Genomic DNA, 461,373 nt, shown 5'->3' with positions numbered 1-461,373 from the left:
CTCATTGCTAGAAAGGCCTTTGACTTGTTCTAAATCGCCAGAGGAGTAATACACTTGGCCGCGGCCGATGACCACGCCTTTATGGTTGATGACCTCGACGACATCCATGGCGGAAAACGTTCCAAAAACGGCGGTCACTCCGGCGGGAAGCAAGCTTTTTCCACGCTGTAATAGGGCAGTTTCCGCGCCTTCGTCAATTTCGATTTTTCCAGCCACAGGTGCGTGATAAGCAATCCATTGCTTGCGCATTTGCATATGTCCGTGAAACGGCGCGCCGATATACGTCCCGTCTCCTTTTCCTTCCAAAATGTCGCAAAGTTTTTCTTTTCCCGTGCCCGTTCCGACAAACACGCTTACCCCAAACGATAACGCTTTTTGTGCGGCGAGAAGCTTTGATTTCATGCCGCCCGTCCCGACCGCAGAGCCGCTGCCGCCCGCCGCTTCAATCATTTCATCGGTAATATTCGAAAGAAACGCATATTTTTTCGCCTTCGGATTTGTTTTCGGATTATCATCGTACAATCCGTTAATATCGGTTAAGATAATGAGCGCGTCCGCGTGCAAAAAGCCGCTGACAAGCGCGGAAAGCATATCGTTGTCGCCAAACGTCAATTCCTCGACGGACACCGAATCGTTTTCGTTAATAATTGGCAAAACCCCGTATTCCAATAATGTAGTGATCGTGGAAAATAAATTATGAAACCGTTCACGGCTGTAAAAGTCTTCTCTTGTTAATAAAATTTGTCCTGTCGTAATGCCGAACTGTTTGAACGCGGAAATATAGCCTTGCATGAGCAGCCCTTGCCCGACCGCCGCCGCTGCTTGTTTTCCCGCGGTGGTTGTCGGCCGGGACGGATAGCCGAGCGGTCCAAATCCAGCAGCGACCGCACCCGATGTGATCAAAATGACCTCGTGGCCTAATTGTTTGATATAGGCGATCGCTTCGACATGATCGAAAAGTTTTTCATGGCAAAGAATACCTTTCGCGTCCGTTAATGAGCTGCTTCCGATTTTCACGACGACTCGCTGCTTTTTCACGCGCATCCTCCTTTCTATTTGCCAATAAAAAACGCTTTTTCCCTTCCTTGCAAAAGGACGGAAAAAGCGTTCCGCGGTACCACCTTTTTTGGCGCATCATGCGCCCACCTCTTGCCCGTAACGAGGGCGGACGGCTTATGTTTGCATAAGCGGCCTTAGTAGGGTAGGTTCAATCGACTTCCCGTGAGGAACCTTCCAGCCTGCGGGTTCCACTCTCTTGCACGTTCCATCGATTTACTAGTCCCGTACCGTTTTCCGTATCAACGATTTGTTAGAAATTATCCATACAAATCAGAAAATTGTCAAGGGGTTTTTCTTCGACAACGATGATTAGCTAGAGTAATTGCTTTGCTTAGCGCGAGATGTCTTAACCATCAGCCGGTCTAATAGACGGAACAATAATACTCCGATTGCTGTTCCGAACGTGTTTAAAAGAATGTCATCGACATCAAAAGCCCGAAACGGAATGAAAAACAATTGGACGATTTCGATGCATAAGGAAAGAAGAAATCCGACGATAACGATTGTTTTCGGACGAAGGATAGAAGAATAACAAGAAGCAAAAAACCCAAATGGTATAAACAACGCGATATTGCCGCCAATGTTTCGCAAGGGAACGAGCCAGTAAAAATGGTGAAGCGACTGCCGGATGCTCGCAAGTGGAATGAGATTGATGCCGGCATACATTTCCTCTTGTAAGTGCGGGTATATATAAAACGGAAATGGGAAAATCGTCACACTATATATAAATGCAAGGGAAAAAGCGAATAATCCATGGATGATTTCGTGTTTGACAGAAAAGGTTCGCTTCCGTATGTACACAATACCGCGAAATAATACCCAAATAACCACGAACCCAATCAATGGCACCTTAAAATCAAACATCATAAACTCTCCCTCTTTTTCTTGGAATTGTAATATATAATCACACATGAATTCAAGTAGTTTCCAATTTTGACAAAATGATAGATGAAAGGAATGATTGATGTTATCGAAATAAATATAATTGTCATTTTATTTTAAAAAATGGTACAATACTAAAAACATCGAGACTACAATACTACTATTTGGAGGGATTTAGATTGAGAGAACTTCGCAGCAATATGATCAAAAAAGGGTTTGACCGGGCGCCGCACCGCAGCTTGCTGCGCGCGGCAGGCGTAAAGGAAGAAGATTTTGACAAGCCGTTTATCGCCGTGGTGAATTCGTATATTGATATTATTCCGGGGCACGTTCATTTGCAAGAGTTCGGAAAAATTGTCAAAGAAGCGATTCGCGAAGCGGGCGGGGTCCCGTTTGAAATGAATACGATCGGCGTCGATGACGGAATTGCGATGGGGCATATCGGCATGCGCTATTCGCTGCCAAGCCGCGAAATTATCGCGGATTCGATCGAAACGGTGATTTCTGCGCATTGGTTTGACGGAATGGTCTGCATCCCAAACTGTGATAAAATTACGCCGGGAATGATGATGGCGGCGATGCGGCTAAACATCCCGACGATTTTTGTCAGCGGCGGACCGATGAAGGCTGGCGTAACGAGCGACGGACGAAAAATTTCGCTTTCTTCCGTATTTGAGGGGGTCGGCGCCTATCAAGCAGGGAAAATTGATGAAAAAGGATTGCAGGAATTAGAAAAATACGGCTGTCCGACGTGCGGCTCCTGTTCGGGAATGTTTACGGCAAACTCGATGAACTGTCTGGCGGAAGCGTTAGGTCTCGCGCTGCCAGGAAACGGTACGATTTTAGCGGTCGACCCGGCCCGGAAAGAATTAGTTCGCCAATCGGCGAAACAATTAATGTATTTGATCGAGCATGACATTAAACCGCGCGATATTGTCACGGAAAAAGCGATCGACAACGCGTTTGCGCTTGATATGGCGCTTGGCGGCTCGACGAACACCGTATTACATACGCTGGCGATTGCAAACGAAGCAGGGATCGATTATTCGCTCGAGCGAATCAACGAAATCGCTGCGCGCGTTCCGCATCTTGCCAAATTGGCTCCTGCTTCCGATGTGCATATTGAAGACTTGCATGAAGCGGGCGGCGTATCGGCCGTATTGCATGAATTAGCGAAAAAAGAAGGAACGCTCCATCTTGATACGTTGACCGTAACCGGGAAAACGCTTGGGGAAAACATCGCCGGCTGTGAAGTCAAAGACTATAACGTTATCCGCCCAATTGATCATCCGTATTCCGAAACTGGAGGACTTGCCGTATTGTTCGGAAATCTCGCCCCGGATGGCGCGATCATTAAAACAGGCGGCGTACAAGAGGGCATTACGCGCCACGAAGGACCAGCGATCGTATTTGATTCGCAAGAAGAGGCGCTCGAAGGAATCGCGAGCGGAAAAGTCAAACCGGGCCACGTCGTTGTCATCCGCTATGAAGGGCCAAAAGGCGGACCGGGAATGCCGGAAATGCTCGCGCCAACTTCGCAAATCGTTGGCATGGGGCTCGGCACGAAAGTCGCGCTTGTGACGGACGGACGTTTCTCAGGGGCATCGCGCGGTTTATCGGTTGGACACGTTTCTCCGGAAGCGGCGGAAGGCGGTCCGATTGCTTTTATTGAAGACGGAGACATCATTGAAATCGATATTACGAACCGAACGATTAACGTGAAGCTTTCTGACGAAGAATGGGAAAAACGGAAAGCGAACTGGAAAGGGTTTGAACCGAAAGTAAAAACCGGTTATCTCGCACGCTATTCGAAGCTCGTTACTTCGGCGAGCACGGGTGGGATTATGAAAATTTAACGGTCTATCAAAAGACCTGTTCGCCGGTCCCATGACCAGAGCGAACAGGTTTTATTTTTGCAAAAATCTATTCGGAAACGCTTACAATTATGGTGAAGGTGTATATGATAGAAAATATAGGGGGGATGAACAATATGAATAAACGAATGGAAACGATCATCATTCATCACGGATATGACGCGAAACAGCATCTTGGCAGTTTGTCGGCGCCGATTTTTCAAACATCGACGTTTACGTTTGACACGGCGGAACAAGGAGAAGCGCGGTTTGCGGGAAAGGAAGACGGCTATATTTATTCGCGCCTGGCCAATCCGACGGTGCGGGTGCTGGAAGAAAAAATGGCGTGTTTGGAAGGCGGGGAAGCGGCCCTTGCCTTCAGTTCCGGGATGGCGGCCGTGTCCGCGGTATTGCTTGCGTTAACGAAAGCAAACGACCATATTATATGTTCACAAGGAGTATACGGCTGTACGTTTGGCTTGCTGCAGCTGTTGAAAAAGAAATATCATGTTTCCCACGATTTTTGCGCGATGGAAACGGAAGAGGAGATCCGTCGCCTTATCCGCCCGGAAACCGTTTGCATTTATGTGGAAACGCCAATTAATCCAACGATGAAACTCATCGATTTGCAAATGGTGGTGAAAGTGGCAAAAGAGTACGGTATTGCGGTGGTGGTGGACAATACGTTTTGTTCGCCGTATTTGCAGCGGCCGCTTGAATTTGGCTGTGATGTCGTCGTGCACAGCGCGACAAAATATATAGGCGGCCATGGCGATGTTATTGCCGGCATCGCGGTCGGGAAAAAACAATTCATGGAGGAAATCGCAAAAACGACGCAAAAAGATATCGGCGGAATCCTTTCCCCGTTTGACGCTTGGCTGTTGTTGAGGGGATTAAAGACGCTTCCGGTGCGGATGGACCGGCATTGCGATAATGCGGAGAAAATTGCGGAACGGTTAAAAATGCATCCGCGCGTTGAGCGTGTTTACTACCCTGCCGATCGAGACAACCGTGATTACCCGATCTACCAAAAACAAATGAAACGCGGCGGCGGCTTAATTTCGTTTGAAATTAAAGGCACAAAACAAGACGCCCAACGCTTTCTCAATCATCTTCAACTCATTCAAATCGCTGTCAGCCTTGGTGATACGGAAACGTTAATTCAACATCCAGCAACGATGACTCATTCTGTTGTGCCGGAAGAGGAAAGAATAAGGATGGGGATCAGCGACCGTTTAATTCGTTTATCCGTCGGCCTCGAGGCGTGGGAAGATATTTGGGACGATTTAGAAGAGGCGCTTTCTTCATTAGGATGAAAAGTCATATAAAACGGCGCGTCAAATTTTCATTGTTTGCGCGCTTTTTTGTTGAGATTCTCTAGAAAGAAGGAAAAAATTTAAGCGTTAAAAGAATCAGTGATAGTTTACATTTTAGAATATTTAGTATATTCTAAAATTAGGATAATGAAAGCGTTTTTTATGTAGGTGTGCAAAGGAAGTTTGATCATGGAAGTGCTCTTATCATGGAGTGCTTATTTTTGTTTGTCCAACATAAAACATAGTAAGGAGGTCAAGTTTCATAACATTATTGTAGTAGTTTAGAAACGGTGAAAAGGGAATTATGTGCGTCAGCGCAGCAATTGAATGTAAACAGCATTCGTCGATACAGACTAAGCATCACGACTCGGAAGGGATAAACGATTTCACCAATAAAAATGGGAAGGGGATCTATGATGAGAGAAGTCGTTATTGTCGATGCGGTGCGGACACCGATCGGGAAATATAAAGGGGCATTAAAAGACGTCCGCCCCGACGATCTAGGGGCAACCGTTATCCGTGCGCTTGTGGAGCGCAATCCGAATCTTCCAGTCCATGAAATTGAAGAAGTCGTTCTCGGTAACGCCAATCAAGCTGGGGAAGACAACCGAAATGTCGCGCGGATGTCCGCCTTGTTAGCCGGATTGCCAATCGAAGTGGCAGGAACGACCGTCAATCGTCTTTGCGGTTCAGGACTTGATGCCGTCAACTACGCTGCTCGCGCGATTATGACAGGAGAAGCAGACATTGTGATCGCAGGAGGAACAGAAAGCATGACGCGCGCACCGTTTGTCATGGCAAAACCAAACGCGGACTTTCCACGCGGCAATATGGAAATGTTCGACACGACCATCGGCTGGCGTTTTATTAATCCAAAGATGGAGGAAATGTACGGAACCGACAGCATGCCGCAAACAGCGGAAAATGTCGCAAAACGGTTTGGAATCTCTCGCGGAGCGCAAGACGAATTTGCCTATGAAAGTCAAATGAAAGCGAAAAAAGCGATTGAATCGAATCGTTTCGCAGACGAATTAGTTCCTGTTGTATCTGTTGACCGGAAAGGGAACAAAGTCGTCGTAGATAAAGATGAACATCCTCGTCCGGATACGACGTTAGAAAAGCTGGCAAAACTGCCTCCGCTATTTGAAAATGGCACCGTCACAGCAGGGAACGCTTCAGGAATCAATGACGGAGCGTCCGCGTTGTTATTAATGAGTTCGGAAAAAGCAAAAGAACTTGGGATGAAACCGCTTGCGAAATATGTAACGTCAGCGGTTGCGGGGGTAGAACCTGCGGTGATGGGAATTGGTCCGATTTACGCGACGAGGAAAGCGCTTGCGCGTGCGAAATTAACAATCAGTGATATCGATTTAGTAGAATTAAATGAAGCATTTGCCTCACAGTCGTTGGAATGCATTAAACAGCTGGAACTCGACCGCTCCAAAGTAAACGTCAACGGTGGAGCGATCGCTCTTGGACATCCGCTTGGGGCAAGCGGCGCCCGCATTTTAACGACGTTGATTTACGAAATGAAAAAACGCGGGGTAAAATACGGTCTTGCGACAATGTGTGTCGGTGTTGGCCAAGGAATTGCGACGATTGTTGAGAATCCAGAAGCTTAAGAAGCAACGGTGTAATTGATTATTAATCCTTATTCAACTAATGCTGCCCCCTAGTTAAACAAGGTGGGGAAACGTTGTTTTCATACCTAACAGTTTATAATTTTTATAAACCTTTACGTATGAATATGTTTGATAATTTAGGTCCATATGGAATGAACAAGAGGGAAGCACAAAAGAAATTGCGCGATATTCAAACGCATGAACTTGAATTAATTTATATCTGAACGTAGTGGGATGTAAATTAAGGAATTCTTCATTGGGGGGAAGTTATTGAACGAGTTCGTTAACCCATAAGAAACAGTAAATGAGTATTAAAAACGCTCGGATTTTCGTTCCGAGCGTTTTTCTTTGCGATTTATATTGTTATTTTTGGGTTAAATGTGTTGCTAATCACCTTTGTTATTTCATGTGTTTTTTAACATTTTTCCCTTCCTGAAGTGAACCTGTTAAAAGGAGTGTGGGCTGTTTTTTATTGAAAAAATATTTTTCTAAAAAGACAAAAAGATAAAAATAATGGTATAATTTTCAAAGAATGTCATAATAGTTTTTGCAGTATACATAAACGGGGGTTATTTATGAGGATACGCGACTGGGATCGGAATTTGAAGGTGCGTCTATTTGGCGAGGCGCTCATCAATATTACTTTTTGGATGTTTTTCCCTTTTATGGCCATATATTTTACTGAATCGTTTGGGAAAGATAAGGCGGGAATCTTGTTGATCATCTCGCAATTTTTTTCTGTGATTGCTAATTTAATGGGAGGGTATTGTGCGGATATATTTGGACGCAAACGAATGATGGTGCTGTCGGCCTATGGGCAAGGGGCAGCTTTTTTCTTTTTTGCGCTTGCAAGTTCGCCATGGTTTGTTTCGCCGCTGGTTGGTTTTATTTGTTTTACGATCGCAGGAATTTGCGGATCATTTTATTGGCCTGCACAAGCCAAGCGATGGTGGCGGATGTTGTTCCAGAAAAGGACCGAAACAGCGTATTTGCCGTGTTTTATACGTCCATCAACATTGCGGTGGTCATCGGTCCGGTGATTGGCGGAATTTTTTACGAAAACTATCGCTTTGAACTATTGCTTGCCACGGCGTTTTCATGTTTGCTGCTCGCTGCGCTCCTTTCCAAATGGCTCCGCGAAACGGTTCCAATACAGGGAAAAGCAGGATTAGCATACGGGAAATGGTATGAGTTTTTGTGGCAACAAGTCCAGCAATATAGTGTGATTATACGTGATCGAATATTCCTATTGTTTATCATTGCTGGCATCCTTGTGGGACAAACGTTTATGCAGCTAGATTTATTGATTCCTGTGTATACGAAAGAGAATGTGGGGAGACAAACGCTATTTTCATTTGGCGATTGGTCGTTTACCCTTAGCGGAGAGAAAGCGTTCGGCCTTCTTATTTCTGAAAACGGCTTTCTTGTTGCACTATTTACGGTATTGGTGACGAGATGGATGTCGCGTTATCATGAGCGCACGGCCTTTATTGGCTCTTCCATTGTTTATGGAGCGGCTATTTTCCTATTTGGCCAAACCGCATCGATTTGGGGACTTATTTTTGTGATGGCGCTGTTTACGTTTGGCGAACTGATGACAGCAGGAATCCAGCAAACATTTATTTCTGAGCTTGCTCCTGAGGAGATGCGCGGGCAGTATTTTGCGGTTGCGAGCCTGCGCTTTACGGTTGGGCGGATGATTGCTCCGTTTTCGATTACGGCAACGATATGGCTCGGGTATGAATGGACATTTTTCTTGTTAAGCATGCTTTCTTTTATCAGCGCAGCTTTATATGCGGTGATGTTTCAACGGTTTGAAAAACGGCGAGAGAAGCGAGTCGCGGCGTCATTATAAGCGGTGAGGGGGGAGAGCGTCGACATCACACTCATCCGTCATGGAAAAATCGTCGCCAAGTACAAAACATTGGCATTCGGTTTTGTACACGTTTTATAATAAAAAACACTAAAAGCACACTTGTTGCTCCCTCAACATAAATTCCCTAATTCTGTCATAAAGATGAACTAGAATACAGACAACAGGAGAGGGGAAGCAGGGTGAAACCGCATGTGTCTTTAGAGAAAACGATACAGGGGGCCAATCAGCAAAAAAGAGAAACAAAGAAGAGTGCCGCGGGCGACGCGGCGGCGTTGGCGCGCTATGAGCAGCGAAAGCAGGCGCGTCTTTTTATGCGGGAGCGGCGGAAAAAGTATTACCGCATTTTTGGGTATGCGGCTTTGGCCATCGCAGCAATGTGGCTGGTAGGCGCGCTTTTATGGAAAGGATACAACGCGTTGAAAAACGCCGCCAGCAGGGAAATCGCCGTGATGCACCTTGAGGATGCGCTCAAAGACAAAGATGTTGCCGCGCTGCAAACATACCTTCGTGTCTCGGATGAGACCATACCGATCAATGAAAAAACGCTTGCGCCGTTGTTTTCATACTTAGACGCGCATCCAAAAGCATACAAAACACTCGAACGCGATTTTGACAGACAGCGCAACATGAAGCATGTATATATAAAAGGATTAACGTCGAAACCGCCCATTTTCACCATCAAAGTGTTCGGGGATCGCTATGTGTTTGAACCAACCTTATACTCGATGAACATTCATTTGAACGAGCCGGATGATGAAATTATGATTAACGGCGAGAAAGTGAAAGGGGAACCGACGAAAGATCCGTTTGTGAAAAAAGTCGGCCCGTATTTGCCTGGGGCGTATACGGTTACGGTCGTAGAGGCAGATGGAGAAAAACGAAAAAAAGAAACGAAACAAGTGCGTTTATTCGGCGGTGCGCGTGTGTATGAAGTGGATTTAGCGAAAGAATAAAGATCCTTCAGAAAATGGAAGGATCTTTTTTAGTAGGAAAAGACCGCCTGGACGGTAGCTTTGATGATGATATCTTGCGTCTGAATCGGCGTTGCGGTTGACGATTCCGCCAGTGTGGTCGCCGAATAAGGTGCTCGCGGGAAGGGGGGAGCGACGCTTTCTTCTTTGATTTGAAGGGGCATGTCGTGCATCGGAAGGCCGAGGGTGCGGGCGATGGTGATCGCTTTTTCTTTGGCGTTTTTCACCGCCAGCATCAGCGCCTGCTGGTAATAAGGCTGTTCGTTGGCGAGGCGGAATTGGATCTGACGGGCGATGTTTGCGCCGCTGGCGATGGCGGTGTCGTAAATGTTGCCGACTTTTTTTGTATCTTTGACGGTAATGTCGAAAATATGCTCGACCTCGTAACCAGTCAAGGTGGCTGTTCCGTTTGAGTAGTTATATTTTGGATAAATGGAAAACGAGGCAGTGTCGATGTCCTCTTCGTTCACCTCAATCGTTTTTAGCGCGCGGATCATGTCATTGGCGCGTTTTGCGTTTTCCGCAAGCGCTTCTTGGACGTTGGTGTGTTCGGTTCGCACTCCAAGGGTGATGATAACCGTATCGGGCTTTGCCGTGACCGTTCCCTGTCCTGTCACGGTGATCGTTTGCGCCGTTGGTTGATTGCGCTGCATCGGCATATACCATTCTTGCATTTTCTTTCTCTCCCTTCCCGGTTATGCCGCTTTGCGATCATCATCATCGTTTATGCGCCAGTAGTAGACGCGCGGCAGCCCGATATAGCACCAATATTCTTTTAATAATGTCACTCCGACAAAATAGATCATCTGCCAATCCATCTGTTTCATCGGTTTCTCTCCTTTGTCAATCCTTTTGTTAAAGCATATTCGTCCGCGGTGTTGTCCTATGCGCAGCGCTTTCCATCGAAGCGGAAAGTCAAAATGATGATGAAACAAAATCGTCCGTTAATACGTATGAAGAAAAGTGGACATGTTATAATGAAGATAAACGAGGATACGAGAAAGGGATGAACGATGAAACACTTGTTGAAGACGTTGTGGCGTTGGTTTGTTTCATGGAATATAGGGGTAGTAGTGGCGGTTGTCGTGTTTTTTCTCGCTGATTTTCATATCTTGCCTTCCTTTTTATCGGGAATGGGGGCGATGTTTGTCACGTCGGCCATCATGAAAAGACGAAATCACCGCATCACGGCGCAAGGGATTTTGAAAGAGGAAAAAACGTATATCCGTTCCCAGCTTGATGAGGCTCGGAAGCAGTGGAAACAAATGCGGCGCGCCCGTTACCGCATCCGTTCGTTGGTGATGTGGCAAAAAATTTCGCGTCTGTGCGCGTTGGTTGACAAAATGATTCGTGCAGTTCAGCAGCATCCGCATCAATTCCGCATCGCCCAGTCGTTTTTCTTAAACGAATTGCCAATGGCGGTAACCATGATCGACAAATACGTTTATTTAGTGAACCAGCCGGTGCGCAGTCAGGAGATGAAAGAGGCGCTTTGGAAAACGGAGCGGCTTCTCGATGAGCTGGTGACAACCGCAGAAAAACGGTTATTGGAGATACTTTCTAATGATGTGTTCGCTTTGCAGGTCGAGACGAAAATGCTTGAACAGTCGCTCGAGCAGCAAAAGCTTTCGGAAACGATGCAATGGAGAAAGGAGAACGACTATGAAACCGTCCGATAAGACGCAAGGCAACGATCTGCAATATCCAGAGTGGACAAGCTCGCTCGATTCGTTGTTGGAAAATCCGTTTTCCTTGCCGAGCGAGCAAAACGAAACGGCTGTGGAGCAACCAAAGCCGAAGCTTCTTGATACGTTGAAGCCAGAACATCGCGAAAAAGCAATGCAGCTGGCGAAACAAATCGATCCGCGCAACCAACAGGCAATCATCCAATACGGGGTGGCAGCGCAGGCGGAGCTGTCCAAGTTTTCTCATGCGATTCTCCATCATGTGCAGGCGAAAGACGCGGGCCCTGTCGGCGAGGTGATCAGCGAGTTAATGACGAAAATTAAAGAAGTAAATCCGGATGATTTGCTTCCGGCGAAAAAAGGATTGCTTTCGCGGCTGTTTGGGTCTGTGTCGAAATCGCTGCAAGGGATGATGGCGAAATATCAAAAAATTGGCGTCGAAATTGATAAAATCGCCGATCAGCTGGAAAAACACCGGCAGATGCTGTTTCGCGATATTATGATGCTAGAGACGCTGTACGAGAAAAATAAAGAATACTTTGATGCGCTGAATATTTATATCGCCGCGGCGGAGTATAAATTAGAAGAGTTGCGGACAAAAGTCATTCCGGAAAAACGAGCCGAAGCGGAACGGTCGGGCAACCAAATGGAATTGCAAGAAGTAAATGATTTGTTGCAGTTTGCCGACCGTCTCGAAAAGCGGATTCACGATTTAAAATTAAGCCGGCAAGTAACGATTCAAACGGCTCCACAAATCCGCATGATCCAGCACATGAACCAGACGCTCGTCGAGCGCATCCAATCATCGATTTTAACGGCGATTCCATTATGGAAAAACCAAGTCGTGATTGCCTTGACGCTGTTCCGCCAGCAAAAAGCGGTCGAGGCGCAAAAGCAAGTGACGGAAACGACGAATAACTTGCTCTTAAGGAATTCGGAAATGCTGAAAACAAACAGCATTGAAGTGGCGAAGGAAAACGAACGCGGGCTCATTGACATTGAAACGTTGAAAAAAACGCAGGAAAACTTGGTGACGACCTTAGAGGAAACGTTGAAAATTCAGGAGGAAGGCCGCCGCAAACGGCAGCAGGTCGAACGGGAGCTGGTGACGATGGAAGAACAGCTGAAACAGACGTTATTGTCATTAAAACGCAACGATCGATGAAGAAAAAGCTGACCTCAGGATGGGGTCAGCTTTCACGTATCTCGCCATCATCGTCTGTTTCGCGGCGGACGTCGAATTCTTCCGCCGTTTCCATTTGCCATTCACGCCCTTGCAACGGTACTCTTTCTTCTTCTTGGCCGCTTAGGATGAAGCGATGGACATAAGCATGGAACAACACTTCACCAAACGCGACAAGCAGAGCGGAAAAGAACGCGGCGTTTAAAACCGCGGGACCGCTGACGTCGTAAAAAGCGCCGATGCCAATCCATACGCCGACAAAGGCGAGGCCAAAATCTGCAATCGTCGCTGACAGATTCCCAAAGCGCGGGAGAAGGTACAAATCACCGAGCGCATAAGCAACGAACGTCATCCAAAGGCTGAACCATAACAGTTCTGCCGAGGAGATGCGTAAAAATAACGGGACGATCGCAAAAAAGACCGTAGTAAACAGCACGTACTTTAATGCAAGCGCGATTAAATGCCTCATTTCTATACGCCATCCTTTAACCGAACATTATTCGGCCGGAAAATTTGGTCCTTCCAATTTTTTATCCCCATATCCAGGTTGTTTTTCGATATCTTTTTCCTGCTGCTGCTTTTTTTGTTGTTCGAGGCTATTGTTTTGCTTTGGCTGTTTCATGATGTTCATCCTTTCTTCCTAATGGTCTATCATTAGTTTGCCGTCTTGGCGCGAATGTATACATATGATATCCATAAACTTCCTCTTAATTTTGCCTCATTGTTTCACATTAATAGTGAGTAGGGATGAACAAGGAGGGAATGAGGTTGATGGAAAAGAACGAACAGTCGCAAATTGCGGGAAAACAATACGCGCCATCCGATGAAGAAGCGTCGTCTTTTTTTGCTTCCGCGTTTGCTTCCGCGCTGGCAGAAACGCATGAGCAGGTGAGCGATGTGTATGCGGAAGGGACAGTGGAAGCGGTCATCGATAACGCGGGGGGAAAAGACATCCCTCTTTCCCGAGAGCGAAAACAGTAACAGCGGAGCGTCAAGGCAGGAAAAAGCCTTGACGTTTTTTTGTCTTTTCGATTTATAATAGAGATTGTACAATTTATTCAACAGAGAGAGGGACAGATGTGTGGTTGGCTGCTGCTGTGATGACCGCGGTTTGTTTCGGCATCAACAATACGTTGTTTAAGTGGAGTACGCGTTATTCCATGTCGAAACAACATATCCAGTTTTATTTTTATATGGTGGCGTTTTGTTTCATGATGTTGTACGGATGGATGACAAAATCGCTCCATCCAAGCGCGACATCGATGATGCTCGGGGCGCTGATCGGGATTTGCAATGCGACGGGAAACATGCAAATGTCAGGGGCTTTTGAGAAAGGACCGGCTAGTTTGACGGCTCCACTTGTGGCGGTAAATGCGATTTTTCCGGTGCTGGCGGCGGGGATTATATTTGGCGAACATATTCCGCTTTTACATTGGATCGGCATTTTATGTATGTTATGTTCCGCTGCAATCATTCAATATACTCCGAAAGTGGAGAAAGGAAATTACGAATACATATCTTGGTTGCTCCATATCGGCATGGCGATTGTCTCATTTGGAATAGTAGGGATTTTAATGAAGTGGTGCTCGGTTATCGGGGTTCGTTCCTTGGATTTGCTTACTGCGATGTACGGTGGCGGCGGGTTGTACTTATGTTGGAGTTGCCGTAAAACAATTGTGCAAAAACGGGAGTTTCGGGTGGGCGCAACGGTGGCTTTCTTCAGTGTCATCGGTTTTAGCTGTTATTTTTATGCGCTTACGACAGGCGTTGCATCGATCGTCTTTCCGGTTGTCAGCTTAAATTGCCTTATTGTCGTTATTTTAGGTTGTTACTTATTCAAGGAAAGACTAAAAGCGTACCAGCTGATCGGCATCGCGACTGCCTTATGCGGATTAATTTTGACAAAATTGTAGGAGAATGAGGAAAGAAAAGCAGTTCGTACTCAGCTTCCTTCCCGTTCATACTAATACTGTACGCTGTCATACTTATAATTAAGGGGGCTGATGATGATGAAATGGCAGCAAGCACTTTTGGCATTATTGAAAGAACGAAAAGATCATTCCATTGCCTTGGCCATTGATACGTCCAATCGCCCATCACGTCCCGTGCTCATTCAAAACATTGTTAAGCTGTTTGAAAAAGTACGGCCCGATACGATGCTCGTGCAGGCCGATTTTAAGATTCGAGATGTATCTCCGGTCGGCGTTGCATCCATTAAGTATTTTAAACATGGAAAATCATCGTATACGGAAGTGTTGGAATGGGCAGCGGAGCAAAAAATCGATACGCTTTTTTACATCACCGATGTCACTGGGTATTTTTACGAAGAATTGCAAGTCGACTATGAAGTATTTTGGCTTGTCCCGGACGACTATATGCCACGCGTGCCCTTTGGAAAGCCGATACGCGTCGCCTGAAACGCACGGAATGCCTTAAAACAAACAAGTTTAAGGCATTCCGTTTTTTTTATTATGGATGTTTTTGTATAGAGTGTTACTTTTTTTGACTACAATTAATATTTCCGTTTTTTACCTAATAGAGCCGTTGCGATCGCGCTAAAGAAGTTACCTAAAGCTTCTATCATTCAAACCAACATCTCCTTTATTTTACATATTTAACAATATTAAATATTGTTAAGAGTCAATTGTCAATTATCAGTTATTAAAAACAACAATCTTTGCGAAAAGAGCCCTTGTTATTAAAAATATGTGTTATAAAATATAACAAATTTTATATCGTAAACGGTTACAAAACAAATTTATATTGCGGATGATTTGTTTATGTGTTATATATTATAACATATAAAGTAACTAAATATAACATTGAGGGGGAGAAGAAGAATGGATGGCAAAATGCTAACCGCAGGTCTTGATGCATTATGGGTGATGGTGAGCGCGGTGCTGGTGATTGGGATGCAGGCAGGGTTTGCACTTCTAGAAGCGGGGTCGACGAGAATGAAAAACTCGGGGCATGTCGCTGGAAAACAGATTCTCAGCTTTGCAATTGCTTCGCTGGCGTTTTGGGCGTTTGGCTTTGCGATTACATTTGGAGCGGGAAATCACTTGATCGGAACAGAAGGATGGTTTTTGCAAGGAGATGAAAAAACGTTTGCTTCGTTATCATGGGCGAATGTTCCGCTATCGTTGAAATTTTTATTTCAGCTAGGGTTTGCCGGGGTATCGCTGGCGATTGCCTGGGGAGGATTTGCTGAGCGCGCCAAATTATCGGTTTATTTTCTATTTGGAACGATTTTTACGGTCGCCATTTATCCGGTCATTGGCCATTGGGTATGGGGAGGCGGCTGGCTTGGCGAAATAGGCATGCAAGATTTTGCCGGCTCTACGGTCGTTCATTTGCAAGGGGCGATCGCCGCGCTGGTCGCGACAGTTTTACTTGGGCCGCGCATCGGCAAGTTCAATAAAGATAAAACACCGAACGTCATTCCGGGGCATAACCAAGTGTATACCGTTATCGGCGGATTGATTTTATGGATCGGCTGGTTTGGTTTTAATGCGGGAAGCACGATGGCGGTAGGTGATGGCTTTTTCGGTTATGTGGCGTTAACGACGAATTTAGCCGCCGCGGCGGGAGCGGTTGCCGCGATTGTCACGGCGAAAATCATGGTTGGAAAAGCGGATATTCCAGCGATGGTCAACGGAGTGCTTGCTGCACTCGTGGCGATTACAGCAGCGTGCGCCTTCGTCGAACCATGGGCGGCAGTAGTGATCGGAGCGGTCGCGGGTTCATTCACATTTTGGACGTCGATTTATTTCGAAAGAAAAGGCATTGATGACCCGATTTACGCGTTTTCCGTGCATGGTATTGCCGGCATCATTGGTACGATTTCCACCGGATTTTTCGCTTCGCCGCGTTTAGTGAAAATAACAGGGATTGGCAAGGCGGGCCTGTTGTATGGCGGCGGATTTCATCAGTTGATTGTGCAGACGGTCGGCGTGCTCGGTGCGATCGCCTATGTAGCGCTCATCTCTTTTGTCGTGCTGTTTTTGTTGAAGAAAACGATTGGGTTGCGCGTGACAGCGGAACAGGAAATTTCCGGATTGGATATTAGCGAACACGGTTCATACGGCTATCCGGAGCAGCTTGATCCTGCCTATCAGTCTAAGTCGATGGCGCATTAGAATCTTGTTTCAAGGAGAACGATCATGGAATCGCTATATGAATGGGTGAAGCAATTGGAAGAGGCGCAAACGATTGGGGAGCTTCGCCTGTATCATGATGAGCTTGCCAGACAGCTGCGTTATTGGCTGTGCCGGGAGGAGCTTGAGGTTATTTCTGAAATCGTCGCTGATGCGCATGATGCGATAATGAGGCGGGTGTTTCGCCTGGCGGAAGAGAAAACATTGCGCGCGGAAACCGGGGTTCGCCCACGCAGCTGGTGCTGGTATGCGATGGGAAGCATCGGGAGACGGGAGCCGACGGTATGGACAGACCAAGATCATGGCATTTTGTTTGCCTGCGCGGAGCACGAAGAGAAACAATGCTACGAATTCATCCGCCATATGGCCGCTGTAGGAACGAATTATCTGCACGAAATTGGCTACCCGTATTGTTCCGGCTACGTAATGGCGACAAACAAACGGTGGGGGCAGTCGCTTCGCGATTGGGTGCAGCAGGTCAAGATGTATATGAGCGGCTGTCTCCCTAATGATATCCGCTTTTTATTTATCGCGATGGATATGCGGCCGATTTATGGGGATGGCGAGCTGGTTGCCGACAGCAGGCGGACGCTGTTTCACTCGCTGAATAGGGAGACGAAGCTGCTGCGGCAAATGGGGGAGCATGTGATGTTTCCTTCCGTCCCTTTAGGATGGTTTTATAATGTGCAGCTCGAACGATGGGGGCCTCACAGCGGGGCGATTCATATGAAACATAGCGGCTATGTGCAAATCGTCAACGCGTTAAAGTGGCTAGCGTGTGTTGCCAATATTTCTACGGCGACGACGTGGGAACGGTGGCGCGAGATGGCGAAACAAGCGTTGCTTCCGTTGCCGCTAGCGGAGGAAGTGAGGGAGGCGCTCTTGACGTATTATTACATTCGGCTAAAGTATGCAACGGAAGCGGCAAACGAGCGGGACTATGTGTTGTGGCGCGTGTTGGAAGCAAACGAACGAACACGGCTGAAAAAAGCGATGAAGACAGCAAAAAAGCTGCAGCGCCTTGTCGCGCGGCAGGCAGGTGGCATTAGGTGAGTGAGCGGCATCGTTTTTGGCAGCGGGCGCTTCGCTTGCTGTCGTTGGAAATACCGCGTGAAGCATCGTCTGCCTTCCTAGATGGGGAGCATTCGTTGCAGCAGGAAATGTGGCTGCGATCGCTGCGGAAAGAAAAACAGCAGCAAATCGATATGAACACTCCTTTAGGGGAAGTGTCCTTTATGATTATTGACATGGAAACGACAGGATTTTCTCCGCAGCAGGGCGACGAAATTTTGGCGATGGCAGCGGCGAAGACGGTGAACGGAGTTGTGAAAGAAACATATTCTACGCTCATTTGCCCGGAAAAAGCAATTCCACCGCACATTTCGGCGTTGACGGGAATTCAAGCGAAAGATGTCCTGCATGCCCCGCGTCTAAGGGAGGAGCTCCGTGCGTTTTTATCGTTTATTCATGGCGGAGTATTGATCGGCTATCACATTGGTCATGATTTATCGTTTCTCCGCCACTTTCTTTGGATGTATTACCGGGCAAAGTGGAGCGGCCGATTTTTCGACATGCAGCCGATGGTGGAAATGATTCGTTGCTGTTCATGTCCTACGCTCGATGAAGCGCTGCAATATTATGGAATTCCCTGTGAAAAACGGCATACGGCTGACGGCGATGTCGAGGCGATGGCAAAGCTATGGAAGATGCTATTAGAGGAATTAAAGCAACGCAACATCGAAACGTTGCATGATTTGTACGCGGCGTTAAGCATGCGGTAAAAAGGCTATCTCCGGCAAAGGGAGATAGCCTTTCGCATTATCATGATTTCGTTGGCGTCGGTTTCGCGTAGCCTTCTTTATATTTGTCATCGATCATTTGGCGAATTTCTTTGATGGATTTTCCTTTTTCATAGGCAGCAATGGATTCAGCGGCAATATCGAGACAGACGCCGCATTTGGTTGCATGGTCATCCCAAACGACGGAGCCATCTTTTTTTGTTTCATGAACGAAACAATCGTAATTATTTTTATGTCTCGCCGCTTCGCCGCAGCCGCAGTAGCAAGGAATATGCTCGAGCAAGTCTTTATGTTTGGCGGCTTGTTGATACAAAACAGCGACATTTTCCTCAAAATTGTTTAAAAATGTAGGAAGATGGTCGATTGATTTCGTTGTTTCACGAATATCGCCAGAATTAGTTGTATATGTCATCGAATGGTCGTGTTTTGTTTCACTCGCTTTTTCATCGGAGCAAGCGCCCATGATGATGCCAAATGAAAGCAGACATGCTGCCATGATGGCGGTTCGTTTCATGCCATCCTTCTCCTTTCTATAAGCTTGTACTTTGAATGTAACATAGCGCAGCATAATCGACAACTTTTTTCCATTGACAGCGTTGTTGATTAGAGTGTTTAAATAAAAAAGCTTCCCTGCGGAAGCAGGGCAGATTTATTTCGTTTATTGTTGCAAGAAATAATTTGACATTGATAGTCATTATCAATTAGACTTATCGATAGAAATTATAGATCAGGGAGATCGGCGATGCTAGCTACGAACGGAAAACATAGAAGCCGATATGTATAAAGGGGTGGAAGAACATGAACGCCTTACAAGCAAAAGAGCTGACATTATCATATGGAAACACGATCATTATTGATGAGCTAGATTTGATGATTCCCAAAGGAGAAATTACTGTATTTATCGGGGGAAACGGCTGCGGCAAATCGACATTATTGCGCGCGTTGGCGCGGCTTTTGAAACCGGCGGGCGGTGCGGTGTTACTCGAAGGAAAAGAAATCGCGAAATTGCCGACAAAAGAGGTGGCGAAAAAGTTAGCGATTTTGCCGCAGTCGCCAACGGCGCCAGAAGGTTTGACCGTGCTGCAGCTCGTTAAACAGGGGCGGTATCCGTACCAATCGTGGCTGAAGCAATGGAGCGAAGAAGATGAAAAAGCGGTGCGCCGCGCGCTGGAAGCGACGAGAATGACAGAATTAGCGGAGCGTCCGGTCGATTCGCTCTCGGGAGGACAGCGGCAGCGGGCGTGGATTGCGATGACGCTAGCGCAGGATACGGACATTATTTTATTGGACGAACCAACAACCTACTTGGATATGACGCACCAGATTGAAATTCTTGATTTATTGTTTGAGCTGAACGAGAAAGAAAAGCGCACGATTGTCATGGTGCTTCACGATCTAAACTTGGCATGCCGCTACGCTCACCATATTGTGGCGATTCGCGATAAAAAAATATATGCGCAAGGAAAACCGGAAGAAATCATTTCCTGCCAGCTTGTGAAAGACGTATTTCAAATGGATTGCCAAGTGACATATGATCCGTTATTTGGCACACCGCTTTGCATTCCGTACGGAAAAGGAAGATGCATTCTACAGAAAGAAGGCGTTTCATCATGATTCTTTCCGCGGAGGAAATAAAGGTATTAGAAACGTATCGGCTTTCCACCGTTCAAACCAATTCGCCGCTCTCGATTCGCTTGGATCGTTTGTTTGAGGAAAGCGTGCTCATCGATTATGTAGCAAAAGTGCGCGACAGGCTTGGCGCTGCCAATGACGCCGTCGCGGCATCGATGTTGATCAAACGATATAGCTTCCTTGCCGCGATGTCGCTTTATGCGATGTCCGTTTGGAATAAACGGCTTTTGTTGTCACCGGAGCGGATTTGGATGGAAACGGATGACAGTGATGATATGTGGCTGCCGACCTTTCGTTTTGAGGAGCTCAAGGCAGAAATATGCACAGGCTGCCGTGACCAATGGCGAGAAGAGACGGTACGCCAGTTATTTGCAGGACATTTCTCGCCGTTAATGGAGAAGTTACGATGCATAACGAAAATATCTGCCCATATATTATGGGAAAATATTGCTATTTATATTTATTGGTTGTATGAAACGTTGGGTAAAGATGATTCGCTTGCCTACATTCACGAACAACTTTATAACGACTTTCATTTCCTTGTTCACGACGCAGATGGAGCGTTATTCGGCACATTGCGGCAAAATCCGTTAAAACGGTTTTGGAAAGGAAATGCGGGCGTGAAGCAGCGTGCAACGTGCTGCCTTTACTATCAAACAGAAGGGGGGACGCATTGCGAGACATGCCCGTGCTCCATCCGCAAGCGTGATCCCCAATCAAGTTGAAACAACACGCACCATTTTGCCGTGTTGTTTCTTTTTTTCCAGCAAAATTTTCGCGAAATTTATTGATTTTTCCACCTTTTTTCGTTAAAATGAGAATAGAAGGCAGCTTTTCCAAAAAAACGATCATTGCGAGGTAATTGTTGTATGACAAGCCAGTATGTTGCTTTTTTTCAGCATTTCACCGATGCAGTGGCCATTTTTGACCTGGAAGGGTCTATTTTATATATGAATCCAATATTTCAAGGACTGTTTCACGCCAATGAATGGGACCGAATGGCGCTTTTGCGAGTCATCGATCCGATGCTGGAAGCGGTCAAAAACGGTGAATCCGTTCCATCCTATAGAACGGGCGATAAAAATATCTGAGAATAATGTTAAATTTGTGCGTGCTTCGTTTTCGCCGATTGTGAACGGACAAGGAGAAGTTGATGCGATTTTATGTGTATGCCGTGATGTGACAAATGAAAAGAAAATCGAGCAGATGTTACAGGAAACGCAGCAACGCCTGCAACTAATCGTAGAACATTCTACCGATTACATTCTCATTTTTTCTAATCAGCGTGAGCCTATATACATACCTTCTTTATGGAAGAAAGAAGAGCTGGCCGATCATCCTTATTCGTATGAAGATATTTTTCGGTTTATCCATTCGGATGATTTGCCAACCGTTAGGCAAAAGCTCGATGAGCTATATCATACATATAACGCGCAAATCGCCGAGTTTCGCAAGCGCGACGAGAGAGGAAACTGGATATGGATGGAGGCGCACGGAAAAGCAATTGTCAACGAACAGAATGAGCTTGATTATGTTATTATAACGATCAAAAATATCGGCGAACGGAAGCGATACGAAGAAAAACTGCGCCAGCTCGCTTATTTTGATTCATTGACGGGAATTGCGAACCGCAGCTATTTTGAACGGTACGTAAAACAGCTGGTCGAAAGCCAAACCGCATTTGCCTTATGCTATTTAGACTTTGACAAGTTTAAATGGATCAATGATCATTTTTCCCACCAGGCGGGCGATTACTTTTTGCAAGAAGCGGTAAAGCGCGTGCAAAGCGTGCTCAGAGACGAAGACTTTTTTGCCCGCATTGGCGGGGACGAATTTGTCTTGTTGCTTCCTAATGTGACAAAAGAGGAAATGGCCAAACTTGCTGATAAATTGGTGACCGCGTTTCATCAGCCGTTTTACTACGAAAAACAGCTTATTCAGTCAACACTGTCAATGGGAATCGCGTTTTTCCCGAAAGACAGCGACTGCATCGAGCAGGTAATGAAATATGCCGATCAAGCACTGTATAACGTCAAAGAGCGGGGTAGAAACGGTTATGAGTTTTATCGTCCGATCGAAAATCGGAAAGCGTTCATTGAACAAGATTTGCCGTTTGCGATTATGCGTGAGCAGTTTTATTTATGCTACCAGCCGAAAATCAAGCTTGGCAGCGGCGCGGCAATGGGAGTGGAAACGCTGTTGCGCTGGCGCCACCCGTCGCTTGGCGAAATTCCGCCGTTGGAGTTTATTCCGCTGGCGGAAGAGAGCGGGTTTATTTTTGAGATTACATTATGGGTGCTAGAGCATGCGTGCCGGCAAGTAAAAGAATGGCAGGAGAAGTTTCCAGGCTTGAAGTTAGCCGTTAACCTATCTCCATTTTTGTTAAACCGAACGGAATTGATTCAGCATGTGAAACGGATTTTGCATGCGGCAAATTTTGCCCCGGAGCATTTAATTTTGGAAGTAACCGAGAGCGGTTTAATGGAAAATATCGAAACAGGGAAACATATTTTAACAGAATTAAAAAAGATCGGAGTACAAGTCGCTATCGATGATTTTGGCATCGGCTTTTCTTCGCTGGCATATATTCGCAACTTGCCAGTGTCATTGCTAAAAATTGACCGCAGCTTTATTCAAGGAATCGCAGAAAACTCGAAAGACGCGACGATTGTCGATACGATTATCCATTTGGCCAAAAGCCTAGACATTCAGGTGTTGGCGGAAGGAGTGGAGACGTATCCGCAAGTAGCGTTGTTAGAGCAAATGCACTGCGATTTTGCGCAAGGGTTTTACTTTAGCAAATCATTGGAGGCGGAAAAACTGCAACAATGGCTCGAAGAATACAACCGATCGGCAATGGCTCGTGACAATCCCTTCTAATGTCCGCTATTAGAAGGGATTTCTTTTGATTTCCATTTGTTTTTTTTTTGAAAATGCCACACACTAATAAGTAACCAACAGTAATGGGGGAATTCCATGATTCAGGAGTCATTGCCGCTCGACGAGCCGATGAAGGAGCAAATTCTTCGTTCTTTATATGAGATCACGGCAGAGGCCGAGGCCATCCGCCGCTCGTTAGTAACGGAAGAGTGCTGCATATTGTCGAGGTTAGAAGCGCTGCAAAAACTCATTTTGGATGTCCAAACGGCGGCAGCTTCGTTTTATTTGCAAGCATATCTATCTGAATATACACCGCATTATATCGACATATCTCTTGCTGCGAAGCATCTAGCGGAACGCCGTCATGGCGCGCTGATTGTCATTGAGAGGAACGACTCGCTCGATGGTTTATTGCATCACGGCATTCCGATCGGCGCGAAAGTTTCCCATATGCTGCTAGAAACGATTTTTTATCCAGGCAATCCGCTGCATGACGGAGGGACGCTCATCCGTTACGACGAAATTGTTTCCGCGGGCAATATTTTACCGCTTGCGGAACATGTGGCGACGAGGAAAAAATTAGGCACCCGCCATCGTGCCGCCATCGGATTAACGGAGCGAAGCGATGCGCTTGTGATCGTCGTTTCCGAAGAAACTGGAACCATCTCGTTTGCCATTAACGGACGATTATACGTACTCCGTCGATGAGAGGAGGGAGAAAGATGGAATTTGCGCCAAGAAGCGTGATTATCAATGAGTTTATTGACACGTTGCAGCTGTTGATGGATGTTTATCAGTTGGACCAAGTCGGCGTTTTCGAAGAAGAGGGCGAAGGGAACAAGTATTATATCGGCTATACGATCAACAAGGATGATGATATGATTGTCCTTCATATGCCATTTGTCAAAAATGAACGCGGTGAGCTGGCATTGGAAAAACAAGAATGGACGATACGGAAAGATGGGCGGGAACAAAAAGGGTACTACTTGCTGCAAGAAGCGATGGATGAAATTACTGATAGACGATAACGAAGACGATTGATGCCGCTAGGCAAGATCGTCTTTTTTCGTGAAGCAAAAAGGAAAACAAAGCGATCATCGAGAAGTAAAAATGGATGGCGCATGATGAAACAGAAAGGAAAGGAAGGCATGATTCAGGAAATAGACATAGAGGCAGACGAATGGGCGGAGGCGGTGCTGCTCCTTCAATTCCGTTCTTACGCTGTCGAGGCGCGGCTGATCGGATTCCTCGACCTTCCGCCATTGCAAGATACAGTCGCAACGTTGCAGCAGTGCGGTGAACGGTTTTTTGGATATATGAAGCGGGAACAACTGGCAGGAGCGATTTCCTACGAACGGATAGAAAAAACCGTGCAAATTTGCCGCTTGATGGTGGATCCCGACTTTTTCCGGCAAGGGATTGCAAGCGCCCTGATCGAATTTGTCTGTCATAAAGAACAGAATGCGAGCGAAATCATCGTAACGACAGGAAGCACGAATATGCCAGCGCTTCGTTTGTATCAACGTCACGGTTTCCACGAAGTCGAACAAATGAGGATGCCAGAAGGGATTTTTCTTACGAAACTTGTGAAGCGGCTGGCATGAGGGGGGGAGGAGAATGAGGCAAATTATTGCGCTTGGGGGCGGCGGATTTTCCATGGAGCCGGAAAATCCGCTGTTAGATTTGTATATCTTGAAGCAAGCAAAAAAGGAGAGTCCAAAAATTTAGCCGTCAGCTCTCGAATGGATGTGAAAGGCGTACGCGTGTAAAAAAACGACCAAGGAGTCGAAGAAATCGAGATCGAAACGATTCATTTAGGGAGAGAAGAGAGGATCTCGTGTGAGTGGAACAATATGAAACAAGAATGGGGGAACAAAAATGGTAACGTTATATTTAACTAGACACGGAGAAACCGAGTGGAACGTCGAAAAACGGATGCAAGGGTGGCAAGATTCGCCGCTCACGGAAAAGGGCCGTCAAGACGCAATGCGGCTTGGAAAACGGTTAGAAGAGGTTGACTTGACCGCGATTTATGCCAGCACAAGCGGACGCGCGCTCGAAACCGCCCAGTTGATTCGCGGCGAACGGCTTATTCCGATTTATACAGAGGAACAGCTGCGGGAGATTCACCTCGGCGACTGGGAAGGAAAGACCCATGAGGAAATTATAGAGATGGATCCTATTGAGTTTGATCACTTTTGGAATCATCCGCATTTATACACACCGCGGCGCGGCGAGCGGTTTATCGATGTGCAACATCGGGCGTTTGCCGCTATTGAGCGAATCGTCGAACGCCACCCTGAAGGAAACATTTTAATTGTTACGCATGGGGTGGTGTTAAAAACGGTCATCGCTCGTTTTAAAAACACGCCATTAAAAGACCTTTGGGCTCCTCCGTATATGTACGGCACCAGCGTTACGATCGTGCGGGTGAACGATGGGAAGTTTGAGTTGATTACTCAAGGCGATGTGTCGCATTTGGAAGAAGTAAGGGAAGTATAATGGACCATATCCCGCTCCTTTTCGAAAACAAAGGAGCGGGATATGGTTTAATAGCGCTATACAAAAGATATTTGTCCACAAACAAATTCGATCGATAATAGTCATCTGCCTAGCTACCTCCCGTTACACGTAATCCTGTCCTAGACCAATTTTCATCAATAATATTTTTTCTTCACTTAGATTTCTGTTAGAAATAATTTGTAAATAGCATCAAATCACAGAGTTCCATTCTGTTCCTTCCTTTGGAGGATATTTTATTTATCGAAAAGGAAAGCAGAAAAACTGTCATTCATACTTCAAACGAGCGGTATGAAACGACAGAAACACTAAGCGAAATCGAGAGTAAATTAGACGATTATTTTTTCAAAACTCACCGTTCGTACATAGTCAATTTAAAAAAATAGTAAAAATTGAACCAGCAGGGGAAACGTATTTAGTCTACTTTTTGGACAGCCATAAGATTGCCTATATTTCTAAATTAAAAATAAATGAGGTGCAAAAAAAAATCTTTAATATTCATGATATTTAATATCCCCCGTCCTTTGTTCCAAAAAGGGAGGGGGAATATGATTAAACGAGTCCAAACCAGCGTGCGATATGCGCCGTCAAAAACGTGACGGTAATCGCTATAGCGGTTGGCAGAGCAAATGCGACAAACGTCCATTTTTTGCTTTTCGTTTCTTTATAAATATTAACGAGTGTGGTGCCGCACGGATAATGAAGCAAAGAAAACAGCATCATATTGAGCGCGGTCAGCCATGTCCAGCCGTGGTCGACGAAGATTTGCTTGAGCGAGTGGAGACCATCGACTTCCGTCAAGGAACCAGTGGATAAATAGCCCATTAATAAAATCGGCAGGACGATTTCATTCGCCGGCAGCCCTAAAATAAACGCCATTAAAATATAGCCATCGAGTCCAAGCGCTTTGGCAAAAGGATCGAGCCAGTTTGCCAAATAAGCGAGAATCGTCGTATTACCGATATGAATATTTCCGAGCACCCATGTGATGACCCCAGCCGGGGCGGCAACCACAACGGCTCGTCTTAGCACATAAATGGATTTATCTAATGTGGCGCGGACAATGGTATCCCATATTTTCGGGCGCCGATACGGCGGCAATTCTAATGTGTAATGGGTCGGGATGCCGCGCAGCGCCGTTTTCGACAGCACCCATGAAACCGTCAGCGTGACGACGATGCCAAACAGCACCATTGCGACAACAACACTAGCGGTGACGAATGTTTTCCATTCGCCTGTGTAGCTTGCCGCCATAAATAAGGAAGACAATAAAATCAACGTCGGCCAACGTCCGTTACAAGGGACGAAATTATTCGTTAAAATCGCCAGCATTCGCTCGCGCGGCGATTCGATGATGCGTGTTGACATAATGGCGGCGGCGTTGCAGCCGAATCCCATTGCCATCGTAAGCGATTGTTTTCCATGTGCGCCTGCCTTTTTAAACAAGCGGTCCATATTGAAAGCGACACGCGGCAGATAGCCGTAATTTTCAAGCAGCGCAAAAATTGGAAAGAAGATTGCCATCGGCGGCAGCATGACGCTCACCACCCAGGCCGTGCCCCGGTATAACCCTAACACAAGCAGTCCGTATAGCCAGCCAGGCGCATGGACTGCTTGAAAGAACAGCGTCAAATAGCTTTCCACCCAGCCGAAAAAGCGGGACAGCATTTCTGATGGGATATTTGCGCCGGCAATGGTGATATAGATGACGACGGCCAGCATCGCGAGCATAATCGGAAAGCCGAGCCATTTGGAGGTAAAAATGCGGTCGAGCTTTTCCGTTTCGTCTTGTTTGATTTGCTTTGTATAGGTGACGGCCTCTTGGCAAATCGCTTGGGACGTCCGGAAAATTGCGGATACGATTTGTTCACGGGCATCGTCAGGGGCAAGTGTTTGCGCTTGGCGAACGAGCTGTTCAAACCGATGCTGCGGAATGGTGGTCTGCATGGGAAACTGCCTCCTTTCGTAACCGTGTGGAGCGCTGCTGTAAAGCGCGAAGCAACGACGTGTCCCCATCGAGCAGCCGCAGCGCCACCCATCGGGCCGGATACGCATCACCAAACAATTCTTTAATGGATGGAATCAGTTCATGAATGCGTCGCTCAATGTCCGGACCGTAACGAACGACAATGGGATCCGTTTTGATTTTGCCATGTACCATTTGATCAAGCGTTTCTAACAATACGTCAATCCCTTCTTTATTGCGCGCCGAAATTGGAATGACCGGCACTCCCAACGAAGCCGACAGTTTGCCGGGATCGATGCGAATCCCTTTCTTTTTCGCTTCATCCATTAAGTTGACGCAAACAATGACGCGGTCCGTCATTTCGAGCACTTGCAACGCAAGATTGAGATTGCGTTCGAGTGCGGTGGCGTCAAGTACAACGATTGTCGCATCCGGCTTCTCGAAAATGATGAAATCCCGTGCCACTTCTTCATCTGCCGAGTTGGAGTATAGTGAATACGTTCCAGGCAAGTCGACCAGCTTATAGCGGCAGTCTTTATAGGTGAAAAATCCTTCCGCATGAACGACTGTTTTGCCCGGCCAATTTCCCGTATGTTGGCGCAACCCGGTCAAGACATTAAACAATGTGCTTTTTCCCGTATTTGGGTTTCCGGCAAGAGCGATTGTGTAGTTATTTCGTGTCATGTCGGATTCTCTCCCCGTAGATATGGTCGCTCTCTTCTTTTCTTAGAGCAACGGTCGTTTGAAATACCCGATAGGCCGTCGGGTCGCCAAGCGGGCTTTTTTGCAGCACCGTGACTTCACAGCCGGGCACAAACCCTAAATCTAGCAATCTTCGCTTCATGATGGCATCATTTATATCCAATTTCGCAATGCGAAAACGTTCTCCTGGTTTAGAGTCGGATAATCGGGAAATTTTTGCTCCTGCCATAATAGTTTCCCCCCTGTTAATAAGTTTGCCTGATATTATTTTTTTTACCTAGACCAACTTTTATTTTATCTTATTCTCGTCATGAATTTTTGTCAATGATTTTGCTTCGCCGTTTTACGACGAAATTTCCCCATGTAGATAATTCTTATCATAACAAATTGTATTCTCAATAATGAGAATAGATGGTATTATATAAATAGTCTAATAATTCTGTATTATAATAAATGTCTAAGGAAAGGTGGTGACGTCTGCGTTTAAAAACGCAGATCATCATGAAAGCGATTACGGAAGGGACAGTGCTTTGGAAACCGACAAAAGAGCAAATAGAAAAATCCAACATTCGACGTTATATGGACTGGCTTAAAGAAAAAAAAGGACTTTCTTTTGAAACATATCGGCAATTATGGACATGGTCGGTGGAGCAGCTAGAAGATTTTTGGGAAACGGTGTGGGAATATTGCGGAGTTAAATCAGTGACTCCATATCACTGTGTGCTGGAAGAACGCAAAATGCCTGGTGCAAAATGGTTCCCAGGAGCAACATTAAATTATGCGGAGCACGTATTCCGCCATGTACGCGATGACCGTCCAGCGCTTATTTTCCGTTCGGAACGCGTCCCGTACCGGGAAGTATCCTGGCAGGAGTTAAAGGAAAAAACGGCCGCTGTGGCAAACGCTCTTAAAAAAATCGGCGTCAAGCCGGGAGACCGTGTTGTTGGGTATATGCCGAACATTCCGGAAACAGTGATCGCCTTCTTGGCGTGCGCAAGCATTGGCGCGATTTGGTCGTGCTGTTCGCCGGATTTTGGCGCGGGCAGCGTCATTGACCGCTTCTTGCAAATCGAACCGACCGTGCTGTTTGCGATCGACGGCTGCCAATATAACGGCAAAGAATTTGATAAGATGCCAATCGTTCAGGAATTGCGCGAAAAACTGCCATCCCTGAAAAAGACGATTTTGCTTCCGTATTGGCGCGAACAGGTGCAAGCGCCAGATGATTCCGTGTTATTATGGGAGGATATTATTCAGGAAAAAGGCGAGCTTTCCTACGAATATGTACCGTTTGACCATCCGCTTTGGATTTTGTATTCTTCGGGGACAACCGGATTGCCAAAGCCAATCGTGCAAGGGCATGGCGGCATTTTGCTGGAGCATTTAAAGTTGTTCATAATCGCGGAAAATATGACAAAGGAGAGCACCTTTTTCTGGTTTACGACAACGGGATGGATGATGTGGAATTTTCTCATCGGCGGCTTGCTGGTCGGGGCAACAGTGGTGCTTTATGACGGCAGTCCGACCTATCCGGATGGAAACGTATTATGGGATCTGGCCGAAAAAGCGAAAATTACCCATTTTGGTACGAGTGCAGCGTTTATCAACGTATGTATGAAACTTGGACTGAAGCCGAAAGAATCGTACGACTTGTCCCATTTGCAGACGGTTCTTTCGACCGGGTCTCCGCTCACTGTCGAAGGATTTGTCTGGGTATACGAAAACGTCAAGGAAGATATTAATTTAGCCTCCTGCAGCGGGGGGACGGATGTATGCACCGCCTTTGTCGGCGGCTCGCCGATTTTGCCGGTCCGCGCTGGCGTCATTTCCTGCCGCTCGTTAGGAGCAAATGTGCAGGCATTTGATGAAAATGGCAATCCATTAATGAATGAAGTCGGGGAGCTCGTGATTACCGAACCGATGCCGTCGATGCCGTTATTTTTCTGGAACGACCGCAATCATGAACGCTATATTAGCAGCTATTTTGATACGTATCCAGGGGTTTGGAAGCATGGCGACTGGATTAAAATCGATGAGGAAGGCGGCTGCGTCATTTACGGACGCTCTGATTCTACGATTAACCGCGCCGGTGTCCGCATGGGCACAAGCGAGATTTATCGCGCCGTGGAAGCGGTCGACGAAGTGCTCGAAAGCCTGATCATCGATTTAGAAATGATGGGCAGAACCTCGTTTATGCCGCTCTTTGTCGTATTGAAACCGGGTGCAGTGCTCGATGAGGCGTTAAAAGAGAAAATCAAGCAAGCCATCCGGCAGAACGTGTCGCCGCGCTTTGTCCCAGATGAAATTTACGAAGTGAAGCAGATTCCAAAAACGTTAAACGGAAAGAAAATGGAAATTCCAATCCGCAAGCTGTTGCTCGGATTCCCGCTCGAAAAAGCGGTCAATCCAGGATCGATGGCAAATCCGGAATCGTTGGATTTCTTTATTGAGCTGTCTACTAAACTAGCAAGTCATGTAAAAAACAGATAAATTATAGGCAAACGAGGATCGTTTCGCCACGGAATAGCCGCAGTGCCGTCGGAAAGACGACGCTGGTAAACGGGGTGAGGAAGCCGTCTTTGACCAGAGTGAGCTTCCTCTTTTTTTATTGACATATAAAATGAAAATGATTATCATTTTTGTTGGTTACGATTTTCATTATCATTTAGAGGGGGATCAAGAAAATGCGGATGAAAAAAAGAAATATAGCATGGATCATCATGGTGGCGCTTATTCTCGTATTCACAGCCGCCTGCGGAAACGAGAAAAATAATGCGGCCACGGAAAAGCAGGCAAAAACAGAAGAGAAAGCAATGAAGACATTTACGATGGCAAACGGCAAAAAAGTCGAAATTCCCGTTCACCCGAAACGCGTGGTGATGCCGTACGAGTTTTTAGGAAACTCGTTGGCGCTCGGGGTCAAACCAGTCGGTGTCACGCAGGCGGTCATGGAAAACCCGTACATAAAAGAACAAGCGAAAGGGATTGAAAACGTTGGTAACCCGATTTCCCTTGAAAAAGTCGTTGAATTAAAACCTGATTTGATTATTGTATATTTAGAAGACCAATACAAACAGCTATCGAAAATCGCTCCAACTGTTTTCATTCCATTTGGCCATTATAAAAACATTCAGGAAGAAATGCGCGTATTTGGCGAGCTTCTCGGCAAGCAAAAGGAGGCGGAGCAATGGATTCAACAATTTGAGGAGAAAGCGGCAGCCGCCCGTGAAAAAATTAAAGGTGTCATTGGCAAAAATGAAACCGTTGGTATTTATAAACTGCAAGGAAAAGATTTTTATGCCATCGGCGACAATTTTGGCCACGCCGGTCAAATTATTTACAACGCTCTGCAGCTGACACCGCCAGAAAAAATTAAACAAGAAGTGATCCAAGGCCCGCAATGGAAATTAATTTCACTCGAAGCGTTGCCTGACTATGCCGCTGATCATATGTTTTGGACGGTATATAAAATGGACGGAACCGAACAGGCGGAAAAAGAGCTGAAAAACAGCGCGATTTGGAAAAACTTAAACGCGGTTAAAAATCATCATGTTTATAACATGAAGATCGAAGACATTTGGTTTTCGGATGCCATTTCACTTGAACATCAGCTTGATCTTGTTGTCGATACGCTTCTTTCCGCCAAGCAAAAATAGGACGCGCTGATAGCGAGGAGAGAGAAGATGGAAACAGTAATACGAGAAATAGATCAGAAATCGTCATCGCGCCCGTGGGCGGCGGTGCTGGTGCTAGTCTTTGGGCTTAGCGCCATTCTTTTTAGCATCGCCGCATCAATATCGGTCGGCGCGGCGGATATCCGTTTAGCGACCGTGTGGGATGCGCTTTTCCATTACGATGCGCGGCAAACCGCCCACGCTGTGATCCGGGATTTGCGCCTGCCCCGTTCCCTTGCCGATGTGCTTGTCGGTGCGGGTTTTGCGGTTGCGGGCGCGATCATGCAAGGAATGACGAGAAATCCGCTTGCTGATGCCGGGCTGTTAGGGATTAATGCTGGTTCGACATTAGCGGTGGCGGTCTGTTTTGCGTTTTTTTCCGGTCTTTCATATCAAGCGATCATCTTTTGGTCGTTTTGCGGCGCCGCGGTTGCTGCGGCGCTCGTGTATGGGGTCAGCGCGCTTTCTAGAGGCGGCGTAACGCCGATTCGCCTCGTGCTGGCGGGCGCCGCGGTCAGTGCCTTATTTACATCGCTTAGCGAAGGAATCGCGATCCATTTTCAACTCAGCCAGGAATTGGCGTTTTGGTTTGTCGGCGGTGTGGCGGGAGTGAAATGGAGCCAGCTGAAACTGCTGGCGCCTTGGCTTGTTTCTGCTTTCGTTTTCGCCTTATTATTGGGACGGTCGATAACACTTCTCAGTTTTGGCGAGGAAGTAGCGGCCGGATTAGGGCAAAAAACGAAAATGGTGAAGTTAGCGGGAGCGATTGTGGTGCTGATGCTTGCCGGCGGCGCGGTGTCGGCGGTCGGCCCGATCGGGTTTGTCGGACTCATTGTTCCTCATTTGGCCCGCTTTGTTGTTGGTGTCGATTATCGCTATGTCATTCCGTGTTCCGCGGTGCTTGGCGGGTTATTGATGATTTGGGCCGACATTGGCGCGCGGATGATCAATCCTCCGTATGAAACGCCGATCGGCGTGCTGTTTGCGTTAATCGGGGTGCCGTTTTTCCTGTATGTCTCCCGCAAACGAAAGGGGGAATTTGCATGAGCCGCCGTCGTATGGTGATTCCATTTCTTTTCCTTTGTTTGCTTGTGATCGTCGCCATCAGCCTTCATGCAGGAGCAAGCAGCATGGATCCGATGGAAGTGGTAAAAACGCTTGTTGGCATGGGGACGGCACAGCAGAAGCTTATTTTATTTGAGTTTCGTCTTCCACGCATGTTGGTTGCGATACTAGCGGGCGCCGGGCTGGCGCTGTCCGGATGCGTCATTCAAACGATATCGCGCAACCCGCTTGCCGACCCGGGCCTTTTAGGGATCTCCACCGGTGCGGGAGTCGCTGTCGTTCTATATCTTTCCCTGTTTCCAACGGGGGCGGATGCCCCGGCGCTCTTTCTCCCGTTTCTTGCTTTTATCGGCGGCGCGCTGGCGGCCGGTCTCGTGTTTGCATTGTCGTACGAGCGGCAGCAAGGGCTGCTTCCTGGGCGCATCGTTTTGACAGGTGTGGCGGTCGCCGCGGGGTTAAGCGCGCTCATGACGGTGCTGTCGCTGCGGCTGAGCAGAGAGCTGTATCAGTTTGCGGCGGTTTGGCTGACGGGAAGCATTTGGGGAGCGACGTGGGACTATGTGTGGGCGCTGTTGCCATGGGTGATGGGGCTGTTTCTTTTCGCGTCTTACAAAGCCCGTGTGCTGGACGCGTTATCGTTCGGCGAAACGATCGCCACCGGGCTTGGGGCGGCGGTGACAAAAGAGCAGCTGCAGTTGCTGGCGGCCGCCGTTGCTCTAGCGGCTGCCTCCGTATCCGTAAGCGGGGGGATCGGATTTATTGGACTCATCGCCCCGCATCTGGCGCGGCGGCTTGTCGGCGCGCATCATGCGTATGTTGTGCCGGCGTCGGCATTACTTGGCGCATGTTTGTTATTAGGGGCAGATACGGTTGGCCGCGCGGTGCTTCAGCCATCGGAAATTCACGCCGGCATCGTCGTCGCCATTGTCGGTGCGCCGTACTTTTTATACGTACTGGCGCGCTCCGCCCGCTGAAGGCAGGTTTTTATTAAATAAAGGTAAGCATAATTAGTCGTGTATAATATGTTTGCTTACCTTTTTTATTTCTTGTGAACTAACGCTACCATTAATGAAAGTAATATTACAAAAATATATATGAAAGAGGCGGATCTTTATAAATTGTCAGGCAAATAATATTTATACATTTTTAACGCATCTGTGTGTTCCTCTAAAACGGAAATCGTTTTTGGGTTCGGTTTCGTATAAATGATAGGAAAATCTTTTTCTTCAAACTCTTCTTGGACTGGAAAAGCTAATATCTCTTTATCTATAGAAAATTCTGCCTGTACTCCTGGTTTGTTTCCACGGGCATCTAAACGAATCCACCGATTTAATGATGGAAGAAAAACACCATTCAATGCATGAAGGGAGTAACCCTTGTCAGGTGTATCGAATAGCATAAGCCGTTGATAACAAAAGCCTGTCGGGATTCCTTGAGACCTTAATAAAGCCGCTAATAAGTTCGCTTTTGCATAACAAATTCCTTCTTTATAATAAAGTACCTCAGAAGCTTTACATGTAACTCTTGTGCTTTGTATATCCCACGAGTGCGAAATCTCATCTCTCACAAATTCGAATGCTATTTTAGCCTTTTCGATTTCTGACTGCCCTTCATGAAACAATTCATTTATTTTTTCTGGATGAAAGGATGGGAAAAATCGACAACATCTAATTCTTCTAGATAGTCCATTAAATTAGCGGACTCGGGAATTAGTTCCATTTTCGTTCCCCCTTAATTAAATATATTTTACATAATTATAAAAATATTTAAATAAAAATACAATTATAATTGACTTGGGTTAATTCAGCTATACTGCCTGTTCATTGAAAGTTTACATTGGCTTGTATAACCTTTTTAATGGCTTCATCTGATAGGGGAGAGCCTTCCTGGAATCTAAAGGCTTCGCTGCGCTCCCTGCTGTGGGTTATGTCCCTCTCTTTAAAGTACAGTTCATTTCGGAAGTCTGCTTTTTGTTTGCATCCTTCCTGCCGATCATATAAAAATAATGTACGGACAAAACTTCTTGTCATCAGATGGAGGAAGAAAACGATGATTCGCGTGAAGCATTTGCATAAATCATTTCGCGTCCACACCCGCCAAGCGGGCTGGCTGGAGGCCGTGCGCAGCTTGTGGAGGCGCGAATATCGGGTGGTGGAAGCAGTCAAAGATATTTCGTTTACGATTGAAAAAGGGGAAATTGTCGGGTTTTTGGGCCCGAACGGAGCGGGAAAGACGACGACGATGAAGATGCTGGCCGGTCTGTTGCATCCGACTTCGGGAGAAATTACAGTTGGCGGCTTCGTTCCGTTTGAACAAAAAGCGGAATTTAAAAAAATGATGAGTTTAGTGATGGGGCAAAAAAGCCAGCTCATTTGGGATATCCCGCCGATGGAAACATTTTTAGTCAATAAGGCGATTTATGAAATCGATGACCGGGCGTTTCGCGAGACATTGGACGAATTGGTCGAATTGCTCGAGTTAGCGCCGCTTCTAGACAAACCAACGCGCAGTTTGTCGCTCGGGCAGCGGATGCGCTGCGAGCTGGCGGCGGCGCTATTGCATCGTCCGCAAGTATTGTTTTTAGACGAGCCGACGATCGGGCTTGATGTCCATACACAGGAAAAAGTGCGCCGTTTTATCGTGGATTACAACCGCGAGCATGAAACGACCATTTTGCTGACGTCGCATTATATGGGCGATGTGACGGCGTTGTGCGACCGCGTCATGATTATCAATTATGGAAAGCTGATTTATGATGGGGAGCTGACGGTGCTGACGGAGAAACTCGCCCCATACAAGCGGCTTGAAGTTCGTTTTGCCAAAGTGCCTGACGTGCGCTGGGAAGATTACGGAGAGGTTGTGGAAATGGAAGACGGCAATGTGGCGTTGCGGGTGGCGCGGGAGAAAGTGGCAGAAGTATCGGCGCATTTTTTGCAGCATTTCCAAGTCCATGACATTAACATTCAAGACCCGCCGATGGAAGAAGTGATTACGCGCGCGTTTCAGGAGGGAATTTCATGATTCGTAAATATATTGCCCTTCTGCGCATGAAATATATCGAAATGTTAGCCTATCGACTTGCAACGATTGTCTGGATGACGGGAGCGATTGTTCAGCCGCTCATTACAATGGCTGTATGGATGAACATTGATCCGTCCCAAAGCGACGCTTTCCTCTTTTACTTTATGGCGGTCATTTTTGTCGAGCGGATGACGAGTGCGTGGGACGTTTGGGAGCTGGACCGCGAAATTCGCGAAGGGGAGTTTTCAAACTATATTTTGCGGCCGCTTCACCCGATTCATTGGGCGATTGCGGAAAATGTGGTGTATAAAGCATTGTTTGCTGCCATCTTGGCTCCGATATGGGCGATAGCGGCGCTGTTTGTGCCCGCGCTTCGCTTTGACGTGACAGGAGGACAGGCGCTTCTGTTTTTGGCGGCGGTGCTGCTTGGCGCTGCGCTTCGCTTTTTGCTCAGCTACATTTGCGGACTGCTCGGCTTTTGGATTACCAAAGTCATAGCGGTCTATGGCGTGCTAGAAGTGGTTTCCTTATTTTTATCGGGACGGATTGCACCGCTGTCCATGCTTCCGCCGCTTTTGCAGCAATGGAGCATCTTTTTGCCGTTTCGCTATATGATCGGGTTTCCGATTGACATCGTTACCGGATCGGCCAACGGCCATGATATGCTGCAAGGTTTTGCCATCGCGTCGATTTGGGTCGCGGTGTTCATGATTGCTTTGCAGTGGATATGGAAAGCGGGATTAAAGAAAAATCAGGCGGTAGGTGGTTAAGCGTGCGAAGATATGTACGGATTTTCCGCGAGTTTTTCCGCACCTGTTTCGTGGAAGAATTGGAATATCGCAGCGAGTTTCTCGGCAATCTCGTCTCCAGCTTTTTTGGCATTGGGATTGCGATTTTGACGATCAGCATCTTTTTCTATCAGACCGATCAATTAGGAGGATGGGCGTATGCCGACGTGCTTGTACTGCTTGGCGTATTTAATACATTAAGGGGCTTGATTGATTTCGCCCTGCGCCCGAACATGCCGCGCCTGCTCGAACATGTCCGCCGCGGCACATTGGATTATATTTTGACCAAGCCCGTCGACAGCATGTTTTACGTCAGTTTCCGCCATTTAGTATTTTGGCGCCTGATTGACGTTTTGCTTGGCCTTGGCGTCATCGGCTACGGCTTGATGGCCAAACATTATATTCCGTCGTTACTCGATGTGCTGATTTTTCTCCTCACCATCGCGGCGTCGTTCGTGTTGATTTATTCGTTATGGATGATGCTGATGACGACGTCGTTTTGGGTCATCCGCATTGACGACTTGTCCTTTATTTTTGATTCGTTTTTTGAAACAGCAAGATTTCCGGTCGGCATGTACCGCGGCTGGGTGCGCGTCGCGCTGACGTACGTATTGCCCGCCGCTGTCATTACGAACATGCCGGCGTTGTCACTGTTAGGAAAGTGGAATATGACTGCCGCACTCATCGCCGTTTTGCTGGCCTTGGTCTTTCTATGGTTGGCGCGCCGCTTTTGGCGCTTTGCGCTTCGCTTTTATACGAGCGCGAGCAGTTAAGGAGGGAAAGTCCTCTGCTCAGATTGCCAGCAAGCTAAAAAGGGTTACAGACATTCGTCTGTAACCCTTTTTGTCTACAGTCTGAAATTCGTCTTTAAAGGTGAATTTACCATTTTTGAACAATAATGGTCATTTTTTATCTCTTATCATTAATCAAGCGGGAACGGCGGAAAATGGGGAAATTCCGCCATTTTGTAAGCATGAAAGCTATCGGTTGTCATTTTACAATAATTGGATTATTCCCAATATATCTACCATATTGCTATAATTTGATTGTCATCCGGATGATCAGAAAATTACGAAAGGAAGAAAAATAAAGTGATAGAGAAGCCGCTGCCTAATCACCATCGCCTAATCGCTGTTATTCTTTCATTTTGTTTAATTTTTAGTTTCCTTGCTCCCCCATTTGCACAAGCTGCTCCTGGTAAATCGGAACGGGCAGTACAAAAAAAGCAAAACATTGAAGCTGATATTGGTGAGCTACCTAGGAAACTTCCAAAATCAAAACTGGAATTAGAAAGTAAACGGACAAAGTATTCGACACGCTACTTAAATCCAGATGGAAGCTTTACGGAAGAGATTTACTTACAGCCTCAATTTTATCAAGATCCTAATGATAAGAAGTGGAAAAAAATCAACAATGACTTAAAGCCGGGCGAGGCAAATCAGTTTGAAAACACAGCAAATGCATTTAAAGCAAAGTTTGCAGAACAATCTAATCAAGCTGAACTTGTTTCTGTCGAAGAAAAAGATAAAAGCCTTTCCTTCACCCCTGTACAAGGAAAAAATGTACAAGGTGTTGTGAAAAATAATGAAATCACTTATAAAGGGTTATTTGAACAAACAGATGTACGATATCGTATCCATGGAGATGCGGTAAAGGAAGATATCATCCTGAACAGTAAGCCTAGTACCAACACATTTTCTTTTGAATTAAAACTAAAAGGATTAAATGCCATCACTAAAAAAGATGGGACCATCGTTTTGGAAGATCAAAAAGGAAATCCAAAGTGGTATTTCGCAAAGCCGTATATGACCGACGCAAACCATAAGTATTCGGATAAAGTCACTCTTCAGCTGCGTAAAGAAGATGGTAAAACTTACGTCGATGTCGTAGCGGATGAAAGCTTTTTACAAGATCCGGACACAAATTATCCAGTCACGATTGATCCTACCATTAATAACTGGGATGTTTTAAGGGATAATTTTATCGCGAGCAACTTCCCGGATTCGATCTATTCCAGCAACACATACATGCATACAGGTTATAACAGTTATTTCGGCATTACACGTGCTTTGGTAAGATTTTATCTTCCAAGCCTTCCAAGTGACAGTGTGATTTCGAGCGCGACTTTTAATGCGTACCAAACGAATACGGACGGTCAACAAGTGTCCATTGATTTATACCGGATTACAAGCAATTGGACCTCTTCGGTCACCTGGAATAATCAACCTTCCATCGGAAGCACGAAAGAATCAACGGTAACAAGCAACACAGCGAATGCGTACTGGAGCTGGGACATCACTCAGTTAGTTAAGGACTGGTATAATGGCATTCAACCGAACTATGGGCTGATGCTGAAGCAGCAAAACGAAGCATCATCGCCATATCGTACCTTTAATACCGTAAACAGCGGCACCAATACTCCGCGCATTACGATCAACTATTGGGTGGAGCCCATCGGCACCGAGTCGTTCTGGATGACCACGAAAGACGGGGTGAACCCGGCTAACGGAAACCTGGTTTTACAAGAAACCGATCTTGCGATTCCTGGTTTGGGGGAAGACGTCGAGATTACGAGAACGTACAATAGCCGAAAGTCCGGCTTGAATGGAATGTTCGGTTATGGCTGGTTCACCAATGTGGAAATGAATCTATGGGATTCAGGCAGCGGACCGATTACCTTTGTCGATGAAGACAATACTCGTCATATTTTTGGTGAAAAAATCGGTGGCGGATATGAAGCAGCCGGTGGTGTCTATCTCGATTTAGTCAAGAATGCCGATGGCACCTATACCATTACCAAAACAGACGGCACGAAATTTCATTTCAATACGGACGGAAACCTTTCTCGTATTGTCGATACAAACGGAAACACCACCACATTTAATTATAATGCGAATGGTAAGTTAACTTCCATTACGGATGCATCGGGACGCACCACTACCATTGCGTATGGAACGAACGGGTATGCCAGCATTACAGATCCAGCAAACAGAACGATCTCTTATGAGTATGATACTTCTGGGAACTTAACCAAAGTCACCGATGCACAAGGGAATGTGACCTCGTTTACTTATGATTCCAATCATAATTTAACCAGCATCAAAAATGCTAGAAATATCACCACAACGATTCGCTACGATACGTCTGACCGCGTCATCAGTATCGAGCGGCCGATCACGATCAACGGTACGCCGACAACCAGTACCACAAGCTATTCTTATGACCAAACGAATAGTGTTACATCGGTGACAGATGGAGAAGGCCGGCGGGTCGATTACACATACAACGCGAACGGGAATGTCGTTCAAATCACGGAAAATCCTTTGGATGCTCAAAATAAAGCAGTAACCACGTTTGACTATGATAATAACAACAACTTAACTCAAGTGATTGAACCAAATGAAAATAAGGTAAATGGAACAGCAGCTTTCATCTATCAATATGATGAAAAAGGAAATATCATAAGTGTGCAATTGCCAGAAAATCAATCGGCTCAATATACGTATGATTTTCAAAACAACCTCATCAAAGCACAAGATTTCAATAGCAACGTGAGCACCTTTGATTATGACCAAAATAATAATCAAACGGAATCCATTGATCCTTATGCCCAATCGGTTGCCCAACGATACGATAGCGTTGGAAATCTTGAGTATTCCACATATCCGATGTCTACGGCGGATAACTTGGCAAGCAACTCCAGTTTTGAAATCGATGATAATGCGGATAACTGGCCAGATAACTGGACGAAAGCGATCGAGACAGGAAAAACAGCCACATTCGATTGGACGACAACCAGCAAATTCGGAAATAAAGCAATAAAAATTTCGAATCCGACCGGATGGGCGATTGTCAGCTCCGACAAACAGCCGTATGATGGCGGAACCTATGTGGCGAGTGGTTATGTGAAAACATCCGCCACCTCCGCACAAGCGCTGATCAAAGTGGAATATTTTGATGCGCAAGGAAACTGGCTGAATCAAAAAGTTTCTTATGAATTAGCTGGTACACACGATTGGACCCGGCTTCATGTCGTGGCGGATAACGCACCAACTGGCACCAAATCTATTCGGGTATCGGTTGGCTTAAATGCCGGTTCGGGAATTGCTTATTTTGACGGCATTCAATTAGAGAAAGGAACGGTTGTCAGTGCCTATAACCTTGTAGACAATTCCAGCTTCGAGCGAGATAGCAATGGGGACGGTATTCCGGACAACTGGACAACAAGCGGAAACCTTTCTGCGAATGATGGGATGGATGCAACGGCTGTCAATGTATATGTCGGAGACAACTCGTTCAAAATTACTGGGGAATCTGGAAAAAATAAATATATTAAACAACGGATCAATATTTCCGGCGACAGCAATACCAAACTGACGTTGTCCGGATGGTCGAAACAAGAAGGCGCAAATCCAAACGGTGGATACTATAATTTACAAGTAGCGATCCACTATACGAATGGCACAACGGATTGGGACTATGCCAACGATTTTGACAAAACGAAGACCGACTGGCAGCATGTGGCAGCGGAAGTCAAGCCGAAACAAGCGTTTGATTACATTGAAGTGTATTACTACTATTTTAATCAAACCGGAACCGCATGGTTTGATGCAATGCGCCTAGAAGTAGGGGCTTCCCATACTGCTTACACGTATGATGCGAAGAAAAACTATGTAACCCAAATCAAAGATCCGGCAGGAAATACGGTTTCTTACACGTATGATGCCGTAGGAAACCAGACAAGTGTAACGGATGGAAAGGGAAAAACGACTTCTTATGAATATAATGCCAATAACCAATTGACAAAAGTCACGGATCCAAACGGCAATGTGACGACGTATGGTTATGACGGTGTAGGAAATCGTACATCGGTTAAGAATGCAAAGAATTATATAACCAACTATACGTATAATGAGTTGAATCAGGTTTCTGGTTTCACGAACCCGTTAAATCAAACGACGTCCTTTGCCTATGATAAAAACGGCAATCTCACAAAGGTTACCTACGCCAATGGCGATAAGGTATCCTATAGCTACAACGCGCTGAACCGCCTTGTTTCGATTGCTTACAATGGCGTGACGAAATGGACGTTGAATTACGATGCCAATGGCAACGTGACATCGGTGACGGATGCAAGCGGAAATACGATCACGTACACGTATGATAAGAATAATCGTCCAACACGAATCAGTAAAGGGGCATCTAATTCCATTGCCTATGGCTACGACAATAACGGAAACGTGACGTCCACCTCCATCACAGCGGGTACAACAACCGACACCATCGGATACAGCTACAATCCGTTGGATCAGCTAGTCGTGTTGTCCAGAAACAGCGCCAACCTTGCGAGATTTACGTACGATGAGCGAGGGAATATTTCATCCATCATCCATGCGAATGGCACCTATACCGCCTACGAGTATAATGATGCCAATCAGTTGAAATCGATTAAAAACTTGGGCGCGAACAGCAATGTCTTAAATTACTTCAACTACAGCTATGATGCCAATGGCAACATTACCACTGTAGAAACGAACAATGGAACGATCACGTATCAATATGATGCATTGAATCAGTTGACAAAAGAAACACTAGCAGACGGAACAACCATCACGTACGAATACGATGCTGTGGGGAACCGTACGAAGAAAATCGTAAATGATGGAACGACGACTACTACAACAACGTACACGTATGACGCCGCCGACCAATTAACGACCGTCAACGGACAAGCATACACCTACGATGCCAATGGCAATTTAACGAACAACGGCAATAAGACATTTGTGTATGATGATGACAACCGTCTTATTGAAGTAAAAAATGCGTCTGGTACAACCATCGCGTCCTTTAATTATGATCATCTAGGAAGACGCATCAGTAAAACCACATCAAATGGAACCATCTATTATCACTATGATGGGGACTCCAATAGAGTCTTGTATGAAACAGATGCCAACAATAACATCGTTGCGGAATACACCTTTGATTCGTTAGGTAATCCGGCAACGATGACGAAGAATGGGGTAACTTATTATTATCATGTAAACGGACATGGTGATGTAACAGCTCTAACGGATTCAAGCGGTAATGTCGTAGCTGAATACAGCTATGATGCTTGGGGGAATATTATTTCGCAAACAGGGACGATGGCTTCGTCTAACCCATATCGTTATGCGGGTTATCGATATGATGAAGTGACAGGATTGTATTATCTAATGGCTCGTTATTATGATTCTAAGACAGGCCGATTTATTACCAGAGATACTTTCCATGGTTTTGAAAATGATACATTAAGCTTAAATCAATATACCTATACACAAAATAACCCTGTTATGTATGTTGATCCAAGTGGACATTTAAGAATAATAAGTGTAGATTGGGCTGGCTCAGTTTTTAATACTGCTGTCAGTTGGGCCCTTACTGGCAGTTTTGGTCTTGCCGCAATTCAAGCCTATATTAAGAAAAAAGGAAAAGAAGCAGCAAGAAGAATGTTTTACAAGACTGTAAAGGATAAGCTTATAGCTTGGGGTGCAGGATCCCTAGCTGTCAGTCTAGGCTTTATAGTGGATACTGTATTGGACTATTATGACATAGGTGGTTGGATTGCGAAAAAACTTGATAGTATTGACCGTAAACCAAGAAATGGATGGATTGATATTTAATGAAAAAATGGTTGTTTTTAATTATTTTGTTTATTTGGTTCACTTTCTGTAATCATCTAGACATTTTATTAGGGATACACAAAAAAAATATTAACTATTATTTGATTGTGTTTCCTTTAGGTTTGGGGATTTCACTTTTAATTCTATATCTCTTCCTTAACAGTGGTAAAAACAAAAAATAATTCTTAATACCATTTTACCTATTTCTTTAGTAAAAGGCTGCCATTATGAACGTGTACCTGTCAAGTAGAATCTAAAAAAAGACTAGCTATTACGTGGCATGAGTTCTAAATTACAAAGGACTCATGCCGTGTTTATTTTGTATTCTTTCTTGGTACTTATGTGTTTGGATCTCTGAATTGGAACTCCTGGTCACTATACAGGAGAGGAATTATTGTCGCAAAAATATCAATATGATGTGTGGGGGGAAAATCATTTCCCCAACCAACGCCATGGCATCGGCCACCCCATACTGTTATGCAGGATACTATTATGATGAAGAAACTGGGTTATACTACCTGATAGCATACGATGCGAACATCGGGCGTTTCTTAACGAGAGATGCGTTCCATAGGTTTGAAGATGATCCACAAAGCTTAAATCAATATGCTTATACAAAAAATAATCCTGTTAATTTCACTGATCCTAGTGGGCATTTTTCAAAACGGATTAATTTAGGTTTTAACAGTTACATTAAAGTTAGTGGTGGTTGGCAAAATATATATGTATCAATTAATATAACTCCTGGCTTTCTAATAAGTACAGGAATTGGGTTTGCAATAGGTGGAGCTGCTGGTTATGCAGTGAAAAAGTTTTTGAAATGGTATCTCTTCCCTGTGCTTGCAAATGTAATATTTACTTGGGGCGCAGAAAAGGTTGTTAACTTTTTAGCTAAAAAAGTTTCTAAGGCTACATTTAAAAGAATATCTAAAGGGTATAATTGGACAAGGAAAACTATATTCTATATGAGTATCAAGGTTCCTAATTTAATTTTTAGACGATGATTGCCTAGGTACATTAATTACTACTTTTTAACGAACCAAGTTGACAAATTAAACAATGGTCTTTCCTAATAATTTTGGAAAGACCACTCTTCTTTTTTTAGTTGGGGGTCGTAGAATAACCTAATCAGGTACTACGGATTTTTTGACATATTTAAGAAATTGTTACTTGTTTAAATTTTCATATGGTATCAAAAATCATAATAATTTACTATAAGATTTAGATGTCAACAAGTAAAAAGAATTAAAATTATACTTGGTTCCAATCGTTAATATTGAGTAATTACTAGAGGAGGTAAAAATGGAAATTATAACAATTAAGAAAGACACTTCGATGTTAGTTTTGTTTGGACTACTTTTTGTTATTATTTTTGGATTATGGTCAATAAAAAGATTTTACTCATACAAACCTACGTATAAATGTAGATTAGATTTTCTGATGGAGAACGCTAGTTTAATTGCTGGATTTCTTACAGGTCTCGGGTTACTCCTTATTGCATTTTTCATGTAACCAACGATTCACCAAAATATTCCTTTTTGTGAATTTTGGTAACGAAATTGCTCATTAGCCCCCTAATGAATTTGGACACTCGCTGAGGTTGTTTTTTTATTATCGAAGTGACCAAATGAAGAGAGCTTTGATATACACGAAACGAAGAAAACATCCGAACACATACGAATACAATGCTGTCAGGAACCGCACGAAGAAAATCGTAAATGATGGAACGACGACTACTACAACAACGTACACGTATGACGCCGCCGACCAATTAACGGCCGTCAACGGACAAGCGTACACGTACGATGCCAATGGCAATTTAACGAACAATGGCAATAAGACATTTGTGTACGATGATGACAACCGTCTCATTGAAGTGAAAAATGCGTCTGGCGCCACCATCGCGTCATTCACGTATGATCAGCTTGGAAGACGGATCAGCAAAACCACATCAAACGGAACCATCTATTATCACTACGATGGCGACTCGAACCAAGTGCTATATGAAACAGATGCCAACAATAACATCGTGGCGGAGTATACGTGGGACGCAGACGGCCACCCAGTCACGATGACCAAAGGTGGAGTCACTTACTATTATCACCTTAACGGCCACGGAGATGTCATGGCATTAACGGATGCGAGCGGAAATGTCGTTGCGGAATATCAATACGATGCGTGGGGGAATATTCTTTCCAAAACCGGCGCCATGGCATTAGCCAACCCATACCGTTATGCGGGTTATTATTATGATGAGGAAACTGGGTTATACTATTTGATGAGTAGGTATTACAATCCTGAAGTGGGTAGGTTCATTAATGCAGATAATGCAATGGTTGTAAAGGGTATTACTGACCTCGCCATAACAGAACCTGCAATGCATAAAGGTGATTTCACATTATTGGAAAATATGTTTGCATATGCTGCGAATAATCCTGTAATGCATGTCGATCCAGATGGGTACTATTGGGGAAATCACTGGTGGAATTCAAAATGGTTTGTAAGTAATGCTATTAATTGGGGAATAACTGCACTTGTTGGTGGGGGAATTGGTGGACTTTCTCTTTATCTAAGAAACCTATCAAAGAAATATCTTGCTGACAGAGCTGCAATCATGTTTGCAAATGAACTAAAAAAGAAACTTCTTGCTAAAGGTATATCTGCCCGAATTGCTAGTTATGTAGCAAATGCTGCTAATGTTCTATTTAACGTGTTAATGTGGGCAACGGATCCAGGTAGCAAAATTTTTGCCCGTATAGATTCAAAGGATCATGTACCGAATAACGGATACCTTAACTTGTAAAATGTGTAGCAAAGAATCAATAAAGTAGAAACTTCTTTACAACCCATTGCCATAAGAGCCTAGATTGATTTTATGGCAATGGGTTCCTCTGGAAGGAGGGATAATTTGAAACAAACAATAGGAAGATTTTTTATTTATTTTCTAGGTTTTTTTATTCTTATAATGATTTTTGGGGGAATATCTAAACCTTATGAAATGGATATTGATGGAATAGTTCGGGCGTTAGTTATCTCTTCTGCTTCTGCTTTGTCATGGATTATTGGTCAATATATTGTGAAAACGAAAATAGCGAAAAAAAATAAATAAGGTAATAATGTAAAGAAAAAGGTTATTCGATGATTCAAAACGCGGCTATTAGTTATATTCTCGTTCAAATGATGGCATTGCTAATGAATTTATTGGTCGAAATCGCAAAAGCAATGTGATAAAAGGCGGAGCTCCCACTCCGTCTTAATTTATTACATATTCATATCCGGCTAATTGTTTCACCGGAACTAAAAGAAAAGCTGGAGGCTTGGTGCAGGGAGTATGGTGTTAAATATGAGGTGCTATGCAAGTAAGTGGATAAAAAAGAAGGCGGAGTAAGACTCCGACCTTCTTATGTACTGTCCTATTATAATTACAGACCAAGACTTTAATGAGAAATGTACAGGGCGAAAGTTACGGGGAATTGCTGAAGCTTATGAAGCCCTCCAACGAATATTGAAGAACGTTACAATTAACAAAATAAGAGAGGACAAATCCTCCCATCTATCCAAATTTATTTCAGAGATACCCTATATATCTTAATCATCACACAAAATTCTTGACGGTACCAAATCAATGATTAATAAACATAAGAATAATTTGATATAAATCAATAAATTATCTTGGAGATGATTCCCGATTTTTCTTTTTAAGCCTACTTCCCATACGTTCCAGATTGCTCAATCTACTTATAAATATAGTTAGGATCAGTAATATCAAGGTGGTGTACAATCACCTTTACACTTTCTCCTGTCGAGGCTCTTTAGACTGCTCCAATTTTCCATTCTGGTGAGTAACTTTAATAGGTTCTTCTTTTCGTATACATGTATCGGCTCCTTTTTATTTTCTGTATGGGTACCTTTATACATGTCTACTTTCGAAGGTTCACTCCACAGTGTTAAAGCCGATGATATATAGCCGGAATAAAATTCCCCACTTACAGTCAATGAGAGGAGCCACCTTAAAGAAGGTGGTTTTTCTTTTGGTCGAAAATCAACAACAAGCGATAACAGAGCTAAAAACTTAGTTGACATTAACGTAAACGTAAATTAAAATAAAATTCATAAAATTAAAAAGATAGAAGGGAACACCATGCATTACTTAACGATTTCCCAGTTAGCACAGGAATTTGATATTAGCACACGGACGATCCGCTATTATGAAGAGCGTGGTCTGATTGCGCCGATTCGCACGGAATCGGGGCAGCGTCTGTATACAAAAAAGGAACGCGCGAAATTAAAGCTGATTTTGCGCGGCAAGCGCTTTGGCTTTTCACTTGAGGAAATCCACGAAATGATTTCGCTTTTTGATCAAGACCGCACCGGACGGAAACAGCTGGAAAGAACGATTGAATATGGAAGGCAGAAAATAAAGGAGGTGAACGAGCGGATCGACGATCTCGTGCAGCTGAAAGAGGAGATGGAAGCGATGCTAGTGGATTTTGAAAAGAGATTGCACGAATTGGAGGGATTGGATGAATGAACATTTCGGAGCTTCTTGCCCGCAATGCGAGAAAATTTCCGGATAAAACTGCGTTTATTGACGGAGACATAGAGCTTTCGTACGCGGAAGTGGACCGGACGGTCAACCGCCTGGCTTCGTCGCTTTCCCGGCTTGGCATTCGCCAAGGCGATAAAGTCATTTTGTATTTGCCGAATACAAAAGAATTTGTGTTTGCGTATTTTGCCGTGCTTCGCCTTGGCGCCATTGTCGTTCCGGTCAACGCGCGATTAACCGCTGCGGAAGTAAAATATATCATCGACCATAGTGATGCAAAAACGGTGATCGCCCATGAATGGATTTGCGGGCAGCTTTCCCCGCTTATAGGACAAGGGAATGTCATTTGGATCAAAACGGGAGAAGCAGCCGATGGATGGGTATCCATGGCTGACTTGGTAGCGGCAGGGGCGCCCAATCCGATCGTTTGCCCGCTGAACGAAGAGGATGAAGCAACGATTTTGTACACATCGGGAACGACAGGACGGCCGAAGGGAGTACTGTTTACGCACCGCAACATTTTTGCCGTCGCGACGATGATGGTCATCGAGACGAAAATGGACCGCCACAGCCGCCTTTTGCATATGATGCCTCTCAGCCATTCCGCACCGTTGCATTTGTTTTTTGTCGGCGGCACGTATGTCGGCGCCACCCATGTACTGGCATCAGAGTTTTCTCCAGAAACATTGCTCCAGCTTGTTGAACAGCACGAAATTACTCACTTTTTTGGCGCGCCTGTTGCCTACTTGCTGACTGCCAAGCATCCGCGCTTGCATGAATGCGACCTTTCTTCTGTCCGCTATTGGACGTATGGAGGAGCGCCGCTGTCGCGAAACGAAGTACTGTTTATCGCCAGCCAGTTTCGCACTGACCGCCTCATGTGTTTGTACGGACTCACCGAAGCGGGTCCGAACGGAACGTACTTGTCGCCGGAAGAGCACGCCGCAAAAGCCGGCAGCGTCGGCAAATACGCCGCCCTTCACTGCGAAGTGAAAATCGTCGATGACCAAGGGAAGGAAGTGCCACCGGGGGAAATCGGCGAAATTGTCCTGCGCGGGGAAAGCGTGATGAAAGGCTATTATAAAGATGAAGAAAAGACGAAAGAAACGATCAAAGACGGCTGGGTCTATACCGGCGATTTGGCCCGCCGCGATGAAGACGGCTATATTTGGGTGGTCGATCGCAAAAAAGACATCATTATTTCCGGCGGTGTCAACATCTATCCGAAAGAAGTGGAAGATGTGCTGCGAACGCATCCGGACATTATCGATGCCGCAATCGTCGGCGTTCCGCATCCGGAATGGGGAGAAACGGCAAAAGCGTTTGTCGTTGCCGCCAGACCGCTAGAAAACCTTGCGGAAAATTGCAAGCGTTTTCTTAAAGGGAAGATCGCTGATTATAAAATTCCGCGCTTATATGAGCAGATCGAGGAACTGCCGCGCAACGCGACAGGAAAGGTGTTAAAACAAGTGTTAAGGGGGAAGCACGATGAGACGGCTGCGCGACGTTGATCCGAATTTACTCGCCAACTTGAAAAAGTATTTAGATGAGGAGCTGTATGCCTATGCCGAAGAAAAGCTGGAACAATTCTATCAGCTTTGCATGACCGATATTGACCGCCGCGCCGTGCACACCGACCGGGAAGGACAGCCTCGGCTGATCAAATACGATCGCTTTGGCAACGATATTTCCGAAGTATGGGTCAATGAAGGTTACGAGCAGACGGCGAAACAAACGTATGAAACAGGAATCGTCGGCTATGTCCATAAGCCGATTCCTGAGCTGGGACGGAAAGGGAATTACATCTATTCGTACGCACAAGGCTACCTATTGTCGCAGGTGGAGACAGGTTTTTATTGCCCGGTGACGTTGACCATGGCCACCGCCTATTTGCTTGAGCATTTTGCCGATGAGGAGTTGAAGAAGAAATATTTGCCGCATGTGATCTCTACCGGGGAAGTCGAGCTGTATGAAGGCGCCACTTTTTTAACGGAACGCCAGGGCGGCTCTGATGTTGGCGCCAATGCGGTGCGCGCCGTTCCGTGCGGCGATCATTACAAGCTGTATGGGGAAAAATATTTTGCCAGCAACGCCGGCCGCTGCGGTGTCGCCACCGTTCTGGCGCGCCTCGATGGGAGCGAGCCGGGAACAAAAGGGCTGAGCTTATTTCTTGTTCCTTGGCGCAACGAAGATGGCACGCTAAACGGCATCCAAATCCGCCGTCTGAAAGATAAGCTCGGAGTGCGCGCCGTGCCATCCGCAGAGGTGGTCTTTGACGGAGCGAAAGCGTATGTCATCGGCGATCCGAAAAAAGGCTTCTATTATATGATGGAAGCGTTAAACTTGTCGCGCGTCTGCAATGCGGTCGGGTCGATCGGCATTATGAAGCGGGCGTTAGAGGAGGCAAAACAGTATGCCGCCAACCGCACTGCCTTCGGCCATAAACTAACCGACTATCCGATGGTTAGAGAAACGCTCGCCAATTTGACGGCAAGGCAAGAAGTGCAAACGAGCGCCTGCTTTGAAATGATTTCCTTGTTCGACCGCGTCATGACTGCGCCGGATGAAGCGACGGAGGACGAAAAAGCGTGGAACCGTCTTCTCATCGCCTTGCTCAAGATGCGCACCGCTGAAGAAGCGATTGCCTTTGCCCATGAAGCAATCGAAATGCACGGCGGCAACGGATATATCGAAGATTTTGTGACACCGCGCTTGCTTCGCGACGCGCAAGTGCTGACGGTATGGGAAGGGACGGCCAACATTTTAGGACTGGAAGTATTGCGGTTAATGCGCAAATACCGCGTTCATGAGCAGTTTATTGCCAAAATGACGAAGGCGCTTTCTACCCTTTCCGCCGATGTAGAGCCGCTTGCCGGCCCAGTGAAGCAAGGAATGCACGAACTTGTGGAAGCGTTGAAACAGCTTGCCGGCCAACCGGAAGAGGTGCAAACATTCCATGCGAAAAAAATCGCCAACCGCCTGTGTGACATTTATTTAAGCGTCGTCGCCCTTGAGCGTGCGCAAGAAAATGAACGGAATTGCTTGATTGCCCAGCTCTTTTTGCAGCACATTTGGAATCGTCATTTAGTGGATGAACAGATGCTTTCTGTTCGCCATTTTGAAATCATTATTCATGAACAGAAGCAGTTATCTCCTTCATAATGGAGATGATACAGAGCCGTTTTTGCGACGGCTCTGTTTTATTGATGAATAAGGTGAGTACAATTCGATATAATCAACCATATATAGCTTGTTAGAGGAAGGAGAGAAACATTGATGGGAAGAGACAAGGGAAATTTCGTTGATTTTCTAGTAGAAGCAAAAAAGCAGACATACGCTTCCGAGACGAATGATACGTCGGTCCCTTCTTTATGGAATGGGGCAAAGCAGCTGGAATATCAGAAGGGAGACTATTTATACCGCGATATTTATTTCGGCTCCGTTTTTTTCGCCGGGCAAGAAGTAGTGGAAGAAAAAGAGAGGCCAATATGGTCGATGGTATATTCAGGCGGTATCGTTATTCCCAGCTTGCCGCGGGAACAAGTAGCTTCTGTTTATGCGTTTTTACGCAAGGCGCTCCGATCAGTGGACATGCAAGCGCCATATCGCGGTCCGCGTCAATGGCAAGATGGTCCGTATACATATCAAAATGATTATGAAGGCACATGGGAACGCTTTTGTGGGGAAGAGCGTATTTTGATCGCAGGAGAAAAAGTGTATGAGTTACGTTACAGCGGCGGTCTGATCATACCGTGATCCCAGAGCCGCAAAAATGATCGATCGTTTTGTACGGGGATACAAAACTGCATAAGAGCAACCGTCTGATTGCCACCGGCTCAAGTGAATATGTTGCCGAGTTGCGGGAGCTGTTAGAATAGTAACGCATCTGTTATGCGAGAGATCCGATGGCACCATGACGTATGGAAAATGAATGCGATGTTCCTCGCTTAGCCAATATGGCGGAGCGGGGATTTGTTTGTAAGATAAATTTCTACTATTCTTAATATTTAAGTATAATCAATTAAGGAGGGGGAGAAAATGGAACTGCAGCTCGAGCCGCGCAGAAAAGTGCGACGCTGGTGGCTTCCGGCACTGATTAGCCTTCTTGTTTTAGCGATATTGGCTTGCGTCGGCATTTCCGTCCATGTCGGCTGGCAGCTAACCCATAAAGAACGCCAGCCGATTGTCGAGACGCCAAAAGATTACGGGCTAAGTTATAAAAATGTCACGTTTATCAGCAAAGATGAACGAACGAAATTAAGAGGCTGGATCATTGCGCCGCACGGACAGGCGAAAATGACCGTGATTTTTTCACATGGATACGGCGGCAACCGCCATCAGTCCAACGTTCCGTTTCTGCCGCTCGCAAAAAGGCTTGTCAACGAGGGATATCGCGTCATTATGTTCGATTTTCGCGCCAGCGGGGAATCGGAAGGCGACATGATTACACTCGGCGTCAAAGAGAAATACGATTTGCTTGGCGTCATTGACTATGCGAAACATCATTATTCAGAACCGATCGCGCTGTACGGGGTTTCAATGGGGGCGGCCACCTCGGTTTTGGCGGCGGCGCTCGACCGCGATGTCAAAGGCGTAATTGCTGACAGTCCGTTTAGCGACCTGGCATCCTATTTGCGAACAAACATGCCGGTGTGGACGCATTTGCCGAACGTGCCGTTTACATATTTAATCATGACCATAATTCCTGCGTTGGCTGATTTAGATTTAGGCGAATCATCGCCGATTCACGCAGTCGATGCTATTGCGCCGCGGCCGGTTTTGTTTATCCACAGCAAGGACGATCCATCGATTCCGTATGAAGAAAGCGTGAAAATGTACCGCACCCATTCCGATGTGTTTCGGCTATGGCTGATGGAAAAGGCAAAACATGTGAAAAGTTTTGAAATGTATCCGGATGAATATACGGCGAAAGTATTGGCATTTTTGCGGCAATTGCAGAAAGGAGAGCGACAATGAAGCGAGTTGATGTGGTGTATGTGCTTTTATACGATGAAAAAGAACAAAAAGTATTGATGGTATACAACAAACGGGGAACGTGGTCGCTTCCCGGCGGGGGAGTCGAGAAAGGAGAAACGTTGCGGGAAGCGGCGATTCGCGAGGTAAAAGAGGAAACGGGATATGACGTGGACGTTCATGATATCGTTGCCCTTAACGAAGTGTTTATGGACGGTAATCATGTCTTTTTTATCACGTTTCGCGGAACGATCGTTCAAGCTCCTCCGCTTATGCAGGGAGATGAAAATATTGTTGAAGTGCAATGGGTCGATGTCGAAACAGCGGAGCAGCGCATGCCTTATCACCGAAACGGAATTTCCGGTTTTTTAAAACAAACGCGCGGTGCCTCGTATACGATGGAACGTGGTTAGTTAAATGAAACTTTTTCTTAACACGCTAAATGTCTAAAAGATTAAAGGGTGAACAGAATGAGATTTAAACCATTAGTTGTCCTTATACTTTCGTTGAGCTTTTTGTCAGCCTGTAAAGATGATTATGAAAAAACTAAATCTATCCAAAAAGAAAAATATGATTCTGCTATCAATCAAGTTATTGAATTAGAAAATGAGAGGCTAAAAAGTGAGAATAAACCCGAAATAAAAAGAAATGAAACGGGCATTGTGGTTTATAACAAAGGCGAATTAATTTGGCTCCTATATTACGTGGATTCAAAGGAAGTAACCGCTACCTATCAAAAAGAAAACAATAAGTACGTTTTGCTTCCTGCCAAGGAAGCTTCAGATAAGATTGATGAAGCAAATGAAGAGTATATAGAAAACCTGGGCAAAAAATAAAAAAGACGCACCGTTCTTAGGTGACTCGGTGTTCGATTAAGCTAGCTGTCCTGTCATTTTGCAAGATAATTTTTGTCACAGCTGCGGCAAGTGGCATCAAAACCCCTCATTCCGAACTAATATCAACCATTTATGCCGCAGTAATCCTAGAAGTTATACATGAACGGATCTGCTAATAGCTAGCTATGTTGTTTTGTGTGTTTTCTCTCCCACAAGTGAACCCCTTGGGCAATAATGCCCATTATATAATAGCAATGTTTCTGATATATTGAGCATTGCCCAGGTTGCTCTTGATCTTAAGTTCGAGTACGTAATTTCCTGGGCTATTTAGGATCATGAACGTATTATTTTCCTTTACCGTCAGTTCTTCTTTATGCTTTTCATTTTTCCATAAGTAAATTTTTATTTCCTTAAGATGAAATTCTTGATATTGAATAAACCGCAGTTTCGCGGTCTGTTCTTTCTTTAGTTGTATCGGACTTTCCTTTTGCCCGAAAGCATAAACGTTTATATTCTTATTTTCAGAGATGCTATTTCCTACTTTCCATTTGTGGGCACTTAAACGTAATATATATTCTTCATTATTTATGATTAATTTCGCTGTAGGCGGATCCATACTATTATCCTCTGATAACAGCTCATCTTGCTGGAAAATATATATTGCCCCGATAACGATAACGGTGAAAATGATGAATACAGCAGCGACCATACTAAATAACGCTTTTGATAATTTGTCCATGCTTGCCTCCTTCGTATTGGATTCTGCATACTTCGAATGAAAATTCAGAAGCAGTCTAAACAAAAAATCGGGGCTTTCTTTCTGGCAAAATACATCCCCGATTTTTTCTTATTACGGCGCGAACGGAAAAAACAGGAAAGCAACGAAAAACAGTGAAAAATAAGCAGCGGAAAGATAAACAAGTGTAAAGAAAACAGCGAGAACAAAAGGAAGCCATCGTTTATTCGCAGGCATCGTCTTTATTTTCTGGATAAAGCGAAATAATATAAGCAAAAGCAGTAAAAGGACGAATACGATATACCACGGCACAGCCCATTTCCCAAGCGGAATGGAACCATCTGTGTTGTACCATTCCATGCGGCTAAAATGGAAAAATCCTGTTTGATAGCGGATCCATAATGAACCAATGACAAAAATCGCGATGAGAAGGGAAAACATGCCGCCAATCCATCGTTTTTGCGCCGGCGTTGTTCCTTTCAGCAACCAAAATACGCTGCCTAAGTAACCAAGTGCAATCAGTTCCATCTATGATTCTCCTTTAAATAAAATGTGGTACGTAAATGGCAAAGCGCAACGGGGTTTACGCATATAACCCATTTTTTGTATTATACTTCTACATATATGAAACAAATTCCTTTTTTATCCGTTTAGTATAGATAGGAGGAAATCCTTATGTGCGGACGTTTTTCGTTAACGGCTGATATCGCGCAGCTGCAAGCATTGTTCCATTTCGTTTATACTGGAACGATTCCTCCCCGTTTCAACATCGCTCCAAGCCAAGAGGTGCTGACTGTTGTGGAGGAGAAGGGGACACGAATTGGGAAGATGATGAAGTGGGGGCTCGTGCCATCTTGGGCGAACGACCCGAAAGTCGGCTGGAAGATGATCAACGCCAGGGCGGAAACGGTCGATGAAAAAGCGAGCTTCCGCCGTGCGCTGAAGCGGCGGCGCTGTTTGATTTTGGCGGACGGTTTTTATGAATGGAAAAAGGAAGGGACAAAAAAAGTTCCGTACCGTTTTACGCTGCGAAATGGGGAGCCATTTGCATTTGCCGGGCTGTGGGAGAAATGGGACAAACAGGGCGAAATGCTGTATACGTGTACGATTATTACAACAAAAGCGAACGAATTGGTAGGTACGATTCATGATCGCATGCCCGTGATTTTGCCGCAAGAGTGGCATGACGCATGGTTAGACCCGAAGTTAGAGGATACTGATTATATCAAATCGCTATTGCAGCCGTATCCTGCCGAAGAGATGAAAATGTACGAAGTGTCGACGATTGTCAATTCGCCGAAAAACGATGTTGCCGATTGTATTGAGCCGGTCCATAGCGAGTAAACGGGGGAGAAAAATGAATCCGATTGTTTTGTTCGATGGCGTCTGCTCGCTGTGCAATGCCAGTGTGCAGTTTATTATCGTGCGTGATCCACATGCCGTATTTCGCTTTGCTTCTTTGCAAAGTGAAACAGGAGCGGCGCTACGGGAAAAGTTTGGTGTTCCCGAGGTGGACAGTCTCGTGCTGCTCGAGGACGGACGCTATTATATGAAATCAAGTGCCGCTCTCCGCATTTGCCGGCGGCTGAAAGGCGCATGGAAGCTGTTTTATATATTTTGGCTTGTTCCGAAGCCGCTGCGGGATTATGTATATGATTTTGTCGCCAAGCATCGGTATGAATGGTTCGGAAAGCGCGACCATTGCCTGATGCCCACTCCCGACATCCGCGAGCGGTTTATCGATGAGTGATAAAGCGACAATTAAGAAGGAAAACGTTTGCTTATTGTTGTATTCGGAATAAGTAACTGAATTAGGGGGAGATGATTTAATGAACGGTGGCCAAAAAACATGGCTGGACAGCTTGACGGTGGAAGCGTTGGAAAGGTTTTCCGAAGATATGATGGCAGTGGTGGAAAATGGCGAAGACAAAGAGAGACAGCGATTTTATGAAGGAATGGCGGTCGCTAGCAAGCTAGCAGCCATGAAACTTAAAGGAGAATTTGCACATATTGATGAAGAATTTATCCATCAAGTGTACGAGAACATGAAAATGCTAAATGTGGTTAAAATAAACGATACATTCTCAGCGGATAAAGAAAATGCAAAAGAACGATGCTCTTTTTGCTTGCGTGAAAAAGAACGTCTTGCCAAAGGGCCGTTTGCGTCAATTTGTGAAGACTGTCTGCAATTTGGGCTACAGGTGATCGAAAGTCAAAAATAATTGTTTCACAATGATAGAAGAGGAAAAGGACGTGATGATCATCGCGAGGAAAGTAGAAGTCGTCCCATTTCGTGATGAATGGACAACGATGTTTGCCGAGGAAGCGGAAAAGCTGAAACGGGTATTTGGCGAACAATGTTTGCGCATCTATCATATCGGCAGTACGGCTATTCCGGGAATGAGCGCCAAGACTATCATTGATATCATGATAGAAGTCCATGATATTGAACGCATCGACCAGTATAATGAGGCAATGGCAGCGCTTGGCTATCAGGCGATGGAGGAAAACGGCATTCCAAAACGCCGCTTTTTCCAAAAGGCTCTGTTAAAGAACATTGTTGATATTTAAAACCCAACCAAGTTCTTGCTATAATTACAATTTATAACGAGGTTCGAGAGTGTTAATGATGGACAAAGCGTTCAGCAGCCTATTAAAATACATCGACAAGTATCACATTCAAAATGTCAACAGTTTTCATTCTCGGATGAAGAAGTGGATTGACCGTTTTAAAGGTGTGGCTACAAAATATCTTAATAATTACCTTGCTTGGTTCTTATTTGTAGATAGCCTCAGTAACGAAAATACCAAGCAACATATAAAAGAGCTTCTGCTTACATCATTTGTATTTGAAATGACAGAAACTTTTGAAAGTCTCCGTCTATCTAAGTTCAGTGCTTAAAAAGGTCATTAACGGGCAATCGGCTTATAAATACTGGGAGAGGAGAACTCAATTTATGGAAATTAGAAAACCAAACGATTCGGAATATAAAAAGATTTTATCACTTTCACCACAAGCATTATTCGAAGGTACATTAGGCGAAGCAAAACCGTCAGATGAAAAAGTCAAACAACTTATTGAACCATTATTGCAGAAAGGAAGCTATTATTTGATAGCAACTGAAGGCGATAATCTAATGGGTTGGATTCTTATAGGAACAAGTAAAGACCAATTTACTGAAAAGATGTATGGATTTATTTATGAATTGTTTGTGTTAGAGGAATTTAGGGGAAATGGAATTGCAAAACAATTGATGGAAACTGGTATCGAACATCTTAAACAAGATGGATATTCAGAGGTTCGCTTAAGTGTATATGCAGGAAATCATGCGATTAAACTGTACGAAAAATTAGGATTCAAAAATAGAACCATTACAATGAGTATGAACATATAAAACAAACATCTTTATTGAATATCTAATAGACTGGTTTATTGAGAATTGGGGAACCAAAAGATGGTTCCCTAACATTTTATTGAAAAAAATCAACATTAAACATTAACAGAGCCTTCCAAAAAGGCGGGGAGGAGCGCACCCACCATGTCCATGTGTTTCCGGCAGGAAGAGAGCGTATTGCGAGACATATAGCTTTTAAGGAATATTTGATCGCCATCGCGAGGTGGCAAAGGCATACAGCCGCCTGAAAGAAGCGCTTGCCAAACAGTTTTCTAATGACATCCAAGCATATATAAATGGAAAAGCCGCATTTGTAAGAGAGACGGAGAAGAAAGCGTTAGCCTGGTACAAGCAGAAACAATAAAATTGAACCACCATCTCTTTTTTGCAAAAAATGTTGACAATCAAGGAAAAATCTTCATATTATAAGAACAAATAGTGTAAAATTGCACTAAAAGGGAAGTTTTGTATAAAAGGGGATGGTGATTTTGAAGTACGGATGGTGGATTTGGGGGTTAAGCCTTCCTGCCTTTTTAGTGACGTATGTGTATTCATTCTTTCTTGCCAGCAAAATTGCCTATGAATCCCAGACGGATTGCCGGCCAAAATTTATTTTTACTCCGAAAGATGTGCCGTATTGCAGCGACATTTATCCGATTGACGTGTTTCTTATCTCTCTAAAGACATATCCGCTCTCCTACCTTTGCATTGCATCCGGAATGTTCTTCGTGCTGTATCCGCTGTATCAGCTTCATAAAAAAACTTTCGTACAAAGCGATATATTTAGCGCTGTCATGGATTCCTGTCCCATTTCTCTTTCATTTTTTCGACTATAATCAATATATTGCGATGCGTTCATCTGCATTTCCTGCCATTGTATTATGCGCTGCTATTGTCGTGGTGGGAGGCCTATCCACCCAGGCAAACTGGAAAACGTTTTTCCTGATGAACGGAATCGCTGCGATTTTGACAATGTGCTTTGCTTCGCTTGCGGTCCCAAATGCGAAACAGCCGCTAATCTGAAAATCTATTTTCATCGCGTTTTAGGAAAGTATTAATCATTTCTACAGAGCAAGAAAATTTTCAAAAACACTCGGTAAAAACAATCTGCCGAGTGTTTTATTTAACATATCTATTATAAGTCTTCAATAATGTTGGACGGCAAGGTGTAGATGGTATGTGTGTCTTCTTTATTTATAATTGAGCCGCTATCTGAACTTAACCATAAGTAATGCTTAGAAGTCGTTTTGTTTTCAAATGCAATCTTCAGAAGAAAGTCTGGTTTTACTACATCGACAATGCTGTTTACCTTTTTTGCTTTCTTAATAGCATCAACAAATGTTTGAAGTTCTACTGCGTTTTCTTGCCCATAAAAAATGTGAGGCTCTTTAACATCATTCATGTCCTCGCCGATTTTCGATACAGCAACACTTTCAACAACTTTTCCATCTAATTTAACAGTTTCGTTATTACATCCAATTAACGACAGGAATTAAGAGTAAAATGGCGGCGAATAAAATAGACTCCCGCTTAAGCGATAACAAGAGATCTGAGCCCCCTTATCAATGATTTTGTTATATATAGACAAATTAATATACATCGTTAGTTACAATCATTTGGATTTTAAACGTATAATATTGCTATTTGATTGTTAGATTAATGTGTCTTTCTTATTTTTCTGCTCCAAAACTGAACTTACTTGCAAATAAGCATCTTTTCTCCTCTATGGAAGTAACCACGGGAACTACTCGAGCTGCTTATGAGCATAGCCAATCAGCGGATAGCTTAATAGCAATAAGGCCACAACAAATGCGATGACGCCAGGCCAGTGAAAGTGGATCCAAAAGTAGCCGCCGGCTGTGCCAGCAAGGCTGGAGCCTAAGTAATAGAATAAGAGATAAAGGGAAGAGGCTTGCGCTTTATTCATCTTTGCACGTTCTCCAATCCACGCGCTCGCAATCGAGTGGCAGCCGAAAAAGCCAAAGGTAAATAACGAAAGCCCGATGATTTTAACAACAACAGATGGAACAAGCGTAACAACCGCACCAAGGACGGCCAATACCACCGAAATGCTTAACACCCGCGCATGGCCGCATAAATCGGCTTGTCTTCCCATATAAACCGAGCTAAAGCTACCGAATATATATACGATAAAAAGGAACCCGAGAACGGACTGGCTGAACGAGTACGGCGGCTCGCTCAATAAAAAGCCGATATAGTTATACAACGTCACAAATCCGCCCATAAATAAAAAGCCAAGAACAATGAGAGCCATTAACGGTTTATTGCGCAAATGAACGGCGTATGCCTGCAGCGCGGTTTTGCCGTTGAGCGGCTTTTTCACCGAATGACGAGGTGTCGGGAGAATGAGAGCAAAAATCACGCTTAACAGAAGGGAAATCGCGCCGATGGCGAATAGCGCCGTCCGCCACGAAAACAAGTCGGTTAACAGGCCTGTTACAATCCGTCCAGCCATGCCGCCGATGCTTGTCCCGCTAATATAGAGACCCATTACTTTTCCGATTCCGGTTGGATGAAATTCCTCGGCGACGTAGGCCATCGCCAGGGACGGAATGCCCGCGGCTGTCATGCCGAGAAACGTGCGTGCAAGGACAAGGGAAGTAAAGTTTGGGCTAAATGCCATGGCCATTGCCAATATTGATGTCAGCAGCATGGACATCATCATCACATTCTTTTTGCCTATCCGGTCCGATAAACTGGCCGCTACGAGCATCATTACCGCTAACGTTCCGGTAGACGCGGACACCGTTAAGCTGGCGGAAGCGGCGGAAACGTGAAATTCTTTCGCGAAAATCGGCAACAGCGGCTGCGTCGTGTATAAAATCGCAAAGGTGACAAACCCGCCGAAAAATAGTGCCAAACTTGCTTTTATGTATTCGGCGCTGCCTTTTTGGATGTACGTCAATGTTCTCGCCTCTTTTATTTTGTTTATTGTTATATTCTTACTATAACTCTTTTAGATGGAAGACGTCCATGTCCTGAAATGCCATCGAAAATCACGAAAACAAACACGCCGCAATCAGGCGGCGTGTTTGCATCATTATTACTGTTTTCGTTCCAGCATCCATTTTGGTTTTCCGAACCCTTTAAATTCTTTGTCGATCACTTCTTCGAATTCTTTCGATTCGACGGCTTCTTTAATATCTTTGACAAATTGTTTATGTAAATCTTTTGTGTTGACAACGATGCGGTTGCGATAGTCATCAGGCATGTTTTCGAGTGCAATGGCATCCATTAAATTCATTTTTGCGGCTAAGGCATAGTTGCCAGGAACAGCGGCCAAATCAACGCTTTCCACAGTACGCGGCAATTGGCCAGCTTCAACCGGCTTAAACTGAAGGTGTTTTACATTTTCTTTTATATCTTTTTCCGAAACAGTCAGCGGGTTGACAGATGGATCGAGCTTAATTAATTTTTTGTCTTGCAAGATTAAAAGTGCTCTTGCCAAGTTGGTGGGATCGTTCGGAATCGCAATTTCACTTCCATCTTTAATTTCATCGAGCGATTTAAATTTCTTCGAGTAAATGCCCATCGGCGCCGTTGGAACGATAATGACTTCGGAAAGGTCGAGGTGATGTTCTTTTGCGAAATTTTCCATATAAATTTTATGCTGGAACAAATTAGCGTCTAAATCACCGTTGGCCAGCGCCAAGTTTGGCTGAATATAGTCGCTGAATTCGACTACTTTCACTTTGTAGCCTTTCTTTTCCAATACAGGTTTAATCGCTTTATTGACCATGTCGCTGTAGGGATCGGAAGTCGCTCCGATCGTTAGCTCTTTTTTCTCTGGAGTGCCGGAAGCCGTTTCCTTGCCCGCGCACGCGACAAGAAGCCCGATGGAAAGCAAGAAAACGAGAAAGATCGATAGTTTTTTCATGATAAAGTCCCCCTTAGTAGTTTATATTTTAACGACCTCACCGCTTATCGACCAAGCGAGCGATGTGGTCGCCGACAAACTGAATGATTTGAACAAGACAAATTAAAATGACAATCGTTGTAATCATAACGGTGTTGTCGTAGCGGTAATACCCGAAGCGAATCGCCAAGTCGCCGATGCCGCCGCCGCCGACAATTCCGGCCATTGCCGAATATCCAACTAAACTAATTGTTGTGATTGTAATTCCATGCACAATGCCAGGGCGTGCCTCAGGCAGCAGCACATCTTTGATAATCATCCAAGGTGTCGCTCCGACGGCAACCGCTGCTTCGATCACCCCTTTTTCGATTTCTCGCAACGATGTTTCTACAATTCTTGCAAAAAACGGAACGGCAGCGACCGACAAAGATACGGACGCAGCAGTAGGTCCGATCGTTGTTCCGGTAATCAGTTTCGTAAGCGGCAACAGCCCGACGAGCAAGATGACAAACGGTATCGAGCGAATCATATTGACGATAAAGCCAAGGACGGATTTGACCACTGTGTTCTCCAAAAACAGACCGCGGTCGGTGACGAATAAGAGAATTCCGAGCGGCAAACCGGCAAGGATCGCGACGAAAAGGGAAATTGCCACCATATAAATCGTCTCTAAAAACGCTTTGTTCAGTTCGGGAATTAAATCAATTAACGCATCAAGCAGCATGTGCAATCACTTCCAATCCGTTCGTTCTTTGCGAAATGTAGTGAATGGCCCGCTCGATTTCTTCCGGTTCGCCGATCAGCTCCATGACAAAGATTCCGAGCGGCATCTCTTGAATATACTCGATTTTTCCATGCAAAATATTGCATTTTACTTTAAAGGTTTGTAGCATATCAGAAACGATTGCTTCCTCGGCTGTCTTCCCTTTGAACTGGATTTTGACAATCGTTCCTGTCCGCTTCTGCAGCAGATGATCAGGGAGTTCAAACCGCAATATACTGTTGATAAAGGACTTTGTTAATTCTTCTTTCGGATTTGTAAAAATGTCATATACGGTACCTAATTCGATGATTTTCCCGTTTTGCATGACAGCGACGCGGTCGCATATATCTTTGACCACTTCCATTTCATGTGTAATCAGCACAATCGTAATGCCAAGTTCACGGTTGATTTTTTTCAACAGCGTCAAAATCGATTTTGTTGTACTTGGGTCTAGCGCCGATGTTGCTTCGTCGCACAAGAGGACGGTCGGGTCGTTGGCAAGCGCCCGCGCGATGCCAACCCGCTGCTTTTGCCCGCCGCTTAGCTGGGAAGGGTACGCATCCCGCTTATCGGAAAGCCCGACCATTTCAAGCAATTCATTGACTCTTTTTTCAATTTCTTCTTTTGGCTTTTTTGCCGCTTTTAAGGCAAATGCGACATTTTCAAACACAGTTTTGGAGCTGACAAGATAAAAGTGTTGAAAAATCATTCCGATTTTTAAGCGGGCCTGCCGCAGCTGTTTGTCATTCAACGTTGTTAAATCGACACCATCGATGATGACTTGGCCAGATGTCGGGCGTTCCAAAAGATTTAAACAGCGCAACAACGTGCTTTTGCCGGCACCGCTATAGCCGATAATTCCAAAGATCTCCCCGTCTTGAATGGTTAAGGATACGTTGTCGACGCCGACGACTTGCTTTTTTTTCGTGGAATAAATTTTTGTTACATTTTTTATTTCGATCATCACTTCTTCCCTCCCGATCTATTTGCGGAGTTTTATGTAATTGTGAAAAACTATGTATGTAAGAATTTTTGCTTCTTTGCTTTTCCTGGAGCTGGAAAATAAAAACGCCCCTTTCATTCAGAAAGAGGCATCGGTATGTAAATACCCGACTTATCTTTCAGAATGAAAGCCATTCTGCAGGAATTGGCACCGTTCCCTAAAAGGGAGGTTGCCGGACGTCATTGGGCCTGTTCCCTCGGTCACTCTTGATAAGCGGTTTGTTGTATGCAATTTTTACATTCATCATAATTCCAAGAAAGCCGATTGTCAATATTGGTTTTGGTGATGATAGGTAAGACAGCGCTTACATCATTGTTATACCGCGAAAAAGTTTTTTTGCAGGTGTTTTCCTTTTTCATGGAGAACAAATTAGGTACCGTCAAGAATTTTGTGTAATGTAAGATAGATAGGGTATCTCTGAAATGGATTTAGAATAGAGGGGGGATATTTCCTCCACACGAGAGACTGAATATTCAGTCTCTTGTGTGGAAAGGGAGAATCCTCCTATTTTGTTTATTTACAATATTTGGTTAACAATAACGTTCTTCAAACATTCGTTGAAGAGCTTCCTGCGCTTCGGCAAATCCTCTTAACTTTCGCCCTGCCCATTTCTCATTAAAATCTTGGATGGTCAAATACACGACTTTTTCCGCGGCTTCTAAACTGCTCAAACTGTTCATCGGCTTTAGACGTTTCCGAATCTCTTTGATCGTTCGTTCGATGACATTCGTCGTGTAAATCACACTTCGAATACTGCTTGGATAATCCATAAATGTAAGGAGGACATCCAACTCATTGGCCCAAGACTGAACTTCTCTTGGATATTTGCTGGACCATTTCGACTCAAACTGTTGAAACATTTGTAACGCCATCTCCTTATTCGGCGCGCGATAAATCAGCTTGAGATCCTCGGCCACTTCGAATTGGTCTTTTTTCCGAACACGGCTGAGGGTGTTGCGGACTTTGTGCACGACACAGCGCTGCACATCGGCTTTCGGATACACCGCCTTAAAGGCTTCCTCCAGCCCCGGAAGGCCATCGAAGACGCCAAGAAGCACTTCCTTGACGCCTCTTTGGTAGAGGTGTTGAAGAATTTCCTGCCATCCATAGGCGCTTTCTTGTCCTCCCACGAAGAAATCCAGAATTTCTCGATACCCTTCTTCATTCACTCCTAACACCACATAAATGACTTCTTTCTCTACCGTATCGCGGCGAAGTTTCACGTACAAGCCGTCCAAATATAAGACAGAATAACGTTTGGATAGTGGACGATGGTGCCATTTCTCGATGTCTTCTTTCACGACATCGGTAATACGGCTGATCGTCGCTGGAGAATAAGCATTTCCTAGAATTCGTTCGATAAACTTGCCAATTTCCCGTGTACTCATGCCACTTTGATACATCCTAATGATGGCTTCCTCCAGCCAGCCGGTGTGGCGTTGATAAGGGGCAAACAACTGTGTTTGAAATTCCCCGTTTCGGTCTCTTGGAACCAAAAGACCCTCAATCCGGCCATATTGCGTATCTAGATTTCGCTGATAGTAGCCGTTTCTCATATTCGGCGTTCCAGCCTGTTCGATTTCGAGGAAATGTTTGATTTCTTCCCGCATAATCAGCTCTAATTTTTCCTTCACAAACTGACGAATGACACTTTCCAGTTGATTTGCCCAGTCGACATTCGGTATACTTCTTTTAGACATAGGTAGGGTACTCCTTTCTCTAAGATTTTTGGTCCAATCAGAGAATACCCTACCTTTTTTCTTTTGTTCTAGCAAAATGCTTTACACAAACTTTTATACATCATCACAAATTAATGAAACGGGACAAATACATATTTAGCAGATGGGGGTGAGCATGATGCATATCGTTACAGCCGCAGAAATGTACGAAATCGACCGCGACACGGTTGAACAGATCGGCATCAGCGCCGATTCTTTGATGGAAGACGCCGGACAGGCGCTGTTTCATGTGCTGCGCGAACGCATTCCACGTTCGGCGCGTGTGGCGGTGCTAGCCGGGACAGGCAACAACGGGGGCGACGGATTGGTTGTCGCAAGGATGTTCAAAAGCAATGGCTATGATGTGGATGTATGGCTCGTTCCGCCAAAAGAAAAGGTGAAAGGCGCGGCGAAAACGGCGCTGGAGGTGTATGAGCGTTCCGGATATGACTGGAAACCATATGCGGGAAATGAACAAGCGTTTGCCGCACACATTTTACAATACGATGCCATCATTGACGCTTTGCTTGGCATTGGCATCAAAGGAGAGGTGCGGCCTCCGTATAGAGAGATCATTGAGCTTGTCAACCGTTCCCGCGCTATTGTCTATGCGATCGATATCCCAAGCGGAACCCCAGCGGACGGGGGAGAGGCCGAAACTGCGGTTCGCGCCGATGCCACGATTACGATTCAATGCCCGAAACTGGGGGCGTACACGTTTCCGACAGCAGATTATTACGGCGAACTGCTCCTTGTCGATATCGGTATTCCGCCGCTTGCCGTCAAGCGAAATGCCGCGCCCCGCTTTGTATGGGAAGAGGACGATGTCGTGCGGACGCTGCCAAAACGAAAACGATCGTCCCATAAAGGAACGCATGGAAAACTACTTGTCGTTGGCGGTTCCCGAGCGATGACAGGAGCGGTTACGTTAACGGCTAAAGCGGCGCTGCGAAGCGGGGCGGGATTGTTGACGATGGCGGTGCCGGATGATATTTATTCCGTTGTCGCCAACCGCGTTCCGGAAGCGATGTACTATCCATGTCCGGCTCGGGACGGGGCGTTTTCCGGCGCCATGGATGTATCGGCGCTTGATATCGACGCGGTCGCGATCGGCCCGGGGCTTGGCCGTACGGATGGCGTCCGCGACCTTGTTTCCAACATCGTGCGGCAGCCAGTGCCGCTTGTTATCGATGCCGACGCCCTCTTTTTCTGGAACGAGTACGCCGCGCTAATTCGTGAACGAAAAGCGGCAACAGTGGTTACCCCGCATCCCGGGGAAATGGCGCGCATGCTTGGTCTATCGATCCGTGACATCGAAGGCGATCGGTTTGGCACATCGAAGCGTCTGGCGACGGAGTACGGCATCTACGTCGTGTTGAAAGGACCTTATACGATTGTGACAACGCCAGACGGTTCGCAATATGTCAACACGACCGGAAATCCCGCTTTGGCGAAAGGTGGAAGCGGCGACGTGCTGACGGGGATCGTTTCCGCGTTTCTCATGCAGCATCATTCCGCACAAGAAGCCATTAGCAACGCCGTCTGGATTCACGGAAAAGCTGCCGATATGCTTGTAGAACGCGGCCATTCGCAATGGGACGTGCTTGCTGGCGATTTAATCGAAGCAATTCCGGCGGCGCTTTCGTATGTGCAGGAAAAACAAAAGGGGGATATGGGTTGAAAAATTGGAGATGGTGGCTCGACATTGCAATGGTTGGAATTGGTGCTTTTTTGCTTTGGAAAAGCATGGACCTTGGCGAAGCGTACGCCAGTCATTGGCTTCGCGAAAGTGGGGAACATGCGGACGCGGATACTTATCATATTATCTTATCCGAAGCGATTCGCATGTATCGCTCGGCAGGGGCGATTTTATTCGCCATCGGGGTATGGTTTCTGCGTAAAGAAGCGATGCGCTAGAATATAGAAGCGCATCGCTTTTCTGTTGGGAGTGGCTCAAATCTCCCATACTTGTTTCAGTTCGCGAATTCCAGCTCGGATATCTTTCTCGCTCATTCCTCCAAAGCCGAGCAAAAGATACGGAGGCGGCGTTTCATCGTTTCCAAACCAATATTTCGCTGCGGAATAGACGAGAATGCCTGCTTTTTCTGCTTTTTGCACCAGTTCAGCGGCATCCTTGCCTTTTATTTCTACAAGAAGATGGAGCCCCGCTTTGTCGCCGATGATTGTTGCTTGATCACCAAAGTGTTCGCGAATCGCTCCGATAAGCGCCTGACGTTTTTTCGCGTAGATGGTGCGCATGCGGCGGATATGGCGTTCAAAATGGCCTTCACGCATAAACAGGGCGAGCGATTTTTGCACGATCGTGGCGACGGTCTGATGATAGTTGGCGCAGCGTTCGTAAAAACGCGCCAGCAAACGTTGCGGCAGCACCATATAGCTCGCGCGGATGGCAGGAGTGAACACTTTCGAAAACGTGCCGACATAAACGACACGGTCTTCCGTATCGAGCGCTTTTAACGCAGGGATCGGTTTGTTTCCGTAGCGGAATTCGCTATCGTAATCGTCTTCGATAATAAATCCGTTAGACTGCTGCACCCATTTCAGGAGCTTTTGCCGCTTGCCGATCGGCAATACCATCCCAAGCGGCAATTGATGCGAAGGAGTGACATAGACGACTTTTGCGTTTGTTGCTTGCAGCTGGTCGATGTTCAGCCCATCTTCTTCCAGTTCAATCGGGAGAATAGAAAAATGGTGATTTTGAAACACAGTGCGAATGACATTATAACAAGGGTTTTCTAAAGCGACCACATCATGCCGAAAGTCGAACAGCTGGCATAAGAGACCAATCAGTTGCGGCGTGCCAGAGCCGATAACGATTTGTTCTGGAGAACAGTGAATGCCGCGTGCGTGGTACAAATAGCGTTGAATTTCCTCGCGCAAGTCGATATCTCCCTGACGGTCGCCGTACCACAACCATTCGCTTCGCTCCGCATCCATCGCTGCGAGGAGACATTTCCGCCATGTTTTCAGCGGAAAATGGTCAGGGTCAATATGACCGTAGCGAAAGTTGTAGCGAATGGGATTGGTTTTTGGAGCCTCCGCCAGAACATCGATTTGGGGAACCTGCGGTGCGAGAGGTTCTTCTAGGTCTTGAACAATAAACCCTACGCGCGGTTTGCTTTCGATATATCCTTCGGCAAGAAGCTGCTGGTATGCGGTTTCGACGGTGGTTTTGCTGATGGCTAAATGTTGGGAAAGCACGCGAATCGAGGGAAGTTTGCTTCCTTTTTTAAGATGGCCGTTTGCGATTTCTTCTTTTATGTATGTATACAGCTGCATGTAAAGCGGTGTACCGTTTGTTGAATCGAGAATGGGCTGCAATTCCACCATGTTTTCCTCCTCTGACCCTTCTTTTTTCTTTATTTCTGTCCCTATTCATAAGGTCAACTCTTCGCTATGATTCCATTATAACACGATGAAGGGAGAGAAATAGATGAGAAGGGACATGTTGGAGTGCAAAGACGAACAAAAAATCAACCAGTTTTTACAGGAAGCGTTGACCGGATTTTTAGGTTTGGCAGACGGCGGTGAGCCGTATGTCGTGCCGCTGAATTTCGTATGGTGGAATGGTTGTGTATATATACATGGAGCGGAAGAAGGGAGAAAAATCGATATAATCCAGCGCAATCCGCTCGTCTGCTTTACCGTCAGCGAGCATATAGGGACAATGGTGCATCCCGTGCCAGCCAAAACGAGCACCGCTTATATGAGTGTGATGATATTCGGAACAGCGGAGGTCGTTTCCGATTTACGAGAAGCAACAGATGCGCTGGAACAAATGCTCCGCAAATATGTGCCGGGCTATTTTGACCGTCCGCTTTCCGAGAGGCATGTATCATCATACCGCTCATCGGCAGGGAGCGCCGCCGTTGTCATCAAAATCGTTCCTGACCTTATTACCGCGAAAGAAAAACCGTTAGAGGAAGAGCGTCAGTTTTATAGAGGAAGAAGCGCGCGGGATGATATCGGCAGGATCTTTTGACCGGAAAATAGATAGAAAATTTTATTTATTTCATTATAATTGAATATAAAATTCATTTTTTAATATGAAACGAGAAAGCATGATAAATAAAACAGTTGCCTTCAGCGGGATATGACCGAACAAGACCGAAAGTGGCAATATACGGTAAGCAGCTATTCGGCCGTGATGGTGATGCCGATTTTCAAAGTAGTGGAGGGATTGAGTATACTGGTCCGGAGCATCGGTTTTCACCAGAAGCGGCCGAAAAGCGAAAGCAGGCCGCCCAGCATTGTTTTTTCAAGGAAGGGATGACAATGGATTATACAATGTTTCCGTTAAGCGAATATGCGGTGACGGTTCGTTTTTCCGCGGAAGTGGACGAAGCGGTGAATGACTACGTTCATCGTGTCGCCATTTTTTTGGAACAACAGAAAAAGAACGGGATTTTGGATATTGTCCCGACGTTTTCCTCGGTGACGGTGTATTACGATCCGCTTGTCGTTGGAGGCTACGAGGAAATGTGTGAGTGGCTGCGAACAGAGCTTGAGCGGGTCGAACAAGTGGAAGCGCCGCCATCACGAACCGTTGTCATTCCCGTCTGTTACGGTGGAGAGTTTGGTCCGGATTTAGAAGAGGTCGCCCGCTTTCACGGGATGACGGAAGACGAGGTCATTGCCATTCATGCGCAAGGGCGCTATCGCGTTTATATGATTGGTTTCGCTCCCGGATTTGCTTATTTAGGCGGATTGTCTCCTAAGATTGCCACTCCGCGCCGCGCCACCCCAAGAACGCATGTGCCAGCCGGTTCGGTCGGCATTGCCGGCAATCAGACAGGAGTTTACCCGCTGGCGACTCCAGGCGGGTGGCAAATCATCGGAAGAACGCCGCTCGCTTTGTTCCGGCCGCATCATGAGGAGCCGAGTTTGCTTCGTGCGGGAGATATCGTACAATTTTGTCCGATTACCGAAGAACAGTATAGGATGTGGGATGATGAGCGCCATTCAAGTAATACATAGCGGATTTTTCACAACCGTGCAGGACGGAGGACGCTTCGGATATCAAAAAGCCGGTGTGTCTGTTGGAGGAGTGATGGATTCGTTTGCAAGCCGCCTTGCAAATTTGCTTGTCAGGAATGGCCCTAATGAAGCGACATTAGAAATAACGATGAGCGGTCCGACGCTTCGTTTTGAAACGGACGCGCTCCTTGCGATTTGCGGCGGTTCATTTCGCTGTACATTAAACGGTGAATCGGTATCGATGTGGAAACCGCTTGTCGCCCGCAGCGGCGATATTTTGTCGATAGGGGCGTGCCAGAACGGTTATCGTGCATATGTCGCGTTTGCGGGCGGGCTCAACATTCCGCTTGTGATGAATAGCCGTTCTACACATGTACAAGCGCACATCGGTGGTTTTCATGGAAGATCGCTGCAGCCGGGGGATGTGTTGCCGCTGCGATCCAATACACTAACGATTCCAGAAAGCCCTATTCGTTGGGGAATTGCTTTTTCAGCAAGAAATTACATAAACGGGAAGAGAAAAATTGTTCGCGTTGTGGAAGGCCCGGAATATCACATGTTTACCGAGCAAAGCCAAGAGCGATTTTTTTCTTCCACGTATGAAGTGACGACGCAATCAGACCGCATGGGCTATCGCTTGCAAGGGCAAGCTCTTGAGCGCAAGACGAATCAAGAAATGATTTCGGAAGCGGTCACGTTTGGAACAATTCAAGTTCCAAAAAAAGGCCAGCCGATTGTATTGATGGCCGATTGCCAAACGACAGGCGGGTATCCGCGCATCGCTCAAGTGATTAGCGTGGACCTTCCGATTTTAGCGCAGGCGCGCCCAGGTGATCACATTCAATTTCAAAAAGTATCGTGGCAGGAAGCACGCCAGCTATATACGGAACGGGAACAGCAAATGAAAAGATGGAAACGAATGATTCAACAAAAATGGAGGGAAGTTCATGACGCGCATTGATTTGAATTGCGACATTGGCGAAAGCTTCGGGGTATACCAACTTGGTGAAGAGGAGGAGATATTGCGCTATGTCACCTCTGTCAATATTGCTTGCGGCTTTCATGCCGGCGATCCGCTTGTCATGCGGAAAACGGTGCAAATGGCGTTGGAACGAAAAGTGGCGATCGGTGCTCATCCGGGGTTTCCGGACTTGCTTGGCTTTGGCCGGCGCAACATCGCGGTCACTCCAGAGGAAGCGTATGCGTATGTTGTTTATCAAATCGGGGCGCTCGCCGCATTTGTGAAAGCGGAAGGAGGGACGATGTCGCACGTCAAGCCGCACGGCGCCCTTTATAACATGGCGGCGAAAGACGCGGCGCTGGCCGAGGCGATCGCCAAAGCGGTGTATGATGTCGATCCAGCCTTAGCCTTGTACGGACTTGCCGGGAGCGAGCTAATTCGCGCTGGAAAGAAAATCGGCTTGCGCACGGCGAACGAAGTATTCGCGGACCGAACGTACCAACAAGACGGTTCATTGACACCAAGAAGCAACCCGCGCGCGGTGATTGTTGATGAACAAGAAGCGGTCCAGCAAGTGCTGACTATGGTGAAAGAAAAACGCGTCCGCACTTTGCAAGGCATCGACGTTGCGATCGAAGCGGAAACGGTATGCATTCACGGGGATGGCAGGAAAGCGGTGCTGTTTGCGAAGCGGCTATATGAAGCGTTGCGAAAAGAAGGTGTGGATGTCTGTTCGATAAACTAGAGGAAGAAAGCAACGGAAGTTCCCCACTTCAACCAAATGCAAGTGGGGAGAGATTAATTTTTCCATAAATTTATGATCAGATACGCTGCCACCGCCCATATAATGAGAGCGGAAAGTTGATTGATGCGTTTCATCAGCGTTCCTTTTTGATCAATCTGGCCAATCGTTTTTCCGGCAATGGCAAGAAAGAAAAACCACAGCCAGGAAACAGAAATGCAGGCACCGGTAAAAGTAACTTTTTCGGCCCCGTCATAATTCAATGAATTGGTGCCAATCATCCCGATGGTGTCCAATATCGCGTGAGGATTTAGCAATGAAACAGAAAGGGCAAACAGTATTTGTTTTTTCGGCGGCATCGACCCTTGATCGTTCGCAGAAGACGGCTGGCTCTTCCAAACCGTCCATCCCATATATAATAGAAAAAAGAAACCAACGGTAAATAGGATCGTTTGCAGCCAGGGCATCGTAAACACAACCACCGACACGCCGAGCACCGCCAATAAAATGAGCGCCGTATCACACAGCGCCGCGGTAAGCACTGCGGGAAGCGCCCGCAAAAAGCGGGGCTGCGCCGCTCCTTGCTGAAAGACAAATACATTTTGCGCACCGAGCGGAAGAATCAGGCCAAGCGCTAGGATAAAGCCGTGAATGAAGGCAGTAAGCACGTTCCATTCTCCTTATCTATGTATGATATTCTCTAGAAAAACTCGTACAATCCGTTTGCGAAATACTCATATTCTTTTTTTGTGATCGGTTTTTGCCCATATCCTTCAAAAAACACGATGACGTCCGATTCATGTTGAAACGCGTTTTGCTTCGGACGGATGGCCAATGCCGCATCGTACCTTGGATCTCCGAAAGCGCCGCCGCTCCAATCGATGATACCGACCATATTTCCGTCGCGAACAAGAACGTTATCAATCGTAAAATCACCATGAATAAGTGTGGGCGGACACGGCGCTGGCCGCTTTTTCATATGGTTCCTACATCGTCATGAATGTCTTCGGGGATCTCATGAATTGGAATGGGCTGCATGCTTCTTCTCCTGTTTCATTATCGGTTATTTCCACAGTGACTGGAAAAGTCCTTTTTTGCACAGGAAAAACAGTGCATCCGATTGTTTCCATGTTATAATGATGCTACAAAAATTGCAAAATGGTTGTGAAAATTCGAATAGATACATAGAAGGAGCGGGAAAGATGATCGAATTTCGCCGATACGCCGACTTTTCTTTGTTCAAACAGGATGTATTGCCATTTCTAGAACAGCATGAAGGTATTAACATTTCATTAGGTGGCAAATATAAGAAAAGTCCAAAGTAACTGAAATATCGTGTATGATTGCAAGTATCATGTCGTTTTCTGTCCGAAGTATCGGAAAAAGTACTTGTTCCTCCAGTAAGTGAATGATGAAAAGAACTGTTCGCATCAAAGGCAAAGGAACTACAGGCAGAAATGGCCGAAATGGAGGTCATGCCAGACCATGTGCATCTAATTCATCCAATGCGATCCACAGTTTGGTATTCACAGAGTGATTAAGCATGTAAAGGGATATACGTCACGAATATTGCGCCAGGAATTCCCGCATTGAAAATCACGCTTGCCATCCCTATGGACCAACTCTTACTTTGTAGCCACCGTTGGAACCGTGTCCTTGGAAGCGGTAAAACAATATATGGAATCTCAACCAATAAGAAGCGGGAGGGAAAACCATGGCAAAAAAGAAAAAAGAACAACTTCCACACCAATCGTTTAAGTTCCGGATCTATCCAACGAAAGAACAAGCGATACTCATTAACAAGAACATCGGATGCTGCCGTTTTGTTTTCAATCACTTTTTAGCCAAGTGGAATGAAGCGTATGAGCAAACAGGCAAAGGTTTAACCTATAACACTTGCGCAAATCAGTTAACTCCATTGAAAAAGGAATGGGAATGGTTAACAGAAGTCGATTCTACAGCCCTTCAAAATGCGCTAAAACATCTGGACGACGCCTTCCAACGTTTTTTCCAAAAGCAGAATGGCCGCCCACGTTTCAAGAGCAAGAAAAACCCTGTCCAAACTTACACTAGCCAATGCAACTACCCAAAGAAAGGAAAACCATCGATCGAAGTAGTTGGAAATCAAGTCAAACTACCCAAGTTAGGATGGGTACGTTTCGCAAAATCACGGGAAGTAGAAGGCAGAATTCTTTCCGCCACGATTCGGCGCCATCCATCTGGAAAGTACTTTGTTTCCATTCTATGCGAAAGGAACTGCTGCCCATATAAACCCGTTAGCCAAGGAAAAGCCATTGGCATCGATCTTGGTTTAAAAGATTTCGCCATTCTCTCTACTGGAGAAAAAATCAATGCGCCGAAATATTTCAGAAAGTATGAAAAGAAGCTGGCTAGGTGGCAACGAATCCTATCTCGCCGCCAAAAAGGCGGTTCCAACTGGAACAAAGCACGCTTAAAAGTGGCTCGAATTCATGAAAAAATCGTCAATGCAAGACGTGACTTCCTACATAAGCTGTCTACCAAACTGATTGACGAAAACCAAGTAATCTGTTTGGAGGACTTGCAAGTAAAAAACATGGTTAAGAATCATCATCTGGCAAAATCAATCACAGATGCGTCTTGGTCTGAGTTTGTAGATATGTTGGAATATAAGGCGAAATGGTATGGCAGAACCATCGTAAAAATGGACAAACAATTTCCATCTTCACAACTTTGCTCTGAATGTGGCTATCAAAACAAAGAAGTCAAAAACCTAAACTTGCGGGTGTGGACATGCCCGAATTGCGGAGCGCACCATGACCGGGACGTAAACGCAGCTATAAACATCTTGCAAGAAGGTATAAGACTATTCACCGCTGGGCCGGCGGGTTGAGCTTGGTCCATTTCTCTTCGGTAGAAGGGATTACCCAAGAATCCCCTGCCTTTAGGCATAAGGAGTGGTCAAGTGCTGAAACAGGTGAAAAGGTCTGCCTCTCAACGAGGCGTGTTGCGTCCGGCGCAAATGAGCGATATGGAAATGCTGTGCCAATGGTTTGTCCGGTTTTGTGAGGACGTTAGACTTCCGGCATCCGCAGAGGAAGCGGCACAGGCGGTGCAAGGAGCGATCGCCAATCAGCAACTATACGTATGGATGATCGATGGGGAGCCGGTTTCGATGGCGCGCTGGGCCCGTCCAACGAAAACGAATGTAACGATCGGCTGGGTATATACGCCGCCGGAAAAACGAAAAAATGGATACGCTTCTGATTGTGTGGCGGCACTGACGCAACATGTATTAGATTTAGGATATAAAACCGCTTCCCTTTATACCGATTTAGACAACCCGACTTCGAATAAAATTTATATGGAAATCGGTTATGAGCCGGTGATGGATTCAATGTTGCTGCTGTTTCAAAAGGAGGAAACAACATGAACGAAATTCCATTTGCCGTCATTTTCGATATGGACGGCACGCTGTTTCAAACGGAAACCGTTCTTGTTCCTGCCCTGCATAAGACGTTTGGCCGTCTGCGCCGTGAAGGGCTGTGGCAAGGGGACACGCCAGTCGAGAAATATTTGCGGATTCTTGGCGTTCCGATTCCAGAAGTATGGCGCCAATTGATGCCGGAAGAGAGTGAAGGGGTGCGCGACCGAGCAGCCGCATGGTTTTTGGATGATATCATTGATGAAATCAGGCAAGGAAACGGGCGGTTATATCCAGACGTGCACACGACGCTTGCGGCCCTTGCCGATCAAGGAATTCCGCTTTTTGTCGCAAGCAACGGGCGTCAGCGCTATCTCGCCGCGATTCGGACCGCCTTTTTGCTCGAGCGCTATTTTATCGATTTTTACAGCCTCGATCGGTTTTCCCTGACGTCGAAATCCGCATTAGTCAAACAGCTGTTGAATGATTACGGGATTGAAAAAGCGGTGATGGTAGGGGATCGACGTTCCGATATCGAGGCGGCAAAAGAAAACGGGCTAGTCGCCATTGGCTGCCAATTTGGTTTTGCCGCGGGTGAAGAGTTGGCGGCAGCGGATGTAGTGATCAAGCAGTTTCACGAATTGGCCGCGTTCGATTGGCCAGCGCTTGTTTGCTAGTTCATGATTTCCATCATTTGTATTTTTGTGATGCTGTCTTATAATAATATAAAAAAGTGTGACATCCAGGCAACCGGCACCTGACCGGCGTGCTTCCAACTGAGTTACTAAACGCTTGCGGCCGGAAAACAAACATATCGAGCGGCCGCAGCGATCAAGAAGGGGGAAGCAGCATGAACAACGGAAACGTAAAAGCGATTGTCTTTGATTTAGACGGCACATTGTATGAAGAAACCCATCATTTTGAATATTACGCCGCGCAGGTCGCTAAGCGGCTGCGTGAAGAAGATCGACCCCGCTTTTGGGAAGATTACCGCGCGGTTCTTTCCGGCCGCCATCCGCTTCGCATCGGCAGTGTGTATGATGCCGGCGAAGATCTTATTTTGTTTTTGCAAAACGGATTCGTGAGCGAAGCGTACCGCTGGAACGGCGAAAAGCTGGCAGTTGCCGAAGCAAAAACGATCTACCCCGGGCAGGTGAAAATCGATCTTGACCGCTTATTTAGCATCGGCGACTTATGGTGGGTGCCAAGCTCGATCGGCCGTCATTATGGTTTAACGAATGAAGATACATATGCGGCGTTTTTGGAAACGAGAAAGTGGATGATGGGGCCGGATTTTGCGATGAACGGAGTTCCCGGGCTGGCCGAGACGCTAGAGCAGCTGAAAAACCGTAAAGTGCTCATTTTAATGACGAACAGCCCGAAGCCGGACAGCGAGGCTATTTTGCACAAACTAAAGCTGGCTGATGTTTTTCATCATAAAATTTTTCAAGCAGGCAAACCGATCAAAACGGCAAGCCATCTGCAAACGATTCGAGATCGCTATCATATCCAGTATGAAGAGATGATCAGCATTGGCGACAATTTGGAAAATGACATCCTCCCGGCAAGCCGGCTTGGCTGCCGCACCATTTTTATCGATGCGTATAGATTGGCTAAGCAAGGCGACGCCGATGTCATCGTCGCCTCGATGTCGGAATGCGTTCCAGTGTTGCGCCGCTTCCTATAACGCCGGCATTGCACCGTCCTTTTATTTTGGCATCGCGGTTAGTGAATAGGCTTTTATGGGGAACGGGCGGCGGGAAATCGATTTTATCCTTTTTTAGTTGTGTTATTTTTTATAGGCCACCACGATTTGTGAAAACGGAAAGGTGTAAAACACTTTCTTTGTTTCGATGCGGCTGGCCAGAGGAGTCAGTATCTCGATGTATTCCGATACCCGCTGCATATCAGAAATCACTAGCCTCCCATTTGGTCGCAAAACGCGCCACATCTCCCTTACTGCTTGTTCTCTGCCCTTAGCGCCTTTAATGTTATGAATGACAAAGTTGGAAACCACCGCGTCAAAACGCTCATCCGCAAATGGCAATTCGCGGGCATCTCCGTCAATCAGCTCAATCGGGGGAGCATTTTCGATTTCGATGTTTTTGAAAAACGCTTCCCTTCCGTTGCCGCTTATATCCCACTGTGACCAATGGTCAATCGCGGTGACATTGCATCCTAGCTTAGCCGCCGCAATGGCGAGAAGCCCCCGGCCTGTGCCGACATCGAGCACTTCTTCCCCCGCTCGAACTTCCGCAAGCTGCAAAATGACATAGCGATGCTTGATTTTGATGACGGTAGAGTAGAAAAACATCCATAGTCCCATACATAATAGGAATAAACCAAAGAAAAGACCGCCTATGCTATGCGGCAATCCCATGAGGCTTATAAGTGAAAAAACGAAACCGACAGTAATCAAAGTCCCTACCCAAAACGGAGCATCAATCCCGTATCGTAATGTCATCTGGTATCCTCCTAAAAGAGATTTCAATCCTCTTCATTTTATCAAGTTTTTTGTTTGTATAAAAGGAATATTCAAAATATTATTGATATTCTCAAAAAGATACGGTATCATGATAAAAAAATGCACACACAACATACTAACCAGTTAGTTAACACGTGGTGAAAATGATAGGAGCAGTAGATTAAAAAGGCGAGCGCATATGTTTTTTACTAACGAACGAAATTGTAACCGCTTTCTATTAACATTTTATAGGGGAGAGGGGATTCGATGAACACACGTCACTTTCCGTATTGGCCGAAACGGTTGAGCAAAACGCTGACCGTGCCGGAAACAACGATCGTCGATCATTTAGAAACGACAGCGAAGCGCTACCCTCAAAAAACCGCCATCCATTATTACGGCGCCTCTTATTCTTATAAGCAATTATGGGAGCAAGTCAACGCGCTTGCCGGCTACCTGCAGCAAAAGCTTTCCGTTCAGCCAGGAGACCGAGTGCTTTTATACATGCAGAATTCCCCGCAGTTTATCGTTTCCTACTACGCGATTTTGCGCGCCGAAGCGATTGTCGTTCCGATTAACCCGATGAACACGACGGAAGAGCTTTCGTTTTACGTCAAAGATTGCGAAACGAAAGTCGGCATTGTCGGGCAGGAGCTGTTCGCCAAAGCGGCGCCGCTTTTATCTGCAACGCCGCTCGAGCATATTATCGTCGCCGCTTATTCGGATTATATTTCCGAATTTTCGCCGATTGCGCTTCCGGATGAAGTCGCATTGCCGCGGCAAACGTATGACCATGAACATGTTTACTACTGGAACGATTGTTTAGAAGCAAATCTTCCGCCGAACCCATATCAGGGACATGTCGATGATATTGCCGTGCTTCCGTATACATCGGGAACAACGGGAGTGCCAAAAGGATGCGTTCATTCACACCGGACGGTCAACGCCAACATTGTCGGCGCCTATCATTGGGCGAACGTAACAAGCGATTCTGTTTGCCTCGTTACCTTGCCGCTCTTTCATGTGACGGGAATGGTCCATAGCATGCATCTTCCGATTTTTGCCGGATCGGCCATGGTGATGATGACGCGCTGGAATCGCGACAGCGCCGCGTGTTTGATTGAAATGCATCGCTGCACGCATTGGGTAAATATAAGCACGATGCTCATTGACTTTTTAGCCAATCCATCATTATCAAAATATGATATTTCTTCTCTTGTTAGCATCGCCGGCGGGGGAGCGCCGCTTCCGGAAGCGGTTGGAGAAAAATTGTTTAAGCTGACAGGAGTGAAATATATGGAAGGATACGGGCTTTCCGAAACGATTTCGCAGACGCATTTTAACCCGCCGGATCGTCCGAAATTGCAATGCTTAGGCATTCCATCGTTTGACGTGGACGCCCGCATCATTGACCCGGCAACCGGAAAAGAGCTTGGCGTCGGGGAAGTCGGCGAAATCGTCGTGCACGGCCCGCAAGTGTTTAAAGGCTATTACCGCCGCGAAAAAGAAACGGAAGAAGCGTTTATTGAACTTGACGGAAAGCGATTTTTCCGCACCGGCGATATCGGCCGGATGGATGAGGAAGGATATTTCTTCATCGTTGACCGCGTTAAACGAATGATCAACGCGTCCGGGTATAAAGTATGGCCGACGGAAGTCGAATCGCTTCTGTATAAACACCCGGCCGTCCAGCAAGCGTGCGTTGTCGGCGTTCCTGATCCGCGCCGCGGCGAGACGGTAAAGGCGTTTATCGTGCTCCAGGAAGAATACGTCGGCAAAATCACAGAAGAAGAAATTATTGAATGGGCGAAAACACAGATGGCCGCTTATAAATATCCGCGCCTTGTCGAGTTTCGCTCGTCTTTGCCGATGACATCGAGCGGAAAATTGCTATGGCGGAAATTGCAAGAGGAAGAGTATCAAAAATTAGAAAAAGGGGCGAGAGCATGACAAAGGGAATGGTGGAAACCGTCTGCGGTCCGGTGCCGGCGAGCGAACTTGGCAAAACGCTGATCCATGAGCATTTTGTCTTTGGGTATCCTGGGTTTCAAGGCGATGTGACGCTCGGGCCGCTCCGCTTTGAGGAAGCTCTCGAGGCGGGAATTGCCGTCGCGCGAAAAATGATGGACCATGGCATCCAAACCGTTGTCGATCCGACGCCGAATGACTGCGGCCGCAATCCGGAGCTGCTCCGCCGCATTTCCGAGGCAACCGGGCTAAACATCATTTGCGCGACCGGTTATTATTACGAAGGTGAAGGGGCAACGCCGTATTTTAAGTTTCGCCAGCTGCTCGGCACGGCGGAAGAAGAAATATATGACATGTTTATGGCGGAAATTACAAACGGCATCGCCGATACCGGCATAAAACCGGGCGTCATCAAACTGGCATCAAGCAAAAACCGGATCACCGAATACGAAAAAATGTTCTTCCGTGCCGCAGCCCGCGCGCAAAAAGAAACAGGAATCGTGATTATCACCCATACGCAGGAAGGAACGATGGGGCCGGAACAGGCGGCATACTTGTTTGAGCATGGCGCCGATCCGCAAAAAATCGTCATCGGCCATATGTGCGGCAACACCGATCCGGAATACCATAAAAAGACGCTGCAATATGGGGTGTACATTGCTTTTGACCGCTTCGGCATCCAAGGCATGGTCGGCGCGCCGACGGATGAAGAGCGGATCCGCACGCTGCTCGTGCTGCTTCGCGAAGGCTTTGCCGATAAAATCATGCTTGCCCATGACACCGTCAATATTTGGCTCGGCCGTCCGCCGCAGCTGCCAGAGCCGTTTGCTGCACTGATGAGCAATTGGCATGTCGGGCATTTATTCGAAACGATCATTCCGACGCTGATGAAAGAGGGGGTAACGGAAGAACAATTAGAGCAAATGTTTGTCAAAAACCCTGCTAAATTGTTTGCATAATCAGCAACAACACAAGGCCGTTTCCAAAAAGCTAAAGCTGCTTTTTGGAGCGGCCTTTTTCTATATAGAAAAGATGCATATTTTTCCTTTTTCGATAGAAAATAAAGGAAGACATTTTAAAAAGGAGGGGAAGTGGTGCCGACAATAGAAAAGAGACTCCTGTTCTTCTCGTTCCTCGCGATCGCCTTGTTTGTATCGCCGTATTTTCTGCTTGGCGAGGATGCGCATATGCGGGTTCACGATAATTTAGATTCGAATATCGCTTGGTATAAAGTCGTCATTAGAAGCGGAGAGTTGTTTGGTTCAGTAAACGCGGTCATCCCGCAAGTCATTAACGGGCTGCCGCGCAACGCGTTCGGTACGGAGTTTAGCGGGATCGTATGGCTTCATGCGCTGTTTCCCCCGATTTATGCCTATGGCTTAAGCCAGGCGATCACCCGTGTCTTTGCGTTTATCGGCATGTATTTGCTGCTGAAAAAGCATGTGCTTCGCGATGAAAAGTGGACGTGGATTCGCATCGGGGCGGCGCTTTCGTTTGCCCTGACGCCGTTTTGGCCGTCGGGGATGTTGAGTACGCTTGGCATGCCGCTCGCGCTTTGGGCGCTGCTTAATATCCGCAACGGCGAACGATCGTGGGTGAACTATATGGTGCTTACGCTATTGCCGTTTTATTCGAGCTTTGTGCTTGGCTTTTTCTTTTTCTTAAGCGCGATGGGAATATGGTGGCTTGCCGACGTTATCCGCGGAAAGGGATGGAACAGGCGGTTTTTCTTGGCGATTGTCTATATGACGATTCTTTATTTGGCGGTGGATTACCGCCTTGTTCATTCGCTGTTATTTTCCGATGAACCGACGAGCCGCGATGAATATTTTCACGCCCGTTTGCCGCTCTGGCGGGTGATCCGCTTAATTTTCAAAAACTATATTCTCGGCCATACGCATGTAATGACGGTGCACGGGCTTGTCATTTTGCCAATAACGCTAGCCGCATTATATATCGTCTGGAAGAAGAAAATATGGCGGCAGGAAAAACTGTTTATCTTTTTGCACGCGCTCAATTTCGCGCTGTCCACATGGTATGCGTTTTGGTTTTATAAAGGTTGGGCCCCGCTGACGGAACGGTTTGATTTGTTGGATAAATTCAATTTTGCCCGCTATCATTTTTTGCGGCCGATGGTCATTTACGTGTTGTTTGCTATTTCGCTCAAAATTTTATGGCAGCAAGGACAAGCGTGGAAAAAGCTATGTTTCGCCGCTATCGCTGCTCAGTTAGTGGTGCTCACTGCATTTAATGAAGAAATTGTCTATCGCCATAAGCCGTCGTTTCGCGAGTTTTATGCGGAAAAGCAGTTTCAAGAAATGAAAGAGTATATTGGACGGCCTGTTCATACATACCGCGTCGCCAGCATTGGCATTCATCCGGCGATTGCGCAATATAACGGGTTTTACACGCTCGATACGTATAACAATTTTTATCCGCTCTCCTATAAACATAAGTTCCGTCAAATCATTGCCAACGAACTCGCGAAAAACAAAAAGCTGCGCGAATACTTCGATGAATGGGGCGGACGCTGCTATATTTTTGTCGATGAGCTGGGCAAACATTATATGTTTAAAAAGGATTCCAAGCGAACGATTAAACATTTAGAGCTCAATGCCGCTGTATTCTATCAAATGGGCGGCCGCTATATTTTCTCAGCGTTGCCGATTGAAAACGCAAAACAAAATCAGCTGACGCTTGAAAAAGTGTTTCATTCAAAAGAATCGGCATGGACAATTTATTTGTACAAGGTGATACCGTAAGGAGGGATAACATTGAACGAACCAACGCTTACGATTGTCGTGCCGTGTTATAACGAAGAGGAAGCATTGCCGGAAACGATCCGCCAGCTCCGCGCGCTGCGGGAGGCGCTTGTTGCGGAAAAGCTGATTTCCGCTGACAGCACGCTTCTTTTTGTCGATGATGGGAGCCGTGATGCGACATGGGACATTATTTACAAGGCAAGTTTGCGCTATCTGGAAGTAAAGGGGCTGAAACTGGCGCACAATGCCGGCCATCAAAATGCGCTGCTGGCCGGAATGTTTGCCGCGAAAACGCGTTCGGACTGCATCGTTTCGATTGATGCCGATTTGCAGGATGATATTGCGGTCATTCGCGATTTCGTCCAAAAATTCCAAGAAGGCTATGAAATTGTGTATGGGGTGCGCAAGCGGCGCGATGCCGATACGTTTTTTAAACGCCATACGGCGCAAGGCTTTTACAAATTAATGAAAGCGATGGGGGTCGATCTCGTCTATAATCACGCTGATTACCGTTTAATGAGCCGGCGCGTGGTCGAAGCGCTCGAGCGGTTTGAAGAAGTGAACCTGTTTTTGCGCGGCATCGTTCCTTTGCTTGGTTTTCGTTCGACAACGGTATACTATGATCGAAAAGAACGGCTGGCCGGAACGACAAAGTATCCGCTGAAGAAAATGATTGCCTTTGCCCTTGATGGAATTACGTCGTTCAGCATCACGCCGATCCGCATGATTTCGCTTCTCGGTTTTGTATCTTTTTTCGTCAGCGTATTATTTGGCATCTATTTTCTTGTATTAAAATTTACCGGCTATACGCAAACGGGATGGACGTCGCTCATTACCTCGATTTGGCTGCTCGGCGGCCTGCAGCTGATCGCGCTTGGCTTAATTGGCGAATATATTGGAAAGATTTATAAAGAAACGAAACGGCGGCCCCGCTATATCATCGATTTAGATTTATTTAATCTGCCGCTGCCGCAATCGCGGCATTCCTCTCCTGCGTTGCACGAAAAGACAGTGATGGCGGAATTGCCGCAACATCGTTCGTAATTTTTTTCTTGCAATACGGAAGCGGAAAGAGTAGACTTTTTGGTGAACAACGATATAACAATACGGGAGCTTGCGGAAGCAGGCTGAGAGTACGGCTATATTCCGCCGTTGACCGTTTGAACCTGTTTGGGTAATGCCAGCGCAGGGAAAGTGAGAATATGGGGCTGAAAAACACTTTGCTTGCGCGCAAAGTGTTTTTTATTTTGCCAAAAGGAGAGGATGGGAATGGTCAATAATCAAGAAGTGGCGAGCGTATTGCAAAAGGTGAGACAAGCCAATCCGCTTGTACATAACATCACCAATGTCGTTGTCACGAATTTTACGGCCAACGGCTTGCTTGCGTTAGGTGCTTCACCGGTGATGGCCTATGCGAAAGAAGAAGTGGCCGATATGGCAAAAATTGCAGGGGCGCTCGTCTTAAATATCGGAACATTAAATCCAACAGAAGTGGAAGCGATGATCATTGCCGGAAAAGAGGCAAACGAAGCTGGCGTTCCGGTTATTTTCGATCCGGTTGGCGCCGGGGCGACGCCGTATCGCACGGAGACGGCGCGAAACATTGCGGGCGCGGTCCAAGTGTCTGTCATTCGCGGCAATGCGGCGGAAATTGCGAATACAATCGGCGAAGCGTGGGCCATTAAAGGCGTCGATGCGGGAGAAGGGAGCGGAGATGTCGTATCGTTGGCGAAAAATGCGGCGAAGCGGCTGAAAACAGTAGTTGCCATTACAGGAAAAGAGGATGTTGTAACCGATGGAAATACAACGTATATCATCCGTAACGGACATCCGATATTAACGAAAGTAACCGGTACGGGCTGCTTATTGACCTCTGTCATTGGCGCTTTTGCGGCTGTAGAGCGGGATGTGTTAAAAGCGGCAGCGGCGGCGCTTGTCAGCTATGGAGTTGCCGCAGAAATGGCTGCGAAAAAAGCAGGAGAACAAGGACCTGGCAGCTTTCAAATCGCCTTTTTAGACGCGCTTTCCCGCGTAGGAGCGGATGAGATCCACCAATACGGCCGCATTGAACAAGGAGAATGAAGGGAGAGAAAACAATGGTATATAAAGCGTTAACGATTGCCGGTTCTGACAGCGGCGGCGGCGCCGGAATCCAGGCCGATTTAAAAACATTTCAAGAATTAGGCGTATTTGGCATGTCCGCCCTCACCGCGGTGACGGCGCAAAATACACTTGGGGTGCAAGGGGTGTACCCATTGTCGCCGGAAGCGGTCGCAAAGCAAATCGAATCGGTCGCGACGGATTTAGGAGCAGATGCGGTAAAAACGGGAATGCTGTTTAGCGCCGAAATTATTGAAGCGGTCGCCGCGAAAGTGAAACAGTTTGGCTGGACTTGTCTCGTTGTCGACCCGGTCATGATCGCAAAAGGCGGTGCACCACTGCTTCAAGAAGAGGCGGTAAATGCGCTGAAGACGTATTTGCTGCCGCTTGCGATGGTCGTTACCCCAAACATTCCAGAAGCGGAAGCATTAACCGGCCTTACGATTCGAACGATGGAAGATCGCAAAGAAGCGGCGAAACGTCTGCATGAACTAGGAGTGAAGCATGTCGTGATTAAAGGCGGTCACGACGATGATGGGGAAGAAACGGTCGATGTATTATATGACGGCAGTGAATTTTTCTATTTCACAAGCAAGCGCATCGATACAAAACATACGCACGGAACGGGCTGCACGTTTGCCGCGGCGATCACGGCCGAGCTCGCAAAAGGAAAAACGGTTCAAGAAGCAGTACAGACAGCGAAATCGTTTATCCAAGCGGCCATTGAGCATACGCTAGGCATCGGTCATGGTCACGGTCCGACGAACCATTGGGCGTACCGGGAAAAGGCGGCGCGGTAGGTGAGTGGAAAATGACGCGAATAGCAAGTGATACAATGAGAGAACAATTGAAAGTATATTTTATTATGGGAAGCGTAAACTGTGCAAAACCTCCGGCAGAAGTATTAGCGGAAGCGATTGCCGGCGGCATTACGCTGTTTCAGTTCCGCGAAAAAGGAAGCGGCGCGCTCGTTGGCGAACAAAAATATGAGCTCGCCAAGCAATTGCAGCACATTTGCCGGGAGCATGGCATTCCGTTTATCGTGAATGACGATGTCGAACTAGCCCTTGCGCTCGACGCCGATGGAGTGCATATTGGGCAGGAGGACGAAGACGCGCGCATCGTCCGCGCCAAAATTGGCGACAAAATTCTTGGCGTGTCGGCACATAATTTGGAAGAAGCGCGAGCGGCGATGGACGCCGGTGCCGATTATATCGGAGTCGGACCAATTTATCCAACAAAATCGAAAGAAGATGCGAAAAAAGCGCAAGGTCCGGAGATTATCCGTTTGCTGCGCCGCCATGGCATCGCCATTCCGCTGGTCGCCATTGGGGGCGTTACGGCGGACAATGCCGGCGAGGTTATCGCGGCAGGGGCGGATGGTGTTTCTGTGATCAGCGCCATCGCTTCTGCTTCGTCTCCGGAGACGGCTGCCAGACAGCTGGTTCGGGCGGTGCAATCCAGCAAAAAAGGTGCCTAAAAGTATGGGCACCTTTTTTGCTTGACTAAGAAACCGCTTGTTTTCTTTTCGGCAAACGCAGCTCTAAAAGCGGGCGCATAATTTGTACGATCGGCTTGCTTCCAAGAAAGAGAATAATGAGAACCGACAATCCTAACAGCAGCGGGTAGCCGTGAATGTTCATGATAAAATCCGGAAACTTTGTTTCATGCAAATATTTTAAAATAAACCCGTGCAAAACATAAATATAAAACGTTCTTGTCCCGAATACGGAAAACGAATAACGCTGGTTTGGGACCAGGGCGAGAAAACTGATCATCATCAGTGTGCTTGCCCCATAAATTGTTAGACGTCCGACAACACCGTCTTCTTCCGGAACGCCAAGCGCATCGTACGATTTAGAGCCGTACAGCCATTCCTGCGGCAAATCTGGAAAACCAAAATGAATCAAAACAAACATCGCGATGAGCGCAACAATGGAAAATAAGCGGATTCGCCATGTAAATAAGCGCTTGATCTCGCTTTTTTCGAGGAAAAATCCCAGCAAAAAGAATGGGAAAAACGTAAATGTACGCGATAGGCTCAGCCATTTTTCCGCATCAAGCATCCCGGCTCCGACCCCTAAAAGAAGGGCGAGTGACAGCGATATCGACTTTGGTATTTTAGAGAACACGAATAATAATATGTTCCAGCTGAACAGGCTGATTAAAAACCATAAACTCCAGTGAGGGGTCAATAAATTAAACTCAAGCGAATCTTCTTTATATAAAAAAATAATAAACAGAGTAAAGCAGCTGAAAAATCAAATATGGGACAAGTAGCTTTTTTGTAATTTTTTTGAAATATCCTTGCTCGCGGATTTTTTTCGCAAAATAGCCGGAAATCAAGATAAACGCCGGCATGTGAAAAAAGAAGATCCAGATATATAAACTATGTACCCATAGCACATTATCAATATACGGGCGGAGAAAGTGGCCAAACACGACGAGGAGCATTAATACGCATTTTGCGTTGTCAAAGTAATAATCGCGCTCGCTCATAGTGTCTTCCTCCTTTCTTATTTATACCACTTCGAATGATACTTTTTCTTTTTTGAGGGGTCAATAGTATATCAATTTTTGGAAAGGTGTGACATTTTGATGATATATAGGGAAGAAGAACGCGAAACGACCGATATGACCCAGTTATTAGAAGTAATTAACGCGAAAGGGGACGAAGGAGAACTTGAACCAATTACATGTAATGACGAATTGTTTTGGAAAGGAGTACGTGCGTTAGCGGAAGATAGCGCCAAAGCGGACGAAGAAGGGAGGGAATATCGTAATGGAAGTCATACGCGCCAAACAAATCGCTGAATCGGGAAAAATCGTGCCAGTCACATACGAGGGGCAGCAGGTAATGATTCAACACGTGGATGAAGAACGGGAAATGGCACGTATTTATATAAAAAATCGTCCAGAGAGTGAAATGGAAGTACCCGTTCGTCTTCTGCAAGAAGAATAGTCGTATCGAAAATGGCGCTTTCCGTTTTGGTATGGTATAATAATAGAAAAATGAATAAACATATGGAGTGAATCACATGAACATCGGGTTTGGAGAAATTGCTCTGATCGTTTTCTTCGCGTTGTTAATTTTTGGTCCAAAAAAATTGCCGGAATTAGGACAAGCGGTCGGAAAAACGTTGCGTGAATTTAAAAATGCAGCAAATGGAATGATCGATGATGAAAAGCAAAAAGAACAAAAGTAAGGACTTGGTCATACATACCAAGTCCTTATTTTTGTTCAAAATCGCATTCATGTAATGGAACGATTTTTGTTTTTTTCACAAACTTATACCCAAGCCAGACGATAATAAAGAGCGGTAGGCCAATATACGAAACAAGAACCCCGTACCAGTCAATCTTTCCGCCAATAAATGCTGGATAGTTTTGACCTAAAATAACAATAGTGCAAACAATGAACGCAAAAATAGGACCGAACGGGAACCATTTCGCTTTATACGGTAAATCATCGAGACTTTTCCCTTGAGCAATGTACGCTTTACGGAATCGATAATGGCTAATAGCAATACCTAGCCATGCAATAAATCCCGACATTCCGGAAGCGTTCAATAACCATGTATAAACGACACCGTCGCCAAAGAAAGAAGCTAAAAAGGCAAGCGTTCCTATTGATGAAGTGACAATAAGCGCATTCACCGGAACTCCACGTTTATCCAATTTCGCTAAAAATTTTGGTGCTTTCCCTTCACGGGCTAAATCCCAAAGCATGCGGGTTGATGCGTACATCCCAGAGTTACCTGCCGATAATACAGCAGTTAAAATGACAGCGTTTATTACGGAAGCGGCAAAGGCGATTCCAGCTTTATCGAATACAAGTGTAAACGGGCTAACCGTGACATCGTCATTAGCAAGCTTTCCATCTGTATAAGGAATTAGCAAGCCGATTGCCAAAATAGCTAATACATAGAATAGCAAAATGCGCCAAAACACGCTACGAATGGCGCGGGGAATGCTGTGTTCCGGATTTTCTGTTTCGCCAGCAGCAACTCCCAATAATTCCGTTCCTTGAAAGGAAAATCCCGCCGCCATAAAGATTCCTAACATAGCCATAAAACCGCCATGAAACGGGGCATCTCCAATGGTAAAGTTTTTGAAGCCAACCGCTTCACCACCCATGATTCCGAGAATCATCAGGAAGCTGACAATTAAAAATACGATAACCGTTACCACTTTAATAAGGGAAAACCAATATTCCGCCTCTCCAAATCCCTTTACGGATAAATAATTTAAAAGAAACATAATGACTAAGCAAAGCGCGCTCCATAAAAGCGACGGACTATGTGGAAACCAAAATTTCATAATCATCGTGACGGCTGATAGTTCCGCTGCAATTGTAATCGCCCAGTTGTACCAATAATTCCATCCTAATGCAAATCCTAACGCAGGATCAACGAATTTTGTCGCATACGTGCTAAAAGATCCAGAAACAGGCATGTACGCAGCCATTTCCGCAAGGCTTGTCATTAAAAAGTACACCATAACGCCAACAGCGATATATGCCACAAGTGCTCCGCCGGGTCCTGCTGTATGCACCGCTCCGCCGCTGGCTAAAAATAAACCTGTACCGATCGTTCCACCGAGGGAAATCATCGTTAAATGGCGTGTTTTTAGTTTTCGCCGCAGTCCACCCTCAGAAAGAGAAGCAGAAGAAGTAACCATTGTTTTTGTTGCTGTTTCCATTAACAACTCGCTCCTTTATACAAATAAGTTAAAAAACGAAAGATGTTTATGCCCTTTTTACATAAATAAAAAAGCCGTCGAAGGAGATTCGACGGCAGTGTTGAAATAGCTGCATACCATCAACTCTCCCATGAAGATAGCGCTCCATACCCGCAGACTATGCAGGCATGACAGTGTTGCCCCTATTCGGTGACAACCCCAGCCTGAGCACCCAGAGAAATGCCCAGACTTCGGCAGCTTTTCCTTTCCGGTAAAGTCTTTGACGTGCTCTGCGTCTCGTTTACCGTACTCATAAAAGCCGCGACCTCTACTTCAAGGGTCGAATGAGCGTCATATTCAATTATACTAATATATTAATATATTCCATATTATAATCCATTATTGTAATTATAGCAATAGAAAATAAGAGACAAGTCTTTGAAAGTGTCACCATATAATAACTATATCGAAGTTTTTGGCTAGCGCACCAAGTTTGATTGAAGCAAGCCGGAGGACAATGGGGTGGCGCTCTGATGTTAAAAAAATTGGCTATTACGATTATTGGGAGTATTTTTCTCGCAATCGGCATTAATGTTTTTTTAGTTCCTCACCATTTGTTAGATGGGGGAATCATTGGAATTGGTTTAATCGTCAAATATATTTGGCATGTAAAAGCGGGGCTGACGATTATTTTATTGAGCATTCCCCTTTATATTATGGCCTGGTTTTACTATCGCCCATTTTTTTATAACAGCCTTCACGGTTTATTGTTTTCTTCTCTAATGATTGATATGTTTTCTGGGCTGCGCGGCATTATTGTGATTGATCCAATCGCTAGCTCGATTATTGGAGGGGCTTTGGTGGGCACTGGAATTGGGATGATGCTGCGGGAAGAGACGAGTACGGGAGGAACGGACTTATTAGCGCAATTTATTGCGAGAATGACCAATTGGAATGTAGGGATCATTATTTTTCTGATGGATACGCTCATTATTACGATTGGGAGTTATGTTATCGATTCTACATCGTTTCTTTATTCACTCGTTGTCGTCACCGTAGTGGGGATGGTGACAACACTGCTGACGCACACGAAAGGATGGAGACATTACGTACTGTAACAATCCCCATCCATATGGCTATCGCCAGCGGCTGGCTAATTCCAACGCGCGATAGACGTTGATTAAACCATATCCGTAATACGGATCTTTGCCGTTGTTCTCAAGATCGGTAGCAGTGTTGATAATAATTTGTTTTACATCATCATTCGTCAGGTGCGGATTGATGGAGCGGATGAGACCGGCTAATGCCGTGACGTGCGGGGCAGCCATCGATGTCCCGGAAAGAGCTGCGTAACGATGTTGCGAAAACGTGCTCGCAATATTAGTCCCAGGCGCCACTACATCTAAATAATTTCCGTAATTGGAATAAGTGGCAAAAGAAAGATCAGGATTCACTGCGCCGACGCTGATCACTTCCGGATAGGCGGCGGGAAAGCTAGGCTGGGAAGTACTGTCATTTCCTGAAGCGGCAACGAGTACAACATCGTGGCTATAAGCATAGCGAATCGCTTCTTCCAATACGGTCGAAGGCTGATAATTGCCGAGGCTTAAGTTGATCACTTTTGCCCCATGGTCGACTGCCCAGCGGATTCCTTTCGCAACGTCAAAACTTGTGCCATAGCCGTCGGCGTTTAATGCCTTGATGGGCATCACCCGGTTAAACCATGTGATGCCGGCAACCCCTTCATGGTTGTTTGGCTCCGAGGCGATAATGCCTGCGACGTGTGTGCCGTGGCCGTTGTCATCTTCCGGAATATTATTTTCAGCAAGAACGTTATAGCCTGTTTGAAGGCGATGGACGAGATCTGGATGATTCAAATCGACCCCGCTGTCAATAACGGCAATGGTAACGCTTTTTTTTCCACGTGATAACGTCCAGCCCGCTTCGGTGTCAATCACTGGCAAGTTCCATTGATAACGCGAATAAAGCAAATCGTTTGGGATTTCATTTTGCAAATAAATATAGTTTGGCTCGCAGTAAGCGACAGAAGGGATGGATTGAAAATATTCACATAATTCATGATAAGCTTTCGTCGAGGAACGAAAGATAAAAAAGTGATCAAAATGGTCGACTAATTTTCCGTCAATCGTCCGTTCCATTTGTTTGATCTCGCGGGGAGACGGAAGCGTTTGAAAACGGACGGTGATTTCATGATTAAAATAATGGCTTTTATCTCGGCTATTATGATGAATTTTGATAATTTTTGGATGATGGTTTAGCTTATGTTTCAGTTTTTCGCCCATTGCCAAACTGTCCAACGTAACGACCGTTGGATGGGAACGAGGCGTCGTTGTCATATAAGGGGCCGGTTTCGGTCTTAGCTGATTTGTTTCTTCATGATGGACTGTCGGACGATATGTCTTCATGATTGCTGTGATCATCACAAAAAGAATGCCAACTCCAGTCGTGATAGCGAAAAGAGTTCGTTTATTCATCTATATGTCACCTCACTAGTTATAGGGTGAACCAAGAGCAAAAAATTATAAAAAAAAGCTGGCCCCGTAAAAAGGGATCCAACTTTTTAGTTCATCATTCGCACCAATTTTTTCGTAAACAATAGCAAAATAAGTCCTAATCCGATGGTCACGCCGCTAATTAAGCTGAAAATTTCCAAATAACCTAAAGATTGCGTAAACGCTGCTAATTGGCCAGCCAACAATTGTGCGACACCAGTTCCTGCTAACCATACGCCCATTAGCACCGATGCGAGTCGAACAGGCGCAAGTTTACTTACCATCGACAATCCAACTGGTGACAAGCAAAGTTCGCCGACCGTATGAAGGAAATATGTGAAGATAATGAACAACAAGTTTGCTTTTTCGACGATATGGTGTTCGTCGCTTCCTGTTTGTAATACCGCTGGAATTAATACAGCAAATCCAAGGCCAAGTAAAATCATACCAAGACCCATTTTTGCCGGACTTGGCAAGTCACCGCGTTTGGAATTCGCAAGTTTTGTCCAGATTTTCGACAGAATCGGCGCCAACACGATGATAAAGAATGGGTTAATGGATTGGAACCAAGAAGTAGGCATCGTCCAGCCGCCAATCGATTTATCGACGAATTTATCTGTATATAGCGTTAACGAACTTCCAGCTTGTTCAAATCCAGCCCAGAAGAAAATGACAAAGCATGTTAAAATAAAAATAACGGCAACGTTTTGTTTTTCTTGTTTTGTTAAAGGTTTTTTTGCTTTTACTTCTTCTTTGTTTGTTTTCGCTGGTGCGCCGGTAGGTTTTTTACCGATATCTCCTAAATAACGATTTCCAAATAGATTGAAAATTAATTGTCCAATAATCATACCAATCGCAGCAGCTAAAAATCCGTATTTAAATCCGTAATGGATGACACCATTGATTTTCGTTGCGAAATATTCTTCCGCTAAAAATCCGCATACAAGTGGCGAGAATAATGCCCCAAAGTTAATTCCCATACTGTAGTTGAGCAATTTTCATTACAATAATTACCATGTAAAAAGAGACAAACGGAGTACCCCTTATGCCACATGAAGCTGTTTTTTAACGACATCAATGGGAATATCTTGTTTGGCTGCATCGTAAATAAACTCCACGAGGCTATGTCCTTTCTTCTTTCGAAGGAAGTCAAGCCCGGTAGAGAAATCGCTGTTGGATTCGACCATACTGTACACATAAGCGAGTTGCACCAAGATCCAATACCGTTTCACCGCCCGACGTTGACGAACGCGGTACCCATCGAGCTTCAGCTGGTCTTTCGCTTGTCGAAAAAAGCATTCGATCGACCAACGCTGGGCATAGTAGCGCAAGATCTCTTCATCGCTTAGCTCCCGGTCGGTGCTCAAGACGCAGTGAAGATGTTCAGGTGTCATCGGCTGATCGGCTTTCCAAGCCAACAACACAACGGCATCATCGAGACCTTTCAGCGCTCCCTCGTAGCGATACACGCGATAACGCTCTTCTCCCACCGTGACGAGATGGGTGTCTTCCGGTTCGATGTAGCGTGCAAACTGCTTGGCTTGGATCGCAATGCCTTTTGGATAGAGAACCCGATTCGTCTTGAGCATCGCAATGACGTGGAATCCTTTTTTCAGGCAGGCTTCCACGAGTGTTTTCGATGGGTACCAAGAATCCATCAGCACATAAACAGAACCGTGCACATCCAAAGAAGAAAGCATCTCGATGGCCCATTGACCCTTGCTTTTCCCATCCGCCTTGTCGTAGAGGCGAAACGCAAAGGGAAAGGCTTGCGTCATCGTATGAACCATGAGCCAGACGAGAGAGTGTCCCCAAATCGACTTTTTGTCCGCGTGAGAATAATGCCAATTACACCCTTCAATAGCGTGTTTCGCCTGTGACGAAGGCTTCGTTTTTCGGCAGATCGTATCATCGATCGAAACAAAAATGGGGTGATTCTCTCGCTTGGCCGTTCGTTCCACATGACGAAGCATCCACTGCTGGAGTTTGCGAAGCAAGATTTCTTCATCCCAAGGGCTTTTCGTGAAAAAATGGCTCAGTGTCGTTCGATGGTTGGGATGAAAGCTCTCGTGATGCAGATCGGTCAAGGTTCCCGCAAATCCTTTCGTTGTCAGCGCATCGATAATATGAATGAGATGCTTCATGACCGGCTTAGAGAAATAAAGGGCCAGCCCCAACATTGCGAAAAACTTGTCGATTCCTTGGTGATGTGGTAGTCTATTCATGAGACATGAACCTCCTTGAGAATGGTTTGGTGACACATCTATTCTAATCAAGGAATCGGGTTCATGTCTCCTTTTTTGTATGGATGTAAATTTATGTTAGTGAATTTGCTCATCTACAGTCCCATATAGAAAATGGTGAATGCTGCGTCTTTTCGTTTATCGTTTGGAGCATAAAGTTCCCCGACAAGTGTTGAAATATTTGGTTTAAAGAAACCATTACCAATAATTAATAAAAGTAATCCAATATATAGTCCGGTTTGATTGTTGATGGCAAACAATATGATGTTACCGAGCGCCATCGTAATACCGCCAATCGTAATCGCCAATCTTCTGCCTAAAACTCGGTCAGACAAATAACCGCCAACAAGCGGAGTGAAATAAACAGCACCAGTAAAAAATCCATAAATCGTCATGGCGACGCTCGGTTTTATTCCTAATCCGCCGCTGACAAGTTCTGTTGTTAAATAAAGAACAAGAATTGCCCTCATTCCATAATAGCTAAATCGTTCCCAAAGCTCTGTAAAGAATAATAAATAAAGCCCGGGAGGATGCTTCATTTTTGTGCGCTGATTTTGCAATGTCTGTGTTTCCGGTAGTGCACTCATTATATTTCCTCCTTGCTAAGACATTGTTAATACAATGTTAATTTTAATTTACAAAATATTTATATGTCAATAAAATTATATATAAATATATAATTCTAAATTTTTTAATAAAGTTTACAGCATTATTTTATGCGTGAACATTAAATAAAATACTTTTTTAAAACCCGTGGTGCTAGTTGAGTTTTAACACTCAACTAGCCCAAGAACAACAAGGGAGTAAGCCAGTAAAATACCATCCAGCGCCGTTTCAAATCCAGAAACCGAGTTCGCTCGAATCTCGGTGATCCGATACGAATCGACTAAAATCGAAAACACGGTTTCCACCACTTTACGTTTTCGCTTCATCCACTGTTTCCATGCGTCCGATTGGCGAATTCGCTGATTTTTTCGAACGGGCGTCCAAAAAGCGACCCGGTGCTCTTCGTACAGCTTCTTTTGCAGCTTTTGGCTGATATACCCTTTGTCACCGAGGTTATACGGATGTGGAATTTGCGTCATGACGGTTTCAGCGGCCACCCGGTCGTGACAAGACGCTTCGGTGACAACATATCCCATCGGAAGCCCTTGGTCGGTGACCTGCAGGTGAAGTTTCAACCCATAGAAAGTGATCCTTTTGGAAGCACAATAGCCAATATCGGCAATTCCACGGAATCGTTTGACGCGATGCATTCGAGCTGAATGACACAGCTCGATCGGCAAGCTGTCCACGACCGCATACGCATGGTGTTGCCCGCGCTTGGCCAACTGGTGTCGAATCCACTTGATCGCAAAGCTAAGCGCTCGGCAGCGACGGTTGTACCGAGAACGCTCAGGGAACAAGGCCTTGGGAAACAAATTCCCAATCACAAACCGGTGCCAAGCCCGTTCGGAAGTGAAGCCCAACAACTTTCCAAGGACATGGATGGTGATGATGACTTCGTCTTTCTGTTTCAACAAATGACGATTTCGACGTTGAAGATGAATCTGGATACTCGATAGTTGAGCCGATACAAAAAGCAAAATCGATGCATATTGTTTTTGAAGTTTGACACGATCTGTTGTAAAATGAAAGTGTTCTTGCATGGGAACTTCTCCTTTTGATGTTTGGTTGCACTTTCATTTTAAGGAGATCCTCATGCAAGGGCTATTTTTATGCTTGTCTGATTTTATCTAGCACCACGGGTTTTTAAAATATTTTATCGTATTATTTTAATAAAATTTTAAAGATTAAATATATTGATGAAGTTTTTATGGTAATTTTTTGAATTTTATCCAATAAGCATCTTTCCTCTAAATGAAGTGAATGAGAGAGATGAATCGGAGTTTTTGGATACATAAAGTTATGTAATGAAAGTTTCTTCAAAGCAGAAGCTTCTTCGATGGAGATGGTAAGAGACTCCACCACTATGTAGGTGAGAGAGGTTTATCTGTAATAAAATGGTTAATTTTCATTAGAGGGGGTACACTATGCGTGTTACATATACTTGATGGACGGTGAGAAAGAATGCGCAAAACATATATCATCGTTATCATTTTCCTTTTATTGTTAATTGGAGGAGGATTTTTTTTCAACACCAATATTGAATATGCATTCTTGCCTGGGAAGGACGATGTAGTGAAATATGAAGCGAATAATCAAACGGGCACGGATATTTGGGGAAAATGGATTAGCGCAGAAACAGGAAAGGTGGAAAAATTATCTGCAGATGGTAAAGAAACGTCTGTTTCTGCTAAACAGGGTGCTATTGTTGTTGATAAACAGTTGCTTCAATTAGGGCGAGAAGTGTTTTATAAAGAAACATTTGGTAATGAAGTGTTTTTGACGGATATTATGGGGATTGTGAACGGACCGTTAACTATGACGAATATCGCCAAGGCGATTATTGCTTTAAAAGGAAAAGGAACAACAAATTTACAAGTGGAGCTGGCAAAAGATATTACAATTGGTGACCGAACGTACAAAAAAGGGAAAAGTTTGCACATGGCGATTCTAAAGGAGGTTATAAAGTGCCGAGCTTAATCGGTCTTTCTTGGAGCGCTCCTTATCTCCATGATGGGGGTGTTGCGGTCGGACCGAACGGGGAGCTCGGTTTAACGGGAACGCTAGGAAAAGGGATTGTGCCTGATGCACGCAATAGTCTTCGCGCGTTGATGGACCGAACGCTGCGTAAGCAAGTGATCCGTGCGAACGCTTCTGATCCACAACTCCGTGCTGTACATGTAAGCGGTGATGGCCATCGTTATTGGATTGATCAACAGTCGGGATTTACAAAGGAAGAACAAGAAGCGGTGATCGATTATTTGCTTTCCCTTACCTATCCATAATTGAATTGGGGGCAATTTACTCGCAAAAAGAAGTCCTCTACTGTCCATGCTAACGGATAGGGAGGGAGTTGCGTTGCACGAAACGTGTTTTTATTGCCAATGCGAATGCGACGATCAGGTTCATTATGTATCGTTTTATGTTTCAGGCGAAGAACGTGAAGAAGCGTTGTGCCAGGAATGTTACAGGGAGTGGCTTGATGGCATAAAAGGATAGGAAAATAAAACCGCACCTTACTGTGGTATAGGTGCGGTTTTTTGTGTAAGCGGCGGGATGGTTACCATGTCGTTAAGGTCGCTTTTTTCATCATATGAACGATAAACAATCGGGGAAGAGTCAGGATAGGAAAGGGTCATAAATAAAATATGCTCTTCGTTTTCCTTCATTTTCCGCGTTTCCATCGTCAAGACAACATCGTCTAGATGGAGCGAATAAAAACGGTACGTCAGTCCAAGCCATGTTCGCTCCGTGACGGAAGTGTTAGGATGCTGCCGAATGAATTGTGCGATATCGGAAAAGGACCGTTTTTCTTGCTGCAACCAATGCATTATCGTGTTCGTTGTCTGTTTGATCCATTTTTTCCATGTTTCCAGCATTGCGTTCACCCTTTTTGTTATAAGTATGAACGAATTAGTGGCGCATTTATACAGGTAATACAATGAAAAAGGAAGTCATTAGTTGATTAGAAGTGCATGTAATTTGCCCACCGTGATCTTCAATAATTTTTTTACAAATGTAAAGGCCAATCCCTGTTCCTAACTTTTTTGTCGTAAAAAACGGTTCGAAAATCGTTTGGACCATTTCCTTCGGAATTGCAGGACCGTTGTTGGCGATGTTAATACAAACTGTTCCATTTTTGCGATATGCATCGATGTAAATATGGCGGGGCTTGTCTTTTTCTTTTACCGCCTCGATGGAATTCAATAAAATATTGATAAATACTTGGCGAAGTTGATCTTTATAGGCAAATATATGTATCGATTGGTCAACGGACAGCGAGATTTTCACGTCCCCGTCCACAATACTTGCGTATAAAAATTCAATAATTTCTTCGAATAGCTGAAAGAGAGAAAACGTTTCTTTTTCGCTTTCCGCGATTTCTTTTCTAGAAACATGAAGAAATTGGGAAATTCGAAATTTAAGCTGCTGTAGTTCATGGTCAATAATGTCAAGATACGGCAAATTCGGGTGTTCGAATTTTAATAATTGGACAAACCCTATGATCGCGGTAAGCGGATTACGAAATTCGTGCACGAAGCTTGATGACATTTGTCCAAGCAATGTTAGGCGATCTTTGTGAGATTGGCTAATAAATAAGTTTTTCTCCCGCAATTCTGCTTCTTTCAACTCGGCATATTTTGTAACAGCATAAAACAAAAATTGATCAAACAAATAATTGATTTCGTCGATGAGAGGGCGCAATTCTTCCATCGACAATGTTGACTGAAGTGCATACTTCACGATTAATCTTCGTCCGAGATTTGTGTTGTAAACAAACTCACCGATATTCATGTTCGTTTCCGCACGTTCTTTCGCGATTTTGTAAGCAAGCTGTTCAATATCTTTTCTGCTGAATGCAGGGTCAGTTAGCGTTTCTTTGACAAGCTGGAACATCGCTATTCCGTTATGTTCTACGTGATCGATATATTTATCATTATCAGCGATATACATATGGTTTCGCCAGTAGGAAAGAAAATCGGAAAAATGTTCATCTAAATAGGCGGCTAATTTTTTTGCTGCGGACGTCAAACGCTGTCACCTCGTTTTTTATTCTTTTACTTCCTTAATTTTAATTATAAAGAAGGAAAAGGTAGAATAAATGTAAATTTTTATTTGATGAATAAATGTGAACAATTTTTCACAAATATTTCATCATATTTGTTTATAATCAACTTATCTACAAAGGAGGTGCGGACATGAGAAGGATATATATGTTGCTAGCGGTATTAGGAATGTTATTCGTTCATGGATGTGAACAAGAAACGTTTCCCGCTATTCCAAAACGCTTGGAAGTGTTAATCAGCGTAAATGTGAACGATGAAAGCGTGACATTTTTTGATACGCAAACAGGAAAGAAAGTCGCGGAATGGAAAATGAAGAAACCAATAAAAGGCGCCGTATTACTTCAAGATAATAGAACGTTGTTATTGTATGGTAGTGAGTTAGATCGTGTTTATTTATACGATATGAGGACCGGAAAAGAGAAAAGCAAATGGAAAACGGGAAAAGGAATTGTCGGCGCGCTTGTGTCTAATAAAGGGAATACCGTTTTTTTGGCAGACGAACGGGAAAAAGCGCTTCGGATATTTGATGGGAATGGAAAAGAAAAAGGAAAAATCGAGGTAGGGAATAAGCCGTTAACTTTATTGCAAAATAAAGCAGGTACAACCATATACGCGATTGATTTTCGCGATACAAAAGCATATATTGTCGATGTCGACAAACGGCGCGTCATCCGTAAGTTTTCCGTTCCAAAATTCGCGTTTGGCGGCTTGCTTCGCGAGCGGCAACAGGAATTGTGGATCGGGGGACACGGAAGCGGCAGTACAGTGGAAACGAATATTCGTATTTATTCTATAAAAACGGGAGAACTAATAAAATTGATGAAGGCGCCAGTGATGCCAGTGAGTTTTGTTGAAACAAACGAAGGAATATTTGCATTAAGTCATGGTTCTAATATGGTACGGAAATGGGATGATTCAGGAAATTTGAAAGCATCTGTAACGATCGGAGCGAATCCTTTTACCATGATCGGAGCGAACGGACGGCTATATGTTGCTAGCTATGACAGCAATGAAATCTATGTCGTTGATCAGCACACGATGGAGATCATCGCGCGATGGAAAACAGGGAAAGGCCCGTTTCAATTGCTCATTCGGAAGGGGGATGACGATGGAAAAGAAAACGGTGTTAATCGTCGATGATGAAGAAGATATGCGTTTTTTAGTCGGAATGTACTTAGAAAATGCTGGTTTTTCTTATTTAGAGGCGGAGGATGGAAAAGAGGCGTTACAAATTCTTGAAAACAACAAGGTGGATGTGATTTTAATTGATGTCATGATGCCGAAAATGGATGGATTTACATTGTGCGCCCGCATTCGCAAACAATCGGATGTTCCCATTTTATTTTTAACGGCAAGGGGAGATGAATGGGATAAAGTGAAAGGGCTGAAGCTTGGCGGCGATGATTATATTGTGAAGCCGTTTAGTCCCGGTGAGCTTATTGCCCGCATTGAAGCGATTATGCGCCGTGTATACCATGACAAACAAAAGAATGAAGATCTGTCGTTCGGGCCGCTCGTAATTGATGAAAGAGGGAGAAAAGTAACGGTGGATGGAGATCCGGTTGTGCTTACGTTAAAAGAATTTGATTTACTTTTATTTTTGGCTAAACATCATGGACAAGTGTTTAGCCGGGAAGACTTGCTTGCCCAAGTATGGGGATATGATTATACAGGAAATGCAAGAACGGTCGATACGCATATTAAAACGTTGCGCATGAAATTAAAAAAAGCGAGCGATTTTATTCAAACCGTTTGGGGAATCGGATATAAATTTGAGGTGTCGTAAATGCAGCCAAAGTCGATGACGTTAGGGCAAAAAATTTGGCTAATGATCAGTATCGGAGTTATTTTGACGGTTTCATTTTCTTATTTTTTATTAAATTATTTTTATCAAAAATTGTATGTGGATAAAGTGGAAGAGACGTTATTGGAAGAGGGAAAACTGCTGGCATCCGATTATCAAGGCGGTCCGATTACCGATACGTTCCGCAAACAAGTCGAATGGTATAATGAAAAATCAACGGCGGAAGTACTTTTAGTTAATAATCCTCGCGAATTAAGTGCTTGTTTGCCGTTTGGAGTTGAATATAAATCATTAATTAGCGGTGATGATCGATCCAAATTATTGCGCGGCGATACGGTCACGAAAATCGGTTATGAAAAGCGATTTCACCGCCAAATTATGGGGGTGATTGTGCCGCTTTTAGATGAGCATCGGTTACAGGGGGCGCTCTATCTTTATATTCCGCTCGCGAGCATTCAAGAATTGACAAAAGATGTCGCTATCGTTTGGCTTCCGATTGCCACATTATTTGTGTTTGTTCTTCTTCTTGCCGGAAAGCGAATGGCGCGTCATATCACAGATCCGCTAAAAGAAATGGAAAAAGTAGCATATCATATGTCGCAAGGAGATTATCGGGCGCAAATTCCAGTTCGGGCAAACGATGAAGTTGGCAGGCTTGCCAAAGCGTTTAATGTGATGGCAAAAGCAATTGCCGAAGAAGATATGCGAAAACGCGAATTTTTAGCGAACGTTTCTCACGAATTACGGACGCCATTAAGCTATGTGAAAGGATATAGCGAAGCGATATTACAAGGGTTGGTGAAAACGAAAGCGGAAGAAAGAAAATATGTTCAACTCATTCACCGTGAATCAGCTCGAATGGAGCGGCTTGTTCGTGACTTGCTGGATTTGGCGCGGTTAGAAGGAAATAGTGTGCCGCTGCAAAAAATCCCGCTCGTATTTGCGCAAGTGATCGAAGATACGGCCGCAAAATACGAACCGTTTTTACAAAACAAACAAATTACACTTAACATGGAATTAGATCACGATATTATTTTGGAAGGGGATGCCGACCGGCTTGAACAAGTGGTGCAAAACCTTTTAGATAATGCCGTGCGTTATACCCCAACCGCCGGAAAGATCCATATACAACTGAAAAAAGTTAGCGATGCGAGTTGTCAACTTATCATTCGTGATTCGGGAAAAGGAGTCCCAAAAGAAAAGCTGCCGTTTCTTGGACAACGCTTTTACCGTGTTGATCAAGCGCGAACAAGAAAAGAAGGCGGTACAGGATTGGGCTTGGCGATTGTCAAACAAATTATTTCCCTTCACGATGGAACGATTTCGTTTTACAGCGAAGAAGGAAAAGGATTGGAAGTGGTGATTCAACTTCCGATATACGTGGAGTAGCCATCATTGAAAGAAGACAAAAAAAGACCTATAATCATATAAAAATAATTTTAATAAAGGTTGGGGACTTGCGATGAAACTATATAACTCTATTTTAGACTTAATCGGCAATACACCAATTGTAAAATTAAACCGAATTCCTGATCCGCATGGCGCAGATGTGTATATGAAACTAGAATCGTTTAACCCGGGAGGAAGCGTAAAGGACCGGGCGGCGTTTGAAATGATTCGGCGCGCGGAGCAAGAAGGAAAGATTGTGCCGGGGAAAAGCACCATTATCGAACCGACTTCCGGCAATACCGGAATCGGTTTGGCGATGGTATGTGCGGCTCGGGGCTATCGCTGCATTATCACGATGCCGGATAACGCAACGGTCGAGCGGGTAAAAATTTTAAAAGCATACGGAGCGGAAGTGTATTTAACGCCGGCGGAAAAACGGATGCAAGGAGCGATTGATGAAGCCAACCGGCTCGCCGCGCAAATCCCGGACAGCTTTATTCCGATGCAATTTGAAAATCCGGCGAATCCGGATGCGCATCGCCATAGCACGGCGCAGGAAATTTTGGATGCGTTCGATGGAAAGTTAGATGCGTTTGTGCTTACTGCCGGTACGGGTGGAACCGTGACTGGCACCGGAGAAGAATTGAAAAAGCGCATCCCTAATTTGCGCATTTATGTCGTAGAGCCATATGGTTCCCCTGTATTGTCGGGAGGAAAGCCAGGACCACATAAAATCCCGGGTACAGGTCCGGGATTTATCCCGAAAATTTTAAACCGCAATATTTATGACGATATTTTTCTTATTAAAGATGAAGATGCGCAAATGATGGCGCGCCGTCTTGCGGCCGAAGAAGGCATCCTTGTCGGCGCTTCCGCCGCTGCTAGCGCGTATTATGCCATCGAGGTGGCCAAGCAGCTTCCAAAAGGGGCGCGCGTTCTTAGCATTGCACCGGATTCGGGAGAACGTTATTTGTCGTCCGATTTATTTGCCGACTAACAAAAGGCTCGCTTAGGCGAGTCTTTTTTATACAAAAATGCCATTTTCACTAATGACCGCTTGCGGTCCGTTATGATAAACTAAATAGAAAAAGAAAAAAGGAGGGAATAGATATTGAATTATTCAACAACGTATTCATCTAGTCCCATTGCTAAACTAACAGTCTCCTTTTTAGCAGCATTGGCAGTAGCAACAGGGGGCCTTTACATCGGTCAGTGGATCCCAATAGGGATGTATTTGCCGCTTAACATACTCGAGATTATTTTATTAATTGCTATGATATTTGCTCGCAGCAAAAAAACGGTCGGCCATCCGCTTATGTACAGCTTTATGCTCGTATCTGGCGCAACGCTATATCCACTCATTGGACACTATGTTGCCGTTATTGGTGCGGAAGCTGTGCTCAAGGCGTTTGCGCTAGCCGTGATTTCCTTTTCCGGCGTAGCGATTTATGCGGCGAAAACGAAAGAAGATTTTTCATTTCTTGGCGGCTTTTTAACATTAGGGGCGTTTGCGCTGCTTGGTCTTCTCATTATTCAATGGTTCATCCCGTTTTCTAGCGTTGGGCAATTGGGGATTTCTGCACTAGGAATTCTCATTTTTCTCGGTTTTACGATTTATGATATAAATCGTCTTGCCCGCTATGGTTTTACGGAAGCCGACATTCCGATGATTGTCGTCAACATTTATCTTGATTTTATTAACTTGTTTATTTATATTTTGCGCTTTTTTGCCAGCGATGAAGATTGATTGAACCTTTATGCAAAAAGGACTGTTTCCCCTATTGTCTAGGAAACAGTCCTTTTTCATTGCATACATAAGCAGTCACACAACTAAATCACGCTTCGAAAAGATGAGGATGGCCGCTATATAGCTGATGAGTGAAAGGAGCGGAACGTCATGAGGGAACTGCTTGAAAAAAAGCGGCGCTATTTTCAAACAGGGGAAACAAAAACGGTGGAATTTCGCCTAGAGTAGCTTGAAAAGTTAAGAAAAGCGATCCAAACATGCATTGGTAGAAAAAATGAAACACTATATTCGTGAGTTTTACGGAGATAAGCCGGAAATGAGTGAACATTGCGCCAAAATAGTCAGTGAACGCCACACAAAACGGCTCGTTTCTTTTTTGCAGGATGGAATGATTGTTCACGGCGGACGCTACGATATTAAGGAACGTTGGGTCGAGCCGACGATTCTCGACAATGTTGCAAAAGACGCGCCGATCATGCAAGAAGAAATTTTCGGTCCGATTTTGCCGGTTTTTTCGTTTACGGATATCGATGAAGCAATCCACTTTATTCAGTGTTACGAAAAACCGCTGGCACTATATTTGTTTTCTGAGGATCGCCGTGTACAGCAAGCGGTGCTAGAGCGTGTCAGTTTTGGCGGCGGCTGCATTAACGATACGCTGATGCATATCGCCACGCCGTATTTGCCGTTTGGCTGCGTCGGGCAAAGCGGGTTCGGCGCGTATCATGGCAAAGCAAGCTTTGATGCTTTTTCCCATTATAAAAGCATATTGCGGCAAACGACGGCATGGGATATCGCTGTGCGCTACCCAAACTATCCAAAGGCGCTTCAGTGGATAAAACTGCTGCTGAGATAGGCAGGAATATAGTATTGGCGGCGCGAATGGTTAAACAATATGGGGCAGAAAAGGGGGGAGAAACGAATGAATAGGATTGCCGTGAACCTCTCAACCATTTTTACGGAAGTGCCGTTTCTAGAGCGGTTTCAAAAGGCGAGAGAGTGCGGTTTTTCGCTCGTGGAATGCCAGTTTCCATACGAATATTCGATCGAGCGCATCCGCTATGAGCTGGATAAACATCGACTATCTCTCGTATTAATCAATTTGCCGCCGGGAAATTGGGAACAAGGGGATAGAGGATTAGCGATTTTTCCAGATCGAGCGGATGAGTTTTGGCGGTCAGTCGAGGAAGGAATTCGGTATGCGGTCGAGTTGAACGTTCCGTATATTCATTGTATGGCGGGAGTGCTTCCAGCTGATTTAGACCGGCAAAAGGCGAAAGAAACGTACATGCGCCATCTTTATGATGCGGCAAAGCAAATGGCCCAGCATTCGCTGACGCTGTTGATCGAACCGATTAACCCGCTTGATATGCCAAATTATTTTTTAACGGACGTGGATGAAGCTGTGTCAATCATCAAAGAGATTGGGCTTTCCAACATCAAGCTGCAATATGATTTTTACCATATGCAGCGAACGCGAGGAAATTTAACCGCGACGTTTGACGTCTATTTTGATTGGATTGCCCATGTACAAATTGCTGACGTTCCGGGACGGCATGAGCCGGGAACGGGAGAAATCCGTTATGAATATGTGTTTCAGTTTTTAAAAGAACGCGGATACAACGGGGCGATCGGGCTCGAATATATTCCGTCGGACAAAAGCAAGCACAGTTTTCAATGGATGAACGATTACTTGACTTGAAAAAAAGAAAGAAGGGAGGAAGCATCCCCGAGCAAGCGGCGATGCGCACAAAAGTGAAAATTGGATTCATCGGGACAGGAGTTATGGGATCAAGAATGGCTAAACGGCTGCTTGTGGCTGGATATGACGTCGCCGTATACAACCGCTCCGCGGAGAAAACGGTGCCGCTATTGGAGCTTGGAGCGGAAAGGTCGGATACCATCGCGGAGCTGGCGCAGCGTTCAGATATGATTTGCACTTGTTTATCGATGCCGGACGATGTCATCGACGTTTATTTGCGAAAAGACGGTGTGATCCACCATGCTCGCCCGGGAACGATTTGTCTTGATTTTACGACAGTCGGACCGGATACAAGCAAAACGGTGGCCAAACAGGCTCAAGAGAAAGACATTTACTATTTAGACGCACCGGTGAGCGGTGGGCCGGAAGGAGCGGAGCAAGGGACGCTTACAATCATGGTTGGCGGGGAGAAGCAGGTTTGGGAACAAGTATTGCCGCTGCTGAACGTCCTTGGCGAAACGGTAGAGTATTTAGGGCCTAGCGGTTCGGGAAGCGCGGCAAAACTAATGAATCAATATCTTGTCGCTGTACATTCCGTTGCTGCTTCAGAGGCAATGGTCGCTGGGGCGGCACTTGGACTAGATGCCGAGCAGCTTTACCGTATCTTGAAAGCGAGCTACGGAGACAGCCGCATGCTTCGCAGACATATGGAGCAATATGTGCTGCCGCGCAAGTTCGAACCAGGCGGAGCGGTAAAATATGTACATAAAGATGTCCGTTTGGCAAATCAGTTGATGGATGAAATTGGGATGAAGCAATTTTTAGGCCAAATTGCGGAAGAGACGTTTGCCATCGCGGTGAAACAAGGATTATCTGATTTTGATATGTCCGCCGTCATCCAGACGCTAGAAAAACGATGCAATGTGACGGTTAAAAAGAAAGAAGTATAAACTCAATTATTCATAAATTCTAAATTAGAAAAATTCATTGAAAAATATAAAAATGAATGGTTTAATAATAGTAAATAGAAACACGTATAACTTTGACTCGCTTTACCTTTTAGAAACACTTTTTTTTATAACATAAAAGAAACACTGTTTCTTATTGCGAAACAACAGGAGGTGCAAAGCTTGCTTCCTTTAAAATGGAAAGACGATTTAACAGCGTTTTTGCCTGAAAAACAAGTGCGAATAGAAGAGCAAATACATCCGCTTGGCAACAGCGGCTATGTGACCGTTTATCCGCAAACAGAAGAGGAAATTTCCGCTGTTTTGCGTTACGCCAACAGCCATGGAAAAAAAGTATGTATTGTTGGCGGGGGGACGAAACGAGGGTTTGGAGGGCAAATCGAGTGTGTGGATATTTTGCTTTCCTTGGCAAACTATAGCGGCATTGTCGAACATGCGGCTGCGGATATGACAGTGACGGTCAAGTCTGGGACGGTGTTTCAGCAACTACAAGATTACTTGGCAGAATACCGGCAAAAGGTTGCGCTTGATCCTGTGTGGCCGCAATATGCGACGATCGGCGGTGTCATTGCGGCGAACGACAGCGGGCCAAAGCGGCTCGGCTACGGTTCGGCGCGCGACAGTGTCATTGGTTTGCGGACGGTCTATCCTGACGGAAAGGTCATCCGTTCTGGAGGAAAAGTCGTGAAAAATGTGGCCGGCTATGATATGAACAAGCTGTTTATCGGAGCGATGGGGACGCTTGGCGTCTTATCGGAAATTACGCTGAAGCTCCGCCCGCTGCCGAAATATGAAAGTGTTGTATTGCTGTCATTTCCGTCGGGGAATTTGGAAGAAGTCCGTTCGTTTGCCGTTCAATTTCTCGATTCGATGATGGAGCCGGTTTGTTTGGAATTGTTGAGCCCGTCGCTGTCGGAGCGGCTGATCGGCAGGCGTGCTTATACGCTAATGATCGCGTTTGAAGATGTAGAAAGCGCCGTTCATTATCAGGAGGACTATGTACAGCGCCTTCGCCCGCCTCACACGGCCATTCGCATTCTTCCGCAAGAAGAGGCAAAGTCGTTTTGGCAAACGTTCTACACGATCGGCCCGAATGGCGCCGCACCGTACGAACCGGCTGGAAATGAAGTCGAAGCGGCGGTGAAAATCGGCGTTATCAATCTAGATGTGATCTCTATTATTCGGGAAAGCGACTTGCTGCAAGAGAGTTGCCATGTTCATGTAGAGGCGCACGGCGGCCTAGGGCACGGACTTTGCCAAGTGTATTTGAGAGGAAGCGAGGAATCGATCATCACGGCGATCGAACAGCTGCGGGCGGCGGCGACAAGCTTGGGCGGGTACGCCATCGTCAAGCACCTGCCTTTCGCGCTGCGAACCCGCGTCAATGTATGGGGAGAAAAGCCGTCGTACTTTTTTCTGCTTGAAGGAATCAAGCGAAAAATTGATCCAAAGCAAACGTTAAATCATCAGCGGTTTGTCGGGGGGATATAAGATGAGTTTAAAAGAAAGCGAGATGAAAAGCGGACCGTCCTGTACGACCGTTAGCCTTGGAAACTATCGTTTTAGCGATCCGCCGGATCCAAGCAAATGGGCGGACTGCGTGCATTGCGGCATGTGTTTGGAATCGTGCCCGACATACGAACAAACCGGTCAGGAACAACATTCGCCGCGCGGACGCGTGCATTTGATGAAATCGGTTGGGGAAGGGAAGCTGGAGATTACAGGAGATTTAATCGATCCCATTTTTACGTGCCTTGACTGCCGCGCCTGCACGACGGCGTGCCCTGCGGATGTCGATGTCGGCGGACTGATTGAACAAGTGCGCGGACAAATCCGGCAAGCGATTCCGTTAACTGGACGGAAAGCGTTGGTCAGCGATTTCTTCCTCAAAGGGGTGTTTCCGCATCCATCCCGTCTCCACTTGCTCGGCAGCCTGTTAAAACTGTATCAAAAAAGCGGATTGCAGACGCTTGCCCGCAAAACAAAATTGCTCCGTATGATGCCAAAACATTTGGCGGATATGGAAGCCATTTTGCCGGAAGTGGGCGTGCCGGTGCGGAAAAAATACAAGCATACGAACGTTATTAACTCACATTTCGCACCCTAACAAGGTCAAAACAAAGGATTTTTTATTTAGTTTTTCAGAATAACTTTTTGACCAACACAACGAGCGATGGCAATCCTTTTTTTACCATCGCTGGTCGTTCCGTATCACGTTACACGTAGATGCTCTCATCCATGCCCAATCCCTGCAGAATCCTTCGCTGATCAGGGGTAAGGGAGCGATCCAGTGAGCGTTGGATGCGCCCATCCGGCAGCTTGAACAGGACGACGTTCACATATTGAAACAGCTGAAAAATCGCCTGTCCCGTCGGCCGGGTCAGCTTGCGGCCTCCAGGACCCTTCAACGGGTGTTCTGGAGTAATAAACTGACGCACTCGGCGCTGAAAAACGCGGTAAATAGCCAAGGCCAACAGAAACAAATAGCCTAATACTGCGACCCGTTCTGGTTTTTTGACGTAAATCTCATCCGTGAAAAACGGATCTTTCAAAAAAGCGAAGTTCATTTCCACCGAGATCTGCCCTTTATACAGCTTCAAGATCTCTTGGGCATCCATGGGTTGGCCCTTCCATTCCTTCGGAACGGTCGTGACAAGGACAAACCGGGACGCTTTCCGTCTCGCCTGTTCCCACGCGTCTTGGTCGAATTCGACGTCAAGGTGCAAGAAATACAGCGTCTCCACCTCGGGTTCCGCCCCTTTTTTCGGCCGTCCGCGCCGTTTTTTCAGGCGTACGATCTCTTCGACCGCGGCCTCAACCCGATGAAACCGGGGGCGAAGGGACGCCTTGAGGGACGCCAAGGCTTGTTCGGCATCTTCCCGGCAGGAGAAGGGGTGACGCTCCCAACGGGCTTGTTCCTCGCGAAGAAGCTCCGCTTCTTTGGTTCGTTCTTTTTCAAGCGTCTTTCCTTTTCGCTGGTCGAGCGCGCTCGATTCAACAACGATCAGCCGAACGGGGTGGCCTTCATACGTCGAGGCCGTTTCCCATACCCGGTACGTGGCGCCGTTTCTCTCCGCCAACGTAAAGGGATCGCTCCACGTCGTGTCCTCAGCATCCGCTTCGGCCAGCGCGGTTTTCACGATCCGGAGCGACGAAGGGCCTCTGGTGATCAAAAAGGCGTTGGCCGCTTTGGTTTGCGCCAGGGTCTCTTTCGTCATCGCGGCGGAATCGGCCACGTAAATCCATTCGTCTTCGATTTTGGCCTGCTTCAGCTGTTCATGGACACGAGACAGCACCTCGGGATTCCATGTTTTATCGGGCAGGTTGCCATCGTGCACATCGCCGTAAAACGGGATGCCGTCCTCGTTGCCGACCAGTCCGAAACCGATCTGTTTTTGCCAACGATGATGGCGGTTGTAGCCATGTGTGATTTGTAAGGCCTCTAACGAGGCCGATTCATACGCGCCGTAAACGGTCTTGTCCGTCGTATCGGCGTGGAAGGCTCGGAGGGAAAGGCCTTCTTTTCGATAAATATGAATCAAGCAAGTGCTGATGACGTTGTGAATGCCAGCCTCATACAGGCGATCGAGATGACGGGCCAACGCATCGTCGTTCAACCAGGAAGGATGGAGATCGGGACGGATGAGTTTCTCACAATCGACCTCCTGAGCCCAATGTTCCAAGTGAACAAGGGCTTGCCGGCCGTCAAACACATTGTAGAGGATGGCCTGAACGGCATCGCTGACTCGCGTTTGGCACTGCGGATCGACGGGCACGAGATGGTCAATCAATTGAGGCAGACCCAGTTTCTTGAATAGGGCACTTATTATATTCAAATAAGAATTGCGATAGACCTTTTTGACTTGAACGTTCATAAGTGAAAAACTCCTTTACGTTCCTTGTGTGTCAAGGATTCATTCGACATCGGAACGAAAAAATCCTCCCGATTTTCGTCGAGAGGGTGCGAAATGTGAGTTATTAAAGCAAAAGGCGAAACAAAGCACACGGTCGCGCTATTAACCGGCTGTGTGATGGATGTCATGTTCAGCGATATCAATGAAGCGACAATCCGTGTGTTGACCCGTAACGGAAACGATGTCGTTATTCCGCAAAACCAAACGTGCTGCGGAGCGCTTCATGTTCATGCCGGTGACCGCGAAACAGGCCGCAGGCTGGCGAAGCAAAATATCGAGGCGTTTTGGCATGTCGACCGCGTCATCGTCAATGCGGCCGGATGCGGCTGCATGTTAAAGGAATATCCGGAACTGTTCCGCGACGACCCAGAGTGGCGCGAAAAAGCAGAACAATTTGCGCAAAAAGTCGAAGATATTTCGAAATATTTGCATGACACCGGATACGAAAAGCCGAAGACCGAGTTAAACATGCGCATTACGTACCATGACGCCTGCCATTTAGCGCACGGCCAAGGGATTCGTCAAGAACCGAGAGCGATTTTGTCGAGCATTCCAGGAGTGGAAATGGTTTCGATGCCAAACGCGGACCGCTGCTGCGGCAGTGCGGGAATTTACAACCTTACCCATCCGGAGATGGCAAGCGCGGTATTGGAAAGCAAAATGGAACATGTTCCGCAAGATGTAGAACTGATTTCGATGGGCAATCCAGGCTGCATGCTGCAGATGGCAATGGGCGTGATGAAATACGGACGGAACCAAAAAGTCGTTCATACCGTGCAAATATTAGACTGGGCGTACCAAAAAGAAGAAGGGAAGGAAGTGCGCGTATGAGAAAAACGGCAATACAAACGAAAGACCCGCATATTCAGGCATTAGCGCGCATTGTTGGCGGCGAAAAGTCGATTTTATATAAAAAGGAAGATTTAATTGCTTATGACTGTGACGGCTTTACGGTTCACCGCCATCTGCCGAAAGCGGTCGTATTTCCAAAAAATACGGAGGAAGTCGCGGCGATCGTTAAGTATTGCCATGACCACGATTTGCCGTTCCTTGCCCGCGGGGCCGGAACCGGATTAAGCGGCGGCGCGATTCCGCTAAACGGGGAAGTCGTGATTAGTTTGACGCGGATGAAGCGGCTGCTTCACGTTGATTTGGAAAACCGCCGCGCGGTTGTGGAGCCGGGATTTGTGAACTTAAAGCTAACGAATTCGATCGCCGACCGAGGGTATTATTATGCTCCGGATCCATCGAGCCAGTATTGCTGCACGATTGGCGGAAATGTCGCCGAAAATGCGGGAGGAGCGCACTGTTTAAAATACGGCGTCACCACGAACCATATTTTAGGACTTGAAGTTGTGCTGCCGAACGGGGAAATTATTGAAATCGGCGAAAACGGCATTCCGGATCCGCCGGGATATGATTTATTAGGATTGTTGACCGGTTCAGAAGGAACGTTAGGGATCGTGACGAAAATTACGGTCCGGATTTTAAAAAATCCGGAAGCGAAGCAGACGGTGCTCGCTTATTTTGATCGTGTCGAAGACGCGAGCCAGGCGGTTTCCGATATTATTTCCGCAGGGATGGTTCCGGCGGCGCTCGAGATGATGGATCAAACAGCGATCGAAGGAGTGGAAGCAGCCGCTTTTCCGGTCGGACATCCGAAAGATATTGAAGCGCTTTTATTAATTGAAGTGGACGGGATTTCTGCCGGTATTTCCGAACAAATTAATGAAATTTTGCGCATTTGCCAACAGCGCAACGTGCGCGAAGTGAAAGCGGCCCAATCGGAGGAAGAACGGGCGCGTTGGTGGGCCAACCGCAAAACCGGATTTGGCGCGATGGGAGCCATTTCTCCGGATTACTTAGTGCAAGACGGGGTTATTCCGCGCAGCAAATTGCCGGAAGTGCTAAAAAACATCCGGGCCATTAGCAAAAAGTATGGATTGCGCATCGCTAACCTCTTTCATGCGGGCGATGGAAATCTCCACCCGCTTGTGCTGTTTGACTCGAGCGAGCCGGGAGAAACAGAAAGAGCGCTTGCGGCAGGAAGCGAGTGTTTGCAGGTGTGTGCCGCTGTCGGCGGTTCGATTACCGGGGAACACGGGGTCGGTATCGAGAAAAAAGAAGAAATGCGCTTCATTTTCAGCGACGAAGAAATTGCTGCGCAAACCGACATTCGCGACGTGTTTAACCCGAAAAATTTGCTGAACGCTGGAAAGCTGTTCCCAACGCCTGGGCGATGTGTCGAGATGAAACAAGTTGCTTCTTCACTAAAGTGAAAATTTTGTGAAAATGATTGAAAGTTATTTCACTTCATGCTATCATTCTTTTAAATAATTTAGAAACAATGTTTCGTAATAAGAAACATAAAGGAAGAGGGGAGAAAAATATGGAACAATACGTAAAAGTAGGAAATATCCAAGTCGCGAAATTGCTTTACGATTTTATTAACGAGGAAGTGCTTCCGGGAAGCGGTGTCGATGGTGAAAAATTTTGGAAAGACTTTGAAACGCTGATTGCCGATTTAACGCCAAGAAACAAAGCGCTGCTTGCCCGCCGTGATGAACTTCAAGCAAAGCTAAACGAATGGCATAAAGAACATCGCGACAGCTTCGATATGGAACAATATAAAGCGTTTTTAACTGAAATCGGCTATTTAGAGCCAGAGGTGGAAGATTTTGAGATTACAACAGAAGGAGTAGACGAAGAAATTGCCGTTCAAGCAGGACCGCAGCTCGTCGTTCCAGTGACGAACGCCCGCTATGCGCTAAACGCAGCCAACGCCCGCTGGGGAAGCCTTTATGACGCGCTGTACGGAACGGACGCGATTAGCGAAGAAGACGGCGCTGAACGCGGCGATTCCTACAATCCGGTGCGCGGCGCCAAAGTGATCGCTTATGGACGCGAGTTTTTGGATCAAGCCGTGCCATTAAAAGAATATTCCCATAAAGATGCGATACAATATAAAGTAGTGGACGGAAAATTAGCGGTTACTGTCGAAGGCGGAAACACCACGACGCTAAAAGAGGAAGAAAAATTTGTCGGCTTCCAAGGAAATCCTGAAAATCCATCCACTATTTTGTTAAAAAATAACGGCCTTCACATCGAAATTCAAATTGACCGCAACCATTCGGTCGGGAAAACGGATAAAGCGGGAGTAAAAGACATTTATTTAGAAGCAGCCGTCACAACCATTATGGACTGCGAAGACTCGGTAGCGGCTGTGGATGCAGAAGATAAAGTGCTCGTATACCGCAACTTGCTTGGGCTTGTCAAAGGTGATTTGACGTCTACATTCGTCAAAAATGGAAAAACAATGACGCGGGCGCTAAATCCGGACCGCGTTTATCGAACACCAGATGGCAAAGAGCTCACGCTACCTGGCCGTTCGCTTATGTTTGTTCGCAACGTCGGACATTTAATGACAAACAACGCGATTTTAGATGCCAACGGTGAAGAAGTATACGAAGGCATCATCGATGCGGTCGTGACAAGCTTAATTATGAAACATTCGCTCATCGGCAACACCCGTTACTTAAATTCGCGCAAGGGCTCGATTTATATCGTGAAACCGAAAATGCACGGTTCCGAAGAAGTGGCGTTCGCGAATGAACTGTTTGACCGCGTTGAAGACATGCTCGGCTTAAAACGCAACACGATTAAAATCGGGGTTATGGATGAAGAACGCCGCACGACATTGAATTTGAAAAACTGCATTTACCAAGTGCGTGATCGCATCGTCTTTATTAATACAGGCTTTTTAGACCGGACTGGCGATGAAATCCATACGTCGATGGAAGCCGGACCGATGATTCGCAAAAACGAGATGAAATCGTCGACATGGCTGCAAGCCTATGAAAAATCTAATGTTGCGATCGGTTTAGCGGCTGGGTTCCAAGGCCGCGCCCAAATCGGAAAAGGAATGTGGGCGATGCCGGATTTGATGGCGGAAATGCTCAAACAAAAAGGCGGACAGCTGAAAGCCGGAGCCAATACGGCATGGGTGCCTTCGCCGACGGCAGCGACGCTGCACGCGCTCCATTACCATCAAGTGAATGTGGCGGAAGTGCAAAATGAATTGCGGAAAGACCGCAAAGATTACCGTGATGAAATTTTACAGATTCCAGTCGCTAAAAATCCGCAATGGACGCCGGAAGAAATTCAAGAAGAGCTGGATAACAACTGCCAAGGCATACTCGGCTATGTGGTGCGCTGGATCGATCAAGGTATCGGTTGCTCGAAAGTTCCGGATATTAATAATATCGGGCTAATGGAAGACCGAGCAACTCTGCGGATATCCAGCCAGCATATCGCCAACTGGCTCCATCATGGCATTTGCACGAAAGAGCAAGTGTTAGAAACGTTAAAACGGATGGCGAAAGTCGTTGACGAGCAAAATGCCGGCGACCCGAACTATCGTCCGATGGCTCCGGATTATGATAATTCCGTCGCCTTCCAAGCGGCGTGTGATTTAATCTTTAAAGGTTATGAGCAACCAAACGGCTACACCGAGCCGATTTTGCATCGCCGTCGTCTAGAAGCGAAAGCGAAATTTGCGGCTGTTAAACAATAAAATATTTTGGAACAAGGGCATATTTCAATAATGCCCTTGTTTATTAATAAAAATGGTGTTATTATTTTTCTTAATATTCAAAATAATAAAAAAGGAGGTGCAAATCCTAGTTACTACACGTATTACAGCACCAAAAGCGGCATTAAGGCGGCAGCAATAGACTGAAAAAGTTAGTAGCTAGGTAGTGAAAATGCGGAACCTTCGGGAAAAATCGCTGTTTGTTCATCAGCAAGCAAAAGGAAAGTTGCGTGTAGATGTCAAAGTTCGCGTGGAAAATAAAGATGATTTAAGTGTAATTTATTCGCCGGGAGTGGCGGAACCATGTAAGGTGATTCATGCAAATCCTGATTTGATTTATGAGTATACGATGAAAGGCAACTTTGTGGCGGTTGTTTCCGATGGATCTTCGGTATTAGGACTAGGGAATATTGGAGCAAGCGCTGCCATGCCTGTAATGGAGGGAAAAGCCGCTTTATTTAAAGCGTTTGCCGGCATTGACGCTGTGCCGCTTTGCATTAATACGAATGATCCGGAACAAATTGTTCAGACGATAAAATTGCTTGAACCGACATTTGGCGGTGTTAATTTGGAAGACATTGCGGCGCCAAATTGCTTTTTGATCGAGGAACGCTTAAAGCAAGAATTGTCGATACCTGTATTTCATGATGACCAGCATGGAACAGCGATTGTGACAGCCGCTGGGTTAACAAATGCGCTAAAGGTCGTACAAAAGAGCCTAAGCGAGTGCAAGGTGGTCATTAACGGAGCCGGCGCCGCTGGTATCGCGATTGCGAGACTGCTTCTTTCTATGGGAGTGGGGGATATCATTTTATGCGATTCCAAAGGGGCGATTTATGAAAATCGTCCATACGGAATGAATGCAATGAAAGAAGCGCTCGCGAAGCAAACGAATCGCGGACGCGCCCAAGGAACGTTAAAAGATGTCATTAAAGGTGCCGATATATTTATTGGTGTTTCGGTCGCCGGAGCGTTAACGCCGGAAATGGTTCGCTCGATGAACGACAATGCTATTGTATTTGCTCTCGCTAACCCGGTTCCGGAAATTATGCCGGACGATGCCAAAGCTGCGGGAGCCACGGTCGTCGCAACGGGAAGATCCGATCTGCCAAATCAAGTAAATAATGTCCTCGCCTTTCCGGGAATTTTTAAAGGGGCGTTGCAAGTACGCGCTTCTGAAATTAATGAGGAGATGAAATTAGCGGCGGTTAGCGCCATTGCTGATTTAATCGGACCGAAAGAATTAACGAGTGATTATGTGATTCCAAACCCGTTTGATAAGCGTGTGGTGGAAGCAGTAGCAGACGCAGTGGCACGCGCGGCTATAAGAACGGGAGTCGCCAGAAGCGGAGATGTGGAAAAAGAACAGGAAAGCGCCATATGAGAGAAGTAGTACAATGAAATTTGCTTAAACGAAGTTGAAAAGACAGAATAGATGATTACTCTAATTAGCAAAATGATTTCTACATTGAAACCGTAAGAGGTTATTTTAACAGGAAGCTAAGTCGGCGCCGAATTGGTTGGCGCCGACGCTGTGATGAATGCGAAATTGCAGAATGATCACGCTTCGAAACACGTTTGTAACGGCCCGAAAACGGGAGAAAACATGTTATGACGCAAATCGTACCACTATATGTGAAATGCCCGGCAATTGGTGTATAATGGCGGTGGACGAAGGAATAGTCGAGGTGAACACAATGGAAAAAGAAAATATAGTAAAATCTGTAAGTCGGGCATTGCATATTATTGATATCGTCAGTTCAAAAAAAGATGGGCTAGGCGTCACCGAAATCGCAAATCAAATGGATATTAATAAAAGTTCCGTCTATCGTATTTTATCAACTCTTGTTCAGTATGGCTATATCGAGCAAGATAAAGAGACCGAGCGGTATAAACTTGGTTATAAATTTTTAGAAATGAGTTCCAAATTGCTTGAATCGATTGACTTACGGAAAGAAGCAAAACCGTATTTACGGGAGTTGGAAAAAGAAACGAATGAAGTCATTCATCTTGTCGTGTATGACCAAGGCGAGGTCATTTATATCGAAAAGTTAGAGGGAACAGAGACGTTGCGCATGCATTCCAAAGTAGGAAAACGGGCGCCAATGCATTGCACCGCTGTCGGAAAAGCGATTCTTGCCCATTTGCCGCCCCGTGTGGCATTAGAGATCCTCGATCGAAAAGGCTTGCCCAAGCATACCGATTTTACGATTACGGACAAAAATGAATTTCTTAAAGAATTAGAGAAAGTAAAACAAAAAGGATATGCGTTGGATTTAGAGGAAAATGAATATGGCATTCGCTGCATCGCTGTCCCGATTTTCGATTACTCTGGCAGCGTGATCGCCGCCGTCAGCATCTCCGGCCCGACGATTCGCATGACAGACGAACGCATTCAAACATTGCAGGAACGCATTCAGATGATCGGCAAACAAATATCCGCTCGGCTCGGATATCGGCAAAATAAGCCCGTCCAGTCTTAATGGCTGGGCATTTTTTATGGTGCATCGTTTTTCGTGGCAATTTCCTCGTTGTTTCTATTAAAATAAAAAGGTGAAATTGTTGAGGTGAGCGGATGTGAAGAAAAAGAACTTACATGAATTAATCGACCAATTGCGCAAAGATCCAAATGTTGTGTATTGGCATGAAATCGAGCCGCAGGAAGCCAATACGGTTCCAATGCCAGATAGCCTGGACGTGCGCCTCAAAGCGGCGCTTGAAAAGCGAGGCATCGCTTCACTTTACACCCATCAGGCGGCGGCGTACGAGGCGGTGCGAAACGGTAAGCATATTGTCGCCGTGACGCCGACGGCTTCCGGGAAAACGCTTTGCTATAATTTGCCTGTGCTACAGACGATCGTCGAAGCGGAACATAGCCGCGCGCTTTATTTATTTCCGACGAAAGCGCTCGCCCAAGACCAAAAAAGCGAATTGAATGAAATCATTGAAGAAATGGGCGTGCCGATTTACAGCTATACGTATGATGGAGATACCGCTCCAGGCATTCGCCAAAAAATTCGCCAGGCGGGCCATATTGTCATTACCAATCCTGATATGCTTCATTCGGCGATTTTGCCGCATCATACGAAATGGGTGTCCTTATTTGAAAACTTGCGCTATGTTGTCATCGATGAGCTCCATACGTACCGCGGCGTGTTTGGCAGCCATGTGGCCAACGTCATCCGCCGCTTAAAGCGCATCTGTTCGTTTTACGGAAGCAAACCGATCTTTATTTGCACATCGGCGACGATTGCCAATCCGAAAGAACTGGCCGAACGTCTGACGGGAGAATCAATGACATTAATTGATAACAACGGGGCGCCGCGAGGAAGAAAACATTTTGTTTTTTATAATCCGCCGGTTGTCCACCCGTCTTTTAATATTCGCAAAAGCGCGACGATGGAAGTGAACCGGTTGGCAAAACAGTTTTTGGAAAATGGCATTCAAACGATTGTCTTCGCCCGCAGCCGCGTGCGCGTCGAGTTGATTTTAAGCCATTTGCAGGAGCTGGTGAAAGACCGGTTGGGACCGAAAACGATTCGCGGCTATCGCGGCGGTTATTTGCCGAAAGAAAGACGGGAGATCGAAAAAGGGTTGCGCAGCGGGGAAATTATCGGAGTGGTGAGTACGAACGCGCTTGAACTTGGCGTCGATATCGGCCAGCTGCAAGCATGCATCATGACCGGTTATCCTGGCACCGTAGCGAGCACGTGGCAGCAGGCCGGACGGGCGGGAAGACGCCATGGCGATTCCATCGTCATTATGGTGGCGAGCTCCAATCCGATTGACCAATACATTGTGCGGCATCCGGAATATTTCTTGGACCGTTCTCCGGAGACGGCGCGCATCAACCCGGATAACATGCTGATTCTCGTCGATCATCTCAAATGCGCAGCATATGAACTTCCTTTCCGACAAGGGGAAAAGTTTGGCGGCCTCGAAGTGGAAGAAGTGCTGGAGTTTTTGGCAGAGCAAAAAGTCTTGCACTATCGCGCCGGCAAATGGTATTGGATGAACGATGCGTTTCCGGCCCATAACATCAGCCTGCGCTCCGCCTCGCAGGAAAATGTCGTCATTATCGATATTTCCGAAACGGCGAACCATCGTGTCATCGGCGAAATGGACCGTTTCAGCGCAATGACATTGCTGCATGAGGAAGCGATTTATCTTCATGAAGGGGTGCAATATCAAGTAGAGAAGCTCGATTGGGAAGAAAAGAAGGCGTATGTCCGCGAAGTGAACGTAGAATATTTCACGGATGCCAATTTAGCGGTGCAGCTTCATGTTCTAGAAGAGGACCGCAGCGTGCAAAGGCGGCAGTTAAGCCTGCATTATGGCGAGGTTTCTGTAAGGGCGATGGCGACGATCTTTAAAAAAATCAAATTATCGACATTTGAAAACATCGGTTCCGGACCGATTCATTTGCCGGAAGAAGAGCTGCATACATCGGCGACATGGATCGAGCTGGGAGAAGAGCTGTCTGATATCGACGCGCCGCTGCTCGAGCAGGTCTTGATTGGCATATCGAATGTTCTCCGTCATCTTGTTCCGATGTTTGTCATGTGCGACCGGTCGGATATTTATGTCGTGCCGCAAATAAAAGCACCGCATTCGGGAAGGCCGACGATTTTTGTTTATGACCGTTATCCGGGCGGGGTCGGTTTATCGGAAGCCGTTTTTGAACGGTATGATGAAATGATGGAAAAAGTGAAGCAATGGGTGGAAAACTGCCCGTGTGAAAGCGGCTGTCCTTCTTGCATCGGCATTGTCGAGGGACAGCACCGTTTGGCGAAACAGCGCATCATTGCCTTTTTGCAACAATTGCTAGCCAATGAGAAAGGATGAACACGATGTCAATGAAGCAAAAACTAGCGAGATGGAAGGAGCAGCTGGCATCCCGCCATGGCGCCTCTCCCGAACATGCAGACTCCCCTGCTTTAGAGCAGGGCAGCCTGGAAATTCCGTTTTTGGATGAATGGCGAAATAAGCAAGTGCAGCCGTTCTTTTTTGACGAGGATTACTGCCTCATCCGCGAAGTGGTATACCCGCTCGATTATCGGCACGGCCGCTACCAGCTTGGAGAATTGCATCATGTCCATCAGCGGTGGCAGTCTGCACCTTTTGACCATCCGCTTTCCTGCAAAGGATTTGAAGCGAGCGATTTATTTTTCTTTGATACGGAAACAACCGGGCTTAGCAGCGGAACAGGGCATGTCATTTTTTTGCTCGGCCATGCCCGCGTGTACGCCGACCGGGTTGTCGTTCGGCAGCATTTTTTGCCGCATCCGGGGGCGGAAGTGGCTTTATACCAAAGTTTCCTGTCGGAAGTCGATTATACAACGCTCGTTACCTATAACGGGAAAGCGTTCGATTGGCCGAAAGTAAAAACGCGACATACGCTGATTCGAGATGCCGTTCCAAAGCTGCCTGCGTTCGGCCATTTCGATTTATATCATGCCTCAAGGAGAATGTGGAAACAAAAACTCGAATCGGTTCGCCTTTCTGAAGTGGAAAAAGAAATATTGCAAGTGGAGCGGAAAGAAGATGTCCCTGGCTTTTTGGCGCCGATGATGTATGCCGATTTCCTGTCTACGCCGCATCCAGACCGCATTTTTCCGGTTTTCCGGCATAACGAGCATGATATTTTATCGCTAATTTGCCTTTATATTCATTTATCCAATCAGTTATTGGACGCCTTAGGGCTAGACGATGCGCTCGAGCAGCTGGAAACGGCGCGCTGGCTGGAATCGTTAGGAGAGACAGCTGTCGCCAAGCTGGTGTACCATCATGTCAGCGAAAAGGAAACAAAAGAAGCGTGGCAGGCAAAATGGCAGCTGTCGCTTTTATATAAAAAAGAAAAACGGTACGAAGAGGCCAAAGCGATTTGGCTGGAACTATGGGAGCATGGAAGCGACGCGTGGAAGGTAAAAGCCGGATTGGAGCTGGCTAAGGCGTATGAACATTATTTCCGCGATGTTTATGAAGCTTATCGCTACGCTACCCGCGCCTATGAACGGTGGAAAACGCTATTCCGCACGTATAAACAAGGAGATGCCGCCAAAGAGTCGGAGTGGACGAAACGGATCGAGCGCCTCAGGGGGAAATTAGATAGAAATATTTCCTTGGCAAGCGCAAAATGTGACAGAAAATAAAAAAAACTTACTTTTCTATTTCGAATCTTGTAGAAAAAATAAAAAATGTGTACAATTTCATCGGAATCGATCATAATGAAACAATGGCGGGGAGAAAGCGATGCGTAGCATGTATAAAAAAATCTTTTATTTGTTTTTTATCGTCATATGTTTAACGTTTGTCGTTTTTACCAATTTAACGTAGCGTTAGCGGTATATTTCCGACAGATAGGAAAAATGGGTATCTATACTAGTACGAGTCCGCTCCTTTCATCATAGGCTAGTATTGTAAAAGAGAAGCCTATGAAATGAAAGGAGAATGATGTATGTTTTGCAGACCACATGTAGTGGCACCGATTATCCATCCACCACAATGTTGTGTACAACATCATTTTGGAGCAACGATCGTACCACACATTCATCCATCGCATACGACACATGTTAACCATCATCTTTTCCAACATCAACATTATTTCCCGCATACGGAGTCGGTTGTCAACGAAGTAGCAAACCAACATTGTCATTTCCCAGGTCCAGGTCCGTTCCCACCTGGCCCAACTCCGTTCCCGTTGGGATATTAATCCCGAAAAAACAGGAGCCGCCAAGGCGGTTCCTGTTTTTTACAATGAAAAGGGGTATAGAACATGAGAGTGCTTGCGGTCACAGGATATAAACCGTATGAGCTCAATATTTTTTCCAATAATCATCCGGCTGTTTCCTATATCCAATTAGCGATTCGCCAACGTTTGCTTCCGCTGTTAGATGAAGGACTGGAATGGATTGTCATTAGCGGACAGTTGGGGGTAGAGCTTTGGGCAGCGGAAACGGCGTATGATTTACGAATGGAATATCCCCAGTTGCAAGTTGCTATTCTTACACCGTTTTTGAATCAAGAAGAACGATGGAATGAAATGAATCGTGAATATTATGAATGGATTGTGTCACAAGCTGATTTTGTCGACAGTATTACAAAACGGCCATACGAAAGTCCTGCACAGTTTCGCTGGAAAAATGAATGGATCGTCCGAAAAAGTGATGGTTTACTTATCGTTTATGATGAGGAAAAAGAAGGAACTCCGAAATATATGTTAGAAGTTGCGAAGCGAAAAGAAAATTACGCCATTTTTCCCATTACGTTTTCTGATTTACAAGCTATTATAGAAGAAGTGCAGTTCAATGAAACGTAAATTGACAATCGATTTGATTTCTGAAAAAATAAAGATAATACTGTAGTTGAGCAATTTTAATTACAATAATTACCATGTAAAAGAGACAAACAGGGTACCCCTTATGCCACGTGGAGCTGTTTTTTCACGGTATCAATGGGAATATTTTGTTTCGCTGCACGGTAAATGAACTCCACGAGGCTATGTCCTTTTCTCTTGCGCAGAAGATCGAGCCCATCAGAAAAATCGCTGTTCGACTCGAACATGCTGTACACGTAAGCAAGCTGCACCAAGATCCAGTAGCGTTTCACCGCCCGACGTCCGCGAACGCGGTATCCATCGAGTTTCAGCTGGTCTTTCGCTTGACGGAAAAAACATTCGATCGACCAACGCTGGGCATAGTAGCGCAAGATCTCTTCATCGCTTAGATCCCGGTCGGTGCTCAAGACGCAGTGAAGATGTTCCGATGTCATCGGCTGATCGGCTTTCCAAGCGAGCAGCACCACGGCATCATCGAGACCTTTGAGAGAGCCTTCGTAGCGATAAACCCGATAACGCTCTTCTCCCACCGTGACGAGGTGAGTGTCTTTCGGTTCGATGTAGCGGGCAAACTCCCTCACCTGAACCGCAATGCCTTTTGGATAAAGAAGCCGATTGGCCTTGAGCATTGCGATTACGTGGAATCCCTTTTTCAGACAAGCTTCCACGAGCGTTTGCGATGGATACCAAGAGTCCATCAGCACATAAACAGGACGGTGTACATCCAAAGAAGAAAGCATCTCGATCGCGAGTTCCCCCTTGCTTTTCCCAGCCGCCTTGTCGTAGAGGCGGAACGCAAAGGGAAAAGCCTGGGTCATCGTATGAACCATGAGCCAAACGAGAGAATGTCCCCAGATCGACTTTTTCTCTGTGTGAGAATAGTGCCAATCACACCCTTGAATGGCGTGCGTTGCCTGTGACGAAGGCTTGGTTTTTTGGCAAATCGTATCATCGATCGAAACAAAAAGGGGTTGACTCTCCTGTTTGGCGATGCGTTCGACACGACGAAGCATCCACTGTTGAAGTTTGCGAAGCAGCGTCTCTTCATCCCAAGGGCTTTTCGTGAAAAAATGGCTGAGTGTCGTGCGGTGGTTCGGATGAAAGCTCCAATGATGAAGATCGGTCAATGTTCCCGCAAATCCTTTGGTGGTCAGCGCATCCACGATATGAACGAGATGCTTCATGACAGGTTTTGAAAAATAAAGGGCCAACCCCAACATCGTGAAAAACTTGTGGATTCCTTGATGATGTGCTAATCTATTCATGAGACATGAACCTCCTTGTGAATAGTTTTGGTGACACATCTATTCTAATCAAGGAATCGGGTTCATGTCTCTTTTTTTGTTTGGTTGTAAATTTATGTTAGCGAATTTGCTCATCTACAGGATAATAGCGGAATGTGGAATTGAGGTGAAAGCGATGTTAGCGGGTCGTATTAAGTTAACGCCAAAAGAAATTTTAGAAAAAGAATTTAAAGTAAGTATGCGGGGGTACAATCAAGACGAAGTCGATCAGTTTTTGGACATGATTATTAAAGATTACGAAACATTCCAGCAAGAAATTGAGCAGCTGCAGCAAGAAAACGCTCGCCTAAAACGGCAAGTGGAAGAACTGCAAAAGCGGCCGTCTGCGCAAGCGGGAACAACAAACTATGATATTTTGCAAAGGTTGTCTAATTTAGAAAAACATGTATTTGGCAATAAATTATACGATTAATTTTTTATGTGAACCAATATAGGCGCCATGTGTTGAATGGTAAAATACATATGGTTAGAAAATTTTGCTATTGAAATGACTTGAAAAATAAACTATACTACAATGTGCAAACGACGTTAATAATGTTCGGGTAATCGCTGCGGCAATTCATTGCCGTAGAGGAAAGTCCATGCTCGCACGGTGCTGAGATGCCCGTAGTGTTCGTGCCTAGCGAAACCATAAGCTAGGGCAGTCTGGCGCAATGCTGGGCTGACGGCGGGGAAAGAACCTAAGTCCCGTTGGGATATGGTTCGATTACCCTGAAAGTGCCACAGTGACGCAGCTCTAAGGGAAACCTTAGAGGTGGAACGCGGTAAACCCCACGAGCGAGAAACCCAAATGATGGTAGGGGCGCCTTCCCGAAGGAAATGAACGGAGGGAAGGACAGATGGAATTTTTTCCATCTGTAGATAGATGATTACCGCCGGAGTACGAGGCGAAAGCCGCTTGCAGTACGAAGGTACAGAACATGGCTTACAGAACATTATTAACGTCGTGAATGGTATATGGTATATGAAAAAGCTCTCCTGCATGAAGGGGAGCTTTTTCATTGTTTAAAAAAATAACTATAGTCACGGTATGAATATTTTTATATATAGATGGACAGTGATTTAAGGGAAGGAAGAGGGATGTAAGTGTATGATTATGATCAAAATCTAATGGATATACATACATTTGTTGGAATTGCAAAAAACATTTTTCGATATTCTAATGAAAGCATTATTGTTACAGATGTGCAAAATAGAATTTTATTCGTCAATCCGGCATTTGAAATTGTCACTGGATACAGTGCGGAAGAAGTGATTGGTAAAAACCCCCGTATTTTGCGATCTGGAATGCATGATAAACCATTTTATGAAAAAATGTGGAATAATATAAAACAACATGGAGTGTGGAAAGGGGAAATATGGAATAAGCGAAAAGACGGGGAATTGTATCTTGAATGGTTAACGATTAGTGTGGTAAAGGACCGAAAGGGAAATGTGACGAATTATGTGGCCATTTTTTCTGACATTACAGAACATAAACGAAATATAGAGCGATTAACGAGACTGGCGCTTTATGATACATTAACAAACGTGCCGAATCGGCATTTGCTTGAAAAACGATTAGAAAGTATTATTCGAATGTCCAAAAAACACAATCAGTCATTTGCTTTATTATTTTTAGATTTAGATCGCTTCAAAAACATTAATGATACGTTAGGCCATCGCGTGGGAGATATATTATTGAAAGAAACGGCGCAACGTCTCAAAGGACTGTTGAGAAAACAAGATACGATCGCGAGGTTTGGCGGTGATGAATTCGTCATTATTTTGCCGAATTTAAAACATATTCGCGAAGCGGTATATATGGCGGAGAAAATTGTCGAATCATTGAAAAGGCCATTCTATTTTAACCATCAAGAAATGTATATATCTACCAGTATTGGGATTAGTGTTTATCCATTTGATGGAACAGATAAAGAAACGTTGATACGCATGGCGGATCGCGCGATGTACCAAGCAAAAAAGAATGGAAGAAATCAATATGCTTTGTATCATGACGAAATGCATAGCGACGGCAAGCAATTGTTTCAACTTGAAACCGCGTTGAGGAAGGCGCTTGATCGGGGAGAATTTGAACTTTACTACCAGCCGCAATTAGATATAAAAACGAAACAAATTCGTGCGGTAGAAGCGCTAATCCGATGGAACCATCCAGAAAAAGGATTTATTTCTCCAGGAATGTTTATTCCGCTTGCCGAAGAATCGGGTTTAATTACGCCGATGAGCGATTGGATAATGCTGCAAGCATGCGAACATTTGAAACAATTGCAATTGCATTTTCCTAATGTAAAAATGAGCATTAATATTTCTCCTATCTATTTTCAACAAATTGATTTTTTGGAGAAATTGCAAAAAACGATCGAATCGGTAAACGTGAATCCGCGTTTGATCGAGCTGGAATTGACGGAAAGCGCCGTCATGCCTCACGCCGAACAGTCTGTGGAAAGGCTTACCATGCTAAAAACAATGGGAATAAGCGTTGCGATTGATGATTTTGGAACGGGATTTTCCACGTTAAGTTATTTGCATCGTTTTCCAATCGATATATTGAAAATCGATCAAAGTTTTACCAAACAATTATCTCAGTATCAAGAAGACTCGGCAATTGTCGAGGCGATTATTATGATGGCGCACAGCCTTCGAATTCAAGTGGTGGCTGAGGGCGTGGAAACGAAGAAACAGTATCAAGTACTTGAAAAGCAATGTTGTGATTTTGTACAAGGATATTATGTGTCTAAGCCGATGCCAATTAGTGAATTATATGAGTTTTTAGATATGTGGAACCATCTTTATGATTGAAAGCGCCGTGCTTGCCAGTGTTTTATACGGATGGTTACATATAACTGCAAGAGTTTGAGGTTTTATAACATAAAAAATAGGAGGATAAAGATAAAAATGGGTTCGATTACGTTAATCGCTACGGCGGCGATGGGTGTGGAATCGATCGTTGCCGATGAAGTGCGCCGCCTCGGCTACGAGTGCCAAGTGGAAAACGGAAAAGTGACGTTCGAGGGCGATGAACTGGCGATTTGCCGTGCGAATTTATGGTTGCGCACGGCAGATCGCGTGAAATTAAAAATCGGGGAATTTAAAGCGACGACGTTTGAGGAGCTGTTTGAGCAAACAAAAGCGTTGCCATGGGCTGATTATTTGCCGGTGAATGCCAACTTCCCGGTGATCGGAAAATCGGTAAAATCCACGCTTTTTAGCGTCCCAGACTGTCAGGCGATCGTCAAAAAAGCAGTGGTGGAAAGTTTGAAGGAGAAGCATCACGTTTCTTGGTTTGAAGAAACAGGACCTCTTTACCGTATTGAAGTTGCGCTTCATAAAGATATCGCCACGCTGACGATTGACACGAGCGGAGCCGGTTTGCATAAACGCGGCTATCGCGCCCAACAAGGGGAAGCGCCGTTAAAAGAAACGCTGGCGGCCGCGCTCGTGCAACTGACAAACTGGACGCCGGACCGCCCGTTTGTCGATCCGTTTTGCGGATCGGGAACGATTCCAATTGAAGCGGCGCTGATCGGCCAAAATATCGCGCCAGGATTTAATCGTGATTTTGTGTCTGAACAATGGGGGTGGATTGGCGAAAAAACATGGGAGCGAGCCCGCGAGGAAGCGGAAGATTTGGCCAACTATGACCAGCCTCTCGACATTTCCGGATTTGACATTGACCATCGCATGGTGGAAATCGCCAAAACAAACGCGCTGGAAGCCGGATTTGCCGATTTGGTGTCATTTAAGCAAATGCAAGTAAAAGATTTTCGCACGCGCAAAGAATACGGCGTGATCGTCGGCAATCCCCCATATGGCGAGCGGCTTGGCGAGCGTAGAGAAGTAGAGGCAATGTATCGGGACATGGGCAAAACGTTTTCCGCTTTAGATACGTGGTCCATCTATATTTTGACGGCGCATAAAGAGTTTGAAAAGCATTATGGGAAAAAAGCGACGAAGCGCCGCAAATTATTCAACGGCTTTATCGAAACGCATTATTACCAATACTGGGGGCCGCGGCCGCCGAAAGAAAGCTGATGTGTCAAGGGTTTGAGCGATTTTTAATAATGTGGTTTCACAAAAACAATATGGTCTAAATTTAAGTCACACTTTCTTTTCAAACGGAAAAGGAGGTGTGGCTTTTTTGCTTTTAAAATACGCCATAAAGGATTTTCTTGAAGATCGGAGGTTTACCCGAGTTCGACAGTTTGAGGGCCATTTTAGGCAAATAAAAAGTTCAAGAATCCTGTTATATCAAGGATTTTGGGGTTGTCAACCTAGGAAAAGACGCCAAATTTCATAGGCACACGTTTTGTTTATTAGGCCTTTTAAAATATATGTATTAATATAGGCATGTACATACGACGAGTAACACGTAAAAACAAAGATGGAACAACCGTTGCTTATCTCCAGCTTGCTCACAACGAATGGGATCCGAAGGACAAATATGCAAAAGCGAAGGTGATTTATTTGTTTGGGCGTGAAGATGAAGTGGATCGCGCCGTCTTGGAGCGTCTGGCCAAAAGCATTTCGAGATTCCTTTCTCCTGAGCAGGTTTGGAAAACGCAGGAGTTGGCAGGGGAAGCTTCCGATTTTCGATTCCAGTCGTGCAAACGCCTCGGTGGCATTTGGCTTCTTGACCAGCTATGGAGACAAGTGGGGCTGGATGACATTCTGAGAACCTTGTTTGCTTCTCGTCATTGTCGGTTGCGTTCTCATCCTTCATACGGCAAATATTTGCGCCAATTGAAGGACGGAACGCTTCGCATCGACAAACAGGCGGTCCGTAAAGCCGAAAAGTATGATGGGAAATATCTCATCCGAACGTCCGATGACACACTGTCTGCCGAGGATGTGGCGCTGGGATATAAGCAGCTGGTGGATATCGAGCAGGCTTTTCGAACATTAAAATCGACCCTCGAATTGCGCCCGATGTATCATCGCTTGGAAGACCGCATTCGTGCGCATGTGCCGCTCAGTTGGCTGGCTCTCTTGCTGGTTCGCATCTCGGTTTTTGATTGTAGTAAATTAAGTTATTTTAAGTTGAAATAAGTTAAAATAAATGCAAATAAGTTCAAATAAGTTGATGAAAATTACTTGTTTTATGGTATAATTTCCATAAAAATGCATATAATAGCCTCTTAAGGAGGCGATTGTATGTGCGATAAGGGGGAGAAGAAAATGAACGCTACTGCTACAAAAAAGATCGATAAATCTAAAAATACAGGGTTGACCAAAAGTAAAAAAGAATTACTAAAAAAGCATATGGGAAGCGCTCCATCAAAAATCGATATGAATGACGTTCGTCATTGGTGGAAGTATGAGAATAATTGATTTTAATCATCTAGATTTCCAAGGTTTTGTAGAAGGCGAAGATATCCTTGTTGACACGGGGGTATTGTTTGCTTTTTATAATCCATATGATGCTTATCATTCAACTGTAAAACAGTTGTTTGATAAGCACATATTACATAATGACAAGAATTTATTTTTATACATTAATCCAACAATAGTAAATGAAATAACCTATTTAGCATCTACTCCTCTAAAGAAATATCTTACTTCTTTCCCTGACAAAGCAAATGATTTTACGAATTCGGATATAGAGAATATTGAAAAGACAATTACTAATGGTATTAAAGAATTAATAGAAAATGAAGTTCTTTCAATATTAGATGGGGATAAAGAAAGCGTTATTAAGCAAATTTCATTATATAAAGAATTAGGATCGGCAGATGCAGTAAATGCTTCTATTGCTAATTTATACGGTATAAGTTTTTTGACTGTAGATAAAAGATTAGCAGAAAACATGTTTAGTCAAGGAACGGAACTTCCAAATATTACAAATGTTTATTATACAACGGGGAAACATAGAGATTATTAAGTCGTCATAAAGCCGACTTTTATTTTTGTTTTGAAAAATGAGTGCAAACCAGCGGACAAATGTAGACATGCTAAATGAAGATCAAGATTACAATGAATTGCTGGACATGTTGAAGAAAGAAGAGGTTGGAATATTGGAAAAGACTTTGTCTTGCAAAGGATTAGCTTTGATAGCATGTTGGTATTGTTAATGCCTGAAATAAAACATTCCTTTTTAATTAATCGTATGGGATCATAACCATTAATAAACATTTGTCGAAATAACGACGTTTTAGCAGTTACTTAATTAAAATTGAATAGGACCATTCCTTTCTGCATATAATACGGATATTATCCATGAACTACTTTTTGCAGGAAGGGGATGAAAATGACTTATTGTTCGCTTGATTGGATGAAAATTTCCGAAGCGCTTGACCGCACATACGAATGTTTAGTACAGCAAAATGTCGATGATGAACATTTAAAACAAATTGAAGTGGCCAAAAACACGTGGAAACAAGCGTTTACATACCGCATATCCAGCACGTTGAAAGCATAAGGAAGCTAAAGAAAGTTTGCGCTCCGATCATCGGCTGCTTATATTATTTGACTTCTTGAGAACGATCCATCATAATATTATTTTGTTAGACTTTACAGAATCGTAAGCGCGCAGCAAAAATCGTTGCGCGCTTATGCATGCATACAAAACCATGTAGTGGGTAGGAAGTTCTTATTTATATTTTTGGAGGGTTTTTCAACGATGAGCCGTGAGCGCTATCCTTTTACATTAGAAAAAAATGAGAATTTTTTTGATAAGCTAAGCCAGTGGATTGGCGATGTGTTTTATGACATTTTGCCGGAAGCGGGTTTTGAGCTTCGGGATGAACAAATTTATATGGCGTTTCAGTTAGAGCGCGCCTTTCGCGAGAAAAAAGTGATTTTTGCGGAAGCGGGAGTTGGCACGGGGAAAACGATTGTCTATTTGCTGTATGCGATTTGTTACGCCCGCTATACAGGAAAGCCGGCTATTATCGCCTGCGCCGATGAAACGTTGATTGAACAGCTGGTAAAAAAAGAAGGGGATATCGCGAAATTATCCAATGTACTAGGTTTACAGATTGATGTGCGGCTCGCGAAGTCCCCGGATCAATATTTATGTTTAAACAAACTAGAAGAAGTAACGACATATGATGACAAGGATATCGAACTTTACGAGCAAATTTATGATGAACTTCCAGCGTTTGTGCACGACAATAAGCCAATGCAGGCATTCTACCATTATGGAGATCGGAAAGAGTATGCCCATTTGACGGATGAGCAATGGAAAAAAATCGCCTGGGATCCGTTCCAAGACTGTTTTACGTGTGAAAAACGCCATCGCTGCGGGCAAACGTTATGGCGGGAGTATTACCGGAAAGCAGCCGATTTAATCGTCTGCTCCCATGATTTTTACATGGAGCATGTTTGGACATATGATGCGCGCAAACGTGAAGGACAGCTTCCGCTTTTGCCGGAAGCGAGCTGCGTTGTATTTGATGAAGGGCATTTGTTAGAGTTCGCCGCGCAAAAAGCGCTGACATACCGGATGAAAGAAACGACGTTGGAAACGTTGCTCACAAAGCTTTTAGAAAACGATATTCGTGAAGAGCTTGCCTATTTAATTGAGGAAACGCTGCAAATCAGCGTCCGCTTTTTTGATGAGCTGAAATCATGTGCAAAAGAAATAGCCGGTTCGAATCGTCAAGAAATTACGTTTTCGCCGAAATTGCTCCGCCTTGCGGAACAATTGCACGGCAAAATAGTGGAGATTGGCAACGAGCTCGTCTTTGAAAGCGAGACATATACGATTGATCACTATCAATTAAATATTGTTGATGAATATTTAGATCAAATTGAATATTCGCTTGATTTGTTCATGAATAATGCGGATGCCATTATATGGATGGAGTCATCCCGTCAAGAAACAACGCTTGTCGTCATGCCGCGTACCGTGCAGGAAGTATTGCGCGAAAAAGTGTTCAGCAAGCGGATTCCGTTTATCTTTTCTTCGGCGACGCTATCAAGCGGCAAATCGTTCCAATATATTGCGAATAGCCTTGGCATTGATGAATATTTGTCTTTCAGCGTCGACTCGCCGTTTGATTATGAGCAGCAAATGACGATTTATATGCCGACATTTACCAATGATGAAACGCTGTTTGCCCAAAAATATGCGTATGCGATGGGCAAAATTCGGGAAACAGATGGACGCGCCCTTATTTTGTTCCCATCACGGCAAGAACTGCAGCAATTTAAAGAGGCCGCAAGCAGCGAGAAGCAATTTACCTTTTTGTTTGAAGGCGATCGGGAAATTAGCGAGCTCGTCGCCATCTTCCAAGCGAATGAAGAAACGATCTTATGTGCTGAACATTTATGGGAAGGACTCGATATTCCGGGACCGTCGTTATCAAACGTGATTATTTGGTCACTGCCATATCCGCCGAACGATCCGGTTTTTCAGGCGAAGCGAAAAGCGTATGAAGATCCGTTTTGGGGAGTGGACGTTCCGTATATGTTGCTAAGGCTGCGCCAAGGAGTAGGGCGCTTGATCCGCACCCATGAAGACCGCGGCATCGTTTCGATTTTTGTCACGAATGATGAGGACAAGCAAGTAATTGATGCAGTCAAAGAGGTGCTGCCGACAACGGTGAGGGAAGAATAGAATTCTTTCCTCACTTTTTTTATTATAAAAAAGAGGAAAACGGCCTTTTATCATGGAAATATTATCAACGCAACAAAAAAACAGGGGGAGCTACTAGCATGATTAAAAAAATCGAAGAGCAATTTTTACAATATGTGAAAAAAATGATGAGCTATAATGAGGCGATCAGCCTTATGTATTGGGACTTGCGGACGGGGGCGCCGAAAAAAGGGGTCGAGCAGCGTTCGGAAGTCATCGGCATGCTTTCGCAAGAAGTATTTAAAATGTCCACATCGGAGGAAATGGCCGCGTTTATCGCGGAATTATCTCCAAAACATGCGTATGAGCAGCTTTCCGAAGTGACCCGTTACACGTTGGAAGAATGCAAAAAAGAATATGAACGGAACAAAAAAATCCCGGCTGATGAATATAAAGAATACGTCGTATTGCAATCGAAAGCGGAAAGCGTATGGGAAGAAGCGAAAGCGAGAGCGGATTTTTCTCTATTCTGTCCGTATTTAGAAAAATTAGTGGAATTCAATAAACGATTTATTGGTTATTGGGGATATGAAGGAAATCCATATAATACATTGCTTGACTTATATGAGCCGGGAATGACGGTGGATGTGTTGGACCAAGTATTCGGCAAACTGCGAGAGCGAATTGTTCCGCTCGTGCAAGAGGTCGTCACTTCTCCAAATCAGCCGGAAACATCGTTTTTATTCCATCCGTTTCCAAAGGAAAAACAGCGCGCCTTTAGCTTGGAGCTGTTGCAGGAGCTTGGCTATGATTTTGAAAAAGGCCGGTTGGATGAAACCGTGCATCCGTTTGCCATCGGCCTGAATCCGAACGATGTCCGCATTACAACGAGGTATGACGAACGCGATTTTCGCACGGCCATTTTTGGAACGATTCATGAATGCGGGCATGCTCTATACGAACAGCATATTTCGGAGAAACTCATCGGAACGCCGTTATGCACAGGCACGTCGATGGGAATTCATGAATCGCAGTCACTGTTTTATGAAAACTTTATCGCCCGCCATTACTTGTATTGGAAACGCAATTACTCCCGTCTGCGGCAATACGCTCCAGAGCAGTTTTCCGGGGTCTCCCTTGACGCGTTTTATCGGGCGATTAATGAAGCGAAGCCGTCGCTGATTCGTATTGAAGCCGATGAACTGACATATCCGTTACATATTATCGTTCGTTACGAAATCGAAAAGCAGCTGTTCAATGGAGCGATCGAAGTGAAAGACTTGCCGGAAATTTGGAATGATAAATATGAAGAATACCTCGGCATTCGGCCGCACAATGACGCGGTGGGCGTGCTGCAGGATGTCCATTGGGCCGGCGGCAGCTTCGGCTACTTCCCGTCGTATGCGCTCGGCTATATGTATGCGGCACAGTTCAAGCACGCGATGCTAAAAGATTTGCCGCATTTTGATGAATTGCTCGAAAAAGGGGAATTAACGCCAATTCGCGAGTGGCTGACAGAGCGGATCCATCAATTTGGCAAAACGAAAAAACCGCTCGAAATTTTGCGAGACGCAACCGGAGAGGCGCTGAATGCCGACTATTTGATCCGTTATTTAGAAGAAAAATATAAAGCAATCTACCAACTATAAAATACAAAATCCTCCCTCCTTTTTAGAGGAGAGAGGATTTTGTATTACCATAATTTATAACCTTTTGACCCCGGTGGCGCATTTTGAATCATATCGATGAATGGCACTGTATAGGCGATCAAAATAAGCGCAACCGTAATGCCGATCCATAGCTTCCAGTTTTCCAGTGCCAGCGCTGCGCGTTCTTGCGGTTCTGCTGCTTCGGCAACCGGGAATTCCGTTTCTCCTTTCGGTGCAAAGAACGCTAAGTTGGTAATAATGACAAGGACTAAAATAATGCCGATAAATAAAATCGTGCCGCCGACCGCCTGCGCGATTTGATATGGAATCCATTCAAGCGCTTGCGGCGAGTTTCCGTAAGTGGAAAATGCCGAACGGCGCGGCGCCCCGAGCAAACCCTCAAAGTGCATCGAACCAGACATAAACGACATGCCGATCGCCCATACGACAGCTTGAATAATGGCTAGGCGATTCATCGCTTTTGTCATGACGCGGCCGCTTAAATGCGGAACTAGCCAGTAAGCAGCGCCGAAGAACGTAAGCACGACCGTTGTTGCAACGGTTAAATGGAAGTGTCCTGTCACCCACATCGTATTATGGACAACTTGGTCCATTTGATGGGAAGCGTTAATAATTCCGCCGGCTCCGGCAGGAATAAAGAATACCATTCCAACAAACGGCGCGAAGAAGCGCGCATCTCCCCAAGGCAGTTTGCGAAGCCAGCCGAACAAACCTGTTGCGCCTTTCGAGCGTCCGTATGCTTCAAATGTCGCAAACATCGCAAACGCAGTCATTAATGAAGGAATAACAACCATAAATGTTAAGACAACTTGTACGAATTTCCAAAACGGTGTAATACCTGGTTCAAGCAATTGATGGTGGAATCCGACAGGAATCGAGAGAAATAGGAACAAGATAAATGCCAAACGTGCCAAAGAATCAGAGAAAATTTTTCCACCAATGATTTTTGGAATGCAAACGTACCAGACCATATAAGCCGGAAGCAACCAGAAATAAACGAGCGGGTGCCCGAAGTACCAGAACAATGTCCGGCTGACTAGGATGTTTATTCGGTCAACGAAGCCGAGCGACCACGGCAGCAGTTGGAATAAAACGGTTGCCGCCACTCCTAGCGTACAAACAAGCCATAAAGCCATATTCGTAACCGCCATAAAGGTAAGCAATGGGCTTGCTTTGCCAGGGTGCTCTTTTTTCCAGCGCGCATAGTGGGCAAAGGTCGCAAAGCCGCTGATCCAGCTGCCAACGACCAAGAGCGTCAAACCAAGATAGAAGCCAGGATGCGCTTGCAGCGGAGCATAGAATGTATAAAGAACGGACGCTTGCCCAGTTAAAATGAAAAATACGGTCATCGCCGTGCCGACTGTCATCGTCCAGAAGCCAACCCAACTCCAAAAGCGGACGCGATCGGAAAGCGTTCCAGCTGTGCGGCTTATCGCGGCGAATTGAAATCCGATAATAAAGAATGTCGTTAATACAAGACCAAGCAGTGTTCCGTGTGTCGTTAAAATCGTGTAATAGCTAATGCCTGCAGGTAGCTGAAGCTTTCCGGAACGCACTAACGTTTGCAATAATCCTGCTAATCCCCCTAAAGCGAGGGCGGTAAACGCGACATAAATATGTGCTAAAGCTAATTTTGCATCACGACGGTCTACTTTCATTGTTTCGTTCATCATTTATCTACCACCTTAATTCGTCCATACATCATATGGTGACCAGCGCCGCAATATTCATTGCAAACGATCGTATATTCGCCTGGTTGATTAAACGTTTTCGTAAAACTGTTTACGTAGCCAGGTTCCACCATCATATTCACGTTCGTGCCTGCTACTTCGAAGCCATGAATGACATCTTTGGATGTAATGTTAATCGTTACTTTTGCCCCTTTCGGAATCTCTATTTGGTTTGGTGTAAACGTAAAAGCGGAAGCAACCATATTCAATTGGTATTCATTATTGCCGGTTTTTACTAAACCAGGTTTGTTAAACGGCGGCGTTTGATCGACTTTTTCCGGGTCAATGGTTGTCAAGCAGCTCGGCGGCTGATTGCCTTCAGCGAATGCGCTTACGCCGACGACGGTCAGAAAAACAAACAGGCAGCCGATGCCAAATGTAAGCCAGATTTTTTCGTATTTGTGTATGCGCATCGTGTTTCCCCTCCCTTATAGCTTATAAGCGATGCAAGTATAAGAAATAAACGCTAACCCATGAGAAGATGATGAAAAATCCGAGCAAGAATACGGAGGCAAGCGTGCCTTTTAACGGCGTTTCTTGCTCTTTTGTTTTTTCTGCGCTTGTTTTTGTTAGTTGCAATTCTGGTTTTGCCATATTTCTATACCTCCTCCCAACAAAAGTCATCCCCAACTTCATCATACAAAATCATGTGGAAAATGGTAGGTCTTATTCACTAGTTCACAAATTGTTCATTCCTTACTTTGCCACTATCATAACCTTAAAAAATTGATAGAACAGTGATTTTTCTCACATATAGCCGGAAGTAAATGTGAAAATATTGTGAACGCCATCTTCTATTGCAGCTGGCGAACGGAAGCGATCGAATCCATCCTAAAACAAGCAGCGGCCTCAGCTTGACCTCGGCTACTGGAGGCAGATGCCGCGATTTCTTATTCGTTGTCGGCGTCAACAGAGAGAAAATGATTATTATACGAACAATAAATATTTTTTAATAAAAAATGTTCGTAAATATATCAAAAAATGCTTTCCAAACGCCAGAAACCATGGTATACTGCTAATAAAACTTCACATGCTGACTCACTCATATAATTGCAGGAATATGGCCTGCAAGTCTCTACCGGCCGACCGTAAATCGGCCGACTATGAGTGGCAATGTCAGGACGGAATGACCGGCAAATGCCGTATAATGGGCATTTGTCTCGTCTGTTTTGGCTTAAAAGACATTGCCTGACTCATGGAATGAGTGAGGCCAGTGTTTTTTAAGCTTTTTTTATTTGAAGGGGGAACGGTATGCGCGAATTATTGAAAAAGATCATGGAAGAAGGGGAAGTGCTTTCTGAACATGTGTTGAAAGTGGACCGCTTTTTAAACCATCAAGTCGATCCGCAGCTGATGAAGAAAATGGGGGAACATTTTGCCAATGAGTTTCGCCATGAGCGGATTACGAAAGTGCTGACGTTGGAGTCATCCGGCATCAGCCCAGCTTTGATGACTGCTTATGAGTTAAACGTTCCGCTGCTTGTGGCGCGAAAACGAAAGCCGGTAACGCTGTCGGAAAACACATATAAAGCGAGTGTCTATTCGTTTACGAAACGGGAAGAAACGGAAATTTTCGTTTCGCAGAGGTTGCTTGACGGTGAAGACCGCGTGTTAATCATTGATGATTTTTTAGCAAACGGCCAAGCGGCCTTAGGATTGGTGGATATCGTCGCGCAGGCGAAGGCTCACGTTGCCGGCATCGGCATTGTCATTGAAAAAGCGTTCCAAGGCGGCGGACAACTGCTTCGTTCCCGCGGTTATCGCGTCGTGTCATTGGCGCGAATCGCTTCATTGCAAGACGGAACCGTGAAATTTATCGAAGAGGTGATGTGCGAATGAAACCGTTGCAGCTATGTTCATTAGGAATTCAACATGTGCTGGCCATGTATGCGGGAGCGATTATCGTGCCGCTTATTGTGGGCGGGGCGCTGCACTTGACATCGGAACAGCTGACGTATTTAGTGGCGATTGACTTGTTTACGTGCGGGGTTGCGACGTTATTGCAAGTGTGGAAAAACAAGTTTTTCGGCATCGGTCTTCCAGTCATGCTTGGCTGTACGTTTACGGCGGTCGGCCCGATGATTGCGATCGGACAGCAATACGGTTTGTCTGCCGTCTACGGTGCGATTATTTCCGCGGGACTGTTTGTCGTGATCATTGCCAAATATTTTAGCAAGCTGCGCGTGTTGTTTCCGCCGATTGTGACCGGCTCGGTCGTTACCGTCATCGGGCTTACGCTCATTCCAGCAGCCATGAATAATATGGCTGGCGGGCAAGGGGCAAAAGATTTCGGCGACATTAGCAACATTGCGCTTTCGTTTGGCGTGTTGGCGCTGATTGTCATCTTATACCGCTTCTTTACCGGATTCATCCGCTCTATTTCCATTTTAATCGGCATGGTCGTTGGAACGATCGCGGCAGCATGGATGGGCAAAGTGGATGTTAGCGCGGTGGCTGAAGCATCATGGGTTCATCTGCCGCACGTGTTTTACTTTGGAATCCCAACGTTCAACGTCACAGCGATCTTGACCATGATTTTGGTCGCGCTCGTCAGTTTAGTGGAATCGACAGGCGTGTATTTTGCGCTTAGCGATATTTGCGGCCGAAAATTAACGGATAAAGATTTGGCGAACGGCTACCGTGCTGAAGGGCTGGCGATGGTGATCGGCGGATTGTTGAACGCGTTTCCGTATACGACTTATTCACAAAACGTCGGGCTTGTCCAGCTGTCGGGAGTAAAAACGCGCCACGTCATTTATATGGCGGGGGGCATGTTGATTATGCTTGGATTGGTTCCGAAAATTGCTGCCATCGCGACGATTATTCCGGCGCCGGTGCTTGGCGGCGCGATGCTGGCGATGTTTGGCATGGTCATTGCGTACGGAATTAAAATGCTGAGCCAAGTCGAATTTACGTCGCAAGAAAACTTATTTATCATTGCCTGCTCGGTCGGCGTGGGGCTTGGGGTGACCGCCGTTCCGAACTTGTTCGCCGAACTTCCGGCAAGCATCCGCATTTTAACGGACAGCGGCATCGTCGCCGGCAGCCTTACCGCGATCGTGTTAAATATTTTCTTCCATGTGTTGCCAGTGAAAAAAAGAGTGCAATCTGTTCCGTCATTCCATGAACAACAAGTGTCCTAATGTTCTTTTATCCCTTTTAAAGTATCCGAAATATTAAAGTAAAAAATATGTTAGAACGTCATCTACATTTTCTTATCAAATTGGTAAGGAAATGGGGATGGCGTTTTTATTTTATGCAAATGATTTCATAATAGTTCAAGTACAATAACGGCGAATAAAAACTATTGAAATCCTATGTGTCATATCATCTCCTCCAAGCTCTGGTTCATTTCATTCTTTGGACTTATCACAGCTATATATTTTTGTGTAAATTTTTCTTTCTTAATAATTTTTAATGTTGTGTTCAGAGTTTTTTTAGTGTAGGTTGATACGCTTAAAATGTTTTTCAAGTAAAAGGCATCGCTAAATTAAAAGCCAGCAACTGTTTAGGGAGGTAACAATATGAACGAAGAAATATTTCGATGGATCAATGGGTGGGCAGGACATTTTCATTTCCTTGATATTTTCATGATCGTTCTTACCAACAGCGTTCCTTATATTACAGTCGCTATGATTCTATTTCTTTGGTTTAACCGAAAAGGGGAAGAAGGCATAGAAAGGCAATATACGGCTCTATATATTGTGTTCTCCGCCTTACTCGCATTGCTCATAAATGAAGGCATTCATCTTGTTTATTATCATCCGCGTCCATTTGTGGCCCATCATGTCCATCAGTTAATACCGCATTCCGCCGATTCTTCCTTCGTTAGTGACCATGCGATTTTAGCATTTTCTATCGCATGGATATTGCTATTTAGAAGGGATAAGTGGGGATATCCGGCGCTCGGATGGGCTATTGTGGTTAGTATTTCAAGAATATTTGTCGGTGTCCATTATCCAGCTGATGTGGTAGGGAGCATGGTTCTTTCGTGCGGAACAAGCGGATTAGTATTATCTTTATCTAAAAGATTCGATTTCCTCGCACAAATGATATTCCGTCTGGATGACACAGTCACCAAACATATCCCTTTGTTATCGAAATATCGTCACGAAAGCTTGCATAAAAAAGGATGATACGAGGTGATATGATCCCCTTATAGTAGACAGAAAAAAAGGATGTACTGTCTACTATAAGGGGATTTTGTTGAAAAAAGAGAAAACGTATTCGCAAAATTTAAAATGGAGGTGGTCCATAAGTACCTTCATGAAGATTGGAGTCAAATTCAAACTTTCCATGAATGACGCTTATATTTAACCGGCCATTTATGCCTGCTTTTTTTGTTTATGCATACAATGCCGGCGTTAGTAACAACATAACGGTAAGGAAATGGAAAGAAATAGAGGTGTGTTTATGCCGGCGATTCTTTCGGTTGGAACAGCGGCAATGCCGTATCAAGTCAATCAGGAGAAAACGAAACAATATGTTAAGCAGTTGTTTTCCTCCAGCTTTTACCATATCGACCGCCTGCTCCATGTGTTCGACAACGGAGAAATTGAGTCAAGAGCGTTTGTCAAACCGCTTGCCTGGTACCAAAAGCGGCATCGGTTTTCCGAAAAAAATGATTTATATATAGAAAGCGCGCTTCGTTACGGATGTGAAGCCGTTCAAACATGTCTTAACAACGCGGCGTTTTTGTCAAAGCCGATCGGATACGACGAAATCGAGGCGATTTTTTATATTTCGACGACGGGGCTCGCTACTCCAAGCATGGAAGCGCGGATCATGAATATTTTACCTTTTTCGCCGCATACGAAGCGAATTCCGATTTGGGGCTTAGGATGTGCGGGAGGAGCGGCGGGCATTGCGCGCGCCTATGAATATTGCCTGGCGTTTCCAAAGGCGAAAGTGCTGGTCATTGCGGCCGAGTTTTGCAGTTTAACGTTTCAACCGGACGATCATTCGAAAAGCAATTTTATCGGCACCTCCCTGTTTGCCGATGGAGTGGCGTGCGTATGCGTTGCGGGCGACGAGGTTGCCGATGAAGCAGGACGCCCGCGTATTATTGCCGCGCAATCCGTGCTGATGCCTGATTCGGAAGATGTGATGGGCTGGGATGTCCGCGATGACGGCCTGTTCGTCATTTTTTCAAAAGATATTCCTTCGCTCATCCGCACGTGGCTGCGCCCGCGAGTGCAGTCATTTTTGCAACAACACGGGCTAGCGTTTGACGATATCAGTCATTTTATTGCCCATCCGGGTGGCAAAAAGGTCATTGAGGCATATGAAGCGGCGTTTGGCATCGATAAAGAAAAAACAAACATATCCTTCCAAGTGCTGAAAGAGTTCGGCAACATGTCTTCCGCCACCGTCTACGTCGTGCTCGAGCGCTTTATGAAACAGGCGATCCCGGCGGGAGATTACGGGTTGATGGTGGCGCTCGGTCCGGGCTTTAGCGCGGAAATGATTTTGCTTAGATGGGAGTGACAACAATCGTGTTTTACCTCTTTTTGCTGTGGATTGTCGGCATGCGCATCATGGAACTCATCATCGCGAAACGCAATGAGCGGATTGTCAAAGCGATGGGGGCGAAAGAGTTTGGCGCGCGCCATTATCCATGGATCGTAGCGATGCACGTCTTATTTTTGCTTTCGTTTACGGTCGAGTCATTATGGAAGGGGGCAGAACCTTCTCCATGGTGGCCGTTTTTATTTATCTTGTTCGTCGCGGTGCAAGGATTGCGAATTTGGACGATATCGTCACTTGGCCGTTTTTGGAATACGAAAATTTTAGTGCTGCCCAATGCGTCGGTTGTCGCCAAAGGCCCGTATCGCTGGATTCGTCACCCAAATTATTTCATTGTGGCGATGGAAATATGGCTGATTCCTTTTATGTTTCAGGCATATTGGACGGCGCTCGTTTTCTCGATCGTCAATGGAATTTTGCTGTCGATTCGCATTGCTGTCGAAGAAGAGGCGCTAAGGTCGCTGACGAATTATGGCGAACAGTTCGCGGTGCGTCCCCGTTTTTTCCCGCTTCGTCCCGTCAAGTAGAAGGCGGGTTTTTTGTTTTTTCTATTGGGAAAAGCGTGTAAATACTGTAAAATGAGTGTATACGATATTAACGCGTGAGGGGTATGCGCATGAGTCCACTGACAGGGCAAACATCGTTAACACCGTGGTTGCAAAAAATGATTCATATACATGACGCGTTTATCGCACACGGTGATGAAGTGAATGCGAAAAAAGTGCAGCAGCTGCTGGAAAAAACGGTGAATCGCGAGTTTGTGATCGCGTTTTGCGGCCATTTTTCCGCTGGCAAATCGAGCTTGATTAACGCGCTGCTTGGCGAGCCGCTATTGCCGTCAAGCCCGATTCCAACCAGCGCCAACTTAGTAAAGGTGAAATCAGGGGAAGAATATGTGCGTGTCTTTTATAAACATGAGCCGCCGGTCGAATATGACCCGCCGTACAATGACGAGCTGATTCGCGCTCAATGCAAAGACGGGGATGCGATTGAATTGATCGAAGTTAGCCGGAAAACTTCGCGCATTCCTAGCGGTATCGTGATGATGGATACGCCGGGAATTGATTCGACCGATGATGCCCATCGGCTTGCCACCGAATCGGCGCTTCACTTAGCAGATGTGATCTTTTATATGATGGATTATAACCATGTGCAAGCAGAGTTGAATTTTCAGTTTACGAAAGACTTAACGAATCATGGAAAGACATTGTACTTAATTGTGAACCAAATTGATAAACATCGCGACCACGAATTGCCGTTTCACACTTTTCGCCAGTCGGTGAAAGACGCGTTTCGCGACTGGGGAGTAAAAGCGGAGCGCGTGTTTTTTACCTCGTTAAAAGAGCCTAACCATCCCTATAACGAATGGAACGAGCTAGCACATTGCTTGCATTCGCTGTTTCGCGATAAAGATGACCGGCTTCTGTTTGGTGTGGAAGTGGCGCTAAAACGGCTTGTTGACGAGCATGTTCATTGGCTTAAGGAGCAGGGAGAAGAGCAGGAACAAGCGCTGCGGATGCGTCTTTCCGAACTGGGGGGCACGGAAGCGGAAGGGGAAGCGGTACGGGAAAGCCTGGCGTGCTTGAAGGCAGAGCTGGAAGAGCTTGCCGCTGCTTCGCGTAAGCTTGAAGAGGAGTTCCGCCGCGAACTAGACGGAATATTGGAACATGCTTACATGATGCCGTTTGAAACAAGGGAGCTGGCCAAAGCTTATTTGCAGTCCGTTCAGCCGGATTTTAAAGTTGGCTTTTTCTTTGCCAAGGCGAAGACAGAGCAGGAACGAGAAAAGCGCTTGCAGGCGTTTTATGAAAATGTAAAAGAAAAAGCGGTCGCGCAAATCGAATGGCACGTGCGCCAGCTGTTGCTTCGTTTTAGCAAAGAACATGGTATCGATGATTCCGCCTTGCTTCATGAATGCCAGCAATGGACGGTGGCATGGGGAGCAGAAGTATTGGCGGATTTGGTGAAAAAAGGGGCCGGCGTCACCGGGGAGGCGCTTTTAAACTATACAAGCGACGTCGCCTACGAGCTGAAAAAGCGGTATCGCGACGCGGCGCTTTCATTGTTTGACAAGCTGCTGGCGGAATGGAATAAACAAACAGACGAAAAACGCCGCGAGCTCAAAGAACGGCTGGCAATGGAAGAAGAAAAATACGAACTTGTAGAGCAGCTGTCTGGCCGCAAACAGAAACGGGAACAGCTGCGGCGGGAGTTAATCAACTTGCTTGAATCCAACCGCTACGGAAAAGAAATAGATGAAACACGGCTTGCCGAGCTGACTACGCCTCCGATCATGAGAAAGCGGCAACATGAAGCGGCATCCCTTCCTTCGAAACAGACGGATCAAAAACGGCCATCACTCGTTTTAGAACAAGCGCTCGATCGACCAAGCGGAGCGTCGCGGCAAAAGGTGCAGCAAGCTATTCAGCATCTGGAAGCAGCGACAAAAACAATCGAAACGATCGACATCATGAACCGGTTTGTCCCACTCCTAATCGAGAAAGCAAAACGATTGCAGTACCGCACCTTTACTGTCGCGCTCTTTGGCGCATTCAGCGCCGGCAAGTCATCGTTTGCCAACGCGCTGATGGGCGAAGGATTGCTGCCGTCATCGCCAAATCCGACGACGGCAACGATTAATAAAATTGTGCCGCCAACCGAAGCGAACCCACATGGTACGGTAATCGTGCAAGTGAAAAGCAGCAAACAGCTGTTTTCCGACGTCCAGGCGTCGCTCCGCCATTTTCAGCAAACAGCAGCAACATGGGAAGAGGCATGGGCGCTATGCCAGAAAATAGCAGGATTAGAAAAAGTGGAGCCGCACCAAAAGCCGCACTACGCCTTTCTCCGCGCGGTCCTGTCCGGCTATGAGCGCATGAAAGAGCGGCTCGGCCATACGTTCCACATCGGGCTCGATGAGTTTTATCAATATGTGGCCGATGAAGCGACCGCTTGTTTTATCGAATGGGTGGAGCTGTATTACGACTGCGCCTTGACCCGCCAAGGCATCACGTTGGTCGACACACCTGGGGCCGATTCGATTAATGCGCGCCATACGGGGGTGGCGTTTGACTATATTAAAAACGCCGATGCAATTTTGTTTGTTACGTATTACAACCATGCGTTTTCCAAGGCAGACCGCGAATTTTTAATCCAGCTTGGCCGAGTCAAAGATACGTTTGCGCTTGATAAAATGTTTTTCATCGTCAATGCGGCGGACTTAGCTCGCTCTAAAGAGGAATTGGACGCGGTCTTGGCGTATATGAAAGACCAGCTCGCCCGCTTTGGCATTCGCTTTCCGCGCCTTTACGCGCTGTCAAGCCGTTTCGCCTTGGAGGAGAAAATGGGAGAAGCCACGAAAGGGAATTATGGCTTTTTAACCGAGTCGGGCATTGGCGCCTTTGAGGAAGATTTCATGCGTTTTATAACGGAAGAGTTAATGGAAGTGGCGGTTCAAGGAGCGTATGCGGAAATCGAACGGGCGCATCAAACCGTGGCGGAATACATCCATGCCGCGCAAAAGAGCGGGGCGGAAAAAGCGGCAAAACGGCAGGCGTTGCTAGAGGGACAAGCGAAAATACGCGACATTCTCGGCAAGATGACGACCGATCACGCATGGCAAGCGCTGATGCAGGAAGCCGATGAACTGGTTTATTACGTGAAACAGCGTGTCTCGCTGCGGCTGAACGATTGGTTTAAAGAAGCGTTCAACCCCGCTTCTCTCCGCGATGACGGGCGCGACATCCGCCGCGCTTTAAACACGTGTCTCGAAGAGTTGCTGCATTCGGTTGGCTTTGACTTAGCGCAAGAAATGCGGGCGACGAGTTTGCGGGTGGAAAAGTTTTTAAGAGAGCGGCTTCAAGACCAATTTGCCGATGTATGCCGCAAGCTGGAACCAATTCATCCGGGAATGCCGCTTTCCAATTTAGAAGCTGTTTCCTTTGCCACACCGGAGTTTGCCAATGGGTTGGAACATATGGACCGGTCAAGATTTGCGAAAGCATTATCGCTCTATAAAAACGCGAAATCATTTTTTGAGCGTGACGAAAAGCGGTGGATGAAAGAGGAAATCGAAAAACAACTGCAGCAGCCAGTCGATGAGTATCTTGCAGCGCAAAAGCAACATCTGCTTTCCGCTTACGAAGGGCAATATAAAGCGGCGGTAGACGAGCTTGCCGCTTTCTTAATCCGCCAAGTTGACGACTATTTTGCCGGGCTGCAGACGGCGTTAACGGATACGCTCGATATCGAACAGCTGCGCCGATGCGAAGCCGAGCTAGCTCGAATATTGGAGGAACGGGGATGAACGAGGTTATCGAGCGCGAATTGATGGCGATCGCAAAACAGCAAGCGGTCCGCATATTATATGCGTGCGAGGCAGGGAGCCGTTCCTATGGAATGGAGACGTCATCGAGCGATTATGACATCCGGCTGATTACGATGAAACCGGTTCGCGCGTATGTATCGGTTGCCAAACCATCTTTGGCGTGGAGCCATTCCGCCCCGCCGTATGAGTGGCACAGCTGGGATATTTTTAAAGCGTTGGAGCTGCTGCGTAAATCCAATCCATCGTTGTATGAGTGGTTCTCGACCCCGATCGTTTACGCGAAGGACGATTTCTTTTATACAAAAATGAAGGAGATAATTAGTAAACATTACTCGTTAAGGGTTTTAGCTCATCATTACCATGCGCTGGCAATAAAAAATATTCGTGCCCTCACAAAAAAAGAAATGGAGACAAAAGCATATATAAAAACGTATATACAGGCGCTGCGCGGCGCGCTTATGTTTCGCTGGATCGTGCGCCGCAAGATGCTGCCGCCGCTTCCGCTTACAGAATTAGTAGACGGGGACGCGTCGCTATCCGGGCTTGTAGAGCGGCTGAAGCTGGCCAAACAAGGAGAACAGATGGATGTTCGCCTGTTTGTGCCGGAAACAGTAGCAGCTCTCCTTGACGTGGATACGTCGGCCATGGAAACGCTGCCGGCGGGCGAACCGCTCGATGTCCGCATCCTTGATGAATTGGCATGGACGTTGTTAGGTATATAAAAAGGGGAGATAGGATGAATCGGTTTCATGCATGCGCCACCTGCATTCACTATGGAATACAAAAGACAGAAAAAGGGCTTTATACGTATTGCCAGCGACTTGGCTATGAAACAAAACCGCATTACCAATTCAACTGTTGGACGCCAAAACCGAATGTGCAAAAGTTAATGGAAAAAGAAATGCGAAAGGAAGATCATCATGAGTGAAGTTCACCAAGCGATTACCGCCCACTTGCAAAAACAGCATTCCATCCTGAAGCAGTTTGCCGAGCTCGAACAAGAACGGGAACGTTATATTGAGGAAGCCGTGATGCTTTGCCAAAACGGGAAGCCGTTTACGGTTGAAAACATTAACGCGGTGACCAAAAAGATGAATGAACTGGCAAAACAAGGGGTAGTGCCGACACGAAAATACGTAACGGCAGAAATGGTCAAGGAATATGTGGAGCGCATTACAAAGTAAGGGGGAGCGAAATGGAGCATATTGTTTCACAAGCATGGCTGGCGGAGCGGCTCAATAAGGAAGATGTCCGCATCATTGACTGCCGCTTTCATTTAAACGATCCAAAGCGCGGATTGGCGGAATATATTGAAGACCATATTTCTGGCGCTCTCTATTTCGACTTAGAAAAAGACTTGTCGGCGCCGATTTCCAAACATGGGGGCCGCCATCCGCTTCCGCCTGTGGAAGAAGTGGCGGAAAAATTAGGTGCGGCTGGAATTGATGAAACGGTGACGGTCGTTGCTTACGACGATCAGAATGGGGCGATGGCGGCGCGGTGCTGGTGGTTGCTTCGCTATCTCGGGCATGAACGCGTTTATGTTCTTGATGGGGGCTATACAAAATGGAAGGAAAATGGGTATCCTGTTACTGACGAAATTCCAACGGTATCTCCTCGTTCGTTTCAGCCGCGCTTGCAGCCGTCATGGTTGGCGACGGTTGATGATGTACGGCGCGCCGTCCGCGAAGGATCAGCCGTTTTGATCGATTCACGGGAGTGGAAGCGCTACGCGGGAATCGAAGAGCCGATCGACCGCGTTGCCGGCCACATTCCGGGAGCGGTTCATATATTTTGGAAAGATGGGGTGACGGAGGACGGATATTGGAAAAGTCCGGAACAACAAGCACAGCGTTTTGCTTCGATCCGTAAAGATGCCCCCATTATCGTATACTGTGGCTCTGGTGTGACGGCATGCCCCAACGTGCTCGCCTTGAAAGAAGCGGGGTACACCAACGTCCGCTTATATGCCGGCAGCTGGAGCGACTGGATTTCGTATCCAGACCATCCGATTGCAACCGGAGAAAAATAGCGGCATATTTTTTGGATGCCAGCCGATACTATAGATGTACCCCGGTTAAAGGAGGAATTGCGCATGGGCCGCACAAAACTTGGCAACGCCAATGCACAGCGAAACAATAATGCCAAACAAAAAAACGGATTCAATCAAGAATGGAATAGCGAATTTGCTTCCTATGCCGAAGTAGAAACGAAAAAAATGAAAAACGAACATAAAAATATCCGCTGACCGGAAAGGGGCGTCTGATTAGGCCCCCTTTTTGCTTTTTTTCAAGCCTGTTTTATGCTTTAATAAAAACGGTAGTGACTATGATTTTGGCTACGCCCCGTTCTAAACCGGACAAACGTTTTGGATGGGAAGATATACATATCGCATAAAAAGAATGACCTGTTTTGATGGAAAAGCGGCTGAACTTCCGTTTTAACTATGCTTACAGGAGGGGACATACATGAGGAAATTCGTTGCCATTGTTTTGCTGCTGGCGGTTACTGGGTACGGCATTTGGAATGCGCTCGCGGCAGAAAAAACAAAAAAAGTCGGCCTATCGGTCGGGGACGTTGCTCCTGATTTTGCCTTGCAGACATTGGCCGGCAAAACGGTACATTTATCTGATTTCCGCGGCAAACCGGTCATTGTGAATTTTTGGACAACATGGTGCCCACCGTGTAAAAAAGAAATACCTGATATGGAAAATTTCTATAAAGATTACCATTCCGAAGTGGGTCTGCTTTCCGTTCATTTAACATCGCAAGATACGGTGGAAAATGCCAAATCCTTCATCGACGACCACCGATTAACGTTTCCGGTTGTGTTGGACAAAAAGCAAAAAGTATTAAATAAATATCATATTCAAACGATTCCAACATCGTACATTATTGATCGTCATGGGGTAATCCGAAAAAAAGTGATCGGTCCGATGACGTATAAACAGATGGTGGAAATCACTGCGTCGCTTCGTCAATAAAAGCATCTTTCGCTGGAAAGGTGCTTTTTTACTTGAAAAGAAAAATCGAGCTGTTATTTTTCGAAAAGTTGTAATAATTTTTATCTTTTTTGGGAATGAATAAAATTAAAATATGAAGTGAGGGGAGGGTTAAAAAATGAGAAGAACCCGCAAAATGACGTTTCAAGAACTATTGATGGAAAATAAACGTCAATTATTAAATGACCGCGAAGCAATGGAGAAAATCGAAAAAAAATTGGAAGAACGCATGTTAAAAAAAGCAGAATAAGCCATGCATAGCGGTCATCCGCGCGGACAGACTAGATGGTGAGGAGGCGAGGTTCATGAGCAATCCGAAAGCAAACCCGAAACATTACAATCCGAACCATCTAGGTACACAGCCTCGTGCTGCTGGAGGAAATAAAGGGAAACAAATGCAAGATCAATCTGGTCAGCATGCACAAGTGATTCAAACGAAAGGCGAGTAATTGTTCATAAACATGCAACAAAACGAAAAGCACGAAGGAGGAAGCGTGATGACTCATCGTCCGAATCCGGATGACCGCAGTGACAATGTAGAAAAACTGCAAGATATGGTACAAAACACGATTGAAAATATCGAAGAGGCAGAAGAAACAATGCAATTTGCTTCCCCGGAAGAGCGGGAAAAAATTCGCGAAAAAAATAAACGCCGCGAAGAAGCGATTGCGGCAATGCGTGCCGAAATTAAAGACGAAGCAGCGGCACGTGAAAACGGCTACCAATAATCATCGGCGGTGCGGAGTTACCCTTTATGGCTGGGTGACTCCGTTTTTTATCGAGCAAAACGAAGAATATGGTAAGATATAGTTGTATGCATGTGGAGGATGGTAAACGGAGGGAGAAACATGAAAATAGCTGAAAAACAAATTGAAGTTCGCTATGCAGAAACGGATCAAATGGGAGTCGTGTATCATGCCAATTACCTCGTCTGGATGGAAGTAGGCCGAACGGAGCTCATTAAACAGTTAGGATTTCATTATGCGGATATGGAAAAGAAAGGGATTATTTCTCCAGTTGTCGATCTGCAAGTTTCCTACAAAAAACCGCTTCATTACGGGGAGACAGCGACCGTTCGCACTTGGATTGACGCCTATGATGGCATCCGTGTCACCTATGGATATGAAATTTTGGCGCCAGATGGGGAAATAGCGGTAACGGGAAAATCGCAGCATGTTTGCGTTAAGCGCGACACCTTTCGCCCGATTGTCATCCGTAAATATTTTCCAGATTGGCATGAAGCTTATGAACGGGCGAAAAAGTAAAGGGGAATACATACGATGGCATTTGGCATTCGCAGGCAGGAATTGATGGAATGGAAGGCGAAAGTAAAAAGAGGAGAAATTGCTTTTTTGACGCATTATTGGTATGACGAGCGTTTTCCCGAGTATACGACGGTGACGAAAGTGGGCTGTGCCGACATTGAAAAACTGGCAGCCTGGGGGAAAAAGTACGGATTGCGAAAAGAATGGATCCATCACCGTAGCGAGTTTTCCCATTTCGATCTGCTTGGGGAAACACAGAAAAAAATTTTGCAACAAGAAGGACTGACCGATCATTTACTGCGGTTTCATTTATAGTAGATAAGGGGGGAGGGAAAGAAAGATGGATTTGGCGAATTTAAAAGAGATCGGAAAAGGGACGTTGCTCGAAGCATTAGGGATTGAAATCATCGAAATTGGCGAAGGGCGCATCGTTGCGACAATGCCGGTCGACCATCGCACCCATCAGCCTTCCGGATTGCTTCACGGCGGGGCTTCCGTAGCGCTGGCGGAAACGGTGGCGAGCCTCGGCGCCTATGCGCTCGTCGATCCGGAAAAAGAAAGCGTCGTTGGCTTGGAAATCAACGCCAATCACGTCCGGGCGGTCCGAAGCGGCACGGTCACCGCGACGGGGACGGTTCTGCACCGCGGCAAAACAACGATGGTATGGGATATAAAAATCGTCGACGAACAAGAGCGGCTTGTCTGTGTTTCCCGCTGTACGATCGCTGTCATCAAAAAAAGCTAGCGTTTTGGGCAAAAACGCTAGCTTTTTTGCTATTTATTCGATCATAAACATTGGTTCATCTGCTTCTTCGTTTATATCAACGGTTAAGTTGTGATCATCAAAATACCATATATCCTGATCTTCTACAAAAAAAGTAATTCCATCCACCGTTGTTTGTGCAACCGGCTCTATCGGATCTTCTTTTGCCATGCCGAGAGAAAATCCTTTTTGCACGGTGCTGCATCCCCCGTAGCGGGCAAAGAAGCGGATAGCATCTCCTGCTTGTAAATCCAGTTCTTTTTTAAACCAATCCAATGCCTTTGGTGTGATGATAATGTTCATTATTTCTCCTCCTCAATGAATATTATAAGCAAACGATGTCCTTATGTAAAAAGTTTCATGAACATCTCGTGACATTTTTGATTAAATTTCCTCTCGTTGACAAAAAGTAAAGAGAGAAAACAAAATGAGGAGGGAGAAAAAATGGAGAGAAAACGTCCATTTCCTTTAAGCTATGAATCGGATGGGTTAATGGGAAAGAAAACGAAAAAACAATCCGATCATGCCAAAAAAGAAAAAAAGGAGCGCGATTTTTTTAACACCACGCCAGCCAGTGAATAAAGTAGCCAGTAGGCTGCTTTTTTCTTTGGCAAACTACTATACAAATACGTCATTCAACGTTATTATTAATCGAGGAGTACTTTTTTTGAAAGGAGTGACGTTTTCGTATATGAGTAGTCGAAGTTCGAGCGAACCAGAGCCGGAATATAGCGGGGAGCTTTGTCTTCTTCTTTTTCGATCGTCGCAGCTACTCATCGTACGAAAACGAGCTCCGATCGGAAAAGGAGAAGCGCAAACTTCCTCGCGGTGAAAAGGAGGAAGGATGCGTATGATGAAAATGTATTTATCCGATGCAAACGGAAAAATGAAAGAAATCGATGAAATTAAAACTGGTTGCTGGATTAATTTGGTAGCGCCGACGGAAGAAGAAATCCGCTACATTGCTAACCATCTCGATATTCCGATTGATTCGATCAAAGACGCATTGGACGACGAGGAGCGGTCGCGCGTCGAAAAAGAAGACAACCACGTATTGATTATCGTCGATATTCCGATTGCCACCAATGATGAAGTAGAAGGTCCAATATACGAAACGATTCCGATTGGCATGATTATTACAAATACGTGCTTCATCACCGTCTGCTTGCAGGAAAACCCTATTTTTGAAGAGTTTTCCAAAAACAAAATCAAAAACTTTTACACGTTTATGAAGACACGCTTTGCTTTGCAAATGCTATATGTGATTTCCACTTATTATTTGCGTTATTTAAAACAAATTAACCGCAGAACGACCGAAATTGAGAAAAAATTGCATCAGTCGATGAAAAATAAAGAATTGTTTTCACTCCTCAGCATGGAAAAAAGTTTAGTCTATTTCACGACTTCGCTGAAGGCGAACAATATTGTCATGGAGCGGCTGCTGCGCCTGAACTATTTGCGCATGTATGAAGACGACCAAGATTTGCTCCAGGATGTCATTATCGAAAATAAACAGGCGATTGAAATGACGGAGGTTTATAGTAGTATTTTAAGCGGAATGATGGATGCCTTTGCTTCTGTCATCTCTAATAACTTAAATATTGCCATGAAATTTTTGACGGCGATCACCATTGTCCTTTCATTTCCAACGATAGTGTTCAGTTTTTACGGAATGAACGTACCGATTCCGTATCAAGATAAACCATATGCTTATTTAATGACACTAGGAATTTCAGCGATTTTTTCAGGAGTGACTGCATGGATATTTTGGAAAAAACGATATTTTTAACGACGAACAAGGCTGCCTCCTAAGCTTCGGGCAGCCTTTTCTTTTTGGACGATGCCATTCCGCCGGAAAGCACAAACTTCATCGCTTCCTCCGGCTTCATGTCAATGACTTCCACTTGTTCTTTTGGGACTAAAAAAGTCATGCCTGCCACTTGAAACGTCTGCGGAACGTAGACGGCAACGTGGTCTTTGAGCGGATCAAGCCAGCTTTCGATTTCCTCGGATGTAATAAAGCCGATGCATTTTAGTTCCGTGTTCGGCAAGGTGACAAGCACCACTTTAGAAAAGGAACGTTTTTCGCCAACAAACGAGGAAACGGTATCTTTAATGACGGAATAAACGGTTTTAATGAACGGAAGGCTTTCAAGCAACCGGTCGAGAAGACGAATAATTCGGCCGCTAATATATTGCGTCGACAGCCAGCCGCAGACGGTGATAAGAATGACCGTACATAAAATGCCGATCCCTGGTATGTAATCGTCTTGCAAGTAAGGACGCACATACTTGCCAAGCAGCCCATCCAAAAAGGCGAACACTTTATAGCATACATACACCGCTAAAATAATCGGAACAATCGTAATAACGCCGTTCACAAAGTTTTTCACAAAAAACTTCATTCGTTTCCCCCTCTCCTGTTGTTACTTTATCAACTTATCAGTTTTTGTCCGTAAAAACAAGATATTAAAAATAACGAACATTATTTATATATAATCGAGAAAAAGTTCGTATTTTATCTTGACGAGAAGGAAAATAATTGATATAGTTACAAATGGAATACGGGAAGTGGGGGATGGACAGATGAACAACCATTATGATGTCATTGTCGTCGGCGCAGGCCCGGCAGGCATTTTTACTTGTTACGAATTAACGCTAAAACTTCCAGGGGCGAACGTCCTGTTAATTGATAAAGGGCACGATATATATAAGCGCAATTGTCCGATTCTTCAGAAAAAGATTGAAAAGTGTCCGCCGCCGGCCGGCAAAAAAGATTATGCCGGATGCGTGCCGGCATGTTCGATTACGAACGGTTTCGGAGGGGCCGGTGCCTATTCGGACGGAAAATTTAATATCACCAGCGAATTCGGCGGCTGGATGACCGATTACTTGCCAGCGTCCAAAGTGTTGGAACTTATCCGCTATGTCGACGAAATTAATTTAAAACATGGGGCGACGACATCCATTACCGATCCAACGACAGAGAAAGTCAAAGAGATTGAGCGTCGTGCTTACGCCGCTGGGCTGAAGCTATTGCGCGCCCAAGTCCGCCATTTGGGGACGGAACAAAACTTAGAAATTTTAAAAAGCATTTTTGAATATTTGCATGAACGGATTGAGATGCGTTTTAAGACCGAAGTGGACGATATTATAACGGAAAAAACGAACGATGGGCATCGTGTCACCGGAGTGGTCTTGAAAAACGGCGAAACGCTGACAGCGGAGAAAGTTGCCATCGCGCCGGGACGCGACGGGTCGGTGTGGCTGAGCAAAATATTGCGGAAACGCCGCTTGCGCATGATCAACAACCAAGTCGACATCGGCGTGCGTGTCGAAACATCGAACATTGTCATGGAAGAGATCAATGAACATTTGTACGAAGGAAAATTTATTTTCAACACGTCGGTCGGGACGCAAGTGCGCACGTTTTGCAGCAATCCTTCCGGGCACGTCGTTGTTGAGAACCATTCCGGCATTATGCTCGCAAACGGCCACGCCTATAAAGATCCGAAACTCGGCAGCAACAATACCAACTTTGCGCTTCTTGTATCGCACAAGTTTTCCGACCCATTTGATAAGCCGAACGAATACGCCCATGAAATTTCGAGGCTCGCTAATGCTTTATCGAACGGCGGCATTATTGTGCAAAAATACGGCGACATTTTAAAAGGAAGACGTTCTACGGAAAAACGGATCAAAGAAGGATTTATCGAACCGACATTGAAAGAAGCGGTGCCTGGCGACTTAGGGCTTGTGCTTCCATACAATACGATGAAAAGCTTAATTGAAATGACGGAGGCGCTGAACCACGTCACACCGGGGTTGGCTTCGGAACATACGCTCTTTTACGGCGTCGAAGCGAAGTTTTATTCGGCGCGCCCGAAATTAAACGACCGGTTTGAGACGGAGATTTCCGGATTGTACGTCGGCGGCGATGGCGCCGGCATTACGCGCGGCCTTGCCCAAGCGAGCGCCTGCGGCGTATGGATCGCCCGCGATATCGTAGAAAAATTAACAAAATAAACGGAAACAGTTAACCTTTATAAAGTTTTAGTTGACAATTAAATTCCTCTTTCGCTACGATAAATGTAACGATGTGGAAAGGGGAGAGGAAAAATGGTAAATTGGCTGGAATTAGCCGACCGCGTGTTGGAAGGCTACGAGCTTACCGATGAAGAAGCGCTGGCAATTTTAGACTGTCCGGATGAAGAGCTGTTGCTATTGTTGCAGGGGGCATATCGCATTCGCCGTACGTATTATGGCAACAAAGTGAAACTTAACATGATCATTAACGCCAAATCGGGGCTGTGCCCGGAAAACTGCGGGTATTGCTCTCAGTCCGCCGTTTCAACGGCGCCGGTGAAAACTTATAAAATGGTCGATAAAGAAACGCTCCTGCGCGGCGCGGAAGAAGCATACCGCTTGCGCATTGGCACGTACTGCATTGTCGCGAGCGGACGCGGTCCAAGCGAAAAAGAAATCGATACGGTTGTTTCCGCGGTCAAAGAAATTAAGGAGCGGTTCGGACTAAAAGTGTGCGCATGCCTTGGCATCTTAAAGCCGGAACAAGCGGCGCGCCTCAAAGAAGCGGGAGTTGACCGCTATAACCATAACATTAACACATCGAAAGAACATCATCCGAACATCACGACCTCCCATACATACGATGATCGTGTGCAAACGGTGGAAATGGTAAAAGAAGCGGGAATTTCTCCATGTTCAGGCGTCATTATCGGCATGAAAGAAACAAAACAAGATGTGGTGAATATGGCACGAAGCTTGCGCATACTTGATGCCGATTCGATTCCGGTCAACTTTTTGCATGCGATTGATGGGACGCCGCTTGCCGGAACAAACGAATTGGATCCGCGCTACTGCCTGAAAGTGTTGGCATTGTTCCGCTACATGAACCCGACCAAAGAAATCCGCATCGCCGGTGGACGCGAAGTCAATTTGCGCTCTCTGCAGCCGCTCGGTTTATATGCGGCCAATTCGATTTTTGTCGGCGATTATTTGACAACGGCCGGCCAAGAGAAATCGGCTGATTATCAAATGCTCGAAGATCTCGGCTTTGAAATCGATTTTTCCGCCGAGGAGCAAACGATTTGTTCCTAATTTCCCGATGCTGTCTCCCGTATGGAGACGGCGTTTTTTTATGCATGAATATAGACGAACGGCAGACAATAAAAGATAAAGCGATAATCGGGAGTGAAACAACATGTATGAATGCATTATTATCGGGGGCGGAATTGCCGGATTGCAGGCGGCGATCCAACTCGGCCGCTACCATCACCGCGTTTTGGTGATTGATGCCAATAACGGCCGTTCCAACCTTTGCCGAGCGTACCATAACGTGCTCGGCTGGCCGGATGGGGTAAGCGGGGAGAAGCTGCGTGCGCTCGGAAGAAAACAGGCGGAGCAATTTGGCGTGCATTTTGCCGACGATGAGGTGATCGCCGCCGAGAAAAAAGGAAACGTATTTATTCTGTTCGGTAAAAGCGGGAATACATATGAAAGCGAGCGGCTTTTGTTTGCGACAGGAGTGAAAGACCGGATTCCGCCGATTCCCAACCTGATTCCATGTTTAGGGACAAGCATTTACGTATGCCCGGACTGCGATGGATATGAAGTCACCAATAAAAAAGTGATCGTGCTTGGCGCGGGCACTTCCGGGGCAAATATGGCCATGACGCTGTTATATTGGACAAAAGACATTATCTATATTAATCACGATGGCGAGGAGCTATCGAGAAATTGGCAGCAACAGCTGCAGGAAAAAGGCATTCTCTACCTTCGCGAGCCGATTGCATCGGTGCTTGTCAAGGAAGGGGCGGAGTTTTCCGGCGTCCGGCTGCAAAACGGAGCGGAAATTTTTGCGGAGTGCGCCTTTATTGCCTTTGGCCATAACAAAGTGAATACCGATCTGGCAAAACAGCTTGGGGTGGAGCGCTTAGAAAATAAGCACATTCCTACCAATCCGCGCACGAAGCAAACCAATGTCCCAAATATTTGGGCGGCGGGCGACATCGGTGTTCATTCCGAACAAGTGACGATCGCCATGGGCGAAGGCGTACAGGCGGCGATATGGATTCATAAAAGCATTATTGCACAGCAATGAGGAGAAAAAAGCGATAAAAACGCCTTCTTTTTTGCTGTTTTTTTCATGAAAACGATCTCTGGCGCGTACTATTTCAATACAAAGAAAGAGAGGAAAAATGCAATTTTCAATTTTTTTCTAGGCAAAAAGCTTCACAAAATGAACAAAACTCATTAAAATGACAACAAAGAAATTAGGAAGGAAGAGGATGGGGAAAGATGGCACGATCGTTTTATCATTATTTATTGAAATTCCGTGACGGCAAAAGGGAAGACCCGTTTGTTCGCTTTGCCAACGGGGCGTATTATGATCATAGTTTTCCAAAATCATCGGCAGATTATGATGAAATTAGCCGATATTTGGAGCTAAACGGTGATTATTTAGATAGCATGATCGTATTTGATGAGCTTTGGGAGCGGTTTTTGCAGGAAGCATAAAATGGATTTGCTCCCGCCCTTTTTTGAAAGCGTTGCCATTTGGTTTTTCCGCGGCGGCAGAGGTGTCCACTCATTAGCATTTGCATATAATGTACTATCATTGCTTCAGGTGGAGGGATACGAATGAGTGGCCCAAAGCGCCCGAAATTTTCGATTGGAGATATTGTCGTAAACACGCTGTATGGAACGGTTGGCACGATCACCGATATTCAACAAATCGATGGTACGTTTTTATACGAAATTAACCATAGCCTCAGCTTATTTATGGAACATATGCTAGTATTATTATCCGACTTTTCCGGCGATTTATGGATTACAGAAGAAATAGAAGTGGAGCTGCCATTTTTCTTAGGCGAAATTGTCCACGTCCGCGATTACGGTGACCACTTGTTTAAAGTGGTTGGGGTGCGTACGGAAATTTACCGCTATCATGGGGAAGGGTGGGAAGAGACGATTTATGAATTAAAACGGTTATTTGATGGCTGGGAAATTGAGGTTCATATGGAAGACATTATCCCGCTGGCGGATGATGAAGAGACATCGATTACTCTTTTGCAAGATATCGCTATCTCAGCACCAGTGAAATCATATGTCCTTCTTTCACCCGCCGAAGAGGAGGTGAAATCGCCATCGATTGATGAGCTGCTTGATATGTATAATGATTATAAATTTTTATATGAGTGGTTTCACGATGAACAGTATAAACAGGTGATGGAAACGGTTGTGAAACGTTTACAAATTATTACCAATTACCATAATAAAAATTGACATAAAATAAATAGGAAATAAGGAATCCCGGCCACCATCATCATTATTGCCAAACCGTTTACAACTGTTTCCATTATTTTATCGGCAATGGTCTGCTTGTCCATATTTGATTCCTCCGTGTAGATTTTTTGTTACTACATATATGGACAAAGGGAGAAAATTAGTACATGGACGAGAAAATTCTTTTGACATAAAACGGTATAACAATACATACAACATTACAAAGGGGGCGAGATGTCGTGAAGGAAATCGAAGTGGTCATTGATACGGAGGAAATCGCTGAGTTTTTTTTTCATGAATTGATCCGCCGCGGTTTTGTGCCGACGCAGACGGAACTGGAGGAGCTGGCCGATATAACATTTGATTATTTATTGGAAAAATGCATTATTGATGAAGAGATCGAAATAGAAGACGACGAGTAATGCCACTCGTCGTTTTTTTATTGGGTGGTGATCGCCGCTGTTCGCAGCATCTCCATGTCATGCATATAATTAGCGGTTATATCTTTACGGTCGACGGCGGGAATGTTTTCCATCATTTTAATAATGGTTTTGTCGGTAAACCAGTCACGGCAGTCGGAAAATGAATGGGAAATATCCGGCCAAACCGTCTCTAAACGCGGACTGTAAATGCGGGACGAATCCGTTGCTTCGGTGGAAAATAGTTGCGGCCAAAAGTCCGCGCGCGAGCCGGTATGAGCAGTTTCTTGGGCAAATTGATATGCCCGCTTCGTTAGCCGTTTTTCGAAAAATAATATGCTGTAAAGTGTTTTGCCGATGTGAATACGGTGATGGACATCGGCGAAATCGCGAACGGTTGTGCCGGCAAGGCGAATGCGGCGTCCCGTTTTATACGGAATGAGCACATCATTAAAGCCGAGCCATTGCTCAACAATAAACGGCATCGTCGAAAGCACGTGAGTTTGGAAAAATGGATTTTCGATGACCCGCTTTTGAATATATTGCTGCTCGTTAATAATTAATGCCACGGTGATGACAGGCGAATCTTTTGTTTCCCAAAAATATTCCCAAAACGGTTTCATAAAAGAAGAGACAGAGAACGACCGAAGTAAATGAAATAACGGTTTTTTGTTTTGCTTGCTTTTTTCATAGAGCAATAGCTGCGGATAGGCATCATGGAAAATAAGCGCATTCGCTCTTTCTAAAAATAAAAAGAGCGGGTTGATCTGTTTTTTGGGAAGAAGACGCGGTACAAGGTTTCCGCGCAAATCCGTCATGTTCCATCCGCCATTTCGCGAAACGATATGCGCCAAAAATGCCCAATGCACTTCGCGATGACGCTGAAAAAAATCGAAATAGGCCGCTGTCCGTGTAATATTATTGCGATTATATTTCGCCGTTTTTTGGCGAATGTCGTTAACGATTTGCCTCTCTTCACCGGTGAGGCTTATCGTAGGCGGCGGATCTTCCCAGCGGCGGGCAATGTCGAGTAAGAGATGGGAAAGGGCGATCGGAATGGGATGACGGTATAAAAAAGAACGGTATATGTATTGGATTGGGTGGAGCATTTGCAAAAGCGTGTCAATGCGGATAATACGGTCCTCCTCCTTTATTTATTGATAATTGTATTTTCAGTTTTTCCGATCGATAGCCGTTTATTCGGGCGCGGCCAAATTCCATGTCTCTATCATTGCCGGCAGGGACATGCCGATGGCCAAAAAGCGGCCGCAGTGTCGATAAAAGCAATGCGCCGTTCGACAAAACAACAGCAATTTTGCTAAAGGAATCGACATAGCGAATCACAAATATTATGGAATAGGAACTAGACATTTGCCCGGCAAAAGGAGAGAGGAATAATGGTACGTTTGTTGATGAAAAAAATGCTTCATGCCCATCGCGTTTATGATGTCACTATATTTCAAACCCCGCATTTTGGTCAGACAAAAGGATACAGGCAAGTATATCGGCTGACGGTGAAGGCAACGAACCACCATGAAGCATTGTCCTACCTTTATCGCATGTTTAACGTAGCGGATTTAATGCCAAAAGATTATCATGCCCGTTTCATGGGTACGGGAGATATTGTGCTCATTGATGAAGGACTAAAAGGACAGGTGTATTACAGACTATGTCCCGAAGGTTGGAAAAAGATTAGCCGCCTTCATGTCCATTAATAAAAAATCAAAATATTCTGTATTGTTGTATAAAATGATGCTATAATGAAGAAAAAAGTCGAATAGTTTACACGGATTTTGGGTATGGATAATAAAGGAAAGGGGGCGATGATTTGGAACGCGACAAGAAGGAGCGCGATCTCCCGACAATAGCGCCGGGAATGGATGACGACGAGGAACTGAACGAAAAAGCGACGAAAGAAGAAATTGCTCATGGGGAGTATACAAAAGTAGTGACATTGTCTTTTGATGAAGTGGATCCATCCACATGAACACCCTTGTTATTACGAAAGTATATAGCCACTTCATCCCATGACTTGAGTTATCGGGATGAAGTGGAAAACGGTTTTGAACCAAGCCGACAGGGTGCTAAACACCAGTGAGGTGTTTGCCCATGATACTGAACGGAACAAGCGTGAGTGCCTGCGCGCACGTGTAGGAAAACCTCTTTAGTACTGAGAACTTGCCGACTTTGCAGAAGTGCTTACAGAGATTTCCATTTATGATTTTTATAAAGCCTTATTATGATTCTGGGTTGTCATGATGCCCTGGTCCGTTTTTTCGTCCCCCTGTAGCGGAGTATTCTTTCGCGTGTGCCGCGTCCTCTGCGATTAGCGCTTCTTTCGGAATATGGTTATTCTTTTTTTGGCCGTTGATGCGGTTGCGATGTTTTTTGCCCATAAACGGTTCCCTCCTTAATATTATTGACACTGTTAGTTTGTACAGCAACAAGCGGTTCATTGACGGAAAATCTTTGCAGTGAAGCGTAAAGGGAAGGGGAAACGAGGATGGCCGCACTTTTTATTTCCATGTTGCTTTGTGTGACCACTGTGATTGTTTTGCTGTTTGTAAAGGAACAAATAGAACGCATGTTTTTCCGATGGAAAGATATCCCTTTCCTGCATGTGGTCAATGTGCTTGTCGCCGGGGTTATTGTCGCTGCTTCCTACTATCGATTTAGCGACATCCGCATCCATTTGTCGACGATCGCATCTGCCAAGCAATTTTTGTACGTTTTTATCGGTGCGACGGAACTGGTTCTTCCCATCTATCTGCTTGGCTGCTGGATTGTTCGGAAAAGAAAGAGGCGGGAGAAAAAATATACACGCAGCAAAGATAAAAAAGTATTATATATTAACGAGAAATATTTAGCGCGCCGCCGCGATCGCCATGATTATCATTCAAAAACATCGTAAATGGCAAAGGGAGAAAAAATTCTCCCTTAAAATTTTGTTTTTTCTTTTTTCGATGTAGACGGCTGATTGTTGGAGCGGGAAGATGGATTTGTTTTGTTTGCGTATTCGACAGCTTGTTCTAGTTTCTTTTTCATTCGTTTGTCCCTCCTTGCCCAATGAAGGTGATCGTTAGTGAAACAAAAATAGAGGAGGCATATACTCAGTATGCCCATCACAATTATTTTTACGTATAATGACTTACTGCCATTTTCAGCGAATATATGGTATGATAAGAAAGGTATAAAACGCGGTGCCGAAAAGACGATAGGAGGTATATGTCATTGAGTGTTCATATCGAGGCAAAACAAGGGGAAATTGCTGATAAAATTTTGCTTCCAGGAGATCCGCTGCGTGCGCAATATATCGCGGAAACGTTTTTAGAAGGGGCGACATGCTACAACCGTGTGCGCGGCATGCTTGGGTTTACCGGTACATATAAAGGACATCGTATTTCCGTGCAAGGGACGGGAATGGGGGTTCCTTCTATCTCGATTTATGTCAACGAGCTGATTCAAAGCTATGATGTGCAAACATTAATCCGCGTCGGAACGTGCGGGGCGATTCAAAAAGACGTGCACGTTCGCGATGTCATTTTAGCGATGAGCGCGTCCACGGATTCCAATATGAACCGCTTGATTTTCCGCGGACGTGATTATGCGCCGACGGCGAACTTTGAATTGCTGCGCACGGCGTATGAAGTTGGTGTCGAAAAAGGGCTTGCCTTAAAGGTGGGCAATGTGTTTACCGCGGATATGTTTTATAATGACGAGCCGAATTGGGAGACTTGGGCGCGCTACGGTGTGCTGGCGGTCGAAATGGAATCGGCGGCATTATACACGTTAGCGGCTAAATTCGGCCGTAAAGCGCTCTCTGTATTAACGGTCAGTGACCATATTTTAACAGGGGAAGAAACGACAGCACAGGAACGGCAAACGACATTTAATGAAATGATTGAAGTGGCGCTAGAAACAGCGATTCGCACCGAAGCATAATCGGCAGGCGCCGCTTTGGCCCGCGAGCCGCATCTTCTTCATCGTTCGGCGTCCTGGCTGGGTGGAGCGGTTTCATGGTTGTCAACAGCCGATTGTTGCGATTTCTTTACAAAAAGTGCAAAACGATACTGGACGGAAGAAAAGGTGAAATGATGAAACAGCTATGTCGAGCAATAATCGTTTTATCGCTTGTTTTTTTTAGCGGGTGCAGCCAGCTGAACGGCGCGTCCAACGGACAGGAAAAAAATTTGCCGAAGTCAGGCGAAAATGATACAGCTCATCCGAAAACGGTGGAAAAAGCGGAAAACATAAAAGTACCGAAGACGAACGAAAAAAAAGAGGCGTCGAAAACGGAGAAATCAACCGATTCGGAACTATGGCTGGAATCGAAATATTGGAATATTGTCCAAGTACGTAACGGCGTGAAAGTCATTATGAACCCAGACAATATACTGGCGCTCGTCAATAAGGAACAATCGCTTCCCGCGACGTATAAGCCGAATGATTTAGTCGTGCCGCGCGTACCGTTTGCCTTTGCGGAAAAAAATGTGGAGAAGCGGTATATGCGGGCAGAAGCGGCTGCCGCATTGGAGGCGTTATTTGCCGCAGCCCGCAAAGAGGGAATCCAGCTGGTAGCTGCGTCCGGTTATCGCTCCTATGAACGGCAAGAAGCTATCTTTATGGAAGAAGTCAAAGAAAAGGGAAGAGAAGAAGCTATTCACGCCGTTGCGTTGCCGGGGCAAAGCGAGCATCAAACTGGTTTGGCAGTGGATATTACAAGCCCGTCGGTCCATAATGCCTTGACCACGGCGTTTGGAGAAACAAAGGAAGGAAAATGGGTGGCTGAACATGCCCATGAATATGGCTTTATTATTCGCTATCCAAAAGGAAAAGAAGCGGTGACCGGATATGAGTACGAACCGTGGCACCTTCGTTATGTGGGCAAAAAAGCGGCGAAAGTCATATTTGAAAGAAAAATAACGCTCGAAGAATATTTTAAAATAGTGAAGAAAATATAAAAGATGTAAAAAAGTGGATTGCTTCTATAGGAGTAATCCACTTTTTTACATAATTGATTACCAAAACAAACCGATTAAGGCAATGGCGGCAATGGCAGCGAGGGCGATTCTTCTATGGCCCCATCCCCAACCCCATCCCCAGCCGACGAAGGCATAGCCAAATCCACCGAGATTTCGTCGTGGACCAACAGGTGTGATATAGACGTGAGTTGGTGTGACACGAGTAATCCGCCCAACATGGATATTTCCAAATCTATCATGAATACGAACGACTTGACCGTGGTAGCGGCGGCAAACATGGTACCAATGCGGTGACATTTGTCCCCCTCCTTTGTGAGTGATACACTACAGTGTACGTGAGGGGAGATGGACACGTCTGTATAAATGACTATTTTTGGCAAGAAAATACACAATAACCTAGCTGATTGCCGTATTGTTTCGTGATTTGCTGGTGGGTTTCGAGCATTTTTAACATTGACATTGGCATATTTGCCGTAATGAGGAATTGAGTTTGCGCGGCATCGGGCTGTCTAGCTGATAAGTACGTTATGTCAATGTGTCGAAAGTGGTTTTTCTGCAACTCCTTTTCCCACTCCTCCTTGGTAAGCAAATGACGAAAACCGTAAAACGATGCGATTTTTTGCTTTTCCTCATCAGATAATTGCGAATGGCATGCTTCAATAGCGACAAGCATCCCACCTTGCTTTAGCACGCGGTAAATTTCCCCTAATGCTTGAGGAAGAGAAACAAACGCCAAAACGGATTCGCATAATGCAATATCAAACTGCTCGTCAGCAAACGGAAGGGTTTCAACGGAAGCGGGATGGAGGCGGACAGGACACGTTAAGGTGGAAAAGCGTTCTCTCGCCTTTTCGATCATAATCGGATGAATATCAATCGCCGTTACGTCCGCGCCGTATTGGTCGGCGATATAGGCGGTGGTTTCCCCTGTTCCGCAGCCAACATCGAGAATACAAGTATGGCGGTCGATATTTAGTTTACGTAATATATCTTTTGTTAACTGAAATCCACCGGGATGGGCGCTGTCGACTCCCATCTCCGCTAACATATCGAGATAAGTGGTCAATCTGTATTCTCCTTTCTAATGTATGATTGGTTTATCATACGCAACTTTACAGCTGTTTGCCTTTATTCAAAAAAGTTATCCAAACGAGAAAAAATTTGCTTTTTCCTATACTCATGACGGCGGTCAATTTTCTTGCTGTAGACTTACACGCTTTTTTGTTGGTACACTGATAAATGCAGAAAGAACAACTAGGTTGGTGAAGTATGTGGAAAGAAAAGGGAAGGCAGAAGCGGGGGCTTTCATTAGCATTGTCGCTTACATAGCTTTAGCCGTCAGCAAACTGTCTGTCGGTTATATCGCCCATTCTGACGGGGTAAAAGCGGATGGCTGGAATAATTTTAGCGACGTCATTGCATCCATTGCCGTTTATATTGGAATGAAAATTGCGAAAAAACCGCGCGACCACAACCATCCATACGGCCATTCGCGGGCGGAAAACATTTCTTCCTTAATTGCGGCGTTCATGATGATGTCGATTGGCATTGATGTCATGACGGAAGGAGTGTTGGCGCTTTTTCGGCCGGAAAAAGAAGAAAACGCGCCAGATTTGCTCGCTTCCTTCGTTGCGGTTGCCTCTGCTTTTGTTATGTTATCTATTTATTCGTTTAATATCCGGCTAGCGAAGCGAACCAATAGCCTGGCGCTTGCCGCGGTGGCCAAGGACAATTTATCCGATGCGCTTGTCAGCATTGGAACGGTCGTCGGCATTGCAGGCGCGCAAATTAAGCTTCTTTGGCTTGACCCGCTTGTTGCTGTTTTGATCGGAGGAGTGATTTGCAAAACAGCCTGGGAAGTATTTATGGAAACATCCCATACATTAACCGATGGATTTGACGAACAACGGCTGACGGCATATAAACGGGAAATCGCCGCTATTAGTGGAGTGAAAGACGTTGCCGATATAAAAGCGAGAATGTTAGGAAACGACATTGTTCTTGAAGTAACGATCCATGTCGATCCGCATTTAACTGTTGCCAAAAGCCACGAAATTGCCGATGAAGTGGAACGTTTAATGAAAAATCGCTATAATATTGAGGCGACCCATGTTCATATCGAACCAGAGAAGATCCCTTAACCGCCTTTTTCCCAAGCGGTTAAGGTTTTTTTATGAGGAAAATGCGAACACTATATCATACAAACTTTATAAAAGGAAAGGAAATGGACGATGGAATACCATCATACAGAGACACCGGAAGTAGATGGGCTCTATCGCCGCCATGCTCCTATTGGGAGCGAGACGTGCTGGCTGCATTTTACGGCGGCTTCGAAAGTGGATTTAGAGAGGTTATTAGACGCGCTTTCTGTTCATCCATTAGCAAAACGGCGGCTATTGTTCGGAACGGATATTCCCATGGCAGACGAATATGAGCGAAGTTTATTTCTCTCGCTGTTTGTCATTCGCCCTGAGTTGCGGACGGCAAAAATTTACTTGCTTGCGACAGAACGGTATGTCATTAGTTATATGGAAGAAGATGATCCGCTGGTAGAAAACGTGAAGGAACGGCTGCTTTACCATCGTGAACATGCATTGCATCCTGGATATGTACTGTACTATTTTTTAGATATTACTGCTATTCGCTTTTTGCAAGTGATTGATGATATTGCCGACTGTATTCAAGCGTTGGAAAGTCAAGTGTTTAAAACACCGTTTGCCAATGAAATCGGGCGTAATATTTACCGATGGAAAATTCGCATCCATGAGTTGCGCCAAGTGGCGGAAGCCCAAGAAGAGACGGTGAAAACGATCCAGCATGCAACGCTTCCATATATCAATGCCGAAACGAACCCGTATATGCAAGATGTCGCCGGCCGTTTTTCCCGCGTTACGGCGGCGTTGGATGCGTTTAAAGAGTCGTTGTCTGGCATTTTCGATTTGCAGCTTTCATTAAAATCCGATCATATGAACGTCATTATGAAAACATTAACGTTAGTGAGCGTGATTTTTATGCCAATGACGTTTATCGCTGGGGTGTACGGCATGAATTTTGCGGTAATGCCGGAACTAAAATGGAAATACGGCTATGGTTTTGCGCTTTTATTAATGGCGACAACGGCTGTTCTGATTGCGCTTTATTTCAAGAAAAAAGGCTGGTGGGGGGAAAACGGCACAAAAGAAAAGTAAAGACGGGCAAGCGTTTCTGCCCATCTTTTTTTCGTAAAATTGGGCGATGGCCCGCCCGTGGGATTGGGCGGCTGCATATAATGGCGGTGAACAGACGAAGGAGGTGCCCGCCATGAGCGGCATATTCGACAGTGGTTTTACGGTTATTGTCGTACTGTTTATTTTGTTAATTATTGTTAGTTGTGCATGTGTCATTCATTATTGAGAAAAGGGGGAGAGGACCATGTGGGGCTATGACGGATGCATGCCTTACTATGGCTACGGATACGGAGGACATCGCTATGGCTACGGCTTTTCCTTTGCATTAATCGTCGTGCTGTTTATTTTGCTGATCATCGTGCTAGCGGCAATTAGATAATGGAAAAACGCCTGCTCGTTACAGGCGTTTTTTCTTGGAAAGAAACAGAAATGGGGTTATAATGAAACGGAAGCAATAAAAGTAAAAGGAGATAAAGCAAGTGAACCAGTCACACGAAGAAAAAATCGGGATCATCTATACGGCGTTTTCGTATTTGTTATGGGGCATACTGCCTCTGTATTGGAAACTGTTAGAAACGCGTCCGGCGCTGGAAATATTAGCGCACCGCATCACTTGGTCGTTTTTGTTTATGATTGGACTGCTGTCGGCTACCCGGCAGCTGAAAACGTGGCGACATCAGCTGTTCGCCATTTGCAGGCAGCCAAAGTTAATGGGGGGAATCGGCGCAGCTGCCATTTTAATTAGCGCAAACTGGTTTATATACATATGGGCCGTCAATCACGGCCATATTGTCGAAACGAGTTTAGGCTATTATATTAACCCGCTCGTGAGCGTTGTGCTGGGAATGATCGTGTTAAAAGAGCGGCTTAACGTATGGCAGTGGATTTCTTTTGCGCTCGCCTGCCTCGGAGTCTGTATCATGACCTTTCAATACGGAACATTCCCGTGGATTGCGCTGTCGCTTGCCTTTTCATTCGGATTTTACGGACTGGTAAAAAAATTGGCAAGCTTTGATTCTGCCATTGGTTTGACGCTCGAGACGATGGCGGTGACACCATTTTCCTTCATTTATCTTCTCGTTTTGTATAGCCACGTTCCTTCTTTGTTATCATCGATGACGGTTTGGCAGGGGTTATTGCTGCTTGGGGCCGGTCCGGCCACCGCCGTCCCGCTTCTATATTTTGCCAAAGGGGCTAAATTAATTTCCATGACCATGCTAGGGTTTTTGCAATACATTGCCCCGACGATCAGCTTGCTGCTTGGCGTGTTTTTGTTTCATGAGGCGTTTACGAAAACGCACATGTATGCGTTTAGCTGCATTTGGGGGGCGCTTATCCTTTTTTCTTTCGCTAAAACAAAACGAATGCAATGGCTGCGTGACAAATGGATGAAACGGAATTCACTCGAAGTGTAAAAACGGATTGGAGGAGCCAGTCCGTTTTTTTTTTGTTTTCCTAAAGACTCGGCAAATACCCATTTTTATGAAAACATCTAACCATTTACCCGTTAGTTGAATAGTCTACTAGTACAAAAGTGAAGGAGGTGCTTTCAAGTGGGTGCAGCTTACGGTGGCGGATTTGCGTTAGTCGTTGTCTTGTTCATCTTGTTAATTATTGTCGGATGTGCGTGTATTGGTGGCTGGATGTACTAAGAACCAGTGATTTTGCACAAGGGAGGTGAAGAATGATGCCATTTGGTTTATACGGCTTTGGCGGCGGCCCTTGGGGCGGCTGCGGCTGGGGCGGTGGCTTTGGCTACGGCGGCTTCGGCTATGGCCGTGGTTCTAGTTTCGTGCTGATCGTTGTCTTGTTCATCTTGCTCATCATTGTCGGAGCAACATGGTGCTAATGGCTAACTAGTAGCATCGACAAATGGGAAGAGGCTGAGTAAAGCTTCTTCCCAATATTTTTAGATAGCAAGGAAGTTATATACATGCATCTTTTGCCATTTTCGCTGAAGAAATTGCAGTGAAAGGAGAAGTAAAGGAGGAGTTCGTTCGTCATCTCTCCCGCTTCGGTTATTTTCAACAGATGGACGAAGGGGATATACATACGGAAAATTTGGAGGAACGGGAATTGGAAAAAGGGAAAATCGACCGCGGAATATGGGAATATACGAAAAAGCAGCGTTAAAGAAAGAAGGCTGACAGCTTGAAATGCATGTCAGCCTTGTTCATTTCTATATCCGTAGCGGCGCTGGATAGAAAGAAGGCGGAAAAAGAGAAATATGGCGCCAGCAGCCAGCCCTGAAATCAGCCCGATCCAGTAGCCAAACGCTCCTAGAGAAGTAAAGTTGGCAAGCGTGTAACCGAGCGGAAGCCCAATGCCCCAGTAGGCGACGAAGGCGGCCCAAAACGTGGCATTAACATCTTTGTAGCCCCGAAGCGCTCCTTGGATGGGAGCGGCGACCGCATCGGAAAACTGAAAGAAAATCGCATACAATAAAAACTGTGCCGTCAGCGCCAAAACATCAGGTTCATTCGTATAAATACGGGCGATATCGGCGCGGAAAAAATAAAGCAAAAGCGATGTTGCGGCAGCTGTCGCTACCGCCATGCCGATGCCAAGATAGCTGTATTGCTTTGCATCTTGATAGCGATTCGCCCCGACTTCAAAGCCGACGGCAATGGTCAAAGCGGTCGAAATGCTGAGCGGGATCATATATAGAAACGAAGCAAAATTCATGGCGCTTTGATGGGCAGCGATCGTTGTCGTGCTAAATTCGCTCATCAGCAACGTAACGGCGGCGAAAATGCTCGTTTCAAAAAAAATCGCAAAACCAATCGGCACCCCAATTTTCAAAAGTTCTTTCCACGCGGTGAAAGAGAGAGGATAAAAACGCGCAAACAGTCGGTAGCGGGAAAAACGCTGAAACTTTCGGACAATAATAACGGCGATAAAAAAGCAATACCAGTAGGTAATGGCGGTCGCATAGCCGGTACCGACGCCGCCGAGCTTTGGAAATCCGTATTGGCCGTAAATAAGCAAGTAGTTGAACAAAATATTGATCGGCAGCGCCGTTAAGGTGATCAACATCGTTATTTTCGTCTGCCCAAGCGCATCGATAAAGCAGCGCAAAACATAGTAAAGAAAGAGCGGAGCGATGCCAAAGGAAAGGGCCGTTAAATAGTGGAAAGCGACGCGCTGCACCTTGCTGTCTAGGTCCATATGGTCCAAAATCGGATGCAAAAAGATGGCGCCTATGGCAATGATAAAAAGGGCGATCGCGGCTGCTAAATACATCGCTTGGATAACCGCGTGGGGAATTCGTTCATGCCGCTTTGCTCCTAGATGCTGGGAAACGATGGGAGTTAGCGCCAGCAAAATGCCGCTCATTCCGGTAAAGACCGGAACCCATAAGCTGGATCCAATCGCGACTCCTGCCAAATCTTTTGAGCTGGCATGACCAGACATGGTGACATCGGCAAAATTCATCGCATATTGGCCGACTTGGGTGATGAATACGGGAAGGAAAATATGTAGCAATTGAACGATTTTCTCTTTATACGTCATCGTTTGCTGCATCGATAACAGCCTCTTTTCTATAAAGATTGCACTGTTAATATAGAATAATAGAAAAACGGGGAAGAAACAAGAATGAAATTTTTTTCTTTTTAAGGTGATTTTTTCATTAATCATTGTTCTAAATATAAAATGTAAAAAAAGATCGTTGTTAAAAGTACAGGAAAAAAAGCTGTCCCGTTTATTATACGGACAGCTTTTTTTCGCCAATGGGAAGCTCAATAAGAAAACATGTACCTTTGTCGTCACTTTGCACTTTTATCGTCCCTTTGTGAAGTTCGATGATTTTTCGCGATAGTGAAAGCCCAAGGCCGGTGCCTGTTTCTTTTGTCGAGAAAAACGGATCAAAAATATGGTCAATCACTGACGGCGGTATGCCCGGTCCGTCATCGCAAAATTGAATTTGCACCATGTTGTTGGATCTTTTGCTAGAAATCGTGACATTCATCGTCTTTTTTATTTTTGCTTCGACTGCATTGCGGAATAAATTCAGAAACACTTGCAACAACTGATTTTTATCGCCGTTTATTTCGCATCGATCTAGCTGGTCATCTAAATCAAAATAAACATTTACATTATTTAGCAGCGCTTCACTCTGCAACAGCATTCCGACGTCTTCACGAATAAATTTGTTGATTTTAATTTTTTCCATTTTTATATCCGCCGGCTTTGCGATGCTTAAGAAATCAGTAATAATGCTGTTGGCGCGATCCAGCTCGGGAATAAGCAGGCGATCGATCAGCGAAATAATTCGATCGGGAAGATCGCTTTTCAAAAATTGCAAATAGCCGCGAACCGTTGTCAGCGGATTGCGAATTTCATGAGCAATTCCTGCGGCGATGCGGCCGGCGACGGCAAGTTTTTCGTTTTCTTTCATCATATTCAACGATTGGAACACGCTGATGACCCGTTTGATCGAGCCGTCATCATGATAAATAATGCGCGTATTAATGATGCCATAAAAGCGATCTAGTACTTCCTGGTTATAGATGGGTTCTTTTTTCTCAATGGACTGCAGCGTCACAATCAGCTCATCGGGTAGCTGCAACAATTCGCGGATATGTTTTCCAATGATCGCATCGCGGTCCACACCGGTGTCGTTGGCGGCTTGCAAGTTACAAAGCGTAATAATGCCATTGCCATCAACAAACACAATATGATGAGGAACAAGGTCAAGAATGGGCGTTAAAAATTTTTCAACTTTCTCAAAAGGTATGTCGCGATAAAAATCGATATCCCATTGAAATTCGGCCTCTTTTGCCGGCGATGCAGGGATCGGCTTTATGATCGGCGTCGATTTTCCGCAGCTTTTTTCTAATTTCATTCCTGTTTTGTAATCGGTGAAAACGAATGGAAATGGAATTTTTTTAATAAAATTTTGGTAAAATTGTATTTGCTGTTCTAATTCCGCTATGCGCTGTTTCAGGTGTTCGTACGATAAATCGTCCATCATCCCAAACTCCTTAATTAAACATCCATTAATTATTGTACAAAAATATGCTTATTTTGGCTATCATTGCAGGTACAATTTTTTCGTATTGGCGGTGATTGTTTCGCCATCTTTTCTGTCATTCCCGTGTCCGACCGCTGGAGCGCAAGTCGGTGAAAACCGCTGTCTGCCCCCGCAATTCCCGCTTTCCGCCATGTTTTTAATACTGTTATTGGCTAAGATGAAGATGGACGTCAATCACGGGCGCTCCCCTTTTTGATATCGTCTTGCAATAAACGGAGAAATTTCTGCATCTCTTCTGTGGATGGAAAAACGGCCTGTGCCTGTCGCTCGTTTCCGCCGCCTTTTCCGCTTGAGGAGGCCAGCATTTCCTTCAGCCACTTTCCGGCATGGAGCAAATGGGAAGGCGCTTTGGCGATTGCGATGCGTTGCTCTAATGTTGTAGCGAGCACCGCTGTTTTTTCATAGCGGTTGGCGATGATGCCAGCGATTGTTTGTATGTCCTTCAAGGTATATTGTTCATAAACACGCACGACGACTTGTTCTTGCTTTGCCTGTTGAGCGGCGTTTTCCGCCTCTATTGCAAATAGGATCTCCTTATATTGTTCAAGCCGTTTTTGCATCTCTTTCTTTTCCGCTTCCCATTTGCCGAGAACGTCAAGCAGCATATCCCGATTTGTTCCCAGCCGCAAAGAAGCGGCAGTCACGACGCGATGGGACAGCTGGTAGTCGGTAAGCGCGCGTTTGCCGCAAACAAACGAAAGGCGCGTCATTCCGCGATGGCGTTCCGTTCTTAGTAGCTTTATCATGCCGATTTCCCCGGTCCGCGATACATGCGTGCCGCAGCAAGCGGAAACATCAACCCCTTTTATTTCGACAACGCGGATATCTCCTTCAATCTCAGGAAGCTTGCGAAACGGAAGCTGGTGAGCTTCTTCTTTTGTTACGTAATAGGTTTCGACAGGGATATTGGCATAAATGATTTCATTGGCGCGGTTTTCGATGGACGTAAGCGCCTCTTCCGATAAAGACGGGACGTTTAAATCGATTGTTACGACTTCACTGCCCATATGAAATCCGACGGTATGCGCGTCAAACAGTTCGATGCACACGGCGGACAATAAATGCTGGCCACTATGCTGCTGGGTATGGTCGAGACGCCGCGCCATATCAATTTGGCAACGAACAGTTGATGCAGAAGGAAGGGAAGGAAGACGATGATATACTTCTTCATTTTTTTCGAACACTTCAAGCACGGGGATACCTGCGATCACTCCGTTGTCGAAAGGCTGTCCGCCGCCTTCGGGATAGAACGCCGTTTCCGCCAATGTGACAAGGTATGTATCTCCGTCTTTTTCCGCACTTGTGATCGTTGTTGTCCATTCGCTAGTCGTCGGGGAAGTGTAATACAATTTTTCCGTCAATCTGTTTCATCCTTTCCCGTATCGTTTGATTTTATATAAGCAAATTTTGAACGAATCTAGCTATTTTTGCAAGCTTCTTATTATGAACCTTTTTCGCCCACATTCTGTTTAGGGGCTTATGAAAAAAATTTTGGGAGAGGTTCTGAAAGAGTGGAAAATATTACGTAAATCGAAATATTTTAATAAAATTTAGTTGCGTATAATGAAAAAATATTTTACCATTCAATATTATACCAAAAATAATAGAAATATTTATAATTTTTATTAAACTATGTTCTAAATAAACAATTAAAAAGAGGAGAGACTTTCCCAAGACAACGTACGGTGCATCCCTCTTCATTGTTTAGAAAATGGGTGGTAAAGAACGAGCGCGCAATCGATAATCCAATGTCAAAAAGATAAGGAAGTTCGGCCATTTTTGTAACATCCAACCGGCAACTGCCGGGCCGACGATGCGCCCGAGTGAGTCAAAGGAAATTTGCAAAACCATATGCACTAGGAGGAAACATATGCGAAACGTTCTTGCATTACATCCAATCAGCTTACATATTATCATCGGCACGCTGTTTGCGAGGACAGCGTCGTTTATGACGATTCCGTTTTTGTCGATTTATTTAACCAAGGTAAAAGGAATCAGTCCTGTGGAGGCTGGGGCAATTATTGGGATTAGCTCCTTTGTTAGTTTATTTGCCGGCTTTATCGGGGGACATTTATCCGATCGGTTTGGGAGAAAGCGGGTGATGCTTGTTTCCATTTGGCTATGGGTGCTTGTGTTTATCGGTTTTGCCGTGGCTGATCATGTTGCCCTCTTTTTTCTTTGCAACGCATTTAACGGTATATGCCGTTCTTTTTTTGAACCTTCTTCGCGGGCGTTATTATCCGATTTAACCGACCAAAAGAAAAAATTGCTTGTGTTTAATCTGCGTTATGCAGCGATTAACGTCGGCGCCGCTGTCGGCCCGCTGCTCGGCTTAAAAATGGGGAGCGCTTCTTCCACTTCGGCGTTTTGGCTTACAGCTACGATTTATATGCTGTACGGGGCATCACTATTGTTTTTGTTCCGCCGCTACGGAGATTCTCGAGCCGTTTCTGCGCATCCATCGAAGGAACGCGTTACGTTGCGAAGCGCGTGCAACGTGCTCGCACATGATAAAATCTTTTTATTAGCCATGATTGGCATGATTTTAGGAACCGCAGGTTATTCACAATTTAATTCGACGATTCCGCAATACTTATCGAGCGCACCACAGTTTCAAAACGGGGTTGAGCTATTTTCATATTTAATCGTTGTTAACGCTGTTTCCGTATTAGTCATGCAGTACCCGATCTCGCGAATCGGGAAATATTTTTCTCCGATTGTATCGATTATGTCAGGAACGGTGACAGTGGGTTGCGGCTTGTTTTTGTTTGGGTTTGTCGATGAGCCCATGCTTCTTGTTGCGGCGATGGTTGTCTTTACAATGGGCGAAGTGATGATGTTTACCATGGGGGATTTATTTATTGATCAAATCGCTAAACCGAATATGAAAGGTTTATATTTTGGGGCAATGGGATTTACAGCGATTGGAAATGCATTTGGACCAACATTAGGGGGATGTTTCATTTCTTTGTTTGGTGTGTCACATGGAATCTACATTTTTGGCTTGCTGGCACTTTTAAGCGTTCTAGGATTTCCGTTTCTTTTATATGCTTTTCACTTAATGAAGGGAAAAAAACGCTATATGCAGTATAGTTTGTAGCACCGCTCATTTTTCTTATATAATGATTAGTGTGACAGCTGAAATGAAAAATAGTTAGGTGATGAAAACGATGCTAACGTTAAATGATGTGTTAGAAGCAAGAGAGAAAATGAAAGGAATTGTTCATCAAACCCCGCTCGAGCATTCGCAAACGTTTAGCAATTTATCCGGCAATAATGTGTATATGAAATTGGAAAACTTGCAAAAAACCGGTTCGTTTAAAGTGCGAGGCTCGTTTAATAAAATTATGTCGTTGACAGAAGAAGAACGAAAACGCGGGGTGATTGCCGCATCGGCAGGGAATCATGCCCAAGGGGTCGCCTACTCCAGCAGCATGATCGGCATCCCGTGCACGATCGTCATGCCGAAAGGAGCGCCGTTAAGCAAAGTAGAAGCAACAAAAGGATATGGAGCGGAAGTTATTTTATATGGCGACGTTTTTGATGAGTCGCTTGAGTATGCGTTTGAATTGCAGCGGCAGAGAGGGGCGACGTTTGTTCATCCGTTTGATGATTTAGCGGTCATGGCAGGACAAGGCACGATCGGCTTGGAAATTCTCGAGCAGCTTCCGGATGCCGATATTGTTCTATGCCCGGTTGGCGGCGGCGGTTTGCTTGCTGGTTTGGCGTTTACGTTAAAACAGCTAAAACCGTCAATCCAAGTGTATGGCGTCGAATCATCGGCCTGTCCGGGAATGACGGCGGCCCTTCGCCATAAAAAGCCGGTAACGATTACTTCCTCTGATACGATTGCCGATGGGATTGCGGTGAAGAAGCCAGGAAATATCACGTATAAATATATTGAAAAATATGTCGATGGCGTCGTTTGCGTGGAAGAAGCGGAAATTTCGCGGACAATGTTATATTTATTGGAGCGGAACAAGCTGTTAGTCGAGGGATCGGCGGCGTGCCCGCTGGCGGCGCTGTTGTATCAAAAGTTGCCGTTTGCTGGAAAAAAAGTCGTTGCCATATTAAGCGGAGGCAATGTCGATGTCACCCTTATTTCGCGCATTATTGAGCGCGGGCTCGTTGAATCCGGTCGTTTTGTCACGTTTACGACCGTCATTTCTGATAAGCCGGGCCAGCTCAATAAGCTGTTGCGGATTATCGCCGAGTTGGAAGCAAATGTCATGTCGATTCACCATCAGCGCATCGGGGCGAAAGTATTGCCGGGTCAGGCGGAAATTCATTTTTCGCTCGAAACGAAAAACGAAGAGCATATTCATCAAATTCACCAAGTGCTGTTAAAAGAAGGATACGATGTCGAGTTTTTTCGATAAAATAATCTCAGGGATGGCGTAGTCACGTCATCCCTGTTGTTTTTCAATGAACGATTGGCATATCGCGTAGTTTTGTTTGTCCGATTCCATCCTGCGCCATTTTCGCTTTTAGACTTTCGAGAATGTAAAGCCCCACCATCCCCATTAATTCCTCATCGGCCATTTCTTGAATGAGCTGCAGCAAATCGTTGCGGTCAAGCTCTTCCAAAATCGACATCGTCATCACTTCTGCATCTTCTTCATCGCCTGTGAGCCGGTTTTTATAGTACTCATATAGCTCGTCAACAAATTTCATCGTTTTTCCTCCATCCGTTTCGTTTATCATCAGTTTGCATAAAATTTATGTATATGATGATTGCCTAATTTTGGTTCAGTATAGTTATGATAGTAAAAATCTAAAAAAAGAGGGGGAGAGATGATTCGGCGTCTAACAAGCATGACCATGACCTGCTTTTTTCGTTTCTGCAAAAAGAACCATCGTTTAATTATTTATTATTTATTATCGGTGGCATCGAATCGTTTGGATATGATGCCGACTTTCAAGAAATTTGGGGAGAATTGGACGAAACAGGCAATCTAAAAGCAGTGCTGCTTCGGTATTATAAATCTTATATTCCGTATGCGCAAGGCGATTTTGATGTCGAAGGGTTTGCCACGTTGATTCAGCAAACATAAACGCCTTGGCTTTCGCGATATTGGTACATGGGCGATGTATCTCTAGAAAAAGGTGGGCTTACTTGAATTGGGAAGTAGGCCCACCTTTTATGATTATTGCCCGTCCGCTCCGTTTGGCGTGACGCGGCGAATATGCTGATCGCCTTTTTCTCTTGCCGATTTTGCTTTGTCGTTAACTAGCTGTTTTTGATCGACCGATGATGATGGAGTTTGCTTTTTATTTGCCATGTTTCTCACCTCATTGTGAAGATTTCGCACGTTGAATGAACATCTCGGCATCCTCAATTAATCCACATGTGCCGCACTGCACGCGGTAGCTTGGACCGCGATACGGAAGATGGAATGGTTCTAACGTCTCGTTTGTGTATTCTCGTTCAATTTCACCCGTTTGCGGATGGAGTTTTACCGCTTTTGGCTGCTGCTCGATTAAGTGAAAGCGTGTGCGGTTCGTTTTGCAGTTCGGACATAACATCGGTTCCAAATGAAACCACCTCCATCTTTATTTTTTGAAAAGCCGCCATGATTATGTATCAAATGGTGAAAAAACATTCTATATATCATAGAGGAATCGCATACAAATATAGCGAACTTAGTAGTTGATAAAAAAAATAATAAAGAGAGGCGAGCGAAGGTGCAAAACGCGATTACATTGACTCATCGAGGCATGACATTGCGCGGGATGGAGCATATCCCGGAAAAAGCGCTTGGTGAAAAGATCCCTGCGGTTATTTTGTTTCACGGATTTACCGGCACGAAACTAGAACCGCACCGTTTATTTTTAAAAATATCGCGCGCGCTGGAGAAGAAAGGAATTGCCAGTTTTCGCTTCGACTTTTTGGGCAGCGGGGAAAGCGACGGCGATTTTGAAGACATGACCATATCAAAAGAAATAGAGGAAGCGCATGCGATTGTCGACTTTGTCAAACGCGATGAGAGCATTGACCCATCGCGCATTTACTTGCTCGGCCTCAGCATGGGTGGACTGGTCGCCAGCGTCGTTGCCGGCGAAAGGCCGAACGATGTCGCCAAATTAATTCTTATGGCGCCGGCGGGAAACATGTACGAGCTGATTGCGGAGACGATTCGGCAAGGGAATATCGATGTGATCGCTCCGTATTTTGATCACGGAGGCAACTTAGTCGGACACGCGTTTTTGGAGGATTTACAAACGATCAACGTATTTGAGCGTGCCAAGCCGTACGACGGCCCTGTGCTGTTGATTCATGGAACGAAAGATGATGTCGTACCGTACCGCGTCAGCCATCTGTATGAGCAATTATGCTACGGCAATCGCGCCACCGTCCATTTGATTGAAGGAGCCAACCATACGTTTGACGCACATCGCTGGGAAACGGAAGTGATTAAGACGATTCTCGAGTTTGTTTCTTAAAGAGGGAAGACAATGGGGAAGTAAGAGAGGTGTGTTAAAAAATGTCTCTCATAGAAACAAAACGTTTACAGATCATTCGTTTTTCCATGAACTGTCTAGAAGCTGCAGTGGAAGGCAAGGAAGCGTTGAAAAAGGCTTCTGGGTATGACGTTGCGGCAGAGTGGCCAAACCGCGATTATGGGGAAATATTGCCGTGGCTTTTGGAGCAATGGAAGAAACATCCTGAACAACAAAAGTGGAGCGGGCTTATCGTTCACAAAGGCAATTCCATGATTATTGAAGAAATTGGAGGCAAAGGCGCTCCGGATGAAAACGGGGTTATTGAGATTGGCTATGGGATTGTACCAAAGTACGAGGGAAAAGGATATGCGACCGAAGCGGTTCGCGCTTTCGTACACTGGCTGACACAATGTCCCGAAGTGAACAAAGTCGTTGCCGAATGCGCAAAAGAAAATATCGCTTCCAAACGCGTGCTAGAAAAAGCTGGGTTTCAATTGAGAGCACAAGATGACGCAATGCTTTTCTGGGAGCTAAAGGACAATTCCCCGGCATAAAGCCGGGAATTTTATAACGAACGAAAAAATTGGTTCCAGTATTTCGCTTGACCGATTGCTCGTTCATCGCGAAGTACATCGCCAGGGGCGTTTCCTTCCCCGATCATATAGCCGATGTATTCAAGACCCATAAATTGAAAGATGTACTGAAACTGTTGAATGAGCGGAAGGCCTTTTATATACGGATCGTCGCCGCCGCAAATCACGACAAAGCCTTTTTTCTTTTTCATTTCTTCTTTAAAAGAAAATCGCGTATCCCGTAAACTTTGTGACCAGCGATCGATAAATTGCTTCATATGTCCGCTCATTCCATACCAATAGATCGGCGTCGCAAATACAAGAACATCATGTTGGCGAACGAGTTCAATGATTCGATCATAATCATCATCCACTTTCGTAAACCCCGCCGGATCATGGCGTTTGTCAACAATCGGCTGAATCAAAAAGTCTCTTATGTTAATACGGGTGCAAGAAACGCCTTCCAACATCACGTCTGTCAGCTGTTCGGTATTTCCGTTTTCTCTTGAACTGCCATTTAACACTAATATTTTCGCCATCGTATCGTTCCTTTCTTTTTCATTACATGATTGATGATAAACGATAGTTGACATTTCCGGCAACCATTTCGTATTTTATAATTAATAAAAAATATTTTATTTTTCAGAAAATGATGGTAACATAAAAGCAAAGGAGATTTTCCATGGCAGAAAAACCACTGAAAGACCGAATTATTGACACCGCTCTTCACCTTTTTGAAAAATATGGGTATCATGGTGTGACCGTTGACCGCATTGTGACAGAAAGCGATACGTCAAAAGGCGGCTTTTACCACAACTTTAAGTCAAAAGACGAGCTGCTTTATCACATTCATGACGTATTTATTACGTATGTCTTGAATAAGGCCCAGGAAGCGTATGAAAATTACACCACTCCAACAGAGCGCTTATATGCTATTATCCAGTCGTTTGTTAAAGTGTTTCATTTATATAAGCCTCACATTACCGTTTTTTATCAGGAAAGCACATATTTAAAGCCGGAATACTCGGAAAAGATCAACCGAAAACGCGATGAGTTCAAACAAGTCATTTTTCGCGTCATCCGTGAGGGGATCGAAGCGGGAGAATTCCGTCCTGAACTATCCGTAGAAATTACTGGCATGTCGATTATCGGCATGGTCAACTGGACGTATAAATGGTATAACCCGGAAGGCCCGCTTTCGATCGAACAAATCGCGAAATATTTTGCCGACTTTATTTTGCATGCCGTGCTGCGGGAAGAAATGAAGGAAAAAGCGTCCATTTCTCAATTTTTGCTTCCGTCTTTGTTTCATACGTTTTCGGAGGAAAAATAATATGTATTTTGTAAAGAAACCAACTGGTCGGTCTAAACGGAAGCAGAGATAGTTAACAACTGTTTCTATTGCTAACGTTAAAACCGACTAGTCGGTTTTAAGATAAATGATAAATCTAATGGGGGAGAGAGAATGAATTTCGAATTAACAAAAGAGCAGCAGATGATTAAAGAGATGGTTCGTGACTTTGCCGAGAAGGAAATTGCGCCATACGCGGCGAAATGGGATGAAGAAGCGTATTTCCCTGTCGAAGTGTTTAAAAAGATGGGCGAATTAGGGCTTTTAGGCATTCCTTTTCCAGAGAAGTATGGCGGCTCAGGCGGAGATACGATTTCTTATGCCATCGCCGTCGAAGAAATCGGCCGCGCTTGTGGCGGCACGGGATTAAGCTATGCTGCTGCCGTTTCCTTAGGCGCAAGCCCGATTTATTATTTCGGCACGGAAGAACAAAAGCAAAAGTGGCTTGTGCCGATGGCAAAAGGCGAAACGTTGGGAGCGTTTGGTTTGACGGAGCCGAACGCCGGGTCTGACGCGGGCGGCACGCGCACCACTGCGGTATTGGATGGCGACGAATATGTCATTAATGGTGAAAAGTGCTGGATTACTAACGCCCAATATTCCAGACAGGTCATTGTCACAGCGGTGACGGGAAAAGATGAACGCGGCAAAAATATTATTTCCGCCATTATCGTTCCAACCGATACGCCAGGGTTTACGATCCGTTCGAACTACGATAAAATGGGCGTCCGAGCTTCCAATACGTGTGAGCTTGTGTTTGAAAACGTCCGTGTGCCGAAAGAAAACGTGCTTGGCGATCCGCAAAAAGGGTTTAAACAGTTTTTGTACACGCTTGACGGGGGCCGCATTTCCATTGCCGCACTGGCGGTCGGCATTGCGCAGGCAGCGTTTGAGAAAGCGCTTCAATATGCGAAGGAGCGCGTCCAATTTGGTCAGACTATTTCAAAATTTCAAGCGATCCAATTTAAGCTTGCCGATATGGCGATGGAAATTGAGCTTGCCCGCAATATGGTGTATAAAGCAGCATGGCTAAAAGATCAAGGAAAACCGTTTACAAAAGAAGCATCATTCGCAAAACTGTTCGCTTCGGAAATGGGCTTCCGTGTCTGCAACCAAGCGATTCAAATTCACGGCGGCTATGGCTATATGAAAGAGTATGGAGTCGAACGCCATTTACGCGACATCAAACTGATGGAAATCGGAGAAGGTACGTCAGAAGTTCAACGCCTTGTGATTGCCCGTCAACTAGGATGCTAAATATCAGGGAATGCGCATATAGTTAGGAATGAATTTGGACAAAGGGGAGGAGACGGTTTATGTTGACGGTCACAGTGGGGAAGTTGCTGGAGGAAAAAGCGAGGTTGCATCCAGATCAAGAGGCGGTCGTGTACGCAGACCGCGGCTTGCGAATGACGTATAAGCAATTCGATGACTATTGCCGTTTAGTAGCGCGCGGGTTGATGCGGCTTGGCATTGAAAAAGGAGAAAATGTGGCGATTTGGGCGACCAATGTGCCGGAATGGATCGCATGCCAATTTGCGACAGGGAAAATGGGAGCGGTGCTTGTCACGGTCAATACGAACTACCGTGCCGCAGAATTAGAGTATTTATTAAAACAATCCGATTCTACCACTCTCTTTTTAATCGAACGATATCGCGACTCTTCTTACGTCGACATTCTTTATGAGATTGTTCCGGAACTGCGTACATGCGAGCCCGGAAAGCTTCAGTCCAAGCGTTTGCCAAAATTGAAAAATGTCGTGTTCATTGGGGAGAAACGCTATCCGGGGATGTTTACGTGGAACGACATTTTGGCGATGGCGCACGATGTGACGGAAGAACAGCTCGATGAACGGATGAATTCGCTCGATCCGCATGACGTCATCAACATGCAGTACACCTCGGGAACGACAGGATTCCCAAAAGGCGTGATGCTCACCCACTACAATATTGTCAACAATGCCCATCAAGTTGCGCAATGCATGAACCTCACGAAAAATGACCGCCTCTGTATCCCGGTGCCGTTCTTCCATTGCTTCGGCTGCGTGATGAGCACATTGGCATGCGCCACAGTTGGAGCGACGATGGTGCCGGTGCAGGAATTTAACCCGAAACAAGTGCTGCAAACCGTGCAAGCGGAAAGATGCACGGCCTTGCATGGGGTGCCGACGATGTTTATTGCCGAATTGAACGAACCTGATTTTGAAAAATATGATTTATCAACGCTTCGCAAGGGAATTATGGCCGGATCTCCTTGCCCAATTGAAGTAATGAAAGCGGTTATCGAGAAAATGGGAATAAAAGAGATTACGACTCACATTTCGCACCCTCTCGACGAAAATCGGGAGGATTTTTTCGTTCCGATGTCGAATGAATCCTTGACACACAAGGAACGTAAAGGAGTTTTTCACTTATGAACGTTCAAGTCAAAAAGGTCTATCGCAATTCTTATTTGAATATAATAAGTGCCCTATTCAAGAAACTGGGTCTGCCTCAATTGATTGACCATCTCGTGCCCGTCGATCCGCAGTGCCAAACGCGAGTCAGCGATGCCGTTCAGGCCATCCTCTACAATGTGTTTGACGGCCGGCAAGCCCTTGTTCACTTGGAACATTGGGCTCAGGAGGTCGATTGTGAGAAACTCATCCGTCCCGATCTCCATCCTTCCTGGTTGAACGACGATGCGTTGGCCCGTCATCTCGATCGCCTGTATGAGGCTGGCATTCACAACGTCATCAGCACTTGCTTGATTCATATTTATCGAAAAGAAGGCCTTTCCCTCCGAGCCTTCCACGCCGATACGACGGACAAGACCGTTTACGGCGCGTATGAATCGGCCTCGTTAGAGGCCTTACAAATCACACATGGCTACAACCGCCATCATCGTTGGCAAAAACAGATCGGTTTCGGACTGGTCGGCAACGAGGACGGCATCCCGTTTTACGGCGATGTGCACGATGGCAACCTGCCCGATAAAACATGGAATCCCGAGGTGCTGTCTCGTGTCCATGAACAGCTGAAGCAGGCCAAAATCGAAGACGAATGGATTTACGTGGCCGATTCCGCCGCGATGACGAAAGAGACCCTGGCGCAAACCAAAGCGGCCAACGCCTTTTTGATCACCAGAGGCCCTTCGTCGCTCCGGATCGTGAAAACCGCGCTGGCCGAAGCGGATGCTGAGGACACGACGTGGAGCGATCCCTTTACGTTGGCGGAGAGAAACGGCGCCACGTACCGGGTATGGGAAACGGCCTCGACGTATGAAGGCCACCCCGTTCGGCTGATCGTTGTTGAATCGAGCGCGCTCGACCAGCGAAAAGGAAAGACGCTTGAAAAAGAACGAACCAAAGAAGCGGAGCTTCTTCGCGAGGAACAAGCCCGTTGGGAGCGTCACCCCTTCTCCTGCCGGGAAGATGCCGAACAAGCCTTGGCGTCCCTCAAGGCGTCCCTTCGCCCCCGGTTTCATCGGGTTGAGGCCGCGGTCGAAGAGATCGTACGCCTGAAAAAACGGCGCGGACGGCCGAAAAAAGGGGCGGAACCCGAGGTGGAGACGCTGTATTTCTTGCACCTTGACGTCGAATTCGACCAAGACGCGTGGGAACAGGCGAGACGGAAAGCGTCCCGGTTTGTCCTTGTCACGACCGTTCCGAAGGAATGGAAGGGCCAACCCATGGATGCCCAAGAGATCTTGAAGCTGTATAAAGGGCAGATCTCGGTGGAAATGAACTTCGCTTTTTTGAAAGATCCGTTTTTCACGGATGAGATTTACGTCAAAAAACCAGAACGGGTCGCAGTATTAGGCTATTTGTTTCTGTTGGCCTTGGCTATTTACCGCGTTTTTCAGCGCCGAGTGCGTCAGTTTATTACTCCAGAACACCCGTTGAAGGGTCCTGGAGGCCGCAAGCTGACCCGGCCGACGGGACAGGCGATTTTTCAGCTGTTTCAATATGTGAACGTCGTCCTGTTCAAGCTGCCGGATGGGCGCATCCAACGCTCACTGGATCGCTCCCTTACCCCTGATCAGCGAAGGATTCTGCAGGGATTGGGCATGGATGAGAGCATCTACGTGTAACGTGATACGGAACGACCAGCGATGGTAAAAAAAGGATTGCCATCGCTCGTTGTGTTGGTCAAAAAGTTATTCTGAAAAACTAAATAAAAAATCCTTTGTTTTGACCTTGTTAGGGTGCGAAATGTGAGTTACGATTGCTTACGGTCAGACGGAATCATCGCCGGTGATTACACAGACAAGAACGAATGATCCGATTCATTTGCGCGTGGAAACGGTTGGTCGCGCGCTGCCAAATGTCGAAGTGAAAATCGTCGAGCCGGGCACGAATAAAGAAGTGCCGCCAGGTGTGCAAGGGGAATTATGCACGCGCGGTTACCATGTGATGAAAGGCTATTACAAAAATCCGGACGCGACAAAAGAAGCCATTGATGAAGATGGCTGGCTGCATACCGGCGATCTGGCTACGATGGATGAAAACGGATATTGCCGTATCACCGGACGTTTGAAAGACATGATTATTCGTGGTGGCGAAAACATTTATCCGCGCGAAATCGAAGAGTTTTTATACAAACATCCAAAAATTTTCGATGTTCAAGTCGTCGGCATTCCTGATGAAAAATACGGCGAGGAAGTGATGGCCTGGATTATCCTGAAAGAAGGAGAAACAGCGACGGCGGAAGAAATTCGCGAGTTTTGCCGCGGGAAAATTTCGCGCCATAAAATTCCGCGCTATATCGAATTTACTGACTCGTTTCCAATGACAGCTTCTGGAAAAATCCAAAAATTCAGATTGCGGGAGATGGCGAAACAACGTCTCGGCCTAACCATTAAATAGTCGTCGCCAAGCGGTGCTTCGTCCTTGAAGCTCCGCTTGGCGATAAAACAATGACGCAAAGGGTGAATGCGATGTTTTCGAAAGTATTAATCGCCAATCGTGGGGAAATTGCGGTGCGTATCATTCGTACGTGTAAAAAATTAGGAATTCAAACAGTTGCCGTCTATTCGGAAGCAGATGCCGATTCGCTTCACGTCAAGCTGGCGGATGAGGCCTATTTGATCGGCAAGCCGCGCGTGAGCGAAAGCTATTTAAATATCGAAAAAATTATTGAAGTGGCGAAGGCGGCAAACGCGGAGGCCATCCATCCGGGCTACGGATTATTATCCGAAAATCCACAATTTGCCCGCCGTTGTGAAGAAGAAGGAATCGTTTTTATCGGGCCGAAAGCGGGCGTAATCGCGAAAATGGGAAGCAAAATTGAAGCAAGAAAGACGATGGAAACGGCTGGAGTGCCGATCGTTCCCGGCATCGCCTTCCCGCTTCAAGATGTCGAGGAAGCGGTAAAAACCGCTGAAGCGATTGGCTATCCAATTATGTTAAAAGCTTCGGCAGGCGGCGGCGGCATCGGCATGCAAATCGTACGCAATGAAGAAGAGCTCCGTAAAGCGTTTGAAGGAAACCAAAAACGCGCTGCTTCGTTCTTCGGAGACGGGGCGATGTATTTAGAAAAATATATCGCTAATCCTCGCCATATCGAAATCCAGCTTCTCGCTGACGAACATGGGAACTGCATTTATTTGTGGGAACGGGAATGTTCGATTCAGCGCCGCCACCAAAAAGTCGTCGAAGAGGCGCCGTCGCCGTTTTTAGATGAAGAGACGCGGCGGAAAATGGGGGAAGCCGCCGTCAAGGCTGCCAAACATATCGGCTATACGAATGCCGGAACGATTGAATTTTTAGTCGATGAACAGAAAAACTTTTATTTTCTCGAAATGAATACACGGCTGCAAGTCGAGCATCCAGTTACCGAAGAAATTACCGGGCTCGATTTAGTCGAAGAACAACTGCGCGTCGCCACTGGCGAGCCGCTTCGCTATCGGCAGGAAGATATCCGCCGCGAAGGCCATGCGATTGAAGTGCGCATCTACGCCGAAGATCCGAAAACATTTTTTCCATCGCCGGGGAAAATCACGGCCTTTGGGCTGCCGCAAAGTGAATACGTGCGCAATGAAACGGCGGTGCAAAGCGGCATGACGGTCACACCGTTTTACGATCCGATGATCGCCAAACTGATTACGAAAGGAAACGACCGCCAAGAAGCGATCAAACGTATGCTTGCGGCGCTAGAGAACTATCAAATTGAAGGAATTAAAACAAACATCCCGATGCTAAAAGAGGTGCTTTCCCATCCTGCGTTCCAAGCGGGAGACACAACAACCAATTTTGTAGAAAAGTACTTGCAAACCACAACGACAAAATAAGAAGAAATGGGGGAAGAAAACAATGAGTCAAGTAGTCGCATCAATGGCAGGAAGTGTATGGAAAATTTTTGTCGCGGTAGGAGATCAAGTGGAAGAAGGGCAAGATGTGGTCATTTTAGAGTCCATGAAAATGGAAATCCCGATTGCGGCGGAGTCTTCGGGAGTTGTCAAACAAATCTATGTACAAGAAGGGGATTTTGTGAACGAGGGCGACGTGCTGCTCGAATTAGAATAAGAGGTGAGAGAAATGGGCAAATGGCCAACACATGTCACCATTAAAGAAGTCGGCCCGCGCGACGGACTGCAAAATGAAAAAACACAAATCGCGACAGAAGATAAAATTGCCTGGATCAATAAACTGTCGAAAACAGGCTTAACGTATATTGAGATTACTTCTTTTGTCCATCCAAAATGGATTCCGCAACTTTCGGATGCGTTGGAAGTAGCGACGAGAATTGAACGGGTACCCGGCGTGACGTACGCCGCACTCGTTCCAAATCAAAAAGGATTGGAAAAAGCGCTGACGGCACAAGTGGATGAGGTCGCGGTTTTTATGTCGGCGAGCGAAACGCATAACCGCAAAAATATTAATAAATCGATTGAAGAAACGTTTCCGGTGCTAGAAGAAGTGGTTCGAGCAGCAAAACAAGAAGGGAAAACCGTACGCGGCTACGTATCGACCGTATTTGGCTGTCCGTATGAAGGAAGCGTATCTGTCGAACAAGTCATTCGCGTTTCTGAACGTTTGTTTGACATGGGAATTGACGAGCTTTCTTTGGGCGATACCATTGGTGTCGCTACGCCAAAGCAAGTACAAGAGCTGCTTGAAATCGTCTTAAAGCGGTTCCCAAAGGAAAAGCTCGCGATGCATTTTCATGATACGCGCGGCACGGCGCTAGCGAATATCCTTATTTCGCTCGAGATGGGGATTACCACTTTTGATAGCTCTCTCGGCGGGTTAGGAGGATGTCCGTATGCACCGGGCGCATCAGGAAATGTGGCGACCGACGATTTAGTCTATATGCTTCACGGCATGGGCATTGCCACGGGAATTGATGTCCAGCGTCTTATGGAAGCAGCGCTGTTCATTCAAGAGAAAATCGGCCGCCCGCTTTCAAGCCGTTACTTGCAAACGATTTCTACGTAAAAGGGGGACAACATATATGTCAGAACTTGTTCAATACACGGCATTGGAAAACGGGATTGCGATCATTACGTTAAACCGTCCTGAATCGGCAAACGCGCTATCGACGGAATTGCTATATGAATTATCGCATCTTCTTTACGACCTCGCTTTCCGTCGGGACGTCCGCGTCGTCATTTTTACCGGAGCAGGCGAAAAAGTATTTTGCGCTGGAGCTGATTTAAAAGAGCGCGCCGGTATGAACGAAACGGAAGTACGCAAAACGGTGACGCTGATTCGAGAGACAATTAATCAAGTAGAACAGCTCCCGCAGCCGGTGATTTGCGCGCTAAATGGTTCCGCGTTTGGCGGAGGGCTTGAGCTTGCACTTGCTTGCGATATTCGCGTTGCTGCAGACACGGCGCAGCTTGGTCTTACGGAAACGTCGCTTGGAATCATTCCGGGAGCGGGAGGGACGCAGCGGCTTCCGCGCCTAATCGGAAAAGGGAAGGCGAAAGAATTAATTTTTACAGCAAAACGCATTACCGCTAAAGAAGCGGAACAAATCGGTCTTGTTGAATACGTTGTACCGCGCGAGCAACTGATGGAAAAGGCGATGGAAATCGCCGAACAAATCGTAGTGAATGCGCCAATCGCCGTCATGCAAGCGAAAATTGCGATCAACCGCGGTTTAGATGTTGATTTAGCGACAGGATTGCGCATTGAACAAATGGCATATGACATCACGATTCCAACAAAAGACCGTCTCGAAGGACTACAGGCGTTTAAAGAAAAACGAAAACCGGTCTACAAAGGGGAATAGGGGGAAGGCACATGCAAACAAACGATGTGATGAACAAGCAAAACAAAACACTTACAGAGCAATTGACGGAACGAATCAAGAAAATCGAACAAGGAGGAGCTCCAAAATATCACGAGAAAAACGCCGCGCAAGGGAAACTGTTTGTCCGTGACCGCTTAAAATTATTGTTGGACAACGGACTGGAATTTGAAGACGGTCTTTTTGCGAACTGCCTAGCTGATGGGCTCCCTGCCGATGGCGTTGTTACAGGAGTCGGAAAAATTAACGGTCAAACGGTATGCGTAATGGCGAATGACTCTACGGTGAAAGCAGGTTCATGGGGAGCGCGCACCGTTGAAAAAATTATTCGTATTCAAGAAACCGCAGAAAAGCTTCGCTGCCCGATTCTATATTTAGTGGATTCTGCTGGCGCGCGCATCACGGACCAAATTGAAATGTTTCCAGGCCGGCGCGGTGCGGGAAGAATCTTTTATAACCAGGTGAAATTATCAGGAAAAGTGCCGCAAGTCTGCCTCTTATTTGGTCCTTCCGCTGCCGGTGGGGCGTATATTCCGGCATTTTGCGATATTGTCATCATGGTCGAAGGAAACGCCTCGATGTATTTAGGCTCGCCGCGCATGGCGGAAATGGTGATCGGAGAAAAAGTGACGCTTGAAGAAATGGGCGGGGCCCGTATGCATTGCACTGTTTCCGGATGTGGCGATGTGCTTGTGAAAACGGAAGAAGAGGCGATTGCCTATGCCCGCCGCTATCTATCCTATTTTCCGGCCAATTACAGCGAGAAGCCGCCTGTAGTGGAGGCGAAACCGCCAAAAGCGTTTGAAAAAACGATCGAAGATATTCTTCCGGCGAACCAAAACGCCCCGTTTAACATGTACGATTTGATTGAGCGCGTGATCGACGAAGGCTCGTTTTGCGAAATTAAGAAGCTGTTTGCGCCGGAGCTCATCACCGGACTGGCGCGCTTAAACGGCCAGACGATCGGCATTATCGCCAATCAGCCGCGCGTCAAAGGCGGGGTGTTGTTCCACGATTCTGCCGACAAAGCGGCGAAATTTATTACGCTTTGCGATGCGTTTAACATTCCGCTTCTCTTTTTAGCCGACATTCCAGGTTTTATGATCGGTACGAAAGTGGAGCGCGCCGGCATCATCCGCCACGGAGCGAAAATGATTTCGGCGATGTCGGAAGCGACCGTGCCGAAAATCTCGATCATCGTGCGCAAAGCATACGGTGCCGGGTTGTATGCGATGGCCGGACCGGCGTTTGAACCGGATTGTTGCTTGGCGTTTCCAAACGCGCAAATCGCCGTCATGGGACCGGAAGCGGCAGTCAACGCCGTGTATGCGAATAAAATTGCGGAATTGCCAGAGGAAGAGCGCGCAGCCTTTGTCGAACAAAAACGTGAAGAATACCGCCGCGATATCGATATTTACCGGCTTGCGTCGGAAATGGTCGTAGACGGCATTATTGCTCCAAACCAATTGCGCGATGAGCTGATCCGCCGTTTTGATGCGTATATGTCTAAATATATGACGTTCTCGGAAAGAAAACATGGTGTGTATCCAGTTTAAGGACACTTACGAAAAAATGAGAGAATCATCCACTTGCAAAAAGAAAAAAGATTATGTATGATAATAATCACCAAAAACCGCTGCGTTGTTCGTTGAAGAATGAAGTTTCAACCGATGGCAAAAGAAAGGGAGTTCTATATCGAAACGGGAATGTCATGCCTCCCTACACGCTAGGTTAGAGGACGACAGGAACGTTTCTGCGAACACCCACCTGGTAGAGTGTGGTTGAGAAACTGCATTCCACCAACGGCAAACGCGGCGTCATACACACGAAAAAAGCCGATCTCTTGCATGGAGGTCGGCTTTTTACATGCATGTTGTCAAAAATAGTTGATTTCCAAAATTTAATGAAATAAAAAATTGCTTCTTGATTTATAAAAAGTTTACCCGTGGTGCTAGATAAAATCAGACAAGCATAAAAAATAGCCCTTGCATGAGGATCTCCTTAAAATGAAAGTGCAACCAAACATCAAAAGGAGAAGTTCCCATGCAAGAGCACTTTCATTTTACAACAGATCGTGTCAAACTTCAAAAACAATATGCATCGATTTTGTGTTTTGTATCAGCTCAACTATCGAGTATCCAGATTCATCTTCAACGTCGAAATCGTCATTTGTTGAAACAGAAAGACGAAGTCATCATCACCATCCATGTCCTTGGAAAGTTGTTGGGCTTCACTTCCGAACGGGCTTGGCACCGGTTTGTGATTGGGAATTTGTTTCCCAAGGCCTTGTTCCCTGAGCGTTCTCGGTACAACCGTCGCTGCCGAGCGCTTAGCTTTGCGATCAAGTAGATTCGGCACCAGCTGGCCAAGTGCGGGCAACACCATGCGTATGCGGTCGTGGACAGCTTGCCGATCGAGCTGTGTCATTCATCCCGAATGCATCGCGTCAAACGGTTTCGTGGAATTGCGGATATTGGCTATTGTGCTTCCAAAAGGATCACTTTCTATGGGTTGAAACTTCATCTGCAGGTCACCGACCAAGGGCTTCCGATGGGATATGTCGTCACTGAAGCGTCTTGTCACGACCGGGTGGCCGCTGAAACCGTCATGACGCAAATTCCACATCCGTATAACCTCGGTGACAAAGGGTATATCAGCCAAAAGCTGCAAAAGAAGCTGTACGAAGAGCACCGGGTCGCTTTTTGGACGCCCGTTCGAAAAAATCAGCGAATTCGCCAATCGGACGCATGGAAACAGTGGATGAAGCGAAAACGTAAAGTGGTGGAAACCGTGTTTTCGATTTTAGTCGATTCGTATCGGATCACCGAGATTCGAGCGAACTCGGTTTCTGGATTTGAAACGGCGCTGGATGGTATTTTACTGGCTTACTCCCTTGTTGTTCTTGGGCTAGTTGAGTGTTAAAACTCAACTAGCACCACGGGTTAAAATAGTATATTACATGAAAAATGGTTAGATTTGGCTTAGTGCTGGGCGCAGCTTGTCGGCTTTGTCGAAAAACTGGATTCTACTCGTTTTGAGCAGGCTCTTTTTTATCAACCAGGAAAAAAGGCGGAGCAAGACTTCGGCCTTCTGGACGAATTTTATCTAGCATATGATTTCCCAATGTTTTCCCCACATTTGATTTATTTTGATTTTTATATATTGTCATGTTATAATCATACTTCGCATAGAAATAATTCGTATTGAAACTATTTTGATTACATATTAATAGTGAGGAGGGGGGATGCATGGAAGGTATTGGAAAAGAGATTATGTATTCGGTGTTCCGAATGCAAAAAGCGTTGTGCCGGCTTGTCCGCGAAGATGCGGCCCGGGTAGGAATTACAGAAGTGCAGCTAATGATTCTTTACACGTTATGGAAAAAAGAAAATATCCGGCTGAACGATTTGGCGGAAAAATTAAATTTAAGCAACAGCAACGTCAGCGGTACGGTGGACCGCCTTGTCAGCGCTGGATTAGTGGCGCGGGAAACCTCGAAAAAAGACCGCCGCGCCGTCGTATTAAGTCTAACGGAAAAAGGAAGACGGACGATTCAAGAAGCGTTTAACCAGGAATCAATTTTGTTGCAGCGGTTAAAAAAAATTGAGCAAACAATAGAGATGGATGAAATTATCCAATTTCTTTCTATTCAACAAAAAATGAAGGACATATTGCTAGGGGAGGAATAAAACAATGAACGCAAAACGGCTCATCACGCTAAACATTATCGTTCTTATTTTACTTGTAGGCGGCGGTTTTGCTGCTTATTATTATGTCAACGAGGTAACCAACTACATTAAAACGGACAACGCCCGTATCGACGGCCAAGCGATTACGATTACTGCTCCGTTTTCTGGAAAGTTGACTTCCTGGTCGGGAAATGTCGGAAAAACGTTTAACAGCGACGCTAAAATTGGTGAGATCTTCGACGGCAAAAATACAATCCCAGTAACTGTTCCGCATCATATGACGATTGTGCAGCAAAACGCGGTGGAAAATTCGTTTGTCGCTGCTGGCATGACGCTGGCGCGCGGCTATGATTTGGATGATTTGTGGGTAACGGCCAACATTGAAGAAACGGATATTAGAGATGTCAAAGTAGGCCAAGATGTCGATATTTACGTGGATGCATACCCAGATCGCAAATTTACCGGCAAAGTAGAAAAAATAGGGAATGCGACTGCCAATACATTTAGCTTGCTTCCAAGCTCCAACGCTACTGGAAACTATACGAAAGTGACGCAAGTCATTCCAGTGACGATTTCCATTGACGATGATAACGGGGCGGGGCTAGTACCAGGAATGAACGTCACCGTTCGCATTCATAAGTAGGTGATGGCCTATGGCAATGTTTTTAACTGGCTACATTATTTTTTCCGTTCTCGTTCTTGCGGTGGCGAATATTGCGCTAATAAGACGAAAAAACGCTCCCGTCCCGCCTGATGCAAAACGAGCGGAAGCATCGACCAGCGCGGTGGCAAATAGCGACGAAAAGACGGTTCAAACAACAGCGCCATCCGGCCAAACGGCTTTGGCCAACATTGGCGACAGCCGCGTAAAAGTGGTCGTGACGATCATACTTGGAGCGTTTGTGGCGATTTTGAACCAAACGCTCATTAACGTCGCGCTGCCGCATATGATGAATGATTTCAATGTAGAAACGTCAACGATTCAATGGCTTGTGACAGGATACATGCTCGTTAACGGTGTGCTGATTCCGATCAGCCCGTTTTTAATTGCTAAATTTCCAACAAAAAAACTGTTTTTATCAGGGATGTCGTTTTTTGCGATCGGAGCGTTTATTTGTTCGGTTGCCCCATCATTTTCCGTTATCTTGACCGGCCGTCTGATCCAAGCGGTAGGGGCGGGAATTATTATGCAATTAATGATGGTCATTATGCTAACTATTTTTCCGCCCGAAAAACGCGGAGTGGCGATGGGAACTGTTGGGATTGCCATGATGTTCGCGCCGGCCGTCGGTCCGACATTATCGGGATGGATCGTGGAACATTACACGTGGCGCCTTTTGTTCTATGTTGTATTACCGATTGCGATTATTGATATTGTGCTCGCGTTTCTTTGGTTAAAGAATACACCGAAAACAGGAAATCCGCTTTTAGACTGGCGCGGCGCGATTTATTCGACAATCGGCTTTGGCGGTGTGCTTTATGGATTCAGCGAAGCCGGAAGCAACGGCTGGGGACAGACGAGTGTAATAGTGTCCATTATCATTGGTGTCATATTCTTGATTTTATTTACATGGCGTTCGTTAACGATGGAAAATCCAATTTTGAATTTCCGTGTGTTTAAATATAACGTGTTTACTTTGTCCACCATCATCGGCTGCGTCATTAACATGGCTCTGTTTGCCGCGATGGTCCTGCTTCCGGTCTATTTGCAAAACTTGCGCGGCTTTACGCCGTTTGACGCGGGTTTGTTGCTTTTGCCTGGCGCGATCGTAATGGCGATTATGTCGCCGATTTCCGGCTGGATTTTTGACCGCATCGGCGCGCGCATGCTGGCGATTGTTGGATTAGTTATTACGGTCGTGACAACGTGGGAGTTCAGCAAGCTGACGATGGATACGCCATACAGCCATATTTTGGCCATTTATATTTTCCGCATGTTCGGCATGTCGATGTTGTCGATGCCGATTATGACGGAAGGATTAAACGCGTTGCCACGCCATTTATACAGCCATGGAACGGCAATGGCCAACACGCTGCGGCAAGTCGCTGCTTCGCTTGGTACGGCATTTCTCGTTACCATCATGTCTAACCGTACGAAGTTTCATGCGGAAAATTATCGCAATGAGATGACGGAAAATAATCCGTTCTTCATGGATATTGTCGCGCAGTTGAAACATGCGATTCCTAGTGATGAAGCGATCGCGCAGCTTTTATATGGCATCGTACAACAGCATTCCGCTGTTGAGGGAATTAACGACGCATTTTTTGTCGCTACCGGACTCGCTGTGCTGGCGCTGATTTTGGCGTTCTTCTTAAAAGGGAAAAAGAAAGATGTTCCATCAGCTTGATGGAATGCTGGCGCAAATGGACGCAACCAGGCCGTTTGCGCCATTTTTTTATGATGGGCAATGTACGGAAAAAGGAGCGTCGCTTCGAATTGTATAACGTTGATAGAGTAGGGGGGATTTCATTGGAACAACAAAGCCGATGGCAAGCAAGAAAAAACAAACGGAAAAGGCATTGGCTGCTGAATGGAGCTGTGTTCGCGGTTTTTATTGTCGGCGTCTATTTAGCGATGCAATGGTATATCGCGACAAGAGATATAAGCGCGCTGCAAAATCCGCTGCCAGCCCCGACTGTCATTTATGACCAAAACGGACGTGTCGCTAGCAAAATTTCCTCATCGAAGATGGAATGGGTACCGATCGAACGGATTCCTAATCATTTTCTCGAAGCGGTAGTAGCGACAGAAGACCGCCGTTTTTATCAGCATCATGGGATTGATTATTATGGCATTTTGCGGGCGCTCGTCCGCAATATGAAAGCTGGGGAATGGGCGGAAGGCGGAAGCACCATTACACAGCAGTTAGCGAAAAACGTATTTTTAACGAATGAACTGTAGATGAGCAAATTCGCTAACATAAATTTACAACCAAACAAAAAAAGAGACATGAACCCGATTCCTTGATTAGAATAGATGTGTCACCAAAACTATTCACAAGGAGGTTCATGTCTCATGAATAGATTAGCACATCATCAAGGAATCCACAAGTTTTTCACGATGTTGGGGTTGGCCCTTTATTTTTCAAAACCTGTCATGAAGCATCTCGTTCATATCGTGGATGCGCTGACCACCAAAGGATTTGCGGGAACATTGACCGATCTTCATCATTGGAGCTTTCATCCGAACCACCGCACGACACTCAGCCATTTTTTCACGAAAAGCCCTTGGGATGAAGAGACGCTGCTTCGCAAACTTCAACAGTGGATGCTTCGTCGTGTCGAACGCATCGCCAAACAGGAGAGTCAACCCCTTTTTGTTTCGATCGATGATACGATTTGCCAAAAAACCAAGCCTTCGTCACAGGCAACGCACGCCATTCAAGGGTGTGATTGGCACTATTCTCACACAGAGAAAAAGTCGATCTGGGGACATTCTCTCGTTTGGCTCATGGTTCATACGATGACCCAGGCTTTTCCCTTTGCGTTCCGCCTCTACGACAAGGCGGCTGGGAAAAGCAAGGGGGAACTCGCGATCGAGATGCTTTCTTCTTTGGATGTACACCGTCCTGTTTATGTGCTGATGGACTCTTGGTATCCATCGCAAACGCTCGTGGAAGCTTGTCTGAAAAAGGGATTCCACGTAATCGCAATGCTCAAGGCCAATCGGCTTCTTTATCCAAAAGGCATTGCGGTTCAGGTGAGGGAGTTTGCCCGCTACATCGAACCGAAAGACACTCACCTCGTCACGGTGGGAGAAGAGCGTTATCGGGTTTATCGCTACGAAGGCTCTCTCAAAGGTCTCGATGATGCCGTGGTGCTGCTCGCTTGGAAAGCCGATCAGCCGATGACATCGGAACATCTTCACTGCGTCTTGAGCACCGACCGGGATCTAAGCGATGAAGAGATCTTGCGCTACTATGCCCAGCGTTGGTCGATCGAATGTTTTTTCCGTCAAGCGAAAGACCAGCTGAAACTCGATGGATACCGCGTTCGCGGACGTCGGGCGGTGAAACGCTACTGGATCTTGGTGCAGCTTGCTTACGTGTACAGCATGTTCGAGTCGAACAGCGATTTTTCTGATGGGCTCGATCTTCTGCGCAAGAGAAAAGGACATAGCCTCGTGGAGTTCATTTACCGTGCAGCGAAACAAAATATTCCCATTGATACCGTGAAAAAACAGCTCCACGTGGCATAAGGGGTACCCTGTTTGTCTCTTTTACATGGTAATTATTGTAATTAAAATTGCTCAACTACAGGAATGAAAAAACATTGCGGCGCAAATGGGAAGAATGGTTTATCGCGAAAAAAATCGAGCAAACGTATTCGAAAAAAAAGATTTTAGAAATGTACGTCAACCGTGTTTACTTCGGCGAGGGAGCGTGGGGGATTAAAAAAGCGGCAGAAACTTACTTTGGAAAGGATGTTTCCGAATTAACGGTAAGCGAATCCGCGTTGTTAGCAGGATTGATTAAAGCGCCGTCCGCACTGTCTCCCGTCCGTCATTACGAAGAAGCGATCGCTAGGAGAAACATCGTTCTTCAATTAATGAAGGAACAAGGTTATATTGATGAACAAACGTTTTTGCGCGCTAGACAAGAAAAGATTATCATTCAAAAAGAAAAAGAGGATCCGTACAAAGGAAAATATCCGTATTACGTCGACCATCTCATTCAAGAAGCAATCGAACGGTATCATTTAACACAAAAGGAAGTGCTGTCCGGGGGGCTTCATATTTATACAGAGTTAAACCCCCGCATGCAGGAAGCGTTAGAAACGGTATATCAAAATGACGCATTATTTCCAAAAGGAACGGATGATCAACTTGTCCAAAGTGGTGCGGTGCTTCTTGATCCGAAAACAGGCGGGATCAAGGCGTTGATCGGCGGGCGCGGCGAGCATGTATTCCGCGGGTTTAACCGGGCGACGCAACTAAAACGTCAGCCGGGGTCAGCCATGAAGCCGCTTGCTGTGTATACTCCCGCGTTAGAACAGGGATACCATATATTTGACGAATTAAAAGATGAGCCAATGGAGTTTGATGGCTATCGCCCAGAAAACTATGACCATACGTACCGCGGAAGTGTCACGATGTATGAGGCGGTCATTCATTCGCTGAACGTTCCTGCTGTATGGCTTTTAGATCAAATCGGATTGGAAAAAGGCATCGATGCTTTGCAGCGGTTCGGCATCCCTTTAGAAAAAGAAGACCATTATTTAGGAATTGCATTAGGGGGAATGAAGCAGGGAGTATCTCCATTGCAAATGGCAGAGGCATATTCGGCATTTCCGAATAACGGTGTACGAAAAGAAGCCCACATTATTACAAAAATCGTCGACCAAAACGGCAACGAGATGGCGAAATGGGAACCGCATGATGTGCGTGTCACATCAAAAGAAGTGGCGCAAAAAATAACGTTTATGCTCGAAGGGGTCGTAAAAGAAGGAACAGGGAAACTCGCCCGCATTCCTGGAAGGGCGTTAGCGGGAAAAACAGGCTCGACCCAATTTCCGCTAGATGGAGTAAATGGGGTAAAAGATCAATGGATGGTTGGCTATACTCCTCAGCTTGTCGGAGCGGTTTGGCTTGGATATGATCATACCGATGAACGCCATTATTTGCAAACGACAAGCAGCCAAACGGTCGCCGTTATTTTTAAAGAAATCATGGAAAAAGCGCTCGAAGGCACGCCATCGCAGCCATTTGCCTACCCAGCTTTAAAGAAAGAAAAGAAACAATGGCAGCAATGGCATAGACAAAAGAAAGAAGAAGAAAAACGGAAAAAAGAAGAGGAACGAAAAAAACATGAACACGGCCTAAAAGAAAAAAGGGAGAAGGAAAAACGACCACACCATCCGCATGAAAAACATGAAAAGAAACATAAGGAAAAAGGAAAAGGCCATAAACATGATCATGATTAAAATCGGATTGGCGTCATCGCCAATCCGATTTTTTAGTTCTTATTTTTTGTTTCCGTCGTATATATAGGACAAGCGATAGAAAAAAAGGGAGGAATTTTTATGGCTTATTTCGGTTCCAAAGGTTGGCTCGTCCAACAGTTGAAAGAGGCAGGAATTCGCCGTCATCCTGTGGAAAGAAAAAAATTAGAAACGTATAGAACAGCCACTTTAATTGGACTGTATCAAAAATATGTAAAGAAAAATCAATAGCCGAATGATGCAATCGTTCGGTTTATTTTTTGTGTGGAAATAAGTAACATAAAAGAGAGGAGGGGATGTGATGATGAAAAAAAGATTTGTCGTCGAAGAACATGAAACGATTGACGAGTGTCTGGAGCGTATAAAAGCAGAAGGATATCGCCCCATTCGACGTATCGAACAGCCGATTTTTCGTGAAGTGAAGAAAAATGGGGAAACGGTCATTGAACCGTGCGGAAGAACGATAACGTTCGAAGCAGTCCGGAACGAATAAACCAGAATCCCTTTATAAAGGGTATTCTGGTTATTCTTTGAATTCCCGTGTTTTTTTCGCAACATCATGGTCGCCGGTAGGATTGCCGCTTGATGCTTCGTATCCGACTCGATATACGTAATCTTTTGGCGCATTGATTATATTATCCATGTTGTATTGCTTGATGTCTTGTTGGAATTGACGCTCGTTTGAATGTTTGTCCATCGTGATTCCTCCTTTATTTTAAAGACTTTCATCCATAGCATGCCCAACCGCACTCCCATTCATCGAAAATTAATTGATATTGCAGCCAAATCGAAATATCGCTAAAATGGGAGTAGTAATGACAAAAAAAGGAGAGTCGAACATGATTCATCACACTTGGTTAAAACGCCCAACGTTAAAAAAGGTGAAATGTGTACATACCAACGCGGAAAAATACATTGTTAATAATGTGTTAACACCAGGAAAAACATATGAAGTAAAAAACGAAACAGAAGAATTTTATTTTGTCATTGATAATACAGGGAAAATCGGCGGATTTTATAAAGACTATTTTGAGGAAGTGCAAGAAGTGGAGTAAGGGCAGTTTAGGGCAAGGTGTTCACCCCAGCATGTTCTATGAATCGTGATACGGGTAACATGATCATTGCTCGATGAATGCTACAAACCAATGAAGGCTGTCTTCGTTTCTCACGGAGACAGCCTTTTCGCCTATTGGGAAACGAGCGATTTTTCTTTTGGCAGCCACCATGTGAGCACCCCAAGCAACGGAAGGAAGCTGCACAATATCATAAGAATGTTTAAATTATACAAATCAGCAATTTTTCCAAGAACAACAGCCCCAAGTGCTCCCATCCCAAACGCCAGCCCAACGATCAGCCCCGACGCCATGCCGACATTTCCGGGAAGCAATTCTTGAGCATACACGACAAATGTAGAAAAACTTAATGATAAAATAAACCCAGCAAGAAAAACGACAGGAAGTATCCATGCAAGCGGAAGATACGGAAGCATGAGGGCAAACGGTGCGGTGCCGAGTGTCGAAAACAACATCAAATTTCGTTTTCCGAATCGATCCGCTAGCGGTCCGCCTACAAATGTACCGATGGCTCCGGCGATCATAAATACAAATAAATAAACCTGTGCTTCTTGAATCGGCACATGATAATGTTTCATCAAATAAAATTGATAATAGTTGGAAATGCCAGCGGAATACCATGACCGCGCAAACACTAAAAAGATTAGTAGCGATAAAGCAAAGATGATATTTGGTCGTTGGCTTGGTCTCGCTTTGTCGTCCTTTGCCTGTTTGCGAACGGTTCCGTATTGTTCAAGGCGGTTAGAATACCATCGTGACACGCGAAACAAAAGGACGATGCCAAAAGCAGCAATAACAGTGAACCAAACCGCGCCTTTTTGCCCAAATGGAACAAAAATCAGTGCCGTAAACAGTGGAGCAAGGGCATTTCCCGTATTCCCACCCACTTGGTAAATGGATTGGGCGAATCCCCTTCTTGCCCCCGCGGCAAAATATACAACGCGTGATCCTTCCGGATGAAAAATCGCTGAACCGAACCCAACAAACAAGACGGATAATAAAACAAAGAAAAAATGTGGCGCAAACGCAAGCCCCACCATGCCAAGCAAGCTCGCTGCCATTCCAAGCGGTAGGAAGTAAGGAGAGGGGGTTCGGTCCGTAAAAAAGCCAACAACCGGTTGCATCACCGAAGAAGTCATATTTAGGGTAAAAGCGATCCATCCAATTTGGGTATACGATAAATTCATGGATCTTTCTAAAATCGGAAACAACGCCGGAATAACCGCTTGCATCGAATCATTCAATAGATGGCCTACACTAATTGCGATTAAAATGGGATATACGGTTGTTTGCACCCCCGTGACACGTTGGACATTCACTTGCATTTCTCCATCCCCCTTATCGTTTTCAAAAAAAATCCCCTTCGTGGAAAGCGAAGGGAGCCATTTATTCTTTATTCCATTATAATCCATTTGAAGGTGATTGCAATAACATATGTTTACGTTCTAGCCAAAAATGATCGAAGATGCATCACTGTCTAAATTTCTCTTTTCCAGACGTATCAATGGAAATTTTTACTTTAATCTTTTTTAAATTTTCGTCTGTTAATGGAATCTTTCCGCTTTTGGAAAACTTCTTCCAATCTTCCGGTTTTTGGCGATACATCGCTTCAGAGAGGTTAAGGATATCCATATCGTATTTCAGCCCCAACTTGTAGAGGCTTCTTATTTCCTCTTCCACCGTTTTTTGCGCCAAGCGAATTAATTGTTTTTCCGTTAATTTTTCTCTTAACTCCACTACACTTCCTTTGCCGGATACCTTGATGTTAAACACGGGAGTATTTCCTTTGATTTGGTAGGAAATTTTGGGTTTAGGTTTAAGAATGACGATCGATGCGACCACTTTGTTTCCTTTTTTTACATAAATAGGAGTTCTGCTTATATCTTTTTCCATCCACCTGATTCCCAGCAACTTGGAACGATCGATACATTGTTGAAGCTCATAATGGTCAACAAAGCAAATTCCTTTTACATTTAACATCGGTTTTTCTTTTTTATCTTCCGCCCAATTGCGCGTAGTAATGTTGAGATAAGGAAGTCGCGCTGTTTTGGAAGTTTCATTCATATCAGCGATAAAGCGATGTAAGCGGATCGGCCGAATAAATGAACTTTGTTGAAAAAGCTCCTCAGGATTGGATAACAAAGAATAGAATGGAGTTGTATGCAAAAGTGGTGTTGCCTCAAAAATTTTTTTTAATGGCTCATCTGTCGCATAAACCCATAGTGTAGGCCTAATTTCGTTATATCGGGTTATAAGGTCTAAGACGTCTTGCAGTACTGCTTTCTTAAGCGCTCTTTTTGTAAACACGATACTTTTCACATGCCCCCATGATACCATTCGTTGAATAGAAGTATACAACTTATCGGTTGCAATATTAAACGTTTCGCCTGTGAATCTTCCAACGGCAACGGAGGTTTTTTCTTGGGTGCCTCCAGTCTCGACTTTCGCCAATCCGATAAAGCTAATGAGCTGCACATAAACGATAAAATGATGATCCTTATAATCAACACCTATTGCATCAATATAAACAAGATGATCAATATTGCGCGCTCCCCAGCAGCCTGTTAACAAGAATATAGAGATGATAAAGGGAAAGGCGGGTTTGAAATTCAATTCGCTTCCCCCCTTGGTGTATCGTCCTGCGGTTTTAGCAAATCTGCTCTCTTTTTGAATTTTTTCCATCCATTCGGGATTAAGACTTTGAAAATATCCCTGGTTGGAGGAGAGAGCGGAGTAAGATACGGAATTCCAAATATGGTTAAATTTGCCGTGTATGTTAAAATTATAAATAAAGAAGCGATAAACCCAAAAAACCCTAGTGCAGAAGAAGCGGCTAAGACAATAAAACGCAATAACGTCACGGTTCCCGCCAAGTTTTGATTCACTAATGTAAACGTGGCGATAACGGAAATGGCCGCAACAACAAGGCTTCCTGGTGTGGCTAAGCCAGCGTTGACAGCCGATTGTCCAATAATCAATCCGCCGACAACCGATAACGTTTGCCCAATCGCTAACGGCAAGCGCATGCCCGCTTCTTTAAAGATCTCGAACAACCCCACCATGATGAACGTTTCTAGTGGAACAGGCAACGGCACTCCTTGCCTGGAAAGCGCAACCGTTCCTAAGAGAGTGAATGGCACTTCTTCTGGGTGAAACGATAATAACGCGACCCAAAATCCAGGTAAATAAATAGACACGGAAATTCCCATGGTGCGAAGGAATCTCTGAAAAATGACGAAGAAAGGTGATGTAACGTTATCTTCCGATGTATTTAGTAAAAACAATAAGTTTCCTGGACCAATAATGACGGTGGGAGCACCGTCTAGCAGGATGATAAATCTTCCATTTAATAAACAATTCACTGCAAAATCCGGCCGTCCTGTGTAGGCAAATAACGGAAACAGCGAGAACCGTTTATCGCCAATCTGCTCTTCCAACTGATTGGTGCTCGTAAGAGAATCAATATTTACCTGTAAAATTCTTTTTTTTACCTCATGAATCATTTCGGGATTGGCGATGTCGTCAATGTACATTAATCCCACTTTTGTTTGGCTTCTTGTTCCGACGATAAATTGTTCATAACAGAGCTTATGGGATTTGATCCGCTTACGGATGAGCGCGACGTTTTTCGAAATTTCCTCAATAAAACCGTCTTTCGGACCGCGGATCGACACCTCCGTGTTCGGCTCTTCCGGGTCGCGGTTCGGTGGATTGGCAAGCGTAAGGGAATATAAAACATCCGCTTCTTGAAAGTAGATTAATAAATCACCGCTAAAGAGAAGATAGTTCAGATCATCGATCAGCACTTCTTTTCCAAGCAATTCCATTGGCATCAGTTTGTTTGTTTCAATTTCCTCCACCGACTGGCAAGGATATTCGCGGCACATTTCGCGAAACATTGGAAATATGACCTGTTTCATCTGCTGAGAGTCACACAGCTCCTCACAATAGACAAACACTAAGGTAAGCGTGCCGCTTGCGGTTTTTGCCGGTTGAATCGTCGAGGTAAGAATCGCGACATCTTTACAATGAGAAAAATGATCGCGCAACGTTTGCTCGGAAATGATGAGTGTTTCCTGTCCGCTATGATCATTTGGATTATTTCTGACTTGCGGCGCTCTGGAAGGAATTTGCATGATTAAGCTCTCCTCTTCTTTAAATATGAAATGAGTGCCAATATCCCAATGAACAAAGAGAGAGATAGAATGGATAGTAGCGAAAGCGGCAGAACCAATTGATATAGCAAATCTAAAAATTTGTCGTCGCTGATCGGAATCAATGATAATAAAAACAGAGTGATATAAATAACGGCCAGAATCCATAATCGTGCTTTTTTATCCGTTACATGAAATAGCTCTGGTATAAGCGCGGAAGCCAGGGAAATTCGGATAAACGCTCCAGACATCCACTGATAAACAGCAAGAAAATCGAGATATTCAATATACGTTCCTAATTTAATCAATCGCCATTCGTCAAAGGCCGGGTAACGTAAATTCGTTGCTTCTTTCGGTCCATATTCAATAATCGCGCCAATCGTTGGACCAATGCTTAAGCTTGCGGCGAGAACACTAATGATGAAAAGAGCTTTAAAAGAAAAACGAGTTTGAAGATGATGTTGCATGAATAAAATAATAAAAATTTCCACATATCCGGCACCGGCATAGATCATTCCTTTGAAAACAGGGGTAAAGCCATTCTCCATGATTGGCTTTAACAATGAATAATCTTTATGCGGCGTAGTTGCGATCGCAACTAAAATCCCAAAAATAAAAACAAATGGTAAAAGAATAACCGCCGTCTTTGCGATGGATGGGATGCCATGATATGCGTTATAAAAGCACATCACTGTTAAGATTAATAAAATGGCCCAATCGGGTGTCCGCGTTAAGTAGGCAGTAGTAGTAAACGTAACCGTGTCGTTGAGTGTAACATAGCCGATAACAAGTAATAATAGGCTTCCAAGAATGGCCACGAAATATGCAACGGCACTTTTAAATTCTGTTTTTAACCATAAGAATATATTCATTTGATTGGATTGCTTCATGACAAAATACAAAAGCGGAAGCCATAGTGGCAATGCCGCAAGGGCTATGATTGACGAAATCCATGCATCACGACCGGCTGCTTGTAATAGCAACGGGACTACGATGACATGATTCATTAGCCCGATAGATAACATAAACACACAAGCCAGTTGAACGGTATTTAACGGAGTATTATTCACGGCGGACACCTTTCTTTTGGATGAATTACTAATCATGTTACTATTTTTTCCTAAAACAGAATACCTATTCTTTTTTGCAACATACATGGAATAATATGCAAAAATAGTAATGTGTATTTGACGATCATTTGATACAATGAAACAAAATGGAATGATATAGAAAAAAGGTGGGAACGGTGAGAATGTATTTCGATTTATTGGAAAACGACCAACCGTCTGCTTGTTTCTAAGACGAGGCGAGCAGCCAATAACCACGCCTTGTCTTAAGGATGAGGTTTTAATCCCTATAAAGACGGAGGTTTGTTTCATGATGAAAAATACATTTTTTGGCGCTTTCTGTTTATCTTTGGCAGCAAGCATTTGGGGCGGAATGTACGTCGTCAGCAAATACGTCCTTGATTTTGTTCCGCCGTTTACGTTAGTTTGGCTTCGTTATGCCATCGCGTTCGTTGTTTTATTTGGGATATTAAAATTTCATGAATATAAAACAAAAACGAGGATATCCATTCGAAAACAAGATTGGCTTTTGCTAGGGTGGATCGGTTTTATCGGTTATTTTGTTTCGATATCCTTGCAGTTTATCGGAACAAAATTATCTGATGCACATACAGGGGCGTTAATCACGTCGGCAACTCCGGCGTTTATTGTCTTGTTCGCAAGATTTGTCCTAAACGAATCCGTCACCTTGAGAAAAGTTATGGCTCTTTTGCTGGCTACCATCGGGGTTGTCATCGTCATCGGTTTTGACGATAGCGGGGGACAATCGTTTTGGGGAAATATGATGTTAGTTGGGGCGGCGCTGACATGGGCGCTTTTATCGGTCTATGTGAAAGTCGCATCGAGCCGTTTTTCCATCTTAATCATTACGACTTATGCGATCTTTTTTGCTTTGTTATTTACAACGCCCGTCATGATTTGGGAGCTGCAAGAACAAGAAATCTTCCTTCCGAGCACGCCGGTCATATTGGGGATCCTTTATCTCGGCGTTGTTTCAACCGCAGGAGCGTTTTTTCTTTGGAATAAAGGAATGGAAATGATGGATGCCGGGATTGGCTCGTTATTTTTCTTTTTTCAGCCGCTCGTCGGCACTGTGTTTGGTTTTTTGTTTTTACATGAACAGATAACCGCTTCGTTTTATTTAGGTGGGTTGCTGATTATCATAGGGGTGTTTATTGCCGTTATGCCTCCTATCCATCAACATCAGTCAAAAGAAGGGGAGAATCATGTTCGCACAAGTCTCTAATCGAATAAAAGGACTATTGATGGTTATCACCGGTGCAACGCTTTGGGGATTATCAGGAACAGCGGCGCAAGTGTTATTTCAGGAAAAGCAAATAACCGCAGAATGGCTTGTCGTGGTGCGAATGATAATGGCGGGAAGTGCGTTGCTATTGTTTGCGGCATGCAAACGGATGGCGATATTGTCGATCTGGGCCAACGCCAAAAGCATCGTAAGCTTACTATTGTTTGGGTTTTTCGGCATGCTTGGAGTGCAATATACGTACTTTGCATCGATCGCCACAGGCAATGCCGCTACGGCGACATTATTGCAATATTTAGCTCCTGTCTATATCGTGTTATACGTCATGGTGGCTCAAAAGCATCGTCCGACGAAAGAAGTGGCGCTTGCAATTGTATTGGCTCTTTTAGGGACTTTTCTATTAATTACAAACGGTTCAACCGGGGAATTAAAAGTGCCATTTATATCTGTCTTTTGGGGAGTTCTTTCTGGTGTTGCCTTAGCATTTTATACGTTATCTTCGGCACAGATGCTGAAAAAGTGGCACTCCATCCTCGTTGTCGGCTGGGGAATGGTCATCGGCGGGGGAGGCATGTGTTTCGTTTTTCCACCTTTTCCTCTGCCGGAAGTGCGCTGGGATGTGGAGACATGGCTGCTTATCGTGTTTGTCGTTGTATTCGGCACTTTATTTGCGTTTTTATTATTTATCGAAAGCATCCGCTACTTATCGCCGACGGAATCAAGCTTGCTATCTAGCGTTGAGCCGCTATCAGCCGTAGTAGCCTCGATTGCTTTTTTGCATGTCCCGTTCGGTCTGTTTCAAGCCGTTGGAGCCGCTTGCATTATGGTGACCGTTCTTTTATTGTCTCCAAAAAAAGAGAGACAATCTTCCAACTCGACATCTATAACATAAGAAAGGGATGTGGATTAGCTCCACATCCCTCTTTTACTGACAGAATCAGTTCGCAGCTTTAGGAAACGTAATCGTCAACGTGGTTCCTTTATTAACCTCGCTTTGAATATGCAACGTTCCCTGCATCGTTTGAATCATCTTTACCGCGACCATGGTTCCAAGACCGGTTCCCTTTTCTTTTGTACTAAAGTATGGCTCACCAAATCGATTCATTTGTTCCGTTGTCATTCCCACTCCTGTGTCTTTAATCGTAATGATGACATGATTTCCATGCAAGAAGGATGAAATCGTCAATGTCCCTCCATTTGGCATGGCTTCGACGCTGTTTTTTATCAAATTCAAAAAACATTGTTGAAAGTACTGAATGTTTCCAACAATCGCAGCGGGTTGCAGTTGCTCAACAATTTCAACCGAGTGCATATGAGCCATTGGCGCCAACATCTGAATTACCTTTCGCAGCTGGTCATCTACCATCAGGCGTTCCACTTTGTTCGAGGCTGGTTTGGCGAAGGTTAAATATTCGTTAATAATCGCTTCCGCTCGATTAATTTCGTCTAAAGCAATTTGAATGTAGCGATCTTTTGCGTCTTGTGAAAGAGAAGGAGTTTTTAATAATTGAATAAATCCTTTGACAACAGTTAATGGATTGCGAATTTCATGTGAAATGCTCGCCGCGAGTTGACTCACCACTTCCATTTTCTCGACTTTTACTAGTTTGGAGCGCATGATAATCGCTTCTTTTAATGTTTCCATTGTATACACGACAAATAGCATTCCAATGGGAGGAAGTAAAATGAAATAAACAATATAAGAGTCCGTTACTTGAAATTGGGTGATGATGATGGCGAGAAATGTGGTGAGAACCGCCAGAAACAAGGTTAACCAGACCGACATAGAAAGTTTGCTTGAACGTTTTAATGCCTTAAAGGTTGGTGAAACGAGAGCCGCAATAATAAACATGGTTGTGTACACAACCGCGGTAATATATTCAAACCCGTAAATCAGAGTGCGGGAAGCTAGCAAAATCAGGAACAAAATAATGCCGACGATTCCACCACCATACAGCGTGCCGACAAGAAAAGGAATTTGTCGTAAATCATGGATGCAACGTTCATCAATGTAAATCGGAAATTTCATGCATAAAATGATCGGAAACCCCATGCAAATGGCAAGGAGAGTATTTCTGTATGATGTTTGTTTTTTAAATATCTCCCCGTGGTCATAAATAAAATAAAAAACAAATACGCTTACTAAAATATAAAACAAATTGTTTAATACATGTTGATTTATATAAGAACCCATAAATAATCTCCCATCCACGAAAATTCAACCCTATTATATTATTATACGGAAAGAATGGGTTGGAAAAATAGCTTTTTTATAAGGGAATAAACATGGTTGCAAAAAGGGGTTGCGTTCACCCGATATGTTTTGGCTTCCGTCGGTAAAACTTTAATGTGACATAATTCAGCATATTGTTGTTCATAATGAAACTAACGAACCGTGATCAGGATGGTGGCAATAGATGAAATGGATGCATTTAACAGTTGAGCTTGTGACAGGATTTGTACTTTTGTTTCTCGTTGTGAAAGTAGCCGGCAAAAAACTGATCCATCAAATAAGCCCATTTACGTTTATTTCAGCGCTTGTATTAGGAGAGCTGTTAGGAAACGCTCTATATGATGATCATGTCCATCTGTGGTATATCATCTATTCGATATCGTTGTGGGGAGCTTTATTATTGCTTGTCGAATACATGAATCAAAAATGGCTCTCGTTTCGCCGCTTTAGCGAGGGAAAACCGACAGCGCTAATCCGCAATGGGGTCATTGATTATGAAGCGTTGAAGAAAAGTCGGATGACGCTCAATCAACTGCAAAGTTTGCTTCGGCAAAGCGAAACGTTTTCCTTGCGGGAAGTCGCTTATTGTTATTTAGAAGCCAATGGTTCGATCAGTGTCTTAAAAAAATCAAAATATCAAAAAACGACGCGGGAAGATTTTCAGCTGCCTCCGCAGTCGGTTTACGTTCCGATTACGCTCATTCGCGATGGAAAGTTGCTTACCGATGAGCTTCGCGAGCTTGGTAAAGATGAAGAGTGGCTGCAACGAGAGCTCCGTGCCTATGGGGTGACATCATATCAAGAAGTTTTAATTGCCGAATGGTTAGAAGGAGACGGCCTATTTGTGCAGACGTATTCGTAACGTAAGGAATGCTATTCCTTACGTTTTTTTACATTTATGAAAAGGACTTGCTATTTATCTGTTATAAGTGTATTATTATTAATAGTACAGTTGGTACAGATGATGAAAGGAGGAGGGGAGATGTTTGAGTTAGACGTTCGCAGCCGTCAGCCGATTTATGAACAGCTTGTCGAAAAAATGAAAGAGATGATCATCCGCGAAATATGGAAACCGCATGAGCAGCTGCCATCCGTACGGATGATGGCGAAACAATTAACGATTAATCCCAACACGATTCAAAAAGCGTATCGGGAATTAGAGCACCAAGGGTTTATTTATTCGATTCCGGGAAAGGGAAACTTTGTTTCTCCGCAAGCGAAACCAGCAAGCCAAGAAAAAATCGAAGGCATTCGTCACGATATTGTCCGTCTGGTTGCCGAGGCGTTTTTTTTAGGAGTGACCAAAGAGGAAGTACTGCAATGGATCGAACAAGCGGAACAAGGGGAGAGAGGGGGAGAAATAGATGATTCACTTGACGAACGTAACGAAAACATTTGACCGCTTTCAAGCGGTTCGCGGAGTGAACATGGCAGTTCAAAAAGGAAGAATTTACGGCCTGCTCGGTTCCAATGGCGCGGGAAAAACGACATTGCTAAAGATGATGGCTGGCATTATCCGTCCTGATCATGGCACAGTGCTCATTGATGGGGAAGAAGTATGGGAAAATCCAGAAATAAAGCGGCGAATCCTATTTTTGCCGGATCATGTATATTTTTTCCCGCAAACAACAATCGAACAAATGGCCGCGTTTTATGAAAGCGTCTATCCATCTTTTCATCGGGAGCGGTTTACAAGATTACAAGAATTATTTTTGCTCGACCCGCGCAAAAAAATTCACCAGTTTTCGAAAGGAATGCAGCGTCAAGCCGCGTTTTGGCTCGCCTTTTCGACGATGCCGGACGTGCTCGTCATGGATGAACCGCTTGATGGGCTCGATGCGGTCGTTAGACAAAAAGTGAAAAATATTATCATCCAAGAGGTCGCCGAGCGCGAAATGACGGTCGTTATTTCTTCGCATAACTTGCGGGAGATGGAAGATCTTTGCGACTGTATCGGCATTTTGCATGAGGGAGAAATGCTGTTTGAAAAAGAGCTGGATGCGATGAAAACCGATATCCATAAAATTCAAGTCGCTTTTCGGAATGGAATTCCAAAGCAATTTACCGAGCAGCTTGATATCGTTTACGAAGAGCAGCGCGGCAGCGTTCTTCTCCTTATTGTGCGCGGCGAAAAGCAGGAAATTGTTTCTTATATTAAGCCGTTTCAGCCGCTCATTTTCGATATCCTGCCGCTTACGCTCGAAGAAATTTTCATTTACGAAATGGGGGATGTCGGCTATGCCATCGAAAATATTATCGTTTAACCGCGGGTTTTTTGTGCAAAATCTTCGCAGCGTCGGCTGGATTGGCATCGTGCATTTTTTGCTTTGGTTCGCCGCTATTCCGCTGCAATTATTGATGGCTTACTCCCAGCAGAAAGATAGCGGTATTTTTCCAGAATGGGAAAGCTTATACAGCATTTCCGCAGAGTTTCAAACGATGATCGTTTTTACGCTGCCGGTGTTGTTAGCCACACTGTTATTTCGTTACATGCAAGGAAAACAATCCTCTGATTTTATGCATAGCTTGCCTGTGCAGCGAGCAGAGTTGTTTTGCCAGCAAGCCGTGTTTGGAGTAGGACTTGTTGTCCTCCCGATCGCGCTTATTTCATTGCTTACCATCGTTTGTCGCTATGGATTAAGTTTTTCCATGCCGCTGACCGTAGGTGACATCGTCCGCTGGACGTGGGAAACGGCTATTATGGAACTGTTTGTTTTTGCCGCTAGTGTGTTTGTCGGCATGATGACAGGCATGTCGACTCTTCAGGTCGTATTTACTTACATTTTGTTTTTATTCCCGGCAGGCATCACTGTTTTGTTATTGACCAATACTTCGTTTTTATTGGTTGGCTTCCCGGCTGATTATTATTTATCGAAAAATCTGGAGGAAATTGTTCCGTTTTTCCGCTATTTACGGCTTGAAGCAGCACCGTTGACAGCGGGCGAATTGCTTGCTTATTTGCTTTTGATTATGTTGTTCCTTATTTTCGCGATTTGGCTGTACCAAAAACGGCATAGCGAGGCGGCGACGCAGACGCTGGCGTTTCCGGTGCTCCGTCCGGTCTTTAAGTACGGCGTCGCTTTTTGTACGATGCTTCTTGGCGGTTTTTATTTCGGCGTTACACAAAACCAGTTTTCCTGGATTGTGTTCGGATATATCACCTTCTCATTTATCGGCTTTTTTGTTGCCGAAATGATTATCGAAAAAACGTGGCGCGTTTTCTATAAGTGGAAAGGGTACGCTTATTTTGCCGCGGCAATGGTGGTCATTGGCATTTTGGTTCATCTGGATATAACCGGATATGAAAAACGGCTGCCGGCTCTAGAGGATATCCGCCAAGTCTATTTCGGCAGTTCCGTCTATGATTTTGTTGAAAATGGCGAACGTTCGTATGAGCCATTTGAGCAAGAAAACCAGTTTTTAAAGGAAAAAGAAAACATTCACGCCGTCTACGCATTTCACCAACAGTTAGTCAAAGATCAGCCAAGATCGTTTCCGTCTGAGGCGCAGCGACAAGTCGTCATCGGCTATGTGCTAAAGGACGGCAAGCGGATGATCCGCCAATACCATGTGCCTAGCGATCAGTATTTTTCCTATTTCCAACCAATTTTAGAATCGAAAGAGTATAAGAAAAACTATTATTTATTGCTCCGCGATCAAGGATATTCGCCGATTCGCCAAATCTCCTTCCGCAGTCCAAAGACGAACGAGAAAACGTTGACGATCATCGAGCCGAAACAAATTGATTCGTTTATTGAAGCGTTAAAAACGGATTTAATGGAAGAGCCGGCAAGCTCCATGCTGGACAGCGACAACGTATGGGAAGGGGGTATCGAACTGCTGCAAAGCGACGGCGATATCATCCATGTTGAATGGAAAAAAACGTATACACATATCAATCAGTGGCTTGAGGAACATAAGTTGCTTTCAAAAGCACGAGACGACATGGAGTGATGGAAAGGAACTCGAATTGGTTCCCTTTCTTTTTTTTTTAGATAAATATTCAAATATTTGTTTGAATGAATTGACACCTCTTCTTTTTGTTTCATATACTATATTCAAATGAAGATTTGAATGAAGGTGGAGCGATGCGGAACGATACATGCGAAGTCTTTTCCGTTAACGAAGAAAAAGTAAATGCCGTTAAGCAGCGAATCGACGAGATTAGTGGGGTAGAGCATTTATTTAAGGCGCTGGCCGATGCGACGCGATTAAAAATTGCTTATGCGTTAACGTTAGAAGAAGAACTATGTGTTTGTGACGTTGCCACGATTATCGGCTGTACGGTCGCCACAGCTTCCCATCATTTACGCTTATTGCGCGATATGGGGCTAGCGAAACATCGAAAAGAAGGAAAGTTAGTGTTTTACTCGCTAAAAGATGAGCATGTTCATCAGCTTGTTTCGCTTGCACTTGTTCATGCGGGGGAGGTGGAGAGTCGCGATGGAAAATAAACAGGTGTATCGCCTTCAAGGCCTTTCCTGCGCCAACTGTGCGGCGCAGTTTGAGAAAAATGTGAAGGCGATCGCGACGGTCAAAGATGCTGAGGTCAATTTTGGCGCGGCGAAACTAACGGTGATTGGTGAAGCGTCGATTGCGGAGCTAGAAAGAGCGGGAGCGTTTGACGGTATTGTTGTCATTCCGGAAACAGAGCGGAAAGAACAGAAAGCGACGCCGTTTTGGAAAAAGAAAACAAACGTGCTTGCCGCCGTTTCCGCGCTCTTTCTTCTCGGCGGCATTGTCGCGGCGCATACGGTCGGCGAAACGCATCTTGCCACGATTTTATTGTTTGCGGCAAGCATCCTAGTTGGCGGCTACCATTTATTAAAAACCGGAATCAACCATCTTGTTCGTCTGCAATTTGATATGAATACGCTCATGACGATTGCTGTCATTGGGGCAGCGTGCATCGGAGAGTGGAAAGAAGGAGCGGTCGTTGTCTTCCTATTTGCGGTTAGCGAAGCGCTTGAGCGGTATTCCATGGATACGGCGCGCCGCTCGATTCAACGGCTGATGGATATCGCTCCGAAAAAAGCGATCGTGCTTCGAGATGGCAAAGAGTATGAAGTGGATGTGGAAGATATCGTTGTCGGCGATACGATAATTGTGAAACCAGGGCAAAAAATCGCAATGGATGGCATCGTGCTTCGCGGTGAATCATCCGTAAACGAAGCGGCGATTACAGGCGAATCGATGCCGGTAGCCAAAACCATTGGCGATGAAGTATATGCCGGAACGTTGAATGCAGAAGGCGCGCTCGAAGTACGAGTGACAAAGCAGGTGAAGGACACAACGATTGCGAAAATCATTCATCTTGTCGAAGAGGCGCAGGCACAGCGGGCGCCAGCCCAGCAATTTATCGACCGCTTTGCGCGCTATTATACGCCAGCCATTATGCTGATTGCGTTGCTTATCGCAACGGTGCCGCCGCTATGGCTTGGCGGAGAATGGCTGACGTGGATTTACCGAGGCTTGACGGTGCTTGTTGTCGGCTGCCCATGCGCACTTGTCATTAGCACGCCGGTAGCGATTGTTACGGCGATCGGACAGGCGGCGCGGCAAGGAGTGCTTATTAAAGGTGGAGCGTATTTAGAAGAAATCGGAAAACTTTCGGCTATTGCGTTTGATAAAACAGGAACATTAACGACTGGAACCCCAGAAGTGACCGATATTTATCCATTTGGCGGCCTGGATGAAAAGGAAGTGCTAAAAATCGCCGCAGCCATCGAAAAACAGTCAGAGCATCCGCTTGCTTCTGCCATTTTACGCAAAGCAGAGGAATTACAAATATCATTGGACAGTTTGCAAGTAAGCGAGTTTCGCGCGATGACCGGCAAAGGAGCGGCAGCGCGTGTGAATGGAACCATGTATTATATCGGAAAACCGTCCTTGTTTTCCGATGCGTCTATATGCGAAGACGTGCGCGCGCAAATCACACGTGCACAAAAGCAAGGAAATACGGTCATGCTGCTTGGTGATGAAACAAAGGTGCTTGGAATGATTGCCGTTTCTGATCAACTGCGTGAAAATGCTGCTTTTGTGCTAGAAACATTACGTAATCTAGGAATCACTCAAACAATCATGTTAACCGGCGATCACGAAACGACAGCGCGGGCCATTGCCTCTTCCCTTCCACTTACCGATATTCGCGCTGAATTGCTTCCAGAAGAAAAATTGACGGCGATTCAAACGCTACAGCAACAATCAGGACGCATCGCGATGGTCGGCGACGGTGTCAACGATGCTCCCGCGCTCGCTGCGGCAAACATTGGCATTGCCATGGGGGATATTGGAACAGATGTAGCGTTAGAAACAGCGGATGTTGTTTTAATGGGCGATGATCTTGGGAAACTCCCATATGCCATTCGGTTAGGACGGAAAACGATGCGCATTATTCAACAGAACATTGCGATTGCTTTTTTGTTAAAAGTGCTGGCACTTGTTCTTATTATTCCAGGTTGGCTTACGTTATGGATGGCCATTTTTGCGGATATGGGAGCGACGTTGCTCGTATTGCTCAATTCGATGCGGCTGCTTCGTCTAGGCGCGGTCAGCAAATGATAAAAAAGGTTTCTTGCCAAGGCAAGAAACCTTTTTTACATTTTCTTTTGTTTTTGAAGAAATAGCGCCGCTAACACATCGATCACCCATAACAATAAAAATAAAAACAAAATAAACATTTCCGGTAATTCCATGACCCTAAATGGGTTCAGGACGTTGCGCATCGATTGACGTAATGTAAAACCCATTAACATATCCATTTCAATGGCGAGACCGATTAAAATGCTGCCAATGAACAATGAAATGCCTAATAGTTTCATCTCATCCCACCTACTGTCGGGGTTTTCTTTAGTTTTTGTTTTCTACCATTAAAACATTCTTTGTTTGTATATTAGAACCCTTCGCTGTCTATAATGGCAAATAAACGAGTTGGAGCGAGGGGAGTACGATGCTGTTTCAGTGGGGATTGCGAAAAAAACAACAAGATAAGCAAGGAGCGACAACACGCCAAGAACGCGATCAAAGCGGTCAAGCGCAAGATGTTCCGCATGAGCCGATTCATTCGCTGCTGGATGTGAATATCGATATCATTCGCCATACGACTGGGAACAGTTCTGATATTGTCATCCGTCGTTTTACGATTGGACAAGAACGGTCGGTTCGTGCCGCTCTCATTTTTGTCGATGGGCTTGCCGATGAAAAAAATGTATATCAATTTTTGCTTGAGCCGCTGATGACAGCAACGCTTCCAATTTCCTTATCCCCGAAAGATGCGTTTTTCTTTGTGGAAAAAAAGCTGGCTGCTGTTGGCAGAGTCCAGCGCATCTCACAGTGGTTTGACTTATTTTTGGAACTTACATCAGGAGAAACAATTATTCTTCTTGATGGAGTGACGTTTGCTTTAAGCGCAAGTACGAGGGGGGGAGAATATCGAGCGATTGAAGAGCCACAAACACAGCAAGCTATTCGCGGTCCGCGCGATGGATTTACCGAATCGCTGCGCGTGAACACTACCCTCATTCGCCGCCGCATTAAAAATCCAAATTTGTGGCTGGAGACAATGAGAATTGGCGAGGTGACAAAAACAGATGTTGCCATCATGTATATGAAAGGAATTGCCAACGATGAAATCGTCGAGGAAGTCAGAAAACGGCTTCGCAACATACATATTGATAGCGTTTTGGAATCAGGATATATCGAACAATTAATCGAAGATCAAACATTTACTACTTTCCCGACAACATATCATACAGAGCGGCCGGATGTGGTGGCAGCAAACCTCCTTGAAGGAAGAGTAGCCATATTTGTCGAAGGAACTCCATTTGTGCTCATTGCGCCTGCTTTGTTTATCCAATTTTTTCAAGCTGTGGAAGATTATTATGCTCGCTTTGATATTGCAACAGCACTTCGCTTTTTGCGTGTTCTTGTTTTCTTTATTTCACTTGTTGCTCCGGCGATTTATATTGCAGCAACGACGTTTCATCAAGAAATGATCCCAACTCCGCTTGTCATTGCGATTGCTGCCCAACGGGAAGCAATTCCATTTCCAGCGTTTGTCGAAGCATTGGCGATGGAAGTAGTTTTTGAAATTTTGCGGGAAGCAGGGGTGCGCTTGCCGCGTGCCGTTGGTCAAACTGTTTCGATTGTCGGGGCGCTTGTCATCGGACAGGCGGCGGTGGAGGCGGGATTTGTTTCATCGGCGATGGTGATTGTCGTTTCCATTACGGCTATCGCCAGCTTTGCGACCCCTTCGTTTGCAATTGCGATTTCCGCTCGTCTCATTCGTTTTGCGCTCATGTTTCTTGCGGCGATGTTTGGGTTTTACGGCATTATTATCGGAATTTTGTTTATGACAATTCATTTATGTAGCCTTCGTTCCTTTGGTGTTCCATATATGTCACCGCTTGCTCCGTTTATTCCGTCCAACATGGGCGATACGCTTTTCCGCGTGCCGACATGGGCGATGAAAGAGCGTCCGCGTTTGATCAACCAGAAAAATATGATTCGCCAGGGAAAACAACAACAGCCTCAGCCGCCTGCTTCCAATCGCCAGGAGAAAAACGAGGGAGAGCAATCATGAAACGAGAAATAGCAATCAGTCTTTCACTTCTGTTATGTACAACCGTTCTTTCCGGATGTTGGAGCAAAAAAGAGCTGACCGATTTGGCGTTTGTCATCGCTGTCGGGATTGATAAGACGAAGGATGGAAAATTTGCGGTGACATTTCAAGTCGTCAATCCCGGAAACGTTGCTGGTGCGAGACAGCATGGTGGAGATAGTGGCGGGGTGCCTGTTTCCATCTACAAAGCAACAGGAGACAACCTCGTCGAGGCAAGCAGGAAAGCGTCTAAAAAGCTATCACGGCTTGCATACTATGCGCATACCAACTTAGTGGTTATTAGTGAAGAAGTTGCAAAAGAGGGAGTCGACGGGTTGTTTGACGCACTCGAAAGAAATAGTCAATTTCGCGCAACAGCAATGGTCGTGATCACCCGTCATCATTCAGCGGAAGATGTTCTAAAAATATTAACGCCCATTGATAAAATTCCAGCAAACCAAATTATAAAAACATTACAATTTTCTGAAAAAATATGGGGGCAAACGATGAATGTTGACGTAGGGGATGTAATTAATGATCTCGCTTCATCAGGAAAAGCACCAATCATTAGCGGCGTTGAGATTGTAGGAAGTGTACAAAAAGGGGAACGGCAAACGAACGTACAAGCTTCTGAACCTGACGCAAGATTGAATGCCAATGGTCTAGCTATGTTTAAAGAGGATAAACTTGTCGGATGGATGAATGGCAAAGCAGCGCGTGGAGTGTTATGGATTCTTGATAAAATTGAACAGACGGGCGTTACGATCGAATGGAAACAGAAAAAAGAAGCAGTTGCCTATAAAGTCGTTCGTGCCAAAACGAGCGTAGCGGCGCATATGAAAAAAGGAAAACCGTCCATTTCCATTCATATTCAGGCAGAGGGAGATATCGGCGAAACGCTTGTTCCGGTTGATTTTACAAATCCTAAGCAAATTTTTGCATTAGAAAAAAAAGCAGAAAAAAGCATCAAGAAGGAAGTCGTCAAGGCGGTAGAAGAAGCAAAAAAAGCAAAAACGGATATCTTTGGGTTTGGAGATGTTGTCTATCGTTCCTATCCGCAGCGATGGAAAGAAATGAAATTAGATTGGAATGATCGCTATTTTCCGCAACTAGAGGTAGATGTAACGGTAGATGCGTTTATTCGCCGGACAGGATTACGAACGAAATCGTACATATTTGGACAGTGAGAGCGGTGAAATGATGGAGCGAGTGAAGATAGACGCACGGCAATTACTCGTATTAATCATACTGTTTGAACACGGAAGTGCTATCGTTATTCCACTTGGTGTACGTGCAAAACAAGATGTTTGGCTTGCGATATTATTCGGTTTAGCGTTTGGTTTGCTATTGTTTTTTGTTTATTACCGCCTCTATCGTTACTATCCAGACGCTCCATTGACTACGTATGTACAAGACATTACTGGTCCTTGGATCGGTAAAGTTTTGGCGCTTATATATATTGTTTATTTTCTCTATATCGCTTCCCGGGTGCTCCGTGACTTTGGCGAGATGTTGTTAACGTTTGCGTATCCAGAAACACCGCTTTTTATTTTAAATGCGATTATGATATTAACGGTGATGTATGGCGTTTATAAAGGTATTGAGGTCGTTGCGCGGACAGGGATATTGTTTCTCACCTTGCTTTATCTCCTCGCAGTATCCGGGTTTATATTAGTCATTTCGGCAGGAATAGTGGATCTCCATCGGCTGCAACCGGTGTTGGAAGGAGGATGGCAACGGGTATTGAAAGTCGTGTTTACGGAGACGCTTTACGTTCCATTTGGGGAAATGATTGTTTTTACGATGTTATTTCCATATATGAATAACCCGGAAAAAACGAAACAAACCGCGATAACGGGTATGGTGTTAAGCGGTCTTAATTTGACAATTATTATGACGATCAACGTTGCCGTACTTGGAGCGGATGTTGTCGCCCGTTCTACCTTTCCGCTTTTAGACACGATACGGAGAATTCAAGTTGCGAATTTTTTGGAACGTCTTGATGTATTTTTTATGATTGCCCTTATTATTGGTGGATTTTTTAAAATATCCATATTTTTTTATGCTGCGGTTACTGGAACAGCGAATTTATTTCGTATTCAAAATCACCAGCGTCTCGTATATCCACTTGGGCTAATGGTTTTGCTGTTGTCCATCGCCATCGCGAGCAATTATCCGGAACATATTACAGAAGGATTAAAAATCGTTCCCCTTTATATACACATCCCATTGCAAATTATTGTTCCGCTCTGCCTGCTTCTTATTGCCGCCGTTCGCCATCGTTATTTCAACCAGTAATAATGAAAATAGGAAAAAATAGCTATCTTTTTTTTAAAGAAAAAGCAGGAAAAAGAAGGGGGGAAGCGAAATTAATTTAAATAAAAAAGAGAACCCTTCTATTTCAAAGCAATGGTTGCCTTGTGATCAAAAGGTGACCTTTTATCATGAAGTGGGGTAATAAAAGAGTGATTATGATGAAAAAGGGTTGAACCATGGTGAAATTAAATGTACAGGTAATCGAAAAAGCGTTTAACCATCGTACAAACAGAGGAATGATCATTACCGACCGCAACCGATTGATTGTAGCGTTGAATGACGAGATAGCAGAACTGACCGGTTATGCTAAGGAGCAGTTAATCGGCCAACCTATTCATCATCTTCTTGACGATGGGCGTATTGCTGAAAAGTTCGAATTGATTTGGGAAGCTGTGTTAGAAAGCGGTTATTGGCAAGGGGAATTAGATTGTTACGTGGATAATGGCGAAAAACGCACAAGAATATTAACGGTGTATGCGCTCTCCGGCGCAACGGATGAATGTTACGTCTGGTGTCTGGCCGATGCGGAAACATCATCTTCTTCGTCGGAATCAGAGCAAATGCTGCGCGCTATATATCAAACTGCCCCGCTGGCCGTCATTCCGTTATGCAAAAATATGAAAGTAAAAGACTGGGGGTCTGCTGCTGAATCGTTATTTGGCTGGAAGAGGGAGGAAGCCATTGGTCGAAGTTTATTTTCGCTGTTTTGTGAGCCCCCTCCCCATACAGCGATGTTTTCCTATCCGTTAAGAAAGAAAAAAGCCGGGGAATGTATGATCAAAAGAAAAGACGGGACATTGATCAACGTCGCGTATGCGGTCATTCCGGTGACCGACTCAGACGGAAATGTTACCGGATATGTCGTGATGTTTGAAGATGTTACAAGGTGGAAGCAAAAGGAGATCGAACACAAACGGCAAGTGGAGCTCGCGAAAAAAATTCAGCAAAGTTTATTAACTCCCCCGATCCAAAACAGTGCAGTAACGATGGATGCGGTTTATATCCCGTCGGACGATTTGTCTGGTGACATATATGCATGTTACCAAATTGATCGGGATCGTTATGGCGTCATTATTATTGACGTAATGGGGCATGGCATTTCCTCTTCTCTTGTCAGCATGTTACTTCGTTCGCTGTTAAGAGGGCTGATTGTGCGTGTCATCGACCCGGTGTATGTTGCTACCGAACTAGAGAAACATGTGCAAAACCTGTTTCCGGATGAGGTAAATGAAATCCGCTATTTATTTTCCATGATTTATTTAGTGATCGATACGAAGAGAAAGCAGATCGAATATACAAACGCCGGACATCCCGCCGGACTATTAGTTTCCGAGGATGGAGAAATCATCGAATTGGATAAAGGCGGATTGGCGATCGGCAGTCCGTTTTCTGTCCCGTTTGAAAAAGAGGTAATTCATTACCGAAAGCGGACAAGGATATTTTTATATACCGATGGAATTTTAGATGAAATCGACTCCTCTATTTTGCAAAGTATGAATAAAATTCGTACGTATACGAAAATGTACAGCCATTTATCAGACAAACAGTTTTTACATATGTTGATGGAAGAGGAAAAAGCGTCGCCAAGCCCTGTCGATGATATATGTTTGCTATCTATTACGGTCCAGTAATAGGATGATTTCAAATTTAGCTATATCAGTAGGTGCAAAGCAATGTACGAAATAACGATGCGATGCAAAGCGACGGAGGAGGCTATTGATTTTTGCGATTTGCTTGCGAAGCAAATCGCCTGCTTTTTTTCCCTTCATGATCGCGATATGTTTGTCTTATCGGTCCATGAAGCGGTTGTCAATTCCATAAAGGCCGTGAAACAGCTAGGAAATAAAATAGAAGATGATGCGTTGGTCATATCCTGGCGAATTACAGAGGAAGAGATAACGGTGACGGTGGCCGATGAAGGCGTTGGGATTCCGATAAAAGAGATCGAACGATTGAGGCAGGAAAGCTTGGAAGATGTCTTGCTTGCCGAATCGGGGCGCGGTCTTTTACTGATCAAGGAAACGATGGACGCGGTGTCATTCGAGCCGCATGCGGATGGCAAATGCGCGATCGTAATGAAAATGAGGAGAGGGCAGAATGGATCGTCGGATATCCACTTTTGAATTAGTAACGGTATCGGCAGAAACGTACGCGAAAATGTGGTTAAAAGGAAAATTGGTTTACCATACGCAACAGATAGCGAAACAAAAGATGGAAATGGCGTTAGCTGAAATAGACAAGAACATCGTAATCATGGACGTCAGTCAACTCCTTTTTATTGATAGTACAGGATTAGCGTTATTGATTCACTTTTTAAAAAAGGCGGTTTGCCAAGACAAACAAGTCGCATTGGTCGTTTCCACCAATAAAACGTTGGAAAAGATATTGGCGATTGCAAAATTTGATAAATTGTTTCCGATTGTGAAGCGCGAAGAGGATCTCGCTCGGTTATTGGCTTCGCGGACTAAAGAAATTGCCAGCCAGAAAATGCTGCTGGAGATGTGGCGAAACCATTGTATACAAAACTGAAAATACGCGGAAATCTAATCGTATTTGCATGGCACTCTCCTCGTTCATTTGCAACCATCGTCTTTTCCATAAAGGAATCAAAAAATTGTCAAACGTTTTTTGGGCGAGTAGAATAAAAGTTACAACATATATAGCCATGAAACCCCGTGATTGGAGTCGTTGGGATGAAGTGAAAAACGATTTGGAATCGAGCTAACAAGGCACTAAACACCAGTGAGGTGTTTGCCTATGATACTTAACGGAGAAAAAGAGTAGGTGTCTGCACGCGGGTGTAGGAAAAACTCTTTAGTACGTCAGAACCCATCGACTTTCGTCGCGTGGAGGTTCAGATGATAGGCACGGGGGAGTGACAACATGCGACAAATATTATTGCACTTAAAACCATACCGCAAATGGATGATCATCGCTTGGACGCTGATGTTTATTGAGCTTTTGGTGGAATTATGGCAGCCGCTGTTGATGGGAAAAATTATTGACGATGGAGTCATGACAAAAAATCTTTCTGCCGTTTGGACGTGGGGCGCGGTGATGCTCGGCGCTTCGTTTTTGGCGTTTGCATCGGGGATTGCTAACTCTTTTGCTGCCGCCTACGTCGGTCAAGAGTATGGCTTTTTGCTACGAAAGCATCTATTTGAAAAAATTCAGTCGTTTTCCTTTGCCAACATCGAACGGCTTTCGACCGCTTCCTTGATTACGCGGGTGACAAACGACGTGACACAAGTGCAAAATATGGTATTTATGAGCTTGCGCATCGCCTTGCGCGCTCCGCTTCTTGTCGTGTTTGGCGTCGTCATGTCGTTTATTGTGCATGTGCAGCTTGCGCTCGTGTTCGCTGTTACCGTTCCTATATTAGTAGCATTTCTGTTATGGATGATGAAGAAAGCGGCATCCTCGTTTTCCATCGTGCAGCGGGCACTCGATCGTGTCAATAGCGTTATGCGCGAAAATTTGGCGGGAATGCGCCTCATTAAAGCGTGGGTGAGAGGGACATATGAGCAGGCGCGGTTTATGGAAGCGAACGAGGCATTAATGCAGCGGACGTCCAGTGTGTTGCGCTTAGTTGAAACGATTACTCCCGTATTATTATTCGTCATGAACACAGCAATTATCGTCATTTTGCTTGTCGGGCGGATTGATGTGCGGGCGGGAAGCGCGACGGCGGGGCAAGTGGTTGCCGTTGTCAATTATACGACCCGCATTACGACAGCGTTGTCGATGTTTGCGTTTATTACGGCGGCGTTTTCCCGAGCGAGAGCGTCAGCCGGTCGGATTGCGGAGATACTTCAAACGGAAGCAGAGATGAAAGACGAACACGAGGCCAGCGCTGCGCCTATTCGTCAAGGAGAGATTCAGTTTGAACGCGTATCTTTTCGCTATCCGAACAGCCGTACCCGTGTGTTAAAAGACATTTCGTTTATCGTTCATCCGCACGAAACAGTAGCGATTTTAGGGGCGACCGGTTCCGGAAAAACGTCGTTGCTTCAGCTGATTCCTCGTCTGTACGACCCAACCGCTGGCAAAGTGTGCATCGACGGCATGGACATACGGCAAATGAATCAGGAACAGCTGCGGACCGCGATTCGTTTCGTTCCGCAGGAAGTGCTGCTTTTTTCTGGTACCATTGCGGACAATATCCGCTTTGGGAATGCCGATGCCACGATGGAGGAAGTGATAAAAGCGGCAAAACACGCGCAAATTCATGAAACGATTATGAGCTTTCCAGACGGGTACGATACGGTGATCGGGCAAAAAGGAGTGAATTTGTCAGGCGGGCAAAAGCAGCGCCTGTCGATTGCCCGGGCGCTTGTCGGCCATCCGAAAATTTTATTGCTGGATGATAGCACGAGCGCACTCGATTTAAAAACGGAAGCGAAACTGCTTGAAGCGCTAAAAGAATATACGTGCACGACCTTGATTGTGACGCAAAAAATTCGAACGGCAATGGAAGCCGATGTGATTTTCCTGCTAGAAGATGGCCAATTGCTTGCAAAAGGAAGTCATGACGAGCTGATGGAAAAGAGCGAACTGTACCGAAAAATCGTCGAATCGCAGTTTGGAAAGAAGGGGCATAACGATGTTACGACCACGGCATAGCACGCTGGCGACGATGAAACAAAAACAGAAGGCAAAGGATACGATCGGTACATTAAGAAGGCTTTGGTTATTTATTTCACCGCAAAAGGGCTGGCTTTTGGCAACCGTTGTAATGGTCATTATCAGTTCGGGTTTAAGCTTGCTCGGTCCATACGTCGTCGGGAAAGCGATTGATACGTATATAGTGGCAAGGCGGACAGACGGCTTTTGGCTTTTGCTAGCGCTTCTTTTTTTGATTTATATCGCCCTTTCCGCTTCGACGTTTTTGCAAAACTATTGGATGATTGGCGTCGCACAAAAAACGATTTATGCAATCCGCAAACAGTTGTTCCATCATTTTCACGAACTGCCGATTTCGTTTTTTGACAAGCGCCAGCAAGGCGAACTAATGAGCCGAATAACAAACGATATTGACAATATGAGCCAAACGTTTAACGACACGGTAATTCAGGTGATCTCAAGCACGCTCACGCTTGCCGGGGCGATTGGCGTGATGGTTTGGCTTAGCCCGTTGCTCACGCTAGTGACCTTGCTGGTCGTTCCGCTGATGTATTCGGGGATGAAGTGGATCACGAACCGGACGCAAAAGCGGTTTCGTGAGCAGCAATGCTGCTTAGGGGACATGAACGGATTTATGGAAGAAGTCATTTCCGGACAAAAAGTCGTGAAAATGTTTTCGCAAGAACGGAGAATGATCAACGACTTTTTGCAAAAAAATGAACAGCTAAAGCGCGCCGGATTTTGGGCGCAAACGTATTCCGGCTTTATTCCGAAGCTGATGAACTTTTTAAACAATATGAGTTTTGCGCTGATTGCCGGCGTCGGCGGAATTTTGGCGCTTAAAGGAATCATTTCAATCGGGGTTATCGTCGTCTTTGTCGAGTATGCCCGCCAGTTTACCCGTCCGCTCAACGATTTGGCCAACCAATGGAATACGCTGCTGTCCGCGCTGGCTGGCGCGGAGCGGGTGTTTGAAATTTTAGACATGGCCAAAGAAGAGCGGGATGAAACAGAAGCCATTTCTCTTGACCATTTGCAGGGGAAAGTTGAATTTGAACATGTCGTATTTTCTTATGATCAAAAACGCGATGCCCTTCGCGATGTCAGCTTTTCTGTCTCTCCTGGAGAAACAGTGGCGCTGGTCGGCCCGACTGGTGCGGGAAAAACGACGGTTTTGCAGCTGTTAACCCGTTTTTATGACCCTGACCGCGGCCACATTTTCATCGACGGACATGACAGCCGCTCCATTAAACGGGCGAGCCTGCGTTCGCATATGGCGTTTGTGCTCCAAGATACGTTTTTGTTTGAAGGAACGATTCGCGACAATATTCGTTATGGAAGGTTAGAGGCAAGCGACGAGGAAGTGGAACAGGCGGCGAAATGGGCCAACGCCCATTCGTTTATCACAAAGTTGCCAAACGGTTATGATACGGTGTTAAAGCAAGATGGCGGCGGCATCAGCCAAGGCCAAAGACAGCTGCTGGCGATCGCCCGCGCGATGGTGGCAAATCCTTCAATTTTAATTTTAGATGAGGCAACAAGCAATATCGATACAGTGACCGAAATGAAAATTCAGGAGGCGCTGGAGCGGCTGATGAAAGGGCGGACCTGTTTTGTCATTGCCCACCGCCTCAACACGGTGCAACACGCGGACCGCATTCTCGTGTTGAATGAAGGAAAAATTGTCGAACAAGGAACGCATGAATCGCTGCTAAAGGCAAAAGGGTTTTATTATGAGTTGTACCACAGCCATTTGCAAAAAGGGGAAGTATCGTAAAAAAACGCCTTGTACGCGTGCTGTACAAGGCGTTTCGTTTTTATTAGCTAATGATGGTTGAGAGTCTTTTTGCAAATGTGTTGCGCCAGCTTTCTGATAAAGCTGGTTCCGCGATGATTTTTTGCATCGCTTCCACTTTTGTTTTTCCTGTTGTGAGCGGTTTTCCATCGGCCATTACCGTTTTTGGCTTTCCTACATTAACAGAAATGACTTTCATCTATTTTCCTTCCCCCAAAGTTCTTCCGCGATTAATCGGAATGATGTTAATTTATCTTGAAAATCATATGTAATCGTTACTAACATAATTTCATCCGTTTCATATGCTTCGCTTAACCGGAAAAGCTGCTCTTTTATTTGCTTTGGCGAACCGACGATCATCCGTTTACGGTTTTCAACAACCCGTTTGCGCTCGAAGGGACTGTACGGATAAGCCATTGCTTTTTCCGGGCTTGGCGTACCGTTGGACACCATGCCTTGTTCAATCATCAGAAGCGATAGGTCAAGGCTAGATGCCACCCATTCCGCTTTTTCTTCCGTTTCGGCGCAAATGGCGAACACGGCGACCATATTGCGCGGTTTATCTAAATATTTGGATGGCACGAACCGTTCGCGGTACAATTTCGTATAATATTCCCCGCCTTCGCCGTTAATAAATTGGGCGAACACATACGGCAACCCTTTTTGCGCGGCAAGCAATGCGCTTGATGAACTGGAGCCGAGCAGCCATACATCGGGCACTGTACGCACGTTTGGTGTCGCCTTTAATCCATGCAATGGATGTTCTTTCGGCAAGTCGTTATGTAAATAAGCAAGCAAATCGTCAATCTGTTCTGGGTAGCGGTCTATATCTCTTCGTCTTCCTTCCTGCAAGGCGATGGTCGCAATCGGCATGCCGCCTGGCGCCCTTCCGACCCCTAAATCGACCCGGCCGGGATGAAGGCCTTCGAGCACTTTAAAGTTTTCTGCCACTTTATAAGCGCTATAATGCGGAAGCATCACTCCGCCTGATCCGATGCGGATGCGCGACGTTTTTGCGCCAATATGGCCAAGCAGCACCTCCGGAGACGAACCGGCGAGGCTGTTTGTGTCATGATGTTCCGATACCCAAAAACGTTCGTAGCCAAGGTCTTCCACAAATTGCGCGAGCCGGACAGTGTTGGCGAGCGCTTCTTCCGCCGTCATCCCCTCCGCAATCGGGGATTGGTCTAGCACACTTAATTTAAGGCTCATGAAAAACATCCTTTCGCTAACGTTCTTCCTGTTCCAAAAGGGATTGATTATTTCTTATTATGCGCTGCTAGGGAAAAATTGTCTATTGATTTGCCTGTGGGATGTGGCGAAGCGGGAGAAGTTCCTTCATAGACACGAGGAGCCATTTTCTTGTTCACATAAATGAAAGACATGCCCGACACTCCTTTCCATAATACCTATATGACATCATATGCAGCTATTCTTTTTTCGTTTACGTGCCAAGTTTGTGATTCCTTTTCTTGCTTTGATATAATAAAGGTAAATAGAAAATCTGGAAAGGATGTGGATGTATGCCAGCAGTCGAGTCCAATATGTTTCCATTGGGGCAAAAAGCGCCGTCGTTTGAACTGGTGAACGTGGTTGATGGCAAAACTGTCCGTTTGGAAGACATAAAGTCGGATGTGGCAACGGTGATTATGTTTATTTGCAATCATTGTCCATTTGTCAAACACGTGCAACATGAACTCGTCCGTCTTGCCAACGATTATCAGCCAAAAGGAGTCACGTTTATCGCGATCAATTCGAACGATGTGGAAAAATATCCGGAAGATTCGCCGGAAAATATGAAAAAAGTAGCCGAAGAATTAGGCTATCCGTTTCCGTATTTGTTTGATGAAACGCAAGAGGTGGCAAAAGCGTATCAGGCAGCGTGCACGCCGGACTTCTATATCTTTGATCGCGACTTAAAATGCGTATATCGCGGCCAGCTTGATGATTCGCGGCCAACCAATGGCATTCCGGTTACAGGGGAATCGATTCGCGCGGCATTAGACGCATTATTGAATGGCGAACCAGTGCCGGAAGAACAAAAACCAAGCATTGGCTGCAGCATCAAATGGAAGGAATAATTTCCATAATTTCTTGACTTTCTTTTGCGCATCCGGTACTATTAACTAAGCACCATTTCGTTCGTCGTATAAAGGATCATGATAAGTCGTGCCTTGTGAAAGTGAGGGCCTGCTTATATGTTCCCTTGCTTGCGCAAGTGCACGGCTTTTTCTTTATAGCGGTAGCGATGGTCAATACTTATTTTTTGGAGGAATCACAATGAGTACAGGAAAAGTAAAATGGTTTAATGCGGAAAAAGGGTATGGATTTATCGAAAAGGATGGCGGCGGTGATGTTTTCGTTCATTTTACCGCGATTGAGGGCGAAGGGTTTAAAACATTAGAAGAAGGGCAATTTGTTACGTTTGAGGTTGTCGAAGGAAATCGCGGTCCGCAAGCGGCAAACGTACGTAAAGCGTAAGGGAAGGGATGGAACAAAGTGATATCGCTTTTGGCGGTATCACTTTTTTTACGGCAGGCGGCTCATTTCGAAAAGACAAATTCACACTGGCGCAGCTTAGGAGCTGCAAGGATGGTTGAGAGGCAGGGCTTCCATTGTTTTTGTCTTGTTGTATGATAGAGATGTAGATTATCTAGTCATTAGTCGTCATAACTTTTGTTATGTAAACAAAAGGAGGAAAGAAATGAGACCGCTGCTATACCGTGTGTTTGTGTATGGAACGTTGCTAGTGGGGGAAGAAAACCATTTTGTTGCCGCTCCTTATATCCACGATATTCAGCCGGGAAAAGTGAAAGGGCGCTTATATGACGTCGGGGAATATCCCGCGCTCGTTGTCGAAGAAGAAGGAGAAGTAATTGGCGAATGGCTCACCGTAACCGAAGAAGGGCTGCAAGCGATGGATGAGCTCGAAGGGTATGAAGAAGGAGGCCAACATAACGAATACGAACGGGTTTGGGTGAAAGATTTGGAACAGCCGCTCGAAGGGTATGTATACGTATACCCAAAAAGCAAAGCGGCGCACCTTCCGCTCATTCCGTCAGGGTCATGGCGGCATCGGCATATGAATTAGCGGCGTATGGGAAAGAAGGTGTTTTTATTGAATAGAATCAATAATACATCGCTTTTTGTCATATGGCTGTTTATTCTTGTCCCGGTATTTATATCATACCGGCAGTCGTTAAAATTAGAAAAAGACATTATTTGGTCTTCATTGCGCGGATTTGTTCAATTATTAATATTAGGATATTGTATTACCTATCTTTTTTCTTTAGAAAAATGGTATGTCATTATTGGTTATGTGCTGTTGATGGTGGCTGTTGCTTCGTTCAATGTTTCGAGGCGGGGAAATGATACAAAACGTACGTTTTTTCTTGTCTTTTTCAGCATGATCGTTTCTGTTGGGATTCCCATTGTGTTATGGTTGATTTGCCGCATTATTCCGTTTCAAGCGCGATACATTATCCCGGTTGCTGGAATGTTTTCAGGAACGGCGATGGTCGCCTCAAGCGTCGTATTAGAAACGATGAAACAAGGGAAACGTGAAAATATAAAACAGTACGCCATCAAAATTGCGATGATTCCAACGATCGATTCCTTAAAAACAATGGGGCTTGTCCAAATTCCCGGAACGATGACGGGGATGATTTTGGCGGGAGCGGAACCAATTGCTGCCGTCAAATATCAAATTTTTATCGTATTTACCCTTCTTGTTGTTGCTGCCATTTCGGCGATTGTCGTTTGCTTTCTCAATTATCGAGCGTTCTATCAAACCAACGATTACTGTGATGGTGATGATAACAATTTCTCTTAATATAGCTACATATGTTTATCATGCGGCTGTCTAAAAGGTGATTGATGAATTTTCCTTTATAGACAGCTTTCTTTTTTATTAATAAAACTGCATAAACATGCAATTATATAACTATTTATTGTTCTATTTTTTGAAAACGTTTTCTTATATTCGTTATAAAAATACAGAAAAATTAATTGAAAAAGTATTGCCAAACCCGCGCTCCTTCCCTATAATAAAGACATGTTATAAAAATAAACACAAGAATGTGAGGTAATATAACATGTCGAAGGTGATGATTTCCCCTACAGGCAACCAAGCGGCAGTGCTTGAGCAAATCAAAGAAACGATCAAGCAAAAGCATGTCGAGCTTTTGCATCTGCAATTTGTCGACATCGAAGGAATTTTAAAACACGTTACGGTGACGGCGGACCAGCTTGATGATGTTGTGGAAGGAAAAATCATGTTTGACGGTTCCTCGATTAAAGGGTTTTCCCCTATCAACCAATCCGATCTCTATCTTCTTCCTGACTTAAACACATTTGCTGTGTTGCCTTGGACGGTAGAGGAAGGATATTCCGAAGCTCGTTTCCTTTGTTCTGTTCTCAATCCTGATGGAACGCTGTTTGAAGGAGATCCACGCAACGTCTTAAAGAAAACAGTTGAGCGTGCGGCGGAAAAAGGATATACGATTTCTGTTGGTCCAGAATTGGAATTCTTTTTATTCAAAACGGACGTAAACGGAAACCCGACGACAGAACTTCATGATAACGGCGGATATTTCGAGCCGTCTCCAAAAGATCTCGGTGAGCGCGTTCGTTTAGAAATTTACCGTGCGCTAAAGGCGATGGGCTTTACGATCGAAGCGTCCCATCACGAAGTTGCAGAAGGACAGCATGAAATCAACTTCAAATACGCCGATGCGCTAGGGGCGGCAGACAATGCCACTACATATAAGTGGGTTGTAAAAACGATCGCCAATAAATATGGACTGCACGCCACGTTTATGCCAAAACCGGTATTCGGCATCAATGGCTTCGGCATGCATGTGAACATGTCGCTATTTAAAGACGGCGAAAATGCGTTTTTTGATCCAAGCGATGAAAACCAATTATCAGAAACCGCCTATCGATTTATCGCTGGCTTGCTCGCGCATGTCAAAAGCTTTGCCGCCGTTACGAACCCGCTAGTAAACTCGTACAAACGGCTTGTCCCGGGATATGAGGCGCCTTGCTATATCGCATGGTCGGCGTCGAACCGTTCGGCGTTAATCCGCATCCCAGCCAAACGTGGTATGGCGACCCGCGTCGAGCTTCGTTGTCCAGACCCGTCGGCCAACCCTTACCTTGCGTTTGCCATCATCGCCGCCGCTGGTTTGGACGGTGTGGAAAAAGGCTTGCAAGCTCCGGCGCCGATTGACGAAGATATTTTCCATATGACAGAAGAGCGCCGCGCTCTGCTTGGCATCGAAAATCTGCCATCGAACTTAGGAGCGGCAGTGGAAGAGTTCGAAAATGGCACAATCGGTCGCGAAACGCTTGGGGAACACGTATTTGAGGAATACGTAGCCATGAAAAAAGCGGAGTGGGACAGCTATCGTACCGCTGTGCACGCTTGGGAAGTTGAACAATATCAAGCGAAATTTTAAAATGACAAGGGGCACGGAAAAGATTGCTCTAACAGTCTTTTTCAGTGCCTCTTTTTTGTTAATCATGAAAGATACATTTTTACAGGATGATGGTTAAATAGAAAACGGAGTTCAGGCGATGAAAGGGAACTCTGTTTTATTTTTTTATAATTCATAGTTGACAACTATGAATAGTTGGTATTAATGTATAGATTAATAGAAATATTTTATTATTTCAGACGGAGGGGATGGCATGAAAAAGTTAATTGTATTTGTGACTGTTGGATTTATCGCCCAACTGATCGACGGATCGCTTGGAATGGCATATGGGGTGACGTCAACCACGTTGTTGCTTGCGTTCGGGATTACCCCGGCAGTCGCTTCTGCTTCCGTGCATTTGGCTGAAGTAGTTACAACTGCGGCGTCAGGAGCATCCCACATAAAGTTCGGAAATGTCGACCGCGACATGGTGATCAAATTAATTATTCCTGGCTCGCTTGGCGCGTTTGTCGGCGCATGCTTTTTAAGTAATCTTCCAGGGGATTTCATTAAACCATATGTTTCTTTATTTTTGTTAGCGCTTGGGTTTTATATCATGTATCGGTTTTTATTTCTATCCGCACGCCAAGACTCACAGCCGCCAAAGAAATTTTCGAATAAGCAACTAATCCCCCTTGGTTTGGTGGCTGGTTTTCTTGATGCGACCGGCGGTGGGGGATGGGGGCCGATTGCCACACCTGTTCTTCTCGCCAACAAAGGAATGGAAGCGAGAAAAGTCGTTGGAACGGTCGATACGTCGGAGTTTGCCGTTGCTTTATCGGCTACCATTGGCTTTGTCATTTCGTTAGGCTGGGAACAAGTCAACTGGTATTGGGTAGGCACGCTCATGTTAGGAGGCATTATCGCTGCGCCAATTGCCGCCTGGCTTGTACGTAAAATGCCATCCCATTTGCTTGGCGTCCTTGTCGGCGGATTAATTATTTTGACTAACGTCCGTACCTTGCTTCATGCGTGGGAGGCTCCTGACAATTGGTATGCAACCGTCTACAGCGCTATTGTGCTCGGTTGGGCCGTTTCGATATGGTGGGCGGTGCGCAATCACCGGAGAGTATCGTTATCGAATGACCTGACGTCGTAGGTATGTACCGTGGCGTTTTTTAAAAGTGTAGGACGCGGAGTAATTTAGTGTGTTTTTAAAAAAGCGGGCATAACGCCTGCTTTTTTGATTCAGGAACTACAAAAAGAGCGGTGTGGATGAAGGACAAATATTATTACTGTAGATGAGCAAATTCGCTAACATAAATTTACAACCAAACAAAAAAAGAGACATGAACCCGATTCCTTGATTAGAATAGATGTGTCACCAAAACTATTCACAAGGAGGTTCATGTCTCATGAATAGATTAGCACATCATCAAGGAATCCACAAGTTTTTCACGATGTTGGGGTTGGCCCTTTATTTTTCAAAACCTGTCATGAAGCATCTCGTTCATATCGTGGATGCGCTGACCACCAAAGGATTTGCGGGAACATTGACCGATCTTCATCATTGGAGCTTTCATCCGAACCACCGCACGACACTCAGCCATTTTTTCACGAAAAGCCCTTGGGATGAAGAGACGCTGCTTCGCAAACTTCAACAGTGGATGCTTCGTCGTGTCGAACGCATCGCCAAACAGGAGAGTCAACCCCTTTTTGTTTCGATCGATGATACGATTTGCCAAAAAACCAAGCCTTCGTCACAGGCAACGCACGCCATTCAAGGGTGTGATTGGCACTATTCTCACACAGAGAAAAAGTCGATCTGGGGACATTCTCTCGTTTGGCTCATGGTTCATACGATGACCCAGGCTTTTCCCTTTGCGTTCCGCCTCTACGACAAGGCGGCTGGGAAAAGCAAGGGGGAACTCGCGATCGAGATGCTTTCTTCTTTGGATGTACACCGTCCTGTTTATGTGCTGATGGACTCTTGGTATCCATCGCAAACGCTCGTGGAAGCTTGTCTGAAAAAGGGATTCCACGTAATCGCAATGCTCAAGGCCAATCGGCTTCTTTATCCAAAAGGCATTGCGGTTCAGGTGAGGGAGTTTGCCCGCTACATCGAACCGAAAGACACTCACCTCGTCACGGTGGGAGAAGAGCGTTATCGGGTTTATCGCTACGAAGGCTCTCTCAAAGGTCTCGATGATGCCGTGGTGCTGCTCGCTTGGAAAGCCGATCAGCCGATGACATCGGAACATCTTCACTGCGTCTTGAGCACCGACCGGGATCTAAGCGATGAAGAGATCTTGCGCTACTATGCCCAGCGTTGGTCGATCGAATGTTTTTTCCGTCAAGCGAAAGACCAGCTGAAACTCGATGGATACCGCGTTCGCGGACGTCGGGCGGTGAAACGCTACTGGATCTTGGTGCAGCTTGCTTACGTGTACAGCATGTTCGAGTCGAACAGCGATTTTTCTGATGGGCTCGATCTTCTGCGCAAGAGAAAAGGACATAGCCTCGTGGAGTTCATTTACCGTGCAGCGAAACAAAATATTCCCATTGATACCGTGAAAAAACAGCTCCACGTGGCATAAGGGGTACCCTGTTTGTCTCTTTTACATGGTAATTATTGTAATTAAAATTGCTCAACTACAGTATTATTAGTAGAGATTATTTGTTTTGTTTGTTAGAATATTCTGTATAAACTATATCGATAGGAGATGAAATGATGAAGCAGCCAGTCGATTTAGGAAACCGAATTTCCCTAATTGATTTGTATGATTTAAAAACGCCGCAGCGCACCGGTACATATGTGCTCCATGAAGAAGAGTTGGCGATTATCGAGACGGGTCCAAGCCCTTCCGTTCCTTATTTATTAAAAGGATTGGAAATGCTTCATATTGATCCGGCGGATATCCGCTATATTATTGTGACACATATTCATTTGGATCACGCAGGCGGCGTTGGGATGCTGCTTGAGAAATGCCCGAACGCCCTTGTTGTTGTTCATCCGAAAGGGAAGCGCCATTTAGCGGAACCGTCACGATTAATCGCTGGGGCGAAAGCGGTGTATGGGGAAAAGTTTGATGATTTGTTTTCTCCCGTTTTGCCGGTTCCAGAGGAACGTCTCATCGTAAAAGAAGATGGCGATACGCTCAAGCTCAGCGACGAGCGTACGTTGACGTTTTTGGATACACCTGGCCATGCCAACCACCATTTCTCGATTTACGATTCCTTTAGCCGCGGTGTTTTTACTGGCGATACGATCGGGGTGTTTTATCCGCAATTATTAAAAGATGGACTTGAATACTGTTTGCCGTCCACTTCTCCGAACCAATTTCGGCCAGAGGCGATGTTGCAATCGGCTGAGCGTCTCGAACAGCTCCAACCTGAACGCATTTATTTCGGTCATTTTGGTATGCTGGAAAACCCTCGCACAGCGTTTGAACAGCTTCGTTTTTGGCTTCCGAAGTTTGTCCAAGCGGGGGAAAAGGTGATGGTGGAGCAGGCAAATGCGTCGATGCAAGAAAAAGCGAAAGCAGTGTTTCAAGCGCTATATCAAGAGGTCAACGCCTTTTTGCAAGCAAAAAATATTCCTGAGACGTCCGAAGCGTACGATATCATCCGTCTCGATCTTCATGTATGTTCGATGGGAATTGTCGATTATTTGCAAAAGACAATCGAACAAGGTTAGAATGGGAAAATTATTATGTACGTGATTGGAAAAGCATCGGACACCGTATGTATACGACATGCATGATTCAGCACGAAGATCAAGTAACGCCCTGAGCTTGGTGATTCCACCAAGCTTTTTTTGTGAAGAAAGCCCATGTAATAGCGAATCCCCGATTAGGTAACATCAGAAAAAATGTTGTATGATAAGAATTAAAGACAAAGAAGAAAGGATGATTGCATGCGACGTGGTATTGTTCGCACCATTACGATGGTATCAGTGCTGGCAGGAATATTATGGCTTGGCGGTCTTGCCATCGCGGTTCAAGACCAGTTTTTTTCCGCCGCGGCGCCGCCGGCAGACACAATAAAATATACCAAAGAGAAAAAAGCGGATAACCGTGAAATTTATATTGTCGCCCTCGGCGATTCACTGACAAGAGGCACGGGAGATGAAAGCGGAAAAGGGTATGTCGGGTATATGGTCGATCAGCTCCACAAAAAAACAACGAAGCCGATTCGCGTGACCAATTTGGCCATTAAAGGACAGTGGTCTGACGGGCTTCTTAAGCAATTAGGACAAGCCGAGATCCAGCGGCAGCTAAAACTAGCCAATATCATTGTGATGACCATCGGCGGAAACGATTTGTTCCAAGGCGGCGAAGCGCTCAAATTTACACCAAAGCAAATCGATCAAGTAAAAGTCTCATATTTGCGCAACTTAGACCGCATTTTTCAAACCATTCGCCGCGTCAATAAAGATGCCGTTGTTTTTTACATCGGGCTTTACAATCCGTTTAGCGACCTCGGCGACGCGAAGAAGACATCAGCCATCGTAAGGCAGTGGAATTTTGCTTCGGCGGAGACGGCTGCCCGCTATCCGAATATTATCGCCGTCCCGACGTTCGATTTGTTTTCGTTGCATGTGAATGATTATTTATACAGCGATCACTTTCACCCGAATAAAGACGGATACAAACGGATTGGCGAACGCGTCGCTTCCTTAATTACATTCACAGAGGGGGACAAAAAGTGACGAAGCAGACGACATTAATCGTTGAAAATTTGCGCAAAACGATTCGCCGCAAAGAAATTATTAAGGGAATTTCCTTTGAACTAAAAGAAGGGGAAGTATTCGGCTTTTTAGGGCCAAACGGCGCGGGAAAAACGACAACGATCCGCATGCTCGTCGGGCTTATCAAGCCGACATCGGGGCGTATTTCCATCTGCGGCTATGACCTGGAGCGCCAATTTACAGAAGCGATCCGTCATATCGGCTGCATTGTCGAAAATCCCGAATTATATCCGTATTTAACCGGCTTTGAAAACCTCGAGCATTTTGCGCGCATGGTTCCCGATATTCCAAAAGAACGAATCATGGAAGTGGTGGAGTTAGTCGGTTTACAAAACCGCATCCACGATCGCGTTAGCACGTATTCGCTCGGAATGCGGCAGCGTCTTGGCATCGCACAGGCGCTGTTAGGAAAGCCGAAAGTGCTGATTTTGGACGAGCCGACCAACGGGCTTGATCCTGTCGGCATTCGCGAAATGAGAGAATTCATCCGCTTTTTGGCGGAAACGGAAGGATTGAGCGTGCTCGTCTCCTCACACCTGTTAAGCGAAATTCAATTAATGTGCGACCGCGTGGCGATCATGGCAAAAGGGACGTTGCTTCGGGTTGATACGGTGGAACATCTGTTAAAAGAACAAGCGCGTGTCGTGTGGAAGGCCGAGCCGCTGGAAACGGCGAAATCGATATTAGCGGGGGAAACGTCGATTTATCGAACCGATGGGGATATGCTTATCACTCCGTACGAACCAAAAAAACTCTCCGTTTGGAACAAAAAGCTTGTCGAAGCAGGGGTCGCCGTCCATGAAATTCATCCGAAATTGCCGACGCTTGAGGACTTATTTATTGAATTGACGGGAGGGGAGACGATTGAGTAATCTCGTGTACAATGAAATGCTGAAAATTGTCCGCAAAAAGCGGCTATGGGTCATTGCAGCGATTGTCGCCGTGCTCGTTGTCCTTTTTACATACGCGCAATATAAGCAGGTGCAGGAAATGCAGAAAAGGCTCGGAACGACGGATTGGCGGACACAGCTGCAGCAGCAAATTATCGATGCGCAAAACCGTCTCAATTCCAGCAGTATTTCAGACGAATGGCGCAAATATTTGCAAATTCGTCTCCAGCAGCAGCAATACTATTTAAATCACGATATTAATCCATCCGCTCCCGGTGCGCCAACGTTTATGCGCATGTTTATCGAAAACGCGATCGATTTGTTTCTCCCGCTCCTTGTCATGGTCGTCGCCGCTGACTTAGTATCATCGGAAGCGAGTGGCGGTACGATTAAGCTCTTGTTGACGAGGCCGGTTAGAAGAGGGATGGTTTTGCTTAGCAAATACATCGCGCTGTTATTGTCGATTTCGTTTATTTTGCTTATGGTCGCTCTTCTGTCGTATGTCATTTCAGGAGCGGTGTTCGGATACGAAGGATGGCGGCTTCCATTATTGACAGGGTTTGTCGCCCAAGGAGAAGAATTAAATACAGCCAACGTTCATATGCTTCCGCAATGGAAGTATGTGCTTATTGAATTGGGGCTTGCCTGGTTTGTGTGCGTCGTGGTGGGGACATTGACGTTTATGCTTTCCGTTTTGATGCGCAGCACCGCCGCGGTGATGGGAATTATGCTTGCGGCGCTGATCGCGGGCGCGATTTTGTCTAATATGGTATCTTCCTGGCATTCGGCAAAATATTTGTTTATGGTCAATCTTAGCCTTACCGATTACATCAATGGGACGGCGCCGCCGATTGAAGGCATGACGCTTGGGTTTTCGATGGCGGTGCTGGCGGTATGGGGACTTGCGGCGCTCTTGATCTCATTTATGGTGTTTACAAAACGGGATATATATTAGAAAAATGGGACGGGCCGGGAAAACAGGTTCGTCCCTTTTTTTACACGCCTTCTGTCACTTTGATTCCTGTGGCCACGCGATCCATCTATCCCTGCATACCCGAGCAAAAATTTTTTTGCAAAAAAGTATTGACTATATTATTTTTTTTAGATAGAATAATAACTGCCGTTAACGTTAGCGGCTGTTAATCGGGAAGTAGCTCAGCTTGGTAGAGCACACGGTTCGGGTCCGTGAGGTCGCAGGTTCAAATCCTGTCTTCCCGATCATTTTGTGATGGGGCCTTAGCTCAGCTGGGAGAGCGCCTGCCCCGCACGCAGGAGGTCGTCGGTTCGAATCCGATAGGCTCCATCATCTTCATACGGAGGAGTACCCAAGCCTGGCTGAAGGGGTCGGTTTCGAAAACCGATAGGGGTGTCACAGCCCGCGGGGGTTCGAATCCCTCCTCCTCCGCCATTATATTTTGATTACATACTAAAAGATATTGGAATCATATGCTTGTCGATGTAATCGGCAAGCTTTTTTATTTTTTTAAAAAATAGAAATGACCTGTCCCTTATCATTGGAACAGGTCATCATTCGTTAAAAGTTTTTCGCTGCTTGTTCAGCTTTCTTGATCGCGTTTTGTTTAATTGCCTCCGCCTCATTCGGGAATTGTGCCATTCCTTCGACAAAAATGGATTGAACGTCAGTAATGCCGATAAAGCTGAGCACCGCCCGTAAATAACGGTCTCCAAACTCCATTTCTTTCATTGGTTCTTGTGAATAAATTCCACCGCGGGCTTGAATGTGTACGGCTTTTCTTCCTGTTAATAGCCCTACCGAACCATTTTCCGTGTAACGGAATGTTTTTCCTGCGATGCAAATTGTATCAATATAAGCTTTCATTTTTGGCGGAAAACTAAAATTCCACATCGGTGTGACAAACACGTATTTATCTGCGCTGATAAATTGATCGGTTAATTCATTGATGCGGCTTATTTTTTGTTTTTCTTCCGCGCTTAGCTGTTCGAATGCATGCCCTTGTTGTAGTTTGCCCCAGCCGTTTAATACATCGGCATCAATGAAAGGGATATCGGTACGATAAAGATCTAATTCGACAATCTCGTCTTGTGGGTTTTGTTGTTTATAAGCGTTAAGAAACGCTCTGCCAACGGATAAGCTGTAAGATTCTTCTTCCCGTTTTGGGTTTGCTGTAATGTACAATAATTTAGCCATGATTGTCCTTCCTTTCGTTGCTGTAAATAGTTTGCCAAACACTACGTAAATCCATGTATGGTCGATCGCCATAACTCGTATAGTGTTTTAACATTGATAATAATAATGTAACCTAATTATTTTTGTAAAATAATATGCTTTTAAAATAAAAGTATGGTAAATCAGCAATAATGTAATTATGTTATCAAAAAAATGTATTTTAATAAAATAAATGGAAGGTAAAAAGAAGTGACTTGTCTGTGCCGAGGGCATGATTCTTCCTCCTGGCAACATGTTCGATGGATCGGAAAGAAATTCTGTTTGATGGCGTTCCAACATACGAAGAGTAGAATCAGGCAGCAGCAACGAATGAAGCAGCAATTTCCTATCCATTAAATAAAAGTAAATCGTTTGCATTTATCAGTTGTGTAGGGTACGATACTGGTGAAAAAATCGGTTTCGAACAACCATAAGGGGGACAATTAGATGCCAGTACAGCGTCGTATCCGCCGCGTGAAAACGGTGCAAGTCGAAACAAACAGCTCGATCCATCGCAGTGGGCCAGTGCTAGAGCCGGGGAATTGGGAAGAGTACGATCCGTTTTTATTGCTAATGGAGGATATTTTCCAACGAGGAACGTTTGATTTTCATCCGCATCGCGGCATTGAAACGGTGACGTATGTGATTGATGGACAGTTGGAACATTTTGATAGCAAAGCCGGCCACGGCACGCTTGGTCCCGGAGATGTGCAGTGGATGACGGCAGGACGGGGAGTGATTCATAAAGAAGATCCGGCGCCAGGATCGACCGTGCATAGTTTGCAGCTATGGATCAATTTGCCGCGCGTGAAAAAAATGATTGAACCGCGCTATCAAAATTTAAAGGCCGGAGAGATGCCGGTCCGCCAAGAAGAAGGGGCGCTTATCCGCGTATTTTCCGGGTCATCGCAAGGAGTAAAAGCCCCAACGCTTAACCATGTTCCAGTGACGATGGTAGAAATGGTGCTCGAGCCAGGAGCAAGTGTCGTACAAGATTTGCCGGGAAGCTACAACGGTTTTCTGTACATTTTGGAAGGAAGCGGCATGTTCGGCGCCGATAGCACGGAAGGAAAAGCAGGGCAAGTATTGTTTTTAAGCCGTCATGATAAAGAGGAGGAAAGCGAACTCACCGTCACCGCCAAAGAAAAATTGCGCGTCCTTCTTTATGCTGGCGAGCCGGTCAACGAGCCGGTTGTCGCTTACGGACCGTTTGTGATGAACACGCAGGAAGAAATCCGCCAGGCGATCCGTGATTATCAAGAAGGAAAATTCGTTGAATAACTATAAAAAAGCGCTCCGATATGGAGTGCTTTTTTTATGGTAAAAATATTTACAAAATTTAGATTAAATAGGTACAATTGTATTACTCATACTATAGGGAGGGAAAATGGTTGCAAAACGCTCCGTTTTATTTTGCTTCGGTGATGTTATTAACCCTTTGGGTGTTCTTTTTTCTTGCGTTGTTTTCCGTTATTTCAGCGTCGCTGCCATGAGCAAACGTATAACATTTTGTTGATGGGGGCAAAGCAAATGCTGTTCTCTTTTTTGTTTTCTCAGCTTAATTAACAAATTTTATATAATGCGATTAAATAATTAGATAATTTTCTAAATAATAAAATAAGCATGGTGCACGTAGGTACCGTCAAGAATTTTGTGTAATATAATGGGGGTAGGGTTTCTCTGAAATGGATTTGGAATGAATAGGGAACTAGTTTCCTCCACACAGGAGACTGAATATTCAGTCTCCTGTGTGGAAAGGGAGAATCCCCCTATTTTGTTTATTTACAGTATTTGGTTAATGATAACGTTCTTCAAACATTCGCTCGAGGGCTTCCTGTGCTTCGGCAAATCCTCGCAACTTTCGCCCTGCCCATTTCTCATTAAAATCTTGAATGGTCAAATATACGATTTTTTCAGCGGCTTCTAAACTATTCAAACTGTTCATCGGCTTTAGACGTTTCCGAATCTCCTTGATCGTTCGTTCAATGGCATTCGTCGTGTAAATCACACTTCGAATACTGCTTGGATAATCCATAAATGTAAGGAGGACATCCAACTCATTGGCCCAAGATTGAACTTCTCTCGGATACTTGCTTGACCATTTCGACTCAAACTGTTGAAACATCTGTAACGCCATCTCCTTATTCGGCGCGCGATAAATCAGCCTGAGATCCTCGGCCACTTCAAATTGGTCTTTTTTCCGAACACGATGGAGCGTGTTACGGACTTTGTGAACGACACAACGCTGCACATCGGCTTTCGGATAAACCGCCTTAAAGGCTTCCTCCAACCCTGGTAGTCCATCGAATATGCCCAGAAGCACTTCCTTGGCGCCTCTTTGGTAGAGGTGTTGAAGAATTTCCTGCCATACATAGGCGCTTTCTTGTCCTCCCACAAAGAAATCAAGAATTTCGCGATATCCTTCTTCGTTCACCCCTAACACCACATAAATGACTTCTTTCTCCACGGTTTCGCGACGAAGTTTTACGTATAAACCATCCAAATATAAGACGGAATAACGCTTGTGCAGTGGACGAGTGTGCCATTTCTCGATGTCTTCCTTCACGACATCGGTAATACGGCTGATCGTCGCAGGAGAATAGGTGCTTCCTAGAATTCGTTCGATAAACTTGCCAATTTCCCGTGTACTCATGCCACTTTGGTACATCCTAATGATTGCTTCCTCCAGCCAGCCGGTGTGCCGTTGGTAAGGGGCAAACAACTGTGTTTGAAATTCTCCGTTTCGGTCTCTAGGGACCAAAAGACCTTCAATCCGGCCATATTGCGTATCTAGATTTCGTTGATAGTAGCCGTTTCTCATATTTGATGTTCCGGCCTGTTCTATTTCGAGGAAATTCTTGATTTCTTCCCGCATGATCAGTTCTAATTTTTCCTTTACAAACTGACGAATGACACTTTCCAGTTGATTTGCCCAGTCGACATTCGGTATACTTTTAGACATAGGTAGGGTTCTCCTTTCTCTGGAATGTTTGGGTTCAATCAGAGAATACCCTACCTTTTTTATTTTGATCTAGTAAAATGCTTTACACAAAATTTTATACATCATCTGCACGTATATGAATAATGAACTTTGTTTATAAAGCGCTAGCCGATTCAACACGAAGAGACATTTTAAATTTGTTAAAAAACAGAGATTTGACGGCGGGGGAAATCGCTGACCATTTCCGTATCTCCAAACCAAGCATTTCCCATCATCATGAACCTCTCCCACCTTCATTCCATGAAGAGGTGGGAGTTTCTTACCATCTCCATCGAAGAAGCTTCTGCACGGAAGAAGGTGGTCTCCTTCCACTCGATGAATGCATCGGAAGTCTTCTTGATGGGTCCAGTAAGCAACATCGGCATCACACCGATGGGGCGGTCCAACCCTTCTACTACTTCTTGCTTACGCAATCCGTAGATACGTCAGCTTCGTTTGTACGTTCCAGTGTTTGAAGGTGCCGTGCAGCGCTTTGCTTAAGATATTTCTCGCGCCGTGAACGTCACGATGTTCCTCATACCCACACCGGCACACAAACAGGCGGGAGGACACTTTTTTTCTCTTTTGGCAGACAGGACATGTCTGGCTCGTATATGACTCCTCGATTTCGTGCAAGCGAATGCCATGTTGAGCCAGTTTATAGGTGAGATACTGCTTCACTTTCCCGAATGACCAATTCGAGAGTTTTTGTGCTTGTTTACGGCTCGTACGTTTTTTCTTTCTCGTGTTTCGTTGCACCCCTTCGACGTTTCCGATATACACATCGGAGGCGGACTGCTTCAAACACCAGTCAACAAACTGTTTGGTCGTTTTATGGAGTGCATCCCGTAGTTGTCTTTCGGATTTGGATAACACGTATTGTTTCGCCCGCTCATACTTTTTCCAACGGCGTGATCCTTTTTGGCATTTCGATTGGCGCTGCTGGATCTCCGCCAGTTTTTTATTCCGCAGCCGGTGAAGGGAGCGTATTTTTCTTCCCGTGATAAGGAGGGCTTGTCCGTTTTCGCAAAACGCGCCGATGGTGTGTACTTCTCCAAGATCGACTCCGACGGAGAAGTTCGGTTTGTACGATGTTGCCTTTTGTCCATCTTCATACGTCACAGCCAAATAAAGACCTTGATCCCAGCAGCATTCGATTTCTTTGATCGTTCCTTTTGGCAGATGCGACGCATACACGACAATTGGCTTTTCCCGTTTTCCGTGATGAATGCCCATCGACAGTTCGATTTTTCCGTTCTCATAAACCTTAAAACCGTCTTTCGCCCATTTTGTAGGGAAGTACTTCTTTTTCTTGTAGGGGTAGCGGGCAGGATGTCCTTGTTGGATCGCGTGGTGGGCAGATTGTCTTGCGAAGAGGTATTTGTGGCAGACTGCTTGAATCGATTGGCTGTGAAGATGAAACTTCCTTTTTGTTTGTTTTTGCAACTCACTTTTGGTAATCCAACGACCGTATTGGAGAAAATGTTCCTTCGCCAATCGAAGACATTCATTCCAAACACGGGCGGATTCTCGATTGCAGGCATACAATCGGTCTAAATCCGCTTTCGATGCCCGGAAGAACACTTTTTGGCCACGAAGCATGAGAATCCCTTCTTTCCTTACATGATAGGATAGTTTGATTATAGCACATATGTTCGTTTTTTGGGAATCAAAAACTTCCCGATTCATCTCCCTCCTTCACTCCGTTTAGAGGAAGAGAGACTTCTCGGGAAAAATGTTAAAGCAGGCGGATTTAGTGCACGCTGAAAAAGAAGGGCAGTACATCTATTACTCCATCAACACAACGGTGTTGCAAGATGTATTAGTTTGGCTTTTATCATTACAAGAAGGGGAGAGGAACAAGGAATGAAAAAGCATTGGTATTTTTTCTTGCTGATCACCATCAGTGTTGGAATCTCGGTATGGGCGTATCCGCAATTGCCTGACCAAGTTCCAACGCATTGGAACTTTTCGGGGGAAGTGGACGGCTATTCATCAAAGCTTTTTGCCGTTTTATTCGGACCGATTTTGTTGACAGGGATTTATGGGACGCTGCTTGGGGTGGCGAAAGTCGATCCGCGTAAAGAGAATTACAAAAAGTTCGCGGGAGCGTACCGCGTTTTCATGTATACTATTCTAACGTTTTTAACCGTCATGCATATTTCTATCATCTTTAACGGCCTTGGCTACCATGTCAACATGGATTGGATTGCCAATATAGGATTAGGTCTCCTTTTTGTTGTTCTCGGAAATTATATGCCAAAAGTGAAAGCGAATTATTTCATGGGCATCCGCACGCCGTGGACGCTGGCGAATGAAACGGTGTGGGCGCGCACGCACCGGTTTGGCGGCAAAGTCTTTTTCATTGGCGGAATCATCATGATCGTATCTGCCTTTGCCCCATCCTCCATTCGCGCTGTGCTTCTCATTGCGTCGATCGCCTGTATCGCACTTGTACCGACGGTATATTCTTATGCCGTTTATAAAAAGGTGGCAGACAAATAATGAATAAGAAAAGCGGCACATCGTGATCGACAAGCGGTCTTTTCGGCGTTTTTGGAGAGGCGGCAACCGTTTCCGTTGTCCGCCTCTTTTTTATTTCCCATTTGTTGTTACGGGACGTTGAGGAAACGGTTAAATGCGGATAAGTAGTACGCTCACCATTCTGGGTTGACATGAAACCAAATGGTTTCGTATAATCAAAATGAAACCAAAAAGTTTCATAAATAAAATACGGAGGTTATAACAATGACAGCAAAAAATACAACGAACAGCATGTTGCCACATATTCGTCACACGATGGTTTTTCAAGCGCCGATTCAAAAAGTTTGGGAAGCGGTTTCTACTTCAGAGGGGCTTGCGGCTTGGTTTATGCCTAACGATCTTCAGCCGGTTGTCGGCCATGAGTTTCATTTAAATGCCGGACCTTTTGGAATGTCTCCGTGTAAAGTAATTGAAGTCGATCCGCCTCATCGCCTGTCTTTTCGCTGGGGGAAAGATTGGACCGTTACTTTTGAGCTAAAAGAGCTGAATGAGCAGCAAACAGAGTTTACGCTTATTCATTCCGGCTGGGATGCGGATAAAGTGACGGAATTCGGCGAGTCTCATACTATCGTACGCGATCGGATGGATCAGGGATGGGCCAAGCTTTGCAAATCCTTAGGCGCGTATGTCGAGGCGTAATATGGCTGCTTTATCACACAAGCATGACGTCTTTCAGGCCATCGCTGATCCTACCCGGCGTAAGCTGTTGCGATTGTTGGCCGATAAGGAAATGCCCGTTACCGTCATCAGCGGCCATTTTCCGATCAGCCGGACGGCCGTGTCCAAGCATTTGCGGATTTTGGCGGATGCCGGACTTGTGAAGGAGAGAAAGGTTGGGCGGGAAACGCGATATCGTCTAGAACCAACTCCATTGTTGGAATTAAAGGAATGGCTGTCCTTTTACGAACGATTTTGGGATAACAAAATGGCGATGCTCAAGCACTACGTGGAAAATGGCGAAGGACATATTGTTGATGATGGTGAGGATCAATAAACGCTTTGGAATGAGCCAATCATTTTTTGGCTCTTTCTTTTTTTGGTATCATAAAAAGCAAAGCTATCATTGTATAGGAGGCATTCACCATGAATCCAGTCATTGAAACGATTTTGCAGCACCGTTCGATTCGTCAATTTGAAGACCGCCCATTGACGGACGAGCAAATTCGAACGATCGTCGAGTGTGCGCAAGCCGCGGCGACATCGAGTTTTATTCAAGCGTATTCTATCATCGGCGTTAAAGATAAAGAGACGAAACGAAAACTGGCGGAATTAGCGGGAAATCAGTCTTATGTTGAGAACAATGGCCATTTCTTCGTATTTTGCGCCGATCTTCACCGTCATGAAGTGATTGGTGAAATGGAGCAGAAAGAGGTGCTGCCATCGCTTGAGAGCACGGAAAAATTTATGGTTGCGCTTATTGATACAGCACTGGCGGCGCAAAACGCAGCCATCGCCGCAGAATCGATGGGGCTTGGCATTTGCTATATCGGAGGGCTGCGCAACAACTTGCCGGAAGTATGTAAGCTGTTGAAGGTGCCGAAGCGGGTCATTCCGCTCTTCGGGCTTGCCGTCGGCTACCCGGCGCAGCAACCTGACAAAAAACCGCGCCTGCCGTTTGAACACGTATACCATGAAGAAACGTATGAACAAGACCGCGCCAAATTCGAAGCGCAGCTGAAACAATATAACGATATCGTTTCCGCGTATTACGAAAAGCGGACAAACGGCAAACGCCGCGACACATGGACCGGGCAAATGGCCAACATGCTCAGCAACCCTGTGCGCATGTATATGAAAGAATTCGTAGAAGGAAAAGGGTTTAATTTGCGTTAGTCTCGCTTCGTTTTGAAGCGAGATTTTAAATTTTTTAAAAGGCAATCCATTAAAGTAGCTGTATTGTCCATGCTACTGGGTTCATATTTTGTTTCCTGCTTATTTTCAGGATAGTCTTTATCAAATCATAATACTACATAAGATTGTTGGAGTTTAAATGAAAAATGACAGAAAATATTCTGTCATTTCGTCCCTTTAGAGAGTAGTGGGTATGTACTCTATGTTATAGTTTTCACCAAGTTCCTGTTTAACTTTAAATAAGATGAAACCTTTATCATTGTTTTCTATGGCATTGCGAGTTTCTTCTTTGATATGTGCACCATAATCAGATTCCTCTAGAATTTTGCCGTATTGGCGTGTCCATTCAAAAAGTTCCTCTTTTAATTGATCGTGAATAGTCTTCTGATTATATAAAGAATAAAGATTAACACCTCTAAAAAATTTTTTTACCTAGGAATCAAAATGATTAATCTCTATATATTTGGAATTGAGGTTCATTTTCTAATCTAAGGGGGAGTAGGAATGAGCATAAGTTTATCGGTTCCAAAATGGTTCTTAACAGTTTTATTGATTTTATCTTTAGCAGCGGCATTTATCTTTGGTACAGTTTCCAATGCATCAGCAACGATTAACTATGGGGAGGAAGTTGCGGCAATAGCAGAGAGCTATGTAGGAAGCCCTTATAAATACGGGGGTACAACACCAGAAGGATTTGATGCGAGTGGCTTTACTCAGTATGTGTATAAAAATGCAGCCACTCAAATGTCTATTCCGCGAACGAGTGCCGCACAGTATAAAATCGGCAAAGTTGTTAAACAAAATGCGTTGCAAAAAGGCGATTTAGTGTTTTATGCAACAGGAGAAAAAGGAAAAGTATCCTTTGTGGGAATTTATAATGGAAATGGTACGTTTATTGGTGCAACATCAAAAGGTGTAAAAGTTGTTAAAATGAGTGATAAATATTGGAAAGGCCGATATATAGGTGCTAAGAGAGTCATTAAGTAATAAAAGGCTACATTAAAGCCTCTTGTTGATGTTTGACTCATTTGTCCCATCTTAAAAGAACGTAAAGAGAAAAATTCTTTTTCTCGACTGTTTCTTTCAAAGTGAGGCACTTTTTGTCTTGTGAGAATACACGTCTAACGTCAACGGGGCAGAGGAATGTCCTAGACGGATCACTTTCACGTCGGAGAGAACTTTTTAAAAAAATGGAGTGCAAACTGGTAACAGTTTTGTCACTCCATTTTTGTTTTAATTAAGCTTTTAAAACAAATTCTTATTCATTATTTATTCTGTAACTTCTGCAGTTCGTTAACCGTTACAAATTGATAACCTTTTTTTGATAAAGAATCTAAAATACCTTCAATAGTTTTGAATGAAGGAGGGAGATAAATCGGGAATTTTTGATTCCCAAAAACGAACATACGTGCTATAATAGAGCCATCCAATCAGGCAAGGAAAGAAGGGAATGCTCATGCTTCGTGGCCAAAAAGTGTTCTTCCGGGCATCCAAAACAGATTTGGACCGATTGTATGCCTGCAATCGGGAATCCGCCCTTGTTTGGAATGAATGCCTCCGTTTGGCCAAAGAAAACTTCCTCCAGCATGGGTGCTGGATCACCAAAAGCGGGCTGCAAAAACAAACGAAAAGAAAGTTCCATCTTCACAGTCAATCCATTCAAGCCGTCTGTCACAAATATCTCTTCGCAAGACAATCTGCTCACCACGCCATCCAGCAAGGACATCCTGCCCGTTATCCCTACAAGAAAAAGAAGTACTTCCCAACGAAATGGGCGAAAGACGGTTTCAAAGTGTATGAAAACGGAAAAATTGAACTCTCCATGGGTATTCATCATGGAAAACGGGAAAAGCCGATCGTCGTGTATGCGTCGCGTTTGCCAAAAGGAACGATCAAAGAAATCGAATGCTGCTGGGATCAAGGTCTTTATTTGGCCGTGACATATGAAGATGGACAAAAGGAAAAAGCGTATAAACCGGGGAAGGCAGTTGGAGTCGATCTTGGGGAAGTACACACCATCGGCGCGTTTTGTGAAAACGGGCAAGCCCTCCTCATCACGGGAAGAAAAATACGCTCCCTTCACCGGCTTCGGAATAAAAAACTGGCAGAGATCCAGCGGCGTCAATCGAAATGTCAAAAAGGATCGCGTCAATGGAAAAAGTATGAGCGGGCGAAACAATACGTGTTGTCGAAATCCGAAAGACAGCTGCGGGATGCGCTCCATAAAACGACCAAACCATTTGTTGACTGGTGTTTGAAGCAATCCGTTTCCAATGTGTATATCGGAAACGTCGAAGGGGTGCAGCGGAACACGAGAAAAAAACGGGTAAGCCGTAAACAAGCACAGAGACTCTCGAATTGGTCATTCGGGAAAGTGAAGAAGTATCTCGCTTATAAGCTGTCTCAACATGGCATTCGATTGCATGAAATCGTAGAGTCGTATACAAGCCAGACATGTCCTGTCTGCCAAAAGAGAAAAAAAGTGTCTTCCCGCCTGTTTGTGTGTCGGTGTGGGTACGAGGAGCACCGTGATGTTCACGGCGCGAGAAATATCTTAAGCAAAGCACTGCACGGCACCTTCAAACACTGGAACGTACAAACGAAGCTGACGTATCTACGGATTGCGTAAGCAAGAAGTAGTAGAAGGGTTGGATCGCCCCATCGGTGTGATGCCGATGTTGCTTACTGGATCCATCAAGAAGACTTCCGATGTATTTATCGAGTGGAAGGAGACCGCCTTCTTCTGCGCAGAAGCTTCTTTGGTGGAGGTGGTAAGAAACTCCCACCTCTTCATGGAATGAAGGTGGGAGAGGTTCATTGCTAAGTTGTATAATAGCTCAACGTATTCACCAGCATCTTTTATTAATTGGCTTGACGACTCTAATATTAGAAGGTTTGTTTCTTATTATCTTAAGTCGGGTTCACTTCGCATTCATCGCTTTTATTATATATATTTCAATCTCTTTTGTATCAGGCATTTGCAATACATGCTTCGATTCAATTGTTATGAAGGAGACGCCTAGTGACCTTCAAGGCTTAGTATTTGGTCTATTAGCCACCATTTCAAATACATTAATTGGAATATTTATGCTCGGGGCTGGCATCCTTTTAGAAGCAGTCAATAATAGAATGCTTGGTTTGATTGGAGGAATGGGTTTTATATTAACTGGACTATTTCTCTTTGTGGTATATTCTTCTATAAAAGAAAAAGAATTACCGACTTTACGTGAATAATTTAATAATGAGTTTTGGGATATACGATCAAAAAATAACAGAAACATAGGTATTTATCTTCTTTCAATTCCGTAAAAACTTAACTGTCATTATTTCGATTTAGTAAAAGAGGTGTTATCAATGTTATCAGTAGTACAAACAAAAGTATTTGGCATTTCTTCTGACGGGGGAAATCCATGTCCCTTAGTATTAAACAGTGACTCTTTAACTGATAAGCAAATGCAAAGCATTGCTGCTTATTACGGGGTCGAAACAGCCTTTATACTACAGTCTGAAAATCGAAATGCCCTTTTCAGACTAAGATACTTTGTTCCAAAGCACGAAATGGAAATGTGCGTTCATGCTACTGTAGGCGCGGTAAGTTACTGGTGCCAGTCTCATGGAATAAAACAGTTCAATGGAACAATGGAGACCGCGCTGGGGGAAATAGCGGTAATTGCCCAAGAAAAAGACGGAAGATTAAATGTGATCGTAGAACAATTCCCTCCGTCTTTCAGCAATGAAAATCCCAATCCTTCAGAAGTTGCACAGGCATTAAAAATAAGGGAAGAAGAACTAGATTTCACTGTGGGGCCCATTCAATCCGTTTCCACTTCACGTCCCAAATTGATGATTCCTCTGCGTAATTACGAAATACTTCATAACTTAGATCCTGACTTTGAGTTGCTTTGGGAACTTTGTGATAGATACCAGACAACCGGCTTTTATCCTTTTACGTTGACAACACAATCTTCGAAATACGATGTTGAGGCCCGTCAATTTCCTAAAAGAGCAGGTTATAACGAAGATCCGGCTACAGGTGTAGCGGCTTGTGCACTTGGCGCATATCTAACCCATTATTCCAAACTCCAAGAACCAAAAGAGGGATGGTATGAATACCTGATCGGACAGGGATATGCGATGGGAAGACCGAGTATTATCCAAGCTGCTTCCTATATTTCTAAAGAAGGAAGTATAACTAAAACACGAGTAGGAGGATATGCGGCCATTTTACAAAAGGAAAATCTTGATATTCACTCAATAATTTAAAGGATTTTCTCGAAATTGGTAGCGTTATGTTACATAAGGTGTTCTAAAAGAGGAGCGATGCCGTGATTCACGCATAACCATCAAATTGGAGATCATGATAGCGCCCCTTAGTAGTTTATATGTTTCCAAAGTGGTTAGGCTTTTTATGTGCATTGATGTATCAATGATCAGCTTGTCGGATTTGTCGGCAAGCTGAAGCGGGATTGCTCCCGCTTTTTTTTGTTTGAAGGTGATGACATTGGCTTGACTACACGACCACATTTTGACCATGTTGCATTTATCGACACTAAAATGCGGTCGGAACGCAGTAAAAATCACTCAAACATAATCGAAAACATCTTTTCCCACCTATAGAAAAATGGCCAACATGCCCAGCAATCCTGTGCGTATGTATATTCTTTATAATGCTGATAACGAATCAATGTGATGCGATCATTTTTGATGTGAAATGTCATTATGTCCGTGGCGTAAGGAGGATTATGAGCCCCTTGAAAAGTTTCAACCTGAACAGTGATCAGAAAGTGGTAATTGCTCTCTTGTTCTAAATTTTTCACGTTTATTATTTTCGCCTTCCACCATTGGGTTCCCGATTTCTTTCCATAATAGTTTAAAACAGATTTCGTGATGTAAGGAGTTAAAAAGTATATGGAAAGATCCTCTAATTGCTCGGCAGTTGCCGCCGCTTGGTTAACTTTTGATTCTGCATTGTTTGTTCCCACAACGAGAAATATGCCAAAAAGGAGGAGCAATAATTTTTTGGAAAGCATAACAGTGCCTCTTTTCATCATAGTAATGGCTCGCTATATTATTTTTAGCCAACGGACGTATATGTATGTGAAAACTCGTAAAAAGGAAAAACCATGCAATTGTTCGCAATGTACCACGGATTATCAATGACAAGCGGTTCATTCTTGCATTAACGACAAAGCAGCTAAAGGAGTTTTATGTTAGAAAAGATTAAGGCGTTCTAATCGCTTGCTATTCATACCCATTACCGGTATAATGTATATAGAACTATTGAATGAGGTGAAATGCATGAATCACCATGAAGAGAATCAGCTCAATCCAAAAATGGTTCCGCGCACGAAAGAAGAAATTGAGAGCATTGTGAGGCGCTTAAAGCGCATTGAAGGACAAGTGCGCGGCGTGCAAAAAATGGTTGAGGATAACCGCTATTGTATCGATATTTTAATTCAAATTTCTGCCATTCAAGCAGCACTGCAGAAAGTCGGATTGAGTTTGTTAGAGCGTCACGTCCAGCATTGCGTCGCCAAAGCGATTCGCGAAGGCAACGGCGACGAATCGATTCAGGAATTAATGAACGTTATCAGCCAATTCTCCAAATAGGAAGGGAAGCATGATGAGCGAGAAAAAGCATGTGACGTTGCATATTACCGGCATGACATGCGCCGCCTGTTCGAGCCGCATCGAGAAAGTGCTCAATAAGATGGATGGAGTCAAGGCGAACGTCAATTTAGCAATGGAAAAAGCAGCGATCGAGTATGACCCAACGAAACAAAGCCTTCATGACATTCAAGAAAAAATCGAAAAGCTCGGATACGGCGTTGCCACCGAAAAGGTAATGTTGGATATTGAAGGCATGACATGCGCCGCTTGTGCGGCCCGCATTGAAAAGGGACTGCAACGCATGGAAGGGGTAGAACGCGCCACGGTCAACTTAGCAACGAACAGCGCGGTTGTGGAATATGAGGAAGGCATCCTATCAGTTGAGGACATATTAGAAAAAATCAAAAAACTTGGCTACAAAGGACAAGTGCGGAAGGAAGAAGAGAGCGCAGGTTTCAAAGAGGAACAGCTGAAGCAAAAACAGCGTCAGCTTATGATTTCGATTGTTTTATCGCTTCCGCTTCTGTATACGATGATTGCGCATCTGCCGTTTGACCTTGGCCTGCCGGTGCCAAATTGGCTGATGAATCCGTGGGTGCAGCTTCTGTTCGCGACGCCCGTGCAGTTTTATGTTGGCGGTCCTTTTTATGTCGGCGCGTATCGCGCGTTAAGAAACAAAAGCGCGAACATGGATGTCCTTGTCGCGCTCGGTACGTCCGCCGCTTATTTTTACAGTTTGGCGGAAGCGGTCAAAACGATTGGAAACCCTCACTATATGCCAAATTTATATTTTGAAACAAGTGCGGTGCTCATCACGCTTGTGCTTGTCGGAAAATATTTTGAGGCGCGAGCGAAAGGGAGAACGACCGAAGCGATTTCGAAATTGTTAAGCTTGCAGGCGAAGGAAGCGCTCGTTCTTCGCAACGGCAAAGAAGTTAAGGTTCCGCTCGGACAAGTCATAGTTGGCGACACGATTGTCGTCAAGCCGGGCGAAAAAATACCGGTGGATGGTATCGTGATTGCGGGAGCATCCGCTGTCGACGAATCGATGATTACGGGGGAATCGATTCCGGTTGATAAAAAAGAAGGAGATCGCGTCATTGGCGCAACGATCAACACGACAGGCACTCTTACGATTCGGGCGGAAAAGGTCGGAAAAGACACAGCCTTGGCGAATATCGTGAAAATTGTCGAAGAAGCTCAAGGTTCGAAAGCGCCGATTCAGCGGATGGCCGATGTTATTTCCGGAATTTTTGTGCCGATTGTTGTTGGTATTGCCGTGTTGGCGTTTTTTGTCTGGTACTTTTTTGTCGCACCGGGCGATTTGCCAAAAGCGCTGGAAGTCGCGATTGCTGTACTTGTCATCGCCTGTCCATGCGCCCTCGGTTTGGCCACGCCGACATCGATCATGGTTGGTACCGGAAAAGGAGCGGAACACGGCATCCTCTTTAAGGGGGGGGAGTACCTGGAGGAAACGCATAAAATCAATGCGGTGCTATTGGATAAAACAGGAACGGTGACAAAAGGAAAACCGGAAGTAACGGATGTCATTGAGTTTCAAAAAGGTATGCTACAATACGCCGTGTCGGCGGAAAAAGGTTCTGAGCATCCGCTCGCGCAGGCGATTGTCGAATATGGCAAACGGCAACAAATCGCAGTAAAGCCGTTTGAGCACTTCGCGGCGCTTGCGGGTCACGGTATTGAAGCGGTAATCGATGGCAAACGTGTTCTCGTTGGAACGAGAAAATTAATGAAAGAAAACAACGTCGACATTTCTCGACATATAGAGAAAATGATACAATTAGAAATAGAAGGAAAAACGGCGATGCTCGTGTCCATTGATGGACAGCTTGCCGGCATCATCGCCGTCGCTGATACGATCAAAAAAAATGCTAAAGTAGCAATTCAAGCGTTGAAACAGCTTGGGATTGATGTGTATATGGTGACAGGCGACAATGAACGGACGGCAAAAGCGATTGCCAAACAAGTGGGGATCGACCATGTATACGCCGAAGTGCTTCCTGAGGACAAAGCAAACATTGTCGAAAAGATGCAGCGAGAAGGCAAACGGGTGGCGATGGTCGGTGATGGCATTAATGACGCTCCTGCTTTGGCGAAAGCCGATATCGGCATAGCCATCGGCACGGGAACGGATGTTGCCATCGAAACGGCCGATGTCACCTTAGTCGGCGGCGATTTGACGCATATACCGAAGGCGATCGAGCTAAGCCGCAAAACGATGGCCAATATTCGGCAAAACTTGTTTTGGGCGCTATTTTACAATACGATCGGCATACCGGTTGCCGCCGCTGGGCTGTTAGAACCTTGGATTGCTGGAGCGGCGATGGCGTTTAGCTCCGTATCGGTAGTGACAAACGCACTTCGCTTGAAGCGCGTGAAACTATAAAAACAAGGAGGAATTCATCATGACAACGACATTACAAGTGCAAGGAATGACATGCAACCATTGCAAAATGGCAGTCACGAACGCTTTACAAGAGCTAGAAGGAGTCAACCGCGTCGAAGTGCATTTGGAAAAAGGCACGGTTGATGTCGATTACGATGAAACGAAAATCAGCTTGGACAAATTGAAAGAAGCGATTGAAGAACAAGGGTATGATGTGAAGTAAACGAGAGCCTCCTCTTTCTTTGATATGATCCCCTTATAGTAGACAGAAAAAAGAAAGCCAATTAATCTGTCTACTATGGAGGGGATTTTTCTATGGGGAAAATACGAAAAACATATTTAGAGTAATCTCCACCTAAAGAAAGAACGACAGCTTTATTCCCTTCAGATATATTGAATATTTTATAACCTCTAATCGTAGTATCATTTTGAATTTCATCTAAATATGAATACAGTTCATTGTCAGTTAAGTCCATATAATTGTGTAAAAAGGGAAATAGAAAAAGAGCCATGTTGCTTCCCTTTTGGCAGAATAAACAGTGGACCAAAAACACCAAACATAAGGAGGAATGCAACCATGGCTCAATATCATATTACCCTAAATGATGAACTTTTGCACGGGTTATTCACCAGAGATGAGGGATTAGCTAAGCTATTGGAACAAGTCCTCAATCAAATCCTCGAGGCACAAGTAGAAGAACAGCTGGGAGCTCGCCGTTATGAACGAACGGAAGAACGAAAAGGCTATCGAAACGGTTCGTATCCACGCCAGCTGACGACCCGGGTGGGACGGTTGACCTTGCGCGTTCCACGGACAAGAGATGGGGAGTTCTCTACGGAACTGTTCCAACGGTATCAACGGAGCGAACAAGCACTGGTACTGGCACTAATGGAATGGTGGTAAACGGGGTGTCTACCCGAAAAATCACTCTAATCACGGAGGAATTATGCGGCACTTCGTTTTCCAAGTCCACTGTCTCCTCACTGTGCAAGGGACTGGATCCGATTATCCAAGACTGGAATTACCGTTCCCTTCATGAACACGTGTATCCGTTTGTGCTAGTAGATGCTATTTATACGAAAGTCCGGGAGGATGGACGAGTACGCTCCAGAGCCGTGTTGATCGAAATCGATGAAAAATGGATGTCAGGGCGCAAATACTTGGATATGGCTGAATATTGGCAGTGGCGGAAAACGAAAGAGCAAGGAGTCCGATCGGTGAATCAGGAGGCTCCGGCGATCAAGAAAGTGGGATAACCTCTACGCCGTGTCAAGGAGAACGTGGAATACCGGAGCGAAGCGAGGATATGCCGCGAAAGCTCCTTGACACGCCTGTTCCTTGACAACATGATCATTTGTCCGGGAAGGCGACCGGCAGGGAGACTTACCGGTCTTACCTACCATACGTCAAGTCATCAGGTCCATGTTGTCTATCAAAGGGGAATTTACACAATAATTTGGACTTGACCAACAAAAAAATTATTGAGTAAATATTTTTCATGTAATCCACCTAATTTCTTAAAAGAATTTTAAATGTTATTCCCAATTATGAAAAAATATGATAGTTTAGTTATAACATAAATCCCTTTGTTAAAGAATTAGTTAAAAAGGGTGCGTTTTGATTAACAGGAAACTAGTACAATTTACTACAGAGGAAGATGGGATGCCTATGTTTCGCATTGATAATCAATCTGATACCGCCGTTGTTCTCATTCATGAAATCTATGGAATCAATTCGCATATGCGCGATGTTGGACAGTCGCTTGCGCAATATGGTTTCGATGTATGGTGTCCTAATTTGTTAGAGCGGGAAGCTTTGGAAAATAGGATTCGCCAAGCTTCCAAACTATTTTTCTAAAAATATTCCCGCGAATAAGGTCAACGAAAGGAAAGTGTTCCATGAAACTGCCGATTTGCTGCAAATGCCATTATTCATTCCGTTGGAGAAGCGCGATAAAGGTATTATTTGGATGGAAAAGGTTTATTTGTCCAAATTGCAAAACAAAGTTGTATCCGACTGCGGAATCACGACAAAAAGCGTCATTTGTGCTCATCCTTCCGTTGCTAGTATTATTGCTTTTGCCATTTTTCGGAATATCCTTTCTATGGACCTTTATCATCTATTTCGTGCTTTTAGCAAGCATCATGGCGCTATTGCCATTTTTCTACACTTTTGTTGATGAAGAAGAGCCGTTTTGGTGACAATGATAGAATGGGTGAATGGCTATTTCCGTTAAATTTATTGTAAAAAGGCCGTCATTTCGGCCTTTTTTTTTGTTGCCAAGGCGCATTCCTCATAGTGGATCGGCATATAAAGATAGAAAAAGTAGACATGTAATAGAAACAATAGGCATATAATTTGTAAATAGGAATCATTACGTTTTAACGCTCTGAATGAAAAATGCGAAGGGGGAAGAAGGGGATGTATCGCTGGCTTTCTTCTACGTTGATTGATGTAACAGGAATCGTCGTGATTGCGATTGCTGCTTATTTCATGTTGGCCAGTCAGTTTATAGGAGCGGCATGGTCGATGAAGCTCCCAGCTTCTTTTCAACAATTTAGTACGATTCTTTTAAGCATTATCATTGAAGCGGTTCCGTTTGTGCTGATTGGTGTGATCATTGCCGGATGTATCCAAATTTTTGTTACGGAAGAGCAAATTCGGCGCTGGATTCCAAAAAATCGGTTTCTCGCTGCCATGATGGGGTGTGTGATTGGCGCTTTGTTTCCTGGGTACGAATGCGGAATTGTACCGATTGTGCGAAGACTGGTGGCAAAGGGAGTGCCGCTGCATGCCGCGGTCGGCTTTCTGTTGACGGGGCCGTTAATTAATCCGATCGTCATTTTGGCAACGTATATGGCGTTTGGAAATGATGGCACCATCGCGGCGTTGCGAATGGGGGTTGGCTTTGTGGACGCTTTGATCATTGCCTTTATCATTGGCTTTTTATTTCCGTCTAACCAGCTGAAAACTGCCGCTGCATCAGATGTGCGGGAACATGTGAAACGCGCGTCATTGTTTCACCGATTGGAGGAAGTGCTCAAACATTCGATTGATGAGTTTTTTGATACGGGAAAGTATTTAATTATCGGGGCTTGTTTTGCCGCGTTCATGCAAACCTATGTACATACTAAATCTCTGTTCCTTTTTGGTGATGGAGATTTCGGCAAGACAATTGTCATGATGGTGCTTGCCTATTTCTTATCATTATGTTCAGAAGCGGATGCGTTTATCGCGGCCTCATTTAAAAGTTTATTTCCGGTCACCTCTATACTCGCATTTTTAGTTTATGGACCGATGATTGACTTGAAAAATACGATTATGCTGTTGAGTTCATTTCGAGTTAGATTTGTGCTCGTTTTGCTTGTTTTGATTACTTCCGTCGTGTTCATCAGCGTGCATCTAATGATGTATAAGCCAGCGAATAAGATAGCGTGGAGGGAGAAAATAAAAGCAAAAGGGACCAACGATTTTCGTTGGCCCCTTTACGCTCCTTTTAATTCTGTCTGCTTGTGATCGAGCGATTTTGGTTTCATGATGAATGGATATAATACCAACCCCGCTACAAATAGACCGATTCCTAAGAAAAATGTATACCAATCCGCTGTTCCCGTTTTGATGACCCAAATCGAGTATACTAGCGCCGCCAATGTAATGATGCCGTCGCGCATGCGAATTTGTTTCGCATTTTTGTACGTTTCTCCCGTAATGATTAATTTCAAATGATACAAGGCCGAGACGAGATACGGAACTAAGTAGGCAAGCGTCGCGACGACAATGGCAAAATTGTACGCTTCGTTCATCGTTCCCGATACGGTCGAAAATAGAAAAATTTGCGTCATGAAATTCGTGATGAACAGAGAGCGGGTCGGGCTGCCGCTCTTGTTTGTTTTGGCAAAGAAAGCAGGGAATAATCCTTCTCTTGCCGCTTGATATGGAACTTCCGAACTGACGACAATCCAGCCGATCGTCGAGCCGAATAGGGAAACGAGCGCCAAGATAGCCATGATGTACGCTCCGTTGCTTCCGATAACGGAATAGAGCGCGTCTACGAGCGGTTTTTGCGACTGTTTTAACTCCTCCTGTGAAAGAGCTCCCATTGTCAATAACGTGATTCCGATATAAATGAGAACAGAAATGACAAGTCCCAACAATGTTGCTTTTTTCACGTCTTTCGGCGATTTGGCGCGGTTTGACAGCATGACGGCCGATTCAATGCCGATAAACGCCCATAGCGTGGTAATCGCCGCTCCGTTGATTTGGCTTGGTACGGACACTGCTTGTCCGTTTTTATCCGCAAAGGCAAACCCGCTTCCTAAGTTTGCGGCGTTAAACACCCAAACGGTGGCGACAATATAAAGAAGGAATCCGATCACTTTCGCTCCTGTCGCCAAAATGTTAATGTTTCCGGCGCGTTGAAAATCGCGGACGAGAATCCAGTGAATTCCCCACAATACCGTTGTACATACCGCAAAAGTCAGTGCTTTTCCGGCTTCCAATGGAAACGATCCTATCGTAAATAGTACGTGCTTGCTTTGCATGATCGGGAAAAACGTGCTTAAATAGCCGGCAAACGAAATAATAACGGACGCAGTGGCCGCCCAGTTCGCCGACCAATATCCCCACGCCATGCTGTAGCCTGCGATGTTTCCTGCTTTTGGCGAAGAAAACATCGCTTGCGCGTAGCTTTGCGGTCCTGCTTTAAGATCGGGTTTTCTTGTTGCTAGACTGCCAAATACGAGCGCAATCATCCAGACGCCCAATCCGGTTGCGAGCCAGGCGAGCGCTGCCCCCATTGGGCTTGCTACTTGTGCTAGGCTTGCCGGAATCATAAATATGCCACCGCCGACCATGTTTCCAACGACGAAGGCGGTTAAAATCCATAATCCCCATTTTTTTGCAGCCATCATATGTCCTCCTTATTACTATGTCTCTATTGTGAGTCATGGTTACTTTCATTCCTTTCTCATCATATCGTATTATTTTAGTTTGGTAAAGTGATAATATAATAAAGTAATAAAGTTAATCAATTGCGAATAATGGTTATTTTCTGTTGATTATATAGGACATTTCTTGCTTTTTTCATTATCACCTCACATTTCTTTCACCTTCTTTTGCTATACTGGCCGTACAGTGCGGTCATGGTATAAGTGCAGTTGTTTCACTCTATCGAGAGAGGGGGAATGATTTGTCATATTGGCAAAAGGCGTTACGGTGGGGATGGATAAGTATTTTCTGTTTAACCGTGTTAGCATCGCTTCCTGTCCGATCGTTGGCCCACGCTTACATTGTCGCAACGACGCCTAAGGTAAATGAAAAGTTGGTCGAAGCTCCGAAAACCATTCGCATTGAATTTAATGAAAACATCCAATCGACTTTTTATGCGCTCAAACTTCTCAATCAAAGAGGACAAGAGATTCGCTTGCATGATGTTCGCATCGATGCAACCAATCCGCATGTGCTAAAAGGGAATGTGCCGAATCGTTTGGCTAATGGAGTATATGTAATGAAATGGAAAGTTGTCTCTAGCGACGGCCATCCTGTCGAAGGGACGATCCCCTTTCAAATCGGCCAAAGCAGCGATAATGGCGCATTATCCGATTCGGAAAGAAACAGCTATGTTCCCAAATTCGATATGATCATCATTCGCGGACTTTTTTACATAGGTCTATCGCTATTTTTAAGCTTGCTTTGGTTTAAATTGTTTATATATCTTCCATTGGGTGCATGGCGGTTTTCGGCTCGGGATAAGGTGTTGTATTGGGCGGCGTATAGTCTAACGGCGCTAGCGACGCTGTTGAGTTTGCCGTTGCAAATTACGGTGGAGGCGGATGTGTCGTGGCTTCAGGCGCTAAAAGGCGCGCTTGTGAAAAAGATGCTGCTTCATACGTCTTTTGGGACCATATGGATGATTCAATGCGTGCTCTTATTTTTATTATTTGTTGTTGGATATGCAATGTTTGGGAAAAGGGAGCGCCATTCGAAACGATGGGCGATTGTCTCATTCGTACTTGGGGCCAGCATTCTTTTCGCCAAAGCGTGGACGGGCCACGCGGCAGCTTCGTCTCATCCGCTTGTTGCTCGTGTGATGGATTTTCTTCATCTTTTTAGCGCTTCCGTTTGGGTCGGATGCTTAGTGATCATAGCTGCGATTTTGCCTTTTGACATGCCAGGAACCGAGAAAAGTAAATATTGGGAAGCAGTCCGCCGTTTTTCGTGTTGGGCAGCTGGATTGGTCGCCATTCTAATGATGACAGGCATTTACGCTGCTTTACAACAAATTCCAACGTTGGACGCACTGTTTCAAACGATATATGGTAAAGCGCTTCTCGGTAAAGTGCTCCTTCTTGTCGTTATGCTTATGTTGGCGGCGGTGAACTGGATTTTGGGGCGCAAGCAGAAAAACGTATTAGGAATAACGGTATGGTCTGAATTTGGCCTCGGCATCGGCGCGATGCTGCTTGCCGCGATGTTGACGAATTTGCCGCCCGCAGCGGTTTCGCCGGGACCTTTTACGCAAACGAAGGCAGCCGGAAGCTATCAAGTGACACTGCATATTACCCCCAATGTATTAGGGACAAATCAATTTCAAATAAAGATCAAAGACGCGAAGGGAAGAGCTATTCAGGATATTGAGCAAGTAATGGTTACATTGGCGTCAAAAGAAATGGATATGGGAGAAACAACGTTTCGAGCATTAAAAATTGCTTCCGGTGTTTATCAGGCAAAGGAAACGATGAGCATGGCCGGACGGTGGAATGTTCATGTGCATATCCTGACAACGTCGTTGCAAAGCGCGGACGCCACTTTTGCTTGTTATGTAGGAAGCCAATAAATAGGAGGAGATTCAATAATGAAAAAAGCATGGTCGCAAACTTCCAAAGTACTTGTTTTGATGGTGGCAACCTTTTTATTATGCACAGGAATCGCCAGCGCTCATGTGACGGTAAAGCCGAACATCTCCGCGCCTGGCGCTTGGGAAACGTATACGGTTAAAATCCCAGTGGAAAAAGATGTTCCAACGACGAAAGTCACATTAAAAATTCCGGACGGCATGGAATTCGTATCCTATCAACCAGAGCAAGGCTGGAAAGTGACGCTGGATAAAGACGCGTCTGGAAAGGTAAAAACGGTCACATGGACTGCGGAAGGGCAAGGTCTGTTGCCAGGACAATTTCAACAGTTTTTCTTTATTGCGAAAAACCCAGATAAGGAAGGGAAAGTTGCCTGGGATGCGTATCAATATTATAAAGACGGCTCCATTGTCGAGTGGACGGGAACGGAAAACTCACAAACTCCTCATTCTGTAACGGAAATCAGCCAAGCGGCCACGGCGCAAAGCGGCCACGATACGCACAGCCACGGCGAACAGGCGGCGCAGAATCAGGCTCAGCCAGAAAATAAAACCAACAACGAGCAAAACAAAAACGGGCTATCGATCGCTACCATGGTGATTGCCGTCATTGCTCTGATCGTTTCGATCGTTGCTTTCCTGAAAAAAAGAGCGTAAAATGAACTTAGAAAAGTCCCCCGCATTTTTTGGGGGCTTTTTTGTTGAAGGAGGAGAGAAGCATGGATGTCATTAAAGAGCTTGCACAACGAATCGCTAGCGCCGACTCGATCGCCGTTTTGACTGGCGCGGGAATGAGCACGGAATCAGGAATTCCCGATTTCCGCAGCGAAAATGGGATCTATGCGCAGGAAGAAAATGTCGAATACTATTTGTCCGAATACTACTTTGAAAAAGATCCTATTGATTTTTGGCATCGTTTTAAACGGATGTTTTCGTTAAAACTAATGGGCAATTTTGCGCCGAACGATGGTCATCGGTTCCTTCACCAATTAGAAGAGATGGGTAAAAAGGTGACCATTTTGACGCAAAACATCGATGGGCTGCATAAAAAGGCGGGGAGCACCAACGTCATCGAATTGCACGGTACTTTGCAGACGGCAACGTGTCCGGAATGCGGCGAAAAGTATGATTTAGCGTTTATCAACAGCCATGATGTTCCGCGGTGCGAGCGGAAAGCGGCAAATGGAAATAAGTGCAATGAAATTTTAAAACCAGATGTGGTGCTGTTTGGCGGATTAGTGCCAAGAATCGAAGAAGCGTTCGCCGCGGCGGCAGAAAGTGATTTGCTGATCGCGATGGGCACAAGCCTAGAAGTAACGCCGGTCAATCAAATCCCTCTTTACGTAGCTTCCCAGTCCCCCGGTACATATAAAGTAATCATTAATAAAACACCAACAAGAATGGATGACGTATTTGACCTTGTCATTCATGGCGGAATTGGAGAAACAGTGGCAAAAGTGCGTTCATATATGGCAGGTGCGCGCTGAATGATCGGCGGACGCACCTGTTTCTTTTCTATATTATTGTTGACCTAAACGAGAAAAAATTGTTTCTATATAAAATTAAAAAATATTGTATTTTTTGAAGTTTGGGAATATAATAGGGTTAACATACCAACTGGTTGGTATAATTTGTAGAGTTCTGTACTGGCTTATATGGATGAAACGAGGCCTAGAGAGGGAAATGGAGGGGACATACATGCATTTGCGCCTTACTGATGAACAGCGGATGGTGCAAAAGGCCATTCGCAAATTCGTTGAAAAAGAATTAATGCCGTTAGAAAACGAAGTATTGCGAAACGAACGGGAAGGGAAACCGGGGCTGTCTGAGGAGAAGTTGAAAGAATTGCAGCTCAAAGCGAAAGAAGCGGGTTTTTGGGGGATTAATACACCGGAAGAATACGGCGGCGCCAACCTTGGGCACGTCATGCAGGCGATTGTGACGATGGAAGTGTCAAAAACGTTTGTTCCATTCCGGTTTGGCGGGTCGGCGGATAATATTCTCTATTACGCGAATGAAGAACAAAAGAAAAAATATTTGATTCCGACCATTAATGGCGAGAAAAAATCATGCTTTGCCATGACGGAGCCAGGCGCGGGGTCAGACACTAGAAATATTAAAATGACCGCGGTCAAAGATGGAAACGAATGGGTGCTCAACGGGGAAAAAACGTTTATCACCGGCGGAAATGAAGCCGATTTTGTGATGGTCATCGCCATTACCGACAAAGAACGCCATCAAGCAACGAATGGACGGGAAGGGGTTACTTGTTTTATCGTCGACCGGGAGATGGGCTGGCGTTCCGAACCGATACATACGATGGGGCCGGCGACACCTGCCAGCTTAATCTTTGAGAATGTGCGCGTTCCGGAAGAAAACATTTTAGGGGAGCTGCACGGCGGCTATAAACTCGGGCTGGAGTGGATCGGGTATGCCCGCTGGATTGTCGGCGCGAGAGCGGTCGGAGCGGCGGAACGGCTGCTGCAAATGGCGATTGATTATGCGAAAGAGCGCGTGACATTTGGCAAGCCGATCGCGGAAAGACAAGCGATTCAATGGATGATCGCCGATTCGGCTGTCGAAATAGAAGCGGCGAAATGGCTCGTGTTAAACGCGGCGTTCACGCTCGACCAAGGCGAGGACAACCGCCATTTAGCATCGATGGCCAAACTGTTCGGCGCCAACATGGGCAACCGCGTCGTTGACCGCGTTATGCAAATTCACGGCGGCATGGGCTATACGAAAGAAATGCCGATCGAACGCTGGTATCGTGATGCCAGACTTTGGCGCATTTATGATGGCACGGATGAAATTCAGCGAATGATTATCGCGAGAAACTTGCTCAAAGGGCATGTTAAATTGGGGCAATTTCTATAAAACTTTGAAAGCGTTATCGGATAGAAGGGGGAAGCAAACATGAGCCAAAGATTTACAGGAAGAGTCGCATTCGTTACAGGGGGAAGCCGCGGAATCGGCAAGGCGATCGTTACGCGTTTTGCCGAAGAAGGAGCGAAAGTGGCGTTCATCGACTTAAATGAAGAAGCATTGCACGCCACCGCAAGTGAATTGCGCGAAAAAGGCTATGAAGTATATGCAAAAGTCGCGAACGTTACCGATCGCGAACAAGTCGAAACAACGGTAAAAGAAATTGTCGATCAATTCGGATCGATCGATATTCTCGTCAATAACGCCGGGGTCATTCGCGACAATTTGCTGTTTAAAATGACGGATGAGGACTGGCAAACGGTAATGGATGTTCACCTCAAAGGCGCGTTTTACTGCGCGCGAGCCGTTCAAAAATACATGGTAGAAAAACGGTACGGCCGCATTATTAATGTTTCTTCCACTTCCGCGCTTGGCAACCGCGGGCAAGCGAACTATGCGGCGGCGAAAGCAGGCATTCAAGGCTTTACGAAAACGCTGGCGATCGAGCTGGGCAAGTTTGGCATCACCACGAACGCGGTTGCTCCTGGGTTTATTGAAACCGATATGACAAAAGCAACGGCGGAAAGATTAGGCATTTCGTTTGAACAATTAATTCAGGCTAGCGTCACGAACATTCCGGTCGGACGAAGCGGCAAGCCGGAAGATGTCGCGCAGGCGGTGGCGTTCTTCGCCGATGAAAAATCTTCCTTTATTAACGGCCAAGTGCTATACGTAGCCGGAGGTCCAAAATGTTAACGGAATGGGAGGAAACGACGCATGTTTGCCGAACATATCGGAAAATGCTCCAATAAAGTAAAAAACGTCGTCGAACGGGGAGCGGTGAAAAAGTTTGCCGAAGCGATCGGTGATCCGCATCCGATTTATTGGGATGAGGAAACGGGGAAAAAGTCACGCTACCAAAGAAACATTGCTCCTCCGACATTTCCAAGGGTGTTTGACTACGGCGTGATTGAAGGGCTGAAACTCCCAAGCAAAGGATTGATTCACGGCGAACAGCGGTTTCATTACGAAAGACCGTTGTTTGTTGGGGAAGAGCTGTATTGCTATGCGAAAGTGGAAGATTACTATGAAAAGAAAAGCAGCATGGGCGAGCTTGGGTTTTTAGTCATCACGAATTACGGGGAAGACCCATCCGGAAACGTGATTTTTACGTCCACCTCGACAATTATTATTACGGAAGCAGTGAGAAAGGCGATGGTCGTATGACGAAAATCCGCGAATTAAAAGTAGGGGAGTGGTTGCCAGAAGTCAAGCTTCCGCCGGTCTCCCGCCTCGATCTCATTAAATATGCCGGCGCTTCCGGCGACTACAATCCGATTCATACGATTGACGAAGAGGCGAAAAAAGCGGGGCTGCCGGGCATTATCGCCCATGGAATGTGGACGATGGGCAACCTTGCCAAACTGTTTACCCCATATTATGAAGAAGGATTTGTGCAAGACTACTCCGTCCGCTTTAAATCCATGGTATTTTTAAATGACGTCGTCACGTTAAAAGCGACGGTGAAAGAAAAAGAGGACCGGGCATTGCGTTTTGATGTGGCGGCCGTCAATCAAGACGGAAAAGAAGTCGTCAAGGGAGAAGTCGTGTTTTCTATCTATTAATCGGTGGCAACATTCATCCCGGTAACAGTAAAGCCCTTTTGTTACCGGGATTTTTATAAAAACGGATGGGAGTGACATACATGAAACGAGATGCGGTCATTGTTTCCGCCGTCCGCACGGCGATTGCCAGACAAGGAGGAGCATTAGCGACCGTGCCAGCGCATATTTTTGGTGCGGAAGTGATCAAAGAAGCGATGCGGCGGGCTAACATTGGTCCGGAAATGGTCGACGACGTCATTATGGGCAACGTGTTAAGCGGCGGCGGAAATATCGCGCGGCTTACCGCCTTGCAAACAGGGTTGTCGCTTGAGCTTACCGGCCTTACCGTGGACAGACAATGCGGTTCCGGCATTAACGCGGTAAACCTGGCAGCGCAGGCGATCCGCGCGGGGGAGGGCGATGTGTATATCGCCGGAGGAGTGGAAAGCATGAGCCGCGCCCCGTACTTAATGGACCGCCCGGAAAAACCGTACAGTTCAACGCCGCCGAGTTTCCGCAAGTCGCAGTTGTCGCCAAAAGAAATCGGCGATCCGCCAATGGGAATTACAGCGGAAAACCTTGTCAAAAAATACGGAATCAGCAGAGAGGAACAGGACGAATTCGCGCTAAGAAGCCAGCAAAAAATGGTGCGGGCGATGCAGGAAGAACGTTTTAAAGAGCAAATCGTCCCGATTACCGTTCCGATCAAAAATGGATTTGATCGAAATCAATGAAGCGTTTGCCGCCCAAGTGATCGCCTGCGACCGCGAGTTGAACATGAATCCGGAAAAAGTGAACATCAACGGACGGCGGCGCGATCGCCCACGGCCATCCGCTCGGTGCAACCGGCGCGATCTTAATCACGAAAGCCGTGTATGAATTGCAGCGCTCAGGCGGAAGATACGCGCTCATAACAGCGTGCATCGGCGGCGGGCAAGGCATCGCCACGATTATAGAACGAGAATAAATCATTGGAGAGAGTCGATATCATGAAAGAAAAAATTATCGAAACAAGCATCGAACTATTTGACCGCAAAGGATTTAAAGAAACATCGGTGCAAGAAATTGTCGAAGCCATGGGAGTAACGAAAGGAACATTCTATTACTATTACAAAAGCAAAGAAGAGCTGCTAAAAGATATATGCATCTCCTATATCGAAGATCTTTTGCAGCAGCAACAACGCATTTTGCAAGATGCGGAGAAAAGTTGCACGGAAAAACTGTACGAAATCGTCTATATGCTCATTCGCAATATTAAAGCAAGGCGGAAAAGCGCACGCATTTTCTTCCGCGAAATGCGGCATTTGCATAAAGAGCATTTGCGAGAAATTAAAGCAAAGCGGCGGGCGTTCCGGGAACATTACCAGCAGTTGATCGAAGCGGGAATCGCCCGCGGCGAATTTAAGCCGACGCTGACTCCGGATATGATCACATTTGGCATTTTAGGCATTACAAACTGGAGTTACTACTGGTTTCAGCCGGACGGAGAAATATCGGAAGAAGCGTTAGCAGACATTTACGTCGATTTGATTTTAAACGGAATCAAAAATCGCGAATCGTTGAAGGAAGAATAGGGGAAAGAGAAGCCGTCGATTCTCTTTCTGTCTTTCAATCTCTTTAAAAGTGATATATCGGCAAATAATTATCTCAATAAGTGTATAATCCTGCGAAACTGAGGTTATTTTTCACGACAATCATCATGTTGGTATTGATCGCAATGGCAGCTTGCAACAATTCTCCAGCGAGTAATACAGCGAGCGGAAGCAAAGAGGCAAGCGGCGGCGGAGATGCCAATACCGTTAACATTGGATAAAGCGGTCCGTTGAGCGGTCCTGCCGCCTATTACGGGGAACGGACGCCAAACAGGTTGAAGATGGCGGCCGCGGAAATTAACAATAACGGCGGATTTGAATCGAAACAAAGCGTCGCAGCCATAGAAAACGGTAAGATTGTGCCAATAAAGCTGAAATAAGAGGCACCAAAAATATAAAAAGTGGAGATGGGAGTTGGGATGCCATCTCCATTCTATTTTATAATAACTTGTTGCTTTGCCATTATTTTTTATTAAGAAGAATTATGTTCTAAATCATCCATGGAGTTTTATAGAAAAAATAACACATTAACAACAAAAAGTAAATTTATTTCCCTATGTTCCTTTTTTTTCTTGATCTATTAATCTATAACATTTACAATTTTTATTGCTAAAGTCATTTTAGGAAAAAAGGCGGTGATATTGTTTTAGAGGAAAGCTTGTGATCGGACATATCCATAATCATTACTTGTTAATGCCTTCTTTAAATTCCAGTTTTGTGACAAAAGGCCTGGGGCAACAGGGGGCAACGGCTTCCTCGGTTACAGAAATATATTATATGTCCAACTGCTAATGGGAACGAACTTTGCTAAAGTGATCAATTACATATCGTATGAATTTTTTAATTTGGGAGAAAGGAGAGAGGTATGAAAATAGCGAAGATTTATATAACCACCTTTATTTGCTTAATCTCCTTTGTATTATTTACTAGTTTTCCAACGAAAGCAGAAGAAACTTTTGTGGAGACGGTAACTAAAACAGATATTTATAAAAAACAAGGTAGTACATTTATAAAAATTGGGACGTTAAGGGAGAAAGAACCATTAAAAGTGTTATCTTCACTCAATGAGAAATATTACACCGTACAATTTGGAGAACAGACCGCTTATATTTTAAAAGAAAATGTAAAGCCAGTCGAAAAATTGGATAACTCCCTTTTCACCGAGAAAGGGAATAAAACGTATTTTCAAATGTATACAATAAAATCTACACCTGTGTACTATTTTCAAGGGGGAGAACGAAAAGAATTAGCCATTATTGAAAAAAATGTACCATTTTCTATGATCGAAGAAAATGGCGATTTTTATCAAATTATTGTTGCTGGAAGAAAAGCATACATAGATAAAAATAATGTTCATTTTATTTTTCCGCAAAATGACAAATCATTCCAAGTAGCAGTGAAATCTGTCCCCGTCTACTATAATAAGTCAGGAAAATTTGTAGAAGTCGGTTTATTAAAACAAGGCCAAACATTCTATAGCAAAAGTGAATACAATGGACAGTGGCATGTGATTGAGTTCGGTCAATTAACTGGATATGTTCCAAAAACGGGAATTAAACCGATCACACAGAAAATTACTCCTGTTTCCTCAGAGCCTTTTATGTATTTAGTGAAAGTAGGAAAAGAAATAGATGTTTATAATTCAACATCAAAGACGCGTGTCGCTATTGCAACGATTCAACCTGGACAAGTTTTCGCAGCGAAAAAACTCGTAGGCAATTTCTATGAAATTGTTATTGCTGGAAAAACAGCATATTTATCACAAAGTGCAGTAAACGAAAAAATTGATAGTAAAGGGATTGTCAACCCATATCAAACATATACATACGAACAAATGCAAAGAGACATTCAACGCTTGCAATCTTTTTATCCGGAATTAGTTCAAACTCAAATTATCGGTCATTCAGTAGAAGGAAGAAATATTTATGCCATAAAATTAGGAAAAGGCAAGAGAGAAATTTTCGTCAATGCTTCCCACCATGCTCGTGAACATATTACAACAAATTTAGTAATGGAAATGATTGATACTTACGCATTTGCTTACGGCAACAATCAGAAAATAGATAACTATAGCATTAGAAAAACATTGGATAACACATCTATTTGGTTTGTGCCAATGGTTAATCCAGACGGTGTGACACTTGTACAAAAGGGATATAAAGCTGTAAAAAATTCTACACTAGTTTTAAAGATTAATAACGGAAAAAAAGATTTTTCCGCCTGGAAAGCGAACATTCGCGGGGTTGATTTAAACAGACAATATGATGCATACTGGAAAACGATTTGTTGTAATCCTGGAAAACCATGGTACAAAAATTATAAAGGACCGCGTCCATATAGTGAACCTGAAGCGCAAGCAATGCGAGACTTTACACTAGCGCATAATTTTCTAACCACCGTTTCCTATCACTCTTCCGGACAAATTATTTATTGGCATTTCCATCAATCGAAAGAGCAAGCACAACGTGATTATCGACTTGCCTTGATGCTATCGAAGAAAACGAAATACTCGCTAGTAAAGCCAGAGAAAAACCCAAGTGGCGGCGGTTATAAAGATTGGTTTGTCATTCAATTCAAAAGACCAGGATTCACTATTGAAGTTGCTCCATATGTCGGAGAATGCCCTGTACCTTTAACTCACATTTCGCACCCTCTCGACGAAAATCGGGAGGATTTTTTCGTTCCGATGTCGAATGAATCCTTGACACACAAGGAACGTAAAGGAGTTTTTCACTTATGAACGTTCAAGTCAAAAAGGTCTATCGCAATTCTTATTTGAATATAATAAGTGCCCTATTCAAGAAACTGGGTCTGCCTCAATTGATTGACCATCTCGTGCCCGTCGATCCGCAGTGCCAAACGCGAGTCAGCGATGCCGTTCAGGCCATCCTCTACAATGTGTTTGACGGCCGGCAAGCCCTTGTTCACTTGGAACATTGGGCTCAGGAGGTCGATTGTGAGAAACTCATCCGTCCCGATCTCCATCCTTCCTGGTTGAACGACGATGCGTTGGCCCGTCATCTCGATCGCCTGTATGAGGCTGGCATTCACAACGTCATCAGCACTTGCTTGATTCATATTTATCGAAAAGAAGGCCTTTCCCTCCGAGCCTTCCACGCCGATACGACGGACAAGACCGTTTACGGCGCGTATGAATCGGCCTCGTTAGAGGCCTTACAAATCACACATGGCTACAACCGCCATCATCGTTGGCAAAAACAGATCGGTTTCGGACTGGTCGGCAACGAGGACGGCATCCCGTTTTACGGCGATGTGCACGATGGCAACCTGCCCGATAAAACATGGAATCCCGAGGTGCTGTCTCGTGTCCATGAACAGCTGAAGCAGGCCAAAATCGAAGACGAATGGATTTACGTGGCCGATTCCGCCGCGATGACGAAAGAGACCCTGGCGCAAACCAAAGCGGCCAACGCCTTTTTGATCACCAGAGGCCCTTCGTCGCTCCGGATCGTGAAAACCGCGCTGGCCGAAGCGGATGCTGAGGACACGACGTGGAGCGATCCCTTTACGTTGGCGGAGAGAAACGGCGCCACGTACCGGGTATGGGAAACGGCCTCGACGTATGAAGGCCACCCCGTTCGGCTGATCGTTGTTGAATCGAGCGCGCTCGACCAGCGAAAAGGAAAGACGCTTGAAAAAGAACGAACCAAAGAAGCGGAGCTTCTTCGCGAGGAACAAGCCCGTTGGGAGCGTCACCCCTTCTCCTGCCGGGAAGATGCCGAACAAGCCTTGGCGTCCCTCAAGGCGTCCCTTCGCCCCCGGTTTCATCGGGTTGAGGCCGCGGTCGAAGAGATCGTACGCCTGAAAAAACGGCGCGGACGGCCGAAAAAAGGGGCGGAACCCGAGGTGGAGACGCTGTATTTCTTGCACCTTGACGTCGAATTCGACCAAGACGCGTGGGAACAGGCGAGACGGAAAGCGTCCCGGTTTGTCCTTGTCACGACCGTTCCGAAGGAATGGAAGGGCCAACCCATGGATGCCCAAGAGATCTTGAAGCTGTATAAAGGGCAGATCTCGGTGGAAATGAACTTCGCTTTTTTGAAAGATCCGTTTTTCACGGATGAGATTTACGTCAAAAAACCAGAACGGGTCGCAGTATTAGGCTATTTGTTTCTGTTGGCCTTGGCTATTTACCGCGTTTTTCAGCGCCGAGTGCGTCAGTTTATTACTCCAGAACACCCGTTGAAGGGTCCTGGAGGCCGCAAGCTGACCCGGCCGACGGGACAGGCGATTTTTCAGCTGTTTCAATATGTGAACGTCGTCCTGTTCAAGCTGCCGGATGGGCGCATCCAACGCTCACTGGATCGCTCCCTTACCCCTGATCAGCGAAGGATTCTGCAGGGATTGGGCATGGATGAGAGCATCTACGTGTAACGTGATACGGAACGACCAGCGATGGTAAAAAAAGGATTGCCATCGCTCGTTGTGTTGGTCAAAAAGTTATTCTGAAAAACTAAATAAAAAATCCTTTGTTTTGACCTTGTTAGGGTGCGAAATGTGAGTTCTATTCCAATCATGCTGGCAAATGCGGTTTAACAACATTATTAACAAAGCGCTAAAGACAGCCTCTTGTAGTTCATTTTTGAACTATAGGAGGCTGTTTTATATATCTTTTTATCTACATAAAAGTTGTTCTAGACAAATTTTATATTTCTTCCTTACCTCTATTCTCTAAGTTTCTAGCAATCTCTTTTAGAATCTGATTTTTCTCTTTTAATGTTTTTATTAAACTTATGGCGAACCACAGCATAAAGACTATCATACCAAAATAAATAACAAAACCAAATAAGAATGCAACAGCTTCCATGTTAGACCTCCAAAGTATTTTGGATAATTATACCACAAAAGGTAAATAACAAGAAGTCAATTTTGTTGGATGTAAAACTAAATAACAGTTGGTGGCATGTGCAGCAACTTTCGATTTTTGATTTCCTTGAAACAGAAGAGCATGATCATTGTGTTACGTATTCACACATATTAATGTGTAAACCATTTTTTCCTTCTCAGTTACAATACAAAATGCCCCACTTGATAAAAGTAGGGCATTTGTGTTGATTAACAGCAATGAGTAGGGTATCCAGGGTCAACAACTACGTTTCTTGTAATAGGTGTAAAAATATGTCTAGGAACATTGACGATATTGTGACGATTAATGTGTACGACTGGATGGATATAAGGAACTACACGAGGAATGAAACAGTCTCGCACCAAAAATCTAGGTGGACATATAACTGGTCTAGGACAAAACATGGAAAATCACCTCCTATAAATATCTATAAACATTAAATGTACTAATGGGGCTTTTTGAAACGGACAGATGTCACAAGTTATAAAAAAAAATGCAATGTTACGCATTTCGACGAAACTGTGAAAGAAGGTGAATGCGTATTTCAAGGAGTTTGTATAGATGTCGGAGCAACAACGGTTCTTGAGAAAGGGAAGAAGTATTTTCTCTTTTCAAATGGTCACGATCATTATTATGTTTCAAAGCTTCCGAAGGCAAGTTCCCACCAAGGATGTTTCCATAAATCTTTGTTTCAGGTCATTCAAGAAGATGAATGGCCGCCGGAGCCATCTGCGGACACCGTTCCTGTATTTGGAGCTCCTAATTTCAGCACCAATAAATTCACGATCCAAATCAAAAAAAGAGCTGGGAAAACGTTATAAGAAAACGTTCCAAGCTCTTTTTTATTTAAGGCCTGTTATTCAACAAATGCATCCGTTCGTTGAACAAACGCCTATTCCAATGATTCAAAATAGTACACACTATGTATACAGCGATACTTCTCTTTTGTTTTCTTTGATTTTCTCGCGCAATCGCACTATTTGTCAACCGCCAAAACCATTTGAATTTGTCATACAGGGCTTGTAATATTTATAACTTTAGAAAGAAGGTAATTATAATCGTCAGGTTATTAAGGAGTGGAAATATGATTCTCTCTAAATTTGTAGATGAGCTCCCCATTCCCCCTATTTTAAAACCTCGATGGAAAGATCAGTTTCATACTTATTATGAAGTGAATATGACGGAATTTAAGCAATCACTCCATAGTGAGTTAAATGATACAACTGTATGGGGCTATGAAGGCAGCTATCCAGGACCTACAATTGAAGTAGAGAGCGGAGAAAAAGTGTTTATTAAATGGATCAACAATCTTCCAGATAAGCATCTTTTGCCGGTAGACTATACGGTGCATGGTGCCCATGTGGATGTACCGGAAGTGCGAACGGTGGTACACGTACATGGCGCTAGTGTTGAATGGGAAAGCGATGGCTACCCGGAGGCTTGGTTTACAAAGGGATTCAAACAAGTCGGTCCATATTTTAGAAAGCAAATATATCGATATGATAATTACGATCGAGCTTGCACCCTCTGGTATCATGACCATGCGCTCGGCATCACGAGGCTCAATGTGTATGCTGGATTGGCAGGATTCTATCTTATCAGAGATCATCGGGAACGTTTATTGAATTTACCAAGTGGGAAATATGATATCCCTCTTATGATACAAGACAAGACTTTTAATAAAGATGGTTCTCTTTATTACCCGAAGCAACCACAAAAACCAGTCCCGGAATTAGAAACGTCGATAGTTCCTGAATTTATTGGGGATACCATCTTGGTGAACGGAAAAGTATGGCCGTATCTAAAAGTGGAACCCCGTAAATATCGATTCAGGCTGCTAAATGCATCTAACACCCGTTTCTATAGGCTAAAGCTTGATTCGGGACAACTTTTTTATCAAATCGGGACGGATGGAGGATTAATGCAACACCCGATAGGAGTCAAAGAAATTACGTTGGCACCTGCAGAACGAGCAGATGTGATCATTGATTTTACCAATCTTGAGGGCAAGAATATTATTATGACAAATGATGCCCCCGCTCCTTTTCCAACCGGAGATCCGCCAGATGAAAATACAGGTACTGTGATGCAGTTTAGAGTGACTCTTCCTCTTTCAAATATTGATACGAGTGTTATACCGTCTTATATGGGGCCTCTTCCAAAAATAAAAGAACAGTCAGCTTCAAAGATACGATACCTAACATTAAATGATAATATGGATAAGTACGGTCGTGAATTCATGCTATTGGATAATAAACAGTGGGATGCCCCCATAACAGAAAATCCAAAATTGGGATCAACCGAAATATGGTATTTAATTAACTTAACTACGGCTACACACCCTATTCATCTTCACTTAATTGATTTTCAAATATTAGACCGGAGAGATTTCGATGTAGAAAAGTTTAAAAAGGAGAGAATTATCCAGTATACGGGTCCGGCGATTCCTCCCGAACCGCAAGAACGAGGATGGAAGGATACAGTAAGAGCTAATCCTAACCAGGTAACTCGAATTATCATGAAGTTTGGTCCTTATACAGGGTTGTATGTATGGCACTGTCATATCTTGGAGCACGAGGATTATGAGATGATGAGACCGTATATTGTTATCCGATAATAGACTGTTCTCCGTCAAAATCATCCTGTAATTTGCAAGATGATTTATCTTAAGTAAATAATATCACCCATCAAAATGGTTTTAGACCACACAAAAAGACCGAAATAAATCGGTCTTTTTGTGTGTCTTGTTCAACCATGGCACTCGTAGTTCAACAAATAACGAGAAGTGTAAGCATTTTAGCAATTCTCAAATCCTCATAAGAAGGGGAGGGAGTACTAGAATCCCAATCCTGGTCCATAACCACCGCCGAAGCCATATCCTCTCCCGTAACCACCAAAGCCCCCAATCATATAACCACAAACCAACAAGGATTAATAAATCATACAACTACAACCAATAAGGATTAATAAGATGAACAGAACGACGATTAATGCAAAGCCAGCACCCATTAGTTACACCTCCATTTATGTGTCTTTAGTTTATAATACAGGACTTTTTATCAGTTTGATTGGACTCTTATAATTTTCCGCGGTACCGTCAAGAATTTTGTGTAATGTAAATGGGGTAGGGTTTCTCTGAAATGGATTTGAATTGATAGGGGACTGATTTTCTCCACACAGGAGACTGAATATTCAGTCTCTTGTGTGGAAAGGGAGAATCCCCTTATTTTGTTTATTTACAATATTTGGTTAACAATAACGTTCTTCAAACATTCGTTGAAGGGCTTCCTGCGCTTCGGCAAATCCTCTTAACTTTCGCCCTGCCCATTTCTCATTAAAATCTTGGATGGTCAAATACACGACTTTTTCCGCGGCTTCTAAACTGCTCAAACTGTTCATCGGCTTTAGACGTTTCCGAATCTCTTTGATCGTTCGTTCGATGACATTCGTCGTGTAAATCACACTTCGAATACTGCTTGGATAATCCATAAATGTAAGGAGGACATCCAACTCATTGGCCCAAGATTGAACTTCTCTTGGATATTTGCTGGACCATTTCGACTCAAACTGTTGAAACATTTGTAACGCCATCTCCTTATTCGGCGCGCGATAAATCAGCTTGAGATCCTCGGCCACTTCGAATTGGTCTTTTTTCCGAACACGGCTGAGGGTGTTGCGGACTTTGTGCACGACACAGCGCTGCACATCGGCTTTCGGATACACCGCCTTAAAGGCTTCCTCCAGCCCCGGAAGGCCATCGAAGACGCCAAGAAGCACTTCCTTGACGCCTCTTTGGTAGAGGTGTTGAAGAATTTCCTGCCATCCATAGGCGCTTTCTTGTCCTCCCACGAAGAAATCCAGAATTTCTCGATACCCTTCTTCATTCACTCCTAACACCACATAAATGACTTCTTTCTCTACCGTATCGCGGCGAAGTTTCACGTACAAGCCGTCCAAATATAAGACAGAATAACGTTTGGATAGTGGACGATGGTGCCATTTCTCGATGTCTTCTTTCACGACATCGGTAATACGGCTGATCGTCGCTGGAGAATAAGCATTTCCTAGAATTCGTTCGATAAACTTGCCAATTTCCCGTGTACTCATGCCACTTTGATACATCCTAATGATGGCTTCCTCCAGCCAGCCGGTGTGGCGTTGATAAGGGGCAAACAACTGTGTTTGAAATTCCCCGTTTCGGTCTCTTGGAACCAAAAGACCCTCAATCCGGCCATATTGCGTATCTAGATTTCGCTGATAGTAGCCGTTTCTCATATTCGGCGTTCCAGCCTGTTCGATTTCGAGGAAATGTTTGATTTCTTCCCGCATAATCAGCTCTAATTTTTCCTTCACAAACTGACGAATGACACTTTCCAGTTGATTTGCCCAGTCGACATTCGGTATACTTCTTTTAGACATAGGTAGGGTACTCCTTTCTCTAAGATTTTTGGTCCAATCAGAGAATACCCTACCTTTTTTCTTTTGTTCTAGCAAAATGCTTTACACAAACTTTTATACATCATCTTTTCCGCGAATGCTGATTATTTGTTATTGAATTATACTGCTCCGTTAGTTGAACAAGAAGGTCGTTCTTCTTTATTCCATCCAACATACCAAGCCATGTTATTATCTGCTTCTTTCGCTTATCTCTCAGCTTTCATCCACAATTTTCTATACAAGAGGGGTTAGGGCGTTTTTACAGGAGGTGAGAAGACTCCCATTTCTATGGACAAGGTACAAAACAACAAAAGCAAGAAATGGATCGCTTTGTCGTAGAAATAAACGAACATATGTGCTATAATCGAATTGCTTTGTACAGATTGCTCTGTAAAAACGGAAGATACGGGGCAGGAAAAGGTTTGTCACGTAAAATCTTCCGCCATCATACGCCCATGCTGGCCGAAAAGCTAAACCTGCTTCGTACGTCAGCGTGTAGAATCAACATGCGGGGATTTTGTGTTCAGGGCTGGAACGGTCCGTAGAGCTTGGTCAATTTCTCTTCGTTAGAAGGGATTACCCAAGAATCTCCTATTTCTAAACAAAGTGAAAGCGGGAGCAGTTCAAAAAAGGAGAAAAATAACATGGAAACAACATACCCAAAACACGGTCGCGTAATTTTCCATGTCGACTGCAATTCGTTTTTCGCCAGCTGCGAAATCGCGCGAGACCCCTCATTAGAAGGAAAAGCGGTTGTTGTAGCGGGAGATCCGAAAGAACGAAAAGGAGTTGTGTTAGCGGCGAACTATATCGCGAAACAACGTTTTGGTATTTATACGACAATGCCATTATGGGAAGCGAAGAAAAGATGCCCGCAACTTGTTGTTTTAAAACCTGATTTTCATTTATACCGCAAGATAAGTGAGAAAGTATTTCAGTTTTTAGCAACGTTTACACCCATTTTAGAGCCCGCTTCGATTGACGAAGGATACTTGGATATTACCGATTGTTATTCGCTTGGTTCACCGTTGGATATCGCGGAGCAAATTCAAAAAGGGTTGTTGCAGACGTTACATATTCCTGTAAGCATTGGCATTGCACCGAATAAGTTTTTAGCCAAAATGGCAAGTAACATGAAAAAACCGTTAGGCATTACGGTGTTGCGCAAGCGCGATGTGCCAAAAGTACTTTGGCCTCTCCCTATTCAGGAGATGCACGGCATCGGCGACAAAACAGCCAAAAAATTAAATGGTATCGGCATTTTTACTATTGGAGAATTGGCGAAGGCGGAAAAAGTGACATTACAAAATTTGCTTGGTATCATTGGAGTCCGATTAAAAGAGTGGGCTAATGGGATTGATCCCCGTCCTGTTGATCCAGAAGCGAGAGAAAAATGGAAATCCATCGGAAACTCCACAACGCTTTCCCGAAATGTGACAGAAGAACGGATTCTTCTTGAAGTGCTGCGCAATTTGGCGCAATCCGTCAGCAATCGCATGAAACAAAAAGGCGTCGTCTCTTCCACCGTTCAAATTATGATTCGCTATAGCAATTTCCAAACGATCACCCGCAGTAAAACATGGGAAAATCCATTTCAAGAAGCGGAGGAAATTTTTCAATGCGCCGCCTACTTATTAAAACGTCATTGGAACGGCAATCCAGTAAGACTGTTAGGAATTACCGCCGTAGACGTATTTGATAAAAAAGAGGCGGTGAAACAATTAGATTTGTTTCATTATGAAGAAGATGCCAAAAAGGAAGCGCTATGGCAGACGATGGAGCAGCTGCGGCAAAAATTCGGCGATAATATTATTCAAAGAGGAGCTAATCTGTTTGAACAAGATTAGTCAAGAACATTTGAAGCGTGTTTGGCACAAGTTAACGATTTTCCCAACCGAACTCTCATAACAGAATGCCAATTCATATGATAGAGGGAAAAAAGTAAGTTAACCGATTGGCAATTGTCCATTCTAGAAAGTTGGGACTGTAACCGGGATGCCATGAAAATCATGAGTGTAATCAAGCAAATGATCCCTGAATTAAAACGGGTTCATCTCAGTCTTTGCGAAAAGAAGAAATTAGAATTTTCTATCATCGCTGTTCATCTAATTATGATGTATTTTGGATCTTCGATTGGGAGAAGTTAATTACTCCAATCGGATTGGCAGGATGGGGCGGATCCATTATCGTTGGTTTTATGGTGTATAGCTTCTATGCAGCAAGAGAAAGAAAAAAGTCTATCAAACTACAGCGACATATATTGATTGGCTCCACCATGATGACGGTTTGCCTGGCAGTATTGGCGCTAATCATTGAGTGGATCACCAGCTCGATGCCGTAAACTGCTGAGCCTTTATCTAATGAGCTGATGCGTTTCTTGATGTTTTCCCAACAATAATAGTAATATTGATATATATACATCAATCAAAAAAGAGGAGAGCTTATGAAACCTGCTGTATGTTTTGCTTTGGATGTAAAACATTCTCGACAAATGGACAAGAAGCGGCTGTTAATGATTTTAAATGACTTTAAAGAAACGATAAACAAGCGGTTTCATAAAGATTTGCTTGTCCCGTTTGCTATTCGAAACGGGGATGAGCTTGTTGGAGTAATTGGAAATTTCTCCAGCGCATATCCACTGATTAAATATATATATTCCCAATCCTGCTTTCACCAGTGTCCATTTTATTCTGGAATTGGAATAGGGGAACTAGAAACGGACACAACGGACGTTCATACGATTAACGGAAGTGCAGTACTGTGCGCTTTTACGGCTAGAGAACATTTGAAGGAAAAAAAGGAAAAAACAAAAATATGGAGTGAAAATGAAGATACAACAAGTTTTTATATTTTCGCTGAGGCGCTTCCATTCGAACCACTCAACACTTTATTAGGATGGATTCTAGAAACAAAGCGAAATTGGACAGACAAACAAAAACAAGTGATTCATCTGATCGAGCAGTTTCCGGAATGGACATATGAAAAAATCGGAAGACATTTGGGGTATAAATCCCCTATTTCGACTGTCAGCTATTTGCTGAAACGCGCTGAGTACCAAAAAGTAAAGACAACAGAAGCGAGCTTTACCGAATTGTTGATATTATATCAAGCGCTTCTAAACAAGTAAGGGGGATAACATTGTGGATATACTTTTATCTTGCTCATTTGCTAGGAGATTTTATTTTCCATTCAGATAAACTCGTTCAGGAACGACATGATCAACCGCTTGCCGATTTAGGAAAACATCTGGCTATCCATACGATTCTTATGGCGGTGGCGAGCATTGTTACTCTAGAAACGTTTACATCGTTTTCACTTTCCGGGCTGCTAATGCTGGCACAAGCTATTGTTCTTATTTCCGTCTGTCATTTTATCATCGATTACGGCAAAATAAAATTAGATATGGTATTCAATAAAACTATTAGTCAGGCGCTTTTATTTATAATGGACCAAATGCTTCACCTTGTGGCCATCTTGTTTACATTTTATTCTATCTTTGAACCGTCAGCGTTTTTAGACATTATTGGAAAGACCTTCGAAGAAAAAGCGGCAGGTAAACCCCTTGCCGCTTTATGTTTCCATTAATTTATCCAAATGTGCACGCCGGTTTACCGCATACATAATCGGCGCGCCAACCGCCATAACGACAAATTCTCCTGCTGCGGTCGTCAGCCAGGTAAAAAAGAATGGCAGGTCAAACGCTAGCTTTAACTCCCAGGCAATCAAGAACATCGTAAACGTAAACACCAGCGTATTGACGGCCATCCGCGCCCATACATTTTTCACATACCGCATCGAAAAAATCGTGATCAGGAGGGCGATGACCGACTGCCCGACCCCGAAAACGAGATCGTACGCCATCATCGGCGAGAAAAACAAATTCGCAAAAAAGACGCCGAACACAATACCAAAGAAATATTTTTTATGAAACACGACGAGATGATTCAGCATTTCCGAGACGCGAAACTGCACGTTAGTAAATCCAAACGGCTGAATCAGCATCGTCACCGCGATGTACACAGCCGCTAAAATGCCGTTTACGACGATAGTTCTAATGTTCATATATTTCTCTCCTTACATCGTTAAGGTGTATGAAAAAAAGACACCATCGGTATACATGGTGCAACAGGAAAAGCAACATCTATTATTTTAGCAAGAAAAGAAGGAAATGCAATGATCGATCTCTAAATTTGAAATGGGCGATCGGCGCTTTTGCAAAATTTGCTCATCCATAAATAGTATAAAAGAAAAACGGCAGATGGTGTTGGTCCGTCTGCTATTTTTGTTGTTTTGAAAAATCATAGAAATAACTTCTTCCATGCCATTGTTCTCCATGATATGATAATTAGTAAAGTTTTTCATTATTATGTAGGATGTGGATTAGCAATGAAGTGGTTATGGATGATTCTTGCCATCGTCGCCGGAATGGCAACGTCGGTGCAGGCTGGTGTCAACGGCGGTCTTGGCAAAAGAGTCGGTGTGATGGAAGGAGCGTTCGTTTCCTTTCTCATCGGTACAATCGTGTTATTTTTAGTGCAATTGTTTTTTGGTAAAGGAGACTTGTTACAAATGTTTTCCGTTCCGAAGTGGCAACTGCTCGGTGGGGTGCTTGGGGCGTTTTACGTGTTTGTCATGGTGCTCATCGTTCCGAAAGTAGGGGTCGCTACTTCCATCATGGCCGTGATCGCGGGCCAGTTGGTGATGAGTTCCATCATCGATCACTTCGGCTTGCTTGGCGGGCAGCACATTCCTTTTGACATGAGAAGAATGATGGGAATCATACTATTGTTTTGCGCATTATGGCTGTTTTATAAAAAATAATATGGTATGTGTGTCTGCTGGTTAGCCAGCAGTTTTTTTGTAAACATACCGTGCTCGTTTCCAATCCGCCGCTTATGTTTAGTTTTTTTTTCATTGGTTTATACTAACAAAAGCAGTTTAATCACACTAAAGGGAAGTTGAGGTTCGTGAAAAAGATATGGAATCTTTATGTTCACGATATGAAGCAAATAGCAACAAACTGGGTAGCGGCGGTATTGGTAGGCGGATTGCTTCTTCTGCCATCGCTTTATGCGTGGGTGAATATCGAAGCTTCTATTGATCCGTATGCCAACACGAGAAACATTAAAGTAGGAATTGTCAATGAAGACAAAGGGGCAAAAATTCAAGGACATGCGTTTAACGCCGGAAAAGAAATTGTTAGGGCGCTACGAAACAATCATGACTTAGGCTGGCAATTTGTTGGCAAACAAGAAGGAATGAAAAACGTCCGCTATGGCGATTATTTTGCGACGATCGTCATTCCAAGCGATTTTTCAGAAAAATTGGCTACCATTGTGCAAGATAGGCCGGAGCAGGCCGTCATTCATTACTATGAAAATGACAAAAAGAACGCGATTGCGCCGAGAATCACATCCAAAGGAGCAAGCACCATCACCGAGCAAGTAAGCGATCAATTTGTCGCTGTTGTCAACAGCGTTTTGTTTTCTATCTTTCATGAAGCGGGGGTGGCATTAGAACAACAGCTGCCAGATATTCGCCATTTTGAGACCCTGATTTTTCAGCTGCAGACGAAGCTGCCGGAAATCAAGCGGCTGTTAAACCAATCGATGTCCGACGCGAAAGAGGCGGAACGGCTCGTCAATAAAGCGGAAAAAACGCTTCCCGAAGCGAAACGGATCGTCAACAGCGGCATTGCGTTGCTTGATGAAATGAATCAGTTTTTCACGAAAGCGGAAGCAAAAGCAAAGACATTGACGCCGCAAATCGCGGAAAATTTGCGTACGCTGCAGCAAATCGCCATGTCCATCTATGCCGCAACTAACAAGCTGCAAGAAAACCTTTCCCTTGCCCAGCAGCGGCAATGGCTTTCCGACGTCCAGAGCATGGCCGCAGCTGGGGAACAAATGGCAGATGAAGCGCAAACACAGCTTCGCATATTCAATAACATGATCGAAAAGAGAGCTTTCTCTCGCACGGCTTCCGCCAATATGGAACAATTGTCCGGCCGTCTGACAGGCATAAAATCCAATTTAAGAGAAGCACAACGCCTTGCCAAGTTAGCGTACGAGCAAAGTGAAAACGGGGCGCAGCTAGGCAACCATCTTCTCACCGACCTAAATGAGCGGGCGGCAGCTGCGGTAAAGCAAGTCGATCGGGTGATGAATGAATACGAGCAACATATCGCACCACTCATGAAAGAAAAAATGAACGAAACGAAGCAGACGCTTCAAGACGCCCGCCGCATACTCGCGGACATCGCCAACACCATTCTGGAATTAGAGCGGTTTCTTCAGCACGCCGGCAGCGGTCTCAAGCAGGGGGAAGAAATGTTGCAGACGGCAAGCGATCAGTATCCGTTTCTTGCGCGGAAAGTCAACGATATCGCTTCCTTTCTTGTAAAATTGAAAAAAGAGACAAACATCTACGACATCATTCGTTTATTAAAAAATGATCCAAGAGCAAAAGGTGAATTTTTGGCCCATCCCGTCGACTTAAAGACGCATAGATTGTTTCCGCTTCCGAACTATGGATCGGGGATGAACCCGTTTTATACCGTCTTGTCCATATGGGTGGGCTGTCTGCTGTTAGTGTCGTTGCTTTCTACCGAACCTTATGAGGCAGAAGGGTATACCAGCAGAGAAATTTATTTTGGCCGGCTGCTGACGTTTTGGACATGCAGCAGTATTCAGGCGCTTATTGTCACGTTAGGAGATGTATTTCTTTTAAAGAATATTTATATTCATGACTCCGGCTGGTTCATCCTCTTTGGGCTGTTATGCAGCTTTGTGTTTATTGTCATTGTCTTTACGCTCGTATCAGTATTCAGCGACGTCGGCAAGGCGCTGGCCATCGTCCTGCTCGTTTTCCAAATCGCCGGAGCAGGGGGGACGTATCCGGTTCAGCTTATTCCGGAATTTTTCCAAAACATCAACCCGTTTTTGCCGTTTACGTATGCGATTGATTTGATGCGCGAAGCAGTCGGCGGCATTGTGTGGGGAAAAGTGAAAAACGATGCGGTTCGTCTCATGATGTTTGCCGTCCTGGCTCTCTTATTAGGTACGCTTCTGAAAGAACCGTTGAACAAATACATGCATTCGCTGCATGCGAAAGCGAAAAAAAGCGGATTGTTTCATTAAACCATGCGGCATAGGCAAAATGACCGCCTGGCTTTTTTGTTTATATCCGATGACGCCATCGATGGGAAACAGAAACAGCCAGCGCGGATATGGACGCTGTTTTAAAAAAATAGATTCGTTACGGCGGAAGGCACGGATTTGATTCGTGCCTTTTTTCATGACGAAGTTGCAAATGATTTGACAAATGAATGCATGTATAATATCCATCTTGGAATGCGGCTTTGAAAACGAACCGGACCAAACGGTATAGAGGCTAACTTTAGTGGGCTACACCATTAAAGACATCGCGTTGAGGGCTGGTGTTTCGAAGTCGACGGTTTCGCGCATCATTTCGGGAAAAGGGGTTGCAAGTCCAGAGACGCGTGAAAAAAGTATTAAAAGTGATGAAGGAGCTGCAGTATAAACCAAATGCCTTGGCAAGGGCGATGGTTTCGCAGCGAACGAACAATATAAGCGTAGTGGTTTATCATTCACGTTCTCCAATGGCTTCGATCCTATAATTTTTCTTGAAACATGCTCATTCTCCTGCTTTTCCAAAAGTTTGTTATTCTACAGTAACAGATAGTTAAAGATGGAAACTTCTTGTATACTAAATACGTATAACCATTACGTCGATGGATTGTCTTTGTTTAAGGGGGGTAGAGAAATCATGAATGGAGAGCCTAGAAAAAGAATCTCCGAACGAGCGTTATCGGTATGGCGGATATACGGCATGATCGGATTGGCCGTTTCTTTTGCCGTCTTTGCCACTGTCACTGTCCTAGTGATCGTTTTGGACGGGCCGAAATGGATTATTCTGATCTTGATTCTTTTATTTATAGGGGAAGGTTATTTGTTCCTCTTTTTTATCCCAAGATTACGCTGGCGGCGATGGCGCTATGAAGTGCGCGAGCAGGAAATAGAGATTCAACGAGGATTATTTACGGTAAAACGCACGTTGATTCCAATGATTCGTGTGCAGCACGTCGATTCTAAGCAAGGTCCATTATTTAAAAAATACAAACTGGCCTCCGTGACGATTTCGACAGCCGCAACGGTGCATGAAATTCCGGCACTCGATGAGGAGGAAGCAGAGGAACTGCGCTATTCAATTTCCAAATTGGTGAGGGTGGCGGATGACGATGTCTGAGAAAAAACGACTGCATCCTATTTCCGTCATCGCCAATATTGTTAAACAATTAAAAGACGCGTTTTTTCCGCTGGTCCTTCTCATCATAGTTGGGAAGAAAACCATTAACACGATGTGGGATATCGCCGTGCCATCGGCTGTTGTCATGTACACCATTGTGATCGGAATTATTTCTTGGCTCCGTTTTACCTATCGGTTGGAAGAAGGGGAATTGCGCATTGAACATGGCGTGTTTGTAAGAAGAAAACGGTATATTCCTTACGAACGCATTCAAGGCGTTTCCATTTCCGAAGGTTTTCTGCAACGATTGGCAGGAGTTGTTAAAGTCAATATAGAAACAGCGGGAAATAAGTTAGGAGAAGCTGAAGTGGTATTAACGGCCGTAACAAGGGAAGAAGCCGAACGAATTCAACGTTGGATTCGAAAGGCAAAAGAAATGACCAATAATGAAACGACAATGCTGGATGAAAATACTGAGTCTTCTTTTGTCTCCATCCATCAACGATTACAGGAAGAACCGAAAAATATCATTTTTTCGATGAGTTTTTGGGAAGTTTTTCAAGTAGCGGTGACAAGCGGAGGGGCACTTAGCGTTATTGCTGCCATTTTCGTTTTTATCTCCCAATTTGACAACATCATTCCTTACAAGATGCTATATAAAGATGCGCAAACGGTGTTCGCGTATGGTTTATTTTATACGATGGTGGCTGTTTTATCGATTTTTATTGCCGCCTATATGATATCCATTATTCAAAATATGCTGCGGTACGCGTTTTTTACGGTAGAAAAAATAGATGAAAACATCATCATTTCCAGAGGATTGCTGGAAAAAAGAAAAGTGACAACGTCTGTCACACGGGTTCAAGGGATTGTAATAAAGGAAAACATGATTCGCCGCTGGTTTGGATATGCTTCCGTTTATATCATTCATGCGGGTGGGGCATTGGATGATGGCCAGCATGGAAATATTATACTCTGCCCGTTAATCAAGAAAGAACGGATTGCTTCCGTTATTTCTTCCTGCCTCCCGGAGTATAGCATCCACCATGAATTCAATGCTTTGCCAAAGCGCGCATGCATCCGCTATATGGCCCGTCCTTTATACGTGTGGATTCTTCCTGTTTGCATCGCCGCTTATTTCCTGCGTCCGTGGGGAATGTTGCTTTTGTTATTGCTTCCCATCGTTTCATATTTCGGCTACTTAAGTTACAAAGCGGCGGGCTGGGCGATTTCGCCTCATCAGCTTGCACTAAAAAGCGGCTTATTCAACGTGAAAGCGATGTATATGTTAAAAAATCGTATCCAATCCATGGAAGCTTCTTATAACTGGTTTCAGAAGCGAAAACACCTCGGAACCATCGCGGCCACGGTCATGCCCGGAATCGGCGCCCGTGGAGTAGTGGTGGATCTTGATCAGGAAGATGTGAAAACAATATATGCGTGGCTGAAGCGGACAAACGAAGCAGCCAAAGTTTCGTCTGATTGAGCTGTCTTCACTTCGCCCCCACCTGAGCACTGCTTAGAGGTGGGGGGACTTCTTGGCAAAATGATAAAGGGAGGTATAAGCAGTTTGTTAAACATTTATAAAATCATGTAAATATCTCCTGTTATTGGGACGTGGAGAGGTGGATGTTCTCCATCTTTTTTATTTTTTTCTTGGTATCGTCAACGTTTTCCAGTCTGTAGACTTAATTTGTTTCGCGATATAAACAATTTGCCCGATATGATAGGAGTAATGGTACATTTGCCTTTCAATGGCTTGAATGACGGAATGCGGTTCATTTCGAATCGTCACGGTTTTTAACAGGTTATTTTCGGTGATTTCATTTAATGTAGTGAAAAATGTGTTCCAGCCTTTTTCCCAGCAGGCGAGAACTTCTTCCCGAGTGCTCCAATCGTTAATGAATTCCGCATCGCGGTCGCGATTTGGTTTTTCACCGTCTGAATGGAAAAAGTCGGTCCAGCGGGAAATCATATTGCCGCTCATATGTTTGACAATGATGGCAATACTATTGGATTCTTCGTTCAAACGATAAAAAAGCTCATCGTCGGACAATTGTTCCATGGCGCGTTCCGCAGTCATTTTCATGTCCAAAAACTGTTTTCTTACAACCTTTAAGTATTCCTGGCCGACGCTCATGATGACACCTCCATCTAAATAGTAACTAGTGCATTTTCCAAAGTTTTGTTTACTATTATTATAAAGGTATAAGGGAGATTATTTGTTAATTTTCTGATAATATTGTTTTGTACTAATGATAATGCATGAAATGTTTTACATTGGGAAAAATGATGTGATTCTCCTTACTAGTAGACAGAGCGGCTAAAGGCTGATATCGTTTACTAGGGAAGAGAATTTTTTTGTAAAATGATGTGTTAAGTAGTGAAAGGTGCATGGAATGATGAAGGAAAAAACGCAAACGACAACGGAAGACTCCAAATACATTCAGCAACACTTAGCCAACGAACGAACATTTTTAGCCTGGATTCGCACTGCGATTGCCATCACAGGCATTGGTTTTTTGATCATTAATTTACATATCCGGTCATCTGCTCACGTTTTATCAACAGCGGCAGTACAGACAATCGGCATATTATCGGTGGTCACGGGAATATGCACCATCATCTTCTCGACCATTGGCTATTTCCAAAAAGCTAAACAAATCAACGAGCAAACATTTCGCACCTCCCGTCCGCTCGTGTTGTTTTTAGCAACGTTAATGCTGATGATGACGCTGTTGTTTGGTTACTATTTTTTCATCACTTTATAGAATGAGTTTCGCTTACGAAATGCTAATTTGGCAAATGGATAGCCGAGGGGAAAAGGGACCGTAAAACATGCACCCAATGTTATATTCATCATAATATGAAGATGAATAAATATTGGGGAGGACCTATAATGTATCCATATATTTACAACTATGCTAACCTTAACAGACAATCAAGCATACAATCAGATAAATTAATACGTGACATTGAAAAGGCAATTAGCGGACAATATAGCGCCATTCAATGTTATGCTAAATTAGCCAAAATGGCTCCTACGGATAAGCAAAGGGTTAAAATCCTTGAAATTCGTGACGATGAAATAAAACACTATCAACGGTTTACACAAATATATGTAAATCTGACAGGTATGCAGCCTAATGTAAAAATTATTGAGAAATGTCCTAATACCTACGTTAAGGGATTAGAATATGCCTTGAAAGATGAACAGGAAACGGTTGACTTTTACCTAGATATTGCTGAGGAGACAAACAATCCATATATCAAAGATGTTTTTCGCCGTGCAGCAGCAGATGAGCAAAACCATGCAGTATGGTTCCTATACTATTTTATAAAGAATAAATGAGCTGAGTTGTAAGGAATTCAGCTCTTTTATTTGATAAGTCATCCTGCAAATTACAGGATGATTTTTTGTAATTATATTGGAATTTAAGGGGTAAAGGAATGGCAAATTTGTTTTTACGCATCTCATGCCAACCACGTGAAAATTATAGATGCCATCAGCGACGATCCCCTTTCAATAACTTCCGACACCTCAATCCGCTAGTACATCACCAATCTAAAAATTTCCACAGGAAATGAAGACTTTGGGCTTTGGAAAAAAAGAAATTATTATCTTAATTGAAAAGTATTATCAAGAGGAGAAAGAGTACTTTTATCATGAACCAAACACTGCGTGTCAATCAGTTATTAACTTTAATTTTATGTGGAAGATAGCAGCATGTTAATTCTTCTCAATTGATTACGTGCATGGAAAGAATGCTAGATGAGGTCATTGTTTTAAAAAATAGAAAAATCATCGTACACAAACACACCGATGATATCAGATAAGAGTATGGAAAATCATTAGACCAATGGGCACAGTGATGTTATAATATTGATAAATATTAAAATTATTAGAATATTATTTACGATATAATTTCCGTCCCCTAATTGCTCTTTATTTACGATTCGTTTTCATTATACGCATTTACAACAGTTGATTGAGAATCAATTACCGTCGACTGTAACGATCAAGGTTGTACTGTATCTCCTTATTTTATTCTTATCATAGTATGTTATTTCACTTATGTATCCAGTCAGCAAAGCATCAAATTGGAAGAGGAGTGATAATGTTTGTTTTTCAAAAAAATAAAAAATATGAAACTACAACCTACATGCTGACTTAATGAGAGGAAAAGAACGAAATTTGATCAACATCCTAAGGAGGATGCATATGGAGACCGTATTAGATGTAAAACATTTGAAAAAAGCATACGGCAAGAAACAAGCCTTGAAAGACGTTACATTTACTGTACCAAAAGGAACTTGTTTAGGTTTGTTAGGGCCAAATGGAGCTGGTAAATCAACGACGATGAAAATTCTTGCAGGGATCATCGAGGCTGATAGCGGAACTGCTACCATATTAGGAATGGATTCCGTGAAACAACGGCATGCTATTCGTCGTCTAGTTGGATATGTACCACAAGCGATCACATTATACGAACAACTGAGTGCCTATGATAACCTTGTATTTTTTGGAGAAATGTACGGAGTTCGCGGAACAAAGTTAAAGCAGCGAATCGCGGAAGTATTAGAACAAACCGGCCTTACAGAGCGGGCAAAAGATGCGGTAAATACCTTCTCCGGAGGGATGAAGAGACGAGTGAATATTGCCGCAGCCTTGCTTCATCAACCCCAGTTGCTAATTCTTGATGAGCCAACTGTAGGAATTGATCCGCAATCGCGTAATCATATTTTTGAAATGATTCGTTCCTTATTGGGCGAAGGAGTGACCATCATATATTCTACACACTATATGGAAGAAGTCGAAATTCTATGTAACAGTGTTGCCATTATTGACAACGGGGTCGTTCTTACCCAAGAGCCTTTAAAAGAACTATTAGACCGATATAGTCATAAAGCTATTTATGTGGAAGGGAAAGGGCTAGAGAAGATTGTAAATATTCCCGATGCCGCCAAAACGTATCGTAAAGGCAGCGGCTGGGTCATTGAAACCAATCATGTGATGTTCGCCGTGAAAGAAGTTTTACAAAAGGCTGAGAACCAGGGAATTGAAATAAAAGAATTGGAGATCAGCCGTCCTACACTCGAATCAGTTTTTTTATCGCTTACAGGTACGAATTTAAGAGATTAACTGTAGAATAACAAAAAGAAAGGAAAAGAGAATGCCATATGAAAAGTATTATAATCAAAGAACTCAAACTTTTAGTAAAAGAAAAAGGAAATTTTTTCTTTCTAATTGTCTTACCAATTCTCTTCACTGTCGTGTTCGGCTCCATTTTTGACGATACAAATGATGTATCATTGACTATCCAATATGTCGATCAAGACCACTCTTCAGCATCAAAAGATTTCCTCCATCACCTAGATCAAATCCCAGGAATTCAAGTAAAAGAAGTTCAGACATCGGTTCATAAGCAGGTACAGCAAATCAAAAACGGTAAACTAGCTTCGCTTCTTGTTATTCCTAAGGGGTTTCATAACCTGCAGACAGGAGATCCAGTGAATGTTTTATTTTATCATGATGCTGCTAATAGTGCATCTTCCGCACCGATTCAAGCTATTTTAAATTCTGTGGCGAACCAGTACCGAGAATATAAGCTATCCAGTACCTTAGCAAGCATGGGGAAAACAAAAGCGGAAATTACCCATATTTTACAACCACCTATTCAAATTAAAGAGATGAAAGAAAATGCCGTGCATATTCGTGCTATTGAACAAATTGTTCCTGGTTACACGGTAATGTTTGTCTTCTTTATTATCTTAGTCATGTTGCGGAGTTTTCTGCGCGAGAAAGAGTCGGGGATGATCTCACGATTGCGAAGCACGCCAATGAATCCTCTAGAGTACCTCATTGGTATGTGGATTCCAGCTATCATTTCCGTACTTATTCAATGTACGATCCTGTTAACATTTGGTCACTTTGTCTATGATCTTCATTTAGGAGATCTTGGTGCGATCAGCCTGATTATTCTTTGTCTTAGCATTTGTGGTACCGGTCTCGGGTTAGCCGTCTCTTTCCTAGTTAAAGGAGAAAACCAAGGTAGAGGTATTACCATGCTCATTACATTAGGAGGTGCTGCCCTCGGCGGATTATGGGTTCCTTACGATATGTTGCCAAGTGCGCTTCAAACGATTGCTCACTATACTCCGCAATTTTGGGCACAAAAAGGTATGCAGGATGTGATTATCCGCGGTGCTCATCTAAATGATATATGGCCAACATTGATGGTGTTATTAGTGTTCGGGATAGTGGGATTGTTGATCGGTCTCCTTCGATTTAAATCATTCTTACGTTCGGCTGCAAACTGAATGATCCATGTACGATGCAAAAATACATCTGTTCATAAGGGAGTGAAACAAAAACGAATTCAAAAATCATGAACCCATAGAAAAAGAGACAAGGAAGCATTCCTTCGATAGAATAATTTTGGAAAGGAGCTTCCTTGTCTCATGAACAGCTTAGTATGTCAATGAGAGTTGCATGAAACGTGTTCCTGTACTATCTCTGCTTCACAGGCTGTTTTTGCGATTTTTGGCTTTACCTTTTCAAAGATTCATTCAACTTTGTGGTTCAGATTGTGCAAAAATCGAAATATGTCTAACCTTCCGTTTTTCTGCCCTTAGTGGAAAACTTGTTATCAATCAACAGTACCTTCAGGGAAAGTTGGAGTTATTAGTGTAGCCGCAACTTGCATTTGTTGGACTTGCAATACTTTTACAGTAAGGTCCATGACGATTTTTTCGCGCAACGTGCTAAATTGCCCTCTGATGTCTACATTAACTGGTGAAAAATCAAGTTCGTAGAAATTTGCACCTACTAATTCGCCGTATGGTTGTTCATTATATTTGACGAGATTTTGGAAGAAAAATTTATCTAAGCGAGGAGTTAAGTCGTTTTTCTCATTAAGGAAGAAAGCTTTGCTGTCTTCTGAAATACCTATAATTGGGAACGTGAGGAACTGATCAGCTGTAATTTCTGTAAAACCAGAAAACGGAACTTCCGCAATTCGATCCTGAAGTGTTCCATTACATGCACTGGAAGCATATTCAATATCTTTCCGAATGAAACCTGATATAAATAATTTAGCTCTTGTGACTCTAAAAAAGTCAGTTGTGCCAATACGCTCAAATCTAACAGGTACCAGTTTCACTTGTTCTAGAAATACATTCTTTGTCACTCTCTTAATTTCAGTTGCTGCTGGGCTAAGTGGAATGTCTGCCTCTAAAACAACTTGAATGGTTTTCTCTGCTAGTACAACCGGAACTTTAAGAGTTGGCGTAAGACCTGGTGTTTGGATTACCGGGGTATTTTCATTGGATAATGGGATTTGTTCTGTCGCTGTTACTGGACAAGCTGGTGGGGTTGGTTGTCCGCCTTTATTGCAAGATGACCCAAAGCTCATAAATAATCCACTCCTTATATATTTTTTTTGAGCTTTTCTCAAGCTCTACGTTAATACAATATTCAGCATTCATTTGAAAGTATAGGGTAGTATAATAGTGATTTTTCTCATTTTTAAATTAGTAGATACGTTCGATTATCTTCTAGATCCCTTTGCCATCATAATGGACTCGAACTGGTTGTACTTGCAGTAAATGAATGATTAAATCCAATACAATTTTTTGGCATAATTGATGTAATTGAGTTGCTGGGTCTTTTTGTATGGAACCCGTATTTTTATTGGAAACTGCAGTATACCCAATATTTTGATGTATATATCCTTCTATAAATAAATTTCCTTTTAATGCCGTACATGTTCCATTACTCAATGATGGAGAAAATTGCGTAGGTACAAATTTGCAATTTGTCAGTACAACCTCTTTAGAGATTTCGTTCACTTTCATAATCTCTTCTTCAAACACCACATCTTCTTCTAAACATATTTCAATTTCGTATTCCCCGACTATAACTGGAGCTCTAATTTTTATAAAATCATGAGAAGTACAAGATTGATTATTTGTTTCTTTTGTTTTGGTAGATAGCGAGTCATGTACGGGAACCACATCTGATTTGTAATGATTTTTTTTATTCTTCGTTCCATAAGTGCGAACCGTGTCAGCAAAAAATATCATTTCGTGAATTTTAGAGGAAACTAAACAACAATAAGGCTGTTCAGGATAATAAGTTGTCGTATGAAGTAGTTTTGTGTCTAATTGAGGAGTTTGTCTGTTGTCTGGGTCAAGAAATTCAGCCGTATGTTGAACTGTACCGCCAAAGACAGGAGGATGAAGAAAATCGTCAATTTCTACAAAAGTGGAGAATGGACTTTTTATTGTCATAGAACGTATTTTTCCGTATTTATGAGATTCATCCGCATTATCAGCACGATTGGGTTCATCTATATCCTTTCTGACAAGCATATTATTTATTTCATCTGCAAAACCAGTTTCAAAAGTATGCACAGGTTCCAAAGCAGAATCGATTTGAGGTTCATCATTTGTTTTATCGCCATGGCCAGTCTGAAAAAAATGCTTAACATCAGTGGAATCAGCCATTTTAGAATCAGAATGGGGAATTTGCTCAACTGTATCAACATAGCTTGGTTCAGTATCTGGTTCGCTAATAGCATGATTACCCTTTTCTGTCCTCTTTTTGTTTATACATTGAAAACAGCGGGCTATAGATTTTTTTTGAACTCCTGAAGATTGAAAAGTGTTTATTTTTTTAGCACGTATTTGCTTCATTCTCTTATAGTCTATCCTTTTCATTGCATTTCACTCCCAAATAGAACTAATCGTTACTGTATTATTTATGCTTTATTTCAGTTTTTGTCCATGCACAGTTCTGAAAATTTAAAAATTACGTATAACAGCAATATCTCGGATATAAAATTCCTCGTTCAAACTAAAAAATGAAGAAAGGAATCTTTAGCAAAAGAGCTAGAGCGAAGAATGTAATCTAGGGCATCAAGCCATCACAAATAAAATACAATGATAAAAAAGCTGAATGGGAGAGGGGATGGAGTCATGAATTACCGCCGCCGCAACACGCAGGCATTTACGTTTTTGGCTTGGACCTCTTTTGTCCTATCGTGCGCGTTTATGTTCATTGGATTGTACAATATGGATGCGCCCCTAGTCGAGAAAGGATATTACGCGGTATGCGCCTGCTTTTTAATCATGTCTTCGTTTGTACTTCAAAAAACGATTAGAGACAATGCAGAAGACGATGCTTACGAGAAGGAGTATATGCCAAAAAAGTTTGAAAAAGAAGAATCAAAATAACGAAACGTTTTTTGTTTCAAAAACCTCCTGACGAATTAGGTGGTTTTTCTTTTGGAATGGGAATTATTTCGGAGTTAAAGATAAAACAGAAATATGGAAAAAGAATTCATGTTGTTTCTTTATGCTTTCGATAACAAGGATTGCCATTTGCTAATGAACAAGATTAAGATATAGGAAAGAATCATCATATATAAATAAAAGAGGTGATCCTGATCATCTATACGGTTCTGTTGTTTTTCCTGGCCGGATTAGCGGAAATCGGCGGCGGTTATCTTGTTTGGCTATGGCTGAGGGAGGGAAGACCGTTTTGGTACGGAATCATCGGCAGTATCGTCTTAATTTTGTACGGTGTCATCCCTACGTTTCAGCACTTTCCTTCGTTCGGGAGGGTGTATGCGGCTTATGGTGGAGTTTTTATTGTTTTATCGGTATTATGGGGCTGGGGAATCGATAAAAAAACTCCTGATACATACGATTGGATTGGGGTGGTTATTTGTTTAATCGGCGTTTCGGTCATGTTATGGGCGCCACGACATTAGCAGGAGGAATGAGGATGAACATTGCTATTGGAGATATCATGTTTCAATTGGTTAATATATTGATCATTATTTTTTTCCTTGCCTCATTGGTGTCGGTCGTTCGCTATGTATCGAAAAACGAAAAAAATAATAAACAATTGCAAGAAAAACTGGATCGGATTATTGAACTGTTGGAAAAAGAACGTTCAGGAAAGTAGGTCCCTTATAGAAGGCCAACCGTTGAGCATACCATAAATAAAGACAGTGCTTTTTAATTACATAAAAAACCCACCACGCATCGTTAAAAGGCGCGGTGGGTTCTCTTGTTTTATATTTCATTTTGTCAGGCCATCGATAGTAAGCAAAGTGAAATATATTGAAATGATATTTTGACATGTCAAAAAGCGACAACTGTTACGATAACGCTTCTATTGGCCTCTTCATCATCTTGATCAAGAAAGAATGCATGGATCCAAGCCGTCCCGTACGCGAAAAGAAGCGAAACAAGCGGCTTTTGATTACATGGACGCTTTTACCGTCAAAAAAGGTCATAATGAATACGAGAAAAAACACGGATGATCAGATGGTTGCCCGGCCAATGCGGTTTGCTTCAGGTACTTCAATCAAACGGCCGCTTTTCACGTCGTAAATAAAACCGTAGATCGTAATATAGCCCGGAACAAGAGGATGGGAACGAATTCGTTCGACATCGTCGATAACACTCTGTTCAAGGTTGCTGATTGTCAAAAATTCCATGTATTCCCCTGCTCTGGAACCGGGGCCTTTTCCTGTATCACGCCAATTTTTCCCGTCAAACTCGGCTGGTTCCAGACTGTTAGCGAGCAAATTGCGCATAGTTTCATTGGTAAACGTCTCCATGCCGCAATCGGTATGGTGAATCACGAACCATTCCCGTGTTCCCAACAGCTTGTACGAGATTACGAGAGAACGAATCGCGTCGTCACTTGTCACTTGCCCGGCCTCCAGCATTTCGGATCACATGAGCATCGCCTTCCGCAAGTCCGGCAAACTTGGCTGGGTCGAGGCGTGCGTCCATGCAGGTCAGAATCGCAAATCGACGCTTCGGCGGTATTGCCAGATTCGCTTTGTCCCCGAAATTAGCAGCATATTCTTCATTCGCAGCCAATACTTCTTTTAAAATATCGCTCATTTTCTGTCCACCCTTTCTTGAATTAATTTTATAAATCATATCTGTTTACTATGATTATAATGTGTTGTTCTCCTGCCGTCAATGAATTCTTACACGTCTAACGGGTATAATAATTGGAGCAAGAAGCTGATCATTTGATAATAAATGAAGATCATTGTAATTTAAAGGTAGTTCATCAAATATGGTTTATATTAGGAGCTGGTTGTATGAAAGTGTTAACTGTTGTCTCACATCCCAGAAGAGAATCCCTTACTTTTGCGATTGCCGATCGTTTCATTCAAGGGTTAAAAGACGCTGGACATGAAGTGGAAATTGCGGATTTGTACGGTGAAGAATTTAATCCGCTGTTATACGAACAAGATGAGCCTGATTGGGACAACCCTAATAAAACATATTCTCCACGTGTTCATGCAGAAATGGAAAGATTGAAAAGAAACGATGGATTAGCCTTCATCTTCCCATTATGGTGGTATTCATTACCAGCGATCGTAAAAGGATATATAGACCGGGTATGGAATTATGGGTTTGCTTATGGAGGCGCGCGCCTTCCACACAAAAAGGTATTGTGGATTCCGCTTGTAGGGGAGACAGAAGAAAGTCTTAAAAAAAGAAATTTTGATACGATGATTTCCCATTATTTGAAAGTTGGTTTAGCTGGCTATACAGGTATTCCTCAATCGGAAGTTGCATTTCTGTATAATACGTTAGCGGAAGATATGGAAAGCGAAGAGGAAGTCAAAAAACATTACGAAAGTCTTTTCAATCGAGCATATGAGCTAGGTACTACATATAGCCATTCATTAACGGAAAAATAATCATGGGCATTGTGTGTCAAACCGATTCAAAATGACGCTATGCCCTGTTCCAATACTGCATCAAAGTATATAGAGGCATTGCGATTTTCGTAATGCCTCTATTTTTATTTAATTGGAAGATAAGGTGAAAATGCATTCACGATAAAGTCTATCATCTATTTTTCCTGTTTTTTATTTAACAAATATTAAAATTAATTTTAATATTGTGTTCAAATCTGTTTCTTACAATGAAGATGATCAAAAATCATCAAAATTTAGAGGGAGCGAGATAGCGGTGAAAAAAACAGGAATGATTGGTTTATCTCTTTCTCTATCGTTGGGGTTACTTGCGAATTATGCCCCGGAAGCAATGGCAACGGGTAAACAGGTTAAACAGCAGTCTATGCTGCAACCGATTGTTGACCAGGTTGATGTCATTGCCCACCGCGGTGCCTCAGGTTATGCACCTGAACATACACTGGCAGCATACGAAAAGGCGATTCAGATGAAAGCAGATTATATCGAATTGGATTTGCATATGACAAAAGATGGTCAGTTAATTGCCATTCACGATTCCACGCTGGCAAGAACGACAAATGCGGAAGAAGTATATCCCGACCGCGCCCCTTGGCGGGTAAAAGATTTTACGCTAGCCGAAATTAAGAAGTTAGACGCCGGTTCTTGGTTTAACAAGGCTTACCCTGAATATGCAAAAAAACAATATGTCGGGGAGAAGATTCCAACCCTTCAGGAAGTAATCGATTTTGTCAAAAAGAAAGATCCAAAAGTTGCTCTGTATATAGAAACGAAGGACCCGGACGTTTATCCGGGCATGGAAGAAAAACTCGTTGAGATTTTGAAAAAGAACGGTTACTTGAAAAAAGGGAAAGTCATTTTCCAATCATTCAGTGAAGCGAGCTTAAGAAAATTGCAGCATCTCGTTCCTGAGGATATTCCCCTTATCCAGCTTTATAGTCCAGATATGATTCAAGGAAAAAATCTGGATGATGTCTTTAACCGAGCAGCGGAATATGCGGAAGGTGTAGGACCAGATAAATCACTCGTCACCCCGGCGTTTATACAGGAGGCACATGAACGTCATATGGTCGTCCATCCGTATACCGTAAATACGCAGGATGAAATGGTCGAACAGTTATCCCTTGGTGTTGATGGAATGTTTACGAATTATCCTGATCAATTAGTAGAATTGAACAAGAAACCGTACATTTCCCACGGGGCGGCCAGTGGCGAAGTGGCGGATACATCCGCGGTATTATGGACTAGAACAAGCCAACCCGCAAAGGTACGATTTGAAGTTTCCGAGGATGCTTCTTTTAAAAAAGCTATCGTGAAAACCAAAAAAGCGACTTCCGAACATGATCTGACCGTACAAGTAAAAGTGACGGGATTGAAACCGGACACGATTTATTACTACCGTGTTCAGGCTCTCCCAGGATCACATCAGGTGAGTGGAAGATTTAAAACAGCTCCAGCTGAAAATGAATTAAAGCCGTTAACGATTGTTTGGGGTGGTGACACAGGAGGACAGGGCCAAATCCCGCCTTTTAAATCTTTTGCGGCGATGGCGGATTTAAAACCGGATTTCTTCTTATTTAGCGGAGATACAATTTACGCGGATAATGCTACTCCGGCTGTTCCGAATCCGCCATCGAAAAACATTGAGGATTTCTGGGCGAAATACAAGGAAAACCGTACCGACCCGAACTTGAGAAAATTGCTTCAATCGACAAGTGTTTATGCTATCTGGGATGACCATGAGGTAACGAATGACTTTTCTGGCCCGTTTGAGCCGCTTGCCTCAACCGGATTTCGAGCATTTACGGATTATTGGCCAATATTGGACGAGCGGAGTTCATCCGGGAAGCTTTATCATAAGTTTTCATGGGGCGATACACTTGATTTATTCATTTTAAATAATCGCAGCTACCGTGACCCGGATACGAAACCGGATGGCCAGGACAAGACAATGCTTGGTCAAGAGCAACTGGAATGGCTGAAAAAAGAACTGTTGAATTCAGATGCCCAAGTGAAACTTATTGCTTCTTCCGTGCCGATTTCCATTCCGACTGGGAAACCAAATGCACGCGACGGATGGGCGAATGGCAACAATATCAATCCGGACGATAAAACAGGGTATGAACATGAGTTTGCGGAGATTTCCAAGTTCATTATGGAGAATAAAATGAAAAACGTGTATTTTGTCACAGCTGATGTTCATTATGCTGATATTATCCAGTATGATCCGGACCATAACGGTACGGTTGATTATCGCGAATTAGTAAGTGGACCGATCGGGGCGGGCCTAGGCCAGCCGTCAACACTGGATCCTACATTTGGGCCGGATCAACTGTATGCGGAAAGTGGGTTCTTTAATTTTGGTGTACTCAAGGTGGATCCGGGACTAAAACAAGTGACGGTCGAAATTCGTGATGAAAACGGTACGGTTCATTTTCATCATGATTTTCCAATTGAATAACAGATTAGAATCGTAAAAATTTAAATCCTTTAAACATACAAAGCACCGTTCGGATTACCGGACGGTGTTTTTAATTAAAATATTCGATGAAATACTTTAACTTAATCAGCAGTAACAAAAAAGTTGTTTAAAAACCAAAAAATGATTAATTGCTTGGTCTTGAAAATGCAAGCCGAATTCCTAATAAAACAAGAATGGCACCAGAAATGCGTTCCACACATGCGGAAATCGCCATAAATCTTTTTCGTATATAACTATGAGTAAGGAAAATAACCATGAGTGAATACCATATCATTTCAATTCCTACAACCGACAAACCGTAAAACAGCTGTGCAAAGATTGAAGTCCCAGGTTGTACAACTTGAGTAAACAAAGACAGATAAAATAAAGTGGCTTTTGGATTCAACAAACTTGTTAGCAGGCCAGTATGATAGGATTTCCACCTGCTTAATTGGTTAGAAATATTATCATTCTTAGTCAGAAAAACGTTCTGTTGTTTTTTGGTAAAGAGCGATTTCAATCCTAAATAAATCAAATAAACAGCTCCAATCCATTTCACAACGTTAAATAATAAAATCGATTGGGAAATGATCACACCTATTCCTAATAAACAATATGTAATATGAACAATACTCCCTGTACACATACCAAAAACAGTACAGAAACCATATTCTCTTGAAAACAAGCTAGTTTTAATAGTGATAGCCCATTGTGGATCAGGAGATAAAACAATTAGTATACCAATACCCAAAACAGTTAACCATGTTTCTAAATTCATAATCACACCCCCAAGAAATAAATATATTTGAATTATACAAAAATTTTCGGTTAGCAAGAACAGAATATGGTGAATCAAAGTATAGAATCTTAAGGGGCGGCGTTTTTATTAGTTAACGGGGGAGCAGGATAGTTGAAGAAGATGGCAAATGAGCTTCATCAAACATGAAAACACCACTCTGAAGGTGGTGTTTTTTATTAATACTTGACAAATTAATGTTCTGTTAAACTGGATACAGAAACTGTTTGTTTATTCTTTGGTTCATCAAGGGGATAGATTGTAGCTGTTTCATTTTGTTCATCCACCTGCTCAATATAGATAGGTACCCCGTTATAGGTTACATCAGCCATAACTGGTGAAGCAGCAATTTCTTTTGCTCGTTGTGTGTTCATGATAATGACCTCCTTTTGGTTTGTAACAGTTATAATATTTGCTCAAAATTACTTACATATACTTGTTGTTATTGAAGTATGGTTATAACGTTACTATCTCGCGTGTTGGGTAATGCTTTGTTGTTATATGTGATAATGGTTGTCAAAATTGAAAATGAAGATCGGAAAGAAGTTTGCACTCGAAGAAGCAGTGGAGACACATCGTTGGGTCGAAAGCAGAAATAGCACGGGAAAGATTTTGTTGACTGTTCGAAATACATAAATTTATGTTTTATACCTCACATTTCGCACCCTAACAAGGTCAAAACAAAGGATTTTTTATTTAGTTTTTCAGAATAACTTTTTGACCAACACAACGAGCGATGGCAATCCTTTTTTTACCATCGCTGGTCGTTCCGTATCACGTTACACGTAGATGCTCTCATCCATGCCCAATCCCTGCAGAATCCTTCGCTGATCAGGGGTAAGGGAGCGATCCAGTGAGCGTTGGATGCGCCCATCCGGCAGCTTGAACAGGACGACGTTCACATATTGAAACAGCTGAAAAATCGCCTGTCCCGTCGGCCGGGTCAGCTTGCGGCCTCCAGGACCCTTCAACGGGTGTTCTGGAGTAATAAACTGACGCACTCGGCGCTGAAAAACGCGGTAAATAGCCAAGGCCAACAGAAACAAATAGCCTAATACTGCGACCCGTTCTGGTTTTTTGACGTAAATCTCATCCGTGAAAAACGGATCTTTCAAAAAAGCGAAGTTCATTTCCACCGAGATCTGCCCTTTATACAGCTTCAAGATCTCTTGGGCATCCATGGGTTGGCCCTTCCATTCCTTCGGAACGGTCGTGACAAGGACAAACCGGGACGCTTTCCGTCTCGCCTGTTCCCACGCGTCTTGGTCGAATTCGACGTCAAGGTGCAAGAAATACAGCGTCTCCACCTCGGGTTCCGCCCCTTTTTTCGGCCGTCCGCGCCGTTTTTTCAGGCGTACGATCTCTTCGACCGCGGCCTCAACCCGATGAAACCGGGGGCGAAGGGACGCCTTGAGGGACGCCAAGGCTTGTTCGGCATCTTCCCGGCAGGAGAAGGGGTGACGCTCCCAACGGGCTTGTTCCTCGCGAAGAAGCTCCGCTTCTTTGGTTCGTTCTTTTTCAAGCGTCTTTCCTTTTCGCTGGTCGAGCGCGCTCGATTCAACAACGATCAGCCGAACGGGGTGGCCTTCATACGTCGAGGCCGTTTCCCATACCCGGTACGTGGCGCCGTTTCTCTCCGCCAACGTAAAGGGATCGCTCCACGTCGTGTCCTCAGCATCCGCTTCGGCCAGCGCGGTTTTCACGATCCGGAGCGACGAAGGGCCTCTGGTGATCAAAAAGGCGTTGGCCGCTTTGGTTTGCGCCAGGGTCTCTTTCGTCATCGCGGCGGAATCGGCCACGTAAATCCATTCGTCTTCGATTTTGGCCTGCTTCAGCTGTTCATGGACACGAGACAGCACCTCGGGATTCCATGTTTTATCGGGCAGGTTGCCATCGTGCACATCGCCGTAAAACGGGATGCCGTCCTCGTTGCCGACCAGTCCGAAACCGATCTGTTTTTGCCAACGATGATGGCGGTTGTAGCCATGTGTGATTTGTAAGGCCTCTAACGAGGCCGATTCATACGCGCCGTAAACGGTCTTGTCCGTCGTATCGGCGTGGAAGGCTCGGAGGGAAAGGCCTTCTTTTCGATAAATATGAATCAAGCAAGTGCTGATGACGTTGTGAATGCCAGCCTCATACAGGCGATCGAGATGACGGGCCAACGCATCGTCGTTCAACCAGGAAGGATGGAGATCGGGACGGATGAGTTTCTCACAATCGACCTCCTGAGCCCAATGTTCCAAGTGAACAAGGGCTTGCCGGCCGTCAAACACATTGTAGAGGATGGCCTGAACGGCATCGCTGACTCGCGTTTGGCACTGCGGATCGACGGGCACGAGATGGTCAATCAATTGAGGCAGACCCAGTTTCTTGAATAGGGCACTTATTATATTCAAATAAGAATTGCGATAGACCTTTTTGACTTGAACGTTCATAAGTGAAAAACTCCTTTACGTTCCTTGTGTGTCAAGGATTCATTCGACATCGGAACGAAAAAATCCTCCCGATTTTCGTCGAGAGGGTGCGAAATGTGAGATGAAAAGAGACTTTACCTATGTTGATGATGTAACGGAATCCATTTTACGTTTAATCTATAAAGGCCCTTCAACAGAGTCTCCGTATAAAATTTATAACATAGGAAATAACCAACCAGTGCAGCTAAATTATTTCATTCAAGTACTAGAAGAACATTTAGGTAAGAAGGCAATCAAGAAGCTCTTACCTATGCAGCCCGGTGATGTTCCAGAGACATTTGCGGACATTGATGAATTAGTAAAGGATATTAACTATAAACCTAAGGTGTCCATCGAGGAAGGAGTCAAAAGGTTTGTCGAGTGGTTTAAAGATTACTATAAAATTAGCTAGTAGGTTAATAGTTAAAAACTGCAGAACAGAAAAAATTCTGCAGTTTTTTTGACATATGGTTGTTTAAGCAAAACATCGTAAAATGCGTGGGTGTTTTGCTTACAACCATTTTTAACAAAATTAGTATTAGACGAATTTTTTGGGTTCTGATTAAGCCTCTATGGAAGAACGAATTTACTTCCATTATCTGTGGAGAATGTATATGATAAAGTATTCGTTTTTAGAAAAGGGGGCAATGATTGATGTAATAGCACCTTCCTCTGGTGTAAAGGCATAATTACATAGTATGTTTAATCAAGCCTGTGAAAGCATGGAAAGAAAAGGGTATAAAGTTGTTTGCGGAGAAACGGTTTGGACACAAGAGAAAGCTAAGTCTGCTAGTGCCAAAAAGAGAGCAAATGAATTTATTGAAATGATGCAAAATATGAGACAGTAGTTGTATTGGAAGCAAAACGTCGATAACACAAAAGTGGTAATAATTAAAAAAAACCGATAGCCACTCTTTTTAGAGTGGTTATTTTGTGTAAATGAAAGCGTGTGGTTAAACGGCAATATAAACAAATATTTTCTTTATAAAAAATAGAACTATGTGCTAAATAATCAACCAAAATAAAACAAAAAATACCTAATAACAAGGATAGTTTGTCATCTCTTTTTTGAATTTTACAAATAAATTGATTAATGAAGGTTGAATGTATGTGGGGAGAGGTTTTGAAAGACTTTATGGTATTACGGTAGAGCTAACCTTGCTATTTATTGGTACTTCATTTGTTATTAACTTTATTCAAGGATTCATTCTATACGATGTATATCCGTTTTCAACGATATTCTATTTCGCAATTTAATTGTCAGGGGTATGGCGTTGATGCCTGTTGATAGGTGTAAGTTTACTGGATTTAACATTATTACACAGTCTCTTTAGAAAGAAGTTAGTCTTTGCGTTTATAGGTACTGTCATAACAATGGCAGCGTTATCAGAATTTTTATTATCATTTAAGGAGTGATTTTGAATAATGATCATTCGTAGATTTCGTAAAGAAGATTGGCTGCAAGTAAAGGAAATTTACGAGCAAGGAATTGCGACAGGACAAGCAACGTTTGAAACGACAGCACCATCGTTCGAAAAATGGGAATCAACCATTGCCGCAAATTTATGTTTAGTCTCTGAAAACGAAGAGGGGATTCAATTCCCGTGTTTAACGAAGCGTTTGATAAAATCTTTTCGATCAATTCGATTATATTCTGAGAACAACCTATTGAACGATTAAAAGAGTTGCGGAATTTGTTGAAGCCAAACGGACTGATTGCAATTGCACACTTTCAGTGACTGGTCCAAAACAGACTTTATGTCAACAGCTGATCAACAACAATGGTCTGTTCAATTACAAATGCTGGGGGGATACATAGAAAATCAACTCAACAGGATTTTAGAGAATCGCCCAAATCCTAGATTTTCTGAATTCACCCTAGACTTACTGGACCTATCTTCGATTTCTATCCAAATCAGTATCCCGCCAGAATTAGAGTCCTATAGACATCAATTAAGTTTGTATAATGATACGATCAAATTAATTCAAGAGTTAGAAATAGGCCGGCAATAACTAGCGGGATTCCTGTGCAAAAAGACCTGCGCTAGAGGCGCAGGTTATCGAATGTTTTATGAAATTCCAAACTGCTATACAACCTAATTTATCAAAGCCTTCTAACATCGCTCTCACTTGAGAACTAAGCTAGCCACTACTCCGGCGTGATCGGATGGCCAAAGAGCGGTTGGCGTTCTGTCACGCTGTTTTTCACCTACCAAATCGGCCGCAATCGGTTTGATGATGTATAAAAGTTTGTGTAAAGCATTTTGCTAGAACAAAAGAAAAAAGGTAGGGTATTCTCTGATTGGACCAAAAATCTTAGAGAAAGGAGTACCCTACCTATGTCTAAAAGAAGTATACCGAATGTCGACTGGGCAAATCAACTGGAAAGTGTCATTCGTCAGTTTGTGAAGGAAAAATTAGAGCTGATTATGCGGGAAGAAATCAAACATTTCCTCGAAATCGAACAGGCTGGAACGCCGAATATGAGAAACGGCTACTATCAGCGAAATCTAGATACGCAATATGGCCGGATTGAGGGTCTTTTGGTTCCAAGAGACCGAAACGGGGAATTTCAAACACAGTTGTTTGCCCCTTATCAACGCCACACCGGCTGGCTGGAGGAAGCCATCATTAGGATGTATCAAAGTGGCATGAGTACACGGGAAATTGGCAAGTTTATCGAACGAATTCTAGGAAATGCTTATTCTCCAGCGACGATCAGCCGTATTACCGATGTCGTGAAAGAAGACATCGAGAAATGGCACCATCGTCCACTATCCAAACGTTATTCTGTCTTATATTTGGACGGCTTGTACGTGAAACTTCGCCGCGATACGGTAGAGAAAGAAGTCATTTATGTGGTGTTAGGAGTGAATGAAGAAGGGTATCGAGAAATTCTGGATTTCTTCGTGGGAGGACAAGAAAGCGCCTATGTATGGCAGGAGATTCTCCAACAGCTCTACCAAAGAGGCGTCAAGGAAGTGCTTCTTGGCGTCTTCGATGGCCTTCCGGGGCTGGAGGAAGCCTTTAGGGCGATTTATCCGAAAGCCGATGTGCAGCGCTGTGTCGTGCACAAAGTCCGCAACACCCTCAGCCGTGTTCGGAAAAAAGACCAATTCGAAGTGGCCGAGGATCTCAAGCTGATTTATCGCGCGCCGAATAAGGAGATGGCGTTACAAATGTTTCAACAGTTTGAGTCGAAATGGTCCAGCAAATATCCAAGAGAAGTTCAATCTTGGGCCAATGAGTTGGATGTCCTCCTTACATTTATGGATTATCCAAGCAGTATTCGAAGTGTGATTTACACGACGAATGTCATCGAACGAACGATCAAAGAGATTCGGAAACGTCTAAAGCCGATGAACAGTTTGAGCAGTTTAGAAGCCGCGGAAAAAGTCGTGTATTTGACCATCCAAAATTTTAATGAGAAATGGGCAGGGCGAAAGTTAAGAGGATTTGCCGAAGCGCAGGAAGCCCTTCAACGAATGTTTGAAGAACGTTATTGTTAACCAAATATTGTAAATAAACAAAATAAGGGGATTCTCCCTTTCCACACAGGAGACTGAATATTCAGTCTCCTGTGTGGAGAAAATCAGTCCCCTATCAATTCAAATCCATTTCAGAGAAACCCTACCCCATTTACATTACACAAAATTCTTGACGGTACCATCGGTTTCCACCCGTTTTTAAACAAAATAAAGTCTATTCTTCTGTTCAGGGAGGACACAGCGTTCAACAGGCCAGGATCCTGGCAGCAGGTAAATCCCTGTCCTTTACCTACCTCTATCCAAACATCTTGAAACCCGGCATCGATAAAATTACTGTATGTTGGTGTGCCGGTGCCGTCAGCATTTGAATTCAGATCTCCTAGAACGATCAGTGGCAGATTTGTATCGGCTGGTCCTTTCAGCAATTCGTTCCCTTGGGCGACCTGAACCATGGGAGAAACCGGCTCCAGATGGGTGTTGATCACCCGGAAGGTACGTCCGTTTGCTTTAACGTCGACAGATGACCATCCCCGAAGAATCTGGAACGATCGCCCTCGAGCCTGTACTGTCAAATTGGTTTTGAAATTGGCTTCTTGCCGCCGAATGACCTTCACCCCCGATCGCTTTCGGATCAATATGATGACGTCCCTGTCCAACAACCGTATTAAATTTCCTTGGCTGGTCGGCAGTTGCACCGAGAAGTTCTCATTTTTGGCCGCCACTTCATAGTGTAATCCTCTTTTTCTTAACTCATTTAGCAGCAATCCCACAAAGTCGTATGTGACTATTGGCAAACCCGGAACAATCAGTTGCCACAGTTCTGCCTCTTGCAGTCCAATGAGATCAGGTTTTTTCGAAACGATCTGGCGGGCAATTTCTTTCACACGGACAGGAAAATTAGTCGCAAGAAATTGCCGAAACACTTCCGTTACCCGTTGGGGGATTTGTTCTGGCACAGCGGTTAAAATCGGTGTCAAATCCGCACCTAAATAAAGATTCCACGTCATAAACGAAAAGTAATTTTTCATTTTAGCATTGTCATGATCATCTCTAGAATCACGGAAATCATATTCGTATTCGCCATACTTCTTCTTTTTTTCCATTTTATTCACTTCTTTATTTAAGGTAATATATGCATATTAAAAGATTGTTCTCTGTGAAACGGCATCTATCCGGGAGAGGGGAACTGTGTTTAACATTTTTATCATATTTTTTCAACCGGTTTACGTAGCAAAGATGAGTGAAGGTTTTTTCTGTTTTTTGGAATTTGTTGAAGGTTTATTAAATGTAGATGTTGAAATTCATAAGTAGGATTGAATAAATGAACAGGAGATGATGGATTTGCCTTTAAAAAATTATGGAGTTTTAAAGGGGAAACCAGTCGACTCTATGATGGGAAGCAGACAAAATCCTCATTATCAAGTTCTTGTCCAAGATGAGGAAGGTATTCAGTATCGAATAGCCATTAATATTAAATCACAATCTTATCCTTCCGAAGTATTATATTTTGTTGGTGAGGATTTCCATTCGGAAGACATTACAAAGCTGCCTGACTTAGAGTTTGGTTTTACTTCGATAAAAAATAATAATCCAGACATTGGGCTTGATTATATAAGAGGAAGTTTATTCGATCCCAGAAAAATGATTCCCCTTCCAGCTGATGTAGAGGGACCAGATAACGATTTGAATGAAAAGATTCAACATTATATTAAGCAAGCTATTGATAAGAAGGCAATCATATACGCTTTTGGAGAGAGATGGGGCCCAGAGCAAAATAAGCCTGATAAGTATTTTGGTTTTTCACCTGGTAATGGTATACATGATATTCATATGAACCAGGGAAATGTGGGAAGATGGAAAAAGGATAACGGGATATGGCAAGATGGGGGAATTCTAATACATTTTGAACAAGAGAAAAGGTGGGTAGCAATTTTTCTAGCTTTCCAATCTCAATCCTGGTGTACAGATGAAAAGGGGAATGCAATCAAAACAGTAGAAGAATGTAACCATAAAAATGTTAATCATTCAGTAAAGAATGTCATTATATAATTAAAAAAATGTTTTCTACTGGACAATATTATTTAGTTGGCAACCAAAAAAGTGTTTACTCTAAAAAAGTAAACACTTTTTTGGCGCATTTTATAAGGTTCAAATTTTTCTTTATTATAAGACACTGTGCTGATAAGCATCAAACTCTATAACTGAACATTAATGTTTAATAGTTGCCGTTTAATATCCCACCCTTTAGGTTTCATATCCGGATTGAACCATTTGGCTCCCTCTTCAATCCATTTTTTACGGTATTCCTCAAATGAAAGTCCTTCACTATCATCATCAAACCCAAATTCAAAACCGCAACAATCACATATTTCATAAGAGGGATTGCCATCATGATCATAAGGCATTTCTTCTAACCCGTCGTAACCGCAAACAGGACATATATTTTTCATTTTTATCATCTCCTATTGCTTCTTAAAATACCTTATCCCTTCTTTAGGTTTGAAATAAGTCCTTATAACACCATCTTTTGTAACTACGGCAAACTCATTAGTAGATTTATTATAGAACAGTATATCTCCATTTGAACGAGTTTTGGTTAAGATATTCCCACCCGGTTTTGAGTTAATTAGTTTCCTTGCCCTTTCTAAGTATTCATCCATTGTTATATGGCCAAATTCTCTTTGTTTAACTACATGTTTAATATAATGGCTTCTTAGAAGTTTTTCTGATGCAAAATTGGCATTTTTAAAATCACCAATACCCTTATGAAAATTTCCTTCGTATGTTTTAGAGCTACAACCAACAGCAAGTATGAATACGAATAAAAATAGTAATAAGCTCAAAAGTTTTCTTTTCATTATTATTCCAACCCCTCGAATCATTTTCTTTGGAAAGGAATACGAATGTTCACCATTGCCATTTTTTTAGGGTAGGAAGCGGTATATTAAATAAAGGTCAAAAGCATTATGCAGACAAGCTCTAACATATTTTAGCGAAACCTAGAAGAGAAAATCAAGCTTGTGCCCGTTTTGATGAAGGTCTTTTAGTTTTGATAATAAAAATGGTCCCCTACGTTCGTGTGTGATATAATGATGAAGAAAATAGATGATAAAGCGAACGCAGGGAGCGAGTGACATGAACATTGGGTTTGGCGAAATTGCACTCATTGTTTTCTTTGCGCTTTTAATTTTCGGTCCGGAAAAATTGCCTGAGCTTGGAAAGGCTGCTGGAAAAGCGCTTCGCGAATTCAAGAAGGCCACAAATGGGATTATTGACGACGAAGAACAAAAAACTCAAAAACACGATTAGTAGAAGTCCTATATAACGTGTGATAAGTAAGGTACATATAAGCGGTCTGTTAGACAGTCGTTATTTACGCATCTACTTAGAATATTAAGCCCTTCTCATCCGAGAAGGGCTGTGTTTAATCTGCTTGTGCTTATAATTATGGAGCCCGTAACAATATGTACGATGGCACAGGACCCATTAGCTATGACAGGAGCATTCCTGTTAGAAGTTTTTTCGGGGACTTGAATAAAAAAAGCCCTCTTGGTATGATTCGGGGGTGTCAATCGCACGAATTGACCCCTAATTTGGATACCAAGGAGGACTATACATGAATTCTATCTCAAACAAGAAGATTAATCAAGTCACCGATCAAACGCTGGTGGTTGGGATGGATATTGCAAAGAAAAAACATTATGCCTGCTTTGTGGATGAGCGAGGGAGGGTGTTAAAAAAGCCGTTTCCCGTTCTGCAATCGAGAGAAGGATTGGAATGGTTGTACCAGTGCATCGTGGAAGCCATGAAGGAATTTGGAAAAACCGAGGTGATCGTTGGCATCGAGCCAACGGGACATTATTGGCTGAATCTCGCCTATTTTCTTGATGAGAAAGGCATCCCTCTCGTCATGACAAACCCGATGCACGTGAAGCGATCCAAAGAGCTGGACGATAACCTTCCAACCAAGCATGATGCGAAAGACGCGCTCGTCATTGCCCGGTTAGTGAAAGACGGCCGATTCAGCTATCCGCGTATTCTGAAAGGGATGGAGGCGGATCTGCGCGTGGGAGCGACATTTCGCTCCAAATTGGTGGAAGAACAGGGAGCGATTCGAAATCAAATGATTCGCTGGCTTGATCGATATTTTCCGGAGTTTTCCCAAGTCTTCCCGTCATTTGGGAAAATGGCGCTCGCGGTGCTGGAATATACGCCATTTCCGGGTGATCTGGCAGGAAAAGAACTAGAAGAGGTGCTGGCCCTTTACCGGCAAAGTGAGGGATTACAATCGCCACAAAAGCCGAAAGCGAAGAAGTTGATGGAATTGGCCCAACACTCCATTGGCGTAACGGAAGGACAACAGATGGCCCGTATCGAAATTGCCACGCTTGTCCGCCGGTACCGCCAGCTGGAAAAAGAGATCGAGGCATTGACAGAACAGCTGATTGAACTAGTTCAAACCTCCGTCGAATACGAATGGCTGAAGACCGTTTCGGGCTTAGGCGATGCGACCATCGTAGAACTGTTATCAGAGATCGGGAGTTTCTCCCATTATCAGGATCCGCGGCAGCTTATCAAATTAGCGGGCCTGACGCTGCGGGAACATTCCTCCGGCCAACACAAAGGGCAAAAACGGATCTCCAAGCGTGGAAGAAGGCGGTTGCGCGCCCTTCTGTTCCGGGTGATGATGCCGATGATCCGTCACAACGAAGCGTTTCGGCAGCTGCACGACTATTACACGACACGTCCTGATAATCCGTTGCGGAAGAAGCAATCCATTGTAGTGTTATGCGGAAAATTACTGAAGGTACTGCATGCGGTGTGTACGAAACGACAGGCGTTTGACGTGAAGCGAATGATGCAGGACATCTTTGGCCTCGAAACAGCTGCTTGATGCCTATAGTCTCGATTCTCTAGACAACAAGGATGACACGGAGAAGCTGGCGCGATATCATCCATTCGACCTTGAGTCCCTAAAGGAGCTTAGCCGGCCTCTGCCTGATGACTAGACCGAACGAAGGAATGTAGGCACAAGGATGCCAAGAGACATGGGAGGGTTCGTCATCATCAGCGATGCAGAGATCCACGGTGCATCCCATACGCTTCCCCCACTACAACCAAATTTAACCAGTAGTGGCCGCGAAGCGTACCCAGTCAATGTAAGATATACACATATTTAAGAAATAATGTTAGAAACTTTGTCGAAAAATATTTTTTTGACACCCCTGAAACGGCTACAACCGTTGATATATCAACATTTATAGAGGGAGGAATAACGTAAACAATTACGATGGGGTTAGACGTTATGCAACCGATTATCACAATGTAGCTTTGTATTTCATCTCAGTATAACTCCTTCAAAAGGTATTGCCCATCTATATACCATCTGTCGATCAAACTATCTCTTCTAATAATAAAGTGCATTACCTTTTTATCTCTTCCTTTATGTTTCTTATAGAATTCAACTTCAACTGGGACTTCCATTAAAACTTGTTCATTGATGTCTTCCACAGGTAATAAAGACATATTTGTTATCTTAAAATAAGCAAGATCTTTTATCACTTTCATCAACTGGGATTGGTTCTTATTTTTTGCAACAGATAGTTCCAATAATGTTTTATCGTGATTATTAACAGCTATTGAAAAGATATTAATGAGTTCATACGGATCAACGTTATTCAAGTAATCATCAATCTTTCCACCTGCTTTTAAGATCATTAATTGATAAGCCGGATCCATTTTACCGGATCGATGTGTTGTACTTCCCCAAAAATGAATACAAAAATGTCCAGGAAAACCATTTTTAATCGCACCTGCACCATGAGGCATACCATTCATTGATGCAGCAATCATCTGATCACCAACAAGAACTATTATGGCTCTCCTATTCCAACTCCATCTGCCGTTATAGATTTTTTTCATAATTTGTGTGTCTCTTCTAGTTAGTGGCTGGACATCAGCATGCTTATTTCCCGCTCTCCTTTGAACCCTAAATTGTAAACCTGTTTCCACATCAATAACTGTAAAAGTTGTTCCATTAGGCAGGATTTGATTTACTATATCCTAGGGTAATACTTCAATCATAAAGCTAATAGGGGTATCCTTATCCTCATAATGAACTTCATTAGCTAATGTATTCATTGGAAAGACCAATAAAACAACAGAAAGGATAAGTATATTCATTCTTAACTTCATCATTACATATACCTCACTGCATATACTTTTTTTTATTTTTATCAACAAGAAATAACGAAATTAAAGGTAAATATTAGGAATTTGTTGAGATTGGATACACAACTTTACGTACGAACGACCAACAGAATAAAGCAGCAACTTCCAATTTTTCGCTTTTTTCTCCATGCAACCCCATATATCCAGTTAGTAAAACAAATACGTGCACAAGAGCAACTGATTCCAGCAGGATTAAGGAAAGATTGGGACATAATCCAAGACATTGTACGAGCCGCTAAAAGAAGAGAAGAGTTTGATTACAGTCGTTTTAATACAATAAATCTTTAATGAAAATAGGTGGTAAAGTGATATAGACTTCATTGCTGTACGATCAGCTTAAATTCTAAAGCTTGCCTTGAGGACAAGTCTTTTTTTAATTTCTCTTGACCTTAAAGTTACTTTAAGGTGTAACTTTGATTATAAAGGATGTGAATGAGATGAGTGAGTTCATGACGATACAAACTTTTTCCAAAAGGACCGGTATTTCAAAAAGCGCTTTGAGATATTATGAGTCAGAGAATTTACTGCATCCAATAAGAAGTAAAAATGGTTATCGTCTTTATTCCGAAGACCAGATAACAACTGCAAAATTGATTTCAAGCTTACGCCTAGCTGGTATACCAATGAAAGATATTCAAATGTACTTAAAAGAAAATGAAACGGTCCGTCAACAAATGATAAAAAATTGGATTAAGACTTTAAAGCAAAAACATCATCTTCTAAGTGTAAGTTTGCGTTATTTAGAAAGTTACCAAAAAAATGACCAAGTTTACCTGCTAGAAAAAAATACAGAGAAAATTGTATGGTTTGTTGCCGAATCGAATCCCGGTAAATTTGGAAATCATTTTAGACAAAGAAAAAGAGAGCTTGAGCGCTTGAACATTTCCATTAATAATGGTTATTTAAGGTATTTATCAGGCAAGGAATCCATTAAGGCGCAAATTGGATTTGGTGTATCTGACGATGTAGAGATAGAGGGGCTATCCGAAATAGATTCTATTGAAATAATGTCTCCATGTCTATGTATAGCATTACCGTACACTTCTCCCATGACAGAAATACAAAAAGGATATGCACAATTAATGAGTTATGCAATGGAACATGGCTTGATTCCCGCAGGGCCAATTATTGAATGGTATCGCGGGGAACACTTTGAAGATTTGGATTTATTAATGCCTGTTGCGCACATTTCAAAGATGAAAGGGAGAAGTTAAAGTGGGCAGAAGCGAGGAGTTAGTGATCAAAGTAATTGAGTTGAAAGGCAGTTATTATCAAATAGGGTTTGAGCAAGGGCGTCAATTAAAAGCTAAAATATTGGCAGATGTAAATGATCTTGATTGTGTTAGTAACAAAAAATCCCAATTTCTTAAAGCAAAGGAATTATTAGAAAAGTTCTCACCTAATTTGTTAAAAGAATTAAGAGGGTTAGCCAAGGGTTTAAATATGTCATTACATGCAGCAATAGAACGGTATAGTGGTTATGATGTATCGTTTCCAGAGATGGGATGTACTACATTAGTACAAGACTCATATTATGTGCGTAACTATGATTTTAGTCCAGCATTATATGATGCAAGGCTTGTATTTACCCACCCTGTAGATGGTTATGCGAGCGTAGGTTTTAGCCAACAAATTATAGGTAGACTGGATGGGATGAATGAGAAAGGGCTTGTGATAGGGCTGCATTTTGTGAATCGTATGCATAGTCAAGAAGGATTTATTGCTACAACGATTGTGAGAATGATTCTCGATCAATGTGCTAATACAAAAGAGACTATAGAACTGATTACTAGAGTTCCACATGGATTTTGCTATAATTACTCCATTACAGATGTTAATGGGAATAGCGCAGTTGTCGAGGCATCCCCACAACAACAAATAATAAAATATACCCATCCGCTTATATGTACCAATCATTTTGAAACAGAAGAATTGAAAGAGAAAAATAGAGTAGAGATACATGGTTCTATTCAACGTAAACAATATCTTCAAGCACTATTAAAGAAGAAGCTAAATCCTCTGTCTGCTTTTCATCACTTCAATAGCGAAAAATCACCTTTATTTTTCAATGATTACAAAAATTACTTTGGCACTTTGCATACGGTTTTATATTCGCCAACGGATTTGAACATCATCATCGGTGTAGGAAAAAATAGTGATCCTTTTATCTTTTCCTTTAAAGAATGGCTGGAGGGATCACTGAGACCCCCTAAAACGATAAGTGGAACAATCGTGCAAGGAGAATAACCTTGGAATATTCCGCAATTGAACCCAGAGTCTCCTGTGCTTGAGGAAGAAACCGCTCATTTAACAAGCAAATGAATTATATAATTACATATAAGAGGTGAGATCGATGAAAAAGTTACCAATAGTCCATAACTTAAGAGAAGCGATTAATGAGGTGATTAAAAATAACAAAGAAGAAGGATATCCACCTAACAGATTCATTCAAGCTGTGAATGTAAAAGACGAAGATCTGTTGCGTGTGTGTTCTAAAATGGTTACCAGTCCTGATTCATTAAGTGCTTTGTACGATGCAATTAGTAAGCATCCTAATTTGCTTACAATAGAAGATTTTATTGTTGTTCACGGTGAAAAATGGGGATTTAGTTCGGAAATCATTGAAGAATGCAAAAAAAGGGTCCAATTATTTGATGAGATCGCTAGAAAGAAGAGATTTAGTGTATATGCTGAATGATATTAAACCTAATTATTCACATAATCATTTCGCCGTGTGAATGCAAAAAACACTTTCTATCACGCAGATTTAAATGCTTCTTACAATATAGGGGCACGATACTTTATACGTGAATTTCTTAAATCCTTTTCTGAAAAGAAAAGGTTGCAATGGGAGGCAAAAGCTCCTTCCATTGCAGCTAGAACTCGGCAAACGTTGTCTTCATCACTATCTCTCCCATAACCGTTTTGTCACCATCCGCTCCCACCACTTCCACGGTAATACATTTTTCAAGACAATTCCTAATTTCACACCTCTGCCAACCGGATACCGCAATTTCGGAGAGGGAGACTTTGCCACTTGCACAATTTGTTGGATCACTTCATCCGGAGCAGGTGCCGTGTCGGCAACATGGTTGACATCTTTCAAAATTGCCTTCATCTCTTTCACATAAGGAGAATTCGGATTGATCGTCACCGCTCCCAACCCTTTTGACCAGATATCTGTTTTATAGGATCCCGGTTCAATCAAAACTACATGGACGCCATACGGCAGCATCTCCAAACGCAAAGACTCGCTGAATCCTTCCACCGCAAACTTAGATGCCACATAAGGCCCCATAGAAGGGAATCCGATCCGTCCGCTGATACTGCTTATATTCACAATCTTGCCGCTTCTGCGTTCCCTCATCGAGGGCAAAACAGCTTTCGTTACTGCCACCAAGCCGAAAAAATTGAGCACATATTACAATTTTTGTTTACCTTATAAATCTTACGATAAGAAGAAATTGACTCCAGCACAGCGTTTGGGGATAACGGACAAGGTTTTTAAAATTGAGGATATTTTGTATTTAAGATGATTTTTAAAAAAAGATGGAAATATTTCGATAAAATACGAGTATAAGTTGGATTAAAAGGGGGATACAAATATGAAACGATTTATTAAACTTTTAGGTTTAATATCACTTTTTGCTCTTTTAACAGCTTGCTCGTCTAAACCATCTTTAGAACTTGTAAATTCAAAAGTAGATATTGTTAAAGATAAAAGCATTGTTGGTTCTATTATAATTACAGAAGGTGATAAAAAAGGTCAAGAACTTATTCCAACAGCGTTGTACTATGAGTTTAAAATTAAAAATAACGGAAATCGAAAAATCGGAGGAACTGGTGATAAAGCTTTACAAGTAAAAATCGTCCCTAATAAAAAATTAGTTACTACCTCCAAAGAAACAGTTGGCTTTAATATTTTTAATCCTTCTTCATATGATGGAACTGGTTTAGGCTACGGAGCTAGCTTCGTTGGGGAAATCCAACCTGATAAAATTGGAAAATTCATTCTAACATTTGAATTAGGTGTTAGCGAAGAAAATCCTCAAGTTCCAATAAGAGTTCCAGCGAAAGATAAATTGGAAAAACTAAAGGAGAATGCTTTAGATGGTTCATTGATTGTAACATCGGATGGAAAGGAAATTGCTCAATTTGATTCAAAGAAGTAGCTAAAAAGAACAAGGATACTTTTGGGTTAAGCAGATTCATGAGAATTCCTTTTTTATACAATGATGGATACTTTAAAGGTTTGTTATGGTTAATAGCAATGCCTGTTTCTTTTTCCTTGAATGATTGCCATGCTAAATACAACAAATAAGCCGCACCCGTATATTTTACGACGGTAAAAGCCAAAGCCGATTGATAAATGATTGTGGAAATCCCAAGTGTTGCAGCTGTGATATGTACAATAAGACCTGAACAAAGTCCCAGCGCCGTTGCGATTCCTGCTTTTTTATCCTGTGAAATACTTTGAGCAATCACAAACAGAATATCTGGCCCGGGCATTAACGTCAGCAATATCGCCACTCCTAGGAAAGACATGACTAGTGCGAAATCCATTTACAACACCTCTCTTGGATGGAATGAACACCATTCTTTTTCGCTTCCTTTTCCCTCGTTTTTCTTCCTGATTTACTTCGGGGGGAATCAGCTTTGTTCCTTCTTAAATCGTCTATAAAAATGAAAAAGGAATTGTAAGGAAAATATCCAAATAGCGAAATCGTGATAGAAATAATACAAAGAATTCTTAAATACACATTTTCTCCTGTACTGTTTGAGGAGGTAACCGCTCATTAACAAGCGAATAAATCATATAATTACATATAAAAGTATGCGTTGGACTATTTTAACAGCTTAGTATCTGTATAAGCTTAATAAGGAGCTGGCTTGACTGGCGCCAAAAATCCATGGCTCGATTGAAGTAAATAATGTTTAGGCTAGCCCCAATAAAGACAAATTAGGGATGTTAAGGAAGATGTTCAATATACTCAATAACATCAATAACAGAGGAAAATCGTCTCTCTTGTTTGAAAAATTATAACAGGAGAGAAATTTTTGATTGCTGGGAAGACGGTTGAACAAATTGCAAACGAATTCAAAATTCCACCAGAGAAAGCGGCAAAGATTAAAGATTAAGGAGAAATTCAAATTGAGCTAGGCATTATAAAAGCGGGAGAAAACTTATGATTGATCATTTGTGCGCTATATAAGTTTTCTCTTTTTTAATAAAAGGAATCCGAATAGGTGGGCGTTGAATGAGTTCTTTTATAATTGTCTTAATTATTGCTTTAGCTGTTCTTGTTGACTTCTTTTGGCTTGATATCGATGGGAAAAGATGGGGTTGGATGAAAAGCTGGAGTAAAATCCAAAAGATTATATTTTTTGTATTTTTTATTATTATTTCATTAGCTATGTATTTTGGATTAAGTACAGAGTACTTTTAAGTTGGAATTTGTACTGTTTATTACGATCATATTTTCCGGTGTTTATATAAAAACAATTTGTTCGAATTACGGTAAGTCATGAATGATTTTTTGATTTTTATTATAAAGAAAATGAAGGGAGACAGTTAATGGACCAAAAACGTATGGAACAACTAGAGGTACCGTCAAGAATTTTGTGTAATGTAAGATAGATAGGGTATCTCTGAAATAGATTTGGAATAGAGGGGGACTGGTTCCCAATCTTGCCAATGAGCCGGATGCATTTCGATAATCAAGCCGTGCAGCGTTTATTAACAGAAAAAGGACCCGGCTTGTTTACCTACTTTCACACTTTCGTTTGAATTGTAAAGATTTTAAAGTCGTTTTTTCCTCTTGTTTTATATAAGTATATAGTTATATACTTATTAAAGGGAAGAGTAAGTATATGGTTATACTACAATATCCATGTCGTGGATATGAAGATGTAACATTATTTATTTAGTTTGAGATGAGCAAAATTGCAAATAAAGTGATTTAGAAGTATCATCTTTCTTTTTGGTTCATATATAAGTAAATAGCTATATAATCATACAAGAATAGGAGGTGTTCCCATGCAAAAAACAGTAGTGGAAATTGAAAAAGCATCACACGTTTTAAAGTTGCTTGGTGATAAAACACGTTTAACGATCATGGCAATTTTAAAACAACGTGAGTGTTGTGTATGTGAGCTTCTTGAAGTGTTTGACATGAGTCAGCCGTCTATTAGTCAGCATCTTCGTAAATTAAAAGATGCAGGATTAGTAAAAGAGGATAGAAGGGGACAGTGGATTTATTATTCCCTCAATCCACGAAATGAGTTATATGATTTCATCCAAGATATTCTTCAACACGTTCCAGATCAAACAGAAAATATTCGTAAGATTGAGGAAAACAACCCTACGCTCCGTTGTGGTTGTTAACCTACTAATTAAATTGGGAGGGAAAAAATGAATAATACGGGGAAAAAACGTCTATCGTTCTTGGATCGATACCTAACGATTTGGATTTTCCTTGCTATGGCAGCAGGAATTGGCTTAGGATTCGTCTTTCCGGGCTTTGTAGACGGAATGAACAGTTTGCAGGTAGGAACCACATCGATTCCAATTGCAATTGGCTTAATTTTAATGATGTATCCTCCGTTAGCAAAAGTTCGTTATGAGGAGATTGGGCGCGTCTTTAAAGATGTGAGAGTATTAGTGTTATCGCTCGTACAAAACTGGATTATTGGACCGATTCTTATGTTTTTGTTGGCGATCGTATTCTTGCCGGATAAACCGGAATACATGGTCGGACTCATCATGATTGGTCTGGCACGTTGTATTGCTATGGTGATTGTCTGGAATGATTTAGCGAAAGGAGATAGAGAGTACGCAGCTGGATTGGTAGCGTTTAACTCTGTATTCCAAATGCTATTTTACTCTGTTTATGCGTATGTGTTTGTGACGATCATTCCGAAATGGTTAGGACTAGAAGGTGCTGTCGTTCATATTACAATGATGGAAGTCGCTAAGTCAGTGTTCATTTACTTAGGAATTCCGTTTCTTGGCGGAATGTTGACGCGCTTTTTGTTGGTAAAAGCAAAGGGCAGACAATGGTATGAAAAAGTATTCATTCCAAAAATCGATGATGTATAAAATTTTGTGTAAAGCATTTTACTAGATCAAAATAAAAAAGGTAGGGTATTCTCTGATTGAACCCAAACATTCCAGAGAAAGGAGAACCCTACCTATGTCTAAAAGTATACCGAATGTCGACTGGGCAAATCAACTGGAAAGTGTCATTCGTCAGTTTGTAAAGGAAAAATTAGAACTGATCATGCGGGAAGAAATCAAGAATTTCCTCGAAATAGAACAGGCCGGAACATCAAATATGAGAAACGGCTACTATCAACGAAATCTAGATACGCAATATGGCCGGATTGAAGGTCTTTTGGTCCCTAGAGACCGAAACGGAGAATTTCAAACACAGTTGTTTGCCCCTTACCAACGGCACACCGGCTGGCTGGAGGAAGCAATCATTAGGATGTACCAAAGTGGCATGAGTACACGGGAAATTGGCAAGTTTATCGAACGAATTCTAGGAAGCACCTATTCTCCTGCGACGATCAGCCGTATTACCGATGTCGTGAAGGAAGACATCGAGAAATGGCACACTCGTCCACTGCACAAGCGTTATTCCGTCTTATATTTGGATGGTTTATACGTAAAACTTCGTCGCGAAACCGTGGAGAAAGAAGTCATTTATGTGGTGTTAGGGGTGAACGAAGAAGGATATCGCGAAATTCTTGATTTCTTTGTGGGAGGACAAGAAAGCGCCTATGTATGGCAGGAAATTCTTCAACACCTCTACCAAAGAGGCGCCAAGGAAGTGCTTCTGGGCATATTCGATGGACTACCAGGGTTGGAGGAAGCCTTTAAGGCGGTTTATCCGAAAGCCGATGTGCAGCGTTGTGTCGTTCACAAAGTCCGTAACACGCTCCATCGTGTTCGGAAAAAAGACCAATTTGAAGTGGCCGAGGATCTCAGGCTGATTTATCGCGCGCCGAATAAGGAGATGGCGTTACAGATGTTTCAACAGTTTGAGTCGAAATGGTCAAGCAAGTATCCGAGAGAAGTTCAATCTTGGGCCAATGAGTTGGATGTCCTCCTTACATTTATGGATTATCCAAGCAGTATTCGAAGTGTGATTTACACGACGAATGCCATTGAACGAACGATCAAGGAGATTCGGAAACGTCTAAAGCCGATGAACAGTTTGAATAGTTTAGAAGCCGCTGAAAAAATCGTATATTTGACCATTCAAGATTTTAATGAGAAATGGGCAGGGCGAAAGTTGCGAGGATTTGCCGAAGCACAGGAAGCCCTCGAGCGAATGTTTGAAGAACGTTATCATTAACCAAATACTGTAAATAAACAAAATAGGGGGATTCTCCCTTTCCACACAGGAGACTGAATATTCAGTCTCCTGTGTGGAGGAAACTAGTTCCCTATTCATTCCAAATCCATTTCAGAGAAACCCTACCCCCATTATATTACACAAAATTCTTGACGGTACCTTATATTCTCTTTTTCTGAGGAAGTAACCTATTTTTTAATAAAAATCTTTAACAAAGGAACAACCTTAGAGGACGATTTTAATATACTACATACTGAAAACAAGAAGGTTAACATAGATATTAGAATAAAAAGGAATGGAGATTATAAGTTTAATATAGAAGCAGGGGGGACTTATTCAAACTCTGTTGCTTTTAAAACGGTATTAAAGGTAAAAGATAAAAAAGTATATATCATTCCTCTGCCGCATCCATCGACAGCGAATAATAAATATTGGCAAGAAAATCAATGTTGGGAACAATTAAAAGAACTTTTAAAAATGTGTGTATAGTCAATATTCAAAGAGTGATATGCTATGTAAAAGTTGTATAGAATAACCGTGTTGAATTAAGAAGTTCTCAAAACTGAACAAGTTTGGCAACTTATTGAAAGAGCGGAGCAATGGCTAAAAAATAACAATTACAATAATCCAATTCTCAAATGGGAAACAGATCTATAGGGTGAGATTAAAGCTGATTTCGGGCGTAAATAGTCCGCTGTTTACATTGTCACGCCGTTTCAAATCCTTCAACGCTGTTTGCACCCATCGAAGTGAGATAAAACTGATCGATCGACTAGTACTGAAAAAACACGTTGATTCCTGCGAAACGGAGTTCAAAAGGCAATGCCATATTCACTCTCATCAGTTTCTCTTGCAATAGCTTACTGGCGTATCCTTTGTCTCCGAATTCATACGGATGTGGAAGTTGAGACATGGCTTTTTCTGCGGTGATTCGATCATGACAAGAAGCAGCAGTGACCAGATATCCCATCGTAAGTTTTTGGTTATTATTCTCTGAGATTGGGGGAAAGAGTAGCAAATCATCCTGGAGCACAAGGAATAGAGCAGCGTAATGAGACAGTACTCACACTTTACTGTCTCTTTTTCTGTGAAAATCCATAAAACCCGGTCAACTCTGTATATCCTGTGATCAGTTTGGGTACACTACAAATGGCCAAAAAAGACAACAGGAAAGCAGAGGTGCCTTATTTTTAGGCATCTCGTATATTCTGTATTCATTTTGGCTATACTAACTTACTTGTGGTCCTCGAAACGGTTCTTTTCGGGAAAGCATGCAGTAAATGGTGACAAGCATTCGGTGCGCGATCGCAACGAGTGCTTTTTTCTTTCCCCGGCGAGCCGCCAATGACCAAAATTTCGCCGCCAACGGTTGATTCCTGCATCGGGATAACGCCCATGCCGCCTCGCATAACGCGGATTTAATATGTGGATTGCCCTTTACCGTTCGTGTACTTTTGCGTTTTCCAGCGCTTTCGTGATTTCCCGGGGCCACTCCAGCCCAAGAAGCGAGGCGCTGCGGCGTCGGGAACTGTCCCATATCCACTCCGATTTCGGCGATGATGACGGCGGCGGTTTCCTTTTTCACTCCAGGGATCGTCATCAGAAGATCCATTTCCTGTTGATACGGCTGTAAGAGATGGTCGATGCGTTGGTCCATCTCCTGAATCAAGCTTTCCAAATACTCGATATGCTTCCACGATTGGCGAATCATGAATAACTCATGTTCGGTTAATGTCCCAAAGAGCGATTCCTGAATTTGTTGCTTTTTCCCTTTCATTCTCCCGTGAAGGCAAGCGTCGATGTCGGCTTCTTCGATATACCCCTGCTCCATTAAACGGTTCAAGAGTTTTCGGCCCGATACTCCGAAGATGTCGGAAATCACCGTACCCAGCTTGATATTGGAACACTCTAATACTTTATGGATTCGGTTTTTTTCCGCGGTCAATTGCCCCACCCACTTTTTGCGCAAACGGGTCAAGTCCCGCAATTCCCGAATTGGCGCGGGTGGCACAAAACTCTTTTCAATCAGTCCATAACGCAATAATTTAGCGATCCATTCCGCATCGGATACATCCGTTTTTCTCCCTGGGACGTTCTTGATACGCTGAGCGTTGGCCAAGGTAATGTCAAAGTAGTCTTCTAAAATGTTAAAGACCGGTTTCCAGTAAACTCCCGTGCTCTCCATCGCTAGATGAGTGATTTTTCGATCCTCGAGCCATTTCAGGAGACGAAACAAGTCTTTGGTGAACGTCGAAAACGTCTCGATCTCCTTTTGAATGTGGTCTTCTTCTCCCCAAAGCGCACAAACGACAATCGTTTTGGCATGGATATCTAACCCTGCGCAACGATGATAAAGCACATCCATGATCCTGACTCCTTCCATTGATGAATTCGCAAACAGTGAGTCCACTTGTACGTTAGGCATTTTTCTGTTCGTAGTCACCTTTTCACAGGAAAAGGGATCACAATGGGTGGAACACCAAATGGACTCAAACAGTTTTTTGTACAGGGTCGAACCACCATTAAAAAGCACGTCTTTTCAAACTGTTTGCGTTCATCATTCATTATGGGAAGGAGAGATGGATTTTCATGCCTGGGTGGGGAGTAAAATTTACTCATGGATGTTTTTTGTGATTTATTTTCATTCATTAATTAGAGCGGGAGGTTGTGAATATTTTTAATTTTATATGGACAATAAGAACGTTTGTTCCTATAATATATTTTAAATAAAAATAAATATGAAAGGGGTTTTAAAGATGACAAGAAAAAATATAAAACGAACGTTGGAGATAGACGAAATTATAAAACTTTATCTTGAAGGTGCTAGTACCACCGAAATTGCAAAGCTTTCCAATGTGTCCCCAAGATATATAAGAATGATTTTATCTGATTACAATGTTGAAAAAAGACCGTTTGGGAGTTGGAAGCGCCAGTATAAGTTAAATGAAGATTACTTCAAGACTTGGTCTAAAAATATGGCTTATATCCTAGGTTTTTTTATAGCGGACGGTTTTATCTCCAATGATTTTCAAACGATCGGATTCGCTCAAAAAGAAAAATATATTTTAGAACAAATTAGAGACGAATTGGGATCTAATCAACCACTTTATCAAAATAAGCAAACCGGCATTTATATGTTATATCTTAATAGCAAAATTATGAAAAAGGATTTGATGGAGATACATGGTATCACAACAAATAAGTCACTAGATGCAAAATTTCCGTATGTTCCAGATATGTATTTAAATCATTTTATAAGAGGTTATTTTGACGGCGATGGAAATATTAATTCACATGGATATGTAGTCAGTTTTGTTGGCGGATCTCTCGATTTCATGACGGTATTAGAACATCATTTAAAAGCGCGAGGATTTGACGTGTACTTAACTAAAAAAGGAAAACATATTCGTTTATATATGAGCGGCAGAAAAACCATTAAGGAATTTTACGACTGGATTTATCACGATAAAGGATTATACTTAAAACGCAAATTTGAAGCGTTTCCAGATAAAAATATGGATGCAGAAACATTGCAAAATGCGAAATTTAAAAAGACAAAACAAGCTGTTGCAGCAAGAAAAAAAGCTTTTATCGATGAATATCGAAAAAGTTATTGCGTTCATCAAGCATGTGAAACAGTTGGAATTACATTAGGAACGTATTATACATGGTTAAAGCGTGACAAATCATTTAGCGAAGAATTTTATAAAATTAAAGAAGAAAGGGAAGTAAAGTAGCCAATAACTGCTTTATATTTTTTGGATTTCAGTTTACATAACATAAATTATAGGCAGTTATAAAATGGATTGTTTCAAATGCAAGTAAACTAGATATATTGAGACAAAAACAAAAAATGATGGTTCGACCTAGACATTTTATGTTATACATTCATTACACATATAAAACATAAAACAACTAAGGAGTGAATTCATTTGAAGGTACGTCCGCATTTAATTACGAGAAGCCTTATACCAGAAAATCAGGAAGCACCGATTCACTTTTTGGGTCATGCGTTATTTGAAGATCAGTATTTTTTTCGCCGCAACCATTTTCCATATCCGTCGTCAGTCCAACTGTCCATAATAATCGGCGGTTTGATGCAATCTCCTTTTTCTCTTTCTCTTGATCAACTGCAAAGAATGCCCTCAACAACGTTGATCGCCCCTTTGGAATGTGCTGGAAATCAACGAGCAAAGTTTACCCCTCCTGCCTTCGGAGAACAATGGGAGTCAGGAGCGATAAGTCAAGGAAAATGGACTGAAGTTCCGTTAATTAGCGAAAATCCACAGGAAGGCAAAGGAAGTGATATTTATTGGGGCAGATGTCGGAACACGGAATGATATGGATGGTCTTTTTCACTATGCAAGAAGTTTGCCGCTTCATAAAGCAATGCACCCAGATACGATCATCGCTTATGAGTATAATGACTCCCTCCTTTGTGGAACCGCAAAGGATATGGGTATAATGCGATCCAAAAGGTGCACATAAAAATCGAATAAATAAAACATGCAGCGGTTACTTTTTGATGACAACGAACCGCTGCATGTTACCCCTTACCATACTTGAACAAACACATGGTACCATCCTTCCGTGTTAGTTACGCGATATCGATGTGGCGGTAACGTACACCTTTGTATCGAACGCGGACAGGAACCCCTTTTTCTTGTTTGTATTTTTTCATAAGATTTTTGGCTTTTAAAAAGGCATCCATCATTCCTTCAGCAGGAATCGCTTCTTCCCAAACTACTGGCTTGTTTTGCTCTGTGCAGAAGGAAAAGACATACTGTTTCATAGTTCTCACCTCCTGTTAATAATTATAAAGAAAAACTGTTTCTATTTAAATTATTTAAACACGGAAACTGTTACAATTGTGTTAACATTTTATAAAGATTATGGAAGCATTTTCCCTAAAGGCGATTGCGGATCAACAAGTTTTTCTAAATCGTATACGGAAACCGGAAAATATGGGAAACCGAACGCGTAAGCCGTTAATTCATATAATTGATAAAATAGCACAAACGCTTTATCAGCAATGTAGAAATCTTGTTCTGGTGAGATGCTTTTGAACGGGGGATTTAAAAGAAGAATGTCCCTCTCTTTAATTTGTATGAATGTTAACTGGTAGCTTTACCATATTCCCTCTCCCCCTACCCCTTCACGATATTCGATCATGGTCAAAATGTGCATTCGAAAATAAATAAAGATACCGTCCTGAAGCTGATTTGGCACGGCTGGTTGCGGAAGTGGCCTATTTTTGTATATTGATATTGTTATAAGGGAGGCAACAAAACATAAAAACCGATACCGTTATTTGGTACCGGCTTTTTGTTTGTATTGTTGCAGTGCATTGATATACTCATCTGTGATCTTTTCTTTTTTCATACATAGCTGTTGCTGCAAGAAGTCAATCACCGCTTGATCATCCGCCAATCCCGCTGCGAATTGACGTTTTACAAACCGTTCTGCTGCATCTTGGCTGGAAAACGATTGTACTTCCTGTTCCTGGTGGTAAATAATCCATTTATCACCGTTTGGATGAAAGAAAAACCATTGTCCTTGATTATTGGTAAAAAAGAACCCTTCTGTTTGATCTTTTGTATTGAGCTTGTTTTGTTCCGCATCAAGATATACTGGCGGAAGCGGGAACACATCGACAACAAATAGCGGGAACGTTGTTTCGTCGACAAAGCATCCGGATGCTTTCGGGTGGCCTCCGCCGCCAAACTGCTTCGCAAATTCTGCTACGTTCACGGTATCATGGATCGTGCGAAAGCCGATATGTTTCGTTCCCATGTTGACCATGGCGATTAAGTCTAAATGAGGACAGCGTTTTGACAACGCATTGCCGAGCTCCGACATATGCCGTTCGGCGAAAACGATGCCGACGCAATAATCACCAAACCAGCGTTGAACGAGCTGTTTTTGTTTCATACGAATATAACGCTGGATTTTCTTTTCTTCCATGTCTAAAATCAGTTCTTCTGTTTCCGTTAAGGAAAACGGCCCGCCAGCAGCAAGCCGATCGCTCATTTTGTCCCAAAACTCATCCAACCCTAAAATCGTCAATAAATCATTCAACCGTTTGGCGCGCGTATTGTTCGTTTCTTCCCATTCCCACGTATCATACTGGCGGACGAGCTCGACGAACTCATCGAGCGTTTCGTTCCGTTCGAGTTTTCCCTCTCGGATTAAATAGTCATAAAACAGCGACGTAGCGCACGTTTTCTTGCCCTGTTCGTCGGTCGGTTTGACCCATCCCCATGGATATTGATTAAAATGAAGCGCGGTGACGTGATGGTCAATCACTTGCACGTGTCCGCCGGCATTGAAACGATCCGCCAGTTTTTTCTCGATTTCTTCGCCGACGGCCAAATCGGTAATGAAAAGCTCGGCTTCCTTATTTTGCTCATCTTCAAGGAATTGTCTTACTCGTTCATCTAAGTTGCGGTACGAACAAAAGGAAATATTGACTTCTGTAAATGCTAACTTAGCCAGCAATCCGCAGCCGATTCCATCTAAATCGCTGTCGGTAAACAATTTCACCATTAAGCACCCATCCTTTTTTTACAAACTTTTGTACAATAGTTTTTTCAATAAAGGGAATAAAAAGTCTGGAAGCTGTTCGACATTTGGCACGAGCACACTATGCTTTCCGTAAATGTTTTGAATCGTCTGCCGCTGCCCTTCATCCATTTCTCCGTTTGCCAAAAAGACGTTGATCACTTCCACCCCTTGTTTGCGCGCTTCTAAGACGGCCTCATGCGTATCAATAATCCCGTTTTGTTCATAGCCATATGCAGCTGGCTCTCCATCGGAAAAAACAAGTAAAAATTTTTGTTTTTCCGTACGTTCAAGGAGCTGCTCCGTCATGATGCGGATCGCAAACCCATCGCGATTATCTTCCTGCGCCTCAAGCTGCATAATCGCTGGACCGCTTTTCTTTTTTAGTGATTGCGCAAACGAAATCACCGTTTGAAAATAGTTTGGTTGTTTTGTTTCCGTCGCCTCGTTCGGATCTTCCCAAAATCCGACGATTTGATGGGGCACAAGCAATGATTTTAATGCCTCATGAAACAAAATAATGCCGCACTTCGTTTCTTCCATTTTGTCATACATCGACGCTGAGCAATCGACTAGTAGCGTAAAGACGGCATCAATGCGGGGAGATGGCTGGTGTTTTTTATAAAACAAACGCGGCTGCTCGTCTGTCCAGAGACGGAGCAGTTTTTTATGCAGCCGGCCAAAATGTAAATCGGTGCGCGGAAGTATTTTTTTATGCTCTAATGTTTTTTCCATCATTTGTTTTAGTTTCTTTTGATACGGCAAAATATCCGATTTCTTTTGTTCATATTGGCTAATCTGATGATACGAAGGGGGAGCCGGGAAAAGAAAAATCGCTTCCGCATATCGGTTGTCTTTTCCATAGCGATCCCCTTTTCCTGTTTGTTTGCTTTCCCGTTTCTGTTCATAGGCACTTTGCTTCATGTAATCGTTCCGATTCGATTTTCGCGCAGAACCTTGCACAAGCGCAAGCGCTTGATCCCCGTCTTCGCCTTCGCGCGCTCCATCTCCCAACAAATCGGTCCGAGAGCCTTGTTCAAGTTCAAAACGCAAGAAACTTTTCGTCATGTCGCTTGTTTCACGGTGCCACGTTGGCAATTCTTGCTCATGGACATCTTCGTCCCCGCGTTTTTCTTTCTCTAAGATATCACAGTTATTAAGCGGATCGGTCCGTTTTAAGTCTTTCAGTGCCAGCTCGATCTCTTCGTTGTTACTTTGTTCCGGTAAATAAAAATACGTGTTTAACATATCGTTTTCTAATACGTCATTCAGTGCCTCTGCAATCATTAACGTGGCGCGGGCCACTTCTTGTGTTGAAGCAGCGTCAAAAAACTGGGGAAGCGTCTGGCGGAGCCAAGGCATCATCCGGTCAATTGGTTCATGAATGGCTGGAACGTCCTCTAGCGGCGAATCGGATGTTAATAATAAATAGATAACAGAAAACAATGCATCCGTATACACACTTCTTGTCAAATTGGCATTCGTTTGGCTTTGAAAATAACGGCGGTACACATCGCGGCGGATGCGAAACCACTTTTTCGTGCCAGGACGTTCTTTTTTACAAATCTCCTCAAGACGCAAATCTTCTGCCAATGTAAATAGTTGCTTAGCAAAACTAGGGATTGATAGGTTTTTCGTTTTGCCTAGAAATGCGGCAACTTCGGAAAAATTAGTATGAAAAAGCGTTCCGACCGCCCGCAAACAGACATCGCTTTTTAAGCCGTTTTCTTTTTCTTCTTTTGGACGGTTGTCCCAAAAATGGCTGACGTACAATTTGCGCTGAGGAAAGTCAACATAAGACTGAAATCCGAACTCCACTTCCCAATCTCTATGTTTCACGAGCGTTTTCGCTAAATCTGACAGCTGCATAAACAAAAAGGAATCAATCTTTTTATCATTAAACTGGATAAACCGTTCCATATTGATCCCTCATTCTTCGAACAACGTTTCCGCGATGTTGCGCACCGCTGTCTTTTCGCGTTCATCTTCAAGTTTTTCGATAATCCCTCGTTGAATGGCCCGAAGCGGCGGCAAATATACAGCTAAATCACAAGTATCGATCAATGCCCGAATCGAAGCAGCTTCTTCGGAAATTTGCCCATTTTTTACTTGGGTAATTAAATCAGAGGATAACTTGACAAAGCGGTCGATGAGCGATTCATCCGTTAATGTAGTTTGCGCCAACAATACGGATTTTAATGTATCTCCTTGAATATACGGCACATCAATGACAACAAAACGGTTTTTTAACGCTTCGTTGAGCGGCACGGTGCCAACGTACCCTTCGTTGATCGCAGCGATTACACCAAACGTTTCTTTCGCTTTAACGACCTCTCCGGTAAATGGATTGGCAATCATTTTTCGGTAGTCTAAAACGCCGTTTAAAATCGGCAATGTTTCCGGCTTTGCCATGTTGATTTCGTCAATATATAATAAATGTCCTTTTGTCATCGCCTGAATAACAGGGCCTGGAACAAACTCGATTTCCGCTTTTCCGTCGCGGTTCTGAATCGTTTTAAAGCCGAGCAGCGCTTCAGCATCTAAGTCAACGGAACAGTTTACACTATGCATCGGCTGGCCGAATATGGAGGATAACGTTTCTGCTAGCTTTGTTTTTCCGGCCCCTGTCGGCCCTTTTAACAAAACGTTTTTCCCAAGTGCAAGCGCCACAATGGCATCATATATAATCGACTCATCAGGAGCGGTATAACCGCCTTTTCCGATGAGATAGGCGTCTTCATCGTTCGAAAATAGCTGGTTGCGATATTGAATAATTTGTTCAATTTTCTCTGGCAGTTTCACGTAGTGGTCTTCCTTTCTCTGAACAATTACGGTTACTATTCTACTAAATGTCCTATTTTCGCGCAAAAAAAGAGATTCATATACGATAAATATGTTATGTAAATTAAATGAAAAAAGAAAACAGAGAGCCGTTACTGTACCTTAATAGCTCCCTGTCAACTGAAATTATCCTCAATCGCTTTGCGAATAAGCGCTTGGCAGCGGTCTAATTCCGCTTTCAGCTGCCGTTTATACAGCTTCGCTTTTTCATATCCGCCATCGGCAAAACGATAATATACCACTTCTTGGTACTTCATTCCCTCTTTTTTCTGTTTTACTTGTTTTAAGATTCCATCTTCAATCAAATCGTGCAGCGCTTTATACACTTCTGAATGATTGGGGCGATACCCATACGGCTTAAACTCCTGGCGCAGCAAGTCTAAAATTTTGAGTCCATATAAACGTTCCTGCTCAGTTAATGTGATTAAATACAGTTTTAAAAACGCACGCTGTTTTAAAAGAAAACCGCTTGGTGTTCGTTTCTCCCCCATTTTTCTTTCCTCCTTGTCTATTTATTTTATTATAATTATATTTCCTTCTTTTGAGCGAAAGTCCTTCTTTTACACGATTTTTTATTTAGAACATGGATTTATTATATCATAAAGAAAAAACGAGGCTGTCCCAAAAGGTCGGTAAAACGACCTTTTGAGGACAGCCTCCTGCTTTTGTTTTTACATTATTTGTCTATTTTTTACTTTCTCAAAGGATCTGCTTCTTCTTATCCCCGTATTTATCCCCGTATGTTCTCCCTTTTTCTTTTTATTGGGTGGACGGTGGCCGCCCACTTTCTCAAATTGTGGGCAGCACAAATAAGCCCCCATTCCACGGTAATTTTTGGGAGCCCTCTTAACAAAAAGCGCTGGAATTGCTGGTTATGCTTGATTTGCCCAAACACCGGCTCGTTTTCGATTTGCCGTCTTCGATATGTCGCCGCCCCTTCTTCCGTGGACAGCCGTTCCCGAATCTCCTGCCGTTGTTGTTGATTCTTCAAAGAAACGCGGATGGTTTTCGTGTCTTTGCCTTTGGCGCATGCCGTTTGAAACGGGCATCCGGCACATGCCGTACAACGATACGTCCGTTTGACGGTAACGTACCCGTTGTCGGTCGTTTCCTTCCGTTCATACACAAACACCAACCGTTCCCCTTTGGCGCAAATCCACTCATCCAGCTCCTCATCATACGTCATGTTCTCGATTCGGCCGATCTCTCTCGCCCACGCTTTCGTTTGTTCCCGGTCCAGCGTGTTGTACTTGATCAGGGCGACGATCTTCTTTTTCTCGCAGTACGTGTAGTTCTCCTCACTCCCATAGGCGGAATCCGCAATGGCCCGTTTGGGCATTGGTCGTCCATAGGCGGCCAATTGCTCCAAATGTGGAATGAAACATCCGGCATCCCCCGCCCGTTGATGCACGCTAAACCCAACGATAAATTGGTTTTCTGTTCCTATTTGTACATTGTATCCCGGTTTTAGCTGCCCATTTTTCATATGGTCGTCTTTCATCCGCATGAATGTCGCATCCGGATCCGTTTTCGAAAAGCTGTTCCGTTCGCCCAACACTTCTTTGTATTCTTCATACTTCTTCTTACGGGGGAGAAGATCTTGCTCCAATTGCCGTTTTGCTTTCTTTAACGTGCGATTCTTCGGCTCTTTCTTTAGGCGTTCTTCCACTTGTTCGATTACGGCTTCGATCTTTTCGGACGTAATCGGTGAAGCTTCCAGTTTTTCTTGAAAATCCCCTTCTTGTTCCGCCTCTTCATCTTCTTTCGCCACCTGTTCGATCGAGGCAACGATTTGCCGGAATTTCTCCTCCAGCTTCTGATCGTACTTTTCCGTTGATTTGCGCCAAACGAACGTGTATTTGTTGGCATTGGCCTCGATTTTCGTTCCATCCAGAAAGTAATCCTCTAGTTTGACGAACCCTTCTTGACGCAGAAGATCAACAATGGAGAAAAACGTTTCGTAAATGACGTCCTTCATCCGTTCCGAGCGAAATCGGTTGATCGTGCGGAAATCCGGTGTTTGATGGCCGGATAGCCACATAAAGTAAATGTTTTCTTTCAACTGCTTGGCGATTTGGCGAGAGGAGTAGATCCGATTGGCGTAGGCATACAGGATGACTTTCAACATCATTTTCGGATGATAGGCTGGGCGGCCTCCACCAGGATAGAGGGAAACGAGCAGAGCCGGATCCATTTTTTCCACTGCCAGATCCACGATCCGGCAAAGATGATGTTCCGGAATGAGAATTTCAAGATCCATTGGCAAAATGAGTTGATCTCGGTTATAATAAATGTACATAAGAAAACCGTCCTTTCTTGGTAGGGTTGTGGTGACTTTATTATACCAAAAGAGGAACGGTTTTCTTATTTTTTTTCGAAAAAAAGGAGGGTGTCCGAAAAGCGAACGCTATGCGAACACTTTTGGGACACCCTCTTCCGAAGCAGCATTAATAAAAGACAATCGTTTTGTTCCCATGGATAATGACGCGATCTTCTAAATGCCATTTTAAGGCTCGGGCAAGCACTGTTTTTTCAATGATGCGGCCTATGCGCTTCAGGTCTTCAGGATGATGGCGGTGATCGACGCGAGCGACGTCTTGCTCAATGATCGGTCCTTCGTCCAAATCATCGGTCACATAGTGCGACGTGGCGCCGATCAATTTTACGCCGCGCTCATATGCTCGTTCATACGGTCTGGCCCCGACGAACGCAGGTAAAAAGGAATGATGAATATTGATGATTCTTCCCGGAAACTCGGCGACAAAGGATGGCGATAAAATTTGCATATAGCGGGCGAGCACGATCGTATCCACTTCATATTTTTTTAGCAACTCGATTTGTTTTTGCTCGGCTTCCGCTTTCGTTTCTTTCGTCACAGGAATATGAAAGTACGGAATGTCCATCGATTCGACCGTGTTGCGCAAATGTTCGTGGTTGCTGATGACCAACGCAATGTCAGCGATCAGCTCCCCAGCCTGCCATTGCCATAACAATTCGAGCAAGCAGTGCTCCGCTTTCGACACAAATATCGCGATTCGTTTGACATCATTATGTAAGCGAAGGCGCCAATCCATTTGCAACGATTCGGCAATCGGCTGAAAGGCCGATTCTATTTCTTGTTTTCGCACCGCGATTTGCGGGCAGTCAAATTCAATTCGTAAAAAAAACGTTCCCCCTTCTGGATCAGTGGAATATTGGCTTGATTCAACAATATTGGCGCCTTGTTCGTACAAAAAAGAGGTCACCGCCGCGACGATTCCCGGTTTATCCGGACATGAAATGAGCAAGCGGGCGCGATTTTGATAGTTTTCTAGAAACGATTTCCAGCGGTGTTCACGGAATGTTTGCATAGACTACACTTCCCCCTAATAGATGGATTTATCATTAATCATATAAAAAAACGGTGGGGGCGCCAACCGTTTTTTGTAAGTTTAATCTTTGTCTTCATCATCTTTTTCAAATAGCGACAAATACTGTCCGTATCCTTCTTTCTCCAAATCTTCTTTCGGAATGAAACGGAGCGCCGCTGAATTAATGCAATAGCGGAGACCGGTCGGCGCCGGGCCGTCGTCAAAGACATGTCCAAGATGGGAATCGGCTTGGCGGCTCCGCACCTCCGTACGAATCATGCCATGGCTTAAATCCAGCTCGGTTTTAATGTTTTCCGGATGAAGCGGCTTCGTAAAGCTAGGCCATCCGCAGCCGGCATCATATTGGTCTTTTGTGCTAAAAAGCGGCTCTCCGGAAACAATGTCGACATAAATGCCTTCCCGTGTGTTGTTCCAATACGGGTTGTCAAACGGCGGCTCTGTTCCGTTGCGCTGTGTTACCTCGAATTGAAGCGGAGTCAATTTTTTTCGCAGCATTGCTTCCCGCTCGGGATCACGCCAATGCTCTTTTAAAAACGCATCGCGCCCCGAACCAATTCGATACAGTTTATAACGGAGCGGATTTTTCTTATGGTAATCTTGGTGATACTCCTCCGCCGGATAAAACGTGGATGCCGGCAGGATTTTCGTCACGATCGGTTTCGTGAAGCGGCCGCTTTCTTCGAGTTCCCGCTTTGATTTTTCGGCGAGAAGGCGCTGTCTTTCGTTGTGATAAAAAATCGCCGTGCGATATTGCGGGCCGCGATCGTAAAACTGTCCGCCGTCATCGGTCGGATCGATTTGCCGCCAGTAAATGTCGAGCAGCTTTTCATATGGAAATACGTCCGGATCAAAGGTAATTTGCACCGCTTCATAATGGCCAGTCGTTTTTGAACATACTTCTTCATACGTCGGGTTTTCTTTATGACCGCCGGTATACCCGGAAACGACGCGGATAATTCCCGGCTGCTCTTCAAATGGCGAAACCATGCACCAAAAACATCCGCCGGCAAATGTCGCTAATTCATATCCCATAAGGCGCATTCCTCCTTTTTATTTATCATATCAAAAAAGGCACCTTCCTCCAAACGGAAAGGTGCCTGTCCATCTCATCATTATTTCGTTAAATTGCCGGCCGGGCCGAAAAATTCGTAATGAATATTTTCGTCGGAAACGCCCCATTCTTTTAACGCATGATAGACCGTTTTCATAAACGGGATCGGTCCGCAGAAATAAAAATCTGCTTCTTTATTCGATACAACCGATTGTATCCAAGGCAAATCAATGAACCCTTCTTTTCCGAAATAAGGATGTTGACGGTCTTCCTCTGAAGGAGACTGATAGCATACATGATACGAAAATGCCGGATGTTCCGCTAAGCGGCGCAAATCTTGATCGAACGCGTGAACGCTTCCATTGATCGCCGCATGAATAAACGTTACTTGTCGATTAGGTTGACGTGAAACAATCGTGTTTGCCATGCTGAAGAGTGGCGTAATTCCGACACCGCCGCTAATAAGCACAACCGGTGTTTCTTTTGTCATATCGAGCGTGAAAACACCAAATGGTGCGCTTAATTCAAGCACATCCCCTTCTTGAACTTGATCGTGTAAGTAGTTCGATACAATCCCGGCTGGTTTGTCCGCTGTTGCCGCTTCCCGTTTGACGCTGATGCGGTAATAGCCTTTTCCAGGCGCATCGGATAAGCTATATTGACGAATGTGGGTATATTTTTCCCCTGGAATAGAAACTCTGACACTGACATATTGTCCTGGTAAATACTCGCTAATTTCCCCGCCATCTTCCGGAACGAAATAAAACGATGTAATGACATCGCTTTCTTTTACTTTTTTCTGAACGATGAAACGGCGGAAATCTTTCCATCCTCCGCGTTTGGATGCGGCTTCTTCATACAATTTGGCTTCCGCCTTAATAAATACATCGGCGATTACCTGATATGCTTCTGCCCAGGCATTGATGATTTCGTCTGTCGCCGCCTCTTTAAGCACTGCTTTAATCGCGAGCAACAAATGTTTGCCGACAATCGGATAATGCTCTGGTTTGATTCCCAAGCTGCAATGTTTATGAGCAATTTGTTGGACGACCGGCATAATCGTTTCTAGCTGATCAATATATTTCGCTGCGTTGTAAATAGCTTGTGCAAGCGCCCGTTGTTGTCTTCCTTGTTTTTGATTAGCATGGTTAAAAATATTGAGCAGTTCTGGATGATTTGAGAGCATGGATTGATAAAACCACTTCGTAATTTGTTCCCCATGCTGTTCAAGTACTGGAACGGTTGCTTTCACAATTTCAATCGTTTGTTTGCTTAAAGTCGTCGATGTTTTCATTCTTTGTCATCCTCCAAAACATGTATTTCAAATACACCTTTAATTGAACCATGATTGTCTCTTAAAAGCAATATTTAAAATGCATCTTTAACAAATTGTTCATAATTTGTTCACAATTCTTATTGAAATACGGATTATGATACAATAATATTAAAAAAGCTAATTCTAAAGGTGTGAAGGAAATGCAACTAACCAACTATACGGAATATGCATTGCGTGTTCTTCTTTTTTTAGGGACATTGGAGCATGGAGAAAAAACAAATATTAAGGAAATCTCCCACGCTTTTTCTATTTCAGAAAATCATTTAAGCAAAATTGTGTATGAACTTGGAAAACTTGGATATATTGAGACGATTCGCGGACGAAACGGCGGCATTCGCTTGGCCAAACGGCCGGAGGATATTTGCGTTGGCACCGTCGTTCGCAAAACGGAAGAAAATTTGTCACTTGTCGAATGCTTCGCCGGCCATGGCAATCATTGCGTCCTCACTCCAGTTTGCCGGCTGAAACACGTGTTGCATGAAGCACTGGAAGCATTTTTGCATGTGCTAGATTCATATACATTGGCTGATTTGCTTGCTAATAAACAACATTTGCAAGCGATTTTCCATAAAGAAGAGCAATAAGGAACTTGTTTCTATTTAGGTAGGTTCCTTTATTTTCCAAAAGACAAAGGGCATACGATAAAAATCGCTTCCAAAAGAAAAAGCAGATTCCGCTTTTATTGGTGTTTTGCCTTGCGACTCGTCTTCCCTCCGGCTTCGAAGACAAGCGAGATGAACCATCCAATATGTGGGCAACATAAATGCGTCCGGTACAGACCGATAATATCCTTCGTTTGTCACATTTCGCAAAATATATTAATATTAGAGAGGTGCGAGAAAAATAAGCGATCATGAAAAGGAGGTAACAATGAAACACGTACAAGATACATTACCACCTTATGTAAAAATCGAAAACGGCGAGCTTTGGCTCACCGAAGATGACCGCGAAAATTTAAAAATCAGCTATCGCATCAAAGACATTATTTTTTCGGAGCCGTCGGAATTCCAGCATGTCATGATTTTAGATTCCTACGACTTTGGCCGCATGCTCGTCCTCGACGGAGTGGTGCAAACGACATCGATCGACGGCCATATTTATAACGAAATGATTTCCCATATTCCGCTGCAACTGCATCCAGCGGCGAAAAAAGTGTTGATTATCGGCGGCGGCGATTGCGGTGCGGCGAGAGAAGCGGCGAAATATCCACATCTTGAAGAAATTCATATGGTAGAAATTGATGAAAAAGTAGTGCAAGCGTGCAAGGCACACTTACAAGAAGTGTCAGGCAACTTATCCGATCCGCGGGTCAAATTTATTTACGATGATGGCGTTGCCTTTGTCAAGGAACACGAAAACGAATACGATGTCATTATCATTGATTCGTCCGACCCGGTCGGTCCAGCCGAAGCGCTCTTTTCGCGAGATTTTTACGCCAACGTCCGCCGCGCATTAAAAGATGACGGATTAATGGTGTGCCAAAGCCAGTCTCCTATTTTCCATTTAGATATTTTGCGGCGTACGTATAACAATATTGGCGAATTATTTCCTCATGTAAAAGTATATACGGCAACAGTGCCTACCTACCCAGGCGGATTATGGAGCTTCACAATCGGCTCGACCAAACCGCTTGCCCTACCGGAAAAAGCCACTATTCCGGCTGATACGAAATATGTGAATGAAGGAATACTTAAGCAATGTTTCGAGCTTCCGCAATTTTTGAAAACCGCATTAGAAAAATAGCGAAAAGAGCAGTCAGACGACTGCTCTTTTATTGCAGGGCGCGCTTTGCCACGATGGAAACGGTAATATCATCGGCAGGCGGATTATGCAGCCCGGCGCGAACGTCGCGGTAATAACGCTGCAGCGGATGGTCTACAAATAAACTTTGCCCTCCGACAATGCGCATCGCTAAGTCAACGACATTTACCGCTGTATTGGTAGCCGTATATTTTACCGCTGCCAACTCTTCCTTCATCTCTGTTCTTTTTTCTGGGTAACGGTCCCATTGGTCGGCAATGGCATACATAAAGTGGCGTGCATTCATTAATTGTATATCCATTTGCGCGATTTTCCGCTGCACTTCCGGCACTTCGGCAATCGGATGAGACAGGCTGTTCGGCTGATATGTTTTCGCAAACTGGATCGCTTCGTTGCGCGCGGCAATCGCAATGCCTAAATAGCAGGCGGGGATATGCAAAAGCCAGCCTTGCGCCGGTTGATTCGCCTTTGCTGCCCCCAGTATTTCCACCAGCGCATCTTCTTCGACTTCGACATTGTCTAAAAGAATGTCATCGCTTCGCGTCGCCCTCATCCCAAGCGTATTCCACGTTTTTTCGATCGTTAAGCCGTTAGCCGTTTTCGGTACGAGAAAATTGCCGATCTCCCCCGTCGCTTTGATCGTTGCGGAAATAATAAAATAATCAAGCGCCGGAGCGAGCGAGGCAAACGTTTTACGCCCGGAAATCACCCAGCGTCCATCGCGAAATTCAGCGGTCGTTTCCGGCTTTCCGCCCCGCGCTGGGCTGCCGGTCGCTTTTTCGGAATGAGCACTGTTTAATAGCACCTGCTTTTCTACTACTTCACGGCAAATCCGGGCAAAAACAGGCTCTGGCCACCTTTTTGTTACCGCCAAACTTAGCAAAATTCCTAAATGCCAGCCAAGCGACAATGCGGTCGCGCCGTCGCCTTGGGCGATCGTTTCCTGAACGAGAAGAAATTCATATAAGGAAATTTCTTCTCCGCCATATTGTTTTGGAACCGTTAAGGACAGAAAGCCCGCTTGTTTTAAATCACGAAAATTGTCAAATGGAAATTCGCCGTGCTCATCATGCCAGGCCGCCCGCTCGTGAAACTTGGCGGCAAGCTCGCGCGCCTGTTCGTATAAATTCCGCTCCCGCTCCGTGCGCAATAACAAATGATATAGCTCGTTCATTCGTTCTCCCCTTCTTTTCTAGTATGTTTTTATTTTACCTGTTACGAGACGGGGAGGAAAACAATATTTCTTACAGCGCAAAGAAATGACGGACATAGCGGTCGTCGTCACGATGGTAAAACTCATTTTTGGTTTGATCATACATATATTTTTGCTGCCACGTGTCTGCGTAACGGACGATATGGCGGATGGCGCGGATGATGTCATATACTTCTTCGTTGGTCATAATCGGATGAAGCGAAATACGCACCCATCCTGGTTTGACAAACAAATTCCCTTGTTCTACTTGCTTCATCAATGTTTCTGATTGTTCTTTATCAATGCCAAGCAAATAATGGCCGTACGGTCCGGCACACGAACAGCCGCCGCGCACTTGAATGCCAAAGCGGTCGTTTAACATTTTGACAACAAGATTATAATGCATTCCTTCAATGATAAACGAGACAATGCCAAGACGGTCTTCCTGATGTCCTTCTAACACACGGACGCGTGGAATTTGTTTTAAATGCGATAGCAACAGGGACGTTAATTCCTTTTCCCTCTCCTGTATACGCTCGACTCCCATTTTCTCTTTTAAGTGAATGGCAAGCGCCGCTTTGATCGTTTGCAAAAACGGCGGCGTTCCCCCGTCTTCCCTCGTCTCAATGTCTTCAATGTATTTATAGTTTCCCCATGGATCGGTCCAAAGAACCGTCCCTCCCCCTGGATGATCAGGGACGCGGTTTTGATACAGTCGTGCATCGAAAATAAGCACCCCTGCGCTTCCTGGTCCTCCTAGAAATTTATGCGGTGAAAAATAAATAGCGTCTAGTTTTTCAAGCGGGTCAGCGGGATGCATATTGATCGCGACATATGGAGCGGAAGCGGCAAAATCGATGAAGCAAATACCGCCGTGTTCATGCATCATTTTGGCTAGGAGATGATATGGGGTTTGGATGCCCGTCACATTGGAACAGGCGGTAAAAGCGCCGATCTTTAACGGGCGGTGGGCATACGTCTGCAGCAGTTCACGTAAATGGTCAACGTCTACATCCCCATTTGTGGTTGGACGAATCGTGAATACTTCCCCGATCGTTTCCGCCCACGATAGCAGATTTGAATGATGCTCCATATGCGTTACAAAAATCACGGGGCGTTCGTCATCAGACATGGAAAGGCGCGCTTTCCACTGCTCAGGCACCCGCAACCCCAAAAGCCGTTGCAATTTATTGACGGCGCTCGTCATGCCCGGCCCTTCCATGAGAATCACGTCATGTTTTCCCGCATTCACGTGGCGTTTAATTAGTTCTTTTGCATAGTGGTATGCTAACGTCATCTTTGTGCCCGTAATATTGGACTCCGTATGCGTGTTTGCTACCAATGGCCCGAGCTCTTTGATGATTTTTTCTTCAATCGGGCGATACAAGCGGCCGCTCGCCGTCCAATCGGCATAGATCAGCCGCTGCTGGCCAAATGGTGTAGAAAATGTAAAATCGGTGCCGATTGTTTCTTCGCGAAACGGCTGAAAATACGTCTCTAGCTCCCCGCGGCAGGTAAACGTCGTTTCTCCGATTGTCGCTCTAATTTCCATCAGCCTCCCCCTTTCGCTAGTATATTCATATAGTATGTCGCCACCGCCATTTGGTCCTTTACTTTGCGCTTACCTCTGATTGAAGTGATGTCTTCTCGCTCGGTTAAAATAAAAAAATCCGCCTGGTCGGGCGGATTTCCTACACTTTTTTCGTTACCTCATTTGGCTCGGGATTAAGATAACGCTCCAATTTTTTTCTTAAATCGTCCGGGACCGGTTCGCTTTTTTGCGTTTGAAAATTAAAGTAGACAATCGTTGATTCGCCGAGCGCGATTAACGTTCCCGTTTTCTCCTCCAAAATGCGATGGACGAGCTGAAAGCTTTTATTGCCGATTCTCGCTACATTGGTTTCAATTTTTAAGCGCTGGCCGAAAAACGCCTGGTTGACAAAATCGCATTTCGCCGAAGCGACAATAAAACGCCAGTCTTTTATATCGCTTCCATACCCTAATTCTTCAAACATGCGAATGCGCGCTTCCTCCAGATAAATAAAATAGCTGGTGTTGCTGACGTGGCCAAGCGCGTCCGTTTCACAAAAACGAATGTTTACTGTCATGGAATGTGTTGCCATGTTCCTCTCCCTTTCTATTTAACTAACTGATCAGTATGTTGTTTTTATCATAGCTGGATTTTTTTGTTTATTCAAGCTTTTTTTGTTTTCATTGATGATTTAGCACATAGTTTTATTTTTTTAGATTGTAATACAAGATCATGAATTTATTCCCATCATTAATAAAAAAGAAAAACACCGGCCGAAAGCGGACCGATGTTGTTATTTCAGCAAAAACGGGAACAAAAGATAGGCAATCACCGACAATATCCCGCACAATAAGGAAATGCGCAATTTGTATTTGGCATAGCTCATTAAATCCATCTCCATAATCGACGCCGTTGTAATCGTTGTGTCTCCTAACGGGGAAGCAAAGGCGCCAAACGTTCCGCTTGCAAACACCGCCCCGATCGTCATGGCGAGCGGCGCCCCTGTCGCTTCAGCAAGCGTGACACCAAGCGGCATAAAAATTCCCCATGTACCCCAAGAGGAGCCGATAAAATAGGAAATAAACGAGCCGATCATAAAGACCGCAGCGGGCACAATTTCTTTCGGCAGCCACGTTCCAAATGTGGAAGAGACATAGTTGGAAAAACCCAACTCATCAGCAACCAATGATACCGCCCAAACGAGAAGAAGCATCCCGATCGGCGCCATTAGCTGGTTGCCGCCGTCAAAAAAATGATAAATCAGCTCTGGAAGCGATTGTTTGCGCATGAGGTAAAAGATGGTGGAAAAAATGATCGTCACCATTAACGCAACTAACATCACGAATGTCGCATCCGCCAAAGAAAATGCATCGGCAACCGTTTTCGCTCCCTTTCTCGTTCCATCGTACCAAAAGAAAAAGAAAGTGAGCACGAGCACAAGAAAAAGCGGGAAAAACAAATGAAGCGGCTCTCCTGACACGAGTTTCAGCTCTTTGCGCAGTCCTAGACCGTGAAGCTCGTTTGTCTTTTCCATTTCTTTTTTTTCTTCCTTACTTCCAATTTTCACGTTCATAAACGTGGTAAACAGACCAACACCTAGCGCAATAATGGCAAAAAAGTTGTATGGCAGGCTTTGTAAAAACAACTCGTATGCGGGCTTATCGATTCCATTTTGTTTCAACGCCCCCGCTACCACCGATGTCATAAATCCGACAAACGCGGTCGCCGCAGGAAGAAGGACGATAATCGGTTCGGTCGACACATCAATGATATAGGCCATTCTTCTTCTGTCGATGCGGAACTTCCCGAGCACCGATTTCATCACCGGTCCTAGCAGCATAATGCGAAACATCGGCGTGAAAAAAGTAAACGGGACGGTAAACCAAATAAACAGCAGCATTCTCCGCTTGGAATGAAGCTTTTCCGCCATCCATTCAACAAATCCTTTAATTCCGCCAGTGATTTGAATCATCCCGATTAGCGAGCCAAATAAATATAAAAACGCCACCACTTTCATATGCTCTACATCGCTCATTGTTTTTAGCAAGGCCAATACGGCATGCTCCACCCCTGGAAGTACACTTTTTTCCAGGCAAAACGCGCCGACGAGTAAACCGATGACAAGTCCAGGTAGAATTTCCTTCAGCCAAATCGCCAGTGGAATGATCATGAAAAACGGCAATAATGACAGCCATGTCCCTTTCATTTTATTCACCCTTTCGTCGTTACAAGGATAGCCATAATGATGAAAAATTATGATGATAAGATTATGATTATTTAGAACATAGTTTTATAAATTAAAGAGACAAAAAAAGAGAGCATTTGTCCCTCGTAAGACAAATGCCCGTTTACTTCCGTCGCGCAAAATCGACAAAGCGGAATTTATCAAGTCGGTGCCGCGACTCGGTATATTGAAACAATGTCGCGTCATTTAAATAAACGAAGTTTTTGACAACGACAACATGATCATAGCCGTTTAAATCTAAATATTTCCGATCTTCCTCACTTACTCGATCCACAAACATTTCTTTTTTCGCGAAACTAATGTTTAATTTCAGCTTTTTCTCTAAATATTCATAAATGGAATCTTCGCATATTTCTTTCGTCAGCGTCGGAACGTACTTTTTCAGAAAAAAGTCTTTGTCTAAAATAATGCGTTCCCCTTCGATTTCACGCGAACGGACGACTTTCCATATTTCGTCTCTGCCTGCCGCCTGCAGCTGTTGCTTTAAGTACGAATCGGGTTTGATCACTTCCAGCTCATGAACAATCGTTCGCACCGGCTGTTTCATGTTCTGTGCCAGTTCTTTAAAACTGACAAGCCCAGAGACAGGAAAATTGTACTTTCCGACATCTAAAACAATCGAGCCTTTTCCTTTCATTTTTTGAATATAGCCATGCTCGGAAAGCAGATTGAGCGCCTTGCGAATCGTTTCCCGCGATGTATGATAATACCCGACAAGTTCATGTTCGGACGGCAGTTTGTCATATGGCTTCCAATGGCCTTGGCGGATTTTTCCGACAAGATCGTGATAAATCGCTAAATATTTATTTTCATGCATATCGTTCACCGACATGTATTGTATCACGATTTACTTAAGTAATAAACTATCGATTCATACGGACGAAGTTGAATCGTGCGAAACTCGCGTGGTGAATCAACGTAGTTCGAAAGCAATATTTCGCCCGCATAACCGTCGACTTCTACGTCATCCGGCAGGACAAACGTCGTTTCTTTGCCGTAAAAATTGTTGACGACAAGCAATTTTTCGTTTTTACCATTGCGCAAATAAGCAAAAATTTGCGGGTGGTCGGCAAGCAATAGCTGATAGTCTCCTGTCGTAATGATGTCATATTGTTTGCGAAGCTGAATCAGCCGCTGATAATGGTAGAAAATCGACGTCGGGTCCTCGAGCGCTTGTTTGACATTAATTTGCTTATAGTTGTCGGCAACGCGGATCCAAGGGGTGCCGGTTGTAAACCCGGCATGCTCGCTGTCATCCCATTGCATCGGTGTCCGCGAATTGTCGCGCGATTTTCGTTTTAAAATTTCCAGCACTTCTTGTTCGCTTTTTCCTTGTTCTTTTAAAATGCGGTACATATTGAGCGACTCGACATCACGGTAATCGTCAATGCGCTCAAATTTCGGATCGGTCATGCCGATTTCTTCGCCTTGGTAAATATATGGCGTTCCTTGCATCAGATGAATGACAGTCGCGAGCATTTTCGCCGATTCTTTATGATATTTCCCGTCATCGCCGTACCGCGATACAATGCGCGGCTGGTCGTGGTTGCACCAAAAGAGCGCATTCCAGCCCCCGCCTTCGTGCATTTTGACTTGCCATTCCGACAAAATTCGCTTTAAGGCAAGAAAATCGAAATCGGCAACCGCCCATTTTTCCCCGTTCGGATAATCGACTTTTAAATGATGGAAGTTAAACGTCATGTTCAGCTCGCGGCGCTTCGGGTTGGTATATTTAATGCAATGGTCAATCGTAGTGGATGACATTTCGCCGACCGTCATAATATCGTATTTCGAAAATACTTCGCGGTTCATTTCTTGCAAAAACTCATGAATGCGCGGCCCATCCGTGTAAAATTTGCGGCCGTCCCCCGGCGGCACCGAGCCGTCATCATCAGGGAAGCGCTGGTCTTTCGAAAGCAAATTAATGACATCCAACCGGAACCCGTCCACGCCTTTTTGGAACCAAAAATGCATCATGTCGTAAATGCGGCGGCGCAATTCTTCGTTTTCCCAGTTTAAATCCGCCTGCGTCACGTCAAATAAATGCAAATAATACTGTCCGGTTTGTTCATCATATTCCCACGCCGAACCGCCGAACTTCGACTGCCAGTTCGTCGGCGCGCTTCCATCCGGCTTCGGATCGCGCCAAATGTAAAAGTTTCGGTACGGACTGTGTTTCGACGAACGCGCCTGTTTGAACCATTCATGCTCCGTCGATGTATGATTGACGACCATATCCATGATCAGCTTCATGCCGCGTTTGTGCACTTCTTCTAGCAAGCGGTCAAAGTCTTCCATCGTCCCGTATTCATGATGAATTTGAAAATAGTCGCTAATGTCATAGCCATTATCGCGCTGCGGGGACTTGTAGATCGGCGTCAGCCAAATGACATCAACGCCAAGCAACTTTAAATAATCGAGTTTCGCGATGATCCCTTGCAAATCGCCGATTCCGTCACCGTTTGTATCTTTAAAGCTTTTCGGATAAATTTGATACACAACCGCTTTTTTCCACCATGGCTGCTGTTCCATTGCTATGATCACCTCATTTAATAATTATGGATAAAAACGATACCATTGGTGCAAGTGCACCAATGGTATGTCCGATTGATTATTTAGAACATAGTTTCCTTAAAATAGGTATGGTCATTAGCGATTCGCTTTGCGGAGCTTGCCAAATACAAACGTGAGAACAAACGGTACGATGATCGCGATCGCCATGCCGATAAAGAACGGTACCCATTTTTGTGGCACAATCGATAAAAATCCTGGTAAGCCGCCAACCCCAATCGATGAGGCAATAACTTTATTTAACGTAATGAACATTCCGGCAATCGCTGCTCCCGTCATCGCGGAAAGGAAAGGATAACGGAAGCGCAAGTTCACCCCAAACATGGCCGGTTCAGTAATGCCAAGATAAGCGGACACTGCCGATGTAAAGGAAAGACCTTTTAGTTTTTCGTCTTTTGCGACAAACATCATCGCCAATGCCGCCGAGCCTTGGGCGATGTTGGACATGACGAGGATCGGCCAGAGGAACGTACCGCCCGTGCTGGCAATCAGCTGCAAGTCGACCGGCAAGAATGTATGGTGCATTCCCGTTACGACAAGCGGTGCGTATAACGCTCCGTATAAAAAGCCACCGATCGCCGGAACATTATGGAAAATAGTTACAAACAAGTGCGTAATCGCGTTACCGATCGCAAACGTAACCGGTCCAATGGCGATAAACGCCAAAAACCCTGTAATTAACAATGCGAGCGGAGCAACCAGCAGCAACTGGAACGCATCCGGGATGCGCTTGCGCAAAAACTGCTCGATTTTCGCCAGCACGTAAGACGCGACAAGCACCGGCAGCACTTGGCCCTGGTAACCGACTTTTTGCACTTTCAAGCCAAACAAATCCCAAAGCGGAATTTGCCCTTTTGCTTTCGCTGCTCCCCATCCCCATGCGTTTAACAAATCAGGATGGACTAGCATTAAACCGAGAACAATTCCTAAAAGCGGACTGCCGCCGAATTTCGTCACCGCTGACCAGCCGATTAAGCCTGGCAGGAACACAAACGCCGTATTGGCAATCAAGTTGATCATGCTCGCAAGGTCGGCCCATTCTTTATGCACTTCGACAAACGACTTGCCTTCATAGAAAATGCCTGGGCCTGTTAAGACGTTGTTAATCCCCATGAGCAAACCGGCCGTCACGATCGCCGGCAAAATCGGAATAAAAATGTCCGCCAATGTTTTAATGGCACGCTGCAACGGATTTAAATTCGCTTCAGCGGCGTCTTTAATTTCTTGCTTGGTCGCCCTGCTGATTCCCGTTACTTTAACCATTTCGTCATATACTTTATCGACCAACCCTTGACCGATTACAACTTGAAATTGACCGTTTGCGGAAAACGAACCTTTCACAATATCGATGTTTTCTAGTGCTTCTTTATCTACTTTTCCTTCATCTTTCAACGCGAATCGCAGCCGCATCACACAATGGGTAGCGGCGATAATATTTTCTTTTCCGCCAACCGCTTCGACAATTTTTTCAACGGATTGTTGATATGCCCCCATAAGAACAACCTCCCTTTTCTCATCGAACATCACACCGATTAAACCGCTTCCAGCAAACGTTTTCAAAAAAACTTGTATATACAAGCTACCTTTATTTTAACCTGTATATACAAGTTCGTCAACCATTTTTCGACATGGATGTTGTTTTTTCTCTAACTGCCACTTCTTTTGTTATATTTTGTCAATCGGCAGGAAAATAGTCGGACTAGTTGGAAAATAAATATAGAAAAAAATCGAGAGGAAAGGATGGACAAACAAAGATGAAGACATATACACTTCGCGAGGCAGCAAAGAAATTGGGGGTCACCGCGCGCACTCTGAAACAGTGGGAAAAAGAATTTGCCGAATGCGTGACCATCCCCCGTACCCAGCAAGGAGCGCGCATTTATACAGAAGAGCTGCTAACGCAGTTTCGCCATATTCAAGAATGGCTGGCGGACGGATGCCATAAACAAGACATTGTTAGCAAACTGAAACAACAGGCACAGCCGCAAACCGACCTAGAAACGACGATGATAGAAGGGGAAATTATTGACGTTCCTCGTCTGTTGCGCCACGACACCCAATACATAGCGGAACAATTTGCGGAACGAATGAAAGAAAAAATCGTCGGAGAGCTGAAAAAAGAAACGACGGAAGTTTTGCAGCAGGCAATGACGGAAATGAAATCCTATATGAGTGAGATTCAGGAACAATCCGCCGCTACGAAACAAACCGTTTATGATTCATTAGCCGAATATGCGAAAACGTTGCAGCAGGAAACGGAAGAAATTCATGAACATCTCGAAAATGTCGTCACGTTTTTACAGGAGGAAAAAGCAAAGCAGGAACAAGAGCGAAGGCAACTCGAAGAACAAATTATGGAGCGGGAAAAAGCGTTTCGCGAACTCGTTCTCTCTTTTCGCCAGGCAGCGGCTAGCACAAGTACGAAACGCTCCAATAAATGGTGGAAATTTTGGTAAAAAAACAACTCGGCTTCCTGCCGAGTTGTTTTTATTTTCGTTTGCGATAAAGTGCCGCATGCCGCTTGATTTCACGAATAAGCATTTCCTCTTCTTCAGCGGAAACGAACAAGCGCACCCCATAATAATACGTTCGCCCGAACGGCTTCTCCCAAACGATCTTGCCGAAAAAACGAAGAGGAGCATTGTTAATCGAAAAAGCGATCTCCACCGTCGTCTTATCATGCTCATCAGCAATGCGCCGCAAAGTTTCCAGCTTCATTCCGTGCGGGCTAAGATCATGAATATAAGCGCTGTGTTCTTCCTCCTGTTTCCCGTCGATTCCCGCCACGCGCAACGAACCTGCGAGCGGCTGGCCAAACTGATAGCGAAACGGCTCTTGACGCTTAAATCTCATTCCATCTCCCCTTTTCCTAACTTGGATGGCGCCTTCCACATATCAACGACATTTCCGGCTTCATCGCTGTCGATGATAAAGGAGCCGTTGCTGTAACGATCGGAACTGCGCAGCGATGCGGCCGCAATCGTTTCCACCACGCCCGTTTCCGTGCGAATGTGCAGCGTCTCCTCCTCGCCTTCCGTTAACACGGAAGCAACAATACGATGCGGATTTGTTTTTAACTCACGAAGCATAACAACGCCGCGTTTGGCGCGCGAAGTTTTTTCGAATTCGCTAAGCGGCATTTTTTTTACGGCTCCGCGCTGGGTCGCGATGACTAAATACATCTTCTCTTCGTTCGCAATAGGATGCGCGGAAACGACGTAATCTCCTTCTTTTAATTGGATTCCTTTCACGCCGGCGGCACGCACGCCAACCGGATTCACTTCCGCCTCGTCAAACCATAATCCGTAGCCATAGTGCGTGGCGAAAAAGACACTGCCATTTCCATCTGTCATATACACTTGAATGACTTCATCATCGTCCTTGACATTCATCGCCACCAACGGACGCGTATAGCGCTGCACTTTATATTGTGCCAGTTCCGTTCGTTTTACCATCCCCTGTTTTGTGACAAAAAAGAGACTTAACGCTTCGTCAAACTGCTTAACTGGAACCGCGGCAACAATATCATCATCGCGTTCAAGCGGAATGAGATTGGAAATGTGCTGGCCGACGTCCTTCCAGCGGATATCCGGTAGCTCATAAACCGGACAATAGAGATAATTTCCGCGGCGAGTAAACAATAATAATACATCGGTCGTATTCATTTCCAACTGGGCAAGAAGCCGGTCGGATTCTTTCATGCCGAAATCTTGGCCGTTTGATGCGCTGTACGAACGATAACTCGTTCGTTTCACATATCCTTCTTTCGTAACGGTGACAATGACATCTTCTGCTGGAATCATCACTTCCAAGTTGATTTTAATTTCTTCAATTTCCTCTTCAATTTTCGTTCTCCGTTCATCGGCATATTGCTTTTTCATCGCTTTTAGCTCTTTTTTTATGACAGAAAGCAGCTTTTTTTCCTCGCTTAAAATCGTGGTCAGTTCCTGAATCGTCTTTTCTAGTTCTTCGGCTTCCTGTTTTAGCGCGGTAATATCGGTGTTCGTTAAGCGGTATAGCTGCAGCGATACAATCGCTTCCGCTTGCGCTTCGGTAAACTCATACTTGGCGATTAAATTGTCTTTGGCGTCGCGTTTATCGCGGGAAGCGCGGATCGTTGCAATCACTTCATCTAAAATCGATAAAGCCTTCATCAGGCCAGCGACGATGTGCTGGCGCTCGTGCGCTTTTTTCAGCTCATATTGCGAGCGGTTCGTCACCACTTCCTTGCGATGCTCAATGTAGGCATCCAGCAGTTCTGGAAGGCTTAACAGCTTCGGCCGGCGCTGATGAATCGCCACCATATTAAAGTTGTACGGCACTTGCAAATCGGTGTTTTTATACAAATAGTTTAGTATGCCCTCCGCATCGGCGTCTTTTTTCAGCTCGATTACGATGCGCAGCCCGGTGCGGTCCGTTTCGTCACGGACGTCGGCAATGCCGTCGAGCTTTTTGTCAAAGCGAAGCTCATCGATTTTTTTGACGAGGTTCGCTTTATTCACTTCATACGGAAGCTCCGTAATGATAATTTGCTTTTTCCCGCCTTTTCCTTGTTCAATCGACGCTTTGCCACGGATGATGATTTTCCCTTTTCCTGTTTCATACGCTTTTTTAATGCCGTCTTTTCCTTGAATAATGCCGCCGGTTGGAAAGTCGGGACCGTGAAGCACGCTCATCAGCTCATCGACCGTGCAAGAAGGCTTATCAATCCGCATCAATACGGCGTCAATGACTTCCCCTAAAGGATGCGGCGGAATTTCGGTCGCATATCCGGCCGAAATGCCGGTCGAGCCGTTCACCAATAAATTTGGAAACATCGCCGGCAGCACCACCGGTTCTTTCGTCGTATCGTCAAAGTTTGGCACAAATTCAACCGTCTGCTTGTCAATATCGCGCAGCAATTCAGCGGCGATCGTCGAGAGGCGCGCTTCCGTGTAACGCATCGCCGCCGGCGGATCGCCATCAATGCTGCCATTGTTGCCGTGCATTTCTATCAAGACGTTGCGCAGCTTCCAGTCCTGGCTCATCCGCACCATCGCTTCATAGACGGACGAGTCGCCGTGCGGGTGAAAGTTACCAATCACGTTACCGACCGTTTTCGCCGCTTTGCGAAACGGCTTATCTGCCGTGTTTCCGTCGATGTACATCGCATATAAAATGCGGCGCTGCACCGGCTTTAACCCATCACGCACATCGGGAAGCGCCCGTTCTTGAATAATGTATTTGCTGTAGCGGCCGAAACGGTCGCCAAGCACGTCCTCGAGCGGCAAATCGAGCAGTTTTTCTGCCATCATTCATCCCCTCCTGCTAGCATGACATATTCATGATCTAAAATATTTGGATCGTCCTCGAGCCCAAACGCCACATGTGTTTCAATCCATTTGCGGCGCGGCTCGACTTTATCGCCCATCAGCGTGGTGACGCGGCGCTCCGCTCGGGCCGCATCTTCAATGCGCACGCGAATGAGGGTACGCGTCTGTGGGTTCATCGTCGTTTCCCACAATTGATCGGCGTTCATTTCGCCAAGCCCTTTATAGCGCTGCACCGTGTAGCCTTTGCCGAATTTCTTCGTAATTTCTCTTAACTGCGCATCGGTCCATGCGTACTCAACGATTTCTTTTTTGCCGCTGCCTTTGCTTACTTTATAGAGCGGCGGAAGAGCGATATACACCTTTCCTGCCTCAATGAGCGGCCGCATATAGCGGTAGAAAAACGTCAGCAGCAGCACTTGAATATGGGCGCCGTCCGTGTCCGCGTCCGTCATGATAATGATTTTGTCATAGTTAATGTCCTCAAGCGAAAAATCCGGTCCGACTCCCCCGCCGATCGCGTGGATAATCGTGCTGATTTCTTCATTTTTTAAAATATCAGCGAGCTTCGCTTTTTCGGTGTTAATCACCTTTCCTCGCAGCGGCAACACCGCTTGGAAGCGACGGTCGCGGCCTTGCTTCGCCGAGCCGCCAGCCGAATCCCCCTCCACTAAATACAATTCGTTTTTTTGCGGATTGCGCGATTGCGCCGGCGTTAATTTTCCGCTTAACACCGTCTCTTTCCCTTTTCGCTTTTTCCCGTTTCGCGCTTCCTCGCGCGCTTTGCGGGCCGCTTCGCGCGCCTGGTATGCCCGGATCGCCTTTTTAATCAGCATCGTGCTAATGTCCGGGTTTTCCTGCAAGAAGTACGTTAAATGCTCGGATACGATCGCATCGACGGCGGAGCGGGCTTCGCTCGTCCCTAGTTTTCCTTTTGTCTGCCCTTCAAACTGTAACAGGTGCTCCGGGATTCTCACCGAAACGATTGCCGACAGCCCTTCACGAATGTCGGTGCCTTCTAGGTTTTTGTCTTTTTCTTTTAACAGCCCCGTCTTGCGCGCATATTCGTTAAAGACGCGCGTCATCGCCGTCTTGGCACCCGCTTCATGCGTGCCGCCGTCCTTCGTGCGCACGTTGTTGACAAACGACAGCACGTTTTCCGAATAGCCGTCGTTAAACTGAAAGGCAAATTCGACTTCAATACCGTTTTGTTCCCCAGAAAAATAAACGACTGGATGAAGCACATCTTTATCTTCGTTTAAATAGGCGACAAACGCTTCAATCCCATTTTCATAATGGAATACATCGCGCATCCCGGTCCGTTCATCCACAAGCTCGATTTTTAGCCCTTTTAGCAAAAACGCCGATTCGCGCAGACGCTCGCTTAACGTCTCATAGTTAAACGTCGTCGTGCTGAAAATCGTCGGATCTGGCTTAAATTGAATGATCGTCCCTGTTTTGTTCGTCGTTCCGATTTTTTCAAGCGTCGTCACCGGCTTTCCGCCATTCTCAAAACGCTGCCGGTAAATAAAGCCGTCGCGGTGAATCGTCACCACAAGCCATTCCGACAAGGCGTTGACGACCGATGCGCCGACCCCGTGCAAGCCGCCGCTCGTTTTATAGCCGCCTTGTCCAAACTTGCCGCCGGCGTGAAGCACCGTTAAAATCACTTCCGGCGTTGGCTTGCCGAGCTTATGCATCCCCGTCGGCATGCCACGTCCTTCATCAAGCACGGTAATGCTGTTATCTTTATGTATTTGGACAAGAATATAGTTTCCGTACCCTGCCAACGCTTCGTCGACCGAGTTGTCGACAATTTCATAGACGAGATGATGCAGGCCGCGGCTGTCGGTGCTGCCGATATACATCCCCGGCCGCTTGCGCACCGCCTCCAGCCCTTCTAGCACTTGAATCGCATCATCGTTGTATTCATATAGCGATTGTTTTGTCACAAGCATACCCCTTTCAACCAAAACAAGAACATCTGTTTCTGTTTTATTGTACCATAAAATTCGCCAGCGTCTATGTTTATTTGACGGTTTCAGACAAAATACGCCACGTCCCCATGAAAAAGGAAATGACCATCTTAAAGATGGTCGATTCCTTTTACCGCTGCTTCGTCAGCGCATGTTCAACTTTAATGCAGCGGTCCATCACTACCGTATAGCCTTTTTCTTTTAAAAATTCATAGGCTTCTTCATTGACGACGCCAAGCTGTGCCCAAAAGACGTCAGCGTCAATTTGGACAAATTCGCGGGCGATTTCCGGCAAATGTTCGGAACGGCGGAAGACGTTGACAATGTCAACATGTCCTTCAATATCGGTCAGCTTTTTAACGGCTGGAATTCCCTCCCACTGTTCAATCATCGGATTGACCGGGATGATTTCATAACCCGCGTCTTTCATCGCTTTCGCGACCATGTATGACTCCCGTTCCGGGTTGTCGGATAATCCAACGACGGCGATACGTTTTGCTTTTTGCAAAATTTCTCGGATTTCTTCTCGGCTTGGATTTGTAATTGGCATATACATTCTCTCCTTCATTTTGTTTTTGTCGTACTATTTCTTTATGAATAAGCAGAATCCTGCTTGCAGTTTTGAAAACATTTACAAAAAGATTACTCAAACAGCTGCTCGACAACGGATTCCACGTCTGTCGTCGGCTGTTGGCAGGCAAAATTTTCGCACACATATACGGTCGTTTCATCCCCAAGCGGTTCATACTCTGAAGCAAACGGAGCAATGTCTGCCACCTCAGCCGGATGTTCCGCCGCTAACAGAAAAACGTTTGGCGCCAACGAGTGCTGCCACTTCTGAATCAACTGCTCCCGCTTTTCATCGCCTTGTTTGCCGAACAACACGACCTCCACCGTCGGCGCTTCGAGCAATAACAATCCTTGCAAGAAAAACGTATGTCCGCTTTCGTACGTTTCGACTTGACATTGGAAGACTTTATATATCGCTTCCGCTTTTTCTAATAGCGTCAAATCTCCCGTCAATCTTGCCAAACGTATGAGCTGCACCGCGGCGACGCTGTTTCCCGATGGCAGCGCCCCATCGTAAATTTCTTTTTCCCGAACGATGAGCGCCTCCGCGTCATTTCCTGTCATAAAAAACGCACCATGTTCTTCATCCCAAAACAAGTCGATCATTTGCTCGGTACACGTTTTCGCTTTTTGTAAATACGACAAATCCAACGTCGCTTCATACATTTCAATATATGCCCAAACAAGATAAGCATAATCATCAATAATTCCTTTATGTTTCGCTTCTCCGTCACGATAGCGCACCATCAGCCGTCCGTCTTGAAAAAGGTTCGTTTCGATAAACGAAAGCGCACGCTTCGCCATCTGTAAATAGTCACGATGTTCGTACACTTTTGCCGCTTTTGCCAGCGCGGCAATCATTAACGCGTTCCAAGCGGTTAATATTTTATCATCGACATGTGGATAGACGCGCGACGAACGCTCGGCAAACAGCTTTTCTCTCGCCTGTTCGAGTTTTTCTTGCAGCTGTTCTTCCGTCATACCATATCGCTTGGCGATGCGATCCATTCTCGTATGAATAAGATTTGGCACGTTTTTCCCTTCAAAATTTCCCTCTTCGGTAATATCGTAAACGCGACAATACAGTTCACCTAGTTCCGAACCGAGCGCATGCATCACTTCATCAGGCGTCCATACGTAATATTTTCCTTCCACCCCTTCGGAATCAGCGTCAATCGCTGAATAAAACGCACCGTCATTGGAAGTCATTTCCCGCTCGACAAATTCAATAATTTGCTCCGCAATCTCCTTATATCGTTCGTTTTTCGTTAATTGATACGCTTCCGTATACGCGATGGCTAAAAGCGCGTTATCATACAACATTTTCTCAAAGTGCGGCACAAGCCACATGGCATCGGTCGAATAGCGGGCAAACCCGTAGCCGATATGGTCATAAATGCCGCCGTTGGCCATGCCGTTTAATGTCTTTTCGACCATCAAAAGCGCGCGCTCATCCCTCTTCCATTGATAATACCGCATTAAAAACATCAGCATATGCGGAATCGGAAATTTCGGCGCGCCGCCAAAACCTCCATATACCGCATCAAAACTGTTCGATAGCTGCCGATACTCCTTCTCAATCGCTTCCAGAGACAGCCGTTCCGTTCCCGAAGCGCGTGCGGACTGCTCGAGCGCTTTGGTTATTTGTTCGGCCATCTTTGCGATTTCGTTTGGATTTTCCTTATATTTGTCATATAGCTGTGTCAATACGTCGATAAACCCCGGATGCCCGTAGCGGCTCCGCTTTGGAAAATATGTCCCCGCATAAAACGGCTTCCCTTCCGGCGTCAAAAACACGCTCAGCGGCCAGCCGCCATGCCCCGTCAGCATTTGGCAGACGCGCATATAAACGGAATCAATATCCGTCCGCTCCTCGCGATCGACTTTAATCGCTATGTATTTTTCGTTTAAGATCGCCGCCACTTCCTCATCTTCAAAACTTTCATGGGCCATCACATGGCACCAGTGGCACGTTGAGTATCCAATCGACAAAAAAATCGGCTTGTTTTCCTTTTTTGCTTTCGCAAACGCCTCCTCCCCCCATGGATACCAATCGACGGGATTATAGGCGTGCTGCAGCAAATACGGTGATTTTTCATGAATGAGTCGGTTTGGTTTTCGGTTTGTCTCCATCTCTCACACCTTCCTTTTTTCCATATTACCGTAAAAAGAAAAAAGACACCAACTTTCTTTAGCTAGTCATTCCATTTCAAAAGTAACAGTGTCCCCTTCTCTGCTTGACGAGCAAATTCCACATCATAATCCCATCCCACTGATGCTGATAGCGATATCAATTCTGGGATATCTTCATAACTAAATGTTACTAAGTTAACAAATACATCTTTATGTCCTTTCATGCAAATTACCCCTTTGAAAATTTTAATTGACTTCTTCTTTAACTTCAGACACAATCACTTCTTGTGACTCTCATTTTTCCACTCTCCCGCTCGGAAGTGTCTAAACTTGCACGTATTGCGATTTTCCTTGATGATTGCCACAAAAGCTCATGGGCCATGAATCAACACAAACACTCATTTTATTTAACAGCTAAGTAATTTGTAAAAGAGTATTTTACAAATAATACACAAAACAGTCTAAATGTTCTGGTAAAATATATCGAGAAAAAGATAGGGTCAATATTACCCGTCACCGTTGTTCCAGCCGTTGCCACAACTGCAAAAGGTCGTTTTCCTTCTTCCATCATTTTATTAATCTTTTTCTCTAAATCTGAGGTATCCATCTGAGAATTTTGATTAGTTTTAACCGCAATTACGTTTCAAAAAACACGTGAGTTTAGAAAACAATTTGTGTAATACCCTACATCTTTGTTAAAGGTATAGTATGGAAGCATTATGCATTATCCTTTTGTTTAATATTCTGTTCCATCATTGTTGCAATTTCTGCCGAATTATATTTATTGCTTGTTCTTAAACCATTAATAAGGTTTTGTTGTCTTTCTATGGAGTGATTCTGACTTAACTTCCATTTCCCTTCCATCCTATTTATTGAGATTTCAAATACAACTATGCCGTTCATTAAGCCATCTATGAATTCATCATCAAATTTAGCATTCCAAGGGTTGGACATAGATGATTCGTAAAAATTAACCGTCTTTTCCATCCGTTCAACCATTTCTTCTTTTTTCTCTATGATTCGAACTGTTCCATATACATGGACTGCTACATAATTCCAAGTAGGTACAGTGTTTGGATCGTTATACCAGGAAGCGGAGATATAAGCATGGGGACCTGGAAAGACTACAAGAACTTCTTTACCATTTAATTTCTTCCAGTGAGGATTCCGTTTTGCCATATGACCAATCAACACACCGTTATCCCCCGTTTTTTCATCAATGAAGAAAGGCAAATGTGTTGCCAACGGCCCACTTTCTTCCTGAGAAAATAAAATTCCAAAACTGTTGTCTCTAATAAAATTTACCAATTTTGTTTTATCATTAACCTCAAAAGCTTTAGGTATGTACATTTCTGATTCTCCTTCACGCATTTTTACATAATTATACATATAGAATGAAACAAAGATTAAATTATACTCTCTTCAACTGATATGAACGAAAATGTCAAGCTCACAGTCAAACTCTTTTGAAATGTAATCAAATGATCCGTTTTAGGATAAGGATTGCCTTTTTTCAGCTTACCAACTACTGGTCCTTTCTCGCTGATTTGTCAAGGGTGGGGTTCCCTTGACAAATCAAAGCGATGAAAGGATATTATGATGAAGCTGAAAAAAGGATTGATTTGAAATCTTGGCACGAAGGCAAAATACGTTGACGGCGGTTTACAGTCTGATATTCGCGGGTTGGATACCGCATTTCAATCCTATCCGTCACGGAGCTGCCTCGGACTAACCGCGTACGTTCGGTTATGCAACCTAGTACATAGTTGAAGATGAGGGTTCTCCTTACCGGGGATTTTGCCTCCGAGCCAAACCTTCAAAAATTGTTACATATACAAGCAAGCAACGTATTTATCATCCATTTCCATTAGAATTTAAGCCACATTTATTTCATTCAACTTCTTCTCCTCAATGTAACAACCAATCGCCCAAATGAATCCAATCAGCTCTCTCGCGACAGCGACCGCAGCCTGCTTTCCACTTTTCCCACGAGAGGTGATACGATAGAATTTTTTATGAAGACGGTTTTGTGCTTTCCAAGAAATTCGTTTCACTTCAGGATCTTGTCCCTCTTGTCGTTTCAGTAAGTCTCCTTTTACAGAAGGAGTGTGGCGGTATGACCAGGCAGATTCACAAAGGACACGGCGAATCTGGGCATTTCCAATCTTCGTGATGGAGCCCTGCCAACGGCTGGATCCACTGGAATATTCCTTCGGAACAAGACCGGCATAAGACATTAACTGTCTGGCACTGGAAAACCGTGAAAATTGTCCAATTTCTGCGACTAACGTCACCGCCGTTACTTCCGCGATTCCCCTTAAGGTTTGAAGTGCCTGGATTACAGGTGCGTGTTCACTATGAATAGCTTCTTGGTGAATCTCTGCCTCGATTCGCTTCATGCGGTTCTCTATTTCTTTAATGGCGTGAAGATACTCCTGAAACACGATACGCAAGGATGACTTTTCAAACTTTAAGGTATTGAGCCAATTCCGGTGTTTGACCGTCCAATTTCGAGTGCCTTGAGGAGGTCGGATGTCGTTGCGAAGCAGGAAATGAATCAATCTCTGACGAGCCCTTTGCAAATCCTCTTTCACATCATGTCTCGCCCGAATTAAATCTCGTAACGCTTCATGGTCTTCATCCGGAGTCCAAACAGGTGTTAACTCCCCAGCTCGAAGAAGCTGAGCTAATCGCAATGCATCCCTTCGGTCTGTTTTGACGCGGTCACCAGCCCGGCGAGGAATAAGCGTAGGTGCCACTACAATACAATCAATTCCCATAGATAAGAGTAATCGAACAAGTCCATATCCGGTAGATCCAGCTTCGTAACACACATGGAGATTTTCAGGGTTGCCTAGTTTTTTCATCAATTTACGAACAGATTCGGGATTATTGGGAACATTACCGTAAAAGCGCGGCTCTCCACGTCCAGCCTCTGCCACTCCAACAGAAATCATTTCCTTCGATACGTCTAAACCAACGAATTTTTGTACATCCTTCATAATAATTAGCTCCTTTCGTTTGTAGCTCTACACTTGGTAGATGGTATTGGTGTTGCATTACCATTATGGACAAGTGCAATCTACGTTAAGCGAACTGGAGCATTTTCGTTCATTATGACTATCCTGATGTTAGCCACCCATGCCTCATTTCGCGGCACCACAGATTATGCAAGCAGTTCTGTCCTTCCATGGAATCTTAGTAGAGTTGACATTTGGTTTGATGATGATTTGGCAAAGTATCATTCAAGAAGAAAGACTTCATCGCCTACATGAATTTCACCTGTTTTTATAACAGAAGCATAAACACCAAAATGATTATTTCTTTGTTGTACAAGAGTTTTAAGCAAAGACGAATCTTGTTCTGCATTATCAGGACTAACAGTAATAATCATGCACCGTTCGCAATGTCTTTTTAATTGAATCTCCACTTCTCGTCCTATTTTAATCCTTCTGCCAAACCACGTTTCTTCAATAAATGGGACTTTCTCTTTTAATGATATAAGTAAATTAGGGCGAAAACGTTGATAATTGACCTCTTTTCCCCATATTTCTTTTAATTTAAGCAAAGAAGCATCCGTTACCAATTGAACGTGTTCTTCTTCAATTGCCCCTAAAGGCACATAAGATGGAGTATATTTTACAAGAGAAACTTTCCGTTTCGATTTGTTTTCTATTTCTCTAATCATGTCTTCATCTCCCCAATCAACAACCTTACCTTCAGGTGTCGTTATTTCGACTCTGGGGTATTCTTCCACTAATTCCTCCCCAACAAATCTTGCTTTATATCGAACCATTTCTGGGAATTGTGTTATTGTTAAAAACTTCCCTGATCTTGTTTCATCTAAAAAAGCATGACTACGGTCGCCATACAAACCATATTCCATTACTTTAGTTTTTTGTACACGCTCTCCATGGAAAGATTTCACAGGGTAACGGACAATTTCCTTGATATGGCCGATTAACATTTCATTCTCTCCTTAAAATTAATTTTTACTTACCAAAAGTATCCAAAAAATCTACTCATTCATAACTTCGTGACACCACATATGATAAAAGTTAACTCGTTCTTTCATGGAAGTTGAATAAGGGATTATCCTTTTTAAACTCATCCCATTCCTCTCGAAGAATACCCATTCGGATGGAATCATAGTATTCACCATTATAGTAGCGGCATTTTCTCATTCTTCCTTCTAATCGCATTCCTAATTTTTCCGCACATCTTATCATTCGTGGATTTCCAGACCAAGTTGTAAGCCCCACTCTCTCGATGGTTAGATTTTCAAAGAGATAGTCAATCCATAAAGATAATGCTTCGGTTCCAAGCCCACCATTCCAATGCTCAGGAGAATAGATGACAATTCCCATTTCAAGCCATCGTGTACGTTGATCCTCCCAATAATAGCTAACCATACCTATAATTTGACCTCGATATTCTATAATCATTTGACTTGGTACATCCGTAACATTCATTTTTTCTTTCATTCTCTTAGAAAACTTTTCAAAGGTGCAAAATTCAAGCGGATAATAAGGAGCATCGTACTTTTTCCATTCTGGATTCTCCACACCATATATCAGGTTATACAGAATTGGCAAATCATCCTGCGTTGGTGTCCGCAGAGATATTCTTTTTCCTGTCAGCGACAAATTTTGTAACATATATCCACCCCCTATCTTACAGAATTCAACAATCCATGCTATTATTCCTTTTCTAAAAAGGCTCTATATCGTTAATGGTTGGTTTTCGACCGATGAAAAAGCCACCTTGTGATGATAAGGCAGCTTTTTGTACATATTTTTTATTTAACTATCGCACCATTCGTTCAATAACCCTTCGTTACTTTCTTTAACCCCCGAGTATATATAATGGTTCTTACCGAAAATAAATACTTCCTTTTCCTTAGTAAAACCAATCTTCTCTGCCACACGAATGGATGGAATATTTCTTGGATCAATAATACTGATCAGCTTATTTAAACCCAATTTATCAAACGCATATTCCTTGCACGCTTTGGCTGCTTCTGTTGCGAACCCCTCGGACCAATATTTTTTACTAATGTGGTATCCAATCTCCACTTCTATACTGTCATTTATTTTTTGTTTAACAAGACCACAGTCACCGATAAATTTGTTTGTTTCCTTTAAACAAACAGCCCATAATCCATAACCATCATTCCGATATCTATCTTGATTTCGTTTAATCCAGTCTTGGGTTTGCTGAATGCTAAAAGGGGCTGGATAAAACTTCATTGTTTCTGGGTCAGAAAAAATATGATGTAGAGAAGTAATATCTTCATCTTCATACTGCCTTAATATCAACCTTTGTGTTTCAAGAACAACCATTTCCCCATACCCTTCCTTTTTTGTGCTCCTTCAATCTTTTCTGTCCCCTTAGCCAGCAATGAAGAAGGCCTCGCCACAGATGATGAGAGGTAACACGTTCTTCCATGAGAGACAATCATCCCGCATCTATACGACACCATCAAATGAAAAAGAATAGCTTAATAAAAAACTACTGGATACACTAACTGATTTCATAAACTAACCATTCAGACAATTGACCACTCATTTTGTTGTAAAGAGATTGAGCAACTAAATTATCCTTTGCAGTTTCCCATGTCATATAGGCAAAATCATTCTCTCTTATATAAGACAAGCATGTTTGAAACAGTTTCTCTCCCAGTTTTTGCCCTCTTGCTTCTGGTATCACAACAAGTCATTTAAAATAGTCATTCTTTTCACCTGAAGAGTGCTAAAGGAGAAATACAGGGTTGTAAAACCTAATAATTTTCCATCTTGTTCTGCAACAAATTGTATTCCCACTGGCGGGGTTATTCAGTAGAAGCTTTATCAATACTTTAAGTGACTCTTCCGTTGGTTTAGGTCTTTTATAAAAATCCACAACGTATTGATACATTAAATTTAAAAGTTGCGGAATATCTTCTTGATTAGCTGTTCTTATCGCTAAATCCCCCATCTCTTTTCCCTCTCCATTGTATCTTTATGTATAAAGGAATTTTACCAACTATTCCAACTTTCTGGGCACTAAAATTTCATTTCTTTAAAACACTCCTGCCTCGTTTGGTTTAAGAAAAAAGTTGCCGCAGCAACCTCAATGAAATCGTTTATCAAAAAAAATCTAAGTCTTTAATTATGACCAACAACATTTTTTATATATTATTCAATCTATATTTTTTATTAATATTCCGAAAATTGTATCATCGAAATAAATTGCCCGCTATCCACCCATGCATCACTTCGCAGCACTACAGATTAAGGTAAAAATTCCGCTCCTCCATAGGAATTGAATAAAAAAACGATGCCTTATTCAAGCACCGCACCCATTAGCTAAGCAAAACCTAATAACGACTACCCAACACCTAATTTACATCTTCGCCAAAGACTTCTTAAAATCTCGATACTTTAATCGTAAAAAATTTGGGATCAAATTTATTTTCTTCAATAATACCATTAGCGATTTGTTTTATCGTTTTTTTTAGTTTCTTCATTAACTTCTTTGCTTGATAATTTTATTACTATCTCAACGCTCTTCTCAGACAAAACATCATACTCTAAACCAAACGAGTAACCTTTTTCGTATAGTATTTATCGATCTCCGAATAAAAAATTGCGCTGGAGATGTTTCAACAGTTTGAGTCGAAATGATCAAGCAAGTATCCGAGAAAAGTTTAATCTTGGGCAAATATCCCCGCTTATTTTTTGACTAATGCAAAAAAATAATTTTCTTCGAATTTATTTAGCGTTTGGATTAACTTCAGATACACCAAAAAGAAGTCCTTGATTATCTATACAATAAGCAAAGTAACCCATGTTTGGAATAGCAGTTTTAGGAACAACGACTTGTCCACCATTTTCAACAACTTGAGTAAGATAGCTATCAATAGAGTTTACTTCAATTGAATTTATAGTTCTAGTTGCACCATCTGGTGATTTCATTAAACCACCGTCAATACCTGGTTTATCACTATCTCCCGTAATAATAAACCAATAGTCTTGTTGTCCCGGCATTTTTTCAAATTTCCAACCAAAAGTTTTAGAATAAAACTCAATTGCTTGTTCAGGATTTGGTACTTGAAACTCAAATCGTAAAACTTTACCCATTTTAAAACCTCCTATTATATTACCTTTATTACACATAGTATAGAACTAATGTTCTTATGTCAATTTTTTAAGGAAGAAGTTGAATCATATTCGCTGCGATTTGTTCGATTTTTGGAGACAATACTAAAATGCCTCTGTATTTCAAAATCCCGTTGACAATGAAGTAAATAATAATTTATTATTAGTTAGTTATAACGTAAATATATATTTACTTTTTACTTGAAAAATAGGTCACAAAAAGAAAAATAGTAAATATATTTTTATTATTTACTTGTATATAATAAATATATATTTATTACTCAATTTATCACAACACAGTACGAAGAAAAAGGAGGGTTTTTTTATGTATTCATCCGGTTTGAAGTTTGGGATATATCCGCTTAGTGTGGCCGGTACTCCCACCGGTTTAGCTGTCGGACCTCAGGACAACTATGAGCAAATCCAACTGGCATTAAAACGCCTTCGAGGAGAATCTAAATCGTTGTTACCAAGAATTTATCTCGTTTATACGGGACCTGCTGATTCGGAGGAGAAGCTCTTATCGATCGTGGAGAAATATGTGCGTTTGGGATTAATGGGAGACTTGGTAGTAGGTTCTTTGGCTCCGAACATAGAGATGGATCACTGGATCGGGCTTATTAGGAAAATAATTAGACAGTATGGTTCCTACCTCACATTTCGCACCCTCTCGACGAAAATCGGGAGGATTTTTTCGTTCCGATGTCGAATGAATCCTTGACACACAAGGAACGTAAAGGAGTTTTTCACTTATGAACGTTCAAGTCAAAAAGGTCTATCGCAATTCTTATTTGAATATAATAAGTGCCCTATTCAAGAAACTGGGTCTGCCTCAATTGATTGACCATCTCGTGCCCGTCGATCCGCAGTGCCAAACGCGAGTCAGCGATGCCGTTCAGGCCATCCTCTACAATGTGTTTGACGGCCGGCAAGCCCTTGTTCACTTGGAACATTGGGCTCAGGAGGTCGATTGTGAGAAACTCATCCGTCCCGATCTCCATCCTTCCTGGTTGAACGACGATGCGTTGGCCCGTCATCTCGATCGCCTGTATGAGGCTGGCATTCACAACGTCATCAGCACTTGCTTGATTCATATTTATCGAAAAGAAGGCCTTTCCCTCCGAGCCTTCCACGCCGATACGACGGACAAGACCGTTTACGGCGCGTATGAATCGGCCTCGTTAGAGGCCTTACAAATCACACATGGCTACAACCGCCATCATCGTTGGCAAAAACAGATCGGTTTCGGACTGGTCGGCAACGAGGACGGCATCCCGTTTTACGGCGATGTGCACGATGGCAACCTGCCCGATAAAACATGGAATCCCGAGGTGCTGTCTCGTGTCCATGAACAGCTGAAGCAGGCCAAAATCGAAGACGAATGGATTTACGTGGCCGATTCCGCCGCGATGACGAAAGAGACCCTGGCGCAAACCAAAGCGGCCAACGCCTTTTTGATCACCAGAGGCCCTTCGTCGCTCCGGATCGTGAAAACCGCGCTGGCCGAAGCGGATGCTGAGGACACGACGTGGAGCGATCCCTTTACGTTGGCGGAGAGAAACGGCGCCACGTACCGGGTATGGGAAACGGCCTCGACGTATGAAGGCCACCCCGTTCGGCTGATCGTTGTTGAATCGAGCGCGCTCGACCAGCGAAAAGGAAAGACGCTTGAAAAAGAACGAACCAAAGAAGCGGAGCTTCTTCGCGAGGAACAAGCCCGTTGGGAGCGTCACCCCTTCTCCTGCCGGGAAGATGCCGAACAAGCCTTGGCGTCCCTCAAGGCGTCCCTTCGCCCCCGGTTTCATCGGGTTGAGGCCGCGGTCGAAGAGATCGTACGCCTGAAAAAACGGCGCGGACGGCCGAAAAAAGGGGCGGAACCCGAGGTGGAGACGCTGTATTTCTTGCACCTTGACGTCGAATTCGACCAAGACGCGTGGGAACAGGCGAGACGGAAAGCGTCCCGGTTTGTCCTTGTCACGACCGTTCCGAAGGAATGGAAGGGCCAACCCATGGATGCCCAAGAGATCTTGAAGCTGTATAAAGGGCAGATCTCGGTGGAAATGAACTTCGCTTTTTTGAAAGATCCGTTTTTCACGGATGAGATTTACGTCAAAAAACCAGAACGGGTCGCAGTATTAGGCTATTTGTTTCTGTTGGCCTTGGCTATTTACCGCGTTTTTCAGCGCCGAGTGCGTCAGTTTATTACTCCAGAACACCCGTTGAAGGGTCCTGGAGGCCGCAAGCTGACCCGGCCGACGGGACAGGCGATTTTTCAGCTGTTTCAATATGTGAACGTCGTCCTGTTCAAGCTGCCGGATGGGCGCATCCAACGCTCACTGGATCGCTCCCTTACCCCTGATCAGCGAAGGATTCTGCAGGGATTGGGCATGGATGAGAGCATCTACGTGTAACGTGATACGGAACGACCAGCGATGGTAAAAAAAGGATTGCCATCGCTCGTTGTGTTGGTCAAAAAGTTATTCTGAAAAACTAAATAAAAAATCCTTTGTTTTGACCTTGTTAGGGTGCGAAATGTGAGTCCTACATTGATTCGCTGCAAATTACGAACGAACCTAACTTGACCTTTATGGACGGATCGAACCCTAACGTCCTGCAAATGTTGGTGCAGGGTGTTATTGCAGCAAAAGAAGAAACGCAAGCAGCGAATGTTCAAGTGGATATCGGATTTGGATCTGTGCCGGATATCGGCCCGAAGACGGTTTCGCATTTCTGGGAAAACCTTGCCGAACTTGGAGGAAAGGTATTCGTGGATTCATTGGATTATGTCGCACATAATTTTTATGTAGATGTATTTGAACCGCCGCTCTCTTTGAAAAAAATTCCGGCTTCCGTCGAGCACCTGTTGCGCCGTTTTCGTGAAGTGAATCTCAAGACAGCCGGCATACCCGATTCCATCCCTATACGCATTACAGAAAACGGATGGCCTACCGGCAAAAACCCTTTTACAGGCCAAGACAGATCTTACGAACATCAATCTGAAGTACTAGAGACAATCATACGGACAATTTATGAACTACGTCAAGAACTCAATATCACACATTATGAGCTTTTTGGCCTCAGGGATGCAGACAGTTCCAAAGATGATCTCTTTCATCAATTTGGCATCATGCGGGATGATTATACTCCGAAACCGGCGTTTTATACATTTCAGCGTTTGATACAGGAGTTAGGAATTTGAACCAATCCCCTCGACGAACCCCTTCTATAATGCAAAGCATTAGGAGGGGTTCGTCGAGGGATGTTTTTTTAAAAACATTTTAGTGGAAATCCTTTTAGAACTATCCTTAGCACCACTAATTTCGCGTATTTTTGTGATGTCAGAAATATCATCGAGATATTCTGAATATCGGAAACACTTCCTAATTTTTCAAATTGTCCCTTTACCTTTTCTGAAAAATCAAGAAAGATTAAGTAATATATGTTTCTATAAGCAGTTCTCAGTTGTACCAATATTCGTTTCTGTTTGAGTTAATCGCTCATAAACGAACAAATTTTATTTTTAACAGAGATTACATCGGTCGTGAATAAAATATAGGTATTAGAATTAGTTTTAATGACGACCCTATCGGAAGTACCATATGGAGTGCCAATTCTGATAGCTGTTTTCTCTTCTCCGCCATAAGTATCGTCAAGTGATACTTCTACAATCTCAGAAATGGGTATTTCTATTTTCGATAACAACCAACTAATAACTAAATTATCATTTAATTTTTCTACTTTTATCCCTAACATAACATTTCCTCCAACTTCTGCTATAAAGATAAATGCTACTTATTCGAAATAAGCTCTTGCCTCAAAACAATTATATGTTTCTACTACATAATCCAAAGAGTCAAAGTTTCTATTCTTTCATGAAGAAATGAAATATAACTTTAAGGCAAAATTTTGTACAATATCTCGTATCACCATATATCCACCAACAACGAGAAGTATCAGCATCTCTTTTGGGAAACTCCATTTTGGTTACCTCATAATTTTTAACATAGCATTGGTGTTCTTTTGAAATTCATAAGGAACTTTAATCTCTTCTGTAATCCATCCTAAATTTTGTATATCACGGATTAGTTCATCCAAGTATTTATATCTCTCACAAGCAAAGTTAGTTGTAGGAAAAATCCTTACTTCATCTTTGGTTACACGCAAAAGTTCTTTCATAGTTTGTAAATGAAACTCATAGTCCAGTTTATCTTCATAAAGAAATAAAAAATTTGCTGAAAGTGTCAAGTCAAACTGCTTATCATCAAACGGTAAGGTCGGTAAAACTGCAGGAATATAGCGATTCTTATTTCGTTTCATGTCTGAGACACATTGATTCAATGCTTGTGTTCTTATCTGTTTCAACTCATCAACCGATTTAAAATAATCCCACAAAAAATTTTTTTGAATATCAGCCCTTTCCATGTTAGACATGGTGGTTTCAATATCTTGTAAACCTTTTTGCTCTAATTGTTCAATAGGAAGATAATAAGCAATATCACATGCTGTAACATCCATTCCAAGTTGATTGGATACTGCCGTAAAGGAACATGCCCCAGCAGGGCAATCAAGAATCTTACGCCCCACTAATTCTTCTTTGGTAAGGCCAAACATCCGCATGTATTCATCCCAAGTCCTACCAATAAAGACAATGTGATTTAGATCCCACTTGTTAACCGACTCAACTTTACTCATCTCCACTCACCTTTCTTAACTAATCTGAACTATACTCTATAAATAATATACCAAATATATACAATTTAGCATACATAAAATGGCTCTTTGATTAAAAACATTAATCTTGCGTTATACCAAACGACCTTCACCATAGATTAACAAGAAAATCAACCATCATTCCTTAACAGAACCTTTATGCCCCTCACACGTTAACAATGCAGACTCGCTCCTACATGCTTGATAGCGATGTTTATTTCCGATAAACACCATTTTTTATCACCCGTTAAGAAGGAACGAAGCGGTTTCCCACGAAATAAATCAGGAGGACAAACGAAGGGAAAGGAAACAAAGAACGGTATCCATTCAAATTAAAGAGAGGTGTTGTAAATGGATTTCACATTAACCATGTCCTTTTTAGGAGCGGCGATATTGCTGACGTTAATGCCCGGGCCAGATATTCTGTTTGTGATTACTCAAAGTATTTCACAGGACAAAAAAGCTGGAATCGCCACGGCACTGGGACTTTGTTCAGGTCTTATTGTACATATCACAGCTGCAACGCTTGGAATTTCCACAATCATTTATCAATCCGCTTTGGCTTTTACCGTCGTAAAATATACCGGTGCGGCTTATTTGCTGTATTTAGCATGGCAATCATTTAAGGAAAAGGAAACAGGCTTTACGATTAACCATAACAAGCCTTTAAAGTATCCATCATTGTATAAAAAAGGAATTCTCATGAATCTGCTTAACCCAAAAGTATCCTTGTTCTTTTTAGCATTGCTGCCTCAATTTGTGAATAAATTGCTGGGTCACATTACGTTACAAATGTTTATTTTGGGAATTATTTTTCTGGTTCAAGCTTTAGTGATTTTTGTCGCTGTCAGCGTGTTTTCAGAGAAACTGCGCCATGTCCTGCTTACTAATTCGTTCATCGCAAAGCGAATGAACATTGTAAAAGGTTTGTTATTAGGGCTGATTGGTATACAGATTGCGTTTAGTGAAAAGTAAAATCGTTAGAGTGTTATCTTAAAGAGGGAAAGCCCTCTGGCTTCCCTTTTTCAGTGCAAGAACCACACAAACATCGTTACCCGCCACGTATGACAAGACTACTATGAAGAAACGGGATTTTGCTGATATAATGGTCTGCGCTGTGCCGGACGCATTACCTAGGGATTGAAAACTTGATTTGGCAAAAAATGCTTTTTTATTTTAATGGAGGTACATGCCGGTAAAAGCAAAAATCTTTGTTGGCTCAAAGCATATAAGAAATGAGCCGCTAAGAATTATTTTTTCTTTGTCGGAGAATGTAATTTATCACTATATAGATCCACATACAATTGTCCGTTTGTCCCGATAACAGCATATTGAATTTCATCAATATTTAAGTTTCGCTTTTTAAATTCTTGCTTAATCCAATTCATACTATATTTTTGCGTTAAATTTTTTTTTTGATTACTTCGCCATCCATTTTTATGGGAATTGATTTGTTTTCCAACGAAGAACGTTAGAAACATGAGCAAAATAAATGATATAGCTGTCCTCAAATCCGTATGTATAATATCTTCCCTCTATAAATGTTGATATATCAACGGTTGTAGCCGTTTCAGGGGTGTCAAAAAAATATTTTTCGACAAAGTTTCTAACATTATTTCTTAAATATGTGTATATCTTACATTGACTGGGTACGCTTCGCGGCCACTACTGGTTAAATTTGGTTGTAGTGGGGGAAGCGTATGGGATGCACCGTGGATCTCTGCATCGCTGATGATGACGAACCCTCCCATGTCTCTTGGCATCCTTGTGCCTACATTCCTTCGTTCGGTCTAGTCATCAGGCAGAGGCCGGCTAAGCTCCTTTAGGGACTCAAGGTCGAATGGATGATATCGCGCCAGCTTCTCCGTGTCATCCTTGTTGTCTAGAGAATCGAGACTATAGGCATCAAGCAGCTGTTTCGAGGCCAAAGATGTCCTGCATCATTCGCTTCACGTCAAACGCCTGTCGTTTCGTACACACCGCATGCAGTACCTTCAGTAATTTTCCGCATAACACTACAATGGATTGCTTCTTCCGCAACGGATTATCAGGACGTGTCGTGTAATAGTCGTGCAGCTGCCGAAACGCTTCGTTGTGACGGATCATCGGCATCATCACCCGGAACAGAAGGGCGCGCAACCGCCTTCTTCCACGCTTGGAGATCCGTTTTTGCCCTTTGTGTTGGCCGGAGGAATGTTCCCGCAGCGTCAGGCCCGCTAATTTGATAAGCTGCCGCGGATCCTGATAATGGGAGAAACTCCCGATCTCTGATAACAGTTCTACGATGGTCGCATCGCCTAAGCCCGAAACGGTCTTCAGCCATTCGTATTCGACGGAGGTTTGAACTAGTTCAATCAGCTGTTCTGTCAATGCCTCGATCTCTTTTTCCAGCTGGCGGTACCGGCGGACAAGCGTGGCAATTTCGATACGGGCCATCTGTTGTCCTTCCGTTACGCCAATGGAGTGTTGGGCCAATTCCATCAACTTCTTCGCTTTCGGCTTTTGTGGCGATTGTAATCCCTCACTTTGCCGGTAAAGGGCCAGCACCTCTTCTAGTTCTTTTCCTGCCAGATCACCCGGAAATGGCGTATATTCCAGCACCGCGAGCGCCATTTTCCCAAATGACGGGAAGACTTGGGAAAACTCCGGAAAATATCGATCAAGCCAGCGAATCATTTGATTTCGAATCGCTCCCTGTTCTTCCACCAATTTGGAGCGAAATGTCGCTCCCACGCGCAGATCCGCCTCCATCCCTTTCAGAATACGCGGATAGCTGAATCGGCCGTCTTTCACTAACCGGGCAATGACGAGCGCGTCTTTCGCATCATGCTTGGTTGGAAGGTTATCGTCCAGCTCTTTGGATCGCTTCACGTGCATCGGGTTTGTCATGACGAGAGGGATGCCTTTCTCATCAAGAAAATAGGCGAGATTCAGCCAATAATGTCCCGTTGGCTCGATGCCAACGATCACCTCGGTTTTTCCAAATTCCTTCATGGCTTCCACGATGCACTGGTACAACCATTCCAATCCTTCTCTCGATTGCAGAACGGGAAACGGCTTTTTTAACACCCTCCCTCGCTCATCCACAAAGCAGGCATAATGTTTTTTCTTTGCAATATCCATCCCAACCACCAGCGTTTGATCGATGACTTGATTAATCTTCTTGTTTGAGATAGAATTCATGTATAGTCCTCCTTGGTATCCAAATTAGGGGTCAATTCGTGCGATTGACACCCCCGAATCATACCAAGAGGGCTTTTTTTATTCAAGTCCCCGAAAAAACTTCTAACAGGAATGCTCCATTTTATAAACACCCTAATTCGTTTGCTTATGTGTAACCCATTTTTATTTTTTAAAAATTGTATGCTCCATTATTCATGCAATGAAAGTAAATATTTTTACACACTGAATTCTAGATATATTTTACATTCTTTTCCATAACTTTTTTATTCAGGTTGAATCAATACTTGGACAGCCATGATCGGGAGAATAGAGATCTTTCACTTGCTAGGCGATAGGTCTACTCCCCATCAATGTTTGTCCAAGTGGATATTCTGAAAAAGGACAGATCATAACAATCTGTCCTTTTCAATACACGAAACCACCTGTTCCCATTAAGTGAGGGATTTAAGAGGGTGATTGATGTCATCTTGCGGATAATTAATAACCGCCAAGACCCATACAAGAACATCCTACAATGATAAGCAAGATGAATAGGACAACAATTAAAGCAAATGCGCTCATCTATAACACCTCCTATGGAGTATTGGGGATGACTAATTGCACTACTTGCTTATAAGGTATGTTTTTAAAAAGAATTAGTTTGGACAAATTCCTCAACTGATAAGAAAATTCCACTTTTACCCAACTCATTGCATTCTAGAAGAGCTCAGGTTCGTTTCCCCGTTCTATATGCTTTAAGACTTTTTCTAATACCCCCGTAGTTCGCTTCCGAACTTCATTACAATCATCAAAATAATTAAGGCAAATTTAACGTTTTTTCAGAGAAGAAATATCCTTTTTAATATCCACCTTTATATTTGTCGTTCAAATTGTATTCCACTTATATTTTTGCCTGTTTAACTAAATCAATTTGTACAAGCTAAAGTCGTTCGTTCTTCGCGTAACAAGGAAGATAGACGCACGGTATGAAAATGGTTGTTTGTGAAATACTGTAAGTAAAGTACTTCCCTAAAGGAGTGAATAACGTGAGAAACGGTGGAAATAGAAAAATTCATCTATTTTTACTATTGATGGTTACTGCCGTTTTTATTTGGTCAGCAATCAAACCAGCAAGTTACCTGTCGTGGCTGTTGGAGGTTAGTCCCGCCGTTGTCGGCTTGATCATCGTCATCGCGGCATACAATAAATTTCGCTTCACCACCCTCTCTTATGCTATTATTGCTCTTTTATCCATTAGTATGTTCATCGGTGGCCATTACATTTATTCCAAAGTTCCGCTTTTTAATTGGATCAAGGACGCTTATGACTTAAAGCGAAATCATTACGACCGATTTGGTCATTTGCTTAAAGGTTTATTTGCAATTGTGCTGAGAGAAATTTTATTACGAAAAACTCCATTAACGAAAGGGCCTTGGTTAGTTACCATTGTCCTAAGTATGTCGCTGGCCATCGCAGCTTTGTACGAAATTATTGAATGGCTAGTTTCTAAAATATCCAATGGAGGAGAAGCAGCTAAAAACTTTTTAGGAATCCAAGGTGATATTTGGGATACACAATGGGATATGTTATGTAGCTTTATCGGTTCAATTGTTGCATTGCTCATCTTTTCTAAATTACATAATAGGCTGTTAAAAAAAGAAGTAACAAAAGAATAAAATGAAACTAAAAAACAAACAACCTTCCCAAAACAAACTAATAGGCGCTCCCGTGAGCAAAGCGAAAGGCGCCGTTTTTTCTCTTTGGGTGGTGCGGTGTAGCGGCTGCGATTACGACAGCCGCGTCTAGTATAACGGTTTCATCATCACCATTTTATATCATTGGAAAATTCACTCCGGCACATTTAAACGTAACACCTTCACCATGTCGCCTGCATTCATCACTTTCCGGTCTGCAGGAATGACAATCAAGCAATCCGTATCCCGGATAGACGACAGGACGTTCGACTGATCGATTCCAGCCGATCGGACGTAAATTTTTCCGTCTTTTACTTCGCTTTTTCCGCGTACGATGCGATAAAATGAATCCTTTTTTTTGTAGTCCTCGGCGAGAAACGCTGAAAACGAAGGGAGATAAATATCAGGTTTTCCTTGCATCCCCCAAATAACTGGGCGAACGAACAGCTCAAACCCGACGAAACACGCTCCAGGGTTCCCGGAAAGTGCGAACAAAAATTTATCCCGCCAAATTCCGACAGTCGTTGGGCTGCCAGGACGCATGGCTACTTTGTTAAACAACATCTTACCGTCCCACTGTTCAAAGATATCGACCAAAATGTCATAGTCTCCGACGGAAGCCCCACCAGTCGTAATGACGAGATCGACTTTTTCCAATGCATCGAGAATCATTGATTTAGCCAGTCCAACGTCATCTGGCACCTTCTCGAGGAGAACAGGAAGTCCACCGGCATTTAACACTTGCGCGGCGACCATGTAACTGTTGCTGTTGCGAATTTTTCCTGGCTCGAGCGGCTCGCTTACGTCAAGCAGTTCCGAACCTGTGGCAAAAATAGCAACTGTCGGCCGTCGTGAAACGGTGACTGTATCGTAACCGAAAGCAGCGAGGAGGGCAGCTTCCCCAGGGTTTATCTTGCGCCCTTTTTCCAGGATCAACGTACCTTTTGCCATTTCTAGCCCAATGGGAATGACGTTTTCACCCGGTGTCGTCTCCTTTTTGACCACCGTATACGTTTGGCCATCTTTTTGCATCTGTTCTGTCAATTCAATGATGACGACAGAGTCGGCGCCTTCTGGCATCATCGCGCCAGTCATAATGCGCGTAGCCGTATTTGCTGTCAGATTTTTTGTCGGAACAGCACCGCATGGGATCGATTCAATGACTTGCAGTGTAATTGGACGTTCGTCGGATGCCCCTTTTGTATCAATTGAACGGACGGCATACCCATCCATCATCGACCGGCGGAAGTGAGGAAAGTCGTGCGTCGCTACCACATCTTCGCCAAGGTATCGGCCAATGCTGTCCGTCAACTTCACTTTTTCTGTACCGAGTGGATGAATCCACGGTTCAAGACGCTTTTGCGCATCCCAAACGTCAACAATTTCCCGCTGAAATCTCATTTTTCATCTTCCTTTCTCTGAACCTCTGCACGTCTAAAGTCGACAAGTTCTTGTATACTATAGAGCTTCTTCTATACTTTTTTGTTTTTCCATATATTTCATCACTATTTCTGATAGATTGCAAGTATTATAATATAAAAAATTTATAATTAGCTATGACTAAAGTCACGGACTTTCGTATTATTCTTTACCTAATGAACGTCCTTCCCTTTTATAAGAGCAAGTGCGTGGGAAAGGACAGGTTGCACAACATCGAAACATTCTTGTACCCCTTTTGGATTTCCCGGAAAGTTTATGATCAGTGTTTCTTTACGAATACCTGCTACAGAGCGGGAAAGGGAGGCATACTTCGTTTTTAAAAGTGTTTTCATTCGCATCATTTCAGTTAATCCAGGTGCTTCCTTTTCAATCACGGCTTTCGTCGCTTCCGGCGTCACATCCCGAGGTGCAAACCCTGTACCTCCAGTGGTCAGCACGAGATCACAGCGTACCTCATCAACAAAGCGAACGAGTGTTGCCTCAATGACCGGTTGTTCATCAGGAATGATCTCGTACACTGCAACTTCTCCATTAATACGGCTGACAAGTTCACACAAAAGCAACCCACCCCTATCATCCCGCTCTCCGCGGAAAACTCTATCGCTTACCGTTAATACACCGACTTTCCAACCCAATCGTCACTTCTCCTTTCTCTCATCCGGCTTTCCCTTACATAGTCACCGCTTTTGCCCCTATGTTTTCCGCACCAAATAGATGGGGCCGTTTACGATGCTTTTTTCCTCGGTCTTGCACATATCGTAAATAGTGATTGTCGCCACACTGACAGGGTCAGTGCTTCCATTTACAAGCTAATAGGTCCTGTCATCTCCTCTTGACAGTAGCCACAATTTTTACCATATCATCACTTATGAGTAAAATATTTACGGAAAGAGTTCTCTAATCACAATATTCAGAAATAGTGATGTTTTGCCTCATTTATCGGTTTAACTACCTAAAAAAATAGTTAGGGCTGACCGTACCTCATCATCTTTGATTTTTCCTACTGTAGCTTTGCCACTCTTCTGGCGTGTCGATGTCTACCCCCCATAGTGGATTATCAAAATCGACATATTTCAGTTCAGCTAAATGCTGTTGAATGACTTGCTGTGCGCCCCGATCCCCTTCAATACAAAGCAACTCTGGAAAAATTTCCGCATCAAACAAGACTGGATGACCAGGGACAGATGCATAGCGGGGACGGATAATTTTGATATTTTTTGACTTTGCAATTTCATATGATTCCCGTAATCGCTTAACGACCGTAACAGGAATAAACGGTTGATCGGCCAAAAAAATGAATGCTGCTGAAACTTTGTCCTGAATAGCTTTCACCCCGGCTTTTAACGAAGAAGACAACCCTTCAGCAAAATTTGGGTTGTGAATTACAATAGCTGGTAAATCACGAATATGTTCCTTAAGCAACCCGGTCTGTTCTCCGCCCACCACGACAACTGGCCGGAGTTCCGAGTTTAAAGCTGTTTCCACTGCATGTCGAAACATCGGCTTTCCATGCAAGTTAAGAAATTGTTTTGGTTGTCCCATTCGTTTGGACATGCCGGCAGCTAAAATAATAGCACCAATGTCGTTCATACACTTTTCCCACCTATTAAAATAGCTTTTCATAAAACAACAATTAAAAATGAATCGGCTCTACGAATGCAATAAACATGGCAAAATCCAACATTCCTTCCCGAAAGGACATGCGGATCCGCCCTTTCGAATAAATTGATGCCATCCATTAGGAGCGTATGTATACTTCCAGATCGATTTGTCTGCCGCCTGAGGTGTTGATGAGTTCGCTTCATAGAAAAAATGGTGATGGGATAACCTTGAAAGATCTGTCAATATCATTTTGCCGATATTCAAGATATAACATTTTGAAAGAAGGCATTAGGGCGCTGCAAGCAGAAGCGCCCTTAGCCGTCAAACGTGAATTTTTTCTCTACCGTGCAATGGCTGTCCCGGACGGGCGGATCGCACTGCGAGTAATTCGGACACGATAGAAACAGCCACTTCTTCGATCGTTTCTGCCCCAACATCCAATCCAACTGGTGCATGAATCGGTGCGCTGTTCATGTCGGCGCCGATATTCTGAAACATCTCCCGAGTACGCGACAAAGGACCAAGTATACCTATAAATTTTGGTTTTGCCTGCAGTGCCAGACGCAGCGCAGCTTCATCTCGCATTTGCAAGTGGTTCATAATCAGCCACCAGTTCCCCTCCAGTTGTGCTGGATCAACTTGGTCGGGTTCAACTACCAAGTGGTTAGCCATAGGAAAGCGTTTGGCTCCATTAAATTCTTTGCGTGGATCGAGCACGGTTACACGGAATCCGCATTTAGCAGCGAGCTCCGCCACTGGTACGGCATCGTGACCTGCGCCGCAGATGATCAAATGTTCGTTTGGCCGCATCGTGTCAATGTAAAAACGGCGATTATCGACTATCGCTATCTCCGCTCTCGTACGATTTTCGACACGACTTATCAACTGACGCGCGACAGCTTCTGGCAGCATGTCAATATCGCCGGCGATGGGATTTGTCTCGTCAAATACGACACGAACCCCTGTTGGCAATTCAATAGCCAGTGAGATGGCACGATCTTGGGCGACAGCTTCCCGCACTGATCGCCAGAAAGGATCGTCGGAATGAATAGGAAAGATAGCGACTTCCATCGTTCCTTTGCAACCAATTCCAAGAGACCATATTTCGTTTTCACTGAGGTCATAATTTACGAGTCGGGGTTCGCCTTCTTCTATTGCTTTTTCCGCCCATCCATAAAGGTCCGATTCGAGGCAGCCTCCGCTGAGTGTACCAAACATATTGCCTTTTTCCGTCATCATCATTTTAGAACCAGGAAGGCGGTATGCGGATCCTTGTACCTGGGTAATCGTCAATAAAGCGGTTTTTTCCCCTTTTGACCAAGCTTGTTCAATGTGGGCAAACACATCACGCGCTTCATCGATACGTGACACAACTTATCCTCTCCTTCTTTATTTAGATGCCAGCTTAAAATTAAAAATTAGCATGTGCTGTTTTTTTCATGGTGTGGTTCTGATGCTCTATAGAAGATGAGCTCACTTCACTACTGACAGAAAGAAGAGCCGCAGAAACAGGACGATAATGGAAGCGGTTACTTAAAATTTATCATATCAATCAATACACCTGCCTCGAATAAGAGTCCTTATGTAATACTATGAAACATACTTCCACTCAGTGCCGAGTTAAGAGCCGATTTGTTTGTTTATTACACCAAGGCTAACTCATTAAACTTTATTCTCTCAACAACCAGTAAGAAGCTAACTTATGCGAAATAATCATAATCGTACCACCTAATCTCTGATCACCAATGGTTGATAAAAAATTAAACTTTATAAAATATTGTTTCACGTCAATACCCGGCGAAACACATACATGTAATGTTTCTCTTAAAAAAAATGGATCACTATAAACTTTATATAATCCTGTATTGGCAATAATAGGAAATAAACAGGCCGGCATCAACAATATCAGCATTTTATAAATATAATTGCGCTTTAGTTTATTTGGCTTCTCACCGTAAGAAGATGCCGTCACCGGCCACCATACAAGAAAAGATAGTGCCATTAAGAAACCTTTTGAAAAATCATGCAAGGTTTTATGGCTCATGACAGTGTTAAATACAACTGGAAAATGGTAAAAGGAGAACATAAAAGCAAAGAGGCCTAATATAGCATGATGGAAATTCTTGCTGCTACGGAGCTTAGCAAATAAACGAAATCGTGAATGCTCCTTAATTTCGGGCAACCCGGAAAGGATAAGCACAGGAATAAAAAAGCAAAGAAGGCTCATTTGGAACATATGTACACTAAATAAAAGATGGCTATAGAAGTTTAAGGCACTTCCAAAACAAAGATTAATCAAAACAAGTCCCAATATAAAGCATATTATTTTTTTTACTATCATTCTATTGAATTGACCAACCTTAACAAGCATTAATAAATATACGATAAGAAAGGAAAATGTAAGCATTAAGATAGTTTTGTCTATATATTGAGCTGATTCCAACTTTTTCACCTCCTTATTCTAAATTTACAATTGGTGGTTTAGGGTGCTGCTCGCAGCACCCCGCTATGTACTGCCTTTTTCCAAGTTGTTACATCATGAACATCGACGAATGCATCAATGTAAGGCAATGCTATTGACATCCCCACCGAAGTTGGTTCATAGCCAGGTTCGCCAAGTAGCGGATTTATCCACACCACCCGTCCAACGCGAGCAGCCAAGTCGCGCATGGAAGTATGCATTTGTTCCGGATGACCGGCATCAAATCCATCCGATATGATAATGACACACGTATGCCGTTGCAAAAGACTAGAGTAACGGCGAAGCAATTGTGCCAACGCGCCGCCAATTTGGGTCCCACCCCGCAGTCCCGGTAAATCGCTATAGGGAATACCTGTCACTCCTTTTCGCGCAATAAGCGACGTTACCCGCAACAGGCGTGTGGAAAAGAGAAAGATTTGCGTGCGTGCACGCACCCGCGTAAATGACCAGGCGAGAGAAGTAATAAAAGGCGCATACGGTTTCATCGATCCGGAAATGTCCATAACTAGGACAATTCGCGGCTTGTCGGGACTGCGTTGGCGCATTTTGAGTTCAAACGGTTCTCCTGAATGGCGCAATGCACTCCTTATAGTTTGACGTAGGTCAATTTTCTCTCTGCCTCGTGACTGCCACTTGCGGCCGCGAGGTGCATCCATCGTACGCACTGCCAACTGGGTCAGCTTAACAACATCCTTCAAAATTTGTCCGTCCGCCCGCAAAGCAAAACGCTCTCCATCGTTTGGATGATAACCGGCGAGAACCCCCTGTGTAATTTCTAGCGGTGGGCGCTCCGCCTTTTCACCGGCGCCGGTTCCGCCCATCAAATCATCTGGTTGCAGGCGGCGTTTCTCCTCCAAACGTGCTTCCCGTATACCAAAATATTGCTCAAACAAAGTTGGAAAGATGCCCCATTCCGCTGGTGTTCGTGCATAGATGGAGCGAAAGGCGTTGCAAACCTCATCAATGGAGGAAAGGTTCAATTCAGCCAGGGCAGCAAGTGCTGTCAGTGTTTCGGGAACTCCTGCACGAAATCCGCGATTTCGCAGCCAAGGCGCAAAATCGGTCACCTGCCTCACGATGCTGCCTGTCAAGCGGCCTATCTCACCAGCCGTCATGTGGTCCATAGCAGATCGAATCCCCTCTCCCTTAGAAAGTCCATGTCTTCCTGCGTCTTCAACAAACACCCAAGGGTATGTCGAATCGCTTCTTCGTTCAGCTCCTGTGCGCCCAATTCCGTCAGCGCCTGTGCAAAATCAATCGATTCTGCTAATCCAGGCGGCTTGAGTAGCGACAACTTGCGCAGCCGACGCACACTAAACACGATTTGTTTCACAAGTTTAGGTGCGATCTGCGGCACATGCAGTGAGATGATAGCCGCCTCCTGTTCAAATGTCGGATAATCGACCCAAAAGTACAGACAACGGCGACGCAAGGCGTCCGACAAGTCACGCGTGCGATTAGACGTTAAAATAACTATAGGTGGTTCAGAAGCGCGAAAGGTTCCCAGCTCGGGAATGGTAATTTGGAATTCTGATAGAAATTCCAACAGTAATGCTTCGAATTCCTCGTCGGCGCGATCTACTTCGTCAATCAGCAGTACTGGCGCCGGTCTCTCTCGTAGCGCACGTAAAAGCGGCCGTTCAATGAGAAACGACTCACTGTAAAGTGCCTCTTGTTTTACGACACCGTCAGTAAAGGCAGTGCGTGCAGTTAGCAGCTGTTTTGGGTAGTCCCAATCGTACAGCGCCTGACTCGCATCCAATCCTTCATAGCACTGCAAGCGAACAAGGTTTACGGAACGGACAGTAGCAAGCGCTTTCGCCAATGCCGTCTTTCCTACACCTGCAGGGCCTTCTAAAAGCAGCGGACGGGCTAGCCGCTGTGCCAAGTGCACTACGGTTGCTAGCCCTTCTTCTACCACATAGTGAGAACGATGCAATTCCTCTTGTAGCCTGCGCACTTGTTCGTTCATTCAGTCAATCTTCCTTTCTACACGGAAGCAAATGCCTTCTCAAGATTTTCAAATACCTGCTGTATGATTTTCTTCGCTTGGTTATCAATCAAACGACCACCAAGGCTCGCGATCGGTCCACTGATAGCTCCTTCACACTCCCATTTCAAGAGGGTACCATCATCGGTGTCGCTAAGTTTTACTTCTGCGTTCATCTCTACTCCGCTTCCCATTCCTCCACCTTTGATCAGCATAGCCATTACAGCTCCCGGTTCAATAGGTGACAATTCGCACTCGAGTTTGAACTTACCACGAACAGGTCCTATGCCAACCTTTACAATAACTTGAAAACGATTATCACCCTCTATGTTAGATTCAATCAAGTCGGGAACGCAAGGCACCACTTTGTGTGGATCTGTAATAAACTTCCAAACTTCCTCCCGTGGTAACTTAATCGTATATTCTCCTCCATATTTTAACATTTAATTTTCCTCCTCTTAGTTATAAATTTAAATTTAGTACATCAGTCACCAGTTAGCAGTTGATCAGCCTGAAAAAAGCAAAAGTTCCCTTTCAATGCAACACCATGCGAACCAATCCGGATGTGTTATCTTATCATGTGTGACTAAGAAATGCTTCCGGATTTTTAGCAAAACGGTCTCGACAGCCAGAGCAGCAGAAGCCGTAGGTAGTGCCATCCAGTTCAAGTCGGAATTGGGTTTTCTCCAAGTTTACAGTCATACCACAAACCGGATCCACCACTATTGGAGATACTGCGATACGATCGCCGTTTGCGGACAGTGTTTCTGATTCCGAAATCCCCTCTTTTGGTTGTCCTTCCCACTGCACATTCAAATCCCGGCGACGGCGTTCCACGATTTGAGCAAGGATACTAAGGGCAATCTCTTGTGCTCCTACAGCACCAATGTCTAACCCCGCGGGAGCCGTGATAAAGTCAATAAACTCTTTTGGCGCCCCAGCCGCTTCCAATCCGCTACTTACAGTCACCCAACGCTTCGGACTGGTGACCAACCCCAAATACCGCAGCTTACAATGGATTAGTGCCAACAGACCTTCACTATCATACAAACCCATCGTAGCTACGACACCATAAGCCATTGTATTGGTGAAAGTAGCTACTTGATTGCGCAATACCTCCAACGGTTCTTCCGGGCTGCTGTTTTCCACTTCTTCCAATGAGATCCGACGTGGCACAAAAGCAAATCGGGGTGCCATTTCTTCAAGAGCATGCGCAATCGGGGAATCACCCACAATAATCAACAAAGGATCAACATGTTTCGGTTCTAAAAAAAGTTCAACTGTCCCTTCAGATGCACAAGTCATCGGAAGGACTGTAACTCCTTCCTCCACATGGACCGGTGGTTGCGGGGTTACAAGCAAAAGTCTTTTTTCTCCAGTTCGAAGACACTCCTGCGCTTGATTGATAACCAACTCCCGCGTACAATGCCCACCTACAAAACCTATCATTTTTCCATCCGCCGTCACAATTGCCTTATCTCCAACTGTCGCCGAACTTGGCCGCACACGTCGGACAACTGTCACCATGACATACGGTTCAACTCGTTCATCCATGCTCTTTGCTGTTTCCCAAACAAGATCCATTTTGTATGACCCGGCGGCATTAACGCCACCGGGCTTTCCCCTCCTTAATCGATGTTAATCTTAGATCCATGCCAAGTACTGAATTATTCATTAATACCGTGTTCTCTCAAAATTTCCCATATCTTCCATGGATAAAGTGGCATGTCAATGTGCTCTACGCCAAGTGGTGACAGGGCATCCACCACCGCATTGACAAACGCGGCTGGAGAACCGACATTCGGCGACTCTCCGACGCCTTTTGCGCCAATCGGATGATGCGGCGACGGTGTCACCGTCCGATCTGTTTCCCAATGTGGTGTGTCTAGAGCTGTCGGGACTAAATAGTCCATCCAGTTTGGCGCCAGACAGTTACCGTTCGAATCGTACGGAATATCTTGCATGAACGCAATGGCAAACCCTTCCGTGAGTCCCCCGTGTACCTGTCCCTCAACGATCATCGGATTGATCACATTGCCGCAATCGTCAACAGCCAAGAACCGCCGCACTTTGACAGCTCCCGTTCCCTTGTCGATATCGACCACCGCGATGTAAGCCCCGTGAGGGAAAGTGAGGTTCGGAGGATCGTAGTAGTAAGTCGCTTCCAAACCAGGCTCCACGCCTTCAGGCACATCCGTGTAAGCGGCAAAAGCAACATCTTTCATCGTCACCGATTTCCCCGGCAAACCTTTTGCGGAAAAGGCGGTGCCGTCCCATACAACGTCATCTTCACCGACTTCTAGCAGATGTGCGGCGATTTTGCGTGCCTTTTCGCGAATTCTGCGCGCGCAGAGCGCTGCAGCAGCACCCGCCGTCGGCGTAGAGCGGCTGGCGTACGTGCCTAATCCATAAGGGGCGGTATCAGTATCTCCTTCCTCAATCAACACATCATCCGCACTCAATCCGAGCTCTTCGGCGATGATTTGGGCGAATGTCGTCTCATGCCCTTGGCCTTGGTGCCGCACACCGAGCCGTGCAATCACCTTTCCAGTTGGATGGATGCGGATCTCCGCGCTGTCGAACATCTTGATTCCGAGAATATCGAATGTATTTTTTGGCCCTCCACCGACAATCTCCGTAAAAGTGGAGATGCCAATACCCATGAATTCACCGCGGGCTCGTTTCTCTGCCTGTTCTTTTCGCAATTCGTCATACCCAATCCGTTCTAAGGCAAGTTTCAACGTTTTTTCGTAATCTCCGCTGTCGTACACCCATCCGGTCGGAGATTTGTATGGGAACTGGTCCTTGCGAATGAAATTACGGAAGCGCAGTTCGGCCGGATCGATCTTCAACCTTTGCGCCAGTACGTCCATTGTCCGTTCAATCAGGTACGCTGCTTCTGTGACACGGAAGGAACAGCGGTATGCAACACCACCAGGAGCCTTGTTAGTATAAACGGCATCCACTTCGACGAATGCGGCCTTGAAATCATACGAACCTGTCACAATGTTGAACAGACCAGCCGGAAATTTGGTCGGATTAGCCGCCGCGTCAAAGGCACCATGGTCGGCGATAGTTTTCACCCGCAATCCCAACACTTTGCCATCCTCGCGCGCAGCAATCTCGCACGTCATGTGGAAGTCGCGCGCGAACGAAGTGCTCGCGATATTTTCTGTTCTCGTTTCAATCCATTTAACAGGCACACCTAACTTCACCGAAGCAGCAATCGCAATGACGTATCCCGGATAGACACCAACTTTGTTCCCAAAACCTCCGCCAATATCAGGCGAAATAACGCGAATCTGATGTTCAGGAATACCGCTTAACATCGCGATCACGGTCCGATGGACATGAGGCGCTTGGGAAGTAACATAAAACGTCAACCGACCTGTTACCGTATTGTAATCAGCGACACATCCACACGGCTCAAGCGGCGAAGGATGGACACGCTGGAAGCGCACATCTTGCTTGACGACAACCGGTGCATCACGAAAGACGTTCTCTGTTTCTTCTCGATCTCCCGACTCCCAGTGCCAGATGTGGTTCGACTTTTTCTCCCGATCTTCACGGAGGATAGGAGCATCCGGCTCAAGCGCCTTGAACGGATCCACCACAACCGGCAATGGCTCGTAATCGACTTCGATCAACTGCAGAGCGTCTTCCGCTTGGGCGCGCGTCTCCGCAACGACGGCGGCGACTTCTTGGTACTGAAACAGAACCTTGTCCACGGCCAACACCATCTGTTGGTCGCCATTCAAAGTCGGCATCCATGCAAGGTTCATTTTGGCCAGATCTTCACCTGTGAGCACCAATTTGACGCCGGGCGCGGCCAATGCAGCTGACGTATCGATTCGACGAATGCGGGCATGTGCGTACGGACTGCGTAAAATTGCCATATAAAGCATATTCGGCAGAATTACATCATCCACGTAGCGACCTTTCCCGCGAAGAAACCGCGGATCCTCTTTACGGGCAATCGATTTACCCATTGGACGCAACTCAGTCTGTTGAAGTGCCACTTGTGGCCACCTCCTCTAATGATTCTTGAGTCGCCATTTTGCGGGCGGCGGACTTGACAGCCTTCACGATATTCACATATCCTGTACAGCGGCAAATATTGCCCGAAAGTCCCTCGCGAATTTGCTCCTCAGTCGGCGCTGGATTTTCCTTAAGCAGTGCGTAGGAAGACATTAGCATACCTGGTGTACAGTAGCCACACTGCAGGGCATGTTCCTCCCAAAATGCTTTCTGCAACGGATGCATTTCACCGTCTTTTTCCAATCCTTCGACCGTCAACACCTCACGCCCATCCGCTTGCACAGCAAGTACGGTGCACGACTTGACGGCTTTCCCGTCCAACAACACTGTACAAGCACCACAGCTGGTTGTATCACAACCGATATGCGTACCCGTTAGTTTTAGTTCATCACGCAGGTAATAAGCCAACAACGTACGTGGCTCAACATCTGATTCGTACAGTTGCCCATTAACCTTGACACGGATCTTCATTGGACCTCCACCTTTCCATGCAACTCTTCCGCGATTTCGCGGAGTGCGCGTGCAGCAAACACACGTAAAAGATCCTTCTTATAGTCTGCACTGCCCCGTAGATCATCAACAGGCTCCGCCTCTTCCGGAACAAGCTTTGATACGTTCTCAATCGTCTTCGCTGTCAGACGTTCTCCGATGAGAGCCTCTTCTGCCTTAACAGCTCGCAAAGGGATCGGCCCGCAATTGCATATGCCGATGCCTGCCTCAGACACGCGGCCATCATTGTCAACAGCGACTTGTACAGCCAGCCCTGCAATTGCGAAATCGCCAGCTTTACGTTTGAGCTTCATATAGCGGGCAGCCACTGGTTTAGTTGGAATTGGCAAGTGCAACGCAACGGCAAGTTCGTTTTCATCCAGCGCTGTGGTAAATGTATCCACTAAAAACTCGTCAATAGGAATCAACCGTTCTCCCTTCGGTCCTCGTGCTTCCACCACCGCATTTAGGGCAAGCATTGCAGTCCCCCAATCTGAGGCAGGATCTGCGTGAACGAGCGAACCGACAACCGTTCCGAGGTTGCGAACCAATGGATCTGCAACCCAGCGGGCAGTGCGAGACAGAAGCGGAAATTGTTCGCGGAGTTCTGTCGCATGCTCCAACTCAGCTTGACGTGTCACCGCACCGATCCGTAATTTCCCGTTGACTTTACTCCATCCTTTAAGCTCATCGAGTTTATTAATATCAATAATTACAGCGGGAGCCGCGACCCGTAACTTCATCATTGGCAATAAACTTTGGCCGCCCGCCAATACTTTGCCGTCATAGCCATACTCATCCATTAAGCGAATGGCTTCGTCGACAGATGTCGGTGCTTCGTATTTGAATGCATTGGGAAACATTTAGAAACCCCCTTTTGTCTAAATGACGAGAGCATTGTGAACAAGTCTTCTTTAGATGCGCGCATCTCGCGCCTTCTCCAATTGCCGGATTCCCCCTCACTATCTCTCGCCTGACTAAGAATTTCGTTGTTTGAATTTTTACTTGAATCTCTACACGACTAAAGTCGGTAGTTTCTGACATACTAAAGATTTTTTCCTTCACCTGCGTGCAAACATATTCTCTTAGTCGCAAAAGAATGCGCTTTCATATTTCATATTAATTGAATCAACCTGCACATGAAGGTTTCAAACTGAACTGCGATCCTTTATTTTCTAATAAAGAAAGTGTTTATACAGAGGTAAATTGAATATGTGTATTGCGACAGTTGCCTTAATGCAAAATATATTCAGTTCTAAATAAAACATTAACCCCCTTTCCGATGTCAAATTTTGTAGCTTCACTGTTTTGGTGATAAAGATTGTTTAAAACTTGTTGAAGAGATACATTCATTGAACAACGAGACAAAAATCTGAGGCGATCTTTGCAAATATTATTATAGTAACAAATATTCAGAATTGTCAACTGTTTCGGAATCATCGTAAGGTAATGTTTACTCAGTATTTTTACTACAATATTTGACTCCACCAAGTTTACAGAGTCATTTTATTAGTAGTTTAACGGCTGCGGGAAAGCAAGAATGATTAGAGATGATCTTATATATAGCGCTGAGAGTGCTCAAACAGAAAAGTTGTTAGACGTCCTAACTGTATTTTATAACCCTTTTGCCAACATTCCTTTTAATTGTGAAGAATTTATCATCCTACTATATCCCATGCGGATAAAGAAACTACTGCAAAGAGAAATTATTACAATTGGGAATTCAAATGGTTGGTCAAAAAGGAGAAGAAAACAGGAGGAATTCTAAACTACATAACAGACTGTTAAAAAAAGAAGGAATAAAAGAATAAAAAAAAGATGGGACTTCCCCTTGATTTTAGCGGGTTTGGTGGAAATAAAATGAAACCCATATCTCCAAAGTTTTTGCACAATAAATCTTGTAGCTATTGATAGAAAGTAACGCAAAAAGGGTGCTTCTCGGCGAGAAAACACCCTTTTTATTTGGGAAGGGAAAAGTAAATGCGTTTTCCTTCTATTAAGTTGCTGAAGAGGAGCACATACACGTTTCTTCTTTTGGATGGTGGATATTTGTTCTCAATTCACCTTCTTCACCTTTTGGCCTTCATGATATTGCCCGCGTGGACAGGAACAATGAGGTGTTAACCCCTTCCTTCTAACTTTCTCTAGTTGGAGGCTGAATATGAATCATAGCCTCCCATTCCCTACCACTTACTTCCGTAAAGCGGGCGATCCAGTGCATATAATCGCCGATATCTTTCCTCACTTTTAAGCAGTTGTTGATGGCTGCCGTCCATGGTGATTTTTCCTTTTTCAAGGAAAAGGATGCGATCCATTTTCTCCACCCCTATCAAATGATGCGTTACCCAAATAATGGTTTTTCCCTTCAGTGTAGCGAAAATGGTAGCCAATAGGTTCGCTTCTGTGATTGGATCGAGCCCAACTGTCGGTTCATCCATGATGACTATCGGAGTGTTTTGCAATAATATCCGTGCAAGTGCGATTCTTTGCCGTTCGCCGCCGGAAAAGCGAGAACCTGTTTCATGCATGTTCGTCTCATACCCTTTAGGCAATTGCATAATCATCTCATGCAATTGAACCATCTTGGCTACTTCATACACTTCTTCGTCCGTTGCTTCCGGGTTGCCAAGGCGGATGTTGTTCATAACGGATGTATTGAATAAATAAGGCTTTTGGTTGAGAACAGCCATTAATTTTGGAACAACCGAAGACAACTCATGTGCATTTATCCCGTTTATACGCACTTCCCCACGAGTCGGTACAAGTGCCCCTTGAATTAATTTCAATAGTGTCGATTTTCCGGATCCGCTGCGCCCGATAATGGCAATCTTCTCCCCCTGTTCTATTTTTAAACTAAAATCGTCCAGAAGCGGTGTTTCAGAAGTATATCCAAATGATAAATGGTTTATTTCAATCGTTACTTGAGATAAGTCTAGCGAATCTTTCCATCCATCTGCTTCTATCTGAGGTTGAGAGGACTCTGCTTGAATAGCTCCAAGACGCTTTAATGAATCTTGATAGGATGATGTTTCACTAACTGCCCCTGCAATCGGTAAAAAGGATTCCACTAAGGACAGTGCTACAAGACCACAAGCTGCAATCAGCGTGGGTGCGAATTCTCCACTTAGCGTTTGCTCATTGGCCCAATAGATGGCTATGATGACAATGGCACCAAGCACAATCTGATTCATAACGTCCCGCCAGTTCACAAAGGAATGTTTCTTCGTTTCAAGCTCAAGCAGTTTTTGTTCTTGTTTTTCGTATCGCCGAATATAATCCGCGTATTTTCCGCTAAATATCCAGTCGCTTATACCAAAAATCGTATCGGTAAACTGTTGATAAAGTTGATGTCTTCCCCTTTTCCATTGTTCATTTTTTGTTTTCATATAAATGTATGAAATAATTGGACCGACAAAAACCAACAGCCCTATTAACACAGCCAGGAGAATGGCGAATGGAATCGAGAAAAGTCCTGCACAAATAATAATCACTGTGTAAATGACTAATGAAACAATCGAAGGAAACAGTATTTTTAAGTAAAAATCCTGCAAATGTTCAATATCATCGGCGAGTACACCAAGAACGTCACCCGTGCGTAAGCGGGAACGAAGGAACAATGCCTGCGGCTCAATGATTTTATATAAGCGGACGCGCATTTCGGAAAGTATTTTCAAAATGAATTGGTGTCCTGTCAGTCTCTCCACATAGCTAAGCACAGCTCGGCCAATTCCAAATGTACGGACACCAACAATCGGCACATAAACCATTAAAATGGATTCAGGTTGTGTCGCCGCTTTAGAAATTAAATAACCCGAAGTAAACATCAATGCTCCGCCAAAGAGAATGGTGAGCGAACCAAGAAGAATAGCCAACGCAAACAAGCCGCGATATTGACGCAAATATGGGAAGATCCAATTCTCCTTGTCCATTAGATACCCCTCATTTGTGTTTTAACAAGCTGATAATAAGTAGAATTCTGCCTTATTAACTGTTCGTGTGTTCCGATTTCCACTATTTTGCCTTGATCAAGAACAATGATTTGATCCATATCAAGCATCCAATGCAAACGATGGGTGGCAAAAAATACGAGTTTGCCGTTAAACAATTTTAACATTGTCTCTTTTAATTCGTATTCCGTTTCAATATCAAGATGGGCAGTTGGCTCATCAAGCATGATGATAGGACGGTTGCTTAAGAATGCCCGTGCGAGGGCGATCCGTTGTTCTTGTCCGCCACTTAGGCTCCGGCCGCCTTCCCCTATGATTGTCTCAAATCCCTGCGGCAGCGATCGAATCATTTCGGTGAGGCCCGCTGCTTCTGCTGCCTTCTCTACTTCTTTCACAGTTGCCTCCGGATCATAAAAGCGAATATTGTTTAAAACGGTATCGTGAAATATATAAGGATGTTGGGGAATATACGTTATTTGGCTTTGCCAATTCAACTGAGATAAAGTAGTTAACTTCTTGCCGTTTATCTGAAATTCACCTGACGAAGGTGTTAAAAATCCACTTAGAACATCAATCAATGTAGATTTTCCTGCACCACTGGCTCCAATAATTCCAATTTTTTTTGAGCCTGAAACAGAAAATTGGATATCTTGCAAAGCCGGACGACTGCTGTCAGCAAAATGTACACTTACTCCTTTAACAGAAAATGTGCTTGTTGATTTCCAAGGGGGGATAGGATCCTGTTTTTGTTGCAACGATTCCTTATCGAGGATTTCCTGAATCTTTTTGCCCGCTTCTTTACCGTCAAGTGTCGCATGGTAATCGGCCCCCACCTCCCTGATTGGAAGGAAATACTCCGGTGCCAGGATCAGAATAGTCAACGCTGGACGCAACCCCATCTTCCCGTTGATTAAATCGATTCCAAGAAAAACGGCGACGGTCGCTATGGAAAGCATTGTAAAAAAATCCAATGCAAACGAAGATAAAAAGGCGATACGCAAAGTTCCCATGGTAGCCCGTCGATATCTTTCGCTTACTAAAATAATTTTGTTGATGTGCTGCCGGCTTAATCCCAAATATTTGAGTGTCTCCAGTCCTCTCAACGAATCGACAAAATGATTGGACAGCATTTGATAGGATTCATATTGGCGATCAGCCTTACTCTTTGCCGCCAATCCAAGCAAGATCATAAAAGCAATAAGTATCGGAACGGCTAGGGCCAAAATGACAGCAGAGCGGGTATTTACAAAAAAGATAAAGATGCAGATCATGACAGGTATAATCGCCGAATTCATCGATTTTGGAAGAATAAGCTCCAAATAGCGGCGGAATTTCATCATTCCTTCCATAACTAAGGTGATTGTCTGCCCGGAGCCTTCTTCTTTTACAAAACGAGGACCTAGTTGAAACAGCTTTTGCAGCAATGATTCCCGAAACTCTTTACTCGTTCTGGCAGCAAAATGGTAGGCTATATTTCTTTTCCAAACGGTAAGCAGTTGGCGTACAACCAATGCAAGAAAGAAAATAATCAACTTTATAAAGACATTGGCAAACGAATCTCCCCCGAAAAGGGAGGAGATTGCGTCTGCCAAAAAATAAGCCTGAATAATAATGATAGCACCTTGAATAGCCGTTAATATCGCCAGACCAGCTAAAACCGGCTTAATTCCTTTGTAAGAGAACAACGCCTTATCCATCAGTACGTTAAATGCTCCTTGTCAGATACTCGTTTGCGAAATACGTAATAGCTATAAATAGTATATCCTAAAACAAACGGTAAAATAGTTACGGCCACAATTGTCATTATTTTCAGGGAATACACCCCGCTGGATGCGTTGTAGACCGTTAAATTAAAAGCTTTGTTCAAGGAACTGACCATCACCCTTGGGAACAGTCCGACGAAAATCGATGATACTGTTAACACGATCCCAAGCCCTGTCATGGTGAATGCCATTCCTTCGCGCTTATTGGAAATGAAAAAGTATGATAATCCAACAGCAAGCACAATTAATACGACAATAATAAGTTCAAGGATAGGGCGCGCCTCAAAAATATCTGTCATCAACCAAGAAAGTCCTACAAAGACGACAAGTGATCCAAATACGGCCAATACCAATTTTTTAGCCAATGCAGCCGACCGATGTCTGATTTCTCCTTCTGTTTTTAATGATAGGAAAGTCAAACCATGCAATAAGCACAGCAATGTAATCGTTAAGCCGCCCCAAATGGAATAAATATTTATAACATCCGAGAACCCGGCTTCCATATTCATATCTTTATGGATCGGCACACCCTTAAGCATGCTTGTAAACAGAACACCTAGAAGGAACGGCGGCAGCATACTTCCGAAAAAGATCACCCAGTCCCAAACATTCGTCCAGCGCGCATCTTCAACTTTGCGGCGATATTCAAAAGCAACGCCGCGTCCAATTAGGCTCAGCAAGACTGCCAGCATCAGTAAGTAATAGCCGCTGAACATCGTCGCATACCAGTGCGGAAATGCGGCAAAAATGGCGCCCGCTCCAGTTATTAGCCATACTTCATTCGCGTCCCAGAAAGGACCGATTGCATTCACCATTACGGTCCTCTCTTTTTGATTACGGGCCAGGAAACGAGTCGACATTCCTACACCAAAATCAAAACCTTCAAGAAAGAAGAAGCCAATAAAGAGTACAGAGATTAAGACAAACCAAATTTCACTCAATTCCATCTTAAACACCTGCCTTACTAAATGGATCTATGGATACCGTTGAATTTGCATCTTGATGCTCTACCGGTCCCCGTTTAATTTCGCGAACCATCAAATAAACCATCACACCTGCAAGAATCGTGAATATCAGCGTGTACATAATGATGGAAAATAAAACGGTCCCTGCAGAAACATTTGGTGATACAGCGTCAGCTGTCGTCATCAATCCAAATACTGTCCATGGCTGACGGCCCACTTCGGTCATGACCCATCCGAAAGTGTTTGCCAAAAACGGAAACGAGATAGCCGGAACAAGGAATTTCAAGAACCTACTGCTTTGCTCAAGACGTCCTTTTTTCCACAGATACAGACCAATCATCGATAATAAGATCATCGCCATGCCAAAGCCAACCATTAAACGGAAGCTCCAATACGTCGTTTTGACTGGAGGAATATAATTCGTACCTTTGCCAACGATTCGATCGTATTTTTTCGCATATTCGGCTTGGAGAGTTTTCATTCCTTTTAAACTGCCTTCAAATTTAGAATAAGATAAATAGCTTAATGCATAAGGAATATTTAGTTCAAACTTATTTTTTTGATTCTTTGTATCAATCCAAGCAAATGCCGACCATGGTGCAGGATCAGGCGTATCTTCCCAAATGCCCTCTGCAGCTGCCATCTTCATCGGCTGTGTTTTCACAAGATATTGCGCTTGGGCATGTCCGCTGAAGGCAGTACCCAAACTGCCGATTAAACCAATAATTAAGGCGATATTCATGGATTTTTTGTAAAATTCAATATGTTTCTTTTTTAATAAGTTATAGGCACTAATACCAGCAACAAAGAATGCTCCGGTACACAATGCACCTGTGATGACATGCGGAAACTCCACCCATAATTGTCCATTGGTTATAAGCGCATGGAAGTCAACCATTTCCGCCCTTCCATTTCTAATTTCATAACCGACAGGTCTTTGCATGAAGGAGTTTGCCGTTAAAATCCAAAAACCGGAAAGCATAGTCCCAATAGATACAAGCCAGATGCTTGCCAAGTGCACTTTTTTAGGTAAACGATCCCAGCCAAAAATCCAAAGACCGATAAAAGTGGATTCTATAAAGAAGGCAAGCAATGCTTCAATGGCTAGGGGTGCCCCGAAGACGTCACCGACAAATCTAGAATAATCCGACCAGTTCATCCCAAATTGGAATTCCTGAATAATTCCTGTTACAACCCCTACAGCAAAGTTAATTAGGAACAAATGCCCCCAGAATTTCGCCATTTTTTTATAAATCTCATTTTTCTTCACTACGTATAATGTCTGCATCAAAGCGATGATAAATGCCAGGCCAATGGTAAGAGGCACGAAGAAGAAGTGGTAGATTGTAGTCAAGGCAAATTGTATCCTTGCCAACATTACTGTATCCATAGTAGTTTCCTCCTTTAAGTATTGCCCCAGAATTTGATCCGAGGAGATATCATGTTCATGGTTTCACATAACCAACTGCATGTTCATAATTTCACATAACTATGCAGCCTATCAACAGCATTCCTCCCTTAATAATTCATCAGAATATGACTTGAGGTGATATCATGTTCACAAATTCACAAAATTAAACATTAATAACATGGGAAACATGAAAACTATGCAGAGAAACCGACCACTTCCCGAGTGACGAAAATAACTCTATTGAACGAGAAGCTTACTAATACTATAACAAAAAAACGATCATAAATTCTTTGAACGTTTGACAAATATGTTACAAAATTAAGGCGAAATTCGTAATAAAAATCGCCAATTTCTTGTCATCCCACTCATCCTATGCGTATAAAAAAGGACATTGGCGGCAACCAATGCCCTATTGATACACAGCTTGCTGCAAGAAATGCAGTGGCCCGAAAAGCGGAATAGTAACCTACCCTAGTTAATGATTAAAATCTCCCCGACTTAAAAATCGAATACAGCAGCCACAAAAACATCATTGTTGCTACGCCGAAACCAATCTCAATCGCCGGGATTTTCCACAACAATGTCGATTGTCTGCCCATTGAAGAGCCGATGATGATGCCAACCATAATGATGCTGAAGGAAAGCAAAACAATGCTAAACGATAAGCGGTTACTGATTTGGTCTAATTTTCTCAATAGAAAATCCAAGTCAGGGATGCCGATCTCCAGGCGTACTCTTCCTTGTTTCATCAGCTTCGTTAACTCTTTTATATTTTTCGGCAGATCCACGAACAGTTCCCCATAATCGGAAAAGCGTTTCCATGCCATTTCCGCTACGTTTTTCGGCCTCATCCGCTCCTTTAGCAGCTGGCGGCCAAACGGTTCGGCCATGTCGATAATACTCAAGTCGGGATCCAATTTTTCCACGATCCCTTCCACCGTCAGCAGCGCCTTCCCTAGCAACGTTAAATCGCTCGGGATGCGAATCGAGTGGCGGAATGCAACGTGAAGCAAATCCTGAACCGCCTCGCCGAGGCTGACTTGGCTCAACGGAATATCATAATATTTTTCCCGTAATTGCTCGATATCTTCACGCAGCTGGCTTACATTTACCCCATCCGGCACCAATCCCATATCCCCGATCGCTTTCATGATTCCATCAGTGCTTTGTCGCATCAAAGCGATAATGAAGGACGATAAATAATATTTCATTTCTGGAGTAATCCGCCCTACCATGCCAAAATCAATCAGTGCAATCACGTCTCCCGGCAAAGCTAACACATTTCCCGGATGGGGATCGCCATGAAAAAAGCCTTCCATAAAAATTTGCTGGAACATTCCTTTTGCCAGCCGCTCCGCCAGAATTTTTAAGTTATAGCCACGTTGTTTCAGCCTCTCCAGTTCCCCTAGTTTGATACCTTCCACATACTCCATCGTCAGTACTTTTTTTGTGGAATAGTCCCAAAACACTTTTGGCACATAAATAGTCGGATCGCTTTGAAACTGTTTGGAAAATTTCTCGGCATTGCGCGCTTCCACGGTGTAATCGAGCTCTAGGCGAAGCGACTTCGATAGTTCGTCCAATATGTCCCGTAGCCGATATTGTGCTGCCCACTCTAAGCGGCGTTCCGCAAGCACAGCCAAATCTTGAAGAATTTCCAAATCCGTTTTCATGATCGCGGCGATATGCGGACGTTGAATTTTCACCGCTACCTTTTCGCCGGAATGAAGGATCGCTCGATGAACTTGTCCGATCGAGGCGGCGGCAAGCGGAGCTTCCTCAAAAGAACGAAAAATATGGTCCAGCTCCTCCCCCAACTCCTCCTCGATAATACGGCGAACATCGGCAAACGAAAAAGGCGGGACTTGATCTTGCAATTTTTCCAGTTCGCAGATAATGTGTTCTGGAATTAAATCAGGGCGCGTGCTGGCCAGCTGTCCTAATTTCACGAAGGTCGGTCCTAATTCCTCGAGCACAAGGCGGATGCGCTCACCGATCGTTTTCCCATCTTTCTCCTTTTTGTCCACACGCAGACGTTGCGGAAAAGAAAGAAACTGGGAAAAGCCGATTTCCTCGACCACCATTTCAAACCCATGGCGGAGCAAAGCAACAGCGATATTGCGATAACGGCTCATATGTCGCATTCTTTTTCCAATCATCCGCTCATCCCCTTTAATGCCAGGGGCCATGAGAGGCCCCGTTCGATTACTGGTTTTCTTTTTCTTCTAAGCGGCGGATTCGTTGCTCTAATTGTTGCAGCTCATCTTTCGTCACCAAATCGAATTTATCAATCACTTGTTTGACTTGTTCGCGCACGATGCGCTGCAACTCTGCTTTTCTTTCTTCTGTTTGCTGCTTCCACTGGTTCATAATATCCTTCGATTCTTCGAGCGACAGTTCCCCTTTTTTCACCAGCTCGTCGATTAGTTTTTCAACTTGTTCCTTGCTTGCTAACGCCAATCCAAGTCCAAACGCCAGCCCTTTTTTGAGAATGCTCATAAGCTTACGGCCTCCTTTAAGTTTTTACATCATGATATCATTTTCACTACCTTGTGTCGAATTATCCCATTCGCCATGAAAGCGCCCTTCATTTTTCATTTACCCATTCGCATTAGCAAATAAAACAAAAAAGTATGTTAACCATCAATTACTTACAGTAGTTGATGCTGTTCGCTAAGATCACTGGCCCCAGTTTCCCTGTTTTTACGTTAGAAAGCCGCACTTGTATTTGAACGTTTTCCAATTCCGCTGTTATACTGTCAAGACGCCCGGCCCATGTTGGACCATCCGTTTCTGGGGTCGGATAAAGCGGGAAACGCCAGCTAATGACATTTGGGATGAAGGCAAAACCTTCGAAGCGATCATAATCTCCGAAAGAGGAAGGTTTAGGCAAATGAAGAGCATGGATGCTAATGCTGGTGCGCGGGAAGCTTGGGGTTAATTTTACTTTATACACGAGAGCCGCCCCCATCGCGTTTGGATAGCCGCTGTCTACTGGCTTTAATATTAAACTGCAAGGGACAGTCACAGATGAAGCGGCCTTCGTTTGCATAGGACTGAAAATGACAGATCCAAATAGGAGTAAAGACAACACCAATTGTTTCATGCCCACCCTCCTCGCACATGTCATTTTTGGTTAGTTTTCCTTTTAGACTGTCTTATTATGAAACAGTTTTGTCTTCTGTTTCAAAAACGCATAGTAGACGAAATGAAGTGGAATAGTATCATTGGATATTCGGTGGGAAGGAGGTAGCCGAAATGCCAAAGGAAGAACTCCGTTACGGCGAGGATTATAAATTTATCCCCGCCACTTCGGTCGCAAGCGGAACAAGCGTAGAAGTACTGCCGGATTTATATTGCCATACCATCCAAATTGTCAACATCTGCCTTGTCGGCGATCCTGACAAAAAAGAGTTTGTCCTGGTGGATGCCGGAATGCCAAAAACAGCGGACGATATCATCGCTGTCACTGAAAAGCGGTTTGGCGCCAACAGCCGTCCGCAAGCGATCATCTTAACGCACGGCCACTTTGACCATGTCGGGGCGATTATTGAGCTTGTGAAACATTGGAACGTACCGGTTTATGCTCATGAAGCGGAGATGCCTTATTTAACAGGAAAAGTGCGCTATCCGGAGCCAGACCCGTCGGTGGAAGGCGGAATGGTAGCGAAAATGTCAGCGTTTTTCCCGAACGAACCAATTCATTTAGGCGAACGCGTCGAGCCGCTGCCTAGCGATGGCACGGTGCCGCACTTGCCGGATTTCCGATGGATTCACACGCCTGGTCATACGCCTGGCCATGTATCGCTGTTTCGCGACAAAGACCGCGCGCTAATTGCCGGGGATGCGTTTGTCACCGTCCGCCAAGATTCCTTGTATAAAGTATTCACACAAGAAGTGGAAATCAGCGGGCCGCCGCGCTACTTTACGACCGATTGGAACGCCGCACGCGAATCGGTAAAAAAACTGGCGGCATTGCAGCCAGAGGTGGCTGTTACAGGACATGGAGTTCCAGTATCAGGTGAAAAACTGCGTGAAGGATTAGCGAAACTAGCGCGCGAGTTTGACCGAATCGCCGTGCCGGACTACGGAAAATATGTTCATTAACAAATCCGCCTCCCGCAAACAGCCGGGAGGCACCACTTTTATTGATGATACGCATAATTGAATAGCACATACGCTGCAACAAGCAATCGTTCCCACTCTTCATAGCCTTCGCTTACCCGAAACGTATAACGCCAGCGCAACAACTGCGAACGTTTCCCTTCAGCGATCTTTTTTCCATCCAGCCAGACTTCCGTGCGAGAAACCATTTCCGGTGACTGAAAAAACAGCGTTTTTCCCTCTATCTCTACTATCATGCGCTCGCGCAGCTTCAATTTGTTTTTCCATGAATAATCCGTACGGGCCACTGCGACAACCGCTCCATTTTGCACCATATGCCACATAGTATTGATACGAAATAGTTTGTCTCGCTTCTCTATGATTTGTACCGAAGTTCCATCCGCAAATGTAAATGACAAGTTTAAGTACCACTGATTTTTGTCGGAGAAAATGCTATTGACAATGCGCTGCCATGGACGTGGAAAGAAGCGCCAAAACTCCCCCATCTTTTTGTCTCCCTTAAACAAGCGCTTTTTTCCAGTCCAAAATCGTTCCGCCATATGCGTATGCCAAACATTTTCGTCTTCCGCCCCTTCATAACGCGCATCGCGCCAATTCTGCCAGCATTCGATACCCAAAATCAACAGCGCCCCGGCTAGAAAACTCGAGGCAATAAAAAGCTGCCCCCATTCGAATTTTCCTAAAATGAAAAACCGCAAAGCGATCCCAATCAATGCGACGGCGAAAAATAACAACAATTTCTCCAAAAAGTCCCACTCCTCTCCAAACAATAGTAGACGAAAGACGAGTGGGAAAAGTTTCAATTCTATTAACGAATTGGAATTTGTTTCGTTTTATCATGTTTATGCTCGCGATAATAGCGTACCATCACCGGAATGACATCACGAAAGTCTGGGCAGCTAATCCCCGCTTTTTGCAGCACCGTTTGCGCCTCGGTTGCGTCGTAAACAGCCATGCACTCAAAATAATCAAGAGCCTCTTTTTCCGTACCGAGCCGCTTTCTTATCGCCGGAATCGACAGAATCCCTTTTATCGCGGCAAGGTGAAAAACGTGGGTGACCGACTGTGCCAATTCTTCCGTTTGTTCCGCCGAAAGAGCAAGGTTTGGCTGCGTAATATCCCCTTCGACAATATGCCATTTCTCGCGCGGATACTTTAATTTAGCAGTGATATTTTCCATATCTTGTACCGCTTTTTCTTTCATGTTCGATAGCACAAGCAGATAAATCTTTTCCGGATGCCAGTTGGCAATTAATTCTGTGATTAACGCCGAAGCATTGAACTACCCCCACTTACCGGCTAACGCCGGTTGAAGTGGGGGATTCTTGTTTCCTTTGGCCGCGGTTGCTCAAAGGTCCCAAGAACCCCCTCCGTTCAACGAGAGAAGTAGCCATACGAGATGTCCGAAGTGTCCCTTTTGGGACGACCAGCTATATGCCTGTGAAAGCACATATAGAAGGTACGCCATCTTCCATTCGTATGACATCCAAAGAACGCATTGCAATGCACCCAGCTCCTAGAATCGACATCTGCTCCGGTGACGAGAGTAAGACACTGGTACAATGCGTTCTTTTGTTCTAAAACTTCAAGAAATAATGATATTCTAATAGTTGATTACGCTAAAGCTTTTATTAATTGACGTTTTTCTTCTTCCGACAAGGATGGGTGAAATACATCTATCCCTTGATATGGTTGATTCACATTAAAAAGATGGTACAGTGTATGTGTACGAACAGAAAACTTCCTATCTAAAATAGACCAATGCCTCCAATGATGAGAAGCATCTTTCGAGACATACTTTTTAAGCACCTTTGGTGCTTTTTCTTTATATCCTAATCCTCGACGGCCAATCGTAAATGCAGCTGCTTGGTGGATAGAAATACCGAATTTGCGCATATATTTCAGTTTCCCAGAGACAGAAGTAAAAGCCGGATTCACTTCTATAACAGCAACACCCATTTTGTCGGCACGGCTTTTGATCGCTTGTATCATTTTTCGATAGGCGAACATACTCTTCATTCGATTTGCTTTTTTGTTGCCGTATTTATTGCCTGTTTTTGATAAGGTGGTATCTAACTTCTCCAAAACAATAGGTTTTTTCTTTCGAACCGCAATATCCACTAAAGCAATCGCTTCTGTTTCCAAAATTTTTGTGATTTGACCAGAAGTTTTTCCCTCTATTGAAAACGTCAATTTTCCACTTTCTAAAAAGTTGCCATCCCTCGAAACATCCGCCCAAGCAATATGATTGTAGTTACAATCGACTCCGATCACTCCGTCAGAGGTGGAGAAATTGATATAAGGATTCGATTCTACATCTACTATACACTTGATAATGTAATATTCCCCGTGATCTTCCACAGACCAAGAAATTGGTTTTCCATACTCTTTTTTATTTTTACATTGGATTTGCTCTGTCACCGCTTTATTTACGATCTCTTGCCCATATGGAAACACCACTCCAGGAAAATTTACTACCTTTCCTGTTACAGAGGTCATATGAAGTTCATTGGTTTCTGGATTGTAATGAAAAACAAAGTTACCAGAACCCGCATCTTTCCGGCCGGAGATGAGCATTTCTTTATTCCGTGCAGCTAAAAAGAGTTTTCTCCAAGCTTCGTGATCTTTAATAAACTCTTCTTTCGTGAATTGTTGTTTAAACAACTTTTTTCCTCCGAACACGGCACTTGGGATATGCTCTTTTAATTTTACTTTCTTTTGTTCTAATCGATCCAAACGATGTTTCAAACGACCGATTTTTGCTTTAGTACGTTTAATTTTCACATCTAAATAGCGATGTTCAAACAAATAGAAATTCATCCAAATCAATGAACGGTCTTTTAAATCAAGGGAAACAATTCCACTATCGTGCAAAGAGAAATTCCAATTCTTCGGAAACCGTAGGTTTCCTTTCATACAACTTTCCTTGATTTTACGCAATTGGGTTAGCAATTTTCTTTCGTTTTTTAATTTTTTCTTTACATCTTTGATTTCTTCTTCTGTCTGTCGAATATATAATTGATTTAACTCCATTAGAGAGGAGAAAAGAGCATTTGCTTCTCGAACTGCGCTGTTGGCGAAATAATCGTTCAGTCCATACTTTTTCTTTACGACAATATGGAGACTTTCTTGATACAATTTTTGTTTCCATCGTTTTTCTCTAACCAACGTTTGAAAAGCGAAACGTTTCGCTCGATTGAATAACTCTAATGCATAAGATGTTTCTGCCACATTAAGAATATCTATTTCGGATTTATACAATCTTCTTGAAAAATAGGCTTTTTTCATCTTTTCTCCACCTCTAACAGAACATAAGTTCGATATATTTATTTATATTTTATGACAAAAGAAGAAAGTTTTTCAACTATCACGATGATCAAAAACAAAAAATGCCGATTCATCCTCCACCTAAACTTCGCTTAGAGGTGGGGGCCTTCTCGGTAAAAAAGATAGAGCCGGGGAGCCCGGCGAAAAAGTAAACGTTTCCCATTCTCCTCCCAACTTCTCATCATCTTTCCATACTATTTAATTAATTTTCTAAATCATATAAATTTATCCTCTGATTATGTTCACATAAAACAAAGATAATTTTCTTGTCATGTCATCCACTGTATGCGTATAATAAAGATGAACAGCATAAAATAAAAAACAGGACATTGGCGGCAACCAATGTCCCATCGATACACAGCTTACTGCAAGAAGTGCAGTGGCCCGGAAAGCGGATAGTAACCTACCCTCACTTAGGCCGAGCAGGGTGGGTTACTTTTTGTCTTTGGACACAGCGATGACGGTTACGATCAGCGATGCAAAGGCAATCATTAACGTCAGTGCATCGGCAACGGTCATCATCAGCGGCACCCCCCTTCTTTAAGGGAGTAGCCACTGCCCACCCTGCATGTAGCTGTGCATGTTTATTATACCATAAATCCCCAAAAATACGAATATATATTCGCATTTTAAAATAAAAATAGGAATCTTTCACTAAAAGCGAAAAAATGATTAGAACATTAGAATAAAGGAGAGGTAATTTGAAGCTATACGGAGAGTTTATGAAACAAGATTGGCTACAAGCCTTTCGCATTGATGAAAAGGACGTGCCGTCTGCCATGATTGTCCATGGAGCTTGGGAACACGAAACAAACTTGCAACAATGGAAACAAATTTTGTACGAAACAACATGGAGCCCGCATTGGAACTGTGTCATCGGCCATTGGAAGCATGAGCTGATCGGCTTTGCCAATGTGTTTGGAGGTCCAAGCGCCGCCGTGATTTGTCACCAGTTTGCTTCCCTCGGGACGCAGCGGTTTATTCAGACAGGCTACTTTGGAGGCCTGTCGCGCGATGTACAGTTTGGTGACATTTTTATTGTTACTGGAGCGGAAATGGCAGACGGTGTTTCCCATTGGTATTTGCCGGATCAACAAATCGTCCAAGCCGATATAGAACTAGTAGAAGCCTCAGTCCAATTTTGCGAAGAAAGACAGTATCGTTATGTCACCGGAACGGTCTTCACAACCGGAGCCATCATGATAGAGACAAAAGAGATGGCAGAAGCGTGGGCGCAAAAAGGGCATATTGGGGTCGATATGGAAACAGCGACAACCTTAGCCGTGGCGAAAAAATTCGGCAAAAAAGCCGTCGCGCTCCTTAACTTATCCGATCACATTATCAAAGGAGATACTTTTTATACCGTAGATCCCGACCAACAGAAAAAGAAAAGAGAAACAGACGAAAAAATTCGCGAACTCGCCATATACTTATCTACTTCATTCAACCATTCACTATAAGAGTTCAAAGATCGTAGGCGGCAAGAAACTTCTTGCCGCCTATGCACATCTTATAACAAAAAAGCACCAATCAGAACTTTTCGCTTTCGATAATCAACCGTAACGTTTTTTCATTTAATCCGTTTTAGCAAAACTGAAATGAAGTTCCCGTCATTCTCTTCGCTCTATCAACAATTTGTCCTAAATGGCAGCTCGTATGTTCCACCAAATGAAAGAGGCTATGTAATCGATGTCTATGTAATTGTTCTCGCTGATCATATTCGCAATCTGATGTTTCCATTTATCAAAAGTTTCCTGAACGATGATGGACAGCATATCCGGTGTGAAATCTAACTGAGGAAAATATTCTTCAATTCCTTCATCAAACTTGATGTTACGCTGCAGATAGCTGAGCGTATTCCTTTTTATGTGTTCACAAATATGCAGAACGATACCGCCAACAGAGTTTAAACCTGGTGCATTGCATTCCCATAATTGTTCCATATTCAATGCCTGAATCGAACAGAGCAATTTAGGAAGATAATGGTCATACATTCGATGCAGAGCGATTTTAACAAATAGCTTCATTTCTTCCATTCTAATCCTTCAGACATGCTAAATAAAAAAGCATTTGAAACCAATGCACCTTGTTCTCGTATTAGACATTTTTTGTCATCGTGATGAATTCGATCCCATTATCGTTGTAAAATGAATGTTTTTTAATAAATCCAATTTTTTATATACCTTAACCGCTCGCTGATTAAATGCATAATCGCTGTTTCCGTTTTACTATTGTAAATAATCGTTTTTTAAAATGGAATCATCTACTTTCCCTGCAGGAACCTTAATGAAAAAGTCCTTCCCTCCATGTCTATACTGCTTCACCAATATGATTTCATTATTTTTGGTGACAGACAGCCACCATATTTACCCAATCAGGAAACTCATTGACATAATAATTTTCAATGATGTGACCATTAGGAAGGACCACTTTATCACTTCGCAAATTCCCAAATGGTGTTTGATAAATATATTCGCTTTTTATCACTTGCCACTTTTTCATAATATCCTCTCCTTACAACCGCTGAAACTCCGGTGTTTCCATCAGGCGCGCAAAAAATCGCTGTTTCGCTTCCCGATACGCTTCCATGCTTTTGCCTTCGTATGCCTTTTTCAATTCGTCATATTCGGCCCTGTACGCATCATTCGCCAGCAGCACGTCGCGAAATTTCCAAAAGATGTCCAATTCAGAACCGATGACGGTTAATTGGACGCCTAATGACGGGACGGCCGTATCATCTTGAAACGCGCGGAAATAGTCCGTTTGCACGCTTCCTTCGTTGATCGCATATAAGGTCGATAGCTTCTCAACAGCAGCGGTAAACAGTTCCGCAGGAACCCGCACTTGAATATCAAGGTCTCCTTTGGTGATGCTATTGGGAATCGCCGTGCTTCCAACATGCTGAACGTCCGCTTCCGGCAGCAGGCGCAAAATTTTTTCCTTCTGTTCCAAAAACATCTTTTCCGCTTGTTCGTGAAACCGGCTTTGCTCTAAAAAATGAACGCGTTCCATCTTGTTTCCTCCGAATTACAACAATTTTGCCATGTAATATTCATCAACATATTTTCCGTCTATCAAAAGAGAATGCCGTTTGATTCCTTCCTGTTCAAACCCCATTTTGCGATACAACGATACCGCGCGCTGATTGTCAGTGACTACCGTTAATTCCAACCGATGAATGCCTTTCGTCCGCGCCCATCGCTTCGGTAAACAGCATCGTGCCGATTCCTTTTCCTCTGTACGAAGCCAGCACGCCAATGACGATATATACCGTATGTTTATTTCGTTTCGCGCGCCCGCCCCTTGCAACTAAATACCCAACTAGCTTCCCGTCGGCCTCTGCTACCAGTATCGTGGAGTTTTCCTCATTCTGCATCGCTTCAATTTGGCTTCGCTGCTGCTCCGGGGTGAGCATTCGTTCTCCTGCCTCAAACAGCAAAAAGTCCGATTCTTTTTCAACTTGCAAGATAAGATGCGCCAATTCTTCCGCATCGTCTACCGTCGCATGCCTTACGTTCATCTTTTTCCATCCCCCTCCAAATATTCCTGTGCTAAATCGCGGCTGCGATACCGACCCATCGCTGTTTTTACCTTTTTAAACCCTGCCTGCTGGTAAAATGGCTCGTTTCCCACAGTAGCAATCAAATGAACGCAGGAAATATGCTGCAGCTGATCAAGCAAATCTTCGACGATTGCTTTTCCGATGCCATGCCCTTGAAAATCACGATGAACAACCACATCGTAAATCGCCGCATTAAACACCCCGTCGGAAAGCGCACGGCCGAATCCGACGATGCGGCCATCACAAAAGACAAGTGTAATAACATTGCTTGCTTCAAATACCTGCTGGATGACTTCTTCCGTATGTTTCGTCCAGCCGACGGATTCATACACCTCTTTCATCTCTTGCCAATTTGCTTTGGATAAATCTCTATGGACGTGAATGTCCACCCCTATCCCCCTTACTTTCTCGAAATCGTTTCTTTTTGAAGCGCATTTGCGATTTGGTCTAGCTTTTGTTCGATGCGCTGCAATGATCGATTGCGGATAATGACACTTCTTACAAAGAAAACGAATAGTGCCACTATAATAACGTTAAAGACAATGGGAATGATAGAAGTTAACAATGTAACAAAAGATGTTTCTTGTGCCATTTTTACATCCCCCCTAGCATAAAACTTATTATTAGTCTATTCTATGTCTATCCTATTATTTCCTGCCGATTAGTTGCATACACCGCTTTCTCGCCGTATCATTTTATATAAACAATACAAGAAAGGGTGCACACCCATGGCTAAACAATTGCCGCCAGGCCAATTTGAAACGGAAAAATGGCCGATTCTCCATGAGGGGGATGTCTATCCATTTGATGAATCAACATGGGATTTCCGTTTATTTGGGGATGTAAAAGAAGAAGTCTCCCTATCCTATCAGCAAGTAATGAAGCTGCCAAAAACGATATCGACGATCGATATGCATTGCGTGACGACGTGGTCGAAGTTTGATACGACGTTTGAAGGAATCGCCTTTCGCGAGTTTTTGCGCTTTGTCGAGCTCGATTCGGATGTGAAATACGTGAAAATTTACGACTATTTGAACCAAGACCGCTTCGGTTATTCGGCCAACTTGCCGCTCGAGGTGCCCATGGGTGATGACGCTTTGTTTGTGTACCGCTGGAAAGATAAACATCGTGACTGGCAAGATATTCCCCAAAACATGGCTATCCGCTCCGCTTTATGGAAAGGGGCGAAATGGGCATCCGAGATCCGGTTTATGAAAAAAGACGAGCCGGGATATTGGGAACAGCGCGGCTATTCGATGAACTCCAATCCATTTAAAGAAGAACGGTTTGCCGATCGATAACAATAAAAAACGAGGACCGCTTCGCTCGGGAAGGGTCCTCGTTTTGTTATGACTAAACATGATTGGACGCTGTTTGCTTTTGCAGCCATGGGCTGAGCCGGGCAAACAAAAGCATAAAGACAATGGTAATCATGACGCCTTTTACCGCATTAAACGGAAGAATGGCGGAAACGACGAGCGCTTTTGTTTCCGGCGCGCTCATCGCCGGAGCGCCTAGAAAGATCGTATACGCTGGCAGAAACACATAGTAGTTCAATACGCTCATCATCAACGCCATAACGGCGGTGCCAGTGGCTAACCCAGCCAGCATGCCTTTTTTCGATTTTGTTTTATGATATACGTAATATGTCGGCAAAATAAATGTAATCCCAGCCATAAAGTTGGCGATATGCCCAACCGGAACGCCGGTAGGACTGCCGACCATGAAATAATTCAGCACATTTTTTAGCAATTCCACGAACACTCCCGCCAGCGGCCCGTACAGAAGCGCGGCGATCAATGCCGGAACGTCGCTGAAATCCACCAATAGAAAATTTGGAAATGGCGGAAGCGGAAAGTTTAACAGCATCAACAAATACGAGATGGCACTAAATACTCCAATCAAGACAAGCACGCGGACATTCATTTTTCTCATGTCGATTCTCCTCTCCTTCTCGTGATCCATCCTCACAAGAAGAAGGCTGCCGTCTTGAGCGTCCAATAAAAAACCCTTAAGTGTTCACACTTAAGGGAGAAAAAGGTCATGCTCAAATAGACGTTCGAGCGCGCAACATTCGAACGCCGGCAAACCTTCATCTTCTCCCATCCAGACTATACTGTCGGCTCCGGACTCGCACCGGATCCTGCCTTGCGGCTCGCGGGCTGAGAAGCGCATGGGCTTCATCACCGCCGGTCGGGAATTTCACCCTGCCCCGAAGATGAATCGTATATTTTTGATATGTGATTTTACATTCAGTATACAATTTTCATATAGATTCTGTCTACTATTTTTCATGCCACAGAATGAAGCTGGCTTTTAACTAAAGCTCGTTTCTGAAGGCGAACAGTGCCTGTCATTGTTCACCATACCGGACATCAGCTATGCGATCGGGACCTGAGCGTTTGCATCCAAAAATGCGATGGTTAGTCATTCTTTAAATGGGATTCTGAATAAGATAATGATGATAACCTAACAGGAAAGGAATATGTCCCATGCCCATGATCGCTGAGCCCTTTCGATTGCCGGTTCAAATCCTCCCTGTTCACGTCACCTCACCAACCGTTCATCTTTACTATCCTCAGGTAACCGGCCTCCCGGATATCCGGATTCAACAGCACATAAATCAAGTGATTTACCAACAACTTCATTCCATCATCAAGCAGCAAGGCTACTATGAGAATCCAGCCCAAACGGAAATGACCGGAATATATGAAATCAAAACGAACGAAAGAGGCATTCTAAGCCTGGCGCAAAATAACTATACCTACATCTATATGCATGCGAACGGCCTGACCATCACAAAATCATTGACCTTTGATACCCGTACAGGTAAATCCTACACCCTAAAAGAGTTATTCAAACCCAACAGCGATTACGTGAAAAAAATCTCAATGTTAATTGAGCAGCAAATCCAGCAACGCCAAATCAGCCTGACCAGTAACTTTACTGTGATACGCCCAGACCAAGATTATTATATCGCTGATAAATCACTTGTGATTTATTTCCAAATGTACGAAATCACTCCCCGACCTTATGGCCTGCCAATGTTCCCAATTTCTGTATATGAACTTCAGGATCTGATCGATGAAACAGGGCCGCTCGGAAAAATGATTCTGGACTAAATAAGTCAACGGGCCGGGGAGGCAACCCATTGATGATGAGGATTTGCTTTTATTAAGGAACACAAGGCGATATTTGGGATACGCAGTGGGATAAGTTATGCAACTTCATTGGAACGATTGTTGCTTTGCTTATTTTCTCAAAACTACATAACAGACTATTGGTATTGGCAAAGGAACAACCGGAACGTCCATAAGAAAATCGAAAGGAATACACCCAAAAAGATCTCTTTTTTCCATCATTTTAAAAAATAGTGCGGCTCCCTTTTTTGGATATAGAGGGAGCCGTCCGTGCTTTATTTAATTTTATACAAATAAATGTTCCATACCGATTCCTTTTTTCTCTGGGCCATAAGATTTTTAATCCAAGCGCAAATAACACGTAAATCACAAGCGGGCGCAAAAAATGATAGCGGGAAAAATCAAACGTATGTAAAAACCTTTTCGTCAGCGGAAGCCATCCCTTATAAAACAAATTTGCATGCAACAAAGTTTTTTCTTTGCGCAATCGTTTTGTGATAAAATAAAAACGGCAAAAGATAGCAAATGGTAAGGAGATGACAAAATGAAACAGGAAATCATCGAACGCTTTACGAAATATGTCAAAGTCAACACGCAATCCGACCCGAACAGCGACACTTGCCCTTCCACCCCTGGCCAGCTGGAGCTTGGAAACATGTTGGTGGAAGAATTAAAAGCAATCGGCATGGAAGAAGTGACGATAGATGAAAACGGATACATAATGGCAACACTTCCGGCAAATACCGACAAAGACGTGCCGACGATCGGCTTTTTAGCCCATATGGATACCGCTCCTGAGTTCACTGGGGCTAATGTCCATCCGCAAATCGTCGAAAATTACGATGGCGGCGATATTGTCTTGAACAAATCGTTAAACATTGTCCTGTCGCCAAAAGATTTTCCGGAATTAGCCAACTATAAAGGCCATACGCTCATCACCACTGACGGTACGACGCTGTTAGGCGCGGACAATAAATCGGGAATCGCGGAAATTATGACGGCGATGGCCTACTTAATCCAGCATCCGGAAATTAAACACGGCAAAGTGCGCGTCGCCTTCACGCCGGATGAAGAAATTGGCAGAGGCCCGCATAAGTTTGACGTCGCTAAGTTCGGCGCTAAATTTGCGTACACGGTCGACGGCGGTCCGCTCGGCGAATTGGAATACGAAAGCTTTAACGCAGCGGAAGCAAAAATCACGATCAAAGGGAAAAACGTCCATCCAGGCACGGCCAAAGGCAAAATGATTAACTCGATGAAAATCGCGATAGAATTTCATGGACAGCTTCCTGCTAACGAAGCGCCGGAACATACGGAAGGCTACGAAGGATTTTATCATTTGCTTTCTTTCCAAGGAAACGTCGAAGAAACCATGCTTCATTACATTATCCGCGACTTTGACCGCAAACAATTTGAAGCTCGCAAAGCAAAAATGCAGGAAATCGCGGCAAAACTGCAAGAAACATACGGAAAAGAGCGCATCGCGATCGAAATCAAAGACCAATATTATAACATGCGCGAAAAAATCGAGCCGGTTCGCGAAATCGTCGATATTGCCTATGAAGCGATGAAAAACTTACATATTGAACCGAAAATTTCGCCGATCCGCGGCGGCACGGACGGTTCGCAACTTTCCTACATGGGACTGCCGACGCCAAACATTTTTACCGGCGGCGAAAACTTCCACGGCCGCTTTGAATACATTTCCGTCGACAACATGATTAAAGCAACAAACGTGATTATTGAAATTATCAAGCTGTTTGAACAAAAAGCGTAATAGAAAAGCTGGTTCCAACGGCGCTTTGGAACCAGCTTTGTTTTTAGTGCAGCTTTTGAATGCGCCCTTCAATATGAGCATCAAATGGCTGCGGAAGCTGTTTAATATAATCGATGAGCGCATCCAAATCGACAGGTCCTACTTCCCGGTTTTTCCCTTCCGTAAATACCGAGAAGTTATCTCCCCCATCAGCTAGGAAACTGTTTGTTGTAACAGTGTATTCCGCATTTGGGTCGAGTTTCGTGCCGTTTGGCAAATAAATATCGACGACTTTGTCTCCTATCGGTTTGCTTGCATCCCAAGTATACGTCAGGCCGGAAATTTGCAGCATGCGCGTTTGATTCGACTGCCATTGTTGATTTAACAGTTTGCGGATTTGTTCTCCCGTGAGCGTCATTTTTACTAACTGATTGCTAAATGGCTGCACGTTATACAACTCTCCCCATGTCACTTCCCCTTGTTCAATATCGGCGCGAATGCCGCCTGGATTCATAAAGGCGAAGTCGGTTTTCATCGCTGTCCGCTGCGCATCCGCAATCAAGTTTCCTAAAGCCGATTCACCGTTTGCGTTTTGTTCAGCGCTAATCGTCGTTTTTGCCGTACCGATGACCTGGTTAATAATCGGCGCCACCTTTGCTTCATACTTGTTAATTAGTTTCGTAATCTCTGGATCGGGCTTGATGCTATCTTGGTAGGTAGTCACGATTTCCGCTTTTTTCGCAACAACGTCTTTTGTGCGCCGATCAATGGTTAAATCCACATCAGAAAAAGCAGTTCCGTAAGAATACGATTGTACAAGCAATTTGCCATCTACCAAGGCGTTTAAATAGGCATGATTATGGCCAGCGAAAATGACGTCGACTTCATCATCCACTTTTTTCGCGATGTCTACAATCTCCCCACTCGCGTTGGAGCCATCTTTATTCGAAACCCCTGGATTATGGGCGAGGACAACGATTGCACGTACCCCTTGCCGTTTTAATTGTTTCACCGCTTTGTTAATTGCTTCCGCTTCGTCCGTGAATGCAACCCCCGCCACACCGCTTGGAGTGACAATGCTAGGTGTATCGGACAACGTTACTCCGATAAAGCCAATCGGCACCCCTTTCACTTTTTTAATAACATAAGGCGGAAGAATCGGTTTGCCTGTCTTTTTATCAATTACATTCGCGCATACGTATGGAAAGTCCGCGCCGCGAAAATAGCCGGTTTTTGGATGTGTTCCTCCATAAATGAGGCGAAGCATTTCGTTGACCCCTTCATCAAATTCGTGGTTTCCAAGTGTCCCCACATCAAAACCTAGTTTATTTAAAAACTCTATTGTCGGCTCGTCTTGAAGTAAAGCCGATACAGGCGCACTCGCCCCAACCATATCTCCCGCGTGCACAAGAAGCGTACTTTCGTTTTCCTTTTCCCTTTGTTTCAAATACGCAGCTAAATAATCCGCTCGCCCGACTGCTCGCCCTCCAACGTTTCTTGTAACATCAAGCTGTCCGTGAAAATCATTAATTCCTAACAATTGCACATCCATATAGCGATGTTGATGCGCATCCGCTTTCAGCCGTTTTCCTTCATCGCCAGCTTGTCCGGCCGCCAACACATTCCCCGAAGTGATCATAGCCGATAACAAAAATGCAGGGACAGCGGTTTTCAGCCATTTTGAGGAGATTTTCATCACCTGATTCCTCCCTTTTGTTTTTCTATCACTCAGCATCATTTTTCGTTCTATAAAAATAATAGAGGAAAATTGCTCATCTTTCGCTAAACTATTGTAAATTTTCTATAAATTTATAATGAAGCAGCCTCTAATTCTATTTACAATTTGTTTGGTCGTAAAAAACGAGTAACATAACAGTGTGTAACTAAGGAAGTGCTACGCAAAGCGGCGGAATATTGACGCCTAAATCGGGATGCCATTATTTCGTGAAACAAGCGGAGACTTCATGAAGGAGAACATAGAAGTAGGTTTTATCGAAGAAGCGGTCAATAGTGAATGAATTAATTAATAAGAGAAATTCCACAGAAACAGATGGAAAATAAATTGGATATACCGTCTGCCGTTAGAGATCATGACCTCAATTTCACCGTTTAAACTTCCGATCATTTATCGATGTGTCGCATCATTTCCCCGTTATTTCACCTCCCTTGGAGTACCCCCTTGGTTGCCCAAGGGGATATCGTTATGCTTTTGTCCATGTAGATTGCAACCGAACGCCCGCTGCCTTTAGCGTCGTGTAAACAGGACAACGCGAATCGGTGATACGCTGTAATTCTTCAATCCGTTCCTGTGATTCATTCGTTTTTACTTTGGCGTGAATCGTGACTTGTTGGAAATACGGCTTCACGTTCGGATCGCCCATAAATCCCCGTGTGTCTATCGTTCCTTGAATATCAAATTCGATTCCCTGCAAATCAAAGTTTAGTTCTTTCGCCACCAAGTTCGCCACGACATTTTCGCAGCCGGCAAGCGCGCTTAGCAGCGTTGTTAACGGATCAGGGCCTGTATCTTGGCCGCCCATCACCGGCGGTTCGTCGATCGTTATCGTATGTTTTTTAGAGCTGACTACTGTCTGCATTCCTTTTGAACTTCCTGTCACATGAAATGTCATTTGATTTTTCATCCAAATACCCCCTCGCTTTTTATAAATTTTCTTTCCCTTCTACACCATTAATTGAATAGCTTGCCGTAATGTTGGCATTTAAGGAATGATATACAGAGCAGTACTTCTCTATAGACAATTGAATGGCGCGGACGACTTTGTCCTCTGGTAAATCCCCTTCTAACACATAATGAATGTGAATATCCGTAAACCGTTTTGGATGATCGTCCGCACGGGTTCCTTCCACTTCTATAGAAAATGACCGAACCCCAAGCCGCATTTTTTTCAAGATCGATATAATGTCAATTCCCGTACATCCGGCAAGCCCGTGTAAAATTAATTCCATCGGTCTAGCCCCGGAATCTTGCCCCCCTGCTTCTTTCGAGGCATCGATCGGGATTTGTACTCCTGACGCGCTCATCCCTGTAAACGACATTTGCCCGTTCCATTTCACTTTTGCTTGCACTTTTCTTTCCTCCTCTTTCAGTTCCAGTGATAAAACTTATGTATGATGTTATTATCTAGTTTACTTTGCAAAAAAAATAAATGCAAAACAAATACCTTTCCATTTTCTGATCTAGCGTTTTTTTTCATGCATGGTAAAATAAAAACATGCACGAATTTGATAAGTAAAGGGTGTAGGAAGATTGATGGAAAAAGCACTCATTTTGATCGCAGCTTACCTTCTTGGGTCGATTCCGTTTGCGCTGCTTGTTGGAAAAATAGGATACGGAATCGACATTCGCGAGCATGGAAGCGGAAATCTAGGAGGAACAAATACATTTCGTGTGCTCGGAGTAAAAGCGGGACTGATCGTCACATGCGGAGATATTTTAAAAGGGACATTAGCGGCAAGCTTACCTGTATTATTCTCCGTGCACGTACATCCGCTGTTAGCAGGAGTGTGCGCGGTTCTCGGACATATTTACCCGGTCTTCGCGAAATTTCGCGGTGGAAAAGCGGTCGCTACATCGGCAGGGGTGATGCTGTTTTATTCACCGCTTTTATTCGTTTCCCTTCTCGTTGTTTTTTTCATTGTTTTGTATATTTCCAAATATGTTTCCTTATCTTCGATGTTAGCTGGGGTGTATGCTGTTATTTATACGATCTTCTTTACGGATGACATTCCGCTAATGATCGCAGTATCGTTATTAACGGCGTTTATCTTTTACCGCCACCGCGCGAATATAAAACGCATCATCAACAAAACGGAACCAAAAGTCAAATGGTTAGGCGGAAAATAATTCAATCGCATCATGTTGAAAAATCGTTTTTACATGATTAAGTGCACTATAGAAACAAGCCATTTGATCGACAGGAAAGGAGTTTGATCATTGAAATTACCTAGCGAATTTATCGAAAAAATGGAGAGGCTTTTGCAAGAGGAAGCTTCTCGTTTTTTTTCCACCTATCATGAAGAAAAAGCAAACGGGTTACGATTCAATCCATTGAAAATCGACCGAGAAACGTTTTTAACGCTCGTCCCGTTTGCCCTTTCCCCTGTCCCGTTTTGTCCTACTGGCTTTTATTATGAAGGAGACGAACAGCCGGGAAAGCATCCGTACCATGCGGCAGGGCTTTATTATATCCAAGAGCCGAGCGCGATGTTTGTGGCTGAAGTGCTAAAGCCGAATCCAGGAGAAATGGTTCTTGACCTTTGTGCCGCACCTGGCGGAAAAACGACGCAGCTGGCGGCGATGATGGAAAATCAAGGGCTGCTTGTCGCCAACGAAATTCATCCAAAGCGGGTCAAAGCACTTTCGGAAAATATCGAGCGTCTTGGCGTGACCAATGCGCTCGTCACCAACGAAACGCCGGAAAAGCTGGCGCAATACTTCCCTGGATTTTTTGATAAAATTTTAGTCGACGCTCCATGCTCGGGAGAAGGAATGTTCCGAAAGGATGAAGAAGCGGTATCGTTTTGGAGCCAGGCGCACGTTGAACAGTGCGCTATCAAACAGCGGCATATTTTAGACTATGCATACGAGATGTTAAAAGAAGGCGGCATCCTCGTCTATTCCACCTGCACGTTTGCCCCGGAAGAAAATGAGCAGACGGTGGAATATTTGCTGAAAACATATGAAGACCTAACGCTGCTTTCGATTGAAAAAGCACATGGCATTCAGCCAGGGAGACCGGAATGGACGAAGACAAATATGGAAGCCATCGGGCGAACCGCCCGGCTTTGGCCGCATCATGTAAAAGGAGAAGGCCATTTTGTCGCCAAACTGCAAAAAACCGGTCCTTCCCCGCAATGGAATGGGCGCTATGCGAAATCGAACGTTTCTAAACAAATGATTCATCAATATCGGCAGTTTGAGCAAGAAGTATTGCAAACAGAAATCGAAAAACCGATGTATGCCTTTCAAAACCATCTTTTCGCTTTACCTGATCACTGCCCAAACTTTGATGGTCTGAAAGTTGTACGGGCAGGACTACACGTAGGAGAAGTGAAAAAACAACGGTTTGAACCAAACCATTCGCTTGCCTTATCGCTGAAGCTGCAAGACGTTCGTTACTCCCTTGACTTGTCAAGCGACAGTGTCGAATGTCTAAAATATTTGCGCGGAGAAACGCTACAAACGGGAGAAGACCGAGGCTGGCTGCTCATTACGGTCGATGGCTATCCGCTCGGCTGGGGGAAAGAAGTGAAAGGAATCGTGAAAAACTTTTATCCAAAAGGATTAAGAGTGATGTAGAAAAAGGGCGCGCTTATAAGCGGCCCTTATTGTTTTGCCTTTGCCGATGTCGGAATCGTCAGCGTAAATACAATTTCGTCTTTTACCAAATTAATTTTTTTCGCGGAAATTTGATAGCCATTGCCGAAACGAATATCGGTAAGCGCCACATACACGCGGTTTGCCGCTGGGTCAATCATCACTTCATCCGGCAATGACGCATGATTTCGCAAATATCTTAATACGTACGTGATCGGAAGCTGCCAGTCGCCGAGCGATATTTGCGGGCTTTGCAGCTCCACATTTCCTCCTTTGACCACTTTCGGAATAAAGGAAACGACAAAGTCTACCTTCCGGCCAAATACCGAGAGCTTGCTTGCCACATACACGCGGTCATTGAGCCAAACCCGATATTGCACCGGATGATCTTTTGTCTTTTTGCGAATATAATCATTGATCACCGTATTCAAATGTTCTTTGTTCGAATATACGGTAAACGCCGCCCCTTTTACTTTTTTTGGCGGCGGCACCGAAATCGGCTTAGCCGGCTGAAACAGCCACGCCGCAAACAACGCGACAACGGCAATGTCCAATATCACTAATGCCCAAAACCACTTTTTCCAATTCATTGCTTCGATCTCCTTAGCCACATCTCTTCATGTTTTTTCAGCTTGTCATATACTCGTCTTGCGATTTGTTCATAGCCGATTTCATTCGGATGAAACTCGTCACTGTATAACATATCATCGCGGTTGTCAAATAAATCTTTCACATTCACAAATATCGTACAATCATAGTGTTTTAATACTTGGTTGCTGCCGTTATTCCATTGATCAATCACCTTATTAATTTCAGGGATATTCGGCAGCGAGCTAGAAAACGGATTATATAGCCCGACAAGCACGATGGTAGCATCGGGATTGGCGGCGTGAATCGTGGCCAACAAATGATCTAACCGCTCCGCAAACCGCTTTTGCTCTTTGGCAAACAGCTCGTACGACAAATTAAAAAAATGCGAACGGACAACTTTCATGATGTCATTGCCGCCGATCGTCATCAAAATTAAATCGGCTCGTTTTATTTGCGCTACATGTTGATGGACGACCGCGTCAAGCTGGTTCAGTTGCAGTCCCCGCTTTCCTAAATTGACGACGGAAACCGTCCGCACTCCTTTATGCTGTTTTAGTCGTTGCTGCAAACGGCCAACATAGCCTCCCCGTCCTTGGCGATCCCCTACCCCTTCCGTCAGCGAATCGCCGAGGGCAAGAACGTGAATATCTTTTGGCAAAAAGTCTTCCGCACTTTGCTGCGATGCATGTTTTGTTTGCCGTTCAGGCTTGTCGCTGAATACCTGCTGTGAGGAACATCCTGCACAATAAATAAATAACAAAAAAAGCAATCCCCATTTTTTCACGATCTGCACCTACCTTACCTGCAACACAAACGAAGAAAACATGAAAAGGCAAAAATGTGTCTACATTTTTGCCTTATGACGATTGCAAAATTTTAATATGCTCTAAAATTTGATCATACGGAACGTCTTGCACTCCACTGTATGTCTGCACAATCTTGCCGTTTTGGTCCACTAAATAAAAGCTCGTTCCGTGGATGACTTGATCTTGGTTTTTCGGCTTTTGCACAATCGTTTTAAAATTTTTCTCGGCAAATTTCTCAATTTCTTGCTGGCTGTATCCTGTAAGCAAATGCCAGTTTGATAAATCACCGTTAAATTTTTTCGCATACTCTTTTAACTTTTCCGGTGTGTCTACTTCTGGATCCACACTAAATGAGACAAATTCAACATGGAGCCCTTTTTCTTTCGCCATTTGTTGTAATTTAGCCATATGGGCCGTCATTGGCGGACAAACAGTCTCACAATTAGTAAAAATAAAGTCGGCAACCCACACTTTTCCTTTTAAATCTTTTAAGCCGAACGGTTTCCCGTTTTGATCGGTAAACGTAAAATCGGCAACTGGCCAATTTTTGGCGTCCGGAATTGTTTTTCCGCATGCAGCAAGAAGAACGATAGCAAGAAGAAGCACCATTCGTTTCATCTTTTCCTCACCCATCTCCTATTCTATATCTTAGTCGGTATAATACATAAGCCCAACCGCTCCCGGTCCGGTATGAATCGAAATCACCGGCGTTGTCTGGACAATATCAACTTGGTGATATCCAGTCGCCTCGATGATCGATTGTTTCAGCCGTTCCGCTAATGCGGTCGCATCGGCATGGGCAATCCCGACAGCCCGAATCGTTTTATTGGATATATCTTGAATAAATTGATTTGTCAAATATTTGATCATTTGCGAATAACTGCGCACTTTCGCAATTGGTGTATACATTCCATCGACAAGTGCCGCAATCGGTTTAATGTTTAAAAGCGAACCGACCAACGCCTTTCCACGACCAATACGACCGCCTTTTACAAGGTTTTCTAATGTATCGACAGCGACGTACAATCGCGTGCAGCGCCGGACGTCACGCAGGCGGTTTACAATTTCCGCCACACTTTTCCCTATCCTTGCCTGCTGTGCTGCTTCCAGTACCTGAAACCCCAAAGCAAGCGAAATAAACTCCGAATCTACCACTGTCACGTTCGCTTCCGCTAATGCCGCAGCATACTGCGCGGAACGAACAGTACCGCTTAGCTCACCAGCCATATGGATGGAGATAATATCGCTTCCATCTTCACCAAGGCGGTTATAGATTTCAAGAAACTCACCGACAGAAGGCTGAGAGCTTTTTGGCAATTCCTCTGACTCTTTCATTTTTTTCATAAACTCATCCGGGGCAATCGTTACACGGTCGATAAATGCTTCCCTGCCAATCGTAAAGCTGAGCGGGACCACCTCAACCCCAAGTTCCCGCAATACCTCTTTCGGTAAATCAACCGTCGAATCGGTTACAACTTTCACGTTTCTCATGAATTCACTCCCAATATTAAGCCTTATGCACAATTATACAATGAAATGAGGAAAATTCCTAATACAAATCGAGAATGCCCGTAAGAAAAGTGAAGCTATTTTTATTAGTAAGCGGAATGGACTGAGCAAAAAAGAGCTTAGACCAAAAAAGCAATGGAGGTTTTATTCTCCTCCGCTATTCCTGATTGTTATCATATTAATAATATGTGTGGAAAGTTTGAAAAAATATCAAAAAACATGTGAACTTATCAAAACAAACTTATATGCAACATTCTTTCTCCAAAGCAGCTGCCTTATGTCATCATTTATCTTCATCATGATAGGCAATTGGTTCCCTAGACAACGTTTCAAATTGATGAATAAACAAAAAAGTTGTTTTGCCGGGGCAAAACAACTTTTTAAAGTGTTACGCATTGTTTTTTAATACATTCGTTTTAAAAATTTGTTCGTACACTGGCCATTTTAATACTTTTTTCAAATATTCGCGAAACGAGTAAACGGAACGGACATCTCGGGATCGATATACTTTCGCAATAAACATTTCTAAACGGAGTTGAATCATAAATCGATATGTGTTATCTTCCTCCAGTACAGGAATTTCGATAATTTTCACTTTCTGCCCATAAGCGTTTTTAAACTCTAGGCTTTTGAATAGCAAAATATCAATCCTCTTTTTTCACCGATTTACTTTTATTATACACCAAACCGGCGAAAAAGTATGTCAGAAATGCGTGAAATCTTTCCGACTTTTTTCGCGCTTTTTTAAATGAGCAAGTGGAATAAATTCGGATCTTTATTCACTTCTTGAAACGGGAAGCCTTTTTTCTTCATCCGTTCAATCAGCGGCGCATAATCTTCGCGGCGCTTTAGCTCGATGCCGACTAAAGCCGGACCGCTTTCTTTATTGTTTTTCTTTGTGTATTCAAAGCGGGTGATGTCATCGGTCGGTCCTAATACTTCATCCAAAAACTCGCGCAGCGCGCCGGCGCGCTGCGGAAAATTCACGATAAAATAATGTTGCAGCCCTTCGTAAATCATCGACCGCTCTTTAATTTCCTGCATCCGGTCAATATCGTTGTTGCCGCCGCTGACGACGCAGACGACCGTTTTTCCGCGTATTTTCTCTTTGTAAAAATCGAGCGCCGCAATCGGAAGCGCCCCTGCCGGCTCCGCGACGATCGCGTTTTCATTATATAATTCCAAAATCGTCGTACATACCTTTCCTTCCGGGACAACAACGACGTCATCAAGGATTTCCTTGCAAAGGGCAAACGTTTTTTCGCCGACCGTTTTGACCGCCGCTCCGTCTACAAATTTATCAATTTCCTCTAATGTCACGACATGGCCTTGTTCAATAGCGGATTTCATCGACGGAGCTCCTGCCGGTTCCACCCCGATAACCTTTGTCGTCGGGGAAATACTCTTCATATATGTACCAAGCCCAGCCATCAATCCGCCGCCACCGATGCTCGCAAAAACAAAATCGACCGGCTCTTCGCAGTCATTGAGCACTTCGACGCCGATGGTCCCCTGACCGGCGATGACATACTCATCATCAAACGGATGGATGAACGTACGGCCTTCTTCTTTTGCGCACTTCATGGCCTCGTTAAAGGAGTCATCAAACGTATCGCCTACTAACACAATTTCTACCATATCTTTTCCAAACAGTTGCACTTGCGATACTTTTTGTCTCGGCGTTGTCGCCGGCATGTATATTTTGCCATGCACGCCGAGCGCTCGGCATGAATACGCGACCCCTTGCGCATGGTTGCCCGCGCTCGCGCAAATGATCCCTTTTCTCCGTTCTTCCTCGCTTAAATGCTTCATTCGATTGTAAGCGCCGCGAATTTTAAACGAACGGACCACCTGCAAATCTTCGCGCTTTAAATAGACGTTGCATTCATACCGTTCCGACAACAGCGGATTTTTTTGCAGCGGAGTATGATAGACAACGTCTTTTAAGGTATGGTAGGCGATTAAAATGTCTTCTACGTAAACGGTCCCTTGCTTTCGTTTCAGTTGCTGTTCCATGCTTTCGTTCCCTTTCTTTCAATGTTGTTTTTTTAATTTGTAAATTATAGCACAAATTTTGAAAAAGAAAAGGGAATTTTCAAAAGTTTATAAAAACATTTGTGTTTGGCCGCCATGCGATGTATTGCTTTTTGCGTCTAAAAAGAAAGACGACCCTCTTACGTGCGGTCGTCTTTCTCCTGTTCATATTCCTCGGCAAACTCCGTCGCCCATCTTCCTTCGTCATACCAGCGGTACGCCTCTTCCTTTCTCGCTTCTTCAAGAATATGGTTTTCCATAAACAAATGGAAAAACGCTTCAATGGCGCCGATGGCCAGTGTACAGAAAAAGGAAGCATATGCCATGTTCATCGTTGGTTCAATGAGCGCATAGCTTGTCAGCCAAATCAGCAAAAACGAGAGCAGAAGATCGGCAATAACGGCGACAAAATTGCCAAAGCGGGGCAAAATCAGTAAATCGCCAACGATATAAGAAGCGAGCGCGGTTCCTGCCGCCATGAACCAAACCAGCAGCGGCGGGGCGTTAAAAATCGCAAAAATGGAAAGCATCACGATGCTCCAGCCAACGAATTTCACCACATATGGAACGATATGTTTCATCGTATTCCTCCATTTCCATTCCCTGTTTACTATTATCGTTCCTTTTTCGCTCTGTTTCTATTCGATCCTAAAAGAAAAACGTGTTCCGCCAAACAGCGAAACACGTTAATGTTTGCGTTCATAAACGATAAACGTATAATCATATGGATTTTTTTCGTCTTTTATTCCTTTCGTATAGGAAACGAGCTGCCACTCTGACTCATCAAAAGCCGGATAGAACGTGTCACCTGAAAAACTCGCTTCAATTTTCGTCACGTACAAGCGCTCGGCAAACGGAAACGTCGCCCGAAACAGCTCCGCGCCGCCGATGACAAACACTTCATCGTTATGCTTAGCGGCAAACTGACGAACCTCTTCGATGGAATGGATCACCGTACACCCTTCCGCCTGAAACGACCGATTCCGCGTGACAATGACATTTTCTCTGCCGGGAAGCGGCCGGCCGATCGATTCAAATGTTTTACGCCCCATAATAATAGCATGACCCATCGTCACTTTTTTAAAGTAAGCTAAATCGGCCGGCAAATGCCATGGCAGGCGGTTTTCCTTGCCGATGACGCGGTTTTGATCCATGGCTACAATATGCGAAATCATCGTATCTCTCCTTTATACCGCAACCGGCGCTTTAATATGCGGATGCGGATCATAACCAACGATTTCAAAATCGTCAAATTCATATTCAAAAATGGACGCCGGTTTCCGCTTGATCACCAACTTCGGAAGCGGGCGCGGTTCTCTCGTCAGTTGCAGTTTCGCCTGTTCTATATGATTTTTATACAAATGTACATCGCCGCCGCTAAAAATCAATTCGCCGACATCCAAATCGCACTGCTGGGCAATCATATGCGTCAACAACGCATAGCTGGCAATATTAAACGGCAAGCCTAAAAACGTATCAACGGAACGTTGCTGCCACATGCAGGAAAGCTTACCGTCGGCGACGTAAAATTGAAACGCATAATGGCAAGGCGGAAGCTTCATTTCGTCCAGCTCAGCCACGTTCCAGGCGCTTACTAATAAGCGGCGGGAATTCGGATTTCGTTTAATTTCTTCGATAACCCAGCTGATTTGGTCCACCGTTTTGCCGTCGGCCCCTTTCCAAGAACGCCACTGCGCACCATATATCGGGCCTAAATCGCCGTTTTCGTCGGCCCACTCATCCCAGATCGTCACGCCGTTTTCCTGCAAATAACGGACGTTCGTGTCGCCTTTTAAAAACCATAACAATTCGTAAATAATCGAACGGATATGTAACTTCTTGGTCGTTAAAAGCGGAAAGCCCTCTTGCAAATTAAAGCGGAGCTGGCGGCCAAACACGGATAATGTCCCAACTCCGGTGCGGTCGTCTTTTTCCACCCCGTTTTCGAAAATATCTTCTAGTAATTGTAAGTATTGACGCAATGTTCTCACCTCATGTTCTATCATAAAGGAATCCTACTCAGAAACTCAATCTATTTTTCATCATAACTCACATTTCGCACCCTAACAAGGTCAAAACAAAGGATTTTTTATTTAGTTTTTCAGAATAACTTTTTGACCAACACAACGAGCGATGGCAATCCTTTTTTTACCATCGCTGGTCGTTCCGTATCACGTTACACGTAGATGCTCTCATCCATGCCCAATCCCTGCAGAATCCTTCGCTGATCAGGGGTAAGGGAGCGATCCAGTGAGCGTTGGATGCGCCCATCCGGCAGCTTGAACAGGACGACGTTCACATATTGAAACAGCTGAAAAATCGCCTGTCCCGTCGGCCGGGTCAGCTTGCGGCCTCCAGGACCCTTCAACGGGTGTTCTGGAGTAATAAACTGACGCACTCGGCGCTGAAAAACGCGGTAAATAGCCAAGGCCAACAGAAACAAATAGCCTAATACTGCGACCCGTTCTGGTTTTTTGACGTAAATCTCATCCGTGAAAAACGGATCTTTCAAAAAAGCGAAGTTCATTTCCACCGAGATCTGCCCTTTATACAGCTTCAAGATCTCTTGGGCATCCATGGGTTGGCCCTTCCATTCCTTCGGAACGGTCGTGACAAGGACAAACCGGGACGCTTTCCGTCTCGCCTGTTCCCACGCGTCTTGGTCGAATTCGACGTCAAGGTGCAAGAAATACAGCGTCTCCACCTCGGGTTCCGCCCCTTTTTTCGGCCGTCCGCGCCGTTTTTTCAGGCGTACGATCTCTTCGACCGCGGCCTCAACCCGATGAAACCGGGGGCGAAGGGACGCCTTGAGGGACGCCAAGGCTTGTTCGGCATCTTCCCGGCAGGAGAAGGGGTGACGCTCCCAACGGGCTTGTTCCTCGCGAAGAAGCTCCGCTTCTTTGGTTCGTTCTTTTTCAAGCGTCTTTCCTTTTCGCTGGTCGAGCGCGCTCGATTCAACAACGATCAGCCGAACGGGGTGGCCTTCATACGTCGAGGCCGTTTCCCATACCCGGTACGTGGCGCCGTTTCTCTCCGCCAACGTAAAGGGATCGCTCCACGTCGTGTCCTCAGCATCCGCTTCGGCCAGCGCGGTTTTCACGATCCGGAGCGACGAAGGGCCTCTGGTGATCAAAAAGGCGTTGGCCGCTTTGGTTTGCGCCAGGGTCTCTTTCGTCATCGCGGCGGAATCGGCCACGTAAATCCATTCGTCTTCGATTTTGGCCTGCTTCAGCTGTTCATGGACACGAGACAGCACCTCGGGATTCCATGTTTTATCGGGCAGGTTGCCATCGTGCACATCGCCGTAAAACGGGATGCCGTCCTCGTTGCCGACCAGTCCGAAACCGATCTGTTTTTGCCAACGATGATGGCGGTTGTAGCCATGTGTGATTTGTAAGGCCTCTAACGAGGCCGATTCATACGCGCCGTAAACGGTCTTGTCCGTCGTATCGGCGTGGAAGGCTCGGAGGGAAAGGCCTTCTTTTCGATAAATATGAATCAAGCAAGTGCTGATGACGTTGTGAATGCCAGCCTCATACAGGCGATCGAGATGACGGGCCAACGCATCGTCGTTCAACCAGGAAGGATGGAGATCGGGACGGATGAGTTTCTCACAATCGACCTCCTGAGCCCAATGTTCCAAGTGAACAAGGGCTTGCCGGCCGTCAAACACATTGTAGAGGATGGCCTGAACGGCATCGCTGACTCGCGTTTGGCACTGCGGATCGACGGGCACGAGATGGTCAATCAATTGAGGCAGACCCAGTTTCTTGAATAGGGCACTTATTATATTCAAATAAGAATTGCGATAGACCTTTTTGACTTGAACGTTCATAAGTGAAAAACTCCTTTACGTTCCTTGTGTGTCAAGGATTCATTCGACATCGGAACGAAAAAATCCTCCCGATTTTCGTCGAGAGGGTGCGAAATGTGAGTCATAAAAAAGAAGAGCTCACAAACGAGCTCTTCCGGCCAAATGACGGATAAACTGGTACGTTTTTGGAGCGGCGATTTGCAAATGCCTGCGAGTCTCATCATTATAGTAATAATACGCAAACGATTCGGCAAAATATTCTTCCGGATAATGAAGGAAATAATATTGGTTCGGAAACAGTTTTGCCGCTTCTTCCTGCCAAATCGAACGGAAAGCCGCAGTCTCGTGAATATGATCGAACACGATATAATCAATGGAATGAGCGAACTCATGCAACTCCAGATTGACCGAGCCGTGCCCTTTTCCCTTTTCGCTATGGCCGATTTTAACGAGCACTAAATGCGAGCCGCCAAGCCCTGGAACATCATCCCATGTTGTCGAAGAGGACAAATATCCGCGCGGCGTTTTCCCGCGTAAATATCTCGCCGACGGTTCATCGGTAATCTTCCCATTCAACAGCTGAATGTAAATATGATGATCCGCCGCTTGCTGCAATATGGATGGATCGATATGGGCGAGCGTATCAATCATTTTTCTCGCCTCTTTATGGGAAAAATCCGTTTCCGGAACAATGATTATTTTTCTTAATATATTGTACGGCATTGTATGTTTTATGCCCATATTGCTATCATCAAGCAAAACGCCGTGTGCGGCAGGATACGGGGAAAACGAAAGCAGCGGAACGATCGCCAACATCGTCATGATCCAAAAAAGAATCCGTTTCATGAACCTTCCCCCGCTTCTTTTACTACGAATATAAAAATCTCTTTTTCTATTAAATTGTAACACACAAAAAAACGGGGACAAATGTGTAAAATAAGGAAGCGGGACCAGCGAGAAACGTTCATGGAAACGGAGCAAAAACCGTTCATGTCCGCCATTGCGGCGGCGTATTTTTATCCCAATAAATTTTTCCTAGCTCGTAATGGGTTTGAAAATCGTCATGGTACGTATGGTAATGGAATTGAAACCAATACCCATCTTGCGGCGGGTGTTCGCGCCTGACATGAAAACGGATAATATCCTCCCCGTTATCGACGCGGTAAATATGAAAAATGCGCTCCCCCATCCCGCCTGATGGGTTTTCCGTCACCGCCAAATAGTGCAGCTGTTCTTCCGGATATTGCTCAGCAAGCGACGCGATCACTTCCTCAATGCGCGGCAAAATCACGTTGCGAAACTCGTCTTCAATCACAGGGGCGATTTTGCGCCCGAACTTTTCGTACGATTGCCTAGTGGCTTTCTCCATCGTCTGCTCGATAAATTGCTGACGGGTAACATACCGAGCTTGTGTTGCCGATTCAGCTACAACAGATGCGGTTTGCAGGCCGTGATTGCCATGTTGCCAATCAGAAGACGGGGAATCATCTGTAGTCGGTTCGTCCGCCACCATTAAGGAAGAAGGAGGGGTAACGAGCCCAAACGTACAGGCGGTGATGGCGACAACAAGCGTTTTACGCAGCCATTTTGGCAACTTCACGACTCTTCACCTACCTTTAACGAAAAAATCCCGCTCTGCTTTAGCTTTTCTACCGCCCGCAGCAGCTTGTCTTCTTCTTGCACAAGAGCGATGCGCACGTAGCCTTCCCCGCTTGGTCCAAACGCATGGCCAGGCGTGACAACCACACCAGCGCGATCAATTAACGCATAGGCAAAATCAAGTGATGTCCATCCCTTTGGAATTTCCGCCCAAACAAACATCCCTGCTTTCGGCCGCTCGACATGCCAGCCGATGGAAGCGAGGCCAGCAATGAAGCAGTCGCGGCGCGCCTGATACACAGCGCGGCTTTGTTCGCAAAAAGAAGCTCCTTCTGTTAATGCCATCGCCGCAGCTTTCTGAATCGGCAAAAAAATGCCATAATCCAAATTCGATTTAAAATTGCCAAACACGCGGATGATTTCTTCATTTCCGCAAATATAGCCGATGCGGCAGCCAGCCATATTGTAGCTTTTCGATAGCGAATTGATTTCAATGCCAACCTCTTTCGCTCCAGGCACCGATAAAAAGCTGATCGGCTTTTGATCGTCGTAATACAGTTCGCTATAGGCAAAATCAGAAACGACGATAATGTTATATCGTTTGGCAAACTCCACCACTTCACGGAAAAACGCTTCCGTTGCCAGTGCGGGAACGGGATTGCCTGGAAAATTGATAAACATCATCACCGCTTTTTCCGCGATCTCTTGCGGAATTTCCCGCAAATTTGGCAAAAAATCATTCTCCTTTCGAAGCGGCATGAAATACGGGACCGCTTCCGCCATCGCAATTCCTGCCGCATACGCCGGATAGCCGGGATCGGGAACGAGGATGATGTCCCCCGGGTCGGCAAATGCCATCGGCAAATGAACAAGCCCATCTTGCGAACCGATCGTATACGTGATTTCCGTTTCCGGGTGAAGCGCGACACCGTGTGAAGTTTGATAATAATACGCCACCGCTTCATGAAATTCATTTGTTCCTTTTAAGGTATAGCCGTACGCATCCGGGTCGCTTGCATAACAGCTAAGCGCTTCCATGACAAATGGCGGCGGCGGCAAATCAGGGCTGCCGATGCTTAAGTCAATCAAATCGTCATGTTCGTTGCGTTTTTGTTGTTTATATGCCGATAATTCAGAAAAAATAGACGCAGAAAAAGCATTCATTCGCGTAGCCAGTTTCATGTTCCGATCTCTCCCCCAACTTATGTTGCAGAAAATCGTTTTCTTTTTCTGTTTAAAATGGTATATACTATGAATATATGAATAGTGTATCATACCCGTGGTGCTAGTTGAGTTTTAACACTCAACTAGCCCAAGAACAACAAGGGAGTAAGCCAGTAAAATACCATCCAGCGCCGTTTCAAATCCAGAAACCGAGTTCGCTCGAATCTCGGTGATCCGATACGAATCGACTAAAATCGAAAACACGGTTTCCACCACTTTACGTTTTCGCTTCATCCACTGTTTCCATGCGTCCGATTGGCGAATTCGCTGATTTTTTCGAACGGGCGTCCAAAAAGCGACCCGGTGCTCTTCGTACAGCTTCTTTTGCAGCTTTTGGCTGATATACCCTTTGTCACCGAGGTTATACGGATGTGGAATTTGCGTCATGACGGTTTCAGCGGCCACCCGGTCGTGACAAGACGCTTCGGTGACAACATATCCCATCGGAAGCCCTTGGTCGGTGACCTGCAGGTGAAGTTTCAACCCATAGAAAGTGATCCTTTTGGAAGCACAATAGCCAATATCGGCAATTCCACGGAATCGTTTGACGCGATGCATTCGAGCTGAATGACACAGCTCGATCGGCAAGCTGTCCACGACCGCATACGCATGGTGTTGCCCGCGCTTGGCCAACTGGTGTCGAATCCACTTGATCGCAAAGCTAAGCGCTCGGCAGCGACGGTTGTACCGAGAACGCTCAGGGAACAAGGCCTTGGGAAACAAATTCCCAATCACAAACCGGTGCCAAGCCCGTTCGGAAGTGAAGCCCAACAACTTTCCAAGGACATGGATGGTGATGATGACTTCGTCTTTCTGTTTCAACAAATGACGATTTCGACGTTGAAGATGAATCTGGATACTCGATAGTTGAGCCGATACAAAAAGCAAAATCGATGCATATTGTTTTTGAAGTTTGACACGATCTGTTGTAAAATGAAAGTGCTCTTGCATGGGAACTTCTCCTTTTGATGTTTGGTTGCACTTTCATTTTAAGGAGATCCTCATGCAAGGGCTATTTTTATGCTTGTCTGATTTTATCTAGCACCACGGGTTGTATCATATTTTATGGAAAGAAACATAGAGAGAAAGGAGAAACGTCTATGAGTGCAGTCTTTCTTGCCGCAAGCATTATTACGCTTTTGTATTTTATCTACAGCTGTATTGCCAATGCATAAGAAAAACTCGCAAGATGATTGCGAGTTTTTCTATTAATCGATTTTCGTTTTCTTGCGCGCGGAGTCGAGCTCACGCGCTCCTGTTTCTGTTTGTGTTGTTCCTTGTCCTTTTACGTTTGGCGCACCTATCCCGGTTTTCGACGGATCTTTTTTCCGCTTTGCCAACTTGCGTCACCTCCGCCTTTAACGTTCCCTTTTACGCCTGTTTCTATTCCTTTCGCCAAGCCGCTGAACCCCGCCACATCCATACGAGATAAAGAAAAAAGGATGCCGACAAGCATCCTTAATCGCAATGTTTTTCAAATGCGTTCATAATGTTTTCCATCACAGCTTCCATCGATTGAAATTCAATTTCATCGCGCGGAATAAAATGGACGACTTCTTTTCCTTTTAACAGCGCCATCGATGGTGACGAAGGGGCGTAGCCAACAAAATATTCGCGCATTTTCGCCGTCGCTTCTTTATCTTGGCCGGCAAAGACCGTCACTAAATGATCCGGTTTTTTCTCGCTGCGCAATACCGCCTGCGTTGCCGCTGGACGCGCTAGCCCCGCCGCACATCCGCAAACGGAGTTCACCACGACAAAAGTTGTGCCTTCGACATTTTCCATAAATTGTTCCACTTCTTCACTTGTGCGCAGTTCGCGGAATCCGGCGTTCACTAGTTCGTCGCGCATCGGCTGCACAAGCTGGCGCATATATTCTTCATATGCCATCGACATAACGAAAATCCCTCCAAACGATATTCGATGTCATCAGAATACTATTTTATTCCCGAAAAATCAATCAAAATAACTAAAACAATCGTACTTACGTTGTGAATGATTTAACATTACACATAAAATGTTTTCCATAAAGAAAAGGCGCGGCCATACGCCGTGCGCCTTTTCCAATTTTTATCACGTTTTATTATTAACCCTTTTTTCTGCTTTCCGTCATCTGCTTCCAAACCGATCCTTTCGCTTCCTCGCCGCCTTCAATGCGCTCGATTGCCATTTTCACTTGCATGCTTACCTCAAACTCCGGATCGTTTTCCGCCGCTTTTAACGCCGGCAATGCCGATTCATCGCCGACTTCATATAAAAACATGGCGGCGCGCCAGCGAACGAGCTTGCTTGGGTCTTTCAGCGCCTCCATCATAACCGGAATCGCTTCTGGATCGCCGATATCGGACAAGCAGTCACCCGCGGTGCGGCGGACGGACACCGACTTATCTTTCAGCGCTTCATACAAATACGGCAACACTTTTTTGCCGCCGATCATCCCTAAGTACGCGGTCGCTAAGCGGCGAATCGCTACTTTTTCATCTTTTAGCGCTTTTGCTAACACTGGTATATCGTCTTCTGTCGGCTCCGCCATTTGCTCTAACGCCGCATACCGTTTCGTCCAATCCGGATCATTAAGCATTTCTTCCGTTACTTTGATGCTTGGACGTTTTTGCGTTTTTGTTTGTTCACCGCGGCGGAACATTTGAACAATGCGCTCTAATCGTTCTGGCGGATACGCTGCCGAAAGTTCTTCGACCATTTCATTACCAATTTCTTCGAATGTACCGTAACGTACACCTTTTTCCACCCATTTTCGCTCTAGCACGATATTATCCGAATATTTCTGTGCTTCAATGACCGCATCGATAAACGGCTTTGGCAGTCCGACGCGGTGTTCTTTTTCACCATCGGTCAATTTCACCTGCATTGGCAGCCCGTAAAGCATTTGCACATATACTTTCACTTCGCCAAAATGTTCGTTTGGCTTTTGGACCGTCTCCTGCCCGCCTTCCACATCTTCTCCGAACACTTCACGAACTTTTGTCAAAATGCCTTTCCAATCGTATTTCGGATTGCGCTCCACGGCTAAAAAGTCAGCGACATGATAAATCCCCTTGACGCCTTCGATTTTCATCAGTTCTTGGATCAGAGGCGGCGCCGTATCGATATTGTCCGGCTTATAGTTATGGCTCGTGCCAAAAGGCAGCTCCTCATCTAAGAGCACTTTCATCGTATTCGGACTTGGCGTCGGTTCAATTGATTTAATTTTCAATTCTGCTCCCTCCTTGCTTATGACGACTCGACGAGCTCCGACAGCTCGGCCCACCGCTCCAGCAACGCATCGAGCTCGGCGGAAAGCATTTCGTATTGCTCGGCAAGCTGCTGAACTTTTTCATAATCGCTCGCACAAGCTTCCATCTCTTCGGCGACCCGCTGCAATTCTTCTTCCAGTTTGGCTATATTGGTTTCAATTTCTTCCCACTCTTTTTGTTCTTTGTACGTCAGCCGGCGTTTCGTCTGTTTTCTTGACGGTTTCGTTTCTTTTGCAGGCTGCTTTTCTTGCTTTGCCGGCAATTGCCGCTGTTCCTCCAAGTATTCCGAATATTCGCCGATATACGTATGGATGTTGCCGTTCCCATCTAAAATCCAAAGCTGTTCGGCGACTTTATCTAAAAAGTAGCGGTCATGGGAAACGGTCATCACAACGCCTGGAAACGACTGCAAATAATCTTCTAGAACCGTTAACGTTTTCGTATCCAAATCGTTCGTCGGCTCATCGAGCAATAACACGTTTGGCCCGCTCATCAACAAGCGCAACAAATATAAGCGGCGCTTTTCCCCGCCGGACAGCTTGCGAATCAGCGTTCCATGCATATGCATTGGAAACAAAAACTGCTCAAGCAACTGCGCGGCGGAGATCGTCTCTCCGTCGATGGTGCGTATTGCCTCGCCCGCTTCGCGAATATATTCGATGACCCGTTTTTGTTCATCCATTTCCACATGTTCTTGTGTATAATAAGCGATTTTCACGGTCGGGCCAATTTCCACTTCCCCTTCCTCCGGCTGCAGCCGTCCGGCGATGATATTAAGCAAAGTGGATTTGCCGCTGCCGTTCGGCCCGACAATGCCAATGCGGTCACCCGGTTTGACAAGCAGGTTAAAGGAATGAAAGAGCTGCTTGCCGCCAAACGAATGGCTGATTCGCTTCAGCTCGATCACCTTTTTGCCAAGCCGGCTGCCGCCCAGCTTCATCTCCAGCTGCCCGCTTTTTTCCGTCGTCAGCGACGCTTCGAGCTGGGCAAACCGTTGCAAACGCGCCTTTTGTTTCGTCGTCCGCGCTTTGGCGCCGCGCTTGACCCATTCAAGCTCACGAAGGTACAGCTGACGCCGCTTTTGCGAAGCGGCGCGCTCTTGTTCTTCGCGGAGCGCTTTCGCTTCCAAAAACGCCGCATAATTTCCAACATACGTATATAGCTTGCCGCCGTCTAGCTCAAAGATGCGATTCGTGACACGGTCCAAAAAGTAGCGGTCGTGCGTGACAAACAATACTGCCCCTTGATAGCGCACCAAATATTCCTCGAGCCAGCGAATCGCCTCATCATCAAGGTGGTTCGTCGGCTCATCAAGCACAAGCAGATCGGGCGCCTCAATCAAAGCCTGCGCCAGCGCGACGCGCCGCTTTTGTCCGCCGGAAAGCGCGCCGATTCGCCTGGTCATGTCAGGAATCCCCAGCTTTGTTAAAATCGCCTTGGCGTTGGCATTGGCATCCCATGCATTTTGCGCATCCATTTGCTGCGAGAGGGCATACAAGCGCGCCTGCCGCTTTTCATCAAGCGGATGCTCGGCGAGCTCGGCGAGCGCCAGCTCATAGTCGCGCAACAGGCGAATCAGTGGATTATCTCGCTGAAATACTTGCTCTAGCACGGTCAGATCAGGGTGAAGTTCCGGCTGCTGAGGCAAATAGCCGATCGTGAAATCTTTTGGATAGGCAATATTTCCTTCATCCGGCGCGTCTACACCGGCAATGATGCGCAACAACGTCGATTTTCCGGTGCCATTGACGCCGATGATGCCGATGCGCTCCCCTTCTTTCACTGTAAAAGACAATTGCTGAAACAGCGTTTTTTCTCCGTAACTTTTCGAAATTCCTTCTACTGTTAACATTTTCATGGCAACCATCTCACTCTCGCTTCTGCTTCTTCAGGCGCGGAATGCGGCGAAGCGTGACATGCCGTTTGTGCACGGCTAAGAAAAAAACGCAACTGTTTTTTCACCACAAGAAAAACTTCGCCATCGCTGCCGCTTCCGCTTTCTTCCGCTATGGACAAAAAACCGTCTTCCACAGTGGAAAGACAGTTTTTATAACAGTTTTTCAATTTCGCTTTTTAATTCGCTCGGCCGCGTCTGTGAAGCGAAACGGGCGACCACATTTCCGTTTCGATCAACCAAAAACTTCGTAAAGTTCCATTTAATCGCCTTCGTTCCAAGCACGCCCGGGGCTTTTTCCTTTAAATATTGGAAAAGCGGATGGGCGCTTTCGCCATTGACATCGACTTTGGCAAACATCGGAAAGGTAACCCCGTAATTGGCTTGGCAAAACTGCTTAATCTCTTCTTCCGTGCCCGGCTCTTGATGGCCAAATTGATTGCACGGAAAGCCGAGAACGACAAAACCGCGATCACGGTATTGCTCATACAGTTCCTGCAACTCTTTATACTGTGGGGTAAAGCCGCATTTGCTCGCCGTATTGACAATCAGCAACACTTTTCCTTTGTAATCCGCTAATGACTGTTCTTCGCCGCGAATCGTTTTCGCGCTAAAATCGTATACACTCATCCGACTTCACCTCACTTCCCATCATAATGGATTTTCCGCCCTTTTTCCACTTCCGCGCCCTTTATTTGCCAGAAAACTTTTGCAATTGCTCGAGCGAAGCGGTCATGTACGGAATCATTGCCTGCAGGTCGGCGACATTATCTTCATAAATCAAACGGCCGAATTCAATCGTTACTTCATTACGATAGCCAGGTGTTTCATGAGGAAACTCATGGCTTAACGTTTGCCGTATCGTACGCTTGTCCCCCCAAATGCGCCGCAGCGCGCTTTCGATGAATGAGCACGTTTCCAGCTGCCGAATTGGAAGAAAGAAAGAAACCGTCAATCGGCAGCCCGGTCGAACCGAACGCTGAAGCAGTTCGTTTGCGATTTGCTCCAGATCCATCTCAAGACAGATCATGCACGATACAGGCGGCGGGGGAGTAGACGGTAAGCGGAAGGAAATCGTATACATCCGGGAAAAATGAGCTAAATCAACTAAATCACGCCGGTCAATCACCACAATGTCCCCTTCTAAATCCAAATCGTATACTGCACCCTCCAGCACCGTTTTCAAATTGTCAAACGCTGTTGGATCAAACATCCCATCACTCCCTTAAATCAGTCCGGCCGCATTTTCATTTCACCGACATCCATCCGCAAGCGCCTCCGGCTGTTTCGGCAGCCCCTGCATTATCATGACATCGCCATTCAACTCGACAACCTGCACCGGTCGATGACTTCAGCCCCCTTGCCATTATCATAAAATCTGTTGGACGGCCAAGTTTTATCGGACCATCCGACAGCGAATATTCGTTTTCGCTATGCAGATCGGCAGCTCGTCCCAGCCGAATTGGCAAACAGTTGGATTTGTTTTTGCGTTGTTAGCAAAAATTCTACGTCTCTCGCACCGTAGACAATCTGCGCGATCTTGCGGATTTTGTCAGGAATCGATTCGGATTGGTTCCTTCAATAATCTTCAATGTACTCAAATACATATATTTTATCATTCGGAGAATTTTAAAAAAATGAATTGAATAAAATTTGTAAAGTTTTTATAATTAAGTTATTTAAAACTGAACGAATGGAGGGAAATCTGTTGCCAATCAATATTCCAAAAGATTTGCCAGCCAAAGAAATACTCGAACAAGAAAATATTTTCGTCATGGATGAGGATCGGGCGTATTCACAGGACATTCGTCCGTTGAACATAGTGATTTTAAATTTAATGCCGGAAAAAGAAAAAGCGGAAACACAGTTATTGCGCCTTCTTGGCAATTCGCCGCTGCAAGTGAACGTCACTTTTTTGCGCCCAGCTACCCATGAGCCGAAAACGACAAGCAAACATCACTTAGACCAGTTTTATACGATCTTTCCGCATATCCGCCACCGTAAGTTTGACGGCATGATCATTACCGGCGCTCCGGTCGAACAAATGCCGTTTGAAGAAGTCACATACTGGAAAGAGCTAACGGAAATTATGGAATGGACGAAAACGAATGTCACATCGACTTTACATATTTGCTGGGGAGCGCAAGCCGGCCTTTATTATCATTACGGCATTCCAAAATACCCGCTGCCGCAAAAATGCTTCGGCGTTTTCAAACATTCGCTTGAAGTGAAAAATGTCAAATTATTGCGCGGGTTTGACGATGTCTTCCGCATGCCGCATTCGCGCCATACCGACGTCAAACGCGAAGATATCGAAAAAGTGCCGGAACTGACGATTTTATCCGTCGCCGAAAAAGCCGGTGTATGTTTAGTCGCGTCCAATGACGGAAAGCAAATCTTTTTGACCGGCCATCCAGAATACGACGCCACGACACTAAAAGAGGAGTATGAGCGTGACTTAGCCAAAGGGCTTCCGATTCACATTCCAGAATCGTATTTTCCAAACGACGATCCAACAAAAGAGCCGCTCAACACTTGGCGCTCCCATGCGAATTTATTGTTTGTCAACTGGCTGAACTATTATGTCTACCAGGAAACGCCGTATGAATGGGAATAAGTATTTTTAGGGATTTCTTGGCCGTTGGTGGTTGGAAAAATCTCGTAAAATCAACACTTTTGTATCATGGCTATATTGGTTTGCCGGCTGTGGGTGCGGTAGGTACGTGGTCAAAATGTGGTCAAGCCCACCCTCATCACCTCCAAACAAAAGAGGATGGCATCAAAAGGTCGATTCAGCGGCCTTTTGAGCCAGCCTCATTTCAGCTTACGATTTCAAAGGTATCCACATCTCTTGTTCCTATGAAATACCTAAAAACTTCTGGATATATAAAGCTGCGGACTCACACAAATCTCTTCCGGCAGGTGAATTCTAGCAGTTCCTCTACCAATGGATCCGATATTTCCTCTTTATCCCATTTGTATCTATTTTTCCATCGACACAGGGATGAAGAAGTATTTCGTAATTATATTCTGAAAGGAGCATGAAAATAACGTTATTTAGCAATACTTATTTTGAATTTGCCGCCATCATCAAAACCAATAAAATAATCCCCCTCAATTGCTTCTATCTGGTTTTTGTCAAAACAATCTTTTATTTCTGCTGCTATTTTCAGTAAAAGTTCTCTTTTATTCTTTACTCCATATAAATCTAAACTGTAACCACTCATTTCAATTCCTTTTGGTTTCGCGCTAACAAACGTATTATTGAATATTTTGAATTCACCATTTTTATAACCTATAATGCCGTTATCCGACTTTATGCAAGCTAAATTGTATTTGTAGAGTATATCAGCTAATTCTTTCATAAACTCTGAATTCATCTCCATCCCGATCCCTCCAATCGCATAAATAATTTCACTCCGTCACCGTGGCTTGGCGTTTACTAATTTGTCAGCTAGTCCACCCCATGTATACCGTCTTGTCCAATGCCATAATAGAATCAGCCTCTGATGCACTTCCAGCCATGGTGTATATATTTGCAATTTCCCCTAACTGTGCTAACCGCTAATGTGCCGCCAATCGCGTGGCGATGGATTCCGCCGGCTTCCCTAAAAGAGGAGCGCGACCCCCGCCCCTGTTTTCATCTACTTCCTCCCGGCAAAACATGTATTATTTCGAATCATTTCTTTCAATTACAATTCTGCTTCGATATGTTTAAACGTAGCTTTTTTAAGCTTCGTTGCTACCGGCATTTTCATCATCCTTCGACATTTTGCTTTAATATATAATAAGTACGTTCTCCTTTATGTTCTTCCGCTTGACAACTAAAGCAAAGTAAAATTGAGATTATCAACTAGTAAAATGAGATTATCAACCATGTTTTGCCCACCTTCTAAAAACCTAACAAGATGAAATATAATTTCTGTTGCTCCGCATCCGACAACGCAAAAAAGGGAGCATCCCGCTCCCTATCTTCTTGCTGCTCGAACCGTGTTGGTAATGACTGACGCTGAAATAGTTTTGAAACATGCTTCTATCCATCCGCAAACAATCAACCACGCAATGATGATCAGAACACTCAATAACGTTTTTCTCCCACATTCTATATATGGTAAAAATCGCTATAAAAATATTTGCTATTTTCTAGATAAAGGGAATAATTGCATGTTCCTTGACAAAACGACGGAAAACGATTATTCTTATTCGCGATTGTTCGCGGAAACTTCCTACCCCTCGACAAAACTAGTCAAAGGATTCGACCGCTTCCTCAGCGAATACACCTCATAGAACAAGAAACAACTAGAGAAAGGGATGAGCATGCGTGAGAGCGGAACGGAGAAAGCAATGGAAAATACACTGGCGCAAATATAAACATTTGTATAAAGGGGCACGCACGGAACGCCGCAATAAATGGCGGCAAAAATGGGAAGAAAAATATACCGCAAGCTAAAAAAACCTTGGCGAAACGCCAAGGTTTTCTACTTTTCCGCCCGCTTTTTGCCCCTCCCACGATGGTCCAGTTCCCTTACGCCATTTTTTCATCCAATGCGGCAGCTTGATAAAAGGTGGTCGCAGGCAAATGCGCTGCAATTGAAGCGAAAACGGCTTTGCGTTAGTTGTTGTATTGTTTATTTTATTGATTATTGTCGGCTACGGTTTCTAACATAGCGGGATAAAAGAAAGGCGAGGGAGCTGTTTGGCAAACAGGCAGTTCTCTCTATTTGTTTTCATTTTATGCACCACGGCAGCGATTGCGCACATCTTTAATTCTTCCGCAGCATAAAAATCCACATAAACGTCAACGCTTGCTTTAGCACGATTGGCAGCGAGCCGATGAGGCTTTCGGGCACCTCCCGTTTGTACACCCCTTGTCCGCCGATGATCTCCCATCCGTTCTCTTTGGCTAACCGCTCGAATTCCCACGGCATCATCGTATTGCAGATGACTGGTTTTCCGTATAAACGCGGATAGCTGTTGACGCGCGGCGCGGCGGTCGGCCCGAGAATGCCGGCGCAAAAATAGCCGCCTCGCTTTAACACCCGTTTTGCTTCTTGGAGCGCCTCAAGCGGCTGCTCCGTCCATTCGAGGGAATTAATGGCCATCGCTGCGGCAAACGTTTCCGCGGCAAATGGCAACTTCGTTAAATCCCCCTGCACAAAGCGAAGCCGTTCGCTTTCGCCTCGAGCTTTTGCTTTTTCGATCATTTCGGCCGATAAATCGACGCCGGTCACCTCATACCCTGCCTCGGCCAGCTTCCAAGAGCCATAGCCGTCGCCGCAGCCTAAATCGAGGATGTTGCTTCCTTTTGGAATGTAAGAAGCAATAAAAGGAATGACCGTTTTTCGGCTCCCTCGCTCCCACATCTCCTCGCTGCTTTGATGCCAAAACTCGGCTCTTTCATCCCACTGTCTTTCTGCTTCTTTATGCCAATCAAATGTTGCCACGAATATCACCTCTTTTTACATAAAATGTTCCCTTCTCACTAAAAATAACAACAGGCAAGAAGGAGTGAATGACAATGAACCAACAAGAAACGTTTGTCGCCGTACAAAAAAATCACCAAGGTGACATTATTAGCTGGAAAACATCGACAGGACGGGTCCTGTCATACCAAAAAGCCCTAATGGAAGTGGAAAGCGGTGCGATCAGCGGTTTCCATGTCGTAAACGAACAGGATGGCGAACAATATATCCGTTCCAATCCAGATGGAGATGCGTTCAACATCCTCGACTATCTTCCAACCTTTTTCTAAAACCCTAAAAAGAAAGGATGAAGCAATGATGACAAAACGGCCGAACAAAGGAAGCAAAAATCAAAACGCTCCGACGCAAGATGCCATGTCCTTGCTTAACGGCCCTGTTTCCGGGGACAACAGCAAAGGCAGAAAACAAAACAAATCGCAAAACGACAAAACCGACCTATACGAGTAAAAGGGATGAGCTACAGCTCCATCCCTTTCATTGCCGTAACGCCTTGCTCATAATCGTGTTTGATCAGTTTCATCTCCGTAACAATGTCAGCGATCTCGATTAATTCCCGATTCGCCGAACGGCCGGTAATAACTAAATGAAGATCAGGTGGACGCTTTTCCATTAATCGAAGTACGTCTTGAACGGAGACGATATCGTCAACCGGAAACCGGTCAATCGCAAGCGCATTATTCAGTTCATCTAAAACAATCAAGTCGTACATACCCGATAACACTTTTTCTTTCGTAAATTCCCATGCCGCTTTCAATGCCTGCCGGTGCACTTCGGGCGTTTTCGTCCACGTAAACCCGGCGCCCATTTGATACATTTCGATCCCGAGTTTTTGAAATATAAGATGCTCTCCATACGTTCGTTCCGGTGACTTAATAAACTGAATGACGGCGACTTTTTTCCCCCTTCCTGCCGCTCGTATCGCCAATCCGAGAGCGGCGGTCGTTTTTCCTTTTCCATCCCCCGTATAAATGATGATGCGCCCTTTCTTTTTATGTGGTGGCAACCGTCTCACCTCGGTCCATCTCGGCAAACCATTGAATCGTTTCACGGAGCCGAACGACCTCTCCGACAAGAATAATCGCTGGATGGGAAAGACCAGCTTTCTTGACGATATCGGTAATCGTCTGCAACGTACCGACAACCGTTCGTTGTCGTTCCGTCGTTCCCCATTCGATCACCGCCACAGGAGTATTCGACGGCTTTCCATGTTCGATTAGTTTTTGGCAAATATACGACAAATTGCCGATACCCATATAAAAGGCAATCGTATCGCTTCCTTTCGCTAATCCTTCCCAATGAAGACGGTCATCTCCCTTTTCTTGACGGCCGTGGCCAGTAACAATGGTAAACGAAGCAGCATATTCCCGATGTGTAACCGGTATGCCGGCATAAGCGGCAGCTGCGATTCCCGCCGTCACGCCAGGAACGATTTCAAACGGAATGCCGTGATGCGCAAGTACCTCTGCTTCTTCCCCGACCCGTCCAAAAACGCAAGGATCGCCTCCTTTTAAACGAGTGACAATTTTTCCTTGTTTTGCTTTTTCGACTAACAGTTCATGAATCCGTTCTTGAATGAACGCGTGCTTTCCCGGCTCTTTTCCGCAGTAAATGAGCTCCGCACCGCTTTTGGCGTATTTCAGTAAATTTTTATTAATCAACCGGTCGTAAATAATGACGTCAGCTTGTTGAATACACTCCAATCCATAGACAGTGATTAGCTTTTCATCACCGGGACCGGCACCAACGATATATACTTTTCCATTTGTCATGATTGTTTTCCTGCTCCTTCTACAGAATTTGAAATGTGGGCAGAAGCAAATGTCGCCATTTCTTTTATCATCGCTGTCGCAAATGTCAACAGCGGAAATGCAACAGCCGCACCGCTGCCTTCGCCAAGTCGCATACTTAAATCGATAAGCGGCTCTTTTCCTAATAATTCAAGAGCAATTTGATGACCAATTTCTTGAGAACGATGACCGGCAATCATATAATCAGCAACATCCGGAGCGAAAAGCTTAGCTACAAGTGCAGCAACCGTACAGATAAATCCGTCCAATAAAATCGGAACGCGCCGCTTCGCTGCCGCCAACATCGCACCTGCCATCGCTGCGATTTCCAAGCCACCGATTTTGGATAATAATTCAATCGGTTTAGACGGATCAGGCTGATGAAGTGACAACGCGCGGCGAATAACATTGACTTTATGCACAATCTTCTCTTCCGAAATGCCTGTTCCTCTCCCGACGAGTTGTTCAATTGGCTTGCCGCTCACCGCCGTTAAAATCGCACTCGCGGTAGTCGTATTGCCGATGCCCATTTCACCGACAATGAGAGTACGCGCTCCTTTGTCGATTATTTCCTTTGCTTGTTCGTAACCAACTATTAGCGCTTGTTCCGCTTCCGCATTGCTCATCGCTTCCATTTCGCAAAAATTGTTTGTTCCGTACCGCACTTTTTTCGAAATTACCGCTTCATGTTCAATTGGTGCAGCGACCCCAACATCAACAATGGCAAATATTGCGCCAATTTGCCGGCTGAATACGTTAATCGCCGCGCCGCCTTGAACAAAATTCCATACCATTTGTGCTGTCACTTCTGGCGGAAACGCTGACACTCCTTCTTTCGCAACACCATGATCAGCAGCAAACACAAGCACACCCGGTGGTGAAACATCAGGAAATTTGTTTCCTGTCATTTCCGCTAGCTCTACCGCTAACTGTTCCAAACGACCAAGGCTGCCAACCGGTTTTGTCAATTGGTCGACGTAAGCGCATACCTCTTTCCCTATTTCTTTATTAAGCTTTGGAATCGAAAATAACATTACACATCCCCCCTTTGAAACACATACATTTTTTCTTCGATTTCTTCGATGCGGACATGCCGCTTCACATGATCGGCAAGGCGGTCAAAAGCTTGTTCTCTTATAGTACGGAACGACTGACGACCGTAAATAGGCGATAAGCTTTTCTCACGGCGAATTTTATTTAATAACGCCTCTCGAAAAGCGTCATTATGAAAAAGATCATGAAAATATGTGCCGATCACCCGTTCATCTTTGCTTTTAGCGCCTTCCGCTCGCCCTTGCACATGAATAAACGGGACAGTTCCGTCAAGCAGCTGTGAACGGCCCATATGAATCTCATATCCTTTTACGAAAAAGCGCTCACCAGCAAATGTCAATATTCCTTCCGAAAGAACAGTTGTTTTTTCACACTCAAGCGTCGTGTCAATCGGAAGGAGATTCAATCCGGCAATTTCCCTTAGCGGTGTTTCCACACCAAATGGATCACGGATACGAGCCCCTAACATTTGATAACCGCCGCATATTCCAACAATCGTCACATGGTGATGTTTGTAGAGCTGTGCAATTTGTTCCACAATACCGTTTTCCTTCATATATAATAGGTCTTCAATCGTATTTTTACTTCCCGGCAAAATAAGCAAATCTGGCTGGCCAAGCTGGGCGGCTGTTGTCACAAAACGAACGTGGCAGTCCGGCTCGGTCAAAAATGGATCCACATCCGTGAAATTAGATATTTTCGGATATCGAATAACAGCAATATCAATATCTTTGTCCGGATTTACGGTTGTGGACATTTGTTCTAAACTAACGGAGTCTTCTGCGTCAATATGTAAATCTTCTAAATATGGAACGACGCCTAACACAGGAACGCCAGTATATTGTTCGAACCAATCAAGTCCCGGCTTCAATAGTGCCAAGTCACCGCGAAACTTATTAATGATCACGCCGATAATGCGCTGGCGGTCTTCTTTTTCTAACAGCTGTAAGGTGCCGACTAAGCTGGCAAACACGCCGCCCCGTTCAATATCGCCGATTAGGACGACCGGGGCATTGGCCATGCGCGCGACCCGCATATTGACGAGCTCTCGATCGTTCAAATTGATTTCCGCCGGACTCCCTGCGCCTTCGATCACGATCCGGTCGTATTCGTTCATTAAGACATCGAGCGACTCGCGGATAATCGCCAGCCCCTTTTCAAAAAATTCGTTGCGGTACGCGAACGCCTGCATATTTTTATACGGCTTTCCGTGCACGACGATTTGCGATTCATGCTCGCGGCTCGGTTTAATTAAAATCGGATTCATATCCGTTGTCGCGACAACGCCAGCCGCTTCCGCCTGTATTCCTTGCGCCCGCCCAATTTCTTTCCCATCGACCGTCACGTACGAATTAAGTGACATGTTTTGCGATTTAAACGGCGCCGTTTTCCAGCCGTTTTGCGCGAAAATGCGGCAAAACGCCGTGGCAATAATGCTTTTTCCCGCGTCAGAATGCGTTCCTTGGAACATAATCGGCAACGCTTTAGCCATGTTCTTTCACCTTCTCGCATTTCGTTAGCCAATTTTCAACCATTGGCGGACAAGAAGCAAAATGAAAATGAACATAGCCTGCAATTAAGTTTTGATGCTGATAGCCATCTTTTTTCGTACCACGAAGCCCCGTTGTTTCATAGGCAAACGGAATCTCGCCGCGCGCTTCGTACGTGGAATAATGAAACTCATGTCCTCGCGCTCGCAGGCCTTCCGGAAGCAAAAAGTTCCCTGGCTCTCCCTTGACTTCACGATATCCTAGCGCGGCGAGCCGCGAATGCATGACAACCCGTCCCGGAATGACGCCGGCCATTTCATAGTACGAGCCGTCCGTTGTTTGAATGCCTTCGGTTAAAAACATAAACCCTCCGCACTCGGCCAATGTCGGCAAGCCGTTTTCAATCGCCGTTTGGATCGATTGCTTGACATGCATTTGTTCCGAAAGCTGTTTTGCGAACTCTTCGGGAAATCCGCCACCAATGTATAACCCATGCACCCCATCTGGCAGCGTCTCGCCGGCAAGCGGGGAGAAAAAGACTAACTCGGCGCCATACGCTTGTAACAGCTCTAAATTTTCCGGATAGTAGAAATGAAACGCCGCGTCTTTTGCGACCGCAATCCGCACATTATACGATTTGTTTACATCCAAATACGATCGAAGAACATTTAATGCTGGGGCTTCCGCGAGCTCTAGTAACGCATTGAGATCCACCGTCTTGGCAATGCGCTCTCCTAATTCCGCAAAAAAGTGATCTAATTCCCCGCGCTCAATCGATGGAATGAGCCCTAAATGACGCTCCGGAATGTGGAGCGCATCTTCTTTGGTTAAAAATCCGATCACTGGAATGCCGCATTCTTGTTCAATCGCCGTTTTCACAAGGCGAAAATGTCCCTCACTGCCGACGCGGTTGGCAATCACTCCCGCAATGCGCACGCGTTCATCAAACGTTTGAAAGCCGCGGACAACCGCCGCCGCGCTCCGTGCCATGCCGGCGCAGTCGACGACCAATAGCACCGGACTATTCGTTAATACGCTAATTTCCGCCGTCGTTCCTTCGTTTGTCGTCGGCCGCTTCCCATCAAACATCCCCATGACTCCTTCAATAATAGCGATGTCAGCCCCTTCACAGCCTTTTGCGCAAATCGCTTGAACCGCTTCGTGTCCAACCATCCAGCTGTCAAGGTTGCGCGACGGTCTGCCCGTGACAGCAGTATGATAAGTTGGGTCAATATAATCCGGACCGCATTTAAACCCTTGTACAATGTAGCCTTTTTGTTTTAACGCCGCCATCAATCCAATTGTTATAGTCGTCTTGCCAACGCCGCTTTCCGTCCCGGCGATTACGATTCTTCTCATGTTGTTTTCCCCCTTAATGGTGCAAAATTGCCACGGAAATCGTGACATTGCCTGCTTTTTTCTTCACTAATTCCAATTTCTCTGCACCGCTATAAAGCTTCGCTGCCGGCTCGCTCACACCGTAAGCGCCTGTATAGCGGTACACGGTTTCAGAAGGCTGTTCGATGTTTACTTGATTCAGTTGTTCAGGGGTATAATAGACGAATTCCCATCCGTATTTTCGCACCACTTCAAGCAACCCTAGCTCGTCTTTTTTTAATTCGATCGTACATACCGCTTTCACACTTTTCATTGAAAAGCGCAGCTCCTCTAATGTATCGCGAATGACGGCGTCAATTTCTTCCGCCGCTGTTCCACGATTGCAGCCGATACCGAGCACGATTACTTTTGGGCGATACAAAACGCCGTTTTGTAAAATCGCTTCTTCCTCTTTCGTTAATAAACGATGGGTAACTACAAGCGCGGCGTCCGGTTTTGCTGCTAGCGCTTCATCAATCGAATGATAAATACGGATATTGTTTGGCAGCGGGGTATCATAGTTCCACCATTCTCGCTCCCCTGATTCTTGTACAATAGCAACATGTTGCTCATTGACGACGGCGGCGCTTACGGGAGTCAGCTTTTCGTCGGATTCCCACTCCCAGCCGAAGGAACGGCCAAATAAATCAACGGCAATCGTTTTTTGTACGTCAGACGCAGTCGTAATGACGGGATGGGCATGTAAAATCTCCGCGACTTGCCGCGTCAGTTCGTTCGCTCCGCCAAGATGTCCGGAAAGAACGCTAATGACATGTTCCCCTTTATCATCAATAACAACGATCGCCGGATCGGTTTTTTTATCTTTTAATAGCGGGGCAATCATTCGCACGACCGCACCAAGCGAAATAATGAGAATAAGCCCGCGGTATGTTTGAAAAAGCGACGGCAATAATAACCGCACGTTCCCTTCAAACAAGCGAATGCCTTTTTCGTCTTCGTCTCCTCTCGCAAACTTATTCGTATAATACACACGGGCGTTTGGAAGCTCCTCGCCGACGCGGCGGGCAATATCAACACCATGCTTCGTAATCGCAACAATCGCATACAACTCCTCACACCCCCTGTCGATATCCGTGTGTGAACGTTTTATCATACAGCTTCGAGTGATAGTCGCGCTCGATAATTGCAGGGTCTAACGCCCATCCTGCTAAAATGAGGGCGTGTTTTCGGATGCCGTTTGCGCGCATATCCTCGTCCAGCGTGCCGACCGTCGAACGGACAATTTTTTGATCTGGCCATGTCGCTTTATACACAATCACAACAGGGGTATCATCGCTCCATCCAGCATCCCTTAGTGCCTTTGTTACTTTTTTTGTTAATGTAGCGCTTAAAAATAACGCTAATGTGCAACGATGTTTTGCTAAATCTTCCAGTTTTTCTCTATTTGGAACTGGTGTTCGTCCTTCCGCTCGCGTTAAAATAACCGTCTGCGTTAAATCCGGAACGGTTAGCTCCGCTTGAACAGCCGCTGCCGCCGCAAATACCGAACTGACGCCAGGGACGATTTCCACTTCCACCCCTTGCTTTTTGAATAGCGCGATTTGTTCAAGTGTCGCTCCGTAAACAGATGGATCTCCCGTATGAATGCGCACGACTTTTTTTCCTTGCTTAAGCTGTTCTAACATCGCTTCAACCATTTGCTCTAAATGCATTCCTGCCGTATGAAATACTTCCGCTTCCGGCTTTCGATAGCGCTCGATCAGTTCGTTGCTGACGAGCGAATCAGTGTAAAAAATGGCGTCCGCTTCTTGGAGCAGTTGCGCGCCTTTCACAGTAATCAAATCCGGAGCCCCTGGGCCCGCGCCAATAATATATAGTTTCACTTTCTCACCACCAATAACGTTAAATATTCCAACTCTACTCCTTCAAGCTGTTCGATATTCCAAATGATTTCTTCCTTTGACGTCACTTTTGTCACCACGGCGGCGTTTTGCAATAAATTTTGTTCGCGAAGAAGACGGATCATCATTTCCATCACTTTCGCCACTTTCAAAAAGACGACGCAATCATGGTCTCTAATCGCCTTTTTCATCGCTTCATAGTCGTCGCGCGCTGGAATAATCGCTACCTGTTCATCCCCGTCGGCAAGCGGGATCTGCAGTCTCGCTGCCGCCGCGTTGACGGAGGAAACTCCCGGAACAATTTCAATCGCAACATTTGGATACCGCTCTTTCATGATTTTCATCAGATGGATGAACGTACTATATAAAAGTGGATCTCCTTCCGTCACAAACGCGACATCTTTTCCTGCGCTTAGCTGTTCCCAAATCGCTTCTGCCGTTTCGTTCCATTTTTCTGTTAACACATCCATATTTTTCGTCATTGGAAAGACGAGACCAAGCATCTCTTTTTCCGCCGGGGAAAAATATGCTTCAATAATTTGCTGGGCATAGCTTTTGCTGCCGCGCTGTTTTTTCGGATAGGCAATGACATGCGCTTCTTTCAGGCGGCGAAACGCCTTCACCGTCAACAACTCCGGGTCGCCCGGACCAACGCCGATGCCATACAATGTTCCGCTCATTCGTCTTCCTCCCTCTTTGCCGTAATGATATAAATCGGATTGAGCGCATCAAACCGCGTCAGCTCTAAAATCGATTTGCTTCTTGAGATTTGCGCGAGCGTAACGTCTACTTGAAAACCGCGCTGCTTTAATCCTTCCACCGCCTGCGCCAGCGTTTCAATCGTTACCGCATTTATCACGATGCGGCCGTTTCGTTTTAAGCGTTGACAACAAACATCAAGCAGCGGTCCCATTTCTCCCGACGTTCCCCCGATAAAAATCGCATCCGGGTCGGCAAATTCGTCTAAATGCTCAGGTGCTTTGCCGTGTACAAGCGTAATGTCAACGCGGAATTTTTTTAAGTTTTCTTTACAAATTTCGATATCATGGGCATTTTTTTCAATCGCAAACACGGCGCCTTCGCGGGCGATTTTCGCCGCTTCAATCGCGACGGAACCGGTGCATGTGCCGATATCCCAAACGACGCTCTTAGCATGAAGACGAAGCGCGCTTATGCTCAACACCCGAATCTCCTTTTTCGTAATCAGTCCTTTCTCTGGTTTGCGTTGCAAAAATTCGGCATCGTCAATTCCTAATGACCACATCGGACCTGCTTTTGTTTTTTGTAAAATAACCACATTTAATGGGGAAAACTCGGCATCTGCCATCTCTTCTAATTCGAAAAAGCGGCACCGTTCATCTTGTCCGCCAAGATTTTCTCCGACAAACGCACGGTATTCGGTCATTCCGTACGAAAGCAAATATTTCGCAATGGCATTAGGAGAATTCGTTTCGTCCGTTAATATCGCTACTTTTTCACATCCGTCAATTCGCTGGGCAAGTCCTTTCATACTGCGGCCGTGGACGCTAATAAATTTGGCGTCCTGCCACTTTTCTCCCATTTTTGCAAACGCCCATTGAATCGAACTGACTGCTGGATACACTTCGATTGGCAGTTTGCTAGATAAATAGCTGCCGATTCCATAAAACATCGGATCACCAGATGCGACGATGACGGTGCGTTTCGTTTCATGGCGAAGCCGCTCGACAAGCTGTGATAGCCCTCCTCGAATCGTGAGCGTTTCGCCTTGATAATCAGGGAAAAAGGCTAAATGACGCTCTCCTCCGACCAATAACTCACTTTCATAAATCCAACGTTCATAAAGGCGCGGGAGGCTCGCTTTCCCATCGGCGCCAATGCCAATTAGTTTAATCGCCTGCATCGTTTCGTACCGCCTTTCCTAATAATTGACCGCCCATTGTGTATAGCGACGTTTCCACGGTCATGCCGCCGCCCACTTCACGTAACGCGGATAAACAACAATGGTCACATAATATTTCAAAAAAGCGCTCATTCCCTGCTTCCTGCATCATCTCGCCAACTTGTGATGCCGTATTGGCTTCGCGAACAGCGGCAACGAGTTCCGGCGAAGCTCCGGCTTGTTCAGCAATGGCTGCTAAAAACGAAAAATCAATGGGAGCGCTTTTCGAATGCACCATCATAATGCCTTGTGCGACTTTTGAAAATTTCCCCATCATCCCAACCATGGAAACGGTTCGGATGCCGAGCCGTTTGCATTGTTTCAGAGTAAAGCCGACAAAATCCCCCATTTCAATAAATGCTTCCTCGGGGAGGTGAGGATATTGCTGTATCGCAAACTTTTCGCTTCGTCCTCCCGTCGTGATCACAACATGGTCGCATCCGTTTGCCTTTGCCACTTGAATTGCCTGAATGATGCTTGCGCGGTAGGCGGACGTCGAAAAAGGAATGACAATGCCGCGCGTCCCTAAAATCGAAATGCCGCCGATAATGCCGAGGCGCGCGTTTAACGTTTTTTTGGCGATTTCTTCCCCGTTAGGAACGGAAATAATGACGTTCACTCCACGGGAAATGCCGTATTGTTCCAATACTTCGCGCGCTGTTTCGTGAATCATTTTTCGCGGGATTGGATTAATTGCCGCTTCGCCAACCGGCACCGGCAAGCCCGGTTTCGTGACGCGCCCTACCCCTTTTCCGCCATCTAAATGAATGCCGGGTTGCTCCGCCCATGAGACGGTTGATACAATCGCCGCTCCATGCGTCGCATCAGGGTCATCCCCGCCATCTTTGATCACCGTTGCTTTCGCCGACTCACCATAAATCTCGCACGCTTCAATCGCAAATGTCGCCCATCGTCCGACTGGCAAATAAATGGTTGCCTCCGTTTGTATGATGCCGGTAATAAGTGCCGTTAATGCCGCTTTCGTTGCCGCTGTGGCACACGCCCCTGTCGTATATCCTTCGCGTAACGTTTTTTTCGCTTCCATTCGTTTACCCTCGCTCTGCCAACAGTGACAGCGCGTTTAGCGCCGCCACTGTAATGGTGCTTCCTCCTTTTCGGCCGATATTTGTAATAAATGGAACATCCAATTTCGCCAATTCCGCTTTTGATTCCGCCGCCGACACAAACCCGACCGGCAGGCCGATCACTAATCCCGGACGTGCTTCTCCTTCTTTAATTAAACGAATTAATTCCAGCAATGCCGTTGGCGCGTTGCCAATGGCAAAAATCCCGCCTTCTACTTCTTTAGCCGCTTTTCGCATCGCGACAATCGCTCTTGTCGTGTTGAGCCTTTTCGCCTCCGCAATGACATCTTCGTCGGAAATATACACTTTCACTTTGCCGCCAAACTTTTCAATGCGCGCTTTATTTACCCCGACTTGTACCATTTGCACATCAGCGACGACCGTTTTGCCACTGCGTATTGCTTCGATTCCCGCATGGACGGCATCAGGGTGAAACAACAAGCTTTTTCCAAGCTCAAAATCTGCAGAAGCATGAATGACGCGCTGTACAATCGGATATTGTTCTTTCGTAAAATGATGTTCACCAATTTCTTCATCAATGATTTGAAAACTTCTTTCTTCAATTTGTTGCGGTTGGACTGTAATCGGACGAAATTCCGTGCGAAAATCCATGGTAAAACCCCTTTCTTTCATGAATGAATGGATAACGGTACTATTTGTTGTAATGCCTTAACGACATCGGAAAACTGTGAATACACCGTACCATACTGAATCGATGGACGGCGGATGACAATCGTCTCAATCCCTAGCTCCTGTGCGGCAGCGATTTTTTCATCGACAAACCCAACTTTTCCGCTTTCTTTCGTAATGAGCAACGTAACGCCAAAATGTTGGAAAAGCGCCTTATCTAGTTCTTTCGTAAACGGACCTTGCATCGCAACGATATTTTCTTGTGGAAACTTGAGTTCCTCACATTTCTCCATATTATCTTTGCGCGGCAGCATGCGCGCAATCACGCGCGTATTCGGAAGTCCTAACAGCTTTTTTGCGAAAATGGATAACGTTTTGCTTCCGGTCGTTAGCATAATGACGCCTTGTTTTTTCGCAGCGAGCTCGGCTGCTTCTACATAACTGTCAACAAACGTGACGCGCTCATAAGCAACGGGAGCCGCTTGCCGTTCGTAACGGATATATGGAACCCCCGCGTCTATGGCTGCTTGCATCGCGTTTTTCGACGCTTCTTCGGCAAACGGATGGCTCGCGTCCACCACCGCTTTCGCTTTCTTTACGCGGATCAACTCCGCCAATTGTTCCGCCGTCAGCCGTCCAAGGTGCACCGCTAAGCCGGAAGCACGCAACTGATCCGCCGCATGTTCTGTAACGACCGTCGCTAATACACCATAGCCTGCTTGTTGAATACAAAGCGCCAGCTTTCGGGCATCGCTCGTTCCCGCTAATACAATAATCATGCGTGTTCCCCCTTAATGATGATGGTGGTGATGATGGTGATGCTCTGCAGCATGAAGCCGATATTGACACATATCACAGTTCATCATAACCGTCTTGCCAAGCGCTTCTTCTAATCTGTCAAGCACAATTGTTTTTAGCTTCGGATGAAATCCAAAGTAACCTGCTAGCGCAAAATCGACTTGCGGATACTGAAAACGAAATTGTTTTACTTTTTCTTCAAGACGCTTGATAAGCACGCCGGTAAACAAAAAGTACGGCAAAACCACCACTTTCCGCGCCCCTAGCTTCACGCACCGTTCCACTCCATCTTCTAACAATGGCGTCGTTACTCCCATAAATGCTGGTTCTACAAGGAAATAGTTCGTTTGTTCCCAAAATAAGCGGGAAATTTTATATAAATCGCTGTTCGCATCAGGGTCGCTTCCCCCGCGACCAAGCAGCACTACCGCTGTTTCCGGGTCAGGTTTTTCTATATTTTCACCGATTTCTTGTAATCTCGTTTTTAAGATCGAAAACGTTTGCTCATGAATGCCAATTGGTCGGCCATAGATGAAAGCCACATGCGGATAATGCTTCTTTGCTTCATCGATCTCCGATGGAATATGCAGCTTCGAATGGCCCGCTGGCAGCAAAATAATCGGAATAACGATAATTTCGCGAGCCCCGGCATCGACACAACGGTCAATCCCTTCGCGAATCGTTGGCAGTCCAAATTCTAAAAAACTCGTTTCGACATGTAAGGATGCTGCAATGTGCGGTTTTAGATGCTCGACAAACTGCCGGACTTGGTCGTTTCCTTCCGGTTCACGGCTGCCGTGCCCGACAAACAATACTGCTTTCATTCATTTTCTTCCCCCTTATTCACCACAGGCAGGCACTTCGATTTTTGCCGCCTGCTTCGCTTCTTGATACACAAATCCGCCGACTTGTTTCACTCGCTTAAAAAACTTATGAAACCGTTCGTTCGGGTGCGCGCGTTCCTTATATTCTTGAATAATGCGGGTGACAACGGACACAATCTCACTAGGCGGAATTCCTTCAGCGACAAGTTGTCCAGGGTGTGCGTTTCTTCCGACCGTTTTTCCTCCTAAAAATAAGTCGAATGCTCCTTTCCGATAGACGACTCCGATATCTTCCCGTACCGCTCCGTAACATGCCATACCGCAGCCGTTTACACCGAGCTTCAATTCTTTCGGAAGCGCCATTCCGCCAAGCTGTTCGTATAGCTGTTCCGCGTATGGAATCGCGTCTTTTTTCTCACCGTCGCAAAAATCGCAAGCTTTCAACGTCAGTACATCACCAACAGGGGCAACAGTCAGTCCCGCTTCTTTCAGTCTAGCGATGATAAGGTCTGGATCGGAAGTAGGAACTTCCAGCTTCAAATAATGATCCGGGGTATACATCATCGTTCCGTCTTCATCGACGATGTCTGCTAGTACCATCATCTGTTTTGGCGTAAAATTTTTGTTCGCTACTCCTGGGCTAACCGCGATTTCGAAAATCGCCGGCGCAAACGTCGTGGTGTCTTGGTGGCGAATCGCCAATTTTTGCAATGCTGCTTCTGCCACTTCTCTTACCGGTTCTGATTTCTTTTGATCAAGCGCCCACGGTTCCGCTTCTTTGCGAAGCCGTTCGTGTGGTTTCAGCGGCTGTTCGGCGGCGCTTAACGTATATTTTCGTTGGTATCCGCGCGGTGTGATCATCAGCCCGTCGTATACAAACGTCGAAGAATTGCCGATAATGACGGTCGTTAACATTCCGATATCGTAATCGAGCATATGCGCTAAATCCGTCAATACGATATGTTGCCGCGTACGATAAGCGCTTTTCACTAATCCGACCGGAGTATTTGGAGAGCGATAACGCAAAAGAATACGCTGCGCTTCGACAATTTGCCGCGTGCGTCGTCCGCTTTTCGGATTATATAAAGCGATGACAAAATCGGCAGCGGCTGCCGCTTCGATGCGCTTTTCAATAAGCGCCCACGGCGTTAGGTGATCGCTTAAACTAATGGTGCACGCATCATGCATAATTGGCGCACCTAAAAGAGCGGCACATGAGTTAATGGCAGAAATGCCTGGGATAACTTCCACTTCGATATCGCTTTCTCGCGTCCAGCCTTTTTCGATGAGTACCTCATACACAAGCCCCGCCATTCCGTACACGCCTGCGTCCCCGCTTGAAATGACGGCAACTGTTTTTCCGCGTTCCGCCCATTTCACCGCCTCTTGGGCGCGGCTTACTTCTTCCGTCATTCCGGTACTAATAACTTGTTTATTGCTAATTAAATCCGCAACTAGGTCAACGTACGTTTTATAACCGATAATAATATCGCTTTCTTCAATTGCTTCCCGCGCTCGCTTTGTCATATGTTCTTCGCTGCCTGGGCCAAATCCGACAATCAGCAATTTTCCTTTCATTGTCTCACCTCACCTCAATTTCCCTCTTTTTTGTTCATGTTAACTGGGCTCATTTGTCGAAAAAATTTGAACACTATATCACTTTTTCACTAATACGGAGGCTTGTGCGCTCATTCATTGTCATCCATTGTTTCATTTCTTCCACATTCCGCGGGATGCGCGTCTCGTGTGGAAACAACATTTTCCATACAGAAGCAAGCAGAGGAACACCAAGATGCCATTTTTGCAATTGATGCTGCCTTGCAAATACATCTTGCGGCGATCCTTGCATGACAATTTGTCCGTCGTGCATGACAAACACGATATCTGCCCACTCTAAGACAAAATCAAAATCATGAGTCGCAATCAAAACCGTCGTGCCGGCTTGATGAATAGCGTTTATCTTCTCGATAAACCGATCGATCTGTAGGCGATCTAAATACGCCGTCGGCTCATCGAGCACTAATAATTTCGGGTTCATCACCATTACGGCGGCAAGCGTCAGCCATTTTTTTTGGCCGAGACTTAAATGATGAACGGGCTTGTCCAACCATGAACGCAATCCAAACTCGTCCAGCGCTTTTTCAATGAGCTCGTCCATCTCATTTTTTTTCATTCCTAAATGGTGCAGGCCAAACGCCAGTTCATCACGTACCAACGGCGCCACAAGCTGGTGTTCCGGATTTTGAAAAACGATGCCGACCTCTCGTCGCCATTTTTGCAAGGTTTGACGTCGATAGTCCATCTTTTCTCCATTCCAATAGATATCGCCAGAGTCGGGCCGCAATAGCCCGTTCGCGTGTAAAAATAACGTTGTTTTACCGCATCCATTATGACCGATAAGCGCGCATTTTTTTCCATTGGGAATATGAAGGCTTAATCCTTTTAACACGCATGGTCCGTTCGGATACGTATAATATACTTCATCCATTTTCAGCATCTTCTGCTGCCCTCCTATCATCCAAGCCATAGAAGCAAACTTATGCCGATTGCCGCTTCCCACAGATAACGTTTATTTTTTTCGTTGTATGTTTCCATATGAACATAGACAATTTCATCGGAAACTCCTCGCGCCCATAAAGCAAGGCGCAACGCTTCATAGGAATGCCATATTTTCTGAAAAAGCTGGAACACCAACATCCCGCCATGCCGCCAATGGTTTCCCCCATTTCTCGCTTTCATTGCTACGTATAGCTCTTCCGCTACTTTCTCGAAAACAAATACAAACCGATACGTAAAAAATAACAACTCAATGATGATGGATGGTACTTTCATTCGCTTGAGCACATACAACATCTCTGGAAACGGAGTAGTCACTAGTAGGAAAAATAAACAAGACCAAGCTGCGACCGAACGAGATAGTAAAGACATCACAGTGGGAATGTGCGAACGATCAATAGAAACATGAAAAGAATTATCAATGGAAACGAGCAAAGCTGGAAAACTCATCACTAGAAACAATGACACGACTCCGAGGGCTTTGGCGTATACTGTCCACGAAACACGAGCATACCCGATAATCCACGCGGCAAGCCAAATCGTCATCATTACTTGCATTTTCCAACTACCTATCATGGCCATTATTAATAATATGAACGCAAATATCACTTTTTGTTCGGGACGTATTGTTCGCAGGCGGTTGTTGTAAGCGATTGTGTCAAACTGCCGGATCATTTTGATTCCTCTCTTCGGTTCTCCCGACCTTTATAGACGCCGATAATATAGCCAATAATACCGGCGCCGACCGCCGCTTGCACAGAAAACAGCAACGTTTGCACCTCTCCGCCTGGCGGCTCAAATATTGATTGCGCCCAAGGCTTATAATGAGGAGCAATCACCTGAATCGTTTTTTTCGCTCGGTCATCCGTGCCGCCAAAATTAGAGTGATGAATGAACAATAACGGCGTCGCTGCTAATAAAACAGCAAAAACGAGGAGAAAAAGACTTCTCTTCATTATCTACACTCCTCTCTCTAATTGACTTAGTTCCCGGCTGCTGTAAGTGGATAAGAAATTCCAAACGACGACCGTAAGCAACCCTTCTGTAATCGCCAATGGTATTTGCGTGACAGCGAAAATGCCGGCAAATTTGACAAACGAAGCGAAAACTCCGCCTGTCGCGTCCGGAAACGCCAACGCTAATTGCAAGGAGGTGACAACATATGTGGCTAAATCAGAGAAAAATGCAGCGAAAAAGATGGTCCAACGTCGCGGTATATTCCACTTTTTCCCTAAACAATAAATGCCGTACCCTACGATCGGACCGACGACTGCCATGGACATGGCATTCGCCCCTAATGTCGTCAATCCGCCATGTGCCAGCAATAACGCTTGAAACAGCAATACGATGCTTCCCATCACCACCATCGCCCATGGACCAAACAGCACCGCACCGAGACCGACCCCCGTTGGATGTGAGCTGCTTCCAGTAACGGATGGAATTTTTAAGGCGGACAGTACAAACGTAAATGCCCCCGACAGCGCAATGAGCAGCTTTAGTTCCGGATGCTCACGTGTAATCCGAATTAGTGAACGCATACCGATGATAAAAAACGGCAAAAACACTAGCCACCAAAAAATCACCCATCTGACAGGCAAAAATCCTTCCATAATATGCATCGCAAATGCCGATGAACTTTCAGAGAAAGTAAAATAGACAACTAATCCGAAAAGGAAAAGGGCAGCTCTCCATTTTTTCATACTTTCGTTCCTCCCATTGCTTTAGATAATTTCGAGATTCCTAGAGGGGCGTTTGATTGTTTTAACATCATCAATCCTTGCGTCCCTTCATAATGGTACGTTATCGTTTCTTCCAGCCATTCCCCATCTCGTAAATGCCTTCGTACAATCTCCCTTGCTTTTTTCGGCGTCACACCGTTGTACCATACGCCTTCAGGGTAAACGATGACTACACACGCGTCTTGGCAACGACCATTGCAGCGAGTCCGCGTCGTATGTACAATGCCATCTAACTCCAACAGTGCGATTTCTTCACGGATGGCAAGCGTTACTTCCTCTCCCTCTTTACGCATACAGCTGCCTCCGTTGCAAATCAGCACATGATGTTTCATTCCGATTAAATTCCATGTTGTCATGTTGAGTCTCTCCTTTTTTGCAAAATAAAAAGCACCTCTATACGCAGAGGTGCAGAAAAATGCATACAAATATAGCCAAAAAAGTATACTATTCTCCCGCACGTCTACCTATAATCCCGTAGGTATCCGTCCGAACAAATAAGGCAGGTCTCCTGACTTAGGATCATCGCTTTGTTGCGCCTTCCCGAAGTTTCCTTCAGTGACATGATGCAACAAAGCTCCCCATCACAGTGGCGGGTACCGTGACGGATTTTCACCGTACTTCCCTTTTAAGCCAATTCTCTAATGAGAAAGGCACCTTATTTGTTTGGCATATAATGTCGATTTTTCATGGAACATTCCTGTTATTAATAGTAGTACAAATTTTCAAATATCGTCAACTACTTTTTTTCAATAAGTCCGTTTTCGCCAATACAATCCCGTCTTGATCAGCGTACACATAAGCACCTGGCTCCCAACGAACGCCGCCAAATTCAAGCGCGACATCCCGTTTTCCTTTCCCTTCTTTTTTGCTTTTCACCGGGCATGTACCGATAGCCATGACGCCAAGCGGCATGTTAGCGATTTCCGCAGAATCGCGAATGCATCCGTGAATAATCACCCCGGCAAGCCCGCGCTCGCAAGCGATCTGGGCAAGACGGTCTCCAAGTAACGCGCAATTGCGCGAACCTTTTCCGTCAACGACCAATACGGTGCCTGCCGGAACAGTTTCGAGCGCCTCGCGGACGAGTACGTTATCCTCGAACACCTCAACGGTCGCAATCGGTCCGGAAAATTCTTTTTTGCCGCCGTATGATTGGAGCGGCAATTGGCAAACTTGCAGTTCACTTAAAAATTCATCGCATAAATCAGCTGTTTTCATCACAATTCCCTCCTTGCTACGTCTTATATTTGACATATTTGTCGAAACTCCTTCTTTTTCCACAAAAAAACAGACAAGCGACATTGCTTGTCTGCTAGAGACTGGGCTAGCTGGATTCGAACCAGCGCATCACGGAGTCAAAGTCCGTTGCCTTACCGCTTGGCTATAGCCCAACGATATAAATACGCTAAAATGCCGTAAAAGTCTGTAGTTTTATGTATCAAATACGAGCACGTAACGATCTACCTAGCACTATCATGAATAGCTGATTACCTATTTATGATCTTTCGACCATAAATAAGCAGTTCACCACCCATGATAATGGTTCGTTCAACCGTATAAAATACCTATACACCCATATACAACCTCTCGGCTGTATATGACCGTTAACTTAATTGAGTCGTTTACTCAACAAAGTCTGCGGCACTTTATACGATCTTCGCTCGACCCTATACGATAAATTGGGACCTTATTGCAATAATATCTTTGCTAGAGATACGACTGCAATAAAGCCTTTCTCTACCGTATAGAATCTTCCCTCCGACTGCACACAAACCATCATGACCTGTATACAATCTTTGGCCGACCTATATACACCCGAAAGAGCATATATAAATCTGGGCTCAACCGTTACGTACCCGTTACCTATATCATGAGCAAATTCATTCAAATATATACGTAAGTAAAATTTAATATAGCTGTAAAAAATTATTTAATTCAACCGGTTGAAATGGGAGTAATTAAACTGCCTTCCTACCGATTTTCCATCTGGCATCATGGCCAAAGTGAAAGGAATGACTTCTCGGATTTTAAGGAAATAATTCCCCCATCTTGCTCATTTGCCTAGTCTATGGACACGTTCATTCTTTGTTAGCACCGAAGAAAACGAAGCAAAACCATCAAACGATATGTGGAAGAACAAAAAAACAAGATAGCGGGCAAGGCATCCATATCAATAGAGCTACATTTTTGCCGCCCGCGCCAATTCCTCGAGCCGCCTTAGCGCCTCCTCTTTGTCAAAAGAACTGTACCAACGGTCATCATATATATCTAAAATGCGGTAATGCTTGCTGATGAGATTTTGCTGGAGGCGAAACGGCCCCATGCGTTTAATCTCTTTCCACCATACTTTTCCGCCGAACGTTTTTCCTTTCGGCGCATCAATTTCTTCATGGGCGATCGTTTCAATCACTTCAAGCGGGCTATCGCCAAGCACCGATTCGATAATTTCGCTATCACGGAATAGTGCGCATAGCGCGACGACTTGCGTCCAGTTCGCCTGCGTCCGCCCTTTTTCAATTTGCACGAGCGTTTTTTTCGAAATCCCTAACACTTCTGCCATCTTATCTTGCGTATACCCTTTTTCGACGCGAATTAACTTCATTTTACTGGAGAGAAGATCGATTACTTCTTGTTTATCCATTGTTCTCCCTTCTTTTGTTTACATAATATAATTAATGTTACTTTATAATTTTTCCTTACAAGGGTAATATTACAATTTTTGGCTCTATTCGTAAATATCCTAATTGCCATCTTCTAGTTTTATCGATTATAATGGCAAAAAATACGAAGGGAGAAACAAAATTGCTACAAATCGTACAATACAATGAGGAAGGAGATTATTTTTTCGGAAACGAAAACGTTATTTTTTTCTCCTTTTCATCCCACACTAACACCGCATCAAACGTTTTCTCCCCTTTTTTAAACCCTTTAATGATGTTCGTTTTGCCGTGCTCGAGCAGTTTTCTCACATTCGCTTGCGAAATCGTTTTGCCGAGAATTTTTTTCGAAATCGTAAACGAGCATTTCGTTTTGGCATAATTGGCGCAGCCGTAAAATGTCCCTTTGTCAATGACCGTTCCGCCGCACAGCTTGCAGGTGCCGACCGGTTTTCCTAACGTCGCTTTCGATGTGGTGCGTTGAATCGATGCTGTATCGAGTCCGGCAAAGTTCCAGCTCTGCGACGCGGCAAGCGCATCTTCAACGATTTTTGCCGATAATCTTTTTACTTGCTCCATAAAATGAGCCGCTGAAGCTCTTCCTTCACCAATCTCGCTTAAGCGCTGTTCCCACTTCGCCGTCATTTCCGGAGAAGCCAAAATTTTATCGCCAATCGCTTCGATGAGCACTTTTGCTTTGTCGGTCGCATATACTTGATTTTTCTTTACTTCGATATAATTTCGCTCTTTTAGCGTCGTAATGATGGCCGCGCGCGTCGCTTCCGTGCCGAGGCCCTCCGTTTTGGCGAGCACTTTTTCCAATTCTTCGTTATCTAAAAATTTCCCCGCCGTTTTCATCAGCGTAATCAATTGCCCTTCCGTATACCGTTTTGGCGGCTGAGTCTTTCCTTCTTTGACTCGGACATCGAGCACATCGCCGCTTTCTCCTTGCCGAAGCGCCGGAAGGATCGCTTCCTCGTCCTCTTCACGCGGCGCAATCACTTTCCGCCATCCTTCCTGAATTTGCTGCTTACCTTTTGAAATAAAGCGGGCGCGCCCATCAACAAGCGTCGTGACGGTCGTGTAGTCAAACACCGCCGCTTCATAATGCGCGGCAATGAGACGGCGCACGACCAAATCGTAAATTTTCCGCTCATCCGCTGATAGCTTTGCCGGATCGGTCACTTGCTCCGTCGGGATGATCGCATAGTGGTCGGTCACCTTTTTTTCATTAACATAACGTTTATTATGTAAAATAGACGCGTTCGGCAACGGAAAAAGCGACCGGTACTCCGGAAGCGCCCGCAATTTTTGCAAAATGTCCGGGAACGTTTCCGCCTCGCCTTTGGTCACATAGTTCGAGTCGGAACGCGGATACGACACGATGCCTTTTTGATACAATTGTTGCAAAATATCGAGCGTCTTTTTCGGTGAAAATTGGTATATCTTGTTCGCCGTTGCCTGCAAAGAGGACAAATTGAATAACAGCGGCGGAAGAAACGTTTTTCTTTCTGTCTGAACCTCTTTTACTTCGGCATGCTTGTTTCGGCAGAATTGGGCGATTTTTTGTGCCAACTGCTTGTCTTTCAGACGCGTTTCCCCTTTTTCGTCCACCCATTTCCCTTCGTATTGCTTGCCGTCAATGTGAAATGTTGCCATGACTTCCCAAAACGGCTCGGGACGAAACTGTTCGATTTCCTTTTCCCGCTTTACGATGAACGCAAGCGTTGGCGTTTGGACTCGTCCAACCGAAAAGACATCATTCATCCCTTTTTGCTTTAGCAAAATGCTGTACACGCGCGAAGCGTTCATGCCGACAAGCCAATCGGCACAAGCGCGTACATACGCTTCTTCATATAAATTTCTTGTTTCGGCTTCATCTAACAGCTGGCGGAAGCCTTCCTCAATCGCTTTCGGCGTTAACGACGAAAGCCAAAGCCGCTTCATCGGCTTTTTCACGCCGCTCATCTGAATAATATTGCGGACAATCAGCTCCCCTTCTCTTCCGGCGTCACCGGCATGGATAATTTCCGTCACTTCCGGTTTGCGAAGCAACTCTTTCACAATCGCAAACTGCTTTGCTTTCGCTTTTTCCACCTCATATTGAAAACGCTCCGGAATAATCGGCAGCGTCTCGAGCTTCCATTGTTTCCATTCAGGGCGGTACCGCTCGGGCGGCACGAGCTGCAAAAGATGCCCGACCGCCCACGTCATATACGCTCCTTTCGGAAACAATTCATTTGGGAAAATTTCGATATATCCTTGTTGTTTTTTGTTTTTAAAAATGGACGCAAGCGTCGCGCCTTGATCTGGTTTTTCGGCGATAATCACTTTCATTGCAAACTTCTCCTTGTTGTTCATGGAATATTATGGAATTTCATGCCCCATTGAGCTTTGCAAAATGTCAAACCATTGTTCACGGCGAAGCGGCAGCTTTAGCGCGCGCACCGCAAGGGAAATACGCTCTTTTTTCCCTGAACCGACAATCGGCATCATCCGCGCCGGATGCACAAGCAGCCATGCGTATAATACTTCGTCGATGGTCTCCGCGCCTAATTCATTTTTGATCCGCTCGAGCGTATCGCGGAGGCGAACCGCTTTTTCATCATCCGCCGTAAATATTTTCCCGCCCGCCAGCGGTGACCACACCATCGGCGGAATCCGCTTTTCTAAGCATAAATCAACGGTTCCGTCATCGATATTTTCCAAGTGATAGGCCGACACTTCAATTTGGTTGGTCACAAGCGGGAAATCTAAATACGACTGAAGCATGTTGAATTGCGAACGTTTAAAGTTCGACACGCCAAAATAGCGCACTTTCCCTTCTTTTTTCAGCTGCGTGAACGCCTCGGCCACCTCTTCCGGATTCATAAACGGGTCCGGACGGTGAATAAGCAGCACGTCAATGTAGTCGGTGCGGAAATTTTTTAGCGATTGATGGACGGACGCGATAATGTGCTCCTTGCTCGTATCATAATGTTTCAAGCCGTATTTCGACGCGAGCTTAATCCCGCATTTTGTAACAATCTCGATTTGTCCGCGCAAGCTTGGCTTGAGCGCCAATGCTTCGCCAAATAGCGACTCGCACGTATAATTCCCGTAAATATCGGCATGATCAAACGTCGTGATTCCTTGTTCGAGACAAAATTCAATGAGATCGAGAATCTGTTCTTTCGAATAATTCCACTCCCTTAGTCTCCATGATCCGTGAATGATGCGGGAAAATGTTAAATCTTCCGCTAAACAAATTCGTTCCATCACTTGACCTCTCCTTCTTTTTTCAAACGGTATATACATTCGAAAGCAATTCCCCATCCTTTTCGTTCGAGTAATCTTTCTCTTTTTGCGCATACTACGTAGCAGCGGAAAAAACAGGAAAGGAAGGGGAAGATCGTGAAAAAACAGTTATATGTATGGCTGGCGATCGCATTGCTGCTTGTGCCATGTCACACCTACGCCGCACAAACAAAATATCAATGGAATCTTGCCGACATTTACGCGTCGGAAAACGATTTTGAGCGCGACTATCAAGCAGTCGACGACGCGCTGTCAAAACTATCGTCCTATGAAGGAAAGCTGACTCGCGCCGCCAACGTCGCCAAACTATTTGCCCTTAATGAAAGGATAGCACGAAAACTGGAAAAATTGTCGCTTTATGCTCATTTAAAACAAGATTTAAATATTGAAGACGAGACCGCGGCACGACTGAAAGCAAAAGTGGAAACGCTCGCTTCCGACTATGCGGCTAAAACGGCATTTATCGAGCCCGAACTGCTGTCGCTTTCCGAGCATACGCTTGACAAGCTGCAAAAAAGCAAGCCGCTCAAGCCGTACCACTATTATTTTGAAGAATTGCGCGAGCGAAAAAAGCATACTCTTTCCAAACGGGAAGAACAGCTGCTCGCCAAGCTTTCTCCCATCATGAGCGATCCGGAAAACATTTATAACAATGCCGCACGCGGCGATTATGACCCGCCTTCGATCCGCACGCCGGACGGCAAAATGGTTTCGCTGACGAATGAAAACTATACAAAAGCGCTTGAACACCCGGACCGCAGCTATCGCAAGCGCGCGTTTCAAACGTTTTTTCAAAGCTATGAAGCGATCGAAAACACATCCGCCGCCACACTATACGCTTCCGTGAAAGCGGACGAACTGTACGCGAAAGCTCGAAAATATCAATCTGGCCTCGATGCGGCATTATCGGCCGATGATGTACCAAAACAAGTGTTTACGAATCTCATTTCTACCGTTCATGATCATTTGCCGGTACTCCACCGCTATGTCGAACTGCGCAAAAAAGCGCTCGGCGTCGACCGCATCCACAGTTACGATATGTATGTGTCGCTTGTCGACGAGGCCGTTGTGAAAAAAATGAAGTTCCCGATCGAAACGGCACAGACGCTCCTCCTTGAGGGACTGAAACCGCTTGGGGATGACTACATCAAAAACGTGCGGCGCGCATTCGAACAACGCTGGCTTGACGTCTATCCACGCCCCAAAAAATATACGGGCGGCTATAATACGTGCTCGTACGACACCCATCCGTTTATTTTGCTCAACTATGACCAGTCTCTCGACGGCTTGCTGACGATTGCCCACGAAATCGGCCATGCGATGAATTCGGTATACACGAACAAAACACAACCGTATCATTATTCCGGACAATCGATTTTTACCGCCGAAGTCGCTTCAACCGCCAACGAATGGCTGATGATGGATTATTTCCTAAAGCAAGCAAAAACGGACGAAGAGAAGCTGTATTTACTCAACCAGCAAATCGATCAAATTCGCGGCACGTTATACACGCAAGTGATGTATTCCGAATTTGAGCAGGCGATCCACGACAAAGTGCGGCAAGGCGGGAGCTTAACCCCCAACGAATTAAACGAGCTCTGGCTTCGCCTATTGAAAAAATATTTTGGCCCAGCGTATGCCTCCGATCCGGAAGCGGCGCGCGGCTGGCTGCGCATCCCGCACTTCTATGACGCATTTTACGTCTATAAATACGCCACTTCGCTTGCCGCCTCCTTCGAACTTGTCAAGCAAATGAAAGCGGACAAAACCGGTCAGGCGACGAAACGCTATTTGCAGTTTTTAAGCGCCGGCACATCCGACGACCCGATTCGCCTCTTGCAAAAAGCGGGAGTCGATATGACTTCACCAAAACCGCTTGCCAACTTGCTTTCTTATTTCGATTTTCTCGTCCGCGAAATGGAACAGCTGTTGAAAAAGGAAGGAAGATTGTAACTAAAAATGGCGCTGGCTCCAAAAGGTCACTTTTCGAGCCAGCACTTTTTGATTCATGATGTTTAACGTCAATCGACAAACAACATTTATTTTACTTTAATACGGAAAACATAGCTGCCGTCTCCTTGCTTCCATCTTGCCATGACGCGGTAAACATATACTCCTTTTTCATTTGGAGCGGTCAGCACATGATTCTGTAATTTCACTGTTTCTGCACTGCCTTCATCTTTCCGCTGCTCTACGGATAAAGAAGCTGGCTCTTTTTCAAAACGTATTTTTATTTTCGCATGAGGCGCGACCTCAACCGTTTCGTGTACGTTTCCTATTTTCCATGGAGGCGCGTAAGCCCAGTCGACACACTTTTTAGAGAAAAATGTTTTCCAGCAGTAAGAACCTTGTGTAACCGGAATTTTTTGGCCTGCCGCCGATACGTCTAGTGCTGGAGGTTTGGAACTGGCAGTCACAAAAAAATATGCCCCTAAACTGCATACGCCTACCACCATCAACATGAATATGGGAAAAAATTTTTTCATGGCCACCGCTTTCCTTTATGTCTTTTATTCATTAGACGGCATTCGCTAAGAGATGTTACAATATATCATAAGCGAATCAATGTAATTCCCCTTTATCGGTCTCCATGTTCAAGCCAATTATTTGCATCTATAGCTATTCTTCTAACCGTTCCCGATAACGAGGAATGCAAATAGCCCGAAAAACGAAAAAAGATCACCGCATGTAGATCTGCGATGACCTTTTTAACGATCAAACCAACCATTTCTCAAGATTCTCTCATCTTTTCAATCTTCTCTTTCACTTTCCGAATGTTCTCCATTTTGTTATCCCAACAGGCCTGGCTTAAATCGACGGGATATTGTTCGGGGTTCATTGTCCGCTTGTACTCATCCCAAAACAACTGCAAGTTTTCTTTGACAAACGCTTGAATTTCCTTTAATGGCGGAGACGCGTACACAAGCTTTCCGTTGTCAAAAATCGTTTCATGTAAATCTCTTGCCTCAAAATTGGTGACAAATTTGCTGATGAACGTATAAACCGGATGAAACATTTTCAACCGCTCTTCTTGTTGCGGATTTTCGCTTTCTAAGGCAATATAGTCGCCTTCCGCTTTTTGGTTGATTTTGTTGACAATACGGTACACCCGTTTCAGCCCCGGAGTCGTGACTTTTTCCGGGTTGCCGCTGATTTTGATCGTATCGACCATATTTCCGTTTTCATCTTCAATGGCGACTAATTTATAAACAGCGCCCAACGCCGGCTGATCGTACGCGGTAATTAATTTCGTTCCGATTCCCCAGACGTCGATTTTTGCGCCTTGCGATTTTAAATTAATTATCGTCTCTTCGTCTAAATCGCTCGACGCGAAAATTTTCGCCTTCGTAAATCCCGCTTCATCGAGCATTTTTCTCGCTTCTTTCGACAAATAGGCGAGATCGCCGCTGTCGATGCGGATGCCAATAAAGTTGATTTGATCGCCGAGCTCTTTGGCGACGCGAATCGCGTTTGGCACCCCTGACTTTAATGTATCGTACGTGTCGACGAGAAAGACGCAATCTTTATGCCGGCGCGCATATTTGTGGAACGCAATGTATTCATCTTGATAAGCTTGGATCATTGCGTGCGCATGTGTACCGGCAACCGGAATGCCGAAAAGTTTCCCTGCCCGTACGTTCGATGTCGCTTCAAACCCGCCAATGTAAGCGGCGCGCGCCCCCCACAGCGCGGCGTCCATCTCTTGTGCCCGGCGGCTGCCGAATTCCAACGCCGGCTCATCGCCGAGAATATGTTTAATACGAGACGCTTTTGTCGCGATCAACGTTTGAAAGTTGATAATGTTTAAAATCGCCGTTTCCACGAGCTGCGCTTCGGCAAGCGGCGCTTCAATGCGCAAAATCGGCTCATTGCCGAAAACGATTTCCCCTTCCTTCATTGAGCGCAGCGTGCCGGTAAAACGAACCGTTCGCAAATAATCTAAAAAATCGTCCTGATATCCCAGTTCTGACCGCAAATAGTCAATATCGCTTTCGGAAAACCGGAATTGCTGCAAAAATTGAATGACCCGTTCCAAGCCGGCAAATACCGCGTATCCGTTTCCAAATGGCAGCTTGCGGAAAAACACTTCAAACACTGCCTTACGGTTATGAATGCCGTCTTCCCAATATGTTTCCACCATATTGATTTGATATAAGTCCGTATGAAGGGTAAAACTGTCATCTGCGTATCTTTCGTTCATGGTGCTACCTCCAAAACACAAATCGGTTTGACACAAAAAACGTCCATCGTCTATTCTACCACTTTTATTCCACCACTTCCGCACCTAATGTATGCTTGAAGTGCTCGAGCGCCCATTCATGCCCGACCGAATTGAAGCTGG

453 protein-coding genes, 4 tRNA genes, 2 other RNA genes, 33 pseudogenes and 6 riboswitches (2 of these 498 only partly in view) are annotated in these 461,373 nt (G+C 44.5%); of the genes and pseudogenes, 287 read left to right on the top strand and 205 right to left on the bottom strand.

Annotated features, from left to right (window positions below):
* Positions 1-1,038, bottom strand: the 5' portion of a protein-coding gene (gene proB / locus BDD39_RS07730; protein WP_166909553.1) for a glutamate 5-kinase. The gene continues 87 nt to the left of window position 1, outside the view; 1,038 of the gene's 1,125 nt are visible here — the first part of the coding sequence; its start codon is at positions 1,036-1,038; the stop codon falls past the left edge of the window.
* Positions 1,039-1,368: 330 nt separating this feature from the next.
* Positions 1,369-1,923 (bottom strand): VanZ family protein, encoded by a 555-nt coding sequence (locus BDD39_RS07725; RefSeq protein ID WP_166909551.1) that lies wholly within the window; start codon positions 1,921-1,923, stop codon positions 1,369-1,371.
* Positions 1,924-2,120: 197 nt separating this feature from the next.
* On the opposite strand from BDD39_RS07725, the gene ilvD reads away from it, so the two are divergent.
* From ilvD to BDD39_RS07700, 5 genes and pseudogenes are all read left to right on the top strand, one after another.
* Complete coding sequence (gene ilvD / locus BDD39_RS07720; protein ID WP_166909549.1) at positions 2,121-3,797, top strand: dihydroxy-acid dehydratase; 1,677 nt, start codon at positions 2,121-2,123, stop codon at positions 3,795-3,797.
* 125 nt (positions 3,798-3,922) lie between these two features.
* Entirely contained in the window at positions 3,923-5,110 is a 1,188-nt protein-coding gene (megL, locus tag BDD39_RS07715) for a methionine gamma-lyase (protein WP_166909547.1), read from the top strand.
* Between the two features lie 413 nt (positions 5,111-5,523).
* Positions 5,524-6,732, top strand: a complete 1,209-nt coding sequence (locus tag BDD39_RS07710) for a thiolase family protein (RefSeq protein ID WP_166909545.1) — start codon at positions 5,524-5,526, stop codon at positions 6,730-6,732.
* Positions 6,733-7,307: 575 nt separating this feature from the next.
* Positions 7,308-8,587, top strand: a pseudogene (locus BDD39_RS07705) (MDR family MFS transporter).
* Between the two features lie 200 nt (positions 8,588-8,787).
* Positions 8,788-9,561, top strand: coding sequence for a TcaA second domain-containing protein (locus tag BDD39_RS07700; RefSeq protein ID WP_166909543.1), 774 nt, complete (start codon positions 8,788-8,790; stop codon positions 9,559-9,561).
* A gap of 29 nt (positions 9,562-9,590) precedes the next feature.
* Here BDD39_RS07700 and BDD39_RS07695 read toward each other — a convergent pair whose 3' ends face one another.
* Both BDD39_RS07695 and BDD39_RS16585 read right to left on the bottom strand, forming a co-directional pair.
* Positions 9,591-10,253 carry an SIMPL domain-containing protein gene (locus tag BDD39_RS07695; RefSeq protein WP_166909540.1) on the bottom strand — a complete coding sequence of 221 codons (663 nt, stop codon included), beginning with the start codon at positions 10,251-10,253 and terminating at the stop codon, positions 9,591-9,593.
* Between the two features lie 21 nt (positions 10,254-10,274).
* On the bottom strand, positions 10,275-10,406 hold the full coding sequence (locus BDD39_RS16585) for a hypothetical protein (protein WP_279587937.1): 132 nt from the start codon (positions 10,404-10,406) through the stop codon (positions 10,275-10,277).
* A 186-nt stretch (positions 10,407-10,592) separates the two neighbouring features.
* Here BDD39_RS16585 and BDD39_RS07690 point away from each other — a divergent pair, with 186 nt between their 5' ends.
* Complete coding sequence (locus BDD39_RS07690) at positions 10,593-11,258, top strand: 5-bromo-4-chloroindolyl phosphate hydrolysis family protein (protein ID WP_166909538.1); 666 nt, start codon at positions 10,593-10,595, stop codon at positions 11,256-11,258.
* Positions 11,242-12,429: a toxic anion resistance protein gene (locus tag BDD39_RS07685; protein WP_166909536.1), complete on the top strand. Its 1,188-nt coding sequence runs from the start codon at positions 11,242-11,244 to the stop codon at positions 12,427-12,429. Before BDD39_RS07690 ends, BDD39_RS07685 begins: the two co-directional genes overlap by 17 nt.
* Before the next feature lie 25 nt (positions 12,430-12,454).
* Here BDD39_RS07685 and BDD39_RS07680 read toward each other — a convergent pair whose 3' ends face one another.
* Both BDD39_RS07680 and BDD39_RS16580 read right to left on the bottom strand, forming a co-directional pair.
* Entirely contained in the window at positions 12,455-12,916 is a 462-nt protein-coding gene (locus BDD39_RS07680; protein ID WP_166909534.1) for a YndM family protein, read from the bottom strand.
* Between the two features lie 27 nt (positions 12,917-12,943).
* On the bottom strand, positions 12,944-13,078 hold the full coding sequence (locus tag BDD39_RS16580; protein WP_279587961.1) for a hypothetical protein: 135 nt from the start codon (positions 13,076-13,078) through the stop codon (positions 12,944-12,946).
* A 140-nt stretch (positions 13,079-13,218) separates the two neighbouring features.
* Here BDD39_RS16580 and BDD39_RS07675 point away from each other — a divergent pair, with 140 nt between their 5' ends.
* The 6 genes from BDD39_RS07675 to BDD39_RS07650 all read left to right on the top strand — a co-directional run bounded on the left by BDD39_RS07675 (position 13,219) and on the right by BDD39_RS07650 (position 18,385).
* The gene (locus tag BDD39_RS07675; protein WP_166912332.1) at positions 13,219-13,428 is read left to right on the top strand and encodes a YozQ family protein; all 210 of its coding nucleotides are present in this window, start codon (positions 13,219-13,221) and stop codon (positions 13,426-13,428) included.
* 98 nt (positions 13,429-13,526) lie between these two features.
* Positions 13,527-14,360 carry an EamA family transporter gene (locus BDD39_RS07670; RefSeq protein WP_166909531.1) on the top strand — a complete coding sequence of 278 codons (834 nt, stop codon included), beginning with the start codon at positions 13,527-13,529 and terminating at the stop codon, positions 14,358-14,360.
* 96 nt (positions 14,361-14,456) lie between these two features.
* Entirely contained in the window at positions 14,457-14,864 is a 408-nt protein-coding gene (locus BDD39_RS07665) for a VWA-like domain-containing protein (RefSeq protein WP_166909529.1), read from the top strand.
* 423 nt (positions 14,865-15,287) lie between these two features.
* Positions 15,288-16,586 (top strand): ammonium transporter, encoded by a 1,299-nt coding sequence (locus BDD39_RS07660; RefSeq protein ID WP_166909527.1) that lies wholly within the window; start codon positions 15,288-15,290, stop codon positions 16,584-16,586.
* Positions 16,587-16,610: 24 nt separating this feature from the next.
* Positions 16,611-17,657 carry a DUF294 nucleotidyltransferase-like domain-containing protein gene (locus BDD39_RS07655; RefSeq protein WP_166909524.1) on the top strand — a complete coding sequence of 349 codons (1,047 nt, stop codon included), beginning with the start codon at positions 16,611-16,613 and terminating at the stop codon, positions 17,655-17,657.
* Positions 17,654-18,385: an exonuclease domain-containing protein gene (locus BDD39_RS07650; RefSeq protein ID WP_166909522.1), complete on the top strand. Its 732-nt coding sequence runs from the start codon at positions 17,654-17,656 to the stop codon at positions 18,383-18,385. The genes BDD39_RS07655 and BDD39_RS07650 overlap by 4 nt, the downstream gene beginning before the upstream one ends.
* A gap of 40 nt (positions 18,386-18,425) precedes the next feature.
* Here BDD39_RS07650 and BDD39_RS07645 read toward each other — a convergent pair whose 3' ends face one another.
* Entirely contained in the window at positions 18,426-18,917 is a 492-nt protein-coding gene (locus tag BDD39_RS07645; RefSeq protein ID WP_166909520.1) for a PCYCGC domain-containing protein, read from the bottom strand.
* Between the two features lie 284 nt (positions 18,918-19,201).
* On the opposite strand from BDD39_RS07645, the gene BDD39_RS07640 reads away from it, so the two are divergent.
* From BDD39_RS07640 to BDD39_RS16390, 10 genes and pseudogenes are all read left to right on the top strand, one after another.
* A complete protein-coding gene (locus tag BDD39_RS07640; RefSeq protein ID WP_166909518.1) occupies positions 19,202-20,017 on the top strand; it encodes an ABC transporter ATP-binding protein in 816 nt (271 codons plus the stop codon).
* Positions 20,014-20,760: an IucA/IucC family C-terminal-domain containing protein gene (locus BDD39_RS07635; RefSeq protein WP_166909516.1), complete on the top strand. Its 747-nt coding sequence runs from the start codon at positions 20,014-20,016 to the stop codon at positions 20,758-20,760. The genes BDD39_RS07640 and BDD39_RS07635 overlap by 4 nt, the downstream gene beginning before the upstream one ends.
* Before the next feature lie 144 nt (positions 20,761-20,904).
* Complete coding sequence (locus BDD39_RS16395; RefSeq protein ID WP_243846013.1) at positions 20,905-21,126, top strand: hypothetical protein; 222 nt, start codon at positions 20,905-20,907, stop codon at positions 21,124-21,126.
* A 16-nt stretch (positions 21,127-21,142) separates the two neighbouring features.
* Entirely contained in the window at positions 21,143-22,915 is a 1,773-nt protein-coding gene (locus tag BDD39_RS07630; protein WP_341801456.1) for a putative bifunctional diguanylate cyclase/phosphodiesterase, read from the top strand.
* 96 nt (positions 22,916-23,011) lie between these two features.
* Positions 23,012-23,623 carry a sporulation-specific diadenylate cyclase CdaS gene (gene cdaS / locus BDD39_RS07625; protein ID WP_166909514.1) on the top strand — a complete coding sequence of 204 codons (612 nt, stop codon included), beginning with the start codon at positions 23,012-23,014 and terminating at the stop codon, positions 23,621-23,623.
* Positions 23,624-23,637: 14 nt separating this feature from the next.
* Positions 23,638-23,943: a DUF5634 family protein gene (locus BDD39_RS07620; RefSeq protein WP_166909512.1), complete on the top strand. Its 306-nt coding sequence runs from the start codon at positions 23,638-23,640 to the stop codon at positions 23,941-23,943.
* Positions 23,944-24,036: 93 nt separating this feature from the next.
* Entirely contained in the window at positions 24,037-24,519 is a 483-nt protein-coding gene (locus BDD39_RS07615) for a GNAT family N-acetyltransferase (protein WP_243846012.1), read from the top strand.
* 13 nt (positions 24,520-24,532) lie between these two features.
* Positions 24,533-24,640, top strand: a pseudogene (locus BDD39_RS07610) (peptidase E); the annotation flags it as partial.
* Positions 24,641-24,793: 153 nt separating this feature from the next.
* On the top strand, positions 24,794-25,417 hold the full coding sequence (locus BDD39_RS07605; RefSeq protein ID WP_166909510.1) for a histidine phosphatase family protein: 624 nt from the start codon (positions 24,794-24,796) through the stop codon (positions 25,415-25,417).
* Positions 25,418-25,659: 242 nt separating this feature from the next.
* Positions 25,660-25,821 carry a LytTR family DNA-binding domain-containing protein gene (locus tag BDD39_RS16390; protein WP_243846011.1) on the top strand — a complete coding sequence of 54 codons (162 nt, stop codon included), beginning with the start codon at positions 25,660-25,662 and terminating at the stop codon, positions 25,819-25,821.
* A gap of 166 nt (positions 25,822-25,987) precedes the next feature.
* Here BDD39_RS16390 and BDD39_RS07595 read toward each other — a convergent pair whose 3' ends face one another.
* From BDD39_RS07595 to BDD39_RS07585, 3 genes are read right to left on the bottom strand one after another with little or no spacing between them, the layout of a single operon-like run.
* Positions 25,988-27,382 (bottom strand): nucleoside recognition domain-containing protein, encoded by a 1,395-nt coding sequence (locus tag BDD39_RS07595; RefSeq protein ID WP_166909508.1) that lies wholly within the window; start codon positions 27,380-27,382, stop codon positions 25,988-25,990.
* Positions 27,351-28,085, bottom strand: a complete 735-nt coding sequence (locus BDD39_RS07590) for a FeoB small GTPase domain-containing protein (RefSeq protein ID WP_166909506.1) — start codon at positions 28,083-28,085, stop codon at positions 27,351-27,353. The genes BDD39_RS07595 and BDD39_RS07590 overlap by 32 nt, the downstream gene beginning before the upstream one ends.
* Positions 28,072-28,332 (bottom strand): FeoA family protein, encoded by a 261-nt coding sequence (locus BDD39_RS07585; protein WP_166909504.1) that lies wholly within the window; start codon positions 28,330-28,332, stop codon positions 28,072-28,074. Before BDD39_RS07585 ends, BDD39_RS07590 begins: the two co-directional genes overlap by 14 nt.
* A gap of 272 nt (positions 28,333-28,604) precedes the next feature.
* On the opposite strand from BDD39_RS07585, the gene BDD39_RS07580 reads away from it, so the two are divergent.
* The 4 genes from BDD39_RS07580 (at position 28,605) to BDD39_RS07565 (ending at position 33,816) form a co-directional block, all read left to right on the top strand.
* Entirely contained in the window at positions 28,605-30,593 is a 1,989-nt protein-coding gene (locus tag BDD39_RS07580) for an acetoacetate--CoA ligase (RefSeq protein WP_166909502.1), read from the top strand.
* Positions 30,594-30,787: 194 nt separating this feature from the next.
* Positions 30,788-31,759, top strand: a complete 972-nt coding sequence (locus tag BDD39_RS07575) for an iron-hydroxamate ABC transporter substrate-binding protein (protein ID WP_166909499.1) — start codon at positions 30,788-30,790, stop codon at positions 31,757-31,759.
* 27 nt (positions 31,760-31,786) lie between these two features.
* Positions 31,787-32,824, top strand: coding sequence for a FecCD family ABC transporter permease (locus BDD39_RS07570; RefSeq protein WP_166909497.1), 1,038 nt, complete (start codon positions 31,787-31,789; stop codon positions 32,822-32,824).
* Entirely contained in the window at positions 32,821-33,816 is a 996-nt protein-coding gene (locus BDD39_RS07565) for a FecCD family ABC transporter permease (protein ID WP_166909495.1), read from the top strand. The genes BDD39_RS07570 and BDD39_RS07565 overlap by 4 nt, the downstream gene beginning before the upstream one ends.
* Before the next feature lie 137 nt (positions 33,817-33,953).
* On the opposite strand, the pseudogene BDD39_RS07560 reads toward BDD39_RS07565, so the two are convergent.
* Positions 33,954-34,561 (bottom strand): annotated as a pseudogene (locus BDD39_RS07560) (transglutaminase-like domain-containing protein).
* 330 nt (positions 34,562-34,891) lie between these two features.
* On the opposite strand from BDD39_RS07560, the gene BDD39_RS07555 reads away from it, so the two are divergent.
* From BDD39_RS07555 to BDD39_RS07490, 14 genes are all read left to right on the top strand, one after another.
* Positions 34,892-35,863 (top strand): ABC transporter ATP-binding protein, encoded by a 972-nt coding sequence (locus BDD39_RS07555; protein ID WP_166909493.1) that lies wholly within the window; start codon positions 34,892-34,894, stop codon positions 35,861-35,863.
* A complete protein-coding gene (locus BDD39_RS07550; RefSeq protein ID WP_166909491.1) occupies positions 35,860-36,633 on the top strand; it encodes an ABC transporter permease in 774 nt (257 codons plus the stop codon). The genes BDD39_RS07555 and BDD39_RS07550 overlap by 4 nt, the downstream gene beginning before the upstream one ends.
* Positions 36,634-36,635: 2 nt before the next feature.
* Positions 36,636-37,424, top strand: coding sequence for an ABC-2 family transporter protein (locus tag BDD39_RS07545; RefSeq protein WP_166909489.1), 789 nt, complete (start codon positions 36,636-36,638; stop codon positions 37,422-37,424).
* A gap of 318 nt (positions 37,425-37,742) precedes the next feature.
* Positions 37,743-43,316 carry a DNRLRE domain-containing protein gene (locus BDD39_RS07540; protein WP_341801455.1) on the top strand — a complete coding sequence of 1,858 codons (5,574 nt, stop codon included), beginning with the start codon at positions 37,743-37,745 and terminating at the stop codon, positions 43,314-43,316.
* A 359-nt stretch (positions 43,317-43,675) separates the two neighbouring features.
* Entirely contained in the window at positions 43,676-44,320 is a 645-nt protein-coding gene (locus tag BDD39_RS07535; RefSeq protein WP_166909487.1) for an RHS repeat-associated core domain-containing protein, read from the top strand.
* Positions 44,321-44,943: 623 nt separating this feature from the next.
* On the top strand, positions 44,944-46,119 hold the full coding sequence (locus tag BDD39_RS16230) for an RHS repeat domain-containing protein (protein ID WP_208404349.1): 1,176 nt from the start codon (positions 44,944-44,946) through the stop codon (positions 46,117-46,119).
* A gap of 105 nt (positions 46,120-46,224) precedes the next feature.
* Positions 46,225-46,425, top strand: a complete 201-nt coding sequence (locus BDD39_RS07525; protein ID WP_166909485.1) for a hypothetical protein — start codon at positions 46,225-46,227, stop codon at positions 46,423-46,425.
* Between the two features lie 1,032 nt (positions 46,426-47,457).
* A complete protein-coding gene (locus BDD39_RS07520) occupies positions 47,458-47,847 on the top strand; it encodes a MerR family transcriptional regulator (protein ID WP_166909483.1) in 390 nt (129 codons plus the stop codon).
* Positions 47,844-49,373, top strand: a complete 1,530-nt coding sequence (locus BDD39_RS07515; RefSeq protein WP_166909481.1) for a class I adenylate-forming enzyme family protein — start codon at positions 47,844-47,846, stop codon at positions 49,371-49,373. The genes BDD39_RS07520 and BDD39_RS07515 overlap by 4 nt, the downstream gene beginning before the upstream one ends.
* Positions 49,351-51,024, top strand: coding sequence for an acyl-CoA dehydrogenase family protein (locus BDD39_RS07510; protein ID WP_166909479.1), 1,674 nt, complete (start codon positions 49,351-49,353; stop codon positions 51,022-51,024). Before BDD39_RS07515 ends, BDD39_RS07510 begins: the two co-directional genes overlap by 23 nt.
* A gap of 114 nt (positions 51,025-51,138) precedes the next feature.
* Positions 51,139-51,618 (top strand): DUF5680 domain-containing protein, encoded by a 480-nt coding sequence (locus BDD39_RS07505; protein ID WP_166909477.1) that lies wholly within the window; start codon positions 51,139-51,141, stop codon positions 51,616-51,618.
* Positions 51,619-51,900: 282 nt separating this feature from the next.
* A complete protein-coding gene (locus tag BDD39_RS07500) occupies positions 51,901-52,839 on the top strand; it encodes an alpha/beta hydrolase (RefSeq protein ID WP_166909475.1) in 939 nt (312 codons plus the stop codon).
* A complete protein-coding gene (locus BDD39_RS07495) occupies positions 52,836-53,249 on the top strand; it encodes an NUDIX hydrolase (protein ID WP_166909473.1) in 414 nt (137 codons plus the stop codon). The genes BDD39_RS07500 and BDD39_RS07495 overlap by 4 nt, the downstream gene beginning before the upstream one ends.
* A 57-nt stretch (positions 53,250-53,306) precedes the next feature.
* Positions 53,307-53,672: a hypothetical protein gene (locus BDD39_RS07490; protein WP_166909471.1), complete on the top strand. Its 366-nt coding sequence runs from the start codon at positions 53,307-53,309 to the stop codon at positions 53,670-53,672.
* A 241-nt stretch (positions 53,673-53,913) separates the two neighbouring features.
* On the opposite strand, the gene BDD39_RS07485 is transcribed toward BDD39_RS07490, so the two are convergent.
* Positions 53,914-54,411 (bottom strand): hypothetical protein, encoded by a 498-nt coding sequence (locus tag BDD39_RS07485; RefSeq protein ID WP_166909469.1) that lies wholly within the window; start codon positions 54,409-54,411, stop codon positions 53,914-53,916.
* 111 nt (positions 54,412-54,522) lie between these two features.
* On the bottom strand, positions 54,523-54,936 hold the full coding sequence (locus tag BDD39_RS07480; RefSeq protein WP_166909467.1) for a hypothetical protein: 414 nt from the start codon (positions 54,934-54,936) through the stop codon (positions 54,523-54,525).
* Positions 54,937-55,083: 147 nt separating this feature from the next.
* Between BDD39_RS07480 and BDD39_RS07475 the strand changes: the two genes are divergently transcribed.
* The 9 genes and pseudogenes from BDD39_RS07475 (at position 55,084) to BDD39_RS07440 (ending at position 58,639) form a co-directional block, all read left to right on the top strand.
* The gene (locus BDD39_RS07475) at positions 55,084-55,752 is read left to right on the top strand and encodes an SOS response-associated peptidase (protein WP_166909465.1); all 669 of its coding nucleotides are present in this window, start codon (positions 55,084-55,086) and stop codon (positions 55,750-55,752) included.
* Positions 55,753-55,765: 13 nt separating this feature from the next.
* Entirely contained in the window at positions 55,766-56,158 is a 393-nt protein-coding gene (locus tag BDD39_RS07470) for a thiol-disulfide oxidoreductase DCC family protein (RefSeq protein WP_166909463.1), read from the top strand.
* A 79-nt stretch (positions 56,159-56,237) separates the two neighbouring features.
* The gene (locus BDD39_RS07465) at positions 56,238-56,630 is read left to right on the top strand and encodes a hypothetical protein (protein WP_166909461.1); all 393 of its coding nucleotides are present in this window, start codon (positions 56,238-56,240) and stop codon (positions 56,628-56,630) included.
* 34 nt (positions 56,631-56,664) lie between these two features.
* Positions 56,665-56,979 carry a GrpB family protein gene (locus BDD39_RS07460; protein ID WP_243846010.1) on the top strand — a complete coding sequence of 105 codons (315 nt, stop codon included), beginning with the start codon at positions 56,665-56,667 and terminating at the stop codon, positions 56,977-56,979.
* A gap of 100 nt (positions 56,980-57,079) precedes the next feature.
* Positions 57,080-57,310 (top strand): annotated as a pseudogene (locus BDD39_RS07455) (IS1595 family transposase); the annotation flags it as partial.
* A 55-nt stretch (positions 57,311-57,365) separates the two neighbouring features.
* Positions 57,366-57,803, top strand: coding sequence for a GNAT family N-acetyltransferase (locus BDD39_RS07450; RefSeq protein WP_166909459.1), 438 nt, complete (start codon positions 57,366-57,368; stop codon positions 57,801-57,803).
* Positions 57,804-57,955: 152 nt separating this feature from the next.
* A complete protein-coding gene (locus BDD39_RS16385) occupies positions 57,956-58,051 on the top strand; it encodes a hypothetical protein (RefSeq protein ID WP_341801454.1) in 96 nt (31 codons plus the stop codon).
* The gene (locus BDD39_RS16380) at positions 58,027-58,167 is read left to right on the top strand and encodes a GrpB family protein (protein ID WP_328267694.1); all 141 of its coding nucleotides are present in this window, start codon (positions 58,027-58,029) and stop codon (positions 58,165-58,167) included. Before BDD39_RS16385 ends, BDD39_RS16380 begins: the two co-directional genes overlap by 25 nt.
* A 124-nt stretch (positions 58,168-58,291) precedes the next feature.
* Positions 58,292-58,639: a hypothetical protein gene (locus BDD39_RS07440; protein ID WP_166909457.1), complete on the top strand. Its 348-nt coding sequence runs from the start codon at positions 58,292-58,294 to the stop codon at positions 58,637-58,639.
* Positions 58,640-58,938: 299 nt separating this feature from the next.
* Here the strand turns inward: BDD39_RS07440 and BDD39_RS07435 are convergent, their stop codons facing one another.
* From BDD39_RS07435 to BDD39_RS07410, 6 genes are all read right to left on the bottom strand, one after another.
* Complete coding sequence (locus BDD39_RS07435) at positions 58,939-59,205, bottom strand: YhfM domain-containing protein (RefSeq protein WP_166909455.1); 267 nt, start codon at positions 59,203-59,205, stop codon at positions 58,939-58,941.
* A 342-nt stretch (positions 59,206-59,547) separates the two neighbouring features.
* Positions 59,548-60,729: an MFS transporter gene (locus BDD39_RS07430; protein ID WP_166909453.1), complete on the bottom strand. Its 1,182-nt coding sequence runs from the start codon at positions 60,727-60,729 to the stop codon at positions 59,548-59,550.
* A 138-nt stretch (positions 60,730-60,867) separates the two neighbouring features.
* Positions 60,868-61,701 carry a MetQ/NlpA family ABC transporter substrate-binding protein gene (locus tag BDD39_RS07425; protein ID WP_208404348.1) on the bottom strand — a complete coding sequence of 278 codons (834 nt, stop codon included), beginning with the start codon at positions 61,699-61,701 and terminating at the stop codon, positions 60,868-60,870.
* Between the two features lie 37 nt (positions 61,702-61,738).
* Positions 61,739-62,404, bottom strand: a complete 666-nt coding sequence (locus tag BDD39_RS07420) for a methionine ABC transporter permease (RefSeq protein ID WP_166909451.1) — start codon at positions 62,402-62,404, stop codon at positions 61,739-61,741.
* The gene (locus BDD39_RS07415) at positions 62,394-63,407 is read right to left on the bottom strand and encodes a methionine ABC transporter ATP-binding protein (RefSeq protein ID WP_166909449.1); all 1,014 of its coding nucleotides are present in this window, start codon (positions 63,405-63,407) and stop codon (positions 62,394-62,396) included. Before BDD39_RS07415 ends, BDD39_RS07420 begins: the two co-directional genes overlap by 11 nt.
* Positions 63,408-63,554: 147 nt before the next feature.
* A riboswitch (SAM riboswitch) is annotated at positions 63,555-63,662 on the bottom strand.
* Positions 63,663-63,976: 314 nt separating this feature from the next.
* Positions 63,977-65,146: an IS256 family transposase gene (locus tag BDD39_RS07410; protein ID WP_166907073.1), complete on the bottom strand. Its 1,170-nt coding sequence runs from the start codon at positions 65,144-65,146 to the stop codon at positions 63,977-63,979.
* Between the two features lie 157 nt (positions 65,147-65,303).
* On the opposite strand from BDD39_RS07410, the gene BDD39_RS07405 reads away from it, so the two are divergent.
* Positions 65,304-66,845, top strand: coding sequence for an NAD(P)H-hydrate dehydratase (locus tag BDD39_RS07405; protein WP_166909447.1), 1,542 nt, complete (start codon positions 65,304-65,306; stop codon positions 66,843-66,845).
* On the top strand, positions 66,842-67,081 hold the full coding sequence (locus BDD39_RS07400; RefSeq protein WP_243846009.1) for a hypothetical protein: 240 nt from the start codon (positions 66,842-66,844) through the stop codon (positions 67,079-67,081). The genes BDD39_RS07405 and BDD39_RS07400 overlap by 4 nt, the downstream gene beginning before the upstream one ends.
* Positions 67,082-67,117: 36 nt before the next feature.
* On the opposite strand, the gene pdxR is transcribed toward BDD39_RS07400, so the two are convergent.
* Positions 67,118-68,515 (bottom strand): MocR-like pyridoxine biosynthesis transcription factor PdxR, encoded by a 1,398-nt coding sequence (pdxR, locus tag BDD39_RS07395; protein WP_208404346.1) that lies wholly within the window; start codon positions 68,513-68,515, stop codon positions 67,118-67,120.
* A 103-nt stretch (positions 68,516-68,618) separates the two neighbouring features.
* Here pdxR and BDD39_RS07390 point away from each other — a divergent pair, with 103 nt between their 5' ends.
* From BDD39_RS07390 to BDD39_RS07375, 4 genes are all read left to right on the top strand, one after another.
* Positions 68,619-69,167, top strand: a complete 549-nt coding sequence (locus tag BDD39_RS07390) for a pyridoxamine 5'-phosphate oxidase family protein (RefSeq protein WP_166909444.1) — start codon at positions 68,619-68,621, stop codon at positions 69,165-69,167.
* Positions 69,168-69,460: 293 nt separating this feature from the next.
* Entirely contained in the window at positions 69,461-70,162 is a 702-nt protein-coding gene (gene pxpB, locus BDD39_RS07385) for a 5-oxoprolinase subunit PxpB (RefSeq protein ID WP_166912321.1), read from the top strand.
* Entirely contained in the window at positions 70,137-71,123 is a 987-nt protein-coding gene (locus BDD39_RS07380) for a 5-oxoprolinase subunit C family protein (protein WP_166909442.1), read from the top strand. The genes pxpB and BDD39_RS07380 overlap by 26 nt, the downstream gene beginning before the upstream one ends.
* Positions 71,110-71,868 carry a LamB/YcsF family protein gene (locus tag BDD39_RS07375; protein ID WP_166909440.1) on the top strand — a complete coding sequence of 253 codons (759 nt, stop codon included), beginning with the start codon at positions 71,110-71,112 and terminating at the stop codon, positions 71,866-71,868. Before BDD39_RS07380 ends, BDD39_RS07375 begins: the two co-directional genes overlap by 14 nt.
* Positions 71,869-71,921: 53 nt before the next feature.
* Here the strand turns inward: BDD39_RS07375 and BDD39_RS07370 are convergent, their stop codons facing one another.
* Both BDD39_RS07370 and BDD39_RS07365 read right to left on the bottom strand, forming a co-directional pair.
* Positions 71,922-72,533, bottom strand: coding sequence for a LysE family transporter (locus BDD39_RS07370; protein WP_166909438.1), 612 nt, complete (start codon positions 72,531-72,533; stop codon positions 71,922-71,924).
* 32 nt (positions 72,534-72,565) lie between these two features.
* Positions 72,566-72,844, bottom strand: a complete 279-nt coding sequence (locus BDD39_RS07365) for a phosphotransferase family protein (protein ID WP_166909436.1) — start codon at positions 72,842-72,844, stop codon at positions 72,566-72,568.
* Positions 72,845-73,197: 353 nt separating this feature from the next.
* Between BDD39_RS07365 and tnpA the strand changes: the two are divergent.
* The 5 genes and pseudogenes from tnpA (at position 73,198) to BDD39_RS07340 (ending at position 76,955) form a co-directional block, all read left to right on the top strand.
* A pseudogene (gene tnpA / locus BDD39_RS07360) lies at positions 73,198-73,623 on the top strand (IS200/IS605 family transposase).
* A complete protein-coding gene (gene tnpB, locus BDD39_RS07355; protein ID WP_166909434.1) occupies positions 73,580-74,737 on the top strand; it encodes an IS200/IS605 family element RNA-guided endonuclease TnpB in 1,158 nt (385 codons plus the stop codon). Before tnpA ends, tnpB begins: the two are co-directional and overlap by 44 nt.
* A gap of 72 nt (positions 74,738-74,809) precedes the next feature.
* Complete coding sequence (locus BDD39_RS07350; protein WP_341801453.1) at positions 74,810-75,277, top strand: GNAT family N-acetyltransferase; 468 nt, start codon at positions 74,810-74,812, stop codon at positions 75,275-75,277.
* Positions 75,274-75,945, top strand: a complete 672-nt coding sequence (locus BDD39_RS07345) for an HAD-IA family hydrolase (RefSeq protein ID WP_166909432.1) — start codon at positions 75,274-75,276, stop codon at positions 75,943-75,945. The genes BDD39_RS07350 and BDD39_RS07345 overlap by 4 nt, the downstream gene beginning before the upstream one ends.
* Before the next feature lie 173 nt (positions 75,946-76,118).
* Complete coding sequence (locus BDD39_RS07340) at positions 76,119-76,955, top strand: HAD family hydrolase (RefSeq protein ID WP_166909430.1); 837 nt, start codon at positions 76,119-76,121, stop codon at positions 76,953-76,955.
* Between the two features lie 102 nt (positions 76,956-77,057).
* Here BDD39_RS07340 and BDD39_RS07335 read toward each other — a convergent pair whose 3' ends face one another.
* Positions 77,058-77,732: a class I SAM-dependent methyltransferase gene (locus BDD39_RS07335; RefSeq protein WP_166909428.1), complete on the bottom strand. Its 675-nt coding sequence runs from the start codon at positions 77,730-77,732 to the stop codon at positions 77,058-77,060.
* 267 nt (positions 77,733-77,999) lie between these two features.
* Here BDD39_RS07335 and BDD39_RS07330 point away from each other — a divergent pair, with 267 nt between their 5' ends.
* From BDD39_RS07330 to thiE, 7 genes are all read left to right on the top strand, one after another.
* Positions 78,000-79,682, top strand: a complete 1,683-nt coding sequence (locus BDD39_RS07330) for a long-chain fatty acid--CoA ligase (RefSeq protein WP_166909426.1) — start codon at positions 78,000-78,002, stop codon at positions 79,680-79,682.
* The gene (locus BDD39_RS07325) at positions 79,679-80,659 is read left to right on the top strand and encodes a phosphotriesterase family protein (protein WP_166909424.1); all 981 of its coding nucleotides are present in this window, start codon (positions 79,679-79,681) and stop codon (positions 80,657-80,659) included. Before BDD39_RS07330 ends, BDD39_RS07325 begins: the two co-directional genes overlap by 4 nt.
* Positions 80,660-80,794: 135 nt before the next feature.
* Positions 80,795-82,462 carry a DUF6044 family protein gene (locus BDD39_RS07320; RefSeq protein ID WP_166909422.1) on the top strand — a complete coding sequence of 556 codons (1,668 nt, stop codon included), beginning with the start codon at positions 80,795-80,797 and terminating at the stop codon, positions 82,460-82,462.
* A gap of 12 nt (positions 82,463-82,474) precedes the next feature.
* Complete coding sequence (locus BDD39_RS07315; RefSeq protein ID WP_166909420.1) at positions 82,475-83,506, top strand: glycosyltransferase family 2 protein; 1,032 nt, start codon at positions 82,475-82,477, stop codon at positions 83,504-83,506.
* Positions 83,507-83,558: 52 nt separating this feature from the next.
* Positions 83,559-83,672, top strand: a riboswitch (TPP riboswitch).
* 59 nt (positions 83,673-83,731) lie between these two features.
* Positions 83,732-84,544, top strand: coding sequence for a hydroxyethylthiazole kinase (gene thiM / locus BDD39_RS07310; RefSeq protein WP_166909418.1), 813 nt, complete (start codon positions 83,732-83,734; stop codon positions 84,542-84,544).
* A gap of 14 nt (positions 84,545-84,558) precedes the next feature.
* Positions 84,559-85,362, top strand: coding sequence for a bifunctional hydroxymethylpyrimidine kinase/phosphomethylpyrimidine kinase (gene thiD / locus BDD39_RS07305; RefSeq protein ID WP_166909416.1), 804 nt, complete (start codon positions 84,559-84,561; stop codon positions 85,360-85,362).
* Between the two features lie 11 nt (positions 85,363-85,373).
* Positions 85,374-86,042, top strand: a complete 669-nt coding sequence (thiE, locus tag BDD39_RS07300) for a thiamine phosphate synthase (RefSeq protein ID WP_166909414.1) — start codon at positions 85,374-85,376, stop codon at positions 86,040-86,042.
* 25 nt (positions 86,043-86,067) lie between these two features.
* Here the strand turns inward: thiE and BDD39_RS07295 are convergent.
* Positions 86,068-87,061, bottom strand: a pseudogene (locus BDD39_RS07295) (acyltransferase family protein).
* A gap of 99 nt (positions 87,062-87,160) precedes the next feature.
* On the opposite strand from BDD39_RS07295, the gene BDD39_RS07290 reads away from it, so the two are divergent.
* The 3 genes from BDD39_RS07290 to BDD39_RS07280 all read left to right on the top strand — a co-directional run bounded on the left by BDD39_RS07290 (position 87,161) and on the right by BDD39_RS07280 (position 87,768).
* A complete protein-coding gene (locus tag BDD39_RS07290; RefSeq protein ID WP_166909412.1) occupies positions 87,161-87,376 on the top strand; it encodes a hypothetical protein in 216 nt (71 codons plus the stop codon).
* Positions 87,345-87,524, top strand: coding sequence for an H-type small acid-soluble spore protein (locus BDD39_RS07285; RefSeq protein WP_166909410.1), 180 nt, complete (start codon positions 87,345-87,347; stop codon positions 87,522-87,524). The genes BDD39_RS07290 and BDD39_RS07285 overlap by 32 nt, the downstream gene beginning before the upstream one ends.
* A gap of 76 nt (positions 87,525-87,600) precedes the next feature.
* On the top strand, positions 87,601-87,768 hold the full coding sequence (locus tag BDD39_RS07280; protein WP_166909407.1) for a twin-arginine translocase TatA/TatE family subunit: 168 nt from the start codon (positions 87,601-87,603) through the stop codon (positions 87,766-87,768).
* A gap of 25 nt (positions 87,769-87,793) precedes the next feature.
* Here the strand turns inward: BDD39_RS07280 and BDD39_RS07275 are convergent, their stop codons facing one another.
* Positions 87,794-89,263 (bottom strand): amino acid permease, encoded by a 1,470-nt coding sequence (locus tag BDD39_RS07275; RefSeq protein WP_166909405.1) that lies wholly within the window; start codon positions 89,261-89,263, stop codon positions 87,794-87,796.
* A 129-nt stretch (positions 89,264-89,392) separates the two neighbouring features.
* Positions 89,393-89,581, bottom strand: a riboswitch (Lysine riboswitch).
* Positions 89,582-89,775: 194 nt separating this feature from the next.
* On the opposite strand from BDD39_RS07275, the gene BDD39_RS07270 reads away from it, so the two are divergent.
* The gene (locus BDD39_RS07270) at positions 89,776-90,360 is read left to right on the top strand and encodes a YitT family protein (protein ID WP_166909403.1); all 585 of its coding nucleotides are present in this window, start codon (positions 89,776-89,778) and stop codon (positions 90,358-90,360) included.
* 18 nt (positions 90,361-90,378) lie between these two features.
* Here BDD39_RS07270 and BDD39_RS07265 read toward each other — a convergent pair whose 3' ends face one another.
* The 5 genes and pseudogenes from BDD39_RS07265 to BDD39_RS07245 all read right to left on the bottom strand — a co-directional run bounded on the left by BDD39_RS07265 (position 90,379) and on the right by BDD39_RS07245 (position 95,647).
* Positions 90,379-91,737, bottom strand: coding sequence for a S8 family peptidase (locus tag BDD39_RS07265; RefSeq protein WP_166909401.1), 1,359 nt, complete (start codon positions 91,735-91,737; stop codon positions 90,379-90,381).
* Positions 91,738-91,823: 86 nt separating this feature from the next.
* Positions 91,824-92,741 (bottom strand): annotated as a pseudogene (locus BDD39_RS07260) (peptide MFS transporter); the annotation flags it as partial.
* A 57-nt stretch (positions 92,742-92,798) separates the two neighbouring features.
* A complete protein-coding gene (locus tag BDD39_RS07255) occupies positions 92,799-93,980 on the bottom strand; it encodes an IS701 family transposase (RefSeq protein ID WP_081189990.1) in 1,182 nt (393 codons plus the stop codon).
* Between the two features lie 116 nt (positions 93,981-94,096).
* A pseudogene (locus BDD39_RS07250) lies at positions 94,097-94,585 on the bottom strand (oligopeptide:H+ symporter); the annotation flags it as partial.
* 183 nt (positions 94,586-94,768) lie between these two features.
* Positions 94,769-95,647, bottom strand: a complete 879-nt coding sequence (locus BDD39_RS07245) for an IS982 family transposase (protein WP_166907142.1) — start codon at positions 95,645-95,647, stop codon at positions 94,769-94,771.
* Positions 95,648-96,179: 532 nt separating this feature from the next.
* On the opposite strand from BDD39_RS07245, the gene BDD39_RS16755 reads away from it, so the two are divergent.
* Both BDD39_RS16755 and BDD39_RS16750 read left to right on the top strand, forming a co-directional pair.
* Positions 96,180-96,584 carry a hypothetical protein gene (locus tag BDD39_RS16755; protein WP_243846008.1) on the top strand — a complete coding sequence of 135 codons (405 nt, stop codon included), beginning with the start codon at positions 96,180-96,182 and terminating at the stop codon, positions 96,582-96,584.
* Complete coding sequence (locus BDD39_RS16750) at positions 96,572-96,889, top strand: hypothetical protein (protein ID WP_243846007.1); 318 nt, start codon at positions 96,572-96,574, stop codon at positions 96,887-96,889. The genes BDD39_RS16755 and BDD39_RS16750 overlap by 13 nt, the downstream gene beginning before the upstream one ends.
* 231 nt (positions 96,890-97,120) lie before the next feature.
* On the opposite strand, the gene BDD39_RS07235 is transcribed toward BDD39_RS16750, so the two are convergent.
* Positions 97,121-97,483 (bottom strand): hypothetical protein, encoded by a 363-nt coding sequence (locus tag BDD39_RS07235; RefSeq protein ID WP_166909399.1) that lies wholly within the window; start codon positions 97,481-97,483, stop codon positions 97,121-97,123.
* Positions 97,484-97,529: 46 nt separating this feature from the next.
* Positions 97,530-98,636 (bottom strand): histidine kinase N-terminal domain-containing protein, encoded by a 1,107-nt coding sequence (locus tag BDD39_RS07230; RefSeq protein ID WP_166909397.1) that lies wholly within the window; start codon positions 98,634-98,636, stop codon positions 97,530-97,532.
* A gap of 167 nt (positions 98,637-98,803) precedes the next feature.
* Between BDD39_RS07230 and BDD39_RS07225 the strand changes: the two genes are divergently transcribed.
* From BDD39_RS07225 to BDD39_RS07180, 10 genes and pseudogenes are all read left to right on the top strand, one after another.
* Positions 98,804-99,811 carry a YncE family protein gene (locus BDD39_RS07225; RefSeq protein ID WP_166909395.1) on the top strand — a complete coding sequence of 336 codons (1,008 nt, stop codon included), beginning with the start codon at positions 98,804-98,806 and terminating at the stop codon, positions 99,809-99,811.
* A complete protein-coding gene (locus BDD39_RS07220) occupies positions 99,780-100,457 on the top strand; it encodes a response regulator transcription factor (protein ID WP_166909393.1) in 678 nt (225 codons plus the stop codon). Before BDD39_RS07225 ends, BDD39_RS07220 begins: the two co-directional genes overlap by 32 nt.
* Complete coding sequence (locus tag BDD39_RS07215; RefSeq protein ID WP_166909391.1) at positions 100,458-101,864, top strand: sensor histidine kinase; 1,407 nt, start codon at positions 100,458-100,460, stop codon at positions 101,862-101,864.
* Between the two features lie 73 nt (positions 101,865-101,937).
* The gene (cysK, locus tag BDD39_RS07210) at positions 101,938-102,861 is read left to right on the top strand and encodes a cysteine synthase A (RefSeq protein ID WP_166909389.1); all 924 of its coding nucleotides are present in this window, start codon (positions 101,938-101,940) and stop codon (positions 102,859-102,861) included.
* A gap of 114 nt (positions 102,862-102,975) precedes the next feature.
* Positions 102,976-103,611, top strand: a complete 636-nt coding sequence (locus tag BDD39_RS07205; RefSeq protein ID WP_166909386.1) for a Bax inhibitor-1/YccA family protein — start codon at positions 102,976-102,978, stop codon at positions 103,609-103,611.
* Between the two features lie 262 nt (positions 103,612-103,873).
* Positions 103,874-104,467: an aldehyde dehydrogenase family protein gene (locus BDD39_RS07200; RefSeq protein ID WP_279587934.1), complete on the top strand. Its 594-nt coding sequence runs from the start codon at positions 103,874-103,876 to the stop codon at positions 104,465-104,467.
* Between the two features lie 66 nt (positions 104,468-104,533).
* Entirely contained in the window at positions 104,534-105,313 is a 780-nt protein-coding gene (locus tag BDD39_RS07195) for a hydroxypyruvate isomerase family protein (RefSeq protein WP_166909382.1), read from the top strand.
* A 53-nt stretch (positions 105,314-105,366) separates the two neighbouring features.
* Positions 105,367-106,263, top strand: a complete 897-nt coding sequence (locus tag BDD39_RS07190; RefSeq protein WP_166912319.1) for an NAD(P)-binding domain-containing protein — start codon at positions 105,367-105,369, stop codon at positions 106,261-106,263.
* Positions 106,264-106,443: 180 nt separating this feature from the next.
* Positions 106,444-107,772: an FAD-binding oxidoreductase gene (locus BDD39_RS07185; protein WP_166909380.1), complete on the top strand. Its 1,329-nt coding sequence runs from the start codon at positions 106,444-106,446 to the stop codon at positions 107,770-107,772.
* 1 nt (position 107,773) lies between these two features.
* Positions 107,774-108,373: pseudogene (locus tag BDD39_RS07180) on the top strand (4Fe-4S dicluster domain-containing protein); the annotation flags it as partial.
* 124 nt (positions 108,374-108,497) lie between these two features.
* On the opposite strand, the gene BDD39_RS07175 reads toward BDD39_RS07180, so the two are convergent.
* Positions 108,498-110,156, bottom strand: a complete 1,659-nt coding sequence (locus tag BDD39_RS07175) for an IS1634 family transposase (RefSeq protein ID WP_015863777.1) — start codon at positions 110,154-110,156, stop codon at positions 108,498-108,500.
* Between the two features lie 99 nt (positions 110,157-110,255).
* Between BDD39_RS07175 and BDD39_RS07170 the strand changes: the two are divergent.
* The 9 genes and pseudogenes from BDD39_RS07170 to BDD39_RS07130 form a co-directional block, all read left to right on the top strand.
* Positions 110,256-111,026: pseudogene (locus BDD39_RS07170) on the top strand ((Fe-S)-binding protein); the annotation flags it as partial.
* The gene (locus tag BDD39_RS07165) at positions 111,023-112,474 is read left to right on the top strand and encodes an FAD-binding oxidoreductase (protein ID WP_166909378.1); all 1,452 of its coding nucleotides are present in this window, start codon (positions 111,023-111,025) and stop codon (positions 112,472-112,474) included. The pseudogene BDD39_RS07170 and the gene BDD39_RS07165, both read left to right, overlap by 4 nt.
* A gap of 110 nt (positions 112,475-112,584) precedes the next feature.
* A complete protein-coding gene (locus BDD39_RS07160; protein ID WP_166909376.1) occupies positions 112,585-114,768 on the top strand; it encodes a malate synthase G in 2,184 nt (727 codons plus the stop codon).
* A gap of 190 nt (positions 114,769-114,958) precedes the next feature.
* Complete coding sequence (locus tag BDD39_RS07155; RefSeq protein WP_166909374.1) at positions 114,959-116,170, top strand: NAD(P)-dependent malic enzyme; 1,212 nt, start codon at positions 114,959-114,961, stop codon at positions 116,168-116,170.
* A gap of 313 nt (positions 116,171-116,483) precedes the next feature.
* Positions 116,484-117,269, top strand: a complete 786-nt coding sequence (locus tag BDD39_RS07150; protein WP_166912317.1) for an IclR family transcriptional regulator — start codon at positions 116,484-116,486, stop codon at positions 117,267-117,269.
* 94 nt (positions 117,270-117,363) lie between these two features.
* Entirely contained in the window at positions 117,364-119,631 is a 2,268-nt protein-coding gene (locus tag BDD39_RS07145) for a DEAD/DEAH box helicase (RefSeq protein WP_166909372.1), read from the top strand.
* A gap of 5 nt (positions 119,632-119,636) precedes the next feature.
* A complete protein-coding gene (locus tag BDD39_RS07140) occupies positions 119,637-120,938 on the top strand; it encodes a ribonuclease H-like domain-containing protein (protein WP_380630373.1) in 1,302 nt (433 codons plus the stop codon).
* Positions 120,939-121,243: 305 nt separating this feature from the next.
* A complete protein-coding gene (locus BDD39_RS07135; RefSeq protein WP_166909370.1) occupies positions 121,244-121,498 on the top strand; it encodes a CotD family spore coat protein in 255 nt (84 codons plus the stop codon).
* A 63-nt stretch (positions 121,499-121,561) separates the two neighbouring features.
* Positions 121,562-122,104, top strand: a complete 543-nt coding sequence (locus BDD39_RS07130) for an SLOG family protein (protein ID WP_166909368.1) — start codon at positions 121,562-121,564, stop codon at positions 122,102-122,104.
* Between the two features lie 101 nt (positions 122,105-122,205).
* On the opposite strand, the gene BDD39_RS07125 is transcribed toward BDD39_RS07130, so the two are convergent.
* Positions 122,206-123,387, bottom strand: a complete 1,182-nt coding sequence (locus tag BDD39_RS07125; protein WP_166907872.1) for an IS701 family transposase — start codon at positions 123,385-123,387, stop codon at positions 122,206-122,208.
* 154 nt (positions 123,388-123,541) lie between these two features.
* On the opposite strand from BDD39_RS07125, the gene gpsB reads away from it, so the two are divergent.
* From gpsB to BDD39_RS07075, 10 genes and pseudogenes are all read left to right on the top strand, one after another.
* A complete protein-coding gene (gpsB, locus tag BDD39_RS07120; protein ID WP_166912313.1) occupies positions 123,542-123,838 on the top strand; it encodes a cell division regulator GpsB in 297 nt (98 codons plus the stop codon).
* Positions 123,839-123,960: 122 nt separating this feature from the next.
* An RNA gene (rnpB, locus tag BDD39_RS07115) (RNase P RNA component class B) lies at positions 123,961-124,359 on the top strand.
* 177 nt (positions 124,360-124,536) lie between these two features.
* Positions 124,537-126,225: a putative bifunctional diguanylate cyclase/phosphodiesterase gene (locus BDD39_RS07110; RefSeq protein ID WP_208404492.1), complete on the top strand. Its 1,689-nt coding sequence runs from the start codon at positions 124,537-124,539 to the stop codon at positions 126,223-126,225.
* A gap of 96 nt (positions 126,226-126,321) precedes the next feature.
* On the top strand, positions 126,322-127,458 hold the full coding sequence (locus tag BDD39_RS07105; protein ID WP_166909364.1) for a THUMP domain-containing class I SAM-dependent RNA methyltransferase: 1,137 nt from the start codon (positions 126,322-126,324) through the stop codon (positions 127,456-127,458).
* Positions 127,459-127,773: 315 nt separating this feature from the next.
* Positions 127,774-128,427 (top strand): annotated as a pseudogene (locus tag BDD39_RS07100) (IS1634 family transposase); the annotation flags it as partial.
* A gap of 150 nt (positions 128,428-128,577) precedes the next feature.
* Complete coding sequence (locus BDD39_RS07095) at positions 128,578-128,754, top strand: hypothetical protein (protein ID WP_166909362.1); 177 nt, start codon at positions 128,578-128,580, stop codon at positions 128,752-128,754.
* Positions 128,741-129,304: a PIN domain-containing protein gene (locus BDD39_RS07090; protein WP_166909361.1), complete on the top strand. Its 564-nt coding sequence runs from the start codon at positions 128,741-128,743 to the stop codon at positions 129,302-129,304. The genes BDD39_RS07095 and BDD39_RS07090 overlap by 14 nt, the downstream gene beginning before the upstream one ends.
* A gap of 360 nt (positions 129,305-129,664) precedes the next feature.
* A complete protein-coding gene (locus tag BDD39_RS07085) occupies positions 129,665-129,841 on the top strand; it encodes a hypothetical protein (RefSeq protein ID WP_166907059.1) in 177 nt (58 codons plus the stop codon).
* Between the two features lie 201 nt (positions 129,842-130,042).
* Complete coding sequence (locus tag BDD39_RS07080) at positions 130,043-131,983, top strand: ATP-dependent DNA helicase (protein ID WP_166909359.1); 1,941 nt, start codon at positions 130,043-130,045, stop codon at positions 131,981-131,983.
* Between the two features lie 98 nt (positions 131,984-132,081).
* On the top strand, positions 132,082-133,590 hold the full coding sequence (locus BDD39_RS07075) for a carboxypeptidase M32 (RefSeq protein ID WP_166909357.1): 1,509 nt from the start codon (positions 132,082-132,084) through the stop codon (positions 133,588-133,590).
* 44 nt (positions 133,591-133,634) lie between these two features.
* On the opposite strand, the gene BDD39_RS07070 is transcribed toward BDD39_RS07075, so the two are convergent.
* From BDD39_RS07070 to BDD39_RS07060, 3 genes are read right to left on the bottom strand one after another with little or no spacing between them, the layout of a single operon-like run.
* Positions 133,635-135,284 carry a b(o/a)3-type cytochrome-c oxidase subunit 1 gene (locus tag BDD39_RS07070; protein ID WP_166909355.1) on the bottom strand — a complete coding sequence of 550 codons (1,650 nt, stop codon included), beginning with the start codon at positions 135,282-135,284 and terminating at the stop codon, positions 133,635-133,637.
* The gene (locus BDD39_RS07065) at positions 135,281-135,754 is read right to left on the bottom strand and encodes a cytochrome c oxidase subunit II (RefSeq protein WP_166909353.1); all 474 of its coding nucleotides are present in this window, start codon (positions 135,752-135,754) and stop codon (positions 135,281-135,283) included. Before BDD39_RS07065 ends, BDD39_RS07070 begins: the two co-directional genes overlap by 4 nt.
* A gap of 22 nt (positions 135,755-135,776) precedes the next feature.
* Positions 135,777-135,935, bottom strand: a complete 159-nt coding sequence (locus BDD39_RS07060; protein WP_166909351.1) for a cytochrome c oxidase subunit 2A — start codon at positions 135,933-135,935, stop codon at positions 135,777-135,779.
* 428 nt (positions 135,936-136,363) lie between these two features.
* Positions 136,364-136,465: riboswitch (purine riboswitch) on the top strand.
* A gap of 127 nt (positions 136,466-136,592) precedes the next feature.
* Between BDD39_RS07060 and BDD39_RS07055 the strand changes: the two genes are divergently transcribed.
* The 18 genes from BDD39_RS07055 to BDD39_RS06970 all read left to right on the top strand — a co-directional run bounded on the left by BDD39_RS07055 (position 136,593) and on the right by BDD39_RS06970 (position 150,206).
* A complete protein-coding gene (locus BDD39_RS07055) occupies positions 136,593-137,180 on the top strand; it encodes a xanthine phosphoribosyltransferase (protein WP_166909349.1) in 588 nt (195 codons plus the stop codon).
* Entirely contained in the window at positions 137,177-138,484 is a 1,308-nt protein-coding gene (locus BDD39_RS07050) for a nucleobase:cation symporter-2 family protein (protein ID WP_166909347.1), read from the top strand. Before BDD39_RS07055 ends, BDD39_RS07050 begins: the two co-directional genes overlap by 4 nt.
* A 381-nt stretch (positions 138,485-138,865) precedes the next feature.
* Complete coding sequence (locus BDD39_RS07045) at positions 138,866-139,477, top strand: undecaprenyl-diphosphatase (RefSeq protein ID WP_166909345.1); 612 nt, start codon at positions 138,866-138,868, stop codon at positions 139,475-139,477.
* A 277-nt stretch (positions 139,478-139,754) separates the two neighbouring features.
* Positions 139,755-140,828, top strand: coding sequence for a type III polyketide synthase (locus BDD39_RS07040; RefSeq protein WP_166909342.1), 1,074 nt, complete (start codon positions 139,755-139,757; stop codon positions 140,826-140,828).
* Positions 140,819-141,394, top strand: a complete 576-nt coding sequence (locus BDD39_RS07035) for an isoprenylcysteine carboxyl methyltransferase family protein (RefSeq protein WP_208404345.1) — start codon at positions 140,819-140,821, stop codon at positions 141,392-141,394. The genes BDD39_RS07040 and BDD39_RS07035 overlap by 10 nt, the downstream gene beginning before the upstream one ends.
* Positions 141,395-141,483: 89 nt before the next feature.
* Positions 141,484-145,173 carry a dynamin family protein gene (locus tag BDD39_RS07030; protein WP_166909340.1) on the top strand — a complete coding sequence of 1,230 codons (3,690 nt, stop codon included), beginning with the start codon at positions 141,484-141,486 and terminating at the stop codon, positions 145,171-145,173.
* On the top strand, positions 145,170-145,916 hold the full coding sequence (locus BDD39_RS07025) for a DNA polymerase beta superfamily protein (RefSeq protein ID WP_166909338.1): 747 nt from the start codon (positions 145,170-145,172) through the stop codon (positions 145,914-145,916). Before BDD39_RS07030 ends, BDD39_RS07025 begins: the two co-directional genes overlap by 4 nt.
* Before the next feature lie 14 nt (positions 145,917-145,930).
* Entirely contained in the window at positions 145,931-146,122 is a 192-nt protein-coding gene (locus BDD39_RS07020) for a hypothetical protein (protein ID WP_166909336.1), read from the top strand.
* A complete protein-coding gene (locus BDD39_RS07015; protein WP_166909334.1) occupies positions 146,115-146,378 on the top strand; it encodes a YpbS family protein in 264 nt (87 codons plus the stop codon). The genes BDD39_RS07020 and BDD39_RS07015 overlap by 8 nt, the downstream gene beginning before the upstream one ends.
* Before the next feature lie 11 nt (positions 146,379-146,389).
* On the top strand, positions 146,390-147,226 hold the full coding sequence (locus BDD39_RS07010) for a sulfurtransferase (protein ID WP_166909332.1): 837 nt from the start codon (positions 146,390-146,392) through the stop codon (positions 147,224-147,226).
* A 63-nt stretch (positions 147,227-147,289) separates the two neighbouring features.
* The gene (locus BDD39_RS07005) at positions 147,290-147,442 is read left to right on the top strand and encodes a hypothetical protein (RefSeq protein WP_166909330.1); all 153 of its coding nucleotides are present in this window, start codon (positions 147,290-147,292) and stop codon (positions 147,440-147,442) included.
* Between the two features lie 220 nt (positions 147,443-147,662).
* Entirely contained in the window at positions 147,663-148,178 is a 516-nt protein-coding gene (locus tag BDD39_RS07000) for a redoxin domain-containing protein (RefSeq protein WP_166909327.1), read from the top strand.
* A gap of 136 nt (positions 148,179-148,314) precedes the next feature.
* Positions 148,315-148,446, top strand: coding sequence for an FbpB family small basic protein (locus BDD39_RS06995; RefSeq protein ID WP_166909325.1), 132 nt, complete (start codon positions 148,315-148,317; stop codon positions 148,444-148,446).
* A 55-nt stretch (positions 148,447-148,501) separates the two neighbouring features.
* Complete coding sequence (locus tag BDD39_RS06990) at positions 148,502-148,645, top strand: acid-soluble spore protein N (protein WP_166909323.1); 144 nt, start codon at positions 148,502-148,504, stop codon at positions 148,643-148,645.
* Between the two features lie 48 nt (positions 148,646-148,693).
* A complete protein-coding gene (gene tlp, locus BDD39_RS06985; protein WP_166909321.1) occupies positions 148,694-148,924 on the top strand; it encodes a small acid-soluble spore protein Tlp in 231 nt (76 codons plus the stop codon).
* Positions 148,925-149,044: 120 nt separating this feature from the next.
* Positions 149,045-149,461 carry an acyl-CoA thioesterase gene (locus BDD39_RS06980; protein ID WP_166909320.1) on the top strand — a complete coding sequence of 139 codons (417 nt, stop codon included), beginning with the start codon at positions 149,045-149,047 and terminating at the stop codon, positions 149,459-149,461.
* A gap of 15 nt (positions 149,462-149,476) precedes the next feature.
* Positions 149,477-149,776, top strand: coding sequence for a hypothetical protein (locus BDD39_RS06975; protein ID WP_166909317.1), 300 nt, complete (start codon positions 149,477-149,479; stop codon positions 149,774-149,776).
* A gap of 25 nt (positions 149,777-149,801) precedes the next feature.
* Positions 149,802-150,206 carry a hotdog fold thioesterase gene (locus BDD39_RS06970; protein WP_166909315.1) on the top strand — a complete coding sequence of 135 codons (405 nt, stop codon included), beginning with the start codon at positions 149,802-149,804 and terminating at the stop codon, positions 150,204-150,206.
* A gap of 33 nt (positions 150,207-150,239) precedes the next feature.
* On the opposite strand, the gene BDD39_RS06965 is transcribed toward BDD39_RS06970, so the two are convergent.
* On the bottom strand, positions 150,240-150,527 hold the full coding sequence (locus tag BDD39_RS06965) for a HesB/YadR/YfhF family protein (protein WP_166909313.1): 288 nt from the start codon (positions 150,525-150,527) through the stop codon (positions 150,240-150,242).
* Between the two features lie 141 nt (positions 150,528-150,668).
* Between BDD39_RS06965 and BDD39_RS06960 the strand changes: the two genes are divergently transcribed.
* Both BDD39_RS06960 and BDD39_RS06955 read left to right on the top strand, forming a co-directional pair.
* Positions 150,669-150,806, top strand: coding sequence for a hypothetical protein (locus tag BDD39_RS06960; protein WP_166909311.1), 138 nt, complete (start codon positions 150,669-150,671; stop codon positions 150,804-150,806).
* A gap of 268 nt (positions 150,807-151,074) precedes the next feature.
* Complete coding sequence (locus tag BDD39_RS06955; protein ID WP_166909309.1) at positions 151,075-152,013, top strand: magnesium transporter CorA family protein; 939 nt, start codon at positions 151,075-151,077, stop codon at positions 152,011-152,013.
* Positions 152,014-152,032: 19 nt separating this feature from the next.
* Here BDD39_RS06955 and BDD39_RS06950 read toward each other — a convergent pair whose 3' ends face one another.
* Positions 152,033-152,629 carry a DUF502 domain-containing protein gene (locus BDD39_RS06950; RefSeq protein WP_166909307.1) on the bottom strand — a complete coding sequence of 199 codons (597 nt, stop codon included), beginning with the start codon at positions 152,627-152,629 and terminating at the stop codon, positions 152,033-152,035.
* 181 nt (positions 152,630-152,810) lie between these two features.
* On the opposite strand from BDD39_RS06950, the gene BDD39_RS06945 reads away from it, so the two are divergent.
* The 5 genes from BDD39_RS06945 to BDD39_RS06925 all read left to right on the top strand — a co-directional run bounded on the left by BDD39_RS06945 (position 152,811) and on the right by BDD39_RS06925 (position 157,529).
* Positions 152,811-154,250: an NAD(P)/FAD-dependent oxidoreductase gene (locus BDD39_RS06945; RefSeq protein WP_166909305.1), complete on the top strand. Its 1,440-nt coding sequence runs from the start codon at positions 152,811-152,813 to the stop codon at positions 154,248-154,250.
* A gap of 93 nt (positions 154,251-154,343) precedes the next feature.
* The gene (bioB, locus tag BDD39_RS06940) at positions 154,344-155,342 is read left to right on the top strand and encodes a biotin synthase BioB (RefSeq protein WP_166909303.1); all 999 of its coding nucleotides are present in this window, start codon (positions 154,344-154,346) and stop codon (positions 155,340-155,342) included.
* 103 nt (positions 155,343-155,445) lie between these two features.
* Complete coding sequence (locus BDD39_RS06935; RefSeq protein ID WP_166909301.1) at positions 155,446-156,345, top strand: NAD(P)/FAD-dependent oxidoreductase; 900 nt, start codon at positions 155,446-155,448, stop codon at positions 156,343-156,345.
* 197 nt (positions 156,346-156,542) lie between these two features.
* Positions 156,543-156,761 carry a YozE family protein gene (locus BDD39_RS06930; RefSeq protein ID WP_166909299.1) on the top strand — a complete coding sequence of 73 codons (219 nt, stop codon included), beginning with the start codon at positions 156,543-156,545 and terminating at the stop codon, positions 156,759-156,761.
* Between the two features lie 123 nt (positions 156,762-156,884).
* A complete protein-coding gene (locus BDD39_RS06925; protein ID WP_166909297.1) occupies positions 156,885-157,529 on the top strand; it encodes a hypothetical protein in 645 nt (214 codons plus the stop codon).
* On the opposite strand, the gene BDD39_RS06920 is transcribed toward BDD39_RS06925, so the two are convergent.
* Positions 157,511-157,633, bottom strand: coding sequence for a DUF3930 family protein (locus BDD39_RS06920; protein ID WP_166909294.1), 123 nt, complete (start codon positions 157,631-157,633; stop codon positions 157,511-157,513). The two genes, BDD39_RS06925 and BDD39_RS06920, sit on opposite strands and share 19 nt — an antisense overlap.
* A 135-nt stretch (positions 157,634-157,768) precedes the next feature.
* Between BDD39_RS06920 and BDD39_RS06915 the strand changes: the two genes are divergently transcribed.
* Positions 157,769-157,951, top strand: coding sequence for a YozD family protein (locus BDD39_RS06915; RefSeq protein ID WP_166909292.1), 183 nt, complete (start codon positions 157,769-157,771; stop codon positions 157,949-157,951).
* 17 nt (positions 157,952-157,968) lie between these two features.
* Here BDD39_RS06915 and BDD39_RS06910 read toward each other — a convergent pair whose 3' ends face one another.
* Positions 157,969-159,057, bottom strand: coding sequence for a DUF2515 domain-containing protein (locus BDD39_RS06910; protein ID WP_166909290.1), 1,089 nt, complete (start codon positions 159,055-159,057; stop codon positions 157,969-157,971).
* On the opposite strand from BDD39_RS06910, the gene BDD39_RS06905 reads away from it, so the two are divergent.
* The 3 genes from BDD39_RS06905 (at position 159,058) to BDD39_RS06895 (ending at position 159,935) form a co-directional block, all read left to right on the top strand.
* The gene (locus tag BDD39_RS06905) at positions 159,058-159,270 is read left to right on the top strand and encodes a hypothetical protein (RefSeq protein ID WP_166909288.1); all 213 of its coding nucleotides are present in this window, start codon (positions 159,058-159,060) and stop codon (positions 159,268-159,270) included.
* Between the two features lie 75 nt (positions 159,271-159,345).
* Positions 159,346-159,663 (top strand): YodL domain-containing protein, encoded by a 318-nt coding sequence (locus BDD39_RS06900; protein WP_166909286.1) that lies wholly within the window; start codon positions 159,346-159,348, stop codon positions 159,661-159,663.
* Between the two features lie 113 nt (positions 159,664-159,776).
* Positions 159,777-159,935, top strand: coding sequence for a hypothetical protein (locus BDD39_RS06895; RefSeq protein WP_166909284.1), 159 nt, complete (start codon positions 159,777-159,779; stop codon positions 159,933-159,935).
* Between the two features lie 250 nt (positions 159,936-160,185).
* Here BDD39_RS06895 and BDD39_RS06890 read toward each other — a convergent pair whose 3' ends face one another.
* Positions 160,186-160,344, bottom strand: coding sequence for a hypothetical protein (locus BDD39_RS06890; RefSeq protein WP_166909282.1), 159 nt, complete (start codon positions 160,342-160,344; stop codon positions 160,186-160,188).
* Between the two features lie 107 nt (positions 160,345-160,451).
* Here BDD39_RS06890 and BDD39_RS06885 point away from each other — a divergent pair, with 107 nt between their 5' ends.
* From BDD39_RS06885 to BDD39_RS06875, 3 genes are all read left to right on the top strand, one after another.
* Positions 160,452-160,859, top strand: a complete 408-nt coding sequence (locus BDD39_RS06885; RefSeq protein ID WP_166909280.1) for a hypothetical protein — start codon at positions 160,452-160,454, stop codon at positions 160,857-160,859.
* A gap of 320 nt (positions 160,860-161,179) precedes the next feature.
* Positions 161,180-161,890: a purine-nucleoside phosphorylase gene (gene deoD / locus BDD39_RS06880; protein WP_166909278.1), complete on the top strand. Its 711-nt coding sequence runs from the start codon at positions 161,180-161,182 to the stop codon at positions 161,888-161,890.
* A gap of 149 nt (positions 161,891-162,039) precedes the next feature.
* Complete coding sequence (locus tag BDD39_RS06875) at positions 162,040-162,909, top strand: M15 family metallopeptidase (RefSeq protein ID WP_380630607.1); 870 nt, start codon at positions 162,040-162,042, stop codon at positions 162,907-162,909.
* A gap of 57 nt (positions 162,910-162,966) precedes the next feature.
* On the opposite strand, the gene BDD39_RS06870 is transcribed toward BDD39_RS06875, so the two are convergent.
* Positions 162,967-163,227 carry a hypothetical protein gene (locus BDD39_RS06870; protein WP_166909274.1) on the bottom strand — a complete coding sequence of 87 codons (261 nt, stop codon included), beginning with the start codon at positions 163,225-163,227 and terminating at the stop codon, positions 162,967-162,969.
* A 70-nt stretch (positions 163,228-163,297) separates the two neighbouring features.
* The gene (locus BDD39_RS06865; protein WP_166909272.1) at positions 163,298-163,996 is read right to left on the bottom strand and encodes a class I SAM-dependent methyltransferase; all 699 of its coding nucleotides are present in this window, start codon (positions 163,994-163,996) and stop codon (positions 163,298-163,300) included.
* Between the two features lie 193 nt (positions 163,997-164,189).
* Here BDD39_RS06865 and BDD39_RS06860 point away from each other — a divergent pair, with 193 nt between their 5' ends.
* From BDD39_RS06860 to BDD39_RS06825, 8 genes are all read left to right on the top strand, one after another.
* Positions 164,190-165,071 (top strand): cation diffusion facilitator family transporter, encoded by an 882-nt coding sequence (locus BDD39_RS06860; RefSeq protein WP_166909270.1) that lies wholly within the window; start codon positions 164,190-164,192, stop codon positions 165,069-165,071.
* 90 nt (positions 165,072-165,161) lie between these two features.
* The gene (locus BDD39_RS06855; protein ID WP_166909268.1) at positions 165,162-166,118 is read left to right on the top strand and encodes a magnesium transporter CorA family protein; all 957 of its coding nucleotides are present in this window, start codon (positions 165,162-165,164) and stop codon (positions 166,116-166,118) included.
* A gap of 112 nt (positions 166,119-166,230) precedes the next feature.
* Positions 166,231-166,323, top strand: coding sequence for a YjcZ family sporulation protein (locus BDD39_RS06850; RefSeq protein ID WP_166909266.1), 93 nt, complete (start codon positions 166,231-166,233; stop codon positions 166,321-166,323).
* 18 nt (positions 166,324-166,341) lie between these two features.
* Entirely contained in the window at positions 166,342-166,476 is a 135-nt protein-coding gene (locus tag BDD39_RS06845) for a YjcZ family sporulation protein (protein WP_166909264.1), read from the top strand.
* Between the two features lie 100 nt (positions 166,477-166,576).
* Positions 166,577-167,512: an EamA family transporter RarD gene (gene rarD / locus BDD39_RS06840; RefSeq protein ID WP_166909262.1), complete on the top strand. Its 936-nt coding sequence runs from the start codon at positions 166,577-166,579 to the stop codon at positions 167,510-167,512.
* A gap of 138 nt (positions 167,513-167,650) precedes the next feature.
* The gene (locus BDD39_RS06835) at positions 167,651-167,749 is read left to right on the top strand and encodes a YjcZ family sporulation protein (RefSeq protein WP_166909260.1); all 99 of its coding nucleotides are present in this window, start codon (positions 167,651-167,653) and stop codon (positions 167,747-167,749) included.
* A 35-nt stretch (positions 167,750-167,784) separates the two neighbouring features.
* Positions 167,785-167,946 carry a YjcZ family sporulation protein gene (locus BDD39_RS06830; protein WP_166912309.1) on the top strand — a complete coding sequence of 54 codons (162 nt, stop codon included), beginning with the start codon at positions 167,785-167,787 and terminating at the stop codon, positions 167,944-167,946.
* 119 nt (positions 167,947-168,065) lie between these two features.
* A complete protein-coding gene (locus BDD39_RS06825; RefSeq protein WP_166909258.1) occupies positions 168,066-168,230 on the top strand; it encodes a putative peptidoglycan binding domain-containing protein in 165 nt (54 codons plus the stop codon).
* Positions 168,231-168,260: 30 nt separating this feature from the next.
* On the opposite strand, the gene BDD39_RS06820 is transcribed toward BDD39_RS06825, so the two are convergent.
* From BDD39_RS06820 to BDD39_RS06810, 3 genes are all read right to left on the bottom strand, one after another.
* The gene (locus tag BDD39_RS06820) at positions 168,261-169,622 is read right to left on the bottom strand and encodes an MATE family efflux transporter (protein WP_166909256.1); all 1,362 of its coding nucleotides are present in this window, start codon (positions 169,620-169,622) and stop codon (positions 168,261-168,263) included.
* 181 nt (positions 169,623-169,803) lie between these two features.
* A complete protein-coding gene (locus BDD39_RS06815; RefSeq protein WP_166909254.1) occupies positions 169,804-171,069 on the bottom strand; it encodes a two-component system sensor histidine kinase NtrB in 1,266 nt (421 codons plus the stop codon).
* A gap of 233 nt (positions 171,070-171,302) precedes the next feature.
* Entirely contained in the window at positions 171,303-172,493 is a 1,191-nt protein-coding gene (locus BDD39_RS06810) for an alanyl-tRNA editing protein (RefSeq protein WP_166909252.1), read from the bottom strand.
* A 509-nt stretch (positions 172,494-173,002) separates the two neighbouring features.
* Here BDD39_RS06810 and BDD39_RS06805 point away from each other — a divergent pair.
* Together BDD39_RS06805 and ilvA (BDD39_RS06800) are read left to right on the top strand one after the other, a co-directional pair.
* Positions 173,003-174,232: an MDR family MFS transporter gene (locus tag BDD39_RS06805; protein WP_166909250.1), complete on the top strand. Its 1,230-nt coding sequence runs from the start codon at positions 173,003-173,005 to the stop codon at positions 174,230-174,232.
* 70 nt (positions 174,233-174,302) lie between these two features.
* On the top strand, positions 174,303-175,511 hold the full coding sequence (gene ilvA / locus BDD39_RS06800; RefSeq protein WP_166909248.1) for a threonine ammonia-lyase: 1,209 nt from the start codon (positions 174,303-174,305) through the stop codon (positions 175,509-175,511).
* A gap of 43 nt (positions 175,512-175,554) precedes the next feature.
* Here ilvA (BDD39_RS06800) and BDD39_RS06795 read toward each other — a convergent pair whose 3' ends face one another.
* The 3 genes from BDD39_RS06795 to BDD39_RS06785 all read right to left on the bottom strand — a co-directional run bounded on the left by BDD39_RS06795 (position 175,555) and on the right by BDD39_RS06785 (position 176,667).
* Entirely contained in the window at positions 175,555-175,806 is a 252-nt protein-coding gene (locus tag BDD39_RS06795; protein WP_166909246.1) for a DUF6154 family protein, read from the bottom strand.
* Between the two features lie 473 nt (positions 175,807-176,279).
* Positions 176,280-176,414: a hypothetical protein gene (locus BDD39_RS16570; protein WP_279587933.1), complete on the bottom strand. Its 135-nt coding sequence runs from the start codon at positions 176,412-176,414 to the stop codon at positions 176,280-176,282.
* 10 nt (positions 176,415-176,424) lie between these two features.
* Positions 176,425-176,667, bottom strand: a complete 243-nt coding sequence (locus BDD39_RS06785; protein ID WP_166909244.1) for a DNA alkylation repair protein — start codon at positions 176,665-176,667, stop codon at positions 176,425-176,427.
* Between the two features lie 150 nt (positions 176,668-176,817).
* On the opposite strand from BDD39_RS06785, the gene BDD39_RS06780 reads away from it, so the two are divergent.
* Together BDD39_RS06780 and BDD39_RS06775 are read left to right on the top strand one after the other, a co-directional pair.
* Positions 176,818-177,576, top strand: coding sequence for an alpha/beta fold hydrolase (locus BDD39_RS06780; RefSeq protein ID WP_166909242.1), 759 nt, complete (start codon positions 176,818-176,820; stop codon positions 177,574-177,576).
* Positions 177,577-177,617: 41 nt separating this feature from the next.
* The gene (locus BDD39_RS06775) at positions 177,618-178,130 is read left to right on the top strand and encodes a GNAT family N-acetyltransferase (protein ID WP_166909240.1); all 513 of its coding nucleotides are present in this window, start codon (positions 177,618-177,620) and stop codon (positions 178,128-178,130) included.
* Positions 178,131-178,141: 11 nt separating this feature from the next.
* Here BDD39_RS06775 and BDD39_RS06770 read toward each other — a convergent pair whose 3' ends face one another.
* The gene (locus BDD39_RS06770; RefSeq protein ID WP_166909239.1) at positions 178,142-178,687 is read right to left on the bottom strand and encodes a flavodoxin family protein; all 546 of its coding nucleotides are present in this window, start codon (positions 178,685-178,687) and stop codon (positions 178,142-178,144) included.
* Between the two features lie 143 nt (positions 178,688-178,830).
* Here BDD39_RS06770 and BDD39_RS06765 point away from each other — a divergent pair, with 143 nt between their 5' ends.
* The 20 genes and pseudogenes from BDD39_RS06765 to BDD39_RS06670 all read left to right on the top strand — a co-directional run bounded on the left by BDD39_RS06765 (position 178,831) and on the right by BDD39_RS06670 (position 197,856).
* Positions 178,831-179,481 (top strand): TetR/AcrR family transcriptional regulator, encoded by a 651-nt coding sequence (locus tag BDD39_RS06765; RefSeq protein WP_166909237.1) that lies wholly within the window; start codon positions 178,831-178,833, stop codon positions 179,479-179,481.
* Between the two features lie 132 nt (positions 179,482-179,613).
* Positions 179,614-180,756 (top strand): acyl-CoA dehydrogenase, encoded by a 1,143-nt coding sequence (locus tag BDD39_RS06760; RefSeq protein ID WP_166909235.1) that lies wholly within the window; start codon positions 179,614-179,616, stop codon positions 180,754-180,756.
* Positions 180,757-180,815: 59 nt separating this feature from the next.
* A pseudogene (locus BDD39_RS06755) lies at positions 180,816-181,850 on the top strand (AMP-binding protein); the annotation flags it as partial.
* Positions 181,851-181,912: 62 nt separating this feature from the next.
* Positions 181,913-183,571, top strand: coding sequence for an IS1634 family transposase (locus BDD39_RS06750; protein ID WP_015863777.1), 1,659 nt, complete (start codon positions 181,913-181,915; stop codon positions 183,569-183,571).
* 127 nt (positions 183,572-183,698) lie between these two features.
* Positions 183,699-184,346, top strand: a pseudogene (locus tag BDD39_RS06745) (AMP-binding enzyme); the annotation flags it as partial.
* 71 nt (positions 184,347-184,417) lie between these two features.
* Positions 184,418-185,770 carry an acetyl-CoA carboxylase biotin carboxylase subunit gene (gene accC / locus BDD39_RS06740; RefSeq protein ID WP_166909233.1) on the top strand — a complete coding sequence of 451 codons (1,353 nt, stop codon included), beginning with the start codon at positions 184,418-184,420 and terminating at the stop codon, positions 185,768-185,770.
* Between the two features lie 22 nt (positions 185,771-185,792).
* Positions 185,793-186,005 (top strand): acetyl-CoA carboxylase biotin carboxyl carrier protein subunit, encoded by a 213-nt coding sequence (locus tag BDD39_RS06735; protein WP_166909231.1) that lies wholly within the window; start codon positions 185,793-185,795, stop codon positions 186,003-186,005.
* A gap of 12 nt (positions 186,006-186,017) precedes the next feature.
* Positions 186,018-186,917 (top strand): hydroxymethylglutaryl-CoA lyase, encoded by a 900-nt coding sequence (locus BDD39_RS06730; RefSeq protein WP_166909229.1) that lies wholly within the window; start codon positions 186,018-186,020, stop codon positions 186,915-186,917.
* Between the two features lie 16 nt (positions 186,918-186,933).
* Positions 186,934-187,716: an enoyl-CoA hydratase gene (locus tag BDD39_RS06725; protein WP_166909227.1), complete on the top strand. Its 783-nt coding sequence runs from the start codon at positions 186,934-186,936 to the stop codon at positions 187,714-187,716.
* Between the two features lie 11 nt (positions 187,717-187,727).
* The gene (locus BDD39_RS06720; protein WP_166909225.1) at positions 187,728-189,290 is read left to right on the top strand and encodes an acyl-CoA carboxylase subunit beta; all 1,563 of its coding nucleotides are present in this window, start codon (positions 187,728-187,730) and stop codon (positions 189,288-189,290) included.
* 74 nt (positions 189,291-189,364) lie between these two features.
* A non-coding RNA gene (gene ssrS, locus BDD39_RS06715) (6S RNA) lies at positions 189,365-189,556 on the top strand.
* A gap of 221 nt (positions 189,557-189,777) precedes the next feature.
* Positions 189,778-190,656, top strand: a pseudogene (locus BDD39_RS06710) (IS982 family transposase).
* A gap of 326 nt (positions 190,657-190,982) precedes the next feature.
* On the top strand, positions 190,983-191,423 hold the full coding sequence (locus BDD39_RS06705) for a MarR family winged helix-turn-helix transcriptional regulator (protein ID WP_166909223.1): 441 nt from the start codon (positions 190,983-190,985) through the stop codon (positions 191,421-191,423).
* A 4-nt stretch (positions 191,424-191,427) separates the two neighbouring features.
* Positions 191,428-192,066 carry an HlyD family secretion protein gene (locus tag BDD39_RS06700; protein WP_166909220.1) on the top strand — a complete coding sequence of 213 codons (639 nt, stop codon included), beginning with the start codon at positions 191,428-191,430 and terminating at the stop codon, positions 192,064-192,066.
* Between the two features lie 10 nt (positions 192,067-192,076).
* The gene (locus BDD39_RS06695; RefSeq protein WP_166909218.1) at positions 192,077-193,771 is read left to right on the top strand and encodes a DHA2 family efflux MFS transporter permease subunit; all 1,695 of its coding nucleotides are present in this window, start codon (positions 192,077-192,079) and stop codon (positions 193,769-193,771) included.
* 122 nt (positions 193,772-193,893) lie between these two features.
* A complete protein-coding gene (locus tag BDD39_RS06690; protein ID WP_243846006.1) occupies positions 193,894-194,325 on the top strand; it encodes a biosynthetic peptidoglycan transglycosylase in 432 nt (143 codons plus the stop codon).
* A 114-nt stretch (positions 194,326-194,439) separates the two neighbouring features.
* Positions 194,440-195,621: an IS701 family transposase gene (locus tag BDD39_RS06685; protein ID WP_166907872.1), complete on the top strand. Its 1,182-nt coding sequence runs from the start codon at positions 194,440-194,442 to the stop codon at positions 195,619-195,621.
* 47 nt (positions 195,622-195,668) lie between these two features.
* Positions 195,669-197,345: a transglycosylase domain-containing protein gene (locus tag BDD39_RS06680; protein WP_279587932.1), complete on the top strand. Its 1,677-nt coding sequence runs from the start codon at positions 195,669-195,671 to the stop codon at positions 197,343-197,345.
* A gap of 99 nt (positions 197,346-197,444) precedes the next feature.
* Positions 197,445-197,594 (top strand): DUF2639 domain-containing protein, encoded by a 150-nt coding sequence (locus BDD39_RS06675; RefSeq protein ID WP_166909216.1) that lies wholly within the window; start codon positions 197,445-197,447, stop codon positions 197,592-197,594.
* A 70-nt stretch (positions 197,595-197,664) separates the two neighbouring features.
* A complete protein-coding gene (locus tag BDD39_RS06670) occupies positions 197,665-197,856 on the top strand; it encodes an NETI motif-containing protein (protein ID WP_166909215.1) in 192 nt (63 codons plus the stop codon).
* 30 nt (positions 197,857-197,886) lie between these two features.
* Here the strand turns inward: BDD39_RS06670 and BDD39_RS06665 are convergent, their stop codons facing one another.
* Complete coding sequence (locus BDD39_RS06665) at positions 197,887-198,060, bottom strand: hypothetical protein (RefSeq protein WP_166909214.1); 174 nt, start codon at positions 198,058-198,060, stop codon at positions 197,887-197,889.
* 142 nt (positions 198,061-198,202) lie between these two features.
* Between BDD39_RS06665 and BDD39_RS06660 the strand changes: the two genes are divergently transcribed.
* Complete coding sequence (locus BDD39_RS06660; RefSeq protein WP_166909213.1) at positions 198,203-198,418, top strand: DUF6501 family protein; 216 nt, start codon at positions 198,203-198,205, stop codon at positions 198,416-198,418.
* 131 nt (positions 198,419-198,549) lie between these two features.
* On the opposite strand, the gene BDD39_RS06655 is transcribed toward BDD39_RS06660, so the two are convergent.
* From BDD39_RS06655 to BDD39_RS06640, 4 genes are all read right to left on the bottom strand, one after another.
* Positions 198,550-199,761, bottom strand: a complete 1,212-nt coding sequence (locus BDD39_RS06655) for an MFS transporter (RefSeq protein ID WP_166909212.1) — start codon at positions 199,759-199,761, stop codon at positions 198,550-198,552.
* A gap of 145 nt (positions 199,762-199,906) precedes the next feature.
* Positions 199,907-201,049 (bottom strand): Ger(x)C family spore germination protein, encoded by a 1,143-nt coding sequence (locus BDD39_RS06650; protein WP_166909211.1) that lies wholly within the window; start codon positions 201,047-201,049, stop codon positions 199,907-199,909.
* Positions 201,046-202,572, bottom strand: a complete 1,527-nt coding sequence (locus BDD39_RS06645) for a spore germination protein (RefSeq protein WP_166909210.1) — start codon at positions 202,570-202,572, stop codon at positions 201,046-201,048. The genes BDD39_RS06650 and BDD39_RS06645 overlap by 4 nt, the downstream gene beginning before the upstream one ends.
* A 2-nt stretch (positions 202,573-202,574) precedes the next feature.
* Entirely contained in the window at positions 202,575-203,660 is a 1,086-nt protein-coding gene (locus BDD39_RS06640) for an endospore germination permease (protein ID WP_166912307.1), read from the bottom strand.
* Positions 203,661-203,970: 310 nt separating this feature from the next.
* Between BDD39_RS06640 and BDD39_RS06635 the strand changes: the two genes are divergently transcribed.
* Both BDD39_RS06635 and BDD39_RS06630 read left to right on the top strand, forming a co-directional pair.
* Positions 203,971-204,903 (top strand): DMT family transporter, encoded by a 933-nt coding sequence (locus tag BDD39_RS06635; protein ID WP_166912306.1) that lies wholly within the window; start codon positions 203,971-203,973, stop codon positions 204,901-204,903.
* A complete protein-coding gene (locus BDD39_RS06630; protein WP_166909209.1) occupies positions 204,884-205,813 on the top strand; it encodes a DMT family transporter in 930 nt (309 codons plus the stop codon). The genes BDD39_RS06635 and BDD39_RS06630 overlap by 20 nt, the downstream gene beginning before the upstream one ends.
* 45 nt (positions 205,814-205,858) lie before the next feature.
* Here BDD39_RS06630 and BDD39_RS06625 read toward each other — a convergent pair whose 3' ends face one another.
* The gene (locus BDD39_RS06625) at positions 205,859-207,115 is read right to left on the bottom strand and encodes a sensor histidine kinase (protein ID WP_166909208.1); all 1,257 of its coding nucleotides are present in this window, start codon (positions 207,113-207,115) and stop codon (positions 205,859-205,861) included.
* A gap of 223 nt (positions 207,116-207,338) precedes the next feature.
* Here BDD39_RS06625 and BDD39_RS06620 point away from each other — a divergent pair, with 223 nt between their 5' ends.
* From BDD39_RS06620 to BDD39_RS06595, 6 genes are all read left to right on the top strand, one after another.
* Positions 207,339-208,016 (top strand): YetF domain-containing protein, encoded by a 678-nt coding sequence (locus BDD39_RS06620; RefSeq protein WP_166909207.1) that lies wholly within the window; start codon positions 207,339-207,341, stop codon positions 208,014-208,016.
* Positions 208,017-208,136: 120 nt separating this feature from the next.
* A complete protein-coding gene (locus tag BDD39_RS06615; protein ID WP_166909206.1) occupies positions 208,137-208,553 on the top strand; it encodes a GntR family transcriptional regulator in 417 nt (138 codons plus the stop codon).
* Positions 208,519-209,418, top strand: coding sequence for an ABC transporter ATP-binding protein (locus BDD39_RS06610; RefSeq protein WP_166909203.1), 900 nt, complete (start codon positions 208,519-208,521; stop codon positions 209,416-209,418). The genes BDD39_RS06615 and BDD39_RS06610 overlap by 35 nt, the downstream gene beginning before the upstream one ends.
* The gene (locus tag BDD39_RS06605) at positions 209,393-211,108 is read left to right on the top strand and encodes a DUF6449 domain-containing protein (protein ID WP_166909201.1); all 1,716 of its coding nucleotides are present in this window, start codon (positions 209,393-209,395) and stop codon (positions 211,106-211,108) included. The genes BDD39_RS06610 and BDD39_RS06605 overlap by 26 nt, the downstream gene beginning before the upstream one ends.
* Positions 211,109-211,242: 134 nt before the next feature.
* Complete coding sequence (locus tag BDD39_RS06600) at positions 211,243-211,608, top strand: ArsR/SmtB family transcription factor (RefSeq protein ID WP_166909199.1); 366 nt, start codon at positions 211,243-211,245, stop codon at positions 211,606-211,608.
* Positions 211,598-213,715: a heavy metal translocating P-type ATPase gene (locus tag BDD39_RS06595; RefSeq protein ID WP_166909196.1), complete on the top strand. Its 2,118-nt coding sequence runs from the start codon at positions 211,598-211,600 to the stop codon at positions 213,713-213,715. Before BDD39_RS06600 ends, BDD39_RS06595 begins: the two co-directional genes overlap by 11 nt.
* Positions 213,716-213,750: 35 nt before the next feature.
* On the opposite strand, the gene BDD39_RS06590 is transcribed toward BDD39_RS06595, so the two are convergent.
* Positions 213,751-213,975, bottom strand: a complete 225-nt coding sequence (locus BDD39_RS06590) for a YczF family membrane protein (RefSeq protein WP_166909194.1) — start codon at positions 213,973-213,975, stop codon at positions 213,751-213,753.
* Between the two features lie 128 nt (positions 213,976-214,103).
* Here BDD39_RS06590 and BDD39_RS06585 point away from each other — a divergent pair, with 128 nt between their 5' ends.
* The 8 genes from BDD39_RS06585 (at position 214,104) to BDD39_RS06550 (ending at position 224,469) form a co-directional block, all read left to right on the top strand.
* The gene (locus tag BDD39_RS06585; RefSeq protein ID WP_166909192.1) at positions 214,104-215,735 is read left to right on the top strand and encodes a spore germination protein; all 1,632 of its coding nucleotides are present in this window, start codon (positions 214,104-214,106) and stop codon (positions 215,733-215,735) included.
* On the top strand, positions 215,732-216,940 hold the full coding sequence (locus BDD39_RS06580; RefSeq protein ID WP_166909190.1) for a Ger(x)C family spore germination protein: 1,209 nt from the start codon (positions 215,732-215,734) through the stop codon (positions 216,938-216,940). The genes BDD39_RS06585 and BDD39_RS06580 overlap by 4 nt, the downstream gene beginning before the upstream one ends.
* A gap of 13 nt (positions 216,941-216,953) precedes the next feature.
* Positions 216,954-218,051: a GerAB/ArcD/ProY family transporter gene (locus tag BDD39_RS06575; protein ID WP_166912304.1), complete on the top strand. Its 1,098-nt coding sequence runs from the start codon at positions 216,954-216,956 to the stop codon at positions 218,049-218,051.
* Positions 218,052-218,245: 194 nt separating this feature from the next.
* A complete protein-coding gene (locus BDD39_RS06570) occupies positions 218,246-219,700 on the top strand; it encodes a SpoIIE family protein phosphatase (protein ID WP_166909187.1) in 1,455 nt (484 codons plus the stop codon).
* A 42-nt stretch (positions 219,701-219,742) separates the two neighbouring features.
* Entirely contained in the window at positions 219,743-220,192 is a 450-nt protein-coding gene (locus BDD39_RS06565) for an ATP-binding protein (RefSeq protein ID WP_166909185.1), read from the top strand.
* The gene (locus tag BDD39_RS06560) at positions 220,167-220,598 is read left to right on the top strand and encodes an STAS domain-containing protein (protein WP_166909183.1); all 432 of its coding nucleotides are present in this window, start codon (positions 220,167-220,169) and stop codon (positions 220,596-220,598) included. Before BDD39_RS06565 ends, BDD39_RS06560 begins: the two co-directional genes overlap by 26 nt.
* Positions 220,599-220,952: 354 nt before the next feature.
* Positions 220,953-222,692 carry an ABC transporter ATP-binding protein gene (locus BDD39_RS06555; protein WP_166909181.1) on the top strand — a complete coding sequence of 580 codons (1,740 nt, stop codon included), beginning with the start codon at positions 220,953-220,955 and terminating at the stop codon, positions 222,690-222,692.
* Positions 222,673-224,469 carry an ABC transporter ATP-binding protein gene (locus tag BDD39_RS06550; protein ID WP_166909179.1) on the top strand — a complete coding sequence of 599 codons (1,797 nt, stop codon included), beginning with the start codon at positions 222,673-222,675 and terminating at the stop codon, positions 224,467-224,469. Before BDD39_RS06555 ends, BDD39_RS06550 begins: the two co-directional genes overlap by 20 nt.
* A gap of 43 nt (positions 224,470-224,512) precedes the next feature.
* Here BDD39_RS06550 and BDD39_RS16365 read toward each other — a convergent pair whose 3' ends face one another.
* Entirely contained in the window at positions 224,513-224,686 is a 174-nt protein-coding gene (locus BDD39_RS16365; protein WP_243846004.1) for a 3-alpha domain-containing protein, read from the bottom strand.
* Positions 224,683-225,699: an LLM class flavin-dependent oxidoreductase gene (locus BDD39_RS06535; protein ID WP_166909177.1), complete on the bottom strand. Its 1,017-nt coding sequence runs from the start codon at positions 225,697-225,699 to the stop codon at positions 224,683-224,685. Before BDD39_RS06535 ends, BDD39_RS16365 begins: the two co-directional genes overlap by 4 nt.
* Positions 225,700-226,010: 311 nt before the next feature.
* On the opposite strand from BDD39_RS06535, the gene BDD39_RS06530 reads away from it, so the two are divergent.
* The 14 genes from BDD39_RS06530 (at position 226,011) to BDD39_RS06465 (ending at position 236,952) form a co-directional block, all read left to right on the top strand.
* Entirely contained in the window at positions 226,011-226,568 is a 558-nt protein-coding gene (locus BDD39_RS06530) for a thioredoxin family protein (RefSeq protein ID WP_166909175.1), read from the top strand.
* A 199-nt stretch (positions 226,569-226,767) separates the two neighbouring features.
* Positions 226,768-226,968, top strand: coding sequence for a cold-shock protein (locus BDD39_RS06525; protein ID WP_166909173.1), 201 nt, complete (start codon positions 226,768-226,770; stop codon positions 226,966-226,968).
* A 223-nt stretch (positions 226,969-227,191) separates the two neighbouring features.
* A complete protein-coding gene (locus tag BDD39_RS06520; protein ID WP_166909170.1) occupies positions 227,192-227,578 on the top strand; it encodes a gamma-glutamylcyclotransferase family protein in 387 nt (128 codons plus the stop codon).
* Positions 227,579-227,605: 27 nt separating this feature from the next.
* Positions 227,606-228,319, top strand: coding sequence for an ABC transporter permease (locus BDD39_RS06515; RefSeq protein ID WP_166909168.1), 714 nt, complete (start codon positions 227,606-227,608; stop codon positions 228,317-228,319).
* 262 nt (positions 228,320-228,581) lie between these two features.
* The gene (gene glnA, locus BDD39_RS06510) at positions 228,582-229,946 is read left to right on the top strand and encodes a type I glutamate--ammonia ligase (RefSeq protein ID WP_166909166.1); all 1,365 of its coding nucleotides are present in this window, start codon (positions 228,582-228,584) and stop codon (positions 229,944-229,946) included.
* 232 nt (positions 229,947-230,178) lie between these two features.
* The gene (locus BDD39_RS06505) at positions 230,179-231,063 is read left to right on the top strand and encodes a sulfite exporter TauE/SafE family protein (RefSeq protein WP_166909164.1); all 885 of its coding nucleotides are present in this window, start codon (positions 230,179-230,181) and stop codon (positions 231,061-231,063) included.
* A gap of 256 nt (positions 231,064-231,319) precedes the next feature.
* Entirely contained in the window at positions 231,320-232,501 is a 1,182-nt protein-coding gene (locus BDD39_RS06500) for an IS701 family transposase (RefSeq protein ID WP_166907872.1), read from the top strand.
* A gap of 134 nt (positions 232,502-232,635) precedes the next feature.
* Positions 232,636-233,601: an MBL fold metallo-hydrolase gene (locus tag BDD39_RS06495; RefSeq protein WP_166909162.1), complete on the top strand. Its 966-nt coding sequence runs from the start codon at positions 232,636-232,638 to the stop codon at positions 233,599-233,601.
* Between the two features lie 219 nt (positions 233,602-233,820).
* A complete protein-coding gene (locus BDD39_RS06490; RefSeq protein WP_166909160.1) occupies positions 233,821-234,615 on the top strand; it encodes an SGNH/GDSL hydrolase family protein in 795 nt (264 codons plus the stop codon).
* Entirely contained in the window at positions 234,612-235,526 is a 915-nt protein-coding gene (locus BDD39_RS06485) for an ATP-binding cassette domain-containing protein (protein WP_166909158.1), read from the top strand. Before BDD39_RS06490 ends, BDD39_RS06485 begins: the two co-directional genes overlap by 4 nt.
* Positions 235,519-236,499, top strand: a complete 981-nt coding sequence (locus BDD39_RS06480; RefSeq protein ID WP_166909156.1) for an ABC transporter permease — start codon at positions 235,519-235,521, stop codon at positions 236,497-236,499. The genes BDD39_RS06485 and BDD39_RS06480 overlap by 8 nt, the downstream gene beginning before the upstream one ends.
* A 189-nt stretch (positions 236,500-236,688) precedes the next feature.
* A tRNA-Pro gene (locus BDD39_RS06475) sits at positions 236,689-236,762 on the top strand.
* 12 nt (positions 236,763-236,774) lie between these two features.
* Positions 236,775-236,847, top strand: a tRNA-Ala gene (locus BDD39_RS06470).
* A 12-nt stretch (positions 236,848-236,859) separates the two neighbouring features.
* A tRNA-Ser gene (locus BDD39_RS06465) sits at positions 236,860-236,952 on the top strand.
* Between the two features lie 126 nt (positions 236,953-237,078).
* Here BDD39_RS06465 and BDD39_RS06460 read toward each other — a convergent pair.
* Positions 237,079-237,714, bottom strand: a complete 636-nt coding sequence (locus BDD39_RS06460) for an FMN-dependent NADH-azoreductase (RefSeq protein ID WP_166909153.1) — start codon at positions 237,712-237,714, stop codon at positions 237,079-237,081.
* A gap of 465 nt (positions 237,715-238,179) precedes the next feature.
* Here BDD39_RS06460 and BDD39_RS06455 point away from each other — a divergent pair, with 465 nt between their 5' ends.
* The gene (locus BDD39_RS06455; protein ID WP_166909151.1) at positions 238,180-239,013 is read left to right on the top strand and encodes a pirin family protein; all 834 of its coding nucleotides are present in this window, start codon (positions 238,180-238,182) and stop codon (positions 239,011-239,013) included.
* 514 nt (positions 239,014-239,527) lie between these two features.
* Here the strand turns inward: BDD39_RS06455 and BDD39_RS06450 are convergent.
* Positions 239,528-240,694, bottom strand: coding sequence for an IS256 family transposase (locus tag BDD39_RS06450; RefSeq protein ID WP_166907797.1), 1,167 nt, complete (start codon positions 240,692-240,694; stop codon positions 239,528-239,530).
* A gap of 122 nt (positions 240,695-240,816) precedes the next feature.
* On the opposite strand from BDD39_RS06450, the pseudogene BDD39_RS06445 reads away from it, so the two are divergent.
* Positions 240,817-240,948, top strand: a pseudogene (locus BDD39_RS06445) (ArsR family transcriptional regulator); the annotation flags it as partial.
* Between the two features lie 190 nt (positions 240,949-241,138).
* Here BDD39_RS06445 and BDD39_RS06440 read toward each other — a convergent pair.
* Positions 241,139-242,314: an RNA-guided endonuclease InsQ/TnpB family protein gene (locus tag BDD39_RS06440; protein ID WP_166909149.1), complete on the bottom strand. Its 1,176-nt coding sequence runs from the start codon at positions 242,312-242,314 to the stop codon at positions 241,139-241,141.
* A gap of 264 nt (positions 242,315-242,578) precedes the next feature.
* Here BDD39_RS06440 and BDD39_RS06430 point away from each other — a divergent pair, with 264 nt between their 5' ends.
* The 5 genes from BDD39_RS06430 (at position 242,579) to BDD39_RS06410 (ending at position 246,094) form a co-directional block, all read left to right on the top strand.
* Complete coding sequence (locus BDD39_RS06430; protein ID WP_166909147.1) at positions 242,579-243,217, top strand: SdpI family protein; 639 nt, start codon at positions 242,579-242,581, stop codon at positions 243,215-243,217.
* A 243-nt stretch (positions 243,218-243,460) separates the two neighbouring features.
* The gene (locus tag BDD39_RS06425) at positions 243,461-243,895 is read left to right on the top strand and encodes an SRPBCC family protein (RefSeq protein ID WP_166909145.1); all 435 of its coding nucleotides are present in this window, start codon (positions 243,461-243,463) and stop codon (positions 243,893-243,895) included.
* 1 nt (position 243,896) lies between these two features.
* Positions 243,897-244,250, top strand: coding sequence for an ArsR/SmtB family transcription factor (locus BDD39_RS06420; protein ID WP_166909143.1), 354 nt, complete (start codon positions 243,897-243,899; stop codon positions 244,248-244,250).
* Between the two features lie 89 nt (positions 244,251-244,339).
* Positions 244,340-245,089 carry an oxygen-insensitive NADPH nitroreductase gene (nfsA, locus tag BDD39_RS06415; protein WP_166909141.1) on the top strand — a complete coding sequence of 250 codons (750 nt, stop codon included), beginning with the start codon at positions 244,340-244,342 and terminating at the stop codon, positions 245,087-245,089.
* 522 nt (positions 245,090-245,611) lie between these two features.
* On the top strand, positions 245,612-246,094 hold the full coding sequence (locus BDD39_RS06410) for a C40 family peptidase (protein WP_166909139.1): 483 nt from the start codon (positions 245,612-245,614) through the stop codon (positions 246,092-246,094).
* A 278-nt stretch (positions 246,095-246,372) separates the two neighbouring features.
* Here BDD39_RS06410 and BDD39_RS06405 read toward each other — a convergent pair.
* Positions 246,373-246,468, bottom strand: a pseudogene (locus BDD39_RS06405) (polysaccharide deacetylase family protein); the annotation flags it as partial.
* A gap of 95 nt (positions 246,469-246,563) precedes the next feature.
* On the opposite strand from BDD39_RS06405, the gene BDD39_RS06400 reads away from it, so the two are divergent.
* From BDD39_RS06400 to BDD39_RS06390, 3 genes are all read left to right on the top strand, one after another.
* Positions 246,564-247,736 carry an RNA-guided endonuclease InsQ/TnpB family protein gene (locus BDD39_RS06400; RefSeq protein WP_166909136.1) on the top strand — a complete coding sequence of 391 codons (1,173 nt, stop codon included), beginning with the start codon at positions 246,564-246,566 and terminating at the stop codon, positions 247,734-247,736.
* Between the two features lie 377 nt (positions 247,737-248,113).
* Positions 248,114-248,341, top strand: a complete 228-nt coding sequence (locus BDD39_RS16355; RefSeq protein ID WP_243846003.1) for a hypothetical protein — start codon at positions 248,114-248,116, stop codon at positions 248,339-248,341.
* Positions 248,342-248,461: 120 nt separating this feature from the next.
* On the top strand, positions 248,462-249,370 hold the full coding sequence (locus tag BDD39_RS06390; RefSeq protein ID WP_166909134.1) for a PhzF family phenazine biosynthesis protein: 909 nt from the start codon (positions 248,462-248,464) through the stop codon (positions 249,368-249,370).
* 314 nt (positions 249,371-249,684) lie between these two features.
* Here BDD39_RS06390 and BDD39_RS06385 read toward each other — a convergent pair whose 3' ends face one another.
* The gene (locus BDD39_RS06385) at positions 249,685-250,137 is read right to left on the bottom strand and encodes a DUF3888 domain-containing protein (RefSeq protein ID WP_243846002.1); all 453 of its coding nucleotides are present in this window, start codon (positions 250,135-250,137) and stop codon (positions 249,685-249,687) included.
* 268 nt (positions 250,138-250,405) lie between these two features.
* Here BDD39_RS06385 and BDD39_RS06380 point away from each other — a divergent pair, with 268 nt between their 5' ends.
* The 7 genes and pseudogenes from BDD39_RS06380 to BDD39_RS06350 all read left to right on the top strand — a co-directional run bounded on the left by BDD39_RS06380 (position 250,406) and on the right by BDD39_RS06350 (position 256,641).
* Entirely contained in the window at positions 250,406-250,717 is a 312-nt protein-coding gene (locus BDD39_RS06380) for a metal-sensing transcriptional repressor (RefSeq protein ID WP_166909132.1), read from the top strand.
* A gap of 13 nt (positions 250,718-250,730) precedes the next feature.
* The gene (locus tag BDD39_RS06375) at positions 250,731-253,124 is read left to right on the top strand and encodes a heavy metal translocating P-type ATPase (protein ID WP_166909130.1); all 2,394 of its coding nucleotides are present in this window, start codon (positions 250,731-250,733) and stop codon (positions 253,122-253,124) included.
* Positions 253,125-253,143: 19 nt separating this feature from the next.
* Positions 253,144-253,347 (top strand): copper chaperone CopZ, encoded by a 204-nt coding sequence (gene copZ / locus BDD39_RS06370; protein WP_166909128.1) that lies wholly within the window; start codon positions 253,144-253,146, stop codon positions 253,345-253,347.
* A gap of 354 nt (positions 253,348-253,701) precedes the next feature.
* A pseudogene (locus BDD39_RS06365) lies at positions 253,702-254,255 on the top strand (IS256 family transposase); the annotation flags it as partial.
* A 538-nt stretch (positions 254,256-254,793) separates the two neighbouring features.
* Positions 254,794-254,982: a dienelactone hydrolase family protein gene (locus BDD39_RS06360; protein WP_166909126.1), complete on the top strand. Its 189-nt coding sequence runs from the start codon at positions 254,794-254,796 to the stop codon at positions 254,980-254,982.
* A 41-nt stretch (positions 254,983-255,023) separates the two neighbouring features.
* Positions 255,024-255,326 (top strand): TIGR04104 family putative zinc finger protein, encoded by a 303-nt coding sequence (locus BDD39_RS16745; protein WP_166909124.1) that lies wholly within the window; start codon positions 255,024-255,026, stop codon positions 255,324-255,326.
* Between the two features lie 220 nt (positions 255,327-255,546).
* Positions 255,547-256,641 (top strand): permease, encoded by a 1,095-nt coding sequence (locus BDD39_RS06350; protein ID WP_243846001.1) that lies wholly within the window; start codon positions 255,547-255,549, stop codon positions 256,639-256,641.
* Here BDD39_RS06350 and BDD39_RS06345 read toward each other — a convergent pair.
* Positions 256,611-258,032, bottom strand: a complete 1,422-nt coding sequence (locus BDD39_RS06345) for an amino acid permease (RefSeq protein ID WP_166909122.1) — start codon at positions 258,030-258,032, stop codon at positions 256,611-256,613. The two genes, BDD39_RS06350 and BDD39_RS06345, sit on opposite strands and share 31 nt — an antisense overlap.
* A gap of 281 nt (positions 258,033-258,313) precedes the next feature.
* Between BDD39_RS06345 and BDD39_RS06340 the strand changes: the two genes are divergently transcribed.
* The 12 genes and pseudogenes from BDD39_RS06340 (at position 258,314) to BDD39_RS06280 (ending at position 270,494) form a co-directional block, all read left to right on the top strand.
* Entirely contained in the window at positions 258,314-259,960 is a 1,647-nt protein-coding gene (locus BDD39_RS06340) for a copper resistance protein CopC (RefSeq protein WP_166909121.1), read from the top strand.
* Positions 259,961-259,978: 18 nt separating this feature from the next.
* Entirely contained in the window at positions 259,979-260,635 is a 657-nt protein-coding gene (locus tag BDD39_RS06335; protein ID WP_166909119.1) for a YcnI family copper-binding membrane protein, read from the top strand.
* A 62-nt stretch (positions 260,636-260,697) separates the two neighbouring features.
* Positions 260,698-261,465 (top strand): NAD-dependent protein deacylase, encoded by a 768-nt coding sequence (locus BDD39_RS06330; RefSeq protein WP_166909117.1) that lies wholly within the window; start codon positions 260,698-260,700, stop codon positions 261,463-261,465.
* A 211-nt stretch (positions 261,466-261,676) separates the two neighbouring features.
* Positions 261,677-262,855 carry an acyl-CoA dehydrogenase family protein gene (locus BDD39_RS06325; RefSeq protein ID WP_166909115.1) on the top strand — a complete coding sequence of 393 codons (1,179 nt, stop codon included), beginning with the start codon at positions 261,677-261,679 and terminating at the stop codon, positions 262,853-262,855.
* 39 nt (positions 262,856-262,894) lie between these two features.
* Complete coding sequence (locus BDD39_RS06320) at positions 262,895-263,659, top strand: beta-ketoacyl-ACP reductase (protein WP_166909112.1); 765 nt, start codon at positions 262,895-262,897, stop codon at positions 263,657-263,659.
* A gap of 21 nt (positions 263,660-263,680) precedes the next feature.
* Positions 263,681-264,130 (top strand): MaoC family dehydratase N-terminal domain-containing protein, encoded by a 450-nt coding sequence (locus tag BDD39_RS06315; RefSeq protein ID WP_043904844.1) that lies wholly within the window; start codon positions 263,681-263,683, stop codon positions 264,128-264,130.
* The gene (locus tag BDD39_RS06310) at positions 264,127-264,528 is read left to right on the top strand and encodes a MaoC family dehydratase (protein WP_166909110.1); all 402 of its coding nucleotides are present in this window, start codon (positions 264,127-264,129) and stop codon (positions 264,526-264,528) included. The genes BDD39_RS06315 and BDD39_RS06310 overlap by 4 nt, the downstream gene beginning before the upstream one ends.
* A gap of 80 nt (positions 264,529-264,608) precedes the next feature.
* A pseudogene (locus tag BDD39_RS06305) lies at positions 264,609-265,474 on the top strand (thiolase family protein).
* A gap of 22 nt (positions 265,475-265,496) precedes the next feature.
* The gene (locus BDD39_RS06300; protein WP_166909108.1) at positions 265,497-266,081 is read left to right on the top strand and encodes a TetR/AcrR family transcriptional regulator; all 585 of its coding nucleotides are present in this window, start codon (positions 265,497-265,499) and stop codon (positions 266,079-266,081) included.
* 125 nt (positions 266,082-266,206) lie between these two features.
* A pseudogene (locus BDD39_RS16835) lies at positions 266,207-266,419 on the top strand (ABC transporter substrate-binding protein); the annotation flags it as partial.
* Positions 266,420-266,964: 545 nt separating this feature from the next.
* Entirely contained in the window at positions 266,965-268,839 is a 1,875-nt protein-coding gene (locus BDD39_RS06285; RefSeq protein WP_166909102.1) for a M14 family metallopeptidase, read from the top strand.
* Entirely contained in the window at positions 268,836-270,494 is a 1,659-nt protein-coding gene (locus tag BDD39_RS06280; protein ID WP_015863777.1) for an IS1634 family transposase, read from the top strand. Before BDD39_RS06285 ends, BDD39_RS06280 begins: the two co-directional genes overlap by 4 nt.
* A 271-nt stretch (positions 270,495-270,765) precedes the next feature.
* Here BDD39_RS06280 and BDD39_RS06275 read toward each other — a convergent pair whose 3' ends face one another.
* Positions 270,766-270,927: a hypothetical protein gene (locus BDD39_RS06275; protein WP_166909100.1), complete on the bottom strand. Its 162-nt coding sequence runs from the start codon at positions 270,925-270,927 to the stop codon at positions 270,766-270,768.
* A gap of 497 nt (positions 270,928-271,424) precedes the next feature.
* On the opposite strand from BDD39_RS06275, the gene BDD39_RS06265 reads away from it, so the two are divergent.
* On the top strand, positions 271,425-271,787 hold the full coding sequence (locus tag BDD39_RS06265; protein ID WP_166909095.1) for a hypothetical protein: 363 nt from the start codon (positions 271,425-271,427) through the stop codon (positions 271,785-271,787).
* A 263-nt stretch (positions 271,788-272,050) separates the two neighbouring features.
* Positions 272,051-273,583 carry a multicopper oxidase family protein gene (locus BDD39_RS06260; RefSeq protein ID WP_166909093.1) on the top strand — a complete coding sequence of 511 codons (1,533 nt, stop codon included), beginning with the start codon at positions 272,051-272,053 and terminating at the stop codon, positions 273,581-273,583.
* Positions 273,584-273,897: 314 nt separating this feature from the next.
* On the opposite strand, the gene BDD39_RS06255 is transcribed toward BDD39_RS06260, so the two are convergent.
* Positions 273,898-273,975, bottom strand: a complete 78-nt coding sequence (locus tag BDD39_RS06255) for a YjcZ family sporulation protein (protein WP_166912300.1) — start codon at positions 273,973-273,975, stop codon at positions 273,898-273,900.
* 240 nt (positions 273,976-274,215) lie between these two features.
* Positions 274,216-275,385 (bottom strand): IS256 family transposase, encoded by a 1,170-nt coding sequence (locus BDD39_RS06250; RefSeq protein WP_166907073.1) that lies wholly within the window; start codon positions 275,383-275,385, stop codon positions 274,216-274,218.
* A 662-nt stretch (positions 275,386-276,047) separates the two neighbouring features.
* On the opposite strand from BDD39_RS06250, the gene BDD39_RS06245 reads away from it, so the two are divergent.
* The 3 genes from BDD39_RS06245 to BDD39_RS06235 all read left to right on the top strand — a co-directional run bounded on the left by BDD39_RS06245 (position 276,048) and on the right by BDD39_RS06235 (position 278,988).
* The gene (locus BDD39_RS06245; protein ID WP_166909090.1) at positions 276,048-277,250 is read left to right on the top strand and encodes a DNA polymerase IV; all 1,203 of its coding nucleotides are present in this window, start codon (positions 276,048-276,050) and stop codon (positions 277,248-277,250) included.
* A 596-nt stretch (positions 277,251-277,846) separates the two neighbouring features.
* Positions 277,847-278,530, top strand: coding sequence for a hypothetical protein (locus BDD39_RS06240; RefSeq protein WP_166909088.1), 684 nt, complete (start codon positions 277,847-277,849; stop codon positions 278,528-278,530).
* Positions 278,531-278,541: 11 nt separating this feature from the next.
* The gene (locus BDD39_RS06235) at positions 278,542-278,988 is read left to right on the top strand and encodes a DUF3307 domain-containing protein (protein WP_243846000.1); all 447 of its coding nucleotides are present in this window, start codon (positions 278,542-278,544) and stop codon (positions 278,986-278,988) included.
* Here the strand turns inward: BDD39_RS06235 and BDD39_RS06230 are convergent.
* Positions 278,974-279,465 carry a QueT transporter family protein gene (locus BDD39_RS06230; protein ID WP_166909085.1) on the bottom strand — a complete coding sequence of 164 codons (492 nt, stop codon included), beginning with the start codon at positions 279,463-279,465 and terminating at the stop codon, positions 278,974-278,976. The two genes, BDD39_RS06235 and BDD39_RS06230, sit on opposite strands and share 15 nt — an antisense overlap.
* Before the next feature lie 324 nt (positions 279,466-279,789).
* Here BDD39_RS06230 and BDD39_RS06225 point away from each other — a divergent pair, with 324 nt between their 5' ends.
* From BDD39_RS06225 to BDD39_RS06205, 5 genes are all read left to right on the top strand, one after another.
* Positions 279,790-280,224: a DMT family transporter gene (locus BDD39_RS06225; protein ID WP_166909082.1), complete on the top strand. Its 435-nt coding sequence runs from the start codon at positions 279,790-279,792 to the stop codon at positions 280,222-280,224.
* Positions 280,225-280,370: 146 nt separating this feature from the next.
* The gene (locus BDD39_RS06220) at positions 280,371-282,542 is read left to right on the top strand and encodes a YhgE/Pip family protein (RefSeq protein ID WP_166909080.1); all 2,172 of its coding nucleotides are present in this window, start codon (positions 280,371-280,373) and stop codon (positions 282,540-282,542) included.
* Positions 282,543-282,804: 262 nt separating this feature from the next.
* A complete protein-coding gene (locus BDD39_RS16680) occupies positions 282,805-282,945 on the top strand; it encodes a LacI family DNA-binding transcriptional regulator (RefSeq protein ID WP_321164205.1) in 141 nt (46 codons plus the stop codon).
* A gap of 246 nt (positions 282,946-283,191) precedes the next feature.
* Positions 283,192-283,671, top strand: a complete 480-nt coding sequence (locus BDD39_RS06210; protein WP_166909078.1) for a PH domain-containing protein — start codon at positions 283,192-283,194, stop codon at positions 283,669-283,671.
* Positions 283,664-285,157, top strand: a complete 1,494-nt coding sequence (locus BDD39_RS06205) for a PH domain-containing protein (RefSeq protein ID WP_208404342.1) — start codon at positions 283,664-283,666, stop codon at positions 285,155-285,157. The genes BDD39_RS06210 and BDD39_RS06205 overlap by 8 nt, the downstream gene beginning before the upstream one ends.
* Positions 285,158-285,316: 159 nt before the next feature.
* Here BDD39_RS06205 and BDD39_RS06200 read toward each other — a convergent pair whose 3' ends face one another.
* A complete protein-coding gene (locus BDD39_RS06200; protein ID WP_166909072.1) occupies positions 285,317-285,811 on the bottom strand; it encodes a DUF1572 domain-containing protein in 495 nt (164 codons plus the stop codon).
* A gap of 262 nt (positions 285,812-286,073) precedes the next feature.
* Here BDD39_RS06200 and BDD39_RS06195 point away from each other — a divergent pair, with 262 nt between their 5' ends.
* The 4 genes from BDD39_RS06195 to BDD39_RS06180 all read left to right on the top strand — a co-directional run bounded on the left by BDD39_RS06195 (position 286,074) and on the right by BDD39_RS06180 (position 289,992).
* Entirely contained in the window at positions 286,074-286,442 is a 369-nt protein-coding gene (locus BDD39_RS06195) for a YidH family protein (protein ID WP_166909070.1), read from the top strand.
* Positions 286,443-286,570: 128 nt separating this feature from the next.
* Entirely contained in the window at positions 286,571-287,023 is a 453-nt protein-coding gene (locus BDD39_RS06190) for a ferritin-like domain-containing protein (protein ID WP_166909068.1), read from the top strand.
* Positions 287,024-287,893: 870 nt separating this feature from the next.
* Positions 287,894-288,814 (top strand): ABC transporter ATP-binding protein, encoded by a 921-nt coding sequence (locus BDD39_RS06185; protein ID WP_166909065.1) that lies wholly within the window; start codon positions 287,894-287,896, stop codon positions 288,812-288,814.
* 38 nt (positions 288,815-288,852) lie between these two features.
* Entirely contained in the window at positions 288,853-289,992 is a 1,140-nt protein-coding gene (locus BDD39_RS06180) for an ABC transporter permease (RefSeq protein WP_166909063.1), read from the top strand.
* Positions 289,993-290,321: 329 nt separating this feature from the next.
* Here BDD39_RS06180 and BDD39_RS06175 read toward each other — a convergent pair whose 3' ends face one another.
* Together BDD39_RS06175 and BDD39_RS06170 are read right to left on the bottom strand one after the other, a co-directional pair.
* A complete protein-coding gene (locus BDD39_RS06175) occupies positions 290,322-291,086 on the bottom strand; it encodes a CsxC family protein (RefSeq protein ID WP_166909061.1) in 765 nt (254 codons plus the stop codon).
* A 142-nt stretch (positions 291,087-291,228) separates the two neighbouring features.
* On the bottom strand, positions 291,229-292,392 hold the full coding sequence (locus BDD39_RS06170) for a BC_2427 family protein (protein WP_166909059.1): 1,164 nt from the start codon (positions 292,390-292,392) through the stop codon (positions 291,229-291,231).
* A gap of 258 nt (positions 292,393-292,650) precedes the next feature.
* Between BDD39_RS06170 and BDD39_RS06165 the strand changes: the two genes are divergently transcribed.
* The 3 genes from BDD39_RS06165 (at position 292,651) to BDD39_RS06155 (ending at position 293,644) form a co-directional block, all read left to right on the top strand.
* Positions 292,651-292,908: a YiaA/YiaB family inner membrane protein gene (locus BDD39_RS06165; protein ID WP_166909057.1), complete on the top strand. Its 258-nt coding sequence runs from the start codon at positions 292,651-292,653 to the stop codon at positions 292,906-292,908.
* A gap of 212 nt (positions 292,909-293,120) precedes the next feature.
* The gene (locus tag BDD39_RS06160) at positions 293,121-293,447 is read left to right on the top strand and encodes a YnfA family protein (protein WP_166912298.1); all 327 of its coding nucleotides are present in this window, start codon (positions 293,121-293,123) and stop codon (positions 293,445-293,447) included.
* A 14-nt stretch (positions 293,448-293,461) separates the two neighbouring features.
* On the top strand, positions 293,462-293,644 hold the full coding sequence (locus BDD39_RS06155) for a DUF4083 family protein (RefSeq protein WP_166909055.1): 183 nt from the start codon (positions 293,462-293,464) through the stop codon (positions 293,642-293,644).
* A gap of 361 nt (positions 293,645-294,005) precedes the next feature.
* Here BDD39_RS06155 and BDD39_RS06150 read toward each other — a convergent pair.
* A pseudogene (locus BDD39_RS06150) lies at positions 294,006-294,597 on the bottom strand (beta-class carbonic anhydrase).
* A 206-nt stretch (positions 294,598-294,803) separates the two neighbouring features.
* Between BDD39_RS06150 and BDD39_RS06145 the strand changes: the two are divergent.
* Positions 294,804-295,412 (top strand): NAD(P)H oxidoreductase, encoded by a 609-nt coding sequence (locus BDD39_RS06145; protein ID WP_166912296.1) that lies wholly within the window; start codon positions 294,804-294,806, stop codon positions 295,410-295,412.
* Positions 295,413-295,686: 274 nt separating this feature from the next.
* A complete protein-coding gene (locus BDD39_RS06140) occupies positions 295,687-297,888 on the top strand; it encodes a glycerophosphodiester phosphodiesterase family protein (protein WP_166909053.1) in 2,202 nt (733 codons plus the stop codon).
* A gap of 145 nt (positions 297,889-298,033) precedes the next feature.
* On the opposite strand, the gene BDD39_RS06135 is transcribed toward BDD39_RS06140, so the two are convergent.
* Both BDD39_RS06135 and BDD39_RS06130 read right to left on the bottom strand, forming a co-directional pair.
* Positions 298,034-298,666, bottom strand: coding sequence for a LysE family translocator (locus tag BDD39_RS06135; RefSeq protein WP_166909051.1), 633 nt, complete (start codon positions 298,664-298,666; stop codon positions 298,034-298,036).
* Positions 298,667-298,878: 212 nt separating this feature from the next.
* Positions 298,879-299,058, bottom strand: coding sequence for a small acid-soluble spore protein H (locus BDD39_RS06130; protein WP_166909049.1), 180 nt, complete (start codon positions 299,056-299,058; stop codon positions 298,879-298,881).
* A gap of 154 nt (positions 299,059-299,212) precedes the next feature.
* Here BDD39_RS06130 and BDD39_RS16675 point away from each other — a divergent pair, with 154 nt between their 5' ends.
* Positions 299,213-299,320 (top strand): hypothetical protein, encoded by a 108-nt coding sequence (locus BDD39_RS16675; RefSeq protein WP_341801488.1) that lies wholly within the window; start codon positions 299,213-299,215, stop codon positions 299,318-299,320.
* A 143-nt stretch (positions 299,321-299,463) separates the two neighbouring features.
* On the opposite strand, the gene BDD39_RS06125 is transcribed toward BDD39_RS16675, so the two are convergent.
* Positions 299,464-301,122 (bottom strand): IS1634 family transposase, encoded by a 1,659-nt coding sequence (locus tag BDD39_RS06125; protein WP_015863777.1) that lies wholly within the window; start codon positions 301,120-301,122, stop codon positions 299,464-299,466.
* Positions 301,123-301,222: 100 nt separating this feature from the next.
* Between BDD39_RS06125 and BDD39_RS06120 the strand changes: the two are divergent.
* The 3 genes and pseudogenes from BDD39_RS06120 to BDD39_RS06105 all read left to right on the top strand — a co-directional run.
* A pseudogene (locus tag BDD39_RS06120) lies at positions 301,223-301,552 on the top strand (protein CapI); the annotation flags it as partial.
* Between the two features lie 202 nt (positions 301,553-301,754).
* Positions 301,755-301,976, top strand: a pseudogene (locus tag BDD39_RS16345) (LD-carboxypeptidase); the annotation flags it as partial.
* A 589-nt stretch (positions 301,977-302,565) separates the two neighbouring features.
* Positions 302,566-302,820 (top strand): GNAT family N-acetyltransferase, encoded by a 255-nt coding sequence (locus BDD39_RS06105; RefSeq protein ID WP_380630353.1) that lies wholly within the window; start codon positions 302,566-302,568, stop codon positions 302,818-302,820.
* 446 nt (positions 302,821-303,266) lie between these two features.
* Here the strand turns inward: BDD39_RS06105 and BDD39_RS16830 are convergent.
* A pseudogene (locus BDD39_RS16830) lies at positions 303,267-303,359 on the bottom strand (endonuclease/exonuclease/phosphatase family protein); the annotation flags it as partial.
* Positions 303,360-303,479: 120 nt separating this feature from the next.
* Between BDD39_RS16830 and BDD39_RS06100 the strand changes: the two are divergent.
* Positions 303,480-304,649 (top strand): IS256 family transposase, encoded by a 1,170-nt coding sequence (locus BDD39_RS06100; RefSeq protein WP_166909046.1) that lies wholly within the window; start codon positions 303,480-303,482, stop codon positions 304,647-304,649.
* 110 nt (positions 304,650-304,759) lie between these two features.
* Here BDD39_RS06100 and BDD39_RS06095 read toward each other — a convergent pair whose 3' ends face one another.
* Positions 304,760-305,731 (bottom strand): endonuclease/exonuclease/phosphatase family protein, encoded by a 972-nt coding sequence (locus tag BDD39_RS06095; RefSeq protein WP_243845996.1) that lies wholly within the window; start codon positions 305,729-305,731, stop codon positions 304,760-304,762.
* Positions 305,732-305,960: 229 nt separating this feature from the next.
* Between BDD39_RS06095 and BDD39_RS06090 the strand changes: the two genes are divergently transcribed.
* Positions 305,961-306,677, top strand: coding sequence for a DUF2278 family protein (locus tag BDD39_RS06090; RefSeq protein WP_208404341.1), 717 nt, complete (start codon positions 305,961-305,963; stop codon positions 306,675-306,677).
* Positions 306,678-306,823: 146 nt separating this feature from the next.
* Here the strand turns inward: BDD39_RS06090 and BDD39_RS06085 are convergent, their stop codons facing one another.
* Together BDD39_RS06085 and BDD39_RS16225 are read right to left on the bottom strand one after the other, a co-directional pair.
* Positions 306,824-307,078 carry a hypothetical protein gene (locus tag BDD39_RS06085; protein WP_064551905.1) on the bottom strand — a complete coding sequence of 85 codons (255 nt, stop codon included), beginning with the start codon at positions 307,076-307,078 and terminating at the stop codon, positions 306,824-306,826.
* Between the two features lie 12 nt (positions 307,079-307,090).
* A complete protein-coding gene (locus BDD39_RS16225; RefSeq protein ID WP_208404340.1) occupies positions 307,091-307,486 on the bottom strand; it encodes a hypothetical protein in 396 nt (131 codons plus the stop codon).
* 277 nt (positions 307,487-307,763) lie between these two features.
* Between BDD39_RS16225 and BDD39_RS06075 the strand changes: the two genes are divergently transcribed.
* Both BDD39_RS06075 and BDD39_RS06070 read left to right on the top strand, forming a co-directional pair.
* The gene (locus BDD39_RS06075) at positions 307,764-307,937 is read left to right on the top strand and encodes a twin-arginine translocase TatA/TatE family subunit (RefSeq protein ID WP_166909043.1); all 174 of its coding nucleotides are present in this window, start codon (positions 307,764-307,766) and stop codon (positions 307,935-307,937) included.
* A 307-nt stretch (positions 307,938-308,244) separates the two neighbouring features.
* The gene (locus tag BDD39_RS06070; protein WP_166909041.1) at positions 308,245-309,522 is read left to right on the top strand and encodes an IS110 family RNA-guided transposase; all 1,278 of its coding nucleotides are present in this window, start codon (positions 308,245-308,247) and stop codon (positions 309,520-309,522) included.
* A 449-nt stretch (positions 309,523-309,971) separates the two neighbouring features.
* Here the strand turns inward: BDD39_RS06070 and BDD39_RS06065 are convergent, their stop codons facing one another.
* On the bottom strand, positions 309,972-310,550 hold the full coding sequence (locus BDD39_RS06065; protein ID WP_243845995.1) for a hypothetical protein: 579 nt from the start codon (positions 310,548-310,550) through the stop codon (positions 309,972-309,974).
* Positions 310,551-311,296: 746 nt separating this feature from the next.
* On the opposite strand from BDD39_RS06065, the gene BDD39_RS06060 reads away from it, so the two are divergent.
* The 3 genes from BDD39_RS06060 (at position 311,297) to BDD39_RS06050 (ending at position 313,557) form a co-directional block, all read left to right on the top strand.
* Positions 311,297-312,073, top strand: coding sequence for a MerR family transcriptional regulator (locus tag BDD39_RS06060; protein WP_166909038.1), 777 nt, complete (start codon positions 311,297-311,299; stop codon positions 312,071-312,073).
* A gap of 1 nt (position 312,074) precedes the next feature.
* Entirely contained in the window at positions 312,075-313,106 is a 1,032-nt protein-coding gene (locus BDD39_RS06055) for a C45 family autoproteolytic acyltransferase/hydrolase (RefSeq protein WP_166909036.1), read from the top strand.
* Between the two features lie 106 nt (positions 313,107-313,212).
* A complete protein-coding gene (locus tag BDD39_RS06050; RefSeq protein ID WP_166909034.1) occupies positions 313,213-313,557 on the top strand; it encodes a hypothetical protein in 345 nt (114 codons plus the stop codon).
* Positions 313,558-313,764: 207 nt separating this feature from the next.
* Here BDD39_RS06050 and BDD39_RS06045 read toward each other — a convergent pair.
* A pseudogene (locus BDD39_RS06045) lies at positions 313,765-314,271 on the bottom strand (SDR family NAD(P)-dependent oxidoreductase); the annotation flags it as partial.
* 193 nt (positions 314,272-314,464) lie between these two features.
* Here BDD39_RS06045 and BDD39_RS06040 point away from each other — a divergent pair.
* The gene (locus BDD39_RS06040) at positions 314,465-315,031 is read left to right on the top strand and encodes a hypothetical protein (RefSeq protein ID WP_166909032.1); all 567 of its coding nucleotides are present in this window, start codon (positions 314,465-314,467) and stop codon (positions 315,029-315,031) included.
* On the opposite strand, the pseudogene BDD39_RS06035 reads toward BDD39_RS06040, so the two are convergent.
* Positions 315,030-315,422, bottom strand: a pseudogene (locus BDD39_RS06035) (LysE family translocator); the annotation flags it as partial. The gene BDD39_RS06040 and the pseudogene BDD39_RS06035 overlap by 2 nt on opposite strands.
* A 695-nt stretch (positions 315,423-316,117) precedes the next feature.
* Here BDD39_RS06035 and BDD39_RS06030 point away from each other — a divergent pair.
* The 4 genes and pseudogenes from BDD39_RS06030 to BDD39_RS06015 all read left to right on the top strand — a co-directional run bounded on the left by BDD39_RS06030 (position 316,118) and on the right by BDD39_RS06015 (position 319,219).
* On the top strand, positions 316,118-316,306 hold the full coding sequence (locus tag BDD39_RS06030) for a hypothetical protein (protein WP_166909030.1): 189 nt from the start codon (positions 316,118-316,120) through the stop codon (positions 316,304-316,306).
* Positions 316,307-316,896: 590 nt separating this feature from the next.
* Entirely contained in the window at positions 316,897-317,244 is a 348-nt protein-coding gene (locus tag BDD39_RS06025) for an ArsR/SmtB family transcription factor (RefSeq protein WP_017437721.1), read from the top strand.
* A 27-nt stretch (positions 317,245-317,271) separates the two neighbouring features.
* A pseudogene (gene arsB / locus BDD39_RS06020) lies at positions 317,272-317,955 on the top strand (ACR3 family arsenite efflux transporter); the annotation flags it as partial.
* Between the two features lie 97 nt (positions 317,956-318,052).
* Positions 318,053-319,219, top strand: a complete 1,167-nt coding sequence (locus BDD39_RS06015) for an IS256 family transposase (protein WP_166907797.1) — start codon at positions 318,053-318,055, stop codon at positions 319,217-319,219.
* A gap of 706 nt (positions 319,220-319,925) precedes the next feature.
* On the opposite strand, the pseudogene BDD39_RS16335 reads toward BDD39_RS06015, so the two are convergent.
* Positions 319,926-320,204: pseudogene (locus BDD39_RS16335) on the bottom strand (IS982 family transposase); the annotation flags it as partial.
* A gap of 243 nt (positions 320,205-320,447) precedes the next feature.
* Positions 320,448-321,584 carry an IS110 family RNA-guided transposase gene (locus BDD39_RS06010; protein ID WP_166907772.1) on the bottom strand — a complete coding sequence of 379 codons (1,137 nt, stop codon included), beginning with the start codon at positions 321,582-321,584 and terminating at the stop codon, positions 320,448-320,450.
* A gap of 391 nt (positions 321,585-321,975) precedes the next feature.
* On the opposite strand from BDD39_RS06010, the gene BDD39_RS06005 reads away from it, so the two are divergent.
* The 3 genes from BDD39_RS06005 (at position 321,976) to BDD39_RS16740 (ending at position 323,707) form a co-directional block, all read left to right on the top strand.
* Complete coding sequence (locus BDD39_RS06005) at positions 321,976-322,956, top strand: helix-turn-helix domain-containing protein (RefSeq protein ID WP_166909028.1); 981 nt, start codon at positions 321,976-321,978, stop codon at positions 322,954-322,956.
* 195 nt (positions 322,957-323,151) lie between these two features.
* Positions 323,152-323,559, top strand: a complete 408-nt coding sequence (locus BDD39_RS06000; RefSeq protein WP_166909026.1) for a molybdopterin-dependent oxidoreductase — start codon at positions 323,152-323,154, stop codon at positions 323,557-323,559.
* The gene (locus BDD39_RS16740) at positions 323,522-323,707 is read left to right on the top strand and encodes a molybdopterin-dependent oxidoreductase (protein WP_166909024.1); all 186 of its coding nucleotides are present in this window, start codon (positions 323,522-323,524) and stop codon (positions 323,705-323,707) included. Before BDD39_RS06000 ends, BDD39_RS16740 begins: the two co-directional genes overlap by 38 nt.
* A 109-nt stretch (positions 323,708-323,816) precedes the next feature.
* Here BDD39_RS16740 and BDD39_RS05990 read toward each other — a convergent pair whose 3' ends face one another.
* From BDD39_RS05990 to hmpA, 10 genes are all read right to left on the bottom strand, one after another.
* Entirely contained in the window at positions 323,817-324,011 is a 195-nt protein-coding gene (locus BDD39_RS05990) for a hypothetical protein (RefSeq protein ID WP_166909022.1), read from the bottom strand.
* A gap of 98 nt (positions 324,012-324,109) precedes the next feature.
* A complete protein-coding gene (locus BDD39_RS16330) occupies positions 324,110-324,307 on the bottom strand; it encodes an RsiV family protein (RefSeq protein WP_341801487.1) in 198 nt (65 codons plus the stop codon).
* Positions 324,308-324,526: 219 nt separating this feature from the next.
* Entirely contained in the window at positions 324,527-325,765 is a 1,239-nt protein-coding gene (locus BDD39_RS05980) for a DHH family phosphoesterase (protein WP_166909019.1), read from the bottom strand.
* A gap of 18 nt (positions 325,766-325,783) precedes the next feature.
* Complete coding sequence (locus tag BDD39_RS05975) at positions 325,784-327,700, bottom strand: vWA domain-containing protein (protein ID WP_166909017.1); 1,917 nt, start codon at positions 327,698-327,700, stop codon at positions 325,784-325,786.
* A gap of 9 nt (positions 327,701-327,709) precedes the next feature.
* On the bottom strand, positions 327,710-328,582 hold the full coding sequence (locus BDD39_RS05970; protein WP_166909015.1) for an AAA family ATPase: 873 nt from the start codon (positions 328,580-328,582) through the stop codon (positions 327,710-327,712).
* A gap of 155 nt (positions 328,583-328,737) precedes the next feature.
* Positions 328,738-329,112 carry a replication termination protein gene (locus BDD39_RS05965; protein ID WP_015863876.1) on the bottom strand — a complete coding sequence of 125 codons (375 nt, stop codon included), beginning with the start codon at positions 329,110-329,112 and terminating at the stop codon, positions 328,738-328,740.
* 239 nt (positions 329,113-329,351) lie between these two features.
* Positions 329,352-330,920 (bottom strand): IS1182 family transposase, encoded by a 1,569-nt coding sequence (locus tag BDD39_RS05960; protein ID WP_166909013.1) that lies wholly within the window; start codon positions 330,918-330,920, stop codon positions 329,352-329,354.
* A gap of 148 nt (positions 330,921-331,068) precedes the next feature.
* Positions 331,069-331,971 carry a formyltetrahydrofolate deformylase gene (gene purU, locus BDD39_RS05955; RefSeq protein ID WP_166909011.1) on the bottom strand — a complete coding sequence of 301 codons (903 nt, stop codon included), beginning with the start codon at positions 331,969-331,971 and terminating at the stop codon, positions 331,069-331,071.
* Between the two features lie 81 nt (positions 331,972-332,052).
* Positions 332,053-333,024, bottom strand: coding sequence for a peptide-methionine (S)-S-oxide reductase MsrA (gene msrA / locus BDD39_RS05950; protein WP_166909009.1), 972 nt, complete (start codon positions 333,022-333,024; stop codon positions 332,053-332,055).
* Positions 333,025-333,104: 80 nt separating this feature from the next.
* Positions 333,105-334,337: an NO-inducible flavohemoprotein gene (gene hmpA / locus BDD39_RS05945; protein WP_166909007.1), complete on the bottom strand. Its 1,233-nt coding sequence runs from the start codon at positions 334,335-334,337 to the stop codon at positions 333,105-333,107.
* 182 nt (positions 334,338-334,519) lie between these two features.
* Here hmpA and BDD39_RS05940 point away from each other — a divergent pair, with 182 nt between their 5' ends.
* Together BDD39_RS05940 and speE are read left to right on the top strand one after the other, a co-directional pair.
* Positions 334,520-334,963: an Rrf2 family transcriptional regulator gene (locus BDD39_RS05940; RefSeq protein ID WP_166909005.1), complete on the top strand. Its 444-nt coding sequence runs from the start codon at positions 334,520-334,522 to the stop codon at positions 334,961-334,963.
* 286 nt (positions 334,964-335,249) lie between these two features.
* Positions 335,250-336,122, top strand: coding sequence for a polyamine aminopropyltransferase (speE, locus tag BDD39_RS05935; protein WP_166909003.1), 873 nt, complete (start codon positions 335,250-335,252; stop codon positions 336,120-336,122).
* A 28-nt stretch (positions 336,123-336,150) separates the two neighbouring features.
* On the opposite strand, the gene BDD39_RS05930 is transcribed toward speE, so the two are convergent.
* The 7 genes from BDD39_RS05930 to treP all read right to left on the bottom strand — a co-directional run bounded on the left by BDD39_RS05930 (position 336,151) and on the right by treP (position 345,173).
* Positions 336,151-337,314: an acyl-CoA dehydrogenase family protein gene (locus tag BDD39_RS05930; protein ID WP_166909000.1), complete on the bottom strand. Its 1,164-nt coding sequence runs from the start codon at positions 337,312-337,314 to the stop codon at positions 336,151-336,153.
* Between the two features lie 70 nt (positions 337,315-337,384).
* Positions 337,385-338,884 carry an aminotransferase class V-fold PLP-dependent enzyme gene (locus tag BDD39_RS05925; RefSeq protein ID WP_166908998.1) on the bottom strand — a complete coding sequence of 500 codons (1,500 nt, stop codon included), beginning with the start codon at positions 338,882-338,884 and terminating at the stop codon, positions 337,385-337,387.
* Positions 338,885-339,023: 139 nt separating this feature from the next.
* The gene (locus tag BDD39_RS05920) at positions 339,024-339,455 is read right to left on the bottom strand and encodes an acyl-CoA thioesterase (protein WP_166908996.1); all 432 of its coding nucleotides are present in this window, start codon (positions 339,453-339,455) and stop codon (positions 339,024-339,026) included.
* Positions 339,456-339,656: 201 nt separating this feature from the next.
* Positions 339,657-341,069: a Na+/H+ antiporter NhaC family protein gene (locus tag BDD39_RS05915; protein WP_166908994.1), complete on the bottom strand. Its 1,413-nt coding sequence runs from the start codon at positions 341,067-341,069 to the stop codon at positions 339,657-339,659.
* A gap of 142 nt (positions 341,070-341,211) precedes the next feature.
* A complete protein-coding gene (gene treR, locus BDD39_RS05910; RefSeq protein WP_166912288.1) occupies positions 341,212-341,925 on the bottom strand; it encodes a trehalose operon repressor in 714 nt (237 codons plus the stop codon).
* A gap of 23 nt (positions 341,926-341,948) precedes the next feature.
* Positions 341,949-343,640 carry an alpha,alpha-phosphotrehalase gene (gene treC, locus BDD39_RS05905; RefSeq protein ID WP_166908992.1) on the bottom strand — a complete coding sequence of 564 codons (1,692 nt, stop codon included), beginning with the start codon at positions 343,638-343,640 and terminating at the stop codon, positions 341,949-341,951.
* Between the two features lie 117 nt (positions 343,641-343,757).
* Positions 343,758-345,173 (bottom strand): PTS system trehalose-specific EIIBC component, encoded by a 1,416-nt coding sequence (treP, locus tag BDD39_RS05900; RefSeq protein WP_166908990.1) that lies wholly within the window; start codon positions 345,171-345,173, stop codon positions 343,758-343,760.
* Positions 345,174-345,433: 260 nt separating this feature from the next.
* Here treP and BDD39_RS05895 point away from each other — a divergent pair, with 260 nt between their 5' ends.
* A complete protein-coding gene (locus tag BDD39_RS05895) occupies positions 345,434-346,135 on the top strand; it encodes a MerR family transcriptional regulator (protein ID WP_166908989.1) in 702 nt (233 codons plus the stop codon).
* Positions 346,136-346,166: 31 nt separating this feature from the next.
* Here BDD39_RS05895 and BDD39_RS05890 read toward each other — a convergent pair whose 3' ends face one another.
* The 14 genes and pseudogenes from BDD39_RS05890 to BDD39_RS05825 form a co-directional block, all read right to left on the bottom strand.
* Entirely contained in the window at positions 346,167-346,532 is a 366-nt protein-coding gene (locus BDD39_RS05890) for a PilZ domain-containing protein (protein ID WP_166908986.1), read from the bottom strand.
* Positions 346,529-348,970: a DNA topoisomerase IV subunit A gene (gene parC, locus BDD39_RS05885; protein ID WP_166908984.1), complete on the bottom strand. Its 2,442-nt coding sequence runs from the start codon at positions 348,968-348,970 to the stop codon at positions 346,529-346,531. Before parC ends, BDD39_RS05890 begins: the two co-directional genes overlap by 4 nt.
* Positions 348,970-350,940 (bottom strand): DNA topoisomerase IV subunit B, encoded by a 1,971-nt coding sequence (gene parE, locus BDD39_RS05880; protein ID WP_166908982.1) that lies wholly within the window; start codon positions 350,938-350,940, stop codon positions 348,970-348,972. Before parE ends, parC begins: the two co-directional genes overlap by 1 nt.
* Before the next feature lie 154 nt (positions 350,941-351,094).
* Positions 351,095-351,514, bottom strand: a complete 420-nt coding sequence (locus tag BDD39_RS05875; RefSeq protein ID WP_166908980.1) for a CoA-binding protein — start codon at positions 351,512-351,514, stop codon at positions 351,095-351,097.
* Positions 351,515-351,606: 92 nt separating this feature from the next.
* On the bottom strand, positions 351,607-353,667 hold the full coding sequence (locus BDD39_RS05870) for a thioredoxin domain-containing protein (protein WP_166908978.1): 2,061 nt from the start codon (positions 353,665-353,667) through the stop codon (positions 351,607-351,609).
* A 62-nt stretch (positions 353,668-353,729) separates the two neighbouring features.
* Positions 353,730-353,891, bottom strand: a complete 162-nt coding sequence (locus BDD39_RS16220) for a hypothetical protein (protein WP_208404338.1) — start codon at positions 353,889-353,891, stop codon at positions 353,730-353,732.
* A gap of 179 nt (positions 353,892-354,070) precedes the next feature.
* Positions 354,071-354,304, bottom strand: a complete 234-nt coding sequence (locus tag BDD39_RS16325; RefSeq protein ID WP_341801486.1) for a pyridoxal-dependent decarboxylase — start codon at positions 354,302-354,304, stop codon at positions 354,071-354,073.
* Between the two features lie 80 nt (positions 354,305-354,384).
* Entirely contained in the window at positions 354,385-355,017 is a 633-nt protein-coding gene (locus BDD39_RS05855) for an FMN-binding negative transcriptional regulator (protein ID WP_166908976.1), read from the bottom strand.
* Between the two features lie 524 nt (positions 355,018-355,541).
* Positions 355,542-356,669: an IS110 family RNA-guided transposase gene (locus BDD39_RS05850; protein WP_166908974.1), complete on the bottom strand. Its 1,128-nt coding sequence runs from the start codon at positions 356,667-356,669 to the stop codon at positions 355,542-355,544.
* 239 nt (positions 356,670-356,908) lie between these two features.
* Entirely contained in the window at positions 356,909-357,634 is a 726-nt protein-coding gene (locus tag BDD39_RS05845; RefSeq protein WP_166908972.1) for an MOSC domain-containing protein, read from the bottom strand.
* 91 nt (positions 357,635-357,725) lie between these two features.
* Positions 357,726-358,325, bottom strand: coding sequence for a GNAT family N-acetyltransferase (locus tag BDD39_RS05840; RefSeq protein WP_166908970.1), 600 nt, complete (start codon positions 358,323-358,325; stop codon positions 357,726-357,728).
* A gap of 144 nt (positions 358,326-358,469) precedes the next feature.
* Positions 358,470-359,009 carry a GNAT family N-acetyltransferase gene (locus tag BDD39_RS05835; RefSeq protein WP_166908968.1) on the bottom strand — a complete coding sequence of 180 codons (540 nt, stop codon included), beginning with the start codon at positions 359,007-359,009 and terminating at the stop codon, positions 358,470-358,472.
* 181 nt (positions 359,010-359,190) lie between these two features.
* Positions 359,191-359,643 (bottom strand): annotated as a pseudogene (locus tag BDD39_RS05830) (N-acetyltransferase family protein).
* Positions 359,644-360,419: 776 nt separating this feature from the next.
* On the bottom strand, positions 360,420-360,788 hold the full coding sequence (locus BDD39_RS05825) for a VOC family protein (RefSeq protein ID WP_166908966.1): 369 nt from the start codon (positions 360,786-360,788) through the stop codon (positions 360,420-360,422).
* A 770-nt stretch (positions 360,789-361,558) separates the two neighbouring features.
* Between BDD39_RS05825 and BDD39_RS05820 the strand changes: the two genes are divergently transcribed.
* Both BDD39_RS05820 and BDD39_RS05815 read left to right on the top strand, forming a co-directional pair.
* Positions 361,559-363,217 (top strand): IS1634 family transposase, encoded by a 1,659-nt coding sequence (locus BDD39_RS05820; RefSeq protein ID WP_015863777.1) that lies wholly within the window; start codon positions 361,559-361,561, stop codon positions 363,215-363,217.
* Between the two features lie 176 nt (positions 363,218-363,393).
* Complete coding sequence (locus tag BDD39_RS05815) at positions 363,394-364,005, top strand: hypothetical protein (protein ID WP_243846066.1); 612 nt, start codon at positions 363,394-363,396, stop codon at positions 364,003-364,005.
* Between the two features lie 290 nt (positions 364,006-364,295).
* Here the strand turns inward: BDD39_RS05815 and BDD39_RS05810 are convergent, their stop codons facing one another.
* Complete coding sequence (locus BDD39_RS05810; RefSeq protein WP_166908964.1) at positions 364,296-364,559, bottom strand: SunI/YnzG family protein; 264 nt, start codon at positions 364,557-364,559, stop codon at positions 364,296-364,298.
* A 231-nt stretch (positions 364,560-364,790) separates the two neighbouring features.
* Entirely contained in the window at positions 364,791-365,498 is a 708-nt protein-coding gene (locus BDD39_RS05805) for an SAM-dependent methyltransferase (RefSeq protein ID WP_166908962.1), read from the bottom strand.
* Between the two features lie 369 nt (positions 365,499-365,867).
* Here BDD39_RS05805 and BDD39_RS05800 point away from each other — a divergent pair, with 369 nt between their 5' ends.
* Positions 365,868-366,491 (top strand): LysE family translocator, encoded by a 624-nt coding sequence (locus BDD39_RS05800; RefSeq protein WP_166908960.1) that lies wholly within the window; start codon positions 365,868-365,870, stop codon positions 366,489-366,491.
* Between the two features lie 930 nt (positions 366,492-367,421).
* Here BDD39_RS05800 and BDD39_RS05795 read toward each other — a convergent pair.
* Together BDD39_RS05795 and BDD39_RS05790 are read right to left on the bottom strand one after the other, a co-directional pair.
* On the bottom strand, positions 367,422-368,699 hold the full coding sequence (locus tag BDD39_RS05795) for an IS110 family RNA-guided transposase (RefSeq protein WP_166908958.1): 1,278 nt from the start codon (positions 368,697-368,699) through the stop codon (positions 367,422-367,424).
* A 477-nt stretch (positions 368,700-369,176) separates the two neighbouring features.
* The gene (locus BDD39_RS05790) at positions 369,177-369,260 is read right to left on the bottom strand and encodes a YjcZ family sporulation protein (RefSeq protein ID WP_166912284.1); all 84 of its coding nucleotides are present in this window, start codon (positions 369,258-369,260) and stop codon (positions 369,177-369,179) included.
* Between the two features lie 464 nt (positions 369,261-369,724).
* Between BDD39_RS05790 and BDD39_RS05785 the strand changes: the two genes are divergently transcribed.
* Positions 369,725-370,354 carry a DUF2238 domain-containing protein gene (locus BDD39_RS05785; RefSeq protein WP_166908956.1) on the top strand — a complete coding sequence of 210 codons (630 nt, stop codon included), beginning with the start codon at positions 369,725-369,727 and terminating at the stop codon, positions 370,352-370,354.
* Positions 370,355-370,525: 171 nt separating this feature from the next.
* Here the strand turns inward: BDD39_RS05785 and BDD39_RS05780 are convergent, their stop codons facing one another.
* From BDD39_RS05780 to BDD39_RS05685, 19 genes are all read right to left on the bottom strand, one after another.
* A complete protein-coding gene (locus BDD39_RS05780) occupies positions 370,526-371,773 on the bottom strand; it encodes a molybdopterin molybdotransferase MoeA (RefSeq protein ID WP_166908954.1) in 1,248 nt (415 codons plus the stop codon).
* Positions 371,774-371,964: 191 nt separating this feature from the next.
* Positions 371,965-372,447, bottom strand: coding sequence for a MogA/MoaB family molybdenum cofactor biosynthesis protein (locus BDD39_RS05775; protein WP_166908952.1), 483 nt, complete (start codon positions 372,445-372,447; stop codon positions 371,965-371,967).
* A 349-nt stretch (positions 372,448-372,796) separates the two neighbouring features.
* The gene (locus tag BDD39_RS05765) at positions 372,797-373,402 is read right to left on the bottom strand and encodes a nucleotidyltransferase family protein (RefSeq protein ID WP_166908950.1); all 606 of its coding nucleotides are present in this window, start codon (positions 373,400-373,402) and stop codon (positions 372,797-372,799) included.
* 333 nt (positions 373,403-373,735) lie between these two features.
* Positions 373,736-374,785, bottom strand: a complete 1,050-nt coding sequence (locus tag BDD39_RS16670) for an XdhC family protein (protein WP_166908948.1) — start codon at positions 374,783-374,785, stop codon at positions 373,736-373,738.
* Between the two features lie 298 nt (positions 374,786-375,083).
* Positions 375,084-375,857 (bottom strand): cytochrome c oxidase assembly protein, encoded by a 774-nt coding sequence (locus BDD39_RS05755; RefSeq protein WP_166908946.1) that lies wholly within the window; start codon positions 375,855-375,857, stop codon positions 375,084-375,086.
* Between the two features lie 38 nt (positions 375,858-375,895).
* Positions 375,896-377,020, bottom strand: a complete 1,125-nt coding sequence (locus tag BDD39_RS05750; RefSeq protein ID WP_166908943.1) for a vWA domain-containing protein — start codon at positions 377,018-377,020, stop codon at positions 375,896-375,898.
* Entirely contained in the window at positions 377,008-377,868 is an 861-nt protein-coding gene (locus BDD39_RS05745; protein WP_166908941.1) for an AAA family ATPase, read from the bottom strand. Before BDD39_RS05745 ends, BDD39_RS05750 begins: the two co-directional genes overlap by 13 nt.
* 17 nt (positions 377,869-377,885) lie before the next feature.
* Positions 377,886-378,329, bottom strand: a complete 444-nt coding sequence (locus BDD39_RS05740) for an SRPBCC family protein (protein WP_166908939.1) — start codon at positions 378,327-378,329, stop codon at positions 377,886-377,888.
* Positions 378,330-378,462: 133 nt separating this feature from the next.
* Entirely contained in the window at positions 378,463-379,440 is a 978-nt protein-coding gene (locus BDD39_RS05735; protein WP_341801450.1) for an XdhC family protein, read from the bottom strand.
* 113 nt (positions 379,441-379,553) lie between these two features.
* Positions 379,554-381,875, bottom strand: a complete 2,322-nt coding sequence (locus tag BDD39_RS05730; RefSeq protein WP_166912282.1) for an aerobic carbon-monoxide dehydrogenase large subunit — start codon at positions 381,873-381,875, stop codon at positions 379,554-379,556.
* A gap of 10 nt (positions 381,876-381,885) precedes the next feature.
* On the bottom strand, positions 381,886-382,395 hold the full coding sequence (locus tag BDD39_RS05725; RefSeq protein ID WP_166908935.1) for a (2Fe-2S)-binding protein: 510 nt from the start codon (positions 382,393-382,395) through the stop codon (positions 381,886-381,888).
* Complete coding sequence (locus BDD39_RS05720; RefSeq protein WP_166908933.1) at positions 382,392-383,276, bottom strand: FAD binding domain-containing protein; 885 nt, start codon at positions 383,274-383,276, stop codon at positions 382,392-382,394. The genes BDD39_RS05725 and BDD39_RS05720 overlap by 4 nt, the downstream gene beginning before the upstream one ends.
* 1,320 nt (positions 383,277-384,596) lie before the next feature.
* Positions 384,597-386,342: a thiol reductant ABC exporter subunit CydC gene (cydC, locus tag BDD39_RS05715; protein ID WP_166908931.1), complete on the bottom strand. Its 1,746-nt coding sequence runs from the start codon at positions 386,340-386,342 to the stop codon at positions 384,597-384,599.
* Complete coding sequence (cydD, locus tag BDD39_RS05710) at positions 386,342-388,057, bottom strand: thiol reductant ABC exporter subunit CydD (RefSeq protein ID WP_166908929.1); 1,716 nt, start codon at positions 388,055-388,057, stop codon at positions 386,342-386,344. The genes cydC and cydD overlap by 1 nt, the downstream gene beginning before the upstream one ends.
* Positions 388,057-389,070 (bottom strand): cytochrome d ubiquinol oxidase subunit II, encoded by a 1,014-nt coding sequence (cydB, locus tag BDD39_RS05705; protein ID WP_166908927.1) that lies wholly within the window; start codon positions 389,068-389,070, stop codon positions 388,057-388,059. The genes cydD and cydB overlap by 1 nt, the downstream gene beginning before the upstream one ends.
* Position 389,071: 1 nt before the next feature.
* Entirely contained in the window at positions 389,072-390,478 is a 1,407-nt protein-coding gene (locus BDD39_RS05700) for a cytochrome ubiquinol oxidase subunit I (protein WP_166908924.1), read from the bottom strand.
* A 503-nt stretch (positions 390,479-390,981) separates the two neighbouring features.
* Complete coding sequence (locus BDD39_RS05695; protein ID WP_166908922.1) at positions 390,982-392,658, bottom strand: ABC1 kinase family protein; 1,677 nt, start codon at positions 392,656-392,658, stop codon at positions 390,982-390,984.
* 46 nt (positions 392,659-392,704) lie between these two features.
* A complete protein-coding gene (locus BDD39_RS05690) occupies positions 392,705-392,998 on the bottom strand; it encodes a phasin family protein (RefSeq protein WP_166908920.1) in 294 nt (97 codons plus the stop codon).
* A 148-nt stretch (positions 392,999-393,146) separates the two neighbouring features.
* Entirely contained in the window at positions 393,147-393,605 is a 459-nt protein-coding gene (locus BDD39_RS05685; protein WP_166908918.1) for a YoqH family protein, read from the bottom strand.
* A gap of 152 nt (positions 393,606-393,757) precedes the next feature.
* On the opposite strand from BDD39_RS05685, the gene BDD39_RS05680 reads away from it, so the two are divergent.
* Positions 393,758-394,606, top strand: a complete 849-nt coding sequence (locus tag BDD39_RS05680; protein WP_166908916.1) for an MBL fold metallo-hydrolase — start codon at positions 393,758-393,760, stop codon at positions 394,604-394,606.
* Between the two features lie 38 nt (positions 394,607-394,644).
* Here BDD39_RS05680 and BDD39_RS05675 read toward each other — a convergent pair whose 3' ends face one another.
* The 4 genes from BDD39_RS05675 to BDD39_RS16315 form a co-directional block, all read right to left on the bottom strand.
* On the bottom strand, positions 394,645-395,370 hold the full coding sequence (locus BDD39_RS05675; RefSeq protein ID WP_166908914.1) for a tubby C-terminal domain-like protein: 726 nt from the start codon (positions 395,368-395,370) through the stop codon (positions 394,645-394,647).
* A 62-nt stretch (positions 395,371-395,432) separates the two neighbouring features.
* Positions 395,433-395,888 carry an SDR family oxidoreductase gene (locus tag BDD39_RS05670; RefSeq protein WP_166912280.1) on the bottom strand — a complete coding sequence of 152 codons (456 nt, stop codon included), beginning with the start codon at positions 395,886-395,888 and terminating at the stop codon, positions 395,433-395,435.
* A gap of 350 nt (positions 395,889-396,238) precedes the next feature.
* A complete protein-coding gene (locus tag BDD39_RS05665; RefSeq protein ID WP_166908912.1) occupies positions 396,239-397,912 on the bottom strand; it encodes an IS200/IS605 family accessory protein TnpB-related protein in 1,674 nt (557 codons plus the stop codon).
* Between the two features lie 471 nt (positions 397,913-398,383).
* Positions 398,384-398,473 carry a putative holin-like toxin gene (locus BDD39_RS16315; RefSeq protein ID WP_243845993.1) on the bottom strand — a complete coding sequence of 30 codons (90 nt, stop codon included), beginning with the start codon at positions 398,471-398,473 and terminating at the stop codon, positions 398,384-398,386.
* Between the two features lie 179 nt (positions 398,474-398,652).
* Between BDD39_RS16315 and BDD39_RS05660 the strand changes: the two genes are divergently transcribed.
* Positions 398,653-399,411 (top strand): nucleoside phosphorylase, encoded by a 759-nt coding sequence (locus BDD39_RS05660; protein WP_166908910.1) that lies wholly within the window; start codon positions 398,653-398,655, stop codon positions 399,409-399,411.
* Positions 399,412-399,535: 124 nt separating this feature from the next.
* Here BDD39_RS05660 and BDD39_RS05655 read toward each other — a convergent pair.
* The 6 genes and pseudogenes from BDD39_RS05655 to BDD39_RS05630 form a co-directional block, all read right to left on the bottom strand.
* Positions 399,536-399,978 (bottom strand): annotated as a pseudogene (locus BDD39_RS05655) (hypothetical protein).
* Positions 399,979-400,288: 310 nt separating this feature from the next.
* Positions 400,289-400,453, bottom strand: a complete 165-nt coding sequence (locus BDD39_RS05650) for a hypothetical protein (RefSeq protein ID WP_166908908.1) — start codon at positions 400,451-400,453, stop codon at positions 400,289-400,291.
* A 12-nt stretch (positions 400,454-400,465) separates the two neighbouring features.
* On the bottom strand, positions 400,466-400,963 hold the full coding sequence (locus BDD39_RS05645) for a GrpB family protein (RefSeq protein WP_166908906.1): 498 nt from the start codon (positions 400,961-400,963) through the stop codon (positions 400,466-400,468).
* A gap of 15 nt (positions 400,964-400,978) precedes the next feature.
* Positions 400,979-401,471: pseudogene (locus BDD39_RS05640) on the bottom strand (N-acetyltransferase family protein).
* Positions 401,468-401,854, bottom strand: a complete 387-nt coding sequence (locus BDD39_RS05635; RefSeq protein WP_208404482.1) for a GNAT family N-acetyltransferase — start codon at positions 401,852-401,854, stop codon at positions 401,468-401,470. Before BDD39_RS05635 ends, BDD39_RS05640 begins: the two are co-directional and overlap by 4 nt.
* Before the next feature lie 59 nt (positions 401,855-401,913).
* Entirely contained in the window at positions 401,914-402,105 is a 192-nt protein-coding gene (locus BDD39_RS05630) for a DUF4083 family protein (RefSeq protein WP_166908902.1), read from the bottom strand.
* Positions 402,106-402,241: 136 nt separating this feature from the next.
* On the opposite strand from BDD39_RS05630, the gene BDD39_RS05625 reads away from it, so the two are divergent.
* Entirely contained in the window at positions 402,242-402,814 is a 573-nt protein-coding gene (locus BDD39_RS05625; RefSeq protein WP_166908900.1) for a molybdopterin-dependent oxidoreductase, read from the top strand.
* A gap of 52 nt (positions 402,815-402,866) precedes the next feature.
* Here the strand turns inward: BDD39_RS05625 and BDD39_RS05620 are convergent, their stop codons facing one another.
* Complete coding sequence (locus BDD39_RS05620) at positions 402,867-403,448, bottom strand: ECF transporter S component (RefSeq protein ID WP_166908898.1); 582 nt, start codon at positions 403,446-403,448, stop codon at positions 402,867-402,869.
* 155 nt (positions 403,449-403,603) lie between these two features.
* Positions 403,604-403,737: riboswitch (FMN riboswitch) on the bottom strand.
* 268 nt (positions 403,738-404,005) lie between these two features.
* Here BDD39_RS05620 and BDD39_RS05615 point away from each other — a divergent pair.
* Entirely contained in the window at positions 404,006-404,635 is a 630-nt protein-coding gene (locus BDD39_RS05615) for a DUF3298 and DUF4163 domain-containing protein (RefSeq protein ID WP_243845992.1), read from the top strand.
* A gap of 56 nt (positions 404,636-404,691) precedes the next feature.
* Positions 404,692-404,829, top strand: a pseudogene (locus tag BDD39_RS16825) (DUF2238 domain-containing protein); the annotation flags it as partial.
* Positions 404,830-404,876: 47 nt separating this feature from the next.
* Here the strand turns inward: BDD39_RS16825 and BDD39_RS16310 are convergent.
* Positions 404,877-405,119 (bottom strand): DUF6044 family protein, encoded by a 243-nt coding sequence (locus BDD39_RS16310; protein WP_380741304.1) that lies wholly within the window; start codon positions 405,117-405,119, stop codon positions 404,877-404,879.
* Positions 405,120-405,197: 78 nt separating this feature from the next.
* Here BDD39_RS16310 and pepT point away from each other — a divergent pair, with 78 nt between their 5' ends.
* The gene (pepT, locus tag BDD39_RS05610; protein ID WP_166908896.1) at positions 405,198-406,430 is read left to right on the top strand and encodes a peptidase T; all 1,233 of its coding nucleotides are present in this window, start codon (positions 405,198-405,200) and stop codon (positions 406,428-406,430) included.
* A gap of 43 nt (positions 406,431-406,473) precedes the next feature.
* Here the strand turns inward: pepT and BDD39_RS05605 are convergent, their stop codons facing one another.
* From BDD39_RS05605 to BDD39_RS05595, 3 genes are all read right to left on the bottom strand, one after another.
* Positions 406,474-408,105 (bottom strand): bifunctional metallophosphatase/5'-nucleotidase, encoded by a 1,632-nt coding sequence (locus tag BDD39_RS05605; RefSeq protein WP_166908894.1) that lies wholly within the window; start codon positions 408,103-408,105, stop codon positions 406,474-406,476.
* Between the two features lie 505 nt (positions 408,106-408,610).
* The gene (locus BDD39_RS05600) at positions 408,611-409,051 is read right to left on the bottom strand and encodes an OsmC family protein (protein ID WP_166908892.1); all 441 of its coding nucleotides are present in this window, start codon (positions 409,049-409,051) and stop codon (positions 408,611-408,613) included.
* A 19-nt stretch (positions 409,052-409,070) separates the two neighbouring features.
* Positions 409,071-409,466 carry an OsmC family protein gene (locus BDD39_RS05595; RefSeq protein ID WP_208404480.1) on the bottom strand — a complete coding sequence of 132 codons (396 nt, stop codon included), beginning with the start codon at positions 409,464-409,466 and terminating at the stop codon, positions 409,071-409,073.
* Positions 409,467-409,680: 214 nt separating this feature from the next.
* On the opposite strand from BDD39_RS05595, the gene plsY reads away from it, so the two are divergent.
* Entirely contained in the window at positions 409,681-410,274 is a 594-nt protein-coding gene (plsY, locus tag BDD39_RS05590) for a glycerol-3-phosphate 1-O-acyltransferase PlsY (protein ID WP_166912276.1), read from the top strand.
* 90 nt (positions 410,275-410,364) lie between these two features.
* On the top strand, positions 410,365-411,729 hold the full coding sequence (locus BDD39_RS05585; RefSeq protein WP_166908888.1) for an RsmF rRNA methyltransferase first C-terminal domain-containing protein: 1,365 nt from the start codon (positions 410,365-410,367) through the stop codon (positions 411,727-411,729).
* Positions 411,730-411,755: 26 nt separating this feature from the next.
* On the opposite strand, the gene BDD39_RS05580 is transcribed toward BDD39_RS05585, so the two are convergent.
* The 21 genes from BDD39_RS05580 to BDD39_RS05480 all read right to left on the bottom strand — a co-directional run bounded on the left by BDD39_RS05580 (position 411,756) and on the right by BDD39_RS05480 (position 429,685).
* Positions 411,756-412,337 carry a YpmS family protein gene (locus tag BDD39_RS05580; RefSeq protein WP_166908886.1) on the bottom strand — a complete coding sequence of 194 codons (582 nt, stop codon included), beginning with the start codon at positions 412,335-412,337 and terminating at the stop codon, positions 411,756-411,758.
* A complete protein-coding gene (locus BDD39_RS05575; protein ID WP_166912274.1) occupies positions 412,334-413,122 on the bottom strand; it encodes a GDSL-type esterase/lipase family protein in 789 nt (262 codons plus the stop codon). The genes BDD39_RS05580 and BDD39_RS05575 overlap by 4 nt, the downstream gene beginning before the upstream one ends.
* A 73-nt stretch (positions 413,123-413,195) precedes the next feature.
* On the bottom strand, positions 413,196-413,762 hold the full coding sequence (locus tag BDD39_RS05570) for an SCO family protein (protein WP_166908884.1): 567 nt from the start codon (positions 413,760-413,762) through the stop codon (positions 413,196-413,198).
* Between the two features lie 30 nt (positions 413,763-413,792).
* Complete coding sequence (locus BDD39_RS05565; RefSeq protein WP_166908882.1) at positions 413,793-414,635, bottom strand: DegV family protein; 843 nt, start codon at positions 414,633-414,635, stop codon at positions 413,793-413,795.
* A gap of 406 nt (positions 414,636-415,041) precedes the next feature.
* Positions 415,042-415,293, bottom strand: a complete 252-nt coding sequence (locus BDD39_RS05560) for a YpmP family protein (RefSeq protein WP_166908880.1) — start codon at positions 415,291-415,293, stop codon at positions 415,042-415,044.
* A 104-nt stretch (positions 415,294-415,397) separates the two neighbouring features.
* Positions 415,398-416,669, bottom strand: a complete 1,272-nt coding sequence (gene ilvA, locus BDD39_RS05555; protein WP_166908878.1) for a threonine ammonia-lyase IlvA — start codon at positions 416,667-416,669, stop codon at positions 415,398-415,400.
* A gap of 158 nt (positions 416,670-416,827) precedes the next feature.
* Positions 416,828-417,268, bottom strand: a complete 441-nt coding sequence (locus BDD39_RS05550) for a YndM family protein (protein WP_166908876.1) — start codon at positions 417,266-417,268, stop codon at positions 416,828-416,830.
* Positions 417,269-417,373: 105 nt separating this feature from the next.
* Positions 417,374-417,862 (bottom strand): dihydrofolate reductase, encoded by a 489-nt coding sequence (locus BDD39_RS05545; RefSeq protein WP_166908874.1) that lies wholly within the window; start codon positions 417,860-417,862, stop codon positions 417,374-417,376.
* Positions 417,863-417,874: 12 nt separating this feature from the next.
* Complete coding sequence (thyA, locus tag BDD39_RS05540) at positions 417,875-418,669, bottom strand: thymidylate synthase (RefSeq protein WP_166908872.1); 795 nt, start codon at positions 418,667-418,669, stop codon at positions 417,875-417,877.
* 194 nt (positions 418,670-418,863) lie between these two features.
* Positions 418,864-420,522 carry an IS1634 family transposase gene (locus BDD39_RS05535; RefSeq protein ID WP_015863777.1) on the bottom strand — a complete coding sequence of 553 codons (1,659 nt, stop codon included), beginning with the start codon at positions 420,520-420,522 and terminating at the stop codon, positions 418,864-418,866.
* Positions 420,523-420,639: 117 nt separating this feature from the next.
* Positions 420,640-421,347, bottom strand: a complete 708-nt coding sequence (locus tag BDD39_RS05530; RefSeq protein ID WP_166908870.1) for an anthrax toxin lethal factor-related metalloendopeptidase — start codon at positions 421,345-421,347, stop codon at positions 420,640-420,642.
* Positions 421,348-421,489: 142 nt separating this feature from the next.
* Positions 421,490-422,095: a YpjP family protein gene (locus BDD39_RS05525; protein WP_208404478.1), complete on the bottom strand. Its 606-nt coding sequence runs from the start codon at positions 422,093-422,095 to the stop codon at positions 421,490-421,492.
* Positions 422,096-422,097: 2 nt separating this feature from the next.
* Entirely contained in the window at positions 422,098-423,282 is a 1,185-nt protein-coding gene (locus BDD39_RS05520) for an LL-diaminopimelate aminotransferase (protein WP_166908865.1), read from the bottom strand.
* Between the two features lie 114 nt (positions 423,283-423,396).
* Positions 423,397-424,275 carry an IS982 family transposase gene (locus BDD39_RS05515; protein WP_166907142.1) on the bottom strand — a complete coding sequence of 293 codons (879 nt, stop codon included), beginning with the start codon at positions 424,273-424,275 and terminating at the stop codon, positions 423,397-423,399.
* Positions 424,276-424,532: 257 nt separating this feature from the next.
* Positions 424,533-424,664, bottom strand: coding sequence for a YuzL family protein (locus tag BDD39_RS05510; protein ID WP_166908863.1), 132 nt, complete (start codon positions 424,662-424,664; stop codon positions 424,533-424,535).
* Positions 424,665-424,782: 118 nt separating this feature from the next.
* Positions 424,783-425,220: a BrxA/BrxB family bacilliredoxin gene (locus BDD39_RS05505; RefSeq protein ID WP_166908862.1), complete on the bottom strand. Its 438-nt coding sequence runs from the start codon at positions 425,218-425,220 to the stop codon at positions 424,783-424,785.
* 190 nt (positions 425,221-425,410) lie between these two features.
* Entirely contained in the window at positions 425,411-426,538 is a 1,128-nt protein-coding gene (locus tag BDD39_RS05500; RefSeq protein WP_166908860.1) for a conserved virulence factor C family protein, read from the bottom strand.
* A gap of 17 nt (positions 426,539-426,555) precedes the next feature.
* Entirely contained in the window at positions 426,556-428,436 is a 1,881-nt protein-coding gene (locus BDD39_RS05495; protein ID WP_166908858.1) for an ABC-F family ATP-binding cassette domain-containing protein, read from the bottom strand.
* The gene (locus tag BDD39_RS05490; protein ID WP_166908856.1) at positions 428,433-428,594 is read right to left on the bottom strand and encodes a hypothetical protein; all 162 of its coding nucleotides are present in this window, start codon (positions 428,592-428,594) and stop codon (positions 428,433-428,435) included. Before BDD39_RS05490 ends, BDD39_RS05495 begins: the two co-directional genes overlap by 4 nt.
* A 31-nt stretch (positions 428,595-428,625) precedes the next feature.
* Positions 428,626-429,102: a glutathione peroxidase gene (locus BDD39_RS05485; protein ID WP_166908854.1), complete on the bottom strand. Its 477-nt coding sequence runs from the start codon at positions 429,100-429,102 to the stop codon at positions 428,626-428,628.
* Between the two features lie 61 nt (positions 429,103-429,163).
* Entirely contained in the window at positions 429,164-429,685 is a 522-nt protein-coding gene (locus BDD39_RS05480) for a hypothetical protein (RefSeq protein WP_166908852.1), read from the bottom strand.
* A gap of 495 nt (positions 429,686-430,180) precedes the next feature.
* On the opposite strand from BDD39_RS05480, the gene metA reads away from it, so the two are divergent.
* Positions 430,181-431,089 (top strand): homoserine O-acetyltransferase MetA, encoded by a 909-nt coding sequence (gene metA / locus BDD39_RS05475; RefSeq protein WP_166908850.1) that lies wholly within the window; start codon positions 430,181-430,183, stop codon positions 431,087-431,089.
* A gap of 436 nt (positions 431,090-431,525) precedes the next feature.
* Here the strand turns inward: metA and BDD39_RS05470 are convergent, their stop codons facing one another.
* Complete coding sequence (locus BDD39_RS05470) at positions 431,526-431,858, bottom strand: hypothetical protein (RefSeq protein ID WP_166908848.1); 333 nt, start codon at positions 431,856-431,858, stop codon at positions 431,526-431,528.
* Between the two features lie 935 nt (positions 431,859-432,793).
* Between BDD39_RS05470 and BDD39_RS16555 the strand changes: the two genes are divergently transcribed.
* Complete coding sequence (locus tag BDD39_RS16555) at positions 432,794-432,922, top strand: hypothetical protein (protein ID WP_017434161.1); 129 nt, start codon at positions 432,794-432,796, stop codon at positions 432,920-432,922.
* Positions 432,923-433,072: 150 nt separating this feature from the next.
* A pseudogene (locus tag BDD39_RS16550) lies at positions 433,073-433,135 on the top strand (YjcZ family sporulation protein); the annotation flags it as partial.
* 100 nt (positions 433,136-433,235) lie between these two features.
* Here the strand turns inward: BDD39_RS16550 and BDD39_RS05460 are convergent.
* On the bottom strand, positions 433,236-433,916 hold the full coding sequence (locus tag BDD39_RS05460; RefSeq protein ID WP_166908846.1) for a methyltransferase domain-containing protein: 681 nt from the start codon (positions 433,914-433,916) through the stop codon (positions 433,236-433,238).
* 74 nt (positions 433,917-433,990) lie between these two features.
* On the opposite strand from BDD39_RS05460, the gene BDD39_RS05455 reads away from it, so the two are divergent.
* Positions 433,991-434,224 (top strand): DUF3892 domain-containing protein, encoded by a 234-nt coding sequence (locus BDD39_RS05455; protein WP_166908844.1) that lies wholly within the window; start codon positions 433,991-433,993, stop codon positions 434,222-434,224.
* 25 nt (positions 434,225-434,249) lie between these two features.
* Positions 434,250-434,402 (top strand): hypothetical protein, encoded by a 153-nt coding sequence (locus tag BDD39_RS05450; protein WP_208404567.1) that lies wholly within the window; start codon positions 434,250-434,252, stop codon positions 434,400-434,402.
* A 10-nt stretch (positions 434,403-434,412) separates the two neighbouring features.
* Here BDD39_RS05450 and cobO read toward each other — a convergent pair whose 3' ends face one another.
* The 21 genes from cobO to BDD39_RS05345 all read right to left on the bottom strand — a co-directional run bounded on the left by cobO (position 434,413) and on the right by BDD39_RS05345 (position 452,468).
* Complete coding sequence (cobO, locus tag BDD39_RS05445; RefSeq protein WP_166912272.1) at positions 434,413-434,958, bottom strand: cob(I)yrinic acid a,c-diamide adenosyltransferase; 546 nt, start codon at positions 434,956-434,958, stop codon at positions 434,413-434,415.
* Positions 434,945-435,724: a uroporphyrinogen-III C-methyltransferase gene (gene cobA / locus BDD39_RS05440; RefSeq protein WP_166908842.1), complete on the bottom strand. Its 780-nt coding sequence runs from the start codon at positions 435,722-435,724 to the stop codon at positions 434,945-434,947. The genes cobO and cobA overlap by 14 nt, the downstream gene beginning before the upstream one ends.
* Positions 435,721-436,776: a nicotinate-nucleotide--dimethylbenzimidazole phosphoribosyltransferase gene (gene cobT, locus BDD39_RS05435; protein WP_166908840.1), complete on the bottom strand. Its 1,056-nt coding sequence runs from the start codon at positions 436,774-436,776 to the stop codon at positions 435,721-435,723. The genes cobA and cobT overlap by 4 nt, the downstream gene beginning before the upstream one ends.
* On the bottom strand, positions 436,776-438,287 hold the full coding sequence (locus tag BDD39_RS05430) for a cobyric acid synthase (RefSeq protein ID WP_166908837.1): 1,512 nt from the start codon (positions 438,285-438,287) through the stop codon (positions 436,776-436,778). Before BDD39_RS05430 ends, cobT begins: the two co-directional genes overlap by 1 nt.
* Positions 438,280-439,644: a cobyrinic acid a,c-diamide synthase CobB gene (locus BDD39_RS05425; protein WP_166908835.1), complete on the bottom strand. Its 1,365-nt coding sequence runs from the start codon at positions 439,642-439,644 to the stop codon at positions 438,280-438,282. Before BDD39_RS05425 ends, BDD39_RS05430 begins: the two co-directional genes overlap by 8 nt.
* Positions 439,645-439,657: 13 nt before the next feature.
* On the bottom strand, positions 439,658-440,731 hold the full coding sequence (locus BDD39_RS05420; protein ID WP_166908833.1) for a cobalt-precorrin 5A hydrolase: 1,074 nt from the start codon (positions 440,729-440,731) through the stop codon (positions 439,658-439,660).
* A gap of 4 nt (positions 440,732-440,735) precedes the next feature.
* A complete protein-coding gene (gene cobM, locus BDD39_RS05415) occupies positions 440,736-441,506 on the bottom strand; it encodes a precorrin-4 C(11)-methyltransferase (protein WP_166908831.1) in 771 nt (256 codons plus the stop codon).
* On the bottom strand, positions 441,503-442,204 hold the full coding sequence (cobI, locus tag BDD39_RS05410; protein WP_166908829.1) for a precorrin-2 C(20)-methyltransferase: 702 nt from the start codon (positions 442,202-442,204) through the stop codon (positions 441,503-441,505). The genes cobM and cobI overlap by 4 nt, the downstream gene beginning before the upstream one ends.
* Positions 442,201-443,406 (bottom strand): precorrin-6y C5,15-methyltransferase (decarboxylating) subunit CbiE, encoded by a 1,206-nt coding sequence (gene cbiE / locus BDD39_RS05405; protein ID WP_166908827.1) that lies wholly within the window; start codon positions 443,404-443,406, stop codon positions 442,201-442,203. The genes cobI and cbiE overlap by 4 nt, the downstream gene beginning before the upstream one ends.
* On the bottom strand, positions 443,393-444,490 hold the full coding sequence (locus BDD39_RS05400; protein WP_166908825.1) for a cobalt-precorrin-5B (C(1))-methyltransferase: 1,098 nt from the start codon (positions 444,488-444,490) through the stop codon (positions 443,393-443,395). The genes cbiE and BDD39_RS05400 overlap by 14 nt, the downstream gene beginning before the upstream one ends.
* Positions 444,491-444,494: 4 nt before the next feature.
* Positions 444,495-445,142: a precorrin-8X methylmutase gene (locus BDD39_RS05395; RefSeq protein WP_166908824.1), complete on the bottom strand. Its 648-nt coding sequence runs from the start codon at positions 445,140-445,142 to the stop codon at positions 444,495-444,497.
* A gap of 17 nt (positions 445,143-445,159) precedes the next feature.
* Positions 445,160-445,939, bottom strand: coding sequence for a precorrin-6A reductase (cobK, locus tag BDD39_RS05390; RefSeq protein WP_166908823.1), 780 nt, complete (start codon positions 445,937-445,939; stop codon positions 445,160-445,162).
* Positions 445,940-445,951: 12 nt separating this feature from the next.
* Positions 445,952-446,782 (bottom strand): sirohydrochlorin chelatase, encoded by an 831-nt coding sequence (locus BDD39_RS05385; protein WP_166908822.1) that lies wholly within the window; start codon positions 446,780-446,782, stop codon positions 445,952-445,954.
* Between the two features lie 15 nt (positions 446,783-446,797).
* The gene (cobJ, locus tag BDD39_RS05380) at positions 446,798-448,360 is read right to left on the bottom strand and encodes a precorrin-3B C(17)-methyltransferase (protein WP_166908821.1); all 1,563 of its coding nucleotides are present in this window, start codon (positions 448,358-448,360) and stop codon (positions 446,798-446,800) included.
* A gap of 73 nt (positions 448,361-448,433) precedes the next feature.
* Positions 448,434-449,279, bottom strand: coding sequence for an energy-coupling factor ABC transporter ATP-binding protein (locus BDD39_RS05375; RefSeq protein WP_166908820.1), 846 nt, complete (start codon positions 449,277-449,279; stop codon positions 448,434-448,436).
* A gap of 17 nt (positions 449,280-449,296) precedes the next feature.
* A complete protein-coding gene (gene cbiQ, locus BDD39_RS05370; protein WP_166908819.1) occupies positions 449,297-450,013 on the bottom strand; it encodes a cobalt ECF transporter T component CbiQ in 717 nt (238 codons plus the stop codon).
* Entirely contained in the window at positions 450,010-450,294 is a 285-nt protein-coding gene (locus BDD39_RS05365; RefSeq protein WP_166908817.1) for an energy-coupling factor ABC transporter substrate-binding protein, read from the bottom strand. The genes cbiQ and BDD39_RS05365 overlap by 4 nt, the downstream gene beginning before the upstream one ends.
* A 3-nt stretch (positions 450,295-450,297) precedes the next feature.
* Complete coding sequence (locus BDD39_RS05360) at positions 450,298-451,038, bottom strand: energy-coupling factor ABC transporter permease (RefSeq protein ID WP_166908815.1); 741 nt, start codon at positions 451,036-451,038, stop codon at positions 450,298-450,300.
* On the bottom strand, positions 451,035-451,433 hold the full coding sequence (locus tag BDD39_RS05355; protein ID WP_166908812.1) for a (2Fe-2S) ferredoxin domain-containing protein: 399 nt from the start codon (positions 451,431-451,433) through the stop codon (positions 451,035-451,037). The genes BDD39_RS05360 and BDD39_RS05355 overlap by 4 nt, the downstream gene beginning before the upstream one ends.
* Before the next feature lie 125 nt (positions 451,434-451,558).
* Positions 451,559-451,750: riboswitch (cobalamin riboswitch) on the bottom strand.
* Positions 451,751-451,809: 59 nt separating this feature from the next.
* The gene (gene rraA, locus BDD39_RS05350; RefSeq protein ID WP_166908810.1) at positions 451,810-452,295 is read right to left on the bottom strand and encodes a ribonuclease E activity regulator RraA; all 486 of its coding nucleotides are present in this window, start codon (positions 452,293-452,295) and stop codon (positions 451,810-451,812) included.
* Between the two features lie 101 nt (positions 452,296-452,396).
* A tRNA-Gln gene (locus BDD39_RS05345) sits at positions 452,397-452,468 on the bottom strand.
* A 609-nt stretch (positions 452,469-453,077) separates the two neighbouring features.
* On the opposite strand from BDD39_RS05345, the pseudogene BDD39_RS16735 reads away from it, so the two are divergent.
* Positions 453,078-453,173: pseudogene (locus BDD39_RS16735) on the top strand (IS200/IS605 family transposase); the annotation flags it as partial.
* 83 nt (positions 453,174-453,256) lie between these two features.
* Here BDD39_RS16735 and BDD39_RS05340 read toward each other — a convergent pair.
* The 3 genes from BDD39_RS05340 to BDD39_RS05330 all read right to left on the bottom strand — a co-directional run bounded on the left by BDD39_RS05340 (position 453,257) and on the right by BDD39_RS05330 (position 456,992).
* Entirely contained in the window at positions 453,257-453,718 is a 462-nt protein-coding gene (locus tag BDD39_RS05340) for a helix-turn-helix transcriptional regulator (RefSeq protein WP_166908808.1), read from the bottom strand.
* 196 nt (positions 453,719-453,914) lie between these two features.
* On the bottom strand, positions 453,915-456,071 hold the full coding sequence (locus BDD39_RS05335; protein WP_166908806.1) for a DNA topoisomerase III: 2,157 nt from the start codon (positions 456,069-456,071) through the stop codon (positions 453,915-453,917).
* Between the two features lie 30 nt (positions 456,072-456,101).
* Positions 456,102-456,992 carry an aldo/keto reductase gene (locus tag BDD39_RS05330; RefSeq protein WP_166908803.1) on the bottom strand — a complete coding sequence of 297 codons (891 nt, stop codon included), beginning with the start codon at positions 456,990-456,992 and terminating at the stop codon, positions 456,102-456,104.
* 132 nt (positions 456,993-457,124) lie between these two features.
* On the opposite strand from BDD39_RS05330, the gene pepF reads away from it, so the two are divergent.
* Positions 457,125-458,984: an oligoendopeptidase F gene (pepF, locus tag BDD39_RS05325; protein ID WP_166912270.1), complete on the top strand. Its 1,860-nt coding sequence runs from the start codon at positions 457,125-457,127 to the stop codon at positions 458,982-458,984.
* A gap of 86 nt (positions 458,985-459,070) precedes the next feature.
* Here the strand turns inward: pepF and BDD39_RS05320 are convergent, their stop codons facing one another.
* The 3 genes from BDD39_RS05320 to BDD39_RS05310 form a co-directional block, all read right to left on the bottom strand.
* Positions 459,071-459,517: a hypothetical protein gene (locus BDD39_RS05320; protein WP_166908801.1), complete on the bottom strand. Its 447-nt coding sequence runs from the start codon at positions 459,515-459,517 to the stop codon at positions 459,071-459,073.
* 245 nt (positions 459,518-459,762) lie between these two features.
* Complete coding sequence (locus BDD39_RS05315) at positions 459,763-461,232, bottom strand: nicotinate phosphoribosyltransferase (protein WP_166908799.1); 1,470 nt, start codon at positions 461,230-461,232, stop codon at positions 459,763-459,765.
* Between the two features lie 64 nt (positions 461,233-461,296).
* Positions 461,297-461,373: the final stretch of a cysteine hydrolase family protein gene (locus BDD39_RS05310; RefSeq protein WP_166908797.1), read on the bottom strand. The gene runs 475 nt beyond the window's last position; only the last 77 of its 552 coding nucleotides appear in the window; the start codon falls outside the window, past its right edge — the gene reads right to left on this strand; its stop codon occupies positions 461,297-461,299.

The organism is Saccharococcus thermophilus, assembly GCF_011761475.1.
GTDB classification, from domain to species: Bacteria; Bacillota; Bacilli; order Bacillales; family Anoxybacillaceae; genus Saccharococcus; species Saccharococcus thermophilus.
The sequence above is the reverse complement of the archived record's forward strand: the minus strand, read 5'-3'. Positions and strand labels throughout refer to the sequence as shown.

Coding starts and splice junctions, on each gene's coding strand:
- BDD39_RS07725 (WP_166909551.1), bottom strand. CDS start 1,923: ATGTTTGATTTTAAGGTGCCATTGATTGGGTTCGTGGTTATTTGGGTA.
- megL (WP_166909547.1), top strand. CDS start 3,923: ATGAACAATATGAATAAACGAATGGAAACGATCATCATTCATCACGGA.
- BDD39_RS07710 (WP_166909545.1), top strand. CDS start 5,524: ATGATGAGAGAAGTCGTTATTGTCGATGCGGTGCGGACACCGATCGGG.
- BDD39_RS07695 (WP_166909540.1), bottom strand. CDS start 10,253: ATGCAAGAATGGTATATGCCGATGCAGCGCAATCAACCAACGGCGCAA.
- BDD39_RS16585 (WP_279587937.1), bottom strand. CDS start 10,406: ATGAAACAGATGGATTGGCAGATGATCTATTTTGTCGGAGTGACATTA.
- BDD39_RS07690 (WP_166909538.1), top strand. CDS start 10,593: ATGAAACACTTGTTGAAGACGTTGTGGCGTTGGTTTGTTTCATGGAAT.
- BDD39_RS07685 (WP_166909536.1), top strand. CDS start 11,242: ATGAAACCGTCCGATAAGACGCAAGGCAACGATCTGCAATATCCAGAG.
- BDD39_RS07680 (WP_166909534.1), bottom strand. CDS start 12,916: ATGAGGCATTTAATCGCGCTTGCATTAAAGTACGTGCTGTTTACTACG.
- BDD39_RS16580 (WP_279587961.1), bottom strand. CDS start 13,078: ATGAACATCATGAAACAGCCAAAGCAAAACAATAGCCTCGAACAACAA.
- BDD39_RS07675 (WP_166912332.1), top strand. CDS start 13,219: ATGGAAAAGAACGAACAGTCGCAAATTGCGGGAAAACAATACGCGCCA.
- BDD39_RS07665 (WP_166909529.1), top strand. CDS start 14,457: ATGAAATGGCAGCAAGCACTTTTGGCATTATTGAAAGAACGAAAAGAT.
- BDD39_RS07660 (WP_166909527.1), top strand. CDS start 15,288: ATGGATGGCAAAATGCTAACCGCAGGTCTTGATGCATTATGGGTGATG.
- BDD39_RS07655 (WP_166909524.1), top strand. CDS start 16,611: ATGGAATCGCTATATGAATGGGTGAAGCAATTGGAAGAGGCGCAAACG.
- BDD39_RS07645 (WP_166909520.1), bottom strand. CDS start 18,917: ATGAAACGAACCGCCATCATGGCAGCATGTCTGCTTTCATTTGGCATC.
- BDD39_RS07640 (WP_166909518.1), top strand. CDS start 19,202: ATGAACGCCTTACAAGCAAAAGAGCTGACATTATCATATGGAAACACG.
- BDD39_RS07635 (WP_166909516.1), top strand. CDS start 20,014: ATGATTCTTTCCGCGGAGGAAATAAAGGTATTAGAAACGTATCGGCTT.
- BDD39_RS16395 (WP_243846013.1), top strand. CDS start 20,905: ATGACAAGCCAGTATGTTGCTTTTTTTCAGCATTTCACCGATGCAGTG.
- cdaS (WP_166909514.1), top strand. CDS start 23,012: ATGATTCAGGAGTCATTGCCGCTCGACGAGCCGATGAAGGAGCAAATT.
- BDD39_RS07620 (WP_166909512.1), top strand. CDS start 23,638: ATGGAATTTGCGCCAAGAAGCGTGATTATCAATGAGTTTATTGACACG.
- BDD39_RS07615 (WP_243846012.1), top strand. CDS start 24,037: ATGATGAAACAGAAAGGAAAGGAAGGCATGATTCAGGAAATAGACATA.
- BDD39_RS07605 (WP_166909510.1), top strand. CDS start 24,794: ATGGTAACGTTATATTTAACTAGACACGGAGAAACCGAGTGGAACGTC.
- BDD39_RS07595 (WP_166909508.1), bottom strand. CDS start 27,382: ATGCAGACCACCATTCCGCAGCATCGGTTTGAACAGCTCGTTCGCCAA.
- BDD39_RS07590 (WP_166909506.1), bottom strand. CDS start 28,085: ATGACACGAAATAACTACACAATCGCTCTTGCCGGAAACCCAAATACG.
- BDD39_RS07585 (WP_166909504.1), bottom strand. CDS start 28,332: ATGGCAGGAGCAAAAATTTCCCGATTATCCGACTCTAAACCAGGAGAA.
- BDD39_RS07580 (WP_166909502.1), top strand. CDS start 28,605: ATGAAAGCGATTACGGAAGGGACAGTGCTTTGGAAACCGACAAAAGAG.
- BDD39_RS07575 (WP_166909499.1), top strand. CDS start 30,788: ATGCGGATGAAAAAAAGAAATATAGCATGGATCATCATGGTGGCGCTT.
- BDD39_RS07570 (WP_166909497.1), top strand. CDS start 31,787: ATGGAAACAGTAATACGAGAAATAGATCAGAAATCGTCATCGCGCCCG.
- BDD39_RS07565 (WP_166909495.1), top strand. CDS start 32,821: ATGAGCCGCCGTCGTATGGTGATTCCATTTCTTTTCCTTTGTTTGCTT.
- BDD39_RS07555 (WP_166909493.1), top strand. CDS start 34,892: ATGATTCGCGTGAAGCATTTGCATAAATCATTTCGCGTCCACACCCGC.
- BDD39_RS07550 (WP_166909491.1), top strand. CDS start 35,860: ATGATTCGTAAATATATTGCCCTTCTGCGCATGAAATATATCGAAATG.
- BDD39_RS16230 (WP_208404349.1), top strand. CDS start 44,944: ATGAAGAGAGCTTTGATATACACGAAACGAAGAAAACATCCGAACACA.
- BDD39_RS07520 (WP_166909483.1), top strand. CDS start 47,458: ATGCATTACTTAACGATTTCCCAGTTAGCACAGGAATTTGATATTAGC.
- BDD39_RS07515 (WP_166909481.1), top strand. CDS start 47,844: ATGAACATTTCGGAGCTTCTTGCCCGCAATGCGAGAAAATTTCCGGAT.
- BDD39_RS07510 (WP_166909479.1), top strand. CDS start 49,351: ATGAGACGGCTGCGCGACGTTGATCCGAATTTACTCGCCAACTTGAAA.
- BDD39_RS07505 (WP_166909477.1), top strand. CDS start 51,139: ATGGGAAGAGACAAGGGAAATTTCGTTGATTTTCTAGTAGAAGCAAAA.
- BDD39_RS07500 (WP_166909475.1), top strand. CDS start 51,901: ATGGAACTGCAGCTCGAGCCGCGCAGAAAAGTGCGACGCTGGTGGCTT.
- BDD39_RS07495 (WP_166909473.1), top strand. CDS start 52,836: ATGAAGCGAGTTGATGTGGTGTATGTGCTTTTATACGATGAAAAAGAA.
- BDD39_RS07490 (WP_166909471.1), top strand. CDS start 53,307: ATGAGATTTAAACCATTAGTTGTCCTTATACTTTCGTTGAGCTTTTTG.
- BDD39_RS07485 (WP_166909469.1), bottom strand. CDS start 54,411: ATGGACAAATTATCAAAAGCGTTATTTAGTATGGTCGCTGCTGTATTC.
- BDD39_RS07480 (WP_166909467.1), bottom strand. CDS start 54,936: ATGGAACTGATTGCACTTGGTTACTTAGGCAGCGTATTTTGGTTGCTG.
- BDD39_RS07475 (WP_166909465.1), top strand. CDS start 55,084: ATGTGCGGACGTTTTTCGTTAACGGCTGATATCGCGCAGCTGCAAGCA.
- BDD39_RS07470 (WP_166909463.1), top strand. CDS start 55,766: ATGAATCCGATTGTTTTGTTCGATGGCGTCTGCTCGCTGTGCAATGCC.
- BDD39_RS07465 (WP_166909461.1), top strand. CDS start 56,238: ATGAACGGTGGCCAAAAAACATGGCTGGACAGCTTGACGGTGGAAGCG.
- BDD39_RS07460 (WP_243846010.1), top strand. CDS start 56,665: ATGATCATCGCGAGGAAAGTAGAAGTCGTCCCATTTCGTGATGAATGG.
- BDD39_RS07450 (WP_166909459.1), top strand. CDS start 57,366: ATGGAAATTAGAAAACCAAACGATTCGGAATATAAAAAGATTTTATCA.
- BDD39_RS07435 (WP_166909455.1), bottom strand. CDS start 59,205: ATGAATGATGTTAAAGAGCCTCACATTTTTTATGGGCAAGAAAACGCA.
- BDD39_RS07425 (WP_208404348.1), bottom strand. CDS start 61,701: ATGAAAAAACTATCGATCTTTCTCGTTTTCTTGCTTTCCATCGGGCTT.
- BDD39_RS07420 (WP_166909451.1), bottom strand. CDS start 62,404: ATGCTGCTTGATGCGTTAATTGATTTAATTCCCGAACTGAACAAAGCG.
- BDD39_RS07415 (WP_166909449.1), bottom strand. CDS start 63,407: ATGATCGAAATAAAAAATGTAACAAAAATTTATTCCACGAAAAAAAAG.
- BDD39_RS07410 (WP_166907073.1), bottom strand. CDS start 65,146: ATGTCTAAAAGAAGTATACCGAATGTCGACTGGGCAAATCAACTGGAA.
- BDD39_RS07405 (WP_166909447.1), top strand. CDS start 65,304: ATGCATATCGTTACAGCCGCAGAAATGTACGAAATCGACCGCGACACG.
- pdxR (WP_208404346.1), bottom strand. CDS start 68,515: ATGGTGGAATTGCAGCCCATTCTCGATTCAACAAACGGTACACCGCTT.
- BDD39_RS07390 (WP_166909444.1), top strand. CDS start 68,619: ATGAGAAGGGACATGTTGGAGTGCAAAGACGAACAAAAAATCAACCAG.
- pxpB (WP_166912321.1), top strand. CDS start 69,461: ATGGATTATACAATGTTTCCGTTAAGCGAATATGCGGTGACGGTTCGT.
- BDD39_RS07380 (WP_166909442.1), top strand. CDS start 70,137: ATGAGCGCCATTCAAGTAATACATAGCGGATTTTTCACAACCGTGCAG.
- BDD39_RS07375 (WP_166909440.1), top strand. CDS start 71,110: ATGACGCGCATTGATTTGAATTGCGACATTGGCGAAAGCTTCGGGGTA.
- BDD39_RS07365 (WP_166909436.1), bottom strand. CDS start 72,844: ATGAAAAAGCGGCCAGCGCCGTGTCCGCCCACACTTATTCATGGTGAT.
- tnpB (WP_166909434.1), top strand. CDS start 73,580: ATGGCAAAAAAGAAAAAAGAACAACTTCCACACCAATCGTTTAAGTTC.
- BDD39_RS07345 (WP_166909432.1), top strand. CDS start 75,274: ATGAACGAAATTCCATTTGCCGTCATTTTCGATATGGACGGCACGCTG.
- BDD39_RS07340 (WP_166909430.1), top strand. CDS start 76,119: ATGAACAACGGAAACGTAAAAGCGATTGTCTTTGATTTAGACGGCACA.
- BDD39_RS07335 (WP_166909428.1), bottom strand. CDS start 77,732: ATGACATTACGATACGGGATTGATGCTCCGTTTTGGGTAGGGACTTTG.
- BDD39_RS07330 (WP_166909426.1), top strand. CDS start 78,000: ATGAACACACGTCACTTTCCGTATTGGCCGAAACGGTTGAGCAAAACG.
- BDD39_RS07325 (WP_166909424.1), top strand. CDS start 79,679: ATGACAAAGGGAATGGTGGAAACCGTCTGCGGTCCGGTGCCGGCGAGC.
- thiM (WP_166909418.1), top strand. CDS start 83,732: ATGGTCAATAATCAAGAAGTGGCGAGCGTATTGCAAAAGGTGAGACAA.
- thiD (WP_166909416.1), top strand. CDS start 84,559: ATGGTATATAAAGCGTTAACGATTGCCGGTTCTGACAGCGGCGGCGGC.
- thiE (WP_166909414.1), top strand. CDS start 85,374: ATGACGCGAATAGCAAGTGATACAATGAGAGAACAATTGAAAGTATAT.
- BDD39_RS07290 (WP_166909412.1), top strand. CDS start 87,161: ATGATATATAGGGAAGAAGAACGCGAAACGACCGATATGACCCAGTTA.
- BDD39_RS07285 (WP_166909410.1), top strand. CDS start 87,345: ATGGAAGTCATACGCGCCAAACAAATCGCTGAATCGGGAAAAATCGTG.
- BDD39_RS07280 (WP_166909407.1), top strand. CDS start 87,601: ATGAACATCGGGTTTGGAGAAATTGCTCTGATCGTTTTCTTCGCGTTG.
- BDD39_RS07275 (WP_166909405.1), bottom strand. CDS start 89,263: ATGGAAACAGCAACAAAAACAATGGTTACTTCTTCTGCTTCTCTTTCT.
- BDD39_RS07270 (WP_166909403.1), top strand. CDS start 89,776: ATGTTAAAAAAATTGGCTATTACGATTATTGGGAGTATTTTTCTCGCA.
- BDD39_RS07265 (WP_166909401.1), bottom strand. CDS start 91,737: ATGAATAAACGAACTCTTTTCGCTATCACGACTGGAGTTGGCATTCTT.
- BDD39_RS07255 (WP_081189990.1), bottom strand. CDS start 93,980: ATGAATAGACTACCACATCACCAAGGAATCGACAAGTTTTTCGCAATG.
- BDD39_RS07245 (WP_166907142.1), bottom strand. CDS start 95,647: ATGCAAGAACACTTTCATTTTACAACAGATCGTGTCAAACTTCAAAAA.
- BDD39_RS07235 (WP_166909399.1), bottom strand. CDS start 97,483: ATGCTGGAAACATGGAAAAAATGGATCAAACAGACAACGAACACGATA.
- BDD39_RS07225 (WP_166909395.1), top strand. CDS start 98,804: ATGAGAAGGATATATATGTTGCTAGCGGTATTAGGAATGTTATTCGTT.
- BDD39_RS07220 (WP_166909393.1), top strand. CDS start 99,780: ATGGAAAAGAAAACGGTGTTAATCGTCGATGATGAAGAAGATATGCGT.
- BDD39_RS07215 (WP_166909391.1), top strand. CDS start 100,458: ATGCAGCCAAAGTCGATGACGTTAGGGCAAAAAATTTGGCTAATGATC.
- cysK (WP_166909389.1), top strand. CDS start 101,938: ATGAAACTATATAACTCTATTTTAGACTTAATCGGCAATACACCAATT.
- BDD39_RS07195 (WP_166909382.1), top strand. CDS start 104,534: ATGAATAGGATTGCCGTGAACCTCTCAACCATTTTTACGGAAGTGCCG.
- BDD39_RS07175 (WP_015863777.1), bottom strand. CDS start 110,156: ATGAACGTTCAAGTCAAAAAGGTCTATCGCAATTCTTATTTGAATATA.
- BDD39_RS07165 (WP_166909378.1), top strand. CDS start 111,023: ATGAGAAAAACGGCAATACAAACGAAAGACCCGCATATTCAGGCATTA.
- BDD39_RS07160 (WP_166909376.1), top strand. CDS start 112,585: ATGGAACAATACGTAAAAGTAGGAAATATCCAAGTCGCGAAATTGCTT.
- BDD39_RS07155 (WP_166909374.1), top strand. CDS start 114,959: ATGCGGAACCTTCGGGAAAAATCGCTGTTTGTTCATCAGCAAGCAAAA.
- BDD39_RS07150 (WP_166912317.1), top strand. CDS start 116,484: ATGGAAAAAGAAAATATAGTAAAATCTGTAAGTCGGGCATTGCATATT.
- BDD39_RS07140 (WP_380630373.1), top strand. CDS start 119,637: ATGTCAATGAAGCAAAAACTAGCGAGATGGAAGGAGCAGCTGGCATCC.
- BDD39_RS07135 (WP_166909370.1), top strand. CDS start 121,244: ATGTTTTGCAGACCACATGTAGTGGCACCGATTATCCATCCACCACAA.
- BDD39_RS07130 (WP_166909368.1), top strand. CDS start 121,562: ATGAGAGTGCTTGCGGTCACAGGATATAAACCGTATGAGCTCAATATT.
- BDD39_RS07125 (WP_166907872.1), bottom strand. CDS start 123,387: ATGAATAGATTAGCACATCATCAAGGAATCCACAAGTTTTTCACGATG.
- gpsB (WP_166912313.1), top strand. CDS start 123,542: ATGTTAGCGGGTCGTATTAAGTTAACGCCAAAAGAAATTTTAGAAAAA.
- BDD39_RS07110 (WP_208404492.1), top strand. CDS start 124,537: ATGGATATACATACATTTGTTGGAATTGCAAAAAACATTTTTCGATAT.
- BDD39_RS07105 (WP_166909364.1), top strand. CDS start 126,322: ATGGGTTCGATTACGTTAATCGCTACGGCGGCGATGGGTGTGGAATCG.
- BDD39_RS07095 (WP_166909362.1), top strand. CDS start 128,578: ATGTGCGATAAGGGGGAGAAGAAAATGAACGCTACTGCTACAAAAAAG.
- BDD39_RS07090 (WP_166909361.1), top strand. CDS start 128,741: ATGAGAATAATTGATTTTAATCATCTAGATTTCCAAGGTTTTGTAGAA.
- BDD39_RS07085 (WP_166907059.1), top strand. CDS start 129,665: ATGAAAATGACTTATTGTTCGCTTGATTGGATGAAAATTTCCGAAGCG.
- BDD39_RS07080 (WP_166909359.1), top strand. CDS start 130,043: ATGAGCCGTGAGCGCTATCCTTTTACATTAGAAAAAAATGAGAATTTT.
- BDD39_RS07075 (WP_166909357.1), top strand. CDS start 132,082: ATGATTAAAAAAATCGAAGAGCAATTTTTACAATATGTGAAAAAAATG.
- BDD39_RS07070 (WP_166909355.1), bottom strand. CDS start 135,284: ATGATGAACGAAACAATGAAAGTAGACCGTCGTGATGCAAAATTAGCT.
- BDD39_RS07065 (WP_166909353.1), bottom strand. CDS start 135,754: ATGCGCATACACAAATACGAAAAAATCTGGCTTACATTTGGCATCGGC.
- BDD39_RS07060 (WP_166909351.1), bottom strand. CDS start 135,935: ATGGCAAAACCAGAATTGCAACTAACAAAAACAAGCGCAGAAAAAACA.
- BDD39_RS07055 (WP_166909349.1), top strand. CDS start 136,593: ATGCGCGAATTATTGAAAAAGATCATGGAAGAAGGGGAAGTGCTTTCT.
- BDD39_RS07050 (WP_166909347.1), top strand. CDS start 137,177: ATGAAACCGTTGCAGCTATGTTCATTAGGAATTCAACATGTGCTGGCC.
- BDD39_RS07045 (WP_166909345.1), top strand. CDS start 138,866: ATGAACGAAGAAATATTTCGATGGATCAATGGGTGGGCAGGACATTTT.
- BDD39_RS07040 (WP_166909342.1), top strand. CDS start 139,755: ATGCCGGCGATTCTTTCGGTTGGAACAGCGGCAATGCCGTATCAAGTC.
- BDD39_RS07035 (WP_208404345.1), top strand. CDS start 140,819: ATGGGAGTGACAACAATCGTGTTTTACCTCTTTTTGCTGTGGATTGTC.
- BDD39_RS07030 (WP_166909340.1), top strand. CDS start 141,484: ATGAGTCCACTGACAGGGCAAACATCGTTAACACCGTGGTTGCAAAAA.
- BDD39_RS07025 (WP_166909338.1), top strand. CDS start 145,170: ATGAACGAGGTTATCGAGCGCGAATTGATGGCGATCGCAAAACAGCAA.
- BDD39_RS07020 (WP_166909336.1), top strand. CDS start 145,931: ATGAATCGGTTTCATGCATGCGCCACCTGCATTCACTATGGAATACAA.
- BDD39_RS07015 (WP_166909334.1), top strand. CDS start 146,115: ATGAGTGAAGTTCACCAAGCGATTACCGCCCACTTGCAAAAACAGCAT.
- BDD39_RS07010 (WP_166909332.1), top strand. CDS start 146,390: ATGGAGCATATTGTTTCACAAGCATGGCTGGCGGAGCGGCTCAATAAG.
- BDD39_RS07005 (WP_166909330.1), top strand. CDS start 147,290: ATGGGCCGCACAAAACTTGGCAACGCCAATGCACAGCGAAACAATAAT.
- BDD39_RS07000 (WP_166909327.1), top strand. CDS start 147,663: ATGAGGAAATTCGTTGCCATTGTTTTGCTGCTGGCGGTTACTGGGTAC.
- BDD39_RS06995 (WP_166909325.1), top strand. CDS start 148,315: ATGAGAAGAACCCGCAAAATGACGTTTCAAGAACTATTGATGGAAAAT.
- BDD39_RS06990 (WP_166909323.1), top strand. CDS start 148,502: ATGAGCAATCCGAAAGCAAACCCGAAACATTACAATCCGAACCATCTA.
- tlp (WP_166909321.1), top strand. CDS start 148,694: ATGACTCATCGTCCGAATCCGGATGACCGCAGTGACAATGTAGAAAAA.
- BDD39_RS06980 (WP_166909320.1), top strand. CDS start 149,045: ATGAAAATAGCTGAAAAACAAATTGAAGTTCGCTATGCAGAAACGGAT.
- BDD39_RS06975 (WP_166909317.1), top strand. CDS start 149,477: ATGGCATTTGGCATTCGCAGGCAGGAATTGATGGAATGGAAGGCGAAA.
- BDD39_RS06970 (WP_166909315.1), top strand. CDS start 149,802: ATGGATTTGGCGAATTTAAAAGAGATCGGAAAAGGGACGTTGCTCGAA.
- BDD39_RS06965 (WP_166909313.1), bottom strand. CDS start 150,527: ATGAACATTATCATCACACCAAAGGCATTGGATTGGTTTAAAAAAGAA.
- BDD39_RS06960 (WP_166909311.1), top strand. CDS start 150,669: ATGGAGAGAAAACGTCCATTTCCTTTAAGCTATGAATCGGATGGGTTA.
- BDD39_RS06955 (WP_166909309.1), top strand. CDS start 151,075: ATGATGAAAATGTATTTATCCGATGCAAACGGAAAAATGAAAGAAATC.
- BDD39_RS06950 (WP_166909307.1), bottom strand. CDS start 152,629: ATGAAGTTTTTTGTGAAAAACTTTGTGAACGGCGTTATTACGATTGTT.
- BDD39_RS06945 (WP_166909305.1), top strand. CDS start 152,811: ATGAACAACCATTATGATGTCATTGTCGTCGGCGCAGGCCCGGCAGGC.
- bioB (WP_166909303.1), top strand. CDS start 154,344: ATGGTAAATTGGCTGGAATTAGCCGACCGCGTGTTGGAAGGCTACGAG.
- BDD39_RS06935 (WP_166909301.1), top strand. CDS start 155,446: ATGTATGAATGCATTATTATCGGGGGCGGAATTGCCGGATTGCAGGCG.
- BDD39_RS06930 (WP_166909299.1), top strand. CDS start 156,543: ATGGCACGATCGTTTTATCATTATTTATTGAAATTCCGTGACGGCAAA.
- BDD39_RS06925 (WP_166909297.1), top strand. CDS start 156,885: ATGAGTGGCCCAAAGCGCCCGAAATTTTCGATTGGAGATATTGTCGTA.
- BDD39_RS06920 (WP_166909294.1), bottom strand. CDS start 157,633: ATGGACAAGCAGACCATTGCCGATAAAATAATGGAAACAGTTGTAAAC.
- BDD39_RS06910 (WP_166909290.1), bottom strand. CDS start 159,057: ATGCTCCACCCAATCCAATACATATACCGTTCTTTTTTATACCGTCAT.
- BDD39_RS06900 (WP_166909286.1), top strand. CDS start 159,346: ATGGTACGTTTGTTGATGAAAAAAATGCTTCATGCCCATCGCGTTTAT.
- BDD39_RS06890 (WP_166909282.1), bottom strand. CDS start 160,344: ATGGGCAAAAAACATCGCAACCGCATCAACGGCCAAAAAAAGAATAAC.
- BDD39_RS06885 (WP_166909280.1), top strand. CDS start 160,452: ATGGCCGCACTTTTTATTTCCATGTTGCTTTGTGTGACCACTGTGATT.
- BDD39_RS06875 (WP_380630607.1), top strand. CDS start 162,040: ATGATGAAACAGCTATGTCGAGCAATAATCGTTTTATCGCTTGTTTTT.
- BDD39_RS06870 (WP_166909274.1), bottom strand. CDS start 163,227: ATGTCACCGCATTGGTACCATGTTTGCCGCCGCTACCACGGTCAAGTC.
- BDD39_RS06855 (WP_166909268.1), top strand. CDS start 165,162: ATGGAATACCATCATACAGAGACACCGGAAGTAGATGGGCTCTATCGC.
- BDD39_RS06850 (WP_166909266.1), top strand. CDS start 166,231: ATGAGCGGCATATTCGACAGTGGTTTTACGGTTATTGTCGTACTGTTT.
- BDD39_RS06845 (WP_166909264.1), top strand. CDS start 166,342: ATGTGGGGCTATGACGGATGCATGCCTTACTATGGCTACGGATACGGA.
- BDD39_RS06830 (WP_166912309.1), top strand. CDS start 167,785: ATGCCATTTGGTTTATACGGCTTTGGCGGCGGCCCTTGGGGCGGCTGC.
- BDD39_RS06820 (WP_166909256.1), bottom strand. CDS start 169,622: ATGCAGCAAACGATGACGTATAAAGAGAAAATCGTTCAATTGCTACAT.
- BDD39_RS06815 (WP_166909254.1), bottom strand. CDS start 171,069: ATGGACGATTTATCGTACGAACACCTGAAACAGCGCATAGCGGAATTA.
- BDD39_RS06805 (WP_166909250.1), top strand. CDS start 173,003: ATGCGAAACGTTCTTGCATTACATCCAATCAGCTTACATATTATCATC.
- ilvA (WP_166909248.1), top strand. CDS start 174,303: ATGCTAACGTTAAATGATGTGTTAGAAGCAAGAGAGAAAATGAAAGGA.
- BDD39_RS06795 (WP_166909246.1), bottom strand. CDS start 175,806: ATGAAATTTGTTGACGAGCTATATGAGTACTATAAAAACCGGCTCACA.
- BDD39_RS16570 (WP_279587933.1), bottom strand. CDS start 176,414: ATGGCAAATAAAAAGCAAACTCCATCATCATCGGTCGATCAAAAACAG.
- BDD39_RS06775 (WP_166909240.1), top strand. CDS start 177,618: ATGTCTCTCATAGAAACAAAACGTTTACAGATCATTCGTTTTTCCATG.
- BDD39_RS06770 (WP_166909239.1), bottom strand. CDS start 178,687: ATGGCGAAAATATTAGTGTTAAATGGCAGTTCAAGAGAAAACGGAAAT.
- BDD39_RS06765 (WP_166909237.1), top strand. CDS start 178,831: ATGGCAGAAAAACCACTGAAAGACCGAATTATTGACACCGCTCTTCAC.
- BDD39_RS06760 (WP_166909235.1), top strand. CDS start 179,614: ATGAATTTCGAATTAACAAAAGAGCAGCAGATGATTAAAGAGATGGTT.
- BDD39_RS06750 (WP_015863777.1), top strand. CDS start 181,913: ATGAACGTTCAAGTCAAAAAGGTCTATCGCAATTCTTATTTGAATATA.
- accC (WP_166909233.1), top strand. CDS start 184,418: ATGTTTTCGAAAGTATTAATCGCCAATCGTGGGGAAATTGCGGTGCGT.
- BDD39_RS06735 (WP_166909231.1), top strand. CDS start 185,793: ATGAGTCAAGTAGTCGCATCAATGGCAGGAAGTGTATGGAAAATTTTT.
- BDD39_RS06730 (WP_166909229.1), top strand. CDS start 186,018: ATGGGCAAATGGCCAACACATGTCACCATTAAAGAAGTCGGCCCGCGC.
- BDD39_RS06725 (WP_166909227.1), top strand. CDS start 186,934: ATGTCAGAACTTGTTCAATACACGGCATTGGAAAACGGGATTGCGATC.
- BDD39_RS06720 (WP_166909225.1), top strand. CDS start 187,728: ATGCAAACAAACGATGTGATGAACAAGCAAAACAAAACACTTACAGAG.
- BDD39_RS06705 (WP_166909223.1), top strand. CDS start 190,983: ATGGAAGGTATTGGAAAAGAGATTATGTATTCGGTGTTCCGAATGCAA.
- BDD39_RS06700 (WP_166909220.1), top strand. CDS start 191,428: ATGAACGCAAAACGGCTCATCACGCTAAACATTATCGTTCTTATTTTA.
- BDD39_RS06695 (WP_166909218.1), top strand. CDS start 192,077: ATGGCAATGTTTTTAACTGGCTACATTATTTTTTCCGTTCTCGTTCTT.
- BDD39_RS06685 (WP_166907872.1), top strand. CDS start 194,440: ATGAATAGATTAGCACATCATCAAGGAATCCACAAGTTTTTCACGATG.
- BDD39_RS06675 (WP_166909216.1), top strand. CDS start 197,445: ATGGCTTATTTCGGTTCCAAAGGTTGGCTCGTCCAACAGTTGAAAGAG.
- BDD39_RS06670 (WP_166909215.1), top strand. CDS start 197,665: ATGATGAAAAAAAGATTTGTCGTCGAAGAACATGAAACGATTGACGAG.
- BDD39_RS06665 (WP_166909214.1), bottom strand. CDS start 198,060: ATGGACAAACATTCAAACGAGCGTCAATTCCAACAAGACATCAAGCAA.
- BDD39_RS06660 (WP_166909213.1), top strand. CDS start 198,203: ATGATTCATCACACTTGGTTAAAACGCCCAACGTTAAAAAAGGTGAAA.
- BDD39_RS06655 (WP_166909212.1), bottom strand. CDS start 199,761: ATGCAAGTGAATGTCCAACGTGTCACGGGGGTGCAAACAACCGTATAT.
- BDD39_RS06645 (WP_166909210.1), bottom strand. CDS start 202,572: ATGCAAATTCCTTCCAGAGCGCCGCAAGTCAGAAATAATCCAAATGAT.
- BDD39_RS06635 (WP_166912306.1), top strand. CDS start 203,971: ATGAAAAATACATTTTTTGGCGCTTTCTGTTTATCTTTGGCAGCAAGC.
- BDD39_RS06630 (WP_166909209.1), top strand. CDS start 204,884: ATGTTCGCACAAGTCTCTAATCGAATAAAAGGACTATTGATGGTTATC.
- BDD39_RS06625 (WP_166909208.1), bottom strand. CDS start 207,115: ATGGGTTCTTATATAAATCAACATGTATTAAACAATTTGTTTTATATT.
- BDD39_RS06620 (WP_166909207.1), top strand. CDS start 207,339: ATGAAATGGATGCATTTAACAGTTGAGCTTGTGACAGGATTTGTACTT.
- BDD39_RS06615 (WP_166909206.1), top strand. CDS start 208,137: ATGTTTGAGTTAGACGTTCGCAGCCGTCAGCCGATTTATGAACAGCTT.
- BDD39_RS06610 (WP_166909203.1), top strand. CDS start 208,519: ATGATTCACTTGACGAACGTAACGAAAACATTTGACCGCTTTCAAGCG.
- BDD39_RS06605 (WP_166909201.1), top strand. CDS start 209,393: ATGCCATCGAAAATATTATCGTTTAACCGCGGGTTTTTTGTGCAAAAT.
- BDD39_RS06600 (WP_166909199.1), top strand. CDS start 211,243: ATGCGGAACGATACATGCGAAGTCTTTTCCGTTAACGAAGAAAAAGTA.
- BDD39_RS06595 (WP_166909196.1), top strand. CDS start 211,598: ATGGAAAATAAACAGGTGTATCGCCTTCAAGGCCTTTCCTGCGCCAAC.
- BDD39_RS06590 (WP_166909194.1), bottom strand. CDS start 213,975: ATGAAACTATTAGGCATTTCATTGTTCATTGGCAGCATTTTAATCGGT.
- BDD39_RS06585 (WP_166909192.1), top strand. CDS start 214,104: ATGCTGTTTCAGTGGGGATTGCGAAAAAAACAACAAGATAAGCAAGGA.
- BDD39_RS06580 (WP_166909190.1), top strand. CDS start 215,732: ATGAAACGAGAAATAGCAATCAGTCTTTCACTTCTGTTATGTACAACC.
- BDD39_RS06575 (WP_166912304.1), top strand. CDS start 216,954: ATGGAGCGAGTGAAGATAGACGCACGGCAATTACTCGTATTAATCATA.
- BDD39_RS06570 (WP_166909187.1), top strand. CDS start 218,246: ATGGTGAAATTAAATGTACAGGTAATCGAAAAAGCGTTTAACCATCGT.
- BDD39_RS06565 (WP_166909185.1), top strand. CDS start 219,743: ATGTACGAAATAACGATGCGATGCAAAGCGACGGAGGAGGCTATTGAT.
- BDD39_RS06560 (WP_166909183.1), top strand. CDS start 220,167: ATGGATCGTCGGATATCCACTTTTGAATTAGTAACGGTATCGGCAGAA.
- BDD39_RS06555 (WP_166909181.1), top strand. CDS start 220,953: ATGCGACAAATATTATTGCACTTAAAACCATACCGCAAATGGATGATC.
- BDD39_RS06550 (WP_166909179.1), top strand. CDS start 222,673: ATGTTACGACCACGGCATAGCACGCTGGCGACGATGAAACAAAAACAG.
- BDD39_RS16365 (WP_243846004.1), bottom strand. CDS start 224,686: ATGAAAGTCATTTCTGTTAATGTAGGAAAGCCAAAAACGGTAATGGCC.
- BDD39_RS06535 (WP_166909177.1), bottom strand. CDS start 225,699: ATGAGCCTTAAATTAAGTGTGCTAGACCAATCCCCGATTGCGGAGGGG.
- BDD39_RS06530 (WP_166909175.1), top strand. CDS start 226,011: ATGCCAGCAGTCGAGTCCAATATGTTTCCATTGGGGCAAAAAGCGCCG.
- BDD39_RS06525 (WP_166909173.1), top strand. CDS start 226,768: ATGAGTACAGGAAAAGTAAAATGGTTTAATGCGGAAAAAGGGTATGGA.
- BDD39_RS06520 (WP_166909170.1), top strand. CDS start 227,192: ATGAGACCGCTGCTATACCGTGTGTTTGTGTATGGAACGTTGCTAGTG.
- glnA (WP_166909166.1), top strand. CDS start 228,582: ATGTCGAAGGTGATGATTTCCCCTACAGGCAACCAAGCGGCAGTGCTT.
- BDD39_RS06505 (WP_166909164.1), top strand. CDS start 230,179: ATGAAAAAGTTAATTGTATTTGTGACTGTTGGATTTATCGCCCAACTG.
- BDD39_RS06500 (WP_166907872.1), top strand. CDS start 231,320: ATGAATAGATTAGCACATCATCAAGGAATCCACAAGTTTTTCACGATG.
- BDD39_RS06495 (WP_166909162.1), top strand. CDS start 232,636: ATGAAGCAGCCAGTCGATTTAGGAAACCGAATTTCCCTAATTGATTTG.
- BDD39_RS06490 (WP_166909160.1), top strand. CDS start 233,821: ATGCGACGTGGTATTGTTCGCACCATTACGATGGTATCAGTGCTGGCA.
- BDD39_RS06460 (WP_166909153.1), bottom strand. CDS start 237,714: ATGGCTAAATTATTGTACATTACAGCAAACCCAAAACGGGAAGAAGAA.
- BDD39_RS06455 (WP_166909151.1), top strand. CDS start 238,180: ATGCCAGTACAGCGTCGTATCCGCCGCGTGAAAACGGTGCAAGTCGAA.
- BDD39_RS06450 (WP_166907797.1), bottom strand. CDS start 240,694: ATGTCTAAAAGTATACCGAATGTCGACTGGGCAAATCAACTGGAAAGT.
- BDD39_RS06440 (WP_166909149.1), bottom strand. CDS start 242,314: ATGCTTCGTGGCCAAAAAGTGTTCTTCCGGGCATCGAAAGCGGATTTA.
- BDD39_RS06430 (WP_166909147.1), top strand. CDS start 242,579: ATGAAAAAGCATTGGTATTTTTTCTTGCTGATCACCATCAGTGTTGGA.
- BDD39_RS06425 (WP_166909145.1), top strand. CDS start 243,461: ATGACAGCAAAAAATACAACGAACAGCATGTTGCCACATATTCGTCAC.
- BDD39_RS06420 (WP_166909143.1), top strand. CDS start 243,897: ATGGCTGCTTTATCACACAAGCATGACGTCTTTCAGGCCATCGCTGAT.
- nfsA (WP_166909141.1), top strand. CDS start 244,340: ATGAATCCAGTCATTGAAACGATTTTGCAGCACCGTTCGATTCGTCAA.
- BDD39_RS06410 (WP_166909139.1), top strand. CDS start 245,612: ATGAGCATAAGTTTATCGGTTCCAAAATGGTTCTTAACAGTTTTATTG.
- BDD39_RS06400 (WP_166909136.1), top strand. CDS start 246,564: ATGCTTCGTGGCCAAAAAGTGTTCTTCCGGGCATCCAAAACAGATTTG.
- BDD39_RS16355 (WP_243846003.1), top strand. CDS start 248,114: ATGAAGGAGACGCCTAGTGACCTTCAAGGCTTAGTATTTGGTCTATTA.
- BDD39_RS06390 (WP_166909134.1), top strand. CDS start 248,462: ATGTTATCAGTAGTACAAACAAAAGTATTTGGCATTTCTTCTGACGGG.
- BDD39_RS06385 (WP_243846002.1), bottom strand. CDS start 250,137: ATGCTTTCCAAAAAATTATTGCTCCTCCTTTTTGGCATATTTCTCGTT.
- BDD39_RS06380 (WP_166909132.1), top strand. CDS start 250,406: ATGAATCACCATGAAGAGAATCAGCTCAATCCAAAAATGGTTCCGCGC.
- BDD39_RS06375 (WP_166909130.1), top strand. CDS start 250,731: ATGAGCGAGAAAAAGCATGTGACGTTGCATATTACCGGCATGACATGC.
- copZ (WP_166909128.1), top strand. CDS start 253,144: ATGACAACGACATTACAAGTGCAAGGAATGACATGCAACCATTGCAAA.
- BDD39_RS06360 (WP_166909126.1), top strand. CDS start 254,794: ATGTTTCGCATTGATAATCAATCTGATACCGCCGTTGTTCTCATTCAT.
- BDD39_RS16745 (WP_166909124.1), top strand. CDS start 255,024: ATGAAACTGCCGATTTGCTGCAAATGCCATTATTCATTCCGTTGGAGA.
- BDD39_RS06350 (WP_243846001.1), top strand. CDS start 255,547: ATGTATCGCTGGCTTTCTTCTACGTTGATTGATGTAACAGGAATCGTC.
- BDD39_RS06345 (WP_166909122.1), bottom strand. CDS start 258,032: ATGGCTGCAAAAAAATGGGGATTATGGATTTTAACCGCCTTCGTCGTT.
- BDD39_RS06335 (WP_166909119.1), top strand. CDS start 259,979: ATGAAAAAAGCATGGTCGCAAACTTCCAAAGTACTTGTTTTGATGGTG.
- BDD39_RS06330 (WP_166909117.1), top strand. CDS start 260,698: ATGGATGTCATTAAAGAGCTTGCACAACGAATCGCTAGCGCCGACTCG.
- BDD39_RS06325 (WP_166909115.1), top strand. CDS start 261,677: ATGCATTTGCGCCTTACTGATGAACAGCGGATGGTGCAAAAGGCCATT.
- BDD39_RS06320 (WP_166909112.1), top strand. CDS start 262,895: ATGAGCCAAAGATTTACAGGAAGAGTCGCATTCGTTACAGGGGGAAGC.
- BDD39_RS06315 (WP_043904844.1), top strand. CDS start 263,681: ATGTTTGCCGAACATATCGGAAAATGCTCCAATAAAGTAAAAAACGTC.
- BDD39_RS06310 (WP_166909110.1), top strand. CDS start 264,127: ATGACGAAAATCCGCGAATTAAAAGTAGGGGAGTGGTTGCCAGAAGTC.
- BDD39_RS06300 (WP_166909108.1), top strand. CDS start 265,497: ATGAAAGAAAAAATTATCGAAACAAGCATCGAACTATTTGACCGCAAA.
- BDD39_RS06285 (WP_166909102.1), top strand. CDS start 266,965: ATGAAAATAGCGAAGATTTATATAACCACCTTTATTTGCTTAATCTCC.
- BDD39_RS06280 (WP_015863777.1), top strand. CDS start 268,836: ATGAACGTTCAAGTCAAAAAGGTCTATCGCAATTCTTATTTGAATATA.
- BDD39_RS06275 (WP_166909100.1), bottom strand. CDS start 270,927: ATGGAAGCTGTTGCATTCTTATTTGGTTTTGTTATTTATTTTGGTATG.
- BDD39_RS06260 (WP_166909093.1), top strand. CDS start 272,051: ATGATTCTCTCTAAATTTGTAGATGAGCTCCCCATTCCCCCTATTTTA.
- BDD39_RS06255 (WP_166912300.1), bottom strand. CDS start 273,975: ATGGGTGCTGGCTTTGCATTAATCGTCGTTCTGTTCATCTTATTAATC.
- BDD39_RS06250 (WP_166907073.1), bottom strand. CDS start 275,385: ATGTCTAAAAGAAGTATACCGAATGTCGACTGGGCAAATCAACTGGAA.
- BDD39_RS06245 (WP_166909090.1), top strand. CDS start 276,048: ATGGAAACAACATACCCAAAACACGGTCGCGTAATTTTCCATGTCGAC.
- BDD39_RS06240 (WP_166909088.1), top strand. CDS start 277,847: ATGAAACCTGCTGTATGTTTTGCTTTGGATGTAAAACATTCTCGACAA.
- BDD39_RS06230 (WP_166909085.1), bottom strand. CDS start 279,465: ATGAACATTAGAACTATCGTCGTAAACGGCATTTTAGCGGCTGTGTAC.
- BDD39_RS06225 (WP_166909082.1), top strand. CDS start 279,790: ATGAAGTGGTTATGGATGATTCTTGCCATCGTCGCCGGAATGGCAACG.
- BDD39_RS06210 (WP_166909078.1), top strand. CDS start 283,192: ATGAATGGAGAGCCTAGAAAAAGAATCTCCGAACGAGCGTTATCGGTA.
- BDD39_RS06205 (WP_208404342.1), top strand. CDS start 283,664: ATGTCTGAGAAAAAACGACTGCATCCTATTTCCGTCATCGCCAATATT.
- BDD39_RS06200 (WP_166909072.1), bottom strand. CDS start 285,811: ATGAGCGTCGGCCAGGAATACTTAAAGGTTGTAAGAAAACAGTTTTTG.
- BDD39_RS06195 (WP_166909070.1), top strand. CDS start 286,074: ATGAAGGAAAAAACGCAAACGACAACGGAAGACTCCAAATACATTCAG.
- BDD39_RS06190 (WP_166909068.1), top strand. CDS start 286,571: ATGTATCCATATATTTACAACTATGCTAACCTTAACAGACAATCAAGC.
- BDD39_RS06185 (WP_166909065.1), top strand. CDS start 287,894: ATGGAGACCGTATTAGATGTAAAACATTTGAAAAAAGCATACGGCAAG.
- BDD39_RS06180 (WP_166909063.1), top strand. CDS start 288,853: ATGAAAAGTATTATAATCAAAGAACTCAAACTTTTAGTAAAAGAAAAA.
- BDD39_RS06175 (WP_166909061.1), bottom strand. CDS start 291,086: ATGAGCTTTGGGTCATCTTGCAATAAAGGCGGACAACCAACCCCACCA.
- BDD39_RS06170 (WP_166909059.1), bottom strand. CDS start 292,392: ATGAAAAGGATAGACTATAAGAGAATGAAGCAAATACGTGCTAAAAAA.
- BDD39_RS06165 (WP_166909057.1), top strand. CDS start 292,651: ATGAATTACCGCCGCCGCAACACGCAGGCATTTACGTTTTTGGCTTGG.
- BDD39_RS06155 (WP_166909055.1), top strand. CDS start 293,462: ATGAACATTGCTATTGGAGATATCATGTTTCAATTGGTTAATATATTG.
- BDD39_RS06145 (WP_166912296.1), top strand. CDS start 294,804: ATGAAAGTGTTAACTGTTGTCTCACATCCCAGAAGAGAATCCCTTACT.
- BDD39_RS06135 (WP_166909051.1), bottom strand. CDS start 298,666: ATGAATTTAGAAACATGGTTAACTGTTTTGGGTATTGGTATACTAATT.
- BDD39_RS06130 (WP_166909049.1), bottom strand. CDS start 299,058: ATGAACACACAACGAGCAAAAGAAATTGCTGCTTCACCAGTTATGGCT.
- BDD39_RS16675 (WP_341801488.1), top strand. CDS start 299,213: ATGAAGATCGGAAAGAAGTTTGCACTCGAAGAAGCAGTGGAGACACAT.
- BDD39_RS06125 (WP_015863777.1), bottom strand. CDS start 301,122: ATGAACGTTCAAGTCAAAAAGGTCTATCGCAATTCTTATTTGAATATA.
- BDD39_RS06105 (WP_380630353.1), top strand. CDS start 302,566: ATGATCATTCGTAGATTTCGTAAAGAAGATTGGCTGCAAGTAAAGGAA.
- BDD39_RS06100 (WP_166909046.1), top strand. CDS start 303,480: ATGTCTAAAAGAAGTATACCGAATGTCGACTGGGCAAATCAACTGGAA.
- BDD39_RS06095 (WP_243845996.1), bottom strand. CDS start 305,731: ATGGAAAAAAAGAAGAAGTATGGCGAATACGAATATGATTTCCGTGAT.
- BDD39_RS06090 (WP_208404341.1), top strand. CDS start 305,961: ATGATGGATTTGCCTTTAAAAAATTATGGAGTTTTAAAGGGGAAACCA.
- BDD39_RS06085 (WP_064551905.1), bottom strand. CDS start 307,078: ATGAAAAATATATGTCCTGTTTGCGGTTACGACGGGTTAGAAGAAATG.
- BDD39_RS16225 (WP_208404340.1), bottom strand. CDS start 307,486: ATGAAAAGAAAACTTTTGAGCTTATTACTATTTTTATTCGTATTCATA.
- BDD39_RS06075 (WP_166909043.1), top strand. CDS start 307,764: ATGAACATTGGGTTTGGCGAAATTGCACTCATTGTTTTCTTTGCGCTT.
- BDD39_RS06070 (WP_166909041.1), top strand. CDS start 308,245: ATGAATTCTATCTCAAACAAGAAGATTAATCAAGTCACCGATCAAACG.
- BDD39_RS06065 (WP_243845995.1), bottom strand. CDS start 310,550: ATGAAAAAAATCTATAACGGCAGATGGAGTTGGAATAGGAGAGCCATA.
- BDD39_RS06060 (WP_166909038.1), top strand. CDS start 311,297: ATGAGTGAGTTCATGACGATACAAACTTTTTCCAAAAGGACCGGTATT.
- BDD39_RS06050 (WP_166909034.1), top strand. CDS start 313,213: ATGAAAAAGTTACCAATAGTCCATAACTTAAGAGAAGCGATTAATGAG.
- BDD39_RS06040 (WP_166909032.1), top strand. CDS start 314,465: ATGAAACGATTTATTAAACTTTTAGGTTTAATATCACTTTTTGCTCTT.
- BDD39_RS06030 (WP_166909030.1), top strand. CDS start 316,118: ATGAGTTCTTTTATAATTGTCTTAATTATTGCTTTAGCTGTTCTTGTT.
- BDD39_RS06025 (WP_017437721.1), top strand. CDS start 316,897: ATGCAAAAAACAGTAGTGGAAATTGAAAAAGCATCACACGTTTTAAAG.
- BDD39_RS06015 (WP_166907797.1), top strand. CDS start 318,053: ATGTCTAAAAGTATACCGAATGTCGACTGGGCAAATCAACTGGAAAGT.
- BDD39_RS06010 (WP_166907772.1), bottom strand. CDS start 321,584: ATGGATGTGCTTTATCATCGTTGCGCAGGGTTAGATATCCATGCCAAA.
- BDD39_RS06005 (WP_166909028.1), top strand. CDS start 321,976: ATGACAAGAAAAAATATAAAACGAACGTTGGAGATAGACGAAATTATA.
- BDD39_RS05990 (WP_166909022.1), bottom strand. CDS start 324,011: ATGAAACAGTATGTCTTTTCCTTCTGCACAGAGCAAAACAAGCCAGTA.
- BDD39_RS05980 (WP_166909019.1), bottom strand. CDS start 325,765: ATGGTGAAATTGTTTACCGACAGCGATTTAGATGGAATCGGCTGCGGA.
- BDD39_RS05975 (WP_166909017.1), bottom strand. CDS start 327,700: ATGGAACGGTTTATCCAGTTTAATGATAAAAAGATTGATTCCTTTTTG.
- BDD39_RS05965 (WP_015863876.1), bottom strand. CDS start 329,112: ATGGGGGAGAAACGAACACCAAGCGGTTTTCTTTTAAAACAGCGTGCG.
- BDD39_RS05960 (WP_166909013.1), bottom strand. CDS start 330,920: ATGTACATTTATTATAACCGAGATCAACTCATTTTGCCAATGGATCTT.
- purU (WP_166909011.1), bottom strand. CDS start 331,971: ATGCAAACATTCCGTGAACACCGCTGGAAATCGTTTCTAGAAAACTAT.
- msrA (WP_166909009.1), bottom strand. CDS start 333,024: ATGGGATATGAATTAGCGACATTTGCCGGCGGATGTTTTTGGTGCATG.
- hmpA (WP_166909007.1), bottom strand. CDS start 334,337: ATGAAAACATCGACGACTTTAAGCAAACAAACGATTGAAATTGTGAAA.
- BDD39_RS05940 (WP_166909005.1), top strand. CDS start 334,520: ATGCAACTAACCAACTATACGGAATATGCATTGCGTGTTCTTCTTTTT.
- speE (WP_166909003.1), top strand. CDS start 335,250: ATGAAACACGTACAAGATACATTACCACCTTATGTAAAAATCGAAAAC.
- BDD39_RS05930 (WP_166909000.1), bottom strand. CDS start 337,314: ATGAACGAGCTATATCATTTGTTATTGCGCACGGAGCGGGAGCGGAAT.
- BDD39_RS05925 (WP_166908998.1), bottom strand. CDS start 338,884: ATGGAAATTAGAGCGACAATCGGAGAAACGACGTTTACCTGCCGCGGG.
- BDD39_RS05920 (WP_166908996.1), bottom strand. CDS start 339,455: ATGGCAACACATTCCATGACAGTAAACATTCGTTTTTGTGAAACGGAC.
- BDD39_RS05915 (WP_166908994.1), bottom strand. CDS start 341,069: ATGAAAGGGACATGGCTGTCATTATTGCCGTTTTTCATGATCATTCCA.
- treR (WP_166912288.1), bottom strand. CDS start 341,925: ATGCATGAAAATAAATATTTAGCGATTTATCACGATCTTGTCGGAAAA.
- treC (WP_166908992.1), bottom strand. CDS start 343,640: ATGGAACAGCAGCCATGGTGGAAAAAAGCGGTTGTGTATCAAATTTAT.
- treP (WP_166908990.1), bottom strand. CDS start 345,173: ATGGGGGCATATCAACAATCCGTTGAAAAAATTGTCGAAGCGGTTGGC.
- BDD39_RS05895 (WP_166908989.1), top strand. CDS start 345,434: ATGAAGACATATACACTTCGCGAGGCAGCAAAGAAATTGGGGGTCACC.
- BDD39_RS05890 (WP_166908986.1), bottom strand. CDS start 346,532: ATGAGATTTAAGCGTCAAGAGCCGTTTCGCTATCAGTTTGGCCAGCCG.
- parC (WP_166908984.1), bottom strand. CDS start 348,970: ATGGCAGAAAAACTGCTCGATTTGCCGCTCGAGGACGTGCTTGGCGAC.
- BDD39_RS05875 (WP_166908980.1), bottom strand. CDS start 351,514: ATGCCAATTACAAATCCAAGCCGAGAAGAAATCCGAGAAATTTTGCAA.
- BDD39_RS05870 (WP_166908978.1), bottom strand. CDS start 353,667: ATGGAGACAAACCGAAAACCAAACCGACTCATTCATGAAAAATCACCG.
- BDD39_RS16220 (WP_208404338.1), bottom strand. CDS start 353,891: ATGAAAGGACATAAAGATGTATTTGTTAACTTAGTAACATTTAGTTAT.
- BDD39_RS05855 (WP_166908976.1), bottom strand. CDS start 355,017: ATGTACATACCTAAAGCTTTTGAGGTTAATGATAAAACAAAATTGGTA.
- BDD39_RS05850 (WP_166908974.1), bottom strand. CDS start 356,669: ATGAAGGATGTACAAAAATTCGTTGGTTTAGACGTATCGAAGGAAATG.
- BDD39_RS05845 (WP_166908972.1), bottom strand. CDS start 357,634: ATGTTAATCGGCCATATCAAGGAAATTGTCCGTTACCCTGTGAAATCT.
- BDD39_RS05840 (WP_166908970.1), bottom strand. CDS start 358,325: ATGTTACAAAATTTGTCGCTGACAGGAAAAAGAATATCTCTGCGGACA.
- BDD39_RS05835 (WP_166908968.1), bottom strand. CDS start 359,009: ATGGTTGTTCTTGAAACACAAAGGTTGATATTAAGGCAGTATGAAGAT.
- BDD39_RS05825 (WP_166908966.1), bottom strand. CDS start 360,788: ATGGGTAAAGTTTTACGATTTGAGTTTCAAGTACCAAATCCTGAACAA.
- BDD39_RS05820 (WP_015863777.1), top strand. CDS start 361,559: ATGAACGTTCAAGTCAAAAAGGTCTATCGCAATTCTTATTTGAATATA.
- BDD39_RS05815 (WP_243846066.1), top strand. CDS start 363,394: ATGGACGGATCGAACCCTAACGTCCTGCAAATGTTGGTGCAGGGTGTT.
- BDD39_RS05810 (WP_166908964.1), bottom strand. CDS start 364,559: ATGTTAGGGATAAAAGTAGAAAAATTAAATGATAATTTAGTTATTAGT.
- BDD39_RS05805 (WP_166908962.1), bottom strand. CDS start 365,498: ATGAGTAAAGTTGAGTCGGTTAACAAGTGGGATCTAAATCACATTGTC.
- BDD39_RS05800 (WP_166908960.1), top strand. CDS start 365,868: ATGGATTTCACATTAACCATGTCCTTTTTAGGAGCGGCGATATTGCTG.
- BDD39_RS05795 (WP_166908958.1), bottom strand. CDS start 368,699: ATGAATTCTATCTCAAACAAGAAGATTAATCAAGTCATCGATCAAACG.
- BDD39_RS05790 (WP_166912284.1), bottom strand. CDS start 369,260: ATGAGCGCATTTGCTTTAATTGTTGTCCTATTCATCTTGCTTATCATT.
- BDD39_RS05780 (WP_166908954.1), bottom strand. CDS start 371,773: ATGAGATTTCAGCGGGAAATTGTTGACGTTTGGGATGCGCAAAAGCGT.
- BDD39_RS05765 (WP_166908950.1), bottom strand. CDS start 373,402: ATGAACGACATTGGTGCTATTATTTTAGCTGCCGGCATGTCCAAACGA.
- BDD39_RS05750 (WP_166908943.1), bottom strand. CDS start 377,020: ATGGACCACATGACGGCTGGTGAGATAGGCCGCTTGACAGGCAGCATC.
- BDD39_RS05745 (WP_166908941.1), bottom strand. CDS start 377,868: ATGAACGAACAAGTGCGCAGGCTACAAGAGGAATTGCATCGTTCTCAC.
- BDD39_RS05740 (WP_166908939.1), bottom strand. CDS start 378,329: ATGTTAAAATATGGAGGAGAATATACGATTAAGTTACCACGGGAGGAA.
- BDD39_RS05735 (WP_341801450.1), bottom strand. CDS start 379,440: ATGGATGAACGAGTTGAACCGTATGTCATGGTGACAGTTGTCCGACGT.
- BDD39_RS05730 (WP_166912282.1), bottom strand. CDS start 381,875: ATGGGTAAATCGATTGCCCGTAAAGAGGATCCGCGGTTTCTTCGCGGG.
- BDD39_RS05725 (WP_166908935.1), bottom strand. CDS start 382,395: ATGAAGATCCGTGTCAAGGTTAATGGGCAACTGTACGAATCAGATGTT.
- BDD39_RS05720 (WP_166908933.1), bottom strand. CDS start 383,276: ATGTTTCCCAATGCATTCAAATACGAAGCACCGACATCTGTCGACGAA.
- cydC (WP_166908931.1), bottom strand. CDS start 386,342: ATGGACAAGGAGAATTGGATCTTCCCATATTTGCGTCAATATCGCGGC.
- cydD (WP_166908929.1), bottom strand. CDS start 388,057: ATGGATAAGGCGTTGTTCTCTTACAAAGGAATTAAGCCGGTTTTAGCT.
- cydB (WP_166908927.1), bottom strand. CDS start 389,070: ATGGAATTGAGTGAAATTTGGTTTGTCTTAATCTCTGTACTCTTTATT.
- BDD39_RS05700 (WP_166908924.1), bottom strand. CDS start 390,478: ATGGATACAGTAATGTTGGCAAGGATACAATTTGCCTTGACTACAATC.
- BDD39_RS05695 (WP_166908922.1), bottom strand. CDS start 392,658: ATGATTGGAAAAAGAATGCGACATATGAGCCGTTATCGCAATATCGCT.
- BDD39_RS05690 (WP_166908920.1), bottom strand. CDS start 392,998: ATGAGCATTCTCAAAAAAGGGCTGGCGTTTGGACTTGGATTGGCGTTA.
- BDD39_RS05685 (WP_166908918.1), bottom strand. CDS start 393,605: ATGAAACAATTGGTGTTGTCTTTACTCCTATTTGGATCTGTCATTTTC.
- BDD39_RS05680 (WP_166908916.1), top strand. CDS start 393,758: ATGCCAAAGGAAGAACTCCGTTACGGCGAGGATTATAAATTTATCCCC.
- BDD39_RS05665 (WP_166908912.1), bottom strand. CDS start 397,912: ATGAAAAAAGCCTATTTTTCAAGAAGATTGTATAAATCCGAAATAGAT.
- BDD39_RS16315 (WP_243845993.1), bottom strand. CDS start 398,473: ATGATGACCGTTGCCGATGCACTGACGTTAATGATTGCCTTTGCATCG.
- BDD39_RS05650 (WP_166908908.1), bottom strand. CDS start 400,453: ATGAAAAAGTGGCAAGTGATAAAAAGCGAATATATTTATCAAACACCA.
- BDD39_RS05645 (WP_166908906.1), bottom strand. CDS start 400,963: ATGGAACGCGTTCATTTTTTAGAGCAAAGCCGGTTTCACGAACAAGCG.
- BDD39_RS05635 (WP_208404482.1), bottom strand. CDS start 401,854: ATGAAAGAGGTGTATGAATCCGTCGGCTGGACGAAACATACGGAAGAA.
- BDD39_RS05630 (WP_166908902.1), bottom strand. CDS start 402,105: ATGGCACAAGAAACATCTTTTGTTACATTGTTAACTTCTATCATTCCC.
- BDD39_RS05625 (WP_166908900.1), top strand. CDS start 402,242: ATGGCTAAACAATTGCCGCCAGGCCAATTTGAAACGGAAAAATGGCCG.
- BDD39_RS05620 (WP_166908898.1), bottom strand. CDS start 403,448: ATGAGAAAAATGAATGTCCGCGTGCTTGTCTTGATTGGAGTATTTAGT.
- BDD39_RS05615 (WP_243845992.1), top strand. CDS start 404,006: ATGCCCATGATCGCTGAGCCCTTTCGATTGCCGGTTCAAATCCTCCCT.
- pepT (WP_166908896.1), top strand. CDS start 405,198: ATGAAACAGGAAATCATCGAACGCTTTACGAAATATGTCAAAGTCAAC.
- BDD39_RS05605 (WP_166908894.1), bottom strand. CDS start 408,105: ATGAAAATCTCCTCAAAATGGCTGAAAACCGCTGTCCCTGCATTTTTG.
- BDD39_RS05600 (WP_166908892.1), bottom strand. CDS start 409,051: ATGAAAAATCAAATGACATTTCATGTGACAGGAAGTTCAAAAGGAATG.
- BDD39_RS05595 (WP_208404480.1), bottom strand. CDS start 409,466: ATGTCGTTTACAGGGATGAGCGCGTCAGGAGTACAAATCCCGATCGAT.
- plsY (WP_166912276.1), top strand. CDS start 409,681: ATGGAAAAAGCACTCATTTTGATCGCAGCTTACCTTCTTGGGTCGATT.
- BDD39_RS05580 (WP_166908886.1), bottom strand. CDS start 412,337: ATGAATTGGAAAAAGTGGTTTTGGGCATTAGTGATATTGGACATTGCC.
- BDD39_RS05570 (WP_166908884.1), bottom strand. CDS start 413,762: ATGAAACGAATGGTGCTTCTTCTTGCTATCGTTCTTCTTGCTGCATGC.
- BDD39_RS05565 (WP_166908882.1), bottom strand. CDS start 414,635: ATGAGAAACGTGAAAGTTGTAACCGATTCGACGGTTGATTTACCGAAA.
- ilvA (WP_166908878.1), bottom strand. CDS start 416,669: ATGGAACAGCAACTGAAACGAAAGCAAGGGACCGTTTACGTAGAAGAC.
- BDD39_RS05550 (WP_166908876.1), bottom strand. CDS start 417,268: ATGAAACATATCGTTCCATATGTGGTGAAATTCGTTGGCTGGAGCATC.
- BDD39_RS05545 (WP_166908874.1), bottom strand. CDS start 417,862: ATGATTTCGCATATTGTAGCCATGGATCAAAACCGCGTCATCGGCAAG.
- BDD39_RS05535 (WP_015863777.1), bottom strand. CDS start 420,522: ATGAACGTTCAAGTCAAAAAGGTCTATCGCAATTCTTATTTGAATATA.
- BDD39_RS05530 (WP_166908870.1), bottom strand. CDS start 421,347: ATGAAACGGATTCTTTTTTGGATCATGACGATGTTGGCGATCGTTCCG.
- BDD39_RS05520 (WP_166908865.1), bottom strand. CDS start 423,282: ATGAAACTGGCTACGCGAATGAATGCTTTTTCTGCGTCTATTTTTTCT.
- BDD39_RS05515 (WP_166907142.1), bottom strand. CDS start 424,275: ATGCAAGAGCACTTTCATTTTACAACAGATCGTGTCAAACTTCAAAAA.
- BDD39_RS05505 (WP_166908862.1), bottom strand. CDS start 425,220: ATGTCGATGGCATATGAAGAATATATGCGCCAGCTTGTGCAGCCGATG.
- BDD39_RS05495 (WP_166908858.1), bottom strand. CDS start 428,436: ATGAAAATGTTAACAGTAGAAGGAATTTCGAAAAGTTACGGAGAAAAA.
- BDD39_RS05485 (WP_166908854.1), bottom strand. CDS start 429,102: ATGAGTGTATACGATTTTAGCGCGAAAACGATTCGCGGCGAAGAACAG.
- BDD39_RS05480 (WP_166908852.1), bottom strand. CDS start 429,685: ATGTTTGATCCAACAGCGTTTGACAATTTGAAAACGGTGCTGGAGGGT.
- BDD39_RS05470 (WP_166908848.1), bottom strand. CDS start 431,858: ATGGAGATGAATTCAGAGTTTATGAAAGAATTAGCTGATATACTCTAC.
- BDD39_RS05455 (WP_166908844.1), top strand. CDS start 433,991: ATGAACCAACAAGAAACGTTTGTCGCCGTACAAAAAAATCACCAAGGT.
- BDD39_RS05450 (WP_208404567.1), top strand. CDS start 434,250: ATGATGACAAAACGGCCGAACAAAGGAAGCAAAAATCAAAACGCTCCG.
- cobA (WP_166908842.1), bottom strand. CDS start 435,724: ATGACAAATGGAAAAGTATATATCGTTGGTGCCGGTCCCGGTGATGAA.
- cobT (WP_166908840.1), bottom strand. CDS start 436,776: ATGTTATTTTCGATTCCAAAGCTTAATAAAGAAATAGGGAAAGAGGTA.
- BDD39_RS05430 (WP_166908837.1), bottom strand. CDS start 438,287: ATGGCTAAAGCGTTGCCGATTATGTTCCAAGGAACGCATTCTGACGCG.
- BDD39_RS05425 (WP_166908835.1), bottom strand. CDS start 439,644: ATGAGAAGAATCGTAATCGCCGGGACGGAAAGCGGCGTTGGCAAGACG.
- cobI (WP_166908829.1), bottom strand. CDS start 442,204: ATGAGCGGAACATTGTATGGCATCGGCGTTGGTCCGGGCGACCCGGAG.
- cbiE (WP_166908827.1), bottom strand. CDS start 443,406: ATGCAGGCGATTAAACTAATTGGCATTGGCGCCGATGGGAAAGCGAGC.
- BDD39_RS05400 (WP_166908825.1), bottom strand. CDS start 444,490: ATGGAAGCGAAAAAAACGTTACGCGAAGGATATACGACAGGGGCGTGT.
- BDD39_RS05395 (WP_166908824.1), bottom strand. CDS start 445,142: ATGGATTTTCGCACGGAATTTCGTCCGATTACAGTCCAACCGCAACAA.
- cobK (WP_166908823.1), bottom strand. CDS start 445,939: ATGATTATTGTATTAGCGGGAACGAGCGATGCCCGAAAGCTGGCGCTT.
- BDD39_RS05385 (WP_166908822.1), bottom strand. CDS start 446,782: ATGAAAGCAGTATTGTTTGTCGGGCACGGCAGCCGTGAACCGGAAGGA.
- cobJ (WP_166908821.1), bottom strand. CDS start 448,360: ATGAAAGGAAAATTGCTGATTGTCGGATTTGGCCCAGGCAGCGAAGAA.
- BDD39_RS05375 (WP_166908820.1), bottom strand. CDS start 449,279: ATGCTGAAAATGGATGAAGTATATTATACGTATCCGAACGGACCATGC.
- cbiQ (WP_166908819.1), bottom strand. CDS start 450,013: ATGATCCGGCAGTTTGACACAATCGCTTACAACAACCGCCTGCGAACA.
- BDD39_RS05365 (WP_166908817.1), bottom strand. CDS start 450,294: ATGAAGAGAAGTCTTTTTCTCCTCGTTTTTGCTGTTTTATTAGCAGCG.
- BDD39_RS05360 (WP_166908815.1), bottom strand. CDS start 451,038: ATGAAAAAATGGAGAGCTGCCCTTTTCCTTTTCGGATTAGTTGTCTAT.
- BDD39_RS05355 (WP_166908812.1), bottom strand. CDS start 451,433: ATGACAACATGGAATTTAATCGGAATGAAACATCATGTGCTGATTTGC.
- rraA (WP_166908810.1), bottom strand. CDS start 452,295: ATGAAAACAGCTGATTTATGCGATGAATTTTTAAGTGAACTGCAAGTT.
- BDD39_RS05340 (WP_166908808.1), bottom strand. CDS start 453,718: ATGGATAAACAAGAAGTAATCGATCTTCTCTCCAGTAAAATGAAGTTA.
- BDD39_RS05335 (WP_166908806.1), bottom strand. CDS start 456,071: ATGAAAGTGATTATCGCCGAAAAACCAGATCAAGGCGCGACGCTTGCG.
- BDD39_RS05330 (WP_166908803.1), bottom strand. CDS start 456,992: ATGGAACGAATTTGTTTAGCGGAAGATTTAACATTTTCCCGCATCATT.
- BDD39_RS05320 (WP_166908801.1), bottom strand. CDS start 459,517: ATGAAAAAATTTTTTCCCATATTCATGTTGATGGTGGTAGGCGTATGC.
- BDD39_RS05315 (WP_166908799.1), bottom strand. CDS start 461,232: ATGAACGAAAGATACGCAGATGACAGTTTTACCCTTCATACGGACTTA.